Genomic DNA, 461,373 nt, shown 5'->3' with positions numbered 1-461,373 from the left:
GCAGAAAGTGAAAATGGAAAATTACCGGAATATTATGTCAATAGCCTTAAAGAACGCATTAAATACGGCGATACGGTTTATTATTTTGATGTAATGGCCTCTGTTGCTGACACAGGCGCAGCCAGGTATCATTCTTTGCCGTTGAAATTGATTCTTACAAAATAATCATCCTATTATTAAAAACCTGCAAAAGAGATTCAGATAAAACTGCATCTCTTTTTGTTTTATTTCTTGTCCTGGTTCAATGCTCATTATCCGGACTTGTCGGAATTTTGTTCTTGAAAAGGAAATCAAACTAAACAAAACAAAGCCATTTATTTCTTGTCTTAGTTCAATGTTCAGGTTCTGAAATCTTTCGAATTTTACATTTATAAAACAACAGCAAAATGGAAAACAACGAATTTATAAAGAAAGGCTTAATGGGTACAGGAATGTTTGTTGCCGGTAAAGCTTCCGATAATGTTATAACAAATGATATCGATGAACTGAAACAATTGGAATCAATGGATGCTGATCATCTTCCGGGCAAACAAACAGAAGCAAATCCCAATGTAGTGATTCACCACGCAGAGACAAGAGGCCATGCTAATCATGGCTGGCTTGACAGCTACCACTCTTTCAGCTTCGCCAATTATTATAACCCCGAAAGAATGCATTTTGGCGTGTTAAGGGTTTTGAACGACGATCGTGTAGATCCCGGTATGGGCTTTGGCACACATCCGCATGATAATATGGAAATCATTTCCATTCCTCTGGAGGGAGATTTGGAACATAAAGACAGTATGGGTAATACAACGGTTATCAGAAATGGCGATATTCAGGCCATGAGTGCGGGTACCGGTATCTTCCACAGCGAATACAATAAGAATAAAGATAAGCTTACCAGATTCCTGCAGATATGGGTTTTCCCGAATAAGAAAAACGTAACACCGCGCTACGATCATATAACGCTAAATTTGGAGGACAGGCACAATAAATTACAGCAGATACTGTCGCCGAATGCTGATGACGAAGGCGTTTGGATTCATCAGAATGCATGGTTTCATCTGGGGAAATTTGATAAAGATGTCAATGAAACCTATGCTGTCAAATCCAAAGGCAATGGCGTTTACGTATTTCTGTTGAGCGGTAAAATGATGATTGACGGACACGAAATAAATACAAGAGACGGCATCGGTATTTGGGACACGGAACAGATCCATATCAGTTCGTTGACTCCTGATGCTGAAGTATTATTAATGGAAGTGCCCATGAGTATTGGTTAGTGAACAATAAGCAGGTAAATTGGCTATACAATATAGTATAATCAACTATGCATTATAATAGCTTTACCTATACATTATAGCAGACTCAACTATACATTATAGTAGATTTGCCTATACATTGTAGCAGACTCTACCATACTTTATAGTGGATTTACCTATACATTATAGTAGACTCTACCATACTTTGTAGTGAAATGAATATACGTTATAGCAAATTGAACCATAGGTTATAGTAAAATGACTATACATTATAGTATGTTTACCTATATATTATAGTAGAGATGCCTATATCTGTATACAATCCTTATAGGTTTTTAAAACCTATAAGGATTAGTGAAGAATAAAAAATGCCTACTGAATAACAGATAACAACAACAAAATTTCAATCAATAACATTAAAATTAAAAACAACAACAATGTCAACTAACACAAATTGGGCCATAGACCCTGCACACAGCGAAATCGGATTTAAAGTTAAACACATGATGTTTACAAACGTATCCGGAAAATTCAACAATTTCAGTGCCGAAATCACAACAAATGACGACGATTTCGGTACGGCGAATATAAATTTTGAAGCTGCTGTCGATTCCATTTCTACCGGTAATACCGACCGTGACAACCATCTTTTAAGCCCCGATTTTTTTGACGCAGCACAATTTTCTAAAATTCAGTTCAAAGGGACTTCTTTCACAAAAGTGGATGAAGGCGATTATAAACTGGTAGGTGATTTGACAATGCATGGTGTTACAAAACCTGTTACGCTGGATGTTGAATACGGCGGGCTTATGAAAGATCCCTGGGGTAATATCAAAGCAGGGTTCAGCATTACCGGCAAAATCACCCGTAAAGAATGGGGATTGGCTTACAACGCAGTGCTGGATAACGGAGGCATATTATTGAGCGAAGAGGTGAAATTGAATATAGAAGTGCAATTAGTAAAACAATCATAATAATAAAACAGGCAATCTTCATTATTAAAAGATTGCCTGTTCTTTTATCAGATAAAGCAAAAAGCTTTTATCTGTTTTCATCTTTAATAACCGGCGGAATGGAAAAGATAAAAATCCTTTATGTAGGAAAGCACAAAGATATTTTAGAAACGGTGGTGAGACTTATTAATAACCACGAAAACTGGTTTGGCAAAGGTACCGATACTATTGATGAAGCAAAAGATGAGCTTGGTAATACCAAATATGAAATCGTATTGCTTGGCTGCGGCATCGAACCGGAAGGTGAGCAGGATTTGCGGTCTTATATTGAAAACCGTTTCCCTCAGGTTACTATTGTACAACATTACGGTGGCGGCAGCGGGCTGCTTTCCGGCGAAATCATGGAAGCTTTAAACCATGCTTCCCCGTTGATGAACTAATCTTCTCATTGTGAAGTTAATATCTTTATTTTAACATAGCGGAAGCAACCGCATGCCTTATCTTTATGCCATTATTAACCAAAATAATTTCATAAAGCAATGAAAAGAATTGCCGCATTATGCACCATGTTGATGGCTGCCTTCATGATGAATGTTTCAGCTCAGGAAGCAAAGAAAGAACCACCAAAAAGTCCATTAACCTCTGCAAAAAATAGTTTTGCATCTGTGTCTTACAGCCAGCCTTCCAAAAGAGGCCGCGTTATATTCGGCGAGTTAGTGCCTTATGGCCAGGTATGGAGAACGGGCGCTAACAAATCTACCGATGTCACATTCAGCACTGACGTGATTTTTGCAGGTAAAGAGGTTAAGAAAGGTACTTATGCCCTTTTTACTATTCCTGAAGAAAATGAATGGACTGTAATATTGAATAGCGTTCCTGCACAAAAAGGCGCATTTGAATACGATCAGAACAAAGACAAAAACGTATTGGACGTAAAAGAACCTGTTGCGAAACTGAATAAAGAGGTTGAAAAATTCACTATCAGTTTTGAAAAAGATTTTATGGTTTTCACATGGGATAAGACACAAGTGAAAGTGCCTCTAAAGAAAAAATAACCTTTTCTCTTTTAATAATAAAAACCCGCAAACCAATAAAGGTTTGCGGGTTTTTATTATGGATATGTCTTTATTATCAGCTGCCAAGTATGCTGATTTTCTCCTCTATTTCCTTCAGTAAAAACTTAACATCCGTAAGTACGTGTTCAATTTTCTTCTTGTTTACAAATTCCGGCGTATTGTGTGTTTCAATTTCCAGTTTCCTCAATTGCATGCCCAGTTCTTTTGAGCCAATCTGCGAAGTACGGCCTGAAAGCCTGTGCAGCAACAGGCTCAGTTCAGATGTATCACCGGAAAGACACGTTTCGACTGACAGCATATCTTCTGCCGTATCTGTTTTGTATTGCTGTAATATGCTTATCAGATCGTCCTTGTTTCCTGAAAGCATGTTTTCCAAAGCTGTTGTGTTCAGGAACCTGAAAGGTTGCCTGGTATTTGTAATCGGTGCATTAGCCGTACTCACATGAAACAGAGACATTAAATCCGATTCCTTAAAAGGCTTTAATAGAATGTCATTAAAGCCATGCGCCAGTATTTCAGCTCTTTCTTCGGGTAATGCCTGTGCGGTCAGTGCTATTACTTTTACAGAGGTTCCGTATTTCTTTCTGATATTGTCGAATAGCTGAATGCCATTCATACCCGGCATTCTTATATCTACCAGGATGATGTCAGGCATTTCTCCGGCATCATAATTCATCAGGGCTTCTGCCGAATGGAAAGCTGTATAGCGAATGCCATGCTTTTTTAATATATCCGAACAAAGTTGCAATATGAGGTTATCATCATCCACCAGCCATACATTACCACTGTAAGCGGACTGCGGCAATGCGACGCTGTCAGTGATTGCAACAGGATTCACTGCCTTATCATAAGCAATCCGGAATGTAAAACAAGCGCCTTTATCCGGTTCACTTTCAACTTCAATATGTCCGCCCTGGCCTTCTACCAGGGCTTTTACAATACTTAATCCGAGGCCGGTTCCTTTATACCGTTGCTCAAAAGGCAGGTTTATCTGTTCAAATTGTTCAAAGATTTTATCCTGCATATCAAACGGAATGCCAATGCCGGTATCCTGAACTTTGAAGATATAATTTTCTTTATTCCCGGTTATCTGATGTTGTACATCTAACGATACATAACCTTTGTCGGTAAATTTAATGGCATTACCTACAAGGTTCAGTAAAATCTGCTTCAGCCTGTGCGCGTCGCCGTTAATCTGATTTTCAGTTATCTGATTACATTTTAACTCAATGCCTTTTTTATTTGCCTGAAAGCTTAAGATGCTTATTACATCCGATACAGTCTGCCTGATCTCAAAATCCTTTTTCTCAAAAATGAATTTACCCGAATTGATGCTGTCATAATCCAGTATTTCATTAATGACATGCAACAGATGTTTGGATGAATGTTGAATGGCATCAATATAATTTTTATCAGGTTGCTGCTGTTCATTTATCTGTTCCGAATATCCGATAATAGACTGCAGCGGCGTCCTTATTTCATGGCTCATGTTGGATAAGAAACGCTGGCGGGAAAGGCTGTGAAACTCCGCTTCTTCTTTGGCACGTTCCAGCAGCTGCCTGTATTTATTGCTTTTAGTAACATCTGTCAGCATCAAAACAAAAAGTATGGCGGCAAATAAAAAGAAAGCAGCAATAATAACATAGATGCGTATGCTGCTCCGGTTAATGCTCTCCTCCGCCTGTGAATTTGTTAATCCGGTCTGATGAATAATATCTTTTTGTACTTCTGAAAGCAGGCTTGTGATTTTGTTGTTGAACGAATTTTCAAACGCAGCAAGCTCTGTTTCTCTGTTGAAAAAACGTTTGCGCCTGATGTTTTGTTCCTTTTCAATATCACTTATAATCTGTTGTACCTCCGCCGAAATTTCATCTTTCTTTAAATGGATAATGGTGTCAGTTTGCACATTAGTTTCACGTTGGATAATCTGCTGCATTTTTTCAGGCTCTTTCTTTGCTGCGCCGAATAATTTCCTGAAAAACCCTTTCTTTTCGCTCTCTCTGTTAACCGCAACCGAATCAATTCTGGTCGTAGTGTTTTTTTGTTCATTAATGAATACAACGCTATCTACTTTTGCTCTTTGGACAGAAATAATAGAATCCAGCAGTTTGGTTTGTTTGAAGATATTATTGTTGCTTTTCAATGCGCGCCTGAACTCTACGTAGTTAAGCAATAGCTGCTCCCTGATGTCCAGAAATTTGCTGATGGAATCAATAAGCTTAACCTGATAATAGTTGTCGTGACACAGCAGACGCAGCGAATCCGAAAACAATTTCATGTTTTCAGAATGTGTTATAAATGACTTGAACGACTGGTCGTTAATGACCAGGTTACGGAACGATTTTTCCGATTCGTTCATCTCGAGAAAAATGCCGTTTACCGCTATCAGTTTACGGCCCGGGTTGGAAAGGTTTTCAACGGATTCGTGAATTTCTCCGAAAGCCATTTTATTTACGACATAGGAACCAATCAGTGCAATAAGACTAATCAAAAATGCAACTATAATTTTTCCCCTTATGGAGTTGATGAAACTCTTATCCTGCATCGGCTTTATTACTGTTGGTTATTCCGGTTTAAAACATAAGCCAACCGGAATTGTTTTATGTTGTACTTCAAAAATAAAGGGAATAGCGCAATTCGGCTGTTTTGTTTTTATTGAAATTGATAATCTTTTGCCAAATTGGCAATTGTGGAGATTAAATTTCCTTAATTAACTTCCATACGGCTTCATTGAAATGCTCTTTGTCGATACCGGTTATTTTTTTTAAAGCTTCAAAATAGTTTTCATTGTCTTTTTCCTTTTTACCGCAACTAAGTAGTGTTATTACGGCATCAAAGCCTTTTTCTTTTTCAATTTTACGCACGAACAAAGCATTTATCATATAATCCACATTTAATGGCGCATTCTTTTCTTTGTTGAATACAACACTTTCATTATACAATTTAAGCCAGTCTGCATTTGGGTTAGAGGCAATAAACGTTTTAAACCTTGTCGTTATTTCAGCCCATGTCAAACCCCAGCTACCGCCACCATACCAATAAGCAGTGCCTTCATCGACAGGCCTGTTAATACTGTCGGTAGAGACAACATGATGCAATCTGTCATGCCAGAGATCATGCGGATCAAAATTTGTAAAATCAGAAGTCAACATACCATTTATACTTATACTGGTGTTATTTTCTGTTGCGCTAATCGTATTGCGTCTGAAGCCGTTGTAATCTGATTTGTAATCGATTCCCAATAATTGCAGCACTTCATGGAAATTATCTGCACAATAAAACTCCAGAGGTTTCTTTGGTGCCTGAAGTTTCCGGTCATAAGTTGCTATTGTATTAAAATACTTTTCGGCATTTGCAGTATTCAATGTATTCTTATAAAACACGGTTGCATTACCAAGTTTTACTTGCTTCCATGATATGGTATTTTGCTTTAGCGGGCTGCTGAAATAAAACTTCCCTGCTCTTTTCTTTGCCAGAAGCGTAAAGCTTGCACGGAGATCGGCATTATTATCTTTAATGCCGATGTATGACAGCTGGATAATGAAATCTGTATCAGTCATTGCCACGACATTATTCAGGTAAGGTTTATAGAAATGCTCCTCTTTTAATGCTTCATTCATTTCTATGTCTTTCATTTCGTCCAGAAGTGCGGATGTTTCCAATAAATCTGTAGCAGATACAAAAGCATTGTCTTTGTTGGCTTTCGGGACTTGTAAAAGAAATGACTGCAGAGATGTCAATAGTTCGTTTTTCTCTGTAGTATCTCTTGGCAAATAAATATCCGGTAAAATGATTACATCATTTTTTTGTCCGGATGTGTTTTGAACAGCAAAAAAAGCTGTGAAAATAATAATGCATAGAAATTTTAATTGCATAATGTTGATTTTAAGGAGTCAGATATTGTATTACCGGTTACAGCTGAAGAAGGTCGCTGTATTCCTGTAAAAATAAATAAAGACATATTCCTTTCTATAAATCAGACATTTATTTATAGTTAATAACAGTTAGGTAAGATTTTAGAAGATTGCGTACTGTTCAGACCAATTCAAATCATCGGGTAGATTGCTGCTGCTATATTCAATATGAATCACCCGTCGTTTCCTGTCATTGGTTGTTTTTCCTGAAGCGTGTAATAATAATGGTTTCATCAGCATAATGCCTCCTTCAGGAACATTGCAAATAGTTTCCGTTTCAATATTCCGATCAATGGTTTCAGGCCTGTAAAGCCCCTTCGCATGTGAGTGGGGAATAACTTTTAGCGCACCATTGTTTTCATCAGTATCATCAAGGTGAATACGCATTGTAAAATTACCTTGTAATAATTCCAACGGTGGTTGCACCGCAAACTGGTTTTGCTTAGTAGTCCAGGGACCAAAGCCGGGGATCTCCGATTTCCTGTCAACAGAAATAGTAAGATCCTGATGATATGCGACAAACCAATTGGATTGGCCCGGTTTATCAAAGTATATAGATTTGACAACAAAATATTTATTACCGAATACCTCTGAAATAAAATTTTTGAGTTTATCGTTGAAAATCTTTCCGGTTACTTCGGGTATTTCTTTTAGAAATTGCCTTATGGCAAAAAGATCTTTTGCTTTTCTGAATGTTGGCCGCGTTGTGTCGGCATTCGTTATTACTGAAAGTATTTGTGCCGTTTCTTCTTTTGTAAAGAAATCAGGTATAACAGCGAATCCTTCCTGTTCAAGTATAGCTTTTAAATCTCCATGTTTACTCATGTGTCTTAATCAACTTGCTTCTTAGTTTCATAAATGGCCTTTCTATGAGGCGGTTCAACATAATTGCTCCTGCAATACAAGCCAAAGTGCAAGTTATAAAAATAAGGTTTGCATTCAGGTTATAACTTTCCAGCAATTGCTGTGTAATATGCACAACACCTTTATGCGATAAATACAGTGCATAGGAAAGCGTTGCTATCCATGTAGTTGTTTTTGATTGCCATTTGTATAAAAAGAAGGAAGGGCTGATGGCACCTGTAAGCATACTTCCATATCCGATAGCTATTAATGGAAACCCAAATACAGAAGCATGAAATGTTTGCTGGTCTTCACAGAGGAAGTAAGCGCCTGTTAATATGACTAAGCTTAAAAGAATAAATGCATTACCATACTTGGAAATGCTGCTCCAGAAATGCGGGCGGAATTTATAGACAGCAGCGATGAAAACACCGGTCAGTAGCCCGTCCAGACGATTGTAAGTAGGGTAGTAGATATATTTGTACCAGTACATCCAATGGTTATCCTGTTTTAAGTTTGGTGCATACAGAATGTCGTAACTGTACCATCTGACAAAAAAGCCTGCTATGAATAAGGCTGCCAATAACCAGTAAGAACTCCGGAATTTTTTCAGTAATAACAACAAGCCCAGCATAACAGGTAGCAGGAGGTAAAAATGTTCTTCCACACACAGTGACCATGCATGCGAAAAAGTTCCTGTTTTGCTTATGTCAAGGTTTAAGTTCTGAGTAAAAGTCAGGAATTTCCATAAAGGCGGTAAAGCTTCTTTCTCATGAAAAATAGGGAAGCAAAAATAAATAGCTATTACGAACCAATAAGCAGGTAATATTCTTAAAAATCTTTTTATAAAGAAAGCGCCGAAAGCAATGCTGTTTTCCTTTTTTATCTGGGAAAATAATTGTGAGGAAATCAAAAAGCCACTTAGTACAAAGAACAGATCAACGCCTGTCCAGCCGAAACGGGCTATGGAAAAGAGCCATTCCGGTTGTCCTTCGCTTAATATGCTGTAGTGAAAGATAAAAACGAATACTATTGCCAATGTCCTTAAATGATCAAGGCCATATAATCTGGTGGGTGTATCAGGGTTCAAAGTGTGGGATCTTTAGCCGGTGAAAATGTTTACTGCAATTGTTTCCATTCTTCTTTTGTGATCCTGAAAATATTTACAAGATAACTGCTGTTAAACATTGTTTGCTTATCTATTTTCATGCCGTTTTTAACTGCAACATTTGCGGAATTTGCATTTTCGGTGTGGATTATTGAAATCAGGCTATCGGCAAGATTATTATGGAATGCATAGTCCCTGCAATATTTTGCAGCTTCAAAAGCATATCCTTTTTTCCGGTGTTGCGGCATAATGGAATAGCCAATCTCAAGTTCCTTAACATCATCAACAGTCTGAATCAGTAAACCGCATTTGCCCACAAGCTCGCCTGAAGTTTTGTCAATTAGTATATTCAGGCAACCCATTTCATTTTTATACCGGTTAAATACTCTTTCAAACCATATTCTGCATTTTTCTTTCGGATCCTCAATACCATCGGCAAACCAGAAATATTGAAGCGAACCTGGATCCTCACAAAATCGAAGCCAGGTATTGAAATCATCCTGTTGAACATTTCTGAATATAAGTCTTGTGGTTTCCTGTCCTTCCAGTATTAGTTTTGAATGAAGTGCTTGCATTGTTTAAAATGTATATGGCGGTTTTGTGTCAACTTTAGATTAAATAATTCTATTGCTCGTAGTGAATTACTTCTTCAATAGTCCTGAATACCGGCCGGCCTTTCGATAGTATTAAATCACGTTCCATATTAGCACCCTTACTTTCTGCCAATAATAATAAAGCATCACAGGCTCCGATAACTGCAAGGGAAATATCCATGATATGCTTATACCTGTCTCCGCCACTTGCTTTTTCGATAACAGGTAATGCCGCATTCATTCCAATGACCGGAATATGACCAAGCTCCAGAAGTCTTGCTGCTGCAATATTCATTGTGTCAAGATTCTTTTGTCTTTGTGCTTCTGTTTCGGCGGAATATGGGCCCGCGACTCCGATTATCATTATAAATTAATTGAGAAAATTGAAAAATTGCTTGCATTATGCCGTGTTTTTAAAAACAAAATGGCGCTGATTAAAGATAGAATATAATCCCGGATTTTTTTTTGAAAAAAATGTTTACAGAACTACATGTTTTTGTTTGTTGTATGTTACAATCTGGTGCTATCTTTGGTAGGATCTACGATTAACCAATTAACCAGATTTTTAATTTAAAGTATTCATGAAGTACACATTACGCTTTCTTCTTTTTTTGCTTACGGGATTAGCATTGGAACAGAATACCCATGCTGCCTATGTACCCCTTACAGTAACCGCCGGATATACTACTGATGTAATAGCAAATGGAATAGGTACCGGCTTGGTTACAACAACAGGTGATTGCGATGCATTTAATGATGCCTATGTAAGTAACGGCTGGCAACAAACATCCTCCTCAACTCCCTGTACAACAGGATTGCCTGCAAATGGAATTGTTAATAGTGCAGCTACCACGGGGCTTACTTTTCAACTCGGTGATTATTCTGCAAATAATGATTTAAGAATTGCTACTAATAATGCTCCCGCTACACTTACTTTTCAAACCGCAATGGCAGCTCAAACAGTATATATTTGTGCTATTACAGGAAACGGGAGCAGCACAATGACTGCTCAGATTAATTTCACAGATGGTACCAACCAGACACAAACAGGAATTATTGTGGATGATTGGTTTGGCGGAGCAAATGTAGCGCTGACAGGCTTTCAACGAATTGATCGCGGTACCAATATTTTAAGTAGTGCTGTTAATGGCCCTAACCTGTATCAATACAGTATTGCTATAAATACTGCCAATCAGACAAAGTTGATACAAAGCATACAGTTTACAAGGACTGTTGGTGCAAATGTAGTTTTAAATATTTTTGCCGTAAGCATAAATCAGCCTGCTGTTACAGTAACCTGTGCCGCTCCTACTGCGCTTCAGGCAAACAGTATTACCACAACAACTGCAAGCCTGGACTGGACACAAACAGGTACACCAAGTCAATGGCAGATAAAATACGGCGCTCCGGGTTTTCCTGTAGCTACCGGCGGCACTTCTATCTATACATCAACCAAGCCTTATACTTTAAATCCCCCTTTGACCACAGCTACTTCTTATGATTACTATGTGCGCGCCATTTGCGCCGTGGGGGATACGAGCGCATGGTCTGTAGTTAAGAATTTCACGACTGCCTGTAATGCGCCATCCGTAGTTTCAAAGAAGGACAGTTTCCATTGCGGTACAGGCCCCGTAATACTTGAAGCAACCACAACTTCCGGAGCATCCATCAAATGGTATCCGGCAGCAACAGGAGGAACGGCTTTGGCTACAGGCAACTCTTTCACCACACCTTCCATCAGCGTAACGACTACTTATTATATCTCAGCTATTTCAGGAACCTGTGAAAGCACGCCACGGCAGGCAGTAGTAGCAACCATCAGGCCTATACCAACGGTTAACCTTGGCCCTGATACCACGCTTTGTCCGGGTGTTTCGCTTACGCTGAATGCAGGTAATGCAGGCGGAAGCTATCTCTGGTCGCCGGGCGGACAAACCACACAAACTATCAGCACTAATGCAGTCGGACAGTATATTGTAAACGTTACCGTAAACGGATGCTCGAAGAGGGACACTATTTTGATTATACCGGGTATTGCACCTGTAAACAACCTTCCTGATACAACTAATTTGTGTGCAGGAAATGAAACGACCCTGAATGCAGCAAACACGGGAAGCACATTTGTATGGACACCGGGTGGAGCTACCACACAGACGCTTAATGTAGACACCGGTGGCACACGTTCTGTTGTTATCACCAGTACCAACCATTGCAAGCTTACCAGCAGTACTTATGTAAAAATGCGTCCCCTGCCTGTGGATAACCTTGGCAACGATACCACCATCTGCGAATCGGTTGTACTGATACTGGATGCTGGCAACCCGGGTTACAGTTATTTATGGAACACAGGTGCTACTACGCAAACTATCAGCACGGCAGATTCGGGCAGCTATGTAGTTGTGGTAACCACACCTTATTCCTGCAAAAACACGGACAGCACGCATATTGCTTTCCTTCCTTCCCCAAGGACAGAGGGTTTCAGCTTTATACCGAGGTTCTATGATGAACTGGGCAAGGTAGAATTCTATCCCCTGAACCCTACAAACGTAAATTCATTTGAATGGGATTTCGGCGATGGCTCGCCATTGGTGACAGCCATGAACCCTGTGCATGTATTTGCAGCATCGGGCCATTACAATGTAACATTGAAGGTATATAACGACTGTACGGATTTTTCGCTCAGCCAGGTAATTAATGTTGATCTTCCGACAGGAACTGCAACCATCAATAAAAATAATTTCAGCCTGAATATTTATCCGAACCCTGCAAAATCAGTATTGAACATCAGCAATAAAGATGCGGATTATGAAATGCAGGATGTAATGCTCTTTAATGCTGTTGGTGCTATGGTTTATCACCAAAGAGCAGATTCAAAAGCCATGCATCAGTTGTCTGTCGAAAGCCTGAGTTCCGGCGTGTACTTTGTAAGGGTACTTACCAATAAAGGTTTTGTGAACCAGCAGGTACAGGTGGTAAAGTAAGATAATCTCAAATGTGGTTTAAAAAGGCGATTTCAGAAATGAAATCGCCTTTTTTGTGTAAAAAATGATTTTACCCAACATGAAAATTTTAATACCTGTCTTTTTCATATCGGAATTTAGATTATAATAACATTTGAAAATCTGAATTTAGATATTATCTTTAAGCGAAAGATTTAACCATTTTTTAATTACAAGATTAACCATTAACCACAAAATTTAACTGGATGAAAAAGATTTACGCTCTTCTTTTGTTGTTCTTCGTGATGATTGCATCATCGTACACGCAGGCTCAAACTTATTGTACCCCGTCTGGGGCTGGTGATACCTGGTCTATTCTTAGTGTTTCGACAACAGGAGGTACAACAAATATTTCAAACCTTTCGAGTGGATATTCCACTAATGGTTATGGTGACTTTACAACGATGAATGTAACAGCTGCTGCAGGTGGTAGTTTTACAATGACGGCTGTTGCCGGTGCACTGACAAGCTTTACCTATAAATGGGCTGTTTGGATAGATTATAATAATGATGGAGATTTTGATGATGCTAATGAAACAGCATATTCTTATCTGTTATCTACAGGGATCAATACAATGACAGCCACGATTACCGTTTGGTCTGGCTCAACATCCGGTAATAAGAGAATGCGGGTAAGAAATCTCCGCGATTATAATACAAACACACTGGTACCTTGCGGAGCATTACCGGGTAACGAGACGGAAGATTACACTTTAATCGTTTCTTCAAGTGCAACCTGTGCGGCGCCTACGACTCCTACTGCTACCAGTATTACCAATACCAGTGCTTCTTTAAACTGGGCACAAACAGGTACGCCAATAAATTATCAGATTAAATATGGTGCTACCGGCTTTAATGTAAATACAGCAGGCACCTCTATATTTACGCCAACCAAACCTTATACACTCAATCCTCCTTTAACTCCCGGCACTTCTTATGATTATTATGTAAGGGCCATTTGCGCTGCAGGAGATACCAGTTTATGGTCGCCGGTTACAAATTTTACTACTACTATCTGTGCGGCACCGACTGCTCCGACCGCTACAAGCATTACGGCAACAACGGCATCTCTGAACTGGACACAAACAGGTACGCCAATTAATTATCAGATTAAATATGGTGCTCCGGGCTTCAATGTCAATACAGCGGGTACTTCCATTTTTACACCAACCAAGCCATATACATTAAACCCGCCTTTAACGGCTGTTACTTCTTATTCCTTTTATGTAAGAGCAATTTGCTCGGCAGGAGATACAAGTGCATGGTCACCTGTTGCAAATTTTACTACAACTTCGACTTGCCCGCCTCCTACCTCACCGACAGCTACAAGCATTACTTCGACATCTGCTTCTTTAAACTGGACGAATGCAGGCACTCCGCTTAACTATCAGATTAAATATGGTGCGGCGGGGTTCAATGTAAATACGGCGGGTACTTCTATTTTTACGACAACAAAGCCATACACATTAAATCCGCCTTTAACAGCTTTGACCTCTTATGATTATTATGTAAGAATCATCTGTTCGGCAGGAGATACGAGTTCATGGTCGCCTGTTACCAACTTTACAACTCTTTGTAGTGCACCATCCGTAGTTTCAAAGAAAGACAGCTTTCATTGCGGTACAGGCCCTGTAATACTTGAGGCAACCACGACTTCAGGAGCATCCATCAAATGGTATCCTGCTGCAACAGGAGGAACGGCTCTGGCTACAGGCAACTCTTTCACCACACCTTCCATCAGCGTAACGACTACTTATTATATCTCAGCCATTTCAGGAACCTGTGAAAGCACGCCACGGCAGGCAGTAGTAGCAACCATCAGGCCTATACCAACCGTTAACCTTGGCCCTGATACCACACTTTGTCCGGGTATTTCGCTTACGCTGAATGCAGGCAATGCAGGCGGAAGCTATCTCTGGTCGCCGGGCGGACAAACCACACAAACTATCAGCACCAATGCAGTCGGACAGTATATCGTAAACGTTACCGTAAACGGATGCTCGAAGAGGGACACTATTTTGATTATACCGGGCATTGCACCTGTAAACAACCTTCCTGATACAACTAATTTGTGTGCAGGAAATGAAACCACCCTGAATGCAGCAAACACGGGAAGCACATTTGTATGGACACCGGGCGGAGCTACCACACAGACGCTTAATGTAGACACCGGCGGCACACGTTCTGTTGTCATCACCAGTACCAACCATTGCAAGCTTACCAGCAGCACATATGTAAAAATGCGTCCCCTGCCTGTGGATAACCTTGGCAACGATACCACCATCTGCGAATCGGTTGTATTGGTACTCGATGCAGGCAATCCGGGTTACAGTTATTTATGGAATACAGGTGCAACAAGCCAGACTATTAATGCTTCCGATTCCGGAAAATATTTAGTGACAGTAACCACGCCATATTCCTGTGTAAATAAGGACAGCATGCACATTGCATTCTTACCGGAACCACGGACAGAAGGTTTCAGTTTCATCCCGAGGTTCTATGACGAGCTGGGCAAAGTGGAGTTCTATCCTTTGAACCCTACAAACGTAAATTCATTTGAATGGGATTTTGGCGACGGCTCGCCATTGGTAACAGCCATGAACCCGACGCATGTGTTTGCGGCATCGGACCATTACAATGTAACATTGAAGGTATATAATGATTGTACGGATTTCTCGCTCAGCCAGGTAATCAATGTTGACCTGACAACAGGAACAGCAAATATCAACAAAACCAATTTCAGTTTGAGTATCTATCCTAATCCTGCAAAATCAGTATTGAACATCAGCAATAAAAATGCAGATTATGAAATGCAGGACGTGATGCTCTTTAACGCTGTTGGTGCCATGGTTTATCATCAAAAGGCAGATTCAAAAGCCATGCACCAATTGTCTGTTGAAAGTTTCAGTTCAGGTGTATACTTTGTAAGAGTACTTACAGATAAAGGTTTTGTGAACCAGCAGATAGAAATAGTAAAATAAGAATTTTGAATTTGTATGTTATAAAATAAATAAAGGGAGCAATATTGCTCCCTTTATTTATGAAGTTTGCAGTTAGTCAAAAAAACATAATTTAGTGAAGTGCTTTTGTAACTAAATTACCAACATTCTAATACCTCTATCACCAATGCTACAAACTGAAAGGTTAAACATCAGAGAGCTGCAATCAGGCGATCTTCATAATATTCATGCACTTCATTCTTTACCTGAAACAGATGAGTTCAATACATTAGGAATTCCCGAAAATTTACAGGTAACGGAAGAATTATTAAATAACTGGCTGGCGGAAAAATATCCTGAACCGAGAAGTCAGTATGTATTTTGTATTGAACTGAATGAAAGCAATCGGTTCATAGGACTTATTGCGATTAATAAGGGAAGACCGAAACTCAGAAGGGCAGAAGTCTGGTTCAAAATACATAAAGATTATTGGAACAGAGGTTATACTACAGAAGCATTGATAAAAATACTGGAATTTGGTTTTAATCATTTGCATCTTCACCGGATTGAAGCAGGGTGTGCTGTTGAAAATATAGCTTCTGCGAGGGTAATCGAGAAAGCAGGTATGATACGTGAAGGAATGTGCAGAAAGGACTTGCCGATAAGAGGCATGTGGAAAGACAGTTACAGCTATGCCATTTTAGAAGAAGAGTTTAACAAAAATATAATCAAAAATGAGGATTGAAAAAGCAAATCCTTCTCAATTAAAAGAGATTTTCAGAATTTTCATTGAATGTAAACTTTCAATGGAGTTGGCGCATATTTTTCAATGGACGGACAATTATCCTACTATTCATCATATTTCAGGAGATATCGGAAACGGCTATCTGCATAGCCTCAACCATAATGGAAAAAGCCTCGGAGTAATCAATATTAGTGATATAGAGGAGCCTGAATACAATAAAATTCCCTGGTCAGATAAGGAAGGGAAATCTTTGGTTATCCACCGCCTTGCTGTTCATCCCAACAACCAGAAACAGGGATTGGCGCGCATGTTGATGGACTTTGCCGAGAACTATGCAAAGGAGAATGGTTATACTTCTGTAAAGCTGGATGCTTACAGCGGCAATGAAAGAGTATTGCGTTTTTATGAGAACAGAGGGTATGAAAAAAGAGGGGAAGTGAATTTTACCGGAAGAACTTTGCCATTTCATTGTTATGAATTGACACTAAATGTATAGGATACTTTGGCGAAAGCTGTAGTACTTGTCAGTTTGTTCGTTGTATATACTTAATCCAATTTCCGTAATGAATGGTTTGAATTGTGTCGTCGTTGTCAAAAAACGGTACAAGCTCCTCATTTAACCAATCTTCAACTTGTTCATAAGTTGTTTCTTTGCTTTCAACAGCCGCAATAATATTACTCTGTGTAGTAAAATATAAAACAAGTTGTTTCTTGGTTAGTCTTACAGCATTCTTAAAATTTTCTTCTCCGATGAAGCTTAGATGCTTTGAGATAAGATTTTCATTTGTCCAGGCATAGGCATCATTGCGGGGCGGTGAAGGGAATTTTTTCAGATAAATATCGGGAAACCAATGCGTAAAATTATCATTGCCAATCATCTCGGAAATAAAATGATTTTCATAAAGCACAAGCCAGGATTTACTTTTTAAGAGCCGGCTTGCTTCGATAAGAAATTTGTCAATGTCAAACCAATGAATACCTGAACTTACTGTGATTAAATCAAAGCTGTTATCTGCAAAAGGTTGTTGTTCAGCGGGTGCAATTGCATAGGTAATTTTGTCGGACTGCAATGCAAGCTTAAGCATTTCCGGAGAGAGATCCGTTCCGTAAACATTAGTTGCTATCTCTAAAAGCGCTTTGGTTGAAAGCCCGGTGCCGCATGCAATGTCTAATGCGCTATTAAGTTTTTTATCAAGATGCAGATAATCTTTGATATGCATGATGGTATTGCTATGGAAATCGGGGCGGCCATTTGCATAACGTTCTGCAGCTGTCTTTGGATTAAAGTAGTTCATTTTATCAGCTGTCTTTATTCCCGCTATTCTTTTCCCCTTTGAAAATCCAGGCAACACCGAATTTGTCGGTGAATTGTCCGTAAGTTCCGAACGGCATATCATGTAATTCAATAAAAGTCCTTTTATCTTTATCCGCGCCTTCGGAAAGCTTATCAAAAATTGTTTTTAATTCATCATAAACAGTGCCGACAACAAATATGCTGAAAGTATTACCTTGTTTAGGTTCAAGTGTTGGAGACGCCATCCAGTCTGTGGCTGAAAAATTGATAGCGCCGCTTTTGAGTTGCGCATTGATGATCCTGTTATGTTTCTCCGGGGGAAGCTGATCTTTCATGGGCGTATCGCCAAGCTTTGTCAAAGTAAGTTCTCCACCAAGGCATTCCTGATAAAAAGTCATTGCCTCGGCGCAATTGCCGTCAAATAAAAGAAATGGTGTACAGTATAACATTTGTTTTCCGTTTTATTGTTTCAAAATTTCCTTAACTGATCTGTGAGGCCGGTGTTTGTTCTTCCGTATTCAGTAAAATGATTGAATGTGTCATTGCAACATGGTAACCTAAAAAATAAAACGCAACTAATACAACTCCCAAAAAACTTTCTATTAAATAATGATTGTCTTCTGAAAACGGAAGCAAAATCAGGTCAAATATATGTCCACGTACGAATAGCGAACATTCATAAGCAAATTCATTAAACATCCATAAACTTGTAAAAAGATAAAGCATGTTTTTGAAATTTAACTTACCTGCATGTCCCGTCAAAACTATATAGTTGGTAATAGAGAATATAATCAACGGAATATAAACCCTTAACATGAATAACATTCCATGCAGCCATTTGGTTGAAGGTGAACCACCGTAATTTTTTATTGATAAACTATCTAACCTGAATAAAAAATAGTCTGCAACTATACAGATTAACATAGCTGCCAATAAATATCCTAAGGCTTTTCCGCTAATGTTTTTGAGAAAGTGTGAAAAATTAAAATCATTTATAGCCGTTTTGTTTCTTTCCAGTTTTACCAAGGATATAGAAAATATTGAAACAAAGAAGATAAATACGGTTTTTGACAGGTCAACAATACTATAAGTATCCGCAACGCTATAACGGACAAAAAAATAACTCAGTAAGCTGATTGTTTTCTTAGCGTTTGTTTCATCAAAAATGCTGAAATGAAAGAGCAGTGCAATGAAAAGAAAAGTGATTAATGTAAAGATGATTGTTGTTCCATTGGTTTTTAAATAGTACTTCTTATAAGTATCTACAAAATCCGTCAATTGGACTTTTAAATATTGTGTAAATGTCATAATCAGGTTTGACAATAATAGCCGACAATATAAGGATTCACAAGATCGTCAATGTATCTCAATTTCAGGATATCATTACAACAGCATTTATCTATTGTCTATTTCCCGGTTGACGTTGATATGTTTTTGAGCTTATATCCTTTTACGGCAAAGTAAAGTATATACAGGTAGCAGGGGATCATTATCACATAGCCCAGTTGTTTTGAACCCATTTGTTCTGCAAGCTTTGCATACAATGGCGGCAATACCGCACCTCCCACAATACACATCACCAATAATGCGCCTCCTAATTTGGTGAACTTACCGACACCGGTCAATGCTAAAGGCCATATAGCAGGCCACATAACAGAATTGGTAAACCCTAATAAAGCAAAACAAACCACAGCGGGAATCCCTTTTGTAAACATAGAAAGTAATACCATCAACATGCTTAACAGGGTCGCTATAATTAATGCTTTTCTTTGATCAATAATTGCCGGAATGGCAAATATGCTGAAAACATAACCCGCCAAAAGACCATAACCGGTATAAGTCGCAAAATGTTTTGCCGTATCAAGCGAATAGCCCAAAGCCTCCCCGAAACCTGCAAATGTATCATAACTGATTACCTCTACACCTACATAAAAGAAAATGGCCAAAGCCCCTAAAAGCATGTGCGGATAACTCCAGATAGTCTTTTGTTTTATCTCAGCAATTTCTTCAACAACATTTTCTTCATCTTTGATTTCAGGCAAATGAATGAAATACAAAATAATAGCCAATGCTGCCAATACAATTGCAATAATGGTATAAGGCCCGATAACTTTTGACGCTAATGCATTCAATTCAATATTTTTTTCAGCAGGGCTTAAAGTCAATAATTTTGCTTTCAACGCATCCACATTATTAAGTGTAATGCTTCCTAAAACATACACGGCCAATATGCCTGCTACTTTATTGCAGATGCCCATAATGCTGATGCGGCTTGCTGCGCTTTCAATCGGACCCAAAACAGTGACATAAGGATTGGAAGCTGTTTGCAGTAAAGCAAGCCCGGTGCCAATGATAAACAACCCGGTCAGAAACAAAGCATAATTACGGTCTTTGGCGGCAGGAATAAACAACAAAGCACCCAAAGCCATTATCAGCAAGCCCAATGACATACCTTTTTTAAATCCTGTAGCTTTCAATACAAAAGAAGAGGGGACAGACATTACAAAATAAGCCGCAAAGAAAGCGCTTGCCACATAATAAGATTGTGTGTCACTCAACTGGCAGGCGATCTTCAGATAAGGTATCAATTGACTGTTGCTCCAGGTAATGAAACCGAAAATGAAAAATAAACATCCGATGAGGAAAAGCGCAAATCCGTAACTTTTATTTTTTGTATTATTGTCTCCCATAAAGATTCTTATATCAGGCATTAAACTTAAAGCCTTTTTTCAAATAACCAACATGCAGCCCAAAAAATTTTCAATAGGAATAGATATAGGTGGTACCAATACAACCAGTGGCATTGTTAACCGTCATGGCGAAATATTGGTTGAGGAGCATATAAAAACTGCAGATTATGCTACGCCGGCTCATTTTGTAAAGGCTATTAAAGCATGTCTCGAATCGCATATCAACCATTTTGGCCGGGATGAAATAAAGGGAATCGGTGCGGGCGCGCCCAATGCAAATTATTATACCGGCGAAATACAGCCTGCGCCCAATCTGCCATGGAAGGAAGTTATTCCTTTGCGTCAATTGCTTGAAGATGCTTTCGACCTTCCTGCAACCATTACCAATGATGCGAATGCTTCGGCAATAGGAGAAATGACCTACGGTGCAGCAAAAGGCATGAAGAATTTCATTATGATAACGCTGGGTACCGGTCTGGGTAGCGGTTTTGTGGCCAACGGACAACTGATATACGGACACGATGGCTTTGCAGGCGAATTAGGACATGTAATAGCAGTGCGTGACGGCAGATTGTGTAATTGCGGGAGACGGGGTTGTCTGGAACGCTATTCTTCAGCTACAGGAATTGTGCTTACCGCTCATGAAATGCTTGAAGCCTCAACAGAAGATGAAAGCACAATGCCGGAGAACTGGTTATTGCCAATCTATAAAGGAGGAGCGGAAATTACTTCAAGTGGCATTCATAAAGCAGCGTTGGAGGGAGATCCAACCGCAACTGCTATATTTGATTTTACAGGAAGAATATTAGGCCAGACATTGGCAGATGCAGTAGCTTATACCAGTCCGCAAGCCATTATTTTATTTGGCGGCCTTGCAAAAGCAGGCGATTTTATATTGGAGCCAACTAAAAAATACATGGAAGAGAACTTATTAAGCATCTATAAAAATAAAATTGACATTATTCCTTCCGGCTTATCTGAAAGAGATGCAGCTATTTTAGGTGCAGCAGCCTTGGCCTGGGAATAATATTTCAGGAGATTTCGTGAAAAAAGAATAAGATACACAATAGGCAATCTACCCTTTTTGTCAAATTTACATGTCAGGAGGATGCGCCCAAGCGCTTGATTTCTCAGCCGGACGTTCCGGGAAGGTTCCCAAGTACTTGATTCATCAGCCGAATGTCCCGGGAAGGCTCTCAAGTACTTGGTTTATTAGCCGGACGTCCCGGGAAGGTTCTCAAGTGCTTGGTTTATCCGCCGGACTTTCGGGGAAGGTTCCCAGGTACTTGATTTGTCAGCCGGACGTTTGGGAGGCGCTCAAGTACTTGGGTTGCCAACGCGGAAATAGAGACAGCATCATTTAACCTTTGAAACAATGTCTTGTGTTAATCTTTGAGAGAAATGAAACTTTCCTTAAAAATTGCTGTTAAATACTGAAACAAACAGCAAAATCATGGGAAATAATAACCAAAAGGGTGATAACCAACTGCATAAAAACGAAGTAGATAGAAAAACGCAACATCTTGCAGGAGAAGAAATTGAACGTATGCCGGCCTCAGACGATGATTACAGATTGCCGCGCGATTTGCCCGAACCTGAATCAAAAGAATACAAAGATGAAAATGAATTAGCAGCAGAACAAGATGAGGCAGATGAATTAATTGATGGAACTACTGATATTTCACCTCAGGAAATTGCATTACTGGAAGAAGCAGGTACAGATATGGATAGCGATGAAGCAATAGGTTCTGATTTACTGGATGAAACAGACGAAGATGGCGAGCCTTTGAATGAAAGTTCAGGCCAGGATGTGTTTTTCGATATGGGAGAAGATTTGGACATGCCAAATAATGTCAACAATCCTGACATTGATCAGGAAGACGAAGAATTTTAATTTAGCTCAAACATAAAAGCAAAAGCTACCTGATTTCAGGTAGCTTTTGCTTTTATGTTTGAAGGATATTATCGTGCTATCCAGCCTGAAGGATCAACCGGAACAGAACTGTTTCCTACAATTTTCCATATCTGGAAGTTCACCATATTGTCACCTTCGTCGTTCCTGCCTGCACGGCCAATAACTTGTTTTGCTGAAACTTTATCGCCTGCACGCACATTAGCGCCTGAAAGGTTATTGTAAATGGTGAAATATTCCCCGTGATTAATCATAATAACAGTGCCGCTGATAGTCGTAACTGCCTGAACTGTACCGGAGAACACCGCTCTTACTGAAGCCCCCGGGTCCGTTGTGATATCAATACCATTGTTGTCAATCGTTACATTCGGAAAAAGCGGATGCGGATGCTTGCCGAAATAACTTGAGATAAATCCTTTTTCCACAGGCCAGGGTAAACGTCCTTTGCTTGCCGCAAAACTATTCGATAAGTTCTGAACCTCAGGCGTTAAACTCAATTTATAGGAAGGCCTTTCCGGCTCCTGAACATTAACCGTTGCCGGCGGCTTTGCAGCCGGAGCAGGATTGTTATTGTTGCTATTCGGTTTGGAAGACGGCGGATTATTTGTTGCAGTTGCTCCGGAACCCGTATTAAGTGTTACACCACCTGATTGATAACCACCACTATTGGAACTGTTATTTGAAGTTGCTGTTCTTCTTCTTGCTTCTTCGTCCGCACGCTTTTTAGCAAGCGCTTCATCTGCTGCTTTTTTTCTTGCTTCCTCAAGGGCCTTTTTACGTGCTGCTTCAATTTCCTTGCGTATCAGGTCTTTAATGGAAGCTTCCAGTTTTCTTGCCGTACGTTGATTTGACTGAATCTGAGTCATTAACTCTTTCTCACGTCCACGAAGCTCGGTTACTACCTGGTTGGTTTGTTGTGTTTCAGACTGAATCTGATTTTTCTGTACTTCTTCAACCTGCAGCAATTTACCTTTCTCATTTTTCTGAGCATTCAGCACACTAATTTGATTGGTAAGTTTGCCTTGTGTAACCCGTATTTTTTCGGCCTGCTCTTTCCTGTAGTCCCTGTATTTGCGCAGGTATTGCATTCTTCTGATGGCATCATTGAAATCTTTTGCCGAAAAAAGAAATGCAATCATATTTTGGTTGACCCTGTGCTTATAAGCATAACGTATAGATTGCGCATAAGCCATTTTCAATGTTGCAAGATTGTTATTCAGTGTTTGAATTTCAGTAGCCGACATAGTAATATTTCCGTTAATCTTGTCCAGTTCTGAATTGATGTTACCAATCAGCTTTTGACGTGCTTTTAGTTTTGCCATCAATGCATTCAACTGGCCCATCGTGGCCTTCTTATCTTTTTTCGTGGCTTCCAGCTGACTTTGCGTATTCGCAATTTCATCCAATAAATTGGTTCTGCGTTTTTCCAGATCGCTTCGGTTAGGCTGCTGTGCATTAGTAACAATACTAAGGCTCAGAAAGAAAATAATTAAAATGCTATATAGACGCATAGGCGAAATTCTAAATTCAGGATTGGCAAAGCTAATAAAATGAGTCCACATACATACACGATAAGCCTTAATGTTTATGTTTTATAAAATATAAAGATGCCGTATTTTATTATTTGTATAATAATCATTTATTTTCTTTTTCTTCAAATGAAACGGTTTGTTCTTTGCTATATTTGCGGAATATTCCTTTATTTTTCTATTCAATCTAATGAAAGTAGTCATTTTTGCCGGAGGCCGCGGCACACGTATATCTGAAGAATCTACCTTGCGTCCGAAACCTATGATAGAAATAGGCGGGAAACCGATATTATGGCATATTATGAAGATTTATGCAGCGTATGGTCATACAGAATTCATCATTTGCCTGGGTTATAAAGGCTGGATTATTAAAGAATATTTTGCCAATTACTTTTTGCATAATGCTGATTTGACGGTTGATTTAGCTAATAATACCACAGAGATTCACCAAAACAATGCAGAGCCTTTTAAAATTTCATTAATAGATACGGGCCTGGATACAATGACTGCCGGAAGATTGAAACGTGTATTGCCATATACTAATAATGAGCCGTTCATGTTGACTTACGGCGATGGTGTAAGTGATGTTGATATTAATGCTTTACTGGATTTTCACAAACAATCGGGAAAAGTCTGCACAATGACGGCTATACAGGCCACAAGTCGTTTTGGTGTCATTAAAATGCAGGAAGACGGGACAATAGATTCTTTTGAAGAAAAACCGGAAGAAAGCGGGACATGGATTAATGGCGGTTTTTTTGTGTTGAATCCTGAAATAAAAAATTATCTGAACGGTGACATGGATCCTGTTATGTGGGAACGCGATCCAATGGATGCTTTAGCTGCCGATAGCCAGATTGCTGCATATAAGCATCATTCATTCTGGAAGGCTATGGATACATTGAGGGAAAAAGAAGAATTGGAAGAGATGTGGGTAAAAGGTGCGGCATGGAAAAAATGGTAGTTTTATAATCAAAAACCAATAAACCGGGGATTTAACTGCATTTTTTTACAGGACAAAATTTTTAAACCCCGATGGAATTACAAGTAATTCAACAAAGAATTTATGAGATACGAGGACAGAAAGTAATGCTTGATTTTGATTTAGCTGTGTTGTATGAAGTAGAAACTAAAGTTTTTAATCAGGCGGTAAAGCGAAATAATGACTTATTTCCTGAAGACTTCATGTTTCGGCTTACAAAAGAAGAATTTCAAGACTTGAGGTCACAATTTGTGACCTCAAAGCACGGTGGAACCAGATATTTACCATTTGCTTTTACAGAACATGGCGTAACTATGTTGGCAAGCGTTCTGAAAAGCGAAAAGGCGCGAAAGATGAATATTGCGATTGTCCGGGCTTTTATAGCATTGCGCAAAATGGCAATTCAATATGCTGATGTAATTGAACAAATTGCACAGATTAAAGAACGTGTTTCCAATCATGATGCTCAGTTGAATCAGATTTATGATGCTATTGAAAATTTATTGGATGATGAAGTCGCAAAAGAATTACCAAAAGAAAGAACACCAATTGGCTTTAAAACAAAAGGAAACTGAATTTTTAATTTTTAATTTTTAATTTTTAATTTTTAATTGAATTTACAAGAAACATTTAAGGGTAAACGCGTTTTCCTTACCGGACATACCGGTTTTAAGGGAAGTTGGCTTTTACAGATACTACATCATTTCGGTGCAATAGTAAAAGGCTATGCTTTGGCTCCTGAAAATGATAATGATTTATATAATCAGATTGAAGGAGACAAACTTTGTTATGCCTCTGTTATTGCCGATTTGAAGGATGCGCATTTATTGAAAGGAGAAATGGTGCGCTTCGAGCCTGATTTTGTCTTTCATCTGGCAGCGCAGCCTTTGGTGCGTTACAGCTATGAACATCCTGTTACGACTTTCGAAACAAATGTAATGGGAACCATTCATGTATTGGAAGCCATGCGTAGCTTGCAAAAGCCATGTGTAGGCATCATGGTTACAACAGATAAGGTTTATGAAAATAATGAATCAGGCAATGCGTTTAATGAAGACGAAAAACTGGGCGGCTACGATCCGTATTCCGCAAGTAAAGCTGCCTGTGAGATAGCCATTGCATCTTACAGGAATTCTTTTTTTAATCCTTCAAAATACCATGAGCATCAAAAATCGATAGCTTCTGTACGTGCAGGTAATGTGATAGGTGGCGGCGACTTTGCAGCAGATAGAATTATTCCGGACATTGTTCGTGCTATCGAGCATAATGAAGATGTGGTATTGCGTAATCCCAAAGCTGTAAGGCCCTGGCAACACGTGTTAGAACCACTATTTGTTTATCTGTCTCTGGCAGAAAAAATGTTGGAGGAACCGGTCTCATTGGCAACAGCATTCAATATCGGACCTGAAAAAACAGATATACTGGATGTTGAAACTGTTACCAGGAAATTTATTAATAGCTTTGGTAAAGGCAATTATTCTATTGAACAGAATGCTAATAATCCGCATGAAGCGAATTTGTTGATGCTGGATAATCAGAAGATAAAAGATACATTGGGATGGTCGCCAAAATATGATGCTGCAAAAGCAATACAAGTTACGGCAGACTGGTATGCGAATAAAGAGCAATGCGCCGCTGAAAAATGTTTAGAGCAAATTCAAAACTATATGAACCTTTCCGGTCTTTAGAATTTTGAATTTCAATTTTTTACTTTTTAATTTATAGAATTGAGTACAACCGAAAATACCATACTTGGCCTGAAACTTCCTACCGACCCGCGTTGGGTAGATATCGCTGCCATTTCATTACAGGATATTTTGACTGATCATGCTTTTTGTGAACAAAAAGCAGCAACGCAATTCATTTCGCTGATTCAGAAATATCATGATAAAACGGAATTGGTGGAAGCATTGGCGCCGGTAGTAACAGAAGAGTGGGGGCATTTCAGAATGGTATTGGCCGAATTGAAAAAACGTGGATTGACTTTTGGCAAACAACGAAAGGATGAATACGTAAATTTATTGTTGCAAAATGAGCCTAAAAATATATCAAGCGAAGACAGGTTGTTGCATAAGCTGATGATTTGTGCATTGATAGAAGCCCGTAGCTGTGAGCGTTTCAGGCTTTTAAGCTTGCATATTGAGGAAGAGCCTTTGCGTAACTTCTATCATAAATTCATGATATCTGAAGCAGGCCACTATCGCTTATTTCTGGATATTGCCAAAGTTTATTTTGAAGAAGATTTGGTGCGCAAAACATGGTCTGATTGGCTGCAAATCGAAAAAAATATTTTAAAAGATTTGAAGCCGAGAGGAGACAGGATGCATTGATAAATTCCAGGCTAAAGATTACAAATTACAGCTTAGAAGGGCTGTTTAATAAAGCTTCAGTCATCAATTTTCTAATGTCTAATATCTAATTTCTTACAATCTCAAGAATGAAATCTCTTTTTAAAGAAAAATATAATTCCGGCAATTTTTTTCTGATGGCAGGGCCCTGTGCTATTGAAGGCGAAGAAATTGTAATGCAGATAGCAGAAAGAATTATTGCTATAACTGAAAAGCTTAATATTCCGCTTGTTTTCAAAGGTTCCTATAGAAAGGCTAACAGAACCCGACTGGATAGTTTTACGGGCATTGGCGATGAGAAGGCTTTAAAAATACTGGCAAAAGTTCGCGATACATTCGGTGTGCCTGTTGTTACTGATATTCATGCAGCCAACGAAGCTGAAATGGCTGCGGCTTATGTCGATGTTTTGCAGATCCCTGCATTCCTTTGTCGCCAGACAGATATATTAGTTGCTGCGGCAAATACAGGCAAATATGTCAATGTAAAAAAAGGACAATTCCTTGCACCTGAATCCATGCAATTTGCAGTTGATAAAATTCAGCAAAGCGGCAACGAAAATGTAATACTTACAGACAGAGGTACAACTTTTGGTTATCAGGATTTGGTGGTTGATTACAGAGGGATTCCCATAATGAAAAACATGCAAGTGCCTGTGGTAATGGATTGTACGCACTCTTTACAACAACCGAACCAAACAAGCGGCGTGACAGGCGGTAATCCTGAGATGATCGAAACCATTGCGCGCGCTGCAATTGCTGTTGGCGCAGATGGTTTGTTTATTGAAACGCATCCGGATCCTAAAAATGCCAAATCAGATGGCGCTAACATGCTGCATCTCGACAAACTGCAAGGATTATTGACTAAAATGTGTGTGATCAGAGAAGCAATAATGAAGTTGTAATCGATTTTTTTATTTTCTTCGAAATAAAATAGCTTATTTCGCAAATTGTTGTTGAAAATATACTGAATTAATTTAAAGAATAATGAATATTTCTACGGAAGCTAAACACTATACTTCTTCATTTTATAAAGGACACGAAAAAGGATCTTTTGATTCTGCTATGGCCATATTGCCATTAATTAACAATTTGCTCCATCCTAAATCTGTAATTGACATAGGTTGTGGCATTGGCTTGTGGCTTAAAGTGTGGAAAGATGAATTAGGCGTTTCGGACATTAAAGGTGTCGAAGGTGCTTATGTAAATGAAAAAATGCTGCAAATTCCAAGAGAATATGTTCAGATTCACGATTTAAAAGAACCGCTTAATCTTGGAAGGCGTTATGATTTGGCTAGTACATTGGAAGTTGGGGAACATCTTCCTGCATCTTCGGCCGACCAATTTGTACAAACATTGACCTCTCTGTCTGATGTCGTATTATTTTCTGCGGCATTAACCGGTCAAATCGGAACTTATCATATAAATGAACAACCTCCGGAATATTGGGCAGCTATTTTTGATAAATATGGTTATGAGCCTATTGATTATATACGTCCGTTGGTTTGGAATAAAGAAGAAGTAATGTATTGGTACAGGCAGAATGTTCTATTATTTGTAAAGAAAGATATTATTCCAACATTACCAATTGAACTTGTTAAAGCACATGAAGCAACAAAAGCGGATTGTTTATTAAGAGTGCATCCGGTTCAGTATAAAAGAATATATGACAGACGCAACTGGATACCATTTATCCATTACAGGCTTTATCTGGTTAAGAAATTTTTCAAAGAACGTAATGCATAATCATTATTGTGACGGAAAAACACCTAAAAATCAATTATAAGACCAAATTTAAAAATCAGAGCCAGTAAATGAAACGTTTGTTTATTCATATTGTTAAATCTACATTGCCCTTTTCCCTCAGAGTTGAACTAAGAAAATTGAATTGGAAAAGCAGATATTATTTACAATCTATTGCACATTCTACAAAAGAAAAGGTTTTCTGCCCCATTGAAGAAAAAGAATACAATTGTTTTATACCTGAGACGAAAGGAGTATGGAGTTCTTTAATCTCACCAGGTAATGGTGCAAGAAGCAGGCATCGGTTAATCTGGCTTTATTTGAAGAAAAACACAAATATTTTTTCCGGCGATTGTTCTCTGTTGCACATTGCGCCTGAATTCTGTTATTACGGAATTTTGAAAAGCCTCCCAAAGCTACATTATATGCCCGGTGATAAAATGGTAGAAGGTTATGGTAAACAATCGGGCGTTGCTTATATGGATTTATTAGATCTTAAATTAGATGATAACTCCATCGATTATGTTCTTTGTAATCAAGTATTAGAACATATTCCGGATGACAGGACGGCAATGAAAGAAATATACAGGGTTTTAAAACCCGGAGCAACAGCAATAATTACGGTACCTATTGACGAAAATATATCTGCCACTTATGAAGATTTCTCCATTACAAGTCCGGCAGAAAGAGAAAAACACTTCGGTCAATGGGATCATGTAAGGTGGTATGCAAAAGACATTACTGAAAGATTTAAAGAAGCAGGGTTCAAAAATGTAGAATTGGTAAGATTCGGAGAACAATTCTCAGAAGCAGATTATAAAAAATATGGTTTATGTGAAGACCTTATATTGGTTGCAAAAAAATAAATATTAATACCACAATCTTGCATTATTACTCTTAAGGTATTGAAGAGATTTTTCAGAAATGGGGAATCTCTTTTCTGTTTTAGGGATATTTAAAATCTTACTCAAAATGGCAAACATACCATTTATGTTAAAGCCGGTTTTCTTTAGATACTCAAGGCTCCACATAAATGCAGTACTGTAAAAATACTTTTTGGGCAGATATCTCCAGGCGACTTTCGATTTGTTTAGCCACATCATTCCAAGTTTTGTTGCATTAGAAACCCTTCCTGTTGGCGACTCTTTATGAAGCACCTTTACCGAATCGTCGTAAGCCAATGTATAGCCGGTATCCAATACACGATAGCTTAAATCATATTCTTCCATGCCATAAAAAAAATCTTCAGGGTAAAATCCGGTTTTATCAAATAATTCCCGTTTCATTAAGTGAGCAGCGCCTGTAAAGTAATAAGTAAAAAACCAATGTTTGTCTTTATAGTTTTCAATATCCTTATGTGGAAATGCAGAAAGTTGCCGCTCATTAGTATCGTAGTAAAATATATTCAACGTGATAACAGCTGTATTATTCTCAATAAATCTTGGCTGAGAAAACAAAGCCGCAACTGTTTCAATTGCATCCTTTTTCTCGAAAACTACATCATCATCCAAGACTAACAGAAAATCACCTTTTGCCTTTTTTATTAAGAAATTTCTGCCCCCTGCCACACCTAAGTTTTTATCGTGAACAACGTACTGGACAGGTAATTCAGGGTGGTTGGAAATAAATTTTTCTACGGTAATATAAGATTCTGTAGAGGCATTATTAAGTAGTAAAATTTCCTTGACATGATGTAGTCTGTTTTGTTGCTCATTCAAATTTTCCAATAATGCCAATGTATCGATTGGGCGGTTGTAAGTAATAATTAAAATGCTTAATGCTGCCATAAATTTTCACGTCATTTATCGCCCCGAAAATACGAGTATTTGGCTAAGTAAAACTATAGTAACCCTCTTGTTTTATCTGAATTGGTTTAATTAATGAGTCTGTTTGCTTCTTAATGGTCCGTTATTTTTAAAATTATTTTGATTAAATAGTCCTGAACCTTCTATGTTTGTACTGCTTTAAAGATATTTGTATGCCATGTATAGATTTAAGTTGATTTTCGGATTACTCCTGCTATTAGTTTTGAGTATAGATAATTTAGTTTCGGCGCAAAGCATAAGAGCCGATGAAAATCCTGTATTCAACGGAGAAAAGAAATTTACAGCCGGTATTGCAGTAGGGGCTAATCTCTCCCAGGTCGACGGTGACGGGCTAAGCGGTTTCAGTAAAATCGGTTTTAACGCCGGTCCGGTAGTAAATGTACGCTTCAACGAAAAAGTAGCATTAGGTTTTGAATTGCTATACTCTCAGAAAGGCAGTAAAAGCATCGGCGCCGGATATTCTCCTTCTTCAGGCAGCTACTTCGGACGATATTCCATTAAGGTTAATTATGCTGAAGTCCCTTTAATTCTTTACTATTATCTGCAACCGAAATATCAGTTTGGTATCGGTGCTTCTTACAACGTCCTGATAAATAGCAAAGAGCAATATGATGATGGGTTGAATCCTGTTGTACCATTTGATGAAACACTTTATTCTTTCAACAAAAGCAATATAGATGCATTGATTAGCGGAAGTATGGTGCTTTGGCAAGGGTTAGTGTTACAGGCACGCTATCAATATTCATTAACTCCAATACGTGATTTCGATAAAGTTCCTCCGGGTTTTGGCGGCGATAATGAAAAGAACAATTTCTTTGCTATAAGATTAATGTATTTATTTTAAAAAGAAAATGGCAACCATTTTTATGACTGCCATTTTTAAATAATTACATTGCGTTATTTTAAACACCAAACTGGTTCAAATGATGATCCAGATGTTTATAGAACATATTGTTCCATTGGTTCGAACTTAGCTTTCCAAAAGAATTTGATTCTTTTTGTTCAAAATGTGCGGCGCCTAATTGCTGTGTTCGCTGAATATAATCTGTAAGTCTTTTTTGTTCTTTATGAAAATCTTTATCCTCTTTTATTAAAAATACAGGAGCTGTAGGATTGTTAGGCTTATATGGTTTTTCACTTATTACAATATTCTTTACGAATGTCCTCAATAAAAATTTCTGAAACCCTTTTGGTTTCGGGTGAATATTCTCATAAATCATCTCATAAGTAACAGAGCAATGCGCCAGCATCTGCGACACAGTCATTTTTCCCCATTGCCTTTGAGTATCAGGCGTAAGCTTATAAATTCTGTCAATGATTTCCTGTGTAACCTCAGGCGCAAAAACATTTTTCATTACTGTCTTAATTTCTAAAAATTATATTATTTATTCAGAAGCGCTTCCGCTATGTTGCGATCATTACTAAGTCTCGGCGTTTTATTCTGGCCTCCTAATTTTCCAACGGACTTCATGTAATCTATAAACGCATTCTTTTGTAATGGCCTTATTTTTAATGGTTGTAAAATATTTCCTCTTATCAGGTCATCATAATAGATATTTTTGGTTCTTACCATTTCATCAAGGTCTGCTGCAAAGCGGGAAAGATTATCAGGTGTCTGCTCAAATTCCACAAACCATTCATGATAAGGTAACTCATCTTGTGTTTGTATCATTGGAGCAACAGTAAACTCCACAATATTTGCGTTGTATTTTTCTGCTATTGCCTTCATAGATTGTTCTACTTCTTCAGCAATTACATGTTCTCCGAACGCAGAAATAAAATGCTTTGTTCTGCCTGTAACAACAATACGATAAGGATCGAGGCTTACGAATTTTATCGTATCACCGATGTTATAACCCCATAAACCGGCATTACTATTAACGATTAAGGCATAATTTTCACCAAGCTTAACATCGCTTAATGAAAGCCTTGTCGGATTTTCATTGAATATTTCCAAAGCAGGAATAAATTCAAAAAAAATGCCTGAATTAGTGTTGAGCAATAGTCCCTCTTTATCTAAAGTATCCTGAAAAGCAAAAAAGCCTTCAGATGCAGGAAATGTTTCAACAGTATCTATTTTAGCGCCTATTGTATCGAATAGTTTTGTTTTGTAAGGCTCGAAATTCACACCGCCATGTACCAGTAATTGCAGATTGGGGAAAAGCTCTTTGATTTTTTTTCCATCCGAACGTTCTGCAAGCCAGTCAAAATACATTTGCATCCACGGTGGAATACCGCTGATGAGTGTCATATCTTTACCCAGGGTTTGTGTTACTATCTTATCCAATTTTGTTTCCCAGTCTTCAATGCAATTGGTTTCAAAATCAGGCATCTGGTTTTTGCGAAGGTAGCCGGGTACATGATGGTTTACGATACCACTTAATCTTCCCGTCGGAATGCCTGCAATTCTTTCCAGTGTTGGTGAACCTGAAAGAAAAATCATTTTTCCGTCAGCAAATGCAGTGTTGCCACTTTCCACCATATAACAAAGCAAAGCATTTTTTGCTGTATCAATATGATTCCCAATGGAATCGCTTGAAATAGGAATGTATTTTACGCCGCTTGTGGTACCGCTGGTTTTGGCAAAATAAAGAGGTTTGCCTTTCCATAAAACGTTTTGTTTGCCTTCTTTTATTTGTTCAATATAAGGGCTGATAGCTTCGTAATCACGGATGGGAATAGCCTGAATAAATTCTGCGTAGGTTTTTACATTCTTTAAATTATGGTCATTTCCAAAAATGGTCTTGCTCCCGTTTTTGAGTAAGTTCTGTAAAATATAGTTTTGATCTGCAACTGCCGTTTGCATTGATTTTTGAATACGCTTGTGAACAATCGCTGCATACGGCTTTGCCAGAAATGATTTTATCTTCATTAAATTAGTTAAATTAACTGAAAACAAAGATAGCGTAAGATGTCCAAACGGAAAATGTCCCGTAGGTTAAATATGAAACCGGACTTTTCTTGTAATGTAATTGGGTCGTCTTTCTCTATTCGTTTTGATAAACCTTTTATGTAGGAATATTAAAATTCACTTTAAATAATTGGTTTTTTGGATAAATCAAATAAATCAAACAAAAGATAGATATTCCATTTTCTTGCCTAATATTTTTTCATCGTCGGCGCCCAACCAGTTTTTAAGCACGGTTGCATAAACGCTTTTGAAATCCACTTTATATTTAAGATCACCGGCATCCAGGTCTTCAAGGTCCGGCATGTTATTGAGCAATCCTTTTTGCTTTAATCCACCACCCACGAAAAACATATTATTGGCTGTGCCATGGTCAGTGCCTTTACTTGCGTTCTGACTTACTCTTCTTCCAAATTCACTGAAAGTAAAAAGCAAGACATCTTCAAACTTGTTATTAGCTTTCAGGTCATTGGTGAAAGCTTCAATGGCATCATTAATTTGCTTGAATAAACCTGCTTGTCTGCCAATTTGATCTACATGCGTATCAAAGCTACCGATGCTTACGTAATAAATCTGAGTGTTAGCATCTGACAATATCAGGGAAGAAATAGTCTTCATGCTTTTGCCTAATTGTGTATTAGGATAAGTTGCGGTAGTTTTCTTTGAATTGCTTTTTTCAAAAATATAAGAAGCACTGCTTTGTGTCGCTGCCATTGTCTTATATAAATAATCAACAGGGCTTTCATGTTCTATACTATGAAGGTCATGTTGATACATTTTTGTCAAAGACTTTAAAAATGCATCTTTACTATTGTTGAGTAACCGCGCAGGATCTTTTGCTGCCAATGCTTTTTGAGATACACCTCTCCCTGCCATACTTAAGGTGTCATCGAATTCCAAAGCAGTTGTGAGCATTTCGCAATCCATACATTGTTCATCGAGATAACGTCCTATCCATCCTGTTTGCAGATATTTATTGCTGTCGCTTGCGCTTTGCCAAATATCCATACTTCTGAAATGGCTTCTGTCAGGAACCGGATAACCAACACTATTCAAAATTCCAAGATTTCCTTCATCATATAAAGATTTGAAAAATGAAAGCTCGCTGTGTATTCCGACTTCATCTGTAAGCGTCAACATTTTGTCCTTTTGTAATCCTATTACAGGCCTGGATTTGTAATATATGTCGTTGGAGAAAGGAATAACGGTATTGAGGCCATCATTTCCTCCGCTTAATTGCAAAACAACTAAAACCTTATTCCCTTTTGGCACAGTCGCATTTTCATCTTGTGCCATTGCATTTAAAAATTTAGGAACAAAAAGAGAGGCTGTTGCCAATGAGCTTAATTTTATAAAACTTCTTCTTTTAATGTGCATAGTTCTTTGTAATGAAAGATTAACATAATTGGTATTCAGGTGTGCTCATAAGCTCAATCGTAATTCTTCTTGTAAATTGAATCAGATCCTCGTCCGTTTTATCACCCATAATTACAGCATCATCTATTTTATTATCAGGCGTTTGTATCAGAAGGCTTTTCATTTTTTGCAGTACAGCAGTTTTATCTTTTTCGCCAATAGCTTTTAATAATTTGCTCCAGTCAACACTTGCCAATATCTGATAACCACCTGACTTTTTTTTCTTCGGCCCGATTTGTAAATATTCTTTTTGACCCATTTGTACATCATCATCTGTTTTCGGCTTCAAGTCCAATGTTTCATCATTTTTAATCAAAGAAGGGATTTTTAAACGAAGCATTAAACTGGAACTATCAATCCAGGCCTTTTCTCCCGCCCATCCCGCCACATTGGGCGGATTAAACAACCATTGTCCCAGCAGTCGTTCCAATACTATTTGTACCTCCTCATTTTGCAAGGTCATGGGTAAAAATCTTCTGATTCCACCTATGTAGACGACCGGCGATTTGATCTGGATGCCTATATTGCTTTCATTATAAAACCAATCGCTTGAAAAAATATCTTCCATTAAAAGGCTTATATTGTAATCGTTTTTGTAAAAACGATCAGAGAGCCACTGAATAGCCGAAGCATCTATATTTTCATTTACAAAAAAGCGATAAAGTCTTTGTGAGATGAATACCGCCGTTTGTTTTTGTTTTAAAATAATATCAATAGCGTCATCACCATTGAAATTTCCTGTTTCTCCCAGAAAAGTTTTATTTCCGGTATCGTGTATCTTTTCATTGAAAAAGAACCCTGCTCCTGTTTTCACCTGCCAGCCTGTAAAAGCTCTTGCAATTTCCTTTACATCGTTTTCGGTATAATTACCTCTGCCCAATGTGAAAAGCTCCATTACTTCTCTCCCGAAATTTTCATTTGGGTGTTTCTTGCTGTTCTGTTGATTATTAAGGAAAAGAATCATGGCAGAGCTTTTACTTACTTCCTTCAATAAAATTCTGAAATCACCCAAAGCATTATTTCTGATTATCGACAATAATTCTTCTTCATACATGCTGTTATTAACATTGCAGGCAAAATGCCCATGCCAGAATAAGGCTATTTTTTCTCTTAATATTGCCTTGGAATAAACCATTTCATGCATCCAGTCAATACTTAATTGTTGGATATCTTTACCACTTTGCATCCTTATTGCCTTTCCTTTAGGCTTGTTCATTTCTGAGAACATTTCTTTTGACATATCCCCACGTTCATCAGGATTCATAGACTTCAAAGTATTTTCCACAAAAGGATCCTGGACTTCCAATGGCTGTATTGTATCCTGTGATGCCTTGATGATTTCTTTGAGAAATTTATTATTGTTTTTGTCAAGGTGCGGAATGTCGTCTATTGATACTCCAAAACCTGCACGTGAAAGCAAGTGTTGATTCTTTATCCTGTTAGAAAGACTCATGTTGGTATAATTGGTTAATATTCTATTTTAGATGATAGAATATTCTGTTGGTTAAATCGGGAAAAGTTAAATTTAGGAGGATAAGCTAAAACAGGAAGTCAATGATTTGTGAATGATTCTAAAATAAGAGATGATTAAGAAATGATAATTCCCAATATGAGTTTTTATTTTAAAATTCCGGAACATATAATTTGAGATGCCCCCATTTTCCGTTAAACTTGCACATTAAAACTTTGAAACAGGAACGTACCAGATGGACTTTTTATATTGGCTGCTTTGTATTTTAATTGGAATAATACCTGCCTGGTTGGTTTTTCGTAGCGACCGTAAAAAGAATATCTCTATAAAATGGTTGCCTGCAATACTGCGTTTTCTTACTTTTTTTCTTACAGCCGCATTATTATTCGCACCTGCATTTTCCACAACAAAAACGGAAGAAGAAAAGCCTTTATTGATCTGGCTACAAGACAATTCAAGTTCTATAAAAGGAGCTTTGGGTAAAGATTCCGTTGCTTATCTTACAAAGACAAACAGTCTGTGGAATAGTTGGAAGGATAATTATACTGTAGTTCCTATGGCTTTTGGCAGTGATTTGAATAAGGATAGTTTGTATCATTTCAATAAATCAGGAACAGATATTGCAAATGCTTTGCAACAGGTTGTTTCCCAATATCAGGACAGAAATATAGGTGCCGTTATTCTTGCAAGCGATGGTGTGTTTAATGAAGGACTCAACCCTTTATTTGCACCGTTAGGTAATAGTTTTCCGATTTATTCCCTTGCTTTGGGCGATAGCACTTTGCCTGTTGATTTGAGCATCAGCCATATATATGCCAATAAATCAGTTGCGCTTAACAGCAAATTTGAAATAATAGTAGATGTACGTGCCGAAAAACTTGCAGACAAGACTACCGCGTTAAGCCTTGTTCATAACGGCAGCACAATAAATACAACTCCGGTCAAGATAAACAAAGACAGATTTACCACAACATTAAGATTTGAGGTAAAGGCCGATGTGAAAGGCTTTCAACGTTATACAGTATTGCTACCTGTACAAACAGATGAGCCGAATGTCACAAATAACAGAATGGATTTTTTTGTTAATGTAATAGATGAAGAAACAAAAGTTTTGATCATGGCTGCCGCTCCGCATCCCGATGTCGCTGCTATAAAAGATGCCTTGATAAATGTTCCACAATATAAAGTTTCAGTAGATGTTACTGGAAATGTGCCTGCTGATATTGCTAATTATAATCTGGTGGTATTACATCAGGTTACAGGCAGTCCCGCTTTACAAAAAGCTTTGGAACAAATGCCCGTCTGGTTTATTTTAGGCAATCAAACCAACCTTACTGCTTTTAATCAAATGCAGTCGGTTATGAAAATTAACGGAGGTGGTAACCCAAATCCTGCTCTGCCGGAACTAAATGCGACCTTTAATTATTTCTCATTACCTGTAAGTATCAAAGATGTGATTGCCAGGATGCCACCACTTCAGGCTCCTTATGGTAATTATGCCACCGGAGCAGGAACGCAAGTGTTGATGCAGCAGAAAATAGGAAGTGTTGTAACTAATTATCCTCTATGGATTTTTCAGACTGGTGCTGTGCCACATGCCGTGCTTTGCGGTGAAGGCATCTGGCGCTGGCGTTTGTATGAATATAAAAATTCCGGCAAGCATGAAGTTGTCGATGAATTAATTCGCCAGACAGTAAGTTTATTATCCGTAAAGAAAGATAACAGATCTTTTAAAGTCTTTATGGATAAGTATATTTTAAGCGATAATGAATCCGTCCGCCTGTATGCCGAATTGCGCAATGATAATGGAGAATTGATAAACACACCTGAAGTTTCCATAACTATAACCGATTCTTTGAAACATGCATTGAAATATAAATTTGAGAAGGATGATAACAGTTATATGCTCAATGTAGGTTTGTTGGCTCCCGGCAATTATAGCTATACCGGGAATGTGAATTATAACGGCAGAAGTTATGTTTCTGAAGGTTCCTTTATTGTAGAATCTGTACCGTTGGAGCAATTGAGAACTTATGCTGATTTTGATTTAATGTATAAATTGTCAAAGCAAAGTGGTGGGAGCTTTTTTACTTTTAATACCATGCTTTCGATAACAGACAGCCTGAAACAAAACGCATTGATAAAACCTGTTATCCATACTGAAAAGACTTTTGTATCGTTAATTGACAAAAGATGGTTATTTATAATAATTTTGCTGATTGTTGCAACAGAATGGCTTTTGAGAAAATATTGGAATTTGTAGATGAATCATTCCGTTACCTGCAATTCAAAGTATATTTGCACCAGCCCGGAAAATTATTAAGATAGTGTGATTTTGATATTGACATCAGACAAATTCAGATTTGAGTCCGATGTTTTTACTTTTTAATTTGGATTTACATATTGATATGTTTAAAAGAATTTCACTTTTAATTTTACTTTTTACTGCAACACTTGCCAATGCGCAGGATGGGCCATGGACTTTGCAAAAAACTATTCAATATGCCTTGGAAAATAATATTGACATCAAGCAAAATGTATTGAATGAAAGATTGGCTGCTTTACAATTGCAACAAAGTAAACTTTCCCAATTGCCTAATGCATCCATTAATACGGATGTAGGCAGAAGCTACGGACGTTCTGTTGATCCTACCACCAACTTGTTTATCAATCAGGGATATTCTTTTTTCGGATTAAACGGAAATGTAGATGTATTGCTTTTCGGATGGTTTCAAAAACGTTCTACGATTGCACAAAATAATTTGCTGAATAAAGCTGCTACGGCTGATCTGGACCAATTGAAAGATGATGTTTCATTAAATGTTGCGACAGCTTTCCTGAGAATCCTTATGACTAAAGAGCAGATTACTATTCAGGAAGGCCAATTGCTTTACAGTAATAAGCAAAAAGATCAGACTAAATCTTTTGTTGAATCCGGTCGGTCGCCTGATTTGGATTTGGCACAAATGGAGGCACAGGTTGCAACAGACAGCTCTGCTTATTATACTGCCATAGCCAATTATCAACAGGCTATTTTAGATATGAAGGCCATAATGAATTTTGATATTGCAGCGCCTTTTGACGTAATAGCCCCTCAAGTAGAAGATTTGCCATTGAATGAAATATCGTCTGTCAATCCTGAAGATGTGTATTTAAGCGCACAAAATCATTTCGGTTCCGTGAAAAGCAGCCAGTTAAAATTAGACGCTGCAAAAAAAGGTCTGGATGTAAATAAAGGAGCCTTATATCCTCAGTTATCTGCAACCGGGCAATTCGGAACGAATTATGCTTCTACATTAAAGGAACTGACCAGTGCCAATATTACCGGCAGCCAACCTAACGGTGATTTCATTAGTGTAAATAACCAGGTTGTGCCTGTTCTTACACCAACTTATGATTACCTGACCAGAACTACGCCTTTTGGAAGTCAATTCAGCAATAACTTTCGCCATACTTATGCGCTCACTTTATCTGTTCCTTTATTTAACGGATGGAATACGCGAACTGCTATAAGCCGTTCTAAAATTGACATTGCGAGTAAAAATTATGCGTTGGAAAGCACTAAACTAAAATTGAAACAGGATGTTTATAAGGCATATTATGATGCTAAAGTATCAGTACAAAAATACTACGCATCAAAGAAGGCAGATGAAGCATCGGAAAGAGCGTATAACTATGCACAGCAGCGTTACGAATTAGGCCTTATGAATGCGGTAGAATTATTGACAACACAGAATAATTCTTTGAAAGCTAAGTCTGAAGCGCTTTCAGCTAAATATGACATGGTTTTTAAGTTGAAAGTCATTGATTATTATTTGGGCAAGGAAATCAAATTATAATTACCTTTTTCATTAATTCATTATTGCCACATCTTTAATTTTTGTTCAAATAAAACCGGAATTTTACTTTCGTAGGTAAATCTAAACCAGGCATGAAGGATACACTTTTAAAAGCAATAAATGAAGCCGGAAACCTGATGAAGGAAAGCTTCAACGGTGTTTTTAAAATTACACATAAAGAAGGCATTAATAATCTTGTAACAGAAGTGGATCAGGCTTGCGAGCGATTGATTACAAAGATTATTAAGGAAAAATTTCCCGATCATGGCATTGTAGGTGAAGAATATGGGGAGCACGATATGCAAGCCAGGTATAAATGGATTGTCGATCCAATTGACGGCACCGTAAACTTTGCACATGGTGTTCCGCTTTGTTGCGTCAGCATAGGCCTGATGGACGGTAATACCATGATTATGGGAGCTGTCTATAATCCATTAATGAATGAATTGTTTTTTGCAGAAAAAGGTAAAGGTGCATTTCTTAATGACAACCCTATTCGTGTTTCTAAAAACCGTGAGTTGGAGAGAGCTTTTCTGGTAACAGGTTTTCCATATCATTTCCCAATCGGTAAAAATCCGTTCAGCATTTTTGAAAGATTAGTCACAAGCGGTATTCCTGTTCGCAGACTGGGGTCAGCAGCTTTGGATTTATGCTGGGTGGCCTGTGGTCGTTTTGATGGTTTCTGGGAATACAATTTAAACCCATGGGATGTTGCGGCAGGCTATTTAATTGTTGAAGAAGCCGGAGGAACAGTCACTGATTTTTACAATAAAACCAATTCCATCTGGGATAAGGAAACTTTGGCTACCAACGGCCTTATTCATGAAGATTTAAGGGCAGAAATTATTGCTTGATAAAAATGCTTATTTTTTTGAAAAACAATAAACTTTAAATTTATTATCTCATATCCGGTATCTAATATTTCATATCTAAACGTCTAATATATAGCAACTAATGTCTAATGTAAATATCATTAATCAAAGTCATCATCCATTGCCCAAGTATCAAACATCCGGTTCTGCCGGCATGGATTTATGTGCGTTTATAACAGAAACCATTACATTGCAACCTTTGGAACGGACATTGATTCCGACAGGTTTATTTATTGAATTGCCGCATTCCTACGAAGCTCAGATTCGTCCACGTAGCGGCATGGCTGTAAAGAAAGGCATCACTGTTATTAATTCACCCGGTACCATCGACAGCGATTACCGTGGTGAAATTAAAATTCCGATTGTTAATCTTTCCGGCGAAGTACAAACTATTGAAGATGGAGAAAGAGTGGCACAAATGGTTATTGCAAAGCACGAAACAATTGCCTGGAATGAAGTGGCTGAACTGAATGAAACCGTAAGAGGAGCCGGTGGCTTTGGTCATACAGGAACAGTATAATATTAAACCGAAAATTACTTCATAAATCTTCAGATGAAAAGGATTGCGCTATTAACTTCCGGTGGTGATGCTCCGGGTATGAATGCAGCTATCAGGGCGGTGGTTCGTACAGCCTTGTATCACAATTTAGAGGTCTATGGCATTCGCCGTGGTTACCAGGGAATGATAGAAGGTGATATTTTCAGGATGGAAACGACTTCGGTTTCCAACATCATGCAAAGAGGCGGCACTATTCTTAAAACCGCAAGGAGCAAGGAGTTTATGACGCCTGAAGGCAGAAAGAAAGCCTATCAGCAATTACAGAAAAATGGTATAGAAGGTTTGATTTTGATTGGAGGTGACGGTACTTTTAAAGGTGCAAATGTTTTCTTTAAGGAATATTCTTTGCCTGCTATCGGTATTCCGGGGACAATTGATAATGATATTGCAGGTACGGACTATACGCTTGGGTTTGATACCGCGGTAAACACTGCGGTAGAAGCCATCGATAAAATAAGAGATACGGCAGAAGCTCATGATCGCATGTTTGTAGTAGAAGTAATGGGGCGTGATGCGGGTTATATTGCTTTGAACAGCGGGATAGCGTGCGGAGCGGAAGATATTCTGGTTCCGGAAGAGATTACGAATTTTATCAACATCATGAAAAGGATAAGCAGTGATAAGCGCAGGAAAAAGCTGGTAAATATTATTGTAGTGGCAGAAGGAGATGAATTGGGCGGAGCTGCTGCAGTTAAAGCTAAAATTTTGGAAGCTTTTCCTGAAATCGATGTACGCGCTACTATTCTCGGGCATATTCAACGTGGCGGTTCTCCCAGTTATTTCGATAGGGTACAGGCAAGCCGTATGGGTTATGAAGCCGTAAACGCAATAATGGCAGGAGAAACGCAGGTAATGATTGGATTGAAAAATCAGGAAATAATTCACACACCATTCGAAAAAGCCATTAAAGAACATGCGCCGCTGAATTTGAAGATGATGGAAATGGCCAGGATATTGGCTTCATAAGTTTTATTGTATTGTCTTTATATATCCCGGAACGTTTATTGAATGTTCCGGGATATTTTTATTTATAAATAATCTTAATTGTTTCTCAGAAATTTCCATCCCAACTTTTTCTTCTTTTTTTGTGTTTTTCAATTTTGTGAAAATAAAAACAGGCTTTTGAATTTCAATTTCAAAACTTTGTATAATTTGCAAATTATCATGGGTTTAGCTTCATCCATCCAATCATTTGACAAAAAATTCCAGAATCAATATCTCGAACCCTCCTGGGGTTGGGGATTACGTGTGGCTTTGTCTGTAACGGTGCCCTTGATTTGGGGGGCTGTATATGGCAAAGGGAGTGGGGCAGAATGGATGGCTATAGCAGGCGAATGTGTTTCTTTTATAGAGCTAAAAGGTAATATTGGTCAGCGTGTAAGGCTTTTATTAAGTGCTTCTATATTATCCGTGTTGTTTTGTATTGTTGGTAGTATTGCCGGAAATATAATATGGATAGGGCTTCCCGGCATTTTCATTGTTGGGTTTTTAAGCGGGCTGTTTAAAAACCTTGGCGACAGGGGAATGGGTCTGGCATTAAGTGTTTATATCTTTTACATCATAGCAAGCGCTTATCCGGTAGCGGATGGTGCAGAATTATGGGCCCGTTGCGGATGGGTGGCTTTAGGCTCATTATGGACCGTCATTGTCGGACTTTGCAGCTTTTTGTTTATAAGAATCGGGACGCCTTACCGCCGTACAATTGCCGCCATCTGGAGATCGGTCGCAGCATTGGCTCAAACTACAGGTAAAGGCCTGGACGGAAGGCATACAAGAAGTTCTGTAAGGGAAATTTACCTGAAAGAAAAAGATGTGAGGACTGCAATTGATAATTCTTTGTCGTTGTTTGAAGAAACCTTAGATCAGGTAAATAAAAAGCATAAAGATAAGTATGCATTAGCGCAATCGAGAAGAATAGCATCCCTTGTAAGTTTACATATTATTCAGATAAGTGAGCTTACGGAGCAATTGACAAAGCATACCAGTAACAGGCAATTTACCCTTCAGTTTTATAGCTTGTTCAGAACGATTGAACAGATTGGAGAGCGTATGGATATCTTTCTGTTGACTTTAAAAGAGGAAGAGCGAATCCTTGTAAGCAGCCGTATAGACAGGTTGAAAAAACTTTCGTTGTTTATTGCGGAACAACCTGAAGCGAAGATGCCCGTACTGAGCATTTTAGTGAAGAAAATCCTGGTATTGACAGACAGGGTAATCAAACTGGTAGATAAATCACTGGATGTTTTATCAAAGCCTGATGAACAGCGGGTTTACAGATCTTATTCTTTTATCCAAACACTGAATATTCTTCATCCGAGATATCTCACCAGTAATATTAAGCAACTTTTTAATCCTGATAGGGTTACAACGAAATATGCGCTAAGAATCGGTGTGGCTGCGTTTATCGGTGCTTTGATAGGATTTCTTTTAGCGGAAAACAGCTTTTTCTCACTTTGGCTGCAACAACATTACGGGTTTACGTTAATTGAATTGCACCATCACGGTTACTGGATACCTTTTACCACAATCATTGTTTCGCAGCCCTACTTTGGTGCCACATTGAAAAAAGGTATTGAACGTACTATCGGAACGTTGGCAGGTATCATAGTCGGGACTGGATTTCTGATGTTGCCTTTTCCCGACTTAAGCAGGTTTATATTGGTTTTTGCAAGCTCTGTATTCCTGATTTATTTTTTAAGGAGGCAATATTCCGTTGCCGCATTCTTTATAACATTAATGCTGGTAGGGCTTTTGGCTATCGAACCGACTTTCAATGAAGGGTTAATGTACGCCCGTTTATTTTGTACAATTATAGGTTCCGTATTAGCTATATCTGCAGGCTTTCTTTTATTGCCCGCATGGGATAAAAATGAATTGCCCAAGTTTCTTGCCGAAGCTTTTATTTCCAATTTTGCTTATTTCAGGGAATCCTTTTACAACCTGGAATATCAGACGCAATGGACCAAACTGAAGCGTACTGCGGAGACCAAGAATAGTAATGCATATGATTCCTTCACGCGTTTTATGCAGGAAATGAGGGGACGCAGAAAAGGCTATGCCAATTATTATTACATGTTGACACACAATGTAAGGATAACAAGAGAGCTGAATAATTTTCATAGTGAAACGGAGCTGGAACAGGAAAAGGTTCCTATTCAGGAAAAAACTAAATATTATCAAATGCTGAATGAATGTGATGATTTATTCAGGGAAAATCTGAGATTAATTATCAAAGCAGGTAATAAATACGTAAATACAGAGCTTACAAAAACTTTTCCTGAAAATGGTTTTGCCAATATTACACCAACGGAAAATCAATTAGTTTTCGTTGAAAAAGTACTGATTGAATTGAAGGCTGTTCGGGCTGGTCTCTCTTCTCATTAATTTACGTTCTTATCTTATTTATTTTAAGAGTTTGGTTAAAAACTCGTTCTCCTTTTTAAGATAACAAAAAAGTAAAATCATTGAAATTTTAATAAAATCAAAGCCTAATGTAAACGATTGCTTAATAGCAATACAATAACGTGTAACCTCGTACAGGCAATGCTTTCCGTGTATAACTTTGGTTAAAATTAATTTATAAAACAATGAAAAAAGTAACAGCCGCATTAGTAGCACTAATGTTTTTAGGAAGCGTTTCCTTCGCTCAAACAACTGATAAAAAGGCCGATGCGCCAAAAACAAAAACAGAAAAAAAAGCTGAAAAAAAAGCAGAGAAGGCTGAGAAAAAGAAAATGGATAAGAAAACGGACGCCAAAGCTGCTCCGGCTAAGTAAAATTAAAAACCGACCATTACGGTCGGTTTTTTTTATTCATTTATTTACCGGATTTTTCAAGTTTAAGAAATAAATGCAGAAATCAAAAAAAACAATTGTCATAATCGTGTCTTTTTTTTCTATTGTCTTTATAATGAAGTAAATTTGCGTTCTGTTTCGCAAAGGAGGATAAAATTTTCTTGATTCATCTAAAAATTTTGTTCCCAGAAAACCCAAAAGAAGTATTATATTTCAAACATTTATATTTAATTATGGCTTTCGACTTAGATCTCATCCAAAAAGTGTATGCTGAAATGCCGGGTAAAATTCAAATTGCCCGTCAATTGCTTGGACGTCCGTTGACCTTAACGGAAAAAATTCTTTACTCGCATCTCGATAAACCTGCAACTTCCATTCTGGAGCGTGGTAAGGCTTACGTAGATTTTCGCCCGGATAGGGTAGCGATGCAGGATGCAACGGCGCAAATGGCGCTGCTTCAGTTTATGACTTGCGGGCGCGATAAAGTTGCTGTACCATCTACAGTGCATTGCGATCACCTGATTCAGGCAAAAGTGGAAGCCGATAAAGATTTACAGGTTGCTGTTGACTCTAATAAAGAAGTATATGATTTCCTTTCTTCCGTATCTGATCGTTATGGTTTAGGTTTCTGGAAAGCAGGTGCAGGTATCATTCACCAGGTTGTGTTGGAAAACTATGCATTTCCGGGTGGTATGATGATTGGTACCGATTCCCATACACCTAATGCAGGTGGTCTGGGTATGATTGCTATTGGTGTTGGCGGTGCAGATGCTTGTGACGTAATGGCTGGTCTTCCATGGGAACTTAAAATGCCGAAATTGATTGGTGTTCACCTTACAGGTAAATTGAATGGCTGGGCTACTCCGAAAGACATCATCCTTTGGGTGGCAGGTAAATTAACTGTAAAAGGTGGTACCGGAGCGATTGTTGAATACTTTGGCGAAGGCGCTAAAAATATTAGCTGTACTGGTAAAGGTACTATCGGTAACATGGGTGCTGAAATCGGGGCTACAACTTCTACTTTCGGTTACGATGAATCAATGGAGCGCTACCTGCGTGCAACAAGCCGTGCAGCAATAGCTGATCTTGCAAATGGTATCAAAGAACATCTGACCGGTGATCCTGAAGTTTATGCCAATCCTTCTCAATACTTTGATCAGGTTATTGAATTAGACCTTTCTACTTTAGAGCCATATATCAACGGACCATTCTCTCCGGATTTGGCTACGCCGATTTCTAAAATGAAAGCTGCCGCCGAGGCGAACGGATGGCCTACTAAATTGGAAGTTGGTCTGATCGGTTCCTGCACCAACTCTTCTTATGAAGATATAAGCCGTGCTGCAAACCTTGCTGAACAAGCGGTTGAAAAAAACTTAAAAGCTAAAGCTGCTTATACCATTACTCCGGGTTCTGAATTGGTTCGCTATACTATCGAGCGTGACGGCTATATCGATACTTTCGGTAAAATCGGCGGTACTGTATTTGCAAATGCCTGCGGACCTTGTATTGGTATGTGGGCCCGTGAAGGTGCTGACAAAAAAGAAAAAAATACTATCATCCATTCTTTCAACAGAAACTTTGCTGCACGTCAGGATGGTAACCCTAATACTTATGCATTCGTAGGTTCTCCTGAGATTGTTACTGCATTGGCTATTGCCGGTGATTTAACTTTTAACCCGTTAACTGATACATTGACTAATGAAAACGGAGAACAAGTAAAATTGGATGCTCCGACAGGCTATGAATTGCCGACCAAAGGTTTTGCTGTTGAAGATGCAGGTTTTCAGGCTCCGGCAGAAGATGGCAGCAGCGTTGACGTAAAGGTTTCTCCGGAATCAGACCGTTTGCAGCTATTACAACCATTCCCGGTTTGGGAAGGTACAGACCTTAAAGGTTTGAAACTTTTGATTAAAGCAAAAGGTAAATGTACAACGGATCATATTTCTATGGCTGGTCCATGGTTAAAGTTCCGCGGGCATCTGGATAATATCTCTAACAATATGTTGATTGGCGCTACCAATTTCTTTAACGAAAAAACAAACAGCGTTAAAAACGAATTGACAGGTGAATATCAAGGCGTTCCTGATGTACAACGTGCTTATAAAGCAGCTGGCATCGGTTCCATTGTTGTAGGCGACGAAAACTATGGTGAAGGTTCGAGCCGTGAGCATGCTGCAATGGAGCCACGTCATTTAGGTGTACGTGTGGTATTGGTTAAATCGTTCGCGCGTATTCATGAAACGAATCTTAAGAAGCAAGGAATGTTAGGTGTTACCTTCCATGACAACGAAGATTATAACAAGATTCTGGAAGATGATACTTTCGATGTTTTAGGCCTTACTACTTTTGAACCGGGCGTTCCATTGACTGTGGTAGCGCATCATGCCGATGGTACAAAAGATGAAATTCAGGTTAATCACACTTACAATCAGCAACAAATTGAATGGTTCAAGGCAGGTTCTTGCCTGAACGTAATCCGTAAAGAATTCGGAGTTGCTTAAGTGTTCTAAGTTCTATATTAAAAATGGCTGCATCAGGTGATGCAGCCATTTTTTTTATGAAATGCGTTTTTTTTTAATTTTCTAAAGCCTGTAAAATATCTGCAAGAATATCATCTCTATGCTCCAGTCCAACAGAAATGCGGATTAAACCCGGTGTAATATTAACCGCCAATCTATCCTGTTCTGATAATTTTGCATGGGTTGTACTTGCAGGATGCGATGCTATACTTCTTGTATCACCAAGATTTGCTGTCAATGAGAGCATTTTAAGGTTGTCAAGAAATTGCCTGCCTGCTTCGAGCCCGCCTGATAACTCAAAACACAAAATACCGCCTCCGTTTTTCATTTGCTTTTTCGCAATATCATATTGAGGGTGACTTGGAAGAAAAGGATACTTCAGCCAGTTCAGTTTAGGATGATGTTCCAGTTTTTCGGCTAAAAATAATGCATTGTTGGAGTGGCGCTCCATGCGTACATCCAGGGTTTCAAGGCTTTTGCTTAATATCCATGCGTTAAATGGCGAAAGCGAAGGCCCCATGCTTCTGCAGAACAAATAAATGTCATTGATAATGGATTTTTTACCTGCAACTACACCTGCCAAAACCCTGCCTTGTCCGTCCAGCCATTTGGTGCCTGAATGAATAATGATATCCGCACCATATTGTACAGGCTGTTGCGCAATTGGCGTAGCAAAACAATTATCAACTACAAACAGCAAGTTATGTTTCTTAGCAAGCATGCCCAGCATTTCCAGATCTAAAATATCCAGACCCGGATTGGTGGGCGTTTCTACAAAGATCATTTTAGTATTTGGCCGGATGGAGGCTTCCCAGGTTTCCGGCTTGTCTGCTTCAAAATAATCGTGTTCAATACCATACTTCGGAAGGTATTTATTGATAACCGTATGCGTACTTCCGAAGATAGCATTGCAACTCAATAAATGATCGCCTTGTTTTAACAAAGCAAGAAAGACAGAAGAAATGGCGCTCATGCCGGAAGCCATAGCATAAGCGGCTTCCGTACCTTCCAATGCTGCCATTTTATCTGTAAATTCCGTTATGTTGGGATTGATGAAACGGCTGTAAATATTGGCTTCTTTTTCATCGGCAAACGCAGCACGCATGTCTTCAGCATCTTCAAAACAAAAACTGCTTGTAAGGAATAACGGAGTTGAATGTTCCATCTGATGCGTTCTTGGAGTCTGAAGTCGTATTGCTTTTGTAATTGGATGCATGATTATAAAAAGAAAGAAATTAATGAAAGATTTAGAATTACAGATGAACAGCATAGGTTATCTCACAACCTGCGCGCCGCAACGTTTCGGCTACCGAACAATATTTATCGATAGACAATGCCGCTGCACGGTTAACCTTGTCGGCATCAAGTTTGTCACCTTTCAATATAAAATCGATATGCGCTTTTATCCAAAGTGCAGGAATTTTGTCTTGTTCTCTTTCTGCTGTAACTTTTAATTCAAAGCTGTCGTAGGACTGTCTTTGTTTTTCAAGAATGTCGACAATATCAATACCACTGCAGGTTCCCAGGCCCATTAATAAAGATTGCATGGGCCTTACGCCGGTACTTACGGCTTGCAGCTGCGGTCTTTCTACACCGTCCGGCACAGATTGGAAATTCACCTGATTGGTTGCTTCGTCAGTTGCAGTAAAAGTTCTGTTAGCTATATGATAAACGATGTGTATTGCAGGCATAAAATTTATTTGGTGTAAAATTAAGGTTCAAGCTATTACATTTGCGCATTATTTTCTTTTCCGAAAAATAAGTACATGGAGCATCATTTTCATTATCCTCATTCTTTTTCATTAGAGAGCGGACAGACCTTGCCCGAACTGCGTATTACTTATCATACCTATGGAAAACTGAATGCAGCAAAGGATAATATTGTCTGGATATGTCATGCATTAACGGCAAATGCAGATGTTATGGATTGGTGGAAAGGCCTGATACATGAAGGTGCGCCTGTAAATGAACAGAAACATTTTATTATTTGTGCGAATATCCCCGGTAGCTGTTATGGAAGTACAGGACCTTTGTCGGTAAATCCCGAAACAGGAAAGCCTTACTACGCAAGCTTTCCGGATATAACCATAAAAGATATGGTGAATGCACACATGCTGCTGAAAGCACATCTCGGCATTGAAAGAATCTGCTTATTGATTGGTGGCAGTATGGGCGGTTATCAGGCTATGGAATGGGCTTTGATGGAACCTGAAACCATTGAACGATTGTTTTTACTGGCAACATCGGCAGCAGAAAGTGCGTGGGGCATCAGTATTCATACTGCACAAAGATTAGCGATAGAAGCGGATGGAAGCTTTGGTGAAGATGACGACAATGCAGGTGCAAAAGGTTTGAAAGCGGCCAGAGCGGTCGGTATGCTTACTTACAGAAATCATCTTCTGATGAACCGGCAGCAAACGGACAACGATATTGAAAAACTGGATAATTACAAAGCGTCCGCTTATATCAGTTATCAGGGCGATAAACTGGTGAATAGATTCAATGCATACAGTTATTGGAAATTGACCAAAGCTATGGATTCACACAATATAGCAAGAGGTCGGAGCACAAACCTGGAATTGGCTTTGAAGCAAATTACACAACCTGTTTTATTGATTGGAATCAGCAGCGATATTTTGTGCCCGGTTGCCGAACAGGAATATATGGCATTGCATATTCCGGATTGCAGGTATGAAGCAATTGATTCCGAATATGGGCATGACGGATTTCTGATAGAAACAGCAGCTATAAACGGAATTTTAGGTGATTGGTTTTAAAACCAAAGCTTTAATACAAATGCAAAAGCGCATATTATGTTTGAATATGCGCTTTTTGTTTATCAATAAATGAATTGATTACATTTTGTATTCCTGTGCTTTGAATGCTTCTACTTTTTCAGCAATGGCATTATCGCTCAAAGCGAAAATTCTTGCACAAAGCACTGCAGCATTACGCGCACCTGCTTTACCTACAGCCAATGTACCTACTGGCAAACCTGCAGGCATTTGTACGATAGAGTATAATGCGTCGATACCGCCTGGTAAACCACCATCCAAAGGAACACCCAATACCGGTAAAGATGTGTAAGCAGAGCAAACACCCGGTAGTGCAGCGGCCATGCCGGCAGCAGCAATTACAGCGCCAAAGCCGTTAGCTTTAGCACTTTTCATTAATTCGGCTACCTTATCCGGATTACGGTGTGCAGAAGCAACCACCATTTCGTTTTCGATACCAAACCAGTTAAGCCAGTTTTGACTTTCCTGCATCACGCTTTCGTCCGTTTTGGAACCCATGATAATCATTACTTTCATAAGCTTCGATTAGTTGAGATTGTATTTAAAATTGAAATTTTGTTTATTGTATGAAGTAATGCCCCTTGACTTTACTTCCGGAATTGTGCAAAAATAATGCTCATTTTCCTGATTACGAACTGTATTTTTGTATTTCCTATGAAATCATACTTAAAAGATAAAATTATAGTCATTACCGGCGCATCTTCCGGCATTGGCAAAGCCCTTGCCTATATTGGCATTTCAAGCGGTGCAAAGGTTGCCGTTTGCGCAAGAAATATCGATAAACTTCAGGATGCATTTTCGGATACAGAAACGAAATCTTTATTGCTTTACAAAGCCGATGTAGCTGAAGAAAAAGATTGCGAATCATTTGTACAGGCCGTAATGAAAGAGTGGGGCAGCATTGATATTTTGATAAACAACGCAGGCATGAGTATGCGCGCCATGTTTGATGAGCTGGATATCAAAGTGCTGAAAGAGCTGATGGATGTAAACTTTTGGGGAATGGTTTATATGACCAAATTTGCTTTGCCGTTTATTAAAAAATCGAAGGGGACTATTGCAGGTATTTCTTCCATTGCAGGTTACAGAGGGCTTCCGGCAAGAACAGGCTATTCGTCTTCCAAATTTGCCATGCAGGGTTTTTTAGAATCGTTAAGAACAGAGTTACTGCATACGGGTGTCAATGTGATGTGGGCTTCTCCTGGCTTTACGGCTTCCAATATCAGGAATGTAGCATTAGGTGCAAATGGTAACGCGCAAAAGGAAACACCTTTGGCAGAGGATAAACTTATGTCTGCCGAAACCTGCGCCGGTATTATCTATGATGGCATTCAGCAACGTAAAAGGACACTTGTAATGACGACGCAAGGTAAAGCTACTGTCTTCCTCAATAAATTGTTCCCGGGCTTTATGGATAAAATGGTCTTCAATCATTTTGCCAAAGAAGCCGGAAGCCCTTTGAAGAAAGGAAATTAATAAAACATATCCTGAGCCTTACAGATACGACGCTAAAATGGACCTGAAAAAATTTGAGCAGCTTGCCGAAGAATATCGCCCGGAACTGGAAACATTTCTGGATAAGCTTGATGAAATTGTACCGCGCGGATTCCCGAGAATTATTGCAGAAGAAGACGCTAAAGTCTGGCAGGAAGTGGATTGCAAGCAATGTGCCAATTGTTGTAAGACCATGACTCCTATATTTACCAAGGCAGATATCAAACGTATTGCCACACACCTGCGTATGACTCCCAAAGCCTTTTTTGATAAATGGCTGATGGTGGAAGACGATACCGGCAGTGTTGTAAATGTGCAGCAGCCATGTCAGTTTTTAGTTGACAATATGTGCAGCATTTATGAAGTGAGGCCCAGAGATTGCGCAGAGTTCCCGCATCATAATAAAAAGCCTTTTGACTTATACAATGATACTTTCAAACAAAACCTGCATCGTTGCCCTGCTACGTTCAATTTAATTTACAGGCTTAAAAACAGGATTGAAACAGAGTATGAATGGTAAATCTGAATGAGTGAAAAAGGGTTATAGCATTGGCTTTTAATAATCTTAAAATTTTTCTTGTAAAATTATTTGGCAAATAAAAGCCCAGCACTTACCTTTGCATCCCAATCAACAAATGGCGCGTTGGTCAAGGGGTTAAGACGCCTCCCTTTCACGGAGGAATCACGGGTTCGATTCCCGTACGTGCTACGAAAATAAAGCCTTCCATCTGGAAGGCTTTATTTATTTTCTAAGACTTGCTTTAGATTATAGCGTCTTCATGTCAATTACAAATCTGTAACGAACATCACCTTTAAGCATTCTTTTATAAGATTCGGTGATGTCTTTGATATCAATCAATTCAATATCAGAAACAATATTATTGGCTGCACAGAAATCAAGCATTTCCTGAGTTTCCTGAATGCCGCCAATACCTGAACCGGCCACGCTCTTTCTTCCGCCCAATAGTGCAAAAGGATGAATGGAATAAGGATTGGATGGTACGCCAACACATATATGCACGCCATTTGTTTTTAACAGCGACAAATACATGCCCATGTCATGATCTGCAGAGACAGTATCCAATATAAAGTCAAAAGAACCTTTTACAGATGCAAGCTGATCAGCATCTGAGGTTACTACAAAATTGTGTGCGCCTAAAGCTTTGGCTGCACTTTCTTTTGACGCAGATGTACTAAGTACGGTCACTTCAGCACCAAAAGCTACGCCAAATTTCACGGCCATGTGTCCTAATCCACCCAAACCAAGTACTGCCAGCTTATGCCCCTTGCCAACCTTCCAGTGGCGTAAAGGAGAGTAAGTAGTGATACCTGCGCAAAGCAGTGGTGCTGTTGCAGCAAGAGGAAGTTTATCTGAAATATGAAGTACAAATTCTTCACGAACAACAATGGTATCTGAATAGCCACCATAAGTCGGTACGCCATCGCGGCCCATACTGTTGTATGTTCCGGTGTTTCCTTCAAGACAATATTGTTCCAGGCTTTCTTTACAGTTTTCGCAAACCTGACAGGAATCAACCATGCAACCGACACCTGTTAAATCACCTACTTTAAAGTTCTTTACGTGGTAGCCTACTTTTGTTACCCTTCCCACAATTTCGTGTCCGGGAACCATCGGGAATATACCGGGGAACCAATCGTTTTTTATCTGATGAAGATCGGAATGACATACTCCGCAATATAAAATTTCAATCTGAACGTCGTGTGCGCCGACATCCCTGCGCTCAAATTCCCAGGACGCCAAATCAGTTTCAGCATTTTGTGCTGCGTATCCTTTTGCTTGTATCATTGTGTGTTTTGTTTAGAGTCTCAAAGCTATGGAAACGTTCATAGCAATAGATATAAATTTCATTACGATAGTATAAATTTTTTTTACAACAACTTTGTCCGGATTTTAATTATGAAGCATAGTTCCATCAGGAATTATTTTTAAAAACTCATTTTAAATGGAAAACTAAAGCTTAAATATTACCTTTGCGAACCAATAAATAACGGCCGCGTAGTTTAATGGATAAAACGAAGGTTTCCGGTACCTTTGATGTGAGTTCGATTCTCGCCGTGGCTACTGAAGGAAACACCACATCACCGGTGCTCAGGAAGCCCTGAAAAATCAATGATTTTTCAGGGCTTCCTTTATAAAATTTGCCGGAAGCAATACTATAATTGTCAGTAACTCGTTAATGCAATGGAAATTCCCCTCATGAAAACTTTATGATTCGACAAAAAACACTTTTTTTTTGCCTCCTTATTTTATTATCCGGTGTTGTTACATGTTTTTCACAGGAAAGAAAAACGCCTGATGAAAAACCGGTTTTTCTCCTGAAAGGTAAGCTGACCGATGTCAGTAACGGAGCCATTTTGCGGGATGCTACCGTTTCTGCTGTTTATGAAGATAAAAATGCATTTTCAGATGCCAACGGACAGTTTGCGCTGAAGCTGGAACACGATACCGCTACCGTCCGCATTTCATATATAGGCTTCCAACCCGTAGATACTTTTGTACGTTTTGATAACAGCACTTTATTGTATTTTTCGCTGAAACCTGCCGACGCCAACAGCCTGCAGGAAGTTGTTGTTTCCGGTGTTCAGGAAATTCAGAAGACATCGCAGATGGGCCGGATTTCCATTCCTATCGCACAGATACAATCAATGCCTAAATTTTTTGGCGAAGCCGATGTAATGAAAACTTTGCAGACTTTACCAGGCGTGCAGCAGGGTAGCGAAGGCTCTACTGCTTTGATTGTGCGCGGCGGCACGCCTGACCAAAACCTCATTCTGATTGATGGTACGCAAATTTACAATCCTTCGCATCTGCTCGGCGTTTTTTCGTCTATCAACACCAATTTCCTGCAAAGTGTGGATATGTACAAAGGCGCTTTTCCCGCACGTTTCGGCGGAAAGCTTTCTTCCGTTATTGATCTCAAAACCAAGCAGGGCGATATGTATAAGTTTCACGGCAATGCTTCGCTCGGACTTATTATGTCTCAATTAACCCTCGAAGGCCCGATATGGAAAGGGAAAACTTCGTTCATTATTTCGGGCCGCAGGACTTATCACGATTTGTATGCCGGACCCATTATCCGATCTATGGAGACGGATGTAAAGAAACTGGCATTTTATTTTTATGATTTGAACGCCAAAGTGCATCACCGTTTTTCGGACAGGGATTATTTAGACCTGAGCCTGAATATTGGTACCGATAATTTTAAAGTAAAGACAGAAACAGAAGATAATTACAGCGGCGGTTCCAGTGTCTCTAAAATGAATACGGGCATCTACTGGAACAATATTGTCAGTAACCTTAAATTTCACCACGATTTTTCTTCCAGACTTTCGGGAGATGCGGCTTTAAGCCTTACAAGGTATAAGTTCTCCACAAACATTGGTAATCAGGAAATTGAAAACGGACTGACCAACTATAATTACAATCTCGGCTTACAATCAGGTATTCTGGACTATACCGCAAGAATGGATTTTGATTATGCACCCAATACCAATCATGCCATAAAATTCGGTATGTCGGGTACTTACCATACTTATAATCCTACTTCCCATTTTGAAAAGCAGCAGAATGACACGGCTACTATTATTGATAATGTGGTCGATTCAAAGATTTTTGCTTCTGAACTGGATGCCTATATAGAAGACGACTGGCAAATTTCAGACAAGCTCAAAGCCAATATTGGTTTGCATGCCAATGCTTTTATGGTACAGGATAAAATGTATCCTTCTTTGCAGCCACGCATCAGCGCTCGTTATCTTTTGCCAAACGATATAGCCATCAAAGCTTCCTTTGTACGGATGAATCAGAATATTCATTTATTGTCGAGCAATTCGCTTTCGCTGCCTACGGACCTTTGGGTACCTGCTACCAAAACTATTTTACCCGAAAAAGCCAACCAGATTTCCCTGGGCATTGCAAAGAATATTTTCAAAAATAAAATAGAATTTTCGCTGGAAGGTTATTACAAACAGATGGACAATGTGGTGGAATATAAGGAAGGTTCCAGCTATCTGAATGCCATAACCGAATCGAACTGGGAAGACAAAATAACCAGCGGGAAAGGGTATAGCTACGGCGCGGAACTTTTTCTGCAAAAGAAAACGGGGCGGTTAACGGGCTGGTTCAGTTATACGTTGGCATGGTCCAACCGTAAGTTTGACGAAATTAATGCGGGCAAAATGTTCCCTTATAAATATGACAGAAGGCATACCATAAATCTTGTGGGCATTTACAAGCTTAAGAAAAACATTGAATTATCGGGCGCATTTACGTTCCAGAGCGCAGCGCCTTTCAGTATTCCTACTACTTCATTTGAAGGGATTTATCAGCCGGGTTACAACCCTTATCCTCCCAATGTTCAATATTATCCGCAAAGAAACAATATCAGGATTCAGGCAAACCATCGGTTGGATATAGGTATTTCTTTTATCAAGGAAAAAAAGAATGGCAACGTCAGGACCTGGAACATCAGTGTTTATAATGCTTACAACAGGCGGAACCTGTTTTTCTACGACATTGATAATTATACAAAATCTACAGTGGAAATCAGCGGTTACAGCATACTGCCCATTCTTCCGAGTATCTCCTACAATCTTAAATTTTAATACAGTTCCGTAATGTATAAGCTTCTTTCCATTTGTTTGCTATCCGTTTTTATATTTTCCTGCGAAAAGAAAATCTCCATTCCCTTGCCTGATGAACCGACAAGGCCGGTATTAAACATTTTAATGAATCAGGACAGCGCCGTTGTGGCAAGGGTGACTCTGTCGGGCCGGAACGAATATTTTGGAGGAAATAATAGCTTCACAGAACCCGAAGAAGCTGTGCTGAAGCTTTATGAAAACGATATTTACCTGGAAACATTGCATAAAATGACTGCTGTCAATAGCTATGACAGTACTGTAATCTATAAGAGCAATGCTAAGGTAATTGCCGGCAGGCGTTATAAAGTTACCCTCGAAATTCCGGGTTACGACATGGCAGAAGGGGAGAACATGATACCGGATCGGGAGCAAATGGAAATAAGCGACAAATCCATATTTTTCACGCCGACGGAATACGGTTACAACAACACTAACTTCAGGTTTACGATTACCAATAAGGGAAGCACCACGTTTAATTACAGGTTCAGGATGTATACCGACAGTACTTATTATGTAGATCCGGTGACAAACGACACGGTTTATGATAATTATAGCGCTGCCATAGCCATTAAAACGCAGAACAATGAATTGTCGATTTTCGGCGACAGTTATGTGGATCCCACAATCGGCGGCATCTATTCCGTTAAGGCATTAAATCCGGGAGAAAGCAGAATTGTTACAGTAACGGCAGAAAACGTGAGCTTCTATAACGGCAGGTTTATTCTGGAAGCATCTGTGCTGACGGACGACAGTTATAATTATCTGTTCAGCCTGAATAACATTTTAAAGAACCACGACGACCCGACAGCCGAAAAGCAAAATGTGATTTGTAACGTAAAGAATGGTTTTGGAATAGTGGGAGGCATAGCCATTCAGAAAGCAGTATTCAAATAAGGTACTTAGTATTTAATGATAGTGGGGTGTGTTGCGCAATTTTCTATTTAACATAATATAAATTATGGGACGAAAGAGTCAAGATGAATTTTGAGACATATAGCATATTTATTATGAAAAGATATTTTCCTTCGCCGATTAACATTGGAGTTGCTGCTTCGTGAAATACACAATAAGGTTAGTAAAGAGTAATCACAAATAATTTTCAAAAAGAAACCCGGCACCAATCTGCCGGGTTTCGAAAAAAACTGTCGTTATCTGATTTCAAGTTTTTTCGCAGAAACAACTCTGCCATCCGCTACAATTTTGCAGATATACATGCCTGATTTTAACCTGTCAACTTTAATCTCTTTTGGTACGTTAAGCTGAACTGATTCACGATGAACCTGCACACCGGACAAATTTATAATTACCAATTCACAGGTAGTTGTCTTTAATGTTCCGGTCGGATTGTCGATATTGACCGTAATTATGCCATCAGCCGGATTAGGAGCTATAGTGGTCATAACTTCATCCACATGTTGCTTTTCTATGTTGTTGTTATTGCTGTTCACCTTGGATTGCAAAGATGCGGGACCTTCTTCCTGAATCTGAGACCCGTCATAACAGCCGCATTTTCTTTCGCTCCATTCAGAGAAACAAGCACCGTTTACAGCCCGTACTCTCCAGGAATAGCAGGAAGTCGGCGCAAAAAGTAAAACATTGTCTGTTACAACATGAATTACTCCGTACTGTGGTCCGGTTCTGCAACACTTAGGATCACCATAAAGAATTTCAACATGATAACCGGTTGCACCTGATACGGATTCCAGGAAAGCAAGTTCTTTCTCTGTGCATTACAACAGTTTAAATTTTTAGGAACATGTAATTCATCACCGGAAACCTGAATGCGGCCACATAACTGAAGTGCTGTATATTGACCAAAATTATTTACATCTACTTCAATTGTATTGAGGCCGTTCATCACTGTCGGAGTGCTGGTCATGGAACCGGAACTGGTATGCGTAATGCCTGCGGGTACGGTCTGTGGATTACCATTAACCCTCACTGCTGTCAACGAGTTGTCAGCGGCCATAAAGTTAAAATTTAACACAGCTGTCGGGTTTATTACACAGTTATCGACAGTAAACTGCATGCGGTACGTGAAAATTCCGGTAGTACCGGGTGTGGGAATAATATTGTTCGCTGCATTCAGCCAGGGCGAAATCCATCTTCCGCAATTATTGTGAACATAAGTATTGGGGTATGTGGTACTTCCATTTTGTAATACGCCCGTTGATATCCTTACGGGATTAAAAGTTCCACCTGGTAATTTAAGTGTCCAGATAGGGTCATTCGTCCCTATAGCACCTGTTCCTGTAGTGAGATTAAAAATCTGTGCACCTGCGCTCATCGGAAGAAATAAGCCCATCAGCATCATTGCGATGATAAAATTGATTTTTTTCATAAACTTAAATATTTAGGTTACGCCTACTCTAATAAAAACGACGATGCATAACATTTTCGGCATCCGGATACACACCGTTTTTAACAGCATTATTTACAGAAGGAATGATGGTAAGGATTCAATAAAAATAAAATAGCAGCTAATACCCTATCGTCCGATTCCGTAACGATGGAAAACTTTATTATGACAGGCAAGCATGCAAACTATTTTATGCAGAAAGGGTCTTTAATTCAACTTAAAATCAGAAATGGGTTATTAAACCTGATTCGATAAAATATGATAATATTAATATTCCAAGCCGTAAAATCTTATTTTAAGACAACACGGAAGATATATTTTGTTTACAATAGTATCATAATTTCATTTATAATCAATATTGTGATGATTTTTTATGTTGCATTTCAAATGTAGTGAGAATTTATATTTTATTCATTTTTTTTAACAAAAAAATATCAGATTACGCTGAAGTGATGTTTTTAATAATTGATAATCTCAAATGTTATTAGCCTTGGGTAACTAAATAGCCTGTGGATTTGCCAAATTTTACGAACCCTGAAATGCAATACCAACCATAACGGTGCAAGCATTAGCGCCGCTTAGCGAATATCAGGGTTAACCCTGATATTCCCGTCCATCACTGATTTTGGCACGAAATTTGGAATAGTTATGAAATGCGGCCTTGAATTGATATTTCTCAACCAAAGGCGCTTTTTATTAACAATCTAAATGATAGAAAAATGGCAAACGTCATGCAAAACCGCATCAATGCGGTACTCGAAGTAGATCAAATGCAGGCAATTAAAGACTGTATCAACAGCCTTATCGAATTACTGCCTGAAGCCGGCAACCTCACACTTACCGACGATGAAAAAGGCCAGCTCGCCTCGCTCGATGTCGATAACAAAGTATTTGTGGAAGATGTTATCAATGAATGCGCCAACAATGGCGCGGGCATTATTCCCGCAGTGATTAACCCGGAGTTTATTAAAAGCGACCTCCGTTTGTTCGAGCAGACGGATGAACTGCACAGTATGCTGACCAAAGCCCTGGAAGTACTGGAAAACCTGCGCCGCATAGCTGCCAGCGAAGCTTACGGTTTAAGCAATGTGGTTTACAAAATTTTTGCTGTGGCTGCAGCAAGCGGCATTCCTAATGCACAAAGCAGCTACGAAAAGCTGAGAGCAAGGTATAAGGATAACGGTAGCGGTGGTGGTGCAACCCCGCAGAAAGCCATCTAAGTCAACAGGTCAAATCAAAAAGCATCATCCCCAAGGGGATAATGCTTTTCTTATGTCGGCATGATTCCGATTATTAAACAATTTTGATAACAATGGTAATAAAATTGACACTATAATTAACTTATTTGTTAGTTTAATTAACTTATTTGTTAATTTAATTAACTTATTCGACAATTTAATTAACTTATTTGACAATTTAATTAATTTATTTGATAATTAAATTAATTTATTAGCCACCTTAATTAACTTAAATGTAAATTTAATTAACTTATTTGTAAATATAGTTAACTAATATGACAATTTTATTAACTTATATGAGCATTAAATTAACTTTTATGGTAATTAAATTAACGTGTATGATACTTTAATTCTCATAAAGATGAATTTTATTCACTTTCATGTGAATAATAGTTACATTTTCAGACCATTTAATTAACTTATTTGACAATTAAATTGACAAATAAGTTAATTAATTTCACTTTTATGAGAATTCTATTTACATTTACGGACCATTTAATTAACTTATTTGAGCATTAAATTCACATTCAGGTTAATTGTAGTGTCAGCATACATTCATTATTTTAAATAATATCATTACAGCAATATGGAAAATCAGCCATTGCCCCCTATCGGGCCTATTCTTGAAGCGTATATTAAGGATAACCGCACTTATAAAGCCGCACTGGCACGTGCCTTAAACGTCAGCCCTCAAAACCTGATAAGGATGCGGAAGCAGGATGATTTGTCTATGGGCCGGCTCTGGCAATTGAGCCATATCCTGAGGCACAATTTCATTGGCGATATAGCGGCAAAACTCCCGGCCGACTATACAGGCGCCATGCAGGAGGCCCTTGCCGAAAAAGACAAAGCAATTGCGGCTTTGCAAAGCGAACTGGAAGCCATGACAAAAGAAAGAGATATTTATAAAGATCTGGTGAAACGATAAGTTGAGGTAGTGCCTGAGCTTGTGGAAGCCATCAGCCCGAGGGGAGTAACCCATGCCTAAAGCCCCTCTACCCTATGCCTGATGGTAAGCTTGTTACGCTCCGTAATGACTTCTATATGCTGACCGGGGCGAAAGCCGCAGTCCTGCAGCCATTTGCCTATCAGCCTTATTTCGGGGTAAAGCACCACATTACTGCCGTTGCGTAGCCCGGTGCTTCGGCAAAATATTTTATCGTACACTTTTAAGGTGCGTACCCGCAGCTTATTGTTTTGTTTCTTTATGTTTACCATATAAGTAGATTTTAATTGCAGGACAATAGTAGCACGACTTACAGGCATATTCAAGTGGGCGGCGGCATATTTCAGTGTGTGAAGCAGGATAATTTACCTGCTTTATCAACAGGCTTTTTTATGAAAGGAAAAACCCTACATTTGAGTTCCTTAAAAAAAAATCTAACCAAAGCTCCTGAACAGGAGCTTTTTGCAAATGTCTTTATGAAAACCCTGTTATCGCTTCTGCTCCTTTCCGCAACCTGTTTTACACTTACAGCACAAACCCCTAACCGATATTATCCTTCCGTTCAGCATATTTTCAATGCGCCGGAAGATAAGATGATGAACAAGGATTTTGATTTTTTCAATAACTGGATCAAGAAGGGCGCACAATATGTGTTTAGTAAAGACCTGCAGACATCCGGAAGTTCCAATGGCGATGCTGCTTTTTATAGCTTGTCATTGGTATTCCGTAAGGATTCTGTTTTTCAATTCGGCAATTCGGGGTTCGAACTGAAAATACGGACCGATTCATCAGGCATTGCCACACCTGCTGTTCTTATACAGCAGCAATACAAAATACTGGCCTATCTCAGAAGTTTCAATCCCGATACGTACAACCCTGCCGACCTGAAAAATAAATTTCAACTGGGCTTAATGATCTACAATATTTCGGAAGAACAGGCAATGGCAAATTTCTTAAACAATTTTATTGTCGCAGATAAAAAGCATGCAGGTACGCCCCTGCAACAATTGAAAAACGACCTTAAACAGAAAAAGAAGATCAACCTCGTGTTTGATGAAGCTAAAGACGAGAAGATATTACAAAAAATAGCTACACAGATATATGAGCAATCGAATGTTTATAGCTCCCAGGCGCTGTATGATTTGTATATCCAATCGGCTACTGCTACGGCGACATTGCAAAAATTCAATCAGTTTTTCAGGTCTATGGTAGCTACAAATGCATCGGAAGCAATAGACGAAACCGTTGCTTATAACCTGCAGGCAACCTTCCCTAAAAAAGATGTCAGTGTCCGGATTGCAGAAAAGTATATTGCCGTTTTTAATAAGGAGGATACATTAACGCCTCAAAAAACGGCACTCAGTTTATCACTCAGAAGTGTAAGCCTGACAACCGTCCGTACAACGGGCCAAAAATATATGAAGATCAATCTGGCATTTAATCCCGATAAAGATGACAACCGGATGTTCAAAATAATCAATGTATTGCCCAAAAATAAAGTACCGGCTTATCTTTCATCCTTTACTTACCCGGTAAACAGCCTCGACAGTATAGAGTTGAGGGTGTATGAAGATTATCTGGAAGGCGATATTTTTATAAAGCAAAATCCCTCAGGCTCAGATATAGCAAGATTACCCTTCTTAAGTCAAAAATTTTCGTTGAATTAATACGTTCCGGCAGGCAGGATTTTCGCCCTTGTTGGTGTTTTTCACCAACAAGCCGATAATTTACCTGCTTGCTGACAGGCTTTTTTATGAATGAAAAAACTTACATTTGAGTTTCGAAAATACAGCAATACATGGACAAGAAAATACACGAAGGCAGAAATGTGAAACGCTTCAGGGAAATGATGGGCATAAAACAAGAGGCGCTGGCCTTTGACCTGGGCGAGGACTGGAACCAAAAGAAAATATCGCTGCTGGAGCAAAAAGAAACCATCGATACTACCCTACTGCAACAAATAGCCACTGTACTGAAGATACCTGTGGAAGCTTTTCAGAATTTTGATGAGGAACAGGCGGTGAATGTGATTGCGAATACTTATTCTTTTCAGGATTTTAAAGACAATGCGGTTGCTTCGGGATTTAATTATCAGCCATCCTTTAATCCTATTGATAAAATGATTGAATTGTATGAACGTATGCTTCAACAGCAAAAGGAAATGATTGAGAAGTTGGAGCGGTTAATTAAAGAAAGATAGTTCTTAAAAGAAAGGAAGAGTAGATTTGTAAATCATTGGTAAAAATGACCTCGAAACAAAAAAATGTATGTTTTGTCTTCTGAAAACTAAATAATAATGGAAATAACATCAATTCTTGAGGATCAACGGATAAAATCTCATAATATCTCAGTTGAATTTGAGTTTAAAGAATACTTGGAAATCGCAGACAATATTTTAAATAATAATCCATTTCAGCGACAAAGAGTAAAATCATCTTCATCTGTTTATAGTTTATTAAGGGATGACTTGAAAGTAGGATGTATTATTCCTCCAATTGTGTTGGCTATAACCCAAAAACAATTCCTTATTCCGCAAAATGCAAACAAAAAGGAATTAGCTAAAAGCTTTGAAGCTTTCATTAAGTCTAATACTTCGAACATTCTTATTCTTGATGGATTACAAAGAACATATACGATTATAGACGCAGAAGAGGAGCTATTGCGGAATGTTGACAAAAGTGCAATAAATCATTTTCACCATAATAGACTTAGATGCGAATTTTATCTTGGTATTGATAAAATTGGCATTTTGTATAGAATGCTCACACTGAATACTGGACAAACGCCTATGTCTGTAAGACATCAAATTGAAATTCTTTATTCAGATTACCTAAATCATGCAACTGACGGAATTCGGCTAATAAAAGAAATTGATGAAAAAGGACCACGAAAAAAAGGTGAATATAGTTTTAAAGAGATAATAAACGGCTTTACATCTTATTTGATGAGAGATTACCTCACTTTCGATAAAACTGATATCTTAGGAAACATTAAAAGCCTTGAAAAATTATCAAAGGAGAACAATGATTATGATATTTTTCAAAAATACACCATGTGTTATCACAATCTACAAATAAAATTTCAGGAGTTAGCAGGAAATTGGACTTTTGATGATAGTGAATATGGCCAGTTATCGGGTCCAGCATACGGAAAAAATGCAATATCTATTTTTGATAAGTCACAATCAATGACAGGCTTAGGTGCAGCTATTGGCTTTTTGGTAGACCAAGAACTAATTGATGGGTTTGATGATGTAATTAGCAATATTTCTGAAATTAAATTTACAACGGAAATAAGTTCGTCATTAATTGACCTCTTGTTTAAACTTGATGACATTCGTAAATATGCTCCCAAAATTGGGAACGCGCAAAGAGCATATTTTTATTATTTTTTCAGAGAGCTTTTTAACAAGGCGGGAGACTCATATCTGGTGGTAAATTTAGCTATTGAAAATGCGTTTAAACGTTATCGTCAAAACGCATAATTTGGATATATGCTAAAATTGAAATTGCCGTATTCTGAAAATGAATATTTACTTGATAAAGTAACTTATGAAAAGACTGACAATGGAGGACATTTCCTCTTACAGTCTAATGAGGAAAGAAATATAAACATAAATGTAGATTACAATTTTACGTTATACGACACATACAAGCCAGAAGAATTTGAATGTTTCCCATTCTTATCGCCTTTATATTTCAAAGAAGAAAACATTTTTGAAGTAAAAGTAAATACTAAAATTGGGCGTATCGGTTGGATATTTCCTATACAGTCATTATCGTCTACGGCTCATTCTCATTCAAATAACGAACATTATTTAAAATATGCTTTCGTAGTATTTTACAAATTACTTTTAGGCGAATATTTTAATCATGATATCGTATTTGAAGCTATAGACCCTTCATCGTATTTGAGTATAACAGATATTTATAACAGTGAATTAATTGTTCTATGTACTAGCAAGGCAAAAACTGATAAAATCTTCAAATTCGACATCTCTGATTATATTCCCTTTTTATATTCATCGCATTATTTTCATTGCTCTAATCCTAAAGAGTTGGATTTACTTAGATATGTGTCTACAGCAGAGCAAATTACAAGCTTAACCATTAAACATATTTCGACTCTGCTAAAAGATGAGATTTTTATCAAGTCTTTATTTAGAGATCTATTAAAAGAAAGTAATCATCCACTTGTACAATTTCATTTATTATATCAAATTGTAGAGCTTTTAATTAATAAAGTTTATGATTCTGAAATTGAAAATGTTCTCCTTTCTTCAAAAAGCAGAGAGAAAAAGCCACACGAAATATTAAAAGATATCTCTGTTTTGCAAACAGAAAAATATCGCATAACCAAATTAATCGATTCGTACTTATCAATTCATCCAACATCATCAGCTGAATTAATAGGTTTATGTAAACAAGTGTCTCAATTCTATCCTCAAAAAAATGTCGACGATGAAGATAAAAAGTCTCTTAATCACGCAGGACTGGCATTTTATTTCGTTCGGAATATGGTTGTACATGATTTTAGGACAATAAGTGAAAGGGATAGCAATTATGCAATTTTCAAGCAATTTGTTGTCACGTTTGAAAAATTTATAATAGAGATTATAATAAATTATAAAGATGAAAAGGCAGAATATAATTTACATTCATTAGAATGGTTGAAATATCAACTTCAACAGCAATGAATAAATAAAATGGTAGCTATTAATATGTCAAAGAAGCTTTATTTGTTCTATCGTACATTTCAATCGTTCTAAAAGGTTGTCGTATGTTATTATGTCCGCAATATTCTTATACTTTCTTTTTACAATCTCAAAATCACGTTTTTGTATTGGCGATAGATTATTTTCACGACCCATTATAATTAGTGCACTAGGATTGATGATTTTAATCTCCATGTTCGCAGGAATTGAATCTTTATATTTTAACGTTAATATCTTTTCTCCTTTTTCTCCCCCGCTAGCGCGAGCCTGTGGCTCGTGTTTCATAAAGAACAAAAACCCAAATCGAACAAACGCAACACTGTTGCGTTTAAATTAAATTAGCCTACATTTGCAACACGGTTGCATTTTGTAAAACAGCTGATTTAAATCCGATGACAAACAATAAAACTTTTGACGTAATTATAATTGGCGGCAGCTATGCCGGTTTATCCGCAGCAATGGCATTGGGCCGTTCATTAAGAAAGGTGCTAATCATCGACAGCAATCTGCCCTGCAACAGACAAACACCCCATTCCCACAATTTCATTACTCAAGACGGAGAAACACCTGCGGCCATTGCACAAAAAGCCAAAGCCCAGGTGCTGCAATACGATACTGTACAATTCCACAACGACCTTGCCCTGAGCGGAAAGAAAATACCGGACGGTTTTGAAATCGCCACGGAAAAAGGCGATGTGTTTACTGCTAAAAAGCTCATTTTCGCCACAGGCATTAAAGACATGATGCCCGATATTAAAGGCTTTGCGGAGTGTTGGGGTATTTCGGTAGTGCATTGCCCGTATTGCCACGGCTACGAAAACCGCGGACAAAAAACAGGTATTATGGTCAATGCCGACAGGGGTTTTCATATCGCCTCCTTAGTCAGCAACCTTACCGACAAGGTTACCATGCTGACTTCCGGCAAAGCGGATTTTTACGATCTGCAGATTTCAAAATTCCAGCATCACGGCATTGATATTATTGAAACAGCCATCACGGAAATAGAGCATGAAAACGGCCATGTCAAAAATGTAGTGTTCCATAATGGAGAAAAAATGCGTTTTGATGCTGTTTACGCAAACATTCCGTTTATACAGCATTCTGATATTCCGGTTGCTTTGGGTTGCGAGCTTACCGAACATGGTTATATCAAACTGGATCCTTTTCAGCAAACAAGCGTGGAAGGTGTATATGCCTGCGGCGACAATTCCAATCCGATGCGTTCCGTAGCCTCCGCCGTTTCCGCAGGGAATATGACCGGCGCGATGGTGAATAAGATTCTGACAGATGAAAGTTTTTAGTTGTCGTCGGTGTTTTCTCCAACAAGTTGATATTCAAGGACATTGCTGTTGGTGAAAAACACCAACAGCGGCAGAAAGGCAATACTCACAGCTTAGGAAACCCTGAAAGGGTGAAATACAATAGCGATGGGTGTAAACCCATCGTGAATAGATAGGGTTGTACCCTATCCTTTTTTGTGTCGTCCTTACAGGACTTGTAACACCCCTCCCCAACCTTCCCGCCCGAATTATTGTTATCATTCAAAATAGCGATAATGGACAATAATATCAGCGAGGAAGTAATACAATCGCTCAGGAAAAATAAACTGGTTTACGTAACCTCTGAAGACAAAGGATTTACACGGAAAGAGAAAAACGGGAAATTCATTTATCTGGATATTGGAGGAAAAGAAATAAAATCGGAGGAAATACTGCACCGTATCAGAGCGTTGGTCATTCCTCCCGCCTGGACGGAAGTGTGGATTTGCCCGAAGGAAAACGGCCATATTCAGGTGACGGGCCTCGACGCCAAAGGCCGTAAACAATACCGCTATCACGCTGACTGGCAGAAATTCAGGAACGAAACCAAATTCGATAAATTATACCAGTTCGGCAGGAAGCTGAACAACCTGAGAAAGCAGATTCAGAAAGACCTGAAAAGAAAAAGTATTGATAAACAAAAAGTTACAGCACTTGCTTTAAGTGTTATGGAAAATACTTTTATAAGGGTGGGTAATGCTGCTTACGAAAAGGAAAACGGCTCTTACGGATTGACCACACTTAAAAACAGGCATATCCGTTTTGACCATGGCATCGCTATTTTCAGGTTTGTAGGGAAAAAAGGCGTTAAAAGAATGGTACAGATGCGACATCGTTCGCTTATCAATTTGCTGAAAAAAGTAAAAGACCTGCCCGGCCAGGAGATTTTCCAATATTACGACGCAGACAAAAACCTGCATTCGCTGAACTCTTCCGATATTAATCATTACCTGAAAGAAATCATGAAAGAGGATTTTACATGCAAGGATTTCAGGACCTGGGGCGGTTGTGTTTGTGCATTGCAGCATTTCCTGGAAAGCTCCGGTGAAGAAAACAGCACCAAAAGCCTGCCTGCTTTGATTGATAAAGTTGCCGAAAGGCTTGGCAATACAAGGACGGTTTGTAAGAAATATTACATACACCCGCAATTGTTGCTGCGATACGAAAACGGGGAGATGGGACAATTATTCCCTGCCGGAAGCATTAAAACAGATGATTTCAACGCCGTGGAAAAGGCATTCCTCAATTTCCTGAAAAAGACGGCAGCTTAAAGATACCGGGGTTTATCATTGCAAGGGCTTAAATAAAACGTAAGGATGTTAACCGCAAAGAACGCTAAGAGAATACGCAAAGAACCGCAAAGGACTACATTACTTCTTTGCCTTAGCGGTTCTTTGCGTAATACTTTGTGACCTTTGCGGTAAGTGCTGCAAGCCCATATTTCCATAAATTCAATTAGCGCAGCGCACATGCTTAGGTGACTGAGTTCGCCGAATCAATTACGGTAGTATTTCTATTATTTGATATTAGGCGTTTCCTTTTTCTGCTTTTCATTCTTCTGGATGCTTTTGTTTTCATCTTCCACAACCACACTCTGAACCGTTACAGCATAATCGTTCGGGTAAATCTTGGAACCATATTTAACAGCATAGCATTTGGTAAACTCCGCACCGATATAAAGAATGATAGAAGAATAATACACCCAAATCAGCAATACTACCAGAGAACCTGCCGCGCCGAATGTAGAACCCACTTTGGATTGCGATACATAAAAGGAAATCGCGAATTTCCCTACCAAAAACAAAATGGCTGTTATTAATGCTCCTAAAAACACATCCTTCCATTTTACATTGGCATCGGGCAAGACTTTAAAAATCATTGCGAAAATAAGCGTGCTGACGCCAAGCGTTACAATCAGGTTCAGGATATAAAAAACAACGACTGCCACACCCGGAAATACATTCAGCAACCTATTGTTCAGCATTTCTATAACGCCCGTAACCACTAAGGACACGAGGAGTATAAAGCCCATGCCGACTATCATGGAGAAAGACAAAAATCTGTTCTGAATAATCTTCCATAATCCGTTCTTTGGCTTCGCTTTCAGTCCCCAGATGCTATTGATGGAATCCTGAATAACGCCGAACACGGTTGTCGCACCGACAACCAGCATAATAATGCCGATGGTTGCTGCCATAACGCTCTTATTGCTGATATAGGCATTCGCAATAATTTGCTGTAACTGAACGGCGGTGTCTTTCCCCACAAAATCTTCAAGAATGGCATAAACCTTGCCTTCTATAGCCTCGCGGCCGAGGAACAAGCTGCAAAGAGAGATAATTACCACAAATAACGGCCCCATTGAAAAGACGGTATAATATGCCAAAGCGCCGCTTTGCATGGTTATCTTATCGTTGGAAAAACCGGTGAAAGTATCTTTTAATATTTCCCATGCGTCTTTGAAAAATGTTTTAATGCTCATAGAATCTTGCAGTTATCTTGAAATGGATAACAAAGCCGCTATGGGTAAAGTTCATTTCAAAAGCGGGTCATATCAGGGAAAAGGCACGAAGCCGGGAATTAATGAACTTCATTTATTGAGAATAAAAAAGGCAAGCCTGTGCAGGCTTGCCTCTCGTTGTTATTTATTGTTTTATTATTTCAAATCAAAACGGTCAAGATTCATGACCTTATGCCATGCCGCCACAAAATCTTTTACAAATTTTCCCTGTGAGTCTGTACTACCATAGACCTCGGCAATAGCACGCAACTCAGCGTTGGAACCGAATACAAGATCTGCTCTGGTGGCAGTCCATTTTGGTGCGCCTGTCTTCCGGTCTGTTCCTTCAAATAGTTCTTTATCGTTGGAAGCAGCTTTCCAGGCGGTATTCATATCCAGTAAGTTCACAAAAAAGTCATTGCTTAATTGTCCCGGGCGTTGCGTAAGGACTCCATGCTTTGAACCATCGTAATTGGCATTCAGCGCACGCATTCCGCCAACCAACACTGTCATTTCAGGAGCCGTAAGCGTCAGTAGCTGCGCTTTGTCAATCAATAACGCTTCGGTAGAAACGGCAGATTTTGCTTTGCGGTAATTACGGAAACCGTCCGCAATATGCTCCATGTGTGCAAACGATTCCACATCTGTCTGCTCCTGCGAAGCATCCGTACGACCCGGATTGAAAGGAACTTTAATATGCTGCCCTGCATCATTAGCTGCTTTTTCAACCGCTGCACAACCTGCCAGAACAATCAAATCCGCCATAGAAACTTTATTGCCTCCGGCATCGTTAAATGTTTTCTGAATGCCTTCCAGCGCAGCTATTGTTTTTGAAATAAGCGGCGTATTATTCACCTGCCAGTATTTCTGCGGTGCAAGCATGATACGAGCGCCATTGGCACCGCCACGCTTGTCTGAACCACGGAAGGTAGAAGCCGAAGCCCATGCCGTGGAAACCAATGCGGCAATATCCAGACCTGATGCCAGTACTTTTTCTTTTAATGATTTTATATCTTCTTCATTGATGGCCGTATAAGTTGCTTCAGGAAGCGGATCTTGCCAAACCAATACTTCTTCCGGAACATCGGCACCCAAATACCTGCTGCGTGGCCCCATGTCGCGATGCGTCAACTTGAACCAGGCACGTGCAAAGGCATCTGCAAACTGATCAGGATTTTCAAGGAAACGGCGGGAAATCTTTTCATAAGCAGGGTCGAACCTGAGTGAAAGATCGGTGGTAAGCATGGTAGGCAAATGCTTCTTTGAAGCATCAAAAGCATCCGGAATAATTGCTTCTGCATTTTTAGCTACCCATTGCTGTGCTCCTGCGGGGCTTTTGGTTAATTCCCATTCAAAGCCGAAAAGGTTCTCAAAAAAGTTATTGCTCCATTGCGTAGGCGTTTTGGTCCAGGTTACTTCAAGGCCGCTGGTAATAGTATCGGCGCCTTTACCGCTGCCAAAGGCATTGTTCCAGCCAAAACCTTGTTGTTCTAGGCCTACGGCTTCCGGTTCTTTACCTACATTATCGGCCGATGCGGCTCCATGTGTTTTCCCGAAAGTATGACCGCCCGCAATCAATGCCACGGTTTCTTCATCGTTCATCGCCATCCTGCCGAATGTATCGCGTATATCTTTAGCTGCTGCAATCGGATCGGGATTGCCGTCGGGCCCTTCCGGATTGACGTATATCAAACCCATCTGAACGGCTGCAAGCGGCTGCTCGAGATTGCGGGAATGAATACCGTCATCTCCGTCATCGTCCGAAACCAATACCCCATGCGGTTCTACCACTCCTTCGGAGCCATGTGCGTAACGCAGGTCTCCGCCCAGCCAGGTATCTTCCGCACCCCAGTAAACATCTTCATTCGGCTCCCATACATCTGCACGGCCACCGGCAAATCCAAAGGTTTTAAAGCCCATAGATTCCAACGCTATATTTCCGGCAAGGATCATAAGATCCGCCCATGAAATGTTACGTCCGTATTTTTGTTTGATAGGCCAAAGCAGCCTGCGCGCTTTATCAAGGCTCACATTGTCCGGCCAGCTATTCAATGGTGCAAAACGTTGTTGCCCCTGCCCTGCCCCGCCGCGGCCATCATGCACACGGTAAGTGCCGGCACTGTGCCATGCCATACGTATGAACAAGCCTCCGTAATGCCCGAAGTCGGCAGGCCACCATTCCTGGGAGTCTGTCATCAACGCATGAAGGTCTTGTTTTACCGCCTCAAGGTCCAGGCTTTTGAATGCTTCGGCATAATCAAAATCCTTGTCCATCGGATCGGAAAGGGCTGAATGCTGGCGCAGGATATTTACCCTTAATTGATTTGGCCACCAGTCGCGGTTTTTCATGCCACCGCCTGCAACGTTGTTGTGCATACTGCCGTTATGAAAAGGGCATTTGCTTATATCGCCTTCACGATTTTGGTCTTGCGGGTTATGAGATGTGTTATTTTCCATAAGAAATACATTTTGATTGCTCTTCAAATATATTGAAGTTTGTGAAACTTGCTTGTAAACAATGTATAGACTGTTTCATGTATGGAATAGAGTAATTCAATAACAGGTGTTGTTATAAGTGGAAAAAGACACGGAATAAAAAATAATTTGATTATCCCCATTTAGGAAACAAACTTATTAAATCGTTCAGACCATCCCGTAAGAATGTAATGTTGGTAGCATCATAGAAGGAATTTTATTTCATGACCCTGTAAGGGTCAGATTACCAAAACAAAAATGATAATTAGCACTGTAATATTGTCCTTACAGGACAATATTCAATCAAATAACAAAAGGCTACCGATATTGTATCCCTCCGGGATAAGACCAATCTTGTTTCCTACACGCGGATAGTAAGTTAAAATAATTCCGGTATCTGAAAGCTGCATTTATGAAACAGCCTGAATGCAAAAAACCGTTCCGGAAATCCGGAACGGTTTTTAAATTTATTTGAACGTTGGCAAGTTAAAATAATCGAATTATTTTTTTGCACCGCCACCTGCCGGTTTGCGGCCACCTTGACCACCACCGCCTGCAGGACGCTTAGCACGGCTTGCACCGCCTTTGCCGCCTTTCTTAGCTTCTTCATCATCAAGATCAAGACCACGGGTACGTTCAGTGAATTCCACTTCTTCTTCCTGTTGTTCTTCTTCTTTATTTTGAGCACGCTCTTCGATACCTTCCAGGATTGCAGCAATCAGGTAGTTGGTAACGATAGCGATTGATTTTGTAGCATCGTCATTTGCAGGGATAGAGAAATCTACTTTCGTAGGATCGCTATTGGTATCAACCATTGCAAATGTAGTAATACCAAGACGTTTAGCTTCTGCCAATGCAATGTGTTCGTGGCTGATGTCAACAATGAACAAAGCAGCAGGAGTACGGCCCATTTGAGAGATACCGCCCAATACTTTTTCCATTTTTTGTTTGCTACGATCCAAAGTCAGACGCTCTTTCTTTGTAACGCTGTCCAAAGTACCGTCGTTCAGCATTTTTTCGATGCTCTGCATCTTCTTAACGCTCTTACGGATAGTCTGGAAGTTGGTAAGCATACCACCTAACCAACGTTCAGTAACGAAAGGCATGTTAGCTTTAGCTGCTGCTTCAGAAACGATTTCTTTCGCTTGTTTTTTAGTTGCAACAAACATAATTTTCTTACCGCTTTTTGCGATGGATTTCAATGCTGCTGCTGATTCCTGTAAACCTTCGATGGTTTTATTAAGATCAATAATGTGAATGCCATTCTTTTCGGTAAAGATGTATGGAAGCATTTTCGGATTCCATTTTTTCTTTTGGTGTCCGAAGTGAACGCCTGCTTCAAGCAATTGCTGATGTAATGATTTATTTTCTTCCATTGTTGGAAAATTGAATGAGTTGATAAAATTTGAATAATAAGCTTATCCTCATCCGGCTCATAATGAGTCGGCGGGCATTAACGTTTAGAGAACTGGAAGCTACGACGTGCTTTAGCTTTACCGAATTTCTTACGTTCAACAACACGTGGATCACGACGCAATAAGCCTTGTTTTTTCAACGCTGGACGGAATTCAATGTTTACTTCGCAAAGTGCACGAGCAATTCCTAATTTAATTGCTTCCGCTTGTCCTTTCGGACCACCACCCTGTACGTTTACATTGATATCATATTGATCCAATGCTTCGATAGTTTTAAGTGGCAATTCTACTTGGTTTTGTAAGTAGATAAGCGTGAAGTAGTTTTTATATTCTTTGTCGTTTACCTTAATCTCACCTGTACCTTTGTTAAGATATACGCGAGCTACGGCTTCTTTACGACGGCCAATGGCATTTTTAGATTTTTCCATTTAATTAGAAAGTTAATATGCGCCCCTATAAGGGCTTAGGGGTTAATATTTGAAATCTTTAGGTTTTTGAGCTTGATGTCCGTGTTCTGCACCTTCGTAAACAAATAGTTTTTTGTACATAGCACGACCCAAACGATTTTTAGGCAACATACCTTTTACCGCACGCTCGATTACTGCATTCGGACGACGAGCTACCAAATTTTTAGCAGATTCGTGTTTTTGTCCACCAGGGTAACCTGTTACGTGTTGGTAATCTTTATCTTCCATTTTGTTACCGGTCAAAACGATTTTACCGCTGTTGATAACGATTACATAATCTCCGCAATCAAAGTGTGGAGTATAGTATGGTTTGTTTTTACCACGTAATACCGCGGCAATCTTAGAACTGAAGCGACCCAAAGTTTGGTTGGTAGCATCAGCGACCCACCAGTCACGGCTAACGATTTTTTCGTTAGCTGATTGGGTTCTGTAGCTCAATTGTTTAAGAGACATTGTTATTTGCTTTTTGCTGAATGATTATTCTGAATCCCTTTACGGCAGATGTTTTACAACATGTTTTCGTATTGGGAGCGCAAAAGTAAGCCGACTGTTGAAAACTACCAAACAATTCATTACTTTTTTTTGACGCACCTTTGCAAACAATTGATTTTCAATAACAAATTTGATTAAAAGTTTTAAACAGTTTCAAAAAACACCTTTATTTATCTTCTTATCAATTAATTTAATCCCGGTTTAACACATGAATACAGACCTTCGGCTCCGGATTTTCACAAAAACACTATATAATATGTCAGACAATACAAAAGTAGCCTTCATCACCGGAGGTTCCAAAGGAATAGGGTTCGGAGTAGCGCAATCATTAATAGAGCAAGGTATAAAAGTGGCCATCACGAGCCGCAGCCAAAAACATGTTGACGAAGCTGTAGCTAAACTGAATCATATAAAAGAAGGATATGCTTTAGGTTTTGAAGCAGATGTACGTCAATTGGATGCGCAACAAAAAGCGGTAGATGCCACTATTGCAAAATGGGGACAAATTGATTATGTCATTGCAAATGCCGGGGTAGGTCATTTCGCAAACATCGAAGATATTTCAGTGGAGCAATGGCATGAAACGATTGACATCAATCTTACCGGTGTATTCAATACCGTAAAAGCGACGTTACCTGCTTTGAAAGATACAAAAGGATATCTGATAACGCTTGCGAGTCTTGCCGGGACTAATTTCTTTGCAAATGCAAGTGTGTATAATGCCAGTAAATTTGGTTTGGTGGGATTTACACAAGCTGTAATGCTGGATATCAGAAAATATGGCATCAAGGTTTCTACCATCATGCCGGGATCGGTTGCAACGGAATTTGACAATAACGAAGTGTCCGAAAAAGATGCCTGGAAAATCCAACCGGAAGATATTGGCCAGATAGTAGTGGATTTAATAAAAATGCCTGCAAGGACTTTGCCAAGTAAAGTAGAAGTAAGGCCGAGTATGCCAGCTTAAGAAAATTCGTTTCGTAAATAAAATTCTTAAGGCCATACGCAGAAGCTTTAGTATAGTACTTCTGTGTATGGCCTGTTTTTTTCTGTGCCAGGTATGGTATAAGTAAGGATGGTTATCTATCTGACCAATACGAAATCACCTCTTTTATAATAAGGTTCGTTCAAAAATCTACTTTTGAATTTTAATTCGTAGAAATAAGTGCCGACTTCCGCATCTCCATTTTTATAGAAACCATTCCAGCCACGGTCGAATTCATTAAAAGAGCTATAAACCATTTGGCCCCATCTGTTAAAAATTCTGAGTGAATATTCGGAAGGAACACAGCCTAATGCAATGGAAGGTTTGAAATAATCATTTAAATCATCCCCATTAGGTGTAAAGACAGTAGGAACAGAAACGTGACAGGGGCAATATTGAGCATTAATATGAATGCTGTCTGTCCTGATACAACCATTACTTTCAGATTGCAACCAATAAACACCCGGATTTTCGATTGTAACAGAGGAGCTTTCGCTGTTATCAAACCATAAATACCGGTTTACATCGAGGGCAGTCAATTTAAACGGGAAACGCTGCTCACATATAGTGGTATCTGCAGGAACTATATTATTAACGGGGTTATTGGCGTATACAATAAAGGAGTCAACTCTGAAATTGCAAGGGCCCTGATAATAGACCCAGTACCTACCTGTATCTGTTATCAACTTATCGGAACCAATGGTACCGTCATTCCAGGTATAATCTGAAAAACCCGGTTTTGCCTTAAGCATAAACGGATTAATATGAATCGAATTTTCGCCACAAACAATTGTATCCATATAAACATTTGGGATGGTATCAGATGGTTTGAATGGATAAACGATTTCGCTCGGAAAATTGTCCACGCAAAATGGAGGTAAATCTATCAAGTTGTATTGGCTCTCATTCCAGGGTACATCGGGCTTATTTATTATATTGGAAAGACCGGTATTCTTATATGTGCCGAATAAGCTGTGGTAAGGAGCGGTTATGGATGGAAGATATACAGTGTCTTTAGGTTTATTGAAATAAAGCCTGTTATTGTAAGATTTTAATGATAAAGAGGTGGATATGCCATTTGAAATCGGATTATGTCCGGGGCTTACGTATTGATTGGAATAAACAGCATTGGAATCAGATAACTTATAAAACGTTATAGTACTGTTTATTTTCGGTGGAATTGTATGATTCTCAAATCTTGCACAAATTAAATATCTGCTGTCGGGCGTAAAATCAAAATCCAGTGAGTAGTCATATTTAGGTGTACCGTCAAAATCTACATTTAAAATCTTGAATCCATTTACAATGCCTGTTTCCGCATCAAAACTAAATTTCGAAATCTGATTAACATGATTGTAGAATAATATTTGCTTTCTATCAGGAGAGACCTTCCCTTTAACAGTAGTATTACCGTATATAACAGACAGATCTGCAACCGGAGATTCATAAACTGCAACCGGATTAGGGTTTAAGCCACTGCCATCTATATGATACGTAATTGCTTTAACATTTGAATCATTGATATTAGAAACAAATAGAATAAACCACAAATCACAATTATTGCCGGGAATTGGTACCAACGATAAAACAGATTCTGCCTGGCTCTGCCATAAAATGATATCTTTCATGGATGCGTCAACATCACCTAATCCATTATTCAGGTTCATATCAATGACTGAATATCTTACAGAATTATAATTGGGACGGCTATCGATTAAAGGGGATGAAAAATAGTAGTATCTTTTTGGGTTATTAGGGAATGGTACTATGCTGCTGACTTTATCTCTGAGATATACAAAATCATTCGTCAATGTAAATTCCTGCCAGTCCTCAATGGCATCAAATCCATGCGGCATTAAATTGAAATTTCTATCGTAACAATTATGATTTTTACTTACAAATAACAACTGGCCCGTATTGGGATCCGAAACATTTATACCATAGTCGTTTTGGCCATCGGAATAATAAAACCATGCGTGCGCAAGACCTGTGTTTTCAATACCATAATAGTAAACAGCATCTGTATCTATTCCATAATAAGGTACCGGAAATACGGAAGGAGGATCTGTATTCATATTTACACCATAATCGCCTAATATCCAATTGCTGTTAGCTTTTAAATATTCAGGTGTCTGGTTGTAGTAATGCTGTGCGGAAGCATTATAAAGATTAAATAGGATACAGGCTAAAGTAAAAAAAGTAAAATGAATTTTTTTCATGGTTTTATTGTCATGAGCAATTTACACCTTATGCCGGATATTTACAAAATTAGCTTCGGGTATTATGCTGCGTCATTTGCCGCTTATAACAAACATTCCACCTATATTTTACCGAACACCGACCTCGAAATAAAATATTTCTGCTAAGAAGAGCGATTTTAGAATCTTATAATTTCCTACATTCTAAAATTATCTAAAAATGGAATTAAGTCAGATTTCGTTAATCATCGGGCTGTTGTTTTTTGCCTTTGTACTACCGGCAATGGGCTTATACAAAATGTTTCAAAAAGCGGGAATGCCTGCATGGATAGCGCTCGTACCTGTTTTGAACACCTGGTATATGCTGAAACTTACTCAAAAACCAAAATGGTGGTTTGTTGCGCAATTGATTCCGGTTGCAGGTTATTTGTTTACGATAGGCATATATATTGAGTTTGTACGTTGTTTTGGCAAAATCAAATTTTATCAACAGGCTTTAACGGCTTTCGCTCCTTTTCTTTACTTCATATATATAGGCTTCAATAAGAAAGATCATTTTTCACAACCTGTTGCCTCTGCTCCGCCGCAAGGTGCAAGGAAAATTATTAAAGAGTGGGCAGATGCTGCTATTTTTGCGGTTGTTGCCGCCGTTATTATCCGCACATTTTTCATAGAAGCTTATGTTATACCATCCGGTTCTATGGAAGGCACCTTGCTTACAAACGATTATCTTTTTGTAAGTAAGATGTCCTACGGTGCGCGTCTTCCCATGAGGCCGCTGCAGTTACCATTGGTTCATAATACAATTCCGCTTATTGGCGGCAACTCCTATTCTGATGCTATCAAAACACCTTATCAACGCCTGCCCGGATTTGGTAAAGTACAACGTTATGATATTGTCGTTTTCAACGTGCCTCATAATGATACTGTTATGGCAGACAAACCAAGCAATGATTATTATGCTTTTGTAAAAAGATTTGGCCGTGCCGCTGTCTGGAACCAAAGTAAAATAATAACCAGGCCTGTCGATAAAAAGGAAAATTTTATCAAACGCTGTATGGGCTTACCGGGCGATAAAGTTGAAATAAGAGATGGCATTGTTTACATCAACGGAATAAAGGGTAAAATTTTTCCACATCAAAGAATAGATTATCAAATACAGGCCGGACCCGGTTTCTCCCTTTCACCCGATTATACCGACGAACATCATATTATTTATAAAGGCAGTAATCCACAGATAGGCACTGTTGCAGAAATGGAATATGAAACAGCGATGGAAGTAAGTAAATTGCCGGGTGTAACGGATGTCAGGCCATTTGTTGAAAGCAAGGGCGATATTAAGGGAAGCGGACAATCTGTTTTTCCGCAAAACACAAATTTCTTTCCCTGGAATCAGGACAATTACGGTCCCATATTGATACCACGTAAGGGAATGACCATTTCACTTTCGTCCCGGAATATTGCAATGTATCAAAGAGCTATTCAGGTTTATGAAAAGAACAAATTTGAAGTAAAGGATGGTAAATGTTTCCTTAACGGAAAAGAAGCCAACCAATATACTTTCAAAATGGATTATTACTGGATGATGGGCGACAATCGCCATAATTCCGAAGATTCCCGTTTCTGGGGATTTGTGCCGGAAGATCATATTGTGGGAAAGGCTTCTTTCGTATGGTTAAGTCATGGTGGCAACAGCGATGATGAAAGTCCGGATGCTTACACCATTCAGCCGGGCATGCGCTGGAACCGTATATTAAGAGGTGTAGGTACACTTGAAAAATAAGGGTTTTGAGAATATCCGTGCATTGGTAGCTTTTGTTACGAATGCACGGATATTTATACTTATTTATTATCTTCATAGTCACCTTTATCCTATAAGTCTTTACCATGAATACATTTAAACATTTAGTTCTTACATGCTTTTTATTAGTAAGTTTCTTCAATGTAAATGCTCAGAATATTTATGCACCAATCGGGGCAGAATGGTACAATGAACAATCTCACGGTGTTTTTTATTGTCATGTTACAGGAGATACGGTTATTCAGGGAACTTCCTGCAGAATAATCAAAGAAGAAGCCTTATATAACGTTCCGCCAAATCAACATCCATATTACGATCTCTGGCCAAATACTTTTTATGTCTATGATTCTCCTGATACAGTATTTATTTATAATAATATCTTCCAACGGTTTACACCTGTTTTTGTTTTCAATGTAGCTGCCGGAGATACGATTCATCTTCCACTTACACCTTTACAGGGCTGCAGATTCTTTAATAACGCAATGCTTACAGATTCTCTTTTTCATATTGTTGTTGATTCGGTGGCTATGGTTAATTATAGCGGTAGTACATTTAAAACAGTGTATTCACATATAATTGAAACCAATGCTCATTATCAAAAATGGGCGATCAATAATCAGAATATCTATGCAGAATATTTAGGTAGCCTGACATCCAATATTTTACCTCTTTGCACTAATTGTGGTAGCTGCTTAAGTGAAGAGTTTACAACTGTTCCCGGTGAATTACGCTGCTATCATGACAATGAACATCAGATAAATTTAACCTCGGAAACCTGTGATAATGGAGCAACGGCGGTTACCGATGTTTTAATGACAAATCTCATTCTTGAGATATATCCCAATCCTGCTAATGATATGATTTCCATAACTAACAAAACAGGACATAAAATTACTGGTGTTTCTCTACAAACCATTACCGGGAAACGTTTTGAAATACCTGTTACCAATAATCAGGTTTCATTGAAGCATTTTCCAAATGGCTTTTACTTTATTCGCATTCAAATGAATAATGAATATGTTGTTGCAAAGCCGGTTATAGTAAATCATTAGCTATTTTAATATGGATCAATATTCGTCCGTTTTGCACTTTCTACATAAGCATCGATGGCTTTCAGGTTTCTTTTGAAAACATTCTTCTCATCTGCATTTATATGACGCCCTTTAGGAAAGGAGTAATAAAGGAATTTGCTGGCTGTTACATAATTCTCATCTGTGTAAAATATCGGTTTCCATAAAGGCAGCGAAGCTTCATAAACCCCAATACCATTCTGTGCCTGTAATACGGGCGAATAAACTTCCGGAGGTAAGTAAGTCAGATCGTTTGTTATGGCCCAGTTATATCTTAACTGAAGATATTTTAGATAAGCGATTACCCTGTCCTTGACTTCACTTTTGGATTCCGCCCTGTTTGCTTTTATTCGCCAATGATTAAATTTTTTCTCATAGGGATTGTCTCCTTCACCCAATGACAGCGCTTTTTTGAAGGTAACGCTTCCATAAGCATCGACATCTAAAGGCAGGTTATTTATATTGATCCGGTTAATAATATTACGTTCACCATTAATAATAATGGTTAATTCGTCAGACTTGTTATCGACCCGATAACTTCCGAAAATGATAGTATCGCTTTCTAATAAAGTGTATTGGTTGTCTTTAAAAAAGAACAATGATTCCCGGCCATCGTCTGATGTCCAGATACCTTGTAGTTTTTGTTTATTAGTGGTTGCGACATTGTAAGCAATCCCTATTATTATCGCTAATGTTACAAGAAGGGAAAAACCTCCGAAAACTATGCTTGGAACATAATAATAAAGTGGTTTTCTCTTTGCAGAATAGATGCGCCTTGCTTCGGCAAATTCTTTGGAGGAAGGATGGATGTCTGATAATGCACCGCAGCTGACGCATTCCACATAACCACGTTTTCCCCAGGCCCACCAGGTTACTGGCCCGGTCATAAATGCTTTGCAATAGATAATAAGTTTATTCTCAAAGTTACTGCCACATGACAGGCAAGGTTGATTTAAAAGGAAGTCTTCATGGTAAATTTTGTCAACAACTCCAAAGGGCATAGTCGTATAGGGATTTAATTTATGCGCAATGATACAAAAAGTAGCAGAATTTACTTTCACCGACAATAACCTGTCTTTCACCTTTTTATTTAAAAACCTTTTGTTAAATACCAAAACTGTTCCGTAATTCGTTCTACTTTAGCATTTCACAAAAAAAGGATTTCTATATTCTGTAACTTTACTTTATTATTCTTGTTTAATCTTAAATAAAAGGTCTGCTCAGGCCTCACAATAAAGTAAAAACGTATATATGCAAGCAGAAATCCTATGGGTTGACGATGAAATCGAATCGTTGAAATCTCAAATCCTGTTCCTTAAAAATAAAGGTTACGAAATAATCCCTTTTACCAATGGTTACGATGCGCTCGAGCATCTGAAAGCCAACCCTGCTGCTGACCTCGTATTGTTAGACGAAAGTATGCCCGGTATGACAGGACTCGAAACTTTAGCTCAGATTAAAGAAACCTACCCTACTGTTCCTGTAGTAATGGTTACCAAAAATGAAGCTGAAAACATTATGGAGGAAGCCATCGGTTCGCAGATAACAGATTACCTTATCAAACCGGTGAACCCGAATCAGGTATTGCTTTCCATAAAAAAAATACTGGATGGCAAGCGTTTGGTTTCCGAAAAAACAACGTTGGAATATCAGAAAGACTTCAGGAATCTTTTCATGGCTCTGAATAATAATCCGAGCGTGGAAGAATGGAAGGAACTGTATAAAAAACTGGTTTACTGGGAAGTTGAGATGGCAAAAAGTGACAGTCCTGAAATGCAGGAAGTTTTCAATACACAAAAGCAGGAAGCTAATACCGAGTTTTTTAAATTCGTTTCGCGTTATTATACCGACTGGATTCAGGAGAAGAAAAGCGATACGCCTATCATGTCGCATACTTTGTTCGAAAAACGTATAGCGCCGCAGATAAAGAAAGGTAAACCTACATTTATGGTATTGATTGACAACCTTCGTTATGACCAATGGAAATCAATCGAACCGATTATTACACAATTTTTCAGGGTGCAGGAAGAGGAAATGTTTTACAGCATTTTGCCCACCTCTACCCAATACAGCCGTAATGCTATTTTCTCAGGTTTATTGCCGGTTGAAATTGAAAAGACTTACCCGCTTGAATGGAAAAATGATGATGAGCAAGGTGGAAAAAATCTTTATGAAAAACAGTTTTTAGGTGATCATCTGAGACACCTGAAAATGGGAAATATTAAATGGGATTACCTGAAAATTACCAATAATGAAGATGGCAAAAATATGGAAGACAATATCCATAATTATTTGCGGAATGACCTTACGGTAATCGTTTATAATTTCGTCGATATGCTTTCGCATGCACGTACAGAAATGGAAGTGCTGAAAGAATTGGCGGGCGATGAGGTTTCCTATCGTTCCTTGACCGTAAGCTGGTTTGAACACTCTCCTTTATACCGTGCTTTAAAGAAAATTGCAGATAAAGACATCCAATTAATTATTACTACCGACCACGGTACAATGAGAGTGAAGACACCGAGCAAATGTGTAGGTGACAAAACAACTACAACCAATCTTCGTTACAAACACGGACGTAATATCCAATACGAAGAAAAGGATGTGTTTGCCATTACCAATCCACATGAAGCAGGTTTGCCACAACCAAATGTAAACTCAAAATACATTTTTGCAAAAGGCGATGTATTTCTTTGTTACCCAAATAATTATAATCATTACGTAAACTATTACAGAAACACATTCCAACATGGTGGTGTTTCACTGGAAGAAGTAATTGTGCCTTTGATCAGGTTGACAAGTAAGTAGCAATAAAGCGTTTCATAATTACAAAGGAGAGGAATTTGTTCCTCTCCTTTGTGTTTTAATAAACTGCTTCTGTCTGCTATGCTATTTCCAGCCGCCGCCTAAACCTCTGTAAACATCAACTACAGCATTAAACTGTGCTTTCTTGGTTTCTATCAATTCCAGCTTGGATTCCAAAGCATCTCTTTGTGTCATCAGCACTTCAAAATAATCAGCCCTTGCAGATGCAAAAAGGTCATTTGCTATGCTGATAGATTGGGTGAGCGCATCTACCTGGCGTGATTTCAGCCCGTAGCTTTTATCAAGGTTTTCTATATTTGAAAGCTGATTGTAAACCTCGATATAAGCATTAAGGATGGTACGTTCATAATTATAAACCGCCTGTAATTGTCTTGCATTGGCAGTATTATATTCTGCTTTAATGGCGCTGCGGTTAATAAGCGGTCCTGCCAGATCACCGACAAGCGAAGCCAGCACTGATTCAGGGAATTTTACCAGATAAGATGGGCTAAACGCCTGAAGTCCTATCGCAGCAGAAATATTCAATGAAGGATAAAACTCTGCGCGTGCAACTTTCACATCAAGCTTAGCCGCAATAAGGTCTTGCTCCGCCTGTTTGATATCAGGACGATTGGCCAACAATTGCGATGGAATACCCGAGCTTACGCCCATTGGTTGCAAAGTCAGGAAGTTGCTTTTGTCTCTTAATATTTCCTGCGGGAAACGGCCCAACAGAAAATTAATTCTGTTTTCCGTTTCCTTTATGTTTTGCCTGATGTCGAATTCAAGGCTTTGTGATTTTAATACTTCAGCCTGGAATTTCTGAACAGCAAGCTCGGTTTCTCTTGCGGCTTCTTTCTGGATTTTTACAATCTCAAGCGCATTATTTTGCAAGCTGATGTTTTGCTGAACAATTGATAATTGATTATCCAGAGCAAGTAATTCATAATAAGAGTTTGCAACTTCCGCTATCAGATTTGTCAATACAAAATTCTTGCCTTCAACAGTTGATAGGTAACGGCTTACGGCAGCCTTCTTGGAATTACGCAGCTTTTTCCAGATATCTACTTCCCATTCTGCTGTCGCCGCAACACTCATATCGGGCAACCAGTCAGGCACCGGTTTTCCGGGAGCGATTTCAGTGGAGGCATCACCGGCACCCTGGCTGGTGTACCTGCCTACTTTTTCAATTCCGCCACCGGCACCTAAACGCACTGTCGGCAATATGGCACCTTTCTTCATCCTTACATCATTACGCGCAATTTCAATTTCCTGCAACGTAATCATTAATTCCTGATTGTTATTCAATGCAGTATCAATGAGATTCTGCAAATAAGGATCGGTAAAAAATTCACGCCAGGGAAGGCTTGCTGCATTAGTTGTATCCTGATTATTAATGTATGATACAGGTACTGACCTGTTTTCATCCCGTTGAATGACTTTAGGTATGTTACAACCTGCAATGCCTGTTACGATCGCAAGCAGGCAAATGCATATATAGTTTCTATTCTTTTGCATGATTATTGAAAGTCTTCGGTTAAAGGATGGTCTTCTTCGTCTTTAATAAGTTTGTGTTTGGACGCAATGGTTCCAAAAATGTAATACAGTCCCGGAATGATGATAACTCCAAAAATGGTTCCTATCAACATACCGCCTGCTGCTGCCGTACCAATGGTTCTGTTACCCAGCTTACCCGGTCCCGTTGCAAACATCAATGGAATCAGACCCGCAATGAATGCGAAAGATGTCATAAGGATAGGACGGAACCTTGCTTTGGCGCCTTCAAGCGCAGCCTGATAAACAGACATACCCCTGCTTTGACGATGCGCTGCAAACTCAACAATCAATACCGCATTTTTACCTAATAAGCCAATCAACATTACCATTGCAATCTGTGCATAGATATTATTTTCAAGGCCGAACAAACGTAGGAGGAAGAATGCCCCGAAAATACCTGCCGGTAATGAAAGTATTACAGACAACGGCAGAATAAAGCTCTCGTATTGCGCAGCAAGGATCAAATAAACGAAGCCAAGACAGATAATAAAGATATAGATAGCCGAATTACCCTGTGCAACCTCATCGGCAGATATACCTGCCCAGTCGATACCAAAGCCTCTCGGCAATGTTTTTTCTGCTACGTCTTTAATAACCTTGATGGCTTCACCGCTACTATGGCCTGCCGCAGCCGAACCGCTTATCTCGGATGAGTTATACATGTTATGCCTTGTGATTTCCGACAAGCCATATACCTTTTCCATTTTCATAAATGCTGAAAAAGGCACCATTTCATCTTTGTTGTTTTTTACATACAGCTTGAGAATGTCTTCCGGCAATGCCCTGTATTGTGCGGCAGCCTGCACAATTACCTTATACTGACGGCCAAATTTGATAAAGCTGATTTCATAGTTACTACCTACAAGTGTGGAAAGCGTATTCATTGCATTATCAATTGAAATGCCTTTTTGCTGGGCAAGATCATTATCCACCTTCAGCATGTACTGCGGGAAGCTGGCACTGTAGAAGCTAAATACCGAAGACAGTTCAGGCCGTTTATTCAACGCCTTCACAAAATCGTTATTTACCTGTTCCATTTTTTTATAATCGCCTGTCCCTGCTTTGTCCAATAAACGTAATTCAAACCCTCCGGCAGCGCCATAACCAGGTACGGCAGGCGGTTGGAAATATTCAATATTAGCACCTGCAATATCCTTGGTTTTTTCTTCCAGTTCATCAATGATTTCCTGTACGGAATGCTTGCGATCATTCCAGTTTTTAAGATTTATCAGACAAGTACCTGAATTGGAACCGGTACCTTCCGTAAGTATCTCGTAACCTGCCAATGCAGAAACCGATTGGACACCTTCCACATGCTCTGCAATCTTCTGAAGTTTTTCAGCTATAGCATTTGTTCTTTCCAGCGAAGAGCCCGGAGGTGTTTGAATGATGGCATAAAACATACCCTGATCTTCATTAGGAATAAAGCCCGATGGAACAGTTTTGTTCAGAATGAAAGTACCGATACCGAAAGCAATCAATAATCCGAATGTAAAAAACCTTCTGCCTGCAACGCGGCCTAACAAAGTCTGGTACTTGTCTGCAGAGCGATTGAACAAATTATTGAATCCGCCGATGAATCGGTTGACAGGTGTTTTCTTCTTTACTTTACCATGGTTATTTTTCAGGATAATGGCACAAAGAGCAGGCGTGAGTGTCAATGCCACAATACCTGAAAGAATAATAGCAGTAGCCATTGTAATGGAGAACTGCCTGTAGAACATACCCACCGGTCCCGGCATAAAGGCTACCGGAACAAATACTGCAGCCATCAGGAAGGTTATGGCAATAATAGCGCCTGCAATTTCCTTCATGGCTTTCTTTGTGGCCTTGCGCGGTTTAAGATGTTCTTCCTCCATCTTGGCATGCACCGCTTCAATAACTACAATGGCATCATCCACAACTACACCGATAGCGAGTACCAATGCGAATAAGGTAATAAGGTTAAGCGTAATGCCGAAAAATTGCATGAACATGAACGTACCGATAAGCGAAACAGGTACCGCCAGTGCAGGAATAATGGTAGAACGCCAATCACCCAGAAACAGGAATACTACAAGACCCACCAATATAAAGGCTTCTACCAAAGTGTGTATTACTTTTTCAATAGATGCATCCAGGAAGGACGAAACGTCATAGCTGATTTCATAATCCATTCCTTTAGGGAAAGTGGTTTTCTTGATTTCTTCCAGTTTGGCTTTTACATCCTTGATTACCTGACTCGCATTACTTCCGTAAGATTGTTTCAATACGATAGCCGCAGATGGCCTGCCGTTCAGGTTGGAATAAATATCGTACATCGAGCTTCCGAACTCCACATCAGCCACATCTTTCAGGCGAAGCAATTCACCATCAGGATTGGCTCTTACTATCACATTTTCATATTGTTCTTTTGTGGTGAACCGTCCTGAATATTTCAGCACATATTCAAATGTCTGGGATCGTTTACCGGAGCTTTCACCCGTCTTACCGGGCGAAGCTTCAAGACTTTGGGAGCTTAATGCTTCCATTACTTCGTCGGCAGATATTTTATAAGCCAGCATACGGTCAGGTTTCAGCCAGATACGCATAGCATAGTCACGGTTACCCAGGATGTCGGCAAAGCCTACCCCGTTTACCCTTTTCAGCTCTGACAAAAGGTTGATGTCGGCAAAGTTGTACAAGAACTTTTGATCAGTATGCGGATCCTTACTGTACAAGTTGACGTACATCAACATATTGGATTCTTCACGGGTAATCTTAACCCCTTCACGAACCACTAACGGCGGCAACTTGTTTACCACCGATGCTACACGGTTTTGAACGTTTAATGCAGCCTGGTTGGGATCTGTACCAAGATTAAATACAATCTGGATGCTTGCCTCACCATCATTACCGGCATCAGATGCCATATACTTCATCCCGGGTACGCCATTCAGCGCTCTTTCGAGTGGAATAACCACCGCTTTAATCATCAGCTCACCGTTGGCACCCGGATAATCGGCTGTTACGTTTACTTTAGGCGGAGAGATGGAGGGGAACTGTGTTACCGGCAAATTGGTAATTGCCAGCACACCAAGAAAAACTATTATCAGCGAAATAACGATTGATAAAACCGGCCGCTGTATGAATTTACTGAACATTGAAATTATTATTTAGATAATGTCATCAAACCATTTCTGTAGGTAGTGATTTCGACAAGCTAAGCTTGCCGAAATGATACTTATATAATGACATTTATTATTATGAACTAAAAAACTTCTATTCTGCTTTTAAGCGTAACTGGGAAATAACTTCCGCCGGTTTTTGATAATCGTATCGGATTGTATCGTCGTCTTTTACTTTCTGAACGCCTTCAAGTAATATTTTGTCATTCTCCTGAAGACCGCTTTCAACAACATACAAATCCGGCATTTCACCTGTAATGATAATTGCCTTTGAATGAACCACATTTTTATCGTCCACTACAAAAACATATTTTTTATCCTGAATCTCGTAAGTAGATTTCTGCGGGATAATCAAAGCATTCTTCACAGGAATAAGCATTTGTACTTTACCGGTTTCACCGTGTTTCAAAAGCTTGTTGGGGTTTGGAAATTTGGCACGGAAAGCGATGTTACCTGTTTCGCTGTCGAATTCACTTTCTATGGTTTCAACCTCTCCCGGACTGGACAATACCTCTCCGTTAGCTAATAATAAGTTTACTTTATTATCGCCCCTACCCTTAACATTGGTTTCGTAGTTAAGATATTCGGGTTCGGAAAGATTGAAATAAGCAAACATCTGGCTGTTGTCTGAAAGCGTAGTCAGCAATTCACCTTCATCAATCAGGCTACCCAGCTTTTTGGGAATACGGTCAATAGTGCCGTCAAACGGAGCCTTGATTTCGGTAAAGGAAAGATGCAGCTTTGCAAGTGATATTTCTGCTCTTGCCTGATCCAGTTTTGCCTGAGCAACAGCCTGCTCATTTTTGGAAACGATATTTTTATCTGCCAGAGTTTTGGCATTTTGCAATTCTATTTCTGCAGCCTTGGCTTCTGCCTGCGCCTTCAGCAATTCAGCTTCGTAAAGTTTCGGCATAATGCGGAACATAACTTGCCCTGCTTTTACGAACTGGCCTTCATCCACATAAATATTTTGGAGATAGCCTTTTTCCTGTGCCCTGATTTCAATATTACGCACAGACCGTATCTGAGCCACATACTCTTTGATAAAAGCAGTATCGGTTTTTAAAGGACTGGTAACGGTGTATTTACCAATTTCCTCTTTTTCTTCTTTCTTAGAAGTACAACTTGTTTGGTACACAAGAGCAAGAATGCCTGTGAACATGACAATTTTATTCATGATTTTTAAAATAGATATTTAACTATTGGAATGCCAGAAAAAGCAAAGATATTGCTTGATATATAAAAAATATCAGTTTGGCACGAAAACCAGAATATTCCAGCAATGATAAAAGATTATATAACCTTATAATTATGCTATGCAGGCATTCTTCCGCCAACTGATACTTGAAGAAATCAGATTCTTAATACGCCTTGTAAAATGTATTTGTGTGAGGCTTGTCCCAAAAAGGACGGAGGGTTTCTATAACAATTGTGATAATAATTCAGAATAGAATGATAAGGAACACTCGCATAGCACATAGCCATCATCTTGAATTGCTGTGCAAGAAAAGAATCGTCTGAAAGATTATCATTAACATCATCATCGCTAACGACGTGTTCTTCCTCCGAATCCCAATCCGTATCTGTAAAGAGAGAATAGTCTGAATTTGTAAATTTTGCTTTTTGTGGCTTTTGAGTATGGTGGGTGTAATTACCACCTTGTACAGCCATAGATATATAAGTATTACCTCTCGACAGGAGGAAACATAAAGACATGAAAAATACGGCTAATCTCATTTGCGCGCCAAAGCTATGACAAAGATTTAGAGGGAAAAAAAAATCATGTGTTTTAACAAGTAAAAAAAAGGTTAACACTGATATTTTCAAGAAAGCTTTTTGAAAATATCAAGTTTGTTCATTGGTATTTTGACTTTAAAAACTTAATAGTTTCGATCATTAAAGCAGTCAATGCTTCTTTATTTATATCCGATAATTTTTTGACATAAATACAGGCTTTTCCCATTTTAAATTTACCCAGACTTTTCAATAAATGTTCGTGTTCTTCCAGGCCGGTGAATATATAAAGCGAAATAGCTGCCTTGCGTGGAGAGAAACCAATTAATGGCGCGTCTCCTTCATGCCCGCTTGCATATTTATAATGATACTGACCGAAACCAATAATGCTTGGTCCCCACATTTTAGCATGGAATCCGGATACATGTTGCATCAGTTTCAGAAGTTCAAAGCTATCATCCCGTTTTTGTTCGCTGTCTGCAAACGTATTTATAAATCCAGGAACGCTATTATCAGTTTCCGTTGTTTTATTTTTTGCCATGCCAGAATTATTTAACACCAAAGATAAATTGACTATTTGCAAATTAATAGTAAAGCTTATATAACACGTCTAACGGGCTATGCATTTCTGCAGGATGTTTTTAATTGCCTTGTACTATCTCAAATGCCTGACAGGTTAGAGATCCTTGACCTTTAGTATATTGGAAATATATTTGCCAGATTTCCATAATTCATCTTTCAGACTTTCTTTATTAGTCTATTTTGCCATTAACAATATAAATGTTTCCTGTAACATGTGGTAGTTATAAAATGTTATTTGTATTTATCCATTGTATGTTATACAGCTAATTACAAACAAATATAAGGCTTCCAGGAGAATGCGTAATTACCACCAAAATAAAATTCAGGTGTTTTTACGCATTTTAATTTTATGACAACTTTATAGTTTTACATCACAAATTTTAACACCCTCTTTTAACCAAAACCAAACCAAAACCAAAAATCATGGCAAGCTATCCATTAGAAGCTCAAATCCACAGCTTATCCCTTATTTCAAATGCAGCATTCGATCTGCAGGAATCCTCTTATGATCAATTGCAAACAGTGACTACAACCATCGTCACAAATTGCCTTGCTGATCTCATTATTCAGGGTTGCATCGGCGACTGGACAATTGTATGGGGACCGAAAGTATTTACAAACAATCAGACTGCGGCAAAAGTAGTGGCCGACAATACAATGATGCTGGTTTATAATCAATCATCAAACCAATTTGTTGTAGGTATTGCAGGCACAAATGCAGTGTCTATGTATGGCTGGTTCCAGGAAGACTTTGGCGTCAATACCTTAGTTGAATGGAGCAAGATTGTAAACAAGAATATAAACATACCTGTGGTTTTCGTACCTGTAATTGCGGGTGGTACATACCTGGGTTTACAGAATCTGTTGGCCATGGAGGTTTCAGGTGTCACTATGCTTTCTGCGTTGAATACTTATGTTCAGGAAAACAAAATTACAGGCGCTACTGTAAATGTGGCTGGCCACAGCCTTGGCGGTGCACTTACTCCGGTAATGGCAATGTATATGCAGGATACACAAGCCACATGGAATACCGTTTCCGGCAGTATAACTACTATTGCTGCATGGCCTACCGCCGGACCAACTCCCGGTAATGTTGACTTCGCAACTTATGTTGCAAAACACATGGGCGCAAACTATGTAAGCAGATATAACCCTATTGATGTAGTACCGCAAGCGTGGATGTATTCGTCTATGGAAAATATTCCGGGTATATACCCTCAAATTCAGGCTCCCGAGCCTCAGGCGCCTTATTATACCACTATGGGTTTATTGACATTAAGTGCTAATCTTCGTGCCATTAATACATCAGACGGGATTCGCACAGACTACCAGCAAATCCAACCTTGGAATCAATTGACCGGATGTCAATTTGATACAAATACAGATAATACTGCAAAAATTGAAGCAAACGTTTTGAATGTATATGCCACTGGCAATTTGGCTCCATACAAGCCTTATTTCAAAGCATTTTACGAATTTATCTGTCAGTTGGGTTATCAGCATACTACTGCATACAATGATCCATTGGGCATTACAGCAGTAGCAGCTGAAATGAAAATTGTTAAACAAAACGCTACCAACGAAACGGATGATGTAAGAAGGGTTAACAATATCTCTGCAGCGCTTTCTAAATACTACGGCATGAGCAATATTAATGTTGCATCACTTGCTGCTGCGCAAACTCAAACTGCCTCACAAGAAGCTGAAGCAGTTGCTTAATTATTGAATTTATATTTTGAAGTAAGCCGGATAACTTTGCTATCCGGCTTATTTTATTTACTTCACGTAATTAGTTGTCTTTCGTTATGTGATTATTGACTGCTACAAGGCCTTTATAAAATCTTATTATGGAGGCATTTAATAATTACCATACTGAAATACCTTTTCTGATTTGGTGGATTCATCCACATGATATTACCTTTGCCTAACAGTGTTAAATAGTTTAAAGCTGAAATAAAAATATCATGGCAAGCAAGGACCGCATATTGCGTTTGAAGGAAGAGACAAGAGCCAATATATTAGACGCTGCCCTTAAAATTGGTAAAAAAGAGGGTTGGCAGGCATTGAGCATGCGTAAAATTGCAGATGAGATTGAATATACCGCACCAATTATTTACGAGTACTTTTCAAACAAAGACGACCTGTTGTCGGAGGTTACTAAAAAAGGCTATACATTATTATCGGTAAAAATGCAGGAGGCAAAAGCTAAGCACCGTTTACCGGCCAAACAATTGCAGGCAATGTGGATGGCTTACTGGAATTTTGCTTTTGCCGAAAAAGAATATTATCAGCTCATGTTTGGTGTGGAAATAAATTGCTGTGTTACACAACAGACTTTGGGTGATGACATTATAAGCCCTGCTGACCTGATATGGGACGTTATTGTTGAACTTACAAAAGATAAGGAGCCTACCGAGGACGAGATTTGTAAATGGTACTATACATTCTGGTCTGTGGTGCACGGGTTAATTTCAATCAACATTGTACGTCAGGGTGTTTCAGACGAAATTAATCAGCAAGTGCTTTCAGATGCCATTTCGGGCATTATTAATAACATTTCCGCTTAATTTTTTTCATTTTAATTTAACATCGTTAAAAAACAGTACATCAATATAACAAACATCTTATCAGTTCATTGCAACCGGTATAAATAATTCTTAAGAAGAGCTTCTCCATTATACTCACAATAACCAATCGAAATTGAAACTATCAGAATTTTAGCACGAACACAGGATCTTTTTGCATTTTCATTTAACACCATTAAATAATTAAACATTGTTATGAAATCATTACCATTAATCGCATTATTATTTATAATTAGTTGCACAAGCAAGCCTACAGCAGAGGTAGCTACCCTACCTACGGCTCAAACTATCACAATTCAAAACTCGGATGCCACAACAGATCAGGATTATACGGCTACTTTAGAAGGAAAAACAAATGTTGAAATAAGGCCACAGGTCTCCGGTATTTTAGATAAAGTATATGTTGACGAAGGGGCTTATGTAAAAGCCGGACAGCCATTATTTAAAATTAATGACAGACCATTCAGAGAAGCGGTAACTAATGCAGACGCTAATTTAAACGCAGCTGAAGCTACCATCCAGAATGCGCAGATTGAAATAGACAGGCTTACTCCTTTGGTTGCAAATAAAGTTATTTCAGATGTACAACTAAGGGCGGCCCAATCAAGTTATGCAGTTGCGAAAGCAAATGCTGCAAGAGCAAGAGCTATGCTGGCAGATGCAAGAATAAGCCTTGGTTACACAACTATAACGGCTCCTGTAAATGGTTATATAGGAAGGTTACCTAAGAAACAAGGCTCATTGGTTGCTGCTACAGATCCGGATCCACTTACATTGTTATCCGATGTGCACGAAATATTTGCTTATTTCTCCTTAAGTGAAAATGACTTTATCAAGTTTAAGAATGACTATGAAGGCAATACTTTGGAAGAAAAGCTTAAAAACCTTCCTGCTGTATCATTAGTACTTGCTGATAATTCGGTTTATCAGGAAGAAGGAAAAATTGATATGGTAGATGGACAGTTTGACAAACAGACCGGCGCCATTACTTTGAGAGCTGTGTTTCCAAATCAGAACGGACTGATAAGATCCGGAAACACAGGTAAGATACGTTTATATCAAAATCACTCAAACTCATTGCTGATACCACAGGCGTCGACACTGGAGGTACAGGATAAGGTGTTTGTTTTCAAAGTAAGTAAAGACAATAAACTTACTAAACAGGCTATTCAGATTCTTGGTAAAAGCGGAGATTACTACCTTGTTTCTGACGGTGTTCAGAGTGGAGATATGATTGTTTATAATGGTCTGGACAAGTTACAGGATGGCAGTACTATTAAACCTGAACCTGTAAAAGCTGCTACTGCAGAAAAACTTAGTCTGAAATAAAAGCAAAGCCCTGATAAGGCCATAGCGAAATAAGAATAAATATATAGTAAACTGAAACGCCTTGTTATAGCGCGTTGAGGGAAGGCATTGCCTGAAAATTAAAAATCCAAATAACCAATAACATCAATCCAATGTTTAAAAAATTCATTGAAAGACCAGTCCTGGCAACGGTTATATCCATATTGCTGGTGATACTCGGTATTTTAGGTTTGACCAGATTACCTTTACAAAAGTTCCCGGACATTGCGCCTCCTGCCGTACAAGTAACGGCATTGTATCCCGGCGCAAATGCCGAAACCGTTCTGAGATCGGTAGCGCCTTCGCTGGAAGAATCGATAAATGGCGTAGAGAACATGTTGTATATGAGTTCTACAGCCAGTAACGACGGTTCATTAGTGATTACCGTTTATTTCAAACTGGGTACAAACCCTGATCAGGCAGCAGTAAACGTACAAAACAGAGTGGCACAAGCTACCGCACAATTACCATCAGAAGTTGTACAGGCGGGTATTTCTACCTCTAAACAACAAAACAGTCTGATTATGGTAATGGACATGTACAGTGATGATCCAAAGAATTATGACCAGACATTTTTAGCCAACTATGCACAAATAAATATTATACCTGAAATAAAAAGAATTCCGGGTGTAGGCCAGGCTATGATTTTTGGAGGCAGTAAGGATTATTCGATGCGTGTATGGCTGAATCCCACCCAAATGGCAGCTTATAATCTTACTCCTAAAGAAGTAGTAGCCGCAATTCAGGATAAAAGTCTTGAGGCGGCACCCGGAAGATTTGGAGAAAGCAGCAAAGAAGCTTTTGAATATGTAATCAAATACAAAGGAAAACTCAATAAGCCTGTAGATTACGAAAATATTGTTATTCGTTCCAATCCTGATGGCTCCATGCTTCATCTAAAAGATGTGGCTAAGGTAGAATTAGGCGCTTACACCTATGGCAATTTTACGCGTGTCAACGGAAAGCCCGGTATTAATATTGCTATGTTTCAGTTAGCAGGTTCCAATGCAAATGAAATTCAGATTCAGGTAGCAAAATTGATGGAAAAGGCCTCCAAAAGCTTTCCTAAAGGCGTTAAGTACCTTAAACTGTACAATACTAAAGACACTTTGGATCAATCTATCGATCAGGTAAAGCATACTTTGGTTGAAGCGTTTATACTTGTTTTTCTGGTAGTGTTCCTGTTTCTTCAGGATTTCCGCTCTACCCTCATCCCGGCAATTGCAGTTCCGGTTGCCATTTTGGGTACTTTCTTCTTCATGACATTATTAGGGTTTTCTATTAATCTTCTGACATTATTTGCATTGGTATTAGCAATCGGTATTGTGGTGGACGATGCCATTGTGGTAGTGGAGGCGGTGCATGCCAAAATGGAACACAAGCGGCTTCCGCCAAAAGAAGCTACTATTTCAGCCATGAGTGAAATCAGCAATGCTATTATTTCAATAACCCTTGTAATGTCAGCAGTATTCCTTCCGGTAGGTTTCATGGAAGGTTCTACGGGTGTATTTTACAGGCAATTTGCCTTTACGCTTGCCATTGCTATTGTTATTTCAGCAGTAAATGCATTGACATTGAGTCCCGCATTGGCAGCATTGTTTTTGAAAGAACCAAAACATTCAGGAGAAAATGGCGAACAGAAAAAAGCTTCATTTAAAGAGAAATTCTTTATCGGCTTTAATTCAGGTTTTGACAAACTAACTAAAAAATACCTTGGTGCTTTACGCTTCCTGATTAAGTTTAAATGGTTAAGCATGGCCGGATTGAGCATTGTATTAATCGCGACCATTTTCATGATTAAACGTACACCAACCGGATTTATTCCTTCGGAAGACCAAGGGTTCATTGCAATCTCAATGTCTATGCCGGCAGGTGCTTCCTTAGAAAGGACTACAGAAATCATTAAACAGGTGGAAGCAATATTGGATCCTTTGAAATCGAAAGAAACATTAATGGGATTGTCCGGATTTAATATGCTGACCCAATCATCAAGCCCATCTTCAGGTGTAGCTTTTGTATTATTAAAACCTGCAAAAGAAAGAGGACCAATAAAAGACATTAATGATATTATGGGTGAGGTTAATGGTAAATTAGCAGCCATTAAAGATGCCAGTTTCTTTGTCTTTACTTTCCCTACCGTACCGGGTTTCAGTAATGTGGAAGGATTGGATTTTGTGTTACAAGATAAGACGGCAGGATCACTACAAAAATTCAGTAATGTAACCAATGAGTTCATTGGGGCATTGATGAAACGTAAAGAAATTGCGTTTGCGTTTACAGCCTTTAAAGCCGATTTCCCACAATTAGAGATGGAAATTGACAATGAAAAAGCAGAACAGTTAGGAGTGAGCGTAAAAGACTTGTTACAAACAATGCAAGCGTACTTTGGCAGTACACAAGCCGGTGATTTCAATCGCTTTGGTAAATATTACAGGGTAATGATTCAGGCAGATAAAGAAAATCGTGATGCACCGGAATCGATGAATGGAATTTATGTGAAAAATAGAACAGGTGAAATGGTTCCTGTAAATTCATTAATCTCATTAAGACGTGTATATGGCTCTGAAAGCGCTTCCCGCTATAATTTATTTAACTCCATTGGCATCAATGCGATGACAGCTAAGGGCTATAGCTCAGGTGACGCTATTAAAGCAGTTGAAGAAGTTGCAGCACAGTCATTGCCAGCAGGCTATGGATATGAATTTAACGGTATGACCAGAGAAGAAATAGCTTCAGGCGGACAGTCGACAGTTATATTTTTGTTGAGCTTATTATTTGTTTATTTCCTTTTGGCAGCACAATATGAAAGTTACCTGCTTCCGCTTGCTGTTATCCTTTCCATACCTACAGGCATCTTTGGCGTATTTCTTGCCATCGGACTTTCAGGAATAGAAAATAACATTTATGTACAGGTTGCCCTTGTAATGCTCATTGGTTTGTTGGCTAAAAATGCCATCCTGATTACAGAGTTTGCCGTACAAAGGCGTAAAAGCGGGAAAACATTGTTGTCTGCTGCAATAGAAGCCGCAAAATTGAGATTGAGGCCGATTATCATGACTTCACTTGCATTTGTTGTAGGTCTTATACCTATGATGACAGATAATGGCCCTTCTGCTTTGGGAAACCATTCTATAAGTATTGGTGCAGCCGGTGGTATGATTAGCGGCGTTGTACTCGGCCTTTTCATAATCCCTGTATTGTTTATCATTTTCCAATCTCTGCAGGAAAAGGTAAGCCCCACAACAAAAGCACAAATATTAAAAAACCAAGAACTTAAAATTTTATCTGATGTCAGCCTTTCTTCCAATTAAAACAATAGGGTTGGCTATCGTAACGGCACTTACGATAACAGCCTGCAAAATATCCAAAGACGTTATAATTACCGATCCTAACGTGCCAACCGTTTTCAGGAATGATTTAAATGAAAATCAGGATAGCAGTAGCATTGCAGATCTTTCTATTCATGATTTTTTTAAGGATACAATATTGCAAACGCTTATAACTTCTGCTTTAGAACAGAATTACGATATGCAGATTGCCCTGAAAAATATTGAAGCGTCTGATTTGCTTTTTAAACAGGTAAAATGGAATTATCTTCCCGATTTATCCTTGCAGGTTAATGCAGCGTCCAACAGGCCTTCTGATAACAGTCTGAATGGTTTAAGTGCACAGAGCTTTCTGAAAACGAATCATATTGAAGATTATACTGCAAGCCTTAACTTGTCGTGGGAAGCAGATATATGGGGTAAGATCAAAAACCAGAAACAAGCAGCGCTTGCAGCTTACCTGCAAACACAGGAAGCCCGAAAAGCAATACAGACAAGCCTTGTGTCAAATGTGGCGAAAGGATATTATAATCTGCTGATGCTTGACGCGCAACTGGAAGCTGTGAAAAAGAATGTAGCCTTAAATGACAGTACTGTCAGAATTGTACAATTACAATTTGAATCAGGACAAGTTACGGCATTGGCAGTTGAACAGGCAAAAAGCCAGAAAATTGCAGCTCAACAGTTGATACCTAAACTGGAACAGGATATTTTGTTGCAGGAAAATGCATTGAGCATACTTACAGGGCAATTACCTGCTGAAGTAAGAAGAGCTCATTTCGCTGAAAGTATAAAAGCTACATCAAAGTACAATACCGGGTTTCCTGCGGATATATTGAAACGCAGGCCGGATGTGAGAAATGCCGAACTTAATCTTACGATTGCAAATGCCAGAGTCGGAATTTCAAAAGCAAATATGTATCCTGCACTCAGAATAACGGCTTCAGGCGGTACCAATGCTTTCAAAGCAAGTAACTGGTTTAATATTCCGGCTTCTTTATTTGGTATGGTTTCCGGCAGCCTGGTGCAACCGTTGCTAAACAAAAAATACCTCAAGACCCAATTTGAAGTAGCAAAAGTTGACAGGGAAAAACAAGTGTTGTTTTTCAGGCAAACTGTTTTAACTGCTGTTGGAGATGTATCAGATGCGTTGGCGAAAGTGGATAAACTATCTGAACAATACACTTATGCCTTAGATAGAAATACAGTTCTGCAAAAAGCTATCAGCAATGCAAATTATTTATTTCAAAGTGGTATGGCTAATTACCTCGAAGTATTGACAGCACAAAGCAATGCCCTGCAAAATGACCTGGATATTGCCAGTATCAAGAGAGATCAGTTGATGGCGGATGTCGATTTATATCGTTCATTAGGCGGCGGTTTAAAATAGGAGATTTAAATGTTTTTAAAAGTAATAAGGAGAGACACTTTCGTGTTTCTCCTTATTGCTTTTTTTGCAAAAATCTTTAAAGTTCGCCTTTATGGTATCTTCCTATTAATTCAATTTTTGTATTGATATGAAGTTTCCGGTAAATCTTTTTCACATGGAACCTGACCGTATCGTGTGAAACGGAAATCCGGTCTGCAATCATTTTATAACTAAGCCCATCTACAAGCCCTTGTACAATTTGTTTCTCTTTCTGGTTTAGCGGGTCTGAAACGCTTTGGCGTGGTGCAAAATATTCCAACACTTTCCGGGCGATAGAAGGACTCATATAACTTCCGCCGGATTGTACTTCCAGCACTGCTTTCTTTAATTCAGGCAGCGGTATATCTTTCATGACGTAGCCCGTTGCACCGGCACAGATAGATTTAAATATTTTTTCACTATTGCTTATTACCGTAAGCATTATGATGTCGATTTCCGGTGATTTTGTTTTTATTTTTTTAATACCATCAATGCCATTCATGCCTGGCAGATGAATGTCACTCAGTATAACATCAGGTTGAGAATGCATATTAAAAGTTTTAAAAAAGCTTTCCATGCAATCGTAGGCATTTACTTTGCTGAATTCTTCCTGCGTCTGAAAATATTCCAGATAATAATTTCTTATCTCATCAACATCTTCAATAATGGATAACTCCAGTTTTTTCATTTTGAGCAATATTTTAATGTTGCTTTATTTTTTTATCAGAAGAATTTAGCCTTTCCAAGTATTTCAACTATGAAATGATCGTTTTCGTTCTTTATGGTTGAAGAGGCATGTATTCTATCCGCTCTCATCTTAATGTTTCTTAACCCCTGCCCTTTATATGCCACCTTTTCATTTGCATTAAATCCGTTATTTTCTATTCTTAAAAGTAAACATTGATTATTGTAAATAAATGTTATATTTACTCGTGTTGCCTTGCTGTGCTTGACAATATTATTTATTGATTCTTTGAAAATGAGATAAAGTGCCTGCCGTTTCTCTGAAGAAATAATTTTTTTTGTACCCACCTCAATATCAAAAACTATTTCAATTGAAAGAGGCAACAACATTTCATCGGCATGTTCCCTTATACGATCTGCAAGATTTCCGGTAAAGTTATTGCGGGAATCAATAGTCCACAAAATATCATTCATAGAAGAAGCGGCGTAACGGCTTAATGAAGAGATTTTACTTAGCTTGGAAACATTTTGTTCCGGCGTATTTAAATTATGCCGCAGATTGTCGCTATTCATTGTTATCCTTGTCAACAGACTCCCGACGTCATCATGCAGATCACTTGCTATTCTTTCTCTCAGGTTAGATAGCTGCTTTAAATTCCGGATTTTCAAATAGAAAAAGTAACTGATTATAAGGCTTATTGCAATCAATATTAAAAGATAAAACCAGATAGTTTTATAGAATGATTTCAAAACTATTACTTCATAATGAATCTCATTCATTACCGGAGAACCGTGGCTATCCAAAGCTCTTATCTCTATCACATACATGCCGGAACCTAACCCGCTTAATTGAATAGAGTGCTGGTTATTTATAGTTACCCAATCTTCAATAAGTCCCTTTACACGATAACTAAATGTTACTTTCTCAGGATTGGAGTAATCTGACAAACCAAGGTTAATAATCAGAAAGTGATCCGAGGGATTAAGTGTAATCTCATTGTTCTTAAATGTAGGAAAAACATTGACATAAGCTTTCTGATTGTTATCCCATTTCGAAACTGTAGATGCAAAAAGTTTTGCATGTGGAGACGGTACATCCAGTTTATCGGGATTAAAAACATTAATGCCATTAACCGTACCAAAATATAAATTGTTTGTTCCGTTATCTGTCAAATAAGAATTACGGTTAAACTCATTCTCGGTTAGTCCGTCAGTGCCCGAAAAGAAATTTCTGAAAGCTTTTTGCTTAAAACTATATCTGCTTAATCCGTTATAGGTGCTTATCCATGCATAATCATTATGAAAGATTAATCCGTAAGTTGTATTATCGCTCAATCCCGATTTGGTATCCAGAACCGAAATATTTTTTCTTGTGTAGGAAAGCAGATTGATGCCACCGCCTTCAGTACAGATCCAGAGATTGCCACCTGCATCAAAGTCTGCAAAATTGGTGGTATTGGAAGACAGCGCAGGTCTTGTTGTAGTATTCAAATGCCAGATTTGTCCGTTTACATCATCTATTTCATAAATGCCATTGTTCGTGCACAATAAAGTTTTATCACCAGGCATCATCTTGATATATCTTATCTCAATGTTGTCATTTAGAAAATTCTTAATCTTATAAGGAAATAACGAATCGTTTTCAGGATTATAGATAACCAGGCCTGCATTTGTCCCTATCCATATTTTTCCGCTATCGTCTGATGTAATGGCAATGCTTCTGCCTATTTTACTTTTCAGACTGTAATCTTCTTTATAAAGACAGTCTTCTACTTTGCCTGTTTTCTTTTCTATCCTGAATATTCTTAATTGTTCTTCTACAAAATACAGATACTTCCCTTTGACATTTGTAAAGGCAAATGGTATCTGATCTCCGATCTTTATCCAATCCTTTTTTTTGTTATCGAAACGAAACAGGCCACTGTAAGTACCGGCATATTTATTTCCAAATTCGTCCATCACAAAAGAACGGATGCTGATTGTGGGGTATTGTAATAATTGCTTTTGAAAAAGATTCTTTTCATTGGTTACTTTTAAAAGACCTTTTGTAGAACCTACCCAAATAATATTATCATCATCAATATAAAAGGATTTATAGATCCTGCCGGGATAAATATCATAAAGAATATGTTCAACAGTCAGGCTATTGAAATCAATTTTGTAAACACTGAATGGCCTGCAAAAAACATACACAATATTTCCGGCAAAAAATTTAATGGAAGCAACATTATGAATCTCATGAATTTGGCTCAGGAAAAATTTTAAAGAATCATTTTTGATATTGATGTTATATACTTGTTGTTCCGTTGCTGTATGAAATGAAACAAGACTATCCTGAATATCAATGTCAGGGAAATTTCTGACAATATTTCTTATATCCGATAAGATCCTTTTGCCGAATGAGTATTCATATACAGGCCCTATCGATGACATTGAAATAACCAATGCGTTACCATCTATTCTTAGCCTGGAAGGATAAATCTGTTTGTTGTTGTCTGCGGCAGGTATATTTGCAATAATATTTATCTTTCCGGAAGGCGTTATTTCCAGTATTTCACCATCTTTATAACTTGCAAAAACACGGTTGTCTTCCAGCAACAGTAAGTCTGTAACGGAATTGTTATACCATTTGTTGCCATTGCCAATCATTTCAACATTAAATGAGCTGCAACGAATTTTATATAAACCCTTTTCTGTAGCCAGCCATAATAGATCACGGGAATTATCATAGATCATTTTGTTGATGGTGACACGGTTAATGGTACTCTGACCCAACAAACCTTTAAATTCATATCCATCATAAACGCAAAGGCCCGACTGGGTACCGATCCACATAAGGCCTCTGTTGTCTTTACAGATACCATTAATACATCTGTCCGGCAATCCTGCGCCCTGGCTGATTTCTATTATTGCGGCATTACAGGGAACAAGTAATGAAATCAACGTTATGGTCAGTAAGTATTGCAAAAAATGCCTCATATTATCATTTTAAATGCCCGGAAAATCAAGTTAAATCAGCCGTAGAATAGAACAATGTATTCTTCTTAATACCTGCAAAATAATATTTAGTAACCACAAATGAAAGCAGTAAAATGCATTAGATTGTATGACGAAATGAATTAAATTTAAAAGCAGCCCTAAATATTCAGCGCTGCTTTTAAATCTGATTATAAACTGTATTATCTTATGAGCACCACATCACCTTTCAGTTTGATATTTTTGCCGTCTATAAATTCAGCTTCCATAAAATAGCTGTAATTACCCATGTCTGCAGGTTTTCCATTATTCATGGTTCCGTCCCAGCCGTCAGAATCATTAAATCTGCTATATACAACCTGGCCATATCTGTTGAAGACTTTAAATGTCTTGATGACATAAGCGCGTTTCATATAGAAATTTGCAAAGAACTTATCATTTTTTCCGTCGCCATTAGGAGTAAAAGCATTGGGTATAAATACTCCATAATCCAAAGGCTTGACCGTATAGCGGACCTCAGCAGTATCTGTACAACCATATTCATCTGTACCATTTATGAGAATAATACCATCTTCAGTTGCAAGAATCCTGTATTCTGTTTTTTCCTGATCCGGAAACCAATCTGCCGGAGACCAGGCCGTTATAACATAGTTATTATTGCCCGAGGATATGAGATTGATAGGCTCACCTTTATAGGGCTCTTCCTGTGATACGCTAAGATTCAGTTCAAATTTATCTACCGTAATGTTTACAATCCTTATAACACTGTCACATCCGTGGATGTTTATAAATGTATCTACCAATTTCGTGTTATCGAAATAGTTATTTCCTTCATAATGAACGATGTTACAATCCAATGTATCTATCACCTTGGTGTAAGGTACATTCGGGTAAATAATGATGTGTGTAATTCTGATAAAACTGTCGCAACCCAGGAAGTTACTGAATGTATCTCTTACCGTTGTAGTCTGATTATACTGAACATTATTATACCAAAGGAAGCCGCAGGCAAATGTATCGATTGTTGTCGTTACTGCAGGAGGCAATACAGTCAGGTTAAGCGTTACAACACTGTCGCAGTTATTAGCTGCGGTGGTAGTATAAACTGTTCCATTGATTGCTCCGTTAATTCCATTCCATGTGTATGGTTGCTGGTTATCACAAATAGTGATCGGCTCCGTATAAATAGAAGGATTTTTTACAGTAATATTCATCGTTGCTGTAAGCGCACATAATCCCGGTGTCGGCGTAAAGGTATAAGTTCCGCTCGCTGTGTTACTTACCGTTGCCGGGCTCCATGTGCCTGTTATGCCATTATTGGAAGTGGCAGGCAGTAAAGGTGCCGTAGTGTTCTTACAAAATGCCGGAATTGCCGTAAAAGTCGGTACTGTATTATTGTTCACATTTACTGTCACTGTAGTTGCAAGCGCACACAATCCCGCTGTCGGCGTAAAGGTATAAGTACCGGTTGCAGTATTGCTTACTGTTGCCGGGCTCCAGGTGCCTGTTATGCCATTATTGGAAGTTGTTGGCAAAACAGGTGCTGTGGCTCCATTACAAATGGAACCTGGAATAGTAAATGTCGGTGTTACATTTGGATTGACAGTAACAGTCAAGGTGGTTGTTAATGCACAAAGTCCGGCTGTAGGCGTAAAAGTATAGGTAGTAGTTGCTGTATTGCTCACTGTTGCCGGGCTCCATGTCCCCGTTATGCCATTATTTGAGGTTGTCGGCAAAACAGGTGCTGTAGCACCATTGCATATAGGAGCTATGGCTGTAAACGTTGGCGTTACATTCGGATTTACAGTCACTGTTAAAGTCGTAGTAGATGCACAAAGTCCTGCTGTAGGCGTAAAAGTATAAGTAGCGGTTGCGGTATTACTTACCGTTGCAGGGCTCCATGTGCCCGTTATGCCATTGGTAGATGTAGTTGGCAATACGGGGGCAATAACTCCGCTGCATATAGGCGCTATAGCAGTAAATGTTGGTGTTACGATCGGATTTACGGTTACAGTCAGCGTTGTTGTTGTTGCACATTGACCGGCTGTAGGTGTAAAAGTATAAGTCGTAGTTGCCGTATTACTTACTGTTGCCGGGCTCCATGTACCTGTATAGCCATTTGTCGAAGTAGTCGGTAATACAGGCGCCGTACTACCATTACATATAGCAGGAACAGCAGTGAATGTCGGTGTTATATTCGGATTGACTGTCAGGTTTAATGTAACGATACTATCGCAGCCTGTTGTAGAAAAAGTATCTTTCAATCCTGTTTGGGAAGTGGAGTAAGTATTGCCATTAAAGGTATATGTCTGGCCCTGGCAAATACTTACTGCTACTGTATTTGTAATATATGGACGAATAGAAAAATTTATTGTAACAACACTATCACAGGCATTTGTAGCCTGGAAAGACTCTGTATAAGTACCTGTGGTTGTCAACGTCTGTGTTCCAAATACGTAACTTGAACCAATACAAACCGAATCTGCAATAAGTACATGCACAGTATCATTAACTACAATATGAGAGGTCAGGAAACCAGTAGACAAACAGCCATACAGATTGCCATAAGCACTATAAGTAGTGGTTACATTCGGATGTGCATATACAACCGATTGTGTATCTGAGGCATTTATAGGCAGTGTAAGACTTGCATCTTTAAATAAATTTGTGACAGGCGACCAGTTAATAGTTGGCTTAACCTTGTATTTGATTTTTATATCAGGACGCAATGTGTCCAAAGTCATCACAGTTACCCCACTCACCCAAGCTGTATTTAAGGTATAAAAAGAAACCCTGTTATTTGGAGATGAACTGCTGGCACGATATTTGGGAGCAAATACCGGACTCGTAGGTGCTGCAGTTCTTACAATAAGTATAGAAAGATTATTTGCACCACCGAGATAATCGAAAGGTGCAGTCAATGTAAGATTGTTCCAGGTATTTGCAGCAACGCCAACATTTGGCCATGGCCCTGTATAAACCAAATCATAGCCTGAGGTGCTTGCTGTATTGGTAACCGTTGTTGCCGTTGTATTTTTCATATATACAGTGACATTACCAGGATTAAAGGTTGTATTGGTCGATGTCGATGTTTTGAAGAAACCAAAATCAGTAATTGTTCCTGCTACATTCAATTCGCTTGACAAATAAATAAGTTCGCTCACAGAATTGACACTTGTACCATTTATAGGCGTTTTGGTAGCAGTTAAAGTTCCTTGCTTTGCAATTACAGAGTCAATAACTGTTCCTCTTGTTGTTTCTATTTTTACAATTTTTCCTTCACAAATGGTAGTATCAGTTGGCGTAATGGATATAGGTGCTGCTGCAGGAGGAATTACAATAACCGTAAGCGGAGCTCTTGGCGTATCGCAAGTACCATTGTCTGCTGCTGCATAGAAAGTTGTAGTTGTAGTTAAAGTCGGCGTAACGAAAGGACTTCCCGTTCCTGCCAGCGTCCCATTTTCATAATACCACTTCACAGTGGCAGGGCTAAAGCTGGTATAACTACACGTTAAACTCGAAGTGCCTGAAGTACATATTTGTGATGGAGTTGCTGTTACAGAATTGATAGTTGCACATTGATGGTAAACAACAAGCGTATAATCGTCAAAACTACCGTAACCATAAGTAGCACAAGGGTCATTGCTTGGTAGAATACCACCAGTACCACCGCCCGAATTGCCTCCTATGCTATAACATCTCATCCTGTAAGAACCATTGGGTGTACTTCCAGGTATGGTAATGCTTGCAGAATAAGGAGCAGAGAAAGAACTGCCGTTATAATTCATTACTGCGAGCACCTCTCCTGCATCACTGAAACTGCCGTTATTATTTAAATCTACGGCAACAGCGGCTCCTATATAACCCGAAGTAGTAACCGTAATAGTTGTCGCAACTCCAGCAGGGATAAGTGTTGAGATGGCGGTATAATTGCTTACGGTACAGCCAGGTGGAGAGTGATTTATGGTTCCAATGTTAACATTCGTAATGTAATTACTAAAAGGACATCCAGACGTATAAACAGGCGAACAATAAGTCTGACTAAAACTATTAATTCCCGAAAGTGTGAACAGGCAAATGATTGCAAGTTTTATATAACGAATCATCTTGGCTTAAAATTTATGGACAATGAAAAGATGTAAATTCTGAAAGCGACTGTAATTCAAAACATCAGAATTAACTAATAATGGTTTTATCGATTATGGAGAAGATAATTTTCCTTTTGATAATGATAAAGTAAAGACCGGGTTTGAAGGATTATAGTTTGGAAATTAAACTCACTAATAGAACACATAAACGTGTATGTGTCAATCTTTGAAAATTAAAATTCCGGGATTGACCATAAGGCAAATCCCGGAATTCAATCATTCTATTTCTTATTGATCTTAACAGTCTGAACATTTGCATCATCATGGTATTTCACAATGTAGATGCCGTCTGCGAGGCCGTTCAGTGACAATGAAATTGTTGTACTGTTGCTTATTGACTGCGATACAAGTACTCTTCCGGTAATGTCCGTAAGTTCTACCTGACCTTTGCCGATAACATCCGAAACACTTACGGAAACCTCTGTGGAAGCCGGGTTAGGGAATACATTCAACCTGAAGGTATTGACGTTCTTAACTTCTGCAGAAACAACATTGCTGTATTGTCTGGAACCGTCGGCATTCATCAATATCAATCTGTAGTAGTTGATGCTGTTGAATGGTTTGGTATCTGTGAAACTGTAATCGCTTGGCGCATTGCCTTTACCGTCCATTGTACCTATTGCTGTAAATGTCCTGGCATCGCTGCTTCTTTCAATAATGAAACGGTCATTTGCAGATTCGGTTTTCGTATCCCAGTTTACAATATTCACCGCACCTTCATTATGTGCAGCTATTTTGCCGATTGTGATATTCAACGGTGAACCGATAGTGGTGTTTGCAAAGAAACCGGAGAAACCATTTGGAGAATAAACCGTTACTTCCCAGAATCCATTGGTATTCCATACAACGCTTGTCGGCAGCAATATGTCTGAGTTCGTTGCATCATAAGTGCCGTTAGGCCCTGTTGTGCCTGATGAAGGAAGGCCGTGGAATGCCCTGATACGAAGGTTTGAATTATCCGGCAGGATAGCAGGATAAGAAGTCGTACCAACGTATGCAGCATTGTTATAAGCTGTGAAATCTGCAGTGGTGAAATATAATTTCAATGTTGCAGGCAGATTAGCATTCTGGCTTGGAACTATATCAACATACCTTCCTACGAATGGCTCACCACCCGGAGTTGCAGCAGGTGTACCCACTGTTACGTTTGCAGTAACGGTTCCAAGGTTGTTTGCACTGGTAACAGCAGCAATCAAATCACAGGAAGCATCAGTATAATACTGGGTACCTGCTCCCGGTTGGTTCATTGCACCCGAAGTTGTACTTGCTACAGGTACTGCTGTAGCGGCCGGTGCTGTCAATGTTGTAGTGCCTGCAATAGTATTGGAAACGCATAAACCTACCGTGTTTACCACTTTGAAGTTGGTATAAGCGCCTTGTCCGAGAATAACTGCAATATATTCATTTGTGCCGTCATTTGAGGAAACCAATGCATTTTGAGTGATGGTGGCGCCGCCATTTTTCTTGTAAGAAACATTATAGGTTCCTGCAGCATTTACTTTCAATAAAACATAGCCATCTTCAGCGCCAACACAGGAAGGGTTGGCAGCATCAAGCATGGATGCCATAACAGGTGATGTAATATTATAAGTTCCTAAGAATTTGTTACAAGTTGCAGGGCTTGCAGGATTGGCTACCCATATATCAAGGCTGTCACCACCGCTTAAACCTGAGAATAAGGATGAAGTCTGCCATGTAGAAGGTACGGTACCTGAGTTAGCAGGAGATGCACCATAAGAGTAACTGGTGGTGTTATAATAGATGCCTAAGTTATCTATAGCATGTTGTTCTGATATGCCACCTGTACGGGCCGCAAGAATTTGTTGCCATGCTGATTTATCTGCGCTACCATAAGCTGCAGGTAATTGTACAGCATTGAAGATAGTTGTAGCACCCATTTTAAGCGTCAGTTTGTTGTCACTTGAAATATAGATGTTCACATGAGTATTGGATGCGCCTGTCCAGGATGCATTAGGTGAATAAGCGAGCATAGTTGATGTTACAGTATTCGTTACCGCAACAGTAGTGCCACCTGTCACATTGGATTGGCCGTAAGTCAGATAAACACCTTGAATACCTGCACCACTTGTACCATACGCATCAAAGGAAATTATCAGTTTGTTGCCAATACCTGATTCAAAAGGATAACTGGCCGGAGCTGCAGGATAAGTGATATCTCCATAACTCCAGGACATACCATCGGCACCACCGGATTGCGGAATAGACAGGTCAAATCCTACACTATCAATACGGCTGATCGCATTAGGGTTTTTAATCAATATGCCTCCGTTTGAACTGTTCGCATTTGGTGTAAGTTGTAAATAGTTACTGGTAATGGAAGCCCCTCCTTGTAATACAGCATAAATTGAATTTAACGTAGAAGAAGCGAAGTCGTTACTATACCATACAGCGGTTGGGTTACCTGTACCCGGCCCCTGAACACCACTTACTATTAAAGAGCCGTCTCCGTTCGCACAAGTTGCATTATTTACTGTAACAGTTGCTCCAAATCCGTCATAGAAGATAACCGTTCCTGTATCAGATATATTAGTGTTACAAGTTGTATTCCGGGCAAATAAATAATATTTATAACTACCGCTTACAGTTGGTGTAACCGTGAAGTTTGTTCCTGCCTGCCAGTTGCCGATCACGGCTCCAAGCGTATCTGTCAACATATATTCCATGCTACCCACTGCTGTTGCAATAGGTGTTGCAGTAATGGTTACCGGCAAGTTTGGTGCACAAGAACCCGTTGCTGTTCCCACAGGAGTAAAAGCATCGATTGGTCCAACTGTTGCAATAGCAGAATTAGAGCAGTTATAAATGTCAGTACCAACCACAGTATAAGTCGTTATTGTTGTTGGCGTAGCAATTACAGTGGCCCCGGTTGATGCATTCAATGTTGAGGATGGAGTCCATGTATAAGTTGAAGCGCCGCCGGCAAGCAAAGTAGCACTTCCTGAAGTACAGAATGCAGCTTGCGATGGTGTTACAGTAACGGTTGGCAAAGTATGCACTACGACCTGAACCGGAGTAGAATAAGCTGTATCAGGACCGGAAAGACAAATCATCCTTAAACGATAGCTAGTAGATTGGGTTATTGCTGAAGCTGTAGCAGTAGCTGTAGTAGCACCAACTATATTACTCCAGTTGATTCCATCAGGAGAAGATTGCCATTGATAATTAATACCTGCATAGGTCAGATAATTATTGTCAACTGACAGGTTAGTGGAACCAGTTGCACATATACTTGTTGTTGAAGCATTCGTATTACCAGGATTAGGCGCTCCGGCACAAACAGTTAAAGGAATAACCACAAAGGCATAATCTTCGCTTTCTCCGCTTGAGATGCTTCCACAAACCGTAGGTGAAGTCGAATTATAATCAGCCTTGATTCTCATTCTTGTATAACCAGGCAATGCAACTGAAGGGACAACAAAACTTCCGCTGAAACTTGGTATAATGTAAGAATTTGAATTATACATTGTTTCATTTGCATCTGTAAAATCGCCATCATGATTCCAATCGACAAATATTTTAACCCCAAGGTCATTTGGTCCGACAGTACCGTTAAAATTAACGGTAAATCCTGAAATTGCTTTTATCGTATCTGTTGTGGTATAATTACTGTAACCTGCATTTGTAGTTCCTGTGCTTGTAGAAGTCTTATTTAGGTTTACTTGCGCACCTGTAGTCTGGAACAATGTAATACCTCTGTCGGTACCTGTTCTCGTTTCAGTACAATAGCAATTGTCAAATGAATTTACAGCTACATTCACCGCTATCGAAGTATCGCTTAAATTTGAACTAGTACATGTTACAACACAACGGAAGTCTGTTGAAGCAGTAATTGAGGTAGTATAAACCGGACTTGTTTGGGCAGTACCAATATTTGTCCATGTATTTGCAGAAGCAGGAGATGATTGCCATTGATAGCTTATTCCCTGAAGTAAAATTACAGGACTAAGACCAAGTGTAAATGATAAATTCGGACAAATTGATGGAACTGAAGATGTAGCAGTGCCTGCAGCCGGCATACCGGAGCAGTTCAGATTTATATAAATACCTGCATATTCATCAGCACCGATATCAGGAGCACTTCCTGAAGCTGAGCCCGAATAACCTGAACGGCTATCTCCGTCAAAATCGTTAGTGATGCCCGAAACGGCAACAGCATGACTTTCTGCTAAAGAAGCAACAGTTGTATTTAGATGCAAATTAACGGAAGAAGCAGTTCCATTAGGCACCAAAAATTGCGGGTCACCTGAAACACTTAATCCATCGGAAGCTATCCAACCGGGTGCATATGCAGCAACATTTGCTGTTCCGCTATATGCAAATACACCGCCTGTACCTGTTGCATTGTATAAATTGTTATTTACTGTAGCTCCTGTATTAGAGGTTGTAAAATACATTGCGTAGTGCGTACCGCCTGTTGTGGCATTAGAGCGGTTATTAACGAAAATATTATTCACCACGTTATAAGTACCGGAAGTACCTGTTCTTCTGAAAGCAAATGTATTAGTTGCAGTAACATCAACACCTGTACCACCAATATAAACACTATTGTTATAGAAGTTATTGTTATTGGTAGGAACTGAACTTATACCTATAATGGAAGCAGGAATAGTATAACTTGTTCCGTCCGGATTGACACCCAGGCGAACCATGTTATTGGCAAAAGTAGAAGTACCTGTATTATTTAAAATACCGTATATCACTGCCGTATTTGTTGACGGGGCAGTGATGGTATGTATAAAGTTGCGGGTAATTGTATTGTTTACAGAAGTACTTCCTGCAAAATACAAACCGATAATGTTAATAGCACCAGTGGTGCCTGTACATATCAGGGAATCTACAGTATTTCCGGAAACGTTGAAAACGTTGGCGCTTGTTGAAGAAGCACAGATACCCATCAAAGCGCTTGTAGTGGTAGTACCTGTGGTTCTTGCAGCAGTGTAAAGGTTTTTAACCACATTGCCTGTTACGCCACCGACAAAATTAGCAGTAGTTGTGGTAATAAAAATACCTACTACTTGTCCTGAAGAACTGGTGAATGCGTTATTGCTCCAGATACCGGCGATGGTATTGTTTGTAACCGTAAAAGGTAAAGCACCGGTAGGACTCAGGCTTATACCCCTGATATACCTTCCTGTGGTACTTGATGTACTGGCATCTGAAAAATAAATACTTTGCGGATCTGTAAGGCTACCGATAGTGTTGTTATTGATAGTTGCACCAATGTTACCGTTGGTGAAGATACCTGTGAAATAAGAATTGGCACTTGGAATGGTGAAGTTGGCAATCTTGTTGTTCTGTACTGTATATGTTCCAGTACCTGTAAGCAAAATAGCATGTCCTGCCACTGCCGAAGCAGAAGTTGTAAGCGTAACACCTCCGGTAGTAGCTCCACCAGTACCTGTTGCAGTTCCGATAGTATTGTCCAGAATGCTTACAAGTCCTGTACCACCCGCTGTAGCAATACCATGGAACAAATCACTTGTTGTACTTGAAGTGATAGAAATATTTCTTATAGTATTGTTTTGAATAATGGAAGCCGCAGGTGTAGCACCGTCTGCCATCTCAATTCTGATACCATCAAAATATCCTGAAGTCGTTAATGTATAAGGAGAACCACCACATTGTGGTTGAGAGCCTCCGATATAATTATTGGAGATATTAAATCCATTACCTACATTTCCTGCTGCACGATAAGGTATGACCCAAACAGCTCTGTTATAAGCTCCGGTAATAGCACGGATGTCTGTCTGGAAAAAACTATTATTTGTTATGATCCAGGCATTATTACCGTAGTTAAGTTCAATGCCTGCAGAATTAGTTCCTGATGTAGCATTGAAATAATCGTAAACATTAGAATTATCAACAGTGTTATTGTCGTTAGACGTTAAAGCATAACCTGTGGTAACGTTTGTCCCAAGGGAATAGATACCCATTGCAGGAAACGCAGAAGCACTTGTTGAGTGGATATTACAATAACTAATTGTGTTATTATCATTACCTGTACTTCCTGTATTATCCATGTAAACTACGCCACCGATTGTTGTAGAACTTGCAGCGCTAACTGTACTCTGTCCCTGAAGGTCACAATATTGAATCATGTTATTGCTTGCGCCATTACCCAGTTTTATTGCTGAACCGGCAGCATTGGTATTTGTAATATTCAGATTCGTTGTGTTCAGGCTGCCTGCTGCGGTAAAAGAAATAGAACTGCCAACACCACCCGGTCTGCCATCAATTGTTACATATGCAGCACCATTCAAATCAATGGTAGGACCAGCGTTTGAACCTGCAATAACCAATCCGTTAGCGCCTGCTGCAGGTCTTAATTTAAGTGTATTTACACTTCCTACGCATGGTGAAGAAGGAAATGTAATTGGAAACGTTTCTGCGGTACTTACATAAGCCGTTTGTAATTCAAGTATGGTAGGAGTATTCAAACCATTTGTATTAATATCTGCTAATGCAGCAGTAATAGTGGTAGCATCACCGGTTGGTCCCACAGTTATAGTACGTACGCCTGCAGTAACTGTTCCTAATGTTGGTGCACCGCAAGCAGTTGTTGATTGGGTGCCGATTAAAGGGCTACCAAAAACCGGGCCGCCACAAGTAGTTCCGGTATTATATCCGTAAACATAAACATCATATGATGTATTTGCTGATAAAGCACTTGCTGAAAAAGTAGTGGTTGTACCCATACTTACTATTTTTCCCGTACCCAAAGGAGCTCCGGGTACATAAGTAGTGCCACCTACCGGAGTGACAGGAGTGCTGCCTGCAGGATAGCGCACAACAAGATAACCTGTTGCTGTACTTGCAGTAAAAGAACCACTTACGGTAGATGTAGTAGACGCATTAAATGTTATGCCCGTAGGAGCAGGGGGAGCTGTACAAGGAGCTTGCATTCCCACTGCCATAATATTTAGTATTCCACTTGCGACATTGCTGAAAGAAAGTGACACGATATTTTTAGCAAAATTTGCCCCACCTACAGGAACAGGAACTTCATATATGTACTGACAAAGACCAGCATCTCCTGTACAAGCAGTCAAGGTTCTGTTTATCCTGTAATATTGTTGTGGTGTTAGCTTGTAAGTAGCCGCGCCTCCACACCAATCAGGTGTTCCGCCTGAAGGGTTTACAACTGTTTCTGAAGAGCCATCGGAATAAGTAATTGTTACATTATAAGTAGAAGCACCATTTCCGCCTAAAGATACCAGATATAACTTTGCTGCATTTATAGGTGTCACTAAAGTAAGTGAACCTGTTCCTCCAATCGGAATCCTTAACGCATTATTGTTTGTTGCAGCGCCATTACCATAATCTTGTAATGTATAAGTAATACCTGTATTAGTAGTGGTGTTTGTACTTGTTATTTGTTTGCTCGCCGGCAACGCATTTGCGGTGGTATAGTTAGAGCAGGGAGTCCCGCTGAAACCAAATGTAGGAGTAACAAAAACATATCCGGTAGCACCGTCAACTGCTGCGGTTGAGGAGGCTCCAGGTGTTGTACCCGTTGCTCCGTCTGCCACAATATCGGCGTTGAAACCCGTTACCGGTACGGGAGCAAATTGCCCGAAGGCATTGCCTGAAAAAGCAAGTAACAGTATCAGGCACCAATAAAGAGGGCGCGATAAAAGTACTTTTGGTTTTAATTGTAAATTTAGTGAAGTCATAAATGCTGATTTAATGTTACCTATTTATATTGTTGACCTTTTATACAATCGGAATCTCCCAAACATGCTATCTGGCAAATCCGAATGATTGTACATTATACGCCTCTGGGAGAATTCATAAAACTGAAAAAACTATGCGGCATAGGAAGTTTTGATGCTTACCTATACGGGTTAAAATTTCTGTTGAAAAATTGGCTATTGTGCTATTTATTGGTTAATGCACTATTACAAATATGAACTTCAAATTAATAGATATAAGAAGAACTGCACGCTGATGTAGTTCAATATAAAATATCAGGTTTGATTTTTTTTGATAGGAACAAGTGTTAGATATTGAAATAATTATTGTGAAAAAATAGCTATACCATAAGAAAAATTGACTTTACTCAATGTTTTTACTTAACTATCTTTTTGTTTATAATAACTTTACATAGTTAAATAATTATAAATTTTTCAGTCAATTTTGAATATCGGATATGAACGCTTTTTATATAAATTGTCGAATAAGCAATAATACTAATGCACGAAGATTAATTTTTGTGAGAAAAATGTAGGCAAAGCAAAAAACGAACTACATATAAATGCGTATTAAAAGTTAAAATAATTAACTATTCTATAATTGCAAAAGGTGGATCAACGCTTGGAGATTTAGATCTGATAATTTATTTATATTAAATTAAGTGTAAAAACAACTTTCTACTAATCATCTGTTTTAATTTTTATAAAATAGTTACATATTTTTAAAATGTCAATAATTATGATATAAAAAGCGAGACTGATTCTACAATTGTGGAATCAGTCTCGCTTTATTTAAAAAAACTAAAAAACGATTATTCAGGTATCAATTAATTTCACCTTTATAGTATTTCGTAACAACTTCACTTTTACTATTCACCTGTAATTTCCGGTAAATATTTTTAATATGGAATCTAACGGTGTCGGTAGATATGCCGACACGGCTTCCAATCATTTTATAACTCAACCCATCAATAATTGCATGAACGATTTGTTCCTCTTTCGATGAAAGCGTATCGTTCGGGGCTTTTTTGGGTGAAAAATATTCTACAACTTTTCTGGCTACAGAAGAGCTCATAAAACTTCCTCCGGATTGTACTTCCAAAATTGCCTCTTTAATATGAGGAAGCGGTGTATCTTTTAAAATATATCCTGTAGCCCCTGCACATAAAGATTTAAAGATCCTTTCACTGTCATTTAAAACAGTGAGCATAATAATATTGGTTTCTATGTATTTTCTTTTAATCTTTTTAATACCTTCTATCCCATTCATTCCGGGAAGGTTTATGTCGCTGAGAATAATGTCCGGTACAGGATACTCGCTTTGCGATTCAAAAAAGGCTTCCATACTGTCAGAGCCTTTTACAAAAATAAATTCAGGCTGTTTCCGGAAATATTCAACATAATATTCTCTTATTTCCTCTATGTCTTCAATTATGCCAAGTATTAATCGCTGCATTTTAATTGTTTTTTGTGAAACTAATAATTAATTGTTAAATAATTAATCATTTGGTCAATTTTATACGATAAAAAATCAGACAATTTGATGTAGTGTTCAAAATTGTATTTTGGTTTATAAGTATAATAAGACACTCTAAAACAAATATTTGTACAGTAATCCGCAAATATTTAATCACATAAATAAAAACACCACATAACAGGTGAATACTAACACTTGTTTTAATTGAAATAAAATAGAGATTTAAAATTGAAATGCAATATTCAACTGAATATATTGGTATTTAAAGTTTATCCAGTTTGTAATATCCGATATTCAAAACATCTTCAGGTAAATTAACTTCTTTCTCTTCTGAAATAAACAAACGGTATTGTTGCTTGTAGGATTGATTCAGTATATCCTTTAAAAGATAAATGTCATCTACGTCAATGCCATATTTATCATCAACATGCGATTCAGCCCCTTTATATCCTGTATGCTTATAGAACGTAGTTTTCTTTGCTTCTTTAATAGCGGCAGCAGCATCTTTTGCTACAGCAAGCATTTTATAATGATACTCTTCAAACTCGCCCTCTTTATATCCTCCAAGATTCAGGAAAAACAAACTCAAATCATGCTGATGATTTGCTTCGGTAATACCATCATTGGGAATGACTGTAATTGCATGACCTTCCACATTACTTACTTCGCGCCAGGCATCCACATGAATTTTCCCTTTAGCTTCAGGCCAAAAAGCTTTCATAGCAGGAATAAGGCTTTTCATGGAAGCGCCAATACCAAAGAAAACATCATGTTGCTCGGTAAAGCGTCCTGGTGGTGTACAGCCAATAATCACCATATATAATTTCAGTGCTTCCATTAGTTTTATTTTGATTGATAACGTAGACAGGAATTACGAACAAAATTATAGTTTAACTTGTTGATTGTATAATCATAAAATAGTTTATCATGAAATTACATTTCAGTATTCTTTCTTTAATTTTCATCAACATCCTTTTCTTTTCGTTTAAGAAAGACAATACTTACAAGATTGATTTGACCAAATCGGGAATGACCTGGCGAATGCCTATTACGGGCGGCGAACATAACGGCACTATTAAAATCAATAGCGGCTATCTTGTCTATGATGGCAATGCAATCAAGGCAGGGACTTTTACTATTGACCTTAATACAGTTAAGGATCTTGATCTTGAAAAAGAAAAGCAGCCAAAGATTGAAGCACATATCAAATCTGAAGATTTTTTTGAAACGGCGAAATATCCTTATGCAACTTTTGTTATTGACAAGATTGAAAAAAAAGAAGACAATGAATTAATGGCTTACGGTAAATTGACCATTAAGAATATTACAAAACCAATTTCCTTTCCTGTAAAATTCAAAGAATCCAATAACGTATTATATGTTACTGCAGATAAAATAAAAATTAACAGAAAGCAATATGGCATTGAAATTAAGAACAAGGGATTTAAAGGTGGCTTGAAAGAAATGGTTATAAACGACGCGTTTAATGTGAGCTTTTCAATTGCATTGCACCCATAATTGATAAATGAAAAGAGGAAACCGATAAGGTTTCCTCTTTTCATTTATAAGAATGACATTATGATACTCTATTTTTATCCTTCGCCTTCAAAACAAAATAAATGGGAATGCCTATTAAAACTATAATTAATCCCGGCCATGTGAATTGAGGTTTGAACCATATCAGCAAGGCACAAAAACTGATGCCAAGTATGATATATAATGCAGGTAATAACGGATATCCGAAAGCGCGGTAAGGCCTGTCAGCATTTGGCAATCTTTTTCTTAAAATGAAAATCCCTCCGATTGTCAGCACATAGAAGATAACAACCACAAATGAAATCATATCCAGTAAATCGCCGTACTTTCCACTTAAACACAAAATAGCAGCTACAAGGCATTGAGCCCATAGCGCCCATTCAGGAACCCCATGTTTATTTAATTTCCCGGCATTTTTAAAGAACAATCCATCCTGCGCCATAGTGTAATACACACGCGAACCGGCTAATATCAAGCCATTGTTACAGCCAAAAGTAGAAACCATAATCATTATGGCGATCAAAGCCGTACCCATGGCGCCGAAGATAGAAGTGGCTGCCGCAACCGCTACCCTATCCTTTGCAGCATGAGCTATTTCATCCATCGGCAAAACAGCCAGATAAACAAGATTGGCAGAAACATAAATAATAGTAACAATCAATGTTCCAAGAAATAAACTAAGGCCAATATTACGTTGTGGATTTTTCATTTCTCCTGCAATGAAGGTAACATTGTTCCATGCATCGCTGCTGAACACGGAACCTACCATTGCCGCTGCAATACCGCCCAGTAAAGCGGTTCCGGCAATCGGGGTTACACTGAATCCCGCATCGGGATTACAATTATCAATCAGCGAAGCCTTGGTTGCGGTCCAGGCATCCAGCCAGTTTGCATGCCATACTTCAGGTTTGAACATCACAAAACCTGCAATGATTAAACCAAAAAGCGATAATAATTTCGTGGAAGTAAAAATATTTTGGATCCATTTGCCCCCTTTTACGCCTTTGGTATTGGAGAAAGTAAGCAAAGCAATGATCCCGATAGACATAACCTGTGCCGCACTGATGGAAAAATAGGTCGGGTTATTACAACTATCCATTCCGGTTTGCATTTTCCAAAGCTTATTATCTTCACTCAAGGCAGGAATAAGATAAGCTGCAAATTTAGAAAAAGCTACACCCACGGCAGCTATAGTACCTGTTTGTATAACTGCAAAGAAGCTCCAGCCATATAAAAAGGCAATCAGTTTATTATAGGACTCTTTGAGATAAACGTATTGCCCGCCTGCTTTGGGGTACATGCCGCTCAATTCCCCATAGCTGATAGCAGCAGTCATGGTCATTAAACCTGTCAAAACCCAGACAAGAATAAGCCAGCCCGCACTGCCTACATTACGTGTTATATCAGCGCTTACAATAAATATGCCGGAACCAATCATGGAGCCAACCACTAACAAAACGCCGTCAACAAGTCGTAACGATCTTTGAAAATGTCCTTGTTCCTCTGTTTCAATAATCGGTTGGTTTGTTGCCATCGGTTTTGATTTATTTTGTCTCAATATCCGAAAAAAACATTTTATAATGAAACGGCGGTATAAAAAAAGGTTCACTGCCCTTACAAGCAACGAACCTTTGAATCTACACATACAAACCTACAACACATAAAACTGTTTGGCCTCCACCACCCTTTCGGCAGAATGGCTAAGGCTATGCTGATTTATTACCTGATGCAAATCACGTTCAATCGTTTCGGCGATTGTAGTAATAGGCGTATCGGTAGGCTTATTTTCAAAAGGATCCTGAAGATGAATAGACATTTTTTCTATCAGCCAAAAGCAAGAAGCAATCAGCGTAACCAAAGGAATCATCAGCCATCCGAAAATTGCTATTAATGCAAATGGCAATAACATAATGAACAGGTTCATGGACAGATGGAGATATAAGCCGTATGTAGACGGGAATACAGTGTTCTTAATACGCTCACATTTCCCCATATGATCTGAAAATTTATTGAGCGTATTATCCATCTGAATATGCTGGAAGGTATTTATCCAGCCATTATCCAGCGCATATTTAAGGTCCCGTGCCTGCAATTCTAATATTCCCATAGCCGAATTACTGTAACGGCTTATAAATTCAATATCCTGCTTGCTCATCCATTTTCCTAAATCACGCTCATTCTTTCTTTGGCGCAAGGCACGACCTAACGCAAAAGACCATGCCACCTGACGGTTGATTAAGATATTTTCAAAAGCAGCGATTTCTTTATCATTGTAAGGGTTGTCAATAAAGCTTACTACTTGTCTTGCCCATGAACGGGAATCATTTACAATAGCACCCCAGATAATGCGGGCTTCCCACCAGCGATCGTAAGCCTGGTTAGCCCTGAATGCAAGCAGCAATGAAATAACTGTTCCAAGAATCATTGGCACCGAGATAGGGATAGACACATTTAACCTGAAAGTAAAATGTATTGCAGCAATGAATGTAACATATAGCGCGATCATAATGGCTTCTTTCCTGATACTGCCAAACATGTATCTGAACGGAATTTTATTCTTAAGTAACATAGTTTATTGGATTAGATGGTTAAATGGATAATAACGATGCCTTCGATTCTGATAAAATGCTTTTTGGCATAGGCAGCTCACTCAGAGAATGGTATTGAACCGGTACAAATTTTTGCCGCCATACTTCAAATGGATCGCGGCTGTCGCCACTGCAACGCTCAAATTTGTAATTGAGCGGCAACATAATCGCATCAATCTTTCTGGCTTCCAGGAAGTTCTTTTTATAAGAATTCGTTTGGCCGAAATAGAATTCTATATGAATACCTTTCAGGGCACTGCAATATTTGTTTCTGAGCATTTCACATGCATCTAAAAAGCTATCGGAATACATGAAGTTTGCTTTGGAACGTTTTTTGAAAAATAATAGTCCTGAAATGGAGGAGTCCGGCTCTAAAGCATGTATCAGGTATATTTTCAGTGGTTCGCCTTTGAATTGTTCTACTGCGGCGTTGATTAACTTTAATGACTTGATTGTAAAATCGGTTGGAATGAGGATATTTTTCATTGTTTGCATTTTTAGTTTTTGATTAATGCAAAACTCCGTCACCGCTATTAGGATGGTCTAATAACTGCTTAAAAATCCGATAAGAAAGAAATTAGAAATAGGTTAGAAGATTAGAAGAAGATTAGAAACGGCTTGCCGCAGGCAAATAAAGCTCCACCAGAGTGCCTTCATTCACTACGGAGCTTACTTTAAGCTCGCCTTTGTGTATGCGTACAATATTCCTTGCCAGAGGAAGGCCAATGCCATAACCCTTTATTTTGCCGGTGTTGGAAGCTCTGAAAAAAGGATCATATATGTATTGAATATCAGAGGCAGGAATGCCGATGCCTTTATCCTGAATTAATAGTACTACGTGCTGGTTCGTTGCTCCAATGCCTACTTTTACTTCGTCGTTGTTGGAATATTTACAGGCATTCAGCATTATATTAGTAAGCGCAAGCGTCAATAAGCTTTCATTGCCTTTTATTTTTAAAAGCTGTTCATCTTCGGGCATTAAGGAATAATCAATGTGGATTTTATTATCAGGATAAATCCGGTCAACAGCGCTTTTGGCATTTACAACCAATTCATCTGTTCGTAACAGAACCATTTGCTGCTTTTTGCCGTCAAATCCGGTCTGGGCAAGATTTAATAAACTCTGAATAATTGCTTTAAGCCGCTCGGCATCCTGCAAAACGATAAGCATTGCCTGCCGGTATTCTTCAGGATTTCTTTCCTTGCTTAACGCAAGTTCTGCTTCACCGATAATGGAAGTAAGTGGTGTACTCAATTCATGAGATGCGTTGCTGACAAAGTTATTTTGTGACTCGAAAGACGTTTCCAGCCTGTCAAGCATGTTGTTAAATGTATGTGCCAAATCACCTACTTCATCTTTATTTGTATTCTCACTCAAACGAAGATGCAGGTTTTCGGTATTAATTTCTTTTACCCTTTGGGTCATTTTTCTGATGGGTAAGAAAATTTGCTTGGAGAATAAAAAACCAAGGAAAAAGGTCAGGCCGATGGTAAGTAAAAAACCAAGTAACAATATCAGCTTGAGGTTAATCAACTGATTTTTAATATATTCATTTTGCGCAGCTACAATAACGACAATCTTCTTTCGTCCTTGCTTGTGAAGAATACCGGCATAGTAAGTATCCTTGCTTTTGTAAGACGCGTTGTTATATATTTTAAGATTTTCGTAAAATTCTCCCGGTAAATTTAATGCAGGTATGGAGTAACTGTTTTCATCTCTGATTTCCTGAAAATACTCCTTCTCAAAAGGAAGCTTTTCAAGGTATTCATTCCTTAGATTTTTTATTAAGTAACTGGATGCTGCAGATTGAGGAAAGTTAGCATGCGCTACCATTACAGCCCGTATGTCCAGTCTTTTATAAAAATCTTCGGAAGACAAACGTTCAGCAAAAAAATAAATCAATAGGCTGAACAAAAGAAAAGTTGCAGCCGTCAGTAAAGTGTACCACAGCGTAATCTTCAATTGTATTTTCAGCCCTTTCAACAAATGATTTTATGATTTTAAAATGTAACCCATCCCCACAACTGTCTGAATCAATTTAGGTTCAAAATCCTTGTCAATTTTCTTACGCAGGTAATTAATATAAACATCCACCACATTGGTACTCATATTGAAAGTCACACCCCATACGTATTCCAGAATGTCCATGCGCGACAATACTTTGGCCTGGTTTCGCAATAGATATTCCAATAAGCGAAACTCTGTTGCGGTTAAAACAATCTCTTTTCCTGCCCTTGCAGTGATTTTGGTATCAATGTCCATTGACAAGTCTGCACAAATCAAAGTATTGGAAGCATTCGGAACAAGAGTATTGTTATTATTTCTTCTTAGTAAATTACGGATCCGGGCCTGCAATTCAGCAAGCTTAAACGGCTTTACCAGATAATCATCGGCGCCACTGTCCAGGCCGGTTACAATATTTTCGGTAGAGCCTAAGGCAGTCAGCATCAGGATAGGCAACGGATTATTACCTGCACGCAATTGTTTACAGATTTCAATGCCGTTTATGCCAGGCAACATCAAGTCAACGATAAGCAAATCAAAAGCATGCGTTACTGCCATGTCAAGGCCTATTGCGCCATCCATGGCGACAGACACATCATAACCATCTTCTTCCAGTCCGCGTTTCAGCAGATTGACTACATTGGCTTCATCTTCGATTATCAGTATTTTCTTCATAGAAAGGCTATGTTAGCTTACTTCTACAATAAGAAATTTAAGGTATTGTGTATTAGGTACATTCCAAAGTATAGGATGGTCGGCTGCCTGTGTTTGCCAGCTAACCTGCCTGATGGTTTTACGGGCATCTTTGGCGGCCATTTCAATTGTCTTTAAGAATAAATCAGGAGGAACCAGATTGGTACAGGAAGCAGTTACTAAAAAGCCGCCGGGCTTTAAAAGTTTCATGCCCCTGAGATTTATCTCTTTATAACCTGTAACCGCTTTGTCAATACTACCGCGGCTTTTGGTAAAAGCCGGAGGGTCAAGGATAACGGTATCATACCTGCGGCCTTCTTTCACCCATAATTTAAGGACGTCAAAAGCATTCACATTTTGGAATTTACAGATGTCCTGATATCCGTTTAATTCGGCATTACGTTCTGCAGTTTTAATTGCAAAATCTGAAATATCCAGACCCAGAACACTCTTCGCTCCATACTTTGCGGCATGCATTGAAAAAGTTCCTGTATAGCAAAATGCTTCCAATACATCGGCGCCTTCTACAACCTGTCCGATGGCACGACGGTTGTCCTGCTGATCTAAAAAATATCCTGTTTTCTGTCCGTTCACCAAATCTACGTGAAACTTCAGGCCATTTTCGTTGATAATAATATTCGTATCAAAAGGCTCAGACAAGAAACCTTTTATTTGTTGCATTCCTTCCAGTTCACGTACCGGAACATCATTCCGTTCGTAAATACCTTTTGGTCTGAAAATAGTATTCAAAGCATTCACTATAGCGCCTTTCCAACGCTCAATACCCAATGATAATGTTTGAATAACAAGATAATCATTAAATTTATCAATCACCAATGCCGGTAATTCATCTGCTTCCCCAAAAATCAATCTGCAATTTTCGATATAACCCAGTTTCTTTCTGTAATTCCAGGCTTTCAGAATTTTATTATAAAAGAACTCATCATTAATTTGTTCCTGTTGGTTACGTGTAAGCAAACGGACTTTAATCTGAGATGCAGGATTGATATATCCACGGCCTACAAAAGAGCCATTTGAGGAGAACACATCTACAATATCTCCAGGTTCATACGCACCATCCTCATCTCCAATTTCATTTCCGAAAATCCATGGATGTCCGTCTGCAATTCTGCTACTGATTTTTTTCCTCAAAAATATTTTTGCCATGCGGCAAAGATAGTCTTTCAGGCATCAAAGAACAATACGGTATTTCCGGATATCCTTCAGGCAAAATTAAATGCAATCTTTTTCAGTAAAGCTAAAAATCTAAAGCGTTCCTATAATATCAATTTTATCGGAACGGGAAAGGCCGCCCGGATTACATCCTGGTTTACCTTCGGGAATTTGCTTATTTAATTTCTTAAAATAATCAATCCATACCGGAAAAAACTCTTTCGAGCTGGGTTGTTTATAGGTCATTGGATATAAGGTGAAAAATGGCCTGTTATGATTAGCAAATTTGTAAGCATCGTAAATAAGCTCGGAGCAGTAATATTTTCCGTTATCATAAATGAACTCATCATCATAAGGGATGCCGTTTTGTTTTTCTGCAAATAATCCGGCACTTGCAATAAGCTCTTTGTATCTGGCTTTTACACGGCCGACATACATTTTGTTGGTACTCCGTTTCGAAAAATCAGCTATAGATGTATAATGAACACCTTTGCCAATTGCTTCGATGACGACTAATGAATCTCCCTGTTTACACACCATTGCAACATGAGAAAAATCCTGGCCCTGAACGCCTTCGGTAACTGCTTCAATAGCATCACACATCGGCCCGCAATCAAGGTTTTGAAAAATAAGGTCGCCGGGCTTTAAATCACTTTTATGAAGAGTTTGAGCGGTAGAACTGAAACTAAATAATAGGCATAATAATATCAATCTTGTCATTAGAATCTATATTGGTTGAGGTTTGACAACTTTCAAAAAGACGTCAAATCTAAGAATGTGATAATTAAAAATATCGTTTCATAATTTCATCCACCTTTTTCTCTACATTGACATCGGGGATTAAAGGCGGTGCATGGTGCGGTTTAATCCTTGCGTCGATTACCAAGGGGCCTTTGCATCCCCAATGCTTATGTTCTGTGAAACTATCAATGCCATAAATATCATGAGACGGATTGCAACGTGTAAATGCAGCCCAGAGGAAATTCTGAATATTGGCTGACATAAAATCGCTGTCATCACAAAGAATCAGCATTGGAAAGGTGTTCCAGTCGAAAGATGTTTTGGCATTCATGATTGTTTCATTCAGCTGCTTCATTTCATAATCTGTCTTCTCATAACTCTCAAATTTATTTCCCTGAAAAGCCAGAATACCGGGCATAATTATCCTTGCATTGTAAAGTTTCAAAACTTCAGGAATAGTTGTGGACAGGTTTCTCAATGGGTTGCCATAAGCCGCAAAAACCACCTTACTTCCCGTATTCAATCCTGTACCTGAATAATCTAAAGTGTCGATTGTAGTATTTGTATAAAAATGAATGTCGCGTTTCAAATCAATACGTTCCAATATATACTGCAGAAACAGGGCTTCGTTATGAGAATCTAAAGTATTTCCATCTTCAGCAGTTATAAATAAAAACTTTGCTAAACTTAACTGGCCCGTTCCCAAAATGCGATTGGAAAGCGTAAGAATCTCAGCGGGCTGTTTATTATCAAGATAAGGTGTGTAACGTTCACTGCCAATGGCAAACAACAAAGGATGAACGCCTGCGGCATCTACGGCATGTACTTCTTTCACACCCGGAATTTCCTGTTTAATAGCGTCGCCGGTCAATTCATGAATCAAAGCACCAAAAGCAGTATCCTCTTGCGGCGGACGGCCAACAACCGTAAAATTCCAAATGGCGTTTTTGCGCGCATACACTTTATGAACCCTCATTAAAGGGAAGGGATGTTTCAAGCTATAGTAGCCCAAATGATCTCCGAACGGACCTTCCGGTTTATTTTCATGCGGATATACTTCTCCTGTTATTATAAAATCGGCATCATTGCTTATTGCAAACCCATCTTTATAACTATACCGAAACCTTCGACCGGCAAGCATACCGGCAAATGTCATTTCACTTAATCCCTCGGGCAAAGGCATCACTGCTGCCAGAGTATGTGCAGGATGGCCGCCGACAAAGCAGCTTACTTTTAAAGGAATGCCTTTATTATTGGCTTTGGACTGATGTACGCCGATGCCACGGTGTATCTGATAGTGTAAACCGATTTCTTTGTTTAATTCATAATCATTTCCGGTAAGCTGGATACGGTACATACCCAGATTGGAATTCATAATACCTGGCTTATCTGCATCTTCGGTATATACTTGTGGCAAAGTGACAAAAGCGCCGCCATCCATTGGCCAGTGATGGATCAATGGTAAATCTGTAATATTGATTTCTTCAAAATCGCTTGCAGGAAAAGAAGTCTTTTTAGGTAATGCTTTTAACGCAGCAAGCCCCGTTCCGATATTGCTGAAAGGCTTTTTCAACGCGGCCACGGGGTCATTCCGGAGTGCAATGATTTTCTCCACATCATTCCAGGTATCTCTGAAAATAAAGCGGCTGCGTTCTACCGTTCCAAAAATATTGGAAGCGGCACGAAACTTAGAACCTTTTACTTTCTCAAATAATAAAGCCGGCCCTTTTGCAGCATGAACACGCATATGTATGGCGGCCATTTCGAGGTAAGGATCTACTTCTTCTTTGATTCGTATTAAATGACCATTCTGCTCAAGATCTTTTAAACAAGCTTCTAAATTACGGTACATATCGGGTGTAAAATTTGAATTCTGGAGTTTGGGTTTTCGCTTCCGGCTATTTCACAGGTTCCACTTTATAACCTTTCTTTTTCAAGAGTGCAATAACACCTTTATCACCCCAAAGATGGCCTGCGCCAACAGCTATAAAAGTTGACTGAGCATTTGCCAATGTTTCAATTTCCGAAATCCATTTTGTATTCCTATCATATAGCAAAGTATTTAGATCGCCTTTATAGTCAGGTGTTTCCAGTAATATATTATATAATGAGGGTAAATTTTGTTGTTTATAAAAATCAACCATTTGCTGATACTGAATTTTAAAGGCGTTCATGTCTTTTATCATCTCTACAACGGTATGGCCTATCGAATCATCGGACATATTGTTGATAACAGCCAGTTGCTCTTCAACCGTTTCCAAACCAACAATTTCTTTATTGCTTTGCAGCGCGAGTTTCATTATATTACCTTCATAGGATTCGGGTATGCTGCAGCTCAACATTTTCATATACAACATACTCAATAATGAAAACGGTTCCTGTGTATCAATCATTTCAACAGGGATGCCGTTGTCTTTTGCATATTCAGTCAATTGCTTATACTCATCTTCCGTATAAAGTTCTTTACTGTTTTTACCGTCGTGCAGCTGCATTCCTTGTGTGATTTTAGTTAATAAATCGGGATCATCCATATCCATTTCAAATGCAACTTTTACGCTTGAATCCAAGGCCTTTTGCATGATAGGCGTCCATACATAATCATTGTGACAAATCAGGTGTATGGTACCAAAAAGATAAGATGGCTGCTTAATGTCTTTACCTGAAATCTTCCATAATAAAGAGTTGTTATTTTGTGCAAATGTTGCAACGGCGCTTAATAACAGCGAACATAACAGTGTGATTTTTCTATACATAGATGATAGTTTTTAGGAAGTGGTTTATGATAAAATTTATCCATGTCCTATCAAAGTTAGCATTGCAAAGCCAATACCTAAAAGAATGGCGCTCCATTTTTTCCAATTCATATCATGCGACCTTGTACCGCTTTCAAAGAATATAGTTGTAGAGATATGAATAAAGGAACCTGCAATAACGGGAATACAAAGGGGCACTATCGTTGCAAATGAATCAGATAAGCTTCCCAGTTCATGTGTAACCAAGCCCGAAACCGGTGTAAGCAATGCGAATAACACGAGCAATGACCATGCTTTTCGTTTAGAGGAATGATGGTCTGATATAATCAAGGAAACAATCAGCATTGCTTCCGGTATTTTATGAAAAGCGATGGCTGTAAATAAGGACGGTAATGTGTTTGGATCTGTGTAATGCATTCCTAAAGGCAATCCTTCAGACAAAGCATGAAAGCCCAAACCGGCAAAGATGGGCCATATGGAAACATGATGATGATCTCCCAAATGATGATGTCCATGTTCTACACCGTGTGTAAAACGCTGGATGGCTTGCTGCAAAAAGAAACCTAAGAGAACATACAAACCTGCTTTATGGCCTGTGGTTTCAAAAATTTCAGGCAGTAGGTGAAGCAATGTTACACCTAAAAGAAAAGAACCGGAAAAGGCAAGCAGATAATTCATCTTTTGTTCGTTCCAATTACGATTCCAAAGCGGAAAACTTCCGCCTGCCATTGTGATTAAAAACAAAAGAATACTATATATAACAAGCATGTATCAGAAAAAATAGACTGCAAAGCTATTGTAATTCCGTCAGAAACGCAACATTGTTGCATTTAATTTTGTACTTTTGAACCATGACATCGGTTGAGGAAATTTTACAACAGCATAATTTAAAAAACACCAGAATCAGGCAGGCAGTGCTAAGCCTTTTAATAGATGCAGACGAAGGATTATCGCATCAGGATTTGTCAAAATCGCTGGATATGGATTTTGACAGGGTTACGCTATTCCGCACATTGCATGCCTTTGAAGAAAGTGGTATTCTGCACAAAATCATTGACCCGAACGGAACAGCAAAGTATGCTTATACATTGCCGGATAAAGATAAAAATAAACACAGCCACGCACACTTTATATGTTTAAATTGCGGTCAGGTTGTATGCCTTGATGAAACCTTTTTACTAAATGAAATCAAGGTTCCCAAAGGGTTCATAAAACAGACAATTGACGTGCAGGTAAAAGGCATTTGTGTAAAGTGTAATTAAGATATCAGGTTTAGACGACAGATAATATCTAACATCGAAAAATCCAAAAGAATATGGCAATGTTGAGTATCGGCGATTCGCTGAATAGTTTTTTAAAGAGCGCAAAATGGCAAGCCAAAATCAATGAGATCCGTATTAAAGCGGAATGGGAAAAGATTATGGGGGCTACAATTGCGCGTTATACCCGCGAGGTAAAACTTAAAGACGGTATCCTGATTATTGCTACGGATGTTGCACCATTGAAGCAAGAGCTTCAGTTTGGCAAAGAGCAGGTTATCAAAAATGTCAATGAGTATTTTAAGGATACTGTCGTTAAAGAAGTTGTGATAAAATAACTAAGGTAATCTCCTGAAAACAGTCAGGCTCAACAAAATCTCCAATACCAAAGCAACTACTCCGGTAAAGGCAAACCAAAAGAAAAGTTCAGCATAATGTTTGTACGCATTTACCTGTACGCTTGTCTTTTCTAACTTGTCGATAGACTGATATATACTTTCCAGTTTTGAGTTACCAGTTGCGCGGAAATACTGGCCGCCGGTTTCATTGGCAATTTTTTTCAACAATGGTTCATCTATCTGCACCGGAACCATCTCTTTCTTTTCTCCGAAAGGTGTGGGAATCGGCATCAGTGCCTGTCCGATAGTTCCAATTCCGATGGTATAAACTTTGATATGATATGCCTTGGCAATCTCCAAAGCCAGTTCCGGGCCTACTTTTCCTAAGTTATTAATACCGTCCGTCATCAAAATGATGACCTTACTTTTCCCCTTGGAATCTCTTAATCTGTTTACTGCAGTAGCGAGTCCGTCACCAATAGCAGTGCCATCTTGCAACATACCGCTTTTAACCGCGGTAATTTGTTCTTTTAAAACATTGTGATCAATCGTGATAGGGCATTGTGTAAAACTTTCACCTGAAAATATTACCAAACCTATCCTGTCTGTTGCACGGGCATCAACAAATTTTATGGCGTTGTCTTTGGCTGCGTCTAATCTGTTCGGCTTAAAATCCTCCGCCAGCATACTTCCCGAAATATCCATGCTCAACACAATGTCAATCCCTTCACTGTCAATAGATTCGCTGACATTTGTTTTCTGAGGTCTTGCCAATGCAATTACAAAAGCGATGAAAGCGATACTGCGCAATACATTTAAAAGAGGCCGCCACTTTACTTTCCAGGATTTACCGATACCTTTTATACCTTCAGTTGTAGAAATGCGAAAAACAACAGAACGCTGTTTCTGTTCCCTGTAGAAATACCAAAGGATTAACGGCAAAAGTAATAGCAACAACAGGAAATAAGGTTGCGCCAATAGGATATGATACCGTTCCAAAAACTTCATCATTGTGCGCCCTCCTCTTCTTTAAACTGCGTACGACGCACCACTTCTGTCGCTGCATTATAACATGCCTCATATTCATCGGGCAACGGATTTGCCTTTGCAAACTTCGCAAGATCGGATGTTCTTAATATCAGTTTCAACTCAGGACGTACTTTCCTTAATTCTGCTTTACTATCTGTTTGCTTTTTCAGTAATGACAACAATTCGTCTGTCGTTTGCTCCATAGCAGTGATGCTGAATCTTTCTTCCAGATAAGTCCTGATTATATCACTTATTTCAGTAAAATATTCCTTGCTGCGTCCTTGTTGCATGTATTGTTTCCCTTTCAATTCGTTCAATAAGCGCAGTGCCTTTTCATGTGCTTTTTCCGGCGGAGCTTTTGTTATTTTTGAAGGAATGGCAGTCTTTTTATTTTTTACAAAATAGAAAATAAGGAATACAATAAAACCAATAAGAATTAAGCCCGCCAGTATCTGCATCCAGTATTCCCAGATAGAAAATTTAACCTCTTCTATTTCTTTAATCGGCTTGAATGCTTTGGTAGTATCTACTGCTACTGTTTGCACCTCAATAGGAATAGAATCTGTAAATAACTCCTGAGTCCGGCCATTTGAAGTAACCTGAAATCTGAAAGCAGGTATGTAGTATTTGCCGGAATCAAAGCCGGTAACCAATAATCTTTGTTTTAAAGAAAATGTATTGCCTGAAATAACAGTATCAATCTTTCCTTTTTCCACAATTTCCAAACCATGAATGCTGTCAGGCATTTGTGCCCACCGTATTTTATCTGATTTGGAATCAGGCTTAACTTCCAGAAAAAGCCTGACCTGATCACCAATCACAATTTTACGTTCATCAGTGAAAGCTTTTACAGAAGGGCTTTGTGCATTAGCATTCCGAAAAGAAGCTACAGACAAACCGATACAAACAAGAAGAAAGAATTTATTTTTTAAGTTCATTAATTATTTCAATCCGGATTAAATTTCAATAATGTTTGCTGTTGGTGAAAATAACACTCAAACGGCGAAGGACAAAACAATTATCTGTTTACAAAGAATCCTTGTAAGGCCTTTACATAGTTTTCATCAGTACGTACAGACATCAACGATGACCCACTCTTCCTGAATGCGTTAATGCTATATTTCTGATGTTCATCAAATGCAGTTTCATAACGCTTTCTAACCATTTTATCGCTTGTATCCAACCATTGCACATGTTTGGTTTCGCTGTCCTGAACATGTACCAGACCTACATCAGGCAGCGTCCTGTCACCTTTATCATACACCTGGATGCCTACTAAATCATGGCGTCGTGCGGAAAGCTTTAGCGGGTCTTCATATGGTGTGCTGATAAAATCGCTCAACAAAAATGCAATAGTTCTTTTCTTGGAGGCATTATTAAAGAAACGCAGACACTCGCCGATATTGGTATTGTTCTTGTTACCCGGTTCAATAGTAATCAACTCCCTGATAATGCGCAATACATGCGACTTTCCTTTCTTTGGCGGAATATATTTATCAACTTTATCACTGAAAAATATAACACCAACCTTATCATTATTCGTAGTTGCAGAAAAAGAAAGTACGGCCGCAATTTCCGTAATCAAATCTCTTTTCAATTGTGTATCTGTACCAAATAAAGAGCTACTGCTGATATCTATTAAAAGCATAACAGTCAGTTCTCTTTCCTCTTCAAACACTTTGATAAACGGAGAAGAGAAACGGGCAGTAACATTCCAGTCAATAGCACGGACATCATCGCCATGGCTGTATTCACGCACCTCACTGAACGACATGCCTCTTCCTTTAAACGCAGAATGGTATTCACCGGAAAAGATATGATTACTCAGGCCTCTGGTCTTAATTTCAATGCGTCGAACGCGCTTTAATATCTCGGCTGTCGTCATTTTTAATTAAAAAATAGATTTTATATGTCAGACATCAGATTTCAGACATGAAATATCAGAGGAATTTTATCTGATATCTACATTCTGAAACCCCATGCTCTAAACTATGGCACTTCAACAGCGTTCAATATTTCGTTGATAATTTGCTCACTTGTAATATTTTCAGCTTCAGCTTCATAAGTAAGGCCGATTCTATGACGTAATACATCATGACATACTGCTCTGATATCTTCAGGAATTACATAACCACGTCGTTTAATAAATGCGTATGCCTTCGCTGCGTGGGCCAGACTGATGCTTGCCCTTGGCGAACCACCGTAAGCAATCAATGGTTTTAATTTGCCCAATTTATATTCTTCAGGGAAACGGGTTGCGAACACGATATCCAGAATGTATTGTTCAATTTTCTCATCCATATAAACTTCACGAACCAAATGACGTGCATTCAGTATATCTTGTGAAGACACTACAGGATTGATTTTTGCAGCACCATTAGGGTTTAAGTTCTGACGGATGATAAATTTTTCTTCCTCTTTTTTAGGATAAGAAATAACCACTTTTAATAAAAACCTGTCTACCTGTGCTTCCGGCAATGCATAAGTACCTTCCTGTTCAATTGGATTCTGAGTGGCCAATACAAGAAATGGCTCTTCTAATTTGTAAGTACTGTCTCCTATGGTAACTTGCTTCTCCTGCATGGCTTCCAACAGCGCACTTTGTACTTTTGCAGGGGCACGGTTAATTTCATCTGCAAGGATGAAATTGGCAAATATAGGCCCGCGGCGTACTTCAAACTTATGTTCCTGCGGATTATAAATCATGGTACCCACAACATCGGCAGGTAATAAATCAGGTGTAAACTGAATACGGCTGAATTTACCGCTTATAGCTGATGACAAGGATTTAATAGCAAGCGTTTTTGCCAGGCCCGGCACACCTTCCAATAATATATGCCCTTGTGTAAGAAGTCCTATTAAAAGGCGCTCTACCATGTGCTTTTGCCCGACAAGCGTTTTATTCAGTTCCATTGTCAGCAAATCAATAAAAGCACTTTGCTGATGAATACGGTCGTTCAGTTCGCGAATGTCAACTGAAGAAGAAAGAGGTTGTTCCAAATTTTGATTCATAAAACTTTTAGAAAAAAATTAAAATCAACACAAATGCGCTGCGCATTTGCGAAAATGTTTAAAGCTGTAAAAAGCGTGTAAATATAATGAATCTATAGCTTGATTTTTGGATTATACAAATATCAGATTTGAAATGTAAAACAAAACGAAAAAATAAAATTACGGCGTTAAATGAGGGTTAAAGTACTATTTTCAACTATCAATATTGCATTTGATGCATTTCTTCATCAAAGTTCAGGTATGGAAATTTTCCTTTTAATGAAACTATTTTTTGTTTAACTCCTTCCTGAAACCGTTGGTGTGCACTTGTTTCTTTAAACCTTGGTCTGTGATTTAATGCAGTAATTATATCTTCAATTTGTCTTGATAAATTAATATCCGTATCGTTAAAATAAGTTTTCACAAATTGCTCCCAGACAAACTGTGTTGCCTGATGGTTGGGATGTACCATATCCTGTTCAAAAAAACGATAATCGCGCAATACATCATTAACGATTTCAAATGCCGGAAAGTATTGCAGATGCTCCTTTTTATCAGCCAAACGATAAATCAGTTCGAATAATCTTGCTTTACTCAGGTTGTTTTCAGCAAGCCCGTCCCTGTAATGCCTTACCGGACTTATCGTGAAAATAATTTTAAGATTAGGATTAAAGACTTTTAATTTATCCAATGTTTGTTGCCATCGCTGCTGCATTTCATCAATATCCAGCATTCGTTTTTCAAACCAGTTTCCCGGCGCTTTATGGCAATTCCCTACCCCGATTATATCATTTGAGGCAGACAAAAAATACTGATAAGAAGAGCCAAATGTTATAATCAACCAATCAGCTTGTTTCAGAAAATTATTGCCCTTTTTAATAGAACGATTCATTTCGGAAAGGACTACATCTTTGTCTGTACCGGAAAACCGGGAATGAAAATCCCAATGGTTCCATATTTCATTATGCTGGAATAACTCGTTGGCATTATATTCCTTGTTATCCATACAGGCTTCCAGACAATTTGCAATGCTCATCGGATTAAATAAAATGCCTTGCGGATTCATGCAAATATTCATTTTTGCTCCCGACATTTTGCTCCCGATATTTTCAGTAAAGCAGGAACCGCAAAGCATTACAGCATCCGAATGACATATGTCGGACAGAGACCGTTTTATATTGAAGGATAATTGAAATTGCATCTTGCCGGAATTATTACATTAGTCTTCTCTCACAAAAACAGCTTGTCTTGCAGCTTTCAGGGAAGGGTACCATGCTGCCAGAAAGCCTACCACTGCGGTATTAGCCAAAACCAACATTATATCTGTGATTTGCAAAGAAACAGGATAAGAATCTATAATGAAACCTTCCGGTAAAGGAAACCAGCCAAAATACATCTGGCTCAGGCAAACCAAAGAGCCAAAAACAATACCGATAATGCCACCGACAATTGCCTGTAAAATGCCTTCATAAAGAAATACGGCCCGAATCATGTTTTTGTCAGCACCCATAGAACGCAGGATGACAATATCATTTTTCTTTTCCAAAACTACCATGGATAAAGAGCCTATCATATTGAAAGCTGCTATCAGCAACACCATAAGAAGGATTACATACACCGCCCATTTTTCGCCATGCATAATCATGAAAAAGGTTTTATTCTGTTCAAACCTGTTTTCGATATTTACTTTTGAGCCAAAAATCTTTTCAAGCCCTTCTTTAACAGCATCCTCATCTTTCTGGCTATTCAGTTTTATTTCGACAGATGAAATCTGATTCACCTTGTTGAATAAATATTGAGCGGCATTCAGCGGCACTAATACGTACTGATCATCAAACTCAACCTGAATTTTGAATGTTCCTTTGGGCTTAACGACAATATTATTCATTACCTCCTCCGGATTCTCTGTAATGCTGGCTCCTGCTTTCGGATAAAATACCTTCACTCCTGAAAAAGCGTTATTGATATCGATACCTAAAGCGGCCTCAACGCCCAGTCCTATAAGCGACGGAGTATAGCCACCACTGTTCTCCCAGGTAGCCTTACCGTCTATCATAAATGTATCCAGCCCGCAAACATCAAACCAGGCATCATCCACACCTTTTAATGTACCTACCTTTTGTTCTTTATTTCCTTCAAACAAAACCATGTCTTCAATACTGTATGCGGCATGTCTGATTCCTGAAATTTTACTGATTTCGTTTTTCTGTGCATCTGAAACCTGAAAGAATTTCCCTTTGACAGACGAAACCTTTATTTCAGGATAAAAAGCAGCATACATGTCTTTAACTGTGCCTTCCAGCCCATTAAAAACGGAGAAAAGGATAACCATTGCCGCAGATGAAACAGCAATGGCAACAATACTAATCCACGAAATTATATTAATGGCCTGTGCCGATTTTTTTCCACGAAAATATCGCCAGGCAATTTTGAAGGCAGGATTCATTATGTTTTATGAAGGTGAACAGTGATTTTCAAATTGAGTTTACTGTTCATTCTTTATTTTATTCAACAAATCTTCAATCTTGGAAACATGGTCTAATGTGTCGTCTTCAAAAAACTGCAATTCAGGAATGCGGCGTAACTGATGACGCAGCTTATTACCAAGGTCCCTGCGAAGTTCTCCCATTTTTTCCTTAATCAGACTCATGACTGCTTTTGTATCTGTGATTTTAAAAAAGCTGAGGTGAATACGCGCTTCCAGAAGATCGGGCGTAACCATTATTTTTGAGATGGAAACCATTCCACCTTGTATCATATTTAAACCATGTTTCTGAAAAATCGGTGTTATTTCCTCCTGAATCAATCTTGCTACTTGCTTCTGACGTTTGCTTTCTTCCATAAAAAATATTTGAAGCGCTAAAATTACGCTTTTATAACCTCAAAGAAAAAGATGTAACAAAGGAATATTTCCTTAACTTTGACCATAATATATTATTGAATTTAGAAATGAAAAAAACGCTTTTATACACGGCCGCGGCCTCTATGCTTTTTGCAGCATCCTGTAAAGAAACACTACAACCTATTGTTGTGGGTAGTTCATCTCAGGATACATTCCTTACCTATACAGAGCCTGTTGAACCTGCAGAAGCAAGGCGTATTTATATAGAAGAACTGACCGGAGTTACCTGCGTTAACTGTCCTGCGGGAGCTGAAGAGCTTCATACCCTAAGTACTGTAAATTATCCCAACCAATTAAGCATTATTGCTTTTCATGCAGGTACAAGTTTTACCGCTCCTATTGGAGACATAACCAAACAAGAAACCAGCAAACAAGACTTCAGAACGACAGACGGTGACCAAATATGGCAAAACGTCTGGGGCCCGGGCGATGCAAAGCCATGCACCGTCATAGATAGAATTAAAGGCCTTACAACAGTAAATAATGATGCAAACAGAATGTATAATAACGGAAAAGGAACATGGGAACCTGCTATTGAAAAAGATAAAACCCTATATCCTGCTACTCCTGTTAATATGTACATCACTTCTACTTTTAACAGTGAAAAAAGCAGGTATGATATTGTAGTCAAAGTAAAATATACAGAAGCAGTCACTAAAGCAAGTGCATTGCATGTCTTCCTTTCTCAGGATAGCATTGTGGATGCGCAGTTATTGCCTGGTGAGCATAATGTTAAAAATGACTATGTGTTCAATCATGTATTCCGTAAGGCTTTAACCAATGCAGTAACAGGTAAAATAATTTTACCTGATATGGCAACAAAAAATGCAGGTTTAGTCTATGAGTACAGAACCTCCGTTACAATTGATCCTAATGATGCGGTTCAAAAATATTGGAATGCTGACCAAATGCATGTTACAGCCTTCGTTGCTGTTGCTGACAACTCGGCCGACATCCATGTTATGCAGGTAAAAGATACAAAGCTTAAAGGTGAATAATACAGAGAAGTCAATATAAAAGAAGCCATTGCACATCGCAATGGCTTCTTTTATATTGTACAATAGCAATACTAATTTTTCATCTTTTCTTTGACCAAAAAACGACATCACATTATATTCAATGGAATATTAAAAACATCAAAAATCGCACTTTTAACGGTTTAAAGATTAAAAATGTATTAATGGAATATCCCTTAACTTTGATTGTAATATATTATTGAATTAAAAAAATGAAAAAAACACTTTTATACATTGGCCTGGCTTCAATGCTTTTTGCATCCTGTAAAGAAACTTTGGCACCAATTGGTGTGACAACAGATGATGGTAACAGTTCGGACACATCTTATTACGAAGCGCCTGATACCATGGTTGTACAGCAAAGACGGATATATGTTGAAGAATTAACAGGCGCCCAGTGCCCTAATTGTCCTGACGGAGCAGAAGAATTACATAAATTAAATACAACTACTTATCCCGGTGAATTAAGCATTATTGCTTTTCACACAGCAATAACCGGAACTTTTTGTATCCCTATTGATGGGGTCAGCAAGCAAGATTTCAGAACAGATGACGGTAAACGTATATTTACAGAAGTATGGGGCACAAGCGAAGGAAAACCTTCTGCTATCTTTGATCGTGCCCCACTTAGTGTTGGCAGCAATCCCAACAAACTTTATAATGAAGGAAAGGGTGGCTGGAGTGCTGCAATTATAGCAGACAAAGATAAATACAAAACGACTCCTGTAAACATATATCTATCCTCTACATTCAATAGTGAAAAAAACAGGTATGATATTGTAGCCAAAGTGAAATATACGGAGGCTGTTACGGAGCAGAATGCGTTACATATCTTCCTTTCGCAAGACAGTATCATTGACGCTCAGTTATTTCCGGGGGGACACAACGTAGATACAAATTATGTGTTTAATCACGTGTTTCGTAAAGCCTTGACAGATCCGGTTAAAGGCAAACTTATTTCATCTACAAAATCAGCAGGTTGGGTTTATGAATACAAAACATCTATTGTTATTGATCCTGCAAGTGATGCTTCACAAAAATATTGGGTTGCAAAAGACATGCATGTTACAGCGTTTGTTGCTGTTGCGGACAATTCAGCCGATATTCATGTTATGCAAGTACAGGATGCAAAACTGAAAGGTGAATAGTATTATAATTGAAAATCCCATTGCAAGAGCAATAGGATTTTTATAAGTAAGAAGCTAAATCAGTAATCAATAAAAGAACTGGAAAAATAAGATTAATCATATAAAAGAAGAGAGTCCATTGCTTATCGCAATGGACTCTCTTTATGTCATTAAATACGTAGAATAATTAGTAAGATACCGATTCAGCTCCTTCTAATAAAACAGTTGTTTTATTGTTCAATGTTTCTACGAACCCGCCGGTAATGTTGTAAACTTCCGTGCTTGCTTTATCTTTTAAAATCTTCATAGAACCTTTGCCTAATGCTGCTACCATAGGTGCGTGGTTCTGAAGAATTTCAAAAGAACCTTGTACGCCCGGTAACTGAACGCCATAGACATTGCCACTGAAAACTTTATGCTCGGGTGTTAATATTTCTAATTGCATTTTGTTTAATTTGATGATTGATGATTAGCCGATTTGATGATTTTTGATTTGATGAAATAAATCATCACCAAAATATCAAATTAGTTTTTAGCTTGCTCCATCAATTTTTTACCTTTCGCAATAGCATCGTCGATAGTACCTACCAGGTTGAATGCCGCTTCTGGATACTCATCTACTTCACCGTCCATAATCATATTGAAACCACGGATAGTTTCTTCTATCGGAACCAATACACCTTGAAGACCTGTAAATTGCTCTGCTACGTGGAATGGTTGTGACAAGAAACGTTGTACACGACGGGCACGGGATACTGTCAATTTATCTTCTTCGCTCAATTCATCCATACCAAGGATAGCGATGATATCTTGTAATTCTTTATAACGTTGAAGAATCAATTTAACTCTATCCGCACAATTGTAATGCGCTTCACCTACTACAATCGGGGTAAGGATACGGGAAGTAGAATCCAATGGATCCACCGCAGGATAGATACCCAAATCCGCAATTTTACGCGACAATACCGTAGTAGCATCCAGGTGAGCAAATGTAGTTGCAGGAGCCGGATCCGTCAAATCATCCGCAGGTACGTAAACCGCCTGTACGGAAGTAATAGAACCTGATTTGGTGGAAGTGATACGTTCCTGCATCAAACCCATTTCAGTAGCCAATGTTGGTTGGTAACCCACCGCTGATGGCATACGACCCAACAATGCAGATACTTCAGAACCTGCCTGAGTGAAACGGAAGATATTATCTACGAAGAACAAGATGTCCTTACCTTTTCCTGTACCGTCACCATCACGGAAATATTCCGCCATAGTCAAACCTGATAAAGCAACACGGGCACGGGCTCCAGGAGGTTCGTTCATCTGACCGAATACGAAAGTTGCTTTTGAATCTTTCAAACCTTCCAAATCAACTGCATTCAAATCCCATCCGCCTTCTTCCATAGAATGCATGAATTTTTCGCCGTATTTTACAATACCTGCTTCAATCATCTCACGCATCAAGTCATTACCTTCACGGGTACGCTCACCCACACCGGCAAATACAGAAAGACCACCGTGTCCTTTTGCAATATTGTTAATCAATTCCTGAATCAATACCGTTTTACCAACACCTGCACCACCGAACAAACCGATTTTACCACCTTTTGCATAAGGCTCAATCAAATCGATAACTTTAATACCTGTGAAAAGGATTTCAGTTGAAGTGCTTAATTCGTCAAATTTTGGTGGCTTAGCATGAATAGGACGCGTATTTGCAGTCTTATCAGGCTGAGGTAAACCGTCAATCGCATCACCGGTTACATTGAATAAACGACCATAGATCTGAGCACCGGTAGGCATCGCAATTGCTTTTCCTGTATCTGTTACAGTCAATCCGCGAACCAAACCTTCTGTACCATCCATCGCCACGCAACGTACGCTATCTTCACCAAGGTGTTGTTGTACTTCAAGTACTAACTTTTCACCATTTTCGCGAGTTAACTCAAGAGCGTTGTAAATTTCAGGTAATTTACTGTCTGAAGAGAAATGCACGTCCACAACAGGGCCGATGATTTGCTTGATTTTACCAACGTTAGGCATATCAAAAATTAGATTTTTTTATAAAGAGATTTTCAATTCGGCTGCAAAGGTAAGAGATATTCTCAAAAAAAGGAAATGATATAAAAAAAGCTTTTAAAAAAGCAATATTTTTTTCGCTTTAACTTATCATTTCATTCAACCGATATTTTGATAACAAATAATTATTGATAGGCCCGTTGACTTGTTTAATGATTTTGTGCTTTTCCCATAATAGAATCCAAAGCATGCTTTAATTTGTCGCTGGCTGCCTTTACGGATATCTCATGGGTATTGCCATCGGCTGAGACAGCAATAGGTTGTTTGCTTTCTATTCTTGCTTCCAGCATGCATCTTTTGTCATTCGGTCCTATTTTTCTTCCGTTTTTATCGGAGAGGTGTACTTCCAGTCTTGTGATATGCTCACTGAAATGGCTTAATTCCTTTGATAATAATTCTCTCAGTTCTGCTCCGAAAGCTTCGTGAATTACCAGATTTTTATCTGCATTTAATTGGATCGTCATACGTTTTTTGAAAATTTATAGTATAGAATGTCTTGAAGTTACATAATTTAAACCGGACACAAGTTATATATATTACGGCAGTTAACAAAGATAACGTCTATTAGCTTGTAATTGTTGGCTATTGTTTAGCTTTCGTAGAGAAAGTAAGGAAATGATAAAATCTAATTTCGATAAAAAGGCAATCCTTTCTTATTTTTGCACCCATGAACAGACAAACGCTCATTGAACAGATCCGCAAGAAAAAGTCATTCCTTTGTGTCGGTCTTGATACAGATATTACCAAAATACCAACCCATCTTTTTGCAACCGACGATCCGGTTTTCGAATTCAACAAAGCCATTATTGATGCTACAAAAGACCATACCGTAGCTTATAAAATCAATACCGCATTCTACGAAGCACAAGGCCTGAAAGGCTGGATAAGCATGGGTAAAACACTGGATTACATCCCTAAGGATATTTTTACCATTGCCGACGCAAAACGTGGCGACATAGGGAATACGGCAGAGCAATATGCCAAAACATTCTTTGACACTTATCCTTACGACAGCGTTACGGTAGCGCCTTATATGGGTAAAGACAGTGTAGAACCTTTCCTGCAATTTCCGAATAAATGGGCTATCGTGCTGGGGTTGACCAGTAATAAAGGCAGCCATGATTTTCAGTTGCAGCCAAGCGGTGACGGTCTTTTGTATGAGAAGGTACTGACAACAGTCGCATCCTGGGGAAGTGTTGACAATACCATGTTTGTAATCGGTGCAACACAAAAAGACCAACTGGAAAGAGTACGTCAATTGATTCCTGATCATTTCTTACTGATACCGGGCGTCGGCGCACAAGGCGGAGATATGGATACAGTTGCAAAAACTGCCATGAATAAGGATGTTAGCATTTTGGTAAACGTAAGCCGCGCCATTATTTTTGCGGGCAACGGAATGGAATTTGCCGAACAGGCTGCTAAGGCCGCCGCCGGATACGGAGCGCAAATGAAGCCCTATTTTAAATAAGCTTCTTCAAATCAAAACAGCAAAGGAACCATTTATAGTGGTTCCTTTTTTATGATAATTCAATAGAAATAAAAATACAATTACCCTTTTTCTTCTTCAATTGCAGGAATACCGACAATCTCCGGGTCTTTCTTTGTACGGAACGAAATATGTCTTTGAAAGAAATAACTGAAAACGGCCAGTAATGCAGTTGTCAATGTTTGGGATGGTGTTGCCCAGAAACCGCAAAAACCGGCAAAAAAGTGAAGCAATACATAATTCAGCCCGATATTGATGCCCTGTAAAGTTGCAAACCTGAATAATTGCACCCTTCCTTTTAAATGCGACTCCTGAAAAACTACAAATTTGCTCAGAAAAAAACCTATCGGAAAGCTGACGCAAAAAGACACAATATAAGCAGCAATATACCTGTTTACCTGAATGCCGTCAACGTAAATGAATTCAGTTTTGAACAAATAATTATAGCTTAAAAAATAAACCAGTAAACCCAATACCGTTACACTTCCGCCGCAGGCTATATACCTGAATGTCTGCACAGGTACCCACCTCTTAGCCAGGGGGTAAAAAAAATCAATGATACCAATAATGGTATCTCTAACGAATGCTATTTTGCGGCTTTTAGAATAGTGTTTCACAAAGAAAGTTTCACGAGGCCGCAAATTTAATGAAAATGATATATTTCTACGGGACTATATTTTACTTTTAAATAAAAAGTTTGCCCGTTAACAAAACCGGCAAACTTTTACTGCCACAACATAGTGTGACTTTTATTTTCAGTTTAAATAAATAAACCAATTATACCTTTTTACGCCTGCGTTTGACGGCTGTTTTTGATATGGCTTTCTTAACCGTTTTCTTTACCGGCGCAGCGGCTTTTGTTTTCGTTGAAGAACCCGCAAGGCTTGCCTTTAATTGATCCAGCAAAGTAGAAACATCACCCGGTAATTTGCGTTCCACCGGTTTAGGCGCTTCATATTTTTTGCCCTTAGCTTTTCGTTTTATAAGTTTCAGCAGGTTTTCCGTGTATTCATCCTTGAAGCTGCTGATGTCAAAATCGGCCTGCATGGCATCTATCAAAGATGTTGCCATTTTTATTTCCGCAGGGCTTACCTTATAGCTTGCGGCAGGAATCTTGTAATCATCCAATGGCCTTATCTCTTCCTCAAAATGAATTTTGCAAAGTATCAATGCATTTTTAAAAACCTTGATAACACAAAGCACTTCTTTGTTCCGCATTACAAAGGAACCCATGCCCACCATTTTCGTTTTTATCATGGCATCCCTAAGTAAAGCATATGGCTTACTATCCGTCTTTCCCGGCTCCAGGTAATAAAAAGTTTCATAGAAAATCGTATCAATTTCATCTTCCTTTACAAAAGAAGTGATATTAATCTGTTTGCTCTTTTCGGCTGCAGCGCTTTCAAAGTCTTTCTGGTCGAGAATTACATAACTATCATTTAATTTGTAACCTTTCACAATCTTTTCCCACTTCACCTCCTTATCCGTCTTTTCGTTTACTCTTTTATAACGGATGCGCTGCTTGTCTTTTTCGTCCAGCATATCAAAATCCAGAGAAGAATCCTGGATAGCGCTGAACAATTTTACGTTGATATTTACAAGCCCGAAAGCTATTGTACCTGTCCATAACGACCTTGCCATAATTTAATTTTTTAGCATAAACAATCAGAAGGCGACCTTACCGCCTGTTACAGGAATAGTTGCACCGGAAACATAACTGCATTCACTGCAGGCAAGAAATACATAAGCAGGTGCAAGCTCGGCAGGTTGTGCAGGACGCTTCAAAGGATATTTTTTACCGAAATGTTTGGCATTAGGCATGGTAGAAGGAATCAATGGTGTCCATACAGGCCCGGGCGCAATAGCATTAACTCTTACGCCTGTACCCTGCTCTGCATACATCTGTGCAAGATTGGCGGTGAAATTCTGAATAGCACCCTTTGTAGCGGCATAATCCAGTAAAATCACATTAGGATCGTAAGAATTTACCGAGGCTGTATTGATGATGCAGCTGCCGGGTTTCAAATGCTTTTCTGCGGCCTTGCATAAATAGAACATGCCAAAGACATTTGTTTCAAATGTATGTTTCAAATCCTCTGTCGTAATTTCCTGTAAAGACAAATGCGCCATTTGATAAGCCGCATTATTGATCAGTATATCAATTTTACCGAACTCCTTCATGGCGGCATCTATTATTTCCCTGCAATTGTCTTCCGACCGGATATCGCTTTCAATAAGTAATGCCTTGCGTCCTGCCTGTTTTACCCATTTCGCCGTTTCCCGTGCATCCTCTTCTTCAATCCTGTATCCGTAACATACCACTACATCAGCGCCTTCCCTTGCATAAGCAATGGCAACCGCCCTGCCGATACCGGAATCCGCACCGGTAATGATAGCCACTTTGTCTTTAAGCCTGTCGTTGCCTTTATATGTTTTTTCGCCGTGGTTAACTTTAGGATTCATCTCCTTTTCCGTGCCCGGAACGGCGATTTTCCGCTGATTGGTAAAAGGCGGCTTTGGATATTTTATAGTTGAATGTTTCGTTTTCATACGGCTGTATTTGAATGAAATGATGATCAGTGTTAAATATTACAACAAGCATCTATAGGAAAGGGTTGTTGAGGGAAATACACTTTATAATTTCATTAATAAAACCAATGGCAACATCAGTATCCATCCCATAAAGCAATGATCTCAAACCATTATTAAATGAGATAAAAAACATAGGAATATCAGGCATTGTTAACCTGATAAGCTGCTATAATTAATCAATATGATACTTTTATTCTCAAATAAATGAATTTTATTAACAAATAAATGAATTTAATTGTCAAATAAGTTAAAATAATTGTCAAATAAGTGAATTAAATTAACAAGTCTGTCAGTTTTAGTATCAAATAAGTTAATTAAATTATCAAATAAATTAATTTAATTCTCAAATAAATGAATTATATTCTCAAATAAGTTAATCTTTTTGTGTGAATAAGTTATTTCATAGCCTTGTAATGATATAATTGTTATTGATAACAGCGCATTTCATCATAAGCTACCGTAACATAAATGCAATAAAATACTTATATTGCAATTCATTGCCAATAGACCGCCACGATGAAACATTTTATACTGCTTTTTTTTATTGCATGCTCCTTTTGTGCCTTTTCGCAAAATGATGACAAAGTATGGGTCTTCGGAACTCATGCGGGCATAAATTTCAATACTACTCCACCCTCCGCTATAACGACAGCCATAACAGGCTATGAAGGCACCGCTTCTATATGCGATGAAAACGGCCAATTGCTATTCTACACTCAAGGCATTGATATATGGGACCGGAACCATCAGATAATGCCCAATGGTGCAGGCATTATGCCTGTGTTGGGTGGTACTCCCACCACTACGCAACAGGCCGCTATTGTTAAAATGCCGGGTAGTGATAGTAAGTATTACGTTTTTTCTCTCCGGGATGGCAATGTTGAAGACGCGAAATTGTATTACAGTATTGTGGACATGTCGCTCAATAGTGGTTTCGGCGATGTGATACCTTCGCAAAAAACCATCCTTGTGGACAGCTATATGACGGAAAAGATGACAGTAGCCGCAGGCAATAATTGTGATGCCTGGCTAATGTTACGATCTGCGTATATGCAATACAAAGCATTTCATATTACTGCCGCAGGGCTTAATCCTGTACCCGTAATATCCGCTGTAGGCAGCGGTTCGGCGGGAAATTACATATACGGCTATCTTGTAATTTCACCTGATCGCACCAAAATGGCAGCTGCGGTGCAGACTGCTTTTGAGCTATACGATTTTGATGCAACAACGGGGCTGGTTTCCAATCCAAGGTTTGTACCTTCCACCACAAGCCCTTACCCCGATTCCTATTACGGCCTTTCTTTTTCTCCTGACAATACCAAACTATATACCGCGTCTATCGGTAACGGTATAAAGCAGTTTGATATAACACAACCCACCATAACAGCTATTCAGAATTCTGTGGTGTCTGTTTCAAGTATGATGGCGGCAGCAATACGTATTGCCCCTGACGGAAAGATTTATATTCCCCATCTGGCATCGGATATAGTGTCGAGCATTGATTACCCAAATCTTGCAGGCGCGGCCTGCCAGTTCAATGCCAATGCGCTGCAACTGGATTCGATAGATGTTTACGGGCTGCCTAATTACAATGTTTCCTTCAGGCGCGATTCTATAAGCAACCGGTATATAAGGCATCTTTGTGCCGACAGCGTTGTATTATCACCTTTTAATTCGGGTATAGATTACGTGTGGAACAACGGCAGCACATCATCATCGCGGACGGTAGCACAACCCGGCACCTATGTATTGAGGTACCATTATCTGTGCAGTTATTTTACCGATACTTTCCTGATACTGCCCAAACCCTTATTTCCGCAACTTAGCCTCCTGAAAGGCAACTGCGACGGGCAGCAGAATGGCAGCATAGCTTTCAGCCAGCAAGCCGGAGATACCACTACTTACCATTATTCATGGAGTGACGCTGCAGGTAATTTACTGACTGAATACTATGGTAATGCAGGTTTTCAGTTGTCTGCTATTATGGATGGCAATTACAGTTTAAAGATCGCTACAACTGACGGATGCGATACTGTTTTACAACTGAATATACCCTTATTGCCTGCTCCCCATGCTTCCTTTGAAAGCGGCAATCTTTTTTGCGTTGGAGAACCTGTTGTTTATACAAGTACAACTACAGCTCCTTATACCCTGCTTCAATGGTATTTCGGCGATGCGGGACAAGAAACAGGTGCGACACCGGAACATATATATAATCAGTCCGGCACCTATGAAGTAATGTTAGTAGCAACAAATGCTTCCTGTTCGGATACGGCCACGGCAAGTATTCATATCCGTGAATTTAACCTGCAGCTTAGTGCAGATAAAGATTTTCCGGATTTTAAAGAAAACATACAGCTGCAGACGTCTGCAACAGAACCATATACTGTTTCGGCATGGTTCCCCGAAAGCCTTTTTCCTCAGCAACAAGCTTTAAGCCAGGCATTGCAGGCTGATACTACCAGAACTTATATTGCAACAGGGCAATCATCAACATATCATTGTACCGACACAGCCACTATTACTATTCCAGTAAAACCGCTGCTGCATTTCCCCAATGCTTTTAGTCCCAATGCTGACGGGCTAAACGACTTTTTTGCGCCGGTTATCTGGGGCAGCGATATTGCTATTCAGCGTTTTGCTGTTTATGACCGCTGGGGCAACAAAATATGGAGCGCCAATGGCAGTGCCGCATTAAAAGGCTGGGACGGTCATTATTCCAATGGCAGGCTCGCAGATATGGGTACTTACTATTGGTATATGGAATACACAGATGCCTTACAAAAGCAAAGCCTGAAAGGCGATGTAATACTAATGAAATAAGTTCTGCCAGTTCAATATTGCATCCGCCACCATTTTCCGGTAAAGAGTTCTTTGTGCAGGAAGTGTTATATTTTGTCTTCGTTGCATCATATACTGAATGCTCTTTTGATACCTAACTTCTTCATTTTTGAAGCCAGTGTAGTCGGCGGTACACCTAATATCTCAGCAGCGCCGCCGGAGCCTCTTATTCTTCCCATACACTTATTCAATACTGCAAGTATATGCTCCCTTTCATTTTCTTCAATTGTCTTTACGTACCAGTCTTCATCCTGCAATTTCGTTTTAATATCTTTTATGGCCGGTAATGGAATGTCTTCAATTACATCGCTTTTGGAGAGAAGGATGCTGCGTTCTATAAGGTTTTCCAGCTCCCGTATATTGCCAGGCCAATGATAGGCCATAAGGCTTTGCAATGCTGTATCTGATACATGTTTAATATCCTTTCCCGTTCTTTTATTATACTGTTTTATAAAATGCCTGACAAGTAATATCAAATCTTCTTTACGGTCACGAAGCGGAGGAAGCTGTATCGGAAACACATTTATCCTGTAATAAAGATCAAGCCTGAAGCGGCCTTCAGCCACTTCCTTCTCCAGGTTGCGATTAGTTGCAGCAATGATTCTGACATTTACTTTAATTGACACGGAGCCACCCACACGCTCCATTTCCTTTTCCTGCAACACCCGTAGTAATTTCGATTGCATGTCCAGCCCCATCTCGCCGATTTCATCCAGAAACAAAGTACCGTTATTTGCTTGTTCAAACCTCCCCACCCTGCGTTCCGTTGCTCCTGTAAAAGAACCTTTTTCATGACCGAAAAGTTCTGATTCGATAAGGTTGGACGGCAAGGCAGCGCAGTTCAGCTTAATCATGGGGCCGTTTTTTCTGCCGGACATTTCATGGATACTTTCCGCAATCCGTTCTTTGCCTGTACCGCTTTCGCCCGTTATGAGTACCGTTGTATCTGCAGAAGCTACTTGCGTAATATAATCGAAGACCTTGAGCAACGGCGCACTTCTGCCGATAATGCCGTTAAAGCCATCCGTTATTTCCGGATGATGTGCAGATGCTGCATCAGATTTCAATAAAGGAGCAGATGCTATATCCTTTAATAAATTGCCGATAGCATTTACCAACGGATATTGCAGGCGTTCGCAGAGATGGACATGCTCTTCATTAAATCCGAATGCTTTCCGGCTAAAGAAGGTGAAGAAAAAAGTGGTTTGACCGCTGCCGGGCAACGGAACGGGCAGGGTCAGGTTTGATGCCATGTCAAAATACTTTGCAACCGCATTTTTCATCCCCGACACTTTACAGATTGATTGAAAATCTTTGCCGTTATACAGCATGACACCTTTGTCTGCAATTACGTTTTCAAAGTAGGATTGAAGCTCATGCGTTTTCAGGTTGGTAATCATTTGAAATGCATCAAAGCCGATGGTCTGGTATTCATTAAAACCGATTCGTAAAAATCCGATTACATCCTGAATCTTATTGTTATTGTTTTTAGGCACGGCAATGGCAAAGTCGTATGGAAGCAACGACTGTAATGATTGTATGATTTTAAACATGGATTCATTCCGGTTCCGTGAATGAAATTCCAGCTCTTTCAGTTGCTTTTGAAAGAATGTCTCTTTTCTTAAAGACGATTCCAAACCATGTTCCTGATGGTACTTTGCAATCTCCAGCGTTACTAAAAGATCCTTTTCACGAAAGGGTTTTACCAGAAAACCCAATGGATGCGTTTCTTTGGCAGCATTGAGAATCTCTTCGTTTGAATTGGCCGATAAGTAGATAAACCCTATATTCTCCTGCCGGAGATATTTGGCAAGATCGATACCTGTTTCTTTTCCTACAAGCTGGATGTCAAGCAAAACCATATCCGGCTTCTGCACTGTAATTGCTTTCTTTGCTTCTGCAACCGAACGGGCAATACTCTGTACTTCATATTCAGCATTCTTAAGCATGATACGCAGATGGTTTGCTTCAACAAACTGATCTTCTACAATCAGTATTTTATCTTTACGATTCATTTTCAAATGAATATTAAAATGGTATGTAAATTTTAATCTCACCCAATCCTTCACAATAATGACGGATTAGTGCATTTCATTCCTCGACACCTCATCCATAAATTCAATCTCAACTCTTGTTCCGTTCCTGCTGCTTAAATTAAAACTGCCTTCAATATCGGTACTGAGTCCTTCTATCAGTGTAAGGCCCAGTGAAGAGCATTTCCTGAAATCGAAATCATCCGGTAGGCCCTTACCATTGTCCTGTATATACAACATGAAGCGGGAATCATTTACAGGCTGCAAACCTATTTCAATAATACCTTTACCTGTGGGGAAAGCATACTTAATAGCATTGGTTACAGCTTCATTTATAATAAGGCCAATCGGTACGGAATATGCCAGTGAAAATTCAACGGGAGCGATATTTAACCTGAATGCTATTTCCGATGCCTGATCAAAACATCCTTTCAGGTATTCGGTAAGGTCAAAAATATAAGATGGCATGTCCGTAGAAGACAACTCTTCAGTCTGATAAAGTTTCTGATGAATAAGCGACATGGCGTAAACCCTGTTCTGACTATCGGTAATGGCAGACAAAGCCTCCCTTCCTTTTAAAAATTCGGTCTGGCTGGCCAGCAGTCCTACTACCATGTGCAGGTTATTTTTCACACGGTGATGTATTTCCTTTATAAGCCATTCTTTTTCTGTTACGAGCTTTTGCAGGTCATTATTTTTATCATGTATCTCTTTCTGCTGCCTTTGTAAAAGGTTATTTGTTTTTTGTTTTCTGCGGAATCCGTTGAACAATAAGAAAAGAATAATGATCAATAAAAACACACCGGCAAAAGTTATGTTCCTGATCAATGTTACATGTCTTAAATTGTTTTTTTGCAATGCTGCTCCTTGCCTGAGCAATAATATATCTTTATCTTTCCTGTCCGTTTCGTATTCAATATTCAATTGATTTATCTGCAGGCTTTTTGTTTCCCCTAACAACGAATCCTTGATGCCGGCATAAATCTGATAATGCCTGATGGCAGATAAATAATTTCCCATCGCAGAATCCACCCTGAATTGAAGCATATTATAATTCATTCTGGAGCCTCCCATGCTTTCCTTTCCGGTGTATGCGGCATAAGCTTTTACATAAAACGAAGCCTTTTGTAAGTTTCCCGTCTCTATATAAAAAGAAATGATCTTGGCTATTGCCCTGGAATAAAAAGTCATGTTGCCGGAATCTTTATTAATAGAATTTTCCAATATGGTGCAATAAACTGCAGCTTTATTATACAGCTTCAGATCCTGGTATATGGGCAACATCAGACTCGCTATTGCAGGCTGCTCTTCTTTTTCAAAACCCGGATATTTTTTAATCAATCTGTTTATATTATCCAGTGATTCCTTTGGTTTTTTAGACCAGAGCAGCACAAGCGAGATATTATAAGACACTGTATAAATACTACCCGTATCATTGTATTTGTTTGCAATAACCAATGCTTTGTCAAAATATTTTCCTGCATGCGGCATATCTTTTAAAGCGGAGTATGCCAGGCCAAGCCTGTTGTAATAAGTACAAAGAGACAAACTCGTATCGCCAAGCATCTCGGCTGACTTAATGGCCATAAGCCCATACTTCACCCCGTCGTTATAATTACCTATATGCGCAGAAACGGTTCCCAGTAAATCGTACACCCCTTGTAACGATTTATATCCGCTCTCCTGATAAAGTTTCAAAGCAGCCCTTAAATCATTTAATGAAAGTTGATACTGTGTCATGACCTGGTATAAATCCCCCGCTTCCCTTAAACAATCACCTTCCCTGCTTTTATTGTTTGCAACATGAAATGCCGCTGCCGCTTTATGAAGAATAGAAATCCTGTCTTTTGCGGGCATGCCATTGAGGGAATTATTGGACCATGACATCACATACGCTTCTCCTGCCTGGTCTTTATCGCCCAATGATTCGAAAAGCGCTGCTGCGCCGGTGGCATAGGCTATTCCTTTATTATAGTTATGCCTGATCTGGCAAATTCTTGACAATAGAAGATAGCCCGCCGCAATGGCATGCTTGTCTTTAAGCTTGTTCGAAATACGCAACGATTGGTTTACATATTGTTCCGATTCCCGTACTGCCGCTGTATTCCGGTCTTGCAATACATACCATCCGGCCAGCTTTAAAAGCAAACCGACCTTCATATCACTGACAGGCAAAAGCTGAACCTGCCGCTTCGCATTATTGACCTCTGCCTCCGTTTTGAACTCAGCCTGAGCCAAAGCAACGTGTATATTCCAAAAGGAAAAAAGCGCTATAAAAAAGGTGCTTTTAATCATTGCTGCTCATTTAAAAACTTACGAAAGAAGGATTAGCCTGCCGGCTTTAAATTGGTTAGTGCATTGAAAATACAGAATATATTCTTAAAAAAAGACGCTAAAAAAAATGAAAAGGTGGCGGCAACTATATCACGTTGCCGGGTATTGTGATTCCGACGAAATATCGTTGTAACGGTTCTGCCCCGCTCTGCACAATCTATTGAAAACCAAACGCAACCCAATTCTGGCACGCATTTTGGGGCAGGACTTATATACTTCAAATAAAAAAACAATGAAAAAACCTAACTCCAAAACAATCCTGTTTATAACGGGTGCATTCGTAAGCCATACCTGTTGGAATGAATGGAGTACATTCTTTGAAGCACAGGGTTTCTCCACACATGCGCCGGCATGGCCTTATAAAGATGCACCTGCTGCATTATTAAGGGCGCGGCATCCGGATCCGCAGATAGCATCTATTAGGCTCTCAGCATTGATTGCACATTTTGAGGCAATCGTTAACGCCTTGCCGGAAAAACCTGTAATTATCGGGCATTCCATTGGCGGGCTTATAGCGCAGTTGCTACTTCAGAAAGATCTGGCAACTGCGGCAATTGCCATTCATTCCGTTCCGCCGCAAGGCATAATGACATTCAAGCTTTCTTTCCTTATTGCAGGATGGGGGCCTTTGGGCTTCTTCACTTCAACAAAGAAAACATTCATGATGACCTTAAAACAATGGAAATATGCATTCACCAATGGTATGCCGGAAGAATGGCAGGAAAAAGGATATGCCCTTGCTATACCGGAATCTAAACTGGTGGTAAGAGACACCATAACAGCTGTAGCCAAAATTGATTTCAACAAGCCACATGCCCCATTGCTCCTGATAAGCGGCTCAAGTGATCATACCATTCCTTCCTCCCTCAATTATTCCAACTATAAAAAATATAGTGATAATGGTTCTGTAACACACTTCAAGGAGTTTGCAGATCGCAATCATTTTGTTTTGGGGCAGCCGGGCTGGCAGGAAATAGCAACTTATATCCAGCAATGGCTGGAGACCATTAAAAGCAATTGGTAAAATAAGATCCGGCATAAGCATTCAGCCATTTTTCTAAAAACTTAATCTTTTAAACAAATCAAATTATGAAACCAGTTACTTCTATGCTACGAAACACAAAATTCATTACAGGCCTATTGATTGCTGTTTGCATTGTCTCTTTTACTGCCTGCAATTCTGTAGCAAAACCGAAAGACCCGGGCGGTAATCATCAGACAGAACAGGAAAAGCCTGCTGACCCTCCTGCGGGATTCAAGCACGCAACAACGTCGGTAAATGGTGTCAATATCCATTATGTAATAGGCGGTAAAGGAGAACCCTTGGTGCTGATTCATGGCTTCGGACAAAATTGGTTTATGTGGAACAGGCTATTACCTGAATTTGCGAAACATTATACGGTAATAGCGCCCGACCTGCCCGGCCTTGGTGAATCCGGGAAACCAGAGACCGGTTACGATAAGAAAACAATGGCTTCTGTCATTCATGGCCTGATCAAGGAATTGGGGTATAAGCAAGTCAATCTTGCCGGACACGATATCGGCCTGATGGTTGCCTATGCCTATGCAGCCCAATATGGAAGTGAAGTTAAAAAACTTGCATTGATGGATGCCTTACTGCCGGGCATAGAACCTGTATGGAGTCAGGTTAAAGGATCTGCATGGTGGTTCGGCTTTTTTGGATGGAAAGCATCGGGTGAAATTGTTGCAGGGAAAGAAAGGGAATTCTTAACCAATTTCTGGCCTGTTGTAGGACATGTAAAAGACCCGTTCACAAAAGAAGAAGCAAATGAATTTATCAGAGCCTATCATGTAAAAGGGGCTACTACCGGGGCTTTCCATTGGTTCGGAGCGTTTGAACAGGACGCCGCAGACAACAAAGAGTTCATGAAACATAAATTGAAAATGCCTGTATTGGCGATGGGCGGTGAATATTTTGGCGCTGCATTTCTCGAAGCACATTGTAAGCTGGTAGCAGAGCATGTCTCGGCTTCCAATATAAAAGGCGCAGGACACTGGATTGTGCAGGAAAATACAGCACAGGTTCAGAAAGACCTATTGGACTTTTTCGCTGCTGAATAAGTCGATATTCTAAAAATAGAATGGTTCTTCTCCTTAAACATTACAAACTAAAAACATGAACAAGTTATTTTTTACGCTGCTAATCCTTTATAGTTTCAGCGTTAATGCCCAACAAAAGGCGGACCTGATTATTTATCATGCAAAAATAGCAACAATGAATAAACAAGGAGAATTTGCTGAAGCTATTGCCATAAAAGACGGGATTATCCTTGCAACCGGAACGACAAAGCATATACGTTCTGCTTATGAAGATGCTAAAACAAATATAATAGATGCCGGAAACAAAACGGTTATCCCCGGATTAAACGACAGCCACATGCACGTCATTCGTGAAGGACTGAACTATAATGCCGAACTGAGATGGGATGGTGTTACATCGCTGAAGCGGGCATTACAGATGCTGAAGGAACAAGCGGCAAGAACACCGCCTGGCGTATGGATTAAAGTAGTTGGTGGCTGGAATGAATTTCAATTTGAAGAAAAGAGGCAGCCTACTATTGAAGAGATCAACGAAGCTGTGCCGGATAAACCTGTATTCATTACTTACTTGTATGGCAAAGCTTTTCTGAATAAAAAAGGCATTGAGACATTAGGCTATACAAAGGATACAAAATATGAAGGCAGCCTTTTGGAGACAGACAAAAACGGGAAACTGACCGGTATTATGTATGCCAAGCAAACCCCCAAGGCAATCTATACAACGCTTGCACTCACTACCAGACTGACAGAAGAGGAGCGTAAAAACAGTACCCTGAACTTTGACCGCGAACTAAACAGGTTCGGTATTACAAGTGTCGTAGATGCGGCAGGAGGCGGACAGAATTTCCCTTCGGATTACAGTACTTCTTTAACGCTTGCACAGGAAGGTAAACTTACCGTACGTAAAGCCTATTATCTTTTTGCCCAGCAGAAAGGAAAAGAATTTCAGGATTATGAAAAATGGATTGGAGATGTCAAACTAAAGAAGAATGAGCTCATGATGGTACCAAATGGATATATACCTGAAGGAGCCGGTGAAAACCTGGTTGCCTCCGCTGCAGACTTCGAGAACTTTCTGGAACCGAGGATAGTATTGTCGGACAGTATGGAAACCGACCTGGAACCTATCATCCGCCTATTAGTAAAGAATCGTTGGGCATTCAGGCTTCATGCCACTTACGGAGAATCTATTGACCGCATGCTTACAGTATTTGAAAAAGTAAACAAGGAAATACCCTTTAACGGTTTGCATTGGTTCTTCGACCATGCAGAAACAATTACCGATAGTGAACTGGCAAGGGTAAAAGCTCTGGGAGGCGGAATAGCCGTACAATTCAGAATGTATTTTCAAGGAGAGTTGTACCAGAAATTATATGGGCAACCCACCACGCAATTGCCACCCATAAAGAAAATGCTTGCTATGAGCATACCTGTAGGCATGGGTACTGACGCTACAAGGATATCGACCTATAACCCCTGGATGGCATTGCATTGGCTGTTGACAGGTAAAACCATCGGTGGCATGCAGTTCTGGCCTAAAGATCAGGTTCTTGATAAATACACCGCATTGCAACTGTACACCTCCGGAAGCGCATGGTGTTCGGAAGAAGAACAAGAAAAAGGAAAACTGATAAGTGGCATGTATGCCGACCTGTGCATTTTGTCTGATGATTATTTTTCGCTGCCGCCGGACAAAATAAGAGGCATTGAATCTATACTTACGGTCCTGAACGGACATGTGGTATATGCTGCCGGACCTTACAAAACCCTTAATCCACCAGTTCCTGAAACGATTCCCGAATGGTCGCCGGTAAAGTATTACGGAGGCTATCAAAAAAACTGACAACAATCATTTTAAACCACTCAATCAAAATTTATGAACATTTATAAAACAATTCTTACCTCTTTACTGGCAAGCTTATTCATGATCTGGTCTTTGCAACCATTACATGCACAGATGCCTATGCCCCCTCATGTTCCCATCTGGGATGCAAATAAAATCACACTTAAGCTGCATAAAATCACCAATGAAGTATATGCTGTCTTGCCCGAAACAGCAGAAACGGAAACAAGCAAAGGAATACCGCAAGCTACCACTGCAGGCTTTATTATCGGAGATAAGGGCGTGCTACTGATTGAAACGATGCTGGACAAAAGATTATACGATCAATTATATGCCCTGGTAAGAAGCGTCACTCAAAAACCGGTAATATATGCCGTCAACACAAGTGATCATGGCGATCATTGCTTTGGAAATTATCTGCTGCCCAAAGAAACTGTTATTATCCAAAATGAATTTTGTAAAGATAACCTTGCAAAGAATTTTGATAATATCAAACAGTTTATGATAATGCTGTTTGGCAAGAACCGCGGTATTGAAGATGTGAAATACCGTGCCGCAGATATTGCCATACCAAAGGACCAGAGCCTGAAACTGGATATGGGAAAAGGAAACACCGTTGAGTTTATCAATACGGGCACCGCACAGTCTCCGGCCGATCTTTTTGTGTTCGTATCTACTCCTGCAAAAAGAGTGGTCTGGGTAGGCAATCCTTTTATCGGTGACAGTCCTGCTATTCCCTGGTTATTCGACGGTTATTTCCTGGAACCGCAAAAGAACCTTGTAAAGATTTACAATATGCTCGATGATTATGATGTCATTATTCCCGGTCATGGAAAGATTACAGATAAGGCAGGCATTAAATACACCATTGATTATGTGAATGCTTTAAGTGAACAAGTTAAAGAAGCTGTAAATAAAGGACAGACATTGGAGCAGACGCAGACATCTGTTACTATGAAAGAATTTGACAAAGGATATGAGCTTTTTCACTGGCTTCATTACAACTTCAATTTGCCAAATGCCTATAAAGATATAAAGGCGAACAGCATGAAAAAGCCTGACTAACAGGATCTCACGCTATGATCGAAAAAAGCAGCACTATTTTATTTTCAATAAAGTTATTATAATGAAACGGATTATTATTCTGGCAGCTTTGATAAGCGGGATGTTATATACGGCAATGGCACAGCAATTCCCGTCATTTAAGCCGCTTCGTTATGAGGAGGATTACAGTATCTTAAAGAAAGACAGCAGCAACAACGGTTGGTATCCGAATGCAAAATATAACCCCTTGTCATCCGATGGTAATGTCTATGTCAGTCTGGGAGGGGAGCTTCGGTTACAGTATTTCTATGCAAAAAACGATGGTTGGGGAGATGAACCGGAAGACAAAGACGGATATGTGCTGTCAAGGTATTTACTTCATACGGATATACATACAGGCAAGCATTTCAGGGCATTCCTTCAGATTCAGGGCAGCATGGCAAACGGGAAAGTTTCTACAAGTCCGGTAGATGAAAATCCCCTGGACCTGCATCAGGCTTTTATAGATTATAGGACAGGTGTGAACTCAGAAACGAAGCTGATATTCCGCTTAGGGCGGCAGGAGCTTTCCTATGGTTCACAAAGGCTTATCGCCGTAAGAGACGGCCCCAATAACAGGCAGTCTTTTGATGCCGCCAAAGTAAGTGTAATAAACACAAAATATAAGCTGGATCTTTTTTACAGCCATTACGTTGCTGCTAAGAAAGGCATCTTTGATGACGGATGGAATAAGGATGTACAATTCTGGGGCAGCTATCTTACCCTCAACAAAATTCCGGTATTACAAAACATAGATGTCTATTATCTCGGATTGTGGCGAAGGAAAGCAAGCTTTGATGACGGAAGCGGACGGGAATTAAGGCATTCTGCCGGTACACGTATTTTCGGAAAACAACATGCGTTTAAGTACGACATAGAGGCATTATACCAGTTTGGCAACTTCGGCGATAATAATAACAAGATAAGCGCCTGGACTACTTCTGCAAATTTGGCTTATGAATTCACACCTATAAAGTATAAGCCGGAAATAGGCCTCAAGACAGAACTTATAAGCGGTGATAAAAATTACGGTGATAATGCTTTACAGACATTCAACCCTATGTTTCCAAGAGGCGCTTACTTTGGCCTGGCAGCGCTTATCGGTCCTTCTAACCTGATTGACTTTCACCCTTCTCTGAGTTTTGAACTGACGCCAAGGCTCGACTGGAATATAGACTATGACATATTCTGGAGATATAGCCTGAATGATGGTATTTATGCACCTAACACTTCACTGATGTATTCCGGCAAAAATAGTTCCAATAGAAATATAGGCAGGCAGCTATCTTCAGAGTTTGTATATATGCCCAATCCTTTTCTCTATTTCCGCGCAGAGTTTACCTGGTTCAAAACCGAGGCCTATTTAAAAGATGTTACTGCAGGAAGAGACATTCTATTCGCAGGCGTAACAGCACAAATCAGATTTTAGCATCAATATCTTTCAATAATCTTTTAAATTTTACAAAATGTCACACAAAACAGCGTACAAAACCTTTTCAAATCCGGATCTGAATGAATTGGAAACCCAGGTAAACGACTATATCAAAAGCATTTATAAAAATGAGCATCATGAAGAGATAAAGGTCCATGACATCACCACTTTTAGTGTAAATACAAATTACATTGCCGCTATTACTTATTCTTATGCCAAAAAGAAGTCGCTCAGCTTTGAAGTGCCTTTTGAACCCGTTAAGCCTGAAATGACATAATTTGAATGAGAAAGGTTGAAACATAATAGCGATGGGTTTGAACTCATCGCTAACTTATATAGTAGTCATTAAGTACCCGGCTGTTCAATGAAAAATCCCGAAGCGATAAAGTTCATTTTCCATTCAGGCCATACTCTGTCGAATTCGGTTTGCGGAATACCTTTCTCGTTAATAAGCATTGTTTTTGCCTTTTCAAACGAATGGGTTTCCTGCATTCTTTTCAGGAAAAAGTATTGGGCTGCACGGATACTGAACAGGCCCAGCTTATAATTCAGGCGAATTACAGCGCAATAGCTTTCTTCCGGAAAAGGCAGTTCAGGCTCCTTCCCCTGACTGAATTCCAGATAATAATTGCAAATAGGGAACCGGTGACTAAGCAGATGAAATACCGGATGTAAGACAAGCATGTTATCGGGCGTATCAATAGTGGCTGCAGTGTTGGTATCAATGGCATATTCATCGAAAATAACCGACAAAGTGTATTCAAAGCCTGCCAATTCAATCATAAAATCAGGCCAGCTCTCTTTTGCTTCCTTATCAGGTCTTGTCTCTTCCAGAAAAGATGAAAAATGTTGCCCAAGCGTATTAAGTGAATAGCTTTCCGATGGATAGGTATCCAAATACTGATCGGCAAATAGCTGAAAAAGCTCATTACCCAAAGCATACGTCAGGGCGCTGAACTGGCTTTGCATACAGGAACGCAGCCTTGCAATATAGCTATATCTGTAAATGTCCAGATGGCTTACGGCACTCAAACGTTGTGAAGCATTTACAATATCTTCAACCGGAGCCCCGGCATTCGTTCCAAAATTGCTTTCCACCGGAACATGGTATATCAGCATACCCTGCATCCATTGCTGCAATTCGTCCAGGGAAAAATTTTCAGTACCCATCTATTATTTACAACCTGATTTCATTCACTAAAAAATTTACCGGATTGGATACAGCTTCTTCCTCATATTCTTGTTGCACTGTAATAGGTGCTGCCTGGAAATTATGGTTCATGTACTGTTTTGCCTTCAGCAACTCTTCATGGCAGGTTTCAAAGTCGGGTATATTGCCGTCCCATTCCAGAAGCGTTGCCACCCCGCCCGTCAGTTCCCAGGCCAACGCAAAAAGGTTCCATACATCTTGTGCCACCTGCCTGTCGTGGGTATCAATAATATGTGTCCCGCAATGCTGGTGTCCTGCCAGATGCATTTGTACAATACTTTCATACGGCAATTGGCGGATATAATGTACCGGGTCAAAATCGTTATTGAAGCCCGAAACATATACATTGTTTACATCCAGCAATAAACCACAACCCGTTTCTTCAACCATATAACGCAGGAAATCATATTCTGCAATAGTTGATTGCTTAAAAGTGAGGTAAGTGCTTGGATTTTCAAAGACCATAGGCCTTTCCATATAATCCTGCACCTCCTTTATCCTGTCACAAATATGTTTCAATGACACTTCATTTAATACCACAGGAAGCAAGTCATGTGCATTCAGGCTGTTCACCCCCGTCCAGCACAGATGGTCGCTTACCCATAACGGGTTTACCTCCGCTGCCAGTTGCTTCAGCTTGCTCAGGTATTCTTTGTTCAATGCATCGGTACTGCCTATAGAAAGAGAAACGCCATGCAGCACAACCGGATACTTTTCTGCCACCTGCCTTAAAACATAGTGTGGCCTGCCTCCCGAATCCATAAAGTTTTCGGAGATCGCTTCAAACCAATTGACAGGAGGATTATGTTCAAGAATATAATTAAAATGCTTACTCCTTAACCCCAGGCCTAAACCGGGGTTTGTCATGTTTGCTATTTGTTGTCTATAATTGCTTACGGATGGCATTTATGGGTTGTTTTTTAATAGATAAATGGTTTTATGGTTAAATGGCTGTTCAACTATTACAGTATAACAAAACAATTCAACCATAAAACCATTCAACAAATGTTTATTCCTTCTTGCCTTCACATAGTCTTTTTGCATTATCTGCAGGATTGTTAAACCCGAAAGAGCAAACTTTATTACCACTGTTACCACAGGAATCATAAGAACCCAAAACCGACACAAGCCAGTTCTGTGGCGGACCGCATTTGAACGGAGCAGGGCCGACAGTCCTTTTTGCTTTCCGCATTCTGTCTTCAAATAACGCACGCGCCTGTAGCCAGACACTGGTTCCCTTATCGGGCCCTAATGTCCTGAAACGTTCCGCCTGAATAGGTACGGCACAGCTTCCCTGCCATGCACATTCATTATTGCCCGGATTTTTCTGCGCTTCTATATCGCCGTAAAGACCACAGCCGCCTTGCCCGCGGCAATTGTTCAATGTCTGGCAGTTATGCTGCTCCGCCGTGGCGCAATAACCTGTTCCGGCACAATTATTGGTTCCGAAACGGTCATGCCCCTTGCATGCATTCAGTCCCATGCAGACATGCAGTTCAACAGAAGGCGTACCCGGACTTGAAGCGGCAGTGCCGGGAGTTGGTGCAGGAGCCGGAGCGGGTGCCGGGCCTCCGCACATAGATAGTTCAGAAGAATATTTTAAAGCTGACATGATATAGTTTTTTGATGGTGTTTAAATTGGTGAATCGTGAATTGTCAATAGTGAATGGATTTGGCTTAAATAAATATCTACGCAAAGCTGTACTTTCATTTCACAATTGACAATAAACTATTGACATTAATTATTGTGCAACGGCGCATCCGGAAGATCCTGAATACGCTGACCCAGGTAACTGATGGCCGGATAAACGGCAACCGCAGCATTAAATAAGTCTATCAACTGTGATTTAGGGCTTGATAAAAGACCGAAAGGATAATCTTCAAACGTAGGCGCAACCACATATTCCTTACCGTCAGGGCCTGTATAAGAAAGGTTCATAATATCGCCGCAAATGGAGTTCAGTATAAAAATCATGGATTTATGGATACCGAACATAAAGGTTTCCCATTGCGTATTGCCCGACTTTACGTAACAATCTTCCACCATCACAAATATGTAAGTATAAACCGCATTCAGCAAATCGGATACAGGAGCGATGTTGGCCGGATAATCCTTCGTAAGCGGATTCTTTGCAACATTTGCCACGAAATACTGATTGATGTCATTAACACCGATATCAAGTGCAACAAAGCGTTCGTTCAATCTTTTATAAGTACAATAGATTTCCTGAAACTTTGCAAAATGCGATAATTCCTTTTTATCCGGATCATCAAAATCCCCCGGAACTATAGCACCGCAATTAACCGAACCATCAGGGTTTAAACCCGGCGCTTTGCTTCCTTCGCCTTGTTCTACAATAAAATCTATTGCTTTATTGGCCGATGCTTTATCTCTTATATATACAAGGTCGCCGCTGTCAGGACCATCGTCATTAGTAAAATGCGGCTTATGCTCTTTATCATAATAAACCGTATCAATATTATTTGCATTATAGTAGCCGTTACCTTCTATCAGTTGCGGCAGAAAAGTTCTGAAAGGCAAATCGTTCTGATCAATGCAAGTCTTTATCATATCATAAAACTCGCCGATAGTTCGGTATTCAATAGCCTTCAGCATTTTAGGATCCGGCAGTGGATCAGGACTTTCAATTTTTAAAAAAGTCATCAGCTGATCCTGCGACAATTTCGCCCTGTCGATATCAAAAGCAGGAATATGCCCCGGCAGGCACGCGGGCCATACGCTCGGAGATTTACCTACCAGCTCAGGTCTTCCGGCAAGCGCTTGTTTCAGGTTGGATGATAACGCCATGTGCAGCATTTCCTCAATAGCTACACTCATAATCAGTGCGCCTGTCTTATTGGAAAAGACCATAATCTCGGCTGAAAGATCTAACGCTATCTCACTTGCCTCTTTGGCCGTTTTGCCTTTCGCAACCAATTTCTGTGCCAGCGATCCACTGATAGCATCCTGGTCAGGCGATCGGTTAATGGAGTAATAAGTGTAGAGATAGATAGGGATAGTGGCGATTTCTATCTCAATGGCCTGTTGAATGGCTTCGCCAAGGTTTTCCGGAGTAACCTTATCTCCTGATTTGGAGAAAAATTTGTGCTTTGACATTGTGTGTTTTGGTTTATCCATTAAAAATAGAAAAATAATTTCTTAAACAAAATAATTATGTTTTAAAATATAAACATATTTATGGTGGGTATTCTTAACCTGTTCCGCGTGTAGCAGCCATGAAAAGGCGATGATAATATATCATCGCCTTGTTATAGTTTTCTCAATATTGAAAAATGAGAAGTACTATTTGGAATAAAGAAAATTACTTGATTTTCAAATCGTTTTGGAAAACCCTGAAAAGGTGAAACAATAATAGCAATGGGTTTTCACCCATTGCTATCTAAAAAAATATCTATAAACATCATTTATAAAACCTCCTGCAAAAACTGCATGAAAGCCTGCCAGGAACGTTTGTCTGCGTTTTCATTGTAAGCAACGCCCTTGCTGTTATCGCTTCCTGCATCCGGATCGGTGAATGCATGAACCGCATTTGAATAATAAATCATCTGCCAGTCGGCATGCGCTTTGCGAAACTCATCTTGCAACTGAGCGATGACGGCAGCAGAGCTATGAGGATCATCAGCGCCATGTAAAATAAGAATACGGGGCTGTATCAATGTTTCCGGTTTGGCGGCATCATGGTCATAAGAACCATGGAAAGAAACAACACCTTTTACAGGCATATTTGCCCTTGCAGCTTCAATAGCGCCCAGGCCGCCGAAACAATAACCAATTACCACTATTTCATCAGGGTTCACTCCGGACCTTACAAGCTGGATGAGCGCAAGCTTGATACGTTGCCTGTATTCATCGATATGCGTTTTGTAATAACCGGCGCTCTCGCCCGCTTCTTTATCTGTTTTAGGATAATGGCCTTCGCCGTAGATATCTGCTATAAAAGCTACATAACCCAAATCGCTCAATTGTTTGGCGACAATTTTGCTATGTGCATCAATGCCTTTCCAGGCCGGTAATATGAGAATGCCTGCACGCTTGTCATTCATCTTTGCAGGCTTCCATAATTCACCGTTTAGTTTTTGCTTGCCATCATTGTAAGCAACTTGCTGCTGTTGCGCATGCACTACATTCAGGAACATAAAAAGAAAAAGGTGGAGCAGGATAATTTTAGATTTCATTTTTAATGGTTTTTAGTAAGAAATAACAGGCAAAAGGTACAATTGTTTACCTGCAAACAGACAGGCAAATTATCACTTAAAGATAAAATAAAAAAGAGGCTATATACCGGTAATCGCATTCCACTTAAGGCAGATGACAAAAACTATGATTTCACATTAAATAAATAACAATAACTATCAGTTTATTATAAATTGACGAAGGCTTTTATTCAATATTTTGTCATAATGCGGAATTATATTTTGCATTAACATTTTAAATATCCCATCAATATGCCATGCATCGTACCTTTGTGCGGCTAAAAGGGACGTTATCTGATGGAATATGCAATTGTGGATATAGAAACAACGGGGGGCTATGCTTCCGGAGCCGGCATTACGGAAATTGCAGTTTACATACATAACGGAGAAAAGGTAATTGATCAATTTGAAACATTGATTAATCCTCATCAGTATATTCCCCTGCCTATCCAAATGCTTACGGGCATAGACAATGACATGGTAGACGGCAAACCAACGTTTGAAGAGATAGCAGCAACACTATTCAATTTACTGGATGGCCGCATTTTTGTAGCACACAGTGTCAATTTCGATTACTCCTTCATCAGACATCACTTTGAAAAAGCAGGTTATAAATTTAATGCTTCTAAACTCTGCACTGTAAGGATGAGCCGGAAAATAAAGCCGGGCCTGACTTCTTATAGCTTAAGCAAACTTTGCGCTTCTTTAAAAATTCCGCTTTATAATAATCACCGTGCAGGTGGTGATGCTGCAGCCACAACCCTTCTTTTCGAAAAATTACTGGAATGGGATAGTGAAGGTGTTATAGCAGGCATGCTGAAGAAAAACTCAAAGGAACAATTGTTGCCGCCTCATCTGCCGAAAGATGATTTCGAAGTATTGCCTTCTGTTCCGGGAGTTTATTATTTCAAAAACAGAGAAGGGAAAGTAGTGTATGTAGGAAAAGCCAATGATTTACGCAAACGTGTGTTATCACATTTTACGGGAAATAATGCCTTGCCGCAGAGGCAACATTTCCTGAGAGACATACATGCTATCTCATTTGAAAAATGCGGTACGGAGTTAATGGCCTTTTTGCTGGAAGCCATTGAAATAGCACGTTTATGGCCTGTATATAATCGTGCCATGAAACGAAGGATTGTCAATTTTGGCTTATATGCTTACGAAGACCTGAATGGTTTTATGAGGCTTGCAATAGGAAAACAGGGCAATCACCAATTGGCTTTGCATGAATTTACAACGGAAATTGAAGGGCGAAACCTGCTTCATAAATTGGTAAGGAATTTCAATTTATGTCCCGAACTATGTGGCATTACAGATTGCAGACATGACAGCATGTTATCTGATGACGCTGAAAACCCTGATTGTTGGGCCTCTTACGGAGCGATAAGATATAATGAACAGGTAAGGCTCGCATTAAATCAGGTAGAACAATATTTGCCGTCTTTCATCATAAAAGACAAAGGAAGGCATGAGCAGGAACAGAGTTGCATCTGGGTAGAAAAGGGTAAATTTTACGGAATGGGATACATAGATGCATACAGCGATATCCATTCTTTAGAAGATATAAAAAGCTCGCTGAAACCTTATAAGGTCAACCATTATATGTTGCAGCTTATTTATAACTATGCGGAAAAATATCCTTACAAAGTGATGCAAATTCGTAATGAAGATTTGGCGGCGGCACAGGGATTTTAGTTTAAATTTAAAACACTTTCAGCGCGGATAATTTTTATGGCATTTCAAAGAATCTTTCTTTTAGTAATTACGCTTGCTTTTTCTTCTTTAATATACGGACACGATATTGCAATCAATATAAAAGTTACGAATGAACAACAGGCACTTATTCCCTACTCCACTGTTACATTAGTAAGTAAAACAGATTCTGCAATAAGGACAGGCACCATAACAGATTCTACTGCCACAGCTCACCTGAACGTTCCTGATATAGGGTTTTATCAATTGCAGATATCATCTGTCGGTTATAATAATTTCTCCCAAATCATTGAAGTTACAGACAGCAATTTTAATTTCACATTCAAGTTAAAAGCCGGCAGTGCAGCATTAAATGAAGTAGTGATACAAGCTTCCAAACCATTAATGCAGCAGGAGGACGATAAAACGATCATTAATACAGAAAGCCTGGAAGCAGCCAGCACCAATGTTTACGAAGTAATAGAAAAAACACCCGGGCTTTTTGTAGATCAGGATGGCAATATTTATATAAGCAGCACGACACCTGCCAAAGTTTATATAAACGGAAAAGAATTAAAGATGAGCACTGCCGACATTGCAGGCATGCTTAAGAGCCTGCCGCCTAACGCTATCGATAAAATTGAAATACTCAGGACTCCTTCCGCCAAATATGATGCCTCCAACAGCGGCGGGATTGTAAATGTCGTTTTGAAAAAAGGGGTTAAAATCGGCATTACCGGAAGCGCTACGGCAGGTTATCAGCAAGGAAAATACAACAATAAGTTTGCAGGATTTAACGTTTCCAATAATAACGGGGAAACCTCTTCTTACCTTAATCTTAATTATTCCAACAGCAATAACTACCAGGTATTGAATACTAACCGTGACATAAGTATTGATACAATCATTGCCCAGAAAGCCTATTCCACCACTCCTTCCGATGCTGTTTACCTTGGCTACGGCATCAACAAGGACTTTACGGACAACATGAACCTGAGTTACGATGGCAGGGTAAGCTATAATAACTACAATAACTACACCGACAATACGAACAGCTTTGAAGCAATTGCAAATGATATTGTGTTAGGCTCCAGTAAAGCGCTTTCGACAACGAATGACAAAACATTCCTCGTCAATCAGGATATTTCCAGTACATTGAAATTAGATACTGCCGGATCGGAATGGACGAACAGCTTCACCTATTCTTACAATAACAACCGTGAACGTTTAGACTATAATACTTATTCTGCATTGCCATATGGCGGCAACGGTATTTCAAATACATCACATCATTATTTTGAATTGCAATCTGATTTAACATTAAAGCTACCAGGGAAAATTACTATTGAAACAGGTATTAAAACCACTTACCTTCCTTTTAATAACAAAGCAGACTATGTATTAACCAATAATGGAGATACCATAAATGATAACAGCAGGACCACAACTTATAAATACGCTGAAAACATTAACGCTGCTTATTTTCAGGCTTCTAAAACATTCGGGGCATTTATACTGAAATCCGGCTTAAGAATGGAAAATACCAATATGTCGGGTCATCAGACAGTGCCGTTCGATACGTCGTTTTCTGTGCACAGAACCGATTTCTTTCCTTACGTTTACCTGAGCAGGAAAATCATGACTATTGCCAAATATGAAATCCGCGCATACCTGGTTTACCGCAGGACTATTGCCCGTCCAAGTTACGATCAGCTCAATCCTTTTCCCAAATATGTGGATCAGTTCTTGTCGGAGGTTGGAAACCCGAACCTGAAACCGCAATTTTCAAACAATTATGAGTTTAATATAAGCGTGGAACAAAGACCATTATTTGCCGTAGGGTATAATGATACAAAGGACATGTTTACGAATGTGTATTATCAGGGTGATTCATTACATGCACTGGCTTATAAAACTTACGATAACGTTGGCAGCAACAAAGAATTTTACATCAGAGGGCTTGGTGTGATTCCGCCGGGAGGAAGATACTTTTTTCTCTTCGGCGCACAGTACAACCACAATTTGTATCAGGGTTTATATCAGGGTCAACCTTTGAATTTCAAAGGTGATAGCTGGCTGTTTTTTACGTATCATCAATTGAAAATCGATAAAAATTCCATGCTTACCATGAATGGTTTTCTTAGGTTAAAGGGTACTTTGCAGTTTTATGAATTAAGCTCATTCGGTTCTCTGAGCTTCAATATAAACCGCAAATTCTTCAATCAGAAACTGACAGTAACTTTAAGCCTTAACGATGCTTTCTTTACCAATAATAATGAATTCAGCATCAGCCAGCCTACCGTAAATGCTTATGGTTACCGGGAAACGGACAGCAGAAGATTCGGTATAAATTTGAGATATAATTTCGGCATCCGGAAGAAGGACGAAGATCCCGATTTATTTAAATTTCCGAATAATAATTAAACCGTCATCTTTGCAACAGATTAAAACTGATAAAATGTCGCTTATAAAAACATTTTGCCTTTTCATCCTGATTCTCTTTTTAATGGCTTCCTGCAAAGAAAAGCCTAAAGTGATTTTCAATGTCAAAGCCGTAAAAAGCAATCTGGCACCCGATCAATCTGAAACAATGGGAAAGGTGATTAATGATTATCTTTCTTTAAAGAATGCGCTTGTCGCAACAGATGAACAACAAGCGAAACGAAGCGCAATAGCTATGCAAAATCAGATGAAAGCGTTTAAAGTAATCTACGATTCCGCATCGGTAAAACATGCCATACAGGTAAGTTTGTTTTCAGAATTGATCAGCATGGATAAAAACCTGAGTAATATTGTTGAACAGAATGACAAAAGTTGTGAACCGCAAAGAATTTATTTCAAAAATTTATCCGACAGTCTTTACGCATTTGTGAAAAATCACGAAACAACCCGTTTGCAACTTTACCGTTACTATTGCCCTATGGCTTTGAATGGGAAAGGTGGTTGGTGGTTGAGCACTTCAAAAAAAGTAGAAAATCCTTATTTTGGAAGCAAGATGCTGACATGCGGGGAATTGGTTGATACACTTCAATAACCATAAATAAAACAAAAATTATAATGTCAAAATTTATTGTACCGACACCCATGATCTTAAAAGGTAAATTAAGAGAGATTGTAAATCTTGAAAAACTTACCACTTTCACATACATGAAGGCAACGAATGAACATTATGGTTATATAAAATTTTGTTTTGATAAAGGGAATGATCATACATGGATTTATACAGATGATGCAGCTATGAAAAATGATCTTCATCTGATTTATGATAAACTGGAAATTGCCTGGGATGAAAGTCAATTTTAAATCATTCACATCCGGACAATATTCATTTAAGCAGCAGCTAATTATAATTAGTTGCTGCTTTTTTGCGGGCTAACATAATTTCCGATAGACAATTACGTTTATAATTCCGTAACAAACATCTGTTTGGCAAATCAAAGAGGAAATCGGTTTTAACTAAATCAAAAACGAGGGAAAAATACGAATGCCATTTATACTAAAATCATTGGAAATGCGTTTGGGTAAAGGATAAGTTAAATGCCGGCATTTCCCATTTTTTAGAAAAATTGAATTATCTTTACGCCCAATTTAAATTTTCTTTTTGAAAGGATAATAAGGATTTTAAAGCAGATTCAATGTTAAATTATGTTTGCTTTGCCTTATTTTTTTGTATAGAGGAGGGTGTTCAGTGAAAATTTAAAAGAGGGAAGAAGTTTTCCGAAGCACATTTATCCATTAATAAAACAATTATCAAATATTTTAAAAGCAAAGCCGGAAAGCAATAAATATATTTTTATCCTGCATTTTGCTTATTTATTTCAACTAAAAATCTAAAAACAGTAATGATTCAAAAAAAAGCGCCTGCTTTTCACCTGACAAAGAATGCTGCAATTGTTGCCCTTGGCCTATTTACCGTATTAAGTGCTTCTTGTAAAAAAGACGATACACCTACTACCACTACTGTTGGCGACTGGATGCGTAGTTCTGATTTTGAGGGTGTGGCACGTACAGAGGCCGTTGGTTTTGTATTAAATGGCAATGCCTATGTTGGTACCGGTTACAAACAAGATGATGTCAGGTTAAGCGACTTCTGGGCTTACGATCAGGCTTCACAAACATGGTTCCAGAAAGCCGATATGCCGGGCGCACCGCGTAATTCAGCTGTTGCATTTACTGTTGGTTCAAAAGCATACGTTGGTACAGGGTATGATGGCATCAATCAACTGAATGATTTTTACAGTTATGATCCTGCTACAAACAAATGGGATACTATTGCCAATTTCGGCGGTTCCGGAAGATATGGTGCTGTAGCTTTTTCTTCGGCAACAAAAGGGTATGTGGGTACAGGTTTTGATGGTAATTATTTAAAAGATTTTTATTCTTACAACCCTGCAAACGATACATGGACGCAAACTGCAAGCTTAGGCGGTACAAAACGTCAAAATGCGGTTGCATTTACTATCGGCGATAAATCATACGTTGTTACAGGTATCAACAATGGTTCTTACCCTGATGATGTTTGGGAATTTAACGCAGCTAATGAAACATGGGCTCAAAAAACAAGAATTGCCAACATCAATGCTGATGACACATATGACGACTTATACGGTAGTATTCCAAGAAGTAATGCAAGCGTTTTTGTAATGGACAACATTGCTTATCTGGCAGGTGGTAATTCAAGCGGTCTTAACGGAACTGTTTTTGCTTATGACCCTTCAACAGACAGATGGACACAAAAAACAGGATTTGAAGGAACAATAAGAGAAGGAGCCGTAGGCTTCAACTTAAATAACAGAGGTTATATTGTAACCGGTAATAACAGTGGCAGCCGTTTCGATGACATGTGGGAATTCTTACCAAACAATGACGTTATTGCAGGTAATTAATAAATATTCAGGAATCACAATAGCATTGGCTCTTTTGCTTTCGTGCAACCATGTATCAGAGCAAAAGACCGATGCCGATTCAACAGCGAGGGTTCAGACTTTTAAAACAAAAGACGGCTGGGCTTATTCTATTTTTCTCGGGAAAAAAGAATTCATCCGACAATTATACATTCCTTGCATACAAGGACAAATTCCTTTTGAAACAGACTCTCAGGCCCTGAAAGCCGGAACATTGGTTTTAAATAAATTAAAAGACCATCAGATTCCTTCTTTAAACCTGAAAGAACTGGAAGAAAACCATCTTTTGCCTGCAAAAGATGTTAACAACAACAATAAATAAATCATCAGGCACTCTAATGCTTCGTTATCTCAATAAAATACAAAAAGCCTCTTTACTGTTGATAGGTTTGATGGTGCTGATAGCATCATGCAAAAAAGCAGTGGTAAATTACGGGCAACAAGCTTTGACAGACGATCCTAATGTTATCTATATGGATACTATGTCGGTTGATTTATCTACATTACAACGCGATTCTTTTGTTACATCAGCAGACAATCTCTTTAAAGTCGGAATTCATGAAGATTCTGTTTTCGGAAAATATGAAGCCACTGCATATATGCAGGTAGGCATTCCTGTTAATACCATCAGCGGACTTAATAATTGCACATACGACTCTATTGTATTCATAACAAAATTTTCAGGCGCCTCTTATGGTGACACTACAGAGCCTTTTACCCTAAATATAAACCGTCTTAGCCAGCAAATAAAACCTGATGTTACTCCAATTGGCTATAATGTAGATGCATTGACCTACGATGCGACACCATTAGGCACTGCTTTACTGACTAATACACGTCCGTTACAACAAAAAGAACTTACAGTCAGGCTATCTAATTCCTTTGGCACCCAGCTTTTCGGAATGCTGAACCGTAACTCCGACACAACAAGCAATTCCGATAAATTCAATGCTTTTTTTAATGGCTTTGCACTTACAGGAAAAGGAGTTAACAACCAATCTATTTATTACTTCCAGAATATCGGAGTTAATGGAGGAACTGTAATGAGAATGTATTATACAGTAAACGGAGCATCTCCGGTACCTGGCTATATGGACTTTCCTATAAGTCCGACAACTTATCAGTTTAATGGCTACAAATATGATAAAACCGGCACATTGTTAAGCTTATTTACACCTAATAAATGGCAGGCTATTCCTTCTGCCCAAACAGGTAATCGTGTTTATTTACACAGTAATAGCGGACTTTATCCTGTATTAAATATCCCTTCTTTATTTTCATTAAAAGAATTACACCCTTATATTAAAGTGGTAAAAGCAGAATTGGATATTTATCCTTCTCTTCAAAACTACGGACCTAATACTTATTATACTTTACCTCCTACATTGGGCCTGCAAACAGTAAATATTGATAGTAAGCTTATTGGTAATTGGGTTAATGAAATCGGTGTTACACCTGCCGTAATTCAAAACGGCGATTTAGTGATAGACAATATCAACCATATTGAAACAAAGTACACTTATGATATTACCGAGTATGTAAACAGCACGCTGCAAAATGGTATATTTAATCAGGCACCATTAGTTTTGAGACCTTTGAATGAAATTATTGAAAACAGGCTTATCTTAAACAATGCTATTGGTAACAAATCTGTCAAACTTAAACTTTACGTATTAGGTCTATAAAAAATATCCATGTTAAAACGATTCATAATACTTTTATTATTGGTTCCGGCGGTTGGTTTGCAACTTAAGGCGCAGACAAATACATCTCCTTATTCTATTATCGGAATTGGTGATATGGAGTCCAAGGATTATGGAAAATTCTTTGGAATGGCGAGTACTTCAATAGGCATGCAGAGCGGCTCTTATGTCAATTTAAGCAACCCTGCCTCCTTAACTTCTCTGGATCCCAATATGTTCAATCTTGATTTCAACGTAAGATTCAGGTCAAGCCAATACAAATATCCGGGTGCCGATACATTTACCTCTTCCTATTCCGATGCACAATTTGAACGTTTTTCGTTAACCTTCAGACCAGGTAAAACATGGGGCGTATCTTTTGGCCTTAAACCTTTTAGTTCCTCCAATTACAATATGTCCGAATTACTGAATTTTGGTAATGGAAGCAATTCAAATATTTTGAGAACAGTAAACGGAAGTGGTGGTATTAATCAGGTTTATCTTGCCAACGCATTTAAGATTAATAAGAATTTCTCTTTAGGCCTGACATCTTCCTTCTTATTTGGAACGCTTAAAAGATCCACTTCTTATATTTATCCTCAAATCGATGTTAATATTCAGAGAAATGAATATCAGATTTTAAAAGGCTTTCAATTTCAGGGTGGATTACAATATACCGGAAAGATTACAAACGGTCTCAGACAAACAATTGGTTTAACGATAAGCAATCCGCTGACACTTAAAGGCAGATACGAAATGCAATACCTGAACATTGACAGCGCGCTCAACCCTACTATCAAAGACAATCAAAGCTTCAAGATTCCGTTACAATTCGGAGCAGGCTATTCATTGGTAATAAAGGATGTTTTTACCATAGCTGCCGATTATCGTTATTCCGATTGGAGCGGCGCAACACTAAACTATCCTAATGCATATACAACGCCGACAAAAAGATATTCTTTCGGCCTTCAATATGCTCCTATGAAAAATATCGGCGGACAAATGCGTGAGAAATTTTTCATTCAGGGTGGCGTAGCTTATGCAGAAGGTTATGCTGTTGTTGACAATAAACAGCTAAACGATATGTCTGCTACTGTGGGATTGGGAGGCAATATTAACAGGTTGATAAATGCATACGTTGGTGTTGAATTCGGCTCACGTGGTAAAACCGCAGATAAGCAGATTCAGGAACAATACACACAGGTTTCTTTGGGTATTACACTGAAAGAATTCTGGTTGAATACAAGAAAGCTAAAGAAATATAATTAAGCAATCTATTTTATCAAAGTAAAAAGGAAAACGAATGACGTGAAGTCATTCGTTTTCCTTTTTACAATACTTTTCAGTCAGTTTTACTCCCAATCCCCATTAATCTTCAGCACTTTTTCAATTACATCTCTGGCACAACCGTAACCACCGTTTAACGGCGAAATATATTGTGAGACGGCTTTAACTTCGGCAACCGCATCGGCAGGACAAGTTCTTAGTCCGCAAAGCATCATCGCTTTGACATCCGGCATATCATCCCCCATGTAAAGCAATGCTGCAGATGGATAATTCCCTTTTTCAATAAGGGAATTTAATAAAGTTATTTTGTCGTCGACTGCTATATATACATCTTCAACACCCAATTTATTAAGGCGCTGCTTTACAGCATTTGTTTTACCTCCCGAAATAATCCAGACCTTGTAACCCTTCTTCACCGCAAGTTGTAATGCATAACCGTCTTTAATATTCATTCTGCGCAGTAATTCTCCATCCTCCTGCACATGTAGCATACCGTCAGTTAATACACCGTCGATATCGAATACAAAAACTTTAACCGGTTCAAATAATTCAAGAATATTCATACAGGATCGGATCTATTTTTTAATTGTTTGCTGAATGGAAGTACTTATATCTTTATAAATCTGTTGCCAGGCCTCATGTTCTCTCAGTAAAGCAAGGTGTTTTTGCATGGTTACTTCGTCTTTACGAATTGCAGGACCCGTCTGGCTTTCAGAAGGAGAAACTTTTTGAATCTGAGAAAAAGTCTGCTCAATAATCGGTTTCAATATATCAAAAGGCAATTGATGCTCACCGCTCAGTTTTTCAGCTATTGCCAACAAATGGTTTGTAAAGTTGTTTACCAGTACGGCATTCAGATGCAATAATTGTCTTTGCTCAAAACTGGTTGTCAATACCCTGTCCGATATGGCATTAGCCAATATTTCTGCACCTTGCAAAGCTTCATCTGAATTGGCTTCGACTATTAACGGAATGTGATTGGAAGCCGGAAGGTTATTTTTTCTGATCGAATATAAAGTCCAGATTACAGCAGTTTTCCGGGAAATATCTGCAATGATATCTAATGCTACAGCTCCGGCACAATGTATTACCAATTTATTTTCAAAGCGTAATTTTTCATTCAATGCCTTCAATGCATCATCTTTTACTGCCAGGATATATGCATCTGCATCCTGTGTTATTGCTCCTAAATCGTCTGTGTAATGTTTAATATTGTTTGCCTCTGCAAGAAGCTTTGCATTTTCAGGATTGGGGCTGAAAATCTGAATGATTTCATGACCATTTTCTTGCAACCTCGGCGTGAAAAAATGAGCGATATTTCCTGAACCGATTATAACTATACGCATGCATTCAGGATTAAGCATTTTGAATAATGTATTGTTTCATCAAATCATGAACCTTGTCTTTCAGCTCATTACGATCGCTCATAGACAATCCTTTGGTGGGAACAGGCTCCAGAAAATGATACCTGATTACTTTTGGCCTTGCCCATAATTTAGGTTTATTAGGCAATATATCCTTCGTACCAAAAATAACAGCAGGAATAATCGCTTTTTGAGCACGTATAGCAGTTATAAATGCACCATCAAAAAAAGGTTGCAATGGTTCAGAAGTTTTATTCCTTGTTCCTTCAGGATATAAACAAAGATGTAAACCCTGTTTCAATGTTTGCTGCATTTTTGTAAAACTCTCTTTTCTGCTGCTTTCCGATTCCCTGTCAACCAAAATAGAACCTGCCGTATATATTACACCGAAAACAGGTGTTTTTGCCATTTCAATTTTTGCCAGCGTTTTGTTGGGGCCCGGTATCCACGGCGTAGAAACCGGAATGTCAACCAATGAATTATGGTTAACCACCACCACATAATTTTCACCCTTCTTAAAATGCTTTTTCCCTTTTCTTACAACCGGGCAGCCAACCAGCGGTAAAAAAACACTCATCCATATTCTATAGGTCGGATGAATGATTTTAGCTCTTCGTGGTTCATCAAACAATAAAGCAATACTTGCGGGAATAATCACTACAAGCATAGTAAGCATAAATATAACCAGTGCACAAAAAAAATAAATATGCCCTGCAATCCTCTTGAATATGTTCATTTATAGCAAATAAGGGCCAAAGGTAACAAGCAAAAGCCAAACATGTTACCGCTCTTAAACAAAATAGACAAGCAGCCGGAGAAGCCGGAAACATTATGATGTCACATTTTAAACATAAGTTTCACTTTTACAAACTAATTTATTAAATTTCGTGTCTTAATCCTATTAGGATGAGTATGTTATTGTAAGTAATTCTATCAGACCATATTGAGTATATCCAGCTGTTTATTTTTTACCAAATTACCCGGCGAGGTTCGCCAAAACAAACAAAGTATGAAAAACAATCTTTACAAGTTTCTCCTACCATTCGGAATTGTTTCTCTCTGTGCATTACAACAGATGTATGCACAATCACCGGGAGGCGTAACAGGCAACAACACTATCTGGCTCAAAGCGAATACAGGTATTACGCTCAGTCCGACTAATACGGTTACGACATGGGCAGAGCAAAGCGGTGCAGGCATTACAGGTGACTTTTCAACACAAGGACCAGCTATAAATAAAGCTAATCATCAGCCTCCGGGTTTTCTTGCCAATGGATTAAATTTCAATCCTTATATCCTGTTTAACAGCACGGCCGTTCAAAACTCTATTTCAAGCGGAAATGCCTTTGCGGGCACACAAATCCTTGACGGTACGTTTTGTACCATGTTTCAGGTTATAAGGTTACATACCATGACATCTACAGGTGTATGGTGCAAATGGGAATGGCCTAACCCGAACCAATATTCTGGTCCGCGTCTCGGAAACGAATGGAACCCAAGCAATCCCGGACAGATAAGATTTGATTTCAGGACAAATACACCGACAACTGCAAGTTTTTATGGAGGTACAAATGTTTTTGAAAAACATACACTTTCAACAATGGAAGCCACTGCCACACAAAAAACAATCAGATTTATCGGCTCTCCTGACGGCTCGATGGCGACTTCCGGTAACTTTGCGCCTGGTGCAACCGCAGCAAGAATTACATTAGGAGCAGAGCCTTACGGAGATGACTATCCCACCAAGGTAGATATCGCAGAATTTATTCTGTACAAAAGAGCATTGACCGCATTGGAAAGAAATCAGGTAGAATCTTATCTGGCTGTGAAATATGGTATGACCTTATTACAAACCGGAACTAATGGCAATGATTATACAAATGCTGTCGGCACGGTAATATGGAACCGCACTGCCAATGCACCTTATATCAACAATATCACCGGCGTAGGCCGTGATGATGCTTCCGGTCTAAATCAAAAACAATCTTTGTCCATAAACCCCAGAGCTATGGTTACCATGTATCATGGTAATGTTCCCGGCGTATTTCCTGCATTAAATGCCGACAATACCAATGATTTTGCAACCGACCAGAGTTATGTGCTTTTTGGAGATAACCTTGCAGATACATTAGTTACACAATGCAGCCCTAACGGAAGATTTTCAAAGATGGCCAGAACATGGAAAGTACAGGTTTCAGGCACGCCTGGCGATGTTACTTTAGCCCTGAAAAAGGCAAATGTTCCACCTCAGATTACTTCTTTAATCGTTGCTTCCGATCCGAATTTCACAACAGGCCTGTCTTTCATCCCTATTCAGGATAACGGTACGGAATTATATGCTTCATACAGTTTCACTAATGGCCAATATTTTACTTTCGGTACACCTGAAATGGAATTGAACGGAGTTGTGACACCGGTTTTATGTTTTGCAAATACAGGCGGAGTTACCCTTAACCCTTCCGGAGGTGCCACCCCTGCAACTTACAGTTGGAATTCAAATCCTGTTCAGACTTCACAAAACCTGACAGGCGTAAACAACGGCACTTTTACTGTTACCGTTTCCCAGGCTAACGGATGTACTTTTTCCGAATCATTTACTATAACAGGAAACGCTACTCCGATATTTGTAAAAGTCAGAGATACTGCCAACACAATCTGTACCGCCAATAATGGTTTGATTGAAGTGTCGGGAGTGGGCGGTTCACCATCCTATTCTTTTAATATTGACGGAGGGCCTTATAGTTCCATAAACCGCTTTATAAACCTGACAGGCGGTTCACACATTGTCAGCATCAAAGACCAGAACGGATGTTTGAATGATACAACTGTAACGCTCAAAACTTTGGTCTATTCACTTAATACTGAAGTTGATACGGCAAGTGCCTGGTGCGATGCCGGAGGATTAGGCGGAGAAATGGAAATAATAGTAAACGGAGGCAACGAACCTTACGGATATTTCTGGCAAACCCCGCCGGATGGCAAAGGCCCTAAAATGACAAATCTGGCAAAAGGCACTTACACCGTTATTGTAACCGATGTTTACGGATGTACAGGAACAGCAACCGGCATTGTTAATGAAAACAGCTGCTGTTTTATAGGTATTCCAAATGCATTTTCACCAAACGCCGATGGTACAAACGATGAATTTAAATCAGTGGCAAACAGGCCAATCCCTAAATATGAAATGGCCATATTTGACCGTTGGGGCAAACGTCTTTTCTACACTACCAAATACGATGAAGGCTGGGACGGCACTTATCAAAACAATGGCACACCGGCAGATGTGGGCACTTATTTTTATAAAATAAATTACACTTGTGAAAGAGGAAATAAAAAAATGACTTATCACGGTGATTTGACACTCATCCGATAATCTTATAAATATTTTGGATAAAAAGGTTACTCTTAACGGGTAACCTTTTTATTTTGGATTCACGCCCTGAGAAGCTCAATCATAAACTTATGCTAAGAAACAACCGTATGCGTTCCGGATTCGTATATGCTGTATAATATTAAAAACAAAAATTCTATGAACACAATTCAGATTGCTCCGACATATCTCCTTTCAATGCCAGGTGGCTCTGAATGGCTGATTATTATCCTTGTAGTCGTTATATTATTTGGCGCAAAGAAAATCCCCGAATTGGCCAAAGGCCTGGGAAAAGGAATGCGCGACTTTAAAGAAGCAAAGGACGGCTTCCATAATGATATTGAAAACGGCATGAAACCCAAGCCCGAAATCGAACCAAAGAAATAATTAATATATACAGTTTATCAAAGCGGTAATCAGAAAAACACTGATTACCGCTTTCTGTTTTTAAGATTGGATAAGAATTGATTAAATAAAATGGCTGAAGCCAATCAGGACTTCAACCATTTCAGAATAAAAAACAACAAAAATTCTTAAGTTATAAATGGATCAACAATTGCCATTACCTGCTCCTTTGTCAAAGGTTCATCAAAGCTTTCACTTGCAGCATCAGATGAAACATCAGTACCGTTGATACCTGTTATCTGAATAGTTGCCTGTGTGGTGTTTTCTTCACCATCATAAACGGGCTGAACAGCTGTAGAAGCAATACCGCTTTGATTCCCGGTAATCCATGGCTTCACATCGCCCTGATTATTTGCTTTTCTCATTTGCCTGATATGGGAAGCATGCCTTGCTTCTACCGAATGAATATTCAACGCTGCCGTTAGTACAGCATTGTCACTCATCAGAAAACCGGCCTGACCTTTATAAGCCCGTACACCTGTATCTTCAAAGGCTTGAGCAACTGCAAGGAATGTAGCGTAATTGGTAAACACATCAGGAAACAATCCGCCTGCTGTAAAATCAAAAGTCGGAGAAGTCACGGCAACACCGCCTGCGCCCGCGATGGCAGTCTGAAGAAAAGTTACATGTTGTGATTCGTGCGTGGCAATAGTAGTAATTGCTCCCGTTGCAGCGCCCGCAGGTAACAAGCCCGGGCTTTCTTCAACAGCGGTTTTGTAGAATTTAGCTTCCAGATATTCCAGTGTTAATGCAAAATTTAATACTTCAATAATAGAATTCGTACTCTGCCCGTAAGATTTCTTAAATAAAGAGCCTAAAGCAAAAGGCAAAGCCGCAACAGCTACCTTTGAGCCAAAACTTTTTAACACATGGCGTCTTTGACTCGTTCTTTCAAAAACCTCCGGATCAATTTTTTCAATTTCGTTTAAAATATTTGAGAAATTCATGTTATTGAGTTTTAAGATGTTGGTAAATTTTTAGCTGAAATGGTATCTTTAATATAAGTACCGGCAATGCTTAACACTTCAGACGGGCTTTTGCTTTTTTCAAGGCCGTCACTTCCTATAACCGTATCGTCGGCAAAGCTGCCATTATTTAATAAATCTCTGATATAAGCTGCATGCCTGGCTTCTACCGATACAATTTTACCGGCAAGGACAAGATAGTTGCTGTCTGAAATAAGTTGCCCGGCCCCATTGTATGCAGACACTCCTAAATCTTCAAAAGCTTTCGCAGTTTCCAATACGCTGGTCCTGTTTGTAAAATCTATGCTTGAAAAATTGGGGGTTAAATAAGGAATAGCATGACTGCCCAACGCATTTTTGAAAAATTCACGGTGCGCCACTTCATGCATCCTGATATCGTTTAAAAGTTGCGATTCACTTGCACTCATACTGCTGTAAGGTGCTGCCAATACCTGCGTATAAAAAGCTGCTTCCAATTGCTCCAACGCATATGCATAGTTCAATATACCAATATCGCCCCCACCCAAATCAACAGGAGCATTACCGTTATCAGGAGTTTTATCCTTGTCGCAGGACGCTAATATTGTTGTGGAAACGATACCGATACCGGCCCATGTGAAGAAGTTTCTTCTTGATATGGTGGCTCTTTGAACGCCTTCATCTTCAAGAAAACTTTTCTCTTGTATCATAATAAATCGATTTAGAAATGAATAAAATGTTTTTCATTACTAACTACGATTAAAAGGAAAGGTCAGTTCCTATGGATATTGTAAATAAACCCTAATGATATCACAATAGAAAAGGAGAGCATAACTATGATTCAGACTTGCAAGGTTTCATCTAACCTGCTCTATGCCTATTTAAAGAGAAAATAGATAAGTGCAAAAGCCGCTACGGTCATTATCAGCAATGTTGTAAATCCGAGGAAGTTGGACAATTTGCTGTTGGTATGTTCCTTCATAATCTTTTTGTTATTGCCAATGTGCAGTATAACGGCAATCATTACAGGAGCCGTCAACCCATACGCAATAGCAGTAAATATAAGGGCTTTGATAGGGCTTACACCAAAGAAATCGAGTGAAAGGCCGACAATAAGAGAAATAATTATGGAAACATAAAAAGACTTAGCCTGCGTAAATTTTTTATCAAGGCCTGCTTCCCAGCCAAATGTTTCGGCAAGCATATAAGATTGCGAACCTGCAAGCACCGGGATTGCAAGCATGCCTGTACCCAGCACGCCTAAAGTAAAAATAAGATAAGTAAGCTTGCCTGCCAGTGGTTCCAATGCTTTGGCCGCCTGCTCAACGGTATCAATCTGCCTGATGCCATGAGTGAACAGCACGCTTCCGGTTGTAAGTATCATAAAGAACATGACCATATTTGACAAAAACATACCCACGTTTACATCGGTCTTCATATCGCTCAGCATACGCTTGTTTACATAAATACTTTTCTTGCCATGAGCAATATCTTCCGCCTCCATTGTTGTTTGCCAGAAGAAAAGATAAGGCGATATGGTTGTGCCGAGTATGGCTACGATTATAGAAAGGAATTCTTTGTTAAACTTCAATGTAGGAATGAACGTTCTTTTAAATATTTCCGCCCAGTCCTGATGCATCATAAAAGGGACAATGAGATACAAAAATAATGACAGGCAAAGCCACTTCAGTATCATGGCTATTTTCTGGTAAGGGAATCTTATAATTATAAACATCAATACAGCCGTTACAATCACCGAGAAAACAGGGGCCGGAACTTTGGGTATCAGCATATGCGCCACTGCTCCCATCCCTTGAATATCGGCACCAATATTAAGTGTGATTGCAGGAAAGCTGAACAAAAGCATACTATACAATAAGAACCTGGAATAGTGTTGCTTGAGCGTAACCGTAAGCCCTTGTGAAGTTACCAGACCTATTCTTGCACACATTCCCTGAATGGAAGCCATTAACGGAAATGTCAGCAAAGCAGTCCACAGTGTTGCAAAACCGAATTGGGCGCCGGCCTGTCATCATCGCTTGCGCCTGTTATCAGACCGGGACCTAACAGCTTAAAGAATTTTTTCAATCCTTTATCTTTCTTTTTGTCTTTGGAATCTTCCATGATGTATAAAGCTTAGGAAACATATTATTCAATGGCCGGAAGTATTCAAATAAAATCCGGGCCCCATATATAACTGAAGCCCGGACCTGATATTGAATACTTTCTTTATTCTTTACCGGCTTCTTCATTCACATAACCTTCTGCTATTTCAGTCAGTAAGCTGTCTGCCGTTTTTTCTTCGTCAAGCGTCTGTTGAAGCAATTTCTGTGCTGTGGACAATCCAAGCGTACCTGCAAGCGTTCTTAAAGTACCATAAGTTGCAATTTCATAATGTTCCACTTTCTGGGCGGCGGCTATTAAAGCTACATCACGCACTTCTGTGCCTGCTTCCGTTTCTTCAATCAGTTCTTCCGCTTCTTTAATCAGCCCTGCCATAGCCTCGCACTTTTTAGAAGTAACTTTTTTGCCTAATGACTCAAATACTTGCGCCAGTCTTTCTACATGTCCTTCAGTCTGAGCCATGTGATCGCTAAAGGCAGTGCTGAGTTCATCGGATGTAGATGCTTTTGACATTTTCTTAAGCGCTTTAAGCAATTGCTTTTCCGCCCAGTTGATGTCTTTAAGAGAATCGACAAATAGTTCCATCAATGCTCCTTCTTCCTGTGGCGTTCTTTTTGTGGATTGGGATTTAGCGGGTGCTTGTTTTTTTGCTGCTGCTGTTTTCTGTGGCATAATATGCTTTTTGAGGTTCAAAATGTTTTTTGTTGTTATATCAACTCGTTACATTCATTTAAGTTCATTAACCGCGCTGCTTTGAAATCGATTTAACAAACAGTTGCCTTGCATACCATAAGGGTTGTTTTTTAATAACGCTTATCTGCCCGTTACGTTCCATATAAACGATCTCAATTTTGGATAAGTCATCCGTCAGGGCACATTCCCGCACACCCTGCAACACATCCTCTATACAAACCAAAGCCATATCCAGGTTCTTTTGCAGAAAAGCGCCGTTCATATACAGCAATATCTTCTCTCCGTCCATTACCTTGCTTGCCTTTGTGTTGTGTACTTTTAGCCATGCAAGTAAACGGTGCAGCAATACAATAAGCAAACAAGTGAATACAACGGGAATAAATGCCGAAGCGCCTACAATGGCACGGCTGAGCACCGCTCCGAGCGTTATGATGATAATATTGTCAAGAGGCGTCTTAATACCGAAGGAGCGTCTTCCTGAAATACGTATCAGCAGGAATGCAATAAAGAAAACTACAATTCCCCGGCAACCCATCTGCCAGAAGGTAAGGTCTTTGCCTTCACCGAATATAAGCACGAGTATATCCATGTTGATTGATTGATAGCGGTTTTATAACACATAATCGCTGTAATCGGTTCAGGGGAAGCAAAAATTTCTATGCGTTAAACCAACATTGCAGGAAGTATATTAATTAAAAAAGTATTGCAATGCAGAACAAAGAAACAGAAGCAATCATTGCCGGATGTGCCGCCATAATAGCCGCGCGTAACCTGAACATTGCATTTGTGGAGATCGCGACAGCCGGCAGCCTCGCATTTACTTTTTAGCAGGGCAGTACATTTGGGCGAAATACTAAGCTGAATTTGAATAATGGATTAATAGAAGTTACCGGCAGGGAATTATTGGGTATACGAACGGTAAGCAGGTTCAAAAACAATCTTTTGCTACTTACCGCGAAAAGGCAGCTTAATTATCAGAAGTGCTTTTGCCGGATTACAGCAATAACAAAGGCGTATCGCTGAGATACGCCTTTGTTATTTACTTAACCTTTGAACCTAAAAATAAACAACAACCAAATATACTCAGTAACAAACAGATCCGGGCTTCGTTTTAGTTCAACATGACAAATAAGAAGACAGAACGGGAAATTTCAGGACTTACCCGAAATTTCTCTTACGAAAGCATGGCGGAACCGATTGAAAGTGTGGCGGAACCACTTGGAAGCACGGAGGAACCACTTGGAAGAGTGGCTAAACCGATCGGGAGAGCGGATATACCACTTGGAAGCATGGCGAAACCACTTGGAAGAGCGGATATATCGGTTAGAAGAGTGGCTAAACCGATCGGGAGCGTAGCGGAACCGGTTGGAAGCGTGGCGAAAGCAGTTGGAAGCATGGCGGAACCACTTGGAAGCATGGCGAAACCAATTGGAAGAGCGGGAAAACCACTTGGAAGAGAGGGAAAACCACTTGGAAGAGAGGGAAAACCACTTGGAAGAGCGGGCAAACCACCTGGAAGAGCAGGCAAACTACTTGGAAGAGCGGATATAGCAGCTGAAAGCATCATGTCTGACAAACAAATTATTATACTTTAAACATATAAAAATGTAAATATAATAAGAGGATTGAGAAAACTTCATAACAGCTGTATTTAAATAAATAAAAAAAAACAATGTTTAGTGCACTCATAAATCAGATCGTTTTTATCATCTTCATAACATTAGCAAAATGTTAACAATTCCATAATAATGTAGCGTATTTGCCAATAATTCATAAAAAACATACACAGTTATAATTATACTTATACTTACAACATCGCTGCCGATTCTACACAGAAAGCCTGTTGTATAGCCAGTAACACAGCGCCGGTACTTACTAAAACTTCAGATACGATTTGCGGTGCAGGTACTTACAACCTGAACAGTATCGTTTCAGGTACGGCTCTTGCATATAATGCGTTAACATGGTTTACAGATAACCTGCATACCAATCTATATGCAACTCCGGCTACCGCTGCAACCGGTACATATTATGCATTCTACAAAGACACAATCAATAACTGCTTCAGCCCTGCAAGTGCGGCATTCACACTGGTTTCAAAACCATTGCCTGTCGGTTCAGCTTCGCCGCAAACTATCTGCAGTGGAAATGTTACAGGTGTTTCGTTAAATTCTACTATCACGGGCAGCACTTATACCTGGACTGCGGCCTTACAATCCGGCTCTGTAACAGGATTCAGCAACTGTACTTCAGGTTGCGGCAACAGTATAGCGCAAACCTTAACCGGTGCGGGCGTAGTGAGATATACCGTAACACCAGTAGCAGCCGGTTGTGCAGGCAATGCCTTTACAGTTGATGTTACGGTTTCAGCAATACCAACAGCGACCATTGTTTACAGTGGCTCACCATACTTATCAGGTTCCGGAACAGCCAATGTCACGCAAACAGGCCAGACAGGCGGTACTTATTCCGCCACGCCTTCCGGACTGAGCCTGAATACTGCTAACGGACAAATAAACATCAACAGCAGCTTTGCCAATACCTATACGGTGAAGTATGTGTTCAGTAATGGTACCTGTACAGATTCTACCACTGCTACATTGACTATTACACCGACGAATGATACGACAACGACAACACCAACCTGTCCGACTTGTCCGGTAACGGTATGTGCTGTTGTGGATGATGTAGATACTACAGGCGGCGCTGCATACAGCACACCATGCGGAACACCTGCTGGTTATACTGCAAGCGCGGTGAGTGCAGGTGGTTGCATCACTTACACACCAACCGGAACCGTGACAGATACGGCTCAGGCTTGCATCGTCACCTGCAATAACGGAAGGTGTGACACGACAAGGGTTATCCTTTATCCTCCGGTACCGACTAATGATACGGTAATAACAACGCCAAGCTGTCCGACCTGTCCTGTGGTTGTATGCCCTGTGTTTGATGATGTAAGTTCAACTGCGGTAACAAGTGTAACCACATGCGGAACACCTGCAGAATATACGCTTACAGGACCTGATGTTAATCATTGCTATACTTATACGCCAAACGGAACAGCCACAGATACTGTGGAAGGTTGCATAATAGTCTGCGACGGTAACAGGTGTGATACTACAAGAGTTATCATTTACCCGCCACAGCAAACCATAAACCATGACTGGAATGTAGCCTTTACCAATATGCCGGTAAACGGAAACGTAGCAACGAACGACCAGGTATATACCAATACTTCTTATGGCAACATACAGGCAAACAGCAATAACCCCACCGCGCAAACACCTGTCCTGAACAGTAATGGTACTTATACCTTTACCGCATCGCAACCGGGTAATTATGAATTTACCATCAGTGTTTGTGCACCCGGCCAAACCACAGGATGCCCGACTCAGTTGCTGCAGATAAATGTAAGGGATTCCGCAACGAATGCCAATGCGATGCCGATAGCTAACCTTGATATGGTAACAACAACCTACCAGACACCCGTTAGCCTTCCTACGCTGGATAATGATGCATCCGGCAATTACGGAGGCTCGCTGAATCCGGCAAGCGTTACCATCACAAATATGCCCAACCACGGTACGATTGATTCGATAGGGGTTAACGGGGATATTTATTATCACCCCGCCACCGGTTTTACGGGAACAGATACATTGGTTTACAGTGTCTGCGACCAGCTATTATCCTCGAACTGCGATACGGCTTACCAGATCATAAAAGTATTGCCTCCTGGCGCTGCCAATACAACAGCAGCATCCGATGACTATGCATATACATTGGCTAATTCGCCTGTAAGTGGTAATGCAAAGGACAATGACCATGATCCGGAGGGTAACACGCTTACGGTAACGCCAGCAACGGTAACAAACGCGAACGGTAGTTTCACTATAAACGACCAGGGCAATTATACATTTACGCCTGCTGTCAATTTTGTTGGCTCTGCGCAATACAGTTATCAGGTATGTGACAATGGCACACCGGTGGCCTGTGCAGTTGCAACGGTTTATGTACTGGTATATCCTGCCAATACAACTCCGCTGCCGGTTAAAGTAATAGACTTTAACGGCAAAGCGCTGAACAATCACAGCAACCTGCTGACATGGAAAGTAACGGATGTTAAGGCTATGGACAGCTATGAAATCCTACGCAGCACCGACCAGAAGGCCTGGACATCTTTAGGCAGCCTTACGGCTGAAAACAGGGATGGCGTTCAGTCTATGCAGCTGATGGACAACAACCCGGATATGGAGAACTTCTATAAACTGGTATTGCACGGTCAAAACGGGGCGAGCGAAGTTTATCCGAAGATTGTGCATATCCGCAGGAGCAGCACAAGTAGTGAGTGGGCAAAACTTTATCCGAATCCTGCCGAAACAATTGTGAACCTGGAATACTACAGCCTCGATCGTGACGGGACAATACAGGTTGATCTTATGGATGTAACAGGCCGCAGGATAAGTTCCGTGAAGCACCTGCTTTCAGAAGGCAGCAATGTCATAAGCATCAACATCAGCGGTATTGCCGACGGTGTATATAACATCAGGTATACCAACACCGGAAACGGACGTCAGGAAAACCTGAAGTTTATAAAGAAAACAAAATAGTATAAAGTTTAAAAAGTAAAGCCGCCCAAATGGGCGGCTTTACTTTTTAAATAAGTTTATTAACGGATAGGGTTGCACCCTGTTTATAGTAGATAGGGTTGTACCCTATCCTGTTCTCTGCCGTCCTTTCAGGACTTGTAAATATAACACGGCTACCGTTTTTTGAAAGCTCTGAAAGGGCGAAACATAATAGCGATGTGGTGCAACCCATTGCTAAGGGCATCCAATTATCAACAGGATAGGGTTGTACCCTATCCTGTTCTCTGTCGTCCTTTCAGGACTTGTAAATATAACACAACTACCGTTTTTTGAAAGCCCTGAAAGGGCGAAACATAATAGCGATGTGGTGCAACCCATCGCTAAGAGTGTCCAATTATCAACAGATAGGGTTGTATCCTATCCTGTTCTCTGTCGTCCTTTCAGGACTCGACTTTAGCGATTTTTTAAATCTCTGTGCGAACATAACCCGCTCCATTCAGTTATATAAACCGGAGCCCGTAGATGACAGCAAAATCATAGCGGGTTTGTAAAACTATTTTTAAAATAAAAACGAAAAAGATGAAAGGGTATCATGAATATAAAGAAGTCATAACATTATGTCTCCGCTGCGCAGCTATCTGCAGCCATTGTGCTGCTTCCTGCACAAAAGAATCTGATGTTACAATGATGGCAAATTGCATTCAGCTGGATATGGAATGTGAAACGCTTTGCGCCGCCACAGCCAAATTATTAAGTCTTGGAAGCAGTTATGGCTTAAAGCTTGCAGCTATTTGTGCTGACGCCTGTGAAGCCTGCGCAAGGGAATGCAGCCAACATGAAAATAAACATTGTCAGGAATGCGCTGCTATATGTTCGGAATGCGCAGATGCCTGCAGAAGCATACAAAACTAATAGCGGGCGGTTTAAAACTTACGATACATGGCAAGTATAAATTGCATTGTTGAAACTCCGAAAGGCAGCAACGTGAAATATGATTATGAGCCGGAGTTAGCCTGTTTTGAATTGAATAAGGTATTGCCGGCGGGACTTGCATTTCCTTTTGACTTTGGGTTTATACCCGGTACCATTGGCGGCGATGGCGATCCGTTGGATGTTATAATTATTTCCGAAGCAACTGCTTTTCCGGGTTGTGTTATTAAGTGCCGCATCATTGGCGGACTGCAGGCAAGTCAGCGGGAACGGGACGGGAAAACCATGCGTAACGATCGTTATATAGCCATACCGGATACTTCTTTTTTGTACAAACATATAAAGGAGGTAAATGAACTTCCTGCGGAAATCTTAAACCAGCTCAAAAGCTTTTTTATCAATTATAATGAACAAGCGGGAAAGGCTTTCAGGCCGCTTGCCTGGATACATACTGCAAAAGCGCTTAAAGCAATCAATAAATCATTCCGGGAAACAAGCCCCTCAAAGCTGATACAGATATTATTGCCTTTAAATAATGATAAGGGAGATGCTTTTCCGGAACAGTATTATAAGAAGATAAAAAAGACGCTTGTAAGAAAATTCGGCGGCGTTACAACTTATACGCAGACACCCGCAACAGGATTATGGAAAAAAGAAAAAGGCAAGGTTATAAATGATAAAATGATTGTTTACGAAGTAATGGCAAGCAAACTGGATCGTTCATTCTGGGAACAATATAAAAAGAAATTACAGGATTGGTTTAAACAGGAAAAACTTGTTATACGTCAAACCGAAATAGGGACATTCTGATTCACACAGTTCTTATAATAACTTCATTTTATTTAATATGAATATCCGCATGTAGGAAACAAAACAGCAAACAATAAACCGAATTTATCCCATAGGGATTTAATATTGGTAGCAATGTAGATTACATATTATTGGTTTGTCCTGTAGGGACAAGATTGGATAGCCGCATTTGTTTTTGTCCATTTGCAATGATGCAATATGACCCCGATGGGGTCTTGATAAAGCGGAATAATATATTCTACCGGTATTAAATCCCTACGGAATAATCTAAATATTTTGTTTCCTACATGCGGATAATCAATTCCTTTAATTTAAAATACTATAAAAGACGAAGGACAAACATATATGTTTGCCCTTCGTCTTTTCATTGCAAGCTTTTATCTTGTCTCAATCCTTGTGGTCGTGTCCATATTGCTATTGACGCTATCGGTCTTTTGCTTTTTCATTTTTTTTCCGGACGAATTGCTTTTATTGTCCTTTGTGTTGTTATCCTTTTGTTCTTTCTGAGCCTTGTTCTTCGTCATTGTTGAATCCTGCTGGCTGAAGGAAATACCTGAAATACAGATAACCGTCAAGGCAGCTAACATTAGTTTTTTCATAAAATTTGTTTTTAGAAATGTTGATGTATGTAATTGTTATTAAGCTTTCTTATCCTGCTTCTCGTATCTGCCCGTAAGCGTGCCTTTGGCTATTACGGCGCCTTCAATGCTTTCAAGTAATTGTTTTTTGCTGCTACCCTCTTGTAAAGGCAGATTTTTATTTAATGCAAAAACAACGAAAATATATCTGTGGCTTCCCTCCGGCGGGCAGGGCGGGTAGTATCCTACCGTACCTTTACTGTTCAGACCGCAAATGCCGGGACAGCTGTCGGCGGCAATATCACCATTGACATCTATATTCCACATCACCCAATGGTCAAATGTTCCGCCGGGTGCGTCGGGATCTTCGAGCAGCAATACAAGACTTTGCGCTTCAGCAGGAATTGACCTTATTTTGATGGGGGGATTAGTGCCTTCACCTTCGCATGTAAACTGTGACGGAATCCAGCCCTCTTCTTCGAATTCAGTACTGGTAACCTGAAGCCGCTGCATATTGATATCCATAATAAAATCAGTTGATATCCAATAGAAACAAGCAGGCTTTCGTTTTGTTGAAAGCTATTGCGGTATTAACGTTTTTGGAACAGTTCCGATGTTCGAAGCTATATTGTTTCAGCTAAAAAGATTCAGTTGCTTTACTGTGCTTTCGGGTTTAACAGCGCGCCCGTAAACGGTTCTGCCGCCATATTTCCATGAATTATCCCTTTCTTCTTTTATAAGCTCGTCAAACCTGTTGTTAGGCGTGAAATCTTTTTCTATATTTTTTGCAGTGACATGTAATTTCATCAGCGCTTCCGTCTTATCAGTGTTTCCAAGCTTTGCTTTTTCTATAGATTTCTGAAGAACAGCAATCGTCTCGTCATATACTTTTTCAGGAACAGGAAAAGGATGCCCGTCTTTCCCGCCATGCGCAAAAGAGAACCTGGCAGGATCTTTGAACCGGGAGGGCGTACCATGTATTACCTCGCTCACCAGCGCCAGGGACTGAATAGTGCGTGGCCCGACCCCTTCCAGCAGCAATAAGGACTCCATATCATTAACACCTTTTTCCTGTGCCAGTGCCAATGCAGCTCCGAGTCTTTTAATATTAACATCTTTTTCTCGAACATCATGATGCGAAGGCATGATTAATGCCGGAATTTCAGCAAGTAGATATTTAGGGTCTTCTTTAGTAAGTTGTAAAATGCCTTGTTTGGTAATGGCTGCCGATTTATCGGTAAGGTTAAGTATCTCTCCCTGATTTTTACCGTAAATAAAACTATGCGGCTGTTCCGTAAATGAATGTACAGCGGGCGAATGCCAGTGATATCGCCTTGCAACCCTTGTATCGGTATTCATGCCTTGCTGTATCACGCACCATTCATTATCTGTCGTAACAATAAAAGAATGCAGGTATAAATTAAAGCCATCCTGAATAGCTGTGTTGTCCACCTTGGCAGACAACCTGCTGTTGTATATCATCCTTTGCGCATCAATGCCCGTCTTATACCCGATGTCGGTCAGTTCCTTCGGTGTTTCTCTTGAATACCTGCCTCTTCCGCCACAAATATATACGCCGAGGGTATCTGCTTTTTTATTAACCGAATGTTTTAAAGCGCCCATTACGGAAGTCGTTATTCCTGAAGAATGCCAGTCCATGCCCAGCACGCAACCAAGCGACTGAAACCAGAATGGATCGCTGATTTTTCGCAGCAGCATGCCTCTGCCGTATTCCATTACAATAGCTTCCACAATAGCGCCGCCCAGCATGCTCATCCTTGAAGCGAGCCATTGCGGCACTTTTCCGTAATGCAAGGGCATATCTGCATATCCTTTTTTCGACATATTGTAGCGTTCGTTAGATTTATTATAGTTGCAGCTATTTACACAACTACCTTCCGGAAAGTAAGGTTAATCCTGCCTTTCATAGATGTCTTTGATTTGGCAATCCTGTGTTCCCATGATTGCTGCAAATCGCCTTTCATCAGCAATAAAGAACCGTGTTCGAGCTTAATGGAATATTGCTGTTTATGATTGGCCTTATTCCGGAAATCGAAATTGCGTTCCTGACCAATGCTGACAGAGGCTATTTCCGTTTTCAGTCCGGGAATGGTGTCTTTGTCGTTATGCCATGCTACAGAATCGTTTCCGTCTCTGTAATAATTCAGCAGCACACCATTAAAAGCAGTACCGGTATAGGCTTCCACCTTTTCCTTAATGTCTAATAATTCAGGAACCCAGGGCAGCGGCGTTCGTTTATCATCAGGACGGATGGTTCTTTCTCCTATCCAGACGGAAAGGCGTGGCGCCGTTACCTCCTTCTCATACATCATTATTTTCTGTTGCTGCCAGGGCATTTCATTAACGAATTTATGAAAGCAATAATCGCAGAAATCCGTTTCTATAAAACCTCTTGTGTATTCCATCAAATCAGCCGGCAACATGAGTTGCGGTATATCGTCAAATAATTTTAGCTGTGCCTCTTTCATTTTTACCTTCTTAAACTCATTACACTATATAATACACTAAACTTACAGAACATGCAACGCAGCCTTTCTATTTCTTTGTCTTCATTATTTTTAAGTCGTCCCTGATTTCCTTAATGGCTTTTGCCATAGTTTGCAGGTCGGTTTGCTGCTCCGGTATTTCATTGGTCTGATAACTATAAAACTTCCATATTTCCAGCACATCGGAAGCCGGAACGGTATAAGGTTGATAAACGGTGTTCAACGATTCCAGCAGAAACCCTTCATCCTGCTGCGTAACCTGTTTGAATACCATATCCTGTTCTCCTTTAAGAATCACAATGCACATGGTTCTCGGTTTTATATTGGTCCAGTCCTGAACAAAGCTGCCGATAACGTCCGCACCTTCAGGAATGGGCAGCATGGAATCGCCAGTGGTGGGAAACATCCGGAACATAGCCGATTTCGGAAGATTGGGCATGGAGAATTTCGGTAAGGCGGCAATAAATTCAGGATCGCTGAAACCGTTTCTGTAACCTGCTTTTGCTTTTACCGGAACATATTCCACATTTTCCGTATCGTTTTTATCTACCGTTACAGACAAAACGCGCAATTGCGTGCCTTTACGGTATAAATCATTTCCTTCTTCAAGCTCCCTTATTTTCGATTCCGACAATTTGGTAAGATCTACCCTCAGTAAGCTGTCTATGCTCATGCCAAAATAATCGGATATCCTGAAAAGATCTTCCACAACGGGATTCACGGTCTGCCCGCTTTCATGTGCATTATACTTGGAACGGCTCATATTAAGAAGCAGGGCAAGGGATTCCTGGCTCATGTTTTTCCTGTTTCTTAGTTTTTTGAGATTGGTAGGCCAGAAGTTCTGTTGTGAAATCATCGGGTATGATATTATAAGTATCTGAACAAAGTCATTAATAATAGCAAAGCTAAACAAAGTTTCATTAACGTGCTTCGGGCGTTAAGAATATTTTAGACAAGCGGATTCAAGAACCTTTTATTTTAAAATGTGTTCTTGAATTATAAAATCCAATGACAATGCAACGATTCCTGTTTTACACTATGCTCCTTTCGTCTGCGGGCGTTTATTCCTGCAATTCCAATCCCGAAGCCGCCAGCACTCCGATAGATTCCACCAATGTAAATGGAACAGCGCCTGTAGAGTACGGAAAAGATGATACGGCACCTATGCTTCCCGATGCAAACCAAGGCGAAGGATACCGGGCCAATACGCCGGGAGGAGACAGCATTCCTGCACCAAACAAGTAATAATTGCTTTATGAAAAACGGAATAACGGAATTGCTGCTTGCTACAGCCGGAGGCATAACAGGTACTTTTATAATGACACTTTTTATGAATGCTATGTCGCGCATAACAGGCTATAACTTACGTGTGCCAAGTATTTTAGGTTCATTGGTAACCATGAGGACAAAACCCTCGGGTACTCCTTCAAGAAGCTTTAGTACTATGTTATGGGGCAGCATATCCCACTATGCCATAGGAATCGTGTTTGCATTTATATATCTCCTGATATTGAAGATGAACAGCGATGCTTATTCGTCATTAAAGGATGCATTGACCTTTGGCTTTTTTGCGGGTATTGTTGCAGCCATTTTCTGGTTTTCCTTTATAAAACTTCATCCCTTATCTCCCGTTATAAACCTGAAATTATACCTGGTGTGTATATTCATTGCACATATCATTTTCGGTGCGGGAATGCAGTTAGGATTCAAACTGATAGGCTTCATTGCAGGTTGACCTGAAAAATAATCAACACAAATTTATGATAAGAGACAGCAAGACTTTAAGTATATGGCAGGATGTTATTCCCTTTGTGAACCTGAATGAATCTCCGAATGAGAATGATGATTTTGATGCCATTATAATAGGCGCCGGAATTACAGGGCTTACCACAGCACTTTCTTTACAGGAAAGAGGTAAAAAATGCCTGATACTGGAAGCCAGCAATATTGGTTACGGAACAACATCGGCTACAACGGCACATCTTAATACGGTCCTGGATACGCCTTATAATGCCGTTATCAAAGGATTTGGGGAAGATAATGCACAATTGCTGGCGCAGGGCACAAAACAGGCCATAGCACTTATCAAAAGGAATATCGATCATTATAAAATCAATTGTGATTTTGAATATAAAGACGGGTTCCTTTATGCAGAAAATGAAGAACAGGTAAAAGACCTGGACGACATTTATGACGGGCTTCAGAAAGTCGGCCTTGATGTATCGCCGGTCGATACAATACCTGTGCCTGTACCTTTTATCAAAGCGATTCAATTCTCAGGACAGGCACAATTCCATCCTGTCAATTATCTGCTTGCATTAACCGAAGCGTTTACGGAAAAAGGCGGCATTATAAAAGAACATGCATTGGTAAGTAAGGTCGAAGATAAAAACGGAACACAGGAAGTTCATACACCGGATGCCGTTTACAAAGCAGCTTCCGTTGTTTACGCCACACATGTACCACCCGGCATAAGCATACTGAGTTTTAAGTGTGCGCCTTACAGGACTTACCTTTTAGGCGTAACGTTAAATGATGAACACCAATACCCCGAAGCATTGGCTTATGACTGCGAGGAGCCTTACCATTATTTCAGGACGGTTTATCTGGATGATAAAAAGATATTGCTTGTAGGTGGGAATGACCATAAAACGGGACATAATGAAAATACGGAGCATATTTTCACCGAACTTGAAGCTTATATCCGTAAACACTACGATGTACGTACTATCGATTATAAATGGTCGTCGCAGTATTATGAATCAGCCGACGGGCTGCCGTATATAGGCAAATATCCGGGCGGTAATGAGCACCTGTATGTTGCAACCGGCTATGGCGGCAATGGTATGATTTTCGGCACGCTTGCGGGACACATCATTGCCGACCTTATTATTACCGGAGAAAGCGCCTATGCTGATTTGTTTGCACCTTCGAGGTTAAAGCTGATGGCTTCTTTCAAAAATATGGTAACTGAAAATGCGGATGTAGCAAAACATTTCATAGCAGACAGGTTATCTGTCGAAGCACTGGAAGAGTTTGCAGATTTAGGCAAAGAAGAAGGCCGTGTGGTGAAATATCAGGAAAAGCAGATTGCCATTTACAAAGATGAATATGGTGTTTTAAAAGCATTGAGTCCCGTTTGTCCGCATGCAGGCTGCATCGTTTCCTGGAACAGCGCGGAAAAAAGCTGGGATTGCCCTTGTCACGGCGCACGTTACGATACAGACGGACAGTTGCTGAACGGACCTTCGGTTAAGCCGCTTAAGAAAATAGATATTTCATAAGCAGGCTATCCATATCGGAAAAACAAACTTATCATATTGTTCAGACTATCCCGTAGGGATATAATATGGGTAGTAGTAGCGGTATAAAAGTAATTCATGTGCCCCTGTAAGGGTCAGATTATCAAAAAAATGTTGATTAGCATTGCAATGTTGTCCCTACGGGACAATCCTAACCGGATAATAAAAAGGCTACCGATATTACATCCCTCCGGGATAAATTAATAATCTCTTTCCCTCAATATGGATTGTAAAATTTCATGATAATGTAAGTAAGTAGGTTTGACTCTGCTTAAAACCTTATTTTCAGTTCAGCCATAAAATTTCTTTTTGCCGCCGGATTATAATAACGGTTCCCGGCGGCATTGATATCATTCCCAAGACTATACGTTTCATTCAGAAGATTATCAACGCCGATGCTCAGTTTTATATCGGTATCATGCACCCTGAAACCTTTTCCTACAGAAGCCTGCAATAAATTATAAGGATCTGCAAAGCTTGTATTGGCATCATTCAAAGGCAGGTTGCCGGTATGGTTATAGGTTGCAGAAAGATTAAAACCTTTTATGAAATCGCAACTGATGCCAAATATATTTACAATAGCAGGAACACCCGTTAGCCTGTTGCCGGAATAATCATTATCATCAATACGGTAATCACGGAAGTAAAAAGCATTCCAGGTCGTGCTGTTGAAAAAATACAACCCGCTCACAACACTTTGAGGATTGTTTTCTTTCCATACCTTGTAAGAGATATTTGTTTCCAGGCCCGTCTGCCTTGTGCCGCCGGCATTGGTAAAAAATGCATTCCCGCTGTTATCCAGATGGCTGACAATAGCATTCTGCAACCTGTAATGAAATACAGTCGCTTCAGCCATGAAGCGATGCTGCAACATATTCAGCCTGATGCCTGCTTCATAATTCCAGCCGTATTCAGGCTGCAATCCCGTATATAACAGATTATTGGACGGCCTTATCTCTGCTGTAGTCGGCGTAGAATAACCGCGGCTGACCAATGCCCGTATGACGACATGGTTATTAAGCTTATAACTTGTTGCAAGCTTCGGCATCCATTGCGGATGAAAACGATCATCGACAGGCGGCTGTCCTTTGAAATGATAACCCGCATAGCCAAGGCTCACCGCAGCTTCGACCATCCATCGCTGCATGAATTCGGTTTTCAGTCTTGTAAAGAAAAAGTATTGCGGGCTGGTGATATTATCCTGTGCCTGCAAGTTCCCCTTTAGTCCGCCGTTGTTATCGTAATTATGAATATCCGCATTGCTCTGCGTCCATTCCGCCCCGAGATGAAGCGTATAATGAAAATTGCTTTCAGTGGTTTTAATGTCATGCCATTCCAGATAAGTCCTGAAACCTTCCGTATTTTCTTTGCGCACTTCGTAATTGGTAATAAAAGGATTTTTGAAATCGACCAGCGAACCATAAACGGACAGCACATGATCCAGATGTGGGTTCAATGCAACCTTATGGGTGATGCCTGCAAATAGCAGTTTAGTATAAACAGCCGCTTTCTGTGCAACAGCAGAAGGCAATGTTGCCGTTGCCGGACGGGCATTGCGTGGATTATCCTCTTCCTGCTGCAAAGTAAGGCCGCCGGGTGTCTGATAATACAAATCGCTGTAAGAAAGAAACAATTTTATACTGCTTCTGGAAGCATATTGCCACTTGTCCGAAAGCCTGATATTCGCCTTATGCATGGCGCTGTTGATGCGGTAACCGTCGGAGCGGTAATAAGATTCCTGAATACCAAGCACATGCTTACCGATTTGCACACCTGCCTCTGCATCTTCATGAAACATGCCGTAAGAACCGCCTCCTATACTTATAGCCGGCTTTACAGGTTCATTGATACCCGATGGTATCAGATGTACCACGCCTCCGGTATTGGCACCAAACAAACTTCCGTCAGGTCCTTTAATAATTTCTATGCGGCTGCTATTGGTAAGATCAATGCAATTGAGATAAGTATTGCCCCCGCCATCCGTCAGCGGGAAATCATCCAGATAAACTTTTACATTCCTCACACCATAGGGCGAACGCAGCAGACTCCCCCTTATGGAAAGCCTGTAGCTGCCGGGCGACCTTTCTTCCATACGTACACCGGGCACCATATTAAAGGAGGATACAAGCGCAGGCTGTACCCTGAAACGCAATAACATACTATCTATCATGCTGACGGAAGCAGGCGTCGTAACCAATGCCTGCGGGGAAGGATATCCCGTAATCTCTACTTCCGCAAGTTTCTCGGGTTGTCGTACAACGCTGTCGGCAACTTGCTGCCCGCAAGCAGGGAAGACATAATATAACAGGAAGAAGGTAGCAAAACAGTATTTATGTTTCATAAAACGACAAAGGCAGTATTGCAGGAATACAGGCTATGATGTTCAATAACCATTTTTAGCTTCCTATTGTTCATATACAGGCATTGCAACAAAATATCGCTCGCGGTTGTTATGCTCAGAAGCGCAAACGTATGCTAAGATTTGATGATAAAGGTATTTATTGTGAGCAGGCGGATATTTATATAGATCCCTGGAAACCGGTTGACAAAGCATTGATCACACACGCCCATTCAGACCACGCATACGCAGGCAATAAAGCTTATTTATGTCATAAAGATTCCGTGGCATTGCTCAGGTTAAGGCTGGGCGCGGACATCAATGTCGAAGGCATAGATTACGGACAGACGGTTTATATAAATGGCGTTAAAATTTCCTTTCACCCTGCCGGGCATATCATTGGTTCTGCACAGATAAGGCTGGAATACAACGGGGAAATATGGGTCGTAAGCGGTGATTATAAATTACAGCACGATGATGTTTCCGTTCCCTTTGAATCCGTAAAATGCCATCATTTCATTACCGAATCTACTTTTGGCTTACCCATTTATAAATTCCCCGCTCCCGAGGTAGTGCATGCCGACATCAATCAATGGTGGGAAAAGAACGCATCTGAAGGCAAGAACAGCGTTATCATCGGCTATGCCTTGGGCAAATCCCAGCGCATTATTCAGCATCTGGACGAAAACATCGGAAACATATACACGCATGGCGCTGTCGATAACATCAATAACACACTGATACAAAACGGCATTCATCTGAAGGAAACCACCAGAGTAACGCCGGAGCTAAGCAAAAAAGATTTCAACGGCGCTATCATTGTAGCGCCCCCTTCGGCTGTCGGTTCCCCCTGGCTGAACAGGTTCGGACCATTCAGCCTCGGTGTCTGCAGCGGATGGATGCAATTAAGAGGCGCACGCAGAAGGCGTTCGGCAGACAGAGGTTTTATATTGTCCGACCATTGCGACTGGCAGCAACTGAATGAAGCCATAAAGCTTTCCGGCGCGGAAAATGTTTATGTAACACATGGCTATAAAACGGTTTTTGCAAAATGGCTGCGGGAATCATGCGGCCTCAATGCTTCTGAAGTAGATACTTTATATGAAAATGATGAAGAAGCCCTGGCTGAACCTTTACCTGCTGAAAACAATGACGAAAATAACCAGTAAACACGTAGCCTTATGAAAGCATTCGCGGCCTTATTCACGGAAATAGAACAGACTACCAAGACTAACGCAAAGGTAGATGCACTGGTGCGTTATTTTGCTTCGGCAGAAGAACAGGATATCCTCTGGTGTGTCAGCATCCTTATCGGCAAAACATTAAAAAGAAATATAAAAACCACCGATCTCAAAATGTGGGCTGCGGAACTGGCAGCGCTTCCCTTCTGGCTTTTTGAAGAATCTTACCATATTGTAGGCGACCTCGCGGAAACCATCACTTTGGTTTTGCCGGAACCAGATACGGAAAAAGATTACGGCCTTTCGGAAACCATTAATTTCCTGCAACTGATAGCTACTTATACGGAGGAACAAAAGAAAGAAGCCATCATTGAAAGATGGGCGCACATGCAATACGCCGAGCGGTTTGTTTTCAATAAACTTATTACCGGTAATTTCAGGATGGGCGTATCAAAGCAACTTATCATCAAGGCGCTTGCCATTCATTTCAGTAAAGAAGAATCATTGATAGCGCATAAACTCATGGGACAATGGAATCCCTGGGAGATATCACTCGACGAACTATTGCTGGATGAAAGCGTCACTGCAAAAGGTTATCAACCCTACCCTTTCTTCCTTGCCTATCAATTGGAAAACCCGCCTGAAACTTTAGGCGATATTTCGGAATGGCAGATTGAAGAAAAGCTGGATGGCATAAGGGGCCAGATTATCGTAAGAGATAAAACCTTGTTTGTATGGAGCCGCGGCGAGGAGTTAATGACCGATAAATTTCCCGAATTTGCAGCCTTAAAAGATATATTGCCCGACGGTACGGTACTGGATGGAGAGGTTATTCCCTGGAAAGAAGGCAAACCTTTGCCGTTTGCCATTATGCAGACACGCATCGGGCGGAAAAGCATTACGTCAAAAACATTGCAGGCAGCGCCGCTGGTAATGGTATGCTACGATTTACTGGAGTCGGAAGGAGAAGACATACGACAAAAACCATTATCTTACAGAAGGGCGGCTTTGGAAAAATTGCTGGCTGAAGTAGGAACAGATGCCAACCTTGTTTTGTCTCTGAAGCTGCAATGTGAAGACTGGGAAGCGGTAAGCATGGTAAGGGATAAAGCAAGGAACGGGAATTACGAAGGGGTGATGCTGAAGCGGCTGGACAGCGTGTATGAAACAGGCAGAAGAAGGGGCAACTGGTGGAAATGGAAGGTGGATCCGCTGACGGTAGACGGCGTATTGATATATGCGCAACAGGGACACGGACGGAGGGCGAACCTATTCACCGATTATACATTTGCCGTCTGGGACAACGATGTGCTCGTACCGTTTGCAAAAGCGTACTCCGGCCTGACAGACAAGGAAATACTGGAAGTAGACAACTGGATAAAAAAACATACGATTGATAAGTTCGGGCCGGTAAGGAGCGTAGAAACAGCATTGGTGTTTGAACTGGCTTTTGAAGGCATCAATCATTCCGGCAGGCATAAGTCGGGCGTAGCATTACGTTTCCCAAGGATATTGCGCTGGAGGAAAGACAAAACGCCTGCAGAAGCCAATACAAAACAAGACCTGCTGCAATTGATAAACGCACAAGATTCATGAATAAACTTGCGGAAGACTGGTTTGAATTTAAAGGATGGAAACCCTACCCTTTTCAACGGAATACATGGAAGGCGATAGACAAAGGATTTTCAGGGCTCCTGAATGCACCCACGGGCTGCGGCAAAACGTATGCCGTCTGGTTCGGCATCATTCAGGATTACATGAAACGCAGGCTGAGCAGCAAGAAGAAAGCCGCGGGGCTTCATTGTTTATGGATCACACCGCTCCGCGCTTTATCAAAAGAAATATTTAATGCCGCAACAGTAGTAAGCGAAGACCTGGAACTGCCATACAGGATTGGCCTGCGCACCGGAGACACTTCTGCATCGGAAAGAGCGGGACAAAAGAAAAACGCACCGCAGGCGCTTATCACAACACCGGAAAGCATCCATATCCTGCTTGCGGGCAAGGGCTATGCAGACTTCTTCAAAAACCTTGAATTTGTGGTGGTGGACGAATGGCATGAACTGATGGGCAGCAAACGCGGCGTGCTGGTAGAGCTTGCATTGAGCGTATTAAAATACCTGAACCCGCAATTAAAGATATGGGGTATATCGGCCACCATAGGCAATTTGGATGAAGCGGAAGAAATACTATTGGGCACACAACACCCGAAAGCAACGCTTATAAGGGCTTCCGTTCCAAAGAAAATCCTTATCGAAACGATTCTTCCCGATACGTTGGACAAATTTCCCTGGGCGGGGCATCTCGGCATAAAGCTTGCCGATAAAATTTTACCTATTATAGAGCAAAGCCAGTCAACACTTATTTTCACTAACACAAGATCGCAGGCGGAAATATGGTATCAGCACCTGTTGCATATACAACCCGACCTTGCAGGCGTCATCGCTTTGCATCATGGTTCGTTGGGAGAAGAGCTGAGGCAATGGGTGGAGCAGGCTTTGCATGACGGCATTTTAAAAGCAGTGGTATGTACCAGCAGCCTCGACCTGGGTGTGGATTTCAGGCCGGTAGATACGGTCATTCAGATAGGCTCGGCAAAAGGTGTGGCAAGGTTCCTGCAACGTGCGGGACGCAGCGGACACTATCCCGGAGCTACCAGTAAAATATACTTCCTGCCTACACATTCCCTCGAAATACTGGAAGGTACGGCCCTGCGCTATGCAGCATTCAACGACATGATAGAAAGCCGCATCCCTTATATCCGTTCCTTTGATGTGCTGATACAGTTTATGGTGACGCTGGCTGTCTCCGATGGCTTCAATGCAGACATATTATTTGAACAGGTACAGACTACACATTGCTTTGCATCCATTACAAGAGATGAGTTCAACGAATGCCTGCTGCTGATTACGCAGGGAGGAAAGATGCTCGAGGCTTATGATGAGTTTCATAAAGTGGTTCTTGAGAACGGGCTGTACAAAGTGATAAGCAAAAAGGTTGCCATGCGGCACAGGCTCAGCATAGGCGCTATCGTAAGCGATGCAATGATGCAGGTGAAATACCTCGGAGGCAAATACCTGGGCAGTATTGAAGAATGGTTTATATCAAGGCTGAAACCCGATGACAACTTCTGGTTTGCGGGGCGGAATCTTGAACTGGTAATGGTAAAAGACATGGCTGCCATTGTCCGCAACTCAAAGAAAAAGAAAGGCATCGTCCCTTCCTGGATGGGCGGCCGTCTGCCACTGTCGTCCTACCTTACAGATGCCATCCGGCACAAGCTCAATGAAGCCAGGGAACAGGTTCCGGACAGGGAAATGACATTCCTGCAGCCTTTGTTTGAAGAGCAAAGCAGGCGTTCCTACCTGCCGGAAGAAAACGAGCTACTCATAGAAAAAATAGAAACGAAAGAAGGCTTCCATGTATTCATGTATCCCTTTGAAGGGAAATTTGTACATGAAGGAATGGCCGCTATCATTGCCTACAGGTTAGGACGCATACAACCTTTCAGCTTTTCAATCGCTATGAACGACTATGGTTTTGAGCTGTTAAGCGATCAGGAAATCCCCGTTGATGAAGTGATTGCCCAACAGCTTTTCTCTCTGGAAAATTTAAGCGAAGACATTGCCGGAAGTATCAACACTACCGAAATGGCGCGCAGGAAATTCAGGGATATTGCAGGCATTGCAGGACTGGTGTTCCAGGGTTATCCCGGCAAGCAGGTCAAGGCCAAACATTTGCAGGCCAATTCCGGATTGTTCTTCAATGTTTTCAGGGATTATGAAAAAGACAATCTGCTGCTACGCCAGGCTTATGAAGAAGTATATGATTTTCAGCTGGAAATCGTAAGGATGCGCCGCGCATTTGAGCGTATCAGCGGACATAAAATCGTCATCAGGCACCCGAAGCAGCTTACCCCGTTTGCGTTTCCTATCTTTGCCGAAGTTTTCAGGGAGAAATTCAGCAATGAAAGCCTTGAAGACAGGATGAATAAAATCAAAGCACAATTAACGAAAGGCTGATTCAGCGTTTGTGAGGTAATATTGATGTTATCAGTAATATTAAACCCCATCCCGGCCTTCCCCTTTGGGGAAGGGGACGCGAGAAAATACCAAATTTTAGTCATGCCCTTCCCTCCCCGGAGGATAACCAATAGATTAAGAAGTGCAGCTTGAAGGAGAGGTGTCATTAAAACAGGATATGAATACATGCAGATATCATTAGCGGGCACAACGATAGAATTATTACCACAAAGGGCCATATTCCTCCCTGAAACGGCGGTTCTTATATTGGGCGATTTACATCTGGGAAAGGCGATGCATTTCAGGAAGGCAGGTATCTTTATGCCTCCGCAAAGCGCCTATAAGGATTATGAAACATTGCATTTGCTTATCCAAAAACATCAGCCGCAGCATGTATATTTTTTAGGCGATCTGTTTCACAGCCATCATAATTCCGAATGGAACCAATTGACAGCTTTTATAGGCGAACATCCGCAGACAATGTTCACGCTTATAAAAGGTAACCACGATATATTAAAAGCTGAATTGTACAGGCAGCATAATATCAATGTAATTGAAAAGGCTTTAATCATTGATAATCTTATCTTTTCACACGAACCTTTAAAGACGCTTCCCGAAGGCATGATTAATGTCGCAGGGCATATACATCCGGGCTGTGTTATCAGGAGCGGCGGCAGGCAAAGCCTTCGGCTGCCTTGTTTTTATTTTAAAGATAATTTGCTTTTACTGCCTGCCTTCGGCCACCTTACGGGTTTACAGATATTGGACAGGAGTGATGCGGAGGTTTTTGTGGTTTTTCCGGATAAGGTTATGGTGCTGTAGATACTTAAACTTAATCTCATTTTTTTAAAATTCCTTTCCATCTTTTTTGCTTCGCCAAAAAAGAAGCAAAAAAGGCGACATAAATTCAATTGCTCCGCTGAATTTATGAAGCTAACGCACCCGGCTATGCTGAATGATGAGCAGACTATTGTTTCTTTCTACAAACCTTAATTCTATGTCCCTATGGGTTTAAATGATATAGTATCAAAATACGCTCATTATCTGCCAAAACAGTAGTGTTCAGCCTAAGCCTCGAAGCGAAGCTTTGCTATCTGTAACTACTGCTTTCTTTCTACAAACCTTAACCCTATGTTCCTATGTGTTTAAATGAAACACATAGGAACATAGGAAATTAATTATATAGAATTGTGTTGAAAGGATATGATAGAAAACAAGTTTTACACATAGTCAATCTTAAAAGCTCAACGCTTTCTTCGGGCCTTTGAATATAAATTCGACTTTAGACAAATACATCAACTGATTAAAAAAAGAATAGCTTAAAATACAAGATTTAAAATAATCCGTTCAAAAGTATTATCATCAAAAAGCGAATCCTATCTGGATGCCACCGTTATGGAAATCCATTCCCGTGTTGAATTCTTTGGTCATATAAGATTGATAATACTCGAGGTATAATCTTCCTGTCTGTAAAACAAAACCCCAGTTATTCCTGAAAACAAACCTTGTAACATCGGAGGTGGAAATGGTGTACGGGCTTGAATGATTGAAGAGCCCACCTTGAAGGGTGGCATCATAACCCACTGCATTTATTTCCGGATGGTCATAGGCATACAACTGAAATTTCTTTCCCATTAGCCGAACAGAAGCAAAAGGATTGTTGAAACGTCCTGCCATCAGCGTGATGCCAATATTGGCTTTGGTACTTAAAGTGCCAAGCCTTGCCGTAGCATCGGCAGTAAGGTTCAGGATATCGGAAATGGCAAAAATCTGTTTCTGATAAGCAATGCTGTAATTTAAAATCACATCGTTGCGCACCTGATTGACCCATCCGTGCGGTATGGCATTGCCGATATGTTCATGAATAAATGTTTGCATACCCTCTCCAAAAGCAGACTTTCCTATAACACCGGCACTGAGCTCAGTCCGCACTCTTTGATGTGTATTGCTGTTGGTGCTGATAGCAAACATATTCAGGAAGAAACAGGCAGCAAAAGGTCGATCATCCTTTTGTATGACAGCCGTTTCGTAATGCACCGGCGTATAAGCATTATGCTCCAGTGATAAACCATATCTCACCTCGCTGTTTGCAGGTCGATATATAATTTTATAAACAGGGATTTTTGAAAACGCGGGTAGCACCCATTCCAGCTGCATAGCCTGTGTCAGATAAAAGTCGGTGGCGGTAAAATAATCGTTGCTGTAGTTGAGACGGATATATTTTTCCGATGCAATAGAACGCTCCGTACCCGTATTATCAAGTCCCTGGGCATCTACTTCGGTTGCCCGGAACAAGAGCATCATTGCAACAATAAACATTATGGATCTGCTCATGCCGTATATACGCATGCCCGGGCTTTTTGGTTTATAACAGGCTATTAAAATTTGTGTACACACCGTCATCTCGACCGAAGTCATGTTGTGGAATGAAATGGAACGACATGACGAAGTGGAGAGATCTGCCAAGAGACGAGTTAACTCAACCTTTGGGAGATCTCTCCGCTCCATAAATATTTCTTCGCTATCGCTTTGAAATATTTATTCCGGTCGAGATGACGAGGGATAGCGAAAAAATCATTTTGACTGATTTACACTCTTATTGATAAAAGTGTGCAGGTTCAAGGAATGGGTGAACAGGCTCAAGGGACGGGTGAACAGGCTCGAGGAACGAGTGAACAAGCTCGAGGAACGAGTGAACAGGCTCGAGGAACGGGTGAACAAGCTCGAGGAACGAGTGAACAGGCTTGAGGAACGAGTGAACAGGCTCGAGGAACGAATGAACAGGCTCAAGGAACGGGTGAACGGGCTCGAGGAACGAGTGAACAAGCTCCGTCCTCCAGTATAGAGCCTTTACCCTTTAATCAAATGAATAAAAAACATATTTTTTATTCATTTGAAAATCAATTTTTTAAAATTTTTTTAAATTTTTTTCTGATTTTATAGGTTTTTGGCATGGTATTTGTAAGATAAACATTGGAATCAATTAATATTTAACCTTTAAAACTAAAATTCCAATGTCTATCTCTGAAAAAGGTTTTGGAGCAAGGGTATCTAATGCTCAGGACCTCCTAACACATCTTAAAAGTTTCAGCGGTTACCTACCGCCATCCCAGGATTTGTCCGTAACTGCGCTCGAGGCGCTTATTGCTGAAATCAAACAGCATAATGATGTTACCATCTCTGCCATCAGTAATTATTCTGATGCGGTAGATGAAAGAGAAAAGCTCTTTAAAAAAGAGCCTGCCTCCCTGTTTAAACTATTGTCTCCCATAAATGCCTCTGCAGTTGCAGCATTAGGTAAAAAGTCGAAACAAGCGGAAAACATCATGACACTTACCCGCAAAATAAGGGGTAAGAAAATCAAAAAGCTTGGCAAAGATCCCGATGCAGCAACCATCAGCCAGAGTGAAGGCTCTTATGGTAGCCTCGCACAATCCCTTGCAGATCTTATAGTAATCCTTGATGGTTACAGTAACACCTATACGCCATCCAATGAAAACATTACGATAAGCGCGTTACAGGAATTATATACAGCAATGCAAAATGGTGCTAAAAATGTAACGGCTGCTTTGGGTCTGCAGAAAAGATGCCGCGATCTCCGCGCAAAAAATTACGAAGAACTCAACATAATTACACAGAGAATTAAAGAAGCCGTAAAAGGACAATACACCGCAAGCTCCACAGAATACAAGCTCATAAAATCCCTGAGCATATAACAGTTACCGCTATGGCCAACAATAGCATTTACTATCATTACGACCGGAGCGAAGAGCTTCGGTCGTTTTTTTTTAATATATTATTCGTAAAAAGGGGGAAATTTCCCCATGCCGGATATTCTTTATTGTGAATGAGAATGGGTAATATTGTCAGGAAAATTAATTTGTAATTTTTTTTATTTTCAACAAAAAAATCAGTTTTAAAATTTTCCATCAAAGCCAAATGATAAAAAATGATAAAAAAAGAAATAAATTTTTCTGACCTTGTTGACTTCTTCAAAAAAAATCAAGTTTCAACTTTTGATGAAGACATTGACAAATTCGGAGGATACTTTATAACAGCAGCAAGAATTGCTGCTGTTATAATTGCCCCAGACCCTATTAATAAAATCAATGTATTTTGTGCGGGAATTGATGCAGCTTCATTAAGGGCATCAAAACTTTTTTCATGGCTCCCTGATAAATTTAAGTATAAGGATAGAGAAAAAACTGCGTTGCAAAAATACGAACTTGCATCTTATGTAAATTTTATCCTTTTGCATATTGCGATTAAGAATGGTGTTAAAGAAATTATTATGCCCCACCTTGAGGCTATTTTGAAAATTATTGAGCTTGATGATGATGACAAAAAGGAGTTAGACAAAAAATGTAAAGAATGTGATAAAGAAAGGGATAGCTTAAATTTACAGAGCAATTGCTCTCTTTCAAAAGAAAATATTAGTAGCCAAACAAATAAAATTATTGATCCTGTCTTTTCAGTTCTGAATAGGTGTATAGACAAAGTAAAAGAAGCCTCCCCAGATTTGAAAAAAATTGACACTCCAAGAGTAAAGGAGTTATTTTTAGAAAATGTAACTCTTCAATATCAAGCATTCTTAATTAATTTTTCAGGAGAGTTTCCAGAATTCGCTCTGTGGGTAGATATAACGCAAAAGGAAAAAATTATAAGAGAATTAAAAGAAGCAACAAATACAATTGTAACGGCAAATAGAATAGAACATGAAAAATTTATTAATCAAACTGAAAAACTAATTGTAAATATTGAAGAGTTAAGAGATAATTCATTTATAAAGGAAAGCGGGTTTCCATCTTTCATGGAGTTATATAAAAAGATGTTTAAAGTTCAAGAAGAACATCTTTTTAAAATTCTCAGTGAAAGAACAACTGAAAACATTATTGCCCATCACAACCAAATCAAGAGTGAATTAAATAAACCTCTCTCTGACAATACAGATGTTGAACATATTGTCTATCCGTTAAATAAAGATATTTATATTTCCCAAAGTTTTGAGGCCATTACTTACAAAAAGAAAGAACACAGAAAAGGCTTTTTGACTGCTGATTCCTTAGGAGAAAAAGCAGAAAAAGGCGAAAATATTGGCAACTATCTTTTGAAAACTCTGGTTGATCCCAATTACATAACAAAGCCAATTATTCTACTGGGTAATCCAGGTGCTGGAAAATCAATGTTGAGTAAAATGTTTGCGGGACTTCTTTGTGAAACAAATGACTTCATCCCCTTTCTAATTAAATTAAGAAGTGTTGCATCAAGTTCGGCAAGTATTTCAGAACATATAAACAAAGGGCTTCAAAATTCCATTGAAAACACGTCAGATGTAAATTGGCTTGAATGGGCTAAAGAATTCAAAAACCGAATTCCTGTTATAATTATGGATGGTTTTGATGAATTAATGCAAACCTCAAATAGAGAATTAAATGGTTATGTTGACGCCATTCGTGAATTTCAGGAGAAGGCAGTAAATAGTGGGGTTTGTGTGAGAATTATTTTAACAAGCAGGGTGACTGTAATGCAGGATGTTTCAATTCCGGAATATACTAAGATTATAAAGTTAGACAGTTTTGATATTAAAAGAAGAGACTTATGGATTTGCAAATGGAACAATGCGCAAGAGAAACCCAAATACAAGTTTGCAATTCCTAACAATGATAAAATAGAATTGCTTGCTAAAGAACCTTTATTAATGTTTATGCTTGCTGTTTACGATTTTGAAAATAGTGAACTACAAAATATGGCAAATGATAAAAACTTTAATCAAAGTAAGCTTTATGATTCATTGCTGGAAAGATTTATCAAACGACAACTTGAAAAAAATTTGGTTTTTAAAGATGCAACTAGTTCACAAAAAGAGAAAGAAGAAGAGTTATTTAGACTTCGATTAGGTATGATTGCATTAATGATGTTTATGAATGACACAACGAGCAGAGATACTCAAAAACTTTTAGAGGAAATGTGTGCGTTTGGAATTCAAAAATCAAGCATGCAGACTGAGAATGTGTTGGGAGGATTTTTCTTTATACATGAAAACAAATCTACCACTGAAAGTGATGCCGAAAAATTCAATTACGAATTTTTACACAAAACATTTGGAGAGTTTTTGACAGCTGACTTTATGTTACGAGTTGCAAAAAAGCAAATGGACAGAATGTTAACTACTGACCCAGAAATAATTTCACAAAAAGAAACATTTAATTTTTGCTTCGGATATAATTGGTTGCATAAACATAATAACATTGAGAATTTTCTATTCGAACATGCTAAACAGATTTTAAAACCTGACTCACACGAATCGAAATTCATTCTTAATCTTATAAAAACAGATCTAAAAGATTTATTTGATAAAGGGCACCAAGCATTTCCTGTAACCACAATAAGGTTATTGGAAAAACAAACTGTGGTTGAGCATTTAAGTATTTATTCTCAAAACATTGTATTCTTATGGCTCGCAATTGCTAATGATAAGCATCCCATTAGATTTGAAATATTTGACACTGAAGAAAATGTCGGCGAAGTCGTTAACGAGCCTAAATATGAATCGCAAGACCGTGATGAAATAAACAAAAACAAATTACTTTGGAAACGACTTGTAAAACTTTGGACACTTGTTGGAAACTACAGCGCAGCTGCAAAACTTACAGAATGGGTAAACGTAAACGAAAATTTAAATACTATCGAGTTGAGTAGAGCAAAACTTGAGGTTATTCATAACTTTTCTGATTCAGCAAAAGTTGCTTGCAATGATTTTGAATTACTGTTATCTTTTTTCGATAACGAATATAAATTCACAAAAGAACAAAAAACACTTAATGTTATTCAAAAAATCATTTCAAAAAAACAAGAGCTTTCCTCATTGGCTATTGATGTAATTCTTCACAGATTTCACGATTTGTATTTTACTGAAGGAATAAATTTATTTGAATGGTTTAAAGATAAAGAGATTAGCAGAAAACAAGAAGTAGTCTTTATAAACAAAACTGGATTATTAATATGGCAAACTGAACCTGATATCTTACTTGATATTATTCGAATGATTAGTAACAAAATACAGATTTTCAGAGATAATCTATCAGCGACAGTCGAATATCTGAAAATATTAGTTGAGGTAAAGAAATACTTTTCATTAACCAAAATTTTTAATCAAGAATTTTCAGACAAATTATTGCATTATCTACAGGACATAATACGATACGAAAGAGATAATCCATTAGTAATGTTAGAATATATAAGGCTTATTAATGAGTTAAATAAACATTATCCAATCAGAAGAAAGTTTAAAATAGACTTTTGGGAAGAATCTCTTCATATATTGATTCGAAATATGAGATATTATGTAAGAGACAATCCTTATTCTGCGTTTGAGTATTTGAGACTACTTAATGAATTGAGACGTCATACTGGCAATATAAAAATGCATCCTGAATTTGCAGAGGATCTTATTCGTACAATATTAAAACATATTAGACAATTTGTAAGATATAATCCACAAACAACATTAGAATATCTAAAATTGCTCTATGACATGAAAGATTCTTTCTCAATTCAAGAAAAAATCCCAAAAGATTTTTTTCTTGAATCTTTAAGGATTGTTACAGAAGAATGGGGAAAAATATTTATAGATAATCATTTTGTTTCTTGGGAATTCCTGAAACTTCTTGCAGAGTTTGGTAAACATTATTCAATGGAAAAATTCGTTCCTAATAGATTAATTGAGGAAGCCTTACATGTAATGTCAAAAGACTTGATTTATATCATTCGTGATAATCACAAAGAAGCAAGTGAATACCTTCAAGTAATAAAACAATTTTACAAGTCTTACCCCAAGAAACCGCAACATAGGAATAAAATAAGAAAACAATCATTCCTTCAAATATCGAATGAAATAGAAATAAAGTTTTGGAATAACACTCAATCAATTTTAATCCATTTAGAATTATTACTTATCAATCGAGAATATTACAATAGCGATAAAGAGAAGCATATAATTGAACGTTTGGTCAATATGCTTCGAGATGAAAAATATCCAAGTAATATTTTAACGAAAGCAGCTGTTATTCTTATTCAATATAATGCACCAGTAGAATTAACTGAATATTTATTAATGGATCATCCTAAATTCAGAAACCTATTTTTAAATTTTCCAGATATAGCAAAAGAGATCTTAACCGCAACCGCAGAATTGACAAACAATGAGAGATTTAATTAAAGTATTAATTGCCATTGCTTTTATGGCAGTTTCATTTTTTGTAGGCAAATACCTTGCAAATGAAAAATCTGCAGTTGAACTAAAGGGAGTAAAAGAGCAAATTTCTATTTACAAAAATCATATTAGGCAACTTGAAGACAGTATAAACGTTCTGGAAAAATCAAGGCAGCCTAAAAAACATAAATAATCTAATTCATATTATGTTGATTTTTTTCGCTGATGTTGGTGTTTTCACAACATCAGCGTGATGAAATACACTGAGAAGTGTAAAAATCTATAAACCAATTCAAAATCCTGCGGGATCTCTCCGCTCCATAAAAATCATTTTGCTGTGTTTCATGATTTTTATTCCGCCTGCCCTGAGCAAAGCCGAACGGGGTCGAGATGACGTAATGGAGTCAACCTTTTTCAAAATCCCGACGTTTTACAAACTATCAAAACAAAATCCGCTATGGTTACGAAACCATAGCGGATTTGCATATAATGCTGTATGATAAATTATCAGAACTTTCTGTTTGCAAGGATATACTCAGACATAGATTGTATGTTAGCCAATACATTGCGGCCTTCGGATGCGTCTGTCAGTTTAATACCGTAGTTTCTTTCCAGTAAAACCATTAACTCCAACGAATCAATACTGTCCAGGCCCAGACCGGCATCGCCAAATAAAGGCGCACTGTCGTCAATGTCTTCAGGCTTCATGCCTTGCAGGTTCAGGGCATCTATAATTTGTTGCTTTAGTGTAACTTTTAAATCTTCCATGCTTGTATTAGCTTTATAAAGTGTAAAAACGAAATCAGGGGTTATTTGTTCATGCCCCGTTTTCATTTTTCTTAATCTTTTATTTTAATGTTTTTATTAGGTTGTGGATCGTAAGATGCAGGCTGCAAAGGGTTTTGCTTGCGCCAGTTTTCAAAGGCGGCATATTCCTTGCTGTTGGTTTTTAACCACAGGCTGAATTCCGCAGAATTATCCGCAGCGCCGAAAAGCCATTGATTATAGGCATCAAACACGCCGTCATGCAGCATTTTGTTTTGCAGCGTGAACAGCGTAAAAGGATAATTGATGGAGAAAGAATTGTACCATGCCAGCATAAACCTTGTGCGCAGCATAATCAGGTTTTCCGTGTTCAGTCCGTCCGTTATAGCCGGAGCGCCCTGTTGCATTATCTTTTTAAATGCTTCTTCAAAGGAGCCGACTTCTGTTTCTGTTCCCGATTTGGCATTGAAGGTCGGCAATGCATCATTATTATCCGGTGTAAATAACAGCCTGTAAGCATCTACCATCATTTTCTTCATCTCTATGGTACGCCTTGAAGAAGGGTCGAGGTTCAGATAAATTTCCGCATATAATAAAGACCATACCGCATTATTGTTCTGGAAATAAATCTTGGATGCATTGTAATAATTCATCGGATAGCCCGGTTCTACTTTAATGCCTGTGGAATAAGCTTCCAAAGCAGCTTTCGTGCTCTTATCCGTCATCAGTAAATTGCCTTTGGCATTGTACAGCACACCGGAATAACTGAATTTGGCAATACCGTCGTTCAATATGCGACGAGCCTTGCCCGGATTGCCCAGTCCGTTCTCTACCCCACTCGCTACCTGATACGTCAGTTCATCAGCTACATTCGAGGCAACAACAGGGTCAATCACTTCTTTTGCTTTCTTCAAATCGCCGCTCAGGAAATAAGCGTAGGCAAGGTCCCTTCTTAACGAAACATCAGAAGGCGCCATGCGTATGGCCTGGCTATACATCATAATGGCATTGGGATAATCGCCCCTGTTGAGGAAATCCTGCGCACTGCTTTGCATGCGCTGCACTTCAGTGCCGCCCGCATCCTGCGCCGATGCCTGATTATGAAATAAAGTAATTAAGGAAATACCTGCAATAAGTATTGATTTCTGCATTCCGTCCGTTCTTGGTAGTTTAATGGGCGTAAAAATAAGGTAATTGCTTGCTTAGTCAAAATCCGGCACAAAATCAATCCGTCTTTCAGTGTTATAAAGGCTATTCCGTCCTTTCAGGGCTCACGCTGATTAAGCCCTGAAAGGGCGACAGAAATCAGCGATGGGTAAAACCCATCGCCACTAAAAATAACAATAGATTCTTTACCTCAGACTTCCTACAGCATCGGGTGACGTTTAAATTCTTTCTGCCTGTCGAACAAATACCTGTAAGTACTCAGGCGGCGCGTCACATGTGCCCCGAGGTTTTGTGCTACGTTAATCATTTTAGGATTGAAATCGCCTATCCATTGCATCTCATAATCTTTATAAGGCGTTTCAAAGCATATAACCTTTGAACCTTCCAATATTATGTACGCATCCATGCCTTTCCCCTGCCATTCAGGAATGATGCCAAAGACAAGCCCCAACGCACGTTCGCATTTACCGAATTTCTGAAGCAACAGGAATTTGAGTTTGTGGTACAATCCGAATTTACCATTCAGGTGTTTGAAATACTGGTTCAGATCCGGAAGGTTTATCCAGCATGCAACAGGCTCCTGTTTATGATAGACAATCCAGTTCAGGCGTTCATCCATTACAGGCTTCATGGATCGGAACATCTTTACAGCCTGGCGTTCGTCCAGCGACTTGCCTTGTCCGTGGCTTGCCCATGCTTTATTGTAGATGTAAGTAAAGTCCTTTGCATATTTGTCAAGGTCACTTTTCAATATCTTTTCGGCATGCAGGTCTTCATTTTTCGATAATTCCTCATGACGCGTATAGAACTTATCCTGAAATTCATAAACGATTTTCATGCCATAGCATTCCTGATTGAAATAAACCTGAAAACCATAATATTCAAACAAGTCTTTATAATAAGGCGGATTGTAGTTCATGCAATACAAAGGTTCAAAATAACCTTCTACTACAAGGCCCCACCAACGGTCGCGTTCTCCAAAGTTTATAGGGCCGTCCATAGCTTCCATACCCTGTTTGGCAAGCCATTCTTTGCAATGGTCCAGCATAAAATTCGCCGCTTCCTGATTGTTGATGCATTCAAAAAAACCAATGCCGCCCGTGGGCTGTTCCTGCTTGTACTTATTATTGATAAAAGCGGCAATGCGCCCGATTACTTCTTCCTGTTTATTGACTAACAACCATCGCTTACAAACACCGTGTTTGAAGAATTTATTTTTATTGACATCAAATACATCTTCAATGTCTTTATCCAACGGGCGAATCCAGTTGGAGTCATTATTATATATAGCAAGGGGCAGATCCAGAAACTGTCTGGCTTCGCGGGCGCTGACCACCTCTTTCATTTGAAACTTCATGGGGCAAATTTATGGGATTTATGATTGAAAGTAGCAGAGGCCTTAAAGGGAGGGCCGACGCTTACATTTATTTAATTGCCGGATGGCTGAATGGTTGAATTATTTTCTTCAATGCGTAACTACAAATAAGTTCCATTGATTATAATCATCGAGCTCCATAATATGACATTTGCCTGACATGCTTTTCCCGATTATGAAAGCGAAATTCCCGATTATGAAAATGCCTGCATGAATGCTGTTCTATCTTCGCGGCCGGTTAAACAGAGGCCTGTATTCAGGCGATATTAATAAACAATCATTTCTAAATCAATATTTACAAGATGAAGAAAATCTTTATGATTTTTGGAGCATCCCTCCTCTCACTGGCAGCATCTGCACAATCGGGCGAGGTGAAAGGAAGAGTTTTAAGGCATGACGGCCTGCCTGCTACGCAAGTTGTGATAACGTTGGATAATGCCGACGAAGTAACTACGGACAATGACGGCGTCTTTATTATAGATGCTACTCCCGGTAAACATACGATTACCATTCACGGTGCAGGCATCAAAAACAAAACTGTTGATATTACGGTAAGCGAGGATAAGACAATTGAAGTGGCTGATATCTATCTGAGCAAAAGCAATACGGATTTGGATGAAATCGTTATCGGCGATACGCGTAACCAATATGTAAGCAATACGCCATCCAACAGTCTAAGAATCGAAACACCCGTGTTGGAAACGCCACAGAATATACAAATCATAACCGGCAAAGTGCTTGCCGACCAGATGGCTACGACTTTCCGCGACGGTGTTATACGCAATGTAAGCGGTGCAACGATGCTGGAACACTGGGGCGATATGTATGCGCGCATCAATGCACGCGGTTCCCGCCTTGCAGCTTTCAGAAACGGCGTAAACATTACTTCCAATTGGGGGCCTTTAACAGAAGACCTTGCCTTCGTGGATCATGTTGAATTTGTGAAAGGACCGGCAGGCTTTATGATGTCGACCGGAGAGCCGAGCGGTATCTATAATACTGTTACGAAAAGGCCAACCGGAGAAACCAAAGGCGAAGCAAACTTTATGATGGGTAGTTATGATTTCTATCGTGCTTCCGTTGACCTGGACGGTAAATTTGACAAGGAAGGAAAAGTGTTGTACCGCTTGAATGTATTGGGACAAACAAAAAATTCATTCAGACAATTTGAGTACAATGACCGCTACGGATTTGCGCCCGTCATCACTTATAAATTTGACGATAAAACAACTTTCACTGCTGAATACATTTTCCAGCATGCAAAAATGTCGAACGTAGGTACTTACTATGTTTTTGCAACAAACGGTTATGCCAAACTGCCCCGCAACTTTACGTTAGCAGATCCGGGCCTTGACCCTACAACTGTAAACGACCATAACATCAACCTGAACCTGCAACATAAATTCAATGATGACTGGAAACTGACTGCACAGCTTTCTTATTTCAATTATCAGCAGGTGGGTAGCTCTATGTGGACAGGTGCAGACCTTACAGATAGCTTGGGGAATATAACCGTGCCTGCCGTAGGCGCTGACGGCAAGGTTATCAGGAACGTTTCCATCTGGGATGCATCCAATATCATGAAGTTCGGACAGGTTTACCTGAACGGTAATATTCAGACAGGAGCCGTACATCAGCGTATCCTTGCAGGCATCGACGCGGGCGATAAGGAATATATTGCGGACTGGAATGATGGTTTCAACTTAGATACTTACGAAAGTCCCTTTGATGTAAACAATCCGACTTACGGCAATCCGTCGAACGGATACCATTCCGATCAGTTCAGGCTAAGAAGAGAATCGATGTCATTGGTACAGCGTGCAGGCATTTACGGCATGGTAAACCAATCGTATGCTTCCGCTTATGTGCAGGATGAACTGGCATTCTTTGAAAACAGATTGCGCCTTACAATTGCCGGACGTTATACTTATGTAAAAAACAACGATTACAACACGGTTACGGAAGCCAAGAAGTTCACGCCGCGTATAGGCCTGAGCTATTCCATTGATAAAGCGACTTCCGCTTACGCTTTATATGATCAGGCTTTTGTTCCTCAGAGCGGCATCAAAAAAGACGGCTCTACCGTTAAGCCGCTTACCGGCGACAATATGGAAATAGGTATTAAAAGAGACTGGATGGATGGCAAATGGAATACATGCCTTTCTGTTTACCGCATCCTGAAAAACAATGCAGTTGCAGGCGATCCATCTGATCCTACAGGAAGGTATTCTATCGAGTTCGGCCAGACAAAGACACAAGGTATTGAGTTTGACATACGTGGTGAAATAGTAAGAGGCCTTACATTAACGGCCAACTATGCTTATACCGATTCTAAAATCACGAAAGATCTTACTGAAGCAAATGTAGGAACTGTAGTGCCTGGTTTTGCAAAACATACTGCAAATGCATGGCTGAACTATAAAATCATGGATGGCGTATTGAATGGCCTGGGCATTTCAGGCGGCGCAAGCTATATGGCAGATCGCTCAACATGGACCTGGGGCGGTACGGGAACGAATAATCTTCCTACGTATTTCAGATTGGATGGCGGCTTATTCTATGAAAAAGGAAAAGTGCGTGTAAGTGCCGATATATTCAATATTACCGATAAATATCTTTACTCCGGCGCTGCTTATGCCGCTTATTATTACTGGCAGGCAGAGGCAGGACGCAACTGGAGAATGGGCGTTACTTACAGATTTTAAGGAATGCCATTCGCAGCCATTTTGTAATTTTAATTCATGAAACGCTATAAGGCATTGTCCTTATAGCGTTTTGCCAACATTCAAACAATCATATTCATGTCTCAAAAGAAAACCAATAACAGAACCTTCAAAAAGCTGACAGGTAAGCTGCATTTGATTCTGGGGCTTGCAAGTGGCATTATTGTTTGCATTTTGGGCATAACGGGCTGCATGCTCGCCTTTCAACGGGAAATAGAAGATGCAACCCAATCTTACAGATTCACAGCAGTACAGCCGGCATCTTATTATCCCCCATCACAGATACAGGCTATTGCCGTAAAAACATTGCCCGGTAAAAAACTGCACAGCATTTCTTACCAACAAGGCAAAAGCGCCGTTGCATCTTTTTACAATGGCGATCCTTCCTACTATTATCTTGTTTACCTCGATCCCTATACAGGCAAGGTTTTGAAGGTAAAAGACATGAGCCGTGATTTTTTCAGGATTGTAATCGGTATTCATTATTATCTTTTATTACCTGAAAATATAGGGCAGCCCATTGTAGCATCTGCAACCCTGATTTTTGTAATATTATTGATATCGGGCATTATTCTATGGTGGCCGAGAAACAAGGCTGCAAGAAAGCAAAGGTTCAGTGTAAAATGGAAAGCAAGCCGGAAGCGTACGAATTATGACTTGCACAATGTACTTGGCTTTTACATGAGCTGGATAATCATTTTCATTGCGCTGTCAGGATTGGTGATGGGTTTTCAATGGTTTTCAAAAACGGTTTACTGGGTCAGCTCCGGCGGGAAAGCGGAAATTAAATTCAGCATGCCGCAATCTGCAAAACCTTATACTGCCGTAAATGCATCGGAGCCTCTTATTGATAAAGTGTGGAAGCTTACGAATCAAAAACAACCCGGGTTTCCCGGAATTATTGAGGTGCATATACCCGAAGATTCCATTGCTGCGCTTGAGATTGCCATGAATCCCGATGGCAATACTTACTGGAAATCAGACTATATTTATTATGACCAGAATACCCTGAAGGAAATTCCGGTGAAACATGCTTACGGCCTGAAAAAAGATGCAAGCGCTGCGCAGAAGCTGCAACGTATGAATTACGATATACATGTCGGCGCTGTATTAGGATTGCCGGGTAAGATAATGGCTTTCTGTGCCAGCCTTATTTGTGCGAGTATGCCGGTTACGGGTTTTATGATTTGGCGTGGCAGGAAAAAGAAGAAAAAAATACATCCTACAAAATAAACCGAACAAATATTTAAGCGGCAGGAACAACAACAGGATAGGGTTTTACCCAATTATTATAGGATAGGGTTGCACCCTATCCTATTTTCTTTCGCCCTTTAAGGGCTGGTAGAGAGGGAGTGTGTACAGTAATTAAACCTGTGAGGTTTTGAAAACCTCATAGGTTTACTGAAATAAATCAGCGAATAGGGTTGTGTCTAATTATTAGAGGATAGGGTTTCACCCTATCCTGTTCTCTTTCGCCCTTTCAGGGCTGGTAGAGAGGCGTATAATCAACGGAAGGGGTTTTCTTTATGTTATTAACTTAGGCGTCTAATTAAACCTATGAGGTTTTGAAAACCTCATAGGTTCCTGAAATGCAATCAGAGGACAGGGTTTTACAGAATTATTATTGGATAAGGCTTCACCCTATCCTGTTCTCTTTCGCCCTTTCAGGACTTTTAGAGAACGTTTTAAGCAGTATGTCAACACCTATAGTTGAATAGCCAGATACAAAATCAGGCTCTATATGTATCAAAACAGATAGGATTTGAAATCATTATTGGACAGGGTTTATTCCTGTCTATTTCATATAATCTTTAGTGGATTATTCTGCTACAGGTATGGTAATGTAGAAAGTTGAACCGATGCCTTCCGTACTCTCCGCCCATATTTCGCCGCCGTGATCTCTTATGATTTTGGAGGTAATATATAAACCCATTCCTAATCCGGAATGTGTTGTCATGACATCTTTATCGCGGTAAAATTTCTTGAAAATAGATTCCATACTGCCCGATGTCATGCCGATACCCTGATCTGTAAAGCCAATTTTCACAAAACCATCCTGAGTTACATTTCCCGTGATGATGATGTCAGTATGCTTATCAGAATATTTTGCGGCATTAACAATAATGTTAGAGAATACTTGTTCCATTCTTATTTTATCAATGAAAACGGTATAATCATTACTCAGGTTAACAATGATCTGATGATGCGGCACGATATTTTTAAGGACGGCTTCCATTTCTATAATAAAGCCGTTCAACGAAACAGGTTCTTTTGTATAGGCAAAGTTGCCGTTTTCCATCTTTGAAACATCCAGCAACTGCTGAACCAATGATAGCAATTTTGTGGTCTGAAAATCGACTTTAGTTAAAAACTCTCTCACATCTTCACTGCATTGATCACCGAGTGTAAGTGCAATCTGTGTATAAGCCTTTATAATGGTGATAGGCGTTTTTATTTCATGACTGGCAATGGAAATAAATTCAGTTTTCTTTTCATCAATTATTTTTGACTGACGAAGCTCTTCTTCTTTTTCCTGAGCAATTTTATTCAGGGAATAGTTTCGTTGTTTGATCTCTTCATAAGCATTGAGAGGCTCTTCTTCTTCAAAGTATTTTACCAATGTTGCAAGCTTAACGGGATCCAACCTCAGAGAACGTGGCATCCCTATCTTCATTTCGATGGTATTGCCTGTTTCAGATTCTATCAATCGGAATTCGGGAACGAGTTTTTGCGCATAGTAATAACCTGCATCTTCATTGGTAAACCTGATTGTATTTTCAAACGCAACGGAAGCAATTAAACTGTATCGTTGTTTATATTGCTCCACACAAATATTCAATTCTCCATTATCGGTATGTTCAATTACCGTCCGTGCTATTTCAGAAACGGCAGTAGCAAAAGTAGTCTGTGTTGCAATAGTAAGCCCCAACCGCTCTGCTACTTTCATGGATTTTCTGTGGGCCAGAACAAGGTCCATTTCATTTTCCAGCGATACCTTTATAATGTTTGTCATTTCAGTTTTGCTATTACTATTGACATATCGTCGTTTCTGCGTGCATAATCTTTGTATATTACCGCAGCTAAAACAGCTGCATCGTATTTATACATTTGCGGGTGCCGTGTCAGGTCAATGCGTGTCTTAATTCCATCAGAACATAACATAATCTGGTTAAACTGATCACCAGGATAAACCTGATCATTAATCGTCGAGGGAATATTATGGCCTACAATTCCATTATAAGACATATGATTTTTTACAGTTATCGGTCCGTTGACTCTCAAAAAGATATTACCTACGCCTGATGAAGTCCATTTTTTTGATTCGAACTCATAACCTGTAATATTGATAACGGCCCCTCTTGTTTTTTTTATATTGGCATGAATAAAACGTAAGGTTTCAGAAGGGCTGTAATCAGGAAAAACTTTGAATGCAGCAACTGCTTCATTCACTGCTTTGTTCGCTTCCGGCCCATGTCCCAAACCATCTGCGAGCATAAATTTTATATACTTGTCTGTCCTTTTGTACACAAAACCATCTCCGCTTACGGTTTCTCCCGGCTTGCAAACTACGATAGGACGTATAATGATGTCTTTTTTAGTTCCTGCTTTTTCAGGTTTGCTATACACTCTGCTCATTACAATAGTTCCCCAGCCTATCTGAGAATAGATTTCAAAAGTATCAGACAGTCTTTTCATACTGCCAAGCCCATGTCCCAGTGTATTGGAGGTAGATATACCGTCTTGCATCATTTTCCCCGGGTTAATCATTCCGGGGCCTTTATCCAGACTAATGAGTTCCACGTAAGGATTGTCGCCATTGGCAAATACGCCAACAAGTATTTCGCCGTCATCGCTGTACTTATACAGGTTTGAAGTCATTTCGGCCGCAATCAGATCCAACTCATTGATACGTCCGGGTTTCATTCCGGATTCTGTAGCAAGTCTCCGGATTTCTTTTTTTATAAGTGAAAAATAGCTTCTGTCATTTGCGGTAAAGCTAATATGTGTTGCGTCAACCATTTGCCCATTTCAATATCGTAACCTGTGTACCTTCCCCTACTTTACTTTTTATTTCAAATTCATTGACCAGACGTTTTGTGCCGGGTAACCCTAATCCAAGACTTTTGCCGGTGGAAAACCCATCGCGCATAGCGGCAGTAATATCCGGAATGCCGGGACCTTTATCACTGAAAGTCAGCCTTACTCCATTTATCTTACCGCTCGATACGATTTCGATAAGGCAATTACCGCCATTGGCATAGCGCAGCATATTCCTTACCAGTTCGCTGGCGGCCGTAATAAGACGGGTCTGGTTAACAAGGCCCATTTTAATCTTGACGGCAACTTCTTTAACCCGGTTTTTGAGAAAGACCGAATCCTGTTCTCTGACAATCTGGATGTTGTCTTTACTCAGCGATAGAATCATCAGTAGTGAGGTCTTGGTCGTCATCCTCTTGAGGAATATGAATCATTGATTTTAGTAAATTCATTCCTTTTTCCATATCCAGTGCTGTATGTACACCTTTAAGCGGCAAGCCGAGTTCAATAAGCGTTATGGCAACAGCAGGCTGCATACCTACTACTACTGTGGCTGCATCCAGGATTCTGGACATGCTGGCAATATTCCCGATAATGCGCCCCATGAATGAGTCTACTATTGAAACCGCCGAAATATCTATCAATACTCCTTTTGCGCCTGTTTTGTTCACCATCTGTACCAAATCCGATTCGAGCGTAAGCGCGAGTCGATCGTACAGATCTACCTGAATAGTGACCAGCAAAAAGGCCCCCATCCGAAGAATAGGAATTCTATCCATGGTATATCTTTAATTATTTTTGAATTGAATTAACTTTTCTAACTTCCAAGCGCATTACCTGAAAAGCATAAGCCAGAGCACTTGCAAGGGTCGCTTTCGTAATGATATTGGAAAGATCAATACCAAGATGAACCACGGTCTGAGCAATTTCAGGCCTGATGCCACTGATAATACATTCCGCCCCCATTAAACGGGTAGCGCTGACCGTTTTGATCAGGTGCTGCGCCACCAGTGAATCTACAGCAGGAACACCGGAAATATCAAGGATAGCAATGCTGGAGCCTGTTTCCACAATTTCCTGCAGCAGGTTTTCCATTACCACCTGTGTACGTGCACTATCAAGCGTACCAATGATAGGCAAGGCAAGAATACCGGTCCATACACGGATTACCGGCGTAGATATTTCTGTTATCTCATCTGTCTGACGAAGGATCACTTCTTCACGGCCTTTGATAAATGTTTCAAAAGTCACCACGCTAAGGTTATCCATAATGCGGCTGATCTTCATGCTTTCCTGAAACAACATCATAGGATCAGTCTTAATCTCATCCTGCAATACTTGTAGTAAAGCTTCTTTCAATGAGAAAACAAAATTACCAGTTTCACGCGGACTGAAGCCCTGGCGTGCCCTTGTGATAGCTATTCCTCCGAGAATCTCTATAACCGGACTCCACTCATCAGAGTTGAGATCAGAGAAATTTTCGGCAGAAAGATTACCAACCAATGCGGTGACCAGTTCATCAGACTGGCTTCGTAATTCCTCGTTACTGATAAGGTCTTCGCGCAATCCTTCATCTGAAAGTTGGTTCTTCATCCAGAGTTCAAGGATACTCTTTTTCTTTTTTTGTAGCAATTGGTATGTTTTGGTTGGCATAGTTGAAAGATACAATCTAAATAAGCGGTTAGTTATATGGTTCAGCCTGGCAAGGATGAGAATTAATTAGCGAAAGGTAGAGAATCATTTTAATAAAATGAAATTCAAATTTTTATATACAGCCGGAAGAAAATGTTAATCCTTGCAGATGTTGTTATTGTGTGTCCAAGAATGTATAAAATAAATGTTTTCAGGCATAAAACTGTGTTGTATCATTCCCTAAAGGAACTTACAAATATTGTATTTGAAAGCAGGTTATGGAATGAATTATCAAACACATTTCGCTGAAAGGTATTCAGATAAATAAAAAGGGTTTGTTCGTTTACGAGCAAACCCTTTTTATTTAGTATTCAGGCAAATTTGCCGATGTGCGGCAAAGGAGATTCGAACTCCCACGCCCGTAACAGGCGCTACCACCTCAAGGTAGTGCGTCTACCAGTTTCGCCATCGCCGCATTGAGGTTGGCAAAGGTGCATTTTTTTCAGTAAATCTCAAATAAATTTTTCTTAGTTTTTGAGAATGAACTCTTTAAACTCATTTTCCCAAATTATTTGCTGATCGGAAGTAATATTAAGGAAACAAACAGCGTTCCTATTATCTTTGACTGAATTTAAAATAATTTTCTTAATTTTGCTGCTCTTATGCGGAAATTTTCGTTTGTTTTTATTGCACTGATTGTATTTACTATGTGTTCCTGCAAAAGCACACATCAAAAAATACTTGAAAGCAAAGACCTTTCTTACAAACTTACCAAGGCTAATGAATACTACGACCACAAGCAGTATCAAAAAGCGGTTGAGTTATACGAAGCTCTGATGCCTGCCTTCAGGGGTTCTAAGAATTATGAAGAATTGTATTATCGCTATTGCTATTCATTTTATTATCAGAATGATTACCTGAGTGCATCGTATCAATTCAAGAATTTTGTGGAATATTTCCCTAAAAGTTCGAGAGCTGATGAATGTGAATTCAAATATGCAACTTGTTTATACAAATTATCGCAACCCTATTCCAAAGACCAGTCAAGCACCTATAAAGCTATTGATGCATTGCAAACCTACATCAATACGCATCCGGGCTCGCCTAACCTGACTTTGGCCAATAATTATATTGATCTCGGCAGGATTAAAATTGAAACAAAGGATGCTAAAGCTGCCCAGCTTTATTTTGACATGGGCGAATTTAAATCTGCAACTGTTGCATATAAAAGCCTGATTCAGGCTTATCCCGAATCTAAAATTATAGATCAATACCAATTAATGTTGATCAAATCTTTTTGTAAATACGCCGAGTTAAGTATAACGGAAAAGCAGGAAGAGCGTTATGCTGAAGCAATCAATGCTTATAACGAACTTATAACCTATACACCTAATTCGACTTACATTAAAGAAGCACAAACCTATTATAATTCAGCACAAAACAATATAAAACAACTTCGTAATGAGCACAAATAAAAAACTAGTTTCCTCATTGAATCCATTGATTGAAACACGTGACGTTGCAGCTATCAAAGGGAAAACCGGCAATCTTTATGAAAGTATTGTAGTAGCATCTAAACGTGCTAACCAAATCAATATCAGTGTTAAAGAAGAATTGCACCGTAAGCTGGATGATTTTGCCAACCATACTGATACTTTGGAAGAAGTGCATGAAAACAAAGAGCAAATCGAAATCTCCCGTTTCTATGAGCGTATGGCAAATCCTGCTTTACAATCTCTTTCCGAGTTTATGAACGATAAAATCTATTATCGTAAGAAAGATCAGGAATAATCTTTTCTTTAGATAGTAGCTTTGTCCGGCAATAGAAATAATACCAAGCTCTAAAGCATTTACATTCTATGTCTTTACAAGGCAAAAAAATAATTTTAGCCATTACTGGTAGCATTGCGGCGTATAAAACGCCGCAATTGGTGCGTTTATTGGTAAAGGCCGGAGCCGAAGTACAGGTTATTATGACAGAATCAGCAAAGGATTTTGTCAGCCCTTTGGTTCTTGCGACAGTTTCTAAACGAGATGTCTTTTCATCTGTAAGTAATGGTGCGCACTGGAATAACCACGTACATCTCGGACGTTGGGCGGATTTGCTTCTGATAGCGCCCTGCAGCGCTAATTCATTGGCAAAAATGGCTAATGGACTTTGTGATAATATGGTAATGGCTGTTTATCTTTCGGCTATATGTCCTGTAATTCTGGCGCCAGCCATGGATGAAGACATGTGGCTGCATGCTGCCACCAAAGCTAATCTGGAAAAAGTGCAGTCATTTGGAAATGAAGTTATTCCGGTTGAACATGGTGAACTTGCAAGCGGAATTATAGGTGCCGGAAGAATGGCGGAACCTGAGGCTATACAGGAACATCTGGAATCTTTCTTCGAAAAAAAAACTAAAGTCCATCCTGCCTCATCGTTAAAGGCATTGGTAACTGCCGGGCCTACATACGAATTGCTGGATCCGGTACGTTTTATCGGTAATTTTTCAACGGGGAAAATGGGTATTGCCTTAGCAGAATCCCTGGCTGAAAAAGGAATTGAAGTTACATTGGTTTTGGGACCAAGTAAAGAAAAAGTAAATCATCCGCTTATTAAGATTGTAAATGTAGTAAGCGCAGAAGAAATGCTGCAAGCTTGCCTGAAAGTTTATAATGCAGCGGATATTACAATTTGTGCTGCGGCAGTAGCGGATTACAGGCCTGTTGAAAAGGCCCCGGAAAAGATTAAAAAAGGTAGTGAAGATAGCTTTCATCTGGAATTGGTAAAGAACCCTGATATCCTGGCAACATTAGGCAGAATGAAAAGAGAAAATCAGGTATTGGTCGGTTTTGCTTTAGAAACAAATAATGAGCTGGAACATGCGCAAAAGAAACTGGAAAGCAAAAAGGCCAATATGATGATATTGAATTCGCTGAGAAAAGAAGGAGCAGGTTTTGGGCATGATACGAATCAGGTGGAGATTTTGCAGAAAAATAAAGAAATCATTTCATTACCCTTACAGTCCAAGGCCGAAATAGCAAAAAGTATTGTAGATTGCATATTGTCTATACACAAGAATGATGCGTAAACTTTTTATTTCATTTATAGGATTATTACTGGCGACAAACGTCATGGCACAGGATTTGAAAGGCATTGTAGAAGTTAATGCCGACCGCATTCAAAATGTGGATCCTAAAGTTTTTGACGGACTTAAGAAGGCTTTGAACGAATTCATCAATAACCGTAAATGGACTGCAGATAATATAAAACCTGCTGAAAGAATTGAATGTAACTTCCTGCTTACCATTACCAAAAAAGCTGCTGATGATAATATTTTTGAAGCCAATCTGAATATTCAATCTTCAAGGCCGGTCTTTGGTTCGGGATATAATTCGCCTATGGTAAATTATATAGACAGGGATGTTACTTTCAGGTTCGATCAAGGGCAAACATTACAATTTGATGATGCAAGGGTAAGTGGCAATGATGCTTTAAGTTCTAATCTCACGGCTATTTTCGCTTATTATGCCTATTTGATTGTCGGTTTCGATTATGAATCGTTTTCTCTGAAGGGCGGGGACGACTATTTCAAAAAAGCGCAGAATGTTGTTTCCAATGCACCTGAAGATACCAAAGCAATTAAAGGCTGGAAAGCCGCCGAGAATAACCGTAACCGTTATTGGTTGATTGATCAGATTTTAAACCCGCGTTTTGCTGCATTCAGGCCGCTTTATTACAGCTACCACCGCAAGGGCCTGGATATGATGAGCACCAAACCTGAAGAAGCGAGAAAAGTAATATTGGATGGCATCCCTACCCTTACGCAAATCAATAACGATAATCCGACTTCTATATTTTTCCAGTTCTATTTCAATGCCAAATCCATAGAATACCAAAATATATTGATGCAGACGCCTGTGGCCGACAGAAAGGATTATGTGGAACAGCTTTGCAAAATGGATGTTCCCAATACATCCAAATACAGAAGCATCCGATGACCTGAAAAGTCAAGGTTGTTCTATCTTTTGTTCCAATCAATTTTTACTGTCTTGAAATTTTCTTCTATATCCATTATTCTCATTGTATTGCTGACATTGCAGTTGGGTTGCAAAAGCCTTCCTGACAATCCTCCTGTTGCACCCGAAAAGATGAGTAAAGTGTTACTGGATATGCAAATTGCAGAGACATATAGTCTGGGATTAGGGGATAGCGTTACCAATAAATTTGAGAAAAACTATGATAGCCTCAGCGTTTTTTACCGCTCCGTTTTAAAGAAATATGATATAAGTTTCGAGGATTTTAAAGATGCCATGCAATGGTATGAGGCAAGACCTTTAAAAATGGATTCCCTGCTTTCAAATGTTTTGAATCAACTGTCCGAAATAAAAGCGAAAGAAAAAATAAAGAATTACGACCCGAATGCTGAAAACAAACCTGTCATCAATGTCGATTCTTTAAACAAGCATAAGGACACAAGTATTAAAAAAGACCTGCGTAAAAGGCAAAATCTGACGGATACCACAACCAAAAGAAGGGTTATGTAAAACAGGCAATCAAATAAATCATTATAGAAATTCAGTTATACTTCATGAAATTCAACGCTACAAAATATTTATTAATCCCGGCTATCATTTCTTTTCTTTTTGCATCTTGCCGCCCTGACAATCCGGTGCCAAAACGCAGAGGTTATCCGAGATATGATTTTCCCGAACATGCTTATCAGCAATTTGACAGTGCATCTTTTCCTTTTTCATTTGAATATCCTGTGTACGGCCAATTGGAACAAGATGCAAACCTTAATAAAGAAGAAAATTCGCCTTATTGGATCAATGTTACTTTCAAAGATTTGAATGCAACCATTTATCTAAGTTACAAGGATATTAACAGCGCCAACACGTTAGACAAATTAGTAGAAGAGTCTTACAGGCTTACAGAAAAGCATGATGTAAAAGCAGATAAAATAGATGCGCCTCAAATCAAAACACGTAATGGGTTGACCGGTGTGTTTTATATGGTTGGCGGTAACGCAGCTTCCGCGTACCAATTCTTCCTGACTGACAAAACAAAACATTTTATCAGAGGCGCGTTATATTTCAATACTACACCGAATGCCGATTCTTTAATGCCTGCTAATGAATTTTTAAAGAAAGACATGGAGCATTTGGTAGAAACATTAAAGTTCAAGTAAAAGAAATTCTTTTACTTGAACTTGTATAAAACAATCTTGTTTTAGTATTTTACTTTTGATTGAAGAAATAAACAATCAGCATAATGCATTTTTCACTTCCTATGTTTTTAGGCACGTGAGGAAGTCTTCCATCAAAGAATAAGGAGTCTCCTTCACTTAGTTGATATTTTTCTCCGTTAATCAAATACTCGCATTCTCCCTGGATAATATATTTATATTCAAAGGCTTCTGTTGAAACCTCATCTCTTTTTGAATTTTTATTGAGCTCGAGAATTACAAAATCAAGTGTCGAGGCGGTTACGTTCTTTACAAAAATCCTTTTATATAAAAATCCTTTTGCATCTTCCTTGGTGAAAGATTCATAATCTTTTTTGCGCTGAACCAGAATCTGTGGTGTTTGCACATTCAATCCTTCAAAAAAACTGCTGACTTCCATTTCTAAAGACTGAATTATACCAAATAATACGGGCAAAGACGGGATGCTGCGTCCGTTTTCAATCTGAGAAATTAACCCTTTGCTTACGTTGGATCTATCGGCAAGTTCCTGTACGGTCAATCGTTTTTCAAGCCGGTATTCTTTTATACGCCTGCTTACTTCTAATAAAAAAGCTCCTTCCATGTTTAGTATTTATAAACTGCAAAGATATCAGAACTCGATGCATCTTGCAAGCTGTTTAGTATTAATTAATCAAGATGCCTTTTGCAAATCAGATTTTACAGGTATTGAATAGCAATGTTTGTACAAAACGTTCAATATCAACGCTTCTTCAAATACCGTTAATCGATTCAAAACGACAACTCATTGAATCATAGGTACTTTTAGAACATTCTTCTTCAGGATGATTTTCTCTTGTCAGAACTTTATTGTTACAATTTAACCAAACCAACTTATCCGTTAAAAGAGCAATAATGTTAAGTTCATTTGCAACTCCATTAAGCTATTTACCTAACCCCTATATGAGGCGGAAAATTTTTCAATACCCAAAATCAGGCGATTATAAAACTGACTTTTGGGGTATTCATTCTATGGAATTACATCCATCCGGCATTGCGATTGCTCCGTGGTCAGGGTATTTAGCAATTTGTACTTATGATGCATATACTTCAGATGATAAGCCGACAGGCCATCTTTTTATATGGAAAAAGCTGACAGATTTCTGCAATTATAAAAAAGCTAATTATCATTATTCCATGGATCGCCCGCAATCGGTAGCGTTTGACAATAATGAAACACTTTACGTTTCATCCCCGGAAAATGGAACTATTCATTATACAGAAGATATAAATATTGCGCCTGACAAAATGTTCCGGCTTGATGCAAATGCGACTAACAATGCTACCAATCCCAGAGGCATGGCCTTCAACGATGACAATGAAATGTATGTGATGTGCAGTAATAAGAGTTCGGGCAGAAATGCAAGTATCGTAAAAGTGAATAATCCTGCTAATCCCGATTTACGGCAAATGCAGGAAATGTTAAACTCAGAGCAATCAGAACCGGGAGCTTTAGCTCTTGCCATTTGGGGCGATAAACTTTATACGACAGACTTAAACGGGCTTGCGAAAAGAACTTCTGTAAACAGGTATGCAATTGATGAAAATATTCTGGTCAACAAAAAATCAATGCCCGATTCCTGCGGACATGCAGGCATGACAATGGACATAACCTCAGATGGAGATAAGGTTTATTTTACCAATCTTGTAGACGGAAATGCTTATGTAACACAATGGGATGTCAATTCACTTAGTCCTAATCCGACAAGAAATTTTAAATTGGGATCTGATGCAGGACAATATACAGCCTGGGGAATTGTTGTTTATGAAGGATTTATTATTGTTGCAGACACTGCAAGAAATCAGGTGAAAATTATTCAGGAAACACAATTAGAATATTAATAATCACAAGAATCTTATTTCATTTATAATAGCCCCTATAAAGATTGATCACTTGCTGAAACAGAAAACAAAAAACAGGAGCCTCTATAGGCTCCTGTTTCTATTTATAATCCGTAAAAATTATTTTACTTCTTCATAATCGGCGTCAGCAACATTATCTCCGCCATTATTAGCGTTTGCTTCCTGGCCTTGATCAGCACCCGGAGTTGCACCTGCATCTTGTCCTGCTTTGTAAATTTCTTCACTTGCAGCAGACCATGCAGTGTTTAATGCTTCCATAGCGCTGTCTAAAGCATCATAGTTTTGATTTTTATGTGCTTCTTTCAATGTTTCCAAAGCGCTTTCGATAGCTGCTTTTTTATCAGCAGGAATCTTGTCGCCATATTCTTTCATTTGTTTTTCTGTATTGAAGATTAAGCCATCAGCCATATTCAGTTTTTCAACTTGTTCGCGGATTTTCTTATCACCTTCTTCGTTAGCTTTCGCTTCGTTCTTCATTTGCTCGATTTCTTCCTTGCTCAAACCTGAACCTGCTTCGATACGGATGTTTTGTTGTTTACCTGTTCCTTTATCTTTTGCAGTTACGTTCAGGATACCATTGGCATCAATATCGAAGATAACTTCAACCTGAGGAACACCACGCGGAGCCGGAGGAATACCATCCAGAATGAAACGGCCTAATGATTTATTCTGATTTGCCATCGGGCGCTCACCTTGCAATACATTGATTTCAACACTTGGCTGGTTATCACTTGCAGTAGAGAAAGTTTCGCTTTTCTTGGTTGGGATAGTTGTATTTGCTTCGATCAAACGAGTCATAACACCACCATAAGTTTCGATACCGAAAGACAATGGCGTAACATCCAACAACAATACATCTTTCACATCACCGGTCAATACACCGCCCTGAATAGCCGCACCAACTGCTACAACCTCATCAGGGTTTACGCTACGGTTTGGTTTTTTACCAAAGAATTTTTCAACTACTTCCTGAATTTTAGGGATACGGGTAGAACCACCTACAAGGATGATTTCGTCGATATCGGAAGTTCCGAGACCTGCATCTTTCAATGCTTTGCGGCAAGGTTCCAAAGTACGTTCGATCAGGCTGTCAGCCAATTGCTCGAATTTAGCACGGGATAGTTTACGAACCAAGTGTTGCGGAACACCGTCAACAGCAGTGATATAAGGTAAGTTGATTTCAGTTTCCTGAGAAGAAGACAATTCTACTTTTGCTTTTTCAGCTGCTTCTTTCAAACGTTGCCAAGCCATCGGATCTTTATGCAGGTCCATTGTAGGCATATCTTTTCTGAATTCTTCAGCCAACCAGTCCATGATAACTTTATCGAAATCATCACCACCTAAGTGCGTATCACCATTAGTAGATTTTACTTCGAAAACGCCGTCACCCAATTCAAGGATAGAAACGTCGAAAGTACCACCGCCAAGGTCAAATACGGCAACTTTAGAATCTTTATGTTGTTTATCCAAACCATAAGCCAATGCTGCAGCTGTAGGTTCGTTGATAATACGGCGAACATTCAGACCTGCGATTTCGCCTGCTTCTTTAGTAGCCTGGCGTTGCGCATCATTGAAATAAGCCGGAACAGTGATAACTGCTTCTTTAACTTCTTGTCCAAGAAAATCTTCTGCTGTTTTCTTCATTTTCTGAAGCACCATTGCAGAAATTTCCTGTGGAGTATATAGACGGCCATCGATGTCAACACGGGTAGTATTGTTATCACCTTTTACCACCTGATAGGCGTTATGGGTCATTTCATCTTTAACCTCATCAAAGCGGCGGCCCATGTAACGCTTGATAGACATAATGGTTTTGGTCGGGTTGGTAATTGCCTGACGTTTTGCAGGGTCACCTACTTTACGTTCGCCATTTGCCAAAAATGCTACAATAGAAGGGGTCGTGCGACGGCCTTCGTCATTTGCAATTACTACAGGTTCGTTACCTTCCATTACGGAAACGCAAGAGTTCGTAGTTCCTAAGTCAATTCCTATTATTTTGCTCATAATTATGTTGATTATTCTGGTGTTTTTTATACACCAATATTTTAAATGTCGTTTTCAGTTATAGTGTCAACTTATATGCCATTTTTCAAAAAAATGCAACATTGTCAGTTATTATGACAAGAATTTAAATTATTCATTTTCAATCCGCTAAAATTGCACTTCATCTTTGACTTTATATGTCTTTTTGTTAATCTGTTGTTCGGATTTATGTCTTTTCGTCAATTTTATGCCTTGCTTATATATGCGTAATAAAACGAATAGTTTTGCGTTTGGTTCATTACTACAGTTATAACGCAGTATTTTAATTTTACTTTAGATTTTTGATTTACCTTAAATTTGCAATCTGAAATAAAGCCGTCCTACTTTGCATCTGAATTTTAAGATTTTCCGATATACCTTTTTATTGATTTTAATAATAATAACCTCGCTGACAGGACGTGCGCAGGTAATGAATAATAATTTCGGGACAAATCCACAGAACGGTTTCGATCCTAATAATCCTACTAACCTTTCTGATTCTGCCAAAAACAAGCTGAACAAAGAATGGAAAGAAGAAAGTGCTGTCATTTATTATAATACCTTAAATTCTGCCAAAGCAAAGTACCTTGATTCCTCTTTGAGTAATTTTCATCATTATCAACCTATTCAACCTTGGTGGGGCAAAGATTTGGGAAATTATGGCACAGCAATAAGAAACCAGTTTTTTACACCTGTCACACCTATAGGACTCAGTTTAGGATATCATGCCTATTACATGTATATGATGACATTAGACAGCCTCAGATTTTACAATACCACCCGTCCCTACTCTTCCTTTCAGTACCTGCTTGGAAGTAAACTGGAGCAAAATGCCTCTATTTTACATACTCAAAACATCAATCCTTTCTGGAATTTTGCTTTCAATATGCGTTATAACAGCGCAGCAGGTTTTTACAAATTGCAAAAAGCCAACAACCTTTCATTTTCTTTCAATACAAATTATTTAAGCCCTAATAAACGTTATTACGTAGCCTCAGGTATTATTTACAATAAATTCAGACAAGATGAAAACGGCGGTGTACAAGATGTCAGTCAGCTGGGCGACCCATTATATTCCAAGCGAACCACAATGGAAGTCAATCTGCCGCAAGGAAGCTCGCAAACTTCGGCAGCGGTTACAAATGCGGAAAGCGTCTTTGATTTTTACATTCAGAACAATTATTCCTTCGGTAAAACAGATACCCTTTATAATCAGGACTCGACAGGTATGAGCCTGGAATTTACGCCAAGGTTCCGCATCAAGCACCAATTATTATTACACAGCGATAAACATACTTTTCGTGATTCCGATCCCGATTCTGCAAGATATGCTGACGCTAAAATTGCAAATCACAAATTTCTGCCAACCGATACCGTTTTCAATACACAAAGTCAGTTTTACATTGATAACAAATTCAGTTTGAATGGTTTTATAGGCAAACTTAAAGAGTTAGTTGAAATTGAAGCCGGTGTTGGAAATAGGATCGATTTTTTTAATACAAACTACGCTACAGGAAAAGATAAACTGAACAGCGTCGGTAATTACCTTTTCGGAGAAATTAAAAAAGAAGCTTTTAAAACCGGGCAATGGGAATATCAGGCTAATGCTCAATTTTTCCTGACGGGTGACGCAGTTGGTAACTTTAATATAAATGGTTCTATCGGAAAGGATTTGGGGAAATGGGGCAATTTTTCTGCCGGTTTTAAGCAAAACCTCAGCAACGCCCCTTATACCTTCACAACTTTTAATACCGACTTTTATAAGAACAATTATTCTTTGGGAAAAGTAAGTGTTACGCAGCTTTGGGCAAAGACCATCATACCTAAAATAAAGCTGGAATTAGGGCTAAATAATTCATTGATATCCAACTATATTTACTATGATGAAACCAATACGGTTCAGCAGGAAAGCACTGCATTTTCAGTCTTACAGGTTTATGGAAGAAAGGATATAAAACTGCGTGCATTCCATTTCAATAATGAGGTTGTATGGCAAAAAGCAACCAGTGCACCTGTTAACTTACCTGACATTTTAATCCGGTCTCAGTTAGGCATAACTACGCCTTTATTTAAGTCGGCATTGATAGTATCTTCCGGTTTGGAAGCAAGGTATCATACACCTTATTATTCAGATGGTTATACACCTTATTACAACCAATTTGTCTACCAGACAACTACTAAAATAACCAATGTTCCGGAAGTAATGGCTTATTTCAATTTTAAAGTAAAAACCTTCAGAGCATTTGTAATGTTTGACCAGTTACAGCAGTTATTTACTGAAAATGCCATTAATGCAGCTCCCAATTATCCTGCACCCAATACAATGTTCAGGTTTGGTTTTAACTGGATAATGATTAATTAAGAGGAAAGCTCTAATCGTTGACTATGAGAAAAAAAGTCATTTCAACTGCTATTATACTGTCCATCATAGGATGCCTTTTAATATTTTCTTGGACAATGATTTTAGTTGATAATTATGTCATACGATGGCGTAATGTTACGGGCCTGATATTATTTATTCCTTTGCCTATATTGATTATAAAAAAATATAGTTTAGTGGTCCTTGCAACCGGAATTTATTTACTGTTAGGCTCTTTTAGGTTATTATCCTTAGTTCCAGGTGTTTGGGAAAGCTCTGTTAGCGTGGGGAAATTTGAAATTTCCGGATTTGACTGGTTATCTTTAGTGCTTTTAATTCTTTATTTTATTCTTCACATAGATATACTGATTAATATAGAATTAGATTACAAAGAAAGAAGAGCAAAAATGCGCAATGATGTGAAATAATGAATACATACTTGATAAAAATAATGACATGAATATAGAAAATGATGAAATACTGAACGAGGAAGAATGGGACGACGATGACAGTTCAGAGGAAGAAGGTGAAAACGAAGGCAAGCGAGGCCCTGTCGAAAAACTGCGCATCAAGCTTACCGGCAAACAGGAAGCATTAAGGATTGATAAATACCTGATGAATAAAATTGAAGGCGCAACCCGCAATAAAATTCAGCAAGGCATTGATGAGGGTCTGGTATTGGTAAACGGAGAAAAAATAAAATCCAATTATAAAGTAAGGCCATTTGACGAAATTGTTGTTTTCGACAACCGCGAAACAATACCGACTGACATTATTCCGGAAGAAATTCCATTAGATATTGTTTATGAAGATGATGATTTAATGATAATCAATAAACCGCCCGGAATGGTTGTGCATCCTGGCAGTGGTAATTATACAGGGACTTTGGTAAATGGAATTGCCTGGTATCTGAATCCTGCTGAAGATAAAAACAGGATTATTGATTTGCCGCGTGTCGGTCTTGTACATCGTATTGATAAGGATACCAGCGGTTTATTGCTTATTGCTAAAAGTGAAATTGCGATGCAGGAACTTTCTGCACAATTTAAAAAACATACTGTTTACAGAAGATATGTAGCATTAACATGGGGTAGTTTTGAAGAAGATGAAGGTACTATTGATGCGCATATTGGCAGAAACTTACGGTTTCGTAAAAAAATGGATGCTTTTCCCGATGGTGATTATGGTAAACATGCCATCACGCATTTTAAAGTTCTGGAGCGTTTTCATTATGTTTCGTTACTCGAATTCAGGCTTGAAACAGGCCGTACCCATCAAATCAGGGTTCATACCCGCTTAGTAGGACATCCGTTATTCGGTGATATGACTTATGGCGGTGACAAAATTGTAAAAGGAACAGTTCATGCCAAATACAAACAATTTGTGGACAATTGCTTTAAGATTCTTCCGAGGCAGGCGCTTCATGCACGTGAATTGGGTTTTATCCATCCAACCACCAAAGAAGAAATGCGTTTTGAATCACCGATTCCTGATGACATGCAGGAAGTAATTGACAGATGGAGAAAATATGTTACAGGTAAGTAAAGCTCAAAAATCGAATTCCAAATACCAAATCTAATATCTAAAATCTGGCATCTACTATCCAATCAAATACCACCTTTGTAAAAAAAATCAGTGCTCAACTCGGATTTGACTACTGCGGCATTGCACGTGCACAAAGGCTGGATGAAGATGCCCGGCGACTGGAAACCTGGCTTAGTAAAGGTTTTCACGGAAAGATGGGATATATGGAACGTAACTTTGACTTACGGGTTGATCCTGCCAAACTGGTTCCCGGCGCCAAATCGGTTATTACGCTTTTATTGAATTATTATCCTGAAGAAAAACAGAATCCGGAAGCTCCTAAAATTGCCAAATACGCTTTCGGCATGGATTATCATGATGTAATCCGGGCAAAAATGAATGAATTTCTGTTTGAATTAAGGAATGAAATCGGAGATATTGACGGCCGCGGCTTTGTTGACAGCGCACCGGTGCTGGAACGGAGCTGGGCTGTTAAAAGCGGCTTGGGCTGGGTTGGTAAAAACGGGAATCTGATAAATAAACAAAACGGTTCTTTCTTTTTTATTGCAACCTTAATAACAGATCTGGAATTAGTGGCAGACGATCCGTTTGCCAGAGATTTTTGCGGCAGTTGCACCCGGTGCATAGAAGCCTGTCCTACAGATGCAATTGGCTCCAATGCTGTCATTGATGGCAGTAAATGTATTTCCTACCTTACTATCGAATTAAAAGACGAACTTATTGCTCCTGAATTCAAAGACAAAATGGAAGGCTGGATGTTTGGCTGCGATATTTGTCAGGATGTCTGCCCCTGGAACCGTTTCTCCAAACCAAACCATACCGAAGCTTTTTTGCCTATACCGGAACTGCTGAATTTAAATACGGCCGAGTGGGAGGAAATGGATGAATCAACCTTCAAAACGTTATTAAGAAATTCGCCTATAAAACGCAGTAAATGGAAGGGAATTCAGAGAAACCTGAAATTTCTTCCGGCCAAATTATAGAACTACATGAAAATGCCTTATATTGTGAAGGCATAATTGCAGACATTTGCTTTAACCTTTTATTAATCTATGAGGATTCATTCTCGTAGGTAAAAAATTAATTTTAGTTCAATGAAAAAAATTTATTCTTTATTGCTCCTGGCGTTTGGAGCGTTTGGTGTTGCACAGGCTAACCCGGGAGATACGACGATTGTTGTTTGTCAACAAAACAAACAGATGGATTGGCCTTCTGCCGGAACCCCTTATGATACAGCTGTAGTTTTCCCTGATGGTTCCAAAACTTACCGCAAAATATTATTAGAATTTACTTTAGGTAAATATGCATGTCCGGGATACGACCCTTCAAATCCCGGCGAAGGTGCCGGCCAGACAGGTTGGTGTGGCGATTGGGATTATGATGTACACACGCTTGTATTAGCACCAACTGATACATTGGAATTGGCAAGATTCATTACACCGTATGCCAATACGAATTTCCCGAGAACTCCTTTGACATGGAGACATCCTTATGTATTTGATGTAACGGATTACTATCCATTGTTAAAAAACAATGCCTTTCTGAGAATTAAATACAATGGTTATTCAGGTGGTTTTACAGGAAGTGTAAGATTTATCTTTATTGAAGGAACACCTCCGAGAGATGTTGTAAAATTGGAATCACTATGGGTTAAATCTTCTCCTTATGGTAATACATCCAATCCGATATCAACTAATATTACAGAAAAAACATTGGTAATGCCTGGTACGGCGGTATCTGCCGAAATGAAACTTATAATTACCGGACATGGTGGTGATAACACGGCAAACTGCGCAGAGTTCTGTAAAAAATGGTATCAGGTAATGGTGAATGGCAGTATGAACGAACAAAAAGATATCTGGAGAGATGATTGCGGTTCTAATTTCTTATATCCTCAATCCGGTACCTGGATCTATGACAGAGGTAACTGGTGTCCCGGCGATCTTGTACACGACAATATCCACAAAATGCCTGCTACCGTTACGCCAGGTTCTACTTTTACTACAAACCTGAACTTCCAATCGTATACTTCCGGTAATAACGGTGCAAGCTATAATGTTGCTGCAGGTATGTTCTATTATGGTGGATTCAATCATACTGTTGATGCAGGTATTGAGAATATTGTAAGCCCAAGTACTTTGGAAGCAAATTACAGATACAATCCTGTTTGCGGACAACCTGTAATTAATGTTAAGAATTTTGGCAGTAGCACTTTAACTTCTATCAAATTCTCTTACGGCGTAGTTGGACAAACTATGGCTTCCTATACATGGACCGGCAGCATGGCTTCTTTGAATGCTATGGATATTACTTTGCCATCCATTCCCGAATTGAAAAATGTAACCGGTACCAATCAATTTACGGTTTCTATCGTAGAGGCAAATGGTGCTGCTGATCAGGATAACTTCAACAACACAATGACCACTGCTTTTGAAGCAGCTCCAAAATGGAGTGGCGGCCACTACAGAGTAGACTTCAAAATGTCAAGTAATTATAGCGGACAAATTAATAAAACCAACTGGACGCTTAAAGATATGGATGGCAACACCATTGCTTCCAGACAAGGTACAGCTTCTTCTGCTACTTATGCCGATACTTTCCATTTAGCTAACGGATGTTACCGTCTGGATGTTGAAAATACAACAGGCGCAGGATTGGCGTTTTTTACTGCAATGACCACAAAAGGTTACTTCAGAATTTATAACCTGGGTACAGGAAATAAAATGGATTTGCCAAAAACCGACCTTGGCAATCCAGGTTTGGAAGGTAACTTCGGAAATGGCTTCACACAATACTTCACTGTTCAGAATTCTGAAGTAGTTGGTGTTGGCGAAATTGAAAAATCTACCTTCAGCATGGGCGTTTATCCTAACCCTGCAAAAGATGCAATACATATAGAAGTATTGGGCCAGCTAAAAGAAAAAGCACAGATTCAGCTAACTAACATTGTCGGACAAGTTGTTTACAAAAATGAAACAAAAGACCAGAATGTGTATATCAGTACTGAAAACATACCTAACGGCATTTATCTTTTAAGTTATACTGTTGGTGATGTGAAAAAAGTTGAGAAAGTAATTGTTTCAAAATAAAATCATTGATTATCTAAAGGTTGATATAACAAAGCCCCGAAATTTCGGGGCTTTGTTATATCAACTCAATAAAATACGCCCTCACCATTGCATGTTTGACAATTTTACAGTAGGTTTGGGATTGATTTTTATAAATAAAAAACATACATGGGATTATTTACACGGAAACCATTGGATTTATTATTAGCTGAATCTTCGGAAAGTGAGCATGGCTTAAAGAAGACCTTAACGGCAAAGTCTCTTATAGCTTTGGGAATCGGAGCTATTATAGGTGCGGGCTTATTTTCCATTACCGGAATGGCTGCTGCCAACTATGCCGGTTCTGCCATTACCATATCATTTGTAGTAGCAGCATTGGGATGTGCATTCGCAGGACTTTGTTATGCTGAATTTGCTTCTATGATACCTGTTGCCGGCAGTGCATATACCTACTCTTATGCCACAATGGGTGAATTTATTGCATGGATCATCGGTTGGGATTTGGTATTGGAATATGCCGTGGGCGCCGCTACTGTAGGTATCAGCTGGAGCCGGTATTTTGTAAAATTCCTGGAAGGATTTGATATCCATTTGCCCCTTTCAATGACTGTCGGCCCTTGGGATGGCGGTATCATTAACCTCCCCGCGGTATTTATTGTAGTATTAATGAGTTTATTGCTTATAAAAGGAACCAAAGAAAGCGCTACCATCAATGGTGTTATTGTTGCCATTAAAGTAGCGGTAGTGCTGATATTTATCGTCCTCGGCTGGCACTATATTTCTTATTCAAACTACACTCCTTATATGATTCCTGAAAACACACCAGGTCATGAAGGTTTCTTTGACCATGGTTGGGGCGGTATAATAAGAGCGGCCGCAGTTGTTTTCTTCGCTTATATTGGTTTTGATGCGGTGAGTACCGCAGCCCAGGAAGCTAAAAATCCTAAAAAAGATATGCCGATTGGCATTTTAGGCTCTCTTGCGGTGTGTACCATTCTTTATATCCTGTTTGCGCATGTAATGACAGGCGTTACGCATTACAGTACTTTTTCCGGTAAAGACGGTATTGCGCCCGTTGCCGTTGCAGTGGAACATATGGGGAAAGTAAACGCTGCCGGTGCTCTTGTACCTGATTACCCATGGCTTAACAGAGCTATTGTCGTTGCCATTTTGGGAGGGTACGCTTCTGTAATTCTTGTAATGCTGATGGGACAAAGCCGTGTTTTTTACTCTATGAGTAAAGATGGCTTATTGCCTAAAGTTTTCTCAGATGTACATCCGAAATACCGCACTCCGTTTAAAAACAATTTGCTGTTTTTAGTTTTTGTCAGCCTTTTTGCTGCATTTGTACCTGCCCGTGTTGTGGGAGAAATGACAAGTATCGGAACGCTTTTCGCTTTTATTCTTGTTTGTATCGGAGTGTGGATTATGAGGGTAAAGATGCCGGATGCGCCAAGAGCTTTTAAGACTCCTTTGGTTCCTTTGGTTCCTATTTTGGGGATTGCAGTTTGCTTCTTTATGATGGCATTTTTACCTTTAGACACATGGATTCGCTTGGTAGTGTGGATGATGATTGGTATAGATGTTTATTTATTATACGGCATGAAAAACAGCTTTTTAAACAATAAAGCATTTGACGTAAAAAGTTATAAGACCGTTTCCCTTTCAGGGCTTTTCATGGGAATAGCGCTGATCATTATTGCATTGGCCCATCATTATACGGCATCGGAGCCGGATACCGGGTTATTCTATTTCTCCGTTATTTTTGCTGCTGTTCATATTTTGCTTTATGGCGTCAAGAGCGTCCAAAAGAAAATAAACTAATACAAAAGAGGGCTGTTTCTGGCAGCCCTCTTTTGTAACTTATTTGTTATATCCAAAGCTTACCTCCCTTTGTTAAACATAAATCTCTTGTATTTATGCCTTGTATCTATTAGCTTTGGTGAAAAGGTATAACCAATAATAAATGTCTTCCGATAACCCCACTATAAATACGTTTCAGTACCTGAGAGATGGTGGCGAAATGGGCAAGCTGATTCGTGCCTATGACTGGTCTGAAAACGTACTTGGCAAACCTGAATACTGGCCTCAAAGTTTATTGACCACATTAAGTATCATGCTCAATTCCCGCTTTCCCATGTTCTTGTGGTGGGGGCCTGATTTGATTCAGTTTTACAATGATGCTTACCGTCCCAGTCTTGGTAATAATGGCAAACACCCTACAGCTATAGGGCAAAGAGGCGAAGATTGCTGGCCTGAAATATGGCCCATTATTAAACCTTTGATAGACCAGGTAATGTCGGGAGGCTCTTCTACTTTCAATGAAGACCAGCTGATACCAATTTACAGGAACAACCGCCTTGAAGATGTTTACTGGACTTTTAGTTACAGCAGGGTGAATGATGAGAGTGGTAATCCCGGCGGCGTATTGGTCATTTGTTCCGAAACCACCAGACAGGTGCAGGCACATCATGAACTGCTGAACGCAAAGAATGAACTCGATTTCGCACTTGATGCAGCCGATCTCGGCACCTGGGATTTAAATCCTTTAACGGGTAGTTTTGTAGGTAATAGCCGACTAAAGGCGTGGTTTGGCCTGAATGCGGACAGCGAAATTGAACTGTCGGAAGCATTGGAAGCAATTGTGCCATGTGACAGGGAACGCGTCCGTGAGGCAATAAAGCAAGCTTTGACTTATGAATCCGGCGGCCATTATGACATAGAATACAGTATTGTAAATATAGAAACTGCAGCATCCCGGAACATCAGGGCAATGGGTAAGGCCATATTCAATGCTAATAAAGAAGCTATCAGATTAAGCGGCATTATTCAGGATATTACTCCTGAAAAAACAGTTTCTGAGCAATTAAAAGAAAGTACCCAACGCCTTGAAATGGCACTTGACGCTGCCAACCTGGGCTCTTTTGACCTTGACTTTACCACCGGCAATATGATTTGCAATGCCCAATACAAGGCCAATTTCGGCTATCCGGCAGATGCTCCTTTCAATTTACAATTGTTTATTGATGCTATTCTTCCGGAGTATATGCCGGAAGTTGTGGCTTTGAGAGACAAAGCCATTGCGAATAAAACGCTGTATCATGCCAAATATCCGGTAAGATGGCCCGATGGCAGTATTCATTGGATAAGTGTTCACGGTAAACCTTATTATGGACGTGATGGTAAGGCTATAAGAATCATTGGTGTTTCCAATGACATTACCCGTCAGGTAAATGCGCAAAAAGAACTGGAACGTATTTATGAACAAGCCCGCCTCTCGAAAGAAGCAGCGCAGCTTGGCACCTTCGATTTGGACCTGCAAAAAGGCACAATGGAATGGGATGAACGTTGCCGTACCTTATTCGGTATCAGCCATGCTGATCCTGTCAGCTATGAAAAAGATTTTCTCGCGGGATTGCACCCTGATGATAAAGAACGCATTCACAAAAAAATAGAAGAAGTTTATATAAAATCGGTCAGCAATGGTGATTATGATGTGGAATACAGAACTATAGGCCTCGATGATAAAAAACTGCGCTGGGTAAGAGCCAAAGGCAAAACTTACTTCGACGAACAGGATAAGCCGTTACGTTTTATCGGTTCCGTACTGGACATAACCGAACAAAAATCTGACGAGCTACGCAAGAATGATTTCATCAGTATGGTGAGCCATGAACTGAAAACGCCTTTGACATCCGTGAAAGCATACATCCAGATGTTGATGGAAATAGAATTGGCGAAAGATGAATTCATGAAGCAGGTATTGAAAAAAGCAGACAATCAGGTGAAACGCATGGGTTCGCTTATTGATGGCTTCCTGAATGTTTCCCGTCTCGAATCGGGCAAATTACTGCTCAATAAAGAACATTTTAACCTGAATGACTTAATTGAAGAAATCAAGGACGATGCAAGTCTTATATTTTCGTCACACGTTATTAAAACAACCCATTGCGACACTTTTACAGTGAATGCAGATAAAGAAAAAATAGGCTCCGTTATTTTAAACCTTTTAAGCAATGCAGTAAAATATTCGCAAAAAAACAGTGCTATACACATAGATTGTTCGGAACACAATGGTATGGTTAAGATAAGCGTACACGATGAAGGCATAGGCATTAATGAACAGGATATAAAAAAGCTTTTTGACAGATTTTACCGCGTGGAAAACAATCAGAACCGTTTCATCTCCGGCTTTGGTATAGGTTTATATTTGTGTGCTGAAATCATTCAGGGGCATGGAGGCAATATATGGGCGGAAAGCACACCGGATAAAGGCTCTGTATTTCACTTTACACTTCCGCTTCTTAATTAAGATTACCTCCGGCAAGACCTGTTTGCTACTATCTTTTTGATTAAATTTGCCGCTTTGACCTGAAGCAGATTCCAGGTTCCGTGAAGCAACTGAATATGAATAATGATAATGACATTATGCGCTTAGCCAAGCGCATGGCGCATCTTGGTATATGCTCACGCCGCGAGGCGGATGGTTATATTGTGAAAGGATGGGTGAAGGTAAATGGTGAAGTCATTACAGAAAAAGGCCATAAAGTAACCGAAAGCGATAAGATTACACTAAATCATCAGGGGCAGCAACAACAATCAAACCGGGTTACAATTATTCTTAATAAACCTGTAGGCTATGTAAGCGCCCAGCCTGAAAAAGGTTACAAAGCGGCTGCAGAGCTAATTACGCCACAAAATCACTGGCAGGAAGATAAAAGCAATATCAGGTATAGCGATCAGCACAAATATGGCCTTGCTCCTGCAGGAAGGTTGGATATTGATTCTGTGGGTTTACTGGTATTGACACAGGATGGTGTTGTTGCCAAACAGCTTATTGGTGAAAACAGCGGTATCGAAAAAGAATATCTTGTAAGAGTAAGAGGTACAATGGTACCGAATGGTTTGAGCTTATTGAACCATGGTTTAAGTCTTGATGGTGAAAAGCTGCGCCCCGCAAAAGTTACTATCCAAAACGAAGATCAGTTACGTTTTATACTCAAACAAGGAAAGAAACGTCAGATACGCAGAATGTGTGAATTGGTGGGTTTGCATGTAATAGGACTGAAAAGAATCAGGATGGGGAACGTGCGATTGGGAGAATTACCCCCGGGCAAATGGAGATACTTGAGGGAGAATGAAAAATTCGGATAAATAGTAAAGCCCGCTTTTATAAAGCGGGCTTTACTACCAATAGATTTGACTACTTTTTAAAAGTTGTCAAACCTATAATCAAAAAAGAAAATTTAATCTTTTGGTCCTGTACTGATACCCAATATTTGCCATAATACCTCGCCCAATCCGACTCTCACACCGATGGATGGTTTTCCTTTGCCACTTTCGTACCCTGCCACTACATCTACACGTCCGAAGCGTAAAAACTTAGCACCGATATTTTCAAGTCCCACAGATACTTCCGCATAATAGCTATCCTGGTTTATATATAATACATTGGATGCTCCGACAAGATTCCAGTTAAGGCGGCGAAACACGGGTATTTTATTAGTAAGCCAGCCATTCAGGTGCCATTCCACGTGCCCTTCTCCATAAACCTTCTCTGCATTGCTGAAACGGTAATAAGGCGCCAACTGGAAACTGTTCAGATAAGGATTTGCCAAAAATGTCTGGTCTCCGAAAAGGTGTTTCATATCAGGAATACCAACATAACTGTTATTAAAGAAACCTCCTGCAATAAGCTTGTAATTTACTTTTCCTAAAAGCCTTAAGCCGATTTCATGTTCAACTTCTATACTCCACTTATCAAAATCTGATTTACTGTCGAATATATTTGGAATGCCTTTTGTATAACGTGCTGTAAAAATAGGCGCGTCAGAATGTTGCGCACTTTTGAATTTAGGGTATTTAATATATTTCCATCCGGGTTGATAACTTAATGCAAAACCAGCCAGTGCTGCATTGTGAGTCTCAAATGTTCCTAAGTTTACAGGATTGTTTGGTGTAAGATTATCTCTGTTGCTTTTGCTGAAAGTATAATCTGTGGTATTTTCCAACGGCATTCTATGTTCATAGGAAACAAAGGCAGAGCCGCTGAAGCCATTACCCCAATTACGTCCGAGCCTTATTTTGCCATAACTTTTTTCATATAACTTCATATAGTTATTACCGCCAATCAAAGTGTACAATTCATTGATGAAAGGAGTAATCGGCACGTCGCCATTCAACTGGTAAACATACTTGCCACCATACACATTAAGACTCCAGTTCCTGCCGCGCCAGTAATCATCTCTTGAAGTATAGTTGAACTTCATCAGGGCATTGTAATGCTTATTGCTGAAGCCATATCTGTTTTGAAGTTGCAGATAATAATTCTTGTTGTCATTTATTTTATGATTCCAATTTAAGGTCAATGTTGTGTTCAATCCTTCAACCGTATTGTAGGCAACAGAATTTAATATGGATTCCATGCTCCATGTATCTTTCCCGCGACGGACTGATGGTTGTCCGAAAAGAAAAGAAGTGAAGCCTAAATTTGTGGAAGATGATTTCTTGATTGAGTCTGATTTGCTGTTTTCTATTGCATACAGACTGTCTTTTACTTTAAAATCTCTTATTTCGTCGTTATCCAAAGGAATAGGTCTGATGCTATCCCAATAAGAAATAGGTTTGTCATTGGCTGTGCTGTCGTATGCTGAGATAATATTATCCTGAAAGATTTTATCATCAATTGCCTGGTTTACTTTCTGGTTTTTATAAGAAGTAATAAAACTACCTGCAAATTCAACTCCTAAAATTTTTGCCACCGGATAAATAACCTGGCTCTGTACAATCCATAGATCCTTTTTAACAGGAACATACGTTTGTTCCAGCTTTAGAGTATCTAACTGGTCCATTTGCGATTCTTTGGTCAATGTCAGATCTACGCTTTGAAATACCCATTCGTCATCCACAACATATACATAACCGCTGAACAACGGCTCAAACTTACGCTTTGGTGTTACTTTTATTTTATTAATCATAAGGTCGCCGTCCATATAGCTTCCCATGAATTTGTATTTATAATAAAGAAACGCATTGCTGTTGGCCGGAGAAATAAAGCCCCTTTTGCTGATACCATCTATGATAGGGAAATTGTTTTCATAAATATTGGTGATAGGCGGCATGGTTGCAAAGCCAATACCTTTGGGGTCTCCGCTTTGTCTTAACGAAACAACTTTTGTAAATTCTTTTGAATCCTGGCGGAAATACTTGGTGTATTCTTCCAGTAAATAAACAATACCTTTTCCTGATGAATCCAGTCCCATTTCACTTCTGTCTTCTGCTGAAAGCTTAAAACCCATTATCTTTTTTGGAAAACTGCGGATACGGAACACTCCTTTGAGATAAATATCTGTTTCAAATGATTTTACAAGATCAGCATGGTACTTCCTTTTTTCAATAACCTTACGCATAATGGGGTAAGCAGGATCCTCTCCATTTCCATTAATTACAACTTCCTTCATTTCCAGTGCCTGTGGGTTCAATTTGAAATTTACCGCACCCTTTTCGGTATTGGTATTTACAGGTTTGGTCACCGATTGATAGCCCATATACTGTGCTGTAATATTATGAATGCCATCAGGGATTTCCAGTGAGTAATAGCCATCTCCATTGGCAGAAGTTCCGTTGGTCGTTCCTTTCTCTACAACTGTTGCGAAAGGAAGTCCTTCTCCGTTTTCGTCTGTTACACGGCCCTTGATAACGGCAGCAAAAACGGAAGAAGATAAAAATACAAGTAGGATGACATGTGTTGCAGTGATGTAAAATTTTCTTCTGATCATGATATATTTAGTATTGCGGTGAGTGTGCGGATTAAATGGTACAATTTATATAATGTTTTCAAACAAGTAAATCGTTTTGGGCCTTAAATTGTTACTACGTTGTTTGTATTTATTTGGCTTTAATGTCAACGTAGCAATAATTGCTGTGTTTTAATACTTATACAAACCTACAATACGTCATTTCATGGCTTTAAGTATTTTAGACATAAGCCGTTAATTCTTCGACGAAACATTGATTTTCTGAAAAAACTTAATCGGATTTCAATATTCCTTACTTTTGCACCCATGAATTTAACCCCTCTTTCTGCTATCAGTCCTGTTGACGGACGCTACCGCAAACAATTGGAAGAACTTGCACCTTACTTCTCGGAGTACGGTCTGATTCGCTACCGCATCAGAGTTGAAATTGAATATTTTCTTGCTTTGGCAGAAGCCAAAATTTTTAAATTGCCGGCTGCTATTACAGCGTCAAAGCTTCGTGCTATTTATGAAAATCTGACGGAAGAAGATGCGCAGAAAGTAAAAGATACGGAAAAGGTAACCAATCATGATGTGAAAGCCGTTGAGTATTTCATTAAGGAAAAGCTGGTTGAATTAGGCGGAGAAGCCTGTTCTGAATGGGTTCACTTCGGCCTTACTTCTCAGGATGTAAATAACACCGCTATTCCTTTATCATGGAAAGAGGCCATGGAAGAGGTTTACATGCCTTCCTTGCTGAATCTTATTTCTACTTTGCACAAACTGGCCAAATCATGGAGCAAAGTTCCTCTATTGGCCCGCACACATGGCCAGGCTGCATCTCCCACTTCTTTAGGAAAAGAAATGATGGTGTTTGTAGAACGTTTGCAAAATCAGGTTGACCTGTTTTCTTATGTTCCATATGCAGCAAAATTTGGTGGTGCAACAGGTAATTTCAATGCCCATCATGTTGCATTCGGAAAGAAAGACTGGGTTGCATTCGGCAATGATTTTGTGAATGAAAAACTGGGATTGCAAAGAATGCAGTTCACAACGCAGATTGAACATTACGATAACCTTGCGGCTCACTTCGATACTTTAAAGCGTATTAATAATATACTGATTGACTTTGCAAGAGATATATGGACTTACGTTTCGGTTGATTACTTTAAACAAAAAACGAAGAAAGGCGAAGTCGGTTCCAGCGCTATGCCGCATAAAGTGAATCCTATTGATTTTGAAAATGCGGAAGGTAACCTGGGTGTTGCAAATGCTTTATACGAGCATCTTTCTGCTAAGTTGCCTATCAGCCGTTTGCAAAGAGATTTGACGGATTCTACGGTATTAAGAAATATAGGTGTACCTGTTGCACATGCTTTACTGGCATTAAAATCTTTGGAAAAAGGTATTGGCAAGTTAGTATTGAACGAGGCTAAATTGAACGATGACCTGGAAAACAACTGGGCTGTTGTAGCAGAAGCCATTCAAACTATTCTGCGCAGGGAACAATTCCCTAAACCTTACGAGGCATTGAAAGATTTGACACGCGGTCAGCAAACCATTACAAAAAAGACAATGCATGCATTTATTGAAACACTTGCTGTTTCTGATAAAGTAAAAAAAGAACTATTGGCTATAACACCACAGAATTATGTTGGCGTTACAGCTGAATACTAATAATTGTTTTTCAATTGTAATATAATTATAGCTATGATAACTTTTAAAAAGTCGTCATAGCTATAATTATAAAAGACAAATATTATACAGTCAACATTATCATCCCCAATGCCAGAGGCTACAAATTATAATAGCCGTAATAATCCCTATTAAGTCGGCAAGCAGCATAGAACCAATGGCGTAGCGCGTATTCTTAACGCTCACTGCACCGAAGTAAACCGCAATTACATAAAACGTGGTATCGGAGGAACCCTGAAATACACAGCTCAATCTTCCTGCAAAAGAATCAGGCCCGAAAACCTTCATTGTATCTACCATCATACCTCTTGCTCCGCTTCCGCTCAAAGGTTTGATCAGTGCCGTAGGCAAAGCATCTACAATATTGGTATTAAGATTACAAAGTGTGAAAACATATTTCAATCCATTAGTAATAATATCAAACACGCCGCTGGTACGCAACATGCTGATAGCTACCAACATACCAACCAGATAAGGAATAATTTTTATAGAAGTCTCAAAGCCGCCTTTGGCACCATCCACAAAAGCATCAAACACGTTTATTTTTTTATACCAGGCGCCAAATACAATTGCAAAGAAAATAAGTAAAATCAGGCCATTGCTCAACATTCCTGAAAAGGCTTCCATGCCTTCTTTACTCATGCCATTCAATCCTACAATCATTAAAGCAATCAATGCAGAAATACCTAAAACCCATGCAAGTATAACAGGCTGAAAGAGATTGATTCTTTGCTTGATGGCAATAATGCTCATGGCCGCAATGGTTGCCACAAAAGTTGCAATCATACATGGCAGGAAAATGTCGGTTGGTTTTGCTGCATTCAGGTTTTGTCGTAATGCGATGATAGAGACAGGAATCAAAGTAAGTCCGGCAGCGTGCAAACACAAAAACATGATTTGCGAATTGGTTGCCCTGTCTTTGTCGGGATTCAGTTCCTGTAAACTTTCCATAGCCTTGATACCGAATGGTGTAGCTGCATTGTCCAATCCTAAAAGATTAGCAGAAAAATTCAGCATCATGTGGCCGAATGCCGGATGGCCTTTGGGCACTTCGGGAAATAATTTAGAGAAAAAAGGGCCTATAATTCTCGAAAGCAGCCGTATGCCGCCTGCATTTTCGGCAATACGCATGAAACCCATAAACAAAGCCATGATTCCGATAAGACCGAGACAAATTTCAACAGCCACTTTACAGGTTGCCAGAATACCATCGGCGGTTTGTTCCTTATAAGTAATAACAGAACCATCTTCATTTTTAATGATCCTGTCATCGCCTTTTTTAAACGTATTTGCTCCGTTAAGCTGCACCAGAATTTCCGGCGGAACCTGCTGGCTTGCATAAATCCTGGTCTGCGAAGTATCGCCCGATTTCCCGATTACCATTTTACTGTAAATGGCACGATGATCATGATTACTTAATAATTGAACAGAAGCGGCCAGTATTGCTATAAGAATAAAGGAACTCCATATTTTGCTTAATGCCATTGGACGCAGATTATATAGTATCGGAGGCGAATTTAATCAAAATGATTATCAATTCTCTGTATCAGCTTTAATGCTGTTTAGAAAAATAATTACTTATTTTTGGCGAAATTTAAAAGCAACGTAATTCAATATATCAATGTTTCATTTCCTGCTGCGTACCATCCCCCGCCCTATTCTTATAAAGCTGAGTTTATTATTCCAGAGATTTTCCTCTATTATTTATGCCGGTAATAAATATGAAGACCCTATAAACGGTAAAACTTACGGAAAATTTTTGCCTTATGGATATAGCGGTAATGCAAAAAGAAATAATGTGCTGAGCCCCGGTACCATGTCATTGGAAAGACACCGTTTGCTTTGGCTGTATCTGAAAAACAAAACTGATTTCTTTACAGCGCCGCACAAAATGCTGCATATAGCTCCGGAACAATGCTTTTATAAAATATTCAAAAGCATGAAAAATCTGGATTATACCACGGGAGATTATAACAGTCCGATTGCAGATGTACATTTCGATTTACATCATGCTCCTTTTGAAAACAATACTTTTGATGTTATTTTTTGTAACCATGTTTTGGAACATGTAGAAGATGCACATCAATGTATGGATGAATTATACCGCATGATGAAACCGGGAGGCTGGGGTATTTTTCAGGTACCGCTTGACATTGATCGCGCCACTACTTACGAAGACAAAACTATTACCGATCCCAAAGAACGCGAAAAGCATTTTTGGCAGAAAGACCACCTTCGTCTTTTCGGGAGAGATTTTGGCAAATGGCTGGAAGAAGCAGGATTTGAAGTAATACCGGATGATTATGTCAATACATTTACACCGGAACAAATAGACCGTTATAGGTTGCCAAAGGGTGAACTGATTTATTTGTGCCGAAAAAAATAAATTATATTTAAACAAATAGAGGCTGTTCCGAAAGAACAGCCTCTATTTGTTTAAATGATTATCTGCATTTTAGAAAACAAAGATTTGATTCGTTTAAGGTTTAAGATTTGACAACTTTCTAAAAGTTGTCAAATCTATAATAACAATGAATTGCCTGATAAAGTCTAAGACTTACCTTTTTCCAAAGTGAAACCAAAAGACGAACCTACGCCCAATTTACTTCTCACCGTTACTGTTTCACCATGGGCTTCGATTATGTGTTTTACGATTGCGAGACCCAAACCTGTTCCGCCAACATCGCGGCTGCGGCTACGATCGGCTCTGTAGAATCTTTCAAATATGCGGGGAACATGTTGTTCTGCAATACCGGGACCATCATCAGAAACTTCAATATAGACCCGGCCTTCATCCATCTGATAAAAACCGGTGGTAATTGTGCAGCCTGTATTACCATATTTTAATGCGTTTTCAACAAGATTTACTATTACCTGCTTGATTTTTTCCTTATCGGCCATGACGTAGATACCGGCCTCTGTGCCTTTCTTAATCAGCATCTCAATACTCTTTTCTTTTGCTTTCAGCATCAGTTCTTCATAAACATCCTTAACCAAATCCTGTATTACAAAATAGCTTGTTTCCAATTGTGCTTGTCCTGATTCAAGCTTGGATATCTGATTCAGGTCGTCTGTAAGCTGTACCAAACGCTGGATGCCTTTTGTTGCATTATTCAAAAATTTACGATTTACATTCGGATCATCAATGGCTCCGTCCAAAAGAGTGTGCACATAGCCCTGAACCGTAAATATAGGTGTGCGTAACTCGTGAGCCAGATTCATCAAAAACTCTTTCCTGAAGCGTTCGTTCTTTTGAAGCAAAGCAATCTCGTCACTTTTTTCAATTGCCCATCTTTCCACATCTTTCCTTACTTCATCAATCGATTTTTGCGGTAAGATATTCTGATAAAAAAATTCTTCCCGTTTGGTGGCCTTTGTCTGATAAATGAACTTATATATGAGCTTTATTTTCCGGTAGATAAAATACTGAAGCGTATAAAAATAAATGGTGTAGGCAATTATAAATGTAAGGCCAAAAGCAGTCAAATCTATGTACCACGGCTGTCTGAGCGTTAGCGTAAAAAGCGTGATAAATATAGCCAGTATAAGGGCTGTGAAAAATGAAAGGATTACCGGAGAGGTATTTTTTGATTGGATTACAGACAAGGCAAATTGATTTTAAACAAAAGTAATTTGTTTTTCAGGTTAATGTTAAAAACTAATTATTATTTTTTCTGTTTCGGACTTACTGTGGCATTATCTTTGTAGTAATAATTATTTCTCAAATTTTTAGATGTCTGCATTTAGTCAAAATCCACGTCCATGGATTATAAGAGCCTTGTTTGTTGCACTTGCCGTGATTCTGATATCAAGGCTGTTTGCGCTTCAACTGCTGAATGATAAATATAAAATCATGGCTGACGATCAGGCCATTTTCCGTAAAGTTATTTATCCGGCAAGAGGTGCCATTGTTGACAGAAAAGGAAGGCCGTTACTTACTAATAATGTAACCTACGATCTTTCGTTTACGCCCAACAAAATAAAGAATCTTGACACAAATTTATTTTGTGAGTCAATGGGGATTGACAAGGCGGCTTTCTTAAAAACGGTAAAAAAACTAATTGTAAAGAACGGATACAATAAGCCAAGTGTTTTTGAAGCAGGGCTTTCGGCCGAAAAAAACGCGAGATTACAGGAAAACCTTTACCTGTTTGAAGGCTTCGAATTATTGGAACGTACGGCCCGTACTTATCCGTTAGGCATCGGCGCGCATATCTTTGGTTATCTGAATGAAGTAAACGAGAAAATGCTGAACAATCCAAGATATGCTTCTTACAGACAAGGTGATTATGTAGGTTTAAGTGGCCTGGAAAGCAGCTATGAAGAGGTTTTGAGAGGACAGAGAGGTGTACAATATCTGGTAAGGGATGTTTTGAACAGACCAAGAGATGCTTATAAAAACGGAGAACTGGACACGCCATCTGTTGCAGGCAAAACATTGGAACTTTATCTGGATGCCGATTTACAGGCTTATGCAGAAAAATTAATGACAGGAAAAATAGGAAGCGCCATTGCCATAGACCCCAGAACGGGTGGCATCCTTGCAATGGTTTCCGCACCTGAATATGATCCCAATATGCTTTCGGGCTCTAATTTCGGGAAAGATTATTATGAACTTTCAAAGCTATACACAAGACCATTATTTAACAGAGCTATACTTGCACAATATCCTCCCGGTTCTACATTTAAACCTTTGGATGCATTAATAGGACTGGATGTTGGTGTTATTACACCTTCATTTGGTTACCCTTGTCGTGGTGGATATTATGCCTGTGGCAGGAGGATTGGCTGTACCGAAACATGGGCTGGCCATGCGGCAAACCTCCGTACAGCAATTGCCCAATCCTGTAACTCTTATTTTTGTGATGTCTTCAGAAGAATTGTGGATGCGCCAAAATGGAAAGGCGGTACACACGAAGGCTTACAGCATTGGCATGATTACCTGACCTCATTCGGCCTGGGGCATCCTTTAGGTATTGATATTCCGGGAGAAATGGATGGTAACATCCCCGATTCAGTCTATTATGACGGTGTATATGGCGGTCATTGGAATTCCTGTACGATGGCTGTAGTCGGCATTGGGCAAGGTGAAGTAGATATGACACCTTTGCAAATGGTGAATGGTGTAAGTATGATTGCCAATAGAGGTTATTATTATATTCCGCATTTTGTGAAAAGCATTGGTGGTAATTCCAAGGACAAATTATTGGCTAAATATCTGGAAAAGCATACACCGACCCATATCGCAGATTCGGCATTTGAACAGGTTATTAATGGTATGGAAGACGTGGTGAACAAAGGAACCGGTAAGGTTGCTATACTACCGGGCATTGAGGTTTGCGGTAAAACAGGTACAGTAGAAAACTATGCAGTAGTAAATGGTAAAAGGACCAAATTAGATAACCATTCCGTATTCGTTTGTTTTGCGCCAAGGGTTAATCCGAGGATAGCTATCGCCGTAGTAGTTGAAAATGCGGGTTATGGTGCTACCTGGGCGGGTCCTGTAGCAAGTTTGATGATGGAAAAATACCTGAAAGATTCTATTGCAACAAGCCGTCTGGCATTGCAGGACAGAATGTTCCAGGCCAATACGGTAAAAGGCTATGTAAAACTAATTGATTCGATGTCAAGGCAAAAAGACCTTTTACGGGATATGCTCCGTACAGCCGATAAGCGTACCAGAGATAGTGTTAAAAGGATGCGTGATACTTTCCTTGTGAAACAAATTATGAAAGATTATTACAATCTGGATATATCGAGACAAAGGCAATAACTGAAAGTATCCAATATCAAAGTCTATAATATCACAAAAATAACGAAATCAAAATATGAGTTCAGGGCGTAAACCAATGACAAACCGGGTAGATTGGCCTGTTATATATCTTTACCTCGCATTGGTATGTATTGGTATCGCAGCTGTTTATTCGGTAGAATACACAAGCTTCAGCGAGCCCTTCTTCAATATGTCTAAAAGCCACATGAAACAATTGACCTGGTTGGTTATTTCATTGGTCACAGGAATGATTATACTTTTTACAGACAGTAAATTCTTTCTTGCTGTTGCTTATCTGGCTTATCTTTTAGGAATTTTACTCTTACTGGCAACTTTTGCCATAGGTTCTGATGTAAAAGGTTCACAAAGCTTTATTAAATTCGGTTCTTTTACTTTCCAGCCGGGTGAGTTGTGCAAGATATTTACGGCATTGGCGCTGGCAAGATTTATGGCTACGCCCGAAACCAATTTCAAAACATTGAAAGACAGGTTGATTGCATCCGCTATTGTAATGATTCCTTGCCTTATCATTGTAAAGCAAAATGAAACGGGACTTGCATTGGTTTATTTTTCTTTCTTCCTTGCAATGTATCGCGAAGGATTGCCCAATGCTATTTTGCTGATAGGATTTTCTGTAGCAGGCTTATTGATCGGAACATTATTAATAGAACGTATTCCGTTGTTTATAATTATTACAGTGATTCCACTATTGGCTACATGGTTTCTGAGGACACAAATCAAACGCAACAGAATTATTATTGTAATTATAGCCGGATCATGGCTTATAGCCGTATTGTTTTCACAGGTTGCAGTTCCCTATGTTTTTAAGAATGTCTTTCATGGCTATCAGACCGAACGTATTTATTCAATGTTGGGACAGGATGTGCCGACGGAATATCAAAAACCGGGAGAAGCTGTTAAAAAAGATGCGGAATACAATGTAAGGCAATCCAAGATCGCCATCGGTAGCGGGGGCTTTTTTGGCAAAGGATTTATGCGCGGCACTCAAACAAAATATTCTTTTGTTCCTGAGCAAAATACAGACTTTGTTTTTTGTGGTATCGGCGAGCAATTCGGATTTGTTGGCAGTACGATTCTGGTGTTAATTTATATAACACTTCTGCTTCGTATTGTTCATATAGCGGAACGTCAACGGTCCACATTCAGCCGAGTGTATGCTTATTCCGTTGCATCTATTCTATTTTTCCACTTGGCCATCAATCTTTGTATGACAATGGGATTAGCGCCGGTTATTGGTATTACCTTACCCATGCTGAGCTATGGAGGAACATCGTTGCTCTCGTTCAGTATCTTATTATTTATCTTGTTAAGACTTGATGCGGACAGGCAGATGTTGATAAGGTAAAACGATTAAATCCTATATTATCCCCAATCATGAAAACAAAAGGTGTAATACTCCTCCTGATATTTTTATTAATTAAAGTTTCAGTCCATAGTCAATCTACAGAAACAGTTAGTACCAATACTATTGTTATTGGCAAAAATGAAGACACACAAAAAGACATTACAGCAACTGAATACACTTTCAAAGACAGAATACATGAAATATATGTAAATGCACAATCCAACGATGTTACGTTGCAGATAAGGGGCACAAGCAAAAACGGCAAGTGGCTTGACAATAAAGGCGAAATTGTATTGTTTGATTTAGAAAGTCACCAAACCAAATGGATACGCAAAATCAATTACCAAAGCGAGTATTTAAGTCAATTCGGTAATACATTTATTCTTAATAACAACTTTGTCAAAGCAGCAAGCCAGAAAATAAATGCTGAAACCGGGAAAGGTTTGGCTGAGTTGAAACATAAAGTGTATTATGTTGATACAACTAATGATGTCAGTATTGGATATATTGTAAAGGCATCCGGCGTTTCCTATCAATTAGTAGGTGTAGATGTAAAAGATATTAGCCTGAAATGGGAACGCGAATTAAAAAGGGATTACTATTGGGACGGGCTAAAGTATATCAACGATTCCACCCTATTAGTAAGCGCTGCAGGCCTGCATTCGATAAATATCAATACCGGTAAAGGATGGGATTATAATGCAATCACCGGAAAGAAAAATTATAAAACAGCCGCGATTACAACGGTTGCGGGAATCACAGCAGGGTTGCTGACGGGCACTTATTTTTATGCTACCGATCCGGATCTGCTGCATGGCATAGTCTCCAATACTCTGGAAGATAGTTCCGCATTTTATTATGCTTCAAAAGAAGAGCTCACAAAGATTGATAAAGTAAACGGCCAAGTCATATGGAAATTCCCTTTTGACGAAAATGAAGCAAGCCATTCAAATATCTTTCTGATTGACGATAGGTTAATAATGATTAATTTCGGATATGCGTTTTTAGATAATAACACCATTGGCTACGGAAAGCCCTTTATTGCCAGCTTTGATAAAAATACAGGTAACCAAATATTTGTTACAGATATCGGAGACAAAAAGAATCCGATAAAAAGCATTTTTAGAAAGAAGGAAAGTGTCCTGCTACTTTTTAATGACAGCATTGCAGCGTACAATATCAATACCGGCTTACGAATCGGGGGCAATAAAATCGAAAAGAAGAAGAATGAAGATTTGTTATTCTTTCTGGATAACAATATTTATTATAACGTGAATGATTCTCTCAACCCACGTTTTAAGCGTTTTGATAATACGAAAGCTTATGTATTTTCAGATGAAAATATCATTTATGAAATCAATAATGATCTTACAGTTTCTAAAACTTTTAAACGGGAAGACTTATTCTTCACAATAGTAAATACAGGCAACTTAAATCTTATAAACCGGAGAAATCAAAGTTATATACTCAATAAAAATGCCGAGATAATTGCAAGATTTAATACAAGCGGTCAATCGGTTCTTAAGAATGGTTTATTGTACGATTTTTCGGATAATAAATTGATTGAAGTAAATCTGAGTGATTTTTTCAAATAATTAAAAAATACTACACGCACTTCATCAAACTATCCCAAATCTGTTCTGCCGACTTGGCCCAGTCAAATTTCATTTTTTGAATTTTAGCTGCCTCAATCATTCTGTCACGAAGATTTTCGTCTTTATAAATCAACATCATTTTTTCCGCGATATCATCTACAGAATGCGGGTCAACCAATAACGCAGCATCGCCCCCTACTTCCGGCATTGAAGATGAATTGGAAACAATTACAGGAACATGGCAAGTCATTGCTTCTAAGATGGGAATACCAAAACCTTCAAATAAAGATGGATAAACCAACGCATAAGCCGAAGCAGTGATCTTTGCCAAATCCTTTACTTCCAGATAGCCGGTCCAAACCACATCATCCTTAAAGGGCATCAGTTCTTTTGCTTTTGCAATTTCATCATATTGCCAGGCCATACGCCCCACAATGACCAATTTTATAGGGCTTTTTTGTCTTCTTTTAAATTTCACAAACGCTTTCAGCAGGTTGATGACATTTTTACGGGGATGCAAGGCTCCGGTAAATAAAAAGAATTCTTCGCCATTGGTATATTGCGCTTTCACTGCCTCCTTTTCATCATACGAAAGTGGCTTATATTCTTCATGGGCCCCATTATAAATCACATCAATCTTATTGGCATCAATACCATAATGATGCATTACATCCTGCTTGGTAAATTCTGAAACAGCAACAATCCGTTTTGCTCTGTTTGCAAACTTCGGGAGATACCGTGTATAATATAATTTGTGCATTTTATCCATAAACTGCGGATAATGCAGGTAAGCAAGATCATGTAAAGTCAGGCAGGTAGGCACTTTGGAATGTAAAGTTCCAAATCCATCGGGAGAGAAATAAATGTCAGCCTTATATTTCCGCAATGCATAAGGGATGGCCCATTCGGTCCACATATAATACAAAGCAGGATGCCGCGCCTGAGGTTTCAAAACCACAGGCGTAACATTCGGTGCAAAAATAAAATCTTTATGAAACGGCCTGTCGAAAAAGAAAATGAACTCGTGTTCAGGGTGATTGCGCACCAAACGCGACAATGTCTCGTGGGCGAACCAACCAATTCCTTCCAATTTGCCTTTTAAAAATAACCTGGTATTGACAGCTATGCGCATAATCGGCGCAAAATTATCAAATTCACAGCTAAAAATGTACTTCTGTTATACTATTCATAGGAATAGTTGTGCCACTCTTTAAAACAATATACTTATCCGTCAGTGACCAAACGGTTGTTTCTACAGTACGGGAGCCTTCTGAAGTTTCAAAAGTAATAGTCGTCTTCCCCTTAAATTCATTTCCCAGTCTTACGGCATAAGCCATTTCTTCTTTCCAGTAATTAGTCCTATCAACATTTGCAGGAATAATATGGAGTTGAGCTATTTCTTCTTTTAAAATCATCGTGTGTACCATAATATTATTATCGACTGCTTTAATTAGTCTATATCAAAAATAACGATTATTTAACTCATTTAAAAATGATACCCTTACTTTGTCAACTGACATAAAAATGTGGTATTTACAACTAAGTTATGCAATTAAAAAAGGTTGCGTTGCTAAATTCCATTTTTTTACCTTTGCAAAAATTTTTGAAAATCACATGGCATTACAAGTAGGTATCGTAGGACTTCCGAATGTAGGTAAATCGACTTTATTTAACGCAGTCAGTAACAGTGCAAAAGCACAGGCAAGCAATTACCGTTTTTGTACCATTGAGCCAAATGTAGGCCTGGTGGATGTTCCAGACGAAAGATTGACAAAATTGTCAGAAATAGTTCAGCCTCAAAGAATTATTCCTACAGCCATTGAATTTGTAGATATTGCAGGTTTGGTAAAAGGCGCTTCTAAAGGAGAAGGTTTGGGAAATAAATTCCTTGCAAATATTCGTGAAGTAGATGCTATTGTACATGTGGTGCGCTGTTTTGAAGATGAAAATATTTTGCGCGATGAAGGTGCGATCAACCCTGTAAGTGATAAAGAAATCATCGATACTGAATTGCAATTGAAAGACCTTGACAGTGTAGAAAAGAAAATTGCACGTACCGAGAAAATTGCAAAGAATGATCCAAAAGCCAAAAGGGCTCTGGAAGTTTTATTGACTTGCAAAAATCATCTGGAACAAGGTAAAAATATTCGCGGACTTAAATTGGAAGGTGAAGACAGAGAAGCGATTGCAGATATTTTCCTGTTGACAGAAAAGCCAGTGCTGTATGTTGCCAATGTTGATGAAGCTTCTATTTTAACCGGAAACAAATACAGTGAAGCTATTTCGAAAGTTGCGACAGACGAAGGCGCTCAGGTAATCGTGATGAATAACAATATTGAAGCGCAAATCACAGAATTGGAAAGTGTTGAAGATAAAGAGTTGTTCTTCTCCGAATATGGCTTAACAGAGCCGGGCTTAAACCGTTTGATTCGTTCCGCTTATAAATTATTAGACTTAATCACTTATTTCACAGCAGGTGTACAGGAAGTCCGTGCATGGACCATCCATCATGGCTGGAAAGCGCCGCAGGCTGCAAGCGTTATACATACTGATTTTGAGAAAGGTTTTATTAAAGCAGAAGTAATCGGGTATGATGACTACATTGCTTTAGGTGGTGAGACTATGGCAAAACAAACAGGCAAATTGCGTATTGAAGGGAAGGAATATGTAGTGAATGACGGTGACGTAATGCATTTCCGCTTTAACGTTTAATTATTTTTTAAAGTAATACTTGAAAAGGTTGCTGATATTCAGCAACCTTTTCATTTTTCACCTACTTACCAGATTTGACAATCTTTTAAAAAGTTGTCAAATCTACAATGTATCCCACATTCAAATCATTGTCAAATCTACAACAACGCATTTCGCCTTCGACCAAACCCCCAATTCCTTCGACAAAAGAAAACATATAAATTAGGTCGATTAATTCAAAGCATTGGTCTAATAATTGCAAAAAAGCTTTGGAATTGAAATTAAGTTTGTAAAACAATTATCTTGTAACATCTTAAATGTTCACACGATTTATTATTTATCAAACAATTTAATTCATCTTCTATATGCAACTCATCATTTCAAACGTAAGCAAGACTTACCCAAATGGCTTAAAGGCCTTGAATGACATTAACCTGAATATTGGCAAAGGCATGTTTGGACTGCTGGGTCCGAATGGCGCCGGCAAATCGACACTGATGCGCACCATTGCCGCATTACAGGATCCTGATAGCGGAAGCATTACTTTGGGCAATATTGATGTTTTGAAAGAGAAAACCGAATTAAGAAAAACATTAGGCTATTTGCCGCAAGATTTCGGATTCTATCCGAAAGTATCGGCATTGAATCTGTTAAATCACTTCGCAGTATTAAAAGGCATTACGAATAAAGGTGAACGTAAAGAAATTGTAGATGCTTTATTACAACAAACTAATTTGTTTGAAGCCCGCAAACGCAGTGTGAGTGAATATTCCGGTGGTATGCGTCAGCGCTTTGGCATTGCGCAGGCATTGCTGGGCAATCCTAAATTGGTTATTGTAGATGAGCCGACTGCCGGACTGGATCCTATGGAACGTAACCGCTTTCATAATCTGCTAAGTGAAATAGGCGAACAGGTGATTGTTATTCTTTCAACACATATAGTAGACGATGTAAAGAATTTGTGTAAGCAAATGGTGGTGATGAATAAAGGCACAATTATGTTACAAGGCACGCCCGACGAAGCTGTAGCATCTGTTCAGCATAAGATCTGGAGAAAGGATATAGACAAGAATGAGGTAAATGACTACCGTCAAAACATGCAGGTGATATCCTCACACATGGTCGATGGAAAATTAACCATTCATGTGTATGCCGACAACAATCCCGGCAGTGGTTTCGAACAGATTCCGGCAGGATTGGAAGATGTTTATTTCTCTACCATTACCAAAAACTAAAGAGCCATGTTTAAAGAAATCTTTTTATTCGACCTGAGGCTCAACTTTAAAAAGCCACAGACATATATATTCTTTGGAATATTTTTTATCCTTACGCTCCTGTTGGGGCTTGTAATAGCAGGCGTTTTCAATATTGCCACAGGTGATACAAATACTATTGGCAATTCTGCATCTGCCGTTGCAGATGTTATTGTGAGTTTGAATGATAACATCCTGGGCCTGGTGAATGGCGTGATTCTGGTAGCAGTTATGGCAACAGGCATTCATAAAGATTATGAATACAATACACATCCTTTTTATTTCACAAAACCTATCACCAAAGCAAGTTACTTTTTCGGAAGATTTCTATCTGCATTCGTAACTGCACTATTTGTATTTTCAGCACAAGTTATAGGCTATTATGTTGGTTGTTTGTTTGGAATGGGAACACCGCACATGGGCACATTCCAGCTTATGAATTTTCTGCAGCCCTTCCTGATATTTACCGTACCTAATGTATTGTTACTGGGAGTCATTTTCTTTTCGCTTACTACTTTTACACGCAATACGCTTATCGCTTATTTATTCTGCATAGTCCTGCTTGTTATTCAATCTATCACTTCCACCATCACTGCGGATATTGACAATAAAGCTACTGCAGCTATCTGGGAACCATTCGGAAGCGAAGCCCTTAGATATGTAACGCAATATTGGACACCAAGTGATCAGAACACAAGAATGATTCCGCTGGAAGGCAGCTTGCTTATAAATAGAATGCTATGGTTGGGAATCGGGTTGCTGATAACGTTTGTCAGTTTTTTCAAATTCAGCTTCAGTCAGTTTCTTACACCTATTTCAATCTTTAAAAGAAAAAACAGGGAAGAAACAAGAGAAGAACCAAGTCCTTTACAATCGCTTGCATTATTGCCAAAAGTTACCCAGCATTTTTCAAGTAAAGAGAACCGGAAACAATTGTTCTATCTGGCAAAGTTTGAATATTCAAAAATGACACGGACAACTTTCTTCATTATCATCTGCTCTTTAGGCGCTGTAATGATGTTTAGTATCGCACAATTCATGGGTTCCATCTATGCCACAGAAACCTATCCGGTAACTTATGAAATCCTTGAAAGCGTAAGTAGTATTTTCCAATTCTTTATCCTTATCATCATTGTATTCTTTTCCGGAAATATTATCTGGAGAGAAAGAGAACATAAAGCAGATGAACTGATAGGAGCAACGCCTGTAAGTAATGGTATTCTGTTCTTTTCAAAATATATCGGCCTGATTTATGTGGTTATTACACTGCTTGCTGTTATAATGGTAACAGGAATATTGATTCAGTTTTCTACCGGATACTTTAATGTTCAACCTTTGGTTTACATTAAAAGCCTTTTTGGGTTCAGGTTAATAAGCTGGATAATTACTATAGGCCTTTGTCTGGCAGTACAGATAGTTACTCCCAACAAGTACCTCGGATTCTTTATTTCATTGGTACCTACCATGTTCATCAATATTGTTTTCAATCTGCTGGAATGGAATAACAAACTATACCTGTTCAATTCAAGCGGACCAATGATGCCTTATTCCGACATGAATGGATTTGGTCATATTGTGGGAACCTTCATGCTGTACAAAACTTACTGGTTAAGCATTACATTGATAGTGGTATTATTTGCTTTATTGTTTTTTGCACGCGGAAAAGAAAAAGGCCTGAAAGCAAGATTCAGATTATCTAAATCATCCTTCGGCATGAAACATAAGTTGGCATTGCTTATCTGTATGTTGATTGCAGTTAGTGCGGGCGGGTATATTTATTATAATACCAAAGTATTGCATCATTTCCGTACGCCAAAAGACAACGAACTGGATCAGGTTGCGTTTGAAAAAACATATAAAAGATATCAAAACACACCACAATTAAGAATTATTGCCTCCAATACCAATGTTGATATTTTCCCTAAAGAAAGAAGTGTTCATGTAAAAGGTACTTATTACCTTAAAAACAAACATGCATTCCCGGTGGATACGCTTTTCATCAACTATATAGGTGGCGATAACAACGATTACCACTATCTCAAGATGGAACCTGCCGTCGCATTTTCTCTTATTAAAGATGATAAAAAGAATGGTGTTAAGCTGGTGAAATTTACGAATTCGGTTCAACTTGGTGATTCTATTCTGTTTACATTCGAAATTCAATACAAGCCTGTTGGTTTTGAAAACGACAATACAGAGACGGACATTGTATATAATGGTACTTTCTTCAACAATCAGGTATTTCCATCTATTGGCTACAATCCTGATGCAGAGCTTGGTTCTAACGCGGCACGTAAAAAATACGGACTGAAGGCAAAACCAAGAATGGCGAAAGTAGATGATTCCCTGGCACGTATGAATACTTATATTTCAAATGATGCCGACTGGATTCAATTTGAAACTACCGTAAGTACAGATGAAGGCCAGATTGCAGTAGCGCCCGGTTATTTGCAAAAAGACTGGATAAAGGACGGACGTCATTATTTCCACTATAAAATGGACAGCCCGATTCTGAATTTCTACTCTTATTTAAGTGCAGATTATCAGGTGAAACGCGATAAATGGCACGATGTGAATATCGAGATCTATTACCATAAAGGCCATGAATACAATCTTGACAGAATGGTGAACAGCATCAAGAAATCATTGGATTATTATACTGCAAACTTTGGCCCTTACCAACATAGACAGGTTCGTATTCTTGAGTTTCCGCGTTATCAATCCTTTGCGCAATCATTCCCTAATACGATTCCTTTTTCTGAGTCTATTGGTTTCATTGCAAAAGTGGATGATAAAAACAATGAGAAAATTGACGTTCCGTTTTATGTAACCGCACATGAAGTAGCGCATCAGTGGTGGGCGCATCAGGTAATTGGCGGTAATGTACAGGGAAGCACTCTGATGTCCGAAACCATGAGCCAGTACAGCGCATTAATGGTCATGGAAAAAGAATATGGTCCTCAGGCCATGAAGAAGTTCCTTAAATATGAAATGGACATTTATTTAAGAGAAAGGACACAGGAACGTCAGAAAGAATTGCCTTTAATGCTTGGAGAAAACCAGCAATACATCCATTACAACAAAGGCAGTGTCATCATGTATTCCATGAAAGACTATCTCGGAGAAGCCGTTTTGAATAAAGCAGTAAGAGATTATCTGAATCATACAAAATTCCAGGAGCCGCCTTATACCAACTCCGTTGAATTTGTAAGCTACTTACGCGCTGCAACTCCTGACAGCCTGAAATATATCATTCACGATATGTTTGAAACCATTACGATGTACGAAAACTATGTGCAAAACCTTAGCTATACCAAGACTGCTGATGGAAAGTACAAAGTGAAATTGACCGTGGGAAGCGTGAAGTTCCGTTCAGACAGTGTAGGTAAAAACACCAAGATTCCGGTAGCTGATTATATGGACATCGGTATTTTCAGCACACAGATGAAAAATGGTAAAAGCGTGGACAAAGAGTTGATGTTACAAAAAATAAAAATGGATCAGCCGGTTAAAACTTTTGAATTCATTGTAAATGAAAAACCAGTCAGCGCAGGCCTTGACCCATATAATAAACTGATTGACCGCACACCTGATAATAACACATGGAAGTTCGGCACACAGCCGCCCAAGGTTAACACAGATGTGAAAGGCGATAGCGGACCGACAAGTATAACGGTAGGCGTAGATGAAAATTAGAATTAAAAACCCGATCTGTAATAACAGGTCGGGTTTTTAATTAATACTATTTCACATCTTTTTCTTCATCCCGACCGGAGCTATTTTTCGCAATGAAATGAAAGAAAATGGCGGAGCGGAGAGCGTTTGTAAGGGTGGAGTTAATGCTATGTTTTGGAAAACCACAGCAAATAAACACACTTACAGAATACGCATTTCCTCTAAAAATGCATCTCTGTATAAACCACCCAAAGGAATTTCACTACCATTATTCATCTTAAGTATTCCATTGTCAATTTCTTTTATAAAATGCCTGTTGACAAGAAAAGATTTATGAACCCGATGTATGAATGCATGAGACTTGAGTTGTTCTTCCAGATAGACCATCGTGCTATGGATGATTACTTTCTGGCTTAAAGTATAGATACACAAATAGTTCTTAAGTGCTTCAATATAAATGATTTCCATCGGGTTTATTTTAATCAGTTTCCGATCGCTGCGCACATAAAAAGCTTCCGGAATATTATGCTCCTCCTTGATTTCAGCAACAGGCTCTTTATTCACCTTAACCTTATGTATGGCTTTTAAAAAGCGGTTAAAAGAAACAGGCTTCAATAAATAATCGACCACATCGAGTTCAAAACCATCCAGCGCATACTCATGAAATGCAGTTGTAATAATGACTTTAGGCGGGTTTTTCAACGTACGTAGCAATTCAAGTCCCGTCATTTCCGGCATTTTTATATCCAGAAACATCAGGTCAATCGGTTCACGGTTGAGCGCTGCGAAAGCCTGCAATGCATTATTGCATTTACCTGCAAGCTGCAGGGAATCCACCTTCTCTATATAAGATTCAATTACTTCCTGAGCCAATAGCTCATCATCTACTATCAGACATTTCATTGGTAAGTTTTTTTAGTATTCAGGGTCTGAGAAACATAAAGGTTCGTCAGTTCAATGTCAGGTTTAAGGTTACGGTAAAAATAGCATTTTCGTTCTTTATCAGTAAGTTGTGTTTACCGGGATAAAGCAATTCCAATCTTTTCCGGACATTCTCCAGGCCAATGCCACCGGGCCTTTTGATATTATTTTCTTTATAATTATTACTGCAATAAAATTTCAGGATCCCTTGCTCAATCTGAATCTTTATGTTTACAAAAGCATTTTCGCTCATGGAATCCAGTCCGTGCTTTACGGCATTTTCCACAAAAGGAATCAATATAACCGGAGCAATGATATAAGAATCAAAAGCACCTTTGATTTCAAGCGAAATCTGCTGCTGGCTGCCAATTCTGATTTTTTCTATTTCAATATAATTCTCAATCATGTCAATTTCCTTCTCCAGCGGTACCTTCTCCTGTTTCGTCTCATAAAGCATATACCTCAATATGTCTGAAAGTTTCAAAACGATTTCAGGTGTCTTATCCGATTTTTTAAGTGAAAGCGCATAAATGCTGTTTAATACATTAAACAGAAAATGCGGGTTTATTTGCGATTTCAGTAAACTCAGTTCCGATTCCGTCTGTTTCTTTCCTATTATTTCCTGTTGCCTTTTAACCCTGAAATATTGTTGCGTAAGATATCCGATAGCGAATGTAAAAAGCAGGAAGAACAAGGAAGGTATTACAGAAAAGTAGTAATCGACCCAGCCAAGGCCGGAACCCTTTAAACCAATACCGATAGATGTAAAATTCTCGCCTACACCCGGAAACTTTTGCACTATCCAGTTATTATAATTGCTCATTATAACTGTAAAACATAGTAACAGCACTATAAAAGCAGGAATATAAATTTTGTATCGCTTTTCAAGAAAATATTTTGGCATGAGCCAAAACGTATTGATGCTGCTGGCTATCAGGAATAACAGATTATAGCAGACAGCATGCAACGTAAACATGTCGCGCATCCCTTCCGCCGGTTGATAATTGAAGCTGTTATTATAGGAAGCATTGAAGATAAGCCCCCACGCACAAACATTCAGCAAAATCCTGATGCCATATTTATTTATCCATTGTAACATAAGGTCAAATTTCAAAAACAAATTCTTTATATTTTTTGCAATTTGGACAAAAAGCCGGATTTCGTTGACAAAACAAGCCGCACACTACCCTTTTCATAATTCCTGGCTTTATGTCAATATACAAACCTTGTTTGTGGAAAAGTAAGCAATTAAGGTTTCCGGTGTGATTTTCTTTGTGGTATAAAAACAAAACGACAATGAAAAAGCTAATCCACCTTACAATTATTTACATCCTGCTTTTTGCCACCGGCACAAAAGCGCAAAGCAATACATTAACTCAAACCGCAGACAGCCTGTTCAACAGCTTACACGCAACAGGGAAATTCAACGGCAATGTATTACTGGCCGAAAACGGCAAAGTTTTGTACGAAAAAAGTTTTGGGTTCGCCAATCAAACCACCAAAGCGCCACTTAATGAAAACTCCATATTTGAACTGGCATCCTGTTCCAAACAATTTACCGCTATGGCAATTGCCTTGTTACAGCAGCAAGGCAAACTGAATGTTGACGATGATTTTACAAAATACATACCTGAACTGAATTTTTACAAAAACATCACCATCAGCAACCTGATTTACCATACTTCCGGCATACCCGATTACATGCAGCTTGATTCTATGTGGATGGATTGGGACGAACATAAAATTGCCAATAATGGCGACGTCATTAAAAAATTTGTACAATATAAACCCGCCTTGCTTTTCACAACAGGAAGCAAACACGAGTATTCCAATACCGGATACGCGCTTCTGGCAAGCATTATTGAAAGAGCTTCCGGCATGTCTTTCGGCGATTACCTGCAAAAGAACATCTTCAAACCGTTAAAAATGGATCACAGCTTTGTATATAACAGAAGATACGCTCCCAAGAAAGTTGACAATTATGCCTTTGGCTATGTAATGGATGATTCCCTAAACAAATTGGTATTGCCTGACAGTTATATGTACACACAATACGTTTACAACTTCGATGGCATAGTGGGTGACGGATGCGTAAATTCCACCGTTAACGATTTATTGAAATGGGACGATGCCCTTTATACCAATAAACTTTTACCCGCCACAGTAATGAAAACGATATTCGAATCCGGAAAACTGAATGACGGAACACCCACTAATTATGGCTTCGGCTGGTTTATAAAAGACAAACCCGATGGCACTAAAATCGTTTCGCACAGTGGCGGATGGCCCGGTTACATTACTTATATAGAAAGAAATATGACCAGCCATAAAACCATTATACTATTGCAAAATGGCCCCGGAGTTATTCCCACAAAAGAAATAAGACTTATAATGGATGGGAAACCCATACCGGCTGCACCGGTTTATAATGAAATAAAATTGCCTGAAAACACATTATCTGCTTATACCGGTCAATATAAACTGGACGAAGAATTTATATTAACAGTTACAAAAGAAGGAACACAATTATATGCACAAGCCACTGGGCAAAATAAGTTTCCTATTTATGCGTATGCTCCCGACAAATTTTTCGTAAAAGTAGTAGATGCCCATATGGAGTTTATTACGGAGGGTGGCAAAATTACCAAAATGATGTTTCACCAGGGTGGCGCTGATATTCCTGCACCAAAAATTGATTAGTTGCTGTATCGGTTAATGTAAAAAAGATTCAGGCTTTTAAAAGCCTGAATCTTTTTGCAGAAAGTTAAACAATATCATTTCCATTGTTGTTTATCTGTTTATGAAAGCAGAAAAAGTCTATAATGCATTAACACAATTAGTGGTTGTAAGAGGACCGGCCATTCTTGTAGGCATACTCGTATTGTTTTTGGGTTGGTGGCTAATAAAACTCCTGTCAAAATCATTGACATCCCTGCTTCATAAAAGGAATATCAATCCTACTTTAAAGCCATTCCTGATTAGCATTGCCATTACCACATTACGCATATTGCTGATTATTGGTGTAATGCAGATTATGGGTATTCAGCTCACCATTTTCGCTGCATTGATAGCTGCCTTTGGTGTTGCTGCCGGACTGGCGTTATCGGGTACTTTGCAAAATTTTGCCAGCGGCATCCTTATACTGATATTACGTCCATTTGAAGTGGGCGATAATATAATTGCACAAAGCCAGGAAGGGTCTGTTACTTCCATTCAGATTTTCTATACGATTGTTACCACCTTTGACAATCAGACCGTCATTATTCCAAATAGCAAATTATCCAATGAAGTTATTGTCAACATCAGTAAAACGGGTAAAAGAAGAATGGATATTGAATTGAAATTCAGCAATTCAGATAAATTTGAAGACGTAAAGGAAAAAATTGATAAAGCGATTGCAGAAACGCCCAATTTGTTGAATGACCCTCCACGAAGAATCGGTATTTCATCTATAGAATCTGATGGTGGTTATAAAGTCATGCTGAATGTCTGGGTAAATGCACATGGATTTATGGATACCAAAATGGAGTTTCAGCAGAACCTGATGAAATACTTGCATAAGGAGCCTGTGAAGTAAAAAAACACAAAAACAACTAAATCATTGATTGTCAATATCCCGCAGCCTGCGGGACGCCATCGGGGTTTCCCGATTGGATGCGTGAGGTTGCGGGACGTTATCGGGGTTTCCCGATTGGATGCGCGAGGTTGCGGGACGTTATCGGCCTTTCTCGATATGTTGCCGCAGTCTGCGGGAAGGTGTCGTGCCTTCCCGACATGATGCCGTAGCTTGCGTGAAGGTTTCGGGATTACCCGATGAAGTGCTGCAGTCTGCGGGAAGGTGTCGGGGTTTCCCGGTTGGATGCGCGAGGTTGCGGGATGTTATCGGCCTTTCCCGATGAGATGCCGGAGGTTACAAGAGGTTATCAGGGTTTCCTGATAGGAAGCCGCAGCTTGCGGGAAGATACCTTATTAAATATTAGTAAATATGCAAATAAAAGCCCTGAAAGGGCGACACAAATCAGCGATGGGTAAAACCCATCGTCACTAAAAAATAAAGATCGGTAAAACCTATCGCTTATTTACACAAACGCGCTAAAACCGGTAATAGCCCTTCCCACAATCAATGAATTGATTTCCTTGGTGCCCTCATATGAATAAATAGCCTCTGCATCCGCAACAAATCTCGCCACATTGTATTCCAGCAAAATGCCGTTTCCGCCCATCACTTCCCTTGCTTTACTTACCACATCTCTGGTACGCAGGGAACAAAAGACTTTGGCAAGTGAAGCATGTTCATCTTTCAGCAAATCATTATCCTGCAATTCCGATAAACGGAAACACATCGTTTGCATAGCGGTAAGATTGGAGAGCATTTCAACCAGATGGTTTTGTATCAACTGAAAAGAAGCAATCGGCTTGCCGAATTGTTCCCTTTCTCTTGTATATTTCAAAGCATGTTCATAAGCGCCTCTTGCGCAGCCAACGGCTTGCCAGGCCACGCCTGCACGTGTCATTTTTAATACTTTCGCTGTGTCTTTAAATGAATCCGCATGTTGCAACCTGTCTGATTCGGCAATCTTGCAGTCTGTCAACGTGATAAGGCCATTCTGTACAATCCGTAAAGCCATTTTATCATGCATTTTCTCCACAGTGAATCCGGGTGTACCTTTCCTTAAAAGAAAACCTTTCACTTCATTATCATCCAAATCCCTTGCCCATATTATTATTACATCTGCAAAAGTCGCATTGCCAATCCATTTCTTCTGGCCATTCAATATCCATGTATCACCTTCTCTTTTTGCAGTAGTTGTCAACCCTCCTGCAGCACCCGACCCCACTTCCGGTTCCGTAAGACCAAAAGCTCCCATAATTGTTAACTGTTGCATGCCCGGCAACCACTCTTGCTTTTGTGTTTCAGAACCGCACAAATAAATGGAGCCCATTGCCAGACCACTTTGTACACCAAAAAAAGTAGAAATAGAAGTATCTATCCTCGCCATTTCCATTGCCACAATGCCTTCCATAAGAAAAGAACGATTGGGACAGCCATAACCTTCATAGGTGAGCCCGCATATATTCAAAGCGGCTAATTTGGGAATAATTTCAAACGGAAATTCGGCTTTCAGCCAATATTCATTTACTATAGGCTGTATCTCATTTTCCATAAAAGCCCGTACTTTCAGTTGCAGGGCGCGGTCTTCATCGTTCAACGAATGACTTATGTCATAAAAATCACCATCAACCGGCGGTAATACTCTTTTAGCACCATTACCATGTTGCAGCATTTTCATAAGCCCCGCAAGCTGCACATCATTCAACTTCGATACAGATTCCATTACAGCAGGTAAATCGACTTTTTCAGCCAGCTTATTGAGGGCTTCAACGTCTATATTTTTCAGCAGATGAATAAAGTCCTTTATTTTACCGAACATAGCTTTTGTTTCTTAACTAACACACAGATACAGATAATGTTGCATTATTTTACGGATACAATCAACCATTATCATTTGTATTTGTAATTTAGTCGTAACAAGCAAAATGCATGCAACAAAAAGTACTTATTATTGGTGGCGGATTGGCAGGACTGACAAGTGCGATACATTTACGGAAACAGGGTCTTGATGTGACGCTGATAGAAAAAGATACTTATCCGCATCACAAAGTTTGCGGTGAATATATTTCAAATGAAGTGCTGCCCTATCTTCAATGGCTGGATGCAGACCCTTCGATTTTAAATCCGGCGGAAATTACACATCTTGAATTCAGTACTGAGTCAGGGAAAAAGTTCATTGCAAAATTACCTTTGGGAGGTTTCGGATTGAGCAGGTATGCTTTTGACAAATTTCTGTATGATAAAGCAATCGAAAATAGCTGCAATATTGTTACAGGGCAGGTTATGGAAGTGAAATATAGCGAAGACACCTTTCAGGTTCTTACGGCTTCGGGTGAGGTTTTCTATGCAGATATTGTATTGGCAGCCTATGGCAAACGTTCGGTACTGGATATAAAAATGGAAAGAAATTTCACCCACAAAAAATCGCCCTGGCTTGCCGTAAAGGAACATTACAAAGGCGCGCATGCAGAACATATAGTAGGCTTGCATTGCTTCGAAGGAGGTTATTGCGGCGTATCAAAAACAGAGGATGGAGCTATCAATATCTGTTACCTTGTGGCATACGATTCTTTTAAAAAATATAAAGATATCAAAGAACACAGGGAACAAATCTTATGCAAAAACCCTGTGCTGGCAAGGATATTTAACGATTGCGTGTCTGTGTTTGAAAAACCGTTAACTATCAGCCAGATTTCATTTGAAAGAAAAGATGCGGTGGAAAACCATATGCTGATGATGGGAGATACTGCGGGACTGATACACCCATTGTGTGGCAATGGCATGGCAATGGCCATTCATAGTGCAAAACTTGCAAGCGAGGCTGTAATTGCTTTTGCCAACAACAAGTTATCAAGAAAGGAAATGGAGGAACGTTATACCAAAGAATGGAACCATATTTTTTTAACGAGGATTAAAACAGGCAAATGGATTGCATCTTTACTACAGAAACCATCCAGTGTAAAGCTGGCATCTTTAGCCTTGACCATGTTCCCGAAATTATTGAATACTGTTATCAAAAGGACACACGGGAAACCAATAACCATAGCTTCAGCTTATGAATATGAAATACAGGAGTAAGGAAACGGAGATAATGGATGATTTTAGCATGGATGGTGAAGAATTGAAAACATCGCTGGACAAGATAGCCTGGATTAACCGGGTTTTGGGTGGTAATAATTCTGTTCTTGATGCGGTAAAATCGATTGCTAAAAAAGCGCCCGGCAGAATAATAAGCATCGCAGATATTGGTTGCGGAAATGGAGATATGTTGAGGGCAGTTGCGGATATGGGGCGCAAGGAAAACCTGCATTTCAGGTTGCATGGAATTGATGCGAATGAATGTACCATACAATACGGCAAAGAGCTTTCTGCAGCATATCCTGAAATATCGTACAGCTGCAGCAATATTTTACATCCTGATTTTGAAATGGATAATTATGATATTGTACTTTTCACCCTGACATTGCATCATTTTTCGGATGAGGAGATAATAAGCTTAATCAATAAGACAAAGGCGAATGTGAAATTGGCTATTATTATAAACGACCTGGAAAGAAGCAATCTTTCTTACCTGCTTTTCACATGGCTTTCTTCCATTACAGGATTGGGAAATATGAATAAGAACGATGGCAAGATAAGCATCAAACGAGGATTTAAAAGAAAGGAATTAAAACTGTTTTCCGAAAAACTGAAATTGGAATCTTATACCATTCAATGGAAATGGGCTTTCCGGTATCAATGGATTATCAACAAACTATGAAAGTAAAAATAAAAGCAGCGGCAAAGGCATTACCGGAATACACGAGAACGACACCCGAGATAATCCCATATCTCGACAAATGGCTTGTGGGCCAGGAAGAAAGGTTTGTACGCAAAGTGAAAAAGATATTTGAAAATGCAGCGGTAGATAAAAGATACGCCATGATGCCGCCCGATGATGTTTTCAGCGAAACTTCTTTTGAAAAAAGGAACAGGATATACATGCGTGAATCCATCAAACTCGGAACAGCCTGTATGACCTCAGCATTGGAAAAAGCATCCTGGGCACCGGAAACATTGGACTATATTATAACCGTGAGTTGTACCGGCATTATGATACCTTCGCTGGATGCGTATCTTATCAATAAATTGAATTTACGTCAGGATATTATCAGGCTTCCGGTAACGGAAATGGGTTGCGCTGCAGGTATTTCAGCTTTGATATATGCTAAGAACTTCCTGAAATCCAATCCCGGTAAACGTGCGGCAGTAGTGGCTGTTGAATCACCCACCTGTACCTTTCAGCTGAATGATTTTTCGATGACAAATGTGGTAAGTGCAGCGATATTCGGAGATGGCGCTTCCTGCGTGCTTTTATCTTCTCATGATGCCGACGAAGGCCCTGAAATAATAGATGAAGGCATGTATCATTTTTATGATGCGGAACAAATGATGGGTTTTGATTTAACCGATACAGGATTGAAAATGGTGCTGGATATTGAAGTTCCTGAGAAAATTGCAGCGCATTTTGAAGATATATTGTTACCTTTTTTGCAGAAAAATAATAAGACCATAAGCGATATTGACCATCTGATATTTCATCCCGGCGGTAAAAAGATTATACAAATGGTGGAATCATTATTCTCGGACATGGGCAAGAATATTGATGTAACAAAAGAAGTGATGCGTCAGTACGGCAATATGTCGAGCGCAACAGTGTTGTATGTATTGGAGCATTTCCTGGATAGTGATATTAAGAAAGGAGATACAGGACTGATGCTTAGCTTTGGTCCCGGTTTTTCCGCACAAAGAATTTTATTGCAATGGTAAAAGAATTTGCACAACCTCAACAATATGCATTGATACTTGGCGGCAGTTCCGGTTTGGGCCTGGCTTCTGCCAAAAAGCTTGCTATGCATGGTATGGGGCTATTTGTGCTTCATAGAAATACACGTGCGGAAATAAAAGTAATAGAAACGGCCTTTGATGAAATTAAAGAAATGAATGCTCCTTTCTATGCTTTTAATGATGATGTTTTAGATAAAGAAAAGAGAGCTTTGCTTATTACATTTGCCAGAGAGAAAAATATTAAGTTCAGTTGCGTATTGCACAGTATTGCAAAAGGAAGCCTTAAATCAATGGTTGACAATGAGAACGATACATTGACGGAAGATGATTTTCAGTTAACCATGCAATACATGGCTTACAGTTTACTGGATTGGGTTAAGGAATTGCATGAAGCCAAGCTGCTTACAGATGATACAAGGGTCATTGCCTTTACAAGCGAAGGAGGCCGGAAAGCATGGAAGCATTACGGCGCAGTATCTGCTGCCAAAGCTTCTCTGGAAGCCATTGTCAGGAATATGGCACTGGAATTTGCACCTTATGGCATCAAATCAAATTGCATCCAGGCGGGTGTTACAATTACACAATCGATGCAGCGCATACCGGGCAGCGATTTACTGCAAGACCATACTATAAAGCGCAATCCGTTTAAAAGAATGACGACACCGGAAGATGTTGCAAATGTTGTTTACCTTCTGTGTAAGAAGGAAGCAGCATGGATTAACGGAAGTATTATACCGGTGGATGGCGGGGAACACATTACCTGATAGATTCAGTGTGTGAACTGATGGACATATTCAGGACCTTGGGTAAACCTATAAGGTTTTGAAAACCTTATAGGTTTCTAAATGGTGCAAAATAATTATGATTAATCAAATTCCTTAAAACACCATTGGTGTATGAACAACACAACAACATATAGCATATTGGAACGATTGCCCTACACGGCGCCTTTCCGCTTTGTGGATGACATACAGGAAGTAGATGAAAATCATATTTCAGGAAGCTTTCACCTGCATCCTGATTTGAATTTCTTTAAGGGACATTTTACTGATAATCCGATAACTCCGGGTGTTATATTAACGGAGATTCTGGCACAGGTAGGACTGGTTTGTCTGGGCATATTTTTAATTGGCGATGAATGGCAGAAACAACAATTGCCTTTTGTGCTTACATCCACCAATATAGAATTCTATAAACCTGTTTATCCTGATGAAACCGTATGGGTAGAAAGCGAAAAGGTTTATTTCAGGTTCGGGAAACTGAAGTGTAAAGTCATGATGAAAAACGCTTTAGGTGAAACGGTTTGTGATGGTATGATTTCAGGTATTCAAATAAAAGAAAATAATGTCACAACATAGAGTCGTCATAACAGGAATGGGCGTTGTGGCGCCGAATGCCAATAATCTTTCAGATTTTGAACAAGCTGTAAAGTCAGGCATTTCCGGTATAAAATATCAGCCGGACCTTGCTGCGCTTGGCTTCTCTTGTTGTATTGGTGGCAAACCCGAATTGGGTGATGCATTAATCGGCACATATTTTGATGCTTTGGAACTTCGCAACTTCAACAATAACAGCATTATTTACGGTGTCATCGCCGGAATGCAGGCATGGCAGGATGCAGGTCTTACTATTTTAAATGCAGATGATGAACCGGATTGGGATAGCGGCACTATTTTTGGCAATGGCAGCTCAGGTGTAGAAAAGTTCAGGGAAGCCATTTACAAAATCGATGAAGGCGCGACTAAAAAATTGGGCAGTACAACAGTGGTTCAGATAATGGTAAGCGGCATCAGCGCCTTCCTTGCAGGTAAAATAGGATTAGGTAATCAGGTTACAACAAACTCATCGGCTTGCACTACAGGTACGGAAAGCCTGCTGATGTGTTATGAGCGCATTAAAACAGGCAAGGCAAAGAGAATGCTGGCCGGAAGCACCAGCGATAGCGGCCCCTATATCTGGGCCGGGTTTGACGCTATGAAGGTTTGCAACTTTAAGCACAATGACCATGCCGAAAAAGGCTCAAGGCCTATGAGCGCAACAGCATCAGGTTTTGTACCCGGTAGCGGAGCAGGTGCTTTGGTGCTCGAAAATCTGGAGGATGCCTTAAAGCGTGGTGCAAATATCTATGCTGAAGTTATAGGCGGCGCCATCAACGCGGGAGGACAAAGAGGCTCCGGCACTATGACTGCACCCAATAGCATTGCAGTTCAGCGATGCATTACCGATGCCCTTAAAGATGCAAACATACATGCAGATGAGATAGATGCTATCAACGGTCACCTTACCGCTACAACAAAAGATTCTTTGGAAATACAAAACTGGGCAACTGCATTGCAACGTAACGGAAATAATTTCCCTTATATCAATGCTTTAAAATCACATGTAGGGCATTGTTTAAGTGCATCAGGAAGCATTGAATGCATAGCTGCTGCATTACAAATCAAACACAATTTTTTGTTTCCGAACCTTAACTGCGAAGATTTGCATCCTGATATTGCAGACATAGTAAGTGCTGATAAAATTCCGCAACAATTAATAGAACAGGAGTTAAACATCATTGCCAAAGCAAGCTTTGGGTTTGGTGATGTAAATGCCTGCGCCATTTTAAAAAAATATAAAGACTAACTTACTGGGTCAGCCTTTTATTAAACCTTACAGGTTTTAAAAACCTATAAGGTTTCCCGGAGAATAAATAAAAACTAAACTTTATAAAATGATGACACAAGAAGAAATCATAGAAAAACTAAAACCAATACTGGCAACCTATTCAAAAGATAAGGAAGCATTGGAAAATCTGAACATGGATTCCAATTTCATAAAAGACCTGAAGGTTAATTCTGCCAACCTCGTCGATATCGTGTTGGACGTAGAAGAAGCTTTCGACATTGAAATAGATAACGATTCAATGGAACAAATGCTGACGGTAGGCGCAGCTATAAAAATTGTTCAGTCCAAATTGCAATAAGATGATTGGCAATGATATTGTTGATTTGAATATAAGCCGTCAGGAAAGTAACTGGCAAAGGAAAGGATGGATGCAAAAAATCTTTTCGGCAGAGGAACAAGCCGTGATATACCTTTCAGCAGACCAGGAAAAAATGGTGTGGCTTTTCTGGAGCATGAAAGAAGCCGCTTATAAAATCTTCAATCGTAACAGCGGCAAAATATGCTATGCGCCTGATTCCCTTCATTGTACTATTGATAAGATAAGTCAAGAAGAGGCTTTGGGTAAAGTGTTACATAAAGGTATAGTTTATCATACGCATAGTGTTTTTGAAACGGATTATATTCATACCGTTGCGAAACCCGAAGCTGTAAATGATAAAATAAATATTACCCTTATAAGAAAGGTAAATGAACCAATAAAATTACCTGCACACCTTACTTTGAATAAAGACAATCTTGGCATCCCTTATCTTCTCGATATCAATTCAGGTCATTCTATAGATGCCTCCCTCAGCCATCATGGAAGTTACACTGCATTGGTCTATTGATTCTTCTTCCGATTTATAAATATGAGTAACACGTATTAGGGAAACACTCAATTTTCGGAAACACTAAAGATTATATCCTAAAAATATTATTTTGCAATAACCGGTTTAACCATTCGGATGCTAATATTATGGGATATAGCTTTTATCCATATTCTGTCCGCTTTAAAAAACATATAATACCCTGCAGTATTTTGCAAGTACTGTTATGTTTCTTGTTCAGCACAACAAAAATAGCTGCGCAGGAACGAACATATATCGAACATGCAGTTGCTTCAGAAGCACAAATGAACAGGATAGACGATGAGAATGATAAAGTTTATGAATGGTCTTTTACCCATCCGGACAGTGCTTTAAGAGTATTCAAAAGAATCTTTAATGAAAGCCAGCAACTTGATTATGCCTTTGGCATGGCTAATGCCATGATTTTATCTGCCAATGTTTATATCAATGTAAAAAGGGAAGAACCCGTTGACCCCGCCATTCCTTGCTTAAGAATAGCAGAAAAATATCTGGAACGGGCAAGGAAAAGAAACAAGAGTGTAGTTGAAACATGGTATAACAATATGGGCGCTGTTTATCTTAAAAAGAACCAGACAGACAGTGCCATGATATGTTTGTCAAAATCGTTGGATTTGTATTTGCAGTCAGGCCATAAGAAAGATGGTGTATTGGTCATGAAATACTTAAACTTGGAAACGGTATTTTATGTCCTGCAACAATTTGACAAAGTAATCGCATATGCTAAAACGGCTGAAAAGATAGCACTGGAGCATAATTTGAAGGGAGAACTTTATAAGACTTATACAATGTTGGCTTCAGTCTATACCGAAATAAACAAACCGGACTCCTCTTTATATTATCTGGCTTTAATGGATAAAATTCCTTACAAACCGGATGAAAGCTTTTCAAAACTTACATTGGAGATAAAAGGCACAGCATATCTCAAAAAGAACATGCCGGAAAAGGCTATACCTTATTTTCTCCAGTCAATTGCCATTAATAACTATCCGGCTCCCAATAGCTGGCAGGGATTAGGGAATGCTTATAAAAGATTGAAGAAATACAAGCTTTCGGAATCCTATTTGCTGCAAGCTGAAAATTATGAAACGAATGCATCGCAACGCTCCGATTATTCCGTTTCAGTTTACAATGACCTTGCCGATTTATACGATTCTACGTACCAATATAAAAATGCTTATAAGTACAGGTCAAAAGCAGCATTGTTGCAAAAAGAACTGGATGATAACAGTAACGTACAAACTATCAATGCACTGGAAGCACGTTACCGCAATGCCCAGAAAGATAAACAGCTTACAGATGAACGCCTGGCTTTTCTCTCCATTCAAAATAAATTAAAAAACAGGAACCTGTGGATAGCGGTTATTATCGGCTGTATAGTAATTTCTGTCATGATTATACTTGTGTTATACCAGAAACAAAAACTATGGAAACAGAAGTCTGAAACATTGGAACAACAACAGGAAATTGAAAACCTTAAAACATCCATCCTCACGGAAGAAAATGAAAGAAGCAGGATAGGCAGACAATTGCACGATGATATTATGGTGCAACTTGCACTTGTAAAAATGAATCTGGAAGCATTACCCTCACAACTTCCTGAGATTGAAGAAATGGAAGATTTTATTGCAGTAAAAGAGATGATGGACAATGCAGGCAGGGACCTGAGACTTACAGCACATAATCTCGCACCCGATACATTGCTTGCAGATGGACTCACACAGGCCTTGCTGTACTTTTGTAAAAACATCCAATACCGCACAAGACTTAACGTAACCTTTCAGCATTACGGCGAAGCGCCGGCCTTAAATCAGGAATTATCTATCAATATCTATCGCATCACGCAAGAACTGATACAGAATATCATTAAACATGCTGCGGCTTCCAATGTATTGATACAACTCAATTACAGGCCGGACATACTTACACTTACAGTTGAAGATGATGGTAAAGGATTTAAAACAAATGATATTGCTAATGAAGGCATCGGATTGAAAAGTATTAAATCAAGGCTTAAGGTTATGAAGGGAGAAATGGAGATTCATGAACGTCATCCGAAAGGCACTTCTGTAACTATTCAGGTGAATTTATAACAATCACATCATGCTAAATAATAAGATAAAAATTGCGATTGCAGATGACCATCCAATGGTAATCAGTGGTTTGATAAGCCTGCTTTCACCTTATAAACATATCCTTATTACAGGAACTTATTCTGATGGCAATGCTTTAATGAATGGTTTATCCAACAGCAATCCCGATGTTTTATTGCTGGATATTCTGTTGCCCGGCGTGTCCGGCAAAGACCTTGTTCCGCTTATCGCCCATCAGTTTCCGGATATAAAAATTCTTGTGCTGACAAGCCTTGATGCGCCTGCTATGGTAACTTCCATGTTACGCAGAGGTTGTAAAGGTTATTTATTAAAAGGTGCAGGTCCCAAAATGCTCGTTGATGCTATTGAAGCAATTTATAACGGTGAAGAATATATTGACCCGACATTAAAAGAGCAATTACTGCAAAACGTCATTAAGTTTAAAACAGATACCCAGCATCAATCCATAATCCCGGAACTGACACAAAGGGAAAAAGAAATCATAAGATTGATTGCAAAAGAATATACTACCAAGGAGATATCGGAACAACTATTCATCAGCTACAGGACAGCGGAAAACCATCGCTATAACCTCATCCAGAAACTGGATGTAAAAAACACCGCAGGGCTTGTGAAAGTGGCAATACAGCTGGGTTTGATTGAATAATATTATCCGTAAGCAAGATTAAGTGAAAACACTCAATTTACATATAATGAGTGCTTTTCCCTTATGATATTTTAGTGTTTAGAATTATGTTTGTTGAAGTGGATAATGATAGTGGGGACAGAAGAATACAGTTTTACTCACAAGTATTTCATCTTCAAAAAACGCTTTTATGCTTAGGTATCGCTTTACTTTCTTTTGCACGCTTTTTTTGATTTTGCCATTTATTGCAATGGCCCAGGGCCAAAACAACATGTGGACATTTGGCCATAATAACGGGCTTAATTTCAATACTACCCCACCCACTTTTTTTCAAAGTAGCAATCTCAGTACAGAAGGTTGTGCATCGGTTGCTGATTCTTTAGGTAATCTTTTATTTTACTCAAATGGCAATACTGTATGGAATGCAACAGGCGCTGTAATGCCCAATGGCGACGGCATTTTGGGGAATGGCCCTGCTGCAGGCGGCCTTCCGGCGTCCTGCGCACAAGGCGTTGCAATTGTACAATTGCCGTCAAACCATAGACAATATTATCTTTTTACTTTAGATGCCGCAGAAGATATAAATCCTAACACCTATCCCGGCTATTTACGGTATTCCCTGATTGACATGACGCTGAATGGCGGGACAGGAGATGTGGTTGCAGGACAAAAGAACATTGTACTGGATGAAGCCATGTCTGAAAAGATGACTGTTGCCAAAGGTGCCGGGTGTTATTACTGGCTGCTCACACATCGCAATAATTCCCCGACTTATCGTGCATTCAAAATCGATGCGACGGGCATACAACCGGCTGTTTCCTCTACAGGTTCATGGCCGGGTAATATCAGTGCAGGCCAATTAAAAATATCACCTGATGGCACTAAGATTGCCAATTGTAACAGTATGGCAGGTTCCGGCATTGAAATAGGCTCCTTTGATAATACGACAGGAATTGTAAGTAACACAGGCTTGATTGATGCCACCGTTTCAGGAATCGGAACTTGCTTTTCACCCGACAACAGCAAGCTTTATATTTGCGGCATGGGCAATCTGGCTCAATATGATATGGCTGCTTACCCGAATTTCACAAGTATCGAATCTTCAAAAGTCATTCTTTCAACGGGCAACTCCTATTCCAATTTAAGGAATGGCCCTGACGGAAAAATCTATATTGCTTTTTATTCCAACAATCCTTTTATCGGTATCATTAACAGCCCGAACAGCGCCGGTACTGCTGCAAATGTTGTAATCAACGCCATGCCTGAACCTGCATGGGCGGCTTTTACAGGTAATATATACGGACATGGCCTTGGCAATGATAATGTATATGGATTAACACCGGATATCACCATTAATCCTTCGCATGATATTGTTGGTTGCGATGGTAATAACCTGACTTTATCGGCACCGCAAGGCTTTAGTGAATATTTATGGAACGATGACATTGCAACACAAAACAGACAGGTTGCAACTACAGGTACTTATTGGGTATACAGTTCAAATGTATGCACCATAAGCATAGATACCTTTAAAGTTAACTTTGTTGATATCGCTGTAGACCTTGGCCCTGACACGGCTATTTGTAATAAGGACAGCATTTTGCTGGATGCCGCATATCCGGATGCAACGTATCGCTGGCAGGACGGCAGCGATAATGCTACTTTTCTTGTGGAGAAGGAAGGGATTTATTCTGTAAAGTTGTCTAAAGAAGGTTGCGACAAATCGGATACAATTACTATCAGCTATTTAAATCCGTTTGTAAATATTATTGAAGACGACACACTACTTTGTAAAGGAGATATATTGAAATTACATTTAGAATCCAATCCTTTAAGCTCTTATGACTGGAATACAGGAAATAACGACGAGACAATTAATGTAAATCAAAGCGGTACTTATACTGTTATAGCCAATAATGTTTGTGGTGTATTTTCAGACAGTGTAAATATCAGCACACAGGATTGCGATTGCCTGGCATTTATACCCAATGCTTTTACACCTAATGGCGATGACAGGAATGATATTTACAAAATAGAACCGCGTTGTAATGCCGAAAACTTTTCCATGAGTATTTACAACAGATTTGGAGAACGTGTTTTCCAAAGTCAGTCGCCTGACGTTGGCTGGAATGGACTATATAAAGGACAACTTTGTGATGCGGGCACTTATTTTTTCTTCCTGCATTTCAGGGGACCACGAGGAAATGAAATTGAGAAGAAAGGTGACCTTATGCTGTTAAGATAGTATAAGGTAAATATATCAAACCTGTTACAACCTTAAGCACATCATGATGATGTGCTTTTTTAGCTTTAAAAGTGTCATTAAATAAAAGCCAAATATTAGCGTATTCTCTGAATACTCCGAACAATCTCATACTAATGGAGTTATGCTAATGGACTAAACCAAAGTACCATTATTTTACCGATTGTAACAATTGAGAAGGTTTCTCATTAAAGATGTCATCATTTGTTTCATTTTAATCTATATAACAGTAACGTACATTGGACTGTTCTTTAAAAACCATCGTTATGAACAAAAACAAACAAAGCGGTTTTGAGAAAATCGCCAATAAAATTACACAATGGACCGGTTCTTCATGGGCATTCGGGTTCGCGGCAGGTACGATATTATTATGGGTTATAACAGGCCCGGTCTTTAAGTTTTCCGACACCTGGCAGCTTGTAATCAACACGGGTACAACGATTATCACTTTTCTTATGGTATTTCTCATCCAGAAAACACAGAACAAAGACTCTAAAGCCATACAACTGAAGCTTAACGAATTGATTGCCGCGAGCCGGAAAGCCAGCAACAGGCTGGTGGATATTGAAGATCTGGACGAATGTGAGCTTGATACTTTGCATGAATATTATCAGCAGTTATCTGATAAGTCAGAGGAAGATGAAGATATTCATCAATCTCATTCTATAGATGCTGCCAATAAAGTGGAAGACTGGAAAAATGAAAAGGAATAATATGATTAGGGATTTTAAAATAGTATGGCAAAGACCCGTCAGACGACGGGTCTTTAACTTTTAAAACAGGGATACTTTATTTATCTTTCCATTGTAGCAGTACTGTCAAGGTTATTATTCATTCCTCCTTTTTTATCATTTCGCTTCATTTTCTTAGAGGAATCCTTTTTGCTTGTGTCGTTCTGTGTGGAGGTGCTGCTGTTATGCTTTTTGGCAGATTTATTTTTCCCGTTCATCCCTGTAGAATCCTGTTGGGCAAATGAAAGAGAAGTAAACAACATACATCCGCACAACATTAAAAATATCCTTTTCATAAAATTTATGTTTGTAGTTAAATGGTTAGTTTAAATCAATAAGCAGCGGTTTCGCTTTCTTCTTCCTCGTCGCCTTCCCGGGAAGCTTCAAAATTTATATAGCTTTCTGCAACGTCGGTAAGCGCTTCATCGGTCTCTTCTTCTTCGGCAAGGGTTTTATTTAAAAGGTCGGCCGCTTTATTGTAGTTAAGTGTCAATGCCAATTGTACCAGGCCACCATAAGACGCTATCTCGTAGTGTTCTACTTTCTGCGCGGCTATGATCAATGCAGCATCGCGTGTCATAGTTCCTTCGGGTGTAGAATTCTTTATTTCTTCACACTCTTTAAGAATGCCGGCCATTGCCTCACACTTCTTAGCTTCTGCCTTTTGCCCTGTTTCTTCAAATACTTTTTCCAGCCTTGAAATATGTTTGCGGGTTTGCAATTCATGATCTTCGAAGGCCTCTTTCAATTCTTCGGTAGTAGCTGCATCTCTCATTTTCGGAAGTGATTCAACAATTGCTTTTTCCGCCCAATACATATCTTTCAGTGCATCGATAAAAAATTGCTCCAGAGGCTCTTCCTTTTTATGCTTTACAGTACTCTTGCTATTGCTGCTTTTTTTCAGGCTATCTGCATTTGATTTTGCAGTTGTGGCAGCAGTTTTATTTGTCTCCATATCAATAAAAAAATTAAGGGGATTTAATGGTTTTAAAACAAAATATGGTTGCCTTCCTCAAAAGGCAACCATTATCATATTATCTGTTGTTTCTTGTTGTTCTTCCGCTTTGGGAAGTATTGAAATTATCACGTTCCATGCTTGAGTTATTGCCGCCAAAGCCACGTCTTGCTCTTGACGACATGCCCTGCGCGCTTCTCCATGAATTGCCGGAACGGTTACCATAAGATGATGAATTTTCGTTCATTGAAGAATCCATGCGGCCATCTCTTCTGTGCATAGATTGATCGTCCTGACGATTACCTTCATTATTATTCCAGCGGTCATTATTATGACTCATAGAGTTACCGCGACCATATCTGCCACTGTTGTAGTCATCATTATAACGCTTGTTGTTGCCGTAAGAATTGCCTCCATAACGATTACCATCGGAATAGTTTCTGCCCTGATCATAGCTGCCATTGCTATAATTACGATCATTGCCGTTATTATTCCTGCCATATCTTTCGTTATGGTCGTTGTTGTTATTGTAGCTGCTATATAAGTTATTATTGCTGTTATAATTACGGCTACGGCCATTATCATTATTGTCCCATCCTCCATTGCTGTAGGAATCGCTTCCACCTCTGTATGTGCGGTTCATATCATTCCTGTCATTCATAGATGAATATTGCCTGTTCCTGTCGCCGCCATAATTTTCATTGCTGTCATTTTCGTCATACCTGTTCCCATAATTATTATACTCATCATATTCATCATCATACCGGTTTTGAGTATCATAGCTATCTTCGTAATCATCCTGATCGTTATATTGTCCTTCATAACGATTGTTGTAATTGTCGCGGCCGTTGGAAGATGAATAACGGCCATTTTGATTTCCTTCGTTACCACGGTTGTAACTTCTGTGTTGTGTTCTCATAAAATTGGTTTTTTGAATTTAGTTTTGAGACATTATTACAACCACAGGAAATGATTGGTTTAGATAAATTTTGTTAAAACCACACACACATCATTTTGAATAAAATGTCTATGAAATAATTGATTATATCATTTGCAAAAGCATTCTGATAAGTTTTTGAAATTGCCATATACGGGAAAGGCACATTCAAAAAAATGTGCCTTATTTAATAATTTGGTAAAAATTAATTAACTATTTTTTTACAAGAAGTTCTTACCTTTGCTTTTTCATACTTACTTTTTTTTAAGGCACTCTTTAGGGAGCGCCTTTTTTTATTAAATACCACATTCTATTGTTCCGTAAACTTTGCAAGGTTTTCGAGTGTAGACTGAATGCCCTTTTGATGGTCAGACTCTTTTATACCTGATGGAACGTCCTCACATCTGATTGTTACGAAAGTTCCATGCGGCACAGTTTCAAGTTGGGTAATGACTTTCATGGTGCCGGCAAAGGCAGAATTATCCGATTCAAAATTAACCGCTTCAACAATCTTTCTGTCTTCTTTAAGCTCTTCAAATATACCGCTGAAGACATCGGCATGCGCTGTGGTTTTTCCGGGCGTATCGTGGTGTTCATCTATAAAGCTGAAACACATTTTAAATATCCCTCCCTGATGCGGGTTGAATTCAAATATTTCACACTTCATACCTTCCGGCGGTCGCCATGACATGACAGATTCAGGGTTCAGGTAAGCTTCATATATAACTGCTGCCGGTGCGTTTATTAATCTTGAACCTGTATCTGTTCTTTTGTTTGCTGACATAAAATGGTTTTAAGAAGAAAACAACCGTACAAAATAATTGGTTTGAATGAATCTTGTTAAAATAACAACTACTATTTATCAGATAAAGATTGCGGTGAATATCCGAAACGGTTCTTAAAAGCATAGGAAAAATGCGAGAGGTTTTCAAAGCCTGCTTCAACATAAACATCAACAGGCCTTCTTTGCTTTTCGGCTATATGATAATGTGCCAGTTCCAGCCGCTTGCCCGTAAGCCATTTTTGCGGCGTGGTATTAAATGCTTTTTTAAAATCCCTTCTGAAGGTCGAAACGCTGCGTCCTGTATGATAGCCAAAGCGCTCCATCGTCATATTAAGCATATAATGACGTTCCATAAAAGTGGTAAGGTTAATCTTACCCGGGTCTTCAAAATTAGCCAGCAAGCCATCCACATTTTTATTTATGGACCTTAGTATGCTGATGGCTTCTTCAATCTTTATAACCGCTATATCGGGAGGCAAATCTGGACCGAGATCAAAATAAGGAATCAATGATGCCATGCAACTTTCCAGTAAGAGATGGTTTGAAAAATGATATACTTTCTGAAGCGGCTGCATTTTACCTGTTGCCTTATGCCTTGAATAAAATGCTTCCAGCCTTTCCTTCGTAAGATGCATGGCCACTGTTTTATGTGGTTTCCCATCTTTGGGATAATTGATAACAGTTGCCAACTGGTTGCGCGGAATCAGAAAAATATCTCCGGCATTGAAAGTATGCGTTTCTTCGGCCTGAATAATTTTTGTCTCACCCGAAATGAACCAGACCAGGATATGATGTTCAAATATCACTTCTGTTTTGAAGGGCTTTCCTTCAAAATGTGTGAGCTTTATATCGTCGGTTATATATTTTGTTTCAAATTCCATAAGCATAAAACCTTTTGCAAAAATAACGCAAGCTGCTGAGCAGGCAATACCTATTCTAATTAACGGGAAATGATATTCCGGTCAGTTCTTCACTTAGCTTCCATAATCTCTTTGCATTTTCAACATCTAATGAATAAGGTTTTACACCTCTTAATGTTGAAGGATCATCAAAATTGTGTTCCATATCTCCGTTATCAATTACGGCTATATCTCCATCTTCACAATACACACCGCCTATGTCTTTCAGTTGCGGACTGACAGCACACCAGACAGATGTCGCAGCGCCTTGTTCCACATTTTTTAGTTTTGCAGCCACTTCGGAGAATATGTTTCCGTCTGCATCATGGGTACCCATCTGCTGAAATAATGACATAGGAGCCACTCTGCCAAGATCGGTTCCGTTCACAGAACCCGGGTGCAAAGCATAGGCGCGTACACCAAAAGTCTTTCCGCGATGGTCGAGTTCGACAGTAAAAAGATTATTGGCAGTTTTGGACTGTCCATATCCCTGCAATGTTTCATATTCTCTTTTCAGGAAATTGGGATCTTCAAAATTAAAGGGAGCTATCTGATGCCCGTAAGATGAAACATTGACAACTCTTGCACCATCTGCCCTCTTCAAGGCAGGCCAAAGTTTTGCCGTTAACTGAAAATGTCCGAGATGATTGGTCGAGAATTGCGATTCATAGCCCCGCTTATCGCGTTGCAGCGGCACCCACATAATACCGGCATTGTTAGCAAGAATATGGAGTCGTTCATTTGCTGCAAGAAACTTTTCTGCGAAGGCATTGATAGAATCCGGATCCATAAGGTCCATTTTTTCCACCATTACATCAGAAATTCCTGCTAAGTTATTTGCGGCTTTTTCTACATCGCGGGCAGGTACAATTACTTTTGCACCTGCTGCTACAAAAGTTTTTACAGTCTCCAAACCTATTCCGGCATAGCCGCCGGTAACAATAGTTGTTTTGCCATCAAGGCGAATGTCTTTTATTACACCGGCAGCAGTTGATGCTGCATTGAATCCGGAGTTGATGGGTTGTTGCAATGCTCCGTTATAATTGTCTTTTAATTTCATCTTGTAGTTTTTTTTATAATGCAAAACTAACAAGCGCTCAACAGACTCACTTTGTTTAAAAAGTCAAATTACTTTGTTTAAAAAGTCATTCTTTTTAATTGGGACTATATGCTGTTTGGAGCATGAAACATAACATCGATAGGGTGTAAACCCATCGTTAAAAGATAGGGTTTATACCCTATCTTGTTTTGTACTGTCCTTGCGGGACTTGTAAACATTGTCCCAACATGGAATTGATTCTGGCCGGATTATTTTTCAGTAACCTGATACCCCTTTTCAGGGTTGATAATTCCCATTACAACAACCGTAAATTCCGGCAGAGCAAATAAAATTTCCATTTTAAAAAATGAAACTTATTTTTAACGGTTCATGATATGATCAAAAATAACATAGGACATCCGTAAATAGTGCCTTCCTGTTTTTGAGAATATTGTAACAGTAAACCATTTCAACAGACCTATGCCGAAAATGAATAAACCGACGAAAAGAAAAGCACAGAGTATAACAAGAAAATGTCCGAGATGCAAACAGGAAACTTATAACAAGCGCATACACAGATCAAAATTCGTAAAATTTTTATTAGGTTGGCTCCCTCTTGAACGCTACCAATGTGCTATATGCAAATTGCAGTTTCACATCCTGAAAAAAAAGATTGATTACACCCCTTTAGAAGGATGAAATTGTTAAATGATTTTATTCCTGTTTAAAACCAAACTCATACGGCCTAATCCAGCCTGAAATGTTCATGAATAGTATCATTAATAACTTTCTGAACATCATCTAAAGATACAGACCAGCTTTCCATAGCTGCCAGTCCCAGTTTTTTTAAAGTAATGGTTTCATTTCTTAAAAATTCTATTTCTAAAATATATCTTTTAAGTGTGACGCTCATGGGAACGTCTCCTTTGTACGAATCAATGGGGTATTTACTCAATATTTGCAACAATTTCTCTTTTAGAGTGTCAAGTTGAGCCATAAGGTTTTAAGAGTTTGCTTACAAAGGCAAATCTATAAACAACATTATATTCCAATTCAGGTATTTTCACCTGTTTTTGGGATAAAGGACTTTTATCTTACCGACATCTAAAGAACTTTTTATTTATTGACAGGGACATGCTATTGTCACCGTATTAAGGTTTTGCTTTACATAAATCTAAGATTGAAGCCATAGAAACAAGACCATTTATTTTAAACAAAATGATTTATTTTTGGTTACGTTTGATAGACTATTTAACCATTCAGCCTTTCTCATGCAATTACCTTACGGAGAAGACTTATATAAAGCCGTGCTTTATGCGCCTATCGGAATTTGTATCCTCAATGCGGATACTTATGTTGCCGAAATGGTCAATGATAAATTTCTGGAAGTAGCGGGAAAACCATATGATGCTGTTTTCGGCAGGTTTTATTGGGATGCATTTGCCGAGGTCCGGCCGTACTATGAGGCCGCATTGACAAACGTTGCTAAAACCGGAGAGGCTTTTTATGCCAATGAGATAGAACTTATGCTTATCCGTCACGGACAGGAAGAAAAGATCTTTGTTAATTTTGTTTATGCTCCTATAAAAGACGATGACGGCAAAGTCAGTAAAGTGGCTGTTTGGGTGTTGGAAAATACCAAACAAGTAAAAGAGCTGCAAAAGACAGAAGCTGCAAGAACAACGTTTGAATACGAACGTGACCGGTTCAAAAGCTTTTTTATGCAGGCACCTGCAGGCGTTTGTATACTCAGAGGTCCGGAGCTGGTTTATGAACTGGTCAATCCTGCCTATCAGGCTTTATTGCCCGGCCGTAAATTACTGGGGCGGCCCATTTTAGAAGCTTTACCTGAACTTGTGGGTACGCCATTGCAGGATATATTGTCAGATGTTTATCATAATGGCAAACCTTATGAAATGAATGAATTGTTAGTCCCAATCGCAGAGTATGAAGGAGGGCCGACAAAAGATCGTTATTTCAGTTTTAGTTATCAACCCTGGAGGGATCAATATAACAAGGTGGACGGCATACTGGTCATCGCCTTTGATGTAACGGGGATGATCAATGTACAACAGCAACTGCAGCAGGCGCGCGAACAGGCTGAACAACAAAAAAGGGTTTATGAAACCATCACTTCGGGTACTCCTGACCTGATGTATGTGTGGGATCTTGATTATCGTTTTACATATGCCAACAGCGCTCTGCTGACCATGTGGGGAAAAACATGGGATACGGCCATTGGCAAGGGCTTGCGTGATAATGGTTATGAGGAATGGCATGCCGCAATGCACGAACGGGAGATTGACCAGGTAAGGGCTACCAAACAGCCGGTACGCGGTGAAGTATCTTTCCCGCATGCTGTTTTAGGCAAGCGGATTTATGATTATATCCTGATACCTGTACTTAATGACGATGGTGAAGTTGAGGCAGTAGCAGGCACTACGCGTGATGTTACCGAACGGAAACAGATGGAGGAAACATTAGCGAAAACTTCGGAAGAACTACAAGCCATTAATGAGGAAATGGCAGCGACCAATGAAGAGCAGGCAGCCTCCAATGAAGAACTGACTGCAACCAATAATGAGCTGGCTTTAGTGAACGAACAATTGTTGCTGGCCAGGCAAAAAATAGACGAAAGGGAGGTTGCCTTAGGGCTTGCTATCAGTGCGGCTAATTTTGGTACATGGTTCATTCATTCTGTAACACGGGAGTTTATTACCGATGCGCGCTTAAAGGAATTATTCGGATATTATCCCGAAGAAGATCTGTCTATTGAGCAGGCTCTTGCACAAATTACGGAAGAATATCGTGGCTTTGTGTCTGCCAAACTGGAAAATGCAATATATCATGGAGGCGACTACGATGTAACTTATCCTGTGGTAGGCCTGCACGACAAACGCCTGCGCTGGTTGCGTGCCATAGGAAACCTGAAGGCTGATCCATCCGGTGATTTTTCGGCATTTACGGGTGTGGTGATGGACATTACGGAACAACATCTTGCCGCGCAAAAGATTGAGCAGGCAGAAGAGGCATTGCGGATGGCTATTGAGTCGGGAGAATTGGCCATCTGGCACCTTGACGAAACGCTTGGTAAAATAATCGCTTCTGCAAGGTTTAATGAGTTGTTTGGTTTTGCTGCAGACGAAGAAGTGTCTTTCCCGGCGGCAATTGCCCAGATTCTGCCGGAATACCGGCAAATGGTACAAAATGCAGTCAATGCATCGTTTTCAGATGCTGCGAATTTCAGGGTTGAATACCCCTTGACAGGTTTTCATGACGGGAAACAGCGTTGGGTCCGGTCTGTGGGTAAATATGTGCGGGATGAAAAAAACGGCAATTATATTACCGGCGTTATGGCAGACATTACCGAGCAGAAAATGGATGAGATCCGGAAGAATGATTTTATCGGTATGGTCAGCCATGAGTTAAAAACACCGCTTACATCGCTTACGCTTGGCATTCAGATGCTGGAGTTTAAACTTAAGGAGAACGAAGATCCATTCGTCCCGTCTACATTGAGTAAAGCAGGTTTGCAAGTCAAAAAAATGAATGGACTGATTAATGGGTTTCTTAATATTTCACGGCTTGAATCATCCAAACTACAGATTGTTAAACAACAATTTGACCTCAATCAATTAGTTGCTGAAACAATAGAAGATACTATAGTTACTACTGCAGTTGACAATATCCGCTTCGAAAACAAAGAGCCTGTTTTTGTTAATGCGGATAAAGACAAAATATCGTCTGTCATTTCTAATCTTTTAAGCAATGCCGTAAAATATTCACCAAACGGAACTTTGGTTGAAATCAGATGCTGGCAGGAAAACGATCAGGCTTTCTTTTCTATAAAGGATGAAGGCCTGGGAATCAGAAGCGAGGATCTTGATAAAATATTTGAACGCTATTACAGAGTGGAGGATCACGGCAGGAAATTCATCTCCGGCTTTGGTATCGGCCTTTACTTATGCTCCGAAATCATTCAAAGGCATGATGGTAAAATCTCTGTAGAGAGTGAGTTTGGGAAAGGAAGCAGGTTCCGTTTTTCCATACCGCTTAAATGACATTCTGCTAAAAGAATCGTTATTTAAATGGAAGCTTTGCACAGCGTCGACTCTTCTACCAAAATAATGGTAATAGTCCGGTAATATTGCGGAATTACCTTTAAGGTATGAAGAAGATAATATTACCATCCATACTTATTCTTTTAAGTATTATCATTGGTTCCTGGGGTACGCTGGGTCACCAAACAGTTGCAAAGATTGCAGAGAATCATTTATCTCCAAAAGCAAGACAAGAAGTAGCTGTATTGCTTGGCAAGCAAACGCTGGCAAATGTTTCCAACTGGGCAGATGAAATAAGGCCGTTGCCCGAATATAAGTATGCTGCTCCATTGCACTATATTAATGTGCCTTCCGGCCTTGACTATAATGAGTTTTCAAAAGCTGTGACAAGTCAGCAGACGGATAATATTTATACAGCCATTCTCCAATGTAAGAAAAAGCTATTGGATAAAACAACTACCAGGGAGCAAAAAGCAGAAGCCCTGAAATTTCTTGTACATTTTGTAGGGGACGCGCATCAACCAATGCATGTCAGCCGTGCTGAAGATAAGGGAGGCAATACGATCCAGGTTCAGTTCGATGGAAAAGGTACTAATCTCCATGCTTTGTGGGATAGTAAACTTATCGATCACCAGGCTTTTGATTTAGAAAACATGGTAAAGCAATATGATCGGGCGAGCAATAAAGAAATTGCCGGATGGCAGCGTGATGAGATTCTGAAATGGCTATTTGAAAGCTATCAGATATGCGATACTTTATATGCGGAGGTAGCAAAAGACAATAAGCTGACTGAAGATTATTATAAAGCACATATACCTATAGTTGAAAAACGCATTGACCAGGGCGGCATCAGGTTGGCGGGCTTATTAAATGAAATATTTAAGGATGGTATTTCGGAAGGTGCTATCCACAGTTTAGCAATTCCCCTTGAAAGAAAAGGTAACTGATTTTTTTTCTGATATTACAATTGATAAAGTCTGTTCAGCAGCAATGACTGTCAGATACTTTCGTGTGCTAAGGCAATCAGAAATTGAAAGTATAGTTTACTCCAGCTCTTTTTTGGCTTTAATTTTTCTTTTTATGACATCTCCCGTTATGGTAATTTATATCTGAAAGGTATGTTTTAATCAAATTATTATAAGGACTGAGAAAAAGTTGCTGCAAATTTCCCGGCGTTCCGAGGTGTTTGATTTCGTGTACATGGTGTTTGCTTCGGCGACGGAGGTGTTTGATTTTGTGTCAGCTTCACTTATTTTCTGTCAGTGTTCTTTGATTTGGTGCATATGGTCATTGCTTCGCTGTCAATAGTGTTCGATTTTACTTTAATGGTTTCCGATTTTGTGTCAGAGGTCTTCGATTTTGTGTCAGCCGTGTTTGATTTTGTGTAAGAGTGCTTCGATTTGTATTATATTAAAACCGATTACATGTTTGAGTGGTTCGATTTCGTGTCAGAGGTATTCGATTTTGTGTAAGAGTGCTTCGATTTGCATTATATTAAAACCGATTACATGTTTAAGTGGTTCGATTTTGTGTAAGGGTGCTTTGATTCTTGTTATATTAAAATCGATTGTATGTTTAAGTGGTTCGATTTCGTGTAAAAGGGTTTTGATTGGAATACAGAACGCTTCGATAGATTGTAAATGGTTGATCATTAGCTGCTATAGAGGATTGCATTGAGAATGGGGTGGTTTGAGAAGGGCGATGAGAGATTTGATGGAAATGTTACCGTAACTTATTGGTTGCTTTTAAGTTTAGCGGGATTTGCGAAGAGATTCGCGGACTTGGCGTATTTGGTCTTGAGTGTGGAAGCATCAGGATAGCAGCAAGAAGGAATACTTTCAGTGCGCAGAATCCTTGTAAGAATGCGATGCGGGGGTGCAAATAATTTTTGTAATGTTAATAATAATTATACGACCGGAGCAATGTTCCGGTCGTTTTTTTATGTTCGCATTAAGCAATGCATTGAATTGAAAGAGCTGCTACTTTTTTTAAAGTAGCAGCTCTTTTATTATAGTTCTGAGTTACAAACTCAGAACAACAGTGTTGGGCTAACTAACACTACAGATAGCGGGGCTTACTTTATAACATGAGTGCAGCAAATGAACATTAGAAACTCAAAGAGAAGTTTATCTTATTTTAAATGAAGGTAATTCATTCCATGAGATTTTACCAGTCGAATGTTCTCCATAACAGCCGTCCTCCATTACAGGTATAAGTAATTTCCTTTTAGAAAAGCTTTCTTTCTTTATTAATGCTATTAAACTTGTATCGTTACAGAATTGAGTATTAATTCCACTTACTAAATGATCTTTGTTCCCAATAGAAATAACCGTAAGGCTAATGTCAGAACAATAATGTCCATTACAAAAAATTGGGCGTGCTAAAAATATGAAATTCAATTGCCCTCCTAATTTGAGTATACCAACAGAATCATAAGTTGAGAAATAACGATCCCAAATAACTTCATTGTTGACATCTTCTTTTAGCAGCGTATCATTCAATTTAACGAACGTTTTTTTATACAATTCCGGGTCAAGAAAGGACATATTCTCTTCATATTTATAACTTCCAATTATTTGCACTTTAAAATCATAGAAAACTACTTGTATCGAAATTTGTGCAGTGCTATGTTTAAATGTAGTGTCATATTTCAAAATTGGTTTTACAAAAAAGAAAGTGTCATTATTACCCACATTAAATGAAGTTTTGTTTCCTATTAGTTGTTTTACACCGCAATTATTAACATGATGAGCGCATCCAATCTGGAAAAAGAGACAGATAATGCTTAATAGCTTTAAATAAAAATGAAATTGCTTAAAATTCACGGCTTAATTAATTTGTTTTTGTTGTTGGGGATGTTGCAGGAGGTGTTGTTGTAGGTGTAGTTGTTGCATCTTTTTTAGGAGCATTTGATGTTCCGTTGCCGGTCCAATTAGCTTCGCCATTAGCCGAATCATCTGTCCGTTTTACATCCTCATCATTTGCAGTACGGAGTAACCCTTGAATGGCAGCCTCATTACTTGCTTTCATTTCCGGATTTTGATTTCGTTCTTCTAACGAAGAATTATAGAACTCAGCATAATGCAATGTCCTTATTCGATTCAATTTCAGTTTTGTACCAGGTATTAACGCTTTTGCAGATGGATTTTGCCTTTCCGCTGACATTCTTTTTTCATGAGAATCTCCGTTTATCATAACCTTATCAAGTGTCATTTGTAAAAAAACTGGCCTATTCCTTAGTGCGGGATATTCCGTGCCGAGATTTGCCCCTTTATTTACTATTGCATCAGCAACAAATAGCTTTCCGCTTTTATCAACATTCGGTGCGTTTGGTCCCTGGTATGTTTCGTTGTATATGGTCGATGCATATTGTTGGAATTCTTCATGATTGACTGCCATATAATTAAATGTCAATACATGTTCTTCTGTTACAGTTTTTCCCTTTACTTGCTTAGAGGTTACCAGCATAACTAATTGGCTGCTTCTATCACTTCCTTGCCCCAAATAAGTGCCATCTGCAGAATATCGATATTCAAGACCTTCTAAATCCTTCCCATCAATTACTCTGTCTTCTGCAAAGTTGTATGAACCATTCCATGGATATTTTTTTGCAAGCGGGTCAACACTTAAGAATCTTCCAATTCTTGTATCTTGTCCCCTCTCTTTAAACTCCATGAAATTCCCAATCCCTGCCCATTCATTTACCTTCTCCTGTCCGTTGAACCCAAAGCGATATTTGTCTTTATAGCTATTGCAAATATCAACAAGATAGCTTTCCTGTACCTGTACTTTTTTCTTGATGCAAATATGATTTACCTTCATTACTATCGGACCTAAGAACCTTACCCTGACATCAGACATGGTTGGTGTGTAGTTTAAGTGAAAAAGACCGGCTTTATTAATGTTTGCAGTTGCAAGTACGTTCCAGTTGCCACCAATGTCCTCCGCAACTTCCAGTGTACCACTACCCGAAGTTAACGTATTGACATCAAGCTCCAAAATTTGCTCTGTATTGGGAGTAGAAGGGAAACGGAAACTCACCCATTCATTTACGCGATCGCAGCCGATCACAACTGTCCCTGCAAGAACACCCGCTGTGGCTTTATCGAATTTTGTGAAAAAAGGCCATACCCAATTGTAAACATCGTAACAGGAATCAACCAATTTGGTTATCCATTTTGTTTGAGTGATAGTTGTACACTTGGACGTAGTATCGCTTGTGAAACGTCCCGGCATCAGCATACCGAAAGGATAGTAATCATAAGTAGCAGGCATGGCCGGATGGTAACCTTCTATATTATATTCACCGTAAGGGAACGGCAGATCACTAACCGTGCCTTGCACATTGCCCAGATGGTTGGTCAATTCATATTGTTTTTCACCTATCCGATGGCTTGCAAAATACGTGCTGAAGTCAGTAGCATTATATGGTTCCAATTGAAGTCCGGCAATAAGATCATTGAACTCCAGGCTATACCATGGCCTGAGCGATGACAGTGTAAGTGTATCCGCCGCTATAGTAGTATCGGCATAAGCATACATCCTGTAGAATTCACCCGGCAAATAATCTTTGGTTCCCAGCCTGCTGCTGCCATACAGATGATGGGAAGACAAGGAAAACCTGCGCGACTGCAATGCATTGACATAGGCGGTGTGTACAATGGAATCTATAATAAAAGTATGCAGGCAGTAATGATCCTGTATTCTGTACATATAATCGGTGAACAGGTCAAGTGTGAGATTAGGTATTGCTGCAAGGCTTTCTGTAAGGATAGCGTGGTTTCCTGATACATCCATAAAGTTTACCATGAACTGCGCAGGATCGGCATGGTATGCCGCACCCAAAAGCATTTGGCCATCATTATTTCTTTCCATAAGCGTGCGCGCCTGATCCCAATTGTCAAAGAAAGTAACAACATCTGTCCAGTTGGTATAATTAAGCGTTGCGTCTATCAATACCGGCATAAGTACAGCCCCCATGCTTCCCGTATAATAAGCGTCATTTAATATAGCTGTATCAGATGCTATTGAATCTATGAACATCGGGTAATTTTCTTTATTATCATAATTCGATCTGTTGTCATACAACCAGTTTACAACATCTGTTAAAAGTGCATGGTTTGTGGCATTCTGAGTAAAATAATCCTTCAAGGCTTTTGCATTATCAACGCAAACGTCCTCCTGATAGTCAAGCTCGGTATGATCCATCAATGCCTCTGTCAATTCCGGCATTGTTTCGCATAGATGGGTAAATACATTTTGAAGAACATCTGTTTCTGTAACAGCATTGTTATCATAAATCAGGCTGCCAATGAAATTATTTAATTCATCGGTGTTATCTCTATCTGTTGAAAGGGTATTATTAAAATAAGCAAGGTTATTGCTGCTTTCTCCTACCCATTTATCCACTTCCCTGATATCTGCATCACAATCATCATGCTTCGGAATCCCAAATGCATTCATTGCAGCGCGAAATGCGTTCGGAGCCTTCAAGCAAAGCAATTGATATGCCGTGAGCTCATCGTTATCCAAATGGAACAGGGTTGCCGAATTATATAATCCTGCCAGAAAACTGTTAAAGGCTGTGGGGAAATCTTTCCCTGCAGCGTTTATTTCGCTAAAGAAGGCTACCGGCTCTATACCATGTTCGATAATGTATTTGTTAAGCAGGCTATCATTTACATCGCAATTATGCGGATTGTAACCGTCAATACTATAATCAGACATGATACCTTCCAAAAGGTCAGGTGCGGTACTGCACAATAGCTGAACAAAATCAGGATTCAATTGAAGATTGTTTGAACACAAATCGTGCAGGAATTTATTGTGAGCTTCATCATTGTTACTTAGCCAGTTGTTCAGGTTATCTCCAAGTACATTTATATTATTTGCCTGATCATAAAGAGCCATGTCTCCGAACATGTGATTGGCACTGTAAGCTCCTGATACAGTATTATAAAAAATAGTAGGATCGCCACTCATATAGAAAGATACGGCACTATCCGTAATCTGATCATGTACCCAGGAGTCATTGGTATTGGCAACCTGAAGGACGTGATCCCTGAAATATGAATTGTAGGAATAAAAAGGATTTATAAAGTCCCTTATATAAATCTTAGGATTACATAGCACCATTGCAGAAGCGGTTATGTACTCTATCCATTGTTGCTTCGTCATAGCATAATTTGCTTCATTTTTATAGATGGCAAGGATATTGCCCTGTGCATCTCTTACATAATAGTCGGAATATGCAGTAGAAGAATCTTTACCCGGAGAAGATTGAGATACGGATTTAAGATAACGGTTGCCTGCGCCATCATATTGAAACCCAAGTGTCTGATTTTGTGTTCCATTGAAGTCGCGCGTTACCTTGTTATAGTGGTTCCATACAATATCGTCCTGACCGCTTACCAGGTCTTGTGTAACATTTCCGGTAGGATCATAATTATACCGATTGGTATATTGGTTCACATACTTCCTGATATCGTTTGAATAGTTATCATCAGCCATATCCGTAATATTCACCAGTTTGTTGTTATTGGTGGAATAGTTGGTATAGCTTCCATAATAATAACGCATGCTGTCCATTTGCTGATGACTTGGATTATTACCGTTGCGCACCAGTTTTTTAAGGTTTCCGTCAGGATCATACGCGTAGCTGCTGTAATAGTCGGCCGTGGTTGTAAGATCAGCAGTGGCCCTGCTCATATTAGCGTAGTCGGCTCTTACAATCCTGTTAAGCTGATCGTAAGTATAAGTGGAGGCAAGATCAGGGAATGGTAATATACTTGTGGTTGCTCTTGGTATGTTGCCATTATACATATTTTTACCCATGGCTGCTATATGCATCACTGCTGTATCGCCAATCGGTTTATAATCGCCTTTAAAGTAATCGAGCGTAAGCGCCACGGCATCGTTTGCATGCACACTGTTACCGATTGCATCTTCACCCATATCCATCTGCGGATTCAATTGGTCGCCATTGATTGCCTTTAACCAACCCTGAATAGTATAAGCATAATCGACACCTTGTACCCGTAAATCACCGACACTTATGCGGGCAAGCGGACCATGCTGATAATATTGATAGGAAGCATCTCTTTGCCATATAATACCGTCGTTGCTGGTATTTACTTCGGTAATACGGTTATCATCATCATAGCTGTATTTTTGGTAAAACTGGTCTGCAAAGCCACGATTATAACTTAACAGATTGACCTTTCCACTGATAACATCATAATCATAATCAACCCTTTTGAACCGCTGCCCGATATTTTTCCATTCGGGATAATCACGTGTGAGGGTCTTTACATTTCCCGCTATATCGTAACTAAAATGCATAGCATAGGTATAATTGGCAGCTGCACTGTCTGTTGTTCCAAGGAAATCGAAGTATTTTATGGTTGCAACTCTTTTACGAAGATTCTCCTGTGGCGAATAGCCTAAGTTAGCAGCAATATTTACACTCACTGTATCGTAATTGGTCAATACAACTTCCTCCCTATCCTTTGACCGGACATAGGCTATAATTTCTTCATTTGACTTGTGGGCAAGTGATGTAACAATTGGCGGCAAACAGGTGATCTTATGGTTTACCGGATCATAATAAGAACAAGGAGGCCCGACGGTTGAAACTGTTGCAGGATAAATGGGTGTGAAATACGGACATGCCACTTTTGCCTGACCTGTTTCTACTATACGACCTTGTTTGTCATATAAGGTATAGGTCATTTTGCCGGATGGCTTTTGCTTGTCATTTTGTGAAAATATCACACGTCCTGCGGCATCATAATAAAAATCTGTCGCTCCTCCGTCAGGAGTTTTCTGATAAACAACCTGGTTTAAGGTGTTATACTTATATTCCGATATTTTAGCATCCGGAGGGATGATGTTACCTGCAGAAGGATTAGTTCTGTAGTCATCAACCAAAGAAAGATTAGGACTTGGCACAGGGAACACACCTGCGGGCGGTACCGTTAGTGTCAGGTTCCCTGCCCTGTCGTAGTTATAAAGAGTATAATTGAATCGTTGGTTACGGTAAGAGATAAACAGGTTCTCTGAAATGCCTTCGTTCATTATATAGTCATAGAAGTCAGCATAGAGCCTTTCTCTTATTGAGTCTATATAAAATTTATACTTTATTTTACCTTCATAAACAGCCGTATTGAGAAGATCACGCTCACAATTATCCACGGTATCTGCAAGCAGTGAATTTTCACCGATTGCATGGTCCAGCAAAACATTATGTAATACTTTGTTTTTTGCAACCGTAAAATCTGTAAAACCGTTCAAATCAAGATCCGGTACAGGAGAGGAGGTATTGTTAAGCGTAATATGAAAAGAACGCGAATTATCATCCCCCAGGTTAAAGCCGTAATCCTGTACCATATAGCCGGGTAAATAATTGGTATCAATATATTCCGGTGTACGGATAAAAACATTATACATAGTATCGCCTGTGTCAAAATAGCGGTACCAGAAAGCGGTATCCCTGCATCTGAAGGCAGTAAGCATGCCGGTGCCTACAGGTATATTCACAGTATTAGGGCCTGTAAAGAAAATCCCACCACCGAAATGTGCCATAACCCTACTAAGGATGTACTGCAATTTGTCATAATGTGTATTATCGGTAGCTGTTGAGGGATCGCCAATATATAAGTTCTGGATATAAGAGGGTTGTGCCGGATGACCATAGCTGAGTACTTTGCCGTTTAGCACCGGTATTCCGGATTCAAGGCTGACAACCTGCAATTTATCAAGCACAGTTATTGAAGGGAGTGACTGGTTATAGTAAGCATATTGAAGGTAGCCTTGTTTTTCCGGCAGGTAATACTCACTGTTTATGCTGTGTTGTATACCATGAAGGAATATTACTGAAGCGGTATGGTTATAAACATACTGTTCAAGTGTCGCCATTTTCCTGTTATTACCTGCAAAGTCATTTATATTGGGTGTATAAATGCTATACATATAACACGGTGTAAATGCGGTCCCGTTCCATGCATCATAAGTACCTATATTGTAGAAAGTGAGGGAATTCGGAGCTCCGGGAAATACAACCGAATTGGACAGTGTTGTACCTACAGGTACAAAAACGGTGCTTAGGTAACTTTCGTCGTCTATATCCTGAAAGGTAACATTCAATGCGTGACTGGTGCATGGGTATGTATGGATGTAATCGTAAAAAAGCCTGAGTTTGTTTTTAGGAATATCTTTTAAGCTTATTCCTACTTTATAGTTTGAGCCTGAAATCCTGTAAACATACAGTGGAATAATATTAACCACAGGGTCATAATTGTTGAGTGCATCAACAAAGGTAAAAGCAGCAGTACTGTCGCCGAATACCAATTGAAATACAATCATATCTTTGATCGTCATGCTGTCGGCCAGAGCGCAGCTTTCTACAAAGTCAATATATTGTTCATCTGTGAAGGCCCTTTTAAGCCTATAGTTCATGAAATTCTTCAACATGGTTTTGTAATAAGGATGCATTACTCCTTTTACATTATATGCAGTACAGGTATCGCGAAATTGCAGGTACAATTTTTTCATCTCTGTACATGGAACACATTCACTGATGGGGTTTTCACCAAGGTTATTTATTGTAATCTTGTCATTCCACGCTTTCATGTTATAATAATGCGTAGAAGAAGAAGATTCATGCTTTGCTACCACAGCAAAAGAATAGTCTGCTATGTATCCTGAAGGGAAGGCATTATAGATCTCCTTCATGCAATAAGCCTGTAAGGAAACGGTTTCGCCGGAGCCCGGGATAAAGGGATCTACAAAGGTCCCGCCCTGACTTGCTTTAAGTGACACTTTTACTGTAAGGCCGGAGCGTGAATAGCTAATAGTATATAGCTGCTGTTGGCTGTTAAACTCAACATTGGCTATACAAGTGTTTACATTGCCTAATTGTTGGGAGATTAAAGTAGCAAACGGATTACCGCCGGTAAGCGGAACAAAATAGTCATTACCCGGATTCTGCAGGGCACTGAGCGAAAGACCATTCAGGAATTCTGTTATTCCGTCAAACATCGAAACATTTCCACACTTGATACCTCCCGATCCATAGTCATCCGGAGGCGCCATTAACTTATCGTAACTGACAATATAGGGATTGCAGAGATCGTCCATGTTGATGCCATTAGAAACCAATGCATCTGTAACTTGCTCAGGTGTAAACTGCCAGTTTATGACCTGACCTGTATTGTATAGGTTTTCAAGGTAGTCCCTGACGTTGTCGAGGTTGGCAGCAGGCAAACAGTTTGTAAATTGAGCCATCATGCTGTCAAGCACAGCATTCATCAAGGTATTGCTTGTACCTATGTATGTACCTACTGCGCTATCTGAAGCGTTCTGATAACCCGTCATATCAATCGTATCAAGCATAGACAGATATTGGTTAACAACAGAAAGCCCGGTAACCGGAACTGTAGTACTGGTATTATTTACAGCTGTGGTAATATTATCCAGCAATGTGTAGTAAATGGAATCATTATTAGGGAATACAGGTTCCGGAATCAGGTGCATCCTGACGGTGTCGCATATACTGCAATCAATTCCATTAGGGAAGCCCGGCATCAGGATATAAAGGTACCGGGCGCGGTTAGATAAATAAATATTCCGGATGGCTTCAAAGTATTTTTCCTTGACGTAATCATTTATCAATGTGCCAGATGCAATCTCACTTTGGAACATTTCCGACTGGCACTGTTCCAGCATATTACCAATTGATGTCTGACAATAGGCCTGATTGAACGCAATAGTATCAAGACACAAATAGCCGTCCTGGAGATAAGCCATAGTATCAAATGGATTAGGAAACAAAGCGGGGTATGCCATCATCTTACCATGTATCGGATCATTAGCGATAATATCGGCAAGCTTCATCATGCCTAACTGGTCCGCAATATCGGCATTAGGAATCTTTCTTAGTTTTTTTGCATACGGATCATCGACGCAATCCAACATCTTACAATATTCAGGATGCAGCGGCAGTAAAGCTTCAGCTATGCTGTCGTCGAAGATATTAATGAAATCTTCTACCGGTAATTGTTGCAGATTGGTATAGATATTTCCAAACCTGATGATAGTATCGGGCATGGTTGTTATACAGGCATTCTGATAACGGTATTTACAATTAAGTGTATCGGTACCATTTAAAATGATATAAGGGCCCGCAGGAAAAACGGTCGGTCCCCAACCTGCCTGGTTTAAATTTTCCCAGTTACCTAAAGTCAGCCCTCCGGGATAAGGAGTGCCTTCGCCACCTCCTGTCAATACATCTTCAGCTGTAAACTCTTGATGCCAGTTATTAGGATTAGTGCCGGTGCCACAGTATATCGTAAAATCAGAATTGTTATTGCCTATGACAACACCGTTTATGGTATGATAGACACCATATTTTCTTTTAATATACGCGCTGTCCTGATTAGGATATAATTCCTGAATCATTTCATATTTTTTGCTTCCACAGGAAGGGCAATCCAGATCAACATAATTTTCCGGGCAAGGGAATTGTTTGGATAAAACGGACTGCTTTATAAACCAGGGTTCATCCTTCAGGCAGTTTTCGGTTGTAGGCAATGACATGAAAGTATCGACAGCAAATGCCACATCATCCGTATTTATAGTAAGTTCCTTATGAAGGCTATGGGTGCCTTTTTCCATATAGAAGCCTAAGGGCGGTGTTTGTTCAAATGCTACTTGCGATCCCGATGTAACTACACCACTATATCCTAACACACTATCGCTATGTGCAACGATGACACCACACTCGTCAAATATCCTGTAATCGTATTGTGCCTTAACCGTAAGGTATTTGCCAATACAGAAGGTTTCGAAAGGCTTGAACTTGTACACATATTTTGCTGTGTTATTACCTGCGGCTTCATTGAAAAAATTCTTATCCAGGATACGCTTGTTGCCAATTATCTGTTGGGTGGTACCTGCAAGAAAATCATCCGTGTACTGTACAGAGTCAGCAAGGTTTTCATTTGAAACCAAGGCATGTATAGTAGTGTCCGGTAGCCCAACCATGGAACTCATCATGGTTTTGCCTTTATAGTTTGTAATATTAAGCGATAGCTGGCCGTTGGGATCTCTGGCTACGGTTTTCCGGTAATATTCAGTCCATCCTATATTTGTACCGAAATAACGGTTAAGGTCATTCTGCTCGGTGCCTACATAATCATTTTTGATATTGTGTTTATAGCCTATCTGAAGTGTATCTCCTGCACCACCCTGCTTTTCAACTCTTTCATCATAACCGGGCGAATAAACGGTCTGTACTAATGGGAAGCCTCCTGCATCGGGAACAAATTTCTGGTAGCCTGACTTATCAGGGTTATTGGGAGAATAATAAATATCTGCAAGAGAGCTGTCATGCAGGGGCGGAAGCAGTATATCTGCCGGACAGGAAGTAAGCTGTACTGTATCAAAGTCCTGAGGTTGATATGGATTACCTGTATTTTTGTTCAGCGCCAGTTTTAACTGGTATCTGAATGAAGGAGAATTAACAGGTGTAGGCAAAATACTGATCGATGGCCGCCCTTCGTAGTCATAAATCTGTTCGGTGGCAATTAATTTACCGGGTGTACTATTGAATCGGGTGATGCTTTGCCTATTTTTGAGCATTCCGTCATAATAGCTCATCACATGCTTATACTTACCTTGCTCCGCAAATGAAACGGTGTATTGCCAATTCAGGCTATCACTTAAGTGGGCGGTATCTATCTGATATATATTATTGCTTGCAACTCCGCTTACTGTACCGGTCGAAGCAAGTGTCCAAGGCCCGTAAATCGGATATTTATATTCAGAAGAGTCGGGCCTGACCAGCCTTACACGATAAATTACATATCCTTTTTGGTATATCAGCGGTATCTTGTAATAATTGGTGTCAACCCAGACTTTTGTAGCATTATCAACAAAACTATAGCTTAAGTTGCTTGCTGATTTCGTAGATATCGGAGTGGTATTATTGTACGGATCGACTTTGTAATTATCAACATAAGTCCATTCCAATTCATATTTTACAGGTAAAAGATTAAGCTGCAGATTGTCAAAGATGGTCATGCCATTTGGTTTCCAGACAACAGGCAGGTAATCATGAGTAGCAGTACTTTTATCAATCTTAAGATTTGCAGAAGCGCCGTATGCCGTATAAAAATTACTACCATTCTTTACTCTGGTATTGTAAGGCTCAAACAATACTGCACCTTCAACATTGAAATTCAGCAGATTAAAAGTGCTGCCGGGCCCGAGCGTCACGGGGGTCGGTGTTCCGCCTGCACCGTCAATTTTATAAAGGCCGGTAAGCACTATCATGATTTTATGGTAGTTGCTGTATTTTTTATATTGCTTGTCCTGATACAGAGCAAGTGAATCCGGATTGAAGCTTATTGTAAGTGTATCATTAATAACAGGGCTGGTAGCTGTATTTGGTGTGGCAGGATTGGAGAAACCATACACTTTATAAGTAAGCCTTAATGTGTAAGGACTGAAAATCTTGAATGGATATCGGTGATTAACCGAAAACCGGACAATATCATGCACGCTCTTAAACTTAATATAACTCGCCCATGAAGAGCTGTTGCTCACCATGTCATCCCATGCAGAATGACTTACGATAATAGTATCATTGAGTCCATGAGCTTTGATGGAATCGGCAGTATGCATGACATTATGATCAAACTGCTTGAAGTTAAAGGTCTGCCCAAATGTTCCGGCAGGGAAAAAACAGATGGATACAGCTATTAAATATACTGTAATGATAACACTTGACTTAAATGCTTTTTTCATGATATCATGAGTTTATAGTACAGAATAGACTTTGTAATTTTTGTATTGGGTCAAGACAGGCTTGCCTTTCACTATCGCAAAAAACTGATGTTCATCAAATACAGATGCAGGGACTGCCGTTTTGTAATTATCGCATATTGTTTCGGTAACCGTCTTCCTTCCGGAAGCGTCAGGCGGGCTTTCTGTACGCATATAAATACTTTCCGGCAAAAAGGTACCTTCATCATAAACGATGATGACCTGCTTGATATAGGGCAATCCTGCAATAGCAAGTGTACAGGTAACTTTGGTCCCTTTCTTATCGGAGGATAGCATCTTTCCATGCGTGAGCAAAACCGAGTCCACAAAGGCAGTGGAAAGATCAAATTTGAAAAGAGACTGCAATTCGGGCAATATGCCCTTGTTCCTTTTATTATACGCATCCAGTTTAAAAACCTGTGCTGTCTTATTAATATGGCTGGCTTTATATACCCAGGTCTTATTGAGCAGGACTGATTCTCCTTCATTGACATAGGAAAGGCATTTATTGCCTTTGTCCATATAAATCTTTGTCGTAGCCTCTTGCTTTTGCCCATTGGAATAGGTGGCTTTTGTATGGTTCTCAAAACTGTATGTCTTTAAGCCTTTGAGTCTTTCGAATACAGGCTTAAGTTCTGTTATTGAATGCTGTTGTGCATAGACAGCAGAGAACAACAAACAATTTACCAAAGCCGAAAGGATGTACCTATATGTTTTTCTGCGCATCTTGAATTGTTTTATCAGTTATGGTACTTGACATTAGCACTGCGGGATTCCATCACAGTAATGACACCCTTTTCTGTTTCCTTTTTGGTACGTACCAGGTTGCCTTCCTGATCATACTCATAAAAGGTTGCAAAGTTGTTTTCGTCAAGAGTCGCTATAAGCTTCTGGTTGACCGGATGATATACAAAGGATTTCATATTTGCATCCAGTGGGTAAACCCTTATATCATCAATATAGCTATTGCCAGGCAATACTAAATTGTAGTTTGAGCCGGTGGCCGTTATTACGCTTTCAGCTTGTTGCCAGCCTTCTATAATTTTCGATTTCCATTGCATGCCGGATGGCAGGGTGTAACCATTTGCTGTAGAAGATGCATTGGTTGGCCTTATCCAATAAGAAATAACATAGCGCTTTCCTGTCTCCATGTTGAAAGTGGAATACCTGGCTTGCCCCGTCGGCTGGCTCGAAGTAACGGGCATGGAAAGTGTTAAGTTCCCTGAAGTACGAATAGAATACTTGCCGGTATGTGCCATATCTGCGGCCAGGTTATATGTGGTATTGCCTATGATCTTATATTGTTTATACTGACTGTTGCCGGTAAGTGTCGCCAGATCAAAATAACCGCTAAAAGGGGAAAAATTAAAACCAACAAGATTACTTACTACCTGCAGCAGGCGATAATCTTCAAAACCGTCAAACATAACTTCATGTTGCTTTGCATTCTGAGCAAGTACTACGGGCAACTGTTGATTATAACCATACATTGCACTTGTATAATTGCCTATTGCATCTTTGTTCTCGAGCTCCATGCCCCAAGGACTGTATTTAGTGACAGTCCTGGCCAATACCCATCCCGGATCTATCGACAGATTCGCAACGAGATAGGAATTCAGGTTCGGATTTGGATTGACACCATCGTAAATATGATGATGAGCGATTACACACTGAATTGCATTTGCCCTTACAAGTAAATTGAGAGGATTTTTCAGTTGCTCCTCGTTAAAAGCAAAGCAATCTACATGTTCATAGCAGTACCATTCATCGTGGAGATGTTCATCGTTTCCTGTGCTGTTTTGCCAAAATGTATTGGCCGAGAATAAACCGGATGAACGGGCAGAGGGGTTGTCATATATTCTGGGTGCCAGAAAAGCATATTCCTTTGCTACGCGCCTGATCTGTCGTGTTCCATTTACGAATTCATTAAGTGAATCCCATGTGGTGGGATTGATAACGGAGTCGTATTTTGGTAGAATAGCCGTCAAAGTATCGGAATATTCTTTTGCAGATATATTGATCAGCCTTGTCAGATTATTTTTCATCAGGTTGCTACCATCAAAAGGCCGGTCCAATCCTGTATAGTTTTGCATGGATTCAGTCAACTGGTTTTTATAACCGGAACGGATAACTTTTATGCTTACACTCGTCAGGGTACCGTTACCGCTTACAGTTTCATTTGGCCAGGCACTTGACTGATACTTGTACCGTGGTTTTATTATGGGATGCGGAAACTCGGATGTGCTCGCAGTATGATAATGTGTCACTGTATCTTTTACGTTATACTGAATTTCACCTACACCCGGGTTACTGTTTATAGAATCCCAGAATGGGTGACAATCCTTATCAATAGGATTAACGTCGTACTTAAATCCTGTTACCCAGACATTGTTTGTATAATAATGCCCGCCATAGACATATGTTATCAGCAACTCGTCACCAACCTGATAATTTTTATAAGTACCGGCTGTTGGCAATTCGCCTGTATAATTACTGACCTCTACCTGATGGAAATTCTCTATATAACCTGTATTCTTATAAGAAGGTCCCATAGATTTATAGCCCCAGTAAGCAGGATAGTTAACAGAATATTCCTGATCCTTATATTCATTATTAACTGAAGTAATTACAGCCTGTCCTGTGACCGGATCAAATGCTTCATTCTTTACTGTTGTAAGCGCTCCCTCTTCAGAGCTTATCACCTCTTTTAATATGCCGTATTGCTGGACCACCTTTGTCGCAACCACAGAACGGAATTCGTTTTTCATATTGAAATCAGTAGACAACGGCGGTATCGGGAAAGGCAGGAACGGAATAGGAAAAGGCCCTACCAACGATATGTTTACATTTATATAAAAGGTACTTGATATTGTTTCTTCTTTCTTTTCTCTTGTATCTATCGTCAAATCAGCCTCAAGCCCGACCGTTTTAGTCTGCAGCTTCATCTTCTGACTGACGGGATCGTATGCAACTACCGGAACGTCATTGCTCAGGTGGCCACTACTGGTGAAGTAGTTGTATTGCTTGTAGCTAACCAATTCCGATTGGCCGGGAGATGCTGCTGATGGTTTTATTATTCTATGCTCCGTACGCTTTGGTTTACCATGCATATCGTTGAAGGTGAGCGTATAACCCTGTGATGCTTCAAAAATTCTTTTTTGGCTAAAGAATCCGTAATCATTTGCATCCGTCAATTTATTAAGGGGCGTAGATTGTACCTGAATCGGGAAATCTTTTGCCGTATAAAAATCATAGATATCCTCTCCCTGTGAAGAGCGGCCCTCCTGTTGGTGTATGCTTTTAACCGTTACCCTTGAATATCCTACACTCGCACCCGGATAAAGGCTTTCGCCGACAGGATATTCCTGATAAAGACCAACGGGATCATGTGGCGGGAAGCCTCCGCCCGACTGTACTACATAGTCAAGCGGCGCCCGGAAAGGATTTTCGTCGCCTCCGATCTGAGGCTCGTAACTTGCAACACCACTGCTGATTGTGCCATAGCTTCCCTGATCTTCTGTTGTATAATCATAAGTCTTGCCATAAGATGCATCCTTTGTATTGCCACCTGCCATGTCTTTCCAGTGATCCCAGAATTCAATTCTTTTTACTCGCTGCCCCCCGCCTTTCTTTTTCATTCCGGGGCTATTTAACCTTATATAAGATGTATTTAGCTTGATATCTTTTGCCTTGCCTTCTTCTGTCATTCTTTTAACAGGGTTCTTTGCCACACTCAGTAATTCACCAAAGGCATATTGGATACCTGCAATTACGTTCAGTATGCCGCTTGCCTCGGGGTCGCTGCCCGGAAATATGATATGAGGGAGGTAATACCTTCCAAAATTGATAGCGGTATAGGAAATATGGTTTAAGGATGCTCCCCCACCTACAATAGATACAGGAGCAAGTTTAATATATCCATGTATTCCGTCGCTGCAAGGTTGAACATCTTCTACGCCGGCATAGCCTTTTATAGGTTCATAGGAATTATTTACCAATCTGGTTTCTGCGTTATAATAGATAAGATTTCCGTTGAGATAGTTAGAAGCAAAGCTTAGTCCTGCTTTTTCACTGCTTAATCTTCTTGTAAAATATAGATAAAGGTTAGGATTATTTTTATCCTGATAGAGCTGATTGCCACTTGAGTAATTGGGAGAATTACCTATACCTGCAATTTTAAACATCTCCATTGCAGGCTTATCCATTACATAGGCGTAATCGTCTGCTTCATACTGCAGCCCAATAGTACCGCCTGATGGTAAAGTGATCTTATTCAATGACCATGCACTTGCATATTCATCCAGATGTGTATCATTTTGATTTACGTAAGGATATTCCCAGTTAGGCATCCCCTCATTAGGCTTATAGGCACCCCACCTGTCTTTATTTGCGACCGCATAATTTTTATTGGTTGCATATTCAAACTGGTATGGGCTGATCATGCTTCTGTCTGAATTACCGTAACGTACAAATATCTTTTTAAGTGTCAGTTTGCCTTTTACAAGGGTATCTGCTGCGCTGTTACCGGCATCGTCCAAGCTGGTGCCATTAAGTATATTCAGGTTATTGGGAACGCCTTTACATAGACTGTAATCATACCTGAAGATAACAGTCTTGATAGGAATAGCACTGCCTTGATTAATAAACCGATCATGTTTGTTATAAAGCTTTATAGAGTCAAGTTTATAAGACTGGTCGGTATTTTTATCCACGCCTCTTGCATCAAGACGGGAAGATGTATAAAATTCCGCTACAAAATTTTTGGTTTCCACGCTGTGCAGCATCCACTGTTCTCTTGTGCCTTTTAAATAATTAGCTTTATTATCCTGATTATCAGATTTAAAGCCTGTATTAAATTGAGCTTTATTTTCCCCATACGGCGCTTTCCATCCAAAAGAGGAATTTTTAAGGGTATAATTGAACTTAGTGAACGTGCCGAAGTCATCATCTGTAGGCCCATCGCCCTTTACATCTACATAATCTGTTGAAAGGACGGAAGTAAGCAGGTAGCTATGTGCAAATGCCGGAGTAGTGGTTTTACTAAAATAATTATCTCTCCCGCTTGTGTTACCTGCACTTGCTTCAGTACCTGTATAGTTAACTGTGCCATCATTATTATCGCTGCCGTTTACAGCCATTGTTACTTCTTCCTGGCTTGTATTCATTGCCGGAATTCCATAGATATATTTACGGCCATCGGTCTGTACCTGAACTATCTCTGAAATCTGTGAAGCAGTCCTGCCATTGCTTGTTCTGTCAATTTCTGTTTTGGTAATATCGGAGCCGCTTTGAAACCCGTCACTGCTTCCATAACTCACAATCTTTCGAGAAGAGGCTACTCCCTGAAGACCGGCTTCATCAGCTGTGAAATAATAGATCAGATTGCCTCTCGGATCCCGCATGTTTTCAGAGTTCGGCTTTTTGAATGGAACATTAACCGTTGCCGCACCATCGGTAGGACCGAGTCCTTGTATAGCAGAAATTAAGCCGGGATTAGTTTCCGTGATTTCCCCGGCTTGTTTGAAATAGGAATTCTGGTACAAACTACCACCAAAATTGTGGCTGAAGGGATGTTTGAATTTATCCCAGGGCCCTGACTGCATATTAGTATTGCCGTTACTAACATTGAAGCCCAGCTCAAAAAGGTTACCTATGCCTGCTTCTATTTCCATGCTGAAATCGGAAGACTCACTTGTTACGACAGGATCGCCGACACTTCCAAAATCATTACGAAAAGGCCTGAAGGAGCCACCTGTTCCCTGCCCGCTCACGCCATAAATATCATAGGTCATATTGCCCAAAGGAAGCAACTTCATTGTTTCATTAAACATGCCGTCCTTATCCCGTGTAAAGTCCATGATGGAAGTGTCAGTTGCATTTTCAGCATAGAGATATCCATAGCCGGGGCGACTTCCATTCGTGTTGTAATGCAATTTGCTGACCATACCGAATGCAGACCCATATACATAGCCACCATAAAGTTCCGCGCCTATTTTCAACCTTCCCCTGTACATATTCATTTTTGATGAGTTGGTTATGACAGGAACTATGTTTTTCACACCTATAGGAATGGTAGCACTAAAATTTTTCGAATAGCTGCCGTAGCCATTTGTTGTCACAGAAGCAGAGATGCCAAGGTTGATATCTTTCAGGCCGGTACGAGTGCTGTAACCTGTTCCGAAATTAAACCCCAGTCCACCTGCTATATCGCCACCTATAATCTTTGAAGTGCTGAATTGCAAGCCTGCGTATACATCCACATCTGCACCGTTTTGTGAACCGACTCCAAGGTTGACGCCTGCAGAAGCCATACCCATTATATTAACCCCACAATTAAGGCCGATATCAGCACTTACGCCACGGTAATTACTAAAATTTACTGATACATCCGCACCTGCCGACAGACCAAAATCTTCGCCGAATGTTTCATATTTTGCTCCCAAACCGACTCTCAGGTTTTTTTCATCCTTTATATTCAAGGTCTTTCCTACTGTTTCGCCGTTCATGTCATCCGGCAAGCCTCTTACAGTACGGTTTACAACACCGGGGTTGATATTCCAGCCAAGGCCCACCCAGCTTGCCTCCTGTTCCATTTCCACACCGCCGTGGTAAGATATGTTTATGGGATAGCCTTCCACATCCATCAGCGGTATGTTGTAGACAAAATCGCCGGAAAACATATCTACCATATCCGTAGTCCCCACAGGCTCAAAGCTCTGGACCTCGGGCTGGCTCGGGCCTGAGGTAAGGGCAAATGTTTGCGTAGCAGGAACAATGAGTTGAATAAGCATTGTAAACAGCATTACTTTTGCTGTGAACCTGATGACTCTTTTGTTGTATAACATACGGTAGGATTTGTGCTTTTAATACAATTTATTTTTATGGTATGCAGGTCAGAAATCTTCTTTCTTTATAACTGTTTTAATAATGCCGTTCTTAAATACCCTGTCGTAATAGGATAGCCGCAGGTCTTCCTTAGGGACTTCTACGGCACCCGGCAGCTTAAAGCCGACGACCATTGTTTCATAGGGTGTCAGGTTCTGGTTGTTTTCAAACCAGTAGCTGTTAACGGTAAGGCTGTCTCTGCCATAAAGCAGGTACATGTCATTAGGCGCCTTATTGAGGTAGTAGTCCTGCCTTGCCGTGTATTCATCCAGCCCGCTTATCTGATAGCGCAAGGGCGACTGTCCGAAGCCTTCCACCTGAAAAGAAATATTGAACCATACCATGCCTTTTAACTGGCTGAGCCTTTCAGCTGCATTGCCGGAATCAAGGTGCTCGGAAGCCACGATGTAATCAGCAGGCTTATACTGGATAGTATAATGCATGTTGCCGACACTTATCTCCTTTCTTAACCCGTTGCTCTTATCTTCTGCATATTTAACCGGATCCCGCTTTTGGGAACAGGCTGCAAGCAGGCAGAGCGGTAAAATCAATTTAATTGCCTTGTTCATATTTTTTGTTTACAAAATCAATTACCTCTTTTGTCCTGTCGTAATAGTCATCGTTATATAAAACGGAGCCCATCCCGTTGGCGCCGATTATCAGCCTGAACCCGTTCTCTTTCCCATATTCGTCTATCATGGGGTTAAGCCGCTTCCATACTTCTTCGTTGATGCCCTGGTTTGTCTGCTGATAGGTCTGTTCCAGTTGCTCCTGGGCACTTCTGAACTGCACATACAACTTTTCGAGCTCCGCTTTCGGAAAGTCCTTTACCTTGCTTTTGGCAGCGAGGTCGCTTTTGAGGCTGTCGGCCTGGCGTCCCAGGGCGGATAGCAGGCCCCCGGATTGTGACTCAAGCTCCTGCTTCATCTTAAAGGAATTGAAAAGCTTTATGGCATCGACCACCGCAATCTTTTTATTTATCCGTTGGTTGTTTATCAATATAAAAGCTACTGTAATGCCGCATATCGCAATGGTTATAAGTATTTGCTTCAGGTCAGTTCTGGTCATGTGCTGTTATTTTCGGATGAGTTCAGGGTTAACGTATTTAAAGGATATTTTGTAAATCCTTCCGGTTTGCGATGTTATTGTAAGCGTATATTGTTGCAGGTGCTTCAGCGGCTGTTCTTCATGGAAGTTCAGGATGAACCTGTTGTCGCCATATTTTGCATCCAGGATGGAAAGGCCTTTATTCATTTTTACAGTTTTGCCCTCATTATCCAAAAGGCCTATCTGAAGGGTATCTGTTTTTAAGTCTTTCAGGTCATATTTCAATTTGAGCAAGCCGGGTGCATACATGGTATAGATGCCTTGTTCCCTTTGTACATCCACATATGACGGGTTTGTATTGATTGCCGCCAGCAGGCTATCTTCTATGATGGTAAACTTCCAGGTTTCGGCACCGCCGAGCAGGATGCCTTTGTAATAGGCATCCACCGTCCAGGCATAGGGCTGGTTGAGTTGCAGGGGCTTGGCATAGACGGGGTATACCTGGCTCATCTGCATCAGGTTCTTCTCGTCATATACAGGGTTGTTGCGGTTGATGGCAACTGTTGTGTTCTGGCCTTCCTTGATTTCCGCAACCCTGAGCCTGTATTTAAGCTCTGAGGCAAAGGGATAGTTGACCGTCCAGCTCAGCATCGGGTTGTATTCATAAATCTTTGCATCGTTATCCGGGTCTATTAAGTTTATGAGGAAGATGTCCTCCGATTTGTGGTACACGCATTCATTGTATTTTTCACTGGTAGATTCGCCGCTGCTGAAGTTCGGCGTCACCTCCACGCAGTATTCATAGATGCCCTGCGGAAGTACCTTGTACTGTTCAAACAGCTCCCTTAGTGCAGGCTCGGAATAAACCATAGCCGGCCTGATGCCTGCCGTGGAAAGGTTGTTTATGCCGGGCTGCAGGTTGCATTCAAACCTGTAGGAGATGCGCATGGTGGAATTGCGGTAACGGATGGTACCTGTAACCAGTGCGTGGGTAGCCTTGGTCAGGCCGGATTGTACCTGATAGTTAAGCAGGTTGTCGGGCGTGACTGCAATGCCGTCCAGGAATGCCATGTTCACGAACAGCCCGTTTTGTGCATATGCTGCCGCCGAACCCAACAGCAGTACTATCGAAACAATAAACCCGGTAATGCGTTTCATATCGTCAATGGTTTTGTTTTTTTATTTAATCCCCTCATTCAATTTTATCAATCGGTATAGAGTTTTTCCTTTATCCTCCAGCTGAGCTCTATGCCGCCGGATACCAGCTGCTGCCTGCTTGTCGTTTCTGCCATCCGGAAATTGCTGTACCTGAAATTGCCACGTATTGTAAGAGGCAGCTTCTTAAAGGCATAGCCGCTACTGACAAAACAACCGTACTTGCTGATGCCCGGCCCTGCCTTCGTAATATCTATGCCTCCTGTAAGTTGTATGCTTTCCCCGACCATGCCGCCGAGCGAAGCATTGGCAAACCAACTGTTGTTATATATGGGATATGCCGTTTCATAGCTGCCGGCATCGATATTGGAATGCCCGATGTTCACCATCAGCATTGTTGTCTTTTTACTGAGCATGGTGCTGAGCTGTGCGGTGGAGCTCTTGTATTGTATCGTATCGTCCGTGCTGCTGTTGCGGCTATAGATAAGCGTAAAGCGAATGGCCCTGTCCTGTCTTTTTATCTGATAATTTGCCTTGCCGGTCCATACCTCGCCTGAGATAGGTTTCTGCGCAATGTTTAGGGTGTCGTTGAAGCTCCTGAAGGTGGAGAAGGGTTTGTAGGACAAGGCAACCGATGGGTAGCGCCTGGAATGTGTTGCAATGTCAAAGCCCCATTTGGAGTTGCTGCCTTTGCTGTAAAAGCTCTTTTGGATAAGGTAATTATATTCTGCGCCAAGGGTAAGGAAGTTCCTGAAAAAGTCACCTTTCGTTTTTATAAAAAGCCGGTCGGTGCCTGCCAGCAGGACAGGCAATGTATTGTTCTCAAATGCTTTGCCTGCATGTTCGTAGCCGGACTCAATCTCGATGTCTGTTTGGGGTATCATTGCAGCTGCCTTGAAGTTGTAAGCTGATTTGTCCATGAACATTACCTGTTCCTTTGCTTCATCCGACTGGCCCGGTTTATCTGAAAAGGCATATTCGCCGCTAAGGGTAACATTGTCACCGATTTCGCCTTTGTAGGTGGCAGACAGGATGCTGACAGGGTTGCGGAAGCTGGGCATCGAAACATCCACGTCTTTAAAGAAACCATCACCGCCGCTACCGCCGCCAAGGAGGCTCTTGCCGGGGCTGTAACCATAATACACAAAACCGAAGGTCTGCTTCACAACGGGCTTGAACTCAATCCTGCCGCTGTAAGCTTTATAGCCTTCCACATTGCCGTTACGGTCAATGTACTCCATCTTGCCGTAACTGCCGCCAACGGTGGCAAAGCCGATGTCATAGCTCATGTCGAGGCCCTTCATCATCTGCCCGGACATGGTATAGTCAGAGACGTATTTGGGGAACATGCCGGCATCGAAGTTGACAAGGCCGGTTACCATGCCTTTGGTCTTGCTTTCGGGCAGCAGCGATGCAGCTTTCTTTGCCATGTCTTTGCAGGACATGTTTTCATAATTCTTCAGGTCTTTTATCTTGCCATAGGCCATGGCCGAATCATAGAAATTGGACTTTTTATATTGTTCTAAAAGAGCCTTGTATTTATCTATTTTTTGCTGCAGCTCCAGCAGCTTCTGATATTGTTCCTTTGCCTTTTCGTACTTTTCTTCCGCCTGTTGTTTTGCAGCCAGCGCCTTGTCCTTTTTATCGTTAAGGTTATTTGCTATTGCTGAAGTGTCTGCTTTGTTTTTCAGCGAATCTGTCAGCTTTTGTCCCTGCTGTTCCGCCCTTTCGGTTACGATTTGTTGCAATCTTTCTTCGCTGAGGCCTGAAAGGCCGTTTTCGTCGATACCGTACTGTTTCGTGAAGTTTGCAAGCGACCTGTCTTTTTCCTGTTGGAGCTTGGCTACGAACTGGCCATAAATAAGGTCATAGCCCGAGCCTTTTGTCAGGGCCTGCGAATATTTATTGTTGAAGCCGGATATAAGCTTCAGCATCTGTTCCCTGGCTTTTTCCGCATCGTAGCGGAAGTGAATATAGCTTGCCTTTGCCTGCCGGTGCATATCCTGTGTGGTGTAGAAGCCCGATACCTGTACCGGGATATCAAAAAGAGGCAGCTCCACATCTGCCCTGCCTTCGTAATAGTTGTTGGAAAGGCCTGAATTGGGCTCCTGGCCGTTGGCAAAATTACCTGACAGGGAGATGTCGGCAACAAGTTCCGTATTTTCCTTGCTTGTATTTTGCATGTCCCTGAACCGGGAAAGCAGGGAATGGTAATCGGACAGTGCATCCTTGCCGGTTGCGTCGAGGTTGTTTCTTAGGGCGTCGCTGCTTTGTGCATACTGACCGGTGGTCATATCCGAAGGCAGCTCCTTGCGGCCCAGGTACCAGCTGCCGTAATATAAATCCAGCAATTCTTTCCCTGCTTCGCTTCTCCTGCTGCAGGCAATGCCTTTCTTTTGGTAGTAGCGTTCCAGCACGGCGCTTTTGCTGTCCAGCACTTTCGATACTTTTATGGAGCCGTTGCCAAGTATCCTGCCGATGCCGCCATCGAGCCTGGTGTATTCTGTAATCAAGGTGTCGCTTGAAAGTAAAATCCTTTCGGTGTAGTCTTTTCCGGCATCTGTATTTTTAACTTGAATGATACAGGCGTAATTGCCGGCAGGCATCCTTTCAATGGATTTGAAGGCACCGAGCCAGTCTTCTCTGATATTGGCCTTTACGCGGCGGTCTTTAAATGGGACGGTCAGCCTATTAGCACCTCTTCCGGCTTCAAAGTCGGTACCGCTTACCGAATAAAGGAGGATGCTGTCATTTGTGGCTTTCAGCTCATAGAGCTTTAAGCTGATGCTTACTTTCGTGGCTCCTGCAGACATAAAGTAAACATCCTCAAATAAATTACCGCTCTCTATATAAACAGCGTCGCAGTGGAGAAGGGAAAAAAAACTATCGGGAGGATTTTGTCCATATGCGCTTCCCTCATTGCCTGAAAAGACAATTATTAACAGCAGCATATGTATAAATGCTCCTCTCAAGGTGGTGGTTTGGTGGTTGGTGATCGGGTTAAATTATTCCCTAACGAATATAAGTTAGAACTTATATTTTTTAACACACTATCTTGAGAACGTATGGATCTTTCTTGTTAACGTATTTTTAAGATGGAAAATCCCCTATCGCAGGACTATATATAATATAAAAGTGCAAACTAAAACCAAATTTTTATCAGGTGTTGATTTATAACAGAAAGAGCGGCTACCTTTCTGAAAAATAAATTTATGTTTGGTTGTGGAAAATGTTTATTACCTATAAAGGCGATAAAAAGCAAACAGCAGGTACAGGATTTTTCAAATTTCAGGTGAATTAGCAGGGTTAACTAATTTAACAATTTGAAAAACAAAAAACATTAATGGTAGAAGACCGTATTATATAAGTTTAGACCTTAAAGAAATTTTAAGTTAAGATACCGGACAATAATATACTTTTACATCACTGCTATATATAATAAAATGTGGGTGCTATTCTTAGCACCCTTTTTATAATTACATGTCACCCGAATCTTCAATAATTAAAACACATTTGACTTGTATTAATATAAAAGAGGAAACAGCATCAATTTGTGAGAGAAAACTCTATTGGGAAAATGTGAGAACCGGTACGACTCTATTCCGGAAAATAAAAGCAATTCATAACCAGGCACCTGGCTACCAATTTTAAATGCCTATTAATAGCTCTTATTATTATTTCAATTATCAAATGCGCAGCCGTGGGTGCGCATTTGATAATTTTGTTTTTAGAAGTTGTTGTGCGACTAACGTACCGGAATTATTTCAAGTCATCTTTGCTGAATATAATTGCGGGCATTAGCTTTCCTCTAACTTTAATGTTGAACAGTTTTGAAGGAAAATTCGTGTCTAAAGTTATATTTTCAGGAGTCTGTAAGGCCTTTATAAAATTACTGCTCTCACTGCTGAAATATGATTTTGATTCATGACCTTGAATATGTTCTTTATTTGAACCCAAAGTGAACTTTAGATCTTTATCTGTTTTTGTAACAAGGACTTCGTTATTCATGTTCTTTATCAAATCGAAGGAAGTTGTTACAATATCATTTGAAACTATCAATAGCGTTTCCATGTCTTTATATGTAGCAAAATATAGGCCTTCACGATGTAAGTCTTCGGATATTTCATCCAGCCGAACTTTGACATCAGGAAGCTCCCTGTTCTTTAATGTATCTACAATAGCATCCATTGTTAATTCAGATTTTTACACCCGGCACTTACCTGATGGTGTCTTTGAAACAAATTGACATTAAATAATGCAACATTTCTATTAACAACAAATCCTTTTCTTTGTTGGATAATTTCAAATAAAAATTACTGTATTGTGTTGTTTGCAAACTTTAAAGGGGGTATCAATTTAAAGACTGTTGATATCACTTCCGTATCGAGAAACTTGTTTCTGCATTGAGCAAAAGCAGAAGATTACATTTTTACCGCCTCAAACTTTTCAATATAACTTCACTACAGGAACTGTATTGATATTTAAATTTGATTAATTTTTTTATTTTTACTACAAACTCCGACTTAAAACATCTTTCTAATAAGTACAAAAAGCAAAAGGAATCTGCCGATGTTTTTAGTGTCATAATGTTTGATTACCATGAAAAAAAATCTACTCCTTTTTCTTTTATCTATGCTGCTTTGCGTTGCCTCGTTTTACCATTTGTATGCGCAGGAACAGGCAAGTCAGCATACCCGCTATGCAGGAAAAAATTTCTGGATTACCATGCAAGACTACAGTGCATTTAATGAGTTTTATCTATCCTCCATATATAATGCCACGTTAACATTTACCTATACTTTTAACAACACCATTCATACCGTAAATGTGCCTCCTGATACTATTATAAAAATCACTATACCTATTTCGGAAATACAATTGGCTATGACTTCTGCATTTGAAACTGTGCAAAACAGAAGTCTTCATATTGTTTCTGATTCAGATATAGTTGTACAGTACGCCGGTTGGGGCTCAATGGAGGACGATGGTGGGTTGATTTATCCCTCGGACAGGCAGAAATATGGCGATGTTTATTTCCTTAACGGCCTTCCCTATCTTTCATTCGGTCAAGGGAGCGTCGGCAATACGGGCAACTTCAGTATAGTTGCTACTTGCGACAATGTTATGCTGGAGATAACCCCTTCTAAGAACCTGACTGGCCATCCCGCAGGAGTGCCCTTTAATGTAATGTTGAATAAGGGCCAAACCTATGCCATAGGCAACGCTGCAAACAACCCATTAAAAGACTTAAGCGGCACTAAGATAGAAGTTAAAAATGCCTCCTGCTGCAACCCGATCAATGTATTCAATACCGGCGCCTGCGGTTTTTCTTATTGGCCATATACCGCTTCCTTTAGCGACTATCCGGCATGTGACTTTTTCTTCGACCAAATACTACCGGTGTCATCCTGGGATACAAGCTATTACGTTCTTCCTTATAGTAACAACCCCTTTACTATCATTAAGATAGTTTCGTCAGGCAATAACAATATGGTCACCTTGAACGGAGCGGGCATTGCTACACTTAGTGAGGGTGGTACACTTGATACTATTATCCGTGAACCGGTACATATAGCATCGTCGCTCCCGGTAAGCATCTCCCAACACATGATTGCACAAAAACAATCCTACACACAGGTGGTTGTTTACCCGAATATAGGCCCTGTGGATTCGCTTTCTGATCCTAATTCTGCAATGGTTATCAGCATGCGTGATGGCATACGCGAAGCCTGGTTTCAAACAGTTGGAAACACTTCCGGATTACTTGCCCAATATTTTTACTTACAAAAGCAAGTTATCGCCATAGTAAGTAAAATCGATAATTTACCTAGCATATTACTTAACAATAGTAGCATCGCTTCGCAGTTTCTACCTTTTCCCGCCAATCCAGATTATGCGTATGCTTATATAACACCCGATACTGGCATCATATACCATCTGACGTCGTCCGATAAAATAGTAGCTAACTATTATGCTGGGGCATATCATGGCTCTATCGATTTTGCGCTGGGTGATGTAAACCCTTATTTGTTTTTTGATGAAGTGCCTACAGATACAATAAAAGTTTGTGCAATGGATAGAGAGATACTTGATGCAGGTCCGGGACTCAGCCATGAATGGTCAACGGGGCAGACTTCCGAAGAGATCAACGTTACCGATACCGGGTTATACTCAGTATTGACGTTTCAAGATGATGACTGTATAGGCAAATTAAAAAAATTCCTGATCAAGTCTACTCCGAGTTATCTTGTCCCTATGACTCTGGGTGCCGACACCAGTATTTGCGAAGAGCATACAATCGTACTACACGGGCAAGGACCTTTTACTGTTTGGTCTACCGGCGAGACAACCGATAGTATCATCGTACAGGAACCGGGTATTTATTGGGCTACGTTGCAGGACACCTGCACACTTGAGATTACTTCTGATACTATTGTAATAAACGAAATTTCTTGTTTGGACCGATATTGCAATTTTAATTTACCTAATGCTTTTTCGCCTAATAATGACGGACTCAATGACTTGCTGCTTCCGGTATATTTTGGGCAGATAGATAATTACAGCCTCAATATTTATAATCGGTTAGGGCAAAGGGTATTTAGCACTGCACAACCGGATGAAGGCTGGGATGGTAATTTCAAGGGGCAACCGTCCGATTTGGGTGTGTACTTTTACAACTGCGTTTTTTATTGCCCTTTGTATGGCAATGTACACCTGAAGGGCGATGTGTCGCTACTGAGATAAGGCAGTTTGCAATTGCTCAAATCGGGATTAAGGATTGGATTTTCAGTAAATCAACCGTTTCTTTTAATAAAGAAAAAAATATTACGATACCGGCAAAAATGGCGTTAAGGATTATGATAGGTTATACAATCTAAACCAAAGCGGCAGTTTTAATAAAATTCATCAGGACTGACAATGCTCTTTAAGTCGCCTTAAAGGCTCGTGATTGGGACAAAGTAGCATCCATTTACAACGGCGTTGCGTACAAGGTTTGGCTGTTAAATGGAAGAGAGAACCGAATGATATCAGTTTAAAGAAAGCTTATAGAGTATTCTTTGACTTAGCTTATTTTTATTTCTCTGGTTACATTTTTCGGAGTATGTTATTTAAATTCATACGAAGACATTTCTCAAATAAATTTATATTTATTTTTTGTATATTGTGGGGCTTGAAAATATTAATTATGAAAAAAAATATCCCGACCGAGTTAACGCATGAATGTTCATTGCAAAATTTTACTGTTTCAAGAGTTGAAGAAGAAGATGGACCTTACAAAACATATATTGTTACTATAGGAGAAGATAGTTTCACAGTAAGAAAAAGTGATGATCACATGTGGATAAGCGGAGATGCTGCAAAATTGCATGGCGATGATATATTAAACTCTATTGGATGCTATATCGACAATAATTCGATTTAAAAGCATCTCAACCCTACCGTCCAAGATTTTTTTTATTAGTCTTATTAAGATAATTAACCCAATTTCCTTTGTAACTCCTGCCTATAGGTATTTCATTATCCAAAACTGTCACTTCCTGAGATGTATAAGAGTTAATATAGTCCGTATTTATTGCAAAACCTTTATGGATTCTTATCAAGTTTAAATGAGAAGATTCTTTAAGAAAATTAACCAACGAAACCCTGAGCAGCCGTTTCCCATCTTTAAAATGAAGTGCGATATATTTGCCTTCTGTTTGAACAAATAACAGATTGGTTAAATCTAATTTCTCATAACGCACACCTGTCTTTATAAATAATTCCCTGTTATTCTCCAAATGTCTTGAAAAGCTTTTATTTGTAGTATCATTACTCATTTCCAGATGTATTAAGTGAGATAAGGTATGTTTCAAGAAACAATTACAGCTGAACTAATAAAAGAATGCTAAAATAACACTATGTTTACAAAAGAAATGTTATAAATATCACATAATTTAATTTATAAATTAAATTAAGACAGTGGGATTTACTTAACAATTCAATTAAACTATTACCAATGCTAATATGAATGAGATTATTAACAAATCTATATTCAATGCTAATTTCAAAATCAGGTATAAATACCTGATTTTACTAAGAACGTTTATTTGGTTTCTATGCAATCGGCAAATCAATACATGAGGCGAATGAGTACAATCGCATTGTGTATGCTGTCAGGAAACAATTAGGATTGAAGCGGCGTTTTGATTGTCATTTGTTTTTGAGAAAGGGCTCGTTATACAACGAGCCTAATTTTGTTATGTCTTTTCTTGATTTTTTCTATATTTACATATACCATCTGCATTGAATATTTAGCTAATCATTCCATGAACTCTTCAGATAAATTCAACAACGATGGTTTTAATGGCCTGCAAAAGCAAAAGATGTCATCATCAGACGAGACGTCAAACTTTTAAAAGGCCAAATGGATAGTAAGCCAAGAGTTATCCAGGAGTTTATAAACAAGATCATGCTAATCCCTGAGATAGATATTTATGTTGCATCATTGAACCGAGATGAATCAAATGACATTATTGGAGGCATAGTTAATAGCAAATTGAAAATATCAAGATAACAAACCAGTTAAAACAACAATATGGATAAGTTAACATTGGAACAACGCTTAGAACAATTATGGCAAATGTACGCCGAACAGGAAGAGGAATTAGGTGCACTTCAACAACAGCAGGACAGATTAAAAGAGAGGATGCGCCTGATAAAAATGGCTATAGAAGTTTTGAAAGAAGAGATACAAGGCTAGCAAACATATGTAGAAAATATCAGCTGATTATTGTTAAAGATTTTCGCTAAAAATATCAGGAGTTTATGGCGCGATTGTAGTGGGGAAAATAATGAAGCGTTTATGAAATTATCATAAACGCTTCATTATCAGTGCTCCCACTCGGGCTTGAACCAAGGACCCCCTGATTATGAGTCAGGTGCTCTAACCAACTGAGCTATAGGAGCAATCACTGTTGTGATTACCTTGAAAGGTGCGCAAAAGTAATGGTATTATTTGAAATAAAAAAAAGAATCGACTTGATTTATTTCGTTTTTTGTAAAAAAAATGTTTCTCTTTTATATTACCTTTGCCAACAATTTTTCACACGTTTAACTAAAGTTTTCTCCCTCGTTATGGCACATAACAAAATTGTAGAATTATTAGGTGCAGACGCTGAGTCTTTACTCACTCACCAATGCCAAACAATCAGCGCATCTTCTTTACATGCTCCATCTCCTAACCACGTAGATGAAGTATGGGCAGGTTCTAACCGTAATATCCAGACGCTTCGCAGCATCCAGACGCTTTTGGGTCATGGCCGTTTAGCTAATACAGGTTATGTTTCTATCCTTCCGGTAGATCAGGGTATCGAACATAGTGCAGGCGCTTCTTTCGCTCCAAATCCTATTTATTTCGATCCTGAGAATATTGTAAAACTGGCTATTGAAGGTGGCTGTAATGCTGTTGCTTCTACATATGGTGTACTGGGTTCTGTGGCTCGTAAATATGCGCATAAAATTCCTTTCATTGTAAAAATCAACCATAACGAGTTTATTTCTTACCCTAACCGTTTTGACCAGATCATGTTCGGCTCTATCAGAGACGCATGGAACATGGGCGCTACTGCGGTTGGCGCAACTATCTATTTCGGTTCTGAGGAAAGTCACCACCAAATCATTGAAACGGCTAAAGCTTTTGAATATGCACACGAGTTAGGTATGGCAACTGTTCTTTGGTGCTATATCCGTAACAATGCATTCAAGAAGGATGGCGTGGATTATCATACTTCTGCGGATCTTACTGCACAAGCAAACCATTTGGGTGTTACGATTCAGGCGGATATCATCAAACAAAAATTACCTACCAATAACGGTGGTTACAATGCCATCAATTTTGGTAAAACACATAAAGACGTTTACGGCAAATTGACTACGGACCATCCGATTGACCTGGCTCGTTATCAGGTAGCGAATTGCTATATGGGCCGTTCAGGTCTTATCAACTCCGGTGGTGAATCCAAAGGTGCTTCGGATTTGTCAGAAGCAGTTACTACAGCGGTTATCAACAAACGTGCAGGTGGTATGGGTCTTATCAGCGGACGTAAAGCATTCCAAAAACCAATGAATGAAGGTATTCAGTTATTGAATTCTATTCAGGATGTTTATTTAGACAGCGGTATTACTTTAGCATAAGCTTTTCTATATAAAATTGAAAGCGCCGGACGAATAGTCCGGTGCTTTTTTGTTGTGCAAAAATAAATCTCCTGTCATTTTCAAAAGCAATTTAGCAAATAAATACATTTGCAATTATTCTACACTCTCCTACCCTTTTTCCATGAATTTCCTGAAAGCAATTATCACCTGCATCTTCTCTGTTGCCTTTCTGCATTGCTTTTCACAGCAGATGATTCAAGGAAAAATAATTATTAAAGAGAAAGAAGACCTTTCTTTTGTAAACATATTATTGCGGAATGGAGCGGACAGTGCCATTATAAAATCAATAACGCCGGACACTTCAGGCAATTTCTATGTAACTATTTCTCATTATCAAACCGGTATGTTTATAGAGGTTGCTGCATTGGGTTATGCTGCTGAAATTTATCAGCTACAGCCACCGGCAAATGATACCTTCAATTGGAATATCAATTTAACTGTACAGGAACGGGAACTGGATGGTATAACTATCAACAGCAAAGCTCCTTTGATAGAACGCAAAGTTGATCGTGTCATCTTTAACGTTGCCAATAGCATTTCTTCCAACGGTTCTGATGTATTTGAACTATTAAAGAAAACACCCGGTGTACAGGTAAGCCATGAAGATATTGGTATGACGGGTAAAAGTACGGTGAGCATCATGATAGATAACAGACTGGTACAAACGGATGGCGAAGAGTTGGAAGCATTACTAAGAAGCATGCCTGCAATAGAGATTGATAAAATAGAAGTTATATCTGCACCGCCGGCCAAAAATGATGCGCAGGGCAATTCGGGCATTATCAATATCGTGACGAAAAAGAAAAGAAGAAACGGCTTTAACGGAACTGTTACAGGCAGTTATGAACAGCGGACAAAGGGCTCTGAACATATAGATGCTTCTTTTAATTACCGCAAGGACAAAATAAATGTTTACGGTAATTCAAGCATAAATAGAAACCGGTTTATTTCCTTACAGCAAACCAATACGTTTTATCCGGAACAACAGCAAAATCAGACGTTGAATCAGGATAACAGACCGCTGTACACTTATACGCAACTTGGGTTTGATTACAATCTGAAACCGAATGCCGTACTCGGATTCCGTTATACATTAGGGACGCTGGACGGAAAGACGGACGAAGATTATGATAATGAAGTATTGCACATCCCTTCTCTGGTTAAAGATTCCACTATACTTACCAATGCTTTTGCAACTGATAAAGGAAGACGGAATGTATTCAATCTGAACTATGAATGGAAGATAGACAGCAGTGGCAAAAAACTAACTGTTAATGCAGATTATTTTACAAGGAAAGGCGATAAAGGCAGGGCTTTCAAAACTTCCGATTTCTTTGCAGACGGTAACAGTACGGGCGTATCAAGCGACAATAAGACTTTTGGTACAATCAAAACAGCTATTACTACCGTAAGTGTGGATTATGAAATGCCAACTGTTTTTGCCATATTTTCTTTAGGTGCAAAAACTTCATTTGTACATAATAACAGCGACAATGTTTTTACTACGTTTCAAGGTATGGATTATATAGTTGACAACGACAAGACTAATACATTTGACTATAAAGAAAATACACAGGCAGCTTATATAAGTGCTCAAAGGTCTTTTGGAAAATGGGACTTGCAATTAGGGTTCAGAGGGGAATATACTCAAACAAAAGGGTATTCATTAAGCCTGTCACAAACCAATACGAATGATTATTTCAATATTTTTCCGACTGCTTATGTTCAATACAAATTCAGTGAAGTGCACAGTCTGAATTTTAATTATTCGAGAAGAATAGACAGGTCTTCTTTCTGGATTATGAATCCGTTCCGGATTTATTCAACAGAAACATCCTATGAGGAGGGAAATCCTTTTCTGCAACCTGCATTCAGTAATAATTTTGAGCTTGGCTATACCTATAAGTCGATCTTTACAATGACTTTGTTTTCACAGCATGTAACGAATCTGATAACACGGGTTTCCAATATAGACACGGTAAGTAATTCTTTTAATTTCGTATCTGCGAATGCAGGAACACAGACTCAGTATGGCGTTACAATGACGCTAAGCATACAACCGTTATCTTTCTGGGAAAACACAACACAGGTTTTCGGAACTTACAGCAAATTCAATTCCACGTTTTATAATGCGGATGTAAGCTACGTCAAACCTTCTTTTTCAATAGAAACCGACAACACTTTTACTTTGAATGCTTCTCAAACATTATCAGCGGAATTAGGGTTTTCTTTTACATCGGCGCAGCAGTCAGATTTTGATGTGCAACGACATTTCTGTAATCTGAGCGCGGGTATCAAAACATTTTTATTTCAGAAAAAGCTGATTGTTACGCTGGATGCCGAAGACATTCTGAAGACGGATATCTGGCAAATGAAAAACCTTTATAATGGTACTTTCCAGAATAGTTATTTTGATAACAGGTCTTTGCAACTTGCGCTGACATGGAAATTCGGCAACAGGAACATTCAGGCAAAAAGAAATCTCAATAAGAATAGTGATGAAATTAACAGGGCAAATTAATTATAATCTTCAAAAGCTTTAAGGATATTGAAACAAAATGGGTTGATATTTTCATATCAACCCATTTTGTTATTCTTCTTCTTTATTCAAATACATTTGTTGTGCAGTGGCATCCAGCGCTTCATAAAATTCCTCTCCGTATTTCCGAATCAATGGTTCTTTTAAAAACTGATAGACGGGAATCTGCAGTGATTTGCCCAATTTACAGGCAGGTTTGCAAAGTGTTTCGCGCGGTTCATAGTTCAATGCATCGAAGTTTTCGTATTCCGTAATTCTGATGGGGAATAAATGACAACTTATCGGTTTCTTAAAACTTATTTTGCCTTCGCGATATACCTGTTCTATTGCACATTTTACGATGCCTGAATCATCGTAATATCCATAAGTGCAAATGCCGCCATTCAAAGTTGGTGTTACCAAACCGTGTTCGTCATCAAAGGTATAGGCACCTTCTTCTTCCACATGGGCAATAGCTTGTGGTGTCATTAAATGTTTGAATTGCGGATATAAATCTTCAATCAAATCTGCTTCCTCCTGCGTGATGGGCGCACCGGTATCGCCATCTACGCAGCAGCCACCTTTACACTTATCAAGGTTACAAACGAATTGCTTTTCTACCACTTCGTCACTAATCAGTTTATTGTCTATTGCAATCATTGTTTTGAATTGTCAATGGTGAATTGTTAATGGTGAATTGTGAATACTCTATATTGATTGACTATTCACAATTCACTATTGACTAAATAAATTCAAATCCTATATCCCTTCTGAAATTTTTACCTTCAAAATCAATATGTGTAATGCTTTCGTAAGATTTAGCCAGTGCGTCTTTCAGGTCTTTTCCATAAGAGGTGACTGCTATTACGCGACCGCCATTTGAAACGATATCAGTGCCTTTACTGGCTGTGCCTGCGTGAAACAAAATGCTTTCGGTAACGTTTTCAAGCCCTGTCATTACTTTACCTTTTGCATAATCTCCTGGATATCCTTCAGAAACCAACATTACGGTACAAGCTGCTTTGGGGTTGTGTTTAACGGTTACTTCATTTAGTTTCTTATCATTCATTTTCAGAATTAAATCCACTAAATCATTTTCAAGCCTTGGCATTACAACTTCTGTTTCAGGGTCGCCCATGCGGCAGTTGTATTCAATTACATAAGGTTCACCGCCAACTTCTATCAAACCAAAAAAGATGATGCCCTGATAAATAATGGATTCTTTTTTCAGCCCTTCTACAGTTGGCTTTACAATGCGTTCCAATACTTTTTGCATGAAGCTATCATTTGCAAAAGGCACCGGAGATACAGCGCCCATGCCGCCTGTATTAGGCCCCTGGTCACCTTCTCCAATTCTTTTATAGTCTTTGGCTTCGGGCAAAATCACGAAATTGTCGCCATCGGTTAAACCAAAAACAGAAACTTCCAGACCGGTCAGGAATTGCTCTACTACGACTTTCTTACCTGCATCACCAAACTGTGATTCTTTAATCATGGAGGTAAATACTTCTTTTGCTTCTGCTACATCACTTGTGATAACTACTCCTTTCCCTGCTGCCAAACCATCTGCTTTCAATACAATGGGTGTTGTATGTTGTTCCAGATAAGCAAGGCCTTCTTCAAAATTACTTTCATCAAATTCCTGATAAGCGGCAGTCGGAATGCCATGTCTATGCATGAATTTCTTGGAGAATGCTTTGCTGCCTTCCAGTTGCGCTCCTTCTTTAGATGGGCCGGCAACAATGATGTGTTTTAAGTCTGCCTCGGATTTAAAGAAGTCATAGATACCTGCCACTAAACTATCTTCTCCACCCGGGAAAAGGATGTCAATTTTATTATCTAAACAAAAGGTTTTTATTGCTTCAAAATCCAGAATGGACATAGCAATATTGGTTCCGTAAGCGGATGTTCCTGCATTTCCGGGTGCAATAAAAAGTTGGGAACATTGCGGGCTTTGAGAAAGTTTCCATGCGATGGCACATTCACGTCCACCGGAACCTAATAGAAGTATATTCATTATTTATTTAAAGTAATTTGCTGAAAGAGGTGCAAAGATAAATAAATATTGCCGTGTAGGAAAACAGAACGTTCGGGTTAATGATGGGTTTTATAACACTAATTACATGTACTGTGTTATAGAGTTAATCCTTATAGGTTATAAAAACCTATAAGGATGTTCTACAGAAAACTTAAAATGATATCAAATCGGATTCTCTTATTTTAATGGGAAGTAGAACTTCATGTAAGAAAAAAGATTTGACAACTTTTAAAAAGTTGTCAAATCCCGTTAAAAAAATAGTAAGTCATTCAGTGATTATCGTTATTTCAATGCTTCCAACGCTGCCTTAATTCTCTTAACGCCTTCTTCCAATGTTTCCATGGAAGCAGCGAAAGAGAAGCGGATACAATTCGGCTCTCCAAATGCAGCACCGCTTACACCGATTACATGTGCTGTGTTTATAGAGAACATCCTTATAGGTTATAAACCTATAAGGATTCTACAGAAAACTTAAAATGATATCAAATCGGATTCTCTTATTTCAATGGGAAGTAGAACTTCATGTAAGAAAAAAGATTTGACAACTTTTAAAAGTTGTCAAATCCCGGCAAAAAACTATAAGTCGTTCAGTGATTATCGTTTATTTCAATGCTTCCAAAGCTACTTTAATTCTCTTAACGCCTTCTTCCAATGTTTCCATGGAAGCAGCGAAAGAGAAGCGGATACAATTCGGCTCTCCAAATGCAGCGCCGCTTACACCGATTACATGTGCTGTGTTCAATAAGTACATAGCCATATCATCGGCATTATTTACATTGGTTGTTCCGTCAGATTTTCCGAAATAGGCAGAGATGTCGGGGAATGCATAAAAGGCGCCGTCAGGATTGCTGATGCGTACATTGGGCAGAGCAGCCATAGCGGGAATGATATATTCTTTCCGTTGCTTGAATGCTGCAACCATATCCATAGATGGTGTTAAATCTGCTAAAAGTGCTGTGATAGCGGCTCTTTGAGCAATGGAATTTACACCCGATGTACTGGAACTTTGTAATTTTTCACAGGCTTTTACCAATTCAACGGGTGCGGCCATATAGCCCAATCTCCAGCCCGTCATGGCAAAGCCTTTGGCAAAACCGTTTACAACCACCACTCTGTCTTTCAATTCTGTGAATTGTGCAATGCTTTCGTGTTTGCCGATGTAATTGATATATTCATAAATTTCATCGCTGATAATTACAATATCGGGATGTTTTACAAATACTTCTGCAAGGGCTTTCAATTCTTCTTTGCTGTAAACAGTTCCTGTAGGATTGCAGGGGGAAGAGAATATAAACAATCTGGAACGTTCTGTTATAGCAGCTTCCAGTTGTTGTGGCGTAATTTTAAAATCGTTTTCTATGGCTCCGGCAACAAAAACATTGGCACCTTGATTCAGGCTTACAATAGAGGAATAGGTTACCCAATATGGCGTGGGGATAATGGCTTCGTCACCGGGATTGATGATGCTTGCGATTACATTGGCAAGCACTTGCTTTGCCCCGTTACTTACCATTATCTCTTCTGGTAAATAATCGAGGTTGTTATCTCTTTTTAATTTAGTGCAAATGGCTTGTCGTAATTCTGGGAAACCTGCTACGGGCGGATATTTGGTATAACCTTCATCCATTGCTTTGGTGGCAGCGTCACAAATGTGCTGTGGTGTTCTGAAGTCCGGTTCGCCAAGGCTCAGGTCTATGACGTTGATGCCTTTTGCTTTTAATTCACGGCCAAGCTTAGCCATTAATATTGTTTGTGGTTCAGATATGCGGTCGAGGCGCTTCGCTAATTGCATGTTTAATTTTTGCCGTAAAAAAATCTGTGCTTGTTTTGCGGGAACGAAGATAAGGAATTAGCCTATTAGATATAGGATTAGGAACTGAGATTTTGGAATAGAGGCCTGAGTTTCAATAATCTCAGATAAGAGAATAGCTTTTCTTTATAAATCAGATTTAAATTGAAAAGAAATGTTCCTTTTGCAATCTAACTAAAATGCCACATATAAAAAAAGCCGCTTTTATAAGCGGCTTTTAATCTTTATTTCTTTTTCGGAGCTGCGTGATGCTCTTTTTTATTATGCGTCACATGGCTTCCTTTGTCATCTTGTTCTTCACCTTCTCTGTGGTCAAGATTGTCGCGTACTTCGGGTCTTTTCTTTTGTGTTTCAGGATTCATGTTTTTAGCACGAACCTGAGGTCCTTTTGCACTTTTCATAACAAATTGTTTTAGTTAATAAAAATGTTTTGACGGAATGTGTTGCAGCATTCCACATCTATTTACAATCTGCTACCCGCAATGTTTTTAAATGATTTCTTAAAACACAAATATTAACAATCTGCGGTTACTCATTCCCGCCGTTTCAAATTCGTAATGACCGGCACTGCATATACCTGGAATGCGGCATCTTTAATTTCCAATAAGATTAAAATTTCAATGCAGTTTCGCACCTGCTTATTATATCTGATAGTTACTTAAGACGTTGATGACATTTAAAATTCATATACAAATGCTTATTGTAACTTTTCCTTAATTAAATTGTATATTATCTTAGCAACCCAAATACTAAATATCCGGTTTGATGGCTAAAAATTATGATTCAGAATTCTGCGGAAGTCTACCCCTTAATAATATTAATGTCATCCAATCTTATGGATTTCTTATTGTCATTGATAAAGAAAGTTTTAGAATCATTCAGATTAGCGATAATATAGGTACTTTTCTTAAGCAGAATCCCTCCGAACTAATCGGCACTTCATTGGAAGATATATTGGATATCAATCAATTAAAGGAACTCCAACATCGCTTTGATAATAAGTCTAAAGAAAAAATACCATTAACGTTTACCGTGTCCGGCGCCAAACTTCTTGCTTTTGCACATTTCAAGCCTGAGTATATTATACTTGAATTGGAAAAGCCTGATTTGGTTACGGAAAGATCTTTTACAAGTGTATATGAAGACGTTAAATACGTGATGACTGTCATAGAATCTGCCGAAACTATTGAAGAGGTAAGCAGGATTGCGGTAAAGGAATTAAAGAAACTTACCGGTTTTGACGGCGTAATGATGTATCGGTTTGACAGCGACTGGAATGGTACGGTCATTGCGCAGGATAAAAGTAATGACGCGCTGGAAGATTACATGGGGCATACATTTCCCGCCTCTGACATACCTAAACAGGCACGGGAACTTTACCTGAAGAATCCTTACCGCCTTATTCCGGAACGGGAGTACGAACCGGTGCGATTATATCCTGTAGTAAATTCAATGACGAATGCCTTTATTGACCTTTCGGATTGCAATTTAAGGGGTGTAGCTGCTGTTCATCTGGAGTATTTAAAAAACATGAATGTTCAGGCATCCATGTCAATCAGGGTCATTTATAACGGAACTTTATGGGGGCTGCTTGCCTTTCATCATGTAACACCACACTATCTTAACTTTGAACTTTGCTCCATTTGCGAACTTATTTCAACCGTCATTTCAAATCGCATAACACACATTCTTCACAAACAAAGATTCGATGTTGAAGCGGAATTACAACAATACCACAGCATGTTAATCTCCAGAATATATGCTGAAGACGATTTGTTGACAGGTTTGTTAAATTCCGAAAATGATGTATTACAAAACATGTTTAAAGCAAATGGTATTGCCATAATTTTTCGGGGCAAATATCAACTTTCGGGTGAAGTGCCTCAAAAGGATTTTTTAGAAAATATGGTGTTTTGGCTGCAAAGCAAAGAAATTGAAAATGTGTTTCACTCAGATCATTTATCTGATATTTTTGAAGAAGCTACTCCTTTCGGAGCAACCGCGAGTGGTGTATTGGTTATCCCGATTAATAAAGAGAAAGGAGAATATATTATTTGTTTCAGACCTGAGGTTATACAAACAATCAATTGGGGGGGGAATCCCAACAAGACTATAAACTTTGACCCTGATCGTAAAAAGTATCATCCCCGGGCATCTTTTAAAGTATGGCAGGAATTGATTCACCATACTTCATCTCCGTGGGATGCGTTGGAAATAAAGGCAGCTGAAAACCTGAGAACATTTATTTATGAATACACGACAAAACAAGCAGAATATTAACCTGTGCCTAAAACGAACCAATTAAATTTCCCTGAAGCAAGATCCCTTGACAGATTTATCGTAGCTATTGGCGCCTCTGCCGGTGGCCTGGAAGCTATTAATGAATTCTTCGATAATATGCCTGAGAATTCGGGATTGACGTTCATTGTCATACAACACCTTTCGCCGGATTATAAAAGCCTGTTAGTTGAATTGGTAGGTAAACATACCCATATGAAGGTTTTTGAAGCAACCAATGATATGATGCTTCAGCGAAATTGTGTTTACATCATACCCAACAAAAAGTTGATGACCATCAGGGGGCACAAATTGAAGCTTGTTGACAAAATAAAGGATAAGACTCCCAATACAGCTATCGATACGTTTTTAGTAAGCCTTGCACGAGACAAAAAGGAAAAGGCCATTGCAATTATACTTTCAGGCACGGGCACTGACGGCACCAAAGGAATTGAGGCAATAAAGGAGACAGGCGGCATGGTATTGGTACAGGAACCGGAAACCGCAAAGTTTGATGGCATGCCCAATAGCGCTATAACTTCAGGCAATGCAGATTTTATTCTGCCGCCGTCAAGAATGCATGAAGAACTTAATAATTTTATTTATCCCAATGTAGCTTCTTTTCTTGAAACAGAAAGTCTGGATGATGCATTACTTGAAGAGCTTTTTAAGCTTGTCAGTGAAAGCAGCGGACAGGATTTTAATCTTTATAAAACACCCACTATCACCCGTCGGATAGGAAGACGAATGGCTGCTGTGGGAATAGCTGTTTTTGATGATTATGTCAAATTTTTAAAAGAAAACCCGCAGGAGGTTAAGTTATTGGCCAAGGATTTCCTTATTGGTGTAACAAAATTTTTCAGGGATAAGCCTGCTTTTGATATTCTCGCTAAAGATATACTGCCTGAAATTATCAGAAAAAAGCAGGACGGAGATTTATTAAAAGTGTGGATATGCGCCTGCAGCACAGGTGAGGAAGCTTACTCGGTAGCCATATTGGTGAATGATTGCATCAATAAATCAGGAAAAAATCTTGAGGTGAAATTTTTTGCGACAGATGTGGATGATGCAAGTATCGAGATTGCATCAAAAAATAGCTATCCTCTTAGCATAGTTAAAGAAGTGCCTGCCGATCTGTTAAAAAAATATTTCATTAAAGAGCGTAAAGCGTATTCAATTATTCCATCTATCAGGAAACAGATTGTTTTCGCACGACATAATGTTATAAAGTCGCCGCCATTTATTAAAAATGACCTGGTAACCTGCCGTAACATGCTTATTTATATGAATAGCCTGTTGCAACAAAAAGTGATTGCGACACTACATTATTCCCTGAACAAGGGTGGCTATTTATTTTTAGGTTCAAGTGAAAATGCTACGAGCATTAAAGAAGGCGTTACGGAACTTAGCAATCGCTGGAAATTTTACCAGAAAACAGGAACGATCAATTACGGCCTTCATCAAACATATACTGCAGTTACACCCAGCCTTAAATTACCGGCAGAGAAGAAAATTACACCCAAAAGCAGCGAAAGCTTAAAGTCGTTAGATGATGAATTTCGTGAATTAATGATAGAAGAATTTGGATCGGTAGCCATATTCATTGATAAAAATTATGCTATTAAAGAAACTATCGGAAATTTTCATCAGTACCTTACTTTGCCGGAGAAAAAACTTGATCTCAATGTCCTTAACATGGTCAACCGGGAGGTCGCACTGCTCTTAAACACAACAATCCGGAAAGCCTGGAAAGAAAACAAAAAAATGACGCTCAACCGGATAAGGGTTAAAAGAGATGAGGAAGATATGTTTCTTCAGATTGTAGTTAAGCCACCCTCACCCCGCTCCCCACACGGACTGACACAGCTTATGTTTTGTGAGGCAAAAATTGATGGCGGGACCAAGGATATAACAAATATACCCATTACTGAAATTGAGCACGATCATGAGTATCTGATGGAATTGGAAGCCGAGCTAAACGAGACACGGACCAATTTACAGATGGCTATAGAGGAAATGGAAACAACTAATGAGGAGCTGCAATCAAGTAACGAGGAATTGCTTTCGGCCAATGAAGAGTTACAATCAGGTAACGAAGAACTTCAGTCATTAAATGAAGAATTGCACACTTTAAACACCGAGCACCAGGTAAAGATTAATGAACTGACGGAACTTAACGATGATCTCGATAATTATTTTAAAAGTACTGACATCGGACAAATTTTCATTGACTCAAGCCTGAGAATCAGAAAGTTTAATCCCGCTGCCGTAAAGATGGTTAATTTAATACCAAATGACGTCGGCCGCCCTATCAATCACATCTCCAGTAACATTGAATACGATAGTCTGATCAATGACATACACGCTGTTTTGTCAAATGAACAGGTGTTGGAAAAAGAAGTGAAGCTGAAAAACGGTTCTAATAATTTAATGCGCATCATGCCATTTGTCAGAAAGGACAAACAGCTGGATGGCGTAGTCATTACGTTCATCGATATTTCGTTGATAACAGAACTGAACAGTATTATCAGTGGTGTTTTCAATGCAAGTTCATCGGTGATACTTGCATTCAAAGTATTAAGGAATAATGCTTTTAAGATTATAGATTTTATTTGCACAGCTTATAACAGTACTGCTTTAGATCTTGTAAAAAAGACAGGGGATGATTTAAATTTACATCCCTCTATTAAGTCATTTGCTGACTTAATCGGCAACATAAGCATGGAGCAATTTATAAAGGTGGTAGAAAGCGGAAAACCACTGCAAACAGAATTGCAGACTGCGGATCAGTTGTGGTTTCAGGTAACAGCCGTAAAAATGGATGATGGATTTGTGATTAATCTTACAAATGTTACCGAACGTAAATCATCAGAGCAGAAATTGCGGAAAAATTACCATGAACTGATCACAGCCCGTGAGGGGCTCAAGACGCTCAATAACCAATTAGAAGACCGGGTTTTTGAACGCACGCAAAAATTGACTGAAAGCGAAGAACGTTTTAATCTGGTCTCAAAAGCTACCAATGATACGATATGGGATTGGAATCTGGTTACCAACACAATGTGGAGGAGCGATAATTTCACCATTATGTTTGGTTATGAATGCAACGAAGAAACTAACAGCGTCGAATTCTGGTTTAGCAAGATTCATCCCGATGACCGCAAAAGAGTTCAGGAAGGAGTATTTCATGCTATAAACAATAATAATAAGCAATGGTCTGCAGAATACCGTTTTTTAAAAGCAGACAATAATTATGCCTATATTCTGGATCGCGGAAGTATTTTGGAGGATGAGTTCAGAACACCTTATCGTTTAGTTGGATCAATCGTAGATATTACGCGTCAAAAAGAATCAGAAAACCGGCTTATTGAGTTATTACAAACTATAAAAAAACAGAAAGATGAGTTCTATAGCATTTTTGACAATGCGCCTGCTTTAATAACGATCCGACGCGGTCCGGAATTAGCATATGAGTTTGTAAACAAAGCATATCAAAAGTTTGACGGACAGGATAATCTGATTGGGAAGCCTTCTGCTGAAGTTGCGACTTTATTTGACAATGCGGAATTCCTGAAGACAGAAAATGATGTTTTTGAAACCGGCGTAACTTACGTAGGCAAAACCTATCATGTTACCAGGAAGGAAGGCAAGTCATCGACGCAGGTTGATCACTGGTTTGATATTATCATTGCACCTGTATATGATGATACGGGTAACATTGATGGCCTGGCATTGTTTGGCTTTGAAGTTACAGATCTTATACGTGCGCGCAAATCTGCAGAAGAACTGATGTATAAGAAGGACGAGTTTATGAGCATTGCAAGCCATGAGCTTAAAACACCTGTCACAAGCTTGAAGGGATCATTGCAGATACTGGAACGGTTAACCCAAAAAATGGACTTGAAAGATCCGTTGGTTACTTTTATTTTAAAGGCTGTAAAGCAAACCGATAAATTGACTGTTTTATTGAACGATTTATTAGATGTCACCAAAATCCAGGAAGGGAAAATGCTCCTTAATTATTCTGAATTTGATGCCAGGGGTATGATTCAGGAAAGTATTGACGAGGTAAGGGCGCAAAATCATAAACATGAACTGATACTAAATTGCAATGAGAAAAACATCATTATAAAGGCAGACAGAGCGCGTTTAGAACAAGTTATAAATAACTTTCTTACCAATGCAATAAAATACTCTCCTGATGCAGGTAAAGTTGAGATAACATGTTCCTTTAGCGAAAATTCGTTTCGTGTTGAGGTAAGGGATTTCGGGATTGGAATTCCGAAAAACAAAAAAGATTTCTTATTTGACCGTTTTTATCGTGTGCAGGAGTCCTCTACACATTTCGCCGGTTTGGGATTGGGATTATATATTTCCGCTGAAATAGTAAAACGCCACCACGGAGAGATAGGAGTTGAAAGCGTCCTTGGGGAAGGATCGACATTTTGGTTTTCCATACCTGTTAATGGCTCTAAATAATAGCGCAAAAAAATCAAGGTGGTTGCATGCACTAACTTTCAAGGCGATACCTGACGACTTTTTCAAGTGCATCGAGGTCGAATGGCTTGCTTAAATAAGCATCGGCTCCGGCTTCTTCTGCCAAATTTTTGATATTTCCACTTGCAGAAAAGAAAATAACAGGAATATGCATCAGGTGTTCGGAACTTTTTATCTTTTGAGTGGTGATTATTCCACCTTCATCGGGAATCCAGTTATCCATTAAAATTACGTCAGGCATTATACTTTCAACTTTTGCAATCGGGTCATTACAATCAGCGAAAGGATATACTTGCCAACCTTTTTCCATTAAGATATATTGACATACGGAAACAATGTCTTCATCGTCATCAAAAATTATTATTTTTCTTTCACTCGTATTCATATCTTACTATTTAGAACGCTTAACTATCAATAACCTATTTGATAAATTCATAGTGAATGTCGAACCATTCACTTAATTTTTGAAATGTTTCATTAGCGGCTGCAATTACAGTTTCATACGTTTCAATGTCACTGTTTTTATCAATAGCATTTTTGAAATTATCCCACATGCTGTTTGTGTTTTCTCCGTAGCCATTAAAAAATGATATTACACGGTCATCATCAATGCCTAATTGTTTGCCTAATATTTTTTTAATGATCTGTCCGCCAAGAGTTGAGCCTTCTATTACATATGTAGCACCCAAAGCTTGTGCATCGTTGGTTATTTCCGGCAGGTATTCTGCTTCTGCCAACGATGGAACAGGCGCGGATAAGGCTAAAAGGTCTGAAGCCAATTGGTCAGCTTTTCTTCGTTTGGCATAATCGGGCAATATGTCCGTATTTATATGCAATTTAATCAAGTGTTCCAACCCGCCAAAATAACTGTAGAACAACTGCAAAAGGCTGGCATAATCATTGGCGTCCCGCATCATACGAATGCTGTAAATCATCTTTTTTTCCAGTTGCTGATGATTCGTGGCTGTTTTGCTCTTTAATTCTTCCGATAACATAGTCGAATGCAAAGTTAGATGTTTGAATTGATAGATAATGTTCTTAAAGAACCCATAATCAAGGTTTAACAGATCTGGTTATGGTAACTTCAATACGAATACTTCCTCTACATTGGCTACGAGAAAAAGTTTATAGAGGCCCGGGTGTCTATCTGTTATTATCTGCAACCCCAAAGATTACTTATCCTGCCCACCCTTCCCTATCTAAGCTCCTGTATTGTATGGCTTCGGCAACATGTTCGGGTTTTATGACATCGGAAGCTGCTAAATCGGCAATGGTTCTTGATACTTTCAGTATCCTGTCGTAAGCTCTGGCACTGAGATTCAGCTTTTCCATAGCGGCTTTGAATAAAGCTGCTGAAGGTTGATCCAATACACAGATTTCCTTTAACAATTTACTGGTCATAATTGCATTACAATAAATACCTTCCTGGCCTTTAAACCGTTCGGCCTGAATATTCCGGGCTCTGATAACGCGTTCTCTGATCGCTGCACTGGGTTCGGAACTTTGGGTGGACGAAAGCTCGGAATAAGCCACGGGTGTAACTTCTACGTGTAAGTCTATCCTGTCCAGTAATGGGCCTGATACTTTATTGAGGTATCGCTGCACCATTTGTGCGGTACAGGTACAATCTTTTTCAGGATGATTGTAATAGCCGCAAGGACAGGGATTCATGGAGGAAATGAGCATAAAGCTGGCAGGAAAGTCAATGCTCAGTTTTGCCCTGGAAATGGTTACCCTGCGTTCTTCCATGGGTTGGCGCATGACTTCTAAAACGGTTCTTTTAAATTCGGGCAATTCGTCTAAAAATAAAACGCCGTTATGTGCCAATGAAATTTCGCCGGGTTGCGGATTGCCTCCGCCACCAACCAATGCGACATCTGAGACGGTATGGTGCGGGCTGCGGAAAGGACGTTGAGAAACCAATGCTGCGTGTGCGGGTAATTTTCCTGCTACGGAATGGATTTTAGTTGTTTCAAGCGCTTCGTGCAATGTAAGCGGCGGCAAAATGGTGGGAAGCCTTTTGGCGAGCATTGTTTTTCCTGCTCCGGGCGGGCCAATAAGTATAGCGTTATGCCCTCCTGCTGCGGCAATTTCCAAAGCGCGTTTTATATTTTCCTGTCCTTTTACATCGTTGAAGTCTAATTCAAAATGGCTTTGTGCGTTGAAGAATTCTGCTCTTGTATCTACTTTTATGGTTTGTATATCTGATACGCCATTGTATATATCAACAACTTGTCTCAAATGTTCTACCGGGTATACTTCGAGGCCGGAGACCATACCTGCTTCTCTTGCATTCTGTGCCGGTAATATCATTCCTTTGAAGCCTTCTCTTTTTGCCTGAATTGCCATCGGCAATACGCCTTTAAGGGGTTGCACATCGCCATTGAGGGAAAGTTCACCCATAACAATATAATCTTTGAAGAGATGCGCGGATATTTGTCCGGTAGAACCTAACATACCTATGGCGATTGGCAAATCGTAAGCAGAGCCTGCTTTTTTTAAATCGGCAGGGGCCATGTTGATAACGACTTTAGTGCGTGGCCGTTCAAATTTATTGTTTTTGAGGGAGGATAAAATACGCTCGATGCTTTCTTTAACGGCATTGTCGGGCAGACCAACGATTATATATCCTGTTGTGCCTGCCACGACATCGGCTTCTACGCTTATGGTTTGCGCTTCTACTCCTAAAACGGCACTTGCAAATACTTTTACCAACATAATGATTTATCATTTCCAATGTGCATAAAAATAGCAATTATGCATTAGATATCATTAAATAGTTTTAAGAATTGTTGTTGGTGAAAACATCAATAAACGGCGGAAAAATATTCTTCTAATGGCGCTATGACAGATGCGTTCGCAACGTCCCCTATGGGAAACGATGCGGGGACACCGCTCACCCTTTCATGTTTTCACGTTGCATAATAGTTTTTGTCACTTCCTTTAGTTTCTGGTATGGCATGGCGGCATAGGTATTTTGCCAATCATTGTCGCTTTCGGACTGACGGAGCTGTTGCAAGGGCAGATTGGGGGCATAGGCATCTTTGTTGTCAGGTGTCCACAATAAAAGGTCGTTGGGTTCACATAACAAAGCTTTGCAAAGTAGTTCAATATGGTCGAGCCGTAAAGACCTTGTCTCATTGTTTAAAATATTGGTGGCGGTATGTGGTGTAAAGCCTGATTTCACAAGAAATGTATAGGGTTTTTCAATGCCTCTTGCCTTAAAGATGGGGGACAGATGAAATGTAAGCATAGCGTGTTATTTTTTCTAAATGATTATAATAATGATTGAATTACGTGAAAGAAAAGATAAATATGTCAGTTCGATGCACTGTATTTTTATTTCAAAACAGAGAACTAAGTTTATAATTACGGAAGCACTTATTTAATATACAGCAATAATCGTGCCAAAATACGTGACACTTATTTAAGTACACGAAACACTTATAATAATACACGGGATTTTTATACAAGTACACGGGATGAATCTTACAATGCGGGGAACACTTATTTAATAACACGAAAGAATTCTTTCAAAACACGCAACACTTATTAAAGTGCACGAAATACTTATAATAATGCAGGGGATGATTTTTAAAATAGAGGGAATAAATGTGTTAAAACTGGAAACAAAATTTGTAAATGAGGGAATAATCGGGCAAATAGTCTCTGATCGGGGTTTGATAATAGTGAAATGATTTAACGTATTTGCTGAAAATGTACTGATTTTTAAGGCCGGATATAAAAAACAATGAAATTAGGCTTGCATTCTTTAATTTTGCGCGCAATATGTCGACAACTCATTTTCATTTATTAAAAGTAAAGGAAGTAACGCCTGAAACCATTGATTGTGTGTCGGTTACTTTTGATGTACCAGAATCACTGAAAGAGACTTTTAATTTTGCGCCGGGCCAATACCTGACTTTGCGCAAGACTATCGGTGGTACGGAGATTCGCCGTTCTTATTCTATTTGTGCTGCGCCTCATGATAATGAATTGCGTGTAGCGGTTAAGAAGGTGGATGAGGGAAAATTCAGTGGTTATGTAAATGGAGAATTGAAGGCGGGTGATGAAATAGAGGTGATGCCGCCGATGGGGAAATTCACGCCGAGGAATAAGGAAAAGACCGCCAGGAAATATCTTGCTTTTGCAGCGGGAAGCGGTATTACGCCTATTCTGGGTATTATGAAGTCGGTGTTGAAGCTGGAGCCTCAAAGCGAGTTTACTTTGGTGTATGGTAATAAAAATCGTGGTTCTATTATTTTCAAGGAGGCTTTGGAGGCTTTGAAGAATAAATATATGAACCGCCTGAGGGTGTATCATGTTTTTACGCGTGAGACTATGGATACACCTTTGTTCAACGGGAGAATCAACAAAGAAAAGGCGGCAGCTTTCAGTGAGACTTTGATTGATGCGGCTTCTATGGATGAAATATTTATCTGCGGGCCGGAGGATATGATTTTAGGTTTGCGTTCTTATTTTGTAGAGGACAGGAAGATGGATGCCCATAAAGTTCATTTTGAATTGTTTGCATCGCCTGACCAGCCTAAGGCTGTACATAAGGAATGGGTGGAAAAGCAACAAAAAATTGATCCGTCGAAGGTAAGCCAGGTAACTGTAAAGCTGGATGGCGCTGCCTTTGAGATGAACCTTGCTTATGGTGGTGAGAATATTCTTGACGCTGCGTTGATGAATGGGGCTGATTTGCCTTATGCGTGTAAAGGTGGTGTATGTGCTACCTGCAAGGCGAAACTGGTTTCAGGAGAGGTGGATATGGAGGTGAATTATGCTTTGGAAGCGGATGAATTAGCTGCGGGTTATATCCTTACTTGTCAGTCGCATCCGAGAACGGAAAGGGTTGTAGTGGATTTTGACGAGAAATTTTAAGGGAATTATTAAAATAAAAAATTGGCCGGCTTATAAAAGTAGGCCAATTTTTTATTTCAGGGGCTTACAATGATTTTGCTTTCTGTACAATGGTTTTAAATTCTGAAACAAAGTTGTGTTCATCATTCAGGTTTGTACTATTTAACCAGGCTGAAACGGCATCGTAGCTGCTATTGCCTTTGTATTGCGAATTGGTAAGGAGCATTGAAAAAGATGCAACGCCTGCAGTAAATTTCATAAAGTCAGAGGATTGGTCAAATGATTTACCCTGATCAAAAATGTCTAAGGACAGCGGAATGCTTTCATTGCTATCAGGCATTTTATACCTGAAATCTATCTTAAAGGTTTTTACGGATTTGAATTCGGTATTAGCTTTGGGGATAATTTCATAAAGCGCTGTAATGTTCTGGCCGGAGCCAATTTCACCGGCATCTTTCTTGTCATCTGTGAAATCTTCTTTGTTCAATGTCCTGTTTTCATAACCTATCAGCCTGTAGGATTCCACATTTTCAGGGTTAAATTCGACTTGTACTTTTACATCTTTGGCTACCGTAAAGAACTTATTATAGTCGTAGATGAACACTTTTCTTAATTGTTCCAGGTTGTCAATATATTCATAGGTGCCATTGCCATTATCGGCTATCTGCTCTAATGCAGCATCGTTGAGGTTACCTCTGCCAACTCCCAATACTGTTATAAAAATACCCATGTCTCTTTTTTCTTCAATCAATTTCACCAATTCCTCCTGACTGGAAGGCCCAACATTGAAGTCACCGTCTGTGCCTAAGATTATTCTGTTGTTTCCACCTTCGATGAAGTTAGCCTGGGCAATTTCGTATGCGGTAGTAATACCTTTTGCTCCGGCGGTACTTCCTCCGGCGCCTAATTTATCAATTGCTTTCCTGATCTTGTCTTTCTCTGCTCCGGATGTTGATTCCAAAACCACACCTGCATCTCCGGCATATGTTACGATTGCAACCTTGTCTTCAGGAGACATTTCATTTACAAAATATTTAAAGCCATTTTTCAAAAGCTCCAGTTTATCTTCACTTGCCATCGAACCGGAAACGTCTATCAGAAAGACAAAGTTGGAATTGGGTAGCTGAGCTTTAGGAATTGATTTTCCTTTAAGACCGATTCTTATCAGCTTGTGCGCATCATTCCAGGGGCATTGGCTTACTTCGCCGTTTATTGAAACAGGATGGGATGGATTGTCAAAGGTATAGTCGAGTTGAAAATAATTAATCAGTTCTTCTGTTCTTACGGCACCTTTTGGCGGCAGCTGATTTTCCTTCATCAGAAACCTGCGTATATTCGAGTAGGATGCACCATCGGCATCAATGGAGAAAGTGGAAACGGGCTTTTCTGAGACATTGATAAAAGGGCTTTCTTCGGTTTCGGAATAGGTATCTCCGGAAAGAGCTACATCGCCTGAGCCCAGGCCTGCTTCATATTTAGTGCAGGAAGCAAAAAAAGTGAATACGGTTACGGCAATTAAACTGAGTTTGTTCATGAATATCATTTTCAGATGAGTAATAGGATTTCGATTTATAATTAAAGTGCAATGCATGCTTATCGAAAGACGAAAAACTCATAAGAAAGATTTGGATGGGTATTTAAAATTGTAATATGGTTTACAACTCTGCTTTCCTTTTCACTACTAAAATCCATTCGCTGCCATCCAGTGGTAAATAACCAAATTCATAGTTGAAAAAGTAAACCTGACCTTTCTGATTTTGATATTGATGGGTGTGATATTTGAAATTGAAGCCTATTACAGGACATGTGTTGTATCTCTTACTACTTTGCCAAATAAGGTAGGATGATTATTCTTAACCGCTTCTATATATTTAGGATTTACCATTACTTTTTTATAATCACCAATTGAATAACTATGAATGGCTGTGTCATTTGCAGCATCATGTATAAGGTTGATAGTAGTTGAATCTTTAATTGATTCTATAGCATATTGGCTAACCGCTTTGGCAATATGTTCAGGATCTACAAAGTAAAATTTTGTATCACCATCATTTCTATTAAAGTCAGGTTCATCTGCATAAAGTACATTAACAGTATCTCCATCAATCAGAGATACGACTATTACTTGATTATAATAATCCCTGTTTTCAGTATATTCTTTGCTTGGACCTACAAACAGGACTTTTACAGGTTCGAAATTTCCCAAAGCATTCTCTCTTATTTTATACTCTGATATTTTTAAATAATGAGATGATCTGTTACAACCTGATAAATACAAAAGACAAAGTGTGACAAAAACTATTTTTCTCTTCATAGGATTAGTTTAAAATAAAGATATGCTTACCACTTACAATTCTGCTTTCCTTTTCACTACTAAAATCCATTCGCTGCCATCCAGTAGTAAATAGCCAAATTCATAGTTGAAAAAGTAAACCTGCCCTTTCTGATTTTGATATTGATGAGTGTGATATTTGAAATTGAAGCCTGATAAAGCGAGCTTTTCTTTCAGGACTTTCTTCATTTCTTCTCCTTCAGGAATTAATTCTTCTAACAGTCTCCTGTTTTTCCGCAAGATGTTATTGACGTTCCTGACGAAATTATTCTGGTCGCTGTTTTGCTGATTATTATAAGAATTACGGCAATAATCATCACAGAATTTCTTGTCCAGCCTTCCTTTCAGCGCTTTTCCACAAGCGAGGCAGACTCTTGGTGTTGCTGTTTCCATGCTTTAAATATACGAATTATCCGATAACAAACGGGTACAAATAGTTACATCCGCTCATAAATGGGTAAAAACCGACTAAGCTTTACGGTCGATAGCATCTTTGCATCAGGAATCAGGAAATACAAAATTTGGTTTCCGGTACAGAAAATCACAATTTATCATTTTTTAAATTTTAGTATTATGAGCACATTAAGAAATCGAGTTCAATTGATTGGACACCTGGGCGCAGAGCCGGAAATGAAAACACTGGAAAGCGGCGCAAGGGTTGCACGCATTAATTTAGCTACCAACGAAAGTTATAAACTTCAAAATGGCGAATGGAAGGAAGAAACGATGTGGCATACGGTCATAGGCTGGAACCAACTTGCGGAAAGAATGCAACAACAATTAAACAAAGGAAGCTTTGTGATGATTGAGGGAAAGTTAGTCAACAGGTCTTATACGGATGCTGCAGGTGTTAAGAAATACTTTACGGAGGTAAGGGCTGTAAGTATGATGAAACTGGATAAGAAGACTTCAGAATCAAGCCAGCAGATTCAGGATGATATACAGGAAGAAGTGCATGATGACGGGTTGCCGTTTTGAGATGTTAGATATTAGACTTTAGATGTTTGACAGGATTGTATTCTATATCTGATATGATTTCATCCTATCCTGTCCTCTTTCGTCCTTTCAGGTTAAGCCCTGAAAGGGCGAAAGATAATAACGATGGGTAAAACCCATCGTTATGCAATAATCATTAATTTCTGTTTATAGGATTGAATCCAATTAGCCCTGAAAGGGCGAAAGATAATAGCGATGGGTAAAACCCATCGTTACAAAATTTACCTATTGCTCCATCAACTTTATTACCCACCATGCCATCAATACCAGACCCAATACAATCAAAACATACAACCATCCCCAATGTTCCGTCAATCTGGTTCTTGATTTCCTGTGCGCCTTTCTGTTTTTGATTTGCCTTCTGAGTTGTTGATTTATTTGTGCGGCAATTTGCTTTAGCTGTTCTTTATCTTTTATCTCTGCCAAACCTTCAACTGCATCATTCAAAAAAGGATCTGATTCTAAAACTTCCTCCAACCTATGCTGCTCTTCGGAAGACAAACGACCTTCCAGATAAGCAAGCAATTGATTTTCATCAATCGCTATACTTTCATCTGCATTCCATATTTTGTTGGTCCGATTCAATTTCTAATGTTTATTGCTTCAATGATAATTCAGGATTCCAATTTCATTCTCAGGTTTCGTTTACCATTTTGAATATTACTTTTTACCTGCTTTATATCCCAACCGGTTTCCTGTGCAATCTGGGCATAGCTTTTCTTTTCAAGATAGAAGGAGGCGATACAGATTCGTTGTTCTTCTTTAATTTCTTTCAATGCTGCTTTCATCCTGTCAATATCCTGCTCCTTCTCCAATAACAAAGATACAGGCACTTCTTCAGGTTGTGGAATATATTTTAAAGGTTCATCACCTGTAAAGTCTTTCCTGGTGCGCAATTGGCTCAGGCAATGATTCCTCGCCACCTGATACAGCCAACCACCAATATTGTCGATTTCATATTTTGGTATTTCAGCCAGGGCTTTTAAAAAAACCTGTTGCACCGCATCTTTTGCCTGCTCTTCATTTTTCAGATATTTCATACAAACCCCGAAAAGCACCAATGTGAAACGTTCCAGTATAATGCCTAACCATTCGGTATTGCCATCAGCACGGAACCGAGCCATAAGTGTTGCTTCATCAATATGTTTATAATCTTTGGCCAAGCGTTTTGTAAAATGAAAAGGACAAATAAATCACATTATAATTCCAAGATGCCAAATTATAGTTTTTCCACATTATTTTTGAAAACTAATTGCGGGAATCGTCAAAAGAGATTCCAATATCAAGCCTTATGTTCCAAAAGAAGAATTTCACATTCCTTTTCATACTGATTCTGCTACACGCATTATGGTTTACAGGAGGTATGTGCTGGCGGCATTTCTATAACGGGGATTCATGGGAATACATTTACCTCGCTCAAAATCTGCAACATGGATGGTTTTACAGTGCTAATCCTGCATTACCGGTTGTAGATTTCCAATTGACAAACAGGACGCCGTTATACTCTATCCTGCTGTATGTTTCTTATGCTATTTTCGGATTACAGAACTTACCGGTTTTTATTCTTCAGAATATATTATCCATAGCTTGTTGCTGGATGATTTTCGATTTATTCCGGAAACTATTTCCTGAAACGAGGTATAAATGGCTTTATTTATTGTTCATCTTTTTTTATCCGGCTCAATTATATTTCGCAACAACACTAACACCGGACCATTTACTGCAATTCTTCCTGATGCTTTATTTCAGGCAACTGGTCCTTTCCATTAATAATCCCAATGCAAAGCGAATAGCATGGATGAGCTTATGGTTGATACTTGCTACGCTCACAAAACCTATCATGTACCCTTATCTTTTACTGCATGTCATTTTTGCTGTTTGGTATAGTTATAAAATAAGGAAGGTATTGGTGTTATTTGTTGGAATAATTCCTTTTGTCATTATGATTTCTTACGGTTTCTGGAATAAATCAAGAACCGGTTTGTATCATATTTCAAGTGTACAAACACACAATCTTTTAGATTTCAATGTGCATGCTTTTCTCAACAGAAAGTATGGCCCTGATTATGGCGATTCTGTAGTTCATGCTATTAATGCGCAATTACAATTGAAGCAAGGATTAAAGGCCCAATATGAATTCGCCGACCAACAAGCCAAAGCCATTATTAAAGAAAATTTTGCCGGATATAGTTTGTACCACTTAAAAGAAAGCATTCGCTTCTTTATTGAACCGGGAAAGGCGGACATGGATTTGTTCACCGGTTATATTGGTTATTATTTTCATGCCGAAGCTCCTAACTTTTATAAGGAATACGCCAGAGACGGCATAAAAGGCGCATGGAATTACATGAAAGGCTATCCTTATCTGCCGTTTCTTTTACTGACAGTTTTATTCAATGTATTAAGAGTTATAGGCTGGATGTTGTTTCTATTCAACCATAAATATTCATTGCAACTAAAAGTACTTACAGGAATTTATATTCTTTATTTTGCAGTAATAACAGGTCCGGTAGCAAATACACGATATTTTCTTCCTGTATTGCTCGTCATGTCGTCATTAAGCATTCTGGGCTTTTCAGGATTCATCGAAAAATGGAAAGGGAGAAAAATAAAAAGTAACTATGCCAGATAATCCACAGCAAAATACAGGTAATAAAATTACAGGCAACTCATTTTTACAAATGATAGTACCTGCTGCGTTGTTATGTTGTATGGTTGCATTTCTCTGGCCCTATTTTCAGTACTATATCGACCCCGATGCCATCAGCTATCTGAACATTACGGCAAAATATGTGGAAGGCGATTATCAACATGCCGTCAATGCATTCTGGAGCCCGATGGGTTGCTGGCTCACGGCTGTTTTGGTAAAATGCACACATTGGCCGCTTTTCAAATCTGCTATTATTATCAATACTATTCCTGCTGTGGGGATGGTCCTTGCGGGACAAAGGTTGTTTCAGAAATTCAGGAATGATGATTGGGAACGTTGGTGCTTTGGCCTGATGTCGGCTGTTTTCTGGAGTTATACTATTTATTTCCAGTCTTTTACCGATATCTGGCAATTCTTCTTTCTCACGGTTGGCGTACTGATTTTGTTAAGAGAGGATTACAATCAAAAACCTGTCTGGTGGATTGCCTTAGGCATTACGGGTTGCCTGGCGTTCTTTGGCAAGGCTTATTCATTTGTCTTTTTTCCTGTAATGATATTAGTAATTACCGCAATAAAATTACGTTCGGAAGAAGGTTTGAAAATCAAAAGGTGGCTTCTTATCAGCCTGACAAGCATTGTTGTTATGATGCTTTGTCTATCGCCCTGGGTTTATTTGCTGCATGAAAAATATGGTATCTGGACTTATTCTACAGCGGGCAAACTGAATATGAGCTGGTGGCTGGTAGGCACGCAGGAATTTAAGACAAGTGTTCATGCCGTTGTACCGCCGCCTTATCAGGGTTCATTATATTATTTTGAAGACCCTTATCTGGCGCAAGGCAGATTTTCCAATTTCTGGCAAAGCCCGCATTTGTTTTTAAAACAAATCATGCGCACCTTATATAATATAGTCGGATGGACGGAAAGCTCTAACCGTATTTCGGCATTTTATTTTGTGGTGTGGGTTTTAAGTATTTTGTTTTTCGTACAGAAGAGAAAAACCATTTTTCAATCTACCGCTTTAAAAATCATCCTTACTTTATTCATCATTTTTCCGCTACCCTATTGGCTGCTGACTTTTGACCATGGCAGGTATTTATGGTTCACCATTCCGCTGGCAAGTATTCTGGCTATGACTATGTCGGATGAATTTATAAAACCAAAGTTGGGCAAACGTTTGTATCCCGTTTTCATTGCTGTTTTCTTCCTGAGTTTTATAATTACACCTATTTCAGATATGAAAGGTATGTTTAGGTCAGGATATGAGGAACATGAAACGGCGATGCGTCTTTGGAAGGAAAATATTGTAAAATCCTCTTTCATCTCCAATAAATCTTATGCTGACGCCGGGTCTTCCATTATTAAGATTGCCTGGTTTTCGGAAAATGCCTGGTATTGCCATCCTTTAAATGATTATAGCACTGCGGAATTGTTGGCGGATGCAAAAAGGTATAACGTTCAATATTATTTCTATTTTTATGAAGGCAGCGGGGATGATTATATTTTCAGAAATCGGGATGGAAAAATAGTGGAGGATATTACAAATGGTGTCATAAAGGGATTGAAAGTTTATCCGATCGGGGAATAAAATTTCCAAAATTTATCAAAAAATGATTGAAATATTAAGATTTTAAACAAAAAGCGTCCGATTTCTTACTTTTTTTACACAAATCGAAGAAATTAATGCGCTGAAATTTCGGATAAAGAACTTTATATTTACTTTTGCAGCCTGTTTATTATTGAAGCAAATTTCTCACAAAATCCTTCCTGTAATTTTAGGAAGGTAAATAAAAATTAAATGGCAAATACAGCAGACATCCGTAATGGTATTATCCTGAAATTGGACGGCTCGCTTTACAGCGTTGTAGAATTTGGTCAGAACAAAACGGCAAGAGCTGCCGCTAAAGTTTGGGCAAAATTGAAAGGTGTGGACAATAACCGCAGTATCGAGCATACCTGGAACTCAGGCGACATGATTTATCCTGTTCGTGTAGAACGTCGTAACTATCAGTTCCTGTACAAAGACGACAGCGGTTTTAACCTGATGGATAATGAAAGCTTTGAGCAAATAGTTGTTGCAGAAAACATGATCGACCGTCCGGATCTTTACAAAGACGGACAGGAATGTAATGTAGTTATCAATACTGAAACTGAAATGCCGATGGGCGTTGAATTACCTGCATCGGTTGTATTGCGTGTAACTTATACAGAACCAGGCCTTAAAGGCGATACTGCTACGCGTGCCATGAAACAGGCAACTTTGGAAACCGGCGCTACTATCAGCGTTCCTTTGTTTGTTGATAATGACGAACTTATCAAGATCAACACGACTTCCGGTGAATATATGGAAAGAGTAAAAGGATAATTATTTTTCAAAAGCAAAAGATTATATGCCTGAAATGTGCGTAGTCCTTAACCGGATTTTTTTTCAGGGAATCATGATCTTTTATTATTAGCTCATTTTTCAAAATAAAGAAACATGGAATATAAACAAATCCAGGAATTGCTTAAAGCTGTTAATAAATCAAATATCAGCGAATTATCCATTAAAGACGGTGATTTTGAAATCACTATCAAGCAAGCAAATACAGAAACTCAGTTTGTAGCGGTTCAGGCTTCTATGCCTCAGATGATGCAACAAGCACCTCAGCAAATGATGCATGCTCCTCAGGCTCCGCAACAAATTGCTGCTGCTCCGGCTGCTCCTTCAGCGCCTGCTGCAGAAGCTTCTAATACAGTAACTATCAAATCTCCGATGATCGGTACTTTCTACCGCAGTTCAGGTCCTGATAAGCCTGCTTTTGTTGCTGTAGGTGATGAAATCAAAACAGGACAGGTTATCTGCATCGTGGAAGCGATGAAATTATTTAATGAAATTGAAAGCGAAATCAGCGGCCGTATCGTAAAAGTATTGGTGGACGATGCTTCCCCTATCGAATATGACCAACCATTATTCCTGGTTGAACCGGCATAAACTAATTAGCTAATTTGATGATTTGATAATGAGCTGATTACTGACAATCGTTCATTATCAAATCATCAAATCGTCAAATCATCAAATCAAAATAATGTTTAAAAAAATACTGATTGCCAATCGTGGCGAAATAGCCCTTCGTATCATCCGTACTTGTCGTGAAATGGGTATCCAAACCGTTGCGATTTATTCTACGGCTGATAAAGATAGTTTGCATGTACGGTTTGCTGATGAAGCGGTTTGTATCGGTAAGGCCCAAAGCGCGGATTCTTATCTGAATATCCCGCACATCATGGCTGCTGCTGAGATTACCAATGCGGATGCTATTCACCCGGGCTATGGCTTTTTGGCAGAGAATGCAGGTTTCGCTGAAATCTGTGCTCAATACAATATCAAATTTATCGGGCCCACTCCTGAAATGATCCGGAAGATGGGTGATAAAATAACGGCTAAAGAAACCATGATTGCTGCAGGCGTGCCTGTTATTCCGGGTTCCGAAGCATTGTTGGAAAGTGTTGCTGAGGCTGAGCAATTAGCTACGGAAATGGGTTACCCCGTTATACTTAAAGCAACTGCAGGTGGTGGTGGTAAAGGTATGCGTGTGGTTTGGAGCGAAAGCGAAATTGAAAAAGCATTCACTACGGCAAAAGCGGAAGCTGCTGCTTCTTTCAAAAACGACGGTATTTATATGGAGAAATTCATTGAAGATCCGCGTCATATTGAATTTCAGGTTGCGGGCGACCAATACGGTACTGTCTGCCACATGAGTGAACGTGATTGTTCTATCCAACGCCGTCACCAGAAGCTGGTGGAAGAATCTCCATCGCCGTTTTTAACACCGGAGTTACGTCAGAAAATGGGTGAAGCTGCTATCAAAGCTGCTGCCTCTATTAATTACGAAAGCGTTGGTACCATTGAGTTTTTGGTGGACAAACATCGTAATTTCTACTTCATGGAAATGAATACGCGTATTCAGGTGGAGCATGGCGTAACGGAAGAGGTTATCAGTTTTGACCTTATCAAAGAACAAATCAAGATTGCAGCGGGTATTCCGATCAGTGGTAAGAACTACGAACCGAAAATGTGTGCCATCGAATGCCGTATCAATGCCGAAGACCCTTACAACGACTTCCGTCCGAGTCCGGGAACTATTACGGTATTGCATACACCGGGCGGTCATGGCATTCGCGTAGATTCTCATATCTATGCGGGTTATACCATTCCTCCGTATTATGATTCCATGATTGCAAAAGTGATTGCTATTGCACAAACCCGCGAAGAAGCTATTTCTACTATGGAGCGTGCCTTGAGCGAATATGTAATTGAAGGTGTGAAAACCACTATTCCGTTCCATATGCAATTAATGAAGAACGAACAGTTCCGCGAAGGAAACTTTACTACCAAGTTTATCGAAACTTTTGAGTTGAAATAAGATTTTGTCTTTTGAATGAACAAGCCGCAGTCCTGAGATTGCGGCTTGTTTTTTGTTCCGAAGTGTCTTTCCGCCACGGTTTATGTCTTCGACCAATGCATGAATCAATTATTGCTCACAGCGTCTCTGCAAGGGATTGTGTGAACAATAAAGTATAACGTATACACACAGTGCTGCTTTGAGTTACCTTTGTTGGACCACAATCCAATAATCCATAAAAATCACCGGTAATGAAACTATATATAAAATACATGGTGAGCCTTCGATGCAAAATGCTGGTAAAGGAAGAATTGGATAAAATTAAGTTACCTTATATTTCTATTGACCTTGGATTTGTGGAAATCAATGGAAATATTTCTCCCAGAAAACGCGAACTCCTTAAAAAAAATCTTTTAGTATCGGGTCTGGAGCTGCTGGATGATAAACGAAGCATTATAATTGAAAGGGTGAAGAACGTGATAATAGAAATGATTCATGTGCTGGAAGAAGCACCCGAAATGAATTATTCAGACTATATCAGCCAAAAGGTCGGTTATGATTATACGTATCTTGCCAATATGTTTTCGGAAGTTAAAGGCATAACTATACAGCAGTTCATCATCATTCACAAGATTGAAAAAGCAAAAGAATTATTGTTATACGGCGAATTCAATCTTACGGAAATTTCTTACAAATTAAGCTACAGCAGCGTGGCGCATCTTTCCGCCCAGTTTAAAAAGATTACCGGTCTTACACCTACTTTTTATAAAAACATGAAATATAAAAGAAGGAACATGCTGGAGAATTTTTAGTTTAATAAACATACAACAACACCTTTCTATTAAGGTGCTGCCGTATGGCCATTGTTTTATCTTCCTTTTGATACTAATTTTCCTGTTTGTTTTTTCCCATCGACTGATATTAACTGATAATAATAAACACCTGCCGGCATTATTCCTGCATCAAGTAATGTTGTTGGTTCTGTAATATCCATATGGATTATCAAAGCACCCAAAACATTGTAGATATTCAACTGACTTTTATTTAAGGCAGAAGCATCTTTTACATCCAGATATAATCCGGAAGTCCACGGATTCGGATAAAACTGTGCTTTTTCAGAAGCTTTATCATCAATATTTATCATTATAGTCTTAAAGTACTCTATATCACCCTTTGTATCTTTTCTTGATAATCTGTAATAATTAGGCCCTGTTGCAGGCTCATAATCAGTATAATTATAATTTGACGCATCGCCATCTGCGATTGACAATGCATGGAGTGTAGACAAAGTCTCGAAATGATTGCCATCCTGGCTCTTTTCTATTACGAATCTGCCCGTATTCATGTATTTGCCGGTAGACCATTCCAGCAATACATTGTTATTAAGCATCTTTCCTCTGAAATAAATCAATCCCAAAGGAAGCGGTACAATACAAGGTGAAGGAATTGCAATATTAATCGCATCAGCAGTAAAAGCGCCGTTGGTAGTAAGCGCCCTTCCCTCTATTTGCGCTCCTGTGTTCAGGTTGACTGCGCCGTTATTACAAACAATTGTTCCCTTAATAATGGAGAAATTATTTATATCTACTGCTCCGTCAACCTTCCAATATACATTTCTTGCTTTTGCGCCATTAATCAATGTTACTGTTGCATAAGTACTTGTTGAAAGCTGACCATTTATCTTTATAACAAATACTGCATTTGAATCTCCCTGCGCATTCAGATACAAAGTATCTGTAAAAGAAGTAGCAGCGTTCATCAGGTATGTGTGTGGCGTGAGCACAAGGCTATTGCCAAATTGTGCAGGATATAATAATTCAATATCTGCCGGCAATGTATTAAGGTAATTATAAGCGCTTAAAAGATCGGAAGCACAGCTTGCTGTCGAACCATCCGGAATGGGATGTATTGCTCCTGTTACATTTAAGGCATTATATCCTGTTGTCAAGCCTACATTTGTACCAACATCGCCTACAACGAAAGTGTTGCCGCTATTGATATTCGAACCATTTCCCGAAAAGAGTGCATAGCAAGATGCAGAACCAAGATTGGGAGCTGCAGGTCCCGTCAACAAAGGACTACCGCAACCCACCGGAGTATAAGTTAGTGTGTTACTCACTGCTATTGCTCCTGCTGTGGAAAGTGCTCGTCCTTCAAGCGTTACGCCTGAGTTTATATTTATGGCAGCATTATTTGCTACAACGGTACCACGCATTACAGCGTTAGGCGCCATTTCAACAAGTCCTTCAATTTTCCAGAACACGTTACATGCCATTGCCCCGTTAATCAGTTTTACCTGAGCTAATGAATTCAATGAGAATGTACCCGCTACCTTAAAAATAAATACTGCATTTGCATTGCCCGCAGCATTTAAATAAAGTGTCTGGTCCAACACCGTATTTCCCGAAATTGAATAAATACCTGCTATCAAAGTGTCTCCGTTACCTAATAACGGAGCATGAAATAAGTTGGGTGATATAGTATCAAGTTGTATGTATGCTTGTAAAAGATCCGCGGCGGCAGTTAATGTTGCCCCATCGGTATTGTGCATTACACCGTTTACGTTTCCAAATCCTGTTATGCCGCCGCTATTCGTTCCCACATTACCGGTAATCTGGGATATTCCGGTATTGCCTACAGCACCTACAGCAGTAAAGAGTGCAAACGAGGCTGCAGTTCCAAGATTAGGAGCCTGCGCCTTACTCATTTCCGGCAATAAAAAAAAGATTGTTACTATTGAAATGCTTTTTATAAAATTGGTCATATGAATGGTTTTGATTCAAGGCAAAATTATCCCTGATTCAAGTCCTCGTCATTACACAATTCTGTATTTTTATTGTAAGTTTCACAGATGTAATAAACATTACATCTGACATCAATAAAACATTAAAACATCTATCTATTGAATCCTGTAGTGTCTTGTTCAAATGGTTTGTGAAAATACTTGCCATTGTTACAATTTTTTACATGCACCTTAAATGTTTTGGAACGCGCGTTAACAATATGTGTCCCACACCTTCGAGGTGTGGGACACATATGACGACTCTTTAGGAGTTGGCATTGTAATATGGTTTTACAGGTTCATTAATTTGCCGTTCACGGACAATTACGTTGGTCTTAACAAAAAGGCAACTATTTTCAGTTAATGAAACTTCTATTGGTTAAGCCAAATCCGGTTGGAGATGTAAGGTTGCTGGAAATTTTCGAGGCCCAATATTCTGAAAGCAAGAAAGTATATCCGGTAAGCGTGGATGGTTATTACATGATGTTAGAAAAATCGGAAACATTCGGATGGATAAAAAAGGGCATGGTATTTTGCTTTCCACCCATCGTTATTGAATATATTATCAGATTGCTTGAAAATTACGAATCGAAGGGTTGCTTTGATTAATTGTTTTCTGCTGCGGAAACCTTCTGTTCGTATGTAAAAGAATGTTTTGGCATATCTATGTTCCCGCATCGTATCCCGAAGGGGATGTTACAACGCGCTGATAACAAGAATTATATTATCAGCATATCATTTCCTGTAATACAAAAAAGGAACACCATCATCCCCAATTATATAAACAGCATCATCTGCAATTGCAATTGTTCCATTTTACGAAATCCAATCGTAAGCCTCCTTCATCGCTTGGCCATCCTGATATAAGATATGGAACTTTCCTTTTTCCTGATAAATGCCAAATGCATTTCTAATCCTGACTTCACCAATACCTGAGCATTTGAATTCGCTGGTCAACAGCAGCTCCGGCTTCAGCCCTACTCTATAATACTCCCAGTCCCTGCCTGTATTCAGACCTATTACCTGGGGATAACTAAATTCATTCAGGGGTCTGGACATTATTACCTCTTTATATATGCCGAGAAAAAATGGTTTGCCCGAGCTATCTATACAAATGATTTTGTCTTCTTTACTTCCTATAGCCATTGCAGCATTAATCAGATATACCGTATCGAATACAGGCGCTATAAGTATCCGCTGGCTGCTATAATTATTATCTTTTATTTTACTGATACCATATTTATCGCCCTGTTTATAAATGACACAACAGGGCCTTTCCATAAAAGGTTTTTCGCAACCATTTCCCGGATTTACAAAAATCCCCTTTTGTAAATCAAAGCCATAATCCGAAGCATTGTCGAATGACACAAAATTTTCCCTGAAAGGGGCATCCCATAATTGAAAGCTACGATATTCAGGTGCTGCCAACAGTTTACCATGCCTATCTATAATACCATATTTGCCATCTGATTTTATTATAGCCGCATTCCTCCCATCGAATGGATAAGCTATATCAAATGTCTTTTCAAATATCCTTGTCCCTGTTTTTACATCGACATACTGAAATTTACCCTCTTTAAATACCGGCATAATACTGTCCTTTTTGTCTGACAGGTTTTGTAGGACTTTGATATCAAAAGGATATCCGGCAAGGTTGATTTCTGAGTCACGGCAAAATCCAGCCATCCAAAAGGCATTCAATAAAAATGTTATAACAGCTGCTTTCATGGTTAAGTTTTAACACAGATGCAGCAATTCCTGCATTTCCATAAGAGCATTGTTATTAAACAATACATCCGGGTTATTATTATTCTATAAAAGTTGCGTACATTGATATTACGTTAGCAACAAGAAAAATAATCTACTTTTACCGCCTTCGGCCATATAATCGACGCAACCGATTAAAAAACAATAATCCCTATAATGAACCACACCAAACAATTGGCTTTAACAATAGGCCTTTTATCCTCTTTTTTTGCAGCTAAGTCTCAGGACAATACCGGTTCAGAAGATCCTTTACACAGTGTTTGTGAATGCAGTTACGTAAACAAGAAAAAGACAACCTTCTCCAATGATCTGAAGGCGTTATTAAGTTACAACGATTTTAAGACAAGTGGTTTTGATTTTAAAAACGGAGAGCAGGGTTTTGAAGATTTATTCATAAAGGATCTGGATCCGAGTAACCTGACTATCTGGACATCAAAACCCATAAATCTTGTTTATAAAAATAAATTCGGATTGAATTTAACGCCATGTAAATCTTCACAAAATTATTACGAGATATATGCCATGTCCAAAGTATTCGGCGACGACAGGGAAGATGCATTTGATGTCACTATACAATTGCTGAGTATCGGGATAAATATCTCTGAAAAGGTTATCAGGCGTTGGGACACAGCATCAAAGAAACCATTGCTGAACAAAGGAGCTTCTGTAAGTTCCCCCATACTTATCAGTTCGGCAGGAAGAAAAGAACTGTCGTTATTCCTGACGGGAGAAAAAGGATTCAGCAGGTTTGAGAATACACAAGCCTGTATGAACGAAACCGAAATCACCAATACAAATGTCGGCATTAAGTTAAATGGTATGTTCCTGTTCGACTTATCCTACTCAACCGAATATGTCAAATATTACCTGGGAGCAGGCATCGGTAGTTATTTCAGGAAGCTGGGTATCACGAATGTGGATACCAATACATTCACCGGTATTTATTCAGGCTCGGGCAGCATAACTTTTCCATTGAAAGATATGGATATCAAATCAGATGAAGGCAACACTTTTATACTGAACAATGACCTTATTGCCGGTAAAGTCAAAGTAAAATGTTTCCGTACGGAAAACAACAATGAAGTATTGATTCCTGTAAATAACAAGGAAAATAAAAGATATGATATCAATAAGTTATCTGCAATGATACAGAAACTGGGTTTCGACAAAGTAAAAACAGAAATTCAGGACAATAACTTATTTATCTATTTTATAAAATTCGCAGGAAAGAAATAGAAAGCAATAAGTGTGTATATGTCCCACACCTTCGAGGTGTGGGACACATAAACAAAATACCGGTTACTTTATAATAAATTTCTGTGTAAACAGGTCTCCTTGCTTGTTTTTTAATTGCAACAGATATATCCCAGAGAGGGCTTCGCCTACATTAATTTGAATATTATTTCCTGACTGTTCCGAAAGTTCTTTACAGAGCAGAAGTTTGCCATTTACATCGAAGACGGAACAGGTACTGCCTGACAAATAAGGCGCAGTCAGTTGAAGCGTTATGAATTCATTTTGTGCCAGAATGGTTGGATACACTTTTGGCAGCACTGTTTTGTTATCGGGTGCAACAGCCCTGAACATTTGTGGCGGAGCATCCTCGCAGTTGAAAACATCTGTCCGTTCCTTGCTGACAATAGGTTCATATCCCGTAACATCACGCTTTTCCTCTTTGTAATCCACCCGCGGGCGCAACTCTGCGGTGTACCTGCGCGTAAGGGGTGTAAGATGGATGGCTCCGCAGGCTTCGCCGAAATAATCTGTCCTGAGCACCTGCTGGTCAAACTGAAAAGGCGAATAAACCTTGTTGGAGGTCATGTAGCTGTTGTCGTCATGATCAACAAAAAAAGTATTTCTGTTGCTTGTAAGAGAAGTTGGTCTTTGGGAGTAAATATTGTAGCGGATAAAGTCATTGACACCCAACGAAGACGCATCAACCCTGTATAACCCAAAGGTGCTTACATAAAGACCTCCGCCCGGCAAAGTGCAGGCCGTTTCGGTTGAACCAAGCAAGTATTCATTAGAAAGGCGCGCTTTGTAAACAGCCATATTATAGTTTTCGCAGTCACTTGAATAAATAGCCGCCTGAGTCGTACTGAAATTTTGTGTAATCTGAATTAAATTAAGGTCACTGGCGACATTAGGAGTTCCGGACACCTCCATAGTAGATACGATAAACACAGCATTGTCTGCGTCATAGCTGATGTGCGGATTTTTATACTCGTAAAAGCTTGAAGTGTACACACTATGATATCCGTCAAATACCGTTCCGTCATCGTTCACTGTCAGAACACCGAGTATTTTAAGTGAAGCAGCGGGAGTTTCTTCTACCCTTGTTCCTGCAAGGGCTATTTTAAATTTCCGGTCGTCTCTGTTCGTATAACCACACAAAGAACCGAACTTATCCTGAAGCAGGCTGAAGCCCGGGCGCGGGCTCATGATGTACCTGTTATTCCAGAGGGCATTGCCATTCTCATCAATTTTGGCCAGGCAATAAGCGTAATCATTAGGGTAAGCCGGATCGCCTGTTTTATCGGAATAGCCGATGTAGTAAAATTCGTCTCTTTTTTCAGGGCCCGATGCATCTTCCTCTCCTACCAATTGCCTTATAATGTCAAGATTGGCAAATACATACCATTCCGCAGGGATTTTTAAAGACCATTTTACATTCAGGTCTTTATCTAATTTGACAACAATAACGGCCTTCTCGTGTGTATTATAACCTGCAAATAAAAGTTGCTCGTTCTTCGCCTCAATAATATGGGAGGCGCTTTCAAATTCTGCTCCTTCAATTTCCAGCAGGTCAACAAAGATACCATCTTCATCAAGGCGAAGGATGGCATGTTGTTTCCCGTAAAAGCTGTAGGCTGTATCAGGATAGGTTCCGGCTGTTGCATAAATGCCCCCGAAAGACGCTCTCATTACTGAATGCGGAGTCAACCTTCTGTTGGACAATAAATAACTTTTGTTGAATTGCGCAAAACCGGTTACTGCAGTTGCTAATAGAGAAAGAATAAATAAAGGTCTGACAAATCGCAAAAATTGCACATTATGCAAGAAAACGAACCTGTTGCAGCCATTCTTTTTTTGTAGAAGATTAATCATACGATAAGATTTTTGTTTAATCTAAGTTATAATTATTCACTCTTATTGTTGCAAAAAGTTATTGTTAATAATTTACATGTCATTGAAGCATCTTTGTAAAAATAAAAACCGGACCATTTCTGATCCGGCTTGATTGTCTGCGAAGCTCTGGTCACTTGTTATTGCTTTATAACACAAGTAAAATTGTTTTACCTTTTTTTTATCAGTATTTATTCAGAAGAAAACTTAACATTGGCTGTTGTTAATATATATTATCTTTGTGTTAAATTTACAAACCACCAATATGGCTAAAGAGACGAAACCAACTTATAACAAAAAAGTATTACAGGATAAGGTAGCCTACCAATTAGAACACTCACTGGGAAAATTAAAGGACTTTTTAGGTGAAAAGAAATTCAATTCCTGCGTCCACAAAGCAGTAAAGCTCTTAACCGAAGGGATAAAAAAAGCGTGACCCGGCAAATCATTTACGGACTTTTGATTTAATATTCATATCCTGCTTACCTTCCTGTGCCACCGTCATTTACTCCTGTCATTTAAGAGATCCACCAGATATCTTCAGACACAAGACTCAGGCAATCGGTATGTAGCCTTTCCTCATCACCAGGCCATGTGAAAATTCCCTGAACATTTTCTGCCGCCACAAGGCTCAGGCTTTGCTTTTTGTGGTTAATCGTTCTGATTTCGTATTTGTTGATTTCGGCTTTTCTCCGGTTATCAAATATAGCTTCAGCCTTACCGTTTGCAGGAAATTTCTCTAAAATATCACCTTCCTTTAAAAACTGAAATTGCTCTGCCGTTACTAACTTTATCTGCATGGTCTGTATAATATCAAATGAAAAATAACCGGAGAGAGAGAATAGCTGCAAATCACATCGGACCCTCCGGTTATTCAAATAATTAAGTTGATTGATAGTAGTATAAAACCAATAGCACTGATATTAAGCCATGATGCATGTTTTCATGCTCATTTATACTTCGTAGGCTTTTTTATTAAAAACATACTGCCCATCATTTTCTGTTCCTGCTAAAGGTGTCATAAGTCCGCGTTTGGCATAGCTTGCCATTGTAGCATTAATTTCCCTTGCAGTGTATCCTGCTTTAAACAAACGTGCTCTCAAGGCAGAAAGACTAAAAATCTTACCGTTTTCAATATTTTGCTCAGCGCCGGTGTTTTCATTCAGGATGATACTGATATCAGATTTAATCTCGCTAACCATTCTATTCGATTTGATTAAAAATAAGAAGCCGGTTTTACTTTGGTTGCCCTTTATTTACGGCTGTCTAAGGACTCTTCTATTTTTTCGTGAAATTGCGGTTGCAATGTATAAACCCATTCGGGTAATTTTATCTGCTGCTCTTTAATCTTCCATTGGCCTTCACCTTTGGTCAATACAAATTTCTTCAATTCAGGATCATTATTGATATGAACATTGTAATGTAAAGCATCTTTCGATTGCTCGGGTACGAAATAAAATTTCTTTTCAGTTGTTGCATCCAGTCTGAAAGATCTGGAAAATGTATTTTGCATTTTTATATTTTTATATAATGTAAAGCTATACCGATAAATCCGCATTAAATTTTATTTTATTGCATTTACATTTATAAACAGGCCTGCTATGCTTATAAATAAATTTCAAGTAATGGGAAGTACCTTATAAACTCCTTATTCTGTCTTTTTAATTGAAATAGCCTACCTTGTGTAAGATCAAAAAAAGTAACAGGATTTTGATTGCAGGCTTCCGTTAAACTCAAAGATTTATTTATGCCTTTGAGATAAATTTCTCTAATCATTGGTTATGATATTATGCTGTCATTTTTATTATAACCATTTCAACACTCCACTTGTCTTTCAGCTACTATCTATTGGACACTGAATTACAAATCAAAATCCGGACAAGATGAATTCAAATAATAATATTGATAATAAAGAAGATTATTTCAGGAAAAAGCTGGCCAGATGGTTAGGCATTTCTTACGATGAGCTGGAGGAATATGCTGAAGAAGTGGAATGTAACAATGGAGATACCAATCGTACAAGATATGGTTATTATTTGCAATTCTCAGATGCTACACCTTCGGAAATAACAGATAAGATTGAAAGACTTGATGATAATTACACCATTTATTTTAACCTGGAAGAATTAGATGTTCCATATTAAAAGTGCATTCAGACCGTTTAGAAATCGATTAATATCTTCATGAAAAAATAAGTTCACAAGTATAAAAACAATATAAAATGTCCAAAGAGAAAACAGTGCAAAAAGGTGAAAAGAAGAAAGCAGATAAAAATCTGAAAGAAAAAAGAGCAGATAAAAAAGCGAAGAAAGAAGACAAGCGCAGTACGTTGTAATCGACACAAACTAATATTCATAAAGCAAGAAGCCCTTATTCAACAGATAAGGGCTTCCTGTTTTTTAGAAAACATTTTGCCAATTCAATATTTATGCTATCTTCGTAGTTAAATACGTAGTCAACTACATTTATTTAATTAACAATCATACTTTGTCCGGATGTCCTATATTATCAGTGATCTCAAGGGTATAGCATTAGCATCGAGATTGATACGCCTTGGCGAAATTATCAGAAGAGATGTATCACTTATCTATGAAAAACAAGGCATAGCATGGGAGCCGAAATGGTCGCCGGTTTTACTGATACTTATCAGAAGATCTCCCATAAGCGTACAGGAATTAGCAGATGAGTTAGGTTATGCACATCCTTCTGTAATTGCGCTCGTCAGGGAAATGGAATCAAAGAAGTTCATCAAATCTTCTAAAGACAAAATTGATAAACGTAAAAGGATGTTGTCGCTTACGCCGAAAGCATTATCCATTAAAGAAGCAATGCAGCCTGTTTGCGATATAATGAATGAGGTGGTTAATGAAATCACGACCGGCCCGCACAACCTGTTAATGGCATTGGATGAAACGGAACAGCAACTATCAACACAAAGTTTTTTTAACCGTTGGGTATCTATAAAAGAAACAAGTAAAAACAAATGAAAGGTTATAAACTAACAACACCGGAAGGAACCATTATCAGGTTTGCCTATTACGAAGATGCACCTGTAACAAGCAAAGCCTTTGCTGCAGCCCTACCCTTCAGTCGTGTATTTATGCATGCAAGGACATCGGGCGAAGAAATATGGATTGATAATGCCCCGTCTCTGGATATCATACAGGAAAACGCATCTGTTTTTACGGTGCCGGGAGAGGTGGTATATGGGCCTTTACGTCCGTCAAGAGTTAAAACCTCTAACTGCATGGGCATTTATTACGGCGAAGGGAAAGGCCTTGACAGCTGCAATATTTTTTCAAAGGTCTTTGATGAAGATAAAGAAGCGCTTGCTTCATTGGGAAACCACATCTGGAAAAGCGGAGTATGTGAATTGTCGTTTTCTTCACTTGAAACGGAATAAGATGACACAGGATATTCAATACAGGAAAGCCGTTCTTTCCGATGCGAAAAAATTGTCCATACTTTACAAGCAGGTATATATCCAGACGTATGGCATTGAAGGTGTGTCTGATGAATTTGCGAACTTTATTACAAAGCAGTTTGCAGTTGAACGCCTGGAAAATATTATCCAAAGTAACCCCGACAGCGTTATAGTGGCCGCTCATAAGAACAATCTGGTAGGCGTTGCGGAAATTGAGTTTGACAAGAAAGCACCGGTTAATGGTATAGCAGGACCGGAACTAAACAAGCTATACATCCTGGAATGGTTTTGTGGCCGGGGCATTGGCTACAGGCTGCTTATGGAAGCGGAGCAAACTGTTTTATCAAAAGGAGATAAATGGATGTGGTTGTGGGTTTTGGACAGCAACAACAGAGCTATCCGCTTTTACGAACGCCAGCAATATGAACCGAAAGGCAAAGCAACTTTTCAAATGGAGCATAATAAATACGAGAACATAGTAATGATGAAGCAATTGAAGATGTAAGCTTTTTACGGCATAACCATAATTTCATCACATGCAATCATAGGCTTTTTGTTGCTGTAATTTCTCCATGAAGGCAATCCTGTATTGTTTCTGGCAATCACTTTTATATATCTTGATTTACCGGGGACTTTAAAATTATAATTACGGATAAACAGGTCATCATGTTCCTGTTCAACGGGTGTTTTTTGTTCGGAAGCCGTTTTAAAGTTTATTCCGTCATCTGAAAATGCAATGCTGACACTTACGGGAAGGAAAATCCAATGCCTTGGATCGTCAAGGAAATTAATACTGATAGTCTTAAAATCCACTGTTTTTCCTGCGTCCAAAACAGCGTCCATATCGGTTCCGTAAAAGCAAAGCCAGTTATAACTGAAGTCATTAAAACCTGTCATGCCATCCGTTAATGTATGGTTGCCTTTTGCCGGATAATCTTCTGCAAAAGGCGTTGCCAGTTTTACTTTTGCATCGTAAAATAAATTTACCGGCCAGGTACGCGCAAAAATGACATTCCATTCCTCCTGATATTTTTCAGGGCTATAGCCGCCTTCAGACAATTCAACAACACCCACCTTTTTTGCCTTTGCAACAAATTCATGCACTTTGTTCATTATTTCGGGGTTAACCTTATAAACATTCGTATTGTTTTGCTGAAGGAAACCATGTTCCTCTGTTCCGTAATGCCTCGACTGTTGTAATGTTGTATATAGAAGTGGTAATTGAAGGCGTTCGATATTGTCTGATATTTTAGGGTTTGTGTTTGAAGCAGCAGCCTTAGCTATCAATGCATTGTATGCTGTCAACTGTTCAGGTGACAAAAAACTTTTGCGGTCATTAATCGGATTGCCATAAATATCAAGATGCTTGCCTGAAGCAATAAGATTCTGTTGACGTACATTAAGATATTGCTGTACAGATGATGCGCCGGTTCCATAATAACCTTTACAAAAATCATCTGTAATTGCTTTTATATCTGCCTTGGTATTCCACAACAACTTAGCCTGGATATAACTATTCAATTCGGCCATATCACTATAAGTATCACCACTACCCTGTTCAAAGACACCGGTAACATGCTGATCTTTGAAAAAATTATAATCCGGTTGAAAATTATTCTGGACAGGGAACGGAGCCATATAATTTGTAAACTGGGTACAATAATCCCAAATGAAAATTGCGGTGCTGATATCTTTCCATGCAGTAAGGTCATTACGGAATCCGCTTGCAGAAGGAATTTCAGATAATGGTTTTTCCCTGTAAGCATCTATAGTGCTTAATAAAATGACTACATTCCCCGCAGGCTTTATGTGTGTTGGTGCATGAGAAGTATAACCATATGCCAGCGTTGTGATTTTCTTATCGGGAAAAGATGCCGCCACCTGATTTACAAACCGGATCAATGATCCTGAAGGGCCGCCGTTTTGTGCATCAACTTTTTTACAGTCATCACAGCTGCAATTGCCGCCGCCGTCATTTGGGCTTACAGACCAATATTCGGCATCGGGGTTATCTGTCATCTTTTGCCTGAGTTTTGAAATGACGATTTTCAATACTTCCGGGTTGCTTAAGCAAAGCTGCGTAGGAGTACGCCTGCCGTTTACCAGCGCAAAATATTCAGGATGCGTGGATAAATATTGCTGCGGCGGTATCAGTTTAAAAAACGAATGCCCCCAGATGCCCCATAGATCTTCAAATTTGTGTAAGCCATGCCAGTTGAGGTATTCGGCATCATTACTCATGGGGTAATAACTTTGACGATACACAAATGAAGGATTGGAAACAAAGGATAAGTCTGCAGGTAGTACCACCTCTTTTAAAAATGGAACTATTGCAGGCCAGCCGTCATATTTTCTGCAATTCATGTAGGTTTCTATAAAATGATAAACACCATATTCCGTAGCATGGCCTCTTCTGCCGGATATAAATATGTTCTTCTCCTTCGTTGCAATCAAGTAACCGTCATTTTCAATTTTTGAAAACTCATTAAGAGCAGTTGTCTTACTGGTTTGTCCGACGTAAAAAGCTGTATTCCCTTTGTATTTATTTTCTGTTACAATATTGAGAAGAACGCCGGTTGATTGCTTTATAAACTTTTGAAGTAATAATGCAGACTCATTATCATTTTTGTTGGCCCCATCCGCAATAACAATAGCATAAACAGAAGCGCCGCCTGCAACAGGCTTCAGCGATTGTCCTTTGCAGCTTGCTGTCATTAAAACGACAGGTAAAAAAAGTGTGGTCAAAAAGAATAATACTTTGCTCATACTTCAAATGCATTTAGAATTTCCTTAAAAAGGTCAGGTAGATATCATACTGGTTGCGAAACAGACCCTCTGCTCTTTTTTGGTTATACCAGTTGGCGTTAAGGCTTACCACATTTCTGTAATTGAACATTTTTTGATAACCTGCACCAATACTATAAGTCTGGTAATTGATATTATCGGTGAATTGATAGGTACGTGTATAGTCATCAGGTGAGTTGCCATAACCTATGATTGCATAAAAGAAATCGGTTTTATTATTCAGGTACTGACGTGCGGTGAGATTAACAGCGCCATATTGTTTGCCGGAAAGAAAAATGACATAACCTTTTGCATTAATCCAGAAATCACCAAGATATTTTGCAACGGAGCCAACTGCCGATACGCTTGATATGGAATCAAAATTAAGGAAACGGCCACCCAGCTCGGCTTCCCAACCATGTGCAAAATTGTGAAACAAACTATATGCAGCTTTATATTTCGGGAACACCAATTTATTGGCAGCACCTACATTTACAAATGAATACCAGGTTGCGCTATGATTAATATAGGATTCCAATTCAAGCTGTAACCCCGTCCCATACGATCTTCCCGCAAAATTCAGGCGACCTGTCAACGACATTTTTTTATAAAAATGCGTGTATTGCAAGGTTGCAATATTAGATGACTGCGTAGAATCGATATGCGAATTGAGATACGAAAGGCCTAATTGATTCCTGAATGTTTTTCCTTTAAGATAAGCCGCAAAATCAGTATAACGCTTCTGGTCAGGATATTGTCTGGCAACAACTGCGGCAGTATTGGCAGCGCTGTCATACTGTTTTAGCTGCTCCTGTGCCGATGCTTTTTTCAGCATCATATCTGCCTGCATGGGATAAAAATTCAATGACGTATCGGCATAAGCAATCGCCTCGGCATATTGTCCGCGTTCGTAACTGATATTGGTTAATCCAAGCCATGCGGTTGTGTCTCTTCTGTTGGCTGAAAGAATGCTGTAATAAGCATTTATGGCATTTAACGTATCGCCGTTTTTTCGGTAATAATTGGCCATTGTTAAATGCTGATCTATATAAAGACTGCGGATTTGTGTGTTATAAGGATAACGTTCCCGGAGGTTGTCCGTAATATTGCCGGAAGCCTCTACCTGCCCCAGGCGGTTTAACGCTTCTGCTTTTTTAAGTAATAAATCTTTATCATCCGGGTATTGCTCCAATGCAATGTTGATTCTGTCAAGGGCACGTTGATTGCCATCCCCGCCTAAAGCAAGATCTATATTCGTTATGTTATTTATGGCTTCTTTGTTGGCGGGCTGTATTTGTAATATTCTGTTATAAGCTTTTGCAGCGCCGTCATAATCCATAACTTCCATCATCTTTTTGCCCGTAAGCAGATAAGCGTCCACCATGCTGTTAATGGCTTTCTGATCGTCCGGATTATCCGCCTGTACCTGATCAAATAATAATGCTGCTTCATCAAATTGTTCATTCTCCTGCATAATCGCAGCTTTCTTTAATTTCAATCTGTAGTCGTCAGGGTAATAGGTAATGGCTTCATCCAGAAGTTGTAGTGCCGCCGTATAGTTTTTTTGAGCGGAAAGGATGTTGACCGAACTATTCAACGCCTGTGCCTGCCTTGGCTCCGCTTTCAATATTTTTGTATAAGCATCCAACGCGCTGTCGGGCATTTCCTGAGCATTGTAATCTCTTGCGGCGGCCAGTTCCATGTCAATGAAAGTCTGGCGCGTATCTTTGCCCGGAGCATTTTTATAAAGCCTTTCAGCAATACCTGCTGCAATCGTAAATTTTTGCTGCTGTGCAAGAATGCTCATTTTCTTCATGAGCAGATCTTTATTAAAAGAATTACTGCCAAGCGATTTATTTATCCAATACAACGCTTCGTCATTCATGCCTCTGCTGATTGCAATATTTATGATATTGTCTAATGCTTCTTTATTGCCCGGAGCGTGTTCCAGCACACTTTGATATTGATAGTAAGGGTCAGTACTCTTGTAATAACGTGCTGCTTCCAGCTTAAGCTCCGTTTCAATTGAACGTGCTTTTGCATCACCTGGATATTTTTTTTGAAGAATCTGCGCTGTCTCTATCGCTTCAGGATATTGATGCAATTCCTGCAGGATGCCGGTTTTCTTCATCAGCAAATCATAATTATCAGGTTGGCGCGACAACATGCTGTTTATGAAATTTAAAGAGCTTTGCTTATCTCCTGATTTCATTCTTGCATCCAATAAGCTTGATAATACTATTTGATTCTCGGGCGCTACCTGGATTGCCTTTGCAAATTCCCGGTTAGCTGCTTCTGTCAATCCATTTTTCAGAAATGCATTCCCTGTCTGAACTCTGTAATCCACATAAGCCCTTTTTATCATTGTGTCTCTGTAGAACATATTGATAAGGCTGTCGGCATATAAATCACCTAATTGATATAGTCCATAAAATTGATATACTGCCAGTTTTTTTGCTCTGATATCTTTGTCATAATTAAATTTTGACTGACCCCTGTTTAGATATTGTAAAGCTTTATTGTTGTAACCTTTTGCCAGTTGCACATTTGCAGCGGCCAGATAAGCATCTCTGTATTCAGGTGTCTTATTAATCACCTCATCCAGTTTCTTTTCTGCATTGATATAATCACGGTTGAGGTAATACAGGCGACCTAATAAGAATCTGAAATCGGCATCATGCGGAAAGTCTTTTGCTGCGTCCTTAGCCATAGACAAGGCCCTGGCATAATTGCGGTTTACATCCATTTCGGTTTTAATCTGCTTCAGCAATACATCGCTGTCTTTCTTTTGCCCGAACACTTGCGGAAGGCTTATTGCAAACAAAACAATAATTATAAACAGGGATCTTCTTTTCATAGTTGATCTGTGTAGTTTTTCGATTGTAAATTTATTTTTTAGGAGCTTGTCCAAAGCCTTGCCTTTGCATGTTGCCCCAAACGTGCTTTTGCCCTGTAATGAAATAATAATACCCACGCAATGCAAAAAACACAATGAGCGGATGGTAAATAATGGGTTCCAGGAACGCCATTAAACTAAGCCCGAAAACCTCCGCCCATGTTTTATAATTGCGGTTTACCAATTGATCCCAAAACAAAGAAATGGTAGTAATCATTACAGAATACAGGTACACAAAAAGCAGTAATACCAATGCATTTTGTACGTTTATCTGCCCTGTAATTAAAATGTATATGTAGTAAAGGATACCGCAAAACTCAATAATAGGCGCTAAAAACTCGAACAGAAAGTTATAGGGAAATACCACTAAGCCCAATCTTCCGTATCTGGGATTAAACAGTATTTTTTTATGGATGGTGATTATCTGAATCAGGCCCCTTCCCCAACGTGTACGTTGCCTTCCGAATACTTTCAGGTTTGGCGGTCCTTCCGTCCAGCACTGTGTCGAAGGAATATATCTTACGGCATATTTTTGTTTGTTGTCACGCATGTAAGCACACATACGTGTTACAAGATCCATATCCTCACCAAAGGATAACGGATCATAGCCTCCTGCCTTGATCGCAATTTCTTTGTCAAACAAACCCAGGCCTCCTGAAACATTCGGTACACAGTTGATCATACTCCACCCCATCTTTCCAAGAACATAGGAACGTATATATTCCATTTCCTGAAAACGTGGAATCCAGTGCTTTGGAGGACGCATGCGTACCAATACGCCATCTTCAATATCGCTTGAATTGGCAATACGCAAGGTTGCACCTGTCGCAATAACTCTTTTATTGTCTTCAATAACATGAACATAACCGCATTCAGGGCAGGGCTCACCAACCTCTTTTATCTTCCTGCCTTCTTCCGACATAAAAGGCTGAATCATTTTTATCAAAGTGTCTTTCTCGATAATACAATCCACATCGGTACACAAAAAATAGTTGAAAGAAGCAACATTGATACCTGCATTCGATGCATCGGCTTTACTCTTTCCGTTTTCTTTATCAATTACTACCAGCTTTTCATACGCAGTGTTGGACGATTTGAATATTCTCCGGACCGGTTTTGATTTAATTTTTTCGTTGTATGCAAAATCAACATGAACAAGATCGAATTCGTCAATCAGTTTCTGAAGCGTTTCGTCAGTACTACCATCATTTACAATAATCACTTCATATCTCGAATAATTCAGTGTCAGCAGCGAACGCACGTTTTGAATGATGGTAACAGCTTCATTGAAAGCCGGGGCTATAACAGAAATGCCCGGAGCAAGGGTCGAGCTTGTAAGCTGGCTGTAGTCAGTATATTGTTCCTTTTTGCGAAAGCGGTTGATGGCAATGTAAGAAAGAATGGCAAGTAAGGCATAAGCCAAAAGCATAGTCATCCCATAGATGAATACGCCACGTTCGAAAAATGAACTGAAATAATCCCAAATACTTGTTTCCATTTTCTTTTGAATATAATTGTGCCTGCCTGCTTATTGTTTTACCTGTGCAAATCCCTGCCTTTGCATATTGCCCCATGAATGTTTCTTGCCCGTGAGAAAATAATAATAGCCTCTCAGAGAAAATATAACCACCAGCGGATGATATAAAACGAATTCAAATAAAGCGGTAGAGCACAGGAATAACACTTCTTTCCAGGATTTATAATGCCTGAATGCAATCTGATCCCATAGAATGGCTATGGTGGTAATCATAATGGAATAGGAATAAACAAACAACAGCAGCAATATTGCATATTGATAATTGACGCCACCTGTAACAATCAGAAAAATATAATACAGGATACCACTAAGCTCTATAAGAGGGGCCAGCAGTTCGAAGAAAAAATTGTAAGGAAATGTAATCATTCCCATGCGGCCATATCTTGGGTTGAAGCACATTTTAAAATGCGCATACATAAGTTGGGCAAGCCCTCTGGCCCATCTGGTGCGTTGTGCTTTCAATACTTTAATATTTGCCGGTCCTTCGGTCCAGCAAAGGGTCGTAGGAATATATCGTATGGCATACTTTATCTGGTTATCGCAGGCATAACGACACATGCGGACCATCAGTTCCATGTCTTCTCCGAATGAAAGAGGATCATAGCCACCTGCTTTAATTGCAATTTCTTTATCAAACAAACCAAGACCTCCTGATACATTCGGCACACAGTTGATAAAGCTCCACCCCATCTTACCTAATATAAAAGCGCGTACGTATTCCATCTCCTGAAAACGTGCTATTAGGTTTCGTGGCGGCTTCATCTGAATAATAACACCTTTGTCAATCACGCATGAATTTGCAATCCTCAGAGTAGCGCCGGTTGCTATTACTCTTTTTGATTGTTCATCCATTACAGGCTTTATCAATTTCAACAAAGCATCTTTATCCAGAATGCAATCAACGTCAGTACAAACAAAGTAATCAAATGAAGCAACATTGATTCCAGCATTTACCGCATCTGCTTTGCTCTTGCCGTTCACTTTATCAATTACGGTCAGTTTGCTGAAAGCTGTATTGGTGGAACGATAAATATTATTAATCGGCTTGGTCCTGATTTTCGGGTTATAAGCAAAATCAACTCTTACTAATTCAAATTCTTTAATAAGCTGTTCCATAGAATTATCGGTACTGCCATCATTTACAAGAATGATTTCAAATACAGGATAATTCAAGGTCAGGAGCGACTGCACATTCATGATGATGGATAAACCTTCATTGTATGCAGGTGCGAGTACAGATATGCCCGGTGCAAGGTCAGAACTGAGCAGATCACTATAATCGGTATAGGTTTCCTTTTGTAAGAAAACACGGATAGCCATATAACTCAAAAGAGCCAGTAACGCATATATAACCAACAGCACCGAGCCATAGACAAACACGGTGCTTTCGTAGAAAGCAGCAATCCATTGGAGTATAGAATGCATTAATATTTGATTAAAGGGTTCATACTATGCTTCAATATGAGTTTATTCTCATCGTTTGAAGCTTCCATCAATTCATCAATATATTCGGGACTCGCGTTGCGAACAAAAGACATAGCAGCATTTTTACGAATGTCGAAGTCGGTAGAATACATAAATTCCTGACGAAGGAACTGGGCGCTTTCTCCGGTTGACATACGGCCGATGGCTTTTAATATTTCAAGTTGGCAATTTAAAGGCTGGTTACTATAAATGTGCCTGAGCTGGGCTTCTGCCGGTTCGTATTTTAATTTACCCAGACAATTAATAGCTTCAGCTCTTAAGATATGATCCTTCGTTTCCAGCAATTTTATTACGGCAGGCGCAGCATCTTGCTGATTGTAATGTACAATCAGTTTCAGGCAGAAGGATATGATACTTTTGTTGTTGCTATAAGTTACCCAACGTGCAAAGTTTGGTATGGCGATATTTTCTGTTGTAGTAATAGTCTTGAACAATTCAATCTGATCCCAGTCAAGCAAAGGCTCCGAACTGATATCAAAAAATTTGAAAGGCTCATTTTTACTTAGTTTGATATATGCATTTCTTGCTTCCGTACGTAATTCGTGCCGTTTGCTATTGGTAAGCGGCAATATGTTTACATCGGAAATGGATACATCCATACCGGTTAATTCACGAATGCCGCGTACTTTCATATTCCAGCTGCGGCGGTTCATCTTTTTAGTCGAAAGCTTATCCAGCCCGAGCTCCAGGTACAATTGCTTAAAATGATTGCCAATGCTTCCTGAAAAACTTCTTCTGTAGTTAATCAGGCGATCAATCAGAATCTGTTTGTTTTTATGATTGGCAAACAATGGAATCCTGAAGGCATCAAAATTAATATGAGGTGCGCCTTTCTGACCCGTTTCACTTTTCATAAAGATTTCTTCTGCAATAAGCGCATCAATAACAGGCACTACTTTTTCAACCCGTTTATTAAGGAGATAACCTTTATAACGTGTAAACCATATCCTGAACTGGATATATAATATAAATATCGTTGAGATACCAATGAAAACAACCGCTACTCTGATAATGACAGGCATTGCCATCCATTGATCGAAATAAGGAATTGTAAAGCCTTCACCGGTTTCATTTACCGGTAAAATATCAGGCATATTTCGATCTGTTGGCTAAAAGTTTATTGACACGAAGTAAAAGCTCACCTACCATCATAGGCTTTCTTATATATTCATCCACACCAAGTTTGAAACTATCCATAACGGAGTCTTCCTGAGTGATGGACGATATAACTATGATAGATGCTTTTTCGGTATTAGGGTGTTGTTTTAATTTACTGATGATTTCAAAACCATTTGCATAAGGCATCATAAGGTCAGTAATTACAATTTCATAAGGCATAAGGTCCAGTTTTTGCAATCCTTCTTTGCCATTTTTTGCAATTTCTACATGGTGTCCTTCTTTGGTCAAAACCTTTTCAAGCACGTTTTGGATAATTTCATCATCGTCAATAACTAAAATCCTATTCATCTGTCAATTATTTGGTTAAATATTCGGGGAAATTTGGTTGGTTTACTCTTTCCGGATTAAAGGCAAATGTATATAATTATACGTTTATTTTATTCCCCCGGTTTTCTGAAAAACCTTAATATTATCAAACATTCAGGTAAGGTAAATATTCCTGCATTTATATTTATTAATCTGTTCTGTTTTCTTGCTTTATTATAAAGAAGATGCCTTGAATTCCTTATTTTCAGAGATAGATCATCTTAACCGAAATCCGTTGAACTTATCAAATATTAGTGACCCTTTAACGATGCTTATTTTGCAATAAGCAAATAAAAGCCGGATATAAATAACAACAATTCAGATTAACTATGTTATTTATATCCGGCTTTAGGGGAAAATAGACCGAAGCGAATAAGTATGATCATCAGAAGCCCAGGGTTCAAATGTGTCAAACCGGTTCGTCGTAATCGTAAATATTTATTTCATCCATTGCCAGTGTACCATTAAGACATAGTCGTTCCAGTTCTTCATCAATTTCTTCTTTGCTGAAACCTTGTGCAGTCAATTCTGTTTGCATGTCTGTTTTTGATACGCGCAAATTGTATTCCTCTGTATCTTTTATCCCTTTTTCTGAAAGGACTTTTCTTATTTGTTCGTGGAGTTCCATTTTATTGTTTTGAAATTATTAATTGAAAGGATAAAGTTTATGCTTTTATCCAGGGTTTAAGCTGGCACCTTACCTTTTTCTTCTCTTTCATAAAAGCGTGTAGGTATTGCACTGACAAAATCTGCAACGATAGATCCATTGGATGACTTGCCTATGAAAACACCCGGGTTATCATTTGCTTTATCTTTTATTTTCATGCCGACATAACTTGCATTCAGAAGTTCTGCGCCTGCACCATCGGCAGCTATGGCTTTACAGTGTTTGTAAGTTTCATTAATAAAATGAATTGCATCGCCGTCCTGCTGTAAAGCTTTATTATTCTGCTCCCCATCCGGAAGATAAAGGGCATCAAAAAGGACGGAAGCCGATGTAAGTAAACTCATATCTACTGGAATGGAATTGCCTTTATTATCTGTAATGGCGCCATTGGTCAATGCAACTATTTTTACTTGTCCTCCTTCTTTTTCTACCGCATTTTTCACTTTTTTTAATGAAGCTCCGTCAACGCCATTAGCAGCAAGAATAGCCACCTGTCTTGTTTGTACTGATTTTGCACTACCGGCCATACTTAGTGCAGGAGATTGAGTAATAGATTGCTTAGCTTTATGATTCTGATAATCTTCGGGATTGGCATCTGCACCAAAATTATGGTTCAGCAAACCTTCAACGGGCATTACTTCCAGTCCAAGGTTATCTGCAACTTCTTTCGCAAGCTTTTTGTCAACATAAGCCAGTAAACCTATCATTCGTTGTCTGATAGCAACCGTCTGTACTTTGCCCAATTCAAAACGCAAAGCATCAATAATATGTTTTTGTTCGGGTTTGGACTGACTGGAAAAAAACAAAGTGGCCTGACTGAAAAAATCCATGAAACTTTGGCTTCTTGCACGGACTTTATTTCCATCAACCCTTTCCTGATAGGAAGCAAAACCTCCTTCCGACATTTTGGCCTGATAAGGGCATCCGCCACCAAGTGTGTTAGGATGATAACTGGCCTGGCCTTTATTTATTTGCTGCCGCATGTGGCCGTCTCTCTGGTTATTATGAACGGCATTAACAGACCTGTTGATTGGAATCTCATGGAAATTCGGACTTCCAAGCCTTGACAATTGTGTATCTGTATATGAAAATAACCTTCCCTGCAACAAAGGATCATTTGTAAAATCAATTCCGGGAACTACATGACCCGGATGGAAGGCAACTTGTTCTGTTTCTGCAAAAAAGTTATCAGGGTTACGATTTAAAACCATTTTCCCTATTCGCTGTACAGGAACCAATTCTTCCGGAATCAGCTTTGTAGGATCCAGCAAATCAAAACCATATTTATGTTCGTCTTTTTCAGGTATAATCTGAACGCCAAACTCCCACTCCGGATAAGCGCCGTTCTCAATAGCTTCATAAAGATCACGTCTGTGAAAATCAGGATCTTTTCCTGAAATTTTTTGCGCCTCATCCCATACAACAGAATGTATGCCTAACAATGGTTTCCAATGGAACTTCACAAAATGAGCAATGCCTTTTTCATTTATAAAGCGAAATGTATGGACGCCAAATCCTTCCATCATACGGTAACTGCGGGGTAAAGCCCTGTCTGACATTGCCCACATAATCATATGCATGGATTCGGGTGTTAAGGAAATGAAATCCCAGAACGTATCGTGTGCGCTTGCAGCCTGTGGTATTTCATTATTCGGCTCAGGTTTAACAGCATGGATAAGATCGGGGAATTTAATAGCATCCTGAATAAAAAAGACAGGAATATTATTACCGACTAAATCATAGTTACCTTCTTCTGTGTAAAATTTAACCGCAAATCCTCTTACATCTCTTGCCAGATCGGTAGAACCACGGAAACCCGCTACAGTGGAGAAACGGACAAAGACAGGTGTCTTTAAGGAGGGATCCTGCAAAAAGCCTGCTTTAGTATATTTGCTCATAGATTCATAAACCTGAAAATAACCGTGGGCTGCAGCTCCTCTTGCATGCACTACTCTTTCGGGAATCCTTTCATGATCAAAGTGAGTAATTTTTTCCCGGAGAATAAAATCTTCTAAAAGTGACGGCCCCCGTTCACCCGCTTTCAAAGAATTCGTATCATCATTTATTTTAACTCCCTGATCGGTAGTCATAAAGGTTTCTGTACTATTTTCCTTATTTAAATTAAGGTCGATTTCTTTTTTATCTTCTTTTTGAGGTGTCGCTTTCTTTGCCATGATAGTTGTTTTTGGTTGTATGGAATGTATTATAACCAAACAACATCGCTTATTGTTCATGGTTCGGATAAGTAACGACAAATGAAAATGGCTGGTTACGTATGCTAAAAAGGAAAAGGAATTTTCTCCATTACTCAACATTCTGCCAAACCAGTCGTTATGAATATCTTACCTGTTTAATTAATTGTACTATGGAAAAAATGCAGACACAGCTTTTCCTGTTGGAGGATAACGGAATATTTCCCAACAGCAAATTGCCGGTTGTAGTTTACAGAAATGCGTTTTCATTCACCGAAGATTTATCCGACATCTTCAAAGAAACTTTCAAGCAAAATAACTGGTATAATTTCTGGGAATCAGGCATATTTACATACCATCACTATCACAGCAATACACATGAGTTAATGGGTGTATGCCGTGGCAGTACGATATTGCAGTTTGGCGGAGAGGACGGTACAAAAGTACGGATACAAGCAGGTGATATAGTTGTTATACCTGCAGGTGTTGCACACAAGAACCTTATGGATGAAAACGCTGTAACATGTATAGGAGCATATCCTAAGGGGTATGATTATGACATGAACTACGGAAAACTGAATGAACGTCCGCAGGCCGATAAAAATATTTCGGAGGTACCCTTACCTGATTATGATCCTTTATTTGGCAAAGATGCAGGTCTGGTTAAACTATGGGAACAATCAAAAAATGACGAATAGCACATTAAGCTATTCGTCATTTTTCGTCGGCAATAATAATGTTTAAGCTTTTGCGGCATCGCGCATAGCTCTGATTTCATTATGTGATATTTTCAGCTCCCCTTTCTGCGTTGTAATCAGGCTGCTTATATTAGCAGATAATCCATCGGTTTCTAATGCCATTTTATAAGCATTTTGAGCAGCATCTTCGCCGAATTCGCAATTGCTTAGTACAGCATGTCTGTCATTTCCGGTAAAAATTGCCTTTATATCCATCCACCCTCTGTATATTTTTCCGGCAGTTGTGGTATCGGTTGGCATATCGTGACCTAAAGCCTGTACTTCCATGCCAAGGTCTGATTTAAGTTCCTGGCTTTGCCTCAGCATTTTAGCGAATAATACTTTCAAGTCTGTATCTTCCACTTTTACCTCAGATAAAGCTTTTTCATATCCTTTGACGCGATCGTTGTTGATTTTAATAAGATCGTTCAACACATCTACGTCCACTGAATTATTTTGCATAGTAATGATATTTTGTAAGATAGGTCAACGTGTGTAAGCATCAAATGTTCGGTGGATCGATTGATTATTTTTAATTTAGGAAAAGATTTAAGATTATAGTCCGTAAGATATCAATCAGTCTTTCTTCAATCGTTTGGTAATAACTTCTTTTCGTTTACGCCATTTTTCCACAACAGGATTTTCAGCAACCGGCAGCCCTTTATTGTTAATAACGCCCAGTTTCTCGGCAAGCGATTTGCTTAACCTGGCTGTCGCCTTATTCTCTTTTATCCATTGTTTTTGTTTATCAAGGATTTCGGTCTCAAAAGCTCTGATAGCTTGTTGACTGTGGCGAGTTCTTTTCTGTAAGCTTTTTGTTTACGGTATATTATGAGTAGCCGGTTGTAAGCTTCATAAGCGGCAGGTATCTCTTTAATAATTTCGAGGTAGGCTTTCTCCGCCTCTTCCGGTTTGTTCTCTTTTTCAAGCTGCTTTGCTGCATCTATTTTATCGTCGGAAATATGTTGATGCTTTATCATTCTGGTGTTTTTAAATATAAAAATATGCCACGGCGACCGTTTTTAAAAAACCATGAAAATATGAAATATAATAGCAATGAGTTGCAGCCCACAGTTAACAAATAGAATTTGCACATTATTATTAGCGGATAAAGTTTACCCTATCCTGTTCTCTTTCGTCCTTTCAGGGCTTTTAAATATATTGTCTAAACATGTATATAGTTACCTTTTTTATTGAAATTCGTAATGAAAATCAGTCATTACAAAATGCAGATACCAGACACTGCTTCGTAATTCAAATATGGCAGACAGAAACTACGCATCGCTTGAAAGTTATTATCGGAAAGAAGAAAGATATCTTTTCCTTAGAAATGGCATTAATCAGCTTCATCAGGATTCGATATCATGGAAGGAACTGTTGAATAACATAAAAAGCAAAGTGAATATAAATATCGACTTGGATGAACGGAAATCCAATACTTTGCTATTTGAAGAGATGGCTTTTGCTATGAACGGCAGCGGAAGGATTGAGGACAATATACGGCAACTGAAAGTTTTACTTGGAGAGGAAGCAATGAAGTTAAAGCCGCACGACAGGTGCATGGAACTTGTGAATAGTGGTATCTACCAACATTTCATTACTACTAATTATGATTATTGTATAGAAAGGTCGATTGATGATGTGTATGAGGGCCAAACAGGCAAATACCTGAAAAGGCCCAAGTACAGTCTGTATCGATATAACCTGATCGGCAACAACAAAGTATGGCATATTCATGGCGAGTGCAATAATGGCATAAAGGAAAGATCCAAAGTTATCCCGAGGCTTCCATAATGATTGGCTTTGAACATTATGCCGATTATCTTGAAAAGGTACACCATATGGTTAAAAGCAATAGCGGCAAAGGGCTTGGTAACCTGATTGATGCTGCCGATGAAAACTGGGTGCATCTCTTTTTTACGCGTGATATAGATATACTTGGGTTTGGGATGGACTATACAGAAAACCATTTGTGGTTCCTGCTGAATTTCAGGGCAAGGTTGTTGCGAAAAAAGGCAAAAATCAAAAATACTATCCGATGGATTATACCTGAATTTTCAAAAGCTGATAAATCGGATAAGATACAATTGCTCAAAGCACTTGAAGTGGAGACTGTTCTTGTTCCGGCAGCAAAAAATGATTACAATGGCTTTTACAGTGCATTTATTGGGAATAGGAAATATAAGAAGCTATAATATTTGCTTGGGTTGTTGGTGAAAACACCAACAACGGCGTTAGTTTATCTGATACAGCCATTCGGTAGGGGCTTTGCCATATTTTTTCTTAAAAGAATGCGAGAAATGAGAAAGGCTTTCAAAACCAAGTTCAAGATAGATGGATGATGGTTTCTTTTTCTTTTTTTCTATAAGATGCATGGCTTCCGTCAGTCTTTTTTCTTGCAGCCATGCTCTGGGCGACATTCCAAATGCTTTTTGAAAATCACGCTTAAATCCTGCAAGGCTTCTTCCCGTGAGCCTTGCAAATTTTTCAACCGGCACGTTAAAGTGAAAATTTCTGACCATAAATTTTTCCAGATCCATTTTATGCGGCTCAGAAAAATCGAACAGAAAATCTTTTAGCTCGGGCATGGCATGCAACAGGAGTTTTACGCCTTCTCTTACTTTGAGCATACCCAGGTCTTTGGTTATCTTTTCTTCAGAATTACGGACATAAGGTATTATTGACTGGAAAAAGCCATGCAGGAAATCATTTTCAGGAATAAGAACATTAAGGGGCCCTGTATATTTCCGGCGGACTTCTATCTGTTCTTCTAATGCAAAATTCCGTAGCATTTCTTCATTCAGACAAATAACAATGGTCTGGTAATCTCCTCCTTCCAGCGGCATCTTGGTAATTTCTCCAAGCTGATTTTTACGAATCAGGAGCATTTCGCCGCTATTCATTGAAATCTTCTGACCGGCAGTTTCCAAAGTGAATTGCCCTGAAACCTGTAATACCAAAGTACTGTGTTCAAAGAAACCCACTTTATCTTTTTTCATTGCGGAGTGATAAGAATAAAAGATAACGCCGGGAATTATTTCAGTTGGATTTGTCATGATGTAAAGATATAAAACAGATGGGGCTTCTGTAAAGCCCCATCCCATTATCGTTGCAAATAGGTGCCGCCAAGTATGGCACCCTGCGAAAACTGCGTATTCAAAGTATTCATCTCTTCCGGAGTGAAAACGATATCCATTGCCTGTATATTTTCGGGTAAGCGTGTTCTGCGGCTCATGCTTACCAATGGCATGATATGATCGCCCTGTGCATTTACCCAGGCTATGGCTAATTGTGTGGGTGTATATCCTTTTTCCTTTGCCATTGTCTTTAATACTTCAACTTTCTCCAAATTCTTTATCAGGTTGTCTCCCTGAAAACGTGAAAAGTGGCTATGATAGCTGCTGGCTGCAAGCGGCGCCTTCATTTCACCGGTAAGCAGTCCTTCAGCAGTGTTTGCAAAAGCAACTACGCCAATGCCCAGTTCTTTCGCCACAGGGAGAAGTTCTGTTTCTATCTGACGATCGGCCAGTGAATAACCTATTTCCAATGCAGTTACGGGATATATGCTGTTTGCTTTACGTAACTGGTCTGGAGTTATTTCAGAAACACCCAGATGACGCACTTTTCCTTCTTTTATAAGGTCGGACACTGTTCCTATTATATCTTCCATCGGAACGCTGCCGTCCATTCTGCATGGCTGATAAAGATCGATAGTATCTATGCCCAGGCGCACCAGAGAATAGTTGATAAAGTTCTTAATAGCCACAGGGCGCAGGTCCAGTCCAAGCATCTGACCGTTGTAGAATATAGCGCCGAATTTAACGCTTATAAATGCATCGTCTCTCCTGCCTTTGATAGCTTTGCCTACAAGCAGTTCGTTATGACCACTGCCGTAAAAGTCTCCGGTATTCAGAAAATTAATGCCGTTATCCAATGCTTCCTGAATGGTAGCGATACTTTCGCTTTCGTCGTTAACAGGACCTCCCCAAACTGAAGACATACGCATGCATCCCAGTCCGAGCTTGGATACGAGCGGGCCATTTTCGCCAAGGGCTATTCTTTTGATTGTTGTCATTGTTTTTGTTTTAAATAAATTACAATGCAAAGGTGGGCTTTATAACGATTGGCTGATTTCCTTAATGGCTCAATTTACTTGTCCGTAAGGCTCATGTTTTGTTGAGATAATCAAGGCCTGATGCGATGTTGCTAATTACGGTACATAACTTCTTTTATAAAATGAGACCCTGTTATAAACGATGTCATTCCTGCATTTTGAAACATGTACTGATAAGGTATTAACGCGCATTGGTTTTCGGGAACATAACTTTATCCGGTTCTTTCATCAATTCTTCCAGGATTCGCTTAATCAGATTCGTGCGTGTTGTTCCGGAATGTTTTGGTTCTACGAGATAAATCAAAAGTACTTCGACCCAGGTATTGGCATTGATGCGGAGCTGAACAAAGGGATATTCTTTGACTTCCAATTCATCAACGGGCGTCTTTTTAATCATTTGCCGCAGTTCTTTTACCTTTTCATCCATATCACCCAATTCTTCTGTGGCAATACGCCGGATGGATTGCTCAATAAAAGGCAGATCACTTTCATATGCAACATGGAAGGGAATTTCGTTCCATATATAAGGGAATTTGTTCCATGAATAGTTATACACTTCGTCCTGAAAAATAAGGCTGTTGGGAAACCTTATGAGGCGGCCGCTTGGCAAATCATTGGTAAGGTAATCTCCTGCAAATTCCCAAAGAGTAGTATCGAGGTAATTGATTTCTACTACGTCGCCGGTAAAGTTACTTACCTGAATGCGATCGCCAACTTTGAACGGGGAACGAATCACAATATAAACCCATCCCATCAGTGATGCAATGGGCGTTTGCAAGGCAAAACCAAGAATAAGGGATACAATGCCTAATGAAGCGGCAGTAGTATACCAATTGGCATTCAGAAAAGAGATAAAAACGAGAAAAACTACGAAAAGCGAAAGCAGACGGATTACCCGCACCAGATTATATCCTTGTGATTTTACATGTGCATGCCTTGTAATTGACCGCTCGGCAAACCTGGCTAATGACAGTATAATAAAGGTGCAAAAACAGGCCAGGGCCAGTTTGGGCAATAATTTTTCCAATAAAGGGGTAAACGCAAAGATGTGCAACCTGAATAAAAAATAAACTCCCAGGCTTATAATAGCTAATAACACATAGCCTCCGGCAAACAGCATGTGGTTTGCCGGAGTACTTGAGGCTTTGGCTATGTCATGCTCATTTTTAATATCCATGTTTCGGTAACATGTGAATGAATGAAATGATTGCTGAAAGCAATTATGTTATGAAGTGGTCGTAATAAATGAAGACATTATCTATTTACAGTATCTCAGGTTGATCGCTGCCGGGATGCTTGCTATGTTTCAGATGATTAACCATCGCTGCGGCTTTCGACGTGCGGGGTTCTTCTTTTATATTGTTGGTTTTCGCGGTATGCATTGTCGCTTTATTATAAATATCCACATGAGATGCTGATTCATCACTACTACTGTTTTTGATAGCAGTGTTATTGAACCTGGATTTAAGTTCCAGGGCTTTGCCTTTTATATCATTCCTGAAATCGCGTCCTTTTCTTGGTGCAAATAACAAAGCCACGGCTGAGCCTACAATAGCGCCTGTCAATACCGTTAATGGTATAGTTGAGGATGTTCTTTTTTGTTGCTGAAGTTTAAGCATAATACTTTGGTTTAAAATGAATGAAATTTATCTGATTCGGACAACTAAAAATTGTTGCGCTATCTATACTAATGTTCGCAATGTAATTAAGAGTCGTTAGTCCATCATCCAACAGATAATTGAATGTTTGGTTGCATCGGAAAGGAATTTGTCATTTATTTATAAAAAGTATGCTGCTACATCGGGCAATATTTGTCAGTTGAGGTTTAATCCGAGGACGATACCTACCCAGGATTTGTTATTGTATATCCAATATTCATTGTTCCTGTCTAAAAGCCGGTCCCAACCTATGGCGAGGCCTGCTGTAAAACGGTTTAAAGCAACAATTGCGGCAAATCCGCGGTTGAATACTAACCCGTCATATTCCGATTGCACTGAGCCCCGGGTAACATATTGCGAAATAAATGTATTTCCGAATCCTATATAGCCGCCTGCAGAAAAGCCGAGATGTGTGGTTGATCTTGTAGAAACGCCTATCGGACTGACGTTATAACGCAGAATATAGAAATCTTTTCTATAGCCCAGATAAAGACCTCCGTTCAGATTTGCATTCAATTGCCTTACAAATCCATCTGAGGGAAAGCGGTATTTAATAGGAATGGTAAGAAAGTCTATATCAAAGCTGCCCTTTGTGAAAACAGGTTCTTTTTTAATATTATGAGGTTCAACCTGTCCATACATAAGTACATGATGTCTCGTCGTGTCCACATTTCTTTGTTTCCCGGCATTTGTAACGGGATACACTTTTATAGTACTGTCCTGATTGTAGATATATACTTTACGGACATTTTCTATTCCACGCGAACTATAGTAACCATCCGAAAACTGGTATTTGGCACCCGGCTTAGCTATGCCGCAACCGGTAATGGTTATTATAAGGAGGTAAAGTAAGGTGCGCTGCATTATGAAGATCTATATTTCTCATAATAATGCCTGCGCTTTTATTTTGTTTGTTTAAGACAAATAAATGTTCCTTACAAGGCTTGTAAACATATTATCCCAACATGCTATAGTCGCCAAAACTATAGCTAATGGCAACACATTGCATTTGAAAAGAAAATTGTTATCAAAAATAATGTTAAAGCCAGCGGAGAGCGTCAAAATTTTGCCACATCATGTGTATAGAATTCCCCATTATTTTTTTCTCCGGAAATTAAAATGATATGACAGGTTTAATGCTGAAAAAAAATATAAAACATGAAACCATTACCAGATAAGGGTTTCAAGGTATTTTTCATATAAGCAGAGAAAGGTTTCAAAAGTTTGGCACGAAATTTGGATATAGTTATTATATCAGCAGGGAAATAACAGCTGAACCTAATTTAACCAATCTTCAAACCAATTGACATATGAAAGAGGCCGTACTTACTTCGATAGACAAAAAATTTGAAATGTCCTGGAAAAGACTTGCAAAAGAACCTGTAAAGGGCAAAAAAGGCGCCGATGCCGTAATGCTTCAGCTTAGCAGATTGAAAAAATGCCTTAAATGGAGTACCGCTTATTCTATTCTTCAGAATTATTGCGCCAAAATTATACAACCTTATCACAATAGTGAAGCAACGACTATTGTTAAATGGTTTTGGGTGGAATACGGAGAAGAAAATTTCAAAAAGGATATAGCGCCAACTCCCAAAGAGTTTTTTGAATGGTATTGCGATAGTTATACAATCCAGAAAGAGATAGAAAACGAACAAGATTAATATCCTGCAACGGAAAGTTGCATCTGCATATATACATTTACCCCCGTATCCTTTCCTTATCAAGGCGAATGTTGTTAGTGAAATTCACTAACAACGACGTTTAAAAATCAGCAACTTCAGTTGCGTCTCTATATACAATTACCCAATAGTTATTTACAAAAATAGCTATTGGGCATTTTTTTGAATGGCCGCAAAGGTATCAATCAATTGGTTCATGCTGCCTGTGGCCTGTTTTACCTGGTTGCACATATCTCTGACACCGGCAGACAAATTGTTTTCCATATTGATTATTTCGGCATTCAGGGAAATGACTGTCAAGGGGTTTCTTAAATCGTGGGTAAACTTCCGGTTAATCAGCTTTTCCTTATCAGTCTGGGATTTATGATTGTAACGCAGTTCTATATTGTCTGTCAGCAACATGACCAGTATTCTTAAAAGCTCCAGCTGATGCCCGTTATAAGAGGCCGGCACAATATCATTCATCAGTCCGATAGCACCGATTACGGCACCTGCTTTTGTTTTGAAGGGAACACCGACAAAGAAATTCAAACGGGAAGGGATATTTATTTTTTCAGTCTGAGGATGCGAAGAAAGATTTTCAATAAGATAAAAATCCTTAGCACTATGAACCAATGCGGATAAGGAATAAAGCAGATCTTCGGAAACCTGTTCCCGCTTGCCGGAAAAAGATTTAAGCGAGGATTGTTGCCCGTCCCATAATGTCATAAACGTATCGGAAAAGCCAAAAAGCGCGGCAAGTTGCCTGGTCAACCAATCATAATCATCCTCAGCAATGCATTGAATTAAATCGGAAGGGTTTTCGGGTATTATTTCCTTGTCGTTTAAGGCCGACTGGTTCATTTCATTCATACCGATTGGGTGGATTGTTCCGAATGTTTTTTCTCACTTATGTGAAGCTGTATAATATTTTTCAGGTCCATAATATCAAAAGGCTTTTTCAGATATCCGGATGCATTTATTCTTTTGCATATGGTATCTAATTCTTCATTCGCAGAAAAAATAACAATAGGTATATCTTTAAAGGCTTCTTCCTGTTTGACAAGCATAATAGCCTGCTCGCCGCCGATTTCAGGAATCCAAAGGTCCATCAGAATTATATTGGGGTTCACTTCTTTAACATCAGCAATAATATTTTCACAGGTATTTCTGGTTTCGACCTGATAATCGCTTGCAGTTAAGATAATCTTGCATAATTGCATGATATCAAGATCATCTTCATAAATCAGAACACATTTTTTCATCTGAAATTGTATTTTATCGGGTTGGCCAGATGGAACTTATCATTGATAATATTTTTCAATCCGCACAGTAAAACAACAAACATTATCATGAACGTTTCATTTATTTTAATTCTTCGTTAATGGTTTTTAGCTTATTGTAAAGCGTTTTCCTGTCTATAGACAAAATTTCGGCTGCTTTAGTTTTGTTATAATTTACTTTCTCCAAAACTTTATAGATTTTTATGCGCTCGGCTTCCAATGCCGCATCCTTCAGGCCATTGGTTGAAGCCGGTTTTGCTTCCGTTCCGTTATTGGTTTCCTGTGCATTATCATAGGTGCGCATGGTCATTTCAAGCGGAAGGCTTTTAGAATCAATGTACTCATCGGCCGGTGTAAGCAGGCATGTGCGTTTAATAACATTTTGCAGCTCACGGATATTACCGGGCCAGGAATAATTTTCAAACAACTTCCATACTTCTTTTGTAAGGCCTTTGTTTTTTCTGCCGAGATGCAATTCTGCCTGACGCAAAAATTCTTCAACAAATAAGGCTATATCTTCTTTACGTTCTTTTAATGTGGGAACTTCCAAGGTAAATTCATTCAGTCGATGGTATAAATCTTCCCTGAATTTTTTATCGGCGACAAGGTCTTGTAAATTCTCGTTGGAAGCGGCAATAACCCTTACGTCAACTTTTGTTTCCAGCACATCCCCTACTCTCCTGACGGTTTTTTCCTGTATGGCGCGCAGCAGATAATTCTGGATATCATAAGGAAGGTTGCCGATTTCATCCAAGAAGAGCGTACCGCCGTCGGCCAATTCAAAGGCGCCTTTTTTATCGTTCAATGCTCCTGTAAAGGCCCCTTTTTTATGTCCGAACAGTTCACTTGCTGCAAGCTCTTTTGAAAGGCTGCCACAGTCAATTGCAATAAAAGGTTCGTTGGCACGCTTGCTGTCTACATGAAGAAAATGGGCCAGGGCTTCTTTACCGGTACCTGTTTCACCGTGAATGATAACATTGTAATCGGTGGGAGCTACTAAATTAATGTGCTGAAATAAACGTTGTGCCGCCGGGCTTTTACCTTTTATATACCTTGTACTGTTCTGAGGAACATAAGTTTCGGTATTTTCGGAGGGAACACTGGGCTTGACATCTACAAAAGCATTTTCAATGGTTTTTAAAACCAAATCGGGATATAAAGGCTTGGTAAGGAAATGGTAAGCACCTTCCTTAATAAGATTTACTACGGTGGAAATATCGTCCATGCCGCTTATGAAGATAACAATGGTGCCGGGTTGCAGTTCCAATGCTTTCTGCATCACCTCCATTCCGCTTATATCTCCCAGGTTATAATCGCATAAAATTAAATCGAAGCGGGTATCCTTTACCGCTTTTAAAGCCTGTTTTCCTGAAGTAGCTACGGATGTATTATAACCATGCCTGCTCAGAAATTGACTTAGAATCTGACCAATAGACAATTCATCATCAACTATTAATATACTTCTTCCCATTATTCTCGGCACAAATTTTGTTTGATTTGGATTTGGTTAAATCCTGATATAGTACAAATATAGGAAATCATAAGCACAGCCCCATTTAAAAGTTGTGGAAATAATTCCCGATTTGAGTAGGAAATCCCCCAGTATTTTCAAGGGCACTATTAGCAAAAGTGTTGATTATCATATACTTTAAAAGTTTGGCACGCTTTTTGCCTATATACCTGTAACAACCGAACTAAAAAACATTAAACAACCACATTTTATGAAAAAGTCAAATTACATGCTTTGGACAATGACCTTTCTTTTTGCTTTTGTATTGGTGCATGTTTCTGCCATTTTTTATATAGCAAATAAAACAGAATCAGAAATTAATTCTGCTCATGGTTTACAGTCGCCGGCCGAGACTAATATGTCATCTACGAATATGAATTATATAGCTTCTCAACCGTTAGCAGTTAATTAAATATTATCATAACAATAACTCCAAACAATCAAAACTTATATACGATGACCGGTTCAAGAAAATACACAAATTCAAAATTCCTTTTTAATAATAAAAGAGTAAAGTCACTTGTTATTAAAGGATTCGATGCACAGGAAGCAAGAAGCATTCTTTCCCGCCTGGTAGATATACTAAGATTGGTTTTTGAAATGTATTATATCAAATTCAAAGTACAGGAAATCAGAGATAATATCCACGCATATACAGAAAATAAAAAAGGCAGATTATATTCTTTTGCAAGAAATCTGTGTGCAAGGCCCGCATCACTTGAAAGAAACTATTTAACAACCACAAACGAATTAGCTTCCTGATTTATAAAAACGACAGATTATGGACACCATCGTAAATTTCGTTATGCACAATTATACCAAAGGAATGAGCATGTTATACAAACATCAGAATTTCATTAAAGTAGTAACTTTCTTAATCAATAAAGAATAATCAATGTTTGCCACTCTTCATAAGAATGCCAAAATATTATTGATAATATTTTGGCATTCTCCGTTTAAGGATTATAAAGTTTCGGGAATATAAATTGAGTTATTTGAAACGATTGATAACAGCAGCTATTTCAGAATCCTTGAGCACATAATCGGGTTTGAATATGTTGATTGCAGAAAGAGGCATTGCAGGCATTTCAGCATTATCGGGGCTTTGAACCACTGTTTTTCCACCCATATTTTTTATCCTTTCCAGGCCCACACTTCCATCGTTATTTGCTCCGGACAATAATATTCCCAGTAAGTTTTTCTTGTAAACTTCGGCAGCAGACAGAAAGGTAACATCAATCGAAGGCCTTGACCAAAGTACTTTTTCAGAAGCATCGAGAGATAAAGAATGGTCATTTTCAATTAACAAATGGTAGTCGCTCGGTGCAACATACACTATGCCGTTTTTCAGTGTTTCCTTGTCTTCGCCTTCTTTAACCGGCAATGCACATCCATTATTCAAAAGTGTTTCCAGTGAGGAACGGGGATCATTTTTGCGATGCAGAATAACGATAACAGGAAAATCCAATGAAGCTTTCAATTTGGAAAGTATCTGCAACAATGGTTTGATGCTTCCGGCCGAACCACCGATTACTACACATTTAGTAGCTTTCTTTAAATCATCTTTCTCCATATTTTCTCCGTTCCAACTTGTTTAAACTTAGCATTTGCAGGCGATAATCTGATAGATTCTTTATTACCTAAAGCCAGAAAGCCAAGACGTTCAAGACTTTCATCAAACAAATTAAAAACCTTTGCCTGTAAATCTTTTTCGAAATAAATTAAAACATTTCTGCAAACAATAAGTTGAAATTCATTGAACGAGCTTTCAGCAACAAGGTTATGTGTGGAAAACACCATGTGGTTTTTAAAACTCTGATCGAAAATTACTTTGTTATTACCGGCAGTATAATATTGCGAAAAATCATGAATCCCCCCTGACAAATTATAATTCTCCGTGTATTGCTTCATATGCATCATATTGAAAACACCGGTTGAAGCTTGTGTTACTACTTTAGCATTAATATCGGTAGCATACAATATGGACTTATGAAGCAGATTGGCCTCTTTCAATATAATAGCCATACTAAATACTTCTTCGCCGGTTGAGCAGCCTGCATGCCAGATTCTTATAAAAGGATAAGTGGAAAGAATAGGTAATACTTCCTTACGCAAAGTCTGATAGAAATCAGGGTCCCGGAACATTTCGGTGACATTCACCGTTATCTGCTCAATGAAACGATTGAAATATTCTTTGTCATCTTTTAAGCGAAACCTGAATTCCGCAAAACTCGGAAAGCGATCCAAAGTTATAAGCCTGTTGAGCCTGCGCTTGAAAGATGCTTTTGCGTAATCATTAAAATCATAGCCATAAATTTCGAGAATGTCATAAAGCAACATTTCCATTTCTTCGTCCGTTATCATCTAAATTTATTTCATCTCAGATTAAAAATTGTTTCAACTTGGCTTCCAACTCGTCCATGTTGATTGGCTTTGAAATATAATCGGTAGCACCTGCTTCGAGGCACCTTTCCTTATCACCCTTCATGGCTTGCGCCGTAACTGCAATAACGGGAAAATCTTTTATTCCTTCTGTGTTTCTTATAACCTGCAAGGCCTGGTAACCGTCCATTTCAGGCATCATCATATCTAACAACGCAATACCTACCAGATTGTTTTCTTTTAAAATCATAATGCCTGTTTCAGCATCCGAAGCGGAAACAACGCTGTAACCTTTTGATCTCAATACTAAACTTAATGCAAATATATTTCTTGCATCGTCATCAATTATAAGAATTACCTTTTTCTCTGTTGTCATTTTACGCTATGAATTGCCTTGTTTATCGTAAAGCCAAACCCTCAATAAAGAAACCAATTGATCCTGATCTACAGGTTTGGAAATATAATCGGACGCGCCCGCTGCTATGCATTTTTCGCGATCGCCGAGCATTGCTTTTGCTGTTACGGCAATAACCGGAATGTTTTTATACTTTGGATTGTTGCGTATTTTGGTTGTGGTTTCATATCCGTCCATCTGAGGCATCATCATATCCATAAGCACGATATCGACATGCGAGTTTCGTTCCAGCTGGTCCAATGCTTCTGTACCATCAGTAGCTGTAATTACTTTTACCTGATGTTTTTCAAGCGCTTTTGTTAATGAGAAAATATTACGCACGTCATCATCTGCCACCAAAATAGTCTTGCCCTGAAGAATATCGTTCATGTGGTCGAAACGTTCCGAATGCTTCATTTTCACTTTATTCTGTTCAATCAGATGAAGGAATAATGCTACTTCATCTAAAATCCGTTGATAGGAATGTGCGGTCTTTACCACAATGGAATCGGCATATTGCCTGATGCGGCTTTCTTCCAGGTGTGATAAATTTTTACCCGTAAAAACAATAATAGGAATGTCTTCAAGGCCCGGTGTAGCTTTTATTACTTCCAGTGTTTCATAAGAAGTCTTATCGGGCAGCCCCATATCCAGTATCACGCAATCCACATCTTTATTCTGTAAGGTCTGTACACTTTCATTAACGGTATGCTCAATGCTTGCTGTTACATTATAACTTTCCAGGAAATAAGAAAGCGCCTTAGCATGTTTCGGATTTTCTTCAACAATCAAAACGCGTTTCGGATTTTTATTCAATGCAGCCTCTATCTTTCCAAACATCTGACGCATTTGCTCAAAGGCTATCGGCTTGTTGATGAAGTCAACCGCACCCTGCAACCTGCTTTCCCGCTTAGCCTCCATTGAGGACATAATATGTACAGGAATATGCCTTGTTTCAGCATTGGATTTCAATTCATTCATTACTTCCCAACCATCCATAACCGGCAGCTGTATATCCAGTAAAATTGCATTGGGCGTATATTTCTTTGCAAGGCGAACTGCGTCATCACCTCTGACGGCTATAATACATTTATAACTTGCTTTTTTTGCAAATTGCATCAATGCTTTTGCAAATCCTGTGTCATCCTCTACAATCAAAATGATTTTATCACCATCATGAATATCATTTCTGTCATCATCTACATCTTCCGGAATTACTTCCACAACATTCCTTGACTTTGACTTACGCAAACGTTCTTCTTCTGCCTCTTTAAGCGCTTTGGCCTGTAAAATAAATTCCTCTTCTTTGATATCTTCCAATGAAACGGGTACTTTAGGTACAATCAGCACAAAAGCACTACCTTGCCCTACTTCACTGGTAACCGTAATTTCACCACCTAATAATCTTGCCAGCTGACGGCTGATGGAAAGCCCCAGACCTGTACCGCCGTATTTTCTTTTAGTAGAACCATCTGCTTGTGTAAATGCCTCAAAAACCAGTGATAACTTATCATTCGGAATACCGACACCTGTATCTATTACAGAAAATTCCATAAAATTGTTCTTTCCTTCAATTTCATTGATCTTCAAAGTAACGCTGCCTTTAGCCGTAAATTTAATGGCATTGGAAATAAGGTTTTTAATAATCTGATCCAATTTCATCTTATCGGTTTCCATCAGCAAACCCTGAGTCGTTTCGTCTGCAAATTTCAGCTCAATTCCTTTTTCTTTGGCAAGCGGCAGGAATAAGCTTTTGGTATTGGAAACAATTTCTCTAACGGATATTTGTGAATAATCCAATTCCATCTTGCCCGCTTCAATCTTCGAAAGATCCAACAGCTCGTTGATGAGTTCCAACAACCCATTACCTGAATTGAAAATTACCTTAGCCGATTCCATCTGATCTTCGCTCAGGTTTTTCTCCGAATTTTCATAAAGGTATCTCGACAGCAAGAGGATAGAATTCAATGGTGTCCTGAGCTCATGGCTCATATTGGCCATAAACTCCGATTTATATCTGGTGCTTTGCTCCAGTTCCGCCGCTTTCTTTACAATTTCTTCGTTACGATCATTAATAATCCGGTTCCGCTCTTCCAGCTCAAAATTGCTTTGCTGCAATTCTTCCTGCTGTACGCGCAGCTCTTCTTCAGATGTCTGAAGCTTTTGGGTATGAGCTTCCAGTTCGGCATTCATATTTTCAAGCTCGCTGTGCTGTGCCTGCAGTTCTTCTGATTGAGCCTGTGTTTCTTCCAGTAATTCCTGAAGTTTTTTGTGATTAATAGCAGCCTGAATTGCATTGCCTATATTTTCAACAACGGACTTCAAGAATATCTGTTCCCTTTCTGTAAGGGCATTCATGGAAGCCAATTCCAATACGCCGATTTTCTCGGTTTCAAAATAAACCGGAAATGCCGCCACCATTTTCGGCCTGATATTTCCGATGCCGTAACTAATTGTAACATAATCGGGATCTATATTCTGAATTATAATTTCTTTTCCGCTTGACATCACCTGTCCTACAATTCCCTCACCCAACGGTATTTCTGTTTTGGTGGAATCCATTAAAGCATAACCGCCATGCAGTACCAATGCGCCTTTTTCATGCAAATAAAAAGCGCCGACATGGCTACCGGTATATTCTGCTGTAAATTCAACAATCTGCTGGGTCAGTACATTCAAATCCTTTTCGCCTACCATTTTATCATTCAGCAATGCTACGCCTCTTTGCAGCCATTCATTGTCTGATAATTTATTGAAGGAATAAGAAAGGGAATCTGCCATTTTATTTAAAGAAACGGAGAGGTCGCCCAGATTATCCTTTTGTTCGTCATCCAGACGAATGGTATAATCACCACTTGAAATCTGAGAAGCAATATTTTGAATGGCGTTAATACGATCTACCGTTTCTTTATCTTTAGCTTCAAGGCTTGCCTGTAATTTGATTCTTGCTTTTAAATCTTTGACGGCACGCCTGTAGAATACAATAGAAATAATAATTGCCAATAATGCGGCAATGAAAATAACTACCGGAGTAAAAGTGGCATAACGACGTTGTGAAGCAATTCTTACTTCCAAAAGCTTACTCTCTTCATCATTCATTATTTTAACTTGCCTTCTCACGCTATCCATATAAATCCTGCCCACCAGAAGATCATTAAATGACACAGAATCTCCATTTTTCTTTTTGTCAATTATTGATTGAAGCTTATACATCTGAGTAGTGACAAGGCTTTTAAGGTTGACGGCAGATTTTTGCTGGATAGCATTGTCAACAGTCAGGCTCCTTACTCTCTGAATATTTATATTGGCGGTTTCATAGGAACCTTTAAAGGGATCCAAAAATTCATCATTACCGGTCAGCAAATAGCCACGTTGTCCGGTTTCCGCATCTTTCATAGAAGACAACACATTTTCCAATGTGTTTTTCACTTCGTTGGTATGGCGCACCCATTGTGAGCTATCCAATAAACTCTGGATGCAGAACAAGGAGACGATGGAACTTATAATCAGCAGGGAAATGGAAAGCCCGAAACCCGTTTTCAGGTTATTGTTCGATTGAGAGATCATCAGATATTTGGCTTAATGATTATGGTTTTTGTTGGTTAAAGGCAATGTGAAATGAAAGGTGGAACCTTTATCCGGCTCACTTTCCACACCGTAGGTCCCGCCATGTTTTTCAATAATTTCGGCACAAATATACAACCCCATACCAAAGCCCTGATATTTGCTGGAAGATTGTACCGCCCTGTAAAACTTACCGAACAGATTGGATTGATCGGCTTTGCTGATACCTATACCGCTATCTCTTACACTCACTTTAACTTCATTGGAATCTGTGGTTTCTACATGAATTAAAATGGGATGCGGTTCCGTGGAGTATTTAATGGCATTGGAAAGATAATTGAGCAGCACTTGCTCCAGCCTGAATTCGTCACCGTTAATGAAAAAATCGGCATATCCGCTCCGGATAATATTCCGGCCGGGATTGGAACGGAGTATAACATCTATTACATTATCAAGAAAAGGCTCAAAATTAAAATCCGCAAAATGATATTCCAGGTTTCCTGTTGTCATTTTTGAAATATCAAGCAATTCGGTAATTAATGTATCCAGCTTTTTGAGCTGATTAGAGGAACGGTTAATAAAATTGAGGGCATTTTCTTTTTCATTGCTCTGAACAGACATTTCAGCCAATTGTATATAGCCTTTAACGGATGTAAGCGGCGTTTTTAATTCATGGCTTGCAATACTCAAAAATTCGTCCTTTTTCTGTTCAGCTCTTTTACGTTGTTCAATTTCGTCAATAAGCACCTGCTGCATTTTAGACAGCTCCAAAGTTTGCTCATATAACTTAATAAATGTCCTTATTTTTAATACAAGAATATCGGGATCAAATGGCTTCACGAGATAATCGTGCCCGCCGGAGGCATATCCTTTTGTAATAAATTCCTTACTGATGTTAACGGCAGAGAGAAATATGATGGGAATATCATTGGTTTTACTAAATCCCGAAATTGATTCGGCAACCTCAAAGCCATCCATATCCGGCATCTGAACATCCAAAATGATCAATTGATAAGATTGTCTGAGTATTTTCTTCAAGGCTTCTTGTCCTGAAAGGGCGGTATCTACGACAAAGTTGTGCGATTCCAGAACTTTTTTTAAGGCTGTAATGTTTTCAATTTTGTCATCTACAATTAAGATCATAAATGTTTGGTCAGTAAGTTGGCTTCGTAAAATTATTGCTTATTTTAAGAATTCCAACAAGTTTATTCACAAGGTTTTAAAGCCAATTAAAATGTATACAAATATGAGCCCGAATTGTTGCATTATTGCAGTTATTTTCAGAAAATTTTTCTTCAGATAAACAAAAGGGAACTTCTTAATTTAGGGCGCCCAAAATAAATATATTCCGGTTATGCATGAGGAAAAACGAAAATTGCCATTGCACTTTTATCAAAGTGAAGATGTAATAAGTATTGCAAAAAGCTTGCTTGGCAAACAAATATCAACTAATATAAATGGTAATGTTACAGCGGGCATTATTGTAGAAACGGAAGCTTATATGGGTATAACCGATAAAGCCTCACATGCTTATAATGGCAGATTTACCAACCGCACCAAAACCATGTTTGAGGATGGAGGCATAACCTATGTCTATTTGTGTTATGGCATTCACTCACTGCTGAATGTAATTACGGGCCCGAAAGATACACCGCATGCGGTTTTAATAAGAGCCATTGAACCGACTACGGGCATAGATATTATGCTGCAAAGAAGGAATATGACCGTTTTGAAATCCAATATTACAAAAGGCCCGGGCGCATTATCACAGGCATTGGGTGTTGACAGAGATATTAATGCAATGGACCTTAATGGCGACATTATCTGGATTGAAGACGTAAGCTATCCTTTAAATAAGAAACAAATTGTGGCATGCCCGCGTATCGGTATTGATTATGCCGGTGAAGATGCTTTATTACCCTGGCGGTTTTACATAAGGGATAATATTTATGTAAGCCGTCCTGTAAAAGGATTATAATTTGACTTAATAACCGGAATTATTTCATTACCTGTGCAATCTTCCTACGAAAGGATTTATATACAAAAAAGCGAAAACCATTTCAAGTAATGAGTTTCGCTTTTTATATTTTAATATTCTAAACCTGCCACTAATTCAGATGTATATTGCTGATTGCCTTTTCCAGAGCATTATCTTTTAAATCAGGCATCATCACTCCTTCTACACGGAAAAAAGTGATGTCTGAAAGTCCGATGAAACTTAAAATTGTTTTTAAATAAGGTTCCACATAGTCAATAGGTTTTAACGGGCCTTCGGAAAAAACACCACCCGAAGCAATTGCCACATAGACTTTTTTACCGTTCAATAAGCCATGAGGGCCGTTTTCATCATATTTAAATGTAATACCTGCGCGTACAATATGGTCAATCCAGGCCTTTAAAGTAGAATGGATGCTGAAATTATAAACAGGCGCTCCGATTACAATAATGTCAGCATCTTTTATATCAGCAATAGATTGATCGGAATGCCTGATTAGTTCCGCATGTTCTGCCGTCCTGTTTTCTTCAGGTGTAAAGAAAGAAGTAAGATGGGATTCTTCCAGATGCGGAAATTGATGCTCGACGAGATTAACCTCGTTTGTACTGCTGCCGGGATATTCCTGTTTTATTTTATCTACGATGGCATTTCCAAGTTTAATACTGAAAGAATTATCCGCTCTGGGACTGGAAATAATGTGCAATATCTTTTTCATTTTGTTTGTTGATTTTTTATGTCGGCAAAACTATCTACATTTGGTAATTAAAGTTTAGTAGTGAACAAAAGGTTAGCGCTAACCTTTTGTTTAGTTATTTAATTACAAATAGATATGAATGACAAAATAAAATATAATTCAAAAGAGTGCATTAGTTCTGTTGGTGCAATAGATGACGCGCTTTATGTTATCGGCGGGAAATGGAAGCTACGCGTAATAGCTGCATTGAGCGAAGGAGATAAGCGGTTCAATGAGTTGCAAAGGACAGTTACAGGTATTTCGGCACGCGTACTGTCCAATGAATTAAAAGACCTGGAACTAAATGGTTTTGTCGTCCGGATAATTCACACCAAAAGCCCGGTTATTGTTGAATATAAACTTACGGAATATGCTTCAACATTAAGTGATGTGTTGATTTCGCTGGTTAAGTGGGGCACAATGCATCGTGATAAGATCAGGAAGGAGCGTTGATTAAAGTGGGAATGGAAAGGTTAGGTTCTCCTGATTAGTTTTATTCAGAAACATTAATGACATTGCCTGCGGGCAATGTCATTAATGTTTTAGGTTCAATCATAGCTTGTTTATGGCTGTTCAGTCAATACTTTCTCAAAAGCTTTTCTTGCGCCGCCTCTGAAATAAACCTCCCCGCAATAGGTATAACCTAATCTATCCAGTATTTTCAACATGGGAATATTATCGAAATTGGTATCAACCTTTATACTATAAACCTGCTTTTGAAGGCACAGGCTTTCCAGTTGCCTGAATAACCTTGTAGCAATGCCTTTTCCTTTTGCATGCCTGGAGACGGCAACCCTATGTACCACCAGATAGTCTCCATCAGAAAGCCATTTACCTTCCATAATTTCATAGGCCGGTTCCTTATCGAAAATGACGGCTGAATAAGCCAATACCGTTTCATTTTCCGTAAGCACATAAGCATACCCTTTTTCCATATCATTAATAATGGAAAGCTCATTGGGATAACCATCCTGCCATTGCCTGCTGCCCTCTTGCTTTCTTTGTTCGATGGCATCCTGCAGGATTTGCCAGATAATCGCTTTTTCAGAAAGATGTGCTTTTCTTAATGTCAGTGTATCGGTTTGTTGTATTTCCATTTAGCAATAAGATTGCAATTAACTTAATTTCCAGTCGGGCCTTTCAAAGTGGCAGGTATATCCGTAAGGATGTTTTTGCAAGTAGTCCTGATGCTCTTCTTCGGCATTCCAGAAATCAGTTGCAGGAACGATTTCCGTTACTATTTTCCCGGGCCATTTCCCGGAAGCCTCCATTTCTGCTATTAAATCCTTCGCAGTTTCCCGTTGTGTTTCATCCATATAAAATATAGCAGAACGGTAAGAAGTACCAATGTCATTCCCCTGCCTGTTGCGGGTGGTAGGATCGTGTATCTGAAAGAAATATTCAAGAAGCGCCCGGTAAGATAACTGAGCCGGATCAAAAACTATTTCTATTGCTTCAGCATGTGTTCCATGATTTTGATAAGTTGCATTGGCCACATCGCCGCCTGTGTAGCCCACTACTGTTGAGATGACACCATGATGATGTCTGAATAGTTCTTCTACTCCCCAAAAACAACCGCCGGCCAAAATGGCTTTTTCATTATTCATTTTCAATTCCGTTTATTTCAATAAAGGTAAGCCTGAAACAGATAACAGACAAGGACAGGTCATTAATCAACCAACGACCAGATTTGATTTTTTGTTTCAGGTTATTATTAGCATTCAGGCTATGTAAAAGCATAACCGTATAAAGATTGCAGGAACGATCAAAGATTTAGTCGAAGGAATATTTTGTTATTCAATTGAATTTTATATTTTTGATATAAGAACTTTAACTAACACGCTAACCCATTCAAACCAAACCAATATGGACGCCCGCCTCATCTATGTTATAGTATTCGCATGCCTGTTTTTCCTTGCAATATGGCTGCAAAAAAGATTTTGCATTATCTGCGATGCCACTTCCGTAAAACCGAAACCCTACAGTTATTCAAGATTACAATTGCTCTGGTGGACTTTTCTTGTATTTGCTTCTTTCATTTCTATTTTAATTGCCTCGGGAACAATACCTACACTGGATAGTTCCACACTTATTTTGCTCGGCATCGGCGCCTTAACTACGGCTTCGGCCCGCATTGTTGATATCAGCGATGAGGCCAATCAGGCAAACAATATACAGGCAAACAATATAGTAACGCCGCTACCTAATCTTAATCAACCTGCGGACCCGAACCAACCTGTTCAGGCGGTTGCCCCCGCTCCGGTTCCGGCAACGCCGCCACTTAGTAAAAACAAACCCAGTCAGGGCTTTTGGTTAGATATTTTGTCTGATAATAACGGTATAAGCATACATCGGTTACAGGCGCTGGTATTTAATCTTCTTTTCGGAACCTGGTTTATTTATCAATCCATCCTGCACCTGAAAGGTGTTGGCGCATCGACTCCGTTAGAGACATTGAGCTCCATTATGCCTGTGATAAGCAAAAACAACCTTATCCTTTTAGGACTAAGCGCCGGTACTTATGTAGCATTAAAAACTACAGAAAATAAGTAACTGCTCTTTCTACGGGAAAGATGAACCTGAAAGAACTTTAGTTCAGGAATAATATCGTTCAGAAACAGTAACAAACGGAAAAATAATAAAGCACTTAACCACATTTTATTTCTATCATCAATAAAACATTATACCAATGGCAGATTTTCTACCGGCCTTCAATATTACAATGGAAAATGAAGGAGGCTATGCAAACAATCCGAACGACAGCGGCGGGGAAACATGGAGAGGCATTGCACGTAATTACTGGCCCAAATGGAGCGGCTGGCCGATTGTCGACCAAATTGTGGCAACCAATCCTCCCGATTTAAATCAGGCTCTTTTTGCCGACGCGTCCTTAAATACGATGGTTGAACAGTTTTACCAGCAAAACTTTTGGGATACAGAGAGCTTATCAGACATCAATTGTCAACAAACGGCCAATCAGTTATTTGACATAGCCGTAAATATGGGAAACTCAACTGCCGGAAAAATTTTGCAAGAGGCCATTAATACACTGGCTGCAAACCCTGTTTCAGTTGATGGTATGGTAGGCCCTTTAACCATACAAGCTGCAAACAGCCTGAACGACGAGGCATTGTATAATGCGGTATGCTCCTTACGTAAACAAAAATACGAAAGCATTATTGCAGCAAACCCTTCACAGGCGGTATTTGAAAATTCCTGGTTCAGCCGGATTACGCCCTGGGATGCTGCAGCTGATGCATAGATAAAGTCGAATTATTCTTTGTTCTCATTAACTGTTCTATCTTGTTGTTATTTGCCGGCTTTCGGAATTATCAGTTATAATCAATTTGAAATAAGGAAATGATAAACGACAGTGAAATTATATTGCGGAAGACGGTAATTACTGATTTACCTTTCTTCTTCATCTTTCAGCTTGACGATGAAGCCAACCATTTAGCGGCATTTACATCGAAAGATCCGACTGATGAAACAGCCTATCTTCAGAAATACTCAAAATTTCTGAATGACAAGACTATAAATATGCAGACAATAATGGTAAACAATATTATTGTCGGTAGCATAGCAAAGTTTGAAATAGAGGGTGAAGCAGAAATTACCTATTGGATTGACAAAAAGTTTTGGGGAAATAGTATTGCAACAAAAGCGCTGAAAACGTTTCTGAAAAGTGAAAACACAAGGCCGATTTTCGGACGGGTTGCATTCGACAATTTCGGCTCACAGAAAGTTTTGGAGAAATGTAATTTTATAAGGATCGGTATGGCCAGAGGCTTTGCAAATGCAAGGCAATCAGAAATAGAGGAATTTATTTACAAACTGACTTAAAAAAAATGCTGTTTTTCTCCATTGGCATTGGGCTTATAAAACTTCTCTATGAGAGCAACAATAAATTGTTGCTCTCATTTTTACTTATGAAATATTAGCATTGGCATGAGTTACTAAAGTTTAATTTTGGCTGAATGAATACCTTAAGGTCTGGTGAAGCCTCCAAAAAGGCATTTAATATTTATTGTCTTTTAAAAGATAAAAGGCATTCTCTATATTACCATTTACAAAAACTTAACCAGGCAAATGAAAGATACTAAATTATTTTTTGTAATATTGTTTTATGCTTGAGTAAAATTTCAATCCTTATGACGGAAACTAAATTCCCGGATTTGCCGACCGAAGACTTGTTGCAGCGTTTGAATATATCAAAAGTTTCAGGAAATAAGTCACATTACAATACATATACTGTCAATTTAGGCGAAAGCACATTTACGATAAGAAAAAAAAATGATCTTATGTGGGTAGATAGTGGAATCGTTGAACAACACGGTGATGACATGCTGGATTACATCGGATGCTATATCGATAACAATTCAATATAAAAATAAATAACCAGTATAAATAAAAGGAACCTTCAGGTTCCTTTTGTCGTTTTTAAAGTTTCGGTTTCTTTATTCATTTAACTTAAAAGGAATCTTCTTAAATTATTTTTCAGGTATGCAAATCCAATGTTTTATGCTTCAGGTAGTTTAAAAAATCAGGCTATACACATCTATACACCAACCATCCCGGCCTTATTGGCCGGGATGTTGTTTTGAATTGTAAAGATAAAGTACGATTACATTAATAAGTATTCCACCAACCTTTTTCTGCCCAAAGCCATGAAAAAGGAAGTACGACTAACGTTACGGAAGCCTGAACATGGCCGGTAAGAGAAGATGAAGTATTGTATCCGGATATGTCATAGCTGATGGATTTATTTTCATCATAGAAAGGTATTCTCCCGAAAGAAACCTGTGAACGCAATTTCATAGCTATACCGGCAAACAAACACACTTCAGCTTTAATGAATGGATTTGCACCAAAACCAAAGCCCGCACTATTATTATCTGTTGCAAAGCCAATCATCGGACTGATACCTGCGCCTACTGCCCAGCCAAAACGGTCTTTCGTGTAATACGCCAGATTCCCGAAACGGGCATCCAGGCTTATGGGCATTTCTATCTGACCTGAGATAGTTTCAAAATCAAATTCATTTTCTGTAAAAGAATAATAGGGCCTGCCGTCTGAATTTGTCATTACGGTCGGTGTTTTATAATCCCATGTAAAAAGATTGACATTACAACCGATATCCATACCTAAACGGCTCCTGTCACCCAACTTTGAAATAGGAAATGTATATCCCACATGTTCTGTAAAGCCCGCTTTGGAAGTTACATTCTGACTTATAGAAGTATCAGGCAAACCATTATTACCCATGCTTTTAAATTTGTAGGTGGCATTGGAAATTGCATAACCATACCCTATTTCTTCACGCGCAAGGATTTTGGTAAAATATTCCATTGGCATGAAAACTACATATTGCCCGTAACTTTTAACAATTGAGCATAAAAAAACAGCTGCAAAAAAGAATGCTTTCTTTGAGATATCAATCATAATCAGTGGATTAAAAACTTCATATCAAAAACAATAAAGATCCTAATGAAACCTAAATGTTTTTATAATGAAATGTTATATAATGACAAATGTAATATCCACTTAATTGATTGTATACTATTTCTTGAGAACGTATGCTTTTTTCTTGATAACGTAATATTTACTAATTTGAAGATTGAATTACAGGAATATTTGTTAGCTAATGTCGCCGGAATATAAAAATGGCTGCAATGAAAATTGCAGCCATTCCATATTATTAAAGAAATATAATTACCAGATATTCAGGCCAAACTTATCAGCATTTTCCTTTGCATCTTCATAACCTGCATCGGCATGACGCAGTACCCCCATTGCAGGATCGTTATGCAATACACGTTTCAATCTTTCATCCGCATCAGCAGAACCATCGGCAACAATTACCATTCCTGCGTGCAGCGAATAACCCATCCCTACTCCGCCGCCATGATGGAAACTTACCCAGCTTGCACCACCTGCAGTATTAATCAAAGCATTTAAAATCGGCCAGTCAGCCACTGCATCAGAACCGTCTTTCATAGCTTCTGTTTCCCTGTTGGGAGATGCCACAGAACCGCAATCCAGATGGTCGCGGCCAATTACAATCGGCGCCTTTACCTTTCCGGTACGTACCAATTCATTGAACAATAAACCTGCTTTTTCTCTTTCGCCCATGCCTAACCAACAGATACGTGATGGCAAGCCCTGGAAAGCAATCTTCTCTTTAGCCATTTTCAGCCAGCGTTGCAAGCCTGCATTTTCAGGGAATAATTCCGCTAATGCTTTATCTGTTGTATAAATATCTTCAGGATCGCCGCTTAATGCAACCCAACGGAAAGGCCCTTTGCCTTCGCAGAATAAAGGACGGATATACGCAGGAACAAAACCCGGGAAGTCGAATGCATTTTCAACACCGCGTTTATCTTTTGCTTGTCCACGCAGGTTATTACCATAATCAAAAGTAATAGCGCCACGTTTTTGAAGCTCCAGCATCTGACGCACATGATGCGCCATTGTATCTAATGAAAGTGATTTATATTTTTCAGGATCTGCATCACGCAAAGTATTTGCTTCTTCAACAGACATGTTTTCAGGGAAATAACCTACCAGTTCATCATGTGCGGAAGTCTGGTCGGTTAAGGTATCCGGTGTGATATTCCTGTCTATCAATCGTTGCAGCAATTCCACCGCATTGCAGACAACACCAATGGAAATAGCCTCTCCGGCTGCTTTTGCACGTAAGGATTCATCAATAGCTTCATCAATATCCGTAAACATTTTATCGATGTAACGTGTGTCCAAACGTTTTTGGATGCGCCATGCTTCTACATCGGCTGCAAGGCAAACACCTTCATTCATGGTAATGGCCAAAGGCTGAGCGCCACCCATACCGCCAAGTCCGGCTGTAACATTCAAGGTGCCTTTCAAAGTACCGCCAAAGTGGATATTCGCAAGGGACAAATAAGTTTCATAAGTGCCCTGAACAATACCTTGAGAACCAATATAGATCCAGCTTCCCGCAGTCATCTGACCATACATCATCAGGCCTTTTGCTTCCAGTTCACGGAACACTTCCCATGTAGCCCAACGGCCAACCAAATTGGAATTGGCAATCAAAACCCTTGGCGCATTTTTATGAGAACGCAATACACCAACAGGCTTGCCGCTTTGAACCATCAAAGTTTCATCTTCATTCAGGTTTTTAAGGCATTCCAGTATCTTATCGAAACTTTCCCAGTTACGGGCAGCTTTACCAATACCGCCATACACCACCAAGTCTTCGGGACGTTCTGCCACTTCAGGATCAAGATTGTTCTGGATCATTCTGTAAGCGGCTTCGGTTACCCAGTCTTTACAATGTAAGGTGGTTCCTGTCGGTGATTTTATTACTCGTGCTGTTGTGCTCATAAATATTTATTTACCAATTTGGGTGGCAAAAATAACCAAGATTTAGTTTTTGAGGAAATATAAAAATAGCTTGTCAAAATTGTTTCCTGTTTTAAAACAACAGATTGAATTTCTCCAAACTCAATTCCCATCTGTTAGTGGGCTGCTCAAAGCTAAAGCTGCCGGGAACAGTTATATATTCTTTTACAAAATCAAAACCCAGTTTCTTTAAAGTGGAATTTGGTGCAGGATTTAAAGCATAAGGTTCGCAAAACAATGTCTTTAATTGAAGATTTTGAAAGAAGTAAGGTAGGGACAATTTCACTAAAGAAGTTCCTAAGCCACTTTGTCTTTTATCAGCTTTCCATAGCTGTAAATGCATATAAGCCTCTTGTCCGAAAATAATTTTGTTCACATTACAATGACCAATAGGTTCGCCATCTACCAACCAGATAGTACAATAACTTTGCTTTTCAGCATAGTTTGATTTGATTTGCGACAGTAAAGCCTCCTGCCAATATTTCTGATCAGGCACCATTTCTTTTATAGCTCCCATTGCCAATAAGCTTTCGGAAGTGGCATTTACCCAATAATCCGAAATAAGCGGTATATCTTGTTCTTGTATTTCTCTTACTGAAAGATTCATTTGATTTAAAGATTTATAGTCATTTTTGTAGCGAAAATTAAAATTAAATTCCCAATCAAACCAAAATAAATCATAGTAATGGATCAACCGGACTTTCAATCAATCGCTGCCCAACTACGAAATCCAAAGGGAGAAGATGGCATTAAAACCGCTGTCCGTATGAGCGAAAACAATGCTTTTATGATTGCCTCCTGCATAGATTCGCTTGATTTGAAACCGGAGGAAAAAGTCCTTGAAATAGGCCCGGGCGGCGGATTACATTTGCCCTACCTGTTCCAAAAAGAAAATTCCGTGCGATACTCCGGTGTTGATATTTCTGAAACAATGATTGAAATGGCTTCAGAAAACAATCCTTCACTTATTGAAACCGGCTCTGTGAAACTACAATTGGTAACCAACAATAATGGTTACGCTGTATTACCCTTTGAGGATAATTATTTCGATAAAATCTTTACGGTTAACACTATTTACTTTTGGGATAATGCCTTAGAGCAGGCAAGGGAATTGTACAGAGCCCTGAACACCACAGGACAAATCGCTGTTTGCTTTGCCACAGCAGATTTCATGGAGCAACTGCCTTTTACTAAATATGGTTTCCATTTGTATTCTTTGGAAAAGGCAATTCAGTTATTTGAAAATGCAGGGTTCAAAGACATAAAAACAATCCGGCAAAAAGAATGGATTGAAAATACAGTAAACGGCAATATAGAACGCATTTTCACAATAATCAGTTGCCGGAAAGACGGTCATTATAACCCTGAAACACGGTCATTATAACCGTGAAACACAGTCATTGTAACCGTGAAACACAGTCATTGTAACCGTAAAACACAGTCATTGTAACCGTAAAACACAGTCATTATAACCGTAAAACACAGTCATTGTAACCGTGAAACACAGTCATTGTAACCGTAAAGCACAGTCATTGTAACCGTGAAACACAGTCATTGTAACCGTAAAGCACAGTCATGATAGCCGTGAAACACAGTCATAATAACCATAAACACGGTCATTTGCTTAACAGCTATCATCCCTGTCTGTATGCAATTGTCGTTTTATTCCAACAGTCAAAATCTAAAAACGTACCTTTGCCGGATAAATCAATAAATTATAAATGTCAGGATTTACAGTAGCGATAGTAGGAAGACCCAACGTCGGGAAATCAACCTTGTTTAACAGGTTGCTGGAACAGCGGAAATCTATCGTAGATGACTTTAGCGGTGTAACCCGCGACCGCCAATACGGTTTGTGCGATTGGAACGGCAAAATATTTAACGTAATCGATACCGGCGGTTTTGTAAGCCGTTCGGAAGATGTTTTCGAAAAGGAAATCAGGAAACAGGTAAAAATTGCAATCGACGAATCCGATATTCTGGTATTCGTAACCGATGTTACAGCCGGCATCACCGATCTGGATGATGAAATGGCGCAGGTATTGCGCAAATCACGCAAACCGGTTTTTTTAGTAGTGAACAAAGTAGATAATTCCGAACGTCAATTAGATGCCACGGAGTTTTACGTGCTGGGTTTCGACCCGACGTTCTTCCTTTCTTCCATCTCCGGAAGCGGTACGGGAGAGCTTTTGGATGAAATCACTTTACGTATTCCCGAGGACAGAGTTGTAGATGCGGTAGAAACAATTATTGAAGAAGTTGAAGATGAAGATGGCAATATCATTCAAATGGAAAGGGAGAAAAACCCGATTCCGAAAATTGCTATCATAGGCCAGCCGAACGCGGGTAAATCAACCTTGTTGAATGCTTTGATAGGCATGGAACGTTCTATCGTTTCTGATATTGCAGGAACTACAAGAGATCCTGTTCATACGCAATACAACCAATTCGGCAAAGAATTCATACTGATTGATACAGCAGGTTTACGCAAGAAGAAAAGCGTAACCGAAGACCTTGAATTTTATTCTGTAATCCGTGCTATCAGGGCAATGGATGAAGCCGATGTTTGTATGTTGTTGGTAGATGCCGAAAAAGGCATGACGGCACAGGACGTAAACATCTTTTCATTGGCAAGCCGTAAAGGCAAAGGCATTGTGGTATTGGTAAATAAATGGGACACTCTGGATGAAAAGGAAACCAACACAGCCCGCGATTATGAAAAACGTCTGAAAGAGCGTACTGCACCGTTTACCGACTATCCTGTAATATTCACATCTGCAACCGAAAAATTAAGGATATACCAGGCCATGGAAAAGGCGCTGGAAGTATTTGACAACAGATTAAGAAGGGTTCAGACTTCGCATCTGAATGATATTATGGGCAAGGAAATTGAACGTTTTCAGCCACCAATCGTAAGAGGTCATTCGGTGAAAGTGAAATTTGTAATGCAGATACCGACACATACCCCGGCATTCGCATTCTATTGCAGCCACCCGGATGATATTAAAACACCTTATCGTAATTTCCTTGATAATAAATTGAGAAGCCATTTCAATTTTTCAGGTGTACCGATTAAGATTTTCTTCAGAAAAAAATAATTTCGGTTGTTGCCGGTGAAGATACCAACAACAGCAAACCAATAAAATACATCGTAGAGACGTTGCGCTGCAACGTCTCTACATATTTACGAGATTATCTATCACATGTAAATTTTTCGGAAGAGAGAAAATACATAATTTCATACATTGAATTATGCAGAACACAGATACAAGTAATATAATTTTCCAGCAAGCCGTTGCATTCGTCAATCAAACGAATCAACATTTATTTCTGACAGGTAAGGCAGGTACAGGTAAGACTACTTTTTTGAAATACATCCGTAATCATTGCTATAAAAAAATGGCTGTGGTAGCGCCTACAGGTGTTGCGGCTATTAATGCGGGCGGTGTTACGATTCACTCTTTTTTCCAATTACCTTTCGGAACATTTTTGCCTTCGCAAAAAACGGTCTGGGGTGGTGAATTCAATAATATTTACAATAAAAATCAATTACTAAGCCGCTTAAAGCTGAACAAAGCCAAACGCGATTTAATGAAGGAACTGGACCTCCTGATTATTGATGAAGTATCTATGGTTCGCGCCGATGTGATGGATGCCATGGATGTAATTTTACGTTCCGTCAGAAGAAACCAGGAACAGCCTTTTGGCGGCTTACAGGTATTGTTTATCGGCGATATGTTTCAGTTGCCGCCGGTGGTGAGGGATTCCGAAATGGAATTATTAAGTGAGTTTTATCAAAGTCCCTTCTTCTTCGATTCGTTGGCTGTAAAAGAGGCAATGCCGATTTATCTGGAGCTTAAAAAGATTTACAGGCAGAGCGATACGGAGTTTATCAATATCCTTAATAATGTCCGCAATAATGATGTTACGGAAGAGGATCTGGAACGATTGCAGCAAAATTTCAATCCGTATTTCAATCCCATGAGCGGCGATAGCTATATCACGCTCACCACGCATAATGCCAAGGCAGATACTATCAACCAACATGCATTGGATGGCCTGCCCGGGAAGATACATAAACTGGAGGCAAAAATATCAGGTGAATTTCCGGAGAATGCTTATCCGATTGATAAGGTTTTGCATATTAAGGAAGGCGCCCAAATCATGTTTATCAAAAATGACAAAGGAGAAAACAGGAGATTTTATAATGGTAAAATAGGCATCATTGACCGTATTGATGAGTATGACAAAAAAGTGTTTGTTTCTTTCCCGGATGAAGATAATAAGCTGGAATTAGAGTTGGAGACATGGAGTAATATCCGCTATCAGTTCGACAATGAAAAAGATGAGATCAAAGAAGAAGAGTTAGGCACATTTGCACAGTACCCTATTCGTCTGGCATGGGCCGTCACCATCCACAAAAGCCAGGGGCTTACGTTTGAGAAAGCCATTGTAGATGCAGGGCAATCTTTTGCACCGGGGCAGGTGTATGTTGCATTAAGCCGCCTTACCAATCTGGACGGGCTTGTTTTGAAATCAAAAATCACTCCGGCAAGCATCATGACCGATGAAAGGATTTTGAAATTTTCGGAGCAGGAAGAAAGTGAAGACACGATTCAGAGAGTGCTGGAAGATGCACAAGGCATATTTGCAGAACAAAGCCTGATTCAGGCATATCAATGGGAAAAGCTTACGGATGCGGGTCAGGATAACCTGGAAGCATTTGTATCAAGAAGTATTCCCGATCAGGATGCGGCTTATGTTATGTTTATGGAGATGCAGCAGTCTTTACTGGAACAGCAAAACACGGCATTGAAGTTTAAAAAAGTGCTGAATGAGTTTATTATGAAAGGCAAATCTGCCTATCCTGATATGCACTTAAAGACTATGGGCGCTGCAGGTTGGTTCAATCAGCAATTGGATGAAAAAGTGATTCAGAAGTTAAAGAAGCATATTGAAGAAGTAAAGGTAAAACCAAGAACCAAAAAGTATGTAAAAGAGATAAGAGAGTTTTTATTGCTGTTGGAACGCAAAAAGATTCAGATACAGCAAACAGTGGCTATTACAGAAGGGCTGGCACTTTCTTTGAATAGAGAACAATTGATGGAAAGGGTTTCAAAGCTGCATACACCTATTGAAATAAAACCGGAAGAGGAAAAGCTTCCGAAAACAAAAGCATCTGTCGGTGAAACAAAACTGATTTCACTTAAAATGTTTCAGGAAGGTAAAACCATTGATGAGATTGCGACGGAAAGAAGCCTTGTAAGAGGTACGGTGGAAGGGCATCTGGTAGAATTTATCGTTACGGGAGAAGTCGATGTTTATGCATTGGTACCGAAGCATAAATTAGATGTCATTCTAAAAGCAGTGAAAGAAAATCCGGATGCGACAAGCGGCGCTATCAGGCTGCAGATTGGCGAACAATATACTTTTGCGGAGATAAAAGGGGCTATGGCATTTTATAAGAAAGAACAGAATAAAAATTAATTAACGGGTTACGATTATGGCTAATAGCCGTTGTTGTGTCTCTTGACCAACAGCATTACATTTATCCCAATCCGCCGCTGTTGCGTCTTTTGACCAACAGCATTACATTTGCATCCGATTTTAAAAAGAAAGCAATGAAAAATATAGTATTGGCAAGTACCTCTACCCTATTCGGTGAAAACTATCTGGCTTATTTAAAGCCGGTCATTCAGGAACTCTTTGAAGGCATTGATGAGATTATTTTTGTGCCATTTGCAAGGCCGGGCGGCATTTCGCATGATGAATATACCGCTAAAGCTGCGGGGGCTTTTAAAGAATATGGCATTGGAGTAAAAGGTTTGCATACTTTTTCAAATCCGGCCGAAGCCATTCAATATGCAAAAGGTTTTTTTACAGGCGGCGGCAATACTTTTTTGCTGGTAAAGCAATTGCATGAATTGAATCTGATGCAACCATTAAAGAAAGCCGTTGAAAACGGAACGCCTTATATGGGCGCAAGTGCAGGCAGTAACATAGGCGGCATGAATATGAAGACAACCAATGACATGCCTATTGTATATCCTCCGGATTTCAGTACAATGGGCCTTGTTCCCTTCAACCTGAATCCACATTATCTTGATCCAAATCCTGAATTAAAACATAACGGAGAAACAAGAGAAACGCGGATTAAGGAATTCCATACACAAAATAACATTCCGGTAGTTGGATTGAGGGAAGGCAATTGGATACGTGTAAAGGGAACAATTATAACAACAGAAGGCAGCTGTGATACAAGAATATTCGAGCAGGGCAAAGAGGCTTATGAATTGCCGGCAGGCACGGTGCTTTCATTTTGACAATGCTATATAAGCCGGTGCTTCTGAATCTGCCAAACTAATTTACTATATCAATATCTTTGAAGCATGGAAAACACAACACTACCTGTATTAAATGAAGAAGAAATGCGCGTGCTTGGGGCTTTGATGGAAAAATCGAAGACTACACCGGAATATTATCCATTATCTGTAAACGGATTAACGGCAGCATGCAACCAGAAAACATCGCGCAGGCCCGTTGTCAATTATGATGAACAAACGGTGATTCTTACGCTTGACAATCTTAAAAAGAAAGGGCTTGTTTCTACTGTAACAGGAGGTTCGAGCCGTGCCGTGAAGTATAAGCACAATGTGGCTTTGCATTATCAATTGATGCCCGCAGAGATTGCGGTTATATGTATGCTGCTATTGCGCGGCCCGCAAACACCGGGCGAACTGAATACCAATTCGGGCAAATTGTATGAATTTGATTCGCTGGAAGAAGTACAGGAAACAATTGAAAAATTATCTGACGGAATACCTGCGTTCGTAAAAGCATTGCCGCGTCAACCGGGCCAGAAAGAAGTAAGATACATACACCTTCTTGGCGAGTACAATGAAGCATTATATGAATCAACCGTTTCTCCATCTTCCAATAATGCAGCGCTGGAACAACGCGTTACTGTTCTGGAGCAGGAATTGGCAACATTAAAGGAAGCCTTCGATAAGCTGATGAAAGAGCTGATGTAAATTATTTTGTCGTAAACCGGGACGAAAAATGGCTGTATCTCATAGATACAGCCATTTTTTTGCGTGTAATAAATGATTTGCAGATGATAAAACTTTAGCTGGTCAGAACAATATTCTTTTTTGATTGTAATACAATCAATTAATCCGCATCCATAAATGAATGTGGTATTCCAATCAAAACAAAAAAAACAGATCATGAAAAACCTATTGATTAGCGGACTATTACTGTTAGTCCTGAGCATAAGCAGCTGCCAGATTGTTGGCGGTATCTTTAAAGCCGGCGCCTTTGTCGGCATATTAGCCGTGGTTATTGTCATTGTAGTATTGTTAGGTATTATCTCTATGTTCAGGAAGAAATAAAAGCCATCAGAAATGATAGCAAAGACGGGGCAACTCAAAATGAGTTGTCCCGTCTTTATTAGCTGAACCCGTTATAACATTTATCAGGTTTGATTGTTATAAACCAAAGCAAAGGTTTATCATGGCAATAAAAGAGAAATTTGTCGGAACATCCGGGTATAGTTATCCTTATTGGAAAAATCGCTTTTATCCGGAAAAGCTGCCTGCTGTAAAGCAATTGAGCTTTTATAATGCCGTCTTCAATACAGTAGAGCTGAATTATACTTTCTATCGCTTTCCCACTATCGTCAACCTTCAGAAAGCAGCAAACCAGACTTATGACAATTTCAGGTTTTCTGTCAAGATGCACAAATCCATTACACATACTTTGCGGATGCAAAACGCAAAAGAAAAGATAAAGGAGTTTATGGATATCATTACCGAGGGCCTGGGCGATAAGCTTGGTTGCGTTTTATACCAATTGCCGCCATCATTCAGCTATTCGGAAGAGAGGCTTGAAAATATACTTGACTGTGTAGCGCACAACAGCAATAACGTTATTGAATTCAGGCATGTATCCTGGTGGCAGGAAAAAGTATATGATGCATTCAATAAAGCAAAACTGACATTTTGTGCAGTAAGCTATCCGGGGCTTCCGGATGAAAACATTGTTACAAGCGATATCTTCTACAAACGTATGCATGGCATACCTGAACTTTTCAAATCGCCTTACGACGAACCGACACTTATAAAATTGGCAAAGGATATTCCGGAAGACATAACATCCTTTGTGTATTTTAATAATACCATGTATGAAGCCGGTTATTCCAATGCCGCTTTTTTAAAGACATTATTAAATGATTGAAAACCGTGCCATCTACCGTTATTGAATATATAAGCTATGATGCCGCAACGCAGGTGCTTAAGGTTCATTTCCTTTCAGGTGCGGTATATGCGTATAATGATGTACCGGAAAACATTTATGAAGCCTTCAAAAAATACAAATCAAAAGGGACTTTTCTGAATAAGTATATAAAGGACAAATATGACTTTGAAAGAATAAACTAAGTTGTAAAGTTCTTGTTGTTAAGGCATCTCTTATACACAAATATTATTGTTCATTAAAGACATTCTTATGAAGTGGAAAATCTCCAGTGTCATTTTGTTTACCAGTGTTGCTGCCTTTGCTCAAAAGGAGCAAAAGGCGCTCCATCTGCCTGAACCGTTTGCAACCAAATCGGTGAATAACTACAGTCATGTTTTAGGTTGGGAAAATAATCTCACGCCGCAGGCCCCCAAAGGATTTACAGTCACAAAATATGCTGACGGTTTCGATAACCCGCGCTGGACATGTGAAACGCCGAATAAAGATGTTTTAGTAGTAGAATCCAATTCCAATTATAACTTTGTGGAGCAAATCGGCGCAAACATCATAGGAGCAGGGCATTCCAATAACCTGAAACATAGCGCCGACAGGATTATGATTTTAAAAGACCTTAACCATGATGGCATAGCCGAACAAAAAGATACATTTCTTACCGGCCTGAATCAGCCTTTTGGAATGCTGTTTCTGGGCAATTGGTTTTATGTTGCAAATACGGACGCTTTATGGCGTTATCAGTATGATAAAACCACGATGCAATTAAAAGGTGCAGGTGAAAAAATTATAGATTTACCCTCAGGAAAATACAATAAGCACTGGTCGCGTAACCTGATTGCCAGCAAGAAAGGCGATAAGATATATATAGCAGTCGGCTCAGGCAGCAATATCGGGGAACACGGCATGGAAAATGAAATATTAAGGGCAGCAATCCTTGAAGTAAATCCTGACGGAAGCGGAATGAGGGTGTATGCTTCGGGATTACGCAACCCGGTTGGTATGGGCTGGGCACCCGGAACAAATACATTATGGACGGTTGTAAATGAAAGAGACGGGTTAGGCGATGATTTGGTACCTGACTATTTTACAAGCGTAAAAGAAAATGGCTTTTATGGCTGGCCCTATGTCTATCTTGGTCAACATACGGATCCACGTGTAAAAGAAAGTAATCCGCAACTGGTTGATAAAACAATTGTACCTGATGTGCCATTGGTTTCGCATACAGCCACCCTGGGGTTAATGTTCTATACAGGTGCTGCATTCCCTGCAAAATACCGTAACGGTGCATTCCTCGCGCAGCACGGATCGTTCAATCGTTCTGTCATTTCAGGATACAAAGTATTATTCGTACCATTTAAAAACGGAAAACCTTCAGGCAAACCCGAAGATTTTCTTACAGGTTTTGTAGCCAACGAAGAAAAAGAAGAAGTATATGGCAGGCCTGTCGGCCTTACCCAGCTATCAGACGGCTCTGTATTGCTTACAGACGATGTAAGCAATACAGTCTGGCGCATCACTTATAAATAAAGCATGAACTACGAAAACATTATCGGGCTTGTTGCAGGACTTATTACATCTGCATCGATGCTGCCACAGCTTATAAAAGTAATCAAAGAGAAAGATGCAAGCTATTTGTCATTAGCAATGATCTGTATTTTGATTATAGGGCTTTGTTTCTGGGTTTACTACGGTTTCCTGATTCATGAATTACCCATCATTCTTTCCAATGGTTTTGCTGTATTGGTTAATTCAACATTACTGGGGTGTTATTTTCTATACAGAAGTAAAAAATGAACTTTAATAAAACAGATATGTTGATAAGATATAAACAGGAAGAATCCTTTTTATACCGTTTTTATTTAAAGCAGCATGGAATTAAGCGGGATCAATAATCGAAAATAAAGAAGCAAAAAATTCTCTGTATCTGAATTCATTTGCCTTCAATTATTTTTTTGATTTGCCCCCTGACCATTTCCACCTGATCAATGAGGCCGCCATATTGGTGGCCTTTATTGTTTATCAATCCCGGACTAAAATATAATTGAACAAAAAATTGGCTGTTACAATGGTTATTGTAACAGCCAATAAAGTATAAAGAGTATAATGATTAAGTTATTTGCTTAATTGTTCAGGCGTGAAGTAAACAGTATTACTTCGGTTAAGATTCATCCTTTCCAGAAGTTCGCGGTCATTATTAGGGCTGAATTGTATATAGTATTTGTACACTACGCCATAGCTGTCTTTTAAATCTCTCACACCGCTATGGCTCAGCTTTTGAAATTCCTCTTCGGAAACGCCCAATAATGATGTCATTTTACTGATTGAAAATCGTGGTTTAAATATTTGATTTCCGGACATAATTAAATTGGTTTTTTGGTTTACAAATATACAATCCTTTAAATGCAATAGATACAACCCAAAATTTTTTAGCTAAATTTTTAATTTTCCCCTCACATACTTATGCAGCCATCGTATTTATCTTGCCCATTAAATGCTTTAGGTCAAATGGTTTTGCTATCACATTTGCACCGCTGTCCGACAAAACAGAAGTGTCGGAACCGGACATAAGCAATACCGGCGTTTCACGTGTAGGTATGTTTTCTTTTATGGCTTTATATATATCCAGGCCGTTTGTTTCTCCGATAAAAATATCCAGTAAGACAAAATCGGGTTTTATGTTTTGTATTATTTCCAAAACATCGGCTCCTCTTCGTTGTGTAATGACTTCAAACTCACCTTTGGTAACCAGCAGTGTACTTAATACTTCAAGGAAATTCTCGTTGTCATCCACTATCAATATCTTTTTCATGACTTAAAATATTTAGACTATTAATAAATGTTAGACATTAATTTCTTCGTTTCGTTTAAAAAAAGCAGAAGGAATCCGTTATAGAATTCCTTCTGCAATGCTTCAATAGTAAAGTAAGGAATCCGTTTTAGCTTCCCATGGTAGTGCTGTGCTTTACAGCATTGTTGGTGCTTTGCTTAACGGTATTTAATTTTTCTTTTGCATTGTCAGCAAGGTTTTCTGCATTATCCTGCATTTTGCTTTTCAGGTTTTTCAGTTGTTCTTTCATGCTGTCTTTTAAATCTCTGGATTTACTTGCAATCATATTGCGTGTATCTTCACCTGATTGCGGCGCAAACAGAAGGCTTACTAATGTTCCTACAGCGATACCGCCAATAAGAGCGATAGCAATGGACGATGCGGAAGTGGATGTATGGCACGTCGCATTTTCAATTTTCTTAGTTAATGCTTTTTTGAAATTCATAGCTTGTTATTTTGCAGTAAAGACATTTTATACCGTTCAATTGTTTTAGGAATAATGTTAAAAAGAGAAGTTTCTAACGAAGTCCTTCTATTAAGCGAAACAATTTTCCGGATGTAATGGAATAAAACTGCAAACCGGATTATCTAATACATACAGGCATTTGGAAGATTGATGAAGGGAGTTATCTTTGTGCCTTATTGTTTTTTAATGAATTCAGAAGGTCAATACAGAAAGGATATTATTCCGGGAATGGAAGCAGGCATTATTTTAAAGAAAGACCAGAGAAGCGGCAAGCTTACTTTTGGCATTGTTCAGGATATTTTAACTTCATCTGCATTTCATTCAAGGGGAATCAAAGTGCGTCTGCAGGATGGCCAGATAGGCCGTGTGGCAAGCCTTTCAGCTGAAGAAGAAGAATAACAAAATTTGCAACCAATAATCTAAACATACAAAAATCTTCATGCCTTTTTTAGAATCTCAGTTATATGTCGGGGAATCCACTATTCCCGGAGCCGGACAAGGCCTCTTTACTAAAGTTTTTATTCCGAAAGGCACGCGCATCATACAATACACAGGCAGGGTCAGCAACTGGGAAGACGCAGATCATCAGGATGGCCTGAATGCTTATATCTATTTTATGTCGGATGAACACGTAATTGATGCTTCTAAAAGAAAAAAATCTTTGGGCAGGTATGCCAATGATGCAAGAGGCATGAAAAAAATAAAAGGTCTTCTGAATAATTCTGAATATGTGGAAGTAGGTAAAAAAGTTTACATCGATGCCACAAAAGACATTCCTGCCGGAGGAGAAGTACTTGTAAGCTATGGCAAGGAATACTGGGAGGTTTTGAAAGAAAACTATAAAGACCTGAAATAGAAATTTCAGGATATTAAAGTTTCTAAATACGACTCAGACCAATACAATATCCAAGGTGGTGTTTTGCGGTATGTATCTGTTTAATAGCCGTTTAACACAAAATTTCCGGAGGATTTACATATTGTTATCCTTATCTTAATATTATTTACAATATTAACCTTACCTTTGCGCCTCCAAAATAAAAAAACGGAGCCAAAAATAATAAAGCAGATGAAAAGAATCAATGAATACAGAAAGATGCTGAACGTCACAAAAGAAAGTGATTTGAAGGAACTTAAATCTGTATATAGAAATTTGATGAAGGAATGGCACCCTGATAAATTTCAGCATGATGAAGTGCAGAAACAGGAAGCAGAGGAAAAAAGCAAAACATTGATTGAAGCTTATCATTTCCTGGTTAGTATTGCACCCGAAACCATTGAACAATCAAAATCAGAATATACCCAGACCGTAACCAACTCTCCTATCAGGGATTTTAATTACGAGAAATCAGTATTGCAGCTTAATTTCATAGACGGCAGCAGCTATGAATATTTCGGTGTACCACGCCCTTTGTATATCAAACTTATCAATTCCGACATCCCCGGCAGGTTCTGCCGCAGGCATATCTATCATGAATTTATTTATCGCAAGGTGAGTAAAGCCATGGAAGTCTGAAATATTAAAATGCCCTGTTTTTCAACAGGGCATTTTAATTTACTTAATCTTTTTAAGTGAAAATCATTTCACGTCATTTTCCTTTTTCCAATATTGCTCAGGTATGGTCGTTTGATTGCCATCGCGGCCCGCGCGGTAGTGCGGCGACATAATTTCAATACCTCTTTCATTACAAACATCCTGAATGTTCTGATAAAGATTGGAATAAATAGTGGCTTGCTTATTTGATTCTCTTACATAAGCATTGATTTGATAAGACACATAAAAATCCTCCAACCCTGTCTGCAATACGAAAGGCAATGGCTCGTGTAAAACGTGTTCCGTTCTTAAAGCGGCATCAATCAATGCCTGATGCATATCTTTCCACGGAACATCGTACCCGATAGTAACTGTTGTATGTAATATCAACCCTTTCAACGGCGCATCACTGCTGTAATTGATAGTATGGCTGCTCATTACAGTTGAGTTGGGGATGGATATAATTTCATTCTTGATAGTTCTTACTCTGGTTACCAACATTGATTTTTCAATCACATCGCCGAAAACATCTCCGATCTTTACACGATCACCTATTTTAAACAGGCGCATGTAAGTCAATACCAAACCCGAAATTACATTGGAAAGTGAACCTGCGGAACCAAATGTAAAAAGGAATCCAAGAAATACCGATACGCCCTTAAATACAGGCGAATCGCTGCCCGGTAAATAAGGAAAAATAACAATCAGCATAAAAGCATAAGTCAGAATCCTTATTATCTGAAATGTCGGATTGGCCCAGTCAGGAAAAAAGCCGGGAATGCGGAGTTTGCCGGTTGCAATTTCTACTTTTAAGAAACGCAATACTTTCAGAACATACCTGAATATGATATAGATTACGATAATGGTAACCAGATTGGGCAGATAATTCCAGACTTTACGGACTATGGCTTTTAAAGGATTCAGAATGTATCCGATTAAGGTTCCGGCTAAATCTTCTGTACTTGGAAATATGCCAAATAAGATGGGCAAAGCAATATAAACAGCTGTAAGAATAACCACCCATTTCACAAAATTATTCAACATTAAAAAGGAACTCAACTGCTTTTGGGAATCAAATAATGTATAGTTCCTTATCCTGATGCCTTTGAGTTTCTTACCTTCCTGACTACGAATCTGAGCTGCCAGCCATCTGAAAAATTTCACGATAACATAAATAAGCAAAGCCATAACAAGAATGCAGAGCAAAGCCAAACCTATCTCTTTTGCAAGCGTTTGAAAACTTGTTTTATCGCGATAGTCTCTGATAGCTTTTCTGATAATATTCAAACGCATCTGAGCAAGGCTGTCTTTAGAAGTATTATCCCATAAAGCATCATTTTCAGAAATACTTGAAATAGTTCTATCCCTGTAACAAATCCCAAGTGTATTTTCTATCTCCTGAATATTTAAGGAATCGGTAGAGAAAGTATAATCATTGGCAAGATTACGGATACGTTCCGACGTGGCATCTGCTCTTTCTTTCGCTGAAAAGCTTCCTATGCCGCTGTAAATACTGAATAATGTATCGTTGAAGAAAGCAATAACAGGTTCCCCTTTTGCTGTTTTTCTTAATGAATCAATTTGCTGTTTTTTCTGTAAAAGCCGGTTGGCTTCTTTACTGTTAAGCTCATCCAGCCTGGCTTGTAACTCCTGCTTTTTAAGATTGTCAGTTGTTTTTAAGGAGTTAATCTGGGTTTCTAACTGAGCTCTTTTAACAGAATCCGTCAGTCTTTGCTGTTCCAGTTCTTCTAATTTTGAATTATATCCTGCAAGTAACCCCTGATTGGCAGTATCGCGTTTCCCGGCGGAAGAATCTTTTGATTGTGCGGGAACAGTAGTAACTGTTGACAACAAAAACATTAGTGTCAGTAATGTTTTTATCGAGAAATCAAATAATAAATGAAGTCGGTTATAGCGTTTTTTCATAAATGGGATTATGATTACAATACGATTTCTACACAAATAATCAATTGTAAATTTAATGCTTTAGAATCATCAAAATACCACTTAACGTTTTTCAATCAGGAAATTCTTATCAATGCTAAACTTACCGCCGTTATACTTCATCTGTTGCCAATCTGTTGCAGGTTTCAGCCATAAGTCTTTTCCTTTGGTATGAACCAGTACAGGCATATTAAATCCATCCACGCAATTTGCCCATTTATAAGATACTGTCTGCTTTTTATATTCAATGACCAACTTAGGAAGGCTCGTTGTTCTTAAATATTGCTGAAAGACTTTAGTGAAATCAATACCGGAGTAGCTGTTGATGAAATCTTCCATTTCTTTTCCGGTAATAATTTTATGGTAGAAAGTATCGTTCATGCTTCTAAGCATTCCAAAGAACTTAGCATCATCTTTCATAATCATCCTTATCATGTGAATCATAAAGGCAGCTTTGTCATAATGGTCACTGCTGCCTTCATCGCATTCATTAAACCGGCCTTGTACCGGCGCATCATTCTTAACTACATTGACTTTACCTTGCTGATAGAGGAAAGCTTTTTCTTTACCCAATAAGCATTCTGCAAAAATGGTTTCGGTATAAGTAGTGAATCCTTCGTGGATCCATGTATCTGCTTTATCAAAAGAGGTGATATTATTACCAAACCATTCATGACCTGATTCATGTACAATAATAAAATCGAACAGCAACCCTACCCCGCTTTTGCTTCTGTCCTTGCCTTTGTATCCCATCTTGTATCCATTACCATAAGCAACAGCGCTTTGATGTTCCATACCTAAATAAGGCGCATCCACCAATTTGTACCCGTCTTCATAAAACGGGTAAGGCCCTATTTTTTCTTCAAAACATTGTAACATCTGCTTCACTACTGCAAATTGCTTTTGGGCTTTAGCTTCATTCTGACGCAACACATAGTAATCCAGGCTCAAAGGACCTTTTTCTCCTTTTAAGGTATCAGACCAATGTACGTAGTCGCCTATGTAAAAACTGATGTCATAATTATTGATAGGGTTGCTTACAAGCCATGTCCATCGAAGATTTCCGTCGCCCCTTCTTTCATTATTGGCTTGCAGCCTTCCGTTACCAATCATTTGCAGATTGGAAGGAACGACCATTGAAAGGCTCATGCCTTTATCTGCTTCATCGCCCTGAAAGTCTTTGCAGGGAAACCAGATACTCGCACCAACGCCCTGACAGGCCATTGCCATCCATCTGTTCCCATTTGTATCTCTGCTCATTACCAAACCTCCGTCCCATGGCGGATTGGCGGCAATTTGAGGGATGCCTTTATAGTCTATCCTTAAAGTAAATATATTGTCTTTGATATACGTTTTGAAGTCTTCTTTGATGATATAAACATTACCATACTTCTTAAGATTGACAATATGAGTTTCACCATCTTCCGATGTGAAAGCGACAGCATTGATCTGCAATGGTTCCTGCAAATCTATTTGCAGGGAGTCACCGATCTTGCCGTTTACTTTTGCAGTAATATCAACTGTGCCATTCAAATTTCCTGATCCTGTATCTACATTCAGATTGATGCTATAATGTTGAACATCCCACCAGGAGCGTGCTGCGTTGTTGTTGCATTTTAAATTGAATTCTTGCGCTGATGTACAGGATGATTGAAGAAAGAATATTGTAAGAAGGAGAAATATTAATTTCATGGCATTTGCAATTTGGTAATTATTTAAAAGGCTTTAAGGTAAATGCATCAACAAAGGCATTCTTTAATCTATTTTTAGCAATGAAGGCAAACACACACACGGATATTGGTCCTAATATTAATGCACAGAAACCAAATATTCTCAGTTCATAAGAGAAGTTAATAAAGCTTGAAATTATCAAAGCAATACCAAATAAAGGATTGAAAAAAAAAGAAAACGAAAAAAATAAACTTGGCCTGAGGGTAAAATTAACTTGTGTATGATTAAATTCACTTTGTGATAAACATCCTTCAATAGTAACAGTTGAACTTTCATATTTATCTGTGTCAAAACCCCTGTAAAAATAAGGAGAGCGGTTTACTCTTACTCTGAAATTAGAAGCATCAACAAATTCAACGCAAAGATTAGGATTAACTTTCCACCCTCTTCTTTCCTCTGATAATTGCTCCATACCATATTTCAATTCCTCTACAGATTGCGAAGAATAATAAACATATTCTTCAGACGATATTTGTTTTGGTAATAATTTCAATTGTATAGCTCTTAAGTTTATAGTTAATTTACAAGACCTGTTAAGTAGATTCTACTTTTAAAAGGTCTTCCATTCTTACTTATTAAAATTATTCATTGTCCGCTCAATTCCAATCGTAGCAAAGCTTTCAATAACATCAATCGATTTCAAAATCTTATCCTTCACGTATGGCAATTCGTCCGGCGTCCATCTGCCCAGCACAAATTCAACCTGCTTACCTCTTGGAAAATCATTGCCTATGCCAAAACGTAAACGCGGATAAGCATTGGTTCCCAGCACTTCCTGAATATTGCGTAAACCATTATGACCGGCATGTGAGCCTGCACCACGCAAGCGTAATGTTTCAATGGGCAACGCCATTTCGTCCACAATCACCAATGTATTTTCAATGCCGATTTTTTCTTTATCCATCCAGTATTTCAAAGCTTTGCCGCTAAGGTTCATATAAGTGGTAGGCTTTATTACCACAAATATTTTTCCTTTCCATTTCACTTCGGCCACTGCTGCCAGACGTTCCACTTTAAAACTCCCACCGTGTTTAATTACAAAAGCATCGGCTACATCAAAGCCTATGTTATGACGTGTTGCATCGTACTCTGCACCTATATTTCCTAAACCGACTATTAAAAATTTCATGTGGCAAAAATATAGTTTGAAGATTGAAATATTGCATTTTATAAAGAATTCCTGCCTGTAATTCGATGGGGGATTTTCAGGGTGAATTGCGGTAACAGGTAATTAACAATGCAATACATTCATATATTTGTTTACGTCAAATAATTTCAGAAAACGAAAAATATAGCAAATGCCGAATCATTTACAAGCAGAAACAAAGAATAAACATCCCCGTGGTTTATACATTTTATTCTTCACAGAGCTTTGGGAACGTTTTGGCTATTACCTTATGCTGGGTATCTTTTCCTTGTATATGATTGATACGGTTCAGAATGGCGGCATGGGATTTTCACCTGAAAAGAAATCTGACATATACGGTACTTACCTCGGTCTTGTTTATCTCACGCCTTTCATCGGAGGTTTGCTGGCCGACAGGGTTTTAGGTTACAGAAAATCAATTATTATCGGCGGCCTTCTGATGGCTTGCGGATATATCGGGCTTTCCATGCCGGGTACACAGTTCTTTTATATTTCTTTATTGCTGATCATTTTAGGCAATGGATTTTTCAAGCCTAACATCTCCACTTTAGTTGGCAACTTATATAATGATGACCGTTTCAGGGCCAATAAAGATTCCGGTTACAATATCTTTTATATGGGCATCAATATCGGAGCTTTTGTCTGCAATTTCGTAGCAGCCTATATGCGCAATAATTTAGGCTGGGGCTGGGCTTTCGGAGCAGCAGGTGTAGGAATGATTATCGGTGTCCTGACATTTATAAGCGGAAGCAAGCATCTTGTGGCTGCTGATATAAAGAAGCCTGCACAAAAAGAAGATATGTCTTTGGCTAAGATATTCGGGCTTGTGCTTTTACCCATGGTAGTTTTCGGTGTTCTGGGATTTTTATTGCCGACCCATTTTTTAGGCCATACTATTTTCGGTACACCAAGCAATGATGCTTTTTTGTTTGGTTGTATTCCGGTCATTATTTTCTATACTTCCCTATGGTCACGTGCTGCTCCCGAAGATAAGAATGGTATTGGTGCTTTGCTGGCTGTATTCTTTTGCGTAATTATATTCTGGGCTGTATTTCATCAGAATGGTGATGCCTTGACTATCTGGGCTAAAGATTACACCAACAGGGAAATGCCTGCCGCTTTAGGCAATGCCGCAGATAAAATAGGAATGGCACAACATGCAACCTATAATCCTGACCAGATTGCAGGCACCTATTATTCTAACCTTCCTGCAGCACAAAGGCCTGAACCCGGAAAATCGTTGTTATTATATTCCACAGAATTATATCAAAGTATCAATCCTTTTTGGGTGGTTGTTTTAACACCTGTTGTAGTGGGTATCTGGGGTATGCTGCGCCGCAGGAAAAAGGAACCGAGCACTCCGGCAAAGATTGCAATAGGATTATTTGTAACCGGTCTGTCAGCATTGGTGATGGTAGCAGCAGTTTCCGCAACTCAGATAGGAGATGAAAAAGCAAGCAGCTGGTGGCTGATAATGAGTTATTGTGTCATCAGTTTTGGCGAACTCTGTCTTTCGCCAATGGGTTTATCGCTGGTATCAAAATTAAGCCCGCCAAGACTTACTTCTTTATTGATGGGTGGCTGGTTCCTCAGCACTTCTGTTGGCAATAAGCTTTCGGGAATGCTTTCGGGATTATGGGAAGGGTTCGACAACAAAGCGCATTTTTTCCTGATGAACTTCGGTCTTTGTGTAGGCGCCACTTTGCTGTTGTTGATGCTCATTAAATGGTTGAACAAGGTCATGCTGGAGAAGGGATTAAAGTAGCGGGTGAAAATTGGGGGTAATTTTTTCCACAGCAAGCGCGTCTATTAAATAATTGCCTATCTTGGCAACGAATTTTTATTTATTTTAGAAAAAATACAAATACGTAGCATGTCGCAAACAATTACAGCAAATGATTTAAACGGCCAGAAAAAAGGACACCCTTCCGGGCTATACCTGTTGTTCTTCACTGAAATGTGGGAGCGATTCAGTTATTACGGAATGCGGGCTATCCTGATTTTGTATTTAACAAAAGCATATATCGAAGGTGGTCTTGCTATTGACACTTCTCAGGCCAGTTTGCTGTATGGTTATTTTACAGGTCTTGTTTATTTCACACCATTAATCGGTGGTTGGTTAGCTGATAAATTTATAGGTCAGCGAAATGCGATTACAATCGGTGGTATTGTAATGATGTTGGGGCAATTCACATTATTTGCCATCAACACACATACCGGAATGTATTTAGGTTTATTCCTTCTGATTATTGGTAACGGATTTTTTAAACCAAATATTTCCACACTTGTGGGCGGCTTATATCCTCAGGGAGATAGCAGAAGAGATTCAGCATTTTCTATTTTCTACATGGGTATTAACCTGGGTGCATTAATTGCTCCGTTAATCATTGGTTTACTTACTGATAATATCTTTTCTACAAAAGATGCAGCGGGCAACATTGTAAGCTATGGTTACAAATATGGTTTCCTTGCAGCAGGCATTGGTATGTTAATCGGACAGATTTTATTCAATTCACTCGCAAAAAAACATTTGGGCAGTTTAGGTTTAAGGCCGGGACATCCATCTTTAGAAACCATTAAAGATACTGCAGCTTTAGATGAAACAAACCCATCGTTAGTTGAAGGGACCATTTTGCCAGAAGCAAATAAAGAGGTTGTTGATCCTAAAGCAGAAAAACAAAGAATCAGCGTAATATTTATTTTCTTCTGTTTTGCCGTATTCTTCTGGGCCGGTTTTGAGCAGGCAGGTTCTTCTATCTCATTGTATACTGATAAATTCATCGACCGTCATTTCTTTGGTTACGAAATCCCTACTTCCTTCTTCCAGTCTATTAATCCAATCTTTATTGTTGCATTGGCTCCAATCTTTGCAGCATTCTGGAGCTCTAAATGGGGAAAAAAACTTTCTACTCCGTTAAAAATGGGTCTTGGAATGGTTATCCTTGGTGTAGGTTTCTGGTTTATGTTAGGTGCAGTTGCAGAACGTAAAGCGCATGGTGATATCGCTGATATTGCAAACAAAGCTGGTTTGATGTGGTTGGTAATGACTTATTTTATTCATACCATTGGTGAGCTTTGCCTTTCTCCTGTTGGACTTTCGGTTGTAACAAAATTATCACCACCAAGACTGGCTTCTGTATTAATGGCAGTTTGGCTCTTAGCTTCGTCTGTAGCAAATTTTATTGGAGGCTTCCTTGCTGCAACAGTTGAAAAACTGGGTGCCGGCGAAGTATTCACTTATATTTCAGGTTTCGTAATTGTTTGCGGCCTTCTGCTTATTTTATTGAATAAAGTAATTGTGAGGATGATGCATGGTGTGCGTTAATATATACTGATTGCAAAGCCTCTCAAGCTTTTGAGAGGCTTTTTTTATTTTAATAATTTTATTTTTAGAAAGGTTAATTATATGGAACAACAACTAACGCTCGACGAAATTCAAAATTTTAAAGGCAAGTACCCTAAACAGCTTTGGTATTTGTTCTTCAGTGAAATGTGGGAACGCTTCTGTTTTTATGGTATGCGTGGCATGCTCACTTATTTCATGGTTACGCATTTGATGATGGCAGATGATGTTGCCAATCTTCAATATGGAGCAACACAGGCTTTTGTATATGCCTTTACATTTATTGGCGGCTTGTTTGCCGATAAAATCCTTGGTTTCAGAAAATCACTTTTCTGGGGCGGGATTCTGATGATTGTCGGAAGCGCGATATTATCATTCGATCCCGAAAAATTCTTCTTCTTAGGTATTAGTTTCACTATTATAGGAACAGGCTTTTTCAAGCCGAATATCTCCACAATGGTTGGTTCATTATATAAAAAGAATGATGAACGCAGAGATGCAGGCTTTTCCCTTTTCTATTCCGGCATCAACATCGGAGCGTTGATTGGAGGTTACGCTTGTATTGCCATCGGTAAAAACTATTCATGGCACCTTGCTTTTGGTTTGGCTGGTATCGTAATGACTATCAGTTTGCTTACATTCATCTTCACTCAAAAAAGCCTTGGCCCTATTGGTCTTTCTCCATTTAAGAATGATAGCAGGGAAAAAGAACTGGAAGAAACTTCAGGCTTCGAAACCATTAAACCTGAAGTAGCAAGCATACAGACAGCTAAACCATCCAATGGCAAGAAATGGTATGAATATGCAGTTTACATTGGATCGCTGGCTATTATTCCTGTAATAATGACTATGGTTGCCAAAACAGAATATACAGACTGGTTTATGTATATCATCGGACCATGCACGTTAATTTATCTTTTCTATGAAATGAGTAAATATTCTGTTTCCGAGCGTAAGAAACTGATGGCAGCTTTGGTGTTTATCATATTCTCTATTCTTTTCTGGGCATTCTTTGAACAAAGCGGAGGCTCTTTAAGTTTATTTGCTGCGAAAAATCTTGACGACAAATTATTAGGTGTATTTACTTTAGACCCTAACGGTGTAAACAACGCAGCCAATTCCTTATTCGTAATCATCTTCGCACCAATTGTCGGCTTGATATGGCTTGGCATGGCTAAAAAGAAAATCGAACCGAATACAGTAGTAAAGTTCGGTTTAGGTTTTATTTTCCTTGCAGGTGCGTTTTATACTTTCTTTGCAACCAAATTCTTTGCTACTGCGGGTATTGCAAGCCTTGATGTGTTTACCGTAGCCTATCTGGTAATTACATTCGGGGAACTATGTTTATCACCAATAGGACTTTCTATCATGACCAAATTATCGCCTAAACCATTGCAGGGTGTTATGATGGGTATGTGGTTTTTGGCAAGTGCTTACGGACAATATGTAGCAGGCATTCTTGGCGCAGGATTATCAAAAGGCGGAGAAAATGACAGTCTTGCTCAAAAGCTGATTACATATACTGACGGCTATAAACAACTGGCATTATATGCATTGATTGCAGGAATCGTCCTTATTATCATATCTCCATTGGTTAAGAAATTAATGCAGGAAGTAAAATAAAAACAACCATAATCCGGTATTATCAAACAGCCATTCCTCATTTCAAAGGAATGGCTGTTTATTTTTAATAATATTCTCCTTAAAGAAATTCTGTGCACCCGCTGCTATTCTGTATAACAGCTATTCCATAAACTGCATAAAGAAGCATGTCAAAGCAAAAAATAAATAAAAATCTTGTATTATTTTCGCACACATGTTTCCAATTCCCAAAACCAAAAGCTTCCTCATTACAGGCGTAATTGTCAGTATGCTGATATGGGGCATGAGCTGGCCAAGCGCAAAAGTACTGTCACATTACGGCAAACCACTTGAAATTGCATTTCTGCGTTTCATTTTCACGTTCACTTCTTTGCTGATATTGTTTCTGATAATGAGAGTCAGGCTGTCAATCAATAAAAAAGCCTTTCCTTCCCTTTTGTTCGCAGCTGCTTTAATTGCATTGTACAGCATACTTTTTTTCACCGGCATACTCAAAGGCATGCCCGGTGCAGGAGGCGTATTAGTAACCACTATGACACCTATCGTTTCCTATCTTTTGGTGTTGATTATAAAAAAGAGGAAACCGGATACCAAGGAAGCTATAGGACTGGCAGTAGGTTTGCTGGCCGGTTGCATATTACTGAGTGTATGGAACCATATTACACTTATTTTTCAGTCAGGAAATTTATTTTTTATTTGTTCAACTTTAGTTTGGGCTACACTGAGCAGGGTTACAGCCCAATCAAGCCGCTATGGTTCGCCATTGGCCTTTAGCTTATGGATGTATCTGTGCTGCATTGTAATGCTTTCATTTTTAGTCGATTTCCATGCTATCGGGCATATAATTATGGCAGGAGATATAAAGTTCTGGCTCAACATGTTCTTCAACGCTGTCGTAAATACAGGTCTTGCTACTACATTCTTCTTTTATGCCACTACAAAAATGGGAGCGGAAAAAACAAGCACTTTTATTTATATCGTACCCTTTGCCGCTGCTTTATCATCGTTTATAGCCATCAGCGAAATGATACGATGGAACACAATGGTTGGCGGTATGTTAGGTATATTGGCTGTATGGGTGATTAACAAAAGAAGCAGACGGCAATTGGCAATGGCAAATAATGCAAGGAAATTTCCGGAACTACGTGAAGAAAATTCCTGATCAACCCGGGTTAAATTCACGCATATATTTGGAGTTGCGCCAAATGAGCATATGCAATGCTGAAAGAAAATAAAAGAGGATTTGGGTTAAAACCCAAATCCTCTTTTATTATTAAGCGTAAAGAATAACAGTAATTATTTTTTCACAAAATAGCCATTAAAGCCTTGTCCGTTATTTAACAGACGAATGCAATAAACACCTGCGCTCAATTGGGAAATATCAATAGAAAGACGGTTGCCGTTTTTATTTGCATTCACGTTCATAACTCTGCCAAGATTATCAACGATGGTAATGATCGATTCATTTGCTTTAAGGTTTTCCGGTACCTGAACATTTAACACTGAATATGCCGGATTAGGATAAATTGACAATACACCCGTTTCTTTTACGTTGCCTATCGCAGTTTCGCCATCTTTGAAGCCCATGCTGCCACCAAAAATACCGGAGTTGGTTATAAACTCTGCGTAATTATAGTTACCAACTGTTCCTTTTTTCCATTTGGTCGCACTTGCAGAACCTGTAGTATTGGTATAAAAATTCACATCATTTGATGTTGCTGTTGCCGGACTTCCGGCTGCAGCCTGATTATTGAATGTCACGACTTTTAATGTGGTTTCCGTAGCATTGGCATAAGTACCTTTTACATCCAGCACATCCTGATTGGTATAAGGAAAACGAACGCCTACCGCAGCGTCAGGTTGTGTTACTGAAGAAGGCAATGTTACGCTCCATGTTCTGTTAAACTCTGTCCAGCTTCCTGTTCCGTAAGGCGCTGTAGTTGCTCTTCCTGTATTGCTGCCATAACCTTGTGTTGTCATTTTCACTACCATACCCGTTACGTCCACATCACCGATACTCTGTCCGTTGGCATCCAGCATTAACAGTAATTCATCATCAGTCTCATCAGCAGTATTATTATCATAGTAGAAATAAGTCCAGTCACCATCATTACATTGACGGTTTGCAATTCTTTCTGTATTCGCAACGGTTAATGTAGTAGTAGGTTTGAAGGACGAAAGGCAAGATTTGGATGCAATTCTGCTTCTGATTCTATTGCCCGGTAATGGTCCGAAACCGAATGCAAATCCGATACCTACAGAATTATCCAGGTGGCAATAACTCATAATAGTTCCTTCATTAGGGCCGGGGTGAGGGCCGGGAGAACAACTACCTTCTACAGGATAACAATCATCTATTGCACCGCCGGGCCAGGTACAGCTTTGCGTATGCGGAGAACCGATGTTATGACCCATTTCATGCGTGGAGGCTTCTACGTCCCAGGAATAAACGGGGACTTGTTCAATATCGTTTATAATGTTGTTATCAACCATACTATACGGTCCGACCCAAATAGTATCTCCGGATTGCTGATCAATTTGTTTGAAAGGCGCCTGACATAATACATCGATCCAGGCAAGGCCACCTAAAGGAGCCCAGCCGTTTTGCCTGTAGCCCGTTACCATCTGAGCAATGTCGCCGTCAAAGTTTGTCAGTGTTTCTGCGGCAAATTTTACCAATACTTCATCAGAGCCACCAAAAGTATATCCGTCTGGTGCTGTATGGACAACGATTTCAGACAATACGGCATTAATACCTTCATTATTGTATAATATCGCATCCATATTGAAGAGCAAGGTTAAATAAGCTGTTGAATTAGCCAGATTACTGCCGTTTCTCTGATACAATTTATAATCGCCATGCATAGATACCCTTAGTTTATGGCAGCTGTTAAAGGCATTTTTACCGGCGGCGTCACCTTCATCATTCACTTTAATGCTATTTGCAGATTCATCAACACCGCATTTGAATCCTTTACCATTTACTATATCTCTTTCACGAAATAAAATATATTCATCATTATCAGCTCCCGGATTATGGTAATTTAAGACAAGGTTGTAATTACCATCATCAACAGTGCTGAATACGGCGGCAACACTATTATTCTGAAAGGTGAAACCGGCAAGGGAATTTGCAGCACCTTCTACAATGCCCCTGTAAAATTGGCCCATTGGCACATTCACAGCTTTTTTAATTCCATCTGCACCTCTTTCATATACTTTAAATCCTTCATCAAGGATATTATAATTATTAAGCGTCAATTGTTTTGTTCCGCCATCATTTGAAGGTAAAGCAATAGAAATCAACGCATTTTTATCATCCATTATTTTTTGCAGTACTTGTTTGTTTAGTTTAAGGTAAACAACATTCTTAATTTCTTTATTTATGGCCGCATCGGAAAAACTGCTTTTTTCAAATAGGGAATAAGATGTGATGTTGTGCAGCTGCTTCTCATTAGCAATATTGATGCCTATCACACTCTTATGCTGTGCATTACTAACAGATGGCGTAATAAATGCCATAGCAATCAAGCATGAAGTCATGCTCCAAAAGGTCGTTTTTCTCATTTACTGATTAATAATTAGAATTTTATAATTTTTGCGATGTGCAATTTATTCAATTTTACTGATATTTAAATTATGCTTGAGAAATAAATATTTAAATCGGAAGAATATTTCAATGTAATCTAAAGAGACATTTATTCCATATCGTTAAACTTAAGCTCTCAAAGCTTTGCTATCCGGCATCTCTGTTTTCATTCTACCTTAATAGTATATAGATGCAATTTTATGGAACGTCAATTCAATTCATTAAACATTTTTTTCAATCATAGCATCAAATTTGTTACTATAATTAACTTATTTAGCAATTTAATTAACTAATTTGGTAATTTTATTAACTTATTTGGTAATTTAATTAATTAATTTGACGATTAAATTTACATTTAAATTAAATAAATTCACTTTCATGATAATAATAGTATCAAAATAGGTTCATATCTGTCAAATCAATACAATTCAATGGCAATGTCATTAACTTAGCCACAAATTCCAAACACAATTGTCCGGAGCAGGAAATTTCGCACTTAAATTTATCAATATCAGCAATGAACAAACAATATTTCTTTTTAAAACTGAATCCGCCAAGGCCAACTTTCGGCACTGACATGACATTTGATGAAAGGCTTATTATGGAAGAGCATATTGCTTATTGGCTGCCTTATGTAAATGATGGCACAATAATTGTTCAGGGGCCTGTTTTTGATCCAAATGGTATTTATGGCATTGCAGTGGCTGCGGTTGACAGTAAAGAATATCTGGATCATTTAATTGCCAATGACCCGGCAAATGGTATGAGCAATTATGAAATTTATCAGATGAGCGCAGCTTTAAAACAGGGGTAAGGGATATTAAAAAAATAAACGCCTTTGAATGTCAAAGGCGTTTATTTTTTATTCAGCAGAAAAATTATCTCATGCTTTCTTCGTACGTTGGTCCGTACAGACCAGGTACTTTATTTCCGGTAGAGCGCAGGTAAACAATCATTTCTCCACGATGATGATATAAGTGGTTCATCAAAAAGCCTCTTGCAACTATGGCGCGCGGCATTACCGGAAAAACAGGTTCATCGCTGCCCATTGTCATTTTCCATTCGTTCATCATGTTTTCATCTTTTGCAGCTTCAAGGCTTTCCTGTGCTTTCTTTACATTTTCTTCAAATTTTGCAACAATGTTGGAAGCTTTGCTGATATCTCCTTTATCATACTTATAAGTAGCCATATCAAACACATCCTGATGTAAAGTGACATCATACCAGTTATATATTTCAGCAATATGGCTTGCCAACTGTCCTGTTGTCCAACTGGTTTCACTTGGTTTCCAATCTAAAGCATCGTCAGGTATTGCATTCAATAATTTACGCGTGTTTTCTGCTTCATGCAGGAATTCACCAAGAAGGGATTGTACGATCATGTCTTTAGTTTTTGAAGTTGATTAAATGGAGTTACTTATTCAAATATAACCAAATTTCCCAAGGCGGTACAAACCTGATTTTATCATACTATTAATTATCTGTCAGCGATGGATTGGAATCAAATATCATACCTCCGGTTAAGTCCTATAAGGTTTTTAAAACCTTGCAGGATTGTCTTATTTAAATAAAAACTTCATTTGCCATTATCATTGATTTTGCAAATTCATCTCTGTTCAGGTTGAGGTCAATATTATTTTTCATTGCCCATTGCAAAACATTTTCCGTGGCGATATTTCCTACCAAATCATCTTCGGCCATCGGGCAACCGCCGATGCCTTTTATAGAGCTGTCATACCGGCGGCAACCATTTTTATATGCTGCATCCAGTTTCTCTTCCCATGCATCCGGAGTTGAATGAAAATGCGCACCGATAGCTACACCCGGAAATTCGGGAACCAGATGTTTATAAATATATTCGATAGTATCGGGTTTTGCAACACCGACTGTATCGGACATTGCAATGATTTCAATACCCATTTCATTTAGTTTTTTAAACCAATGGATGGCAATTTCCGTACTGTACGCATCACCATAAGGATTACCGAAACCCATCGAAATGTATATCACTAATTTTTTATTGTGCGCTATACAAAGCTGCTGGATTTCCTCTACTTGCTTTAATGATTCCAAAATGGTTTTATTGGTATTGCGCAGTTGAAATGTTTCCGAAATAGAGAAAGGAAAACCAAGGTAGCTGATTTCGTCGTACTGTACTGCATCCTGTGCGCCACGTGTGTTTGCAATGATCGCCAATAATTTGGTTTGAGTATTGCTCATATCCAGTTTGCGGACTACCTCATGTGTATCGGCTAATTGCGGAATAGCTTTTGAACTGACGAAAGAACCGAAATCCAATACATCGAAACCAACTTTCAGCAACTGATTCAGATAAGCTATTTTCTTTTCTGTAGGTATAAAGTGCTCCCAGCCCTGCATCGCATCACGCGGGCATTCTACTGTTGTGAATCCTGACATAATCTTGCAATTATCTATGATAATTTATTTTTTAAAGAATGATTTGTTTGTCAAAGTTAATCGATATTTTTACTAATAAAATCTTGAATGTGTTATGATTATTTCCACTACAAATAATATAGAAGGTCAGCCTGTTAAAGAATATAAGGGTATTGTTTTTGGCGAGACCATTATTGGCGCTAATATCTTTAAAGATATACTTGCAGGTATTCGTGACATTATAGGCGGAAGAAGCGGCGCCTACGAAAGGGTGATGATGGAAGCACGTGAAACATCGCTGAGAGAGATGAGGGAACGTGCCGAGCAGGCAGGCGCCAATGCAATTGTCGGTGTAAAAGTTGATTATGAAACATTGGGAGCCGGAAACGGCATGATGATGGTGGTTACTTCCGGCACTGCAGTGGTAATTTAATCAGGAGGTTTTGCCAGAAAATAAATACAAAAATAAAAGCCGCTCAATGTTTTTGTTGAGCGGCTTTTTACTTTTATTAAAAACAATTATTTACCTGTTACCACCATTCTTTTGGAATCTACAATTTTTCCATCTGCCACTATTGAATAAATATACATCCCTGCTTCCAGCTGATCGGATGTGATAGTAATAGAAGAAGCTCCGCGTTTGCTGATCGGCAACGTTTTAATTTGCCTGCCCGATAAATCGTAAACGGTCATATATGCATTACCAATCTGATTTGGCAAATTAAAGCTGATAACTGTTTCAGTAGAAAAAGGATTAGGCACATTCTGATCCATAGATGCACCTGTAACAGATAAAGAATTACCTATTCCTGTAGCGCTTCCCTGGCCTTTTTGCATGTCATTTATTTGTTGCTGCAAACCCTCTATTATTTTTTGCTGTTCCTGAACTGCTTTTACCAAAGGAACTACAAATTCGGCGTAAGCAAGACTGTAATTATCATTTTCATTCTCAGGAACGTGTACACCATTAAAATCATAATTAGCTTCTTTTGCTGCACTTTCCACTTCCTGGGCAATAAATCCACTTTGGCGTACATTGGTAGAAGCGGTGAAATCCTGGTTCAAATGCTCTTTGCGAACATCTTCAGGCATATTCTTTGTCCAGAATTCTGTAAATTTTCTGGTGTCGAAATTATATACCACCGGCCTTAGTTTTTTGATGAATTCCAACCCTTTTACATCTTCTTCCTTTACGTTTGTTTTAAAACGTCCATCCGAAGGCCATGAATAAGCAACCTGCCCTTCAATTACCGTTACAGAAGCATTACCTATTCTTACTTTGTTGCTTGCGTTTACCAAAGATGTATAGCCTATAGCGGTTGCGTTTGATAAATTACCTGCCCCCACATCAGACCAGGTTCCCAGACTGCTGTTACCGGCTCCGGTAGTATTAGAACCAAGAGCCCCTGTACCACAACCTGTATTTTCGGAACCTGATGTATTTTTAAACAGGGCCCTAAACCCAAATGCGGCGTTATGATTTCCGTTTGCGGCAACAAGTGCTTCCCAACCAAAGGCACTATTCCGGTTAGCAACAGTATTAGCATAAAGTGCTTTGGCGCCAGTTGCTGTATTGTAAGTCCCTACTGTATTGGAATACATTGCATTGGCACCATTTGCCACATTACTGGAACCAGTGGTATTTTTAAAAAGAACATTAGAGCCGTTGGCTGCGTTGTTATTTCCAGTAGAACTATTATGAAGCGCATGATTGCCTATTGCAACATTATCATTACCTGAAGTATTAGTAAGTGTCCGACTACCTACAGCTGTGTTTCCTGTAGTTGTAAAACCTGAGGATATTGCTGCTACTCCTATTGCACAGTTATTAGTTCCCCCTATAGGAAAATCATTATCAGAGTAAGATGTATTGTTTTGAGCATTTAAATGATTAGAAAATGTCATAGCAACAACCAGGCCTGCGGCAAGTTGTAAGTTCTTAGTCTTTAAGACTTTCGTAAATGTTGTTTGTGCTTTCATTATTACTATATTTAATCAGTTACGCATACTCTATAAGATTTTCTGCATCCTCTTTGAATATCAAATGTAATAACTCACATTGTTTATAATAATAGAGAATTTGAGTACGTCTTATTATATCTTGATAACGCAACATTTTTACATGAAAATATATAGTGTCTTTTGATAACGTAGCATATTTCTTGATAACGCAAGAATTAAATAACCTTACATCAAGCATAATATTCATCAATAATTAATAAAACAAAGATTGAAGGGAAGAGGTGATATTTGCTTTGAATAAAAGTAGATTACAATATAAACCCAAAGTAAAAGCCGCTCAACAAATTAGTTGAGCGGCTTTTACTTTTACAAAAAATAATTATTTACCTGTCACCACCATTCTCTTGGAATCTACAATTTTTCCATCTGCCACTATTGAATAAATATACATGCCTGCTTCCAACTGATCGGATGTAATAGTAATAGAAGAAGCTCCGCGTTTACTGATTGGCAATGTTTTAATTTGTTTACCCGATAAATCGTAAACGGTCATGTATGCATTACCAATCTGATTTGGCAAATTAAAGCTGATAACTGTTTCAGTAGAAAAAGGATTAGGCACATTCTGATCCATAGATGCGCCTGTAACAGATAAAGCATTGCCTATTCCTGTAGCGCTTCCCAAACCTTTTTGCATGTCATTTATTTGCTGCTGCAATTTATCAATCATTTGTTTTTGATCTTCAATCATCTTTTGTTGTTCCTGCATACCTTTTACCAAAGGAATTACAAACTGGCTATATGCTATACTGTAGTTATCATTTTCGCTTTCAGGCACATGCAAGCCATTGAAATTATAGTGAACTTCTTTAGCTGCCTGCTCTACTTCCTGCGCAATAAATCCACTTTGGCGGATATTAGTGGAAGCTGTAAAATCCTGATTTATATATTTATTGCGAATGGTATCAGGCATATTCCTGGTCCAGAATTCTGTCAGCTTTTTTGTATCAAAATTATAAACAACAGGTCTTAACTTCTTGATAAATTCCAATCCTTTTACATCTTCTTCTTTAACATTGGTCTTAAAACGGCCATCTGAAGGAGTAAACGGCACTGCTCCTTCAATTAGGGTTATATTGGCATCTCCGATCCTAATTTTATTACTTGCATTTACAATTGTTCCGTTGCCGATTGCCGTTGCATTAAATAAAGTATCGAAACCTACATCTGCTAAATAGCCAATAGCAGTATTATTGGAACCTGTATGATTGTTATAAAGAGCACCATAACCCATAGCAGTATTATTGGCACCGGTTGTAGTTAAATACGATGACCTGAACCCCATTGACGTATTATTACCAACCTTATTACCATATAACGCCTGATAACCGAAGGCCGAGTTGTAATTACCTCCGACATTTCCATTAAGTGAGTAAAAACCTCCCGCAGTATTGCAAATGCCAGTTGTATTGGATAGAAGTGAATACAACCCGAAGGCGCAATTACTACTACCGCTAACAGGAATGGTATTGGCGTTGTAAGAAGTGTTTTGAGCATTTAAATTATTAGAAAATGCCGCTGTTGCTACAACTCCCAGTATTAGCTGTAGGTTTTTAGTCTTTCCAAAGACATTGGGTAAAGCTGTTTTAATTGATTTCATGTTTATACGTTTTAAAAGTTAAATAATATTATAAAAATATTAGTAAATTTAATTCTGTAAATAAAAAACCTTGTGTACGTAACATTTTTCTTGATAACGTTATTACAAATGTTTTTACGCCCTGAATACGTAGGCATATCTTTTGATAACGTTATGCTTTGTAAACGGCCTGCTGATAAAGTGTAGAATAGAAAAAATCCATCAAAATGTAATTGACGGACAAATATTCGATGAAAATCTGAAGAGCTTTAAAATATCAGGAAATCTGAGATTAAGCGGGCAAGAAATTTAATTAATTAATACCAGGCCGATGTTTATTGGTAAGATATTATTTCATCAAAACATCGCTCATAGTAAATATTCCTTTACGATGCTGAACAAATTCGGCAGCTAAAACAGCGCCTAAAGCAAATCCGTCACGGGAATGAGCGGTGTGTTTAATTTCAATGTCATCAATTGCTGAAACATATTTTACCACATGTGTTCCGGGAACATTAGGTTCACGAAAAGCAGTAATAGATATCTCATCGTCCGACTTCGGCTGACCTTCTATCCAATGTTTTTTGCGTTTCAGGTTTTCAAGAATCTGCTCTGCTATGGTTATTGCCGTCCCGCTTGGCGAATCCTTCTTTTCAGTATGGTGAACTTCTTCCATCTTAACATCATATTCCTGCCAGTCATTCATAATGGAAGCCAGTTGCTTATTGATTTCAAAGAAGATATTGACCCCTACACTAAAATTGGATGCCTGTAAAAATGCGCTTCCGACTTCCAGGCACTTCTCTTTTGCTATATGTAATTTATTATTCCAACCGGTACTGCCGCAAACAACAGGAACGCCCCACTCCATCGATTTCACTACATTATTTAATGCTGATTCAGGTGAAGTAAATTCAATGGCTACATCGGCATTTGACAGATTTTCCTTATTAAAATCCTGCAGGTTTTCACGTTTGATTTTCAGCACAATTTCATGCCCTCTCTCAATTGCAGTTTTTTCAATGGCTTTACCCATTTTGCCGTAACCAATCAATGCTATTTTCATATACTGTTTCGTTTGCTGTTAATGTTTGTTTTACTCTTCTTCCGGCCTTTTAAACAAAACCATTTCCACATCTCCTCTCTTTTCACGTTTCAAAATCTGCAGGTGTTCAAAATAATAAGGCACTGCTTTATTCATTGCATTGGCGACGTTGCAATACCAGATGTACTTACCTGAATCCACTTCAAAATCTTTGTAGCCTGCCGTATCATTTGTCATTTGTGTTCTGTAATCGGAAGCTGTCATGTTTCCAGTAGTGGCAACTTCTTCTTTTTTAATGCCGTTCTTCAACATGAAATCCTTAAAATCCTTTTGCAAGGGAAAGAAATTCAAATAAGCCAAACGGCCTTCCCAACCTTGCGAAACGCGCTGCGGATAGTTCCAGAAATGGCCGCTTAGCTGAACCAGAACAAGTAAAGTAATCCAGGTATTTTTCCTGTTTATTTTCGAATGGAATAATAAATATGCAGTGAAAATTACGATGGAAGTATTGAGCGGCAATAAATAACGATGCGCCAGCAAACCCTGATATAACGCCAACGGAAAAGCCGTTATCCAAAATAAAGCAAGTATTAAAACCAATAATGCAACAGCTATATTCTTCTGCCGGGATTGTTGAAAGACAATTTTATTTTTCCACCAAAGAAAACAAACAACAACAAAAGCCGATACCGTGGCCAGGTTTCCAAGATCAACAATCCTCCAGCCTAATATTAAAACATTCAATACCATTCGCTGTGGCGCTACAAACTCAAAGCCCGCTGCCCAGGGCGAATCTTTCGGTGCGCCTACCCAGCCTTTTACCAGATAATGATAGGAAAAATAAGCAATCGCAATTATGGCTCCGGGAAGAAATGGAAGTACTTTTGAGAAGGCATAACTAATCCATTGTTTTATTCCTTTTACGGAAGGGGTATAACCAAAACCAAGTGCAAACAGATATAGCGTAAAAGCAGCCATCATAGCCCGGTTGCTGATTAAACCCAATGCTATTACACCAATTATAAGCTGAAGCTTATTTTGCTTCAGTATTCCGTTAAAAGTAAAAAGAAAGAATCCTGCAAGCCAGATATCAGGAGAAACCAACGTACATTGTGTCAGTAAAATACTCTGCGTTAAGATTAATAAGGACAAAGCAAATGATGCCTTTTTATTCTCAGAGAATAATAAATCGCCCGTACGAACCGCCTGCCATACAATTAATACAATGAACGGCAGCATGAAAGTATGGCTTTGAAAAAGGCCTCGCCCGAATATTTTCCAGCCTGAAGCAATCAAAAAACCAAAAGTAGGCGGATGCCCGCTATCACAACTATTGGGTAAAAGAGGATATTGAAAATTGGTGCTGAAATACCAATTGGGGTGATCGCCTGCAAACTGCACGGTGTCCCAGAATAATGCATTGTGGGAAGAGATGCAGTAAAGAATAAAATAAGGAATAAAGAAAAGTAAAAACTTCTGGGTGCTATTAAGCCTCATATAGAAATCAGGCAGAAATCATTTTTTCTTCCTGCCATTTTTGAATGCCATATCCTGGAATTACGTGTTTCTCACTGTGATAAGAAGACCTCACCAACGGGCCGCTTTCTACGTAATCCAATCCCATTTTATAGCCCTCTTCACGATAAAAAGCAAATTCATCCGGATGAACGAAGCGCACTACAGGTAAATGTTTGGATGTAGGCTGAAGATATTGGCCCAATGTCACTACGTCGCATCCGTTATCTTTCAAATCCTGTAATGATTGCAACACTTCCTCTTTCTCTTCGCCCAGGCCCAGCATGATACCGCTTTTGGTACGCACGCCACCTTCTTTCAAACGACGGATTACCTCCAGGCTTCTGTGATATTTGGCTTGTATCCTTACTTTTCTTGTAAGTCTTTCTACTGTTTCCAGGTTATGAGAAACCACTTCTGCCGCCACTTCTATTATTCTTTCCAGATTTTCCCATTGGCCCCGGAAATCAGGAATCAGTGTTTCTAATGTAGTATCAGGATTTAAAGCTTTTACGGCTTTGATTGTATTTGCCCAGATAATAGAGCCGCCGTCCTTCAATTCGTCCCTGTCAACGGAAGTGATAACCGCATGTTTTACTTTCATCAGATGAATCGCTTCAGCTACGCGTTGCGGTTCATCCCAGTCCACCGCTTCAGGCCTGCCCGTTGCAACTGCGCAAAAGCCACAGGAACGTGTACAGATATTACCCAGAATCATGAATGTTGCCGTACCCGCACCCCAGCATTCGCCCATATTCGGACAGTTACCGCTCTCGCAGATAGTATGCAATTTATGCGTGTCGACCAACCCTCTTACATGTCTGTAACCTTCGCCCGTAGGCAGTTTCACACGTAGCCAATTAGGTTTTTTAACACCCGTTGTTCCCGGTGTGGGTTCATTATTGGAAGCGGCTTGATTTGCAGAAATTACAGGTAACTCAATCATATACTATTATATTCACCTTTGTTTAAAAAACGCGGGCTACATTTTGATACAGCTAATAAATTTGGAACGCAATATTACAACCATTTCCCGACATGAGCATAAGGATTACATGCTGAATGTTAATATCCACATTGTTAAATGCTATAAAGATGACCTTATATTGACGCCTCTCCCTGAAAAGTATTTTTATCTGAGTTTTCCGAAAGAAAGGCCGGCATAAAAATTCAGAAATATTGATTTAGGATCCGATAAAACCATTTGTTGGATTTTCTGCGTATAAGCTTCTCCGTTTACGCCTATTTCCAAAGCCCAGAGTGTTTTCCGGCTGCTGGAAAAATCGAAATGCAATCCTGTTTTGAAATAAAGTCCCGGCACTATTTTCAATTCATTAAAACCTTTAAAGAAACTGGAACGGCCTTCAATATTATTGGGGTTTATAAAATTCTCAATATCAGAAGAGTCAACATATTTCTGATCGCCTGCGCCGTAAATTCTTAAATAATAAGGCTTGACAAGACCGGCGGCAATACCTCCCAGATAAACCCAATGGACAGAAAAGCAACCCGGGTCGGGCTTGCCGGCAATCATACGGCGATTACCATAACCTAACTTGGCAACATAAAAATTATTTATCTTACCGAGTATATAAGAATTGGATTGGATACCCACAAAGCCGGGAGCGCTATTGGTTCTTTTTTCTTTAGGATGTTTACGTTCTATCAACTCAAATTCCAACAGGCGCACATTAAAGAGCTTGTCTTTATTTTCAGCCCCGAAGTCTTCGCCACCTTTCAGCCAGCCTTTATCCAGGAAAATACCGTAACCGTCGGAATTGAATTTTATACCGCCACTAAATTCACTTGTCAATGCCGGCGGGCCTTTTACTCTTGGCGGCTTTACCGCCGTGTTTACCAAAACAGTTGTATCCCCCAGACGATTGCGATAAGTCATTTTACTCCGCTGCGCCAACAGACTGTAAGGCGCTAACGATAAGGCTAAAAAGAAAATATATTTGGCTGTTAAATTCATTAAGAGGATATTAGCAATGTAAATTTAATTAAAAAACCTGTATGACTTCCAAAATTATTTATAACGGCAATTTAAGGACAACAGCAACACATCTGCAATCAGGAACGGTTATTGAAACGGATGCTCCGAAAGATAATCATGGATTGGGAGAAAAGTTTTCTCCGACCGATCTTGTAGCCACTGCTTTGGGCAGTTGCATGATTTCTATTATGGGCATTGCAGGGCGCACACATAATATTAACGTCGATCTTACCGAATGCAGTATTGAAAAAATTATGGTCGCCGACCCGAGACGAATCGGAGAAATTGTAGTGCATATTTATATGAAGGGACAGGATTCGTTTACAGATAAGCAAAAAAGCATTATGGAACATGCGGCATTGACCTGTCCGGTTTACCTGAGCCTGCATCCCGACATCAAAAAGACCGTTACTTTTCATTGGTAATGCAACTATTATATTTTGGCAGGCAAGGTTCAGCATCTTGCTTGCCAAATCAATTTTAAAGGTACGATTACTATTCAGGCTTTTCTAATCAGACGATTTCCCACGCTGCATTCCAGGCATCTTTTGTTGTTACAATATTGATTGAATAATTGCAGCAGCGCTTGTGATTGCGCTGCATCTTTTGGTTTGATGCCAATATTGTTCCACTCGTTCAGTATGTTATTCTTCTCCGCTTTGATTCCCTGAAGCAGTTGAACGCTGTTTTCAATCAGAGAAGTCTTTCCTTGTAATTTTGCATATAAATATTGCATAGGAGCAACCGTATTTATCAGAATATTCCGGATGCTGTCTTTTCCAAGATACTTTACCTGAACTTCTTCGGAGATTTCTCCAAACCTGTAATGATTATCCCAATAAGGGCTTGCATATATGTCCAATAAAGGAAATAAATCTTTGGCATTTTTAATTTCCAACATGTGGGCAAACAGCTCCAGGCTTTTGTGAATCAGCATTGCAAATTGCGCAATCCTGATAGTAGGAAAATTGGACGGCCGCATCCGCATGAATTTCCAGCGATGCGCCACCATCGGTATCAGCTGATATTTACGCCTGAGGAAATGATACTCTTTTTCCAGGCTTTGCATGTATTCATCCTGTAATTTGCCTGTCAGTAATCCTGATTTAACAAAAAGCAAGGCCTCAATCTGCATTATATTCTTTCTGTGCTTAACCAGGATATCCAAAGGAACGGAAAAGGTAAGTTCAAGAAATGCATCCCGATTTGTATGGAAACCAAAATTAGCTGCCAGCCTGTAATATAATAAGGTGCGCCAGTCATTGCCCGATTCCTCCCAATATTGTTTCCATTCTTCCAGACGCTGTTCCCACCTTTCTGCAAGCAAACTGTCCAGCCAATGATTCCAGACAATTTCGGGCACCTCCTTTATCTTACGCTGACAGGCTATCGGATTTTGCAGGTTCATTAAATGATGATAACGTTCAATAACCCCTTCATTAAAATGATGTTTCATTTCCAGAGTAGGAAAAACAATGCCCCTTATCGGTTCATCATCTTCATACACTACATGCAAAATAATGTTTTGATAATCAGGATTGGCTGCGTGTCCGTGCTTATGCCAATCAGAACTTTTAAGGTGTAATTCAATATTGCCAACCCATATTTTGTCTGCAATCCTTACCCTCCCTTCCAGAAAATCGGGGCCTGCATTTGTATTAATTATTCCGGGATGTATAACGTCCACATCTTCTCCTTCGGTTGTTTTAAGGCCGACAGGGTTAAACAATTTATTGCTCCATAAATATTGAAATAACTTTTCATTCATAAACCGTAGAATTTAAAAAGCGCATACTTAAATATGCAAATATTTGTAAGTAGTCAAAGCTTTCTATTAAGCAACATATGTTTATTCAATATAATTAAAAAAGAAAGAAAAAATGATAACTGCTTAATAGAAAATAAGTTATCGAAAATACTGCATTTTAATGGAGTATTTTCAGAAGAATAAATCACATTATAAAATTCCCGATTTGGGGAATTTATTACACAATATAGCTACATCTTTTTTCATGATATAGACTTTCTGATTAAAAAATCAATTTTCTGTATAAACATATACATATCGCACCAATTTTCCGACTTTTTTGACTGTGCAAATCTTAAAATCGGCCCTACTTTTGTTAAAGAAAGTCAAAAGGAAAATAACAGTAGTTTTCCACAACAAATCAACAAACAATATTACAGTCTATTACAAATAACTGTTATTGACATAAATGCGTTTTTTAACAACTATTATATTATTCATTTTAACAATTCAGTTTGCTGACGCACAGCAATGTAACTCTGGCTGCAATATAACCGTGACAAACGATCCTAACACATGGAATAATGTTAATCCAAATGGTCAGACAGTTTGCGTTACGGGAAATGCAACGCTCAGTAACATGAATTTTAATGGTAGTAATAATGTATTGTGTATTAAAACGGGCGTTACATTAACCGGAAGTCAAAACCTGAGCCTTAGCAATGTTACAGTGAGCGTGTACGGAACATTAGAATTCAATGGAAACATAAATTCAAATGTAACAGTGAATATTTATAGTGGCGGTACATTCAAATATAGCGGAACAAGCTTGTCAAACGGCGTGTTTAACAACTCCGGTACTATGATTTTTACCAACACCGGACAGGTAAGTATTCAAGGTGCTAAAATTACCAATAACACGGGTGGCGTATTTACAGCTACCGCCCCGAGTAAAGTGACAATATTAAATGGTACGAATTACCCCTTCACCAATAACGGTACGGTAAGTTTCTCGAATGTTGAAAACAATGACGGTGCTATTTACAATAATGCAGGAGCAACATTGACTTTCCAAAAAGGGACTTTTCAACACGGAGCATTGCAAAATGCGGGTAGCATAATAGTAAACTGCCCCGGAAGTTCAAGCGACTGCTCCAATCCTTGTATGTCAATGGGTAATAAGAGTGCGGGACAATTTACAAATGACGGTTCACTTACAGTTCATGGAAGTTTGTGCGTAGGAACGGGTGTTATATTCCATAATAATGGTACAACCGTTGTAGATAATAATATGAATTTGCAAGGTTCTACCTCGCAATGGGTGCAGGGAACAGGCGGTACCACAACAGTTGGCGGTACCACAACGAATTCAGGAGGTACTTTCTCCGGCGGTTCTATATGTTCAGGCTCCATTAGCGGAACAGTAAATTCTACCGTTAGTTGCGGTGGCACACCACCGACAGTTAATAACCTTACGGCAACTACCTGTAAAAATGCAGCAGTAAGTATTAATGTGCCTGCAACAGCGGCAAGCGGTACAACAATAAGCTGGAGTTCACTTAAAATTATTAACGGTACAGATACAGTGTCGGCCACAGCAACAACCCCCACACTTACTGTTACCTCGAAGGGTACCTATAAAATAAGTTATAACAGTACATCGGCAAGTGTTTTGTACACACCGACAACAGGATATACCGGCAGCAATACCATCAGCTATAAAATCGGTTCCCTGTCCGGAAGCACATTGACATACGCAGATGTAAAGACTATAACGACAACGGTTTCGGTAAGTCCCAATAAACCAACCTTATTAATATCAAACTTATAAATGAACTGATTAAACAAATGACCTTTTCAAAAAACATATTAACCGCAGCATTTGCCTTTGTTATCGTTCTGATGGCATCTGTAAAGGGTAATGCTCAATCCGTTCCGGATGCGGTTTACTATGTGTGTGCGGAACAAGGGTTTCGTTTAAAAGGTCCGGTTGGTTTTGATCATTATGCCTGGTCGGAAGATAATACGGGAATGCCCGGCGCAGACAGCAATAACATTATAGTACAGGCTTTAGGTGCGGCTACGGTTGGCAATAGTTATGTTACTAAGACCTACCATTTGAAAGTGATGAATAATAATGCCTGCTGGTCTGAACAAGGTACTTATGTCGTTTACTTTTTGCCAAAGATGGAGTTAGCTATTACAGGATATACACCGCCATATTGTGAGCACTTATCGCATGATATTACGCTTACTGCGAAAATTAACGGTGGTACAGGCACATCAGCTTTGACGCTGCCTCCGGGAATAGGCGTAGCATATAACTGGACTGTTGATCAGGGCAATATTATGGGTGGAGGAAGTTTGGGCAATGCCGGCATACTGGGACCGACTGATCAGGCACAGGCACAGGTAATGACGCCTCAGGATGCCACCATAGACAATAATTACAATGTAAGAGTAGAATATAGTTACCCCCCAACCGTAAATGCGCTCAGTGATGTAGTTGGTTCCTGCAATGACAATCTTACACAGAATGTCCACGCAGATCCGGCACCACCGGTACCGTCTATCGATTACCAATCTATTTAGTCTTTTATAACCTTTAATAAACACTTAAAAATTTAACCAACCAATTAAAATTAAAACAAAATGAACAAAAAATCAATCTTCAGGTCACTTGCAATCGTAGTTGCATCAGTATGCGCTTCTTTTGCTTCTTTCGCAGGTACAGGTACAAGTGCCGATCCTTACACAGTTTGTGCAGCTTCAGGCTACAAACTGACTGCTGCTACATCTATCGCGTCCGGTACTGTTAATGCTTCCGGATACCGTTGGAAAGACAACTCAGGTACAGTTTTAAGTGAAACATCATCAGCGCTTACAGTTTCTGCTGCAGCAACACCTGTAACCAGCACTACTACTTTGCACTACACTGTTGAAGCATCTTCAGGCGCAGGTTGTTATTCTGATCCTCAGGACATCTATGTAACATTGGTTCCTGCTCCGACCTTGACTGCACCTACTTTGGCTAACAGTTGTGCTATGAATACCGGTGCTACTGCTTCTACAATTAACCTGACTGCTCCTACAAGCTCTGCTCCTACTTTACCTTCAGGCGTAACTATTACATGGGGTAACTGGTCTGGTGGTACAGGTACTGGTACTATCACTCAAGGTTCAAATGGCGCTGCTACAACTCCGACTCCGGGTACAGCAGGTTCTTACACTTATTCTGTTACCTCTTCTTACAGTGGTATGAACGTAACAGGTTCTGCTTGCAGCTCTACAGCTACAGCTACTATCGTAATCGATCCGCTTCCTATTGCTCCGTCTACAACAATCAGCGGTATCTAATTTTAGTATAACCGTTTAATAAAAAACCGGCAGCAGTCATTTTATGCTGCTGCCGGTTTTCAATTTTCAATTAAGAATAATGCTGATTTCATGAAAAGTCTTACTATTTTATCTCTGCTGTTTTTATGCCTGTTTTCCATTAAGCCGGTTAATGCACAGGTATTGAATGTGTGCGAAGGCGATTCATTAAAACTGAGCACAGCAGTGCTTGCGCTGCCTAATGCTACTACTGTGGAATGGTTCAAGGATAATGTCCTGATTTCTACAGATACTGCTTTTGTCATTACACAACCCGGTGTTTATACACTCAGATGTACCGGTACAACCGGATGCGTGGGCGATTTTTCGCAGCCGCTTACTGTGGTTGTCGACTCGTTGAAAGCTACCAACGACAGTACTTTTACCACTCCGGGCAGTTCGGTAAACATCAGAGTGCTTATCAACGATTTATCTGCCTGCTACCCTATCGATACGCCTTCCCTTACTATTGTACAACAGCCAAGCCACGGAACAGCTACAGTTTTAAGCGACGGTACTTTCAAATACGATCCGAATCCGGGATTCACGGGTATCGATACTTTTTATTATGTAATCAATGACGTGAACGGCAATCCTTCAAATATTGCAATGGTCATTGTTACTATTGATGCGCCTGTACCTTTAGGCATTACGCTCGGAGGCTTTGAAGCAGTAAGGGTTGAGGACGAAGCACATCTCTTCTGGAATACATTAAGTACAAAGAATGCATCGCACTTTGAGATTGAACGAAGCGGCGACATCAAGAACTTTGAATTTAAAGGGAAAGTTGTGGCACCTGCCAATTCCAACGAAAACGTTGCTTATAATTATTGGGATAAAAAACCACTGGCAGGTAAAAATTATTACCGCCTGAAAATGGTGAACCTCGACGGAAAATCGGAATACAGCGAAATACGGATGGTTAATTTCAGCAATGATAACAGCATCACCCTGTATCCTAATCCGGCAAAAGATTACATTACTGTTGACCTCGGTGCCGAAGCTGCTACTACTCAGTTAATCATCATTACAGATGCTGTGGGTAAAGAAGTTCTGACACATTTAATTACAGGCACAGCCATAACTATCGACTTGAATAATCTTGCTACAGGCGCTTATTTCGTAAAGCTGCTGGACAAGAATAATAATATAAAAGACGGCGCTTATAAATTCAGCAAAGTAAAATAGAAAAATAATTTTAAGACAAGACAAAGGCCATTTCTTTACGAAATGGCCTTTGTTGTTATTGCTGTTACTCAAAAGACACAACAGCGACGATGCCCTTTGCTTCGAAGAATAGATGAACTGTTGTGAAGCATGGATAAATAATTTCAGAGCATAGCTAAGCTATTTAAATAACGTCCAAATGTGCTAAACATAATTTAATGGCTGTACAACAAGAAAAATTGAATAGAAAAATACACAAATAGCTCCGATGAATAATGTTGATTGTGAAAAAACTTCAATTCCCATAGAGTTTGGCATGGTTTTTGTAGGTAATACTACAAACACTTATTTATTCAAGAAAACGTCCGTGTAAAGAAAGAACCACGGAAATATTAAAAAAATGAACTTAAAAAAATAAATACATATATGAAACAAATATGGTTTTTACTGCTTCTTTTGCCCGCTTCGGTATGGGCACAAAAAAATGACTATCATATATCACTTGACATAAAAGACGCCAAGGGACACACATTCTACCTCATGCCTGTATATGGCGGATTGCAAAACCGGGAAAATGCGCTACCCATTGACTCAGTCGCCCCATTGAATGATACCTTTTCTTTTCATGGACAATTTAGTGATATGAAATATTATTCTTTAGTCTCTGATACAAACCGTTCTTTTTATCCCATTGTATTGGATACGGGTATAACTAAAATAACCGGGCATGCAGATTCTGCAGTGCGTTATGCTCATTCGCCGCAAAATGATATGCTGCAGGATTTTGAAACGAAAACAAAGTCATTGTATTATGCAATCGGGAATTCAATAAGAGGATCAAAGGCAGGTGATTCTCTGCAACATCTGTTTAAGGATACGCTTATTTATTTCACCGGAATATATCCTAACAGTTTTGGAATCTTCGGAACAGCCCAATACTTTATAAATTCAGATAAGGAATTTGCTAAAAAAATATTTCCTTTATTCTCCGCGCAAATCAGGAACAGCGCTGTCGGCAAACAAATTGGATACAGCCTTCAGTTTAATCCTGATTCAATAATCGGCAAACCCTTTCCTGTTATTAAGGTTTCTGATGTAAACAAACATTGGCATGAACTAAAACTGGACCCTCAGCACATTTATTTAATTGACTACTGGGCATCCTGGTGTATGCCATGCATTCAGGCCTTACCGGCACTTAAGAAAATACATACCGCAAATTCAAAAAAGAAATTCAAAATTATTTCATTATCAGTTGACAAGAGTTACGACGCCTGGGTTAACGCAGTTAAAAAGCATGAAATTCCCTGGGATAACTACTCTGCATTAAATGGCACTGAAACTGATGACGTTAAATATTTCAACATTGAAAGCATACCATATATGGTTTTGGTAGGCAAAGGAAATAAAATAGTAAAACTGAATCCTACAGAGGAAGAAATCGAAGCATATTTAAAAGAATCTGAATTGATAAGAGCAAAATAAAAATTGTAATGTAATAGAATTAGCGATGGGTTTGGACCCATCGCTATTATGTTTCATCATTACAGAATTTTCTTTTTGTATTTTAAAAGCATGATAATGGACTTTTTAAGAAGAGCCTTGTTTCAAAATTAATTTGCATTCCAAAACCTTTCCCCCACAACATCCCCCGCCATTCAAAATTGTTTAGCTTTGAATTCAAAATTCAAAAGAATAAATGCTTACCGTATCTCTTTCAGGTGTAAAATTCAAAGCCCCCATCGGTTTATATCCGCAGGAAGCCTTTACGCAAAACGATATAGAAATTAATATTTCCGTTTCCATGCCTGCCATAATTGAAGAACTACCGCTTATAGACTATACCATATTACATCAGTTTGCCATGGAGGCAGTGCAAGAGCCCACTGCTTTACTCGAGACTATCGTCCAACGCATTGTTCATAAAATTGAATACGTTTATCCGGGCAGTAAAATGACGGTAGCCGTCCGTAAGCTGCATCCGCCCATGCAGGGTCAGGTTGATTACTCGGAAGTGAGGTGGGAATCCTGAATTTTAACAGGGAATATTGCTGCAATTTTGTCAATTTGCCGCTCCCGAACAGAATAAATCCTTATCATTGTATATTGCAAAACAGCTATTTTTAAGATGGACTTTAATTCCGCAGCTTCCGTTACCACAAATAATATTCCCCTCCTGATACAACACATGGAAAGTGTTATCAGGGGAAAACGTCCGCAGATTGAAATGGTCATTACCTGTCTTTTGGCAAAAGGCCACGTTTTAATGGAAGACAATCCCGGCACAGGTAAAACCGTATTGGCACGCACACTGGCCCAATCCATCAGCGGGCAGAACGATGAAGCAACCGTATTGTTCAAACGTGTTCAGTTTACCCCCGATTTGTTACCGATGGATTTAATCGGTTCTCATTTGTTCGACGAAAAAAACACCGATTTCATATTCAAAAAAGGGCCTTTATTCTGCAATGTTTTATTGGCCGATGAAATCAACCGCGCTTCGCCGAAAGTACAAAGCGCTTTACTGGAATGTATGGCCGAAGGACAGATTACCGTGGGCGATACGACTATTAAGCTGGAAGACTTGTTCTTTACTATTGCCACCCAGAACCCTGTAGAGATGGAAGGCACCTATCCTTTGCCTGCTGCCCAACTCGACCGTTTCTTCATGAAGATTTATTTTGGCTATGTAGATGCCGGAACAGAAATCGACATCTACCGTAATTATACACAGATACAAAGTAACCTGGAACATCTGCAACAAGTATTAAGCCTGCATGATATATTAAATCTGCAAAAAGAAGCAGACGCCGTATTTGTTCATGACGAAATTATACAGGCCGTTTCAAACATTGTGAGAGGCACCCGAGAGCATAGTGAAATTACCTTGGGAGCCAGTACCCGTTCAGGCATTGCCTTTTTGCGTTGCCTTCGCGCATTTGCTTTGGTGAAAGGCAGGAGCTTTGTGACAGAAGACGATGTGCAGGCCATTGCAAAAGCAGTTCTGGATCATCGCCTCATTTACAGAAACAAGGAAGCCAGGCTACGCGCATTCGATCAGATCCTTCAGAAAGAAATGGACAGATTGAGCAAGCTGAAATTGTTTTAGGAACTATACAATAAGTTAACTTATCTCGTCATCTCGACCGAAATAAAATCAGGTAGTATAACGAAATGATTTTATGTAGCGAAGAGAACTCCCGAACATGTTACTAACTCAGCCCTCGGGATAAAGGCAATGTCGTTATTTTTAAAAGCCCTGAAAGAGGTGAAGTATAATAGCAATGGGTCCGAACCTAATGTTAACAGGTACCGTATTCCATTTCAGGAAACCTGTGAGGTTTTGAAAATCTCACAGGTTTTAATAAGGGCCTGATTCAAGTATGTTAGATGCAGCCCTGTCCTGTTTGCTAACATCCCCTCATTTGAAAATATATAATCTCAAAACCCGTCATTAACTTTTTTTAAAATAGTAACGCATCAAAATGGCTCCGTTACGAATCTTCTCGTACATTAGATCTATTATTGTCTGAACCATCAAATAACCAAAACACAAAAACAATTGAAATTATGAAAAAGCTCTCCATCATTGCAGCTATTGCATTAATATTTGGCTCATCCTGTATGATATCAGGTACCAAAGGCAGCGGCCATGTAATAACAAAAGAATATAATGAGACTGGGTTTAAAAATATAGACATAAGCTCCTCCATGAAAGTGTATCTGACGCAGGGCGATAACTATGCAGTGAAGATCGACGCGGAAGACAATATCCTGGACTTGATTGAAGTAAAGAAAGAAGGCGATAAGCTGATATTGAAGTTTAAGAACAATGTTTCCGTCAATCCCACAAAAGATATCGTTATACACATTACCGCTCCTGATTTTCATGAGTTGAGTGCAAGTGGTGCCGGTGGCTACGTCAGCACAGGCATTATCAAAACAAATGAACTGGCATTGGATTTAAGCGGTGCAACAAAAGTGAAACTGGATGTGGAAGTAAACAATATCAGCATTGATGCTTCAGGCGCAAGTAAAATTATTTTAGGCGGTATTGCCAATTCCTTTTCTGTAGATGGTTCGGGCAGCACGAAAGTAGATGCTTATGAATTAAAGACCCAGCAAACACATATTGACATTTCCGGTTCAGGCAATGCGAATGTGTATGCTGAGAAAGAACTGAATGTTGAAATAAGCGGCGCCGGCAATGTAAGCTATAAAGGTTCTCCGAACATCTCTCAGGACATTTCAGGTGCAGGAAAAATCACTGCTGTAAAATAAATTTTGAAAAAATCATACACAATTCAGGAAGCAAACATCTGTCTTAATAGCTTGGGTGAAGCCCTGAAAGGGTGAAACATAATAGCGATGGGTGCAAACCCATCGTCAACATAGAAGGTGAAATTTAATAGCGATGGTTAAAAGCCATCGCTAACTTTTTTGTTTTAAATTTGAGGAACCATTCCATCCGCAAAATGTCCCAATCAATAAGCATCATTGGCGCAGGAGCTACAGGGCTTTCTGCAGCAGTATTCCTGAATGCATTGGGGTATGCACCAGATATTTTTGAAAAAAGAGAAAGAGCAAGAATAACAAAAGCATTAGGCGTCAATCCTGTAACACTCCAACTATTCGAAAAATCAGGCATAACGCAACGTTTCCTGAATAACGGCTGGAAAATGGAATGTATGAACTTCTGGTACAATGATAAAATTATTTACAAAAACCATCTTTCAAAAATCAGGCATCCTTATCCTTTTATGCTTATCCAGCCACAGTTTGAAACCGAGCAGATACTGGAAGATTACCTGAATGAGAAAAACATTTTTGTAAAACGAAATTTTGAACTACAACATATTTCCCGACAACAATCTAAACTTTGCCTTGATTTCCAGAATCTCAATGACCATACGCTTTCCCGGATAGAAACAGACATTGTTCTTGGTGCAGATGGCAGCAGGAGCAGCGTGCGGGAACTAACAGCCATAGCTTTCAGAGGCCGGGAACATAAGGAAGAATACACTTTGTATGATATTGAACTGGAAACGCCTGTATCAGACAAAGAAGGTCATTATCGTTTTTACAGAGATGGCGCCATGCTGATGCTCCCAATCAGAGATGGCGTGTGGCGTATCGGTGGCAATCTGAAAGACGTGTTTAATTATTTACCAAAGGGAACAAAGACAGGAAAGATAAGCTGGGAAACGAATTTCACCATTAGTGAAAAAGTAGCAGATAAATATAACAAAGGCAATATCTATTTATTGGGAGATGCAGCTCATATACATTCGCCATTAGGTGCAAAAGGTATGAATATGTGTATGGAAGACAGCTATGTGTTTGCCAATCTTTTACATCAAAACAGAGAAAAAGAATTTTCAGATATCAGAAGAAGAAAAGTCAAAAATGCCATAAGTGCATTGGGACAAATAACCGAAGTGGCAGCGGGGCAACATTTTATTGGAAATACCTTTCGCAGCAGCATGAAACCATTGTCATTTCTGTTCCCGGTTTTCATGCCATTCATGAGAAAATTTTTATTGGGCCTGAAATAAAGCTTTTATAAAACACAACAGGGAGACTTTTTGCAAGCCTCCCTGTTTAAAACCCATCATTCATGCCCCTTATGAATGATTATTTTTCCCCAAATCAATCCGAACGTTTTTTGCAGCCCTTACAATCAGGATAAGCTCTGTTGTTTTGCCTCCTGAATCGTCTTTTTATTTTGCTCTATAAGCCTTAAAAGTTTGTGTCTTATTTCAGGATTCAGTAAATCCGCTTCGCTTTCCAGCATCTCCTTTATTTTATCCAGTTCGTTTTCTCCTTTACCGAAAAGGTTATCCAATGAATTTTTCCAGGACTCTGCAGTATTCATAACCTGTTTTCTGGTTTTTCTGCCTTTTTGTGGTGCAAATAGTAATCCCATAGCAAATCCGGTAAGTATCCCGCAAGTGAATTTTCCTAATGACATAGCAAATATTGTTTTAATAATGGTTAAAAATTCGGTTGTTAAGATGTTTTAAAATTACACCTTTTACATAAACAACCATATTGCAGGAATGTTGTGCTCCATAATATTTTTTGGCATTTGCCCATAAAATTTAACTTTGCTTACTGTATAAAAAAAACACCGCATAAAATGGAAAACATAACTGTTGAACAATTAAAAGCGCGTCTGGACGCGGGCGAAAATTTACATGTACTCGATGTAAGAGAAGCAAATGAATATGATGAAGCCAATATAGGCGCCTTACTTTTGCCCTTGAGCAAATTGCGCCAGATGGATACCGATGTTATTGACGACTGGAAAGATGAAGAAATCATTGTTCATTGCCGCAGCGGGAAACGCAGCATGGAAGCATGTATGCTCCTTGAATCCATGGGGTTTGCCAAAACAGTGAACGTAGCAGGCGGCATTATGGACTGGCAGGCTAAGTTTGGCGACGCGCAGATAAAATAACCTTAAAAGAATTCAGAAAAATGGATAATCAATTTATCCATTTTTTTGTTGTGTGAAAGAACAGCAGCATTTTGGCTTATGCACGAGATAGAACCATTTTACAACTGGAGGCATTTATACGCAGCCGAAGAAGACGAATTATCACCTTTTTACGGGAAGGAATACAGCGAATTTGAATTCAGTAATACCATTTATAACTATTACATTCATCCCCAATGGGACGAATTCGGTTCGCGCACCCTGTATGTAAAAATACTTTTCGCAGACTATGATCTGAATTATGCCATCATTGAAATGATTGGCGAATGGAACGATGCCGTGGAAAATGACGTAATGCAGCTAAAACGCAGCCTCATTGACCCCATGATTGCAAAAGGCATTTATAAATTCATACTCATAACCGAAAATGTGCTTAACTTTCATGGTAGCGACGAAAGCTACTATGAGGAATGGAATGACGACATTAAAGACGAAGGCGGCTGGATAGTAATGCTCAATATGCCCGAACATTCGCACCAGGAAATAAGAGACACCAGAATAAGCCGTTATGTTTTTTTGCTCGACTATCCTGCATGGCGCACACATCAGCCGCAACAGCTTTATGACTATATCGATAACAGATTATTGAAATTACTTTGAGCCGGGCCTGAAAAGGCGGCCTATATAGATAAATTTCGGACAATCGTAACGAATAATGAAATACGGTAAAATTTTGCAGCGCCAAACCTTACCATAACATAACCAATATATAAAATGAAGGTAGATTTATTTATTCCTTGTTTCGTAGATCAGATGTTTCCGGAAACAGGTTTTAATATGGTAAAAGTTTTAGAGAAATTTAATTGTGAAGTGCAGTACAACACACAGCAGACATGCTGCGGACAACCTGCCTTCAACAGTGGCTATTGGGACGAAGCAAGGAAAATAGGCAAGAAATTCCTGAAAGACTTTTCAGAGCACGACCATTATATCGTAGCCCCCAGCGGTTCCTGCACCGGTTATGTGCGCAATTATTACCAGAAACTATTTGAAAATTCCGCAGAACACAATGCCGTCAAAAAAGTAAACGTTCATTTATTTGAATTTACAGAATTTTTAGTGAATGTGCTTCATGTAACCGACGTAGGCGCAGCCCTCAATATGAAAGCGACCTATCACGACGGTTGCGGCTCACTGAGAGAATGCAATATTAAAACCCAGCCCCGTCAGTTACTCGAACACGTAAACGGGCTTGAGTTAACCGAAATGAAAGAATGTGAAACCTGCTGCGGCTTTGGCGGAACATTCGCCGTTAAATACGAACCCATTTCAACCGGTATGGCCTATACCAAAGTAAAAAGCGCCGTGGAAACAGGTGCCGAATGTATTATTTCATCCGACCTTTCCTGTCTCATGCATATAGACACCTATATTCAGAAACAAGGCGTAAAAATGAAGACCATGCACATTGCAGACGTCCTGGCAAGCGGCTGGTAGCCAAAGTATCCCGCACCTTCGAGGCATAAATTGTCCCACACCTTTGAGGTGTGGGACAATTTTATTCAGACGTGCCACAATGCTATTCATTGTGACAAATCTCAGAAGGCCTGCCACTATAAAGCCACCCCCTCGCACATTCTTGCAACCCTCTCCTGCATCCCTGCGAAGCCCATTATTCCCGCAGCGAACCTGTACAGCAATTAATAATCAATCGTTTACAACAATTCCAATCCCTCTTACATTCTTGCGAACCCCTCTTACGCGCGTGCGAACCCCTCATGCATGTAATCGGTTTTAATATAATCAGAAGAAACTGCCGCTGACACAGAAGAAATGAACATGTGCACAAAATCAAACACCTCTGACGCAAAATCGAACACCTCTGACACGAAATCAAATACCCCTTACACAAAATCGAACACCCCTGTCACTCATGCAAACACCTCATGCTGCAATGCAAACACCTCTGAACGCACGGAAATTTCCATCATTCCTTATACAAATCAGGCTGTATAAAACAATATTAAGAGGATTTCTTTCATAAACTGCGGCGGCTGTTTTATAAACCACCCTTTCATATACAATTCTGTTCTTTTCAATGCTTCCTCCTGCAACAAATTCTTATCTTTGCGCCCGTTATGACTATTGAACAACTAAAAGAATTGCGTGACCGTGTTGCGCATTTACATAAATATCTTAAAGTTGAAGACCGCAAAGCAAAGTTTGAAAGCGATCGCCAGCTTACCTTATCCCCCGGTTTCTGGGACGATAACGAACGTGCCACCAAAGTGGTAAAAGAGCAGAACGCCAATAAACAATGGATAGATTTATATGAATCTGCCGGTAGCAAAGTGGACGATTATGCAACTTTATTTGAATTCTGGAAAGAAGGCGAAGCAACCGAAGAAGAAGTAAAAGAAGCTTATGATGCTGCCGTTAAGGAAATGGACGATGCCGAATTCAAATCTACCTTAAATCAGCCCGAAGACGAAATGTCCGCCGTAGTTACCATCAACTCCGGTGCAGGCGGCACAGAAAGCCAGGACTGGGCCGAAATGCTGGCGCGCATGTACCGCATGTACGGCCAGAAACAAGGCTGGAAGGTTACTGAACTTGATTGGCAGGACGGCGACGGGGCCGGTATTAAAACCGCTACATTCCAGTTTGACGGCGACTTTGCCTATGGTTTACTGAAAGCCGAAAGTGGCGTGCATCGCTTGGTGCGTATTTCACCGTTTGATAGCAATGCCAGAAGGCATACTTCTTTTGTAAGTGTGTATGCCTATCCTTTGGTGGACGATACCATTAATATCGAAATAAACCCTGCTGATGTAAAGATGGAAACATCGCGTAGTGGTGGTGCGGGTGGCCAGAATGTGAACAAGGTAGAAACAAAAGTACAGTTAACCCATATTCCGACAGGCATAGTGGTAGTTTGCCAGCAAGACAGAAGCCAGTTGGGCAACAGGGAATTGGCTATGCAAATGCTGAAAAGCCGTCTTTACGAAATAGAATTACAAAAACGCAATGCATTGAAAGATGCTACCAATGCCACAAAGAAAAAAATTGAATGGGGCTCGCAAATACGTTCTTACGTTTTCCATCCTTATAAAATGATTAAAGATCACAGAACCGAATATGAAGTCGGTAACGTAGGCCCTGTAATGGACGGAGAGATTGATGAATTTATCAAAGCTTACCTGATGATGCAGGATGAAGAATAAAAATTGATCCCGGATTTTTGTTTTTTAATGCTGTAAACAAGCATTCATTTTTAAATAAGAAATAGAGAGGCGCACAATTGTGCGTCTTTGTTATATTTACAAATGACCGAACTCTTTGCAGTCTTTATAAGAATATCGTAAACCAATATTTTTTGCCGTAAATATGGAAACAGCAGGCATAGCCGAACTTAAAAAGAAATTAGATACACTTTCTCAGAAAGGCATTAAAGAGTTATGCCTGCGGCTTGCGAAATACAAGAAAGAAAACAAAGAACTCTTAAGCTACCTCCTCTTTTACACCGACGATGAAGAAACCTATATTCATGAAATAAAAGAAGAAATGAATACAGCCTTCGATGAAATAAATCAGGGCAGCCTGCATTGGGCTAAAAAGAGCATTAGAAAGATTCTCAGGATGGTGACAAAATATATCAAGTACTCCGGTAATAAGCAAACCGAAGCCGAGCTGCTGATTTACTTTTGTCAGCAAATGAAGCGCAGTGTTAAAGGCTTTTCAAACAGCCCCACCCTTCTGAACCTTTACCAGCGTCAGGTGCAGCGAATTGAAAAAGCAGTCCGGTCCCTGCATGAAGATTTGCAATATGACTATGAAAGCATCATTGCTGCGTTAGAAATCTGAAATATTTAAAATCCGGATAAATAGGCAATCCCCCAAATCATTAGAAACTATTTCAATCCGCTTGCCTTGCATTTCAAAAATTGCTGAGCCCATTATTCTGCCGATATATCTGTTCCACAACCAAATTTGTGCTCATAGCTGGGGTGCGACAACCCCACAAATTCAGCAGAGCATTGAATTGTTGAGTCCTTTATTTTGTCGATGTATCCGCTCCAAAGCAAAACTTTTGTTCACAGCTGGGGTGCGACAACCCCACAAATTCAGCGGAGCAATTGAATTTGTGGCGCCTTTTTTGCTTCTTTTTTGGCGAGGTAAAAAAGAAGAAAGAACTATACCTATTCCAAAGCCAAAATTCTGTTCAATACTGCTTCAATCAAATCACAAACATCCGCATTGCTAAACCCCAATTCTGTTGATATACCTGTTCCACAGCCAAATTTGTGCTCACAGCTGGGGTGCGTAAGCCTCACAAATTCAGCGGAGCAATTGAATTGTTAAGTCCTTTATTTTGCCGATGTATCCGCTCCAAAGCAAAACTTTTGTTCACGGCTGTGGTGCGGTAGCCTCACAAATTCAGCGGAGCAATTGAATTTGTGGCGCCTTTTTTGCTTCTTTTTTGGCGAAGCAAAAAAGAAGAGAATAAATACCGTTATAAGTTTAAAACCAAATCACAAACATCCACATTGCTAAACCCCAATTCTGTTGATATACCTGTTCCACAGCCAAATTTGTGCTCACAGCCGGGGCGCTGCAGCCTCACAAATTCAGCGGAGCATTTGAATTTGTGGCGCCTTTTTTGCTTCTTTTTTGACGAAGCAAAAAAGAAGAGAGAACTATATTCTTACTTCAAAGCCCTGGTGCCACAAACTCAACGGAGCGTCTCAATTTCTGTCAGCTTTGTTACTTGCTTTTCGACGAAGCAAAAAAGAAGAGAGAACAAATACTCCTTCAACCAAAATCATAATCATCCGCATTTCCCCCTTATTTTCCCCCTCCAACAATATTGATTTCTCTCCTTTCTTAATTACCTTAGCAGCCATCTTAAAAAAAACATAAATGAAGAAAATAATCGTCGCATTAGGATTATGCCTGCCTTTAATGGCCGTTGCACAGGACAACCTTGTGAAGTCATTGGACAAAAACGCAAGTGATAGTTCAAAAGCCAAATTCACATTTAAGGAAGTCATTGCACTTTCTAATACATCGGTTAAAAACCAGGCCAGCTCAGGCACTTGCTGGAGCTATTCCACCAACTCCTTTCTTGAAAGTGAAATGGTAAAAGCAGGTAAGACACCCGTTGAGCTTGCGCCTCTTTTTTCTGCAAGAAACATCTACAATGATAAAGCAGAAACATATATCAAAATGCAGGGCAATTCTTCCTTAGGCGATGGCGGCGAATGCCATGATGTAATTAACATGTATGCCAAATATGGAGCTATGCCTCAAAAACTATACACTGGTTTGCATTACGGCTTCAGTAAAAATAAGTTTGCCGAAATGCAGGGCGTATTGAAAGCTATGCTCGAAGTGTATGTAAAAAACCCGAACGGCAGATTATCTCCAAACTGGAAAGAAGCTTACAACGCAGTATTGGATTCCTATCTTGGCAAAGTGCCTGAAACTTTTCAGTGGGAAGGCAAAACATATACACCAAAAACCTTTGCAAAAGAAGTAGTAGGTCTTAACCCCGATAACTATGTTGAATTTCTTTGCTATGCAGACAAGCCTTACTACAAAAAAACCATGATGATGGTTTCTGATAACTGGGCTATGCAGGAAGCTTACAATGTAAAAATGAATGATATCACCACTATCATTGACAATGCATTGAAAAACGGCTATACCATTGCATGGGCTACAGATGTAAGTGAAAAATCATTTAGCTGGAAAAATGGCGTGGCTTATGTTCCTGAAAAAGATTATGATGACATGAGCGACGATGAAAAGAAGAAAATGTTTGACGGCCCTCAACCCGAAAGAGTCATTACACCTGAATTACGCCAGGAAGGAATTGATAACTATAGCACGACAGATGATCACGGCATGCACATTGTAGGTACAGCTAAAGACCAGACCGGAAGAGAATATTACATTGTCAAAAACAGCTGGGGCACTACCAATGATTACAAAGGATATCTTTATGTAACCAAGGCGTATGTATTATATAAAACAACTGCCTTCCTGCTGAATAAAAATGCAGTTCCGCAAGATTTACGCAGCAAAATGAGCATCAACTAAACTCATTTTCTTATCATTTAAAAAGCCTGAATCCTAAACGATTCAGGCTTTTTAAATTTCAGTTATTCATGTCCGGAAAGGAATAAACATATTAGGCCGCCAGGGACCGCCGATATAATACCACACACTTATACCTGTTGCAACAACTTCAAAAGGCTGAAAATCCTGCTGTAATATTTCCAATGTCCTTTGAGCTTTAAAAGCCGTAACATTATTCTGGATAGTGATATGCGGCCAAAGCGGCTTCTTGTCATGCTTCTTGAGAAAAGGGTCGAACGCCTCTTGCATGGCTGTATGTAATTCTTTCAGTTCTTCAGAGTGTAAATTGAATGCAATTCCCTTTTCAAAATTCACCAGATGCGATACCGTCAACCGGAAGCAGGGCTTATGAATAAAACCCTGGAGTGTATCCATAATAAAATGGTTATTCGACGGAAGATGATGGAATAAAGTCAGGTGCGCATCCAGATAATTAGCATGGTTAGGAAAATAATTTTTACGCATACTGTTGAAATAAGTTTTTGATTCCTTATCCAGTTCCAGCGTCACTATTAACGGGTAATTACGCGTTTGAAGTTCCATATCACAAATATCCGATTTGCGAGCTTAGGAAGCATTATAAAATTATCAAGAAATTTCAGGTTTCATTTTGCAGTTCATCCGGTAAAATGTAGTGTAATTTCCTTATTTCGCTTATGTGCATAAAAAAAACCTTCAACTATTTGAGTTGAAGGTTTTGTAATAAATATGGCAGCTACCTACTCTCCCGGAGTTAACCAGTACCATCGGCCATGAGGGGCTTAACTTCTCTGTTCGGAATGGGAAGAGGTGAACACCCTCGGCAATAC

Annotated in this window: 388 protein-coding genes, 4 tRNA genes and 1 rRNA gene (1 of these 393 only partly in view); 198 read left to right on the top strand and 195 right to left on the bottom strand. The window is 39.3% G+C overall.

From position 1 onward, the window contains the following. From F0919_RS16865 to F0919_RS16845, 5 genes are all read left to right on the top strand, one after another. Positions 1 to 165, top strand: the final stretch of a protein-coding gene (locus F0919_RS16865; protein ID WP_150033961.1) for a hypothetical protein. The gene continues 306 nt to the left of window position 1, outside the view; only the last 165 of its 471 coding nucleotides appear in the window; its start codon lies beyond the left edge, outside the window; it ends in the stop codon at positions 163 to 165. 221 nt (positions 166 to 386) lie between these two features. Next, complete coding sequence (locus F0919_RS16860) at positions 387 to 1,265, top strand: pirin family protein (RefSeq protein ID WP_150033960.1); 879 nt, start codon at positions 387 to 389, stop codon at positions 1,263 to 1,265. 416 nt (positions 1,266 to 1,681) lie between these two features. Then, the gene (locus F0919_RS16855) at positions 1,682 to 2,218 is read left to right on the top strand and encodes a YceI family protein (RefSeq protein ID WP_150033959.1); all 537 of its coding nucleotides are present in this window, start codon (positions 1,682 to 1,684) and stop codon (positions 2,216 to 2,218) included. Between the two features lie 98 nt (positions 2,219 to 2,316). Then, positions 2,317 to 2,637, top strand: coding sequence for a hypothetical protein (locus F0919_RS16850; RefSeq protein WP_150033958.1), 321 nt, complete (start codon positions 2,317 to 2,319; stop codon positions 2,635 to 2,637). 99 nt (positions 2,638 to 2,736) lie between these two features. Next, positions 2,737 to 3,252: a DUF2911 domain-containing protein gene (locus F0919_RS16845; RefSeq protein ID WP_235903539.1), complete on the top strand. Its 516-nt coding sequence runs from the start codon at positions 2,737 to 2,739 to the stop codon at positions 3,250 to 3,252. 76 nt (positions 3,253 to 3,328) lie between these two features. On the opposite strand, the gene F0919_RS16840 is transcribed toward F0919_RS16845, so the two are convergent. The 6 genes from F0919_RS16840 to F0919_RS16815 all read right to left on the bottom strand — a co-directional run bounded on the left by F0919_RS16840 (position 3,329) and on the right by F0919_RS16815 (position 10,095). After that, entirely contained in the window at positions 3,329 to 5,818 is a 2,490-nt protein-coding gene (locus F0919_RS16840) for a hybrid sensor histidine kinase/response regulator (protein WP_150033957.1), read from the bottom strand. 151 nt (positions 5,819 to 5,969) lie between these two features. Further along, a complete protein-coding gene (locus tag F0919_RS16835; RefSeq protein ID WP_150033956.1) occupies positions 5,970 to 7,148 on the bottom strand; it encodes a hypothetical protein in 1,179 nt (392 codons plus the stop codon). Positions 7,149 to 7,289: 141 nt separating this feature from the next. Next, positions 7,290 to 8,012: a phytanoyl-CoA dioxygenase family protein gene (locus tag F0919_RS16830; protein ID WP_150033955.1), complete on the bottom strand. Its 723-nt coding sequence runs from the start codon at positions 8,010 to 8,012 to the stop codon at positions 7,290 to 7,292. Continuing rightward, complete coding sequence (locus F0919_RS16825) at positions 8,005 to 9,120, bottom strand: acyltransferase family protein (RefSeq protein WP_150033954.1); 1,116 nt, start codon at positions 9,118 to 9,120, stop codon at positions 8,005 to 8,007. Before F0919_RS16825 ends, F0919_RS16830 begins: the two co-directional genes overlap by 8 nt. A gap of 29 nt (positions 9,121 to 9,149) precedes the next feature. Continuing rightward, positions 9,150 to 9,713 carry a GNAT family N-acetyltransferase gene (locus F0919_RS16820; protein ID WP_150033953.1) on the bottom strand — a complete coding sequence of 188 codons (564 nt, stop codon included), beginning with the start codon at positions 9,711 to 9,713 and terminating at the stop codon, positions 9,150 to 9,152. Positions 9,714 to 9,762: 49 nt separating this feature from the next. Next, positions 9,763 to 10,095: a DUF4406 domain-containing protein gene (locus F0919_RS16815; protein WP_150033952.1), complete on the bottom strand. Its 333-nt coding sequence runs from the start codon at positions 10,093 to 10,095 to the stop codon at positions 9,763 to 9,765. A gap of 217 nt (positions 10,096 to 10,312) precedes the next feature. Here F0919_RS16815 and F0919_RS16810 point away from each other — a divergent pair, with 217 nt between their 5' ends. From F0919_RS16810 to F0919_RS16795, 4 genes are all read left to right on the top strand, one after another. Further along, positions 10,313 to 12,712: an Ig-like domain-containing protein gene (locus tag F0919_RS16810; RefSeq protein WP_150033951.1), complete on the top strand. Its 2,400-nt coding sequence runs from the start codon at positions 10,313 to 10,315 to the stop codon at positions 12,710 to 12,712. A gap of 224 nt (positions 12,713 to 12,936) precedes the next feature. Next, positions 12,937 to 15,711: a fibronectin type III domain-containing protein gene (locus tag F0919_RS16805; RefSeq protein WP_150033950.1), complete on the top strand. Its 2,775-nt coding sequence runs from the start codon at positions 12,937 to 12,939 to the stop codon at positions 15,709 to 15,711. A gap of 145 nt (positions 15,712 to 15,856) precedes the next feature. Further along, complete coding sequence (locus F0919_RS16800; protein ID WP_150033949.1) at positions 15,857 to 16,414, top strand: GNAT family N-acetyltransferase; 558 nt, start codon at positions 15,857 to 15,859, stop codon at positions 16,412 to 16,414. Further along, positions 16,404 to 16,910, top strand: coding sequence for a GNAT family N-acetyltransferase (locus F0919_RS16795; RefSeq protein ID WP_150033948.1), 507 nt, complete (start codon positions 16,404 to 16,406; stop codon positions 16,908 to 16,910). Before F0919_RS16800 ends, F0919_RS16795 begins: the two co-directional genes overlap by 11 nt. Positions 16,911 to 16,938: 28 nt before the next feature. Here F0919_RS16795 and F0919_RS16790 read toward each other — a convergent pair whose 3' ends face one another. From F0919_RS16790 to F0919_RS16775, 4 genes are all read right to left on the bottom strand, one after another. Continuing rightward, complete coding sequence (locus F0919_RS16790) at positions 16,939 to 17,709, bottom strand: class I SAM-dependent methyltransferase (protein ID WP_190277421.1); 771 nt, start codon at positions 17,707 to 17,709, stop codon at positions 16,939 to 16,941. A gap of 4 nt (positions 17,710 to 17,713) precedes the next feature. Further along, a complete protein-coding gene (locus F0919_RS16785) occupies positions 17,714 to 18,157 on the bottom strand; it encodes a VOC family protein (protein WP_150033946.1) in 444 nt (147 codons plus the stop codon). A 31-nt stretch (positions 18,158 to 18,188) separates the two neighbouring features. Continuing rightward, on the bottom strand, positions 18,189 to 19,016 hold the full coding sequence (locus F0919_RS16780; RefSeq protein WP_150033945.1) for a hypothetical protein: 828 nt from the start codon (positions 19,014 to 19,016) through the stop codon (positions 18,189 to 18,191). Between the two features lie 98 nt (positions 19,017 to 19,114). Beyond that, positions 19,115 to 20,419, bottom strand: a complete 1,305-nt coding sequence (locus F0919_RS16775; protein WP_235903538.1) for a sugar MFS transporter — start codon at positions 20,417 to 20,419, stop codon at positions 19,115 to 19,117. 31 nt (positions 20,420 to 20,450) lie between these two features. Between F0919_RS16775 and F0919_RS16770 the strand changes: the two genes are divergently transcribed. After that, positions 20,451 to 21,425, top strand: coding sequence for an ROK family protein (locus F0919_RS16770; protein ID WP_150033944.1), 975 nt, complete (start codon positions 20,451 to 20,453; stop codon positions 21,423 to 21,425). 426 nt (positions 21,426 to 21,851) lie between these two features. Beyond that, positions 21,852 to 22,292, top strand: coding sequence for a hypothetical protein (locus F0919_RS16765; RefSeq protein WP_150033943.1), 441 nt, complete (start codon positions 21,852 to 21,854; stop codon positions 22,290 to 22,292). A gap of 68 nt (positions 22,293 to 22,360) precedes the next feature. Here the strand turns inward: F0919_RS16765 and F0919_RS16760 are convergent, their stop codons facing one another. After that, entirely contained in the window at positions 22,361 to 23,872 is a 1,512-nt protein-coding gene (locus tag F0919_RS16760; RefSeq protein ID WP_150033942.1) for a murein hydrolase activator EnvC family protein, read from the bottom strand. 157 nt (positions 23,873 to 24,029) lie between these two features. Here F0919_RS16760 and rfbF point away from each other — a divergent pair, with 157 nt between their 5' ends. From rfbF to F0919_RS16725, 7 genes are all read left to right on the top strand, one after another. Then, positions 24,030 to 24,803, top strand: coding sequence for a glucose-1-phosphate cytidylyltransferase (gene rfbF / locus F0919_RS16755; protein WP_150033941.1), 774 nt, complete (start codon positions 24,030 to 24,032; stop codon positions 24,801 to 24,803). Positions 24,804 to 24,874: 71 nt separating this feature from the next. Continuing rightward, complete coding sequence (locus F0919_RS16750; RefSeq protein ID WP_150033940.1) at positions 24,875 to 25,396, top strand: ORF6N domain-containing protein; 522 nt, start codon at positions 24,875 to 24,877, stop codon at positions 25,394 to 25,396. A gap of 36 nt (positions 25,397 to 25,432) precedes the next feature. Beyond that, positions 25,433 to 26,509 carry a CDP-glucose 4,6-dehydratase gene (gene rfbG, locus F0919_RS16745; protein WP_150033939.1) on the top strand — a complete coding sequence of 359 codons (1,077 nt, stop codon included), beginning with the start codon at positions 25,433 to 25,435 and terminating at the stop codon, positions 26,507 to 26,509. Positions 26,510 to 26,548: 39 nt separating this feature from the next. Further along, a complete protein-coding gene (gene miaE, locus F0919_RS16740) occupies positions 26,549 to 27,151 on the top strand; it encodes a tRNA-(ms[2]io[6]A)-hydroxylase (protein WP_150033938.1) in 603 nt (200 codons plus the stop codon). A gap of 107 nt (positions 27,152 to 27,258) precedes the next feature. After that, positions 27,259 to 28,071, top strand: coding sequence for a 3-deoxy-8-phosphooctulonate synthase (gene kdsA, locus F0919_RS16735; RefSeq protein ID WP_150033937.1), 813 nt, complete (start codon positions 27,259 to 27,261; stop codon positions 28,069 to 28,071). Positions 28,072 to 28,153: 82 nt separating this feature from the next. Further along, positions 28,154 to 28,912 (top strand): methyltransferase domain-containing protein, encoded by a 759-nt coding sequence (locus tag F0919_RS16730; RefSeq protein ID WP_150033936.1) that lies wholly within the window; start codon positions 28,154 to 28,156, stop codon positions 28,910 to 28,912. Between the two features lie 68 nt (positions 28,913 to 28,980). Further along, a complete protein-coding gene (locus F0919_RS16725; protein WP_150033935.1) occupies positions 28,981 to 29,775 on the top strand; it encodes a class I SAM-dependent methyltransferase in 795 nt (264 codons plus the stop codon). 3 nt (positions 29,776 to 29,778) lie between these two features. On the opposite strand, the gene F0919_RS16720 is transcribed toward F0919_RS16725, so the two are convergent. Then, complete coding sequence (locus F0919_RS16720; protein ID WP_150033934.1) at positions 29,779 to 30,696, bottom strand: glycosyltransferase family 2 protein; 918 nt, start codon at positions 30,694 to 30,696, stop codon at positions 29,779 to 29,781. A gap of 196 nt (positions 30,697 to 30,892) precedes the next feature. Here F0919_RS16720 and F0919_RS16715 point away from each other — a divergent pair, with 196 nt between their 5' ends. Beyond that, complete coding sequence (locus F0919_RS16715; RefSeq protein ID WP_150033933.1) at positions 30,893 to 31,579, top strand: porin family protein; 687 nt, start codon at positions 30,893 to 30,895, stop codon at positions 31,577 to 31,579. 58 nt (positions 31,580 to 31,637) lie between these two features. Here the strand turns inward: F0919_RS16715 and F0919_RS16710 are convergent, their stop codons facing one another. From F0919_RS16710 to F0919_RS16695, 4 genes are all read right to left on the bottom strand, one after another. Continuing rightward, complete coding sequence (locus F0919_RS16710) at positions 31,638 to 32,090, bottom strand: DUF1569 domain-containing protein (RefSeq protein ID WP_150033932.1); 453 nt, start codon at positions 32,088 to 32,090, stop codon at positions 31,638 to 31,640. A gap of 26 nt (positions 32,091 to 32,116) precedes the next feature. Further along, on the bottom strand, positions 32,117 to 33,607 hold the full coding sequence (locus F0919_RS16705; protein WP_150033931.1) for a GH3 family domain-containing protein: 1,491 nt from the start codon (positions 33,605 to 33,607) through the stop codon (positions 32,117 to 32,119). A 195-nt stretch (positions 33,608 to 33,802) separates the two neighbouring features. Beyond that, a complete protein-coding gene (locus tag F0919_RS16700) occupies positions 33,803 to 34,939 on the bottom strand; it encodes a DUF1501 domain-containing protein (protein WP_235903537.1) in 1,137 nt (378 codons plus the stop codon). A 100-nt stretch (positions 34,940 to 35,039) separates the two neighbouring features. Next, positions 35,040 to 36,512 (bottom strand): DUF1800 domain-containing protein, encoded by a 1,473-nt coding sequence (locus tag F0919_RS16695; protein ID WP_150033929.1) that lies wholly within the window; start codon positions 36,510 to 36,512, stop codon positions 35,040 to 35,042. A gap of 253 nt (positions 36,513 to 36,765) precedes the next feature. Here F0919_RS16695 and F0919_RS16690 point away from each other — a divergent pair, with 253 nt between their 5' ends. The 5 genes from F0919_RS16690 (at position 36,766) to pfkA (ending at position 42,766) form a co-directional block, all read left to right on the top strand. Next, positions 36,766 to 38,793, top strand: coding sequence for a hypothetical protein (locus F0919_RS16690; protein ID WP_150033928.1), 2,028 nt, complete (start codon positions 36,766 to 36,768; stop codon positions 38,791 to 38,793). A 145-nt stretch (positions 38,794 to 38,938) separates the two neighbouring features. After that, positions 38,939 to 40,369 carry a TolC family protein gene (locus F0919_RS16685; RefSeq protein WP_190277420.1) on the top strand — a complete coding sequence of 477 codons (1,431 nt, stop codon included), beginning with the start codon at positions 38,939 to 38,941 and terminating at the stop codon, positions 40,367 to 40,369. 92 nt (positions 40,370 to 40,461) lie between these two features. Continuing rightward, entirely contained in the window at positions 40,462 to 41,223 is a 762-nt protein-coding gene (locus F0919_RS16680) for an inositol monophosphatase family protein (protein ID WP_150033926.1), read from the top strand. 100 nt (positions 41,224 to 41,323) lie between these two features. Then, entirely contained in the window at positions 41,324 to 41,761 is a 438-nt protein-coding gene (gene dut, locus F0919_RS16675; protein ID WP_150033925.1) for a dUTP diphosphatase, read from the top strand. Between the two features lie 33 nt (positions 41,762 to 41,794). Continuing rightward, the gene (gene pfkA, locus F0919_RS16670) at positions 41,795 to 42,766 is read left to right on the top strand and encodes a 6-phosphofructokinase (RefSeq protein WP_150033924.1); all 972 of its coding nucleotides are present in this window, start codon (positions 41,795 to 41,797) and stop codon (positions 42,764 to 42,766) included. A gap of 3 nt (positions 42,767 to 42,769) precedes the next feature. Here pfkA and F0919_RS16665 read toward each other — a convergent pair whose 3' ends face one another. Continuing rightward, complete coding sequence (locus tag F0919_RS16665) at positions 42,770 to 42,958, bottom strand: hypothetical protein (RefSeq protein ID WP_150033923.1); 189 nt, start codon at positions 42,956 to 42,958, stop codon at positions 42,770 to 42,772. A 6-nt stretch (positions 42,959 to 42,964) separates the two neighbouring features. Here F0919_RS16665 and F0919_RS16660 point away from each other — a divergent pair, with 6 nt between their 5' ends. The 3 genes from F0919_RS16660 to F0919_RS16650 all read left to right on the top strand — a co-directional run bounded on the left by F0919_RS16660 (position 42,965) and on the right by F0919_RS16650 (position 48,095). Beyond that, positions 42,965 to 45,184 carry an FUSC family protein gene (locus F0919_RS16660; RefSeq protein WP_150033922.1) on the top strand — a complete coding sequence of 740 codons (2,220 nt, stop codon included), beginning with the start codon at positions 42,965 to 42,967 and terminating at the stop codon, positions 45,182 to 45,184. A 203-nt stretch (positions 45,185 to 45,387) separates the two neighbouring features. Further along, positions 45,388 to 45,576 (top strand): hypothetical protein, encoded by a 189-nt coding sequence (locus F0919_RS16655; protein ID WP_150033921.1) that lies wholly within the window; start codon positions 45,388 to 45,390, stop codon positions 45,574 to 45,576. Positions 45,577 to 45,827: 251 nt separating this feature from the next. Continuing rightward, positions 45,828 to 48,095, top strand: a complete 2,268-nt coding sequence (locus F0919_RS16650; protein ID WP_150033920.1) for an aconitate hydratase — start codon at positions 45,828 to 45,830, stop codon at positions 48,093 to 48,095. Positions 48,096 to 48,168: 73 nt separating this feature from the next. Here F0919_RS16650 and F0919_RS16645 read toward each other — a convergent pair whose 3' ends face one another. Next, entirely contained in the window at positions 48,169 to 49,329 is a 1,161-nt protein-coding gene (locus tag F0919_RS16645) for a trans-sulfuration enzyme family protein (RefSeq protein ID WP_150033919.1), read from the bottom strand. Between the two features lie 37 nt (positions 49,330 to 49,366). Continuing rightward, positions 49,367 to 49,804 carry an OsmC family protein gene (locus F0919_RS16640; RefSeq protein WP_150033918.1) on the bottom strand — a complete coding sequence of 146 codons (438 nt, stop codon included), beginning with the start codon at positions 49,802 to 49,804 and terminating at the stop codon, positions 49,367 to 49,369. Between the two features lie 75 nt (positions 49,805 to 49,879). Here F0919_RS16640 and F0919_RS16635 point away from each other — a divergent pair, with 75 nt between their 5' ends. Beyond that, positions 49,880 to 50,890, top strand: coding sequence for a homoserine O-acetyltransferase family protein (locus F0919_RS16635; RefSeq protein WP_150033917.1), 1,011 nt, complete (start codon positions 49,880 to 49,882; stop codon positions 50,888 to 50,890). Positions 50,891 to 50,968: 78 nt separating this feature from the next. Here the strand turns inward: F0919_RS16635 and purE are convergent, their stop codons facing one another. Continuing rightward, complete coding sequence (gene purE / locus F0919_RS16630; RefSeq protein ID WP_150033916.1) at positions 50,969 to 51,424, bottom strand: 5-(carboxyamino)imidazole ribonucleotide mutase; 456 nt, start codon at positions 51,422 to 51,424, stop codon at positions 50,969 to 50,971. Between the two features lie 138 nt (positions 51,425 to 51,562). Between purE and F0919_RS16625 the strand changes: the two genes are divergently transcribed. From F0919_RS16625 to F0919_RS16615, 3 genes are all read left to right on the top strand, one after another. Further along, positions 51,563 to 52,384 (top strand): SDR family oxidoreductase, encoded by an 822-nt coding sequence (locus F0919_RS16625; RefSeq protein WP_150033915.1) that lies wholly within the window; start codon positions 51,563 to 51,565, stop codon positions 52,382 to 52,384. Positions 52,385 to 52,421: 37 nt separating this feature from the next. Next, positions 52,422 to 52,922 carry a YkgJ family cysteine cluster protein gene (locus F0919_RS16620; RefSeq protein WP_150033914.1) on the top strand — a complete coding sequence of 167 codons (501 nt, stop codon included), beginning with the start codon at positions 52,422 to 52,424 and terminating at the stop codon, positions 52,920 to 52,922. Positions 52,923 to 53,039: 117 nt separating this feature from the next. Beyond that, a tRNA-Glu gene (locus F0919_RS16615) sits at positions 53,040 to 53,111 on the top strand. Positions 53,112 to 53,168: 57 nt separating this feature from the next. On the opposite strand, the gene F0919_RS16610 is transcribed toward F0919_RS16615, so the two are convergent. Continuing rightward, a complete protein-coding gene (locus tag F0919_RS16610) occupies positions 53,169 to 54,209 on the bottom strand; it encodes an NAD(P)-dependent alcohol dehydrogenase (protein WP_150033913.1) in 1,041 nt (346 codons plus the stop codon). Between the two features lie 204 nt (positions 54,210 to 54,413). Here F0919_RS16610 and F0919_RS16605 point away from each other — a divergent pair. From F0919_RS16605 to F0919_RS16595, 3 genes are all read left to right on the top strand, one after another. Further along, a tRNA-Arg gene (locus F0919_RS16605) sits at positions 54,414 to 54,485 on the top strand. A gap of 146 nt (positions 54,486 to 54,631) precedes the next feature. Beyond that, on the top strand, positions 54,632 to 57,028 hold the full coding sequence (locus F0919_RS16600; RefSeq protein WP_150033912.1) for a TonB-dependent receptor: 2,397 nt from the start codon (positions 54,632 to 54,634) through the stop codon (positions 57,026 to 57,028). 12 nt (positions 57,029 to 57,040) lie between these two features. After that, entirely contained in the window at positions 57,041 to 57,961 is a 921-nt protein-coding gene (locus F0919_RS16595) for a DUF4249 domain-containing protein (protein WP_150033911.1), read from the top strand. A 254-nt stretch (positions 57,962 to 58,215) separates the two neighbouring features. Here F0919_RS16595 and F0919_RS16590 read toward each other — a convergent pair whose 3' ends face one another. Both F0919_RS16590 and F0919_RS16585 read right to left on the bottom strand, forming a co-directional pair. Further along, entirely contained in the window at positions 58,216 to 58,515 is a 300-nt protein-coding gene (locus F0919_RS16590) for a T9SS type A sorting domain-containing protein (protein WP_150033910.1), read from the bottom strand. 167 nt (positions 58,516 to 58,682) lie between these two features. After that, positions 58,683 to 59,408, bottom strand: a complete 726-nt coding sequence (locus F0919_RS16585) for a hypothetical protein (protein ID WP_150033909.1) — start codon at positions 59,406 to 59,408, stop codon at positions 58,683 to 58,685. Positions 59,409 to 60,145: 737 nt separating this feature from the next. Between F0919_RS16585 and F0919_RS16580 the strand changes: the two genes are divergently transcribed. Beyond that, on the top strand, positions 60,146 to 60,646 hold the full coding sequence (locus tag F0919_RS16580; RefSeq protein ID WP_150033908.1) for a hypothetical protein: 501 nt from the start codon (positions 60,146 to 60,148) through the stop codon (positions 60,644 to 60,646). 604 nt (positions 60,647 to 61,250) lie between these two features. Continuing rightward, positions 61,251 to 61,592: a hypothetical protein gene (locus tag F0919_RS16575; protein ID WP_150033907.1), complete on the top strand. Its 342-nt coding sequence runs from the start codon at positions 61,251 to 61,253 to the stop codon at positions 61,590 to 61,592. A 56-nt stretch (positions 61,593 to 61,648) separates the two neighbouring features. Here the strand turns inward: F0919_RS16575 and F0919_RS16570 are convergent, their stop codons facing one another. Beyond that, entirely contained in the window at positions 61,649 to 61,930 is a 282-nt protein-coding gene (locus tag F0919_RS16570; protein WP_150033906.1) for a SymE family type I addiction module toxin, read from the bottom strand. A gap of 156 nt (positions 61,931 to 62,086) precedes the next feature. Here F0919_RS16570 and F0919_RS16565 point away from each other — a divergent pair, with 156 nt between their 5' ends. The 4 genes from F0919_RS16565 to F0919_RS16550 all read left to right on the top strand — a co-directional run bounded on the left by F0919_RS16565 (position 62,087) and on the right by F0919_RS16550 (position 66,306). Then, positions 62,087 to 63,277 (top strand): hypothetical protein, encoded by a 1,191-nt coding sequence (locus F0919_RS16565; protein WP_150033905.1) that lies wholly within the window; start codon positions 62,087 to 62,089, stop codon positions 63,275 to 63,277. A gap of 131 nt (positions 63,278 to 63,408) precedes the next feature. Beyond that, positions 63,409 to 63,810 (top strand): helix-turn-helix domain-containing protein, encoded by a 402-nt coding sequence (locus F0919_RS16560; RefSeq protein ID WP_150033904.1) that lies wholly within the window; start codon positions 63,409 to 63,411, stop codon positions 63,808 to 63,810. A gap of 96 nt (positions 63,811 to 63,906) precedes the next feature. Continuing rightward, on the top strand, positions 63,907 to 65,094 hold the full coding sequence (locus F0919_RS16555) for a hypothetical protein (protein WP_150033903.1): 1,188 nt from the start codon (positions 63,907 to 63,909) through the stop codon (positions 65,092 to 65,094). 9 nt (positions 65,095 to 65,103) lie between these two features. Further along, positions 65,104 to 66,306 (top strand): hypothetical protein, encoded by a 1,203-nt coding sequence (locus F0919_RS16550; protein ID WP_150033902.1) that lies wholly within the window; start codon positions 65,104 to 65,106, stop codon positions 66,304 to 66,306. A gap of 27 nt (positions 66,307 to 66,333) precedes the next feature. Here the strand turns inward: F0919_RS16550 and F0919_RS18865 are convergent, their stop codons facing one another. After that, a complete protein-coding gene (locus F0919_RS18865) occupies positions 66,334 to 66,609 on the bottom strand; it encodes a Shedu anti-phage system protein SduA domain-containing protein (RefSeq protein ID WP_150033901.1) in 276 nt (91 codons plus the stop codon). A 107-nt stretch (positions 66,610 to 66,716) separates the two neighbouring features. Here F0919_RS18865 and F0919_RS16540 point away from each other — a divergent pair, with 107 nt between their 5' ends. Together F0919_RS16540 and F0919_RS16535 are read left to right on the top strand one after the other, a co-directional pair. Then, the gene (locus F0919_RS16540) at positions 66,717 to 67,625 is read left to right on the top strand and encodes an NAD(P)/FAD-dependent oxidoreductase (RefSeq protein WP_150033900.1); all 909 of its coding nucleotides are present in this window, start codon (positions 66,717 to 66,719) and stop codon (positions 67,623 to 67,625) included. Positions 67,626 to 67,879: 254 nt separating this feature from the next. Then, a complete protein-coding gene (locus tag F0919_RS16535) occupies positions 67,880 to 68,914 on the top strand; it encodes a DNA topoisomerase IB (RefSeq protein WP_150033899.1) in 1,035 nt (344 codons plus the stop codon). 245 nt (positions 68,915 to 69,159) lie between these two features. On the opposite strand, the gene F0919_RS16530 is transcribed toward F0919_RS16535, so the two are convergent. The 5 genes from F0919_RS16530 to rplM all read right to left on the bottom strand — a co-directional run bounded on the left by F0919_RS16530 (position 69,160) and on the right by rplM (position 74,938). Continuing rightward, the gene (locus F0919_RS16530; RefSeq protein ID WP_150033898.1) at positions 69,160 to 70,125 is read right to left on the bottom strand and encodes a YihY/virulence factor BrkB family protein; all 966 of its coding nucleotides are present in this window, start codon (positions 70,123 to 70,125) and stop codon (positions 69,160 to 69,162) included. A 174-nt stretch (positions 70,126 to 70,299) separates the two neighbouring features. After that, positions 70,300 to 72,600 carry a catalase/peroxidase HPI gene (katG, locus tag F0919_RS16525; RefSeq protein WP_150033897.1) on the bottom strand — a complete coding sequence of 767 codons (2,301 nt, stop codon included), beginning with the start codon at positions 72,598 to 72,600 and terminating at the stop codon, positions 70,300 to 70,302. A 518-nt stretch (positions 72,601 to 73,118) separates the two neighbouring features. Continuing rightward, positions 73,119 to 73,994, bottom strand: a complete 876-nt coding sequence (gene rpsB / locus F0919_RS16520; RefSeq protein ID WP_150033896.1) for a 30S ribosomal protein S2 — start codon at positions 73,992 to 73,994, stop codon at positions 73,119 to 73,121. A 77-nt stretch (positions 73,995 to 74,071) separates the two neighbouring features. Beyond that, positions 74,072 to 74,461 carry a 30S ribosomal protein S9 gene (rpsI, locus tag F0919_RS16515; RefSeq protein WP_150033895.1) on the bottom strand — a complete coding sequence of 130 codons (390 nt, stop codon included), beginning with the start codon at positions 74,459 to 74,461 and terminating at the stop codon, positions 74,072 to 74,074. A gap of 42 nt (positions 74,462 to 74,503) precedes the next feature. Then, positions 74,504 to 74,938, bottom strand: coding sequence for a 50S ribosomal protein L13 (gene rplM / locus F0919_RS16510; RefSeq protein WP_317132543.1), 435 nt, complete (start codon positions 74,936 to 74,938; stop codon positions 74,504 to 74,506). 310 nt (positions 74,939 to 75,248) lie between these two features. Here rplM and F0919_RS16505 point away from each other — a divergent pair, with 310 nt between their 5' ends. Beyond that, positions 75,249 to 75,959, top strand: coding sequence for an SDR family oxidoreductase (locus F0919_RS16505; protein ID WP_150033893.1), 711 nt, complete (start codon positions 75,249 to 75,251; stop codon positions 75,957 to 75,959). Between the two features lie 116 nt (positions 75,960 to 76,075). Here the strand turns inward: F0919_RS16505 and F0919_RS16500 are convergent, their stop codons facing one another. Beyond that, positions 76,076 to 78,196: a T9SS type B sorting domain-containing protein gene (locus F0919_RS16500; RefSeq protein WP_150033892.1), complete on the bottom strand. Its 2,121-nt coding sequence runs from the start codon at positions 78,194 to 78,196 to the stop codon at positions 76,076 to 76,078. Between the two features lie 199 nt (positions 78,197 to 78,395). Here F0919_RS16500 and lepB point away from each other — a divergent pair, with 199 nt between their 5' ends. After that, positions 78,396 to 79,958, top strand: a complete 1,563-nt coding sequence (gene lepB, locus F0919_RS16495) for a signal peptidase I (protein WP_235903536.1) — start codon at positions 78,396 to 78,398, stop codon at positions 79,956 to 79,958. 104 nt (positions 79,959 to 80,062) lie between these two features. Next, complete coding sequence (locus F0919_RS16490; protein ID WP_150033891.1) at positions 80,063 to 81,028, top strand: T9SS type A sorting domain-containing protein; 966 nt, start codon at positions 80,063 to 80,065, stop codon at positions 81,026 to 81,028. A gap of 5 nt (positions 81,029 to 81,033) precedes the next feature. Here the strand turns inward: F0919_RS16490 and F0919_RS16485 are convergent, their stop codons facing one another. Further along, positions 81,034 to 81,933, bottom strand: coding sequence for a hypothetical protein (locus F0919_RS16485; RefSeq protein WP_150033890.1), 900 nt, complete (start codon positions 81,931 to 81,933; stop codon positions 81,034 to 81,036). A gap of 364 nt (positions 81,934 to 82,297) precedes the next feature. On the opposite strand from F0919_RS16485, the gene porX reads away from it, so the two are divergent. Next, complete coding sequence (gene porX / locus F0919_RS16480; RefSeq protein ID WP_150033889.1) at positions 82,298 to 83,854, top strand: T9SS response regulator signal transducer PorX; 1,557 nt, start codon at positions 82,298 to 82,300, stop codon at positions 83,852 to 83,854. Positions 83,855 to 83,935: 81 nt separating this feature from the next. Here the strand turns inward: porX and F0919_RS16475 are convergent, their stop codons facing one another. From F0919_RS16475 to F0919_RS16455, 5 genes are all read right to left on the bottom strand, one after another. Next, on the bottom strand, positions 83,936 to 85,369 hold the full coding sequence (locus tag F0919_RS16475; protein ID WP_150033888.1) for a TolC family protein: 1,434 nt from the start codon (positions 85,367 to 85,369) through the stop codon (positions 83,936 to 83,938). Positions 85,370 to 85,371: 2 nt separating this feature from the next. Then, positions 85,372 to 88,530 carry an efflux RND transporter permease subunit gene (locus F0919_RS16470; RefSeq protein WP_150033887.1) on the bottom strand — a complete coding sequence of 1,053 codons (3,159 nt, stop codon included), beginning with the start codon at positions 88,528 to 88,530 and terminating at the stop codon, positions 85,372 to 85,374. Positions 88,531 to 88,648: 118 nt separating this feature from the next. Then, positions 88,649 to 89,731: an efflux RND transporter periplasmic adaptor subunit gene (locus F0919_RS16465; protein WP_150033886.1), complete on the bottom strand. Its 1,083-nt coding sequence runs from the start codon at positions 89,729 to 89,731 to the stop codon at positions 88,649 to 88,651. A 176-nt stretch (positions 89,732 to 89,907) separates the two neighbouring features. After that, positions 89,908 to 90,291 carry a hypothetical protein gene (locus F0919_RS16460; protein ID WP_150033885.1) on the bottom strand — a complete coding sequence of 128 codons (384 nt, stop codon included), beginning with the start codon at positions 90,289 to 90,291 and terminating at the stop codon, positions 89,908 to 89,910. A gap of 118 nt (positions 90,292 to 90,409) precedes the next feature. Further along, complete coding sequence (locus F0919_RS16455; protein WP_150033884.1) at positions 90,410 to 90,829, bottom strand: DUF1801 domain-containing protein; 420 nt, start codon at positions 90,827 to 90,829, stop codon at positions 90,410 to 90,412. Positions 90,830 to 91,293: 464 nt separating this feature from the next. Here F0919_RS16455 and F0919_RS16450 point away from each other — a divergent pair, with 464 nt between their 5' ends. The 5 genes from F0919_RS16450 (at position 91,294) to F0919_RS16430 (ending at position 99,518) form a co-directional block, all read left to right on the top strand. Continuing rightward, entirely contained in the window at positions 91,294 to 92,589 is a 1,296-nt protein-coding gene (locus F0919_RS16450) for a lipase family protein (RefSeq protein ID WP_150033883.1), read from the top strand. Between the two features lie 245 nt (positions 92,590 to 92,834). Then, on the top strand, positions 92,835 to 93,437 hold the full coding sequence (locus F0919_RS16445) for a TetR/AcrR family transcriptional regulator (RefSeq protein WP_150033882.1): 603 nt from the start codon (positions 92,835 to 92,837) through the stop codon (positions 93,435 to 93,437). A 213-nt stretch (positions 93,438 to 93,650) separates the two neighbouring features. Further along, entirely contained in the window at positions 93,651 to 94,784 is a 1,134-nt protein-coding gene (locus F0919_RS16440; protein ID WP_150033881.1) for an efflux RND transporter periplasmic adaptor subunit, read from the top strand. 131 nt (positions 94,785 to 94,915) lie between these two features. Next, positions 94,916 to 98,113, top strand: a complete 3,198-nt coding sequence (locus tag F0919_RS16435; RefSeq protein ID WP_150033880.1) for an efflux RND transporter permease subunit — start codon at positions 94,916 to 94,918, stop codon at positions 98,111 to 98,113. Further along, the gene (locus tag F0919_RS16430; RefSeq protein ID WP_150033879.1) at positions 98,091 to 99,518 is read left to right on the top strand and encodes an efflux transporter outer membrane subunit; all 1,428 of its coding nucleotides are present in this window, start codon (positions 98,091 to 98,093) and stop codon (positions 99,516 to 99,518) included. Before F0919_RS16435 ends, F0919_RS16430 begins: the two co-directional genes overlap by 23 nt. A gap of 76 nt (positions 99,519 to 99,594) precedes the next feature. On the opposite strand, the gene F0919_RS16425 is transcribed toward F0919_RS16430, so the two are convergent. From F0919_RS16425 to F0919_RS16400, 6 genes are all read right to left on the bottom strand, one after another. Then, complete coding sequence (locus F0919_RS16425) at positions 99,595 to 100,224, bottom strand: response regulator transcription factor (protein ID WP_150033878.1); 630 nt, start codon at positions 100,222 to 100,224, stop codon at positions 99,595 to 99,597. 35 nt (positions 100,225 to 100,259) lie between these two features. Next, the gene (locus F0919_RS16420) at positions 100,260 to 103,199 is read right to left on the bottom strand and encodes a ligand-binding sensor domain-containing protein (protein ID WP_150033877.1); all 2,940 of its coding nucleotides are present in this window, start codon (positions 103,197 to 103,199) and stop codon (positions 100,260 to 100,262) included. Positions 103,200 to 103,399: 200 nt separating this feature from the next. Continuing rightward, positions 103,400 to 107,302, bottom strand: coding sequence for a T9SS type B sorting domain-containing protein (locus F0919_RS16415; RefSeq protein ID WP_150033876.1), 3,903 nt, complete (start codon positions 107,300 to 107,302; stop codon positions 103,400 to 103,402). A 263-nt stretch (positions 107,303 to 107,565) separates the two neighbouring features. After that, a complete protein-coding gene (locus F0919_RS16410) occupies positions 107,566 to 115,038 on the bottom strand; it encodes a T9SS type A sorting domain-containing protein (RefSeq protein ID WP_150033875.1) in 7,473 nt (2,490 codons plus the stop codon). Positions 115,039 to 115,879: 841 nt separating this feature from the next. After that, positions 115,880 to 116,512, bottom strand: coding sequence for a response regulator (locus F0919_RS16405; RefSeq protein WP_150033874.1), 633 nt, complete (start codon positions 116,510 to 116,512; stop codon positions 115,880 to 115,882). Between the two features lie 283 nt (positions 116,513 to 116,795). Next, positions 116,796 to 117,371, bottom strand: a complete 576-nt coding sequence (locus tag F0919_RS16400) for a DUF1543 domain-containing protein (RefSeq protein WP_150033873.1) — start codon at positions 117,369 to 117,371, stop codon at positions 116,796 to 116,798. A gap of 89 nt (positions 117,372 to 117,460) precedes the next feature. On the opposite strand from F0919_RS16400, the gene F0919_RS16395 reads away from it, so the two are divergent. Next, positions 117,461 to 118,051, top strand: coding sequence for a YceI family protein (locus F0919_RS16395; RefSeq protein WP_150033872.1), 591 nt, complete (start codon positions 117,461 to 117,463; stop codon positions 118,049 to 118,051). 58 nt (positions 118,052 to 118,109) lie between these two features. Here F0919_RS16395 and F0919_RS16390 read toward each other — a convergent pair whose 3' ends face one another. The 10 genes from F0919_RS16390 to F0919_RS16345 all read right to left on the bottom strand — a co-directional run bounded on the left by F0919_RS16390 (position 118,110) and on the right by F0919_RS16345 (position 128,790). Further along, on the bottom strand, positions 118,110 to 119,603 hold the full coding sequence (locus tag F0919_RS16390) for an APC family permease (protein ID WP_190277419.1): 1,494 nt from the start codon (positions 119,601 to 119,603) through the stop codon (positions 118,110 to 118,112). 117 nt (positions 119,604 to 119,720) lie between these two features. Continuing rightward, positions 119,721 to 120,638 carry a bestrophin family protein gene (locus F0919_RS16385; protein ID WP_150033871.1) on the bottom strand — a complete coding sequence of 306 codons (918 nt, stop codon included), beginning with the start codon at positions 120,636 to 120,638 and terminating at the stop codon, positions 119,721 to 119,723. Between the two features lie 19 nt (positions 120,639 to 120,657). Then, complete coding sequence (locus F0919_RS16380) at positions 120,658 to 121,143, bottom strand: hypothetical protein (RefSeq protein WP_150033870.1); 486 nt, start codon at positions 121,141 to 121,143, stop codon at positions 120,658 to 120,660. Positions 121,144 to 121,264: 121 nt separating this feature from the next. Then, the gene (locus F0919_RS16375) at positions 121,265 to 122,641 is read right to left on the bottom strand and encodes a HAMP domain-containing sensor histidine kinase (RefSeq protein ID WP_216629443.1); all 1,377 of its coding nucleotides are present in this window, start codon (positions 122,639 to 122,641) and stop codon (positions 121,265 to 121,267) included. Between the two features lie 9 nt (positions 122,642 to 122,650). Continuing rightward, positions 122,651 to 123,337, bottom strand: coding sequence for a response regulator transcription factor (locus tag F0919_RS16370; protein ID WP_150033869.1), 687 nt, complete (start codon positions 123,335 to 123,337; stop codon positions 122,651 to 122,653). 12 nt (positions 123,338 to 123,349) lie between these two features. After that, positions 123,350 to 124,522, bottom strand: a complete 1,173-nt coding sequence (locus tag F0919_RS16365) for a class I SAM-dependent rRNA methyltransferase (protein WP_150033868.1) — start codon at positions 124,520 to 124,522, stop codon at positions 123,350 to 123,352. A gap of 99 nt (positions 124,523 to 124,621) precedes the next feature. After that, positions 124,622 to 125,248 (bottom strand): YiiX/YebB-like N1pC/P60 family cysteine hydrolase, encoded by a 627-nt coding sequence (locus F0919_RS16360; RefSeq protein WP_150033867.1) that lies wholly within the window; start codon positions 125,246 to 125,248, stop codon positions 124,622 to 124,624. A gap of 64 nt (positions 125,249 to 125,312) precedes the next feature. Beyond that, positions 125,313 to 127,121: a UbiD family decarboxylase gene (locus F0919_RS16355; protein WP_150033866.1), complete on the bottom strand. Its 1,809-nt coding sequence runs from the start codon at positions 127,119 to 127,121 to the stop codon at positions 125,313 to 125,315. A gap of 46 nt (positions 127,122 to 127,167) precedes the next feature. Then, the gene (locus F0919_RS16350; RefSeq protein ID WP_150033865.1) at positions 127,168 to 128,022 is read right to left on the bottom strand and encodes a TraB/GumN family protein; all 855 of its coding nucleotides are present in this window, start codon (positions 128,020 to 128,022) and stop codon (positions 127,168 to 127,170) included. A 36-nt stretch (positions 128,023 to 128,058) separates the two neighbouring features. Next, positions 128,059 to 128,790: a ZIP family metal transporter gene (locus F0919_RS16345; protein ID WP_150033864.1), complete on the bottom strand. Its 732-nt coding sequence runs from the start codon at positions 128,788 to 128,790 to the stop codon at positions 128,059 to 128,061. A gap of 83 nt (positions 128,791 to 128,873) precedes the next feature. Here F0919_RS16345 and F0919_RS16340 point away from each other — a divergent pair, with 83 nt between their 5' ends. Then, positions 128,874 to 129,284 carry a Fur family transcriptional regulator gene (locus F0919_RS16340; protein ID WP_150033863.1) on the top strand — a complete coding sequence of 137 codons (411 nt, stop codon included), beginning with the start codon at positions 128,874 to 128,876 and terminating at the stop codon, positions 129,282 to 129,284. Positions 129,285 to 129,337: 53 nt separating this feature from the next. Then, complete coding sequence (locus F0919_RS16335; RefSeq protein ID WP_150033862.1) at positions 129,338 to 129,619, top strand: DUF721 domain-containing protein; 282 nt, start codon at positions 129,338 to 129,340, stop codon at positions 129,617 to 129,619. On the opposite strand, the gene F0919_RS16330 is transcribed toward F0919_RS16335, so the two are convergent. From F0919_RS16330 to rbfA, 7 genes are all read right to left on the bottom strand, one after another. Next, a complete protein-coding gene (locus tag F0919_RS16330; protein ID WP_235903535.1) occupies positions 129,620 to 130,630 on the bottom strand; it encodes a vWA domain-containing protein in 1,011 nt (336 codons plus the stop codon). Continuing rightward, on the bottom strand, positions 130,627 to 131,586 hold the full coding sequence (locus tag F0919_RS16325; RefSeq protein WP_150033861.1) for a hypothetical protein: 960 nt from the start codon (positions 131,584 to 131,586) through the stop codon (positions 130,627 to 130,629). The genes F0919_RS16330 and F0919_RS16325 overlap by 4 nt, the downstream gene beginning before the upstream one ends. Before the next feature lie 80 nt (positions 131,587 to 131,666). After that, on the bottom strand, positions 131,667 to 132,533 hold the full coding sequence (locus F0919_RS16320; protein ID WP_150033860.1) for a DUF58 domain-containing protein: 867 nt from the start codon (positions 132,531 to 132,533) through the stop codon (positions 131,667 to 131,669). Positions 132,534 to 132,637: 104 nt separating this feature from the next. Then, positions 132,638 to 133,660 carry an AAA family ATPase gene (locus F0919_RS16315; protein WP_150033859.1) on the bottom strand — a complete coding sequence of 341 codons (1,023 nt, stop codon included), beginning with the start codon at positions 133,658 to 133,660 and terminating at the stop codon, positions 132,638 to 132,640. Positions 133,661 to 133,859: 199 nt separating this feature from the next. Continuing rightward, positions 133,860 to 134,774 (bottom strand): GSCFA domain-containing protein, encoded by a 915-nt coding sequence (locus tag F0919_RS16310; protein ID WP_262713958.1) that lies wholly within the window; start codon positions 134,772 to 134,774, stop codon positions 133,860 to 133,862. 84 nt (positions 134,775 to 134,858) lie between these two features. Continuing rightward, positions 134,859 to 136,085, bottom strand: a complete 1,227-nt coding sequence (locus tag F0919_RS16305) for an FtsX-like permease family protein (protein ID WP_150033857.1) — start codon at positions 136,083 to 136,085, stop codon at positions 134,859 to 134,861. Between the two features lie 39 nt (positions 136,086 to 136,124). After that, a complete protein-coding gene (gene rbfA, locus F0919_RS16300) occupies positions 136,125 to 136,481 on the bottom strand; it encodes a 30S ribosome-binding factor RbfA (RefSeq protein WP_150033856.1) in 357 nt (118 codons plus the stop codon). Positions 136,482 to 136,588: 107 nt separating this feature from the next. Between rbfA and F0919_RS16295 the strand changes: the two genes are divergently transcribed. Together F0919_RS16295 and F0919_RS16290 are read left to right on the top strand one after the other, a co-directional pair. Then, the gene (locus tag F0919_RS16295; RefSeq protein WP_150033855.1) at positions 136,589 to 137,539 is read left to right on the top strand and encodes an Omp28-related outer membrane protein; all 951 of its coding nucleotides are present in this window, start codon (positions 136,589 to 136,591) and stop codon (positions 137,537 to 137,539) included. 230 nt (positions 137,540 to 137,769) lie between these two features. After that, a complete protein-coding gene (locus F0919_RS16290; protein WP_150033854.1) occupies positions 137,770 to 138,705 on the top strand; it encodes an Omp28-related outer membrane protein in 936 nt (311 codons plus the stop codon). A 166-nt stretch (positions 138,706 to 138,871) separates the two neighbouring features. Here F0919_RS16290 and atpC read toward each other — a convergent pair whose 3' ends face one another. From atpC to F0919_RS16275, 3 genes are all read right to left on the bottom strand, one after another. Next, positions 138,872 to 139,129 carry an ATP synthase F1 subunit epsilon gene (gene atpC, locus F0919_RS16285; RefSeq protein WP_150033853.1) on the bottom strand — a complete coding sequence of 86 codons (258 nt, stop codon included), beginning with the start codon at positions 139,127 to 139,129 and terminating at the stop codon, positions 138,872 to 138,874. An 80-nt stretch (positions 139,130 to 139,209) separates the two neighbouring features. After that, entirely contained in the window at positions 139,210 to 140,718 is a 1,509-nt protein-coding gene (gene atpD / locus F0919_RS16280; RefSeq protein WP_150033852.1) for a F0F1 ATP synthase subunit beta, read from the bottom strand. 185 nt (positions 140,719 to 140,903) lie between these two features. Further along, on the bottom strand, positions 140,904 to 141,218 hold the full coding sequence (locus F0919_RS16275) for an HPF/RaiA family ribosome-associated protein (RefSeq protein WP_150033851.1): 315 nt from the start codon (positions 141,216 to 141,218) through the stop codon (positions 140,904 to 140,906). Positions 141,219 to 141,421: 203 nt separating this feature from the next. Between F0919_RS16275 and pyrF the strand changes: the two genes are divergently transcribed. Then, positions 141,422 to 142,225 carry an orotidine-5'-phosphate decarboxylase gene (gene pyrF / locus F0919_RS16270; RefSeq protein WP_150033850.1) on the top strand — a complete coding sequence of 268 codons (804 nt, stop codon included), beginning with the start codon at positions 141,422 to 141,424 and terminating at the stop codon, positions 142,223 to 142,225. A gap of 80 nt (positions 142,226 to 142,305) precedes the next feature. Here pyrF and F0919_RS16265 read toward each other — a convergent pair whose 3' ends face one another. The 3 genes from F0919_RS16265 to F0919_RS16255 all read right to left on the bottom strand — a co-directional run bounded on the left by F0919_RS16265 (position 142,306) and on the right by F0919_RS16255 (position 144,793). After that, entirely contained in the window at positions 142,306 to 142,860 is a 555-nt protein-coding gene (locus tag F0919_RS16265) for a GtrA family protein (RefSeq protein WP_190277418.1), read from the bottom strand. 160 nt (positions 142,861 to 143,020) lie between these two features. Continuing rightward, positions 143,021 to 143,884: a non-homologous end joining protein Ku gene (gene ku / locus F0919_RS16260; RefSeq protein WP_150033848.1), complete on the bottom strand. Its 864-nt coding sequence runs from the start codon at positions 143,882 to 143,884 to the stop codon at positions 143,021 to 143,023. A gap of 24 nt (positions 143,885 to 143,908) precedes the next feature. Beyond that, positions 143,909 to 144,793, bottom strand: a complete 885-nt coding sequence (locus tag F0919_RS16255; RefSeq protein ID WP_150033847.1) for an SDR family oxidoreductase — start codon at positions 144,791 to 144,793, stop codon at positions 143,909 to 143,911. A 558-nt stretch (positions 144,794 to 145,351) separates the two neighbouring features. Between F0919_RS16255 and F0919_RS16250 the strand changes: the two genes are divergently transcribed. Beyond that, on the top strand, positions 145,352 to 147,661 hold the full coding sequence (locus F0919_RS16250) for a T9SS type B sorting domain-containing protein (RefSeq protein WP_150033846.1): 2,310 nt from the start codon (positions 145,352 to 145,354) through the stop codon (positions 147,659 to 147,661). An 86-nt stretch (positions 147,662 to 147,747) separates the two neighbouring features. Here the strand turns inward: F0919_RS16250 and F0919_RS16245 are convergent, their stop codons facing one another. Both F0919_RS16245 and F0919_RS16240 read right to left on the bottom strand, forming a co-directional pair. After that, positions 147,748 to 149,694, bottom strand: coding sequence for a sigma 54-interacting response regulator (locus F0919_RS16245; RefSeq protein WP_150033845.1), 1,947 nt, complete (start codon positions 149,692 to 149,694; stop codon positions 147,748 to 147,750). A gap of 66 nt (positions 149,695 to 149,760) precedes the next feature. Then, positions 149,761 to 152,007 carry a sensor histidine kinase gene (locus F0919_RS16240; protein ID WP_150033844.1) on the bottom strand — a complete coding sequence of 749 codons (2,247 nt, stop codon included), beginning with the start codon at positions 152,005 to 152,007 and terminating at the stop codon, positions 149,761 to 149,763. 271 nt (positions 152,008 to 152,278) lie between these two features. Between F0919_RS16240 and F0919_RS16235 the strand changes: the two genes are divergently transcribed. The 6 genes from F0919_RS16235 to F0919_RS16210 all read left to right on the top strand — a co-directional run bounded on the left by F0919_RS16235 (position 152,279) and on the right by F0919_RS16210 (position 158,742). Next, positions 152,279 to 153,070: an alpha/beta hydrolase gene (locus tag F0919_RS16235; protein WP_150033843.1), complete on the top strand. Its 792-nt coding sequence runs from the start codon at positions 152,279 to 152,281 to the stop codon at positions 153,068 to 153,070. A gap of 65 nt (positions 153,071 to 153,135) precedes the next feature. Continuing rightward, positions 153,136 to 154,128 carry an alpha/beta fold hydrolase gene (locus F0919_RS16230; protein WP_235903533.1) on the top strand — a complete coding sequence of 331 codons (993 nt, stop codon included), beginning with the start codon at positions 153,136 to 153,138 and terminating at the stop codon, positions 154,126 to 154,128. Between the two features lie 55 nt (positions 154,129 to 154,183). Next, the gene (locus F0919_RS16225; RefSeq protein WP_150033842.1) at positions 154,184 to 155,950 is read left to right on the top strand and encodes an amidohydrolase; all 1,767 of its coding nucleotides are present in this window, start codon (positions 154,184 to 154,186) and stop codon (positions 155,948 to 155,950) included. Positions 155,951 to 155,983: 33 nt separating this feature from the next. After that, positions 155,984 to 157,015: an MBL fold metallo-hydrolase gene (locus F0919_RS16220; RefSeq protein ID WP_150033841.1), complete on the top strand. Its 1,032-nt coding sequence runs from the start codon at positions 155,984 to 155,986 to the stop codon at positions 157,013 to 157,015. A 61-nt stretch (positions 157,016 to 157,076) separates the two neighbouring features. Then, entirely contained in the window at positions 157,077 to 158,462 is a 1,386-nt protein-coding gene (locus tag F0919_RS16215) for an alginate export family protein (protein WP_150033840.1), read from the top strand. Positions 158,463 to 158,499: 37 nt separating this feature from the next. After that, entirely contained in the window at positions 158,500 to 158,742 is a 243-nt protein-coding gene (locus F0919_RS16210) for a hypothetical protein (RefSeq protein ID WP_150033839.1), read from the top strand. Positions 158,743 to 158,810: 68 nt separating this feature from the next. Here the strand turns inward: F0919_RS16210 and F0919_RS16205 are convergent, their stop codons facing one another. The 5 genes from F0919_RS16205 to F0919_RS16185 form a co-directional block, all read right to left on the bottom strand. Further along, positions 158,811 to 159,635, bottom strand: a complete 825-nt coding sequence (locus F0919_RS16205; RefSeq protein WP_150033838.1) for an HvfC/BufC N-terminal domain-containing protein — start codon at positions 159,633 to 159,635, stop codon at positions 158,811 to 158,813. 7 nt (positions 159,636 to 159,642) lie between these two features. Continuing rightward, on the bottom strand, positions 159,643 to 160,581 hold the full coding sequence (bufB, locus tag F0919_RS16200; RefSeq protein WP_150033837.1) for an MNIO family bufferin maturase: 939 nt from the start codon (positions 160,579 to 160,581) through the stop codon (positions 159,643 to 159,645). 103 nt (positions 160,582 to 160,684) lie between these two features. Beyond that, positions 160,685 to 161,287 (bottom strand): hypothetical protein, encoded by a 603-nt coding sequence (locus tag F0919_RS16195; protein ID WP_150033836.1) that lies wholly within the window; start codon positions 161,285 to 161,287, stop codon positions 160,685 to 160,687. A 126-nt stretch (positions 161,288 to 161,413) separates the two neighbouring features. After that, positions 161,414 to 162,793 (bottom strand): ferritin-like protein, encoded by a 1,380-nt coding sequence (locus F0919_RS16190; protein WP_190277417.1) that lies wholly within the window; start codon positions 162,791 to 162,793, stop codon positions 161,414 to 161,416. A 308-nt stretch (positions 162,794 to 163,101) separates the two neighbouring features. Continuing rightward, positions 163,102 to 163,872 carry a dienelactone hydrolase family protein gene (locus F0919_RS16185; protein WP_150033834.1) on the bottom strand — a complete coding sequence of 257 codons (771 nt, stop codon included), beginning with the start codon at positions 163,870 to 163,872 and terminating at the stop codon, positions 163,102 to 163,104. 315 nt (positions 163,873 to 164,187) lie between these two features. Between F0919_RS16185 and F0919_RS16180 the strand changes: the two genes are divergently transcribed. The 8 genes from F0919_RS16180 (at position 164,188) to F0919_RS16145 (ending at position 173,440) form a co-directional block, all read left to right on the top strand. After that, positions 164,188 to 165,588: an exonuclease domain-containing protein gene (locus tag F0919_RS16180; RefSeq protein ID WP_150033833.1), complete on the top strand. Its 1,401-nt coding sequence runs from the start codon at positions 164,188 to 164,190 to the stop codon at positions 165,586 to 165,588. Between the two features lie 36 nt (positions 165,589 to 165,624). Further along, a complete protein-coding gene (locus F0919_RS16175) occupies positions 165,625 to 168,009 on the top strand; it encodes an outer membrane beta-barrel family protein (RefSeq protein ID WP_150033832.1) in 2,385 nt (794 codons plus the stop codon). A gap of 34 nt (positions 168,010 to 168,043) precedes the next feature. Then, positions 168,044 to 168,619, top strand: coding sequence for a DUF3347 domain-containing protein (locus F0919_RS16170; RefSeq protein ID WP_150033831.1), 576 nt, complete (start codon positions 168,044 to 168,046; stop codon positions 168,617 to 168,619). A gap of 23 nt (positions 168,620 to 168,642) precedes the next feature. After that, positions 168,643 to 168,888 carry a hypothetical protein gene (locus tag F0919_RS16165; RefSeq protein ID WP_150033830.1) on the top strand — a complete coding sequence of 82 codons (246 nt, stop codon included), beginning with the start codon at positions 168,643 to 168,645 and terminating at the stop codon, positions 168,886 to 168,888. A gap of 539 nt (positions 168,889 to 169,427) precedes the next feature. After that, positions 169,428 to 170,471: a Kelch repeat-containing protein gene (locus tag F0919_RS16160; protein ID WP_150033829.1), complete on the top strand. Its 1,044-nt coding sequence runs from the start codon at positions 169,428 to 169,430 to the stop codon at positions 170,469 to 170,471. Then, entirely contained in the window at positions 170,449 to 170,811 is a 363-nt protein-coding gene (locus F0919_RS16155; protein ID WP_190277416.1) for a DUF4907 domain-containing protein, read from the top strand. Before F0919_RS16160 ends, F0919_RS16155 begins: the two co-directional genes overlap by 23 nt. A gap of 16 nt (positions 170,812 to 170,827) precedes the next feature. Then, entirely contained in the window at positions 170,828 to 172,174 is a 1,347-nt protein-coding gene (locus F0919_RS16150; RefSeq protein ID WP_190277415.1) for a DUF4270 family protein, read from the top strand. 9 nt (positions 172,175 to 172,183) lie between these two features. Further along, a complete protein-coding gene (locus tag F0919_RS16145) occupies positions 172,184 to 173,440 on the top strand; it encodes a hypothetical protein (protein WP_150033826.1) in 1,257 nt (418 codons plus the stop codon). Between the two features lie 83 nt (positions 173,441 to 173,523). Here the strand turns inward: F0919_RS16145 and F0919_RS16140 are convergent, their stop codons facing one another. Genes F0919_RS16140 through F0919_RS16130 form a run of 3 tightly spaced genes read right to left on the bottom strand, consistent with a single transcriptional unit; the run spans position 173,524 to position 175,558 of the window. After that, on the bottom strand, positions 173,524 to 174,021 hold the full coding sequence (locus tag F0919_RS16140; RefSeq protein ID WP_150033825.1) for a KdsC family phosphatase: 498 nt from the start codon (positions 174,019 to 174,021) through the stop codon (positions 173,524 to 173,526). A 12-nt stretch (positions 174,022 to 174,033) separates the two neighbouring features. Then, the gene (locus F0919_RS16135) at positions 174,034 to 174,804 is read right to left on the bottom strand and encodes a Rossmann-like and DUF2520 domain-containing protein (RefSeq protein WP_190277414.1); all 771 of its coding nucleotides are present in this window, start codon (positions 174,802 to 174,804) and stop codon (positions 174,034 to 174,036) included. 10 nt (positions 174,805 to 174,814) lie between these two features. Continuing rightward, positions 174,815 to 175,558 (bottom strand): lysophospholipid acyltransferase family protein, encoded by a 744-nt coding sequence (locus F0919_RS16130; RefSeq protein ID WP_150033823.1) that lies wholly within the window; start codon positions 175,556 to 175,558, stop codon positions 174,815 to 174,817. 273 nt (positions 175,559 to 175,831) lie between these two features. On the opposite strand from F0919_RS16130, the gene F0919_RS16125 reads away from it, so the two are divergent. Continuing rightward, complete coding sequence (locus F0919_RS16125; RefSeq protein ID WP_150033822.1) at positions 175,832 to 178,195, top strand: T9SS type B sorting domain-containing protein; 2,364 nt, start codon at positions 175,832 to 175,834, stop codon at positions 178,193 to 178,195. Positions 178,196 to 178,351: 156 nt separating this feature from the next. Further along, positions 178,352 to 178,579: a twin-arginine translocase TatA/TatE family subunit gene (tatA, locus tag F0919_RS16120; protein ID WP_150033821.1), complete on the top strand. Its 228-nt coding sequence runs from the start codon at positions 178,352 to 178,354 to the stop codon at positions 178,577 to 178,579. 146 nt (positions 178,580 to 178,725) lie between these two features. On the opposite strand, the gene F0919_RS16115 is transcribed toward tatA, so the two are convergent. From F0919_RS16115 to F0919_RS16095, 6 genes are all read right to left on the bottom strand, one after another. Next, entirely contained in the window at positions 178,726 to 179,544 is an 819-nt protein-coding gene (locus F0919_RS16115) for a ferritin-like domain-containing protein (RefSeq protein WP_150033820.1), read from the bottom strand. 11 nt (positions 179,545 to 179,555) lie between these two features. Continuing rightward, entirely contained in the window at positions 179,556 to 180,251 is a 696-nt protein-coding gene (locus F0919_RS16110; protein ID WP_150033819.1) for a ferritin-like domain-containing protein, read from the bottom strand. A gap of 167 nt (positions 180,252 to 180,418) precedes the next feature. Beyond that, the gene (locus tag F0919_RS16105) at positions 180,419 to 181,510 is read right to left on the bottom strand and encodes an NRAMP family divalent metal transporter (protein ID WP_235903532.1); all 1,092 of its coding nucleotides are present in this window, start codon (positions 181,508 to 181,510) and stop codon (positions 180,419 to 180,421) included. An 11-nt stretch (positions 181,511 to 181,521) separates the two neighbouring features. After that, positions 181,522 to 181,665, bottom strand: coding sequence for a hypothetical protein (locus tag F0919_RS18685; protein ID WP_235903531.1), 144 nt, complete (start codon positions 181,663 to 181,665; stop codon positions 181,522 to 181,524). A 105-nt stretch (positions 181,666 to 181,770) separates the two neighbouring features. Then, a complete protein-coding gene (locus tag F0919_RS16100; RefSeq protein WP_150033818.1) occupies positions 181,771 to 182,337 on the bottom strand; it encodes a YciE/YciF ferroxidase family protein in 567 nt (188 codons plus the stop codon). 67 nt (positions 182,338 to 182,404) lie between these two features. Next, a complete protein-coding gene (locus tag F0919_RS16095) occupies positions 182,405 to 182,947 on the bottom strand; it encodes a DUF421 domain-containing protein (RefSeq protein ID WP_150033817.1) in 543 nt (180 codons plus the stop codon). Positions 182,948 to 183,479: 532 nt separating this feature from the next. Between F0919_RS16095 and F0919_RS16090 the strand changes: the two genes are divergently transcribed. The 4 genes from F0919_RS16090 (at position 183,480) to F0919_RS16075 (ending at position 188,687) form a co-directional block, all read left to right on the top strand. Beyond that, positions 183,480 to 183,953 carry a hypothetical protein gene (locus tag F0919_RS16090; RefSeq protein ID WP_150033816.1) on the top strand — a complete coding sequence of 158 codons (474 nt, stop codon included), beginning with the start codon at positions 183,480 to 183,482 and terminating at the stop codon, positions 183,951 to 183,953. A 510-nt stretch (positions 183,954 to 184,463) separates the two neighbouring features. Next, positions 184,464 to 186,968, top strand: a complete 2,505-nt coding sequence (locus F0919_RS16085) for an Ig-like domain-containing protein (RefSeq protein WP_150033815.1) — start codon at positions 184,464 to 184,466, stop codon at positions 186,966 to 186,968. Positions 186,969 to 187,526: 558 nt separating this feature from the next. After that, positions 187,527 to 187,859, top strand: a complete 333-nt coding sequence (locus tag F0919_RS16080) for a four-helix bundle copper-binding protein (protein WP_150033814.1) — start codon at positions 187,527 to 187,529, stop codon at positions 187,857 to 187,859. A 27-nt stretch (positions 187,860 to 187,886) separates the two neighbouring features. Continuing rightward, the gene (locus F0919_RS16075) at positions 187,887 to 188,687 is read left to right on the top strand and encodes an inorganic diphosphatase (RefSeq protein WP_150033813.1); all 801 of its coding nucleotides are present in this window, start codon (positions 187,887 to 187,889) and stop codon (positions 188,685 to 188,687) included. 377 nt (positions 188,688 to 189,064) lie between these two features. On the opposite strand, the gene F0919_RS16070 is transcribed toward F0919_RS16075, so the two are convergent. The 5 genes from F0919_RS16070 to F0919_RS16050 form a co-directional block, all read right to left on the bottom strand. Further along, the gene (locus F0919_RS16070; protein WP_150033812.1) at positions 189,065 to 189,286 is read right to left on the bottom strand and encodes a hypothetical protein; all 222 of its coding nucleotides are present in this window, start codon (positions 189,284 to 189,286) and stop codon (positions 189,065 to 189,067) included. Between the two features lie 39 nt (positions 189,287 to 189,325). Beyond that, positions 189,326 to 189,790: a YbhB/YbcL family Raf kinase inhibitor-like protein gene (locus F0919_RS16065; protein ID WP_150033811.1), complete on the bottom strand. Its 465-nt coding sequence runs from the start codon at positions 189,788 to 189,790 to the stop codon at positions 189,326 to 189,328. Positions 189,791 to 189,898: 108 nt separating this feature from the next. After that, complete coding sequence (locus tag F0919_RS16060) at positions 189,899 to 191,110, bottom strand: DUF763 domain-containing protein (RefSeq protein WP_150033810.1); 1,212 nt, start codon at positions 191,108 to 191,110, stop codon at positions 189,899 to 189,901. Between the two features lie 38 nt (positions 191,111 to 191,148). Further along, positions 191,149 to 191,754, bottom strand: a complete 606-nt coding sequence (locus tag F0919_RS16055; RefSeq protein WP_150033809.1) for an alpha-ketoglutarate-dependent dioxygenase AlkB family protein — start codon at positions 191,752 to 191,754, stop codon at positions 191,149 to 191,151. Positions 191,755 to 191,821: 67 nt separating this feature from the next. Beyond that, a complete protein-coding gene (locus F0919_RS16050; RefSeq protein WP_150033808.1) occupies positions 191,822 to 192,628 on the bottom strand; it encodes a helix-turn-helix domain-containing protein in 807 nt (268 codons plus the stop codon). A 158-nt stretch (positions 192,629 to 192,786) separates the two neighbouring features. Here F0919_RS16050 and F0919_RS16045 point away from each other — a divergent pair, with 158 nt between their 5' ends. Genes F0919_RS16045 through F0919_RS16035 form a run of 3 tightly spaced genes read left to right on the top strand, consistent with a single transcriptional unit; the run spans position 192,787 to position 195,056 of the window. After that, positions 192,787 to 193,017: a hypothetical protein gene (locus F0919_RS16045; RefSeq protein WP_150033807.1), complete on the top strand. Its 231-nt coding sequence runs from the start codon at positions 192,787 to 192,789 to the stop codon at positions 193,015 to 193,017. A gap of 10 nt (positions 193,018 to 193,027) precedes the next feature. Next, the gene (locus F0919_RS16040) at positions 193,028 to 193,507 is read left to right on the top strand and encodes a hypothetical protein (protein WP_150033806.1); all 480 of its coding nucleotides are present in this window, start codon (positions 193,028 to 193,030) and stop codon (positions 193,505 to 193,507) included. A 25-nt stretch (positions 193,508 to 193,532) separates the two neighbouring features. Continuing rightward, complete coding sequence (locus F0919_RS16035) at positions 193,533 to 195,056, top strand: FAD-dependent oxidoreductase (RefSeq protein ID WP_150033805.1); 1,524 nt, start codon at positions 193,533 to 193,535, stop codon at positions 195,054 to 195,056. Between the two features lie 289 nt (positions 195,057 to 195,345). Here the strand turns inward: F0919_RS16035 and F0919_RS16030 are convergent, their stop codons facing one another. Further along, positions 195,346 to 197,415 carry a TonB-dependent receptor gene (locus F0919_RS16030; protein WP_150033804.1) on the bottom strand — a complete coding sequence of 690 codons (2,070 nt, stop codon included), beginning with the start codon at positions 197,413 to 197,415 and terminating at the stop codon, positions 195,346 to 195,348. Between the two features lie 131 nt (positions 197,416 to 197,546). On the opposite strand from F0919_RS16030, the gene F0919_RS16025 reads away from it, so the two are divergent. The 4 genes from F0919_RS16025 to pdeM all read left to right on the top strand — a co-directional run bounded on the left by F0919_RS16025 (position 197,547) and on the right by pdeM (position 203,437). After that, a complete protein-coding gene (locus F0919_RS16025; protein ID WP_150033803.1) occupies positions 197,547 to 198,581 on the top strand; it encodes a ligase-associated DNA damage response exonuclease in 1,035 nt (344 codons plus the stop codon). A gap of 12 nt (positions 198,582 to 198,593) precedes the next feature. After that, positions 198,594 to 200,189: an ATP-dependent DNA ligase gene (locus tag F0919_RS16020; RefSeq protein ID WP_150033802.1), complete on the top strand. Its 1,596-nt coding sequence runs from the start codon at positions 198,594 to 198,596 to the stop codon at positions 200,187 to 200,189. Beyond that, a complete protein-coding gene (locus F0919_RS16015; RefSeq protein WP_150033801.1) occupies positions 200,186 to 202,615 on the top strand; it encodes a ligase-associated DNA damage response DEXH box helicase in 2,430 nt (809 codons plus the stop codon). The genes F0919_RS16020 and F0919_RS16015 overlap by 4 nt, the downstream gene beginning before the upstream one ends. 186 nt (positions 202,616 to 202,801) lie before the next feature. Then, the gene (gene pdeM, locus F0919_RS16010; RefSeq protein WP_150033800.1) at positions 202,802 to 203,437 is read left to right on the top strand and encodes a ligase-associated DNA damage response endonuclease PdeM; all 636 of its coding nucleotides are present in this window, start codon (positions 202,802 to 202,804) and stop codon (positions 203,435 to 203,437) included. A gap of 540 nt (positions 203,438 to 203,977) precedes the next feature. Here pdeM and F0919_RS16005 read toward each other — a convergent pair. Then, the gene (locus F0919_RS16005) at positions 203,978 to 204,964 is read right to left on the bottom strand and encodes a lipid A deacylase LpxR family protein (protein WP_190277413.1); all 987 of its coding nucleotides are present in this window, start codon (positions 204,962 to 204,964) and stop codon (positions 203,978 to 203,980) included. Between the two features lie 665 nt (positions 204,965 to 205,629). Between F0919_RS16005 and F0919_RS15995 the strand changes: the two genes are divergently transcribed. The 3 genes from F0919_RS15995 to F0919_RS15985 all read left to right on the top strand — a co-directional run bounded on the left by F0919_RS15995 (position 205,630) and on the right by F0919_RS15985 (position 211,020). After that, the gene (locus tag F0919_RS15995) at positions 205,630 to 206,331 is read left to right on the top strand and encodes a hypothetical protein (protein ID WP_150033797.1); all 702 of its coding nucleotides are present in this window, start codon (positions 205,630 to 205,632) and stop codon (positions 206,329 to 206,331) included. 233 nt (positions 206,332 to 206,564) lie between these two features. Continuing rightward, on the top strand, positions 206,565 to 210,833 hold the full coding sequence (locus F0919_RS15990; RefSeq protein ID WP_150033796.1) for an NACHT domain-containing protein: 4,269 nt from the start codon (positions 206,565 to 206,567) through the stop codon (positions 210,831 to 210,833). Beyond that, entirely contained in the window at positions 210,817 to 211,020 is a 204-nt protein-coding gene (locus tag F0919_RS15985) for a hypothetical protein (RefSeq protein WP_150033795.1), read from the top strand. The genes F0919_RS15990 and F0919_RS15985 overlap by 17 nt, the downstream gene beginning before the upstream one ends. 314 nt (positions 211,021 to 211,334) lie before the next feature. Here F0919_RS15985 and F0919_RS15980 read toward each other — a convergent pair whose 3' ends face one another. From F0919_RS15980 to F0919_RS15970, 3 genes are all read right to left on the bottom strand, one after another. Further along, entirely contained in the window at positions 211,335 to 211,661 is a 327-nt protein-coding gene (locus F0919_RS15980; RefSeq protein ID WP_235903530.1) for a phosphopantetheine-binding protein, read from the bottom strand. A 5-nt stretch (positions 211,662 to 211,666) separates the two neighbouring features. Next, the gene (locus tag F0919_RS15975) at positions 211,667 to 212,743 is read right to left on the bottom strand and encodes a tetratricopeptide repeat protein (RefSeq protein ID WP_150033794.1); all 1,077 of its coding nucleotides are present in this window, start codon (positions 212,741 to 212,743) and stop codon (positions 211,667 to 211,669) included. A 215-nt stretch (positions 212,744 to 212,958) separates the two neighbouring features. After that, positions 212,959 to 214,116 (bottom strand): hypothetical protein, encoded by a 1,158-nt coding sequence (locus F0919_RS15970; RefSeq protein ID WP_150033793.1) that lies wholly within the window; start codon positions 214,114 to 214,116, stop codon positions 212,959 to 212,961. Between the two features lie 320 nt (positions 214,117 to 214,436). On the opposite strand from F0919_RS15970, the gene F0919_RS15965 reads away from it, so the two are divergent. Both F0919_RS15965 and F0919_RS15960 read left to right on the top strand, forming a co-directional pair. Continuing rightward, positions 214,437 to 216,839 carry a TonB-dependent siderophore receptor gene (locus tag F0919_RS15965; RefSeq protein ID WP_150033792.1) on the top strand — a complete coding sequence of 801 codons (2,403 nt, stop codon included), beginning with the start codon at positions 214,437 to 214,439 and terminating at the stop codon, positions 216,837 to 216,839. A 96-nt stretch (positions 216,840 to 216,935) separates the two neighbouring features. Then, positions 216,936 to 218,090, top strand: coding sequence for a PepSY-associated TM helix domain-containing protein (locus F0919_RS15960; protein ID WP_150033791.1), 1,155 nt, complete (start codon positions 216,936 to 216,938; stop codon positions 218,088 to 218,090). Between the two features lie 586 nt (positions 218,091 to 218,676). Here the strand turns inward: F0919_RS15960 and F0919_RS15955 are convergent. From F0919_RS15955 to F0919_RS15930, 6 genes are all read right to left on the bottom strand, one after another. After that, positions 218,677 to 219,870: a sensor histidine kinase gene (locus tag F0919_RS15955; RefSeq protein ID WP_150033790.1), complete on the bottom strand. Its 1,194-nt coding sequence runs from the start codon at positions 219,868 to 219,870 to the stop codon at positions 218,677 to 218,679. After that, entirely contained in the window at positions 219,867 to 220,877 is a 1,011-nt protein-coding gene (locus F0919_RS15950) for an ATP-binding protein (protein ID WP_150033789.1), read from the bottom strand. Before F0919_RS15950 ends, F0919_RS15955 begins: the two co-directional genes overlap by 4 nt. Beyond that, positions 220,870 to 221,307 carry an anti-sigma regulatory factor gene (locus F0919_RS15945; protein ID WP_235903529.1) on the bottom strand — a complete coding sequence of 146 codons (438 nt, stop codon included), beginning with the start codon at positions 221,305 to 221,307 and terminating at the stop codon, positions 220,870 to 220,872. The genes F0919_RS15950 and F0919_RS15945 overlap by 8 nt, the downstream gene beginning before the upstream one ends. Further along, positions 221,264 to 221,638, bottom strand: coding sequence for an STAS domain-containing protein (locus F0919_RS15940; protein WP_235903528.1), 375 nt, complete (start codon positions 221,636 to 221,638; stop codon positions 221,264 to 221,266). The genes F0919_RS15945 and F0919_RS15940 overlap by 44 nt, the downstream gene beginning before the upstream one ends. Positions 221,639 to 221,687: 49 nt before the next feature. Further along, positions 221,688 to 222,527, bottom strand: a complete 840-nt coding sequence (locus tag F0919_RS15935) for an STAS domain-containing protein (RefSeq protein WP_235903527.1) — start codon at positions 222,525 to 222,527, stop codon at positions 221,688 to 221,690. A gap of 390 nt (positions 222,528 to 222,917) precedes the next feature. Beyond that, positions 222,918 to 223,002, bottom strand: a tRNA-Leu gene (locus F0919_RS15930). Positions 223,003 to 223,189: 187 nt separating this feature from the next. Here F0919_RS15930 and F0919_RS15925 point away from each other — a divergent pair. The 6 genes from F0919_RS15925 to gldD all read left to right on the top strand — a co-directional run bounded on the left by F0919_RS15925 (position 223,190) and on the right by gldD (position 227,704). Beyond that, the gene (locus tag F0919_RS15925) at positions 223,190 to 224,002 is read left to right on the top strand and encodes an outer membrane protein assembly factor BamD (RefSeq protein ID WP_150033786.1); all 813 of its coding nucleotides are present in this window, start codon (positions 223,190 to 223,192) and stop codon (positions 224,000 to 224,002) included. Next, positions 223,989 to 224,318 (top strand): DNA-directed RNA polymerase subunit omega, encoded by a 330-nt coding sequence (locus F0919_RS15920; RefSeq protein ID WP_150033785.1) that lies wholly within the window; start codon positions 223,989 to 223,991, stop codon positions 224,316 to 224,318. The genes F0919_RS15925 and F0919_RS15920 overlap by 14 nt, the downstream gene beginning before the upstream one ends. A gap of 68 nt (positions 224,319 to 224,386) precedes the next feature. Further along, a complete protein-coding gene (gene coaBC / locus F0919_RS15915; RefSeq protein WP_150033784.1) occupies positions 224,387 to 225,604 on the top strand; it encodes a bifunctional phosphopantothenoylcysteine decarboxylase/phosphopantothenate--cysteine ligase CoaBC in 1,218 nt (405 codons plus the stop codon). Beyond that, positions 225,594 to 226,514 (top strand): type IX secretion system protein PorD, encoded by a 921-nt coding sequence (gene porD, locus F0919_RS15910; RefSeq protein WP_150033783.1) that lies wholly within the window; start codon positions 225,594 to 225,596, stop codon positions 226,512 to 226,514. The genes coaBC and porD overlap by 11 nt, the downstream gene beginning before the upstream one ends. A 51-nt stretch (positions 226,515 to 226,565) precedes the next feature. Continuing rightward, positions 226,566 to 227,060: a DUF4296 domain-containing protein gene (locus F0919_RS15905; RefSeq protein WP_150033782.1), complete on the top strand. Its 495-nt coding sequence runs from the start codon at positions 226,566 to 226,568 to the stop codon at positions 227,058 to 227,060. A 44-nt stretch (positions 227,061 to 227,104) separates the two neighbouring features. Further along, a complete protein-coding gene (gldD, locus tag F0919_RS15900; RefSeq protein ID WP_150033781.1) occupies positions 227,105 to 227,704 on the top strand; it encodes a gliding motility lipoprotein GldD in 600 nt (199 codons plus the stop codon). Positions 227,705 to 227,753: 49 nt separating this feature from the next. Here gldD and F0919_RS15895 read toward each other — a convergent pair whose 3' ends face one another. Further along, on the bottom strand, positions 227,754 to 228,323 hold the full coding sequence (locus F0919_RS15895) for a helix-turn-helix domain-containing protein (protein WP_150033780.1): 570 nt from the start codon (positions 228,321 to 228,323) through the stop codon (positions 227,754 to 227,756). A 290-nt stretch (positions 228,324 to 228,613) separates the two neighbouring features. Here F0919_RS15895 and F0919_RS15890 point away from each other — a divergent pair, with 290 nt between their 5' ends. Beyond that, complete coding sequence (locus tag F0919_RS15890) at positions 228,614 to 229,600, top strand: NHL repeat-containing protein (protein WP_150033779.1); 987 nt, start codon at positions 228,614 to 228,616, stop codon at positions 229,598 to 229,600. 120 nt (positions 229,601 to 229,720) lie between these two features. On the opposite strand, the gene dnaK is transcribed toward F0919_RS15890, so the two are convergent. After that, positions 229,721 to 231,625, bottom strand: coding sequence for a molecular chaperone DnaK (gene dnaK, locus F0919_RS15885; RefSeq protein WP_150033778.1), 1,905 nt, complete (start codon positions 231,623 to 231,625; stop codon positions 229,721 to 229,723). Positions 231,626 to 232,028: 403 nt separating this feature from the next. Between dnaK and F0919_RS15880 the strand changes: the two genes are divergently transcribed. The 8 genes from F0919_RS15880 (at position 232,029) to F0919_RS15845 (ending at position 243,769) form a co-directional block, all read left to right on the top strand. Continuing rightward, positions 232,029 to 234,005 carry a putative porin gene (locus F0919_RS15880; protein WP_150033777.1) on the top strand — a complete coding sequence of 659 codons (1,977 nt, stop codon included), beginning with the start codon at positions 232,029 to 232,031 and terminating at the stop codon, positions 234,003 to 234,005. A gap of 23 nt (positions 234,006 to 234,028) precedes the next feature. Further along, the gene (locus F0919_RS15875) at positions 234,029 to 234,430 is read left to right on the top strand and encodes a hypothetical protein (RefSeq protein ID WP_150033776.1); all 402 of its coding nucleotides are present in this window, start codon (positions 234,029 to 234,031) and stop codon (positions 234,428 to 234,430) included. Positions 234,431 to 234,458: 28 nt separating this feature from the next. Further along, positions 234,459 to 235,547, top strand: a complete 1,089-nt coding sequence (locus tag F0919_RS15870) for an RluA family pseudouridine synthase (RefSeq protein ID WP_150033775.1) — start codon at positions 234,459 to 234,461, stop codon at positions 235,545 to 235,547. A 44-nt stretch (positions 235,548 to 235,591) separates the two neighbouring features. Further along, entirely contained in the window at positions 235,592 to 236,530 is a 939-nt protein-coding gene (gene queG / locus F0919_RS15865; RefSeq protein ID WP_150033774.1) for a tRNA epoxyqueuosine(34) reductase QueG, read from the top strand. 111 nt (positions 236,531 to 236,641) lie between these two features. Beyond that, positions 236,642 to 238,636: a peptide-N-glycosidase F-related protein gene (locus F0919_RS15860; protein ID WP_150033773.1), complete on the top strand. Its 1,995-nt coding sequence runs from the start codon at positions 236,642 to 236,644 to the stop codon at positions 238,634 to 238,636. A 147-nt stretch (positions 238,637 to 238,783) separates the two neighbouring features. Continuing rightward, a complete protein-coding gene (locus tag F0919_RS15855) occupies positions 238,784 to 240,439 on the top strand; it encodes an amino acid permease (protein ID WP_150033772.1) in 1,656 nt (551 codons plus the stop codon). Between the two features lie 142 nt (positions 240,440 to 240,581). Next, positions 240,582 to 242,927, top strand: a complete 2,346-nt coding sequence (locus tag F0919_RS15850; RefSeq protein ID WP_150033771.1) for a PAS domain-containing protein — start codon at positions 240,582 to 240,584, stop codon at positions 242,925 to 242,927. Positions 242,928 to 243,022: 95 nt separating this feature from the next. Then, entirely contained in the window at positions 243,023 to 243,769 is a 747-nt protein-coding gene (locus tag F0919_RS15845; protein WP_150033770.1) for a pseudouridine synthase, read from the top strand. Positions 243,770 to 243,861: 92 nt separating this feature from the next. Here F0919_RS15845 and F0919_RS15840 read toward each other — a convergent pair whose 3' ends face one another. Further along, positions 243,862 to 246,393 (bottom strand): DUF5686 and carboxypeptidase regulatory-like domain-containing protein, encoded by a 2,532-nt coding sequence (locus F0919_RS15840; RefSeq protein ID WP_150033769.1) that lies wholly within the window; start codon positions 246,391 to 246,393, stop codon positions 243,862 to 243,864. 285 nt (positions 246,394 to 246,678) lie between these two features. Here F0919_RS15840 and purB point away from each other — a divergent pair, with 285 nt between their 5' ends. Then, entirely contained in the window at positions 246,679 to 248,028 is a 1,350-nt protein-coding gene (purB, locus tag F0919_RS15835) for an adenylosuccinate lyase (RefSeq protein WP_150033768.1), read from the top strand. 99 nt (positions 248,029 to 248,127) lie between these two features. Here the strand turns inward: purB and F0919_RS15830 are convergent, their stop codons facing one another. Beyond that, positions 248,128 to 249,531: a nucleoside recognition domain-containing protein gene (locus F0919_RS15830; RefSeq protein ID WP_150033767.1), complete on the bottom strand. Its 1,404-nt coding sequence runs from the start codon at positions 249,529 to 249,531 to the stop codon at positions 248,128 to 248,130. A 136-nt stretch (positions 249,532 to 249,667) separates the two neighbouring features. Here F0919_RS15830 and F0919_RS15825 point away from each other — a divergent pair, with 136 nt between their 5' ends. After that, positions 249,668 to 250,432: a class I SAM-dependent methyltransferase gene (locus tag F0919_RS15825; protein ID WP_150033766.1), complete on the top strand. Its 765-nt coding sequence runs from the start codon at positions 249,668 to 249,670 to the stop codon at positions 250,430 to 250,432. 164 nt (positions 250,433 to 250,596) lie between these two features. Here the strand turns inward: F0919_RS15825 and F0919_RS15820 are convergent, their stop codons facing one another. After that, complete coding sequence (locus F0919_RS15820; protein WP_150033765.1) at positions 250,597 to 251,652, bottom strand: sensor histidine kinase; 1,056 nt, start codon at positions 251,650 to 251,652, stop codon at positions 250,597 to 250,599. A gap of 127 nt (positions 251,653 to 251,779) precedes the next feature. On the opposite strand from F0919_RS15820, the gene mrdA reads away from it, so the two are divergent. The 3 genes from mrdA to F0919_RS15805 are packed head-to-tail and all read left to right on the top strand — an operon-like array spanning position 251,780 to position 256,780. After that, positions 251,780 to 253,819 carry a penicillin-binding protein 2 gene (gene mrdA / locus F0919_RS15815; RefSeq protein ID WP_150033764.1) on the top strand — a complete coding sequence of 680 codons (2,040 nt, stop codon included), beginning with the start codon at positions 251,780 to 251,782 and terminating at the stop codon, positions 253,817 to 253,819. A 55-nt stretch (positions 253,820 to 253,874) separates the two neighbouring features. Next, positions 253,875 to 255,185 carry a rod shape-determining protein RodA gene (gene rodA / locus F0919_RS15810; RefSeq protein WP_150033763.1) on the top strand — a complete coding sequence of 437 codons (1,311 nt, stop codon included), beginning with the start codon at positions 253,875 to 253,877 and terminating at the stop codon, positions 255,183 to 255,185. A 29-nt stretch (positions 255,186 to 255,214) separates the two neighbouring features. Further along, the gene (locus F0919_RS15805; RefSeq protein WP_150033762.1) at positions 255,215 to 256,780 is read left to right on the top strand and encodes a PQQ-binding-like beta-propeller repeat protein; all 1,566 of its coding nucleotides are present in this window, start codon (positions 255,215 to 255,217) and stop codon (positions 256,778 to 256,780) included. 10 nt (positions 256,781 to 256,790) lie between these two features. Here F0919_RS15805 and F0919_RS15800 read toward each other — a convergent pair whose 3' ends face one another. Next, positions 256,791 to 257,912 (bottom strand): glycosyltransferase family 4 protein, encoded by a 1,122-nt coding sequence (locus F0919_RS15800; protein WP_150033761.1) that lies wholly within the window; start codon positions 257,910 to 257,912, stop codon positions 256,791 to 256,793. Positions 257,913 to 257,940: 28 nt separating this feature from the next. Next, on the bottom strand, positions 257,941 to 258,207 hold the full coding sequence (locus F0919_RS15795) for a hypothetical protein (protein ID WP_150033760.1): 267 nt from the start codon (positions 258,205 to 258,207) through the stop codon (positions 257,941 to 257,943). 187 nt (positions 258,208 to 258,394) lie between these two features. Between F0919_RS15795 and ychF the strand changes: the two genes are divergently transcribed. From ychF to F0919_RS15780, 3 genes are all read left to right on the top strand, one after another. After that, positions 258,395 to 259,492 (top strand): redox-regulated ATPase YchF, encoded by a 1,098-nt coding sequence (gene ychF / locus F0919_RS15790; protein ID WP_150033759.1) that lies wholly within the window; start codon positions 258,395 to 258,397, stop codon positions 259,490 to 259,492. Positions 259,493 to 259,836: 344 nt separating this feature from the next. Next, positions 259,837 to 260,706, top strand: a complete 870-nt coding sequence (locus F0919_RS15785) for an ABC transporter ATP-binding protein (protein WP_150033758.1) — start codon at positions 259,837 to 259,839, stop codon at positions 260,704 to 260,706. A gap of 6 nt (positions 260,707 to 260,712) precedes the next feature. Next, positions 260,713 to 264,420, top strand: coding sequence for an ABC transporter permease/M1 family aminopeptidase (locus tag F0919_RS15780; protein ID WP_150033757.1), 3,708 nt, complete (start codon positions 260,713 to 260,715; stop codon positions 264,418 to 264,420). A gap of 180 nt (positions 264,421 to 264,600) precedes the next feature. On the opposite strand, the gene F0919_RS15775 is transcribed toward F0919_RS15780, so the two are convergent. Next, a complete protein-coding gene (locus F0919_RS15775) occupies positions 264,601 to 265,302 on the bottom strand; it encodes a LytR/AlgR family response regulator transcription factor (RefSeq protein ID WP_150033756.1) in 702 nt (233 codons plus the stop codon). Positions 265,303 to 265,348: 46 nt separating this feature from the next. After that, entirely contained in the window at positions 265,349 to 266,419 is a 1,071-nt protein-coding gene (locus tag F0919_RS15770) for a sensor histidine kinase (RefSeq protein WP_150033755.1), read from the bottom strand. A gap of 197 nt (positions 266,420 to 266,616) precedes the next feature. Here F0919_RS15770 and F0919_RS15765 point away from each other — a divergent pair, with 197 nt between their 5' ends. The 3 genes from F0919_RS15765 to F0919_RS15755 all read left to right on the top strand — a co-directional run bounded on the left by F0919_RS15765 (position 266,617) and on the right by F0919_RS15755 (position 269,352). Beyond that, positions 266,617 to 268,020, top strand: a complete 1,404-nt coding sequence (locus F0919_RS15765) for a serine hydrolase (protein WP_150033754.1) — start codon at positions 266,617 to 266,619, stop codon at positions 268,018 to 268,020. 100 nt (positions 268,021 to 268,120) lie between these two features. After that, complete coding sequence (locus F0919_RS15760; protein WP_150033753.1) at positions 268,121 to 268,897, top strand: mechanosensitive ion channel family protein; 777 nt, start codon at positions 268,121 to 268,123, stop codon at positions 268,895 to 268,897. A 236-nt stretch (positions 268,898 to 269,133) separates the two neighbouring features. Further along, positions 269,134 to 269,352 carry a hypothetical protein gene (locus F0919_RS15755; protein ID WP_150033752.1) on the top strand — a complete coding sequence of 73 codons (219 nt, stop codon included), beginning with the start codon at positions 269,134 to 269,136 and terminating at the stop codon, positions 269,350 to 269,352. 47 nt (positions 269,353 to 269,399) lie between these two features. Here the strand turns inward: F0919_RS15755 and F0919_RS15750 are convergent, their stop codons facing one another. Then, entirely contained in the window at positions 269,400 to 270,752 is a 1,353-nt protein-coding gene (locus F0919_RS15750) for an acyl-CoA dehydrogenase family protein (protein ID WP_150033751.1), read from the bottom strand. Positions 270,753 to 270,862: 110 nt separating this feature from the next. Here F0919_RS15750 and F0919_RS15745 point away from each other — a divergent pair, with 110 nt between their 5' ends. The 12 genes from F0919_RS15745 (at position 270,863) to F0919_RS15690 (ending at position 282,987) form a co-directional block, all read left to right on the top strand. Beyond that, the gene (locus F0919_RS15745; RefSeq protein ID WP_150033750.1) at positions 270,863 to 272,011 is read left to right on the top strand and encodes an NAD(P)/FAD-dependent oxidoreductase; all 1,149 of its coding nucleotides are present in this window, start codon (positions 270,863 to 270,865) and stop codon (positions 272,009 to 272,011) included. Next, positions 271,995 to 272,693 (top strand): methyltransferase domain-containing protein, encoded by a 699-nt coding sequence (locus F0919_RS15740; protein WP_235903526.1) that lies wholly within the window; start codon positions 271,995 to 271,997, stop codon positions 272,691 to 272,693. The genes F0919_RS15745 and F0919_RS15740 overlap by 17 nt, the downstream gene beginning before the upstream one ends. Continuing rightward, positions 272,690 to 273,742 carry a type III polyketide synthase gene (locus F0919_RS15735; RefSeq protein WP_150033749.1) on the top strand — a complete coding sequence of 351 codons (1,053 nt, stop codon included), beginning with the start codon at positions 272,690 to 272,692 and terminating at the stop codon, positions 273,740 to 273,742. The genes F0919_RS15740 and F0919_RS15735 overlap by 4 nt, the downstream gene beginning before the upstream one ends. Beyond that, positions 273,736 to 274,524: an enoyl-ACP reductase FabI gene (locus F0919_RS15730; protein WP_150033748.1), complete on the top strand. Its 789-nt coding sequence runs from the start codon at positions 273,736 to 273,738 to the stop codon at positions 274,522 to 274,524. Before F0919_RS15735 ends, F0919_RS15730 begins: the two co-directional genes overlap by 7 nt. Positions 274,525 to 274,656: 132 nt before the next feature. Then, a complete protein-coding gene (locus F0919_RS15725) occupies positions 274,657 to 275,118 on the top strand; it encodes a 3-hydroxyacyl-ACP dehydratase FabZ family protein (protein ID WP_150033747.1) in 462 nt (153 codons plus the stop codon). Further along, positions 275,105 to 276,385, top strand: a complete 1,281-nt coding sequence (locus F0919_RS15720) for a beta-ketoacyl-[acyl-carrier-protein] synthase family protein (RefSeq protein ID WP_150033746.1) — start codon at positions 275,105 to 275,107, stop codon at positions 276,383 to 276,385. The genes F0919_RS15725 and F0919_RS15720 overlap by 14 nt, the downstream gene beginning before the upstream one ends. Before the next feature lie 88 nt (positions 276,386 to 276,473). Further along, positions 276,474 to 276,725 (top strand): acyl carrier protein, encoded by a 252-nt coding sequence (locus F0919_RS15715; RefSeq protein ID WP_235903525.1) that lies wholly within the window; start codon positions 276,474 to 276,476, stop codon positions 276,723 to 276,725. A gap of 1 nt (position 276,726) precedes the next feature. After that, positions 276,727 to 277,254, top strand: coding sequence for a 4'-phosphopantetheinyl transferase family protein (locus tag F0919_RS15710; protein WP_150033745.1), 528 nt, complete (start codon positions 276,727 to 276,729; stop codon positions 277,252 to 277,254). A gap of 191 nt (positions 277,255 to 277,445) precedes the next feature. Then, the gene (locus tag F0919_RS15705) at positions 277,446 to 279,365 is read left to right on the top strand and encodes a tetratricopeptide repeat-containing sensor histidine kinase (RefSeq protein ID WP_190277411.1); all 1,920 of its coding nucleotides are present in this window, start codon (positions 277,446 to 277,448) and stop codon (positions 279,363 to 279,365) included. Positions 279,366 to 279,375: 10 nt separating this feature from the next. Then, entirely contained in the window at positions 279,376 to 280,032 is a 657-nt protein-coding gene (locus F0919_RS15700; protein WP_150033743.1) for a response regulator, read from the top strand. A gap of 169 nt (positions 280,033 to 280,201) precedes the next feature. Beyond that, the gene (locus F0919_RS15695) at positions 280,202 to 282,256 is read left to right on the top strand and encodes a gliding motility-associated C-terminal domain-containing protein (protein ID WP_150033742.1); all 2,055 of its coding nucleotides are present in this window, start codon (positions 280,202 to 280,204) and stop codon (positions 282,254 to 282,256) included. 284 nt (positions 282,257 to 282,540) lie between these two features. Beyond that, positions 282,541 to 282,987 (top strand): low affinity iron permease family protein, encoded by a 447-nt coding sequence (locus tag F0919_RS15690; RefSeq protein ID WP_150033741.1) that lies wholly within the window; start codon positions 282,541 to 282,543, stop codon positions 282,985 to 282,987. A gap of 80 nt (positions 282,988 to 283,067) precedes the next feature. Here the strand turns inward: F0919_RS15690 and F0919_RS15685 are convergent, their stop codons facing one another. The 7 genes from F0919_RS15685 to F0919_RS15655 form a co-directional block, all read right to left on the bottom strand. Continuing rightward, positions 283,068 to 283,301, bottom strand: a complete 234-nt coding sequence (locus F0919_RS15685) for a hypothetical protein (protein WP_150033740.1) — start codon at positions 283,299 to 283,301, stop codon at positions 283,068 to 283,070. Between the two features lie 35 nt (positions 283,302 to 283,336). Continuing rightward, a complete protein-coding gene (locus F0919_RS15680) occupies positions 283,337 to 283,960 on the bottom strand; it encodes a YciE/YciF ferroxidase family protein (protein ID WP_150033739.1) in 624 nt (207 codons plus the stop codon). Positions 283,961 to 284,039: 79 nt separating this feature from the next. Continuing rightward, complete coding sequence (locus tag F0919_RS15675; RefSeq protein ID WP_150033738.1) at positions 284,040 to 284,879, bottom strand: hypothetical protein; 840 nt, start codon at positions 284,877 to 284,879, stop codon at positions 284,040 to 284,042. Positions 284,880 to 285,207: 328 nt separating this feature from the next. Further along, positions 285,208 to 285,681 carry an SRPBCC domain-containing protein gene (locus tag F0919_RS15670; RefSeq protein WP_150033737.1) on the bottom strand — a complete coding sequence of 158 codons (474 nt, stop codon included), beginning with the start codon at positions 285,679 to 285,681 and terminating at the stop codon, positions 285,208 to 285,210. 71 nt (positions 285,682 to 285,752) lie between these two features. Further along, positions 285,753 to 286,562, bottom strand: coding sequence for an AraC family transcriptional regulator (locus F0919_RS15665; RefSeq protein ID WP_150033736.1), 810 nt, complete (start codon positions 286,560 to 286,562; stop codon positions 285,753 to 285,755). Positions 286,563 to 286,617: 55 nt separating this feature from the next. After that, a complete protein-coding gene (locus F0919_RS15660; protein WP_150033735.1) occupies positions 286,618 to 287,640 on the bottom strand; it encodes an SDR family NAD(P)-dependent oxidoreductase in 1,023 nt (340 codons plus the stop codon). Positions 287,641 to 288,364: 724 nt separating this feature from the next. Continuing rightward, the gene (locus F0919_RS15655) at positions 288,365 to 288,616 is read right to left on the bottom strand and encodes a hypothetical protein (RefSeq protein ID WP_150033734.1); all 252 of its coding nucleotides are present in this window, start codon (positions 288,614 to 288,616) and stop codon (positions 288,365 to 288,367) included. Positions 288,617 to 288,890: 274 nt separating this feature from the next. Between F0919_RS15655 and F0919_RS15650 the strand changes: the two genes are divergently transcribed. Further along, positions 288,891 to 291,680 carry a PAS domain-containing protein gene (locus F0919_RS15650; protein ID WP_150033733.1) on the top strand — a complete coding sequence of 930 codons (2,790 nt, stop codon included), beginning with the start codon at positions 288,891 to 288,893 and terminating at the stop codon, positions 291,678 to 291,680. Positions 291,681 to 291,787: 107 nt separating this feature from the next. Next, positions 291,788 to 292,627: a S1/P1 nuclease gene (locus F0919_RS15645; protein ID WP_150033732.1), complete on the top strand. Its 840-nt coding sequence runs from the start codon at positions 291,788 to 291,790 to the stop codon at positions 292,625 to 292,627. A 1,179-nt stretch (positions 292,628 to 293,806) separates the two neighbouring features. On the opposite strand, the gene F0919_RS15640 is transcribed toward F0919_RS15645, so the two are convergent. From F0919_RS15640 to F0919_RS15600, 9 genes are all read right to left on the bottom strand, one after another. After that, positions 293,807 to 294,505, bottom strand: a complete 699-nt coding sequence (locus F0919_RS15640) for a hypothetical protein (RefSeq protein ID WP_150033731.1) — start codon at positions 294,503 to 294,505, stop codon at positions 293,807 to 293,809. Between the two features lie 7 nt (positions 294,506 to 294,512). Beyond that, positions 294,513 to 305,486 (bottom strand): RHS repeat domain-containing protein, encoded by a 10,974-nt coding sequence (locus F0919_RS15635; RefSeq protein ID WP_150033730.1) that lies wholly within the window; start codon positions 305,484 to 305,486, stop codon positions 294,513 to 294,515. Between the two features lie 12 nt (positions 305,487 to 305,498). Continuing rightward, positions 305,499 to 306,230 carry a hypothetical protein gene (locus F0919_RS15630; RefSeq protein WP_150033729.1) on the bottom strand — a complete coding sequence of 244 codons (732 nt, stop codon included), beginning with the start codon at positions 306,228 to 306,230 and terminating at the stop codon, positions 305,499 to 305,501. A gap of 14 nt (positions 306,231 to 306,244) precedes the next feature. After that, entirely contained in the window at positions 306,245 to 312,349 is a 6,105-nt protein-coding gene (locus F0919_RS15625; RefSeq protein ID WP_150033728.1) for a hypothetical protein, read from the bottom strand. Between the two features lie 48 nt (positions 312,350 to 312,397). Further along, positions 312,398 to 312,958: a hypothetical protein gene (locus F0919_RS15620; protein ID WP_150033727.1), complete on the bottom strand. Its 561-nt coding sequence runs from the start codon at positions 312,956 to 312,958 to the stop codon at positions 312,398 to 312,400. Beyond that, complete coding sequence (locus tag F0919_RS15615) at positions 312,942 to 313,457, bottom strand: OmpH family outer membrane protein (RefSeq protein WP_150033726.1); 516 nt, start codon at positions 313,455 to 313,457, stop codon at positions 312,942 to 312,944. Before F0919_RS15615 ends, F0919_RS15620 begins: the two co-directional genes overlap by 17 nt. A gap of 6 nt (positions 313,458 to 313,463) precedes the next feature. After that, complete coding sequence (locus F0919_RS15610) at positions 313,464 to 314,594, bottom strand: hypothetical protein (protein ID WP_150033725.1); 1,131 nt, start codon at positions 314,592 to 314,594, stop codon at positions 313,464 to 313,466. Between the two features lie 47 nt (positions 314,595 to 314,641). Continuing rightward, entirely contained in the window at positions 314,642 to 317,542 is a 2,901-nt protein-coding gene (locus F0919_RS15605) for a hypothetical protein (protein ID WP_150033724.1), read from the bottom strand. Positions 317,543 to 318,350: 808 nt separating this feature from the next. Beyond that, positions 318,351 to 318,779: a hypothetical protein gene (locus F0919_RS15600; RefSeq protein WP_150033723.1), complete on the bottom strand. Its 429-nt coding sequence runs from the start codon at positions 318,777 to 318,779 to the stop codon at positions 318,351 to 318,353. 411 nt (positions 318,780 to 319,190) lie between these two features. Between F0919_RS15600 and F0919_RS15595 the strand changes: the two genes are divergently transcribed. Both F0919_RS15595 and F0919_RS15590 read left to right on the top strand, forming a co-directional pair. Further along, positions 319,191 to 321,335 (top strand): T9SS type B sorting domain-containing protein, encoded by a 2,145-nt coding sequence (locus tag F0919_RS15595; RefSeq protein WP_150033722.1) that lies wholly within the window; start codon positions 319,191 to 319,193, stop codon positions 321,333 to 321,335. A gap of 442 nt (positions 321,336 to 321,777) precedes the next feature. Next, positions 321,778 to 322,014 (top strand): hypothetical protein, encoded by a 237-nt coding sequence (locus F0919_RS15590; RefSeq protein WP_150033721.1) that lies wholly within the window; start codon positions 321,778 to 321,780, stop codon positions 322,012 to 322,014. A 13-nt stretch (positions 322,015 to 322,027) separates the two neighbouring features. On the opposite strand, the gene F0919_RS15585 is transcribed toward F0919_RS15590, so the two are convergent. Beyond that, on the bottom strand, positions 322,028 to 322,408 hold the full coding sequence (locus tag F0919_RS15585) for a LytR/AlgR family response regulator transcription factor (RefSeq protein ID WP_150033720.1): 381 nt from the start codon (positions 322,406 to 322,408) through the stop codon (positions 322,028 to 322,030). A 758-nt stretch (positions 322,409 to 323,166) separates the two neighbouring features. Between F0919_RS15585 and F0919_RS18490 the strand changes: the two genes are divergently transcribed. Continuing rightward, entirely contained in the window at positions 323,167 to 323,331 is a 165-nt protein-coding gene (locus tag F0919_RS18490; RefSeq protein ID WP_190277410.1) for a DUF2721 domain-containing protein, read from the top strand. Between the two features lie 132 nt (positions 323,332 to 323,463). Here the strand turns inward: F0919_RS18490 and F0919_RS15580 are convergent. After that, positions 323,464 to 323,537, bottom strand: a tRNA-Ile gene (locus tag F0919_RS15580). A gap of 168 nt (positions 323,538 to 323,705) precedes the next feature. Here F0919_RS15580 and F0919_RS15575 point away from each other — a divergent pair. Next, positions 323,706 to 324,764: a class I fructose-bisphosphate aldolase gene (locus tag F0919_RS15575; protein ID WP_150033719.1), complete on the top strand. Its 1,059-nt coding sequence runs from the start codon at positions 323,706 to 323,708 to the stop codon at positions 324,762 to 324,764. Positions 324,765 to 324,906: 142 nt separating this feature from the next. Continuing rightward, a complete protein-coding gene (locus tag F0919_RS15570) occupies positions 324,907 to 327,306 on the top strand; it encodes an outer membrane beta-barrel family protein (protein WP_150033718.1) in 2,400 nt (799 codons plus the stop codon). A 69-nt stretch (positions 327,307 to 327,375) separates the two neighbouring features. Here the strand turns inward: F0919_RS15570 and F0919_RS15565 are convergent, their stop codons facing one another. The 5 genes from F0919_RS15565 to F0919_RS18480 all read right to left on the bottom strand — a co-directional run bounded on the left by F0919_RS15565 (position 327,376) and on the right by F0919_RS18480 (position 331,552). Continuing rightward, on the bottom strand, positions 327,376 to 327,963 hold the full coding sequence (locus tag F0919_RS15565; protein ID WP_150033717.1) for a DUF3109 family protein: 588 nt from the start codon (positions 327,961 to 327,963) through the stop codon (positions 327,376 to 327,378). Positions 327,964 to 328,045: 82 nt separating this feature from the next. Next, positions 328,046 to 329,320: a phosphoribosylamine--glycine ligase gene (gene purD / locus F0919_RS15560; protein ID WP_150033716.1), complete on the bottom strand. Its 1,275-nt coding sequence runs from the start codon at positions 329,318 to 329,320 to the stop codon at positions 328,046 to 328,048. 303 nt (positions 329,321 to 329,623) lie between these two features. Next, positions 329,624 to 329,773, bottom strand: a complete 150-nt coding sequence (locus F0919_RS18485; RefSeq protein WP_190277409.1) for a hypothetical protein — start codon at positions 329,771 to 329,773, stop codon at positions 329,624 to 329,626. Positions 329,774 to 329,942: 169 nt separating this feature from the next. Beyond that, on the bottom strand, positions 329,943 to 331,133 hold the full coding sequence (locus tag F0919_RS15555) for a pyridoxal phosphate-dependent aminotransferase (protein WP_150033715.1): 1,191 nt from the start codon (positions 331,131 to 331,133) through the stop codon (positions 329,943 to 329,945). Positions 331,134 to 331,375: 242 nt separating this feature from the next. Next, positions 331,376 to 331,552 carry a hypothetical protein gene (locus F0919_RS18480; protein WP_190277432.1) on the bottom strand — a complete coding sequence of 59 codons (177 nt, stop codon included), beginning with the start codon at positions 331,550 to 331,552 and terminating at the stop codon, positions 331,376 to 331,378. 364 nt (positions 331,553 to 331,916) lie between these two features. On the opposite strand from F0919_RS18480, the gene F0919_RS15550 reads away from it, so the two are divergent. Continuing rightward, on the top strand, positions 331,917 to 333,431 hold the full coding sequence (locus tag F0919_RS15550) for a GAF domain-containing protein (RefSeq protein ID WP_150033714.1): 1,515 nt from the start codon (positions 331,917 to 331,919) through the stop codon (positions 333,429 to 333,431). A 3-nt stretch (positions 333,432 to 333,434) separates the two neighbouring features. Further along, positions 333,435 to 337,907: a chemotaxis protein CheB gene (locus F0919_RS15545; protein WP_216629441.1), complete on the top strand. Its 4,473-nt coding sequence runs from the start codon at positions 333,435 to 333,437 to the stop codon at positions 337,905 to 337,907. Positions 337,908 to 337,938: 31 nt separating this feature from the next. On the opposite strand, the gene F0919_RS15540 is transcribed toward F0919_RS15545, so the two are convergent. The 4 genes from F0919_RS15540 to F0919_RS15525 form a co-directional block, all read right to left on the bottom strand. Beyond that, entirely contained in the window at positions 337,939 to 338,310 is a 372-nt protein-coding gene (locus F0919_RS15540; protein ID WP_150033713.1) for a response regulator, read from the bottom strand. Positions 338,311 to 338,344: 34 nt separating this feature from the next. Continuing rightward, on the bottom strand, positions 338,345 to 338,920 hold the full coding sequence (locus F0919_RS15535; RefSeq protein WP_150033712.1) for a biliverdin-producing heme oxygenase: 576 nt from the start codon (positions 338,918 to 338,920) through the stop codon (positions 338,345 to 338,347). Positions 338,921 to 339,101: 181 nt separating this feature from the next. Further along, positions 339,102 to 340,643, bottom strand: coding sequence for a YifB family Mg chelatase-like AAA ATPase (locus F0919_RS15530; protein WP_150033711.1), 1,542 nt, complete (start codon positions 340,641 to 340,643; stop codon positions 339,102 to 339,104). Positions 340,644 to 340,821: 178 nt separating this feature from the next. Continuing rightward, positions 340,822 to 341,178, bottom strand: a complete 357-nt coding sequence (locus tag F0919_RS15525) for a helix-turn-helix domain-containing protein (protein WP_150033710.1) — start codon at positions 341,176 to 341,178, stop codon at positions 340,822 to 340,824. A 536-nt stretch (positions 341,179 to 341,714) separates the two neighbouring features. Here F0919_RS15525 and paaE point away from each other — a divergent pair. Further along, the gene (gene paaE, locus F0919_RS15520; protein ID WP_150033709.1) at positions 341,715 to 342,812 is read left to right on the top strand and encodes a 1,2-phenylacetyl-CoA epoxidase subunit PaaE; all 1,098 of its coding nucleotides are present in this window, start codon (positions 341,715 to 341,717) and stop codon (positions 342,810 to 342,812) included. Between the two features lie 64 nt (positions 342,813 to 342,876). On the opposite strand, the gene F0919_RS15515 is transcribed toward paaE, so the two are convergent. From F0919_RS15515 to F0919_RS15500, 3 genes are all read right to left on the bottom strand, one after another. Further along, positions 342,877 to 344,325, bottom strand: coding sequence for a vWA domain-containing protein (locus tag F0919_RS15515; protein WP_235903524.1), 1,449 nt, complete (start codon positions 344,323 to 344,325; stop codon positions 342,877 to 342,879). Between the two features lie 261 nt (positions 344,326 to 344,586). Next, entirely contained in the window at positions 344,587 to 344,997 is a 411-nt protein-coding gene (locus tag F0919_RS15505) for a hypothetical protein (RefSeq protein WP_150033707.1), read from the bottom strand. Between the two features lie 141 nt (positions 344,998 to 345,138). Continuing rightward, positions 345,139 to 345,516 carry a hypothetical protein gene (locus F0919_RS15500; protein WP_150033706.1) on the bottom strand — a complete coding sequence of 126 codons (378 nt, stop codon included), beginning with the start codon at positions 345,514 to 345,516 and terminating at the stop codon, positions 345,139 to 345,141. A gap of 180 nt (positions 345,517 to 345,696) precedes the next feature. On the opposite strand from F0919_RS15500, the gene F0919_RS15495 reads away from it, so the two are divergent. Next, entirely contained in the window at positions 345,697 to 346,101 is a 405-nt protein-coding gene (locus F0919_RS15495) for a single-stranded DNA-binding protein (protein ID WP_150033705.1), read from the top strand. Between the two features lie 243 nt (positions 346,102 to 346,344). Here the strand turns inward: F0919_RS15495 and F0919_RS15490 are convergent, their stop codons facing one another. After that, complete coding sequence (locus F0919_RS15490; protein ID WP_150033704.1) at positions 346,345 to 346,704, bottom strand: anti-sigma factor; 360 nt, start codon at positions 346,702 to 346,704, stop codon at positions 346,345 to 346,347. A 29-nt stretch (positions 346,705 to 346,733) separates the two neighbouring features. After that, a complete protein-coding gene (locus tag F0919_RS15485) occupies positions 346,734 to 347,282 on the bottom strand; it encodes an RNA polymerase sigma factor (RefSeq protein ID WP_150033703.1) in 549 nt (182 codons plus the stop codon). Positions 347,283 to 347,410: 128 nt separating this feature from the next. Here F0919_RS15485 and F0919_RS15480 point away from each other — a divergent pair, with 128 nt between their 5' ends. The 6 genes from F0919_RS15480 to F0919_RS15455 all read left to right on the top strand — a co-directional run bounded on the left by F0919_RS15480 (position 347,411) and on the right by F0919_RS15455 (position 353,966). Then, the gene (locus F0919_RS15480; RefSeq protein WP_150033702.1) at positions 347,411 to 348,751 is read left to right on the top strand and encodes an ArnT family glycosyltransferase; all 1,341 of its coding nucleotides are present in this window, start codon (positions 347,411 to 347,413) and stop codon (positions 348,749 to 348,751) included. After that, positions 348,741 to 350,357 carry a hypothetical protein gene (locus F0919_RS15475; protein ID WP_150033701.1) on the top strand — a complete coding sequence of 539 codons (1,617 nt, stop codon included), beginning with the start codon at positions 348,741 to 348,743 and terminating at the stop codon, positions 350,355 to 350,357. The genes F0919_RS15480 and F0919_RS15475 overlap by 11 nt, the downstream gene beginning before the upstream one ends. A 210-nt stretch (positions 350,358 to 350,567) precedes the next feature. After that, positions 350,568 to 351,134 carry an elongation factor P gene (gene efp, locus F0919_RS15470; RefSeq protein ID WP_150033700.1) on the top strand — a complete coding sequence of 189 codons (567 nt, stop codon included), beginning with the start codon at positions 350,568 to 350,570 and terminating at the stop codon, positions 351,132 to 351,134. A gap of 114 nt (positions 351,135 to 351,248) precedes the next feature. After that, on the top strand, positions 351,249 to 351,743 hold the full coding sequence (gene accB, locus F0919_RS15465) for an acetyl-CoA carboxylase biotin carboxyl carrier protein (protein WP_150033699.1): 495 nt from the start codon (positions 351,249 to 351,251) through the stop codon (positions 351,741 to 351,743). A 94-nt stretch (positions 351,744 to 351,837) separates the two neighbouring features. Beyond that, on the top strand, positions 351,838 to 353,175 hold the full coding sequence (gene accC, locus F0919_RS15460; RefSeq protein WP_150033698.1) for an acetyl-CoA carboxylase biotin carboxylase subunit: 1,338 nt from the start codon (positions 351,838 to 351,840) through the stop codon (positions 353,173 to 353,175). 230 nt (positions 353,176 to 353,405) lie between these two features. Beyond that, positions 353,406 to 353,966: a helix-turn-helix domain-containing protein gene (locus tag F0919_RS15455; protein WP_150033697.1), complete on the top strand. Its 561-nt coding sequence runs from the start codon at positions 353,406 to 353,408 to the stop codon at positions 353,964 to 353,966. A gap of 56 nt (positions 353,967 to 354,022) precedes the next feature. Here F0919_RS15455 and F0919_RS15450 read toward each other — a convergent pair whose 3' ends face one another. Beyond that, positions 354,023 to 355,918: an ice-binding family protein gene (locus tag F0919_RS15450; protein WP_150033696.1), complete on the bottom strand. Its 1,896-nt coding sequence runs from the start codon at positions 355,916 to 355,918 to the stop codon at positions 354,023 to 354,025. 381 nt (positions 355,919 to 356,299) lie between these two features. On the opposite strand from F0919_RS15450, the gene F0919_RS15445 reads away from it, so the two are divergent. Beyond that, complete coding sequence (locus tag F0919_RS15445; protein ID WP_150033695.1) at positions 356,300 to 356,545, top strand: hypothetical protein; 246 nt, start codon at positions 356,300 to 356,302, stop codon at positions 356,543 to 356,545. A 207-nt stretch (positions 356,546 to 356,752) separates the two neighbouring features. Here F0919_RS15445 and F0919_RS15440 read toward each other — a convergent pair whose 3' ends face one another. Further along, complete coding sequence (locus F0919_RS15440; RefSeq protein WP_150033694.1) at positions 356,753 to 357,664, bottom strand: WG repeat-containing protein; 912 nt, start codon at positions 357,662 to 357,664, stop codon at positions 356,753 to 356,755. 195 nt (positions 357,665 to 357,859) lie between these two features. Between F0919_RS15440 and F0919_RS15435 the strand changes: the two genes are divergently transcribed. Then, entirely contained in the window at positions 357,860 to 358,939 is a 1,080-nt protein-coding gene (locus F0919_RS15435; protein ID WP_150033693.1) for a hypothetical protein, read from the top strand. A gap of 63 nt (positions 358,940 to 359,002) precedes the next feature. Here the strand turns inward: F0919_RS15435 and F0919_RS15430 are convergent, their stop codons facing one another. Continuing rightward, on the bottom strand, positions 359,003 to 360,811 hold the full coding sequence (locus F0919_RS15430; protein WP_150033692.1) for a T9SS type A sorting domain-containing protein: 1,809 nt from the start codon (positions 360,809 to 360,811) through the stop codon (positions 359,003 to 359,005). Positions 360,812 to 361,094: 283 nt separating this feature from the next. On the opposite strand from F0919_RS15430, the gene F0919_RS18475 reads away from it, so the two are divergent. Next, positions 361,095 to 361,265 (top strand): hypothetical protein, encoded by a 171-nt coding sequence (locus tag F0919_RS18475; RefSeq protein WP_190277408.1) that lies wholly within the window; start codon positions 361,095 to 361,097, stop codon positions 361,263 to 361,265. A gap of 82 nt (positions 361,266 to 361,347) precedes the next feature. On the opposite strand, the gene F0919_RS15425 is transcribed toward F0919_RS18475, so the two are convergent. From F0919_RS15425 to F0919_RS15415, 3 genes are all read right to left on the bottom strand, one after another. Next, positions 361,348 to 361,629: a hypothetical protein gene (locus F0919_RS15425; RefSeq protein ID WP_150033691.1), complete on the bottom strand. Its 282-nt coding sequence runs from the start codon at positions 361,627 to 361,629 to the stop codon at positions 361,348 to 361,350. Between the two features lie 153 nt (positions 361,630 to 361,782). Continuing rightward, entirely contained in the window at positions 361,783 to 362,031 is a 249-nt protein-coding gene (locus tag F0919_RS15420; RefSeq protein ID WP_150033690.1) for a hypothetical protein, read from the bottom strand. A gap of 50 nt (positions 362,032 to 362,081) precedes the next feature. Then, positions 362,082 to 362,342, bottom strand: coding sequence for a hypothetical protein (locus F0919_RS15415; protein WP_150033689.1), 261 nt, complete (start codon positions 362,340 to 362,342; stop codon positions 362,082 to 362,084). A 370-nt stretch (positions 362,343 to 362,712) separates the two neighbouring features. On the opposite strand from F0919_RS15415, the gene F0919_RS15410 reads away from it, so the two are divergent. The 4 genes from F0919_RS15410 to F0919_RS15395 all read left to right on the top strand — a co-directional run bounded on the left by F0919_RS15410 (position 362,713) and on the right by F0919_RS15395 (position 364,758). Further along, positions 362,713 to 362,973 (top strand): hypothetical protein, encoded by a 261-nt coding sequence (locus tag F0919_RS15410; RefSeq protein ID WP_150033688.1) that lies wholly within the window; start codon positions 362,713 to 362,715, stop codon positions 362,971 to 362,973. A gap of 351 nt (positions 362,974 to 363,324) precedes the next feature. Beyond that, positions 363,325 to 363,816 carry a MarR family winged helix-turn-helix transcriptional regulator gene (locus F0919_RS15405; protein WP_150033687.1) on the top strand — a complete coding sequence of 164 codons (492 nt, stop codon included), beginning with the start codon at positions 363,325 to 363,327 and terminating at the stop codon, positions 363,814 to 363,816. Next, entirely contained in the window at positions 363,813 to 364,232 is a 420-nt protein-coding gene (locus tag F0919_RS15400; RefSeq protein WP_150033686.1) for a DUF3830 family protein, read from the top strand. The genes F0919_RS15405 and F0919_RS15400 overlap by 4 nt, the downstream gene beginning before the upstream one ends. Position 364,233: 1 nt before the next feature. Further along, positions 364,234 to 364,758 carry a GNAT family N-acetyltransferase gene (locus F0919_RS15395; protein WP_190277407.1) on the top strand — a complete coding sequence of 175 codons (525 nt, stop codon included), beginning with the start codon at positions 364,234 to 364,236 and terminating at the stop codon, positions 364,756 to 364,758. A 5-nt stretch (positions 364,759 to 364,763) separates the two neighbouring features. On the opposite strand, the gene F0919_RS15390 is transcribed toward F0919_RS15395, so the two are convergent. The 8 genes from F0919_RS15390 to F0919_RS15355 all read right to left on the bottom strand — a co-directional run bounded on the left by F0919_RS15390 (position 364,764) and on the right by F0919_RS15355 (position 377,281). Beyond that, entirely contained in the window at positions 364,764 to 367,019 is a 2,256-nt protein-coding gene (locus F0919_RS15390; protein WP_150033684.1) for a DUF4838 domain-containing protein, read from the bottom strand. Between the two features lie 13 nt (positions 367,020 to 367,032). Continuing rightward, positions 367,033 to 369,894 (bottom strand): tetratricopeptide repeat protein, encoded by a 2,862-nt coding sequence (locus F0919_RS15385; protein WP_150033683.1) that lies wholly within the window; start codon positions 369,892 to 369,894, stop codon positions 367,033 to 367,035. A gap of 31 nt (positions 369,895 to 369,925) precedes the next feature. Continuing rightward, on the bottom strand, positions 369,926 to 371,431 hold the full coding sequence (locus F0919_RS15380; RefSeq protein ID WP_150033682.1) for a glycosyltransferase family 2 protein: 1,506 nt from the start codon (positions 371,429 to 371,431) through the stop codon (positions 369,926 to 369,928). Positions 371,432 to 371,461: 30 nt separating this feature from the next. Next, the gene (locus tag F0919_RS15375) at positions 371,462 to 372,895 is read right to left on the bottom strand and encodes a glycosyltransferase family 2 protein (protein ID WP_150033681.1); all 1,434 of its coding nucleotides are present in this window, start codon (positions 372,893 to 372,895) and stop codon (positions 371,462 to 371,464) included. Further along, a complete protein-coding gene (locus tag F0919_RS15370; protein WP_150033680.1) occupies positions 372,895 to 374,049 on the bottom strand; it encodes a HEAT repeat domain-containing protein in 1,155 nt (384 codons plus the stop codon). The genes F0919_RS15375 and F0919_RS15370 overlap by 1 nt, the downstream gene beginning before the upstream one ends. After that, positions 374,042 to 374,422, bottom strand: coding sequence for a response regulator transcription factor (locus F0919_RS15365; RefSeq protein WP_150033679.1), 381 nt, complete (start codon positions 374,420 to 374,422; stop codon positions 374,042 to 374,044). Before F0919_RS15365 ends, F0919_RS15370 begins: the two co-directional genes overlap by 8 nt. Before the next feature lie 427 nt (positions 374,423 to 374,849). After that, positions 374,850 to 375,068, bottom strand: a complete 219-nt coding sequence (locus tag F0919_RS15360; protein ID WP_150033678.1) for a hypothetical protein — start codon at positions 375,066 to 375,068, stop codon at positions 374,850 to 374,852. 56 nt (positions 375,069 to 375,124) lie between these two features. Continuing rightward, positions 375,125 to 377,281, bottom strand: a complete 2,157-nt coding sequence (locus F0919_RS15355) for a catalase (protein WP_150033677.1) — start codon at positions 377,279 to 377,281, stop codon at positions 375,125 to 375,127. Between the two features lie 191 nt (positions 377,282 to 377,472). Between F0919_RS15355 and F0919_RS15350 the strand changes: the two genes are divergently transcribed. After that, a complete protein-coding gene (locus F0919_RS15350; protein ID WP_190277406.1) occupies positions 377,473 to 377,997 on the top strand; it encodes a cupin domain-containing protein in 525 nt (174 codons plus the stop codon). A 42-nt stretch (positions 377,998 to 378,039) separates the two neighbouring features. Here the strand turns inward: F0919_RS15350 and F0919_RS15345 are convergent, their stop codons facing one another. Beyond that, positions 378,040 to 378,498, bottom strand: coding sequence for a PA2169 family four-helix-bundle protein (locus F0919_RS15345; protein ID WP_150033675.1), 459 nt, complete (start codon positions 378,496 to 378,498; stop codon positions 378,040 to 378,042). Positions 378,499 to 378,764: 266 nt separating this feature from the next. Next, the gene (locus F0919_RS15340) at positions 378,765 to 379,016 is read right to left on the bottom strand and encodes a hypothetical protein (RefSeq protein WP_150033674.1); all 252 of its coding nucleotides are present in this window, start codon (positions 379,014 to 379,016) and stop codon (positions 378,765 to 378,767) included. A 280-nt stretch (positions 379,017 to 379,296) separates the two neighbouring features. Between F0919_RS15340 and F0919_RS15335 the strand changes: the two genes are divergently transcribed. Together F0919_RS15335 and F0919_RS15330 are read left to right on the top strand one after the other, a co-directional pair. Then, positions 379,297 to 379,830: an SIR2 family protein gene (locus F0919_RS15335; protein ID WP_150033673.1), complete on the top strand. Its 534-nt coding sequence runs from the start codon at positions 379,297 to 379,299 to the stop codon at positions 379,828 to 379,830. After that, the gene (locus F0919_RS15330; protein ID WP_150033672.1) at positions 379,830 to 380,231 is read left to right on the top strand and encodes a hypothetical protein; all 402 of its coding nucleotides are present in this window, start codon (positions 379,830 to 379,832) and stop codon (positions 380,229 to 380,231) included. Before F0919_RS15335 ends, F0919_RS15330 begins: the two co-directional genes overlap by 1 nt. Before the next feature lie 39 nt (positions 380,232 to 380,270). Here F0919_RS15330 and F0919_RS15325 read toward each other — a convergent pair whose 3' ends face one another. The 5 genes from F0919_RS15325 to F0919_RS15305 form a co-directional block, all read right to left on the bottom strand. Beyond that, complete coding sequence (locus F0919_RS15325; RefSeq protein WP_150033671.1) at positions 380,271 to 381,092, bottom strand: AraC family transcriptional regulator; 822 nt, start codon at positions 381,090 to 381,092, stop codon at positions 380,271 to 380,273. 47 nt (positions 381,093 to 381,139) lie between these two features. After that, complete coding sequence (locus F0919_RS15320) at positions 381,140 to 382,111, bottom strand: aldo/keto reductase (protein WP_150033670.1); 972 nt, start codon at positions 382,109 to 382,111, stop codon at positions 381,140 to 381,142. A gap of 220 nt (positions 382,112 to 382,331) precedes the next feature. After that, positions 382,332 to 383,327 (bottom strand): mechanosensitive ion channel family protein, encoded by a 996-nt coding sequence (locus tag F0919_RS15315; protein ID WP_150033669.1) that lies wholly within the window; start codon positions 383,325 to 383,327, stop codon positions 382,332 to 382,334. Between the two features lie 85 nt (positions 383,328 to 383,412). Beyond that, positions 383,413 to 383,769, bottom strand: coding sequence for a YtxH domain-containing protein (locus tag F0919_RS15310; protein WP_150033668.1), 357 nt, complete (start codon positions 383,767 to 383,769; stop codon positions 383,413 to 383,415). 195 nt (positions 383,770 to 383,964) lie between these two features. Further along, positions 383,965 to 384,672: a hypothetical protein gene (locus F0919_RS15305; protein WP_150033667.1), complete on the bottom strand. Its 708-nt coding sequence runs from the start codon at positions 384,670 to 384,672 to the stop codon at positions 383,965 to 383,967. Between the two features lie 446 nt (positions 384,673 to 385,118). Between F0919_RS15305 and F0919_RS15300 the strand changes: the two genes are divergently transcribed. Continuing rightward, positions 385,119 to 385,469, top strand: a complete 351-nt coding sequence (locus F0919_RS15300; protein ID WP_150033666.1) for a hypothetical protein — start codon at positions 385,119 to 385,121, stop codon at positions 385,467 to 385,469. A 165-nt stretch (positions 385,470 to 385,634) separates the two neighbouring features. On the opposite strand, the gene F0919_RS15295 is transcribed toward F0919_RS15300, so the two are convergent. The 3 genes from F0919_RS15295 to F0919_RS15285 form a co-directional block, all read right to left on the bottom strand. Then, positions 385,635 to 386,339, bottom strand: coding sequence for a histidine kinase dimerization/phospho-acceptor domain-containing protein (locus F0919_RS15295; RefSeq protein WP_150033665.1), 705 nt, complete (start codon positions 386,337 to 386,339; stop codon positions 385,635 to 385,637). Next, positions 386,336 to 386,731, bottom strand: coding sequence for a response regulator (locus tag F0919_RS15290; protein ID WP_150033664.1), 396 nt, complete (start codon positions 386,729 to 386,731; stop codon positions 386,336 to 386,338). The genes F0919_RS15295 and F0919_RS15290 overlap by 4 nt, the downstream gene beginning before the upstream one ends. A gap of 100 nt (positions 386,732 to 386,831) precedes the next feature. Next, complete coding sequence (locus tag F0919_RS15285) at positions 386,832 to 388,220, bottom strand: sigma-54-dependent transcriptional regulator (RefSeq protein ID WP_150033663.1); 1,389 nt, start codon at positions 388,218 to 388,220, stop codon at positions 386,832 to 386,834. A 495-nt stretch (positions 388,221 to 388,715) separates the two neighbouring features. Between F0919_RS15285 and F0919_RS15280 the strand changes: the two genes are divergently transcribed. After that, a complete protein-coding gene (locus F0919_RS15280; protein WP_150033662.1) occupies positions 388,716 to 389,021 on the top strand; it encodes a hypothetical protein in 306 nt (101 codons plus the stop codon). 229 nt (positions 389,022 to 389,250) lie between these two features. On the opposite strand, the gene F0919_RS15275 is transcribed toward F0919_RS15280, so the two are convergent. Genes F0919_RS15275 through F0919_RS15255 form a run of 5 tightly spaced genes read right to left on the bottom strand, consistent with a single transcriptional unit; the run spans position 389,251 to position 395,742 of the window. Next, entirely contained in the window at positions 389,251 to 389,832 is a 582-nt protein-coding gene (locus F0919_RS15275) for a chemotaxis protein CheB (RefSeq protein ID WP_150033661.1), read from the bottom strand. Further along, on the bottom strand, positions 389,814 to 390,623 hold the full coding sequence (locus F0919_RS15270; RefSeq protein WP_150033660.1) for a CheR family methyltransferase: 810 nt from the start codon (positions 390,621 to 390,623) through the stop codon (positions 389,814 to 389,816). The genes F0919_RS15275 and F0919_RS15270 overlap by 19 nt, the downstream gene beginning before the upstream one ends. A gap of 16 nt (positions 390,624 to 390,639) precedes the next feature. After that, positions 390,640 to 391,017, bottom strand: coding sequence for a response regulator (locus F0919_RS15265; protein ID WP_150033659.1), 378 nt, complete (start codon positions 391,015 to 391,017; stop codon positions 390,640 to 390,642). Between the two features lie 6 nt (positions 391,018 to 391,023). Further along, the gene (locus F0919_RS15260) at positions 391,024 to 394,602 is read right to left on the bottom strand and encodes a response regulator (RefSeq protein WP_150033658.1); all 3,579 of its coding nucleotides are present in this window, start codon (positions 394,600 to 394,602) and stop codon (positions 391,024 to 391,026) included. A 12-nt stretch (positions 394,603 to 394,614) separates the two neighbouring features. Further along, positions 394,615 to 395,742 (bottom strand): sensor histidine kinase, encoded by a 1,128-nt coding sequence (locus F0919_RS15255; protein WP_150033657.1) that lies wholly within the window; start codon positions 395,740 to 395,742, stop codon positions 394,615 to 394,617. Positions 395,743 to 395,953: 211 nt separating this feature from the next. Here F0919_RS15255 and F0919_RS15250 point away from each other — a divergent pair, with 211 nt between their 5' ends. Next, positions 395,954 to 396,577, top strand: a complete 624-nt coding sequence (locus tag F0919_RS15250; protein ID WP_150033656.1) for a DNA-3-methyladenine glycosylase — start codon at positions 395,954 to 395,956, stop codon at positions 396,575 to 396,577. 130 nt (positions 396,578 to 396,707) lie between these two features. Here F0919_RS15250 and F0919_RS15245 read toward each other — a convergent pair whose 3' ends face one another. Beyond that, positions 396,708 to 397,310, bottom strand: coding sequence for an FMN-dependent NADH-azoreductase (locus tag F0919_RS15245; RefSeq protein WP_150033655.1), 603 nt, complete (start codon positions 397,308 to 397,310; stop codon positions 396,708 to 396,710). Between the two features lie 114 nt (positions 397,311 to 397,424). On the opposite strand from F0919_RS15245, the gene F0919_RS15240 reads away from it, so the two are divergent. Beyond that, positions 397,425 to 397,781 (top strand): winged helix-turn-helix transcriptional regulator, encoded by a 357-nt coding sequence (locus F0919_RS15240; protein ID WP_150033654.1) that lies wholly within the window; start codon positions 397,425 to 397,427, stop codon positions 397,779 to 397,781. Between the two features lie 110 nt (positions 397,782 to 397,891). Here F0919_RS15240 and F0919_RS15235 read toward each other — a convergent pair whose 3' ends face one another. Then, complete coding sequence (locus F0919_RS15235; protein WP_150033653.1) at positions 397,892 to 398,425, bottom strand: GNAT family N-acetyltransferase; 534 nt, start codon at positions 398,423 to 398,425, stop codon at positions 397,892 to 397,894. 18 nt (positions 398,426 to 398,443) lie between these two features. Continuing rightward, entirely contained in the window at positions 398,444 to 398,935 is a 492-nt protein-coding gene (gene msrA / locus F0919_RS15230; protein WP_150033652.1) for a peptide-methionine (S)-S-oxide reductase MsrA, read from the bottom strand. Positions 398,936 to 399,194: 259 nt separating this feature from the next. On the opposite strand from msrA, the gene F0919_RS15225 reads away from it, so the two are divergent. From F0919_RS15225 to F0919_RS15210, 4 genes are all read left to right on the top strand, one after another. Continuing rightward, positions 399,195 to 399,881, top strand: coding sequence for a hypothetical protein (locus F0919_RS15225; protein WP_150033651.1), 687 nt, complete (start codon positions 399,195 to 399,197; stop codon positions 399,879 to 399,881). A gap of 136 nt (positions 399,882 to 400,017) precedes the next feature. Then, positions 400,018 to 400,590 carry a glycoside hydrolase family 108 protein gene (locus F0919_RS15220; protein WP_150033650.1) on the top strand — a complete coding sequence of 191 codons (573 nt, stop codon included), beginning with the start codon at positions 400,018 to 400,020 and terminating at the stop codon, positions 400,588 to 400,590. 98 nt (positions 400,591 to 400,688) lie between these two features. Further along, on the top strand, positions 400,689 to 401,171 hold the full coding sequence (locus F0919_RS15215; protein ID WP_150033649.1) for a GNAT family N-acetyltransferase: 483 nt from the start codon (positions 400,689 to 400,691) through the stop codon (positions 401,169 to 401,171). Between the two features lie 308 nt (positions 401,172 to 401,479). After that, complete coding sequence (locus F0919_RS15210; RefSeq protein ID WP_150033648.1) at positions 401,480 to 401,716, top strand: hypothetical protein; 237 nt, start codon at positions 401,480 to 401,482, stop codon at positions 401,714 to 401,716. Positions 401,717 to 401,957: 241 nt separating this feature from the next. Here the strand turns inward: F0919_RS15210 and F0919_RS15205 are convergent, their stop codons facing one another. The 3 genes from F0919_RS15205 to F0919_RS15195 form a co-directional block, all read right to left on the bottom strand. Then, positions 401,958 to 402,770, bottom strand: a complete 813-nt coding sequence (locus F0919_RS15205; RefSeq protein ID WP_150033647.1) for a hypothetical protein — start codon at positions 402,768 to 402,770, stop codon at positions 401,958 to 401,960. Positions 402,771 to 403,040: 270 nt separating this feature from the next. After that, positions 403,041 to 404,693: a urocanate hydratase gene (hutU, locus tag F0919_RS15200; protein WP_150033646.1), complete on the bottom strand. Its 1,653-nt coding sequence runs from the start codon at positions 404,691 to 404,693 to the stop codon at positions 403,041 to 403,043. Positions 404,694 to 404,784: 91 nt separating this feature from the next. Beyond that, positions 404,785 to 405,318, bottom strand: coding sequence for a GNAT family N-acetyltransferase (locus F0919_RS15195; RefSeq protein ID WP_150033645.1), 534 nt, complete (start codon positions 405,316 to 405,318; stop codon positions 404,785 to 404,787). A gap of 78 nt (positions 405,319 to 405,396) precedes the next feature. On the opposite strand from F0919_RS15195, the gene F0919_RS15190 reads away from it, so the two are divergent. The 10 genes from F0919_RS15190 (at position 405,397) to F0919_RS15145 (ending at position 414,755) form a co-directional block, all read left to right on the top strand. Beyond that, positions 405,397 to 406,095, top strand: coding sequence for a class I SAM-dependent methyltransferase (locus tag F0919_RS15190; protein WP_150033644.1), 699 nt, complete (start codon positions 405,397 to 405,399; stop codon positions 406,093 to 406,095). 337 nt (positions 406,096 to 406,432) lie between these two features. Next, on the top strand, positions 406,433 to 407,809 hold the full coding sequence (gene der / locus F0919_RS15185; protein WP_150033643.1) for a ribosome biogenesis GTPase Der: 1,377 nt from the start codon (positions 406,433 to 406,435) through the stop codon (positions 407,807 to 407,809). A gap of 154 nt (positions 407,810 to 407,963) precedes the next feature. Further along, a complete protein-coding gene (locus F0919_RS15180) occupies positions 407,964 to 410,198 on the top strand; it encodes a helix-turn-helix domain-containing protein (protein ID WP_235903523.1) in 2,235 nt (744 codons plus the stop codon). Between the two features lie 35 nt (positions 410,199 to 410,233). Beyond that, positions 410,234 to 411,034 carry a dipeptidase PepE gene (gene pepE, locus F0919_RS15175; RefSeq protein WP_235903522.1) on the top strand — a complete coding sequence of 267 codons (801 nt, stop codon included), beginning with the start codon at positions 410,234 to 410,236 and terminating at the stop codon, positions 411,032 to 411,034. A gap of 66 nt (positions 411,035 to 411,100) precedes the next feature. After that, complete coding sequence (locus F0919_RS15170) at positions 411,101 to 411,742, top strand: YceH family protein (RefSeq protein WP_150033641.1); 642 nt, start codon at positions 411,101 to 411,103, stop codon at positions 411,740 to 411,742. 195 nt (positions 411,743 to 411,937) lie between these two features. Next, complete coding sequence (locus F0919_RS15165) at positions 411,938 to 412,102, top strand: phosphatidate cytidylyltransferase (RefSeq protein ID WP_150033640.1); 165 nt, start codon at positions 411,938 to 411,940, stop codon at positions 412,100 to 412,102. Between the two features lie 121 nt (positions 412,103 to 412,223). Then, positions 412,224 to 412,946: a DUF72 domain-containing protein gene (locus F0919_RS15160; RefSeq protein WP_150033639.1), complete on the top strand. Its 723-nt coding sequence runs from the start codon at positions 412,224 to 412,226 to the stop codon at positions 412,944 to 412,946. 5 nt (positions 412,947 to 412,951) lie between these two features. Further along, positions 412,952 to 413,149 (top strand): KTSC domain-containing protein, encoded by a 198-nt coding sequence (locus tag F0919_RS15155; RefSeq protein WP_150033638.1) that lies wholly within the window; start codon positions 412,952 to 412,954, stop codon positions 413,147 to 413,149. 67 nt (positions 413,150 to 413,216) lie between these two features. Further along, on the top strand, positions 413,217 to 414,488 hold the full coding sequence (locus tag F0919_RS15150; RefSeq protein WP_150033637.1) for a PQQ-dependent sugar dehydrogenase: 1,272 nt from the start codon (positions 413,217 to 413,219) through the stop codon (positions 414,486 to 414,488). 3 nt (positions 414,489 to 414,491) lie between these two features. Next, complete coding sequence (locus F0919_RS15145; RefSeq protein ID WP_150033636.1) at positions 414,492 to 414,755, top strand: SemiSWEET transporter; 264 nt, start codon at positions 414,492 to 414,494, stop codon at positions 414,753 to 414,755. Between the two features lie 318 nt (positions 414,756 to 415,073). On the opposite strand, the gene F0919_RS15140 is transcribed toward F0919_RS15145, so the two are convergent. The 3 genes from F0919_RS15140 to F0919_RS15130 form a co-directional block, all read right to left on the bottom strand. Next, entirely contained in the window at positions 415,074 to 415,274 is a 201-nt protein-coding gene (locus F0919_RS15140) for a hypothetical protein (RefSeq protein WP_150033635.1), read from the bottom strand. 145 nt (positions 415,275 to 415,419) lie between these two features. Further along, positions 415,420 to 415,770, bottom strand: coding sequence for a response regulator (locus F0919_RS15135; protein WP_150033634.1), 351 nt, complete (start codon positions 415,768 to 415,770; stop codon positions 415,420 to 415,422). A 127-nt stretch (positions 415,771 to 415,897) separates the two neighbouring features. Next, positions 415,898 to 416,233: a YtxH domain-containing protein gene (locus tag F0919_RS15130; RefSeq protein WP_150033633.1), complete on the bottom strand. Its 336-nt coding sequence runs from the start codon at positions 416,231 to 416,233 to the stop codon at positions 415,898 to 415,900. Between the two features lie 207 nt (positions 416,234 to 416,440). Here F0919_RS15130 and F0919_RS15125 point away from each other — a divergent pair, with 207 nt between their 5' ends. The 3 genes from F0919_RS15125 (at position 416,441) to F0919_RS15115 (ending at position 417,767) form a co-directional block, all read left to right on the top strand. Continuing rightward, a complete protein-coding gene (locus tag F0919_RS15125; RefSeq protein ID WP_150033632.1) occupies positions 416,441 to 416,653 on the top strand; it encodes a YwbE family protein in 213 nt (70 codons plus the stop codon). 40 nt (positions 416,654 to 416,693) lie between these two features. Beyond that, the gene (locus F0919_RS15120) at positions 416,694 to 417,110 is read left to right on the top strand and encodes an SET domain-containing protein (RefSeq protein WP_150033631.1); all 417 of its coding nucleotides are present in this window, start codon (positions 416,694 to 416,696) and stop codon (positions 417,108 to 417,110) included. A gap of 210 nt (positions 417,111 to 417,320) precedes the next feature. Then, the gene (locus F0919_RS15115) at positions 417,321 to 417,767 is read left to right on the top strand and encodes a KTSC domain-containing protein (RefSeq protein WP_150033630.1); all 447 of its coding nucleotides are present in this window, start codon (positions 417,321 to 417,323) and stop codon (positions 417,765 to 417,767) included. A 63-nt stretch (positions 417,768 to 417,830) separates the two neighbouring features. Here F0919_RS15115 and F0919_RS15110 read toward each other — a convergent pair whose 3' ends face one another. The 4 genes from F0919_RS15110 to pth form a co-directional block, all read right to left on the bottom strand. Then, complete coding sequence (locus F0919_RS15110; RefSeq protein ID WP_216629440.1) at positions 417,831 to 419,711, bottom strand: mechanosensitive ion channel family protein; 1,881 nt, start codon at positions 419,709 to 419,711, stop codon at positions 417,831 to 417,833. Between the two features lie 81 nt (positions 419,712 to 419,792). Next, positions 419,793 to 421,421, bottom strand: coding sequence for a M1 family metallopeptidase (locus F0919_RS15105; RefSeq protein WP_150033629.1), 1,629 nt, complete (start codon positions 421,419 to 421,421; stop codon positions 419,793 to 419,795). Positions 421,422 to 421,440: 19 nt separating this feature from the next. After that, entirely contained in the window at positions 421,441 to 421,953 is a 513-nt protein-coding gene (locus tag F0919_RS15100) for a hypothetical protein (protein ID WP_150033628.1), read from the bottom strand. A gap of 75 nt (positions 421,954 to 422,028) precedes the next feature. Next, on the bottom strand, positions 422,029 to 422,589 hold the full coding sequence (gene pth / locus F0919_RS15095) for an aminoacyl-tRNA hydrolase (RefSeq protein WP_150033627.1): 561 nt from the start codon (positions 422,587 to 422,589) through the stop codon (positions 422,029 to 422,031). A 169-nt stretch (positions 422,590 to 422,758) separates the two neighbouring features. On the opposite strand from pth, the gene F0919_RS15090 reads away from it, so the two are divergent. The 4 genes from F0919_RS15090 to F0919_RS15075 all read left to right on the top strand — a co-directional run bounded on the left by F0919_RS15090 (position 422,759) and on the right by F0919_RS15075 (position 428,714). Further along, the gene (locus tag F0919_RS15090) at positions 422,759 to 424,372 is read left to right on the top strand and encodes a peptide MFS transporter (protein WP_150033626.1); all 1,614 of its coding nucleotides are present in this window, start codon (positions 422,759 to 422,761) and stop codon (positions 424,370 to 424,372) included. A 108-nt stretch (positions 424,373 to 424,480) separates the two neighbouring features. Next, positions 424,481 to 425,932 carry a peptide MFS transporter gene (locus F0919_RS15085; protein WP_150033625.1) on the top strand — a complete coding sequence of 484 codons (1,452 nt, stop codon included), beginning with the start codon at positions 424,481 to 424,483 and terminating at the stop codon, positions 425,930 to 425,932. A gap of 81 nt (positions 425,933 to 426,013) precedes the next feature. After that, positions 426,014 to 427,573, top strand: a complete 1,560-nt coding sequence (locus F0919_RS15080; RefSeq protein WP_150033624.1) for a peptide MFS transporter — start codon at positions 426,014 to 426,016, stop codon at positions 427,571 to 427,573. Between the two features lie 193 nt (positions 427,574 to 427,766). Then, complete coding sequence (locus F0919_RS15075) at positions 427,767 to 428,714, top strand: DMT family transporter (protein WP_150033623.1); 948 nt, start codon at positions 427,767 to 427,769, stop codon at positions 428,712 to 428,714. A gap of 134 nt (positions 428,715 to 428,848) precedes the next feature. On the opposite strand, the gene F0919_RS15070 is transcribed toward F0919_RS15075, so the two are convergent. Continuing rightward, a complete protein-coding gene (locus F0919_RS15070; protein WP_190277405.1) occupies positions 428,849 to 431,095 on the bottom strand; it encodes a zinc-dependent metalloprotease in 2,247 nt (748 codons plus the stop codon). Positions 431,096 to 431,658: 563 nt separating this feature from the next. Here F0919_RS15070 and F0919_RS15065 point away from each other — a divergent pair. After that, positions 431,659 to 431,955 carry a YciI family protein gene (locus F0919_RS15065; protein WP_150033621.1) on the top strand — a complete coding sequence of 99 codons (297 nt, stop codon included), beginning with the start codon at positions 431,659 to 431,661 and terminating at the stop codon, positions 431,953 to 431,955. Positions 431,956 to 432,019: 64 nt separating this feature from the next. Here F0919_RS15065 and F0919_RS15060 read toward each other — a convergent pair whose 3' ends face one another. Beyond that, the gene (locus F0919_RS15060) at positions 432,020 to 432,523 is read right to left on the bottom strand and encodes a DinB family protein (RefSeq protein ID WP_150033620.1); all 504 of its coding nucleotides are present in this window, start codon (positions 432,521 to 432,523) and stop codon (positions 432,020 to 432,022) included. A 181-nt stretch (positions 432,524 to 432,704) separates the two neighbouring features. Beyond that, on the bottom strand, positions 432,705 to 433,559 hold the full coding sequence (locus tag F0919_RS15055; RefSeq protein ID WP_150033619.1) for a beta/alpha barrel domain-containing protein: 855 nt from the start codon (positions 433,557 to 433,559) through the stop codon (positions 432,705 to 432,707). 94 nt (positions 433,560 to 433,653) lie between these two features. Between F0919_RS15055 and F0919_RS15050 the strand changes: the two genes are divergently transcribed. Then, positions 433,654 to 433,971 carry a heavy metal-binding domain-containing protein gene (locus tag F0919_RS15050; RefSeq protein ID WP_150033618.1) on the top strand — a complete coding sequence of 106 codons (318 nt, stop codon included), beginning with the start codon at positions 433,654 to 433,656 and terminating at the stop codon, positions 433,969 to 433,971. Positions 433,972 to 434,057: 86 nt separating this feature from the next. Here the strand turns inward: F0919_RS15050 and F0919_RS15045 are convergent, their stop codons facing one another. From F0919_RS15045 to F0919_RS15020, 6 genes are all read right to left on the bottom strand, one after another. Continuing rightward, complete coding sequence (locus F0919_RS15045) at positions 434,058 to 435,518, bottom strand: tail fiber domain-containing protein (RefSeq protein ID WP_150033617.1); 1,461 nt, start codon at positions 435,516 to 435,518, stop codon at positions 434,058 to 434,060. 361 nt (positions 435,519 to 435,879) lie between these two features. After that, on the bottom strand, positions 435,880 to 437,160 hold the full coding sequence (locus F0919_RS15040; RefSeq protein WP_150033616.1) for a tail fiber domain-containing protein: 1,281 nt from the start codon (positions 437,158 to 437,160) through the stop codon (positions 435,880 to 435,882). Between the two features lie 328 nt (positions 437,161 to 437,488). Then, complete coding sequence (gene dapB, locus F0919_RS15035) at positions 437,489 to 438,205, bottom strand: 4-hydroxy-tetrahydrodipicolinate reductase (protein ID WP_150033615.1); 717 nt, start codon at positions 438,203 to 438,205, stop codon at positions 437,489 to 437,491. A 30-nt stretch (positions 438,206 to 438,235) separates the two neighbouring features. Then, a complete protein-coding gene (locus F0919_RS15030; RefSeq protein ID WP_150033614.1) occupies positions 438,236 to 439,681 on the bottom strand; it encodes a hypothetical protein in 1,446 nt (481 codons plus the stop codon). A gap of 7 nt (positions 439,682 to 439,688) precedes the next feature. Beyond that, complete coding sequence (gene lipA / locus F0919_RS15025; RefSeq protein WP_150033613.1) at positions 439,689 to 440,645, bottom strand: lipoyl synthase; 957 nt, start codon at positions 440,643 to 440,645, stop codon at positions 439,689 to 439,691. A 186-nt stretch (positions 440,646 to 440,831) separates the two neighbouring features. Next, the gene (locus tag F0919_RS15020; RefSeq protein WP_150033612.1) at positions 440,832 to 441,674 is read right to left on the bottom strand and encodes a hypothetical protein; all 843 of its coding nucleotides are present in this window, start codon (positions 441,672 to 441,674) and stop codon (positions 440,832 to 440,834) included. A gap of 41 nt (positions 441,675 to 441,715) precedes the next feature. On the opposite strand from F0919_RS15020, the gene F0919_RS15015 reads away from it, so the two are divergent. Continuing rightward, positions 441,716 to 442,120 (top strand): OsmC family protein, encoded by a 405-nt coding sequence (locus F0919_RS15015; RefSeq protein WP_150033611.1) that lies wholly within the window; start codon positions 441,716 to 441,718, stop codon positions 442,118 to 442,120. Between the two features lie 74 nt (positions 442,121 to 442,194). Here the strand turns inward: F0919_RS15015 and F0919_RS15010 are convergent, their stop codons facing one another. Continuing rightward, the gene (locus tag F0919_RS15010; RefSeq protein WP_150033610.1) at positions 442,195 to 443,463 is read right to left on the bottom strand and encodes a DUF2851 family protein; all 1,269 of its coding nucleotides are present in this window, start codon (positions 443,461 to 443,463) and stop codon (positions 442,195 to 442,197) included. Positions 443,464 to 443,911: 448 nt separating this feature from the next. Here F0919_RS15010 and F0919_RS15005 point away from each other — a divergent pair, with 448 nt between their 5' ends. The 9 genes from F0919_RS15005 to F0919_RS14965 all read left to right on the top strand — a co-directional run bounded on the left by F0919_RS15005 (position 443,912) and on the right by F0919_RS14965 (position 453,539). Next, the gene (locus tag F0919_RS15005) at positions 443,912 to 445,273 is read left to right on the top strand and encodes a hypothetical protein (protein WP_150033609.1); all 1,362 of its coding nucleotides are present in this window, start codon (positions 443,912 to 443,914) and stop codon (positions 445,271 to 445,273) included. 17 nt (positions 445,274 to 445,290) lie between these two features. Further along, the gene (locus tag F0919_RS15000; protein WP_150033608.1) at positions 445,291 to 446,034 is read left to right on the top strand and encodes a hypothetical protein; all 744 of its coding nucleotides are present in this window, start codon (positions 445,291 to 445,293) and stop codon (positions 446,032 to 446,034) included. Between the two features lie 60 nt (positions 446,035 to 446,094). Further along, positions 446,095 to 446,799: a hypothetical protein gene (locus F0919_RS14995; protein ID WP_150033607.1), complete on the top strand. Its 705-nt coding sequence runs from the start codon at positions 446,095 to 446,097 to the stop codon at positions 446,797 to 446,799. A gap of 90 nt (positions 446,800 to 446,889) precedes the next feature. Continuing rightward, complete coding sequence (locus F0919_RS14990) at positions 446,890 to 448,005, top strand: Ig-like domain-containing protein (RefSeq protein ID WP_150033606.1); 1,116 nt, start codon at positions 446,890 to 446,892, stop codon at positions 448,003 to 448,005. A 405-nt stretch (positions 448,006 to 448,410) separates the two neighbouring features. After that, positions 448,411 to 449,469, top strand: a complete 1,059-nt coding sequence (locus F0919_RS14985; protein WP_150033605.1) for a thioredoxin-like domain-containing protein — start codon at positions 448,411 to 448,413, stop codon at positions 449,467 to 449,469. Between the two features lie 214 nt (positions 449,470 to 449,683). Next, on the top strand, positions 449,684 to 450,016 hold the full coding sequence (locus F0919_RS14980) for a dihydroneopterin aldolase (protein WP_150033604.1): 333 nt from the start codon (positions 449,684 to 449,686) through the stop codon (positions 450,014 to 450,016). A 96-nt stretch (positions 450,017 to 450,112) separates the two neighbouring features. After that, positions 450,113 to 451,093, top strand: coding sequence for an AAA family ATPase (locus F0919_RS14975; RefSeq protein ID WP_216629439.1), 981 nt, complete (start codon positions 450,113 to 450,115; stop codon positions 451,091 to 451,093). A 461-nt stretch (positions 451,094 to 451,554) separates the two neighbouring features. After that, positions 451,555 to 452,265, top strand: a complete 711-nt coding sequence (locus F0919_RS14970; RefSeq protein ID WP_150033603.1) for a head GIN domain-containing protein — start codon at positions 451,555 to 451,557, stop codon at positions 452,263 to 452,265. A gap of 194 nt (positions 452,266 to 452,459) precedes the next feature. Next, positions 452,460 to 453,539: an FAD-dependent oxidoreductase gene (locus F0919_RS14965; RefSeq protein WP_150033602.1), complete on the top strand. Its 1,080-nt coding sequence runs from the start codon at positions 452,460 to 452,462 to the stop codon at positions 453,537 to 453,539. Between the two features lie 125 nt (positions 453,540 to 453,664). Here F0919_RS14965 and F0919_RS14960 read toward each other — a convergent pair whose 3' ends face one another. Then, positions 453,665 to 453,955, bottom strand: coding sequence for a YtxH domain-containing protein (locus tag F0919_RS14960; RefSeq protein WP_150033601.1), 291 nt, complete (start codon positions 453,953 to 453,955; stop codon positions 453,665 to 453,667). A gap of 168 nt (positions 453,956 to 454,123) precedes the next feature. Between F0919_RS14960 and F0919_RS14955 the strand changes: the two genes are divergently transcribed. The 6 genes from F0919_RS14955 to F0919_RS14930 all read left to right on the top strand — a co-directional run bounded on the left by F0919_RS14955 (position 454,124) and on the right by F0919_RS14930 (position 460,525). Further along, the gene (locus tag F0919_RS14955) at positions 454,124 to 454,444 is read left to right on the top strand and encodes a rhodanese-like domain-containing protein (RefSeq protein WP_150033600.1); all 321 of its coding nucleotides are present in this window, start codon (positions 454,124 to 454,126) and stop codon (positions 454,442 to 454,444) included. Positions 454,445 to 454,522: 78 nt separating this feature from the next. Then, positions 454,523 to 455,083, top strand: a complete 561-nt coding sequence (locus F0919_RS14950; protein ID WP_150033599.1) for a hypothetical protein — start codon at positions 454,523 to 454,525, stop codon at positions 455,081 to 455,083. 114 nt (positions 455,084 to 455,197) lie between these two features. Next, positions 455,198 to 455,920: a (Fe-S)-binding protein gene (locus tag F0919_RS14945; protein WP_150033598.1), complete on the top strand. Its 723-nt coding sequence runs from the start codon at positions 455,198 to 455,200 to the stop codon at positions 455,918 to 455,920. A 641-nt stretch (positions 455,921 to 456,561) separates the two neighbouring features. Beyond that, entirely contained in the window at positions 456,562 to 457,647 is a 1,086-nt protein-coding gene (prfB, locus tag F0919_RS14940) for a peptide chain release factor 2 (protein WP_150033597.1), read from the top strand. Positions 457,648 to 457,810: 163 nt separating this feature from the next. After that, positions 457,811 to 458,287, top strand: a complete 477-nt coding sequence (locus F0919_RS14935) for a hypothetical protein (RefSeq protein ID WP_150033596.1) — start codon at positions 457,811 to 457,813, stop codon at positions 458,285 to 458,287. 1,056 nt (positions 458,288 to 459,343) lie between these two features. Beyond that, positions 459,344 to 460,525: a C1 family peptidase gene (locus F0919_RS14930; RefSeq protein WP_150033595.1), complete on the top strand. Its 1,182-nt coding sequence runs from the start codon at positions 459,344 to 459,346 to the stop codon at positions 460,523 to 460,525. A gap of 66 nt (positions 460,526 to 460,591) precedes the next feature. On the opposite strand, the gene F0919_RS14925 is transcribed toward F0919_RS14930, so the two are convergent. Next, positions 460,592 to 461,107, bottom strand: a complete 516-nt coding sequence (locus F0919_RS14925; RefSeq protein WP_150033594.1) for a 2'-5' RNA ligase family protein — start codon at positions 461,105 to 461,107, stop codon at positions 460,592 to 460,594. Between the two features lie 163 nt (positions 461,108 to 461,270). Continuing rightward, positions 461,271 to 461,373: ribosomal RNA gene (gene rrf / locus F0919_RS14920) — 5S ribosomal RNA — on the bottom strand; the annotation flags it as partial.

The organism is Taibaiella lutea (genome assembly GCF_008629695.1).
GTDB classification, from domain to species: domain Bacteria; phylum Bacteroidota; class Bacteroidia; order Chitinophagales; family Chitinophagaceae; genus Taibaiella; species Taibaiella lutea.
This window is presented reverse-complemented; position numbering and strand designations above follow the sequence as displayed.

Bases quoted from the DNA above. Each gene is read 5' to 3' on its own strand.
- F0919_RS15650 (WP_150033733.1), top strand. From the start codon at position 288,891: ATGCAATTACCTTACGGAGAAGACTTATATAAAGCCGTGCTTTATGCG.
- F0919_RS16100 (WP_150033818.1), bottom strand. From the start codon at position 182,337: ATGCCACAGAAAACAGCAGCAGCAAAAAAACAAGCACCCGCTAAATCC.
- F0919_RS15305 (WP_150033667.1), bottom strand. From the start codon at position 384,672: ATGCAGCGCACCTTACTTTACCTCCTTATAATAACCATTACCGGTTGC.
- F0919_RS15715 (WP_235903525.1), top strand. From the start codon at position 276,474: ATGATGACACAAGAAGAAATCATAGAAAAACTAAAACCAATACTGGCA.
- F0919_RS16150 (WP_190277415.1), top strand. From the start codon at position 170,828: ATGCTTCGTTATCTCAATAAAATACAAAAAGCCTCTTTACTGTTGATA.
- F0919_RS15455 (WP_150033697.1), top strand. From the start codon at position 353,406: ATGAAACTATATATAAAATACATGGTGAGCCTTCGATGCAAAATGCTG.
- F0919_RS15300 (WP_150033666.1), top strand. From the start codon at position 385,119: ATGAAAGAGGCCGTACTTACTTCGATAGACAAAAAATTTGAAATGTCC.
- F0919_RS16780 (WP_150033945.1), bottom strand. From the start codon at position 19,016: ATGACATTTACACAATATTTAAAAGTCCAATTGACGGATTTTGTAGAT.
- F0919_RS15020 (WP_150033612.1), bottom strand. From the start codon at position 441,674: ATGAATTTAACAGCCAAATATATTTTCTTTTTAGCCTTATCGTTAGCG.
- F0919_RS16330 (WP_235903535.1), bottom strand. From the start codon at position 130,630: ATGATGAAGTTTTTGGAACGGTATCATATCCTATTGGCGCAACCTTAT.
- F0919_RS15275 (WP_150033661.1), bottom strand. From the start codon at position 389,832: ATGGAGAAAGATGATTTAAAGAAAGCTACTAAATGTGTAGTAATCGGT.
- F0919_RS16310 (WP_262713958.1), bottom strand. From the start codon at position 134,774: ATGCTTTGCGGTTCCTGCTTTACTGAAAATATCGGGAGCAAAATGTCG.
- katG (WP_150033897.1), bottom strand. From the start codon at position 72,600: ATGGAAAATAACACATCTCATAACCCGCAAGACCAAAATCGTGAAGGC.
- F0919_RS15220 (WP_150033650.1), top strand. From the start codon at position 400,018: ATGGCAGATTTTCTACCGGCCTTCAATATTACAATGGAAAATGAAGGA.
- F0919_RS15845 (WP_150033770.1), top strand. From the start codon at position 243,023: ATGAATAATGATAATGACATTATGCGCTTAGCCAAGCGCATGGCGCAT.
- F0919_RS15620 (WP_150033727.1), bottom strand. From the start codon at position 312,958: ATGAACAAGGCAATTAAATTGATTTTACCGCTCTGCCTGCTTGCAGCC.
- F0919_RS15150 (WP_150033637.1), top strand. From the start codon at position 413,217: ATGAAGTGGAAAATCTCCAGTGTCATTTTGTTTACCAGTGTTGCTGCC.
- F0919_RS15475 (WP_150033701.1), top strand. From the start codon at position 348,741: ATGCCAGATAATCCACAGCAAAATACAGGTAATAAAATTACAGGCAAC.
- F0919_RS15945 (WP_235903529.1), bottom strand. From the start codon at position 221,307: ATGACGACCAAGACCTCACTACTGATGATTCTATCGCTGAGTAAAGAC.
- F0919_RS15685 (WP_150033740.1), bottom strand. From the start codon at position 283,301: ATGAAAAGGATATTTTTAATGTTGTGCGGATGTATGTTGTTTACTTCT.
- F0919_RS16210 (WP_150033839.1), top strand. From the start codon at position 158,500: ATGTCACACAAAACAGCGTACAAAACCTTTTCAAATCCGGATCTGAAT.
- F0919_RS16255 (WP_150033847.1), bottom strand. From the start codon at position 144,793: ATGAAAACGAAACATTCAACTATAAAATATCCAAAGCCGCCTTTTACC.
- hutU (WP_150033646.1), bottom strand. From the start codon at position 404,693: ATGAGCACAACAGCACGAGTAATAAAATCACCGACAGGAACCACCTTA.
- F0919_RS16695 (WP_150033929.1), bottom strand. From the start codon at position 36,512: ATGAGTCTTTCTAACAGGATAAAGAATCAACACTTGCTTTCACGTGCA.
- F0919_RS15315 (WP_150033669.1), bottom strand. From the start codon at position 383,327: ATGGATATTAAAAATGAGCATGACATAGCCAAAGCCTCAAGTACTCCG.
- F0919_RS16250 (WP_150033846.1), top strand. From the start codon at position 145,352: ATGAAACATTTTATACTGCTTTTTTTTATTGCATGCTCCTTTTGTGCC.
- F0919_RS16290 (WP_150033854.1), top strand. From the start codon at position 137,770: ATGAAAAAAACACTTTTATACATTGGCCTGGCTTCAATGCTTTTTGCA.
- F0919_RS16790 (WP_190277421.1), bottom strand. From the start codon at position 17,709: ATGAACTACTTTAATCCAAAGACAGCTGCAGAACGTTATGCAAATGGC.
- F0919_RS15395 (WP_190277407.1), top strand. From the start codon at position 364,234: ATGACACAGGATATTCAATACAGGAAAGCCGTTCTTTCCGATGCGAAA.
- F0919_RS15265 (WP_150033659.1), bottom strand. From the start codon at position 391,017: ATGACAACAGAGAAAAAGGTAATTCTTATAATTGATGACGATGCAAGA.
- F0919_RS16390 (WP_190277419.1), bottom strand. From the start codon at position 119,603: ATGGCAACAAACCAACCGATTATTGAAACAGAGGAACAAGGACATTTT.
- F0919_RS15770 (WP_150033755.1), bottom strand. From the start codon at position 266,419: ATGTTACAATGGATAAATAAATATGGCATCAGGATTTTGCTGAATGTT.
- F0919_RS16680 (WP_150033926.1), top strand. From the start codon at position 40,462: ATGAAGGATACACTTTTAAAAGCAATAAATGAAGCCGGAAACCTGATG.
- F0919_RS16315 (WP_150033859.1), bottom strand. From the start codon at position 133,660: ATGAATCAAAATTTGGAACAACCTCTTTCTTCTTCAGTTGACATTCGC.
- F0919_RS15320 (WP_150033670.1), bottom strand. From the start codon at position 382,111: ATGACAACAATCAAAAGAATAGCCCTTGGCGAAAATGGCCCGCTCGTA.
- F0919_RS16025 (WP_150033803.1), top strand. From the start codon at position 197,547: ATGCTAAGATTTGATGATAAAGGTATTTATTGTGAGCAGGCGGATATT.
- F0919_RS15990 (WP_150033796.1), top strand. From the start codon at position 206,565: ATGATAAAAAAAGAAATAAATTTTTCTGACCTTGTTGACTTCTTCAAA.
- F0919_RS16410 (WP_150033875.1), bottom strand. From the start codon at position 115,038: ATGACTTCACTAAATTTACAATTAAAACCAAAAGTACTTTTATCGCGC.
- F0919_RS16275 (WP_150033851.1), bottom strand. From the start codon at position 141,218: ATGACGATCCAATTAAATGCAGATAAAAATCTGGTAATTCACGAAGCT.
- rpsI (WP_150033895.1), bottom strand. From the start codon at position 74,461: ATGGAAAAATCTAAAAATGCCATTGGCCGTCGTAAAGAAGCCGTAGCT.
- F0919_RS14935 (WP_150033596.1), top strand. From the start codon at position 457,811: ATGGAAACAGCAGGCATAGCCGAACTTAAAAAGAAATTAGATACACTT.
- F0919_RS16240 (WP_150033844.1), bottom strand. From the start codon at position 152,007: ATGATTAAAAGCACCTTTTTTATAGCGCTTTTTTCCTTTTGGAATATA.
- F0919_RS16195 (WP_150033836.1), bottom strand. From the start codon at position 161,287: ATGTCAGCTTTAAAATATTCTTCTGAACTATCTATGTGCGGAGGCCCG.
- F0919_RS16420 (WP_150033877.1), bottom strand. From the start codon at position 103,199: ATGAGGCATTTTTTGCAATACTTACTGACCATAACGTTGATTTCATTA.
- F0919_RS15190 (WP_150033644.1), top strand. From the start codon at position 405,397: ATGGATCAACCGGACTTTCAATCAATCGCTGCCCAACTACGAAATCCA.
- F0919_RS14955 (WP_150033600.1), top strand. From the start codon at position 454,124: ATGGAAAACATAACTGTTGAACAATTAAAAGCGCGTCTGGACGCGGGC.
- F0919_RS15245 (WP_150033655.1), bottom strand. From the start codon at position 397,310: ATGAAAAAGATATTGCACATTATTTCCAGTCCCAGAGCGGATAATTCT.
- F0919_RS16155 (WP_190277416.1), top strand. From the start codon at position 170,449: ATGACGTTATTGCAGGTAATTAATAAATATTCAGGAATCACAATAGCA.
- F0919_RS15060 (WP_150033620.1), bottom strand. From the start codon at position 432,523: ATGATCGTACAATCCCTTCTTGGTGAATTCCTGCATGAAGCAGAAAAC.
- F0919_RS16805 (WP_150033950.1), top strand. From the start codon at position 12,937: ATGAAAAAGATTTACGCTCTTCTTTTGTTGTTCTTCGTGATGATTGCA.
- F0919_RS15415 (WP_150033689.1), bottom strand. From the start codon at position 362,342: ATGCAAAATACATTTTCCAGATCTTTCAGACTGGATGCAACAACTGAA.
- F0919_RS16145 (WP_150033826.1), top strand. From the start codon at position 172,184: ATGTTAAAACGATTCATAATACTTTTATTATTGGTTCCGGCGGTTGGT.
- gldD (WP_150033781.1), top strand. From the start codon at position 227,105: ATGAAATTCAACGCTACAAAATATTTATTAATCCCGGCTATCATTTCT.
- msrA (WP_150033652.1), bottom strand. From the start codon at position 398,935: ATGAATAATGAAAAAGCCATTTTGGCCGGCGGTTGTTTTTGGGGAGTA.
- F0919_RS15975 (WP_150033794.1), bottom strand. From the start codon at position 212,743: ATGCAGAAATCAATACTTATTGCAGGTATTTCCTTAATTACTTTATTT.
- F0919_RS14950 (WP_150033599.1), top strand. From the start codon at position 454,523: ATGCACGAGATAGAACCATTTTACAACTGGAGGCATTTATACGCAGCC.
- F0919_RS15440 (WP_150033694.1), bottom strand. From the start codon at position 357,664: ATGAAAGCAGCTGTTATAACATTTTTATTGAATGCCTTTTGGATGGCT.
- ychF (WP_150033759.1), top strand. From the start codon at position 258,395: ATGGCATTACAAGTAGGTATCGTAGGACTTCCGAATGTAGGTAAATCG.
- F0919_RS15140 (WP_150033635.1), bottom strand. From the start codon at position 415,274: ATGACATCATTATTGGGCGTTTCCGAAGAGGAATTTCAAAAGCTGAGC.
- F0919_RS16505 (WP_150033893.1), top strand. From the start codon at position 75,249: ATGTCAGACAATACAAAAGTAGCCTTCATCACCGGAGGTTCCAAAGGA.
- F0919_RS15525 (WP_150033710.1), bottom strand. From the start codon at position 341,178: ATGCTTACATTTCATCTGTCCCCCATCTTTAAGGCAAGAGGCATTGAA.
- F0919_RS15310 (WP_150033668.1), bottom strand. From the start codon at position 383,769: ATGCTTAAACTTCAGCAACAAAAAAGAACATCCTCAACTATACCATTA.
- F0919_RS16055 (WP_150033809.1), bottom strand. From the start codon at position 191,754: ATGAAAGAGGCACAGCTAAAATTATTTGACGATATACCGCAACTCATG.
- F0919_RS15430 (WP_150033692.1), bottom strand. From the start codon at position 360,811: ATGATTAATCTTCTACAAAAAAAGAATGGCTGCAACAGGTTCGTTTTC.
- F0919_RS16295 (WP_150033855.1), top strand. From the start codon at position 136,589: ATGAAAAAAACGCTTTTATACACGGCCGCGGCCTCTATGCTTTTTGCA.
- F0919_RS14925 (WP_150033594.1), bottom strand. From the start codon at position 461,107: ATGGAACTTCAAACGCGTAATTACCCGTTAATAGTGACGCTGGAACTG.
- F0919_RS16065 (WP_150033811.1), bottom strand. From the start codon at position 189,790: ATGGATATCAATATGCAGCGGCTTCAGGTTACCAGTACTGAATTCGAA.
- dut (WP_150033925.1), top strand. From the start codon at position 41,324: ATGTCTAATGTAAATATCATTAATCAAAGTCATCATCCATTGCCCAAG.
- F0919_RS15530 (WP_150033711.1), bottom strand. From the start codon at position 340,643: ATGTTGGTAAAAGTATTTGCAAGTGCCGTTTTAGGAGTAGAAGCGCAA.
- F0919_RS16810 (WP_150033951.1), top strand. From the start codon at position 10,313: ATGAAGTACACATTACGCTTTCTTCTTTTTTTGCTTACGGGATTAGCA.
- F0919_RS15630 (WP_150033729.1), bottom strand. From the start codon at position 306,230: ATGCGCAGAAAAACATATAGGTACATCCTTTCGGCTTTGGTAAATTGT.
- F0919_RS14945 (WP_150033598.1), top strand. From the start codon at position 455,198: ATGAAGGTAGATTTATTTATTCCTTGTTTCGTAGATCAGATGTTTCCG.
- F0919_RS18865 (WP_150033901.1), bottom strand. From the start codon at position 66,609: ATGAAACACGAGCCACAGGCTCGCGCTAGCGGGGGAGAAAAAGGAGAA.
- F0919_RS16645 (WP_150033919.1), bottom strand. From the start codon at position 49,329: ATGCATCCAATTACAAAAGCAATACGACTTCAGACTCCAAGAACGCAT.
- F0919_RS16425 (WP_150033878.1), bottom strand. From the start codon at position 100,224: ATGAAAAAACTGGAGTTATCCATTATTGAAGATGTTGATGAGATAAGA.
- F0919_RS16125 (WP_150033822.1), top strand. From the start codon at position 175,832: ATGAAAAACAATCTTTACAAGTTTCTCCTACCATTCGGAATTGTTTCT.
- F0919_RS16430 (WP_150033879.1), top strand. From the start codon at position 98,091: ATGTCAGCCTTTCTTCCAATTAAAACAATAGGGTTGGCTATCGTAACG.
- F0919_RS16160 (WP_150033829.1), top strand. From the start codon at position 169,428: ATGATTCAAAAAAAAGCGCCTGCTTTTCACCTGACAAAGAATGCTGCA.
- F0919_RS15700 (WP_150033743.1), top strand. From the start codon at position 279,376: ATGCTAAATAATAAGATAAAAATTGCGATTGCAGATGACCATCCAATG.
- F0919_RS15280 (WP_150033662.1), top strand. From the start codon at position 388,716: ATGACCGGTTCAAGAAAATACACAAATTCAAAATTCCTTTTTAATAAT.
- F0919_RS16490 (WP_150033891.1), top strand. From the start codon at position 80,063: ATGAATACATTTAAACATTTAGTTCTTACATGCTTTTTATTAGTAAGT.
- F0919_RS16760 (WP_150033942.1), bottom strand. From the start codon at position 23,872: ATGTGGACTCATTTTATTAGCTTTGCCAATCCTGAATTTAGAATTTCG.
- efp (WP_150033700.1), top strand. From the start codon at position 350,568: ATGGCAAATACAGCAGACATCCGTAATGGTATTATCCTGAAATTGGAC.
- F0919_RS15805 (WP_150033762.1), top strand. From the start codon at position 255,215: ATGAAAACAAAAGGTGTAATACTCCTCCTGATATTTTTATTAATTAAA.
- F0919_RS15335 (WP_150033673.1), top strand. From the start codon at position 379,297: ATGGCAGACAGAAACTACGCATCGCTTGAAAGTTATTATCGGAAAGAA.
- F0919_RS18485 (WP_190277409.1), bottom strand. From the start codon at position 329,773: ATGTTCTCTATAAACACAGCACATGTAATCGGTGTAAGCGGTGCTGCA.
- F0919_RS16075 (WP_150033813.1), top strand. From the start codon at position 187,887: ATGGCAAGTATAAATTGCATTGTTGAAACTCCGAAAGGCAGCAACGTG.
- F0919_RS15250 (WP_150033656.1), top strand. From the start codon at position 395,954: ATGCATGAGGAAAAACGAAAATTGCCATTGCACTTTTATCAAAGTGAA.
- F0919_RS15785 (WP_150033758.1), top strand. From the start codon at position 259,837: ATGCAACTCATCATTTCAAACGTAAGCAAGACTTACCCAAATGGCTTA.
- paaE (WP_150033709.1), top strand. From the start codon at position 341,715: ATGTCGACAACTCATTTTCATTTATTAAAAGTAAAGGAAGTAACGCCT.
- F0919_RS15665 (WP_150033736.1), bottom strand. From the start codon at position 286,562: ATGGAATTTGAAACAAAATATATAACCGACGATATAAAGCTCACACAT.
- F0919_RS16365 (WP_150033868.1), bottom strand. From the start codon at position 124,522: ATGGCAAAAATATTTTTGAGGAAAAAAATCAGTAGCAGAATTGCAGAC.
- F0919_RS15720 (WP_150033746.1), top strand. From the start codon at position 275,105: ATGTCACAACATAGAGTCGTCATAACAGGAATGGGCGTTGTGGCGCCG.
- F0919_RS15165 (WP_150033640.1), top strand. From the start codon at position 411,938: ATGAAAAACCTATTGATTAGCGGACTATTACTGTTAGTCCTGAGCATA.
- F0919_RS15600 (WP_150033723.1), bottom strand. From the start codon at position 318,779: ATGGATGCTATTGTAGATACATTAAAGAACAGGGAGCTTCCTGATGTC.
- F0919_RS15725 (WP_150033747.1), top strand. From the start codon at position 274,657: ATGAACAACACAACAACATATAGCATATTGGAACGATTGCCCTACACG.
- F0919_RS16685 (WP_190277420.1), top strand. From the start codon at position 38,939: ATGTTTAAAAGAATTTCACTTTTAATTTTACTTTTTACTGCAACACTT.
- F0919_RS15565 (WP_150033717.1), bottom strand. From the start codon at position 327,963: ATGATTGCAATAGACAATAAACTGATTAGTGACGAAGTGGTAGAAAAG.
- F0919_RS16730 (WP_150033936.1), top strand. From the start codon at position 28,154: ATGAATATTTCTACGGAAGCTAAACACTATACTTCTTCATTTTATAAA.
- F0919_RS16655 (WP_150033921.1), top strand. From the start codon at position 45,388: ATGAAAAAAGTAACAGCCGCATTAGTAGCACTAATGTTTTTAGGAAGC.
- F0919_RS14980 (WP_150033604.1), top strand. From the start codon at position 449,684: ATGCTTACCGTATCTCTTTCAGGTGTAAAATTCAAAGCCCCCATCGGT.
- F0919_RS16765 (WP_150033943.1), top strand. From the start codon at position 21,852: ATGGGAAATAATAACCAAAAGGGTGATAACCAACTGCATAAAAACGAA.
- F0919_RS16165 (WP_150033830.1), top strand. From the start codon at position 168,643: ATGTCAAAATTTATTGTACCGACACCCATGATCTTAAAAGGTAAATTA.
- F0919_RS16370 (WP_150033869.1), bottom strand. From the start codon at position 123,337: ATGAAGAAAATACTGATAATCGAAGATGAAGCCAATGTAGTCAATCTG.
- F0919_RS15375 (WP_150033681.1), bottom strand. From the start codon at position 372,895: ATGCATTCTATACTCCAATGGATTGCTGCTTTCTACGAAAGCACCGTG.
- F0919_RS16450 (WP_150033883.1), top strand. From the start codon at position 91,294: ATGGCAAGCTATCCATTAGAAGCTCAAATCCACAGCTTATCCCTTATT.
- F0919_RS16470 (WP_150033887.1), bottom strand. From the start codon at position 88,530: ATGTTCAGTAAATTCATACAGCGGCCGGTTTTATCAATCGTTATTTCG.
- kdsA (WP_150033937.1), top strand. From the start codon at position 27,259: ATGAAATCTCTTTTTAAAGAAAAATATAATTCCGGCAATTTTTTTCTG.
- F0919_RS16440 (WP_150033881.1), top strand. From the start codon at position 93,651: ATGAAATCATTACCATTAATCGCATTATTATTTATAATTAGTTGCACA.
- atpC (WP_150033853.1), bottom strand. From the start codon at position 139,129: ATGCAATTAGAAATATTAACACCCGAGCATAAAGTTTTCAGTGGCAAT.
- F0919_RS16530 (WP_150033898.1), bottom strand. From the start codon at position 70,125: ATGAGCATTAAAACATTTTTCAAAGACGCATGGGAAATATTAAAAGAT.
- F0919_RS16320 (WP_150033860.1), bottom strand. From the start codon at position 132,533: ATGACGACAGCCGAGATATTAAAGCGCGTTCGACGCATTGAAATTAAG.
- F0919_RS15735 (WP_150033749.1), top strand. From the start codon at position 272,690: ATGAAAGTAAAAATAAAAGCAGCGGCAAAGGCATTACCGGAATACACG.
- F0919_RS15860 (WP_150033773.1), top strand. From the start codon at position 236,642: ATGAAAAAAATTTATTCTTTATTGCTCCTGGCGTTTGGAGCGTTTGGT.
- F0919_RS15750 (WP_150033751.1), bottom strand. From the start codon at position 270,752: ATGTTCGGTAAAATAAAGGACTTTATTCATCTGCTGAAAAATATAGAC.
- porX (WP_150033889.1), top strand. From the start codon at position 82,298: ATGCAAGCAGAAATCCTATGGGTTGACGATGAAATCGAATCGTTGAAA.
- F0919_RS15260 (WP_150033658.1), bottom strand. From the start codon at position 394,602: ATGATCTCTCAATCGAACAATAACCTGAAAACGGGTTTCGGGCTTTCC.
- F0919_RS16110 (WP_150033819.1), bottom strand. From the start codon at position 180,251: ATGATACAAGAGAAAAGTTTTCTTGAAGATGAAGGCGTTCAAAGAGCC.
- F0919_RS16835 (WP_150033956.1), bottom strand. From the start codon at position 7,148: ATGCAATTAAAATTTCTATGCATTATTATTTTCACAGCTTTTTTTGCT.
- F0919_RS15380 (WP_150033682.1), bottom strand. From the start codon at position 371,431: ATGGAAACAAGTATTTGGGATTATTTCAGTTCATTTTTCGAACGTGGC.
- F0919_RS16335 (WP_150033862.1), top strand. From the start codon at position 129,338: ATGGCAATGTTGAGTATCGGCGATTCGCTGAATAGTTTTTTAAAGAGC.
- F0919_RS15385 (WP_150033683.1), bottom strand. From the start codon at position 369,894: ATGAAAAGAAGATCCCTGTTTATAATTATTGTTTTGTTTGCAATAAGC.
- F0919_RS15555 (WP_150033715.1), bottom strand. From the start codon at position 331,133: ATGCAATTAGCGAAGCGCCTCGACCGCATATCTGAACCACAAACAATA.
- F0919_RS16855 (WP_150033959.1), top strand. From the start codon at position 1,682: ATGTCAACTAACACAAATTGGGCCATAGACCCTGCACACAGCGAAATC.
- F0919_RS15765 (WP_150033754.1), top strand. From the start codon at position 266,617: ATGAAAAAGCTAATCCACCTTACAATTATTTACATCCTGCTTTTTGCC.
- F0919_RS16045 (WP_150033807.1), top strand. From the start codon at position 192,787: ATGCAACGATTCCTGTTTTACACTATGCTCCTTTCGTCTGCGGGCGTT.
- F0919_RS16140 (WP_150033825.1), bottom strand. From the start codon at position 174,021: ATGAATATTCTTGAATTATTTGAACCGGTTAAAGTTTTTGTATTCGAT.
- F0919_RS16070 (WP_150033812.1), bottom strand. From the start codon at position 189,286: ATGAAAAAACTAATGTTAGCTGCCTTGACGGTTATCTGTATTTCAGGT.
- F0919_RS15425 (WP_150033691.1), bottom strand. From the start codon at position 361,629: ATGCAGATAAAGTTAGTAACGGCAGAGCAATTTCAGTTTTTAAAGGAA.
- F0919_RS15850 (WP_150033771.1), top strand. From the start codon at position 240,582: ATGTCTTCCGATAACCCCACTATAAATACGTTTCAGTACCTGAGAGAT.
- F0919_RS15010 (WP_150033610.1), bottom strand. From the start codon at position 443,463: ATGAATGAAAAGTTATTTCAATATTTATGGAGCAATAAATTGTTTAAC.
- F0919_RS16660 (WP_150033922.1), top strand. From the start codon at position 42,965: ATGGGTTTAGCTTCATCCATCCAATCATTTGACAAAAAATTCCAGAAT.
- F0919_RS16020 (WP_150033802.1), top strand. From the start codon at position 198,594: ATGAAAGCATTCGCGGCCTTATTCACGGAAATAGAACAGACTACCAAG.
- bufB (WP_150033837.1), bottom strand. From the start codon at position 160,581: ATGCCATCCGTAAGCAATTATAGACAACAAATAGCAAACATGACAAAC.
- F0919_RS15125 (WP_150033632.1), top strand. From the start codon at position 416,441: ATGAATTCAGAAGGTCAATACAGAAAGGATATTATTCCGGGAATGGAA.
- F0919_RS15980 (WP_235903530.1), bottom strand. From the start codon at position 211,661: ATGAAAACGGGGCATGAACAAATAACCCCTGATTTCGTTTTTACACTT.
- F0919_RS16215 (WP_150033840.1), top strand. From the start codon at position 157,077: ATGAAACGGATTATTATTCTGGCAGCTTTGATAAGCGGGATGTTATAT.
- F0919_RS16340 (WP_150033863.1), top strand. From the start codon at position 128,874: ATGACATCGGTTGAGGAAATTTTACAACAGCATAATTTAAAAAACACC.
- F0919_RS18480 (WP_190277432.1), bottom strand. From the start codon at position 331,552: ATGAAAAGTGCAAAAGGACCTCAGGTTCGTGCTAAAAACATGAATCCT.
- F0919_RS16595 (WP_150033911.1), top strand. From the start codon at position 57,041: ATGTATAAGCTTCTTTCCATTTGTTTGCTATCCGTTTTTATATTTTCC.
- F0919_RS15830 (WP_150033767.1), bottom strand. From the start codon at position 249,531: ATGGCATTAAGCAAAATATGGAGTTCCTTTATTCTTATAGCAATACTG.
- F0919_RS16815 (WP_150033952.1), bottom strand. From the start codon at position 10,095: ATGATAATCGGAGTCGCGGGCCCATATTCCGCCGAAACAGAAGCACAA.
- F0919_RS15240 (WP_150033654.1), top strand. From the start codon at position 397,425: ATGAATGACAAAATAAAATATAATTCAAAAGAGTGCATTAGTTCTGTT.
- F0919_RS15965 (WP_150033792.1), top strand. From the start codon at position 214,437: ATGAAGAAAATCTTTATGATTTTTGGAGCATCCCTCCTCTCACTGGCA.
- F0919_RS16355 (WP_150033866.1), bottom strand. From the start codon at position 127,121: ATGTACCGTAATTTAGAAGCTTGTTTAAAAGATCTTGAGCAGAATGGT.
- der (WP_150033643.1), top strand. From the start codon at position 406,433: ATGTCAGGATTTACAGTAGCGATAGTAGGAAGACCCAACGTCGGGAAA.
- rbfA (WP_150033856.1), bottom strand. From the start codon at position 136,481: ATGGAAGAAAGCAAACGTCAGAAGCAAGTAGCAAGATTGATTCAGGAG.
- F0919_RS15420 (WP_150033690.1), bottom strand. From the start codon at position 362,031: ATGGTTAGCGAGATTAAATCTGATATCAGTATCATCCTGAATGAAAAC.
- dapB (WP_150033615.1), bottom strand. From the start codon at position 438,205: ATGAAAATAGCATTGATTGGTTACGGCAAAATGGGTAAAGCCATTGAA.
- F0919_RS16820 (WP_150033953.1), bottom strand. From the start codon at position 9,713: ATGCAAGCACTTCATTCAAAACTAATACTGGAAGGACAGGAAACCACA.
- F0919_RS14970 (WP_150033603.1), top strand. From the start codon at position 451,555: ATGAAAAAGCTCTCCATCATTGCAGCTATTGCATTAATATTTGGCTCA.
- F0919_RS16610 (WP_150033913.1), bottom strand. From the start codon at position 54,209: ATGATACAAGCAAAAGGATACGCAGCACAAAATGCTGAAACTGATTTG.
- F0919_RS15005 (WP_150033609.1), top strand. From the start codon at position 443,912: ATGCGTTTTTTAACAACTATTATATTATTCATTTTAACAATTCAGTTT.
- lipA (WP_150033613.1), bottom strand. From the start codon at position 440,645: ATGATTGAGTTACCTGTAATTTCTGCAAATCAAGCCGCTTCCAATAAT.
- F0919_RS16380 (WP_150033870.1), bottom strand. From the start codon at position 121,143: ATGAAAAATATCCTCATTCCAACCGATTTTACAATCAAGTCATTAAAG.
- F0919_RS16650 (WP_150033920.1), top strand. From the start codon at position 45,828: ATGGCTTTCGACTTAGATCTCATCCAAAAAGTGTATGCTGAAATGCCG.
- F0919_RS18490 (WP_190277410.1), top strand. From the start codon at position 323,167: ATGGATAAGTTAACATTGGAACAACGCTTAGAACAATTATGGCAAATG.
- F0919_RS15595 (WP_150033722.1), top strand. From the start codon at position 319,191: ATGAAAAAAAATCTACTCCTTTTTCTTTTATCTATGCTGCTTTGCGTT.
- F0919_RS15045 (WP_150033617.1), bottom strand. From the start codon at position 435,518: ATGAAAGCACAAACAACATTTACGAAAGTCTTAAAGACTAAGAACTTA.
- atpD (WP_150033852.1), bottom strand. From the start codon at position 140,718: ATGCCTAACGTTGGTAAAATCAAGCAAATCATCGGCCCTGTTGTGGAC.
- F0919_RS15205 (WP_150033647.1), bottom strand. From the start codon at position 402,770: ATGATTGATATCTCAAAGAAAGCATTCTTTTTTGCAGCTGTTTTTTTA.
- F0919_RS15570 (WP_150033718.1), top strand. From the start codon at position 324,907: ATGAATTTCCTGAAAGCAATTATCACCTGCATCTTCTCTGTTGCCTTT.
- F0919_RS16170 (WP_150033831.1), top strand. From the start codon at position 168,044: ATGTCGCTTATAAAAACATTTTGCCTTTTCATCCTGATTCTCTTTTTA.
- prfB (WP_150033597.1), top strand. From the start codon at position 456,562: ATGACTATTGAACAACTAAAAGAATTGCGTGACCGTGTTGCGCATTTA.
- mrdA (WP_150033764.1), top strand. From the start codon at position 251,780: ATGTCTGCATTTAGTCAAAATCCACGTCCATGGATTATAAGAGCCTTG.
- F0919_RS15710 (WP_150033745.1), top strand. From the start codon at position 276,727: ATGATTGGCAATGATATTGTTGATTTGAATATAAGCCGTCAGGAAAGT.
- F0919_RS16385 (WP_150033871.1), bottom strand. From the start codon at position 120,638: ATGTTACTTAAGAATAAAATTCCGTTCAGATACATGTTTGGCAGTATC.
- F0919_RS16775 (WP_235903538.1), bottom strand. From the start codon at position 20,419: ATGCCTGATATAAGAATCTTTATGGGAGACAATAATACAAAAAATAAA.
- F0919_RS16580 (WP_150033908.1), top strand. From the start codon at position 60,146: ATGGCAAACGTCATGCAAAACCGCATCAATGCGGTACTCGAAGTAGAT.
- F0919_RS16750 (WP_150033940.1), top strand. From the start codon at position 24,875: ATGGAATTACAAGTAATTCAACAAAGAATTTATGAGATACGAGGACAG.
- F0919_RS16405 (WP_150033874.1), bottom strand. From the start codon at position 116,512: ATGCAGCGATTAATACTTGGCATAATTGAAGACATAGAGGAAATAAGA.
- F0919_RS15110 (WP_216629440.1), bottom strand. From the start codon at position 419,711: ATGAAAAAACGCTATAACCGACTTCATTTATTATTTGATTTCTCGATA.
- F0919_RS15605 (WP_150033724.1), bottom strand. From the start codon at position 317,542: ATGCTGCTGTTAATAATTGTCTTTTCAGGCAATGAGGGAAGCGCATAT.
- F0919_RS15695 (WP_150033742.1), top strand. From the start codon at position 280,202: ATGCTTAGGTATCGCTTTACTTTCTTTTGCACGCTTTTTTTGATTTTG.
- F0919_RS18685 (WP_235903531.1), bottom strand. From the start codon at position 181,665: ATGGAAGATTCCAAAGACAAAAAGAAAGATAAAGGATTGAAAAAATTC.
- F0919_RS15515 (WP_235903524.1), bottom strand. From the start codon at position 344,325: ATGAACAAACTCAGTTTAATTGCCGTAACCGTATTCACTTTTTTTGCT.
- F0919_RS16555 (WP_150033903.1), top strand. From the start codon at position 63,907: ATGGAAATAACATCAATTCTTGAGGATCAACGGATAAAATCTCATAAT.
- F0919_RS15285 (WP_150033663.1), bottom strand. From the start codon at position 388,220: ATGGGAAGAAGTATATTAATAGTTGATGATGAATTGTCTATTGGTCAG.
- F0919_RS14930 (WP_150033595.1), top strand. From the start codon at position 459,344: ATGAAGAAAATAATCGTCGCATTAGGATTATGCCTGCCTTTAATGGCC.
- F0919_RS15390 (WP_150033684.1), bottom strand. From the start codon at position 367,019: ATGAGCAAAGTATTATTCTTTTTGACCACACTTTTTTTACCTGTCGTT.
- F0919_RS15655 (WP_150033734.1), bottom strand. From the start codon at position 288,616: ATGGCTCAACTTGACACTCTAAAAGAGAAATTGTTGCAAATATTGAGT.
- F0919_RS16485 (WP_150033890.1), bottom strand. From the start codon at position 81,933: ATGACCGGGCCAGTAACCTGGTGGGCCTGGGGAAAACGTGGTTATGTG.
- F0919_RS14960 (WP_150033601.1), bottom strand. From the start codon at position 453,955: ATGTCATTAGGAAAATTCACTTGCGGGATACTTACCGGATTTGCTATG.
- F0919_RS15825 (WP_150033766.1), top strand. From the start codon at position 249,668: ATGTTTCATTTCCTGCTGCGTACCATCCCCCGCCCTATTCTTATAAAG.
- ku (WP_150033848.1), bottom strand. From the start codon at position 143,884: ATGGCAAGGTCGTTATGGACAGGTACAATAGCTTTCGGGCTTGTAAAT.
- F0919_RS14990 (WP_150033606.1), top strand. From the start codon at position 446,890: ATGAAAAGTCTTACTATTTTATCTCTGCTGTTTTTATGCCTGTTTTCC.
- F0919_RS16095 (WP_150033817.1), bottom strand. From the start codon at position 182,947: ATGGATATACTCGTGCTTATATTCGGTGAAGGCAAAGACCTTACCTTC.
- F0919_RS15925 (WP_150033786.1), top strand. From the start codon at position 223,190: ATGCGGAAATTTTCGTTTGTTTTTATTGCACTGATTGTATTTACTATG.
- purB (WP_150033768.1), top strand. From the start codon at position 246,679: ATGAATTTAACCCCTCTTTCTGCTATCAGTCCTGTTGACGGACGCTAC.
- F0919_RS15645 (WP_150033732.1), top strand. From the start codon at position 291,788: ATGAAGAAGATAATATTACCATCCATACTTATTCTTTTAAGTATTATC.
- F0919_RS15760 (WP_150033753.1), top strand. From the start codon at position 268,121: ATGAAAGCAGAAAAAGTCTATAATGCATTAACACAATTAGTGGTTGTA.
- F0919_RS16705 (WP_150033931.1), bottom strand. From the start codon at position 33,607: ATGAAGATAAAATCATTTCTGGCAAAGCCGTATGCAGCGATTGTTCAC.
- F0919_RS16105 (WP_235903532.1), bottom strand. From the start codon at position 181,510: ATGGCTTCCATTCAGGGAATGTGTGCAAGAATAGGTCTGGTAACTTCA.
- F0919_RS15055 (WP_150033619.1), bottom strand. From the start codon at position 433,559: ATGTCAGGATTCACAACAGTAGAATGCCCGCGTGATGCGATGCAGGGC.
- F0919_RS15550 (WP_150033714.1), top strand. From the start codon at position 331,917: ATGGCTAAAAATTATGATTCAGAATTCTGCGGAAGTCTACCCCTTAAT.
- F0919_RS15080 (WP_150033624.1), top strand. From the start codon at position 426,014: ATGGAACAACAACTAACGCTCGACGAAATTCAAAATTTTAAAGGCAAG.
- F0919_RS16190 (WP_190277417.1), bottom strand. From the start codon at position 162,793: ATGTCAAAGCACAAATTTTTCTCCAAATCAGGAGATAAGGTTACTCCG.
- F0919_RS15345 (WP_150033675.1), bottom strand. From the start codon at position 378,498: ATGCAAAATAATTCAGTGGACGTAGATGTGTTGAACGATCTTATTAAA.
- F0919_RS16205 (WP_150033838.1), bottom strand. From the start codon at position 159,635: ATGGGTACTGAAAATTTTTCCCTGGACGAATTGCAGCAATGGATGCAG.
- F0919_RS15210 (WP_150033648.1), top strand. From the start codon at position 401,480: ATGACGGAAACTAAATTCCCGGATTTGCCGACCGAAGACTTGTTGCAG.
- F0919_RS16415 (WP_150033876.1), bottom strand. From the start codon at position 107,302: ATGATTCGTTATATAAAACTTGCAATCATTTGCCTGTTCACACTTTCG.
- purD (WP_150033716.1), bottom strand. From the start codon at position 329,320: ATGAATATACTTCTATTAGGTTCCGGTGGACGTGAATGTGCCATCGCA.
- F0919_RS16325 (WP_150033861.1), bottom strand. From the start codon at position 131,586: ATGAACTTAAAAAATAAATTCTTTCTTCTTGTTTGTATCGGTTTGTCT.
- F0919_RS15130 (WP_150033633.1), bottom strand. From the start codon at position 416,233: ATGAATTTCAAAAAAGCATTAACTAAGAAAATTGAAAATGCGACGTGC.
- tatA (WP_150033821.1), top strand. From the start codon at position 178,352: ATGAACACAATTCAGATTGCTCCGACATATCTCCTTTCAATGCCAGGT.
- F0919_RS15050 (WP_150033618.1), top strand. From the start codon at position 433,654: ATGATTATTTCCACTACAAATAATATAGAAGGTCAGCCTGTTAAAGAA.
- accB (WP_150033699.1), top strand. From the start codon at position 351,249: ATGGAATATAAACAAATCCAGGAATTGCTTAAAGCTGTTAATAAATCA.
- F0919_RS15680 (WP_150033739.1), bottom strand. From the start codon at position 283,960: ATGGAGACAAATAAAACTGCTGCCACAACTGCAAAATCAAATGCAGAT.
- F0919_RS14985 (WP_150033605.1), top strand. From the start codon at position 448,411: ATGAAACAAATATGGTTTTTACTGCTTCTTTTGCCCGCTTCGGTATGG.
- F0919_RS15065 (WP_150033621.1), top strand. From the start codon at position 431,659: ATGAACAAACAATATTTCTTTTTAAAACTGAATCCGCCAAGGCCAACT.
- F0919_RS16575 (WP_150033907.1), top strand. From the start codon at position 61,251: ATGGAAAATCAGCCATTGCCCCCTATCGGGCCTATTCTTGAAGCGTAT.
- F0919_RS15985 (WP_150033795.1), top strand. From the start codon at position 210,817: ATGAGAGATTTAATTAAAGTATTAATTGCCATTGCTTTTATGGCAGTT.
- F0919_RS15635 (WP_150033730.1), bottom strand. From the start codon at position 305,486: ATGAAAAAAGCATTTAAGTCAAGTGTTATCATTACAGTATATTTAATA.
- F0919_RS16570 (WP_150033906.1), bottom strand. From the start codon at position 61,930: ATGCCTGTAAGTCGTGCTACTATTGTCCTGCAATTAAAATCTACTTAT.
- F0919_RS15255 (WP_150033657.1), bottom strand. From the start codon at position 395,742: ATGATCTTAATTGTAGATGACAAAATTGAAAACATTACAGCCTTAAAA.
- F0919_RS15585 (WP_150033720.1), bottom strand. From the start codon at position 322,408: ATGAGTAATGATACTACAAATAAAAGCTTTTCAAGACATTTGGAGAAT.
- F0919_RS15340 (WP_150033674.1), bottom strand. From the start codon at position 379,016: ATGATAAAGCATCAACATATTTCCGACGATAAAATAGATGCAGCAAAG.
- F0919_RS16220 (WP_150033841.1), top strand. From the start codon at position 155,984: ATGAACATTTATAAAACAATTCTTACCTCTTTACTGGCAAGCTTATTC.
- F0919_RS15730 (WP_150033748.1), top strand. From the start codon at position 273,736: ATGGTAAAAGAATTTGCACAACCTCAACAATATGCATTGATACTTGGC.
- F0919_RS15405 (WP_150033687.1), top strand. From the start codon at position 363,325: ATGTCCTATATTATCAGTGATCTCAAGGGTATAGCATTAGCATCGAGA.
- F0919_RS16710 (WP_150033932.1), bottom strand. From the start codon at position 32,090: ATGAAAAATGTTTTTGCGCCTGAGGTTACACAGGAAATCATTGACAGA.
- F0919_RS15795 (WP_150033760.1), bottom strand. From the start codon at position 258,207: ATGGTACACACGATGATTTTAAAAGAAGAAATAGCTCAACTCCATATT.
- F0919_RS16445 (WP_150033882.1), top strand. From the start codon at position 92,835: ATGGCAAGCAAGGACCGCATATTGCGTTTGAAGGAAGAGACAAGAGCC.
- purE (WP_150033916.1), bottom strand. From the start codon at position 51,424: ATGAAAGTAATGATTATCATGGGTTCCAAAACGGACGAAAGCGTGATG.
- F0919_RS14975 (WP_216629439.1), top strand. From the start codon at position 450,113: ATGGACTTTAATTCCGCAGCTTCCGTTACCACAAATAATATTCCCCTC.
- F0919_RS16795 (WP_150033948.1), top strand. From the start codon at position 16,404: ATGAGGATTGAAAAAGCAAATCCTTCTCAATTAAAAGAGATTTTCAGA.
- F0919_RS16230 (WP_235903533.1), top strand. From the start codon at position 153,136: ATGAAACCAGTTACTTCTATGCTACGAAACACAAAATTCATTACAGGC.
- F0919_RS16585 (WP_150033909.1), bottom strand. From the start codon at position 59,408: ATGAAAAAAATCAATTTTATCATCGCAATGATGCTGATGGGCTTATTT.
- F0919_RS16850 (WP_150033958.1), top strand. From the start codon at position 2,317: ATGGAAAAGATAAAAATCCTTTATGTAGGAAAGCACAAAGATATTTTA.
- F0919_RS15960 (WP_150033791.1), top strand. From the start codon at position 216,936: ATGTCTCAAAAGAAAACCAATAACAGAACCTTCAAAAAGCTGACAGGT.
- pfkA (WP_150033924.1), top strand. From the start codon at position 41,795: ATGAAAAGGATTGCGCTATTAACTTCCGGTGGTGATGCTCCGGGTATG.
- porD (WP_150033783.1), top strand. From the start codon at position 225,594: ATGATGCGTAAACTTTTTATTTCATTTATAGGATTATTACTGGCGACA.
- F0919_RS16135 (WP_190277414.1), bottom strand. From the start codon at position 174,804: ATGCGTATAGTTATAATCGGTTCAGGAAATATCGCTCATTTTTTCACG.
- F0919_RS16540 (WP_150033900.1), top strand. From the start codon at position 66,717: ATGACAAACAATAAAACTTTTGACGTAATTATAATTGGCGGCAGCTAT.
- F0919_RS16345 (WP_150033864.1), bottom strand. From the start codon at position 128,790: ATGCTTGTTATATATAGTATTCTTTTGTTTTTAATCACAATGGCAGGC.
- F0919_RS16600 (WP_150033912.1), top strand. From the start codon at position 54,632: ATGATTCGACAAAAAACACTTTTTTTTTGCCTCCTTATTTTATTATCC.
- F0919_RS16435 (WP_150033880.1), top strand. From the start codon at position 94,916: ATGTTTAAAAAATTCATTGAAAGACCAGTCCTGGCAACGGTTATATCC.
- F0919_RS15800 (WP_150033761.1), bottom strand. From the start codon at position 257,912: ATGCGCATAGCTGTCAATACCAGGTTATTTTTAAAAGGCAAATTGGAA.
- F0919_RS16005 (WP_190277413.1), bottom strand. From the start codon at position 204,964: ATGCGTATATACGGCATGAGCAGATCCATAATGTTTATTGTTGCAATG.
- F0919_RS15615 (WP_150033726.1), bottom strand. From the start codon at position 313,457: ATGACCAGAACTGACCTGAAGCAAATACTTATAACCATTGCGATATGC.
- F0919_RS15540 (WP_150033713.1), bottom strand. From the start codon at position 338,310: ATGAATACGAGTGAAAGAAAAATAATAATTTTTGATGACGATGAAGAC.
- F0919_RS16080 (WP_150033814.1), top strand. From the start codon at position 187,527: ATGAAAGGGTATCATGAATATAAAGAAGTCATAACATTATGTCTCCGC.
- F0919_RS15610 (WP_150033725.1), bottom strand. From the start codon at position 314,594: ATGAAACGCATTACCGGGTTTATTGTTTCGATAGTACTGCTGTTGGGT.
- F0919_RS16305 (WP_150033857.1), bottom strand. From the start codon at position 136,085: ATGAATCCTGCCTTCAAAATTGCCTGGCGATATTTTCGTGGAAAAAAA.
- F0919_RS15040 (WP_150033616.1), bottom strand. From the start codon at position 437,160: ATGAAATCAATTAAAACAGCTTTACCCAATGTCTTTGGAAAGACTAAA.
- F0919_RS16840 (WP_150033957.1), bottom strand. From the start codon at position 5,818: ATGCAGGATAAGAGTTTCATCAACTCCATAAGGGGAAAAATTATAGTT.
- F0919_RS15195 (WP_150033645.1), bottom strand. From the start codon at position 405,318: ATGAATCTTTCAGTAAGAGAAATACAAGAACAAGATATACCGCTTATT.
- F0919_RS16720 (WP_150033934.1), bottom strand. From the start codon at position 30,696: ATGGCAGCATTAAGCATTTTAATTATTACTTACAACCGCCCAATCGAT.
- F0919_RS15170 (WP_150033641.1), top strand. From the start codon at position 411,101: ATGGAAAACACAACACTACCTGTATTAAATGAAGAAGAAATGCGCGTG.
- F0919_RS16460 (WP_150033885.1), bottom strand. From the start codon at position 90,291: ATGAGATTAGCCGTATTTTTCATGTCTTTATGTTTCCTCCTGTCGAGA.
- lepB (WP_235903536.1), top strand. From the start codon at position 78,396: ATGGAATTAAGTCAGATTTCGTTAATCATCGGGCTGTTGTTTTTTGCC.
- F0919_RS16035 (WP_150033805.1), top strand. From the start codon at position 193,533: ATGATAAGAGACAGCAAGACTTTAAGTATATGGCAGGATGTTATTCCC.
- F0919_RS16560 (WP_150033904.1), top strand. From the start codon at position 63,409: ATGGACAAGAAAATACACGAAGGCAGAAATGTGAAACGCTTCAGGGAA.
- F0919_RS16550 (WP_150033902.1), top strand. From the start codon at position 65,104: ATGCTAAAATTGAAATTGCCGTATTCTGAAAATGAATATTTACTTGAT.
- F0919_RS15435 (WP_150033693.1), top strand. From the start codon at position 357,860: ATGAACCACACCAAACAATTGGCTTTAACAATAGGCCTTTTATCCTCT.
- F0919_RS15215 (WP_150033649.1), top strand. From the start codon at position 400,689: ATGATAAACGACAGTGAAATTATATTGCGGAAGACGGTAATTACTGAT.
- F0919_RS15290 (WP_150033664.1), bottom strand. From the start codon at position 386,731: ATGAAAAAATGTGTTCTGATTTATGAAGATGATCTTGATATCATGCAA.
- F0919_RS16465 (WP_150033886.1), bottom strand. From the start codon at position 89,731: ATGAATAAAATTGTCATGTTCACAGGCATTCTTGCTCTTGTGTACCAA.
- F0919_RS15270 (WP_150033660.1), bottom strand. From the start codon at position 390,623: ATGATAACGGACGAAGAAATGGAAATGTTGCTTTATGACATTCTCGAA.
- pyrF (WP_150033850.1), top strand. From the start codon at position 141,422: ATGAACAGACAAACGCTCATTGAACAGATCCGCAAGAAAAAGTCATTC.
- F0919_RS16620 (WP_150033914.1), top strand. From the start codon at position 52,422: ATGGACCTGAAAAAATTTGAGCAGCTTGCCGAAGAATATCGCCCGGAA.
- F0919_RS15325 (WP_150033671.1), bottom strand. From the start codon at position 381,092: ATGACAAATCCAACTGAAATAATTCCCGGCGTTATCTTTTATTCTTAT.
- F0919_RS15950 (WP_150033789.1), bottom strand. From the start codon at position 220,877: ATGGTTGACGCAACACATATTAGCTTTACCGCAAATGACAGAAGCTAT.
- F0919_RS16050 (WP_150033808.1), bottom strand. From the start codon at position 192,628: ATGATTTCACAACAGAACTTCTGGCCTACCAATCTCAAAAAACTAAGA.
- rpsB (WP_150033896.1), bottom strand. From the start codon at position 73,994: ATGGAAGAAAATAAATCATTACATCAGCAATTGCTTGAAGCAGGCGTT.
- rfbF (WP_150033941.1), top strand. From the start codon at position 24,030: ATGAAAGTAGTCATTTTTGCCGGAGGCCGCGGCACACGTATATCTGAA.
- F0919_RS15070 (WP_190277405.1), bottom strand. From the start codon at position 431,095: ATGACTTCATGCTTGATTGCTATGGCATTTATTACGCCATCTGTTAGT.
- F0919_RS15105 (WP_150033629.1), bottom strand. From the start codon at position 421,421: ATGAAATTAATATTTCTCCTTCTTACAATATTCTTTCTTCAATCATCC.
- F0919_RS15780 (WP_150033757.1), top strand. From the start codon at position 260,713: ATGTTTAAAGAAATCTTTTTATTCGACCTGAGGCTCAACTTTAAAAAG.
- F0919_RS15890 (WP_150033779.1), top strand. From the start codon at position 228,614: ATGTTAAGTTCATTTGCAACTCCATTAAGCTATTTACCTAACCCCTAT.
- F0919_RS15015 (WP_150033611.1), top strand. From the start codon at position 441,716: ATGACTTCCAAAATTATTTATAACGGCAATTTAAGGACAACAGCAACA.
- F0919_RS15875 (WP_150033776.1), top strand. From the start codon at position 234,029: ATGAGAAAAAAAGTCATTTCAACTGCTATTATACTGTCCATCATAGGA.
- F0919_RS15895 (WP_150033780.1), bottom strand. From the start codon at position 228,323: ATGGAAGGAGCTTTTTTATTAGAAGTAAGCAGGCGTATAAAAGAATAC.
- rodA (WP_150033763.1), top strand. From the start codon at position 253,875: ATGAGTTCAGGGCGTAAACCAATGACAAACCGGGTAGATTGGCCTGTT.
- pdeM (WP_150033800.1), top strand. From the start codon at position 202,802: ATGCAGATATCATTAGCGGGCACAACGATAGAATTATTACCACAAAGG.
- F0919_RS15115 (WP_150033630.1), top strand. From the start codon at position 417,321: ATGAAAAGAATCAATGAATACAGAAAGATGCTGAACGTCACAAAAGAA.
- F0919_RS16245 (WP_150033845.1), bottom strand. From the start codon at position 149,694: ATGAATCGTAAAGATAAAATACTGATTGTAGAAGATCAGTTTGTTGAA.
- F0919_RS16060 (WP_150033810.1), bottom strand. From the start codon at position 191,110: ATGTCGAAAAAAGGATATGCAGATATGCCCTTGCATTACGGAAAAGTG.
- F0919_RS16180 (WP_150033833.1), top strand. From the start codon at position 164,188: ATGGAATATGCAATTGTGGATATAGAAACAACGGGGGGCTATGCTTCC.
- F0919_RS15625 (WP_150033728.1), bottom strand. From the start codon at position 312,349: ATGTTATACAACAAAAGAGTCATCAGGTTCACAGCAAAAGTAATGCTG.
- F0919_RS15000 (WP_150033608.1), top strand. From the start codon at position 445,291: ATGACCTTTTCAAAAAACATATTAACCGCAGCATTTGCCTTTGTTATC.
- F0919_RS16235 (WP_150033843.1), top strand. From the start codon at position 152,279: ATGAAAAAACCTAACTCCAAAACAATCCTGTTTATAACGGGTGCATTC.
- F0919_RS15180 (WP_235903523.1), top strand. From the start codon at position 407,964: ATGCAGAACACAGATACAAGTAATATAATTTTCCAGCAAGCCGTTGCA.
- F0919_RS15855 (WP_150033772.1), top strand. From the start codon at position 238,784: ATGGGATTATTTACACGGAAACCATTGGATTTATTATTAGCTGAATCT.
- F0919_RS15740 (WP_235903526.1), top strand. From the start codon at position 271,995: ATGAAATACAGGAGTAAGGAAACGGAGATAATGGATGATTTTAGCATG.
- F0919_RS15575 (WP_150033719.1), top strand. From the start codon at position 323,706: ATGGCACATAACAAAATTGTAGAATTATTAGGTGCAGACGCTGAGTCT.
- F0919_RS15145 (WP_150033636.1), top strand. From the start codon at position 414,492: ATGAACTACGAAAACATTATCGGGCTTGTTGCAGGACTTATTACATCT.
- F0919_RS16640 (WP_150033918.1), bottom strand. From the start codon at position 49,804: ATGCCTGCAATACACATCGTTTATCATATAGCTAACAGAACTTTTACT.
- pth (WP_150033627.1), bottom strand. From the start codon at position 422,589: ATGAAATTTTTAATAGTCGGTTTAGGAAATATAGGTGCAGAGTACGAT.
- F0919_RS15870 (WP_150033775.1), top strand. From the start codon at position 234,459: ATGAATATAGAAAATGATGAAATACTGAACGAGGAAGAATGGGACGAC.
- F0919_RS16715 (WP_150033933.1), top strand. From the start codon at position 30,893: ATGTATAGATTTAAGTTGATTTTCGGATTACTCCTGCTATTAGTTTTG.
- F0919_RS16845 (WP_235903539.1), top strand. From the start codon at position 2,737: ATGAAAAGAATTGCCGCATTATGCACCATGTTGATGGCTGCCTTCATG.
- dnaK (WP_150033778.1), bottom strand. From the start codon at position 231,625: ATGAGCAAAATAATAGGAATTGACTTAGGAACTACGAACTCTTGCGTT.
- F0919_RS16185 (WP_150033834.1), bottom strand. From the start codon at position 163,872: ATGAAATCTAAAATTATCCTGCTCCACCTTTTTCTTTTTATGTTCCTG.
- F0919_RS16860 (WP_150033960.1), top strand. From the start codon at position 387: ATGGAAAACAACGAATTTATAAAGAAAGGCTTAATGGGTACAGGAATG.
- F0919_RS16565 (WP_150033905.1), top strand. From the start codon at position 62,087: ATGAAAACCCTGTTATCGCTTCTGCTCCTTTCCGCAACCTGTTTTACA.
- F0919_RS16225 (WP_150033842.1), top strand. From the start codon at position 154,184: ATGAACAAGTTATTTTTTACGCTGCTAATCCTTTATAGTTTCAGCGTT.
- F0919_RS15480 (WP_150033702.1), top strand. From the start codon at position 347,411: ATGTTCCAAAAGAAGAATTTCACATTCCTTTTCATACTGATTCTGCTA.
- F0919_RS15135 (WP_150033634.1), bottom strand. From the start codon at position 415,770: ATGAAAAAGATATTGATAGTGGATGACAACGAGAATTTCCTTGAAGTA.
- F0919_RS15970 (WP_150033793.1), bottom strand. From the start codon at position 214,116: ATGAAGTTTCAAATGAAAGAGGTGGTCAGCGCCCGCGAAGCCAGACAG.
- F0919_RS15745 (WP_150033750.1), top strand. From the start codon at position 270,863: ATGCAACAAAAAGTACTTATTATTGGTGGCGGATTGGCAGGACTGACA.
- F0919_RS15955 (WP_150033790.1), bottom strand. From the start codon at position 219,870: ATGACAAACATTATAAAGGTATCGCTGGAAAATGAAATGGACCTTGTT.
- F0919_RS16830 (WP_150033955.1), bottom strand. From the start codon at position 8,012: ATGAGTAAACATGGAGATTTAAAAGCTATACTTGAACAGGAAGGATTC.
- F0919_RS15670 (WP_150033737.1), bottom strand. From the start codon at position 285,681: ATGTCAGCAAACAAAAGAACAGATACAGGTTCAAGATTAATAAACGCA.
- F0919_RS15590 (WP_150033721.1), top strand. From the start codon at position 321,778: ATGAAAAAAAATATCCCGACCGAGTTAACGCATGAATGTTCATTGCAA.
- F0919_RS16360 (WP_150033867.1), bottom strand. From the start codon at position 125,248: ATGACAAGATTGATATTATTATGCCTATTATTTAGTTTCAGTTCTACC.
- F0919_RS16725 (WP_150033935.1), top strand. From the start codon at position 28,981: ATGAAACGTTTGTTTATTCATATTGTTAAATCTACATTGCCCTTTTCC.
- F0919_RS15445 (WP_150033695.1), top strand. From the start codon at position 356,300: ATGAAACTTCTATTGGTTAAGCCAAATCCGGTTGGAGATGTAAGGTTG.
- F0919_RS16475 (WP_150033888.1), bottom strand. From the start codon at position 85,369: ATGCAAAAGAATAGAAACTATATATGCATTTGCCTGCTTGCGATCGTA.
- F0919_RS15120 (WP_150033631.1), top strand. From the start codon at position 416,694: ATGCCTTTTTTAGAATCTCAGTTATATGTCGGGGAATCCACTATTCCC.
- F0919_RS16040 (WP_150033806.1), top strand. From the start codon at position 193,028: ATGAAAAACGGAATAACGGAATTGCTGCTTGCTACAGCCGGAGGCATA.
- F0919_RS16800 (WP_150033949.1), top strand. From the start codon at position 15,857: ATGCTACAAACTGAAAGGTTAAACATCAGAGAGCTGCAATCAGGCGAT.
- F0919_RS15225 (WP_150033651.1), top strand. From the start codon at position 399,195: ATGGACGCCCGCCTCATCTATGTTATAGTATTCGCATGCCTGTTTTTC.
- F0919_RS15675 (WP_150033738.1), bottom strand. From the start codon at position 284,879: ATGAGAACACAACACAGAAGTTACAACCGTGGTAACGAAGGAAATCAA.
- F0919_RS15495 (WP_150033705.1), top strand. From the start codon at position 345,697: ATGAGCACATTAAGAAATCGAGTTCAATTGATTGGACACCTGGGCGCA.
- F0919_RS16785 (WP_150033946.1), bottom strand. From the start codon at position 18,157: ATGTTATACTGTACACCATTTCTTTTATTTGACGGCAATTGCGCCGAG.
- F0919_RS15450 (WP_150033696.1), bottom strand. From the start codon at position 355,918: ATGACCAATTTTATAAAAAGCATTTCAATAGTAACAATCTTTTTTTTA.
- F0919_RS15090 (WP_150033626.1), top strand. From the start codon at position 422,759: ATGCCGAATCATTTACAAGCAGAAACAAAGAATAAACATCCCCGTGGT.
- F0919_RS15690 (WP_150033741.1), top strand. From the start codon at position 282,541: ATGAACAAAAACAAACAAAGCGGTTTTGAGAAAATCGCCAATAAAATT.
- F0919_RS15295 (WP_150033665.1), bottom strand. From the start codon at position 386,339: ATGAATGAAATGAACCAGTCGGCCTTAAACGACAAGGAAATAATACCC.
- F0919_RS16115 (WP_150033820.1), bottom strand. From the start codon at position 179,544: ATGAATTTCTCAAATATTTTAAACGAAATTGAAAAAATTGATCCGGAG.
- F0919_RS15535 (WP_150033712.1), bottom strand. From the start codon at position 338,920: ATGTTATCGGAAGAATTAAAGAGCAAAACAGCCACGAATCATCAGCAA.
- F0919_RS16500 (WP_150033892.1), bottom strand. From the start codon at position 78,196: ATGAAAAAAATTCATTTTACTTTTTTTACTTTAGCCTGTATCCTATTT.
- coaBC (WP_150033784.1), top strand. From the start codon at position 224,387: ATGTCTTTACAAGGCAAAAAAATAATTTTAGCCATTACTGGTAGCATT.
- F0919_RS16455 (WP_150033884.1), bottom strand. From the start codon at position 90,829: ATGGCAAAAAATAAAACAACGGAAACTGATAATAGCGTTCCTGGATTT.
- F0919_RS15370 (WP_150033680.1), bottom strand. From the start codon at position 374,049: ATGCCTGATATTTTACCGGTAAATGAAACCGGTGAAGGCTTTACAATT.
- F0919_RS16770 (WP_150033944.1), top strand. From the start codon at position 20,451: ATGCAGCCCAAAAAATTTTCAATAGGAATAGATATAGGTGGTACCAAT.
- F0919_RS15160 (WP_150033639.1), top strand. From the start codon at position 412,224: ATGGCAATAAAAGAGAAATTTGTCGGAACATCCGGGTATAGTTATCCT.
- accC (WP_150033698.1), top strand. From the start codon at position 351,838: ATGTTTAAAAAAATACTGATTGCCAATCGTGGCGAAATAGCCCTTCGT.
- F0919_RS16700 (WP_235903537.1), bottom strand. From the start codon at position 34,939: ATGGCACAAGATGAAAATGCGACTGTGCCAAAAGGGAATAAGGTTTTA.
- F0919_RS15355 (WP_150033677.1), bottom strand. From the start codon at position 377,281: ATGGCAAAGAAAGCGACACCTCAAAAAGAAGATAAAAAAGAAATCGAC.
- F0919_RS16090 (WP_150033816.1), top strand. From the start codon at position 183,480: ATGACAAATAAGAAGACAGAACGGGAAATTTCAGGACTTACCCGAAAT.
- F0919_RS15775 (WP_150033756.1), bottom strand. From the start codon at position 265,302: ATGAAATGTCTGATAGTAGATGATGAGCTATTGGCTCAGGAAGTAATT.
- F0919_RS15400 (WP_150033686.1), top strand. From the start codon at position 363,813: ATGAAAGGTTATAAACTAACAACACCGGAAGGAACCATTATCAGGTTT.
- F0919_RS15330 (WP_150033672.1), top strand. From the start codon at position 379,830: ATGATTGGCTTTGAACATTATGCCGATTATCTTGAAAAGGTACACCAT.
- F0919_RS15500 (WP_150033706.1), bottom strand. From the start codon at position 345,516: ATGGAAACAGCAACACCAAGAGTCTGCCTCGCTTGTGGAAAAGCGCTG.
- F0919_RS15995 (WP_150033797.1), top strand. From the start codon at position 205,630: ATGTCTATCTCTGAAAAAGGTTTTGGAGCAAGGGTATCTAATGCTCAG.
- F0919_RS15840 (WP_150033769.1), bottom strand. From the start codon at position 246,393: ATGATCAGAAGAAAATTTTACATCACTGCAACACATGTCATCCTACTT.
- F0919_RS16535 (WP_150033899.1), top strand. From the start codon at position 67,880: ATGGACAATAATATCAGCGAGGAAGTAATACAATCGCTCAGGAAAAAT.
- F0919_RS18475 (WP_190277408.1), top strand. From the start codon at position 361,095: ATGGCTAAAGAGACGAAACCAACTTATAACAAAAAAGTATTACAGGAT.
- F0919_RS15075 (WP_150033623.1), top strand. From the start codon at position 427,767: ATGTTTCCAATTCCCAAAACCAAAAGCTTCCTCATTACAGGCGTAATT.
- F0919_RS16130 (WP_150033823.1), bottom strand. From the start codon at position 175,558: ATGAACATATTCAAGAGGATTGCAGGGCATATTTATTTTTTTTGTGCA.
- F0919_RS16395 (WP_150033872.1), top strand. From the start codon at position 117,461: ATGAAATTACATTTCAGTATTCTTTCTTTAATTTTCATCAACATCCTT.
- F0919_RS16015 (WP_150033801.1), top strand. From the start codon at position 200,186: ATGAATAAACTTGCGGAAGACTGGTTTGAATTTAAAGGATGGAAACCC.
- F0919_RS16635 (WP_150033917.1), top strand. From the start codon at position 49,880: ATGGAGCATCATTTTCATTATCCTCATTCTTTTTCATTAGAGAGCGGA.
- F0919_RS16690 (WP_150033928.1), top strand. From the start codon at position 36,766: ATGGACTTTTTATATTGGCTGCTTTGTATTTTAATTGGAATAATACCT.
- F0919_RS15235 (WP_150033653.1), bottom strand. From the start codon at position 398,425: ATGGAAATACAACAAACCGATACACTGACATTAAGAAAAGCACATCTT.
- F0919_RS15920 (WP_150033785.1), top strand. From the start codon at position 223,989: ATGAGCACAAATAAAAAACTAGTTTCCTCATTGAATCCATTGATTGAA.
- F0919_RS15360 (WP_150033678.1), bottom strand. From the start codon at position 375,068: ATGGAACTCCACGAACAAATAAGAAAAGTCCTTTCAGAAAAAGGGATA.
- F0919_RS14965 (WP_150033602.1), top strand. From the start codon at position 452,460: ATGTCCCAATCAATAAGCATCATTGGCGCAGGAGCTACAGGGCTTTCT.
- F0919_RS15755 (WP_150033752.1), top strand. From the start codon at position 269,134: ATGAAGTGCTGCAGTCTGCGGGAAGGTGTCGGGGTTTCCCGGTTGGAT.
- F0919_RS14995 (WP_150033607.1), top strand. From the start codon at position 446,095: ATGAACAAAAAATCAATCTTCAGGTCACTTGCAATCGTAGTTGCATCA.
- F0919_RS16175 (WP_150033832.1), top strand. From the start codon at position 165,625: ATGGCATTTCAAAGAATCTTTCTTTTAGTAATTACGCTTGCTTTTTCT.
- F0919_RS16625 (WP_150033915.1), top strand. From the start codon at position 51,563: ATGAAATCATACTTAAAAGATAAAATTATAGTCATTACCGGCGCATCT.
- F0919_RS15350 (WP_190277406.1), top strand. From the start codon at position 377,473: ATGGAAAAAATGCAGACACAGCTTTTCCTGTTGGAGGATAACGGAATA.
- F0919_RS15365 (WP_150033679.1), bottom strand. From the start codon at position 374,422: ATGAATAGGATTTTAGTTATTGACGATGATGAAATTATCCAAAACGTG.
- F0919_RS16030 (WP_150033804.1), bottom strand. From the start codon at position 197,415: ATGAAACATAAATACTGTTTTGCTACCTTCTTCCTGTTATATTATGTC.
- F0919_RS15410 (WP_150033688.1), top strand. From the start codon at position 362,713: ATGAATTCAAATAATAATATTGATAATAAAGAAGATTATTTCAGGAAA.
- F0919_RS15030 (WP_150033614.1), bottom strand. From the start codon at position 439,681: ATGAGGCTTAATAGCACCCAGAAGTTTTTACTTTTCTTTATTCCTTAT.
- F0919_RS15085 (WP_150033625.1), top strand. From the start codon at position 424,481: ATGTCGCAAACAATTACAGCAAATGATTTAAACGGCCAGAAAAAAGGA.
- F0919_RS16350 (WP_150033865.1), bottom strand. From the start codon at position 128,022: ATGTATAGAAAAATCACACTGTTATGTTCGCTGTTATTAAGCGCCGTT.
- F0919_RS15660 (WP_150033735.1), bottom strand. From the start codon at position 287,640: ATGAAATTAAAAGACAATTATAACGGAGCATTGCAACAACCCATCAAC.
- F0919_RS16400 (WP_150033873.1), bottom strand. From the start codon at position 117,371: ATGGAAGCACTGAAATTATATATGGTGATTATTGGCTGTACACCACCA.